Here is a 461,373-nt window from a genome sequence, read left to right on the forward strand (position 1 = left end):
GGAAACGGTGGCAGGCCGTCCTGTCCATGAGCCGCGGAAGCCGTCGCGGATTGGAAAGAAGCGGCTCAGATCGTATTGCATATGTAAGCCTCCGAGGAGGAGCGCCTTGCGGCGGGCTGGCCTGATGGTTGAGAACTGTACGTATGGACAGCCATACGATCAGTACGTTAGATCGACTGGAAGTGGTTGATACGGGCCGGCGGCGGCGTTGGTCTGAGGAAGAAGGCGCGGATTGTTTTGGAGAGCCTATCCGAGCCGCGCCTGGTTGCGGCGACAGCCCGGCGGTACGGCTTGTCGCGTTCTCTATTGGTGACCTGGCGAAGAGCCTTCGCGGCGACGGGGACCAAATCCGAGGCTGGCTTTGTCAGGGCAGTTGTGGCCGAGGGGGTGCCCGCGGCGTCGGTGGCGGCGTCATCGGAGAGCGCGACCGTACATTCGACGGAGCGTCGGATCGAGATCGAGCTAACCGGCAGGCGGCGGGTCATTGTTGATGCGGGCGTTGACGTTGAGGCGCTTCGCCGGATCATCGAGGTTTTGGATCCGCGATGATTCCGGTTCCTACGGGAGTTCGGGTGTGGCTGGCGACGGGCCACACCGACATGCGTAAAGGCTTCGCCTCATTGTCACTGCAGGTGCAAGAGGTGCTGCGCCGCGATCCGCTGAGTGGTCATTTGTTCTGCTTCCGCGGACGCAGAGGCGATCTATTGAAAGTGATCTGGCATGACGGCCAGGGAGCATGCCTGTTTACGAAAAACTCGAGAGAGGTCGTTTTGTCTGGCCGTCGCTGGCGGACGGCGTAGTGTCGATCTCGCAGGCGCAGATGAGCTATCTGTTGTCCGGCATCGACTGGCGCAATCCCCAGGAGTCCTGGCGTCCGACCAGTGTGGGCTGAGACTTTGTTATTTGAGTTTGGCCGCGAATGTGATTCCATCTGGCTATGGACTCCAGCGCCGACCTGCCGCCCGATCTTGTCGCCGCGCATGCAATGATCCTGGCCGAGCGCGCCGCCAGGCTTGCGGCGGAAGCCAGGCTTGCTGAAGCGGCCAATGCCCAGGCGAAGCAATCGAGCACCGAAGCGCTGATTGCCCACCTCAAGCTCGAGATCGAGAAGCTACGACGCACGATATATGGCGCACGCTCCGAGCGGTCGGCGCGGCTGCTCGATCAGCTGGAGCTAGAGCTTGAGGAACTCGAGGCGGGGGCGACCGAGGATGAGCTGGCCGCCGAGAAGGCGGCCGAGAAGACGCAGACGGTGCGTTCGTTTGAGCGCAAGCGGCCGGTGCGTCAGCCCTTCCCCGACGACATCGAGCGAGAACGCGTCATCCTGCCGGCTCCGACGCAATGCCCCTGCTGCGGGTCGACGCGGCTGTCGAAGCTCGGCGAAAGCGTGACCTCGACACTGGAGGAGATCCCACGCCGGTTCAAGGTGATCGACACAGTCCGGGAGAAGTTCAGTTGTCGGGATTGCGAGGCGATCACGCAGCCGCCGGCGCCGTTCCATGCCACAGCCCGGGGCTATATCGGACCGCAGCTTCTGGCGACGATCCTGTACGACAAATTTGGTCAGCATCAGCCGTTGAACCGACAGAGCCAGCGCTTCAAATGCGAGGGGATCGACCTGTCGGTCTCGACGCTGGCGGACCAGGTGGGCGCAGGAGCCTTTGCGGTCAGGCCGCTCTTTGAACTGATCGAAGCCTATGTGCTCTCCGCCGACAGGCTCCACGGTGACGACACCAAGATACCGATCCTGGCGAAAGGGAAAGCAGATACCGGCCGGATTTGGACCTATGTTCGCGACGATCGGCCATTCGGCGGCGAGATCCACCGGCGGCGCTGTTCTACGCCTCGACGTGATCGGCGCGGCGAGCATCCCGCGCGGCATCTTCAGAACTTCGCTGGCATCCTGCAGGCCGATGCCTATAGCGGGTTCAACGCTCTCTTCGATCCCGGACGCAAGGCGTTGCCGGCCACGCCCGCCTTCTGTTGGGCACATGGACGGAGGGCGTTCTTCGAACTTGCCGACATCGCCCAGAACGCTCGCCGCGGAAGATCGGCGACCGCGATCTCGCCCATTGCGCTGGAAGCGGTTCGTCGGATTGACCATTGTTCGAGATCGAGCGCGACATCTATGGGCTGAGCGCTGAGGAGCGGCTGCAGATCCGCCGGGAGAGAAGCGCGCCACTGCTGACCGACCTTGAGGCTTGGCTCCGAGCGAATCTGCCCGGCTCTCACGCTCGTCCAACGTGATTAAGCCGATCAACTATCTGCTCAACCGCTGGGAGGGCTTTGCCCGCCTTGTCCACGACGGACGGATCTGCATGACGAACAATGCAGCGGAGCGAGCGTTGCGCGGTTTTGCTCTGGGAAGAAAGGCATGGCTGTTCGCCGGTTCTGATCGCGGCGCCGAGCGGGCTGCCGTGATGGCCACGCTTCTCATGACGGCGCGTCTCAACGACATCGACCCGAAAGCCTGGCTTGCCGACGTCTTCGCGCGCATCGCCGACATGCCGCAGAACCGCCTGCGCGAGTTGCTGCCCTGGAACTGGACGCCTCCTGCGCCGAGGTCCTCCGCCCCGGCGGCGTAGCCATGCACGTCAACAAGGTTCACGCCGTCTTCACCATCGCTCGCGTCGCAAAAGACCTCGGCGAAGACGAGGACTGGCTCTGGGACGTGGCCAACGGAATGGACACTGAGGATGGCGTCATCTGGGTTTACGGCATAGGTGACGACCAGGTCATGGCGTTCACCGACTTCGGCATCGAGAACCTGACCGAGCTCATCAGGATGCACAAGGACGACCCCGAGCTCCTCAAGCGCTGGGATCGGTGAGCTCCTGTCCGCGGTCTAGCCCGGATGGATACTTGCATATCGATCCGCATGGCGAACCGGCGCGTGCTCGCACTGCGGATGACCGTCACCTGGCGCGAGCAAAATGGATGGCAGATCACGGGTACCGAGACCTGCTCGGCGGCGGAGTTGCGAAATAGCAAGAATCTGCCATCGCGCATCGTGTAACCGAGAACGAAGTTCTCCAGCCGAAACCCGTGCTCATCGCTTGATGCACAATTCGTCTCACCCCTGCGCGTACCCGTTTGACGCGGAAGGGGATCACAAATAAGGCGATCCTAATCCGCACGCCGGTACCCACGGACTTTTGCGGATTTGGCAATCACCGCGGCGAAGTCGCTTCCGTCAAATTCTCCTACCAGGCCAAGTCGGCACGCAAGTAGGTCCGAGTTCGCGAAGGGGGCGCACCGATCTTCCATCGGGCAGCATCCGACGGGCAACTAAGTGGCTGGCGTGGCGTACTGCCTAGCGGTCCTACGGCGACCCGCGTGATAGGCGATCGCGTGTAGTATCCAGACATAGCCACGGCGTGATCACCGGGCAAGACCTCGCCGCGGATTCGTGCTTTCAGCGTACCGAGCCGAACGGGCGCTCTAGCATGCGTCGGACGCGTACGGGCTCAGGACCTATATGGAACGCACTGGCTCGCCGGTCCAGCGCACGTTCCGATTGCGTCGCGCGGTTTCGTTGGCGCAAGTAATCGAGCCATGTTGGGCAATGATATCGCTCTGTCCACAGTTCAGGATCTGCAATGTCGCGAGCAATGGACCAGCCATAGGCTCCGTTGCGCTGCCGAAATAGCTGGACCTCTTGCATCACATTATGGAAGGCGCGTGCATTCTCCTGCAGGACGCGATATTCGATTTCCACGACAAGCGGTCCGCTGCGTCCGGTCAGCGGCAGGCGAACCTTAGGATCGTCGAGCATCTCGGGCTCTTCGTCTCGCGCGTCGATGCGCGGCATGGGCAGCCAAAGCCCAAGCAGCGGCGAACAAAGTAAGAGGGCGGCTGATATTAGGAGAGCCACGTCGACCCCGGCCGCATCTGTCACGTGTCCCCAAGTCCAACTGCCGATAGCAATCCCGCCGGAGCTCGCGGCCTGATAGGGCTGCTAACGAGCGCCCCGCTACCCAGCGGGGCGCCGAGAGCTGCACGCCAACACTAAAGAGCAACCATGTCATCATCCACATGGCGCCCGCCAACACCAGCGCGATAGCAGTCAAAACTGGCTCGCGGCTGAGCGCCATTCCAGCTATCGCCCCGCCCATCGACACAGCGCAAGCACGGATCGCTGCCTCGCCGCTCATGCGCTTGCGGACCTCGGTGAGGTTGAGCGCCCCGATCACCGCGCCCAGCCCAAAGGCGCTGGCCATCATACCGTATATTTCTGCGCCTCCATGCAAGAGATCACGAGCCACTAATGGCAGCAGGGCGATGATCGCGCCTCCGATCAGCCCGATGACCATGGAGCGGATCAGAACGATCTTGATCGGCGGCGAATTCATAATGTAGCGCAGGCCAGAAACCATTGCGCGATTAAGCGTTTCCGGCGGAAGAGTCGGCGGTTCAGTGATGCGCTTCCAAAGAAACAGCGCGGCTATCAAGGGTAAATAGAGCAGAGCGTTGAGCGCGAACGCAGCCACCGCGCCCGCGGCAGCAACGACGATGCCGCCAATCGCAGGGCCCACGCTGCGTGCGATATTATAACTAATACCGTTGAGCGCGACGGCCGCAGGCACGGCTTCAGAGGGCACCTGTTCGCTTACCGAGGCTTGCCAAGCGGGTCCCATCAGAGCCATGCCGGTCCCGACGGTAAAGCAGAGTGCAAGCAGAATATTCGGCGTGACCATGCTCAACCAGGCGAGCATCGCTAGCGTAGTCGCGGCGGCGAGCGTGATACCCAGCGACACGAGTGCCACTATGCGCCGGTCATGCATGTCGGCGACCGCACCGGCCGGCATTGAAATCAACATGACCGGCAGCATCAGCGCGGTCTGCACCAGCGCGACCTTATCGGCCGATGATGTCATCTGTATCATCGCCCAGGCCGCGCCTACGCCCTGAATCAAAATACCAAGATTTGACAGCAGGCTCGCAAGCCAGATGCGGCGAAATGTTGGAAATCGTAACGGAGCAGTGATCCGATCCGTGGCCAATTCCTGGGCATTGGACAGATCGTTCATCACAGCTCCAATCTGGTTTCCGACCTATCAATCCTGACGGGGTTCGCAGCGGCCGACGAGTGCTCGCGGCTCGCTGCTGCCTTAGCGCGTTTCCAACCTTGTCTACTTTGTACAGTTTGCCTCTGGAGCGCCCATGAGGCCGATACGCTTGTCGACACATCCCTCGCAATCGGGGATTCCATCTCGACCGCCAGACGCTGTCTTTCGGCATGAGAAGCTGAGCGGCAGAAAGCCACTGTGATGCCTCACCATTTGGGTGAAAACATCGGCCCCAGTGCGTAGATGCGGCGCAAATTTTAAGCGTCCCAGCCAGTTAATGCCGCTCACGTTCTGGATGGACATCGTAGACAATATCTCAGTCCTTTAAGACCAGGTCGCGTTTGGGTCGCGCAACAAGGCAATATACAATACCCGACCTCTTGATCTTCTTTGATACTTTTCATCTAAATTCGTACATCACACCACAGTGAGCGCATGAGAGCGTGCTGGTTTTGCGGTGTTACGCGCAAGTGAGCGATAAAAAGTGTGCAAACGCAGAGTTCGCTCGTGAGTAACGCACTCACTCCTCGGCAGGGGCCTCAATCGGAATCGCAAAACCCGACTTCACACGGTCCATAATGACCATTGTCTTGACGCCCTTAATGTCCGCATTCTCATAAAAGAATCGCCGCGTGAACTGTTCATACTCTTCCATGCTGTGTGCGGTAACGTAGAGGACGAAATCTGAATCGCCCGTCACGTAAAATCCATTGACGACCTCGACTGACGATTTGATCGCCTTCTTGAACCTGTCGATGATATCTGAGCGCTCCCGTTCCAGGCTCACCAGCACAAGCATTTGAATAGGTCTTCCTACGGCCTTCGGAGAGACAATTGAGACATCGGCTTCGATGATGCCTTCCGAGCGGAGCCTCTTCAGCCGTCGTTGACACGCCGTCGCAGAAAGCCCGGCCAGTTCACCGATCACCTCTGAAGTTAGGCGGTTGTTTTTGCACGATCTCCAAGATCCGGGCATCTATTCGATCGTAGTTCATGATCTCTCTCCAGCCTTCAGGTGTGCTTCGCCGCAAAGTGCCTGTGCCATGCAGGAAATCCTCCCGACGGCAGGAAAATGCGATGCAAATCAGTTCGCGACATCAGTATCCTGATTGCCGAGGCAATTTCAACAAATGACGCGTTTGGACCCCGCCAATGGCCCATCAAATCGTTCGGCATCAAAGTTCGCATTTGGCTGGCCTTGCTACCAAGCACCTGCAGCGTCTGCACCGCCGCGATTTCTTGGCGGGGGCGGCGTTGGTCGACGGCCGATGGATCTCTGGCGATCAGCGAGATGTTGTGGCCGATCCGGCGACGGCCGAAGATATCGCGGATGTTGCTCATTGCTCTGCCGCGGACATGAACCAGGCGATCGCGGCAGCTGAGCGATCGTTTCCCGCGTGGCGAGAGCTCCTGCCAGCAAGGCGTGGCGCGATTCTTAGGTCTTGGGCGTCGTTGATGCTCGAGTATTCGGAAGAGTTGGCCATCCTGGTGACGAGCGAGCAGGGCAAGCCGCTCGCCGAAGCGCGCCATGAAGTCGCGTACGGTGCAGGATTTCTCGAGTGGTTCGCCGCAGAGGGTGAGCGCGCTTACGGAGAGACTATCCCCAGTCATAAGCCCGAAAGTCTGCTTCACGTCCGAATGCAGCCGATTGGTGTCGCCGCGGCCATCACTCCATGGAATTTTCCTGTCGCCATGATCACGCGAAAAGCTGGAGCTGCTCTTGCAGCCGGATGTCCGATGATCGTGAAGCCTGCTCCTGAGACGCCGCTCTCCGCTCTCGCAGTCGCTCGGTTGGCTGAACAAGCCGGGGTTCCGCCTGGCGTTCTTCAAGTGCTTACCGGCAATCCGATCGAGCTTTCGACGCCGCTGTTGCGTGACAAAAGAATACGGGCTCTGTCGTTTACAGGTTCTACGGAGGTGGGGCGTCGACTACTGGAGGGGGCGTCCGACACCGTCAAAAAGGTGTCGCTAGAACTGGGCGGCCACGCCCCTTCCTGATTTTTGATGATGTCGACCTTAAGAAGGCGGTCAGGGGTGCAGTGGCGGCGAAATTTGCGACCTCGGGTCAGGATTGCTTAGCCGCCAACCGCATCTACGTCCAAAGAGGCGTCTACCCTGCTTTTGTCGAGGAGTTTGCCGCCGTAATCGCCCAGTTCAAAGTCGGTCACGGTCTAGACCCACCAACTGAGATAGGCCCAATGACCAAGTTAACGGTCGCAAATAAATGTAGGGTCCAAATCGATGATGCGGTAAAGAAGGGCGCGCGGGTTCTCTTCACTCATCACGGCGCGGCGCTGGGGCCCAACTTTGTACCTCCGACGTTGCTAGCCGATGTCACGGAAGAGATGCTCATCGCGCAAGACGAAACATTTGGGCCGGTAGCTGCTGTACTTCCGTTCGATTCCGAAGAGGAAGTTATCGCCCGTGCCAACGCTAACGAAATGGGGCTGGCGGGATATGTCTACACAGACAGCCTACGTCGAGGGCTGCGACTTTCCGAGCAACTCGAGTGCGGCATGATCGGCGTCAATACGGCGTCGTTCACAGGCCCTCCCATTCCCTTCGGCGGTTGGAAGCAATCTGGGCTTGGTCGCGAAGGATCGCGGCACGGTTTGGCGGAGTACATGGAGCTGAAATACGTGTGTTTTGGCGATTTGGCGGCTTAGGAGAAACGGTATGATTGACATCAAGACAATCGCTGAGCTCGATCGCTCCAGTGTTCTGCATCCTTTCACTCAGCTCAAGGACTTTGCGCAAGGAAAACTCGGTGATCCTACGATCGTCACAGGCGGCCAAGGGATTCGCATTCAAGACGCCCAGGGACGTAGCTACATCGATGGTTTTGCCGGACTCTATTGTGTAAATATCGGCTACGGTCGCACCGAGGTGGCGCAGGCGATCGCCCGGCAGGCTTACAAGCTCGCCTACTACCACACGTATGCGGCCCACACGAGCGAAGAGCTGGCGATCCTCTCGGGTCGTCTCCTAGAAATGGCGCCAGGCAAGCCAAGCAAGGTATTCTTCGGGCTATCTGGATCAGACGCTAACGAAACGCAGGCAAAGCTCGTCTGGTATTACAATAATCTACGCGGGCAGCCGAAGAAGAAGAAGATTATCTCTCGCGAGCGAGGATACCATGGCTGCTCAGTCATTTCGGGTTCAATGACCGGCATGCCCTTTTACCATGACCACATGGACCTTCCCTTTCCGGGCATTTTGCATGCCGGCACGCCGCACCATTATTGGGGTGCCGAGCCAGGCGAGACAGAGGAATCCTTTTCCCGCAGGCGTGCCGCCGAGCTTGAACAACTGATCGTGCGAGAGGGGCCGGAAACGGTCGGTGCTTTCATTGCCGAGCCGGTGCTGGGTACTGGCGGGATTACACCGCCTCCCACCGGCTACTGGCGTGAAATTCAAGCTGTCCTCAAGCGTTACGACATTCTTCTGATCGCCGACGAGGTGATCTGTGGCTTTGGTCGAACCGGCGCAGACTTCGGAAGTATGCTCTATGGGATTGAGCCAGACCTGGTGACGGTCGCCAAAGGTCTGACATCCGGCTACGTCCCGCTCTCGGCAGCTATCGTCGGTGAAAAAGTCTACGCGGTTATGGAGGAGGCTGCGGATCGTGTCGGCGCGTTTTCACACGGATATACCTATTCCGGCCATCCGATTGCAGCCGCTGCTGCCAACGTAGTTCTCGACATTGTCAAAAAAGACCGATTAACCGACCGCGCGAGGATCGTCGGATCCCACTTCCATCGTCGACTCAAGGAGCGCTTTGCTCAGATGGAGATCGTTGGGGAGGTCCGAGGCGTCGGCTTACTCGGCGCAATAGAGTTCGTTGCGGATCGTCAGACCAAACGGCGCTTTGCCCCTGCGCTCAAGGTGGGGCTCGCATTTCCAAGGCTGCTCGTGATCGTGGACTCATCGTACGAGCAATGCCGCATGGAGACATTCTGGGATTTGCTCCGCCTCTTGTTGTAACGGAGTCTGAGATAGACGAGATCGTTGATCTGGCCTATCAAGCGACCAAGGAAGTCATGGACGAACTTGCGAAAGAGTCAGCAATCGCTTGAATGTGCAGACCAGTGTGGCGCAGCCAACGCCAAACACGCAAGATATAGACGCCTTTCCGCTGCTGATGAGTTGCGCGCGGGTCGATCGAAAGAATGCGGCCCGCGTGTCCTTTGGCGTGCTGTTGCAGCGGCAAGCTCCGTCGCATCACATCTCTAGATATAATCATGAGTGCTATCCGAATCGACGGAAAAGCCATCGCTGAGATCCTTCGCGCTCGCATTACGCGAGAGGTGGCGTTGCTCCAGGCCGAGCACAACGTCACACCGGCATTGGCCGTGGTGCTGGTCGGCAAAGACCCGGCAAGTTCGGTTTACGTGAAGACCAAAGCCAAACAGGCTCAAACCGTAGGCATCAAGTCGCAACAATTCCTGCTGCCAAGCAATGTCGATGAAGCCGTATTGCTGGATTTGATCGGCCGGCTCAATGATGACGATTCCATTGATGGCATCCTCGTTCAGCTTCCTCTGCCCGGACACATCGATCGCTGGCGCGTGCTGGAGGCCATCGATCCGGCCAAGGACGTAGACGGCTTCCATCCCTACAACGTGGGACGATTGTCCGCGGGTCGACCAGCGCTCGCTCCTTGCACTCCACTGGGAGTGACCCATCTGATTAAGACAGTCGTGAGCGACCTAAATGGGCTTGACGTTGTCGTCATAGGTCGCTCGAATATCGTCGGAAAACCTTTGGCAGTTTTGCTCGGCGATGCCGGATGTACCGTCACAGGTGCGCAGCTGCAGACGCGAAACCTGCCGGGCCTCTGTAGGAAGGCTGATATTGTCGTTGCTGCGGCCGGTTGTGCAGGACTGGTTCGCGGCGATTGGCTTAAACCAGGTGTGGTTGTCATTGATGTCGGGATCAATCGATCGATCGATACGACTGGAACGGTCAGGCTTGTGGGGATGTTGCTTTCGCCGAGGCGAGCACGCGCGCGAGCTACATAACTCCGGTACCTGGAGGTGTTGGGCCCATGACCGTCGCTTATTTGCTCGCAAACACAGTTAATGCGGCAGTTTCTCGGCGAGGCTTGGCGTTGGTGCTCAATCCCGAGGCCCGGCACGTTTTGCCATCATCCACGGGAGTGGCGCTCGAGCACGTCGATCTGCAGCGGGCAACTTAGGTCGCGTACGGCCGTTCGATTCAAGCGTCCTTGCGAGAGCACCGGGCAAGTCGGACAAAGATGCATGCGGCTCAGCATCCGCCGCTTATCGTGTCGAGCTCCCTGTCAGCAATTTCCCTTCCTGTGCACTTAACAATTTTCCGCGTGTCTCGCCGACGAGAAGCTTGTGGCGTTGCGCGCGTCAACCGCCGGCGTGAAGACGCAAAACCTCCGCTTTTTCCTATCCGACGCAGAATTCTCTTTCATGGACGGCTACAATAGCGAAATTCTGATCGACGGCCCGATACTATTCGGCGAGACGACGCTTCCAGCTGACCAATCCGCGATCATGTGCGCGGAGGAGATCAAGTTTTGCATAGTTCAGTACAGCCTGCGCGCTCCAATGGGCACGCCTCGTTCGTAAGCGGCCGGAATCACCAGGCGCGACCATTGCGGAAAGGGGTTCGGCTTGGGTCCGATGGCTCATGAGGTTCACAGCGGAACCAACAACCCAACCGCATATCACGACCCGCCAGGTCGCCACCCTTAGAGCACCATCCTCTCGTTCATCCTTGGGATACGCTCAGACCTGCTTGAAACCATTTTTTGAGTCACGGAATGCAAAGCAAGCTGCCCACCCACGCGGAATTCGTCGTCATCGGCGGTGGCATTATTGGCCTGTCCACTGCCTATCACCTCACGCGGCTTGGGCATCGCGATGTGCTGCTGCTCGAACGCGATCAGCTGACCTGCGGTACGACGTGGCATGCCGCGGGGCTCGTCACCCAGCTTCGAGCCAGCGAGAATATGGCGAAGCTGGCCCAGTACACCGCGGGATTGTTCCGCGAGCTCGAAGAGCTGACGGGTCAGCATACTGGCTTCCGGCAATGTGGGTCGATCACAGTCGCGGCGACACCCGCTCGGCTTGAGGAGTTGCGGCGAGGTGCCTCGATGGGGCGCTCTTTTGGCCTCGATGTCGAGATCATCGACGCCGCCGAAGCCAAGAAGCGTGTGCCGTTGCTCGATGTGGCCGATGTGCTGGGCGCGGCATGGATCGCGTCCGATGGTAAGACTAATCCGGTGGACACGGCGCGCGTTCGCGACCGGCGCGCGGCAGGGTGGCGCGAAGATACTGGAACGCACGCCAGTGACGCGCATCGTGGTCGAGAAAGGGCGGATCGTCGGTGTCGAGACGGCAGAAGGGATCGTTGGTACTGAAAAGGTCGTCATCTGCGCCGGGATGTGGAGTCGGACGTTAGCGGCCGATGTCAATTGGACAGTGCCGCTGCACGCGGCGGAGCATTTTTACGTCGTGACAGAGGCCATGGGGGCTTGTCACCCGATACTCCCACTGTGCGAGATCTTGATGCGTGCTTCTACGCAAAAGAAGACGCGGGTAAATTGCTGGTCGGCTTTTTCGAACCGAAGGGCAAGCCCTGGGGGATGGCGGGGATCCCAGTTGAGTTCAGTTTCGATTCGCTTCCCGACGACTTCGAACACATCGAGCCTCACCTCGCCAATGCCATGCGGCGCATGCCGGCCCTGGAAAATGTGGGGTTGCAACTCAGTTTCAATGGCCCCGAGAGCTTCACGCCGGACAATCGGTTCTTGTTAGGACCCGCTCCCGACATCGCCGGCCTCTACGTGGCCTCGGGATTCAATTCATGCGGTATCGAGTCGTCCGGCGGGGCCGGCAAAGTGGTGGCCGAGTGGATGTCTACCGGCATGCCCGCAAATGACTATTGGGAAATGGACGTCCGCCGAGCGATGCCATTCCAGCGCAATCGGCGATATCTGCGCGACCGAACGGGTGAAGCGGTTGGACTCCTTTACGCGCTGCATTGGCCTCACAAGTCACCTGAGACGGCTCGTAATGTGCGGGTCTCGCCGCTGCACGATCGTTTAGCGGCCGCAGGCGCGAAGTTCGGCGAGGCCGCCGGCTGGGAGCGGGCGCAATGGTTCGGCACTCCCGAGGGGCCGGCCTATGCCCATGCTACATTTGGTCGCGACGACTGGTTCAAGTCGAGTGGGGCTGAACACGACGCGACGCGGTCCGGTGTCACGCTTTTCGATCAAACCTCCTTCGCGCACCTACTGGTGCAGGGGCGTGATGCGCTCTCTTTTCTTCAGCGCCTCTCCACTAACGACGTTGACGTGCCAGTGGGCCGCATCGTGTACACTCCGTGGCTCAATGAGCGGGGTGGCATGGAGTCCGATGTCACAATCGCGCGAACGGGAGATGAGGAATTCCTCGTTGTTACAGCCGCTGTGCAGCGCATCCGGGATCTCGCCTGGCTACGAATGCATGCCAAAGGCGCCGGCCACGTATTCGTCACGGACGTGTCGTCCGGATACACCTGCCTCTCTGTCATGGGGCCACATTCGCGAGAGCTCCTCACGCGCGTAAGCCCGGCGGATTTTTCTGAAGCCGCGTTTCCGTTCGCGACGGCGCGAGAAATCGAGATTGGCCATGGTACGGCCCTTGCGTTCCGCATGACCTTCGTCGGAGAACTCGGATGGGAGCTCCACATCCCGACTGACCAGACGCTGGGTATCTACGATGCGCTGGTCGCTGCGGGACGCGATCTCGATCTGCGCCACGCAGGTTACGTGGCACTCAATACGTTGCGCCTTGAAGCCGGTTACCGCGACTGGGGCGCGGACGTCAGCGATGAGGACACGCCGCTCGAAGCTGGATTGGGATTCACAATCGCCTGGAACAAGGGTGAAGATTTCATTGGGCGGGCGGTTCTCGAAACACAGCGCGGACAGACTCCGCGCCGGCGCCTCGTCCAGCTTGCTGCTCCCCTCGCGGTGCCGCTCCTGTTCGGAACAGAGCCTGTCTGGCGCAACGGATCACTCGTCGGATACTTGCGCTCCGCCGGGTTCGGTCACACCCTCGGATGCGGCGTAGGCATGGGGTACCTCCACTCCGAAAGCGGTGTGAACGCCGCATGGCTGTCCGAAGGAACTTTTGAAATCGAGATCGCCGGCGAACGGCACTCGGCCATCGCCTCCTTCGTGCCTTCTACGATTCAGATCGTACGCGAGTGAAAGGCGAATGGCGGAAGCTCGAGGACCTCATCGCCCCAGAGCTCCTCAGAGCACGCTCTAAGGAATGATGGTCATCTTTTTGCTTGCCACAACGCAGTTACGAGGGACCCCGTAGGGCAATGACTGCTATGTTCGACCGTTCCATGATCCTCGCCTTGTCCTGCCCTGATCGTCCAGGCATCGTATCCGCGGTCTCGAGCCTTCTGTTTGAGTCGGGCTGCAACATTCTCGATGCTCAGCAGTTCGAGGATACCAGGACCACCCACTTTTTCATGCGCGTTGTCTTCGACCGTCTCGAGCAAGCCAAACCTGAAACAGATATTGCCGCCTCGATCGAGGAGCTCGCCAAACGTTTCGCCATGACGTTCACTTTGCGGAAAAGTTCCACAAAGAAGCGGGTGATGCTCCTGGTTTCAAAATTGGACCATTGTCTGGCCGATCTGCTTTATCGATGGCGCATCGGCGAACTGCCGATGGAGGTGACAGCGATCGTCTCCAACCACGGCCGCGAGCATTTGGCCTCCAGCGATTTGGCCGAGCTTCCGTTCCACCATTTGCCGGTCACCAAACAGACGAAGATGGAGCAAGAAGCGCGAATCTGGGAGCTCGTTCAGGAGACCAATACGGATCTTGTTGTTCTCGCGCGCTACATGCAAATTCTATCGGACGGCTTCTCGGCCAAGTTGTCGGGACGCTGCATCAACATTCACCACTCCTTTTTGCCAGGCTTCAAGGGCGCAAAGCCTTATCACCAGGCTCACGAGCGAGGCGTCAAGCTGATCGGCGCGACAGCGCATTACGTCACTTCCGATCTCGACGAGGGACCAATCATCGAGCAAGATGCCGAGCGTATCTCTCACCGTGACACGCCAGACGATCTCGTCCGTAGGGGCCGCGACATTGAACGACGTGTACTCGCCCGCGCCGTACGCCATCACCTGGAGGATCGCGTTGTGCTGAATGGCAAGAAGACTGTCGTCTTCACCGGCTGATCTGCACCGATTTTATAAGCCGATTGGCCCCGTTCGAGCGCGCGCTGGGCCAGGACTCCAGCTCACTCCCGGTACCAGCTGTAGTTTAGATTAGATTTCGCAATGCTGCTTCTTCGCGCGCGCCAGAGGAGCATGATGAGAGAGCGCAAAAAAGCGCAGATGCGTGGCCAACGTCAACGCATTACTCCTCTGCGGGAATCTCGATTGGAATAGCAAAGCCGGATTTTACGCGGTCCATTATGACCATCGTTTTGACGGCCTTTATGTCCGGATTCTCATAGAAGAACCGTCGTGTGAACTGTTCGTAGTCTTCCATCGTACGCGCGGTAATATAAAGGACGAAGTCCGCGTCGCCGGTGACATAGAAGCCATTGACGACTTCAGCTGACGATTTGATGGCCTTCTTGAACCTGTCGATGATGTCTGAACGCTCCCGCTCTAGAGTTACCAGCACGAGCATTTGAATTGATTTCCGACCGCCTTCGGCGAGAGGATGGAGACATCGGCCTCGATGATTCCTTCCGAACGGAGCCTCTTCAGTCGCCGTTGACACGCGGTAGCAGAAAGACCGGCGAGTTCGCCGATCACCTCGGAAGTTAGACGGTTGTTTTTCTGCACTATCTCAAGGATACGGGCGTCTGTTCGATCATACTGCATATTCGGCTCAACCCTGAGTGAATGCGCCGAAGAATGCCTGTCGGATGCAGAAAATCATCCGAACGGCGGGAAAGTCCGGCGGAAATGCGTCAAACGTGACATATCCCGAACGCGTAGGCAATTTTCGGCGGGTCAACTCTGCCTAGACAGGCCTCCAGTCCCCTCCGATTGCTCCACTCGATGTCGGCCTGCATCCTCCCGGCAAACTACCGCCAAAAGAGCGCTCTCGGCTTCGTTGCAACTGGCGCACAAAACTGACAGGGTGCGGCTATAATGCGCAGAATTTCCGCCGCATCGCGCCGTATATTAGTGAAAAACAATTTTGGGGGAGGGGTAATATTTACGTGAGGGATGGAACTTCCGACTCGCTAGGCTGGCGGACGCAACGCGCGAGAGAGGTAGAACTTGTGAGATCGCTATAGGAGAACGCGGTCACGTCCGAGCACGTTGCGCAATCGGTGCTGCTGCTCCGTGCCTCGGCCTTGCGCCGTGGTTCCAACGATCGTCAGCTTGGGCAACGCGACGAAATCGTTTTTCTCGTAGGAATCGGGCTGCCTGGCGAGGGTCACTTTCGGTTTGCGGACAGCCTTGCCTCCGCCACACCATCTTACCGGCTCAAAGAGCGGCTAGTCAGCTGACGCGTTCGGGATCTCGGAGCCCAAAACGCCAGGAGGGCGTAAGTAGCCAGCATGCGCCGCATGGCGCGTGCTTCCGCTGACGCTAACTGGCTCGTTCGACTTCACTAAGGGGCAAGAGAGGAGATCGTGAAATGAAACGGCGAGCATTCTTAAAGTTCGCAACGACGGCTGCGGCCGGCGCCCTGGTCGCGCCCTATGTCCGTGCCCAATCGAAAAAATTCGCCGGCATTACGTTGCGCGTCAATGGATATGGTGGCCTTTACGACGAGGCTCTTAAAAGAGCGTCGTGGCTCCGCTCGATGAGAAGTACGGACTGAAGGTCCAATTCATCGCCGGCAGCACGGGAACGGACCTTGTCAAATTGGTCGCCAACAAGGACAAACCTCCGTACGACATGTTCATGGCCGATAGCTCTTTCATGGTCGAGCTCGTCAAGGCCGGTGTCGTTGACGAAATCAAGCCATCAGACGTTCCAAACCTCAAGCGGATTCTGCCGGGCTTCCGCGAATTCGGTGACTACGGGGTGCCTTTCGACATCGCGTCCATTGTCCCTGTCTACAACTCAAAATATGTCAATCAGCCGCTTACCTCTTACTCCGACATCGCCCGGCCCGATCTTGCAGGCCGCGTCGTCATTGCGGCGCCGGGACAAATCGCCAGCAACTTACATCTTCTTGCAATCGCCGAGGAAAACGGTGGCTCGGTTTCAAACATGGAGCCCGCGTTCAAGGTGCTCGAAGCCGCGAAGCCAAACATCGCTGCCTTCGCGCAACAAACGGTCGCACTCGTGCAGATGTACCAGAACGAAGAGGTTTACGCAGGCATTTGTTGGGACGGCCGCGCTCATGAATTGCGCACAAAGGGCGCTCCCATCGTGACCGTTGTGCCACCTAAAGGCATTTACTCGACGACAGATTACATCAACATCGTCAAGGGCACGAAGTATCCGGAAGCTGCGCACGCCTATGCTGAGCAGTTGCTTTCTGACCAGGGGATTCTCGCGACGCCGCAGGCATTTCGGTACAGCCCAACAACCGATGTCAAATTGCCTGATGAGCTCAGCAAGGAGCTTCTGTTCAATTCACCTGAACGCAGCGATCTGAAAAAGAAGATCGATTGGGATACCCTGTGGGCGAACCGGAGCGCCATGATCGAGCGGGTAAACCGAATCGTTCGAAGCTAGCTCAGAGATTGGTTCGACCCCTTGTGTTGCGCCGAGCCTCTGGCTTGCGTGCCCCCACTGCTTCGCCCACCGGCGTCATATCAACTATGAAAGGTCCATCGTGTGAAGGAACCTCTCCTTAATAGGCGCATCACAACCGCAGCCCTTTTGCTGGCCCCAATGGTCTTGCTTCTCATCGGCTTCCTGGTGGTCCCGGTGCTGGGATTGTTGCGATCAAGTTTTCTGCCGACTAGTCATCTTCTCGATGGTGGCGGCTTCAGCTTGACGCACTACGTACGGTTCTTTTCGGACTCCTATTACTCGTCAGTGCTATTGGAAACATTTGTGGATGGACTTTTTGTCAGCCTCATCTGCCTGGCACTTGGCTTTCCGGTCGGATATTCGCTTGCCCGCCAGCCACCTCTGGCGCGGCGCTGGCGAACAATCATCATTATCATGCCGCTGACGCTGAGCCTTGTGGTTGTCGTATTCGGGTGGCTGATCGTTCTTGGCCGTAACGGGCTCCTCAATGCACTGCTCGTGAACATCGGTATTCTTTCTTCGCCGAAAATATTCCTGTTTTCTCGAGCTGCCGTGATCATCGTTTTAGTGCAGCAGTTTCTTCCCCTCATGATTCTGTCCGTCATGAGCGTCGTGACGCAGATAAATCCGGTGCTCGAACAGGCAGCTGCCAATCTCCGCGCCAATCGTTTCGTTACGTTCCGAAAGGTTATCATTCCGCTCGCGCTTCCCGGCATTCTCGTTGGCTTCAATCTTGTCTTCGTGTTGTCGATTTCAGCATTCGTCACGCCCCGCCTCATTGGCGGAAGTCGGGTGAGCATGCTTGGAAGTCTTATCTACGAGCGCATTATGGCGGAACTGAACTGGCCGTCGGGCGCAGCCATGGCCTTTATCCTCTTCGTTAGCGGACTTGGCTTCACGGCGGCATTCAACGCGTTGGCTGCATCACGTTTGATCATGAAAGGACGCGGCTATGCGATCTGATCCCATCGACTATGTGATGGTCGTATCCGGCGCAGTCATTCGGGTTATCGTCTACACGATGCTTGCCTTACCGGCGATTCTGGTGGTTGTGTCATCGTTCACCAGCGGTGAGACAATGCAATTCCCGCCGAAAGGGTTTTCGCTGCGCTGGTATCAAAAGGTATGGGAAAATGAGCCGTTTATGACGGCGCTTTGGACGAGCACATACATCGCCGTTCTCGTTGCCATCATGGCCCTTGCGATTGGCTTCGCCGCGGCTTTCGCGATCAACCGCTTTTCCTTCCGAGGGAAATCACTCCTGCAGGGCTTGGCCTTTTCGCCATTGATCGTTCCAGCCGTCGTACTGGGGATAGGCTTGTTGCAGCTCTTCTCGTGGTTGCGGCTTACCCAGACGATCTATCCGTTGCTCTTTGGGCATCTTGTTCTCGCCATTCCGTACGTCGTTCGTACGATCCTTGCGAGCCTCGCGCTGCACGACCAACAGCTCGAACATGCGGCGATGAATCTCCGGGCCAGGCCATTGCAAGTCATCCGGCGTATTACGTTGCCACTCATTCTGCCCGGCTTGCTGTCCGCTTCGATTTTTGCCTTTGTGACATCGTTCGGAAACGCGACCGTTTCAGCGTTTCTCACCTACGGCGGCAATGTAACCCTGCCCGTACAGATCTTCACATATATCGACACCAGCTATGATCCGATGGTTGCGGCGATATCGAGCATTATGATCTTGGTGACATTGGCCGTCATTTTGACGATCGAGCGCTTAATTGGCGCGGAACGACTAACGTAGGAGTAGGAGAGGATGCTGGCTTTATCGAAAGAGGAGCAAACCACGGTGCAGGAAGCCGGTGATGTTGTTGTCGAGCTACGCTCTGTTTCCAAGCACTATGGTGATACGGTTGCTGTCGCGAACGCGTCCTTGAGTGCGCGTCGTGGCGAACTGGTTTGCCTGCTGGGTCCATCAGGCTGCGGCAAGACAACGACACTACGGATGGTTGCCGGATTTGTAGAGCCGACCTCGGGCACCGTGAGCATCAACGGCGTCGACATGACGCGTCAGCCGCCCTATCGGCGCGATACTGGAATGGTGTTCCAGAGCTACGCTCTCTTTCCGCATATGACCGTAGCCGAGAATATCGCATTCGGTCTGGAAAACTTGAAATGGGCCCGCGCTGACCGTGAAAAGCGCGTCAGCGAAATGCTCAAATTGGTCGAGCTGCCACATCTAGCGCAGCGACTGCCGAGCCAGCTTTCCGGAGGTCAGCAGCAACGTATTGCACTCGCGCGCGCATTGGCTATGCGGCCGGCCGTACTCCTTCTCGACGAGCCGTTCTCAAATCTGGACGCTCAGCTTCGAGTTCGCATGCGCGAAGAGCTTCGCGAGGTCATTCGCGGCGTTGACGTCACGACCCTGTTCGTTACACACGACCAGGAAGAGGCGCTGACCATGTCGGACCGCATTGTCGTCATGAATGCCGGTCAGATCGAACAGGTGGGTACACCGGGCGAAATTTATGAAGCGCCGTCGACGTCGTTCGTCGCAAAGTTCATCGGCTGGTGCTCATTGCTGAACGGAATTGTGGACGCGGACGGCGTCTTCACGTCAGGCGGAGGCTTCGCTTGAAAGGTCACTGGAGTCCCGGCGCGGGCACGGCAGTCATCCGGCCGAGCAAATCAAGCTTTCCAGCGACGGAGCGAGAGGGACGGCACTGACGGCCCTCGTGTTGCAGTCACACTATTATGGCGGCGCGACGCGACTCCTGCTGGAAGTCAATGGGGAGCAATTGACAATGGAGGATCGCTTTGCGTTCGGACGGCAACCGAAGGTGGGAGATGTTCTCGCCATCGTGATCTCTGCCGCCGATATTCGTGTCATCCAGTCAAAGTAGCGCGCGTTGTCGCAGCAACGCGTGGGCCGGATTTGCATCAATGCCCTCGATCTCCGTGGCGAGGTCGCCAATGCAGAGCGGCGGCAGTCAAGCCCTCGGAGTGTTCCACGCCGGGGTATCGGTGGGGCAGTGGAGAGATCCGCGGAGCTGATCGGGGCTAGCCGTCCAACGCGAGGTGGACGGCTCAGCCTAAAGGGTTAGCTATCGCTGTGGTCGCCGACGGTTGCAGTAGGCGATCCAGGTTATCATCTTACGTGCGCCTCGCCGTTCAATTGAGCAACTCATCGCGTATCCAATTTGTCTCGGCGGATCGCGGTGAGCTCGAGAGGCAATCAAACCGCGAAGTTTCCGACGTGGCCCGCTGACCGTTCCTCGGTTATTTCCTCGACAGCATTGATAACTTAGAGAAGCGGCTCCCGCCACACGTTCAGTATTGCTTCTTCGCCATCTCCTGCAAAACAGGCGGGATGCCATCCGTTGAGTACGCCAGCTCGACTCTTTAGTTCAAGAAGATCCCGCGGTTGGAACTTAGTAGTGGCGTGATCGGGTTTAGACTCGTTCCGTGTGCGACGGGGCTTTTCAGCTTGAATGGACAACTCCGCCCACCGCATCCAAGAGAGCCGCTCCAGTACGTATTCCTTTCAGAAAGCAGTCAATTTTGATGTTCTCGTTCGGTGCGTGATTGGCTTCATCGGCATTGGCATAGGGCACGACGAATGATGGTACACCCAGGATCTTCGTGAATACGTAGTCCGGCAGGGTCGCTCCGAGAGAGGGATAGATGAGGGGCTCTATGCCATGCGCAATTCGCACGGCTGACTGAACAACATTCGAAAACGGCGCATCAAGCGGCGTTCTCGATGGCGGCGTCGACTCGACGCGGACGAACTCGACGTCCGGAGCATGTCTTCTTACATGAGCCTTTATCTTGCGTAGGATGTCATCTGGATCTTGTCGCTCGACCAGACGGGCATCGCATTTAACGAACGCCTCGTGTGGTACAATCGTCTTCGATCCAGGTCCGCCATAGCCTCCGTGGAGTCCGTTGATCGTCATGGTTGGATAGAACATGAGTCTGTCTGCAAGCGGCCTGTCTGCTGGATAGTCGAGCCCCGCAAGTGCGAGGTCCCGCTTGATCTCTTCAGTATCTTGAGGCAACTGCGCTGCAGCGGCGCGCTCAATCTCTGTTGGTGCCATGACATCGTCATGAAACCCCTTGATCGTAATCTCCCCATCTGCATTCTTCATTGTCGCCAGCAACTGCACCAGCGTCCAGATAGGGTTTGGGACGATCCCACCAAAATTGCCTGAATGAACATCGCAGTTCGCAGCGCGAGCGCGTAGTTCGAATGCGGCTATGCCACGGACCCCGTATGTAATGATCGGCCGACCCGACTCGTGCAGCGGGCCGTCGGCTGTTACGACTAAGTCAGTCCTAAGTAGGTCGCGGTGCGTGCGCACGAAGTGCGCGATGTGGGGACTTCCGGTCTCCTCTTCTCCTTCCAGCACAATCAGGACGTTGCATGGTAAGCGGCCATGGACCGCCAGATGGGACTCCAGGGCTAGGAGCTGAGCGAAATGTTGGCCCTTGTTGTCACCGGCGCGCGCGCGCGTACACGCGCCCATCGCGGACCGTTGGTTCGAATGGTGGACTAATCCAGGCGTCCAACGGGTCCGGCGGCTGGACGTCATAATGACCATACAGCAGGATCGTCGGCGCTCCAGGTGCGCGTTCCCAACGTCCCATCACCACCGGGTAGCCTGACGTTAGGATCATCTGTGATTGGAGCCCCAACCGGTTCAGCATGCTCACAAGGAGTTCGGCGACCTCACCCATGCCGATCTTCTGCGCGCTAATGCTAGGGTGTCTCAGATAGTCAAGCAAGCGGTTGACGAACTGATCTCGGTTCGCATCGATATGCTCAAAGACTCTGGATAATTCAGGACGCTCGCTCTGGATAGTATTCACATTCATGGGCGGCGCTTCCGATCTGAGTCAACCAAATCAAAACTAGCCAACAATCATAGCTTTGATGATGTAGCAAATACACCTATCCGGATGACATGTTCGCAGGGACGCTGCGTTTTGGAGCTGTCAAGGATGTTCTTCCGCGCGTGGATGCGCGCGCGGAAACGTATAGCAGTTGTTGGCTGGTCATACTCGATTGCCTTTGCGTCGGCCCCGTGGCCCCCGTGTTGCGAGCGACGGCTCCGGCCCGGAGTAGTCGATATAAGTGCGCGGCGACGTTTGTTCAAAGAGCCGCGGTCGCCGAGCTCGGTGCGCACGGCTCCAGGGAGCTCATCGGGCGATCATGGATGTCCCAGCGCGGGCGCGCGCCGATCGACGCGAGCCAGAAATGAGATAAGCGACATCCATGAGAGCCAAAGCGGTCAGCGCCTTAGATCTGGCTTCTGTCCTTGAGCTTCGAGGTCGAGGTGCCCTGAATGACCCGCCGGCATCCGCCTCATTTCTCGAACGTCAATGACTACCTTCATCTTGGCATAAATCTCCAGAGTGTTTCCATCTGGCGCCTATTTTAGGCGCTAGGGTCGTCAAAAGCGGAGAAAGCGGCATCAATCTCAGCTATGGTTCCAGATATGATGCCGCAACACCCTTGCTCTCAGCTGGAATCCTCCGTCTCGAGCGGGAGGCTTCCTGCAGCATGCTGCCAAAGCCTGGGCAGGGCGCGATGTTACGTCGATACGCATTCGATCTCCTGATTGAGAGCATAATCCATGGTCGGTCGGCGCTGCAAAATACTTACTGTCCAGCTCGCATCGTTGCGCGGACAGGGTGCGGTCGGCATCTGTCGTGCGAGGTCGCTTCTTTCTTGTAACTCATGGGCTCATGACCATCGCGGTGGCTATGGCGCCGTTGAGCCTGGCTCTGCCTCCATCTCGCTTCGGGACCTGCATGCGACGGCTGTGATGGCGATCGAGGCGCGCGACGAGGTACCTCACTGCCGACCTGTTCGGGAGCCGCGATCAGCGGGCGGGTTCGTGATCGTGATGCTCGAGCGCCCATGCACGCCAGGAATCGTCCCGCTGATCCGATTCATAGAGAGCGTCTCAGCTCGGCTAGTGCATTCTTTTCGCATCGAGAGAATGACCCGGTGCGAACAAGCAGAAAGGAATTGAAAGAATGGCATCCGCGTTTCCCAAGGTGGAGTATGAACAGCGGCTGACACGCTTGCGTCGGCAAATGAATGACAAGGGTCTCTCTCTGCTGGTGGTGGTGAATCCAGCGAACCTCAACTACCTCTCTGGATACGACGCTTGGAGTTATCAAAATACCCAAGCTCTGCTCGTGCCGAGCAGTGAGCTGGAGCCCGTCTGGATCGGCCGCAGTCTCGATGTTGCAGCTGCGCACAACACAAGTTGGCTCTCAGCTGACAATATTGTCGGCTATGCCGAGTCCTATGCGGACAATAGTCCGAAACACGCGATGGAAGCGGTCGCGGGCGAGATCAATCGTCGCGGCTGGAACACCGGGCGGATCGGGTACGAGGGCGATACGTTCTTTTTCAGTCTGCGCGGATTCTTCACTCTTCAGAAGGGTATTCCCGAGGCCGAATTGGTAGACGTCGGTGTTCTGATCAATTGGCTGAGAACGATCAAGACTCCCAGCGAGATCGAGTTCATGCGCAGGGCTGGCAAGGTTGTCGACAAAGTCATGCGGGTTGCGATCGATTCGCTTCGGCCAGGAATTCGCGAAAACGATTATGCCGCGCGGATTGTCCAAGCGCAGATCGAAGGTGACGCTGACTTCGGCGCTAGTTACCCGTGTATGATTCCGTTCATTCAGACCGGAACGCATGCGGGTATAAGCCATGCTCCATGGACAACGGACGTCATTCCAGACGGCAGCATTACAGTCTTGGAATTGTCAGGGTGCTACCTCAGGTACAATGCCACGCTCGCCCGTACCATTAGCCTCGGCAAACCGAGCGACCGTCTGGTCCGCCTGGCCAACACCGTGCAGGAAGGACATGCGGCTGCGATGGCGGCGATGAAGCCCGGAGTGACGTGTCACGATGTTTGGGCTGCATGGCAAGCCGTTTTGTCACCGAGTGGCTTTAAGAAGCACTCCCGAATTGGGTACACTCTTGGTCTGAATTATACGCCGACTTGGCGCGAATATACGGCTAGTTTAGAGCCAGGAAAGGAAGATGAACTCCGGGAAGGCATGTGCTTCCACCTCCTATGCGGAATGTGGACCGGAGACGGTACAAACAAAGGCGATCCAAACTATGGGCTCAGCGAAACTGTTCTAGTGACAAAGAACGGCTGCGAGACCCTGACGAACTTTGAACGAAAGCTGTTTGCGAAGCACTGAGCCAGGGATGGCGGCGAGAAATAGCTGCTGCCATCGTACGCTTTCTGCGATCGACTGAGTTCTAACGCGTGGCGTGATTTCGTCGGGAGCGAGAGGCACGAAATCGTCATTGTTCGCTGAGGGGATAAACGAAAGGAGACCGGAATGAAGAGGCGGACTTTCTTGAAAGTCGCGACAGCGGCAGCGGCCAGTGCTCTGGCCTCACCCTACGTGCACGCTCAATCCAGGAAGTTCGCTGGTATTACGCTGCGTGTGAACGGATACGGCGGTCTTTACGATGACGCCCTCAAGAAGAGCGTAGTCGCACCGTTGGAGGAGAAGTACGGCCTAAAGGTTCAATTCAACGCCGGGATGACGGCGTCGGATCTCGTCAAACTGATCGCGAACAAGAACAATCCACCGTACGATCTGTTTCAGGCCGACAGCTCCTATATGATCGAGCTACTTAAGGCCAACATCATCGAAGAAATCAAGGTGACGGAGGTCGCAAACATCAAGCGGATCCTTCCTGGATTCCGCGAATTTGGCGAATATGGTGTGCCGTATAGCGTCGCCTCTGTCGTTCCGGTCTACAACTCAAAATACATCAAGCAGCCACTCACGTCGTACTCAGACATCGCCCGGCCCGATCTGGCCGGTCGTGCCGTCATTCCAACGGCAGACACAATCGCCAGCAGTCTTTATATACTGGGCATAGCGGAAGAAAATGGTGGCTCGATCTCGGACTTGGAGCCTGCATTCAAGATACTTGCGGCTGCGAAGCCCAACATCGTCGCGCTCGCGCAGTCGAACGTAGCCGAGGTGCAGATGTTCCAAGGCGAAGAGGCGTATGCGGGGATCTTTTGGGATGGCCGCGCCCACGAGTTGCGCACCAAGGGCGTTCCAATCGTGACCGTGGTCCCGCCCAAGGGCGTTTACGCGACGACAAGCTACTTCAATATCATCAAGGGGATGAAGTATCCGGAAGCGGCACATGCGTTCGCCGAGCAGTTGCTCTCGGACCAAGGCATGCTCGGACTACCTGACGCGCTTCGGTATGGAGTAACCACCGACGTCAAGTTGCCGGAAGATCTTAGCAATGATCTTCTGTTCAACTCAGCCGAGCGCAACAAGCTGAAAAAGACGATTGATTGGGAAAAGCTCGACGAAACGCGCAGCGCTCGGATCGAACGGATCAACAAAATTGTGAGAAGTTAAATCGGCAGGGTGCTCAATGGACTGACGGTGTTACGCCAATTCAATAAGATCGGAGTAACGTCGCTGCATAGTCAATACGTCCATATAGGTTATGAAACGACATATTGACCCAGCGGCCGTACCGGGACTTTGCTGAGGTGGGCTCAAGGTGATGGGCGCCCATGATGCGGGACGCCACAGCAACGATCTGCCCCGTTACGAACGCGAGGAAACGTCGGCGATGATTCGGCCCTTGAAGACGAAGGGCGAGGTTGCAATTCGGCCCGACACCTGATGCCTAGATCTGCCTGAAGCCTTTCCGCAAATATGATCGTGCCCTCAGGCGACAGACGCTACCGTCAACCGGCAGAGGGTCGTGATATCGTAGACGGGCAAGTTGGTCGTGCGTCGGATTGCCGGCGCGACCAGCGGGAAGGCTGTGCATTCGAACAGTATAGCCGCGATCCCTTGATGGGCCGCGCGCAGGCGCGCAACGCAGGCGGTGACATCCGCCTCAACAGCAGCCACGTCGGCCGGTGGCAATGGGCGCTTGAGGCCGTCATGCCAGTACTTGCCGCCTTCAATGCCGCCGATCACAATTCGGGCTCGCTCAGTCTCGTCGTTCACTCCGAGCAGATCCTCACTGCAATGGGTGGAGTCGTAGGTCGCGACGGCAATCTTGGCAGATTTCGGCAGCTGACGAAGCAAGGTCGGCAACAGGAGCAGGCTGGACATCGCGACGGGCACATTTACCGAGGCGGCCACCGCCTCCTGATGCCGGATAGAGAAGCCACAATCCGAGCTGATTGCAACGGCTCCACGCTCGACCAAGCGGCGAGCGGCTGCGACGTAGGCCGGCTCCAGCGTTGGATCGCCGCGGACGACGTTCTCCACCCAAGCTCCTGGGACGATTTCCGAGATGATGGGAAAGTTAAGCATGGCCGAATCCCGCATTGAGCCAGACACCGCCGGTGGGGCGGGGCCCCGGGCGGCAGCCCTCGTTCGAGAAGCAGGACTCGAGCGAGCGCGGGATCTGCGATGTCATTGCGTGATTTTCCAGCAGAAATGAAGGGCTTCGTCTTTCCTGCAACTATTATCGCATTCCCTAAGCAGGTTTTCGCTAACGTGGGCGTCTCGTAGACTGCAATTATGCGTGAGGTCGGCAGAAAGCGAACGCCGAAGCCGATTTTGGCCGGACACGCGCGACACGAGCGCGCTTCTAATAAGCTTGGGCAAGCCCACCCTCGAAGGGGCATGGCCGAGCTTCCTGGCTGCCGTTCGCCTTGCTGCTATCTATATTGCTGTCTACTAAGCCAACGCGCCTCGTGCACGGTTTTGCGGCTCCAAGCGATCCGCTCCAATAGCGACCGCCATCGTCACCTACGGCATCGCTTTCGGCACGTGCGCAAACACATAGCTGCCGGGTTGCTAAGGCTCTGCATATCGCGCCCGAAGCGCTCAGAAACAGCCGCCCCAACACAGCCAACATAAACAGGCCGCGACATTTTGGTTGTACGATCGTTCACTAACCAAATTGCGAGTCTCGCTGTCGTTCGCCCGCCTTGTGATCGAAATCTTTGTCGTTCTAGAAAGAGGTGCTGGATTTCGGCATTGAATGTCGCAGGATCGGAGAAAACCGGCCGAGAGCTTGCAGTAGTATTGGCGCAAAGATGAAAGCTGCAGGCGTGGAATGGATAATTTCTGGCTGAAACAAGCGTTCGATCGTCTCGGAAAGCCCCGGGTGCAATCATTGTCGATGCACGTCACGGCCGATGTGACGATCGTGGGCGGTGGTTATTTGGGCTTATGGACAGCAATCCAGATCAAGGAAAGCTCGCCCTCGCTCAACGTCGCCATCGTTGAGAGAAATGTGTGCGGGTCGGGCGCAAGCGGCCGCAACGGCGGATTCGTCACGAGCTACTGGGCCAAATATCTCTCGTTGCACAAGCTATGCGGTACTGAAGAAGCGGCCAGGATAGCCAAAGCGTCGGCGGAGGCGGTGCTGGAAATCGGCGCCTTTTGCCGGGAGAATGGCATCGACGCGGAGTTTCGAGCGGATGGGTGGCTATGGACCGCGACTTCGCCGCCGCAAATCGGCTGCTGGAATATCCTCATCGACGAGTTGGATAAGCACAATGTTCGGCCCTTTCAGGCTCTCGACGGTGCAGATGTTGCCCGCTTGGGGGGGACTGACCGCAACCTGGCTGGGGTGTTCGAACCGAACGCTGCCACGGTTCAGCCGGCCATTCTTGCGCTCGGTTTGCGAGATCACGCCCAAAAGCTGGGTGTGGCGATCTACGAGCACTCGCCTATGATCCGTCTAGAGCGGACCAGAACGCCAAAGGTGATAACGCCTAAAGGTTCGGTCACGAGCAAGGCCGTCGTTCTGGCCATGAACGCCTGGGGAGCCCAGTTCACCTATCTGCGACGCAAGGTCGCCATCGTGTCTAGCGACATGATCGCAACGACGGCCAGACCAGAAAAGCTAAACGAGATCGGCTTTCAAAAAGGCGTCGCGATCTGTGATTCCCGGATGTTCCTGAATTACTACCGGAATACACCGGATGGCCGTATCGTCTTCGGCAAATCGCTTGGGCATTTCGCATTCGCCGGGCGGGTCGATGATCACTACGACGGGGCCTCACCCAGAGCCGCCGAAGTTGAAGAGAGCTTCCGCAAGCTTTACCCGGCGCTCGGTGACATGGAGATCGAATCATCATGGACCGGTCCAATCGACAGATCTGTAAATGGTCTCCCGTTCTTCGGCCGCTTAGACAATCACCCGGGCATAGTGTTCGGCATCGGCTTTTCCGGTCAGGGTGTCGCGCCAACCGTTCTTGGAGGAAAGATACTGGCGTCACTTGCTCTTGACGAAGCGAACCAGTGGTCCAACTGCGGACTGGTGCGCGAGAATGTCGAGAGATTCCCGATTGAGCCTTTTCGTTATGCCGGCTCAATCGTTGTGCGCGAAGCCTTGCGTCGTAAGGAAGGTTTGGAAGATCGGGCCAGGAGACCCGACCCCCTTACGCTTGCGATCGCAAACCTTGCTCCCGTCGGCTACGTGCCTTCGAGGCGAAACTGATATTGCACAAAATAACAGGAACAGATCATGACTCCGCTTGTCCTCAAGGCTTCTGTCCACCTGACTACAGACGAACTCGACAGTATCAGCCCGGTTTCTCGCCCGATCGGTGAGCCGATCTCCATCATGCGCAGCAAGGTCGCCTTCAAGTCCTCGACGGACGCGACCAGCGCCGGCGTTTGGGAGTGTTCACCTGGAAGATGGCGCCGTCAGGTCGCCGAAGCGGAATTCTCCACTTTCATATCAGGGCGTTGCACGTTTACACCCGACGACGGCCCGACAATCTCTCTCGAAGCCGGCGACTCGATATATTTTCATCCGAACACGAATGGCGAGTGGAATATTACTGAGCCGGTTAGGAAGGTTTACGTCATTTTTCCAGCAATACACCGGCCTCTGTGATCTGCGGCCGGAATAGAGCGGTGTCACGCCAAGTCTGATGGGCTCCGACCTCTGTCGGCGACCTATCTCCGTGGCTTGCCAGGTAGAGCCCGGCATGGCTGCCGTGATCCGCAATGGAAAACGCCCACAATCACCAGACGTTTGCACTGGGCGGCCACATACATTTGCTTTGTCACTTTGGGAGAACGCTATTGCATGCCGTCGTTCGATTTAACTGCCACCAAAGAGCTTAATGTTCGTCGCTCGCAATGGCCGGTTTGGCTGCGATACATCGTGCGAGCGCGCTTATTTCTGAAGCCGCGACGGCCTCTCATGCCCGTTCGACTCGATGTCCGCACGAATGGCTCCCGTTCTGCCAAGCAGGCGCAGGGTTTCGTCCATCAGCCCCTCTACATTGACGAAATCGGGCATTCGGGGGCGATAATAATATTACCGAGACGATATCGTCGCCCGCCGAGCTGCCCCGAACTCGACAAGTGTCAGGTGTTTTGCGTTTAGCGAAGCAGGCTCTGCAATAGAGCTTTCGATGTCCTCTTCTGCCGCCCTCGCCAATCTCGACGCATCTCAATGGAGCTAAGACAATGACGATCAGCAAAGCACCGCAGGCCTTCCCTCGCACAGAGTACATGCGCCGGCTTGCCGTGGTGAAATCAGAGATGGCGCGGCGAAAAGTCGAGGCGCTCGTTGTCAGCAACAGCTCAAATCAAAACTATCTCACGGGCTATACGGCTCGGTCGGGTTATGTCCCGCAGGCCCTCGTTGTTTCGATGGACCAGGAGGAGCCGACGTTCTTGATGCGAGAAATGGACGCGCCGGCCGCACTTCATCAGACGTTCCTGGAGCACGGCAAGGTCATCGGCTATCCAGAGTCGCTTGTCGGCAACCCGAACAAGGACGGCTACGACGCGATCATCGATTTCTTGCACGAATCGGGCCTCGCAAACCGCGCTGTGGGGCTCGAGAGGGGTGTACTGTCGGCACCTGCGGTAGAGAAATTCAACACGCGCCTGCTCGACGCGACACTCGTGGATTGCACCAGTGCCGTGAACTGGATCCGAATGGTTAAATCGGAACTTGAGATATCGGTCCTGAAAGAGGCGGCCGCCATTACCGACGCCGCTGTCGCGCGCGCGGCGGAGATCTTTCGTGCGGGAGTGCGGGAGGCTGATGCGATCGCAGAAATTGTGTCGACGTTGGCGCGCGGTGCCAATGGCAAGCCCGGGACCTGGATTGCAACTCCCTATTTGTGCTCCTCGCCACGAACGGGAACGAGCCACATCACGTGGAGCGATGATGTCTTCCGCCCGGGCTCGCAGATCAATCTGGAAATCGCCGGTGTCCGTCATGGCTATACTGCCCCGATCAGCCGGACGTTCTCCATCGGCCAACCTTCCGACCGGTTACGCCGCGTACATGAGGCTCAGGCCGCGGGGCTGGAAGCTGCGCTGGCTACAATCTGCGCGGGACGCACCTGTGGTGAGGTCGCCGAGGCAGCCAATCGAGCGGTCGAGAAGTTCGGGGTCAAGAAAGAGTCCCGTTTTGGCTATCCTATCGGGATCGATTGGCAGGAGCAGACCGCCAGCATCAAGGTTGGCGACCAGACTATTCTGAAACCGAACATGACCTTTCATGTGCACCTTGGCAACTGGGCTATCGCGGAGGACTTTGGCTACGTGATCAGCGAGTGCGTGCGGGTAACTGAGTCCGGCGTCGAAGTATTGACGAATGTGCCACGAAAGCTTTTCGACCTTATCTAGTCTATGCGGGTCTTTCGGAGGCCCAGTCATCGGCTACTTGCGTCTCAACTTGCGAGTTGCGCGCTGAGCGACTGGGCGCCCCCGTTAGATCCGCTATTGTGTTTCGATCCGGCGGAAGGCCGGACAGCAAGAGATTATTGCGCGCGGTGCTGTCTTGTTCTTGACGTCATGCTACACATTGCCGCCAGCAGGTCGCCGCACCAATCGAATACCGCGGCTCAGCATCGTGTTGCGCGCGGCCATCAATCGCCGCGTTATGCGTCAGCTCGATCAATCCGGTGCACATGCGACGGATGTACGCGTGCGCCCGGCCAGCCAAAAGGAAGGAGGTTCTAAGGCGCTCTTAATCCGATTGACCTCCGATCGACTACCGACGTCTGCCGGATCAGAGCGCAGACGACAGCGACCGTATGAACTGTAGGGCATAGACTTCCAAAACCGATCTGTATGGCTCTTTCACAGGTATTCGCATTCCTCAACGGCACGCCGGGTGCGGCCATCATTCAGCTGTGTCGGCTTTGCGGACGATTTCGGTTTCGGAAGACGGCGGTAAACACGTTGCTTCTCTTGCAACGGGGAACACGCGCCGATCTCCATTTTGATCTTTTGCGTGCCTGGTCCGGTTGGGCTCTCGCTCATCGCGTCATCGAACATAATTGCGACCCAACATCTCGTGTCATCTCTGGTCGTTTAAACCGCCGGCCCGACGCCACCAGCGGGAAAACGTCATTTCTTGCCGGCAAGACGCAGGAATCCTGCCGTATGAGACCGACATCAGTTTAATTTTAGTTCGTGGGACCGTGTAGTTCTAAGACCGCCATTCTTGATCTCCCAATGTGGCGAGATCTCATGGGAGCCACCGATCGGTGGCGATACCGAGATATATTCTGCCAAACGGCAATGAGCTCATAGTTTTCACGGGAGGAAGATCGGATATGACCCAGAGCGGCGGTGCACTCGGAATATTGCAGCTACAGAATACTCCGCAGACCATGTACGGGTCGCTCAGCCATCCAGCCACTTTCCCATTTCCAACCATTTCCCCGACCTGTTCTTGGCGCTTGGAGCAAGAATGTCGTCTTTGGCCATGAAGATAGCAAATTGGTGGCCGCGTACATAAGCACGGCAAAGGATTTGGTGCGTGAGGGCGCAGTCGCGATTACAAGCAACTGTGGATTTACGCTCAAATTCCAGAGTGCAATGACCGAGGCTCTGCCGGTGCCAGTGTCGATGTCTTCCCTATTGCTCCTGCCTTATCTCATTGCGACCATCAAAGGGCGTATCGGCATCTTGACGTTCGATTCGAGGCCATTGATCGCCGATCTGCTTAAGCTCGCCGGCGTCAGGTCGAATGAGCGCGTAGCCGTCGCCGGCATTGAAAACTCAGAGACATGGAGGGTTATGTCAGAACCTGAAAACAATTGCACGGTTGAACAGCTGACAAATGATGTGCTGTCCGCTATCGCGGTGATGCGCAAACGATACGATGACATCGAGGCCATCCTCTTCGAATGCGCGGGATTTCCCATAGCGGCTCAGCAGGTTCGCGAGCAGACGAACCTGCCGGTGTTCGACGCGGTTGCCAATGCGAGGTTATTGATGAGCGGGCGCAGCATGGCAGCTCCCAAGTCGATCTAGCAGGACTGCTGCGCGCCTCCCAGCGAAGAGGGGAGAACGACAAGCCAATCCTGGCGCGAGGCATCCGGCGCCATCCCGCGTAAGGCCGACGGCTCGCTTAGTGGTTCTTAGGCTTGGCCACGAGTTGAGGGGGCTCCTGCTGGCTGCCAAGGACGTAAACCAGTCGTCGCTGGCTCAGGCACTACCGTCCACGGGCAAGGCCGGTGAGGGGGGCAACTGCTCAATCCTGGGCATGGTCGCGAAGACCGCTGGGATGGGGCAGGGGCCGTGCTGTCGTCTGTTGCCAACTGCAGTCACAAGCTTCATTCACTACGGCCGGTGAGCCAAAAGACGCAACGGACGTTTGCGGCAGTGTCGCGCTTGGCTGAAGGTGAGCTGTTCGCATCAATTGGAAGGGATCGAGCCATGGCCGATTTCCACGATGGACTTCGGCGTCAGAGTTGAGAAAACGCCTCACAAATGCGCCCTTGCCAGGCAGTTAGCCGATCTTCTTCCTTGAGCCGGTGTAATCTTCGGCTGAAAGGAGCCCTGGTCGAAGGGCGGGGAGTCAAGCCGAATGAACAGCCGCAGCAACACGTTCCTATCCGATGCCGAGCGCGACGCGGTGATCGAGCTGCGTCATGCCATGCATCGCGAGCCTGAGCTTTCCAATGCGGAATGGAAGACGCAAGAACGGATACGCAGCGTGCTGGAGCGCTTCGGCCTCAGGGGCATCAAGGTCTTCCACAATACAGGCCTCTATGTCGACATCGAGGGCACTGCCTCGGGTCCAAAGCGATGGATCGCGGTACGTGGCGACATCGATGCGCTGCCAATCAAGGAGGCGCGAGGCGATCTGCCCTATCAATCCCAGATCGATGGGGTCATGCATGCCTGCGGCCACGACATGCACAGCTCGATCGCGCTCGGCATCGCGCTCGCATTCCACCGAATGCGGGACAACTTCGCGGGTCGGGTCCGCGTCTTCTTCCAGCCAGCCGAAGAGACTGAGCCTCTCGGTGGTCAAACGGTGGCAGACGAGAGGCTGCTCGAAGGCTTCGACCGAGCCGTCGGCTTTCACGTCAGTCCGGAAATTCCGGCTGGCAAATTCGGTGCCCGTGAAGGTGCGGTAAGCAAATCTGCCGACCAGTTCACCGTCACCATCTCTGGCAAAATGGCCCATGGTGCCGCACCACATAAGGGCATCGACGCGATCTCCATCGCTGCCGCCTTTGTCAATGAGGTACAGAAGTTAGTTTCGCGCGAAATGCCTGCCGATGACGGCGCAGTTGTGACGGTGGGTACTATTCATGGCGGAACCGCCGCCAACATCATCTGCCCTTCCGTTGTCATGAAGGGAACTATTAGGACCCGCAGCCCGGACCGCCGTGCGCTGCTATCGCAACGTTTGCGCGAAGTAGCCGACGGGGTCGCCGCCATGCACCGCGGCCAGGCCGACTGCGTCATCCGCTCCGGCGAGCCTCCCGTGATCAATGATTCCGACATGGTCAAGCGCTTTCGGCAACTCGTTCATGAGAGTGTTGGTCGCGACGCCTTCAATGATAGGAAAGAGATCGCGGGCAGTGACGATTTCGGCTTCTACTCGGCATGCGTGCCGTCGATCTATTTCTGGTTTGGCAGTCGCGCGCCCGGCAACGAGTCGCATGTTCACACGCCGACATTTGGAGCGTCGGACGACCTCATCATTCCAACGACTGAGCTTACGGTCCGCTACCTCCTCGATTTCCTGAACTCGTAGGTCGATCGCAGCCGTCGCCGATTCTGACCAATGCCCGCCATCGCGCCGCTCAACTTGATCAACCTGTCGCCATCCTGTGTGAGAGGAGCTCGTCTCCCACAATCCTCCGAATTCGTTCGACCAGCTCGTTGCCCAAGGCGTCGAGCGCGTCACCTGCGTGCCGGGCGAGAGCTATCTGGCGGCGCTCGATGCGCTGCATGACAGCCCGATCGACGTCGTGATCTGCCGCGCCGAAGGCGGCGCTGCGATGATGGCGGAGGCCTATGGCAAGCTCACCGGACGCCCCGGTGTCTGCTTCGTCACCCGCGGCCCGGGAGCGACCAATGCCAGCCACGGCGTCCACATCGCGATGCAGGATTCGACGCCGATGATCCTGTTCGTCGGCCAGGTCGACACCGGCATGCGCGAGCGCGAGGCGTTCCAGGAGCTCGACTACAAGGCGGTGTTCGGCTCCATGGCGAAATGGGCCGTCGAGATCGATCGTCCCGACCGCATTCCGGAGCGGGTCGCGCGCGCCTTCCGCGTTGCGGTGCAGGGTCGCCCCGGCCCCGTCGTGATCGCGCTGCCGGAGAACATGCTGACCGAGACCGCTGCCGTCGCCGATGCGATGCGCATCGAGCCGGTGGTGAGCTGGCCGGCGCCTGATGATATCGAGCGAGTCGGTGCGATGCTGGCGAGCGCCAAGGCGCCGCTCGTCATCCTCGGCGGCTCGCGCTGGACTGATGAAGCCACCAAGAGCATCGCGCGCTTCGCCGAACGGTTCGACCTGCCGGTCGCGACCTCGTCCCGCCGCGCCTCGCTGATCGACGCCGATCATTCGCACTATGCCGGCGATCTCGGCATCGGGCCGAGCCCGGGCCTGAAGGACCGCATCACCAAGGCCGACGTCATCCTGCTGATTGGCGGCCGCATGTCGGAGATGCCGTCCTCATCCTACACGCTGCTCGATATTCCGACCCCGCAGCAGAAGCTGATCCACGTCCATCCGGGCTCGGAAGAGCTCGGCCGCGTCTATCAGCCGGCGCTGGCGATCCAGGCGACGCCTGCCGCATTCGCCGCTGCCGTCGAGACGTTGAAGCCTTCTGGCGCGGTCGCCTGGAAGGGCGAGGCCGGCAAGGTGCATGCCGACTATCTCGCCTGGACCGAGAAGGCGCGCGAGCTGCCGGGCACCTTCCAATACGGCCAGGTCATGACCTGGCTGCGCGACCGCCTGCCGAAGGACGCGATCGTCTGCAACGGCGCAGGCAACTATGCCGGCTGGATTCATCCCCACCACCGCTTCCACAGCTTTGCCGCCCAGCTCGCGCCGACCTCGGGCTCGATGGGCTAGGCGTGCCTGCGGGCGTGCTCGCGAAGTGCAATATCCGGATCGCGTCTCGTCGCCTTTGCCGGCGACGGCTGCTTCCTGATGAACGGCCGGGAGTTCGCGACCGCCGTGCAATACGACGCGCCGCTGATCGTGATCGTGGTCGACAATTCGCAATACGGCACCATCCGCATGCACCAGGAGCGCGACTATCCCGGCCGCGTCGTCGGCACGCAGCTCAAGAATCCCGACTTTGCGATGTACGCAAAAGCGTTTCGGCGGCCACGGCGAGCGGGTCGAGCGCACGGAAGAATTCGCGCCGGCGTTCGAGCGTGCGCTGGCTTCGGGCAAGCCGGCGATCCTTCACGGCATCATCGATTCCAGGGCGATCTCGGTTGGCAAGGACCTTGTGCCGCAGGCGAAAGCACGTTGAAGCTGGATCCAAGGCCCGTGGAACCTCGATCGTTGCCAGTCCATCGCTGTAGGCTCGCCTGGCTCCGGGACAATGTCTTCCCGCCTTGACTAGAGCGGGCTCGCGATCTCCCCTGTGATTAAGTGGCCGACACGATCACGCGCCGATGTCGTCCGTCAGTGAATGGGCAAACAGGGCTCGAAAGCACCATCGTGACGCTGCTCGCAGTCATGGAAGGGGGCGTCTTGGACGAGCGCGCCAGGTAGATCGACCTTTCGATGCGTGGCTCCGCTATCGGACGACACTTCAGGCGCGCGGAAATCGATCCGTGTTCGGCCACTCGCGCAGAGAGCACGGTATATCCGATGCGTTCAGCGACCAACGATTTTATGTTCTCCAAAGAAGCGATTTCCATGACCACATTGGGCCTGTGGCCGTGCCGGGATGCTGCCCCGCTCAACCTCCTCTCTCAGCCCGTGCGGACGGCCTGGGAGGATCAGGGGTAAATCGAACAGTGCCGATACAGGCATCTCGCTGCACGAGGACACGGCCTCAGCGCCTTCAGCTCCCACCAGGTTCAAGTGCTCTCTGGCGAGCAGCTCCTTCGAAATTCCCGAGATGATGTTGCTGCCGAACACGAGCGCCAAATCGAGCTGGCCTGCCAGTAGCCATTGAGACATATGACACGACAAGCCTTCTGCGATACGAAGGCGGATGAGCGGGTACTGGCGGGGGATCGTTATTGCAAGCGGTACCCTCAACGCGATGCCGAGCGAGGTGGGCATTCCGACGATCACACTTCCCGACGGTTCCGCTTTTATACCTCGCACCTCTTCTGCGATTGTCCCTATATCCGTCAGAACCGACCGCGCGCGGCTAGCAAGCCTCCCCGCTCTCTGTCGGCACGATGCCCCGGGGGGGCGGTGAACCAGACTGCAGCCCAGTTCCTTCTCAAGCCGGTTCAGATGAAGACTGATGGCCGACTGGGCAACATGCAATTCGTCAGCCGCCCTAGCAATAGACCCGTGTTCCACGATACCAAGAAAATATCGGAGCTGACGAAGGTCCATGGGCGAACTCTCAGGGTAGGTGATACGCACATTTGCGCCGTTTGCAAAACGTACCGATCGCGCAAGCGCTGGCAACAATCCTGCTAAACCTTCCTTACCGAGAGCGATACGGAGCAATCATTAAGTGCACCCACAATATTGATTTCAGCCCCAACTAATTGGTGCTGCTGAAAGGGGCCTCTTTGAGCGGTCAGGAGTTCGACTATACCGCTCAGGCCCCAGTCCAGGGAGCTTTCTCATAACGAGAAGCGTACCATCGAGATTCTATTCTTCCGGTTTGAGACGAAGGCGCATAGTCCGGTTTCAGCATCATCACGCACTAATTCCGGAGCACGCCATGCAGCCGTCAACTAGGAAAACCCGCTTCTTCTCGACCAGCAACTCACTGACGAAGAAAGATTGGTCCGCCAAATGGCCCATTCCTACTGTCAGGAAAACCTGATGCCCCGGATCCTCGAAGCCAACCGGAGCGAGACTTTTCATCGGGAGATCATGACTGAAATGGGCGCGCTCGGATTTCTCGGTGCCACACTCCCTGAGGAATATGGCGGAGCTGGCCTTGGCTATGTCTCCTACTGCCTGATTGCACGCGAGGTCGAGCGCGTCAACAGCGGCTACAGATCTGCCATGAGTGTCCAATCGTCCCTTGTGATGCATCCAATATACGTCTACGGGACCGAGCAACAGAGGCGCAAGTACTTGCCCAAGCTGACGTCGGGAGAATGGGTTGGATGCTTCGGTCTAACCGAGCCGAACCACGGGTCCGATCCGGGTTCGATGATCACGCGTGCGAGGCCCGTGAAGGGCGGATTTGAGCTTACCGGCACGAAGATGTGGATCACCAACTCCCCCATAGCGGACGGTCGTCTGGGCCAAGACGGATGACGACCTCATTCGAGGATTCGTGCTCGAAAGAGGAATGGCCGGTTTGACCACGCCCAAGATTGAAGGCAAGTTCAGCCTGCGCGCATCCATTACGGGAGAGATCGTAATGGAAGGCGTCCGCGTGGGCGAAGATAATGTTCTACCAACGTCAAAGGCTTGAAGGGGCCGTTCGGCTGCCTCAATCGCGCCCGCTATGGCATCTCATGGGGTGCGATGGGAGCCGCTGAGTTCTGTTGGCACGCAGCGCGTCGGTACACGCTGGACCGCAAGCAATTTGGGCGGCCGCTCGCGGCTAATCAGATCGTGCAGGTCAAGCTCTCAAGTATGATGACCGAGACCGCGCTCGGTCTGCAAACGGCCCTAAGGGTCGGCCGATTGATGGACGAGGGTCGTGAAGCTCCCGAGATGATCTCCCTTGTGAAGCGCAACAATTGTGGCAAGGCACTCGATATTGCACGGCTCGCTCGGGATCTGCACGGCGGCAACGGCATCTCCGACGAATTCCATGTCATCAGACACGTGATGAACCTCGAAGCGGTGAACACCTACGAGGGGACGCACAACATCCACGCCCTCATCCTCGGGCGGGCGCAGACCATCACTGATTTCCCGGCACTCGACCGACCACTGGCTAACGGTTCTGGAGGCCGCCCGCGTCCCTTGCGGACCGATCAACACATTGGACCGGGTCTTCGATGACCCCCAGGTCAGACACCGCCAGATGTGCGTGAGTGTGGCTCATCCTTCCGGAGGAGACCTTCGCCTCGTAGGCTCTCCAATGAAGTTCTCGGCAGCAACAGTTTCCGAAGCTCAGGCGCCCCCAGCGCTCGGACAACATACCGATGCGGTTCTTTCCGAGTTGCTAGGAGTGCCGAAAGATGACATCGAGACACTGAGACTCCGCGGAATCATCTAGTCGCGGGTGCGCTTCCTACGGACGCACTCCGGGAGCAAAGGCGTGGAGCTTTTCACAGTCAGGCCCACCTTCTCGCCTTGGTCTGCAAACATACGCGTGGCTTGATTGATCTACATCCCCCCTTGATCGCCCGCGATTTTGAGGCTGGACGACAGAGGCCGACCGCCAACTTTACGAGACTCTCCGCTCGTCGTACCCGTTCGATCCGCGATCTCTGTCACTCTATCACTTGAGTGAGTACGCAAGCAGGAAGAAGCCGGCTCCCCGAGGTCCCGCGCCGGAAAATAGGCGACGGCACGGCAACACACCTGCTAGTAGATCACAGCCGCAAGGTGGTCATTCCTTGCAACGTCTTCCTCCTGCCGAATCCTGCCTCGATACGCTTTGGGGGCGCCTTTGAACTCTTAACCGCCGCTCCAGGTCGTACCCCTCAAAGGATCGTGTCCCTTAGCGTGGTGTAGCTGAGTGGGTGTGACCACGTTCGCCGGCATGGGCCGGATCGGTCAGCTGGCGATAGCCGGGAAGCTGACGGCGGGATCATCGCCCAAAGACGCGATCGTTTCCAGTGTCATGTAGCGACCGCGTTGGACGGCCCACTCGTCGTTCTGTTCGAGCAGGATGGCGCCGACCAGACGGGTGATGGCGTCCTCATTGGGGAAGATGCCGACCACTTCGGTCCGCCGCTTGATCTCGCCGTTGACGCGTTCAAGCGGATTGGTCGAGTGCAGCTTGGCCCGGTGCGCGGCCGGGAAGCTCATATAGGCCAGCACATCGGTTTCGGCCTCATCGAGGAACGCCGCGAGCTTTGGCAGTTTGGGACGCAGCTGATCGGCGATGCGCCGCCATTGCGCGCGCGCCGCCTCGGCATCGTCCTGGGCAAAGGCGGTGGCAATGAAGGCGGAGACGACGCGGCGGCCACTCTTGCCGGCATGCGCCAGCGCGTTGCGCATGAAGTGAACGCGGCAGCGCTGCCAGGTGGCGTTGAGGATCTTTCCGACCGTAGCCTTGATCCCCTCATGGGCGTCGGACACGACCAGCTTGACGCCGCGCAGGCCGCGGCGGGCGAGCTTGCGCAGGAACGCGGTCCAGAACGTCTCGGCCTCGGACGGACCGATGTCCATGCCGAGCACCTCGCGGCGGCCATCGCTGTTGACCCCGACCGCGATGATGACTGCGACCGAGACGATGCGCCCGTTCTGGCGCACCTTCACGTAGGTGGCGTCGATCCACAGATAAGGCCAATCCCCTTCGATCGGCCGCTGCAGGAAAGCCTTCACCTTGTCGTCGATCTCGCCGCACAGCCGCGACACCTGGCTCTTGGAGATGCCGCTCATGCCCATGGCCTGCACCAGGTCGTCGACCGAGCGGGTGGAGACGCCCTGCACATAGGCCTCCTGCACCACCGCCGTGAGCGCCTTCTCCGCCATCCGTCGCGGTTCGAGGAAGCCCGGGAAGTAGGAGCCCTTGCGCGGTTTGGGGATGCGAAGCTCGACGGTGCCGGCGCGGGTCTCCCAGCTCCGATCGCGGTAGCCGTTGCGCTGGACCAGGCGCTCCTGGTTCTTCTCGCCGTAGGCCGCTCCGGTCAGGCCCTCGACCTCGAGCTCCATCAGCCGGTGGGCGGCAAAGCCGATCATCTCGCGCAAAAGATCGGCGTCCGGGCTCTTCTCCACGAGCGCGCGCAGGTTCATCATGTCGTCGGTCATCGGTGGTTCCTCGAATCAGGTTGGTGTCGCAACCCAAACCTTACCGACGAATCATCGGTGACCACCGCAAAGCCGTCCGCCCGCTACGGCGCTATCTGTGGGCGCGCGTGCGGACGGCTTTGCACTACCGAGCTACACCATCACTGGGGACACGACCCCTCAAAGAGCCGCAGTCACTCGCGATGGTTTGCAAGATGCGGGGCGGGTCCCCTATCACCAACCAAAGATCTAGATCGACGTGATCAGTTTGCGCGGGAAACAGCAAGTGCCTCGTAGCATTGCGTTGATGGCGACAACTCGATAGATCGAAAACGTTTGCCACGAAGCCGACGGACCAGCCAGCTGACTAGATAGCTATGGCCGCGCAGGAATTATAGGTATCGCAGCTATTCCACGCAGGAAAACGGCGAGGCGATGCACTAAGCTCGAACTGGGAGAAGCGATGAATGAATTCGCGCGCCGCTCAGCCGGGAAATAGCCGAGATGGTCGCCTCAACTGCCGGGGCTGGCGACAGCTCTTAGACGGCAATCTCTCGCAAAGGGCCCTCTGTCCTAATGGCTGGGCTGATCTCATGCAAGCATGCGACCACGCACCTGGTCAATCAATATCTGGAGCTACAGCAGAATGAAAAAGCCACTTCCGTTTGATCAAGCCGAATTCGCAGCCCGTTTGGCGGCCGTAAAAAAGAAATGTCCAACAGAGAGATTGATTTTCTTCTTCTGTCTGAGCCCCCCAACCAAAATTACCTAACCGGCTATGACAGCCTCTCGTTCTATACGCCCCAAATGGTCATCGTGGCGCTCTCTCACGACGAACCCCTGTGGATCGCGCGTTTCATGGAGCGGTCGCAGGCAATGATGGGCACTTATCTTGCGGACGAGAATATCAGAACCTATCCGGACGAATATGTAAACTCGCATACTGGTTTGTCGGCGTATGACGTTGTGGCCGATATCGTAAAAGAACTTGGCGGTGAAACGGCGCGAATTGGCGTGGAGATGGGAGGCTATTACTATTCCGCGCGCGCCCACGCGGATCTTGTACGGGCACTGCCCCTTGCAACGTTCGTAGACGCCGACCTGCTGGTCAATTGGATCCGGATTGTGAAGAGTCCGGCCGAACTCGTTTGCATGCGTCAAGCCGGCCGCATCGCCGATGCGATGATAAAGCGGGGCGTCGACATGATGGAGCCCGGTGTGCGTGAATGCGACATTGCAGCGGCCGTCTATTACCAGCAGATAGCGGGTACCCCCGAATTCGGCGGAAGCTATGATAGTTCCTGTCTGTTCTTTGGTGCGGGCGAACGCGCCCTTGCGCCACATCCGACCTGGACCGACGAGCGGCTGCCGGCGTCAACGACCGTTTATATGGAAGTTCACGGAGTTCGTCTTCGTTACCAGGTCAATCTCGCTCGCACAATTGTCGTCGGAAAGCCTAGCCCCGCTTACCAGAAGTTCTCGGAGATTGCCGTCGAAGCTCTAAATGCTGGCCTCGATAGCGTTCGTCCCGGTCGTACATGCTCAGAAGTCCAAGCAGCGTACGCCCAATCGCTCGCGCGTCATGGATATAAAAAAGAGGCAAGGCTCGGCTATCCTCAAGGAATAGGCTATCCGCCCGCATCAGCTGAGCGTACGGCTAGTTTGCGGAAGGGAGACAATACTGTACTTCAGCCGGGTATGTGCTTCCACATGATGGCTGCGCTCTGGCTGGAGGACAAGAGCATCTGCATCACGCAACCCTTCACCGTCACTGAGAGTGGCTATGAGCCCCTGACCTCAACGCCGCGCGCCTTGATCGTCAAATAATCGAATGGAAAACGTTCGCAATTCTTGCTGTTCAGCTCTTTCGACAGCAGTCTTGCTGCCGCCGAAAGAGCTGCGCGTCGATCGCCGTTAGTGGCTTAGATCGCCCGCACCGGTGGGATTATCGAAGCGGATCAGGACTTGGGCTCCGAACCGAATCGAAGCTAGCGATGCGATGTTCGATTGCCGCTAGGTTTGATCAAATGGCAGATGCGATCGCCAGTCGCGGCGACATCTGGATTACGCCAGACTCTTGCCTCCACATTGACGATCGGAAGCTCAACCTTCTGGGAGCGATGGCCACCGCCGAGTCCACAATGTTCCCTTACCACCGGCCGTCTCGGTCCGGAGAATGCCGCGATGCCCTGAATCGGAATACCCAGGCGCTACGCGTCGAACCCGGATGCACCAAACACGGCCGCATCGCGTCTCCTGTCGTCCGCCAAAAAGTGTGCACTGGGATTTGACTCGCAGGTCAACGCCATTGTACATGATAAAGAATATGTTCGAACAAACGCCGTGCAGATCGAGTGACGACTTATCGAGCGGCAGGGGGGGGGTAGGTCCTTAATTGGGCTTTCTTGCAAGGCCAGCCAATACGTCTAAACACTGTGCCGCCTTCTCAGCTTTGATCATCGGCGCACCCGCCAATATCCTTGCTCTCCCAAGATTGGCGAACACAGATGGAGAGCCCCATTTATCGGCAACTAGACCCGCGTCTAAACCAGTGGGCCGCGTCATCGTCATCGTGACTAAAAGGTAACTATATGCTGAGCTCCCATATCTTCCGTAATATGTTTGGCGACGACGAGATGCGCGATATCTTCTCTGATAAGAGCCTCGTGCAGCGATATTTGGAAGTCGAGGTCGCGCTTGCACGAGCAGAAGCAAACGCAGGGATCGTTCCGCCTCAAGCCGCGGTGGCCATTGAGAGTGCCAGTAGGCAGCTCTCGGTCGACCTTGAGAGGTTGCAGCGCGAAACGGAGAACGTCGGTTATCCGATCCTGGGCATCGTTCATCAGCTCGCTGAGGCAGCGGGTGATGCCGGCGGCTTCGTTCATTGGGGTGCAACAACCCAGGATATCATGGATACTGCAACCGTTTTGCAGATCCGGCGCGCTCTAGAGCTCCTGAATCAGAAGCTGATGGTCATCAGGGCGAGCATGGTCAGACTGGCCGCGCGTCACCGCGACACGCCGATGGCGGGCCGTACCCATCTGCAACAGGCGCTGCCGATCACGTTCGGGTACAAGGTGGCCGTCTGGCTCTCGATGATTGACCGGCATCTGACTCGCCTGACTGATCTGCGCCGGCGCGTCCTTGTCGGTTCGTTCTCGGGCGCAGCCGGCACGCTCGCTTCGCTCGGCGACAAAGGGCTTGAGGTCCAAGCTGCACTTTGCGAGGAACTCGGCCTAGCGCAACCAACTATCACCTGGCACGTGGCAAGAGATGGCGTGGCCGAGACCATTGCCGTCTTGGGGCTGATCACCGCGTCGCTGGCGAAGGTCGCGACTGACGTGATGTTGATGATGTCGACCGAATTCGGCGAAGTCTCCGAGCCATTTGTCCAAGGTCGAGGCGCATCGAGCACAATGCCTCAGAAGCGCAATCCGATCTCCTGCGAACTGATCCTGGCAACGTCGAAGGCAGTACGGCAGCATGTTGGCCTCATTCTTGACGCAATGGTGCAGGATTTCGAGCGCGCGACCGGACCGTGGCATCTCGAATGGATCGCCGTGCCCGAAAGCTTCATTCTAACGGCTGCAGCTTGCTCACACATGATTTTCATGCTGGGCGGCCTTTCGGTCGACGCGAAGCGCATGCGTGAGAATTTGAGCCTCACGTCAGGGCTGATCGTCGCGGAGGCCGTGATGATGGCTGCTGCGCCAAAGCTCGGTAGGCAGCGTGCGCATGATATCGTCTATGTCGCCTGTCGTGAGGCACGTGAGCGCGCAAGCCGATTGCAGGACGTCCTGCTTGCCACACCTGAAATCGTCGAGGCGCTGGGCGGCGCTGAAGCCGTGGAACGCCATTGCGATCCTGTCAACTATCTCGGGCTGTCTGGAAAGATGGTCGATCGTGTACTCAGTCTGAACCCAGGCGCGCAGTCACCTTCAGGGTAGGCTCAACGCAAACAAAAATGAAGAGCTTCAGGTTCGGGAGGATGCAGAATACCGGCCGACAACGTTCGCAAGTGGTATTTGGCAATTTGGCGCGTTCCTGACGGATGAGCGTTGCCAGCTTCGGAAAGCCGCGATAGAAGCGCGTACCGTCTCGCCAAACGACTAACTGTGCCGAGCCGACTGACGGGCACTGTTGCGAGGCCGCGGACGTGTCATGACCATTCCACAAGAGTAGCAAACCAGCCCGCGCTCGAGCCTCGTTAGGAATGGCCGGATATGCCGCTACGAACGGCTGATGGCCATGAAGAATTTTGGCCAGAAATATGCCTACGGCGATCGCGAGGTGTGCTGTACGCCTATGGCATCGGCATGGGCGCCGATCTATTGGATGAGAATAAGCTCGCTTTTGTCAACAAGGCGACTGCGACAGCACGACCGTTGAAGGTGGTGCCGATCTTCGCTTCCGTAGCGCATGGGGCGCTGGCCCCGGCGAGATGTTCTCAACCGCCTCATGGTGCGGATGGCGAGCGCGACATCACCTTTCACAAACCGCTCGCGACGGCCACGCACGTCAGGCGGATTCATCCGTGCTCGCGGTATTTAAACGAGGGCCACGAGAAGGGCAGTGATCCGACATCGGACCGCGCTGAAGAATAGCGATGGCGAGCCGCTGGCAACGCTCGTGGCTTTGCGTTTTGCCCGCGTCGACGGAGGCTTTGGAGGATCGTCCGAGGGGCAACCCATCCCGCATCAGGTGCCCAACCGCGTTCCCGATAAGATCCTCGACGTCTCCACTCGCCTCAACCAAGCTCTAATCTACCGGCTCTGTGGAGACCGCAACCCGCTGCACTCCGATCCGGCATTTGCCAAACGCGCCGAATTTCCGCAGGCCATCCTTCACTGCATGTGCGCCTATGGCATCACCTGCCGCGGGATCTCGCAAACCTATGCCGACTACGATCGATTGCTTTCAAGGCGCACGCAGCGCGATTTTCTTCCGGTTTATCCGGGCGAGGCCGTCCCTCTTGAGATGTGGAAGGATGGGGACGTCGCCTCCTTCGAAGCCAAAGTGAAGGCCCGCGGTATTACCGTGATTAAGAATAGCGGGCGCTACCAGGATGACGACGGCTGCTCCGGTTATCATCGTCACGGCTGGGTTTACGAAGGCTTTTCCGAGACGAGCGACGGCTGAAAAGTAGGCGGCTTGCCCAGGCGGTCACTTCATGGCCCGGAGGCCGTTCGTGGCCGGGGGGCGCCGCAATCGGCTTTCGTAAGAAAAGCGATCTGCGGGATGGATGCTGCGACTTACGATGAAAGCTCGGCCTTTGACGTCGCGGTAGATGCGGACGATCTCGAGCGCGTGTGATTCCGGTTTTGCGCGAAGGAGCTTGGCGATCCGCTTGGGCACGCCCGTGGCGGTCATCCGCTGCTGTATTTCGCTCGTCTGGTGTCCGGTGAACTCTTCGATGAGGTTGCTGATAAGTCCGCGGTAGCCATGAATCCGCTCTCGGACGAGAGGAGCGAATTTTGCATTCACATAAACGTCAGTCCAACACAACGGAGGGGCGGTCTTGGTCGCAGATAGACGAACGCTCGATACGCGAAGCCAGATCTGGCCCACCGACGATTCGAGGAGGGACGCGAGCGCCTCATCCACCGTCTCATTCTCGATCTCCTGGACTCTTCGCTCGGTTTTTGCGGCGTATTGGACGACGTCCTCGATGCTTGCCAAGGTCTGATTATAACTGCCCGGCCCGAGCGAACGGCGTGCGGCCTCGACTTTTGTTCCGGCATTACGGCGGCGTGAGATCATTCCGGCTTGCTGCAATTCCCTCAAAGCCGCCCGAATTGTGGACCGGCTGACGTCGAATTGCTGGGCAAGTTCCATCTCCGTCGGGATAATGGAACCAAGCGCGTATTCACCGCTCACGATGCGTTCTTCCAGCAACTTCGCAACAATCGCCCAACGTGTCGGCAAGCAGCTTTCCTCCATTTATCTTATTTTAGAATGCCTTCGAAAAATTTGCAGCGGCAATTGACAGTCATTCAGAACAAAAGCATATGTACGAACCTATCGATTACATTCTCATCTATGGTATTTGTTATGGCGCCTAGTTCACGATCTCCGCGGGAGATCTACCTCGATCACCTTCGCAAGGGGCAGCTAGCCTTTCAACGCGACGCGGCGGGTGCCCCCATTTTCTTTCCTCGCGTGGTGTCGCCGGCCGGGGACACGAACCTTCGTTGGGAGATCTCCAAAGGGCTCGGAACGATCTATTCGACGACCGCCATCCGGCCGAAAAACTGCCTCCCATATAACGTCTCCCTTGTTGATCTCGACGAAGGTTTTCGGTTGATGAGCCGCGTCGAGGGCGAACCGTCGAAGATCAGGATCGGATCGCGCGTCCGAGTTCGCATACTCGACGAGGGCGCCGAGCCGATCCCTGTTTTCGACCTGGTGATGCCCTCGGAGGTTGGTCAATGAAGACGGTCAGAAAGCTGGCGGTGGTCGGTGTGGCGGAATCGGATCTCGGCGTCGTTGCTCCCCATATGACTCCGGTCGACCTCATGGCGCAGGCAACCATGCGGGCGCTGGACGACGCGGGCCTTAAAATTTGGGACATTGATGGCATCTTCGCAGCTAGCGCTCAGGTCAGATTCGGCCCGATTATGCTGGCCGAATATCTCGGTCTCAATCCCCGGTATTTCGACGGGACCCAAGTCGGTGGATCCTCCTTCATGTCCCATGTGGCGCATGCGGCCGCAGCTATCGAGTGCGGCCTGTGCGAGGTTGCCTTGATCGCTTATGGGAGCACGCAGAAATCGGTATCGCGGCAATCGGCATCGCCGACCGATATCAATCCGTATGAGACCCCGTTCAACCCAGTGATGCCGGTGAGCGCGTACGCATTGGCTGCAGCGCGCCATATGCATCAGTTCGGCACAACCCGTGACCAGCTTGCCGACGTGGCCGTGGCAGCACGCCAATGGGCGCTCCGTAACCCGGCGGCTTGGGAAAAGGAGCCGCTTTCCAGAGCCGACGTGCTCGCATCGCGGATGGTCTCAGAGCCGCTCACGGTCCGTGACTGCTGTCTGGTCCTCGATGGCGGCGGCGCCGTGGTGGTCACTTCCGCCGAGCGCGCCCGCAATTGTCGTAAACCTGCCGTCTATGTTCTGGGCAGTGGCGAAGCCATCGGGCACGGATCGATATCGAACATGAAGGATCTCACAACCACGGCGGCGATCGTATCGGGACAGCGAGCGTTTGCGGCGGCTCGTTGTCGTCCCGGCGATGTCGATGTAGCAATGCTGTACGACGCCTTCACGATCACGCCGATTCTTTTTCTTGAGGACCTTGGATTCTGTGCCAAGGGCGAGGGTGGTCCTTTTGTACAGGACGGTGGCATCGCACCGGGTGGACGGCTCGCCGTAAACACGAATGGCGGTGGGCTTTCCTACTGTCATCCCGGCATGTACGGCCTGCTGGCCATGATTGAAGCCGTACGTCAGTTGCGCGGCGAATGCGGCGAGCGGCAGGTGAATGCGCCGAAGATCGCTCTCGCTCACGGCAATGGTGGCGTGCTTTCGAGCCAGTGCACGACGATCTTCGGCACAACAGACACGCTTTCGTCTAGATCGAATTAACCTCGGCGTCGGAAAACTCGTATGATACTCGAGAACAAGGTAGCTATCGTTACTGGCGCCGGTGGCGGCATCGGCCGTGAAATCGCGATAGCCATGGCAGCGCAAGGCGCGAAAGTGGTCGTCAATGACATCGGCACCGGCCTCTCAGGCGAGGGCGAAGCCTCTACGGCTCCGGGCGAACAAACGCGATCGATCATCCGGGAAGCGGGGGGGGAAGCCGTTGTCAGCGCGGATAGCGTCGCAACATGGGCATCCGCCACCAGAATTGTCGAGACCGCAATCGATCACTTCGGTCGCGTCGACATCGTGGTCAACAATGCCGGTATTCTTCGGGATAAGATGTTTCATAAGATGTCGTCGGAAGAGTGGACCACCGTCGTCGACGTCCACCTGAACGGGTCGTTCTTTGTGTCGAGAGCTGCCGCGGATCACTTTCGCGCTCAGAACTGCGGCGCATACGTCCACATGACGTCGAGCTCCGGGTTGATCGGCAATTTTGGTCAGGCCAATTATTCGGCGGCTAAGCTGGGCATCGCCGCGCTCTCCAAGTCTATCGCGTTGGATATGCAACGCTACGGCGTGCGCTCCAACTGCATTACGCCTTTCGCCTGGAGTCGGATGACAAATGCCATCCCCGCGAACACCCCGGAGCAGCGCGAGCGAATCGAAAAGATACGTCGAATGACGCCGAGCAAGAACGCGCCGCTGGCGGTTTTCCTGGCTTCGGATCGTGCAGCCGAAATAACCGGACAGATATTCGGAAGCCGCGGAAACGAACTGATTCTGTTTTCGCAGTGCCGGCCAGTGCGTTTCGTCCATCGTTCGGAGGGATGGGAGCCCCTGAGCATCGAGGAGCACGCCATCCCTGCGCTGCGATCTCAGTTCGCGCCTTTGGATAGATCACCGGACGTATTCTCTTGGGATCCGCTGTAACATCGTGATCGGTCGGGCTTTTCAGAGCGCGGCGCATGTCCAAATCCAGGAGGGAACGCTTATGTCGACTCTGCCGCTTTCTGGCATCAAGATCCTTGACCTCACGCGCGTGCTCGCCGAGCCCTTGTCGGCCCAGATGCTGGGCGATCTCGGTGCCGAGGTGATCAAGATCGAGCGGCCTGGCACTGGCGACGATGCGCGCGCCTTCGGCCCACCCTACCTCACTGACCCAGAAGGGAAGGAGAATAACAACAACTCGTTCTACCTCTGCGCCAATCGCAACAAGAAGTCCGTCACGGTCAACATCGCCAAGCCGGAAGGGCAGGAGATCATTCGCAAGCTTGTCAATGATGTCGACGTGTTCATGGAGAACTACAAGTTTGGCGACCTCAAGCGCTACGGGCTAGACTACGAAGAGATCCGGAAGATCAATCCCGGCATCATCTACTGCTCGGTGACCGGCTTCGGCCAGACGGGCCCATACGCGCCGCGCGCAGGCTACGACGCGATCTTCCAGGCCATGGGCGGCTTGATGAGCGTCACCGGCCACATGGACGGTGAGCCCGGCGCAGGGCCGATGAAGGTCGGTCCCTCCATCGTCGACTACATGACCGGCATGAACACCTCGATCGGCATCCTGTCTGCGCTCTATCATCGCAAGGTGAACGGCGGGCAGGGGCAGCACGTGGACGTTTGCCTGCTCGACACGGTCATCGCCTCGCTGTCCCACTATCTCCAGATCTATCTCGTCAGCGGCAAGAGCCCGCCGCGCCGGGGCACGTGGGGCAATGGCGGCATGCCGGCCGGCGTGTTCCGCTGCGCCGACGGCGAGCTGATGCTGGTGGTCGGCAATGACGGCCAGTTCGCGCGGACCTGCGCCGTGCTGGGCGCACCGGAGCTCGCAACCAATCCAAAGTTCGTCAAGAACAACGACCGTGTCGTCAACAGCAAGGAGATCATGGCGATCTTCGCCGGACGTTTTCTGAAGAATAATGTCGCCTACTGGCTGAAGGAGCTGGAAATGGCTGGCGTCCCCTCTGGCCCAGTGAACGACTTTACGCAAGTCTTCGCCGATCCTCATGTGCGCTCGCGCGGGATGGAGGTGAAGGTTGACCATCCCTTCAAGCAGTCGCTGTCTCTGATCCGCAATGCGCTCACGTTCTCTGAGACTCCGGTCAAAGAGTATCGTTACCCGCCGAGATTAGGCGAGCACACGTTGGAAATCTTGTCCGGAAAGCTCGGCTATAATGGCGCGAAGATCGCAGAGTTGAAGCGAACGGGAGTCATCTAGCGTAGTAACCTCCGAAACTCTATCCCCGCGCGTCCGGTGTGCCTCATGCTAGCAGGGAGCTCGCTTATGGATGCTCGCTTGCATATTGCCTGGGAGAACAACACGCAGCCCAAAAACTCCCGATGGGAAAGGGTGGACTGGCGGGGCGAATGCGAGAAACGGGCTGTTCAGTGCCGACGTGCTCTGCCGAGCGGGTCGGTACTCAGGCAAGGCGACTAATGACACTCGAGGGGCGGCGGCGATCACGACCGGCTCAATGGTTCCAAAACTCTGCGGCCGCTTGTCTTGCTCGTGTAAACATGGAAATCGCCGTTGTTGCCAAGAAAACTTCGCCTTTCTCAATCGACGACGGAATTTCGGCAATGCGAGGTCCTAGATTAGGAAAATTCGGCCTTCTGAGCAGGTATACGTTTTTAACGGATGAGTATATCGGGCCACCGAGATCACGCCACCGCGTCCTGGAGAACGATCATCCTTTGGTAAGCCGGTGACGGGTCATGCCGGCGAGCTCCTCCGCATCGTGGGCAGCGCGCTGTTGAGCCAATCACAAATCTGGGAACAGAGGAGACATGATGATCCGCGATCACGACACGTTGAACGCGTTGCTCGATTCCATTGAACGCTTCGTACGCGAGCGGCTTGTGCCGGCCGAGCATGTCGTCGCCGAAACCGACGAGATCCCCGAAGACATCATTGCCGAGATGAAGGAGCTCGGCCTGTTCGGTCTTACGATCCCCGAGGAGTACAATGGGCTAGGCCTTACGATGGAAGAAGAGGCGCTGGTCATCATGGCGATGGGCCAGACCTCACCGGCCTTCCGATCGGTATTCGGCACGACGGTGGGGATCGGTTCGCAAGGCATCCTGCTCGACGGTCTCGACTGGCAGAAGAAAAAGTACTTGCCCAAGCTTGCGACCGGCGAAATCATTGCATCGTTCGCATTAACCGAACCCGAGGCCGGATCGGACTCCGCTTCGCTGTGCACGACCGCGATCCGCGACGGCGATTTCTACGTCGTCAATGGCACAAAGCGCTTCATCACCAATGCGCCGCATGCGGGCATCTTCACCCTAATGGCGCGCACGAATCCCGAGAATAAGGGCGCTGGCGGCGTGACGGCGTTCATTGTCGAGCGCAACACGCCAGGCATTACCATCGGCGCGCGCGATAGGAAAATGGGCCAAAAGGGCGCACACACGGCCGATGTGATCTTCGAGAATTGCCGCGTGCCAGCCTCGCAGGTCATCGGTGGCCGGGAAGGCCAAGGTTTCAAAACCGCGATGAAGGTACTGGAGAAGGGCCGTATCCACCTTGCGGCCCTCGCGGTCGGCGCGGCAGAACGCATGTTGCGCGACGCGCTGAACTATTCGATCGAGCGCAAACAATTCAATCAGCCTATCGGGGAATTCCAACTTGTGCAGGCGATGCTCGCCGATAGCCAAGCGGAACTCTACGCCGCCAAATCGATGGTAATCGATGCCGCACGTAGGCGCGACGACGGAAAGAACGTGTCGACGGAAGCATCATGCTGCAAGCTGTTCGCTACCGAGATGTGTGGCCGCGTGGCCGACCGTGCGCTGCAGATATTCGGCGGAGCGGGCTACATGACTGAATACAGCATTGAGCGCTTCTACCGCGACGTTCGGCTGTTCCGGTTGTACGAAGGGACAACTCAGATTCAGCAAATCGTCATTGCCCGTAACATGATCAAGGAAGCACGCAGATAAATGCATCCATCCGCTCGTCGAGTCCGTGTGGCAAGAAGCGTCTTGCGCGTTACCCTGCTCGACCCGGATTAGCATCCGCCGACTGGTCCGCGACCTTAAGCACCAAAGCTTCTATGTGGTCGAAGGCTCGGGATTGCCGCTGACGATCATTTTGCGCGAAGCTATTCACTCCCTCGCTCGTGAAAGCGTAAAGGTCTAAAAAGCATGATGGCATTAGCTTCGATAGCCTGAGTTTTTGAGGTAGTTGGCGCATTCCTCTGAGGTGAAGGCATCGAGTGCTTGGCCGATTGCAGCGCAGACGGCGTCGACGGTTCGCGCGGCAGCCTTGCGGACCAAGTGCTTAAGCTTGGAAAAGACCTGTTCGATGGGGTTCAGGTCTGGCGAGTATTTTGGCAGGAAGAAGAGTTTGGCGCCGTCCGAACGGATAAGTTGGCGAACCACTTTGCTCTTGTGGCTACGAGATTGTCCAATACGACGATGTCACCGGGCTGAAGGGTCGGCAGGAGAACCTTCTCGACATAGGTACGGAAGCTTACGCCATCGATCGGCCCCTCGATGAACCATGGCGCATCGATCCGGTCATGGCGCAGGGCCGCCAGGAAGGTCATGGTCTTCCAGCGGCCATGAGGGACTTTTGTGTGAAGTCTGCTCCCGCGCGGCGCCCATCCCCGCAAGGGGGCCATATCGGTCTTAGTCCAAGTCTCGTCGATGAAGACCAGCCGTTCAGCTTTGACGCGATCTTGATACTTTGCCCACTGGGCTCGCCGCCGCGCGACCTCGGGACGATCGCGTTCGCCAGCCGCCACGCTTTTTTTGAAGCTGAACTTCTCGGCATGCACGAAGTCCCACACCGAGTGATAATCGACTTTCAGGCCGCACCCGGCGAGCTCAGCAACGAGACCGCGTATGGTGAAATCGCCGTCCTTGATCCGCTGCGACAACCAAACTGCGTGCTCACCCGAAATTGCCTTCGGCTTGTAGCCGCCGATCTGGCCAGGCTCGACACTGCCGGTCTCATCAACCCGCTTCATCCAGCTGATGGCCGTGCTGATTGCCACCCCAAACTGCTTGGCGGCCTGATTGCGGGACATCCCGCCCTCGATCGCGGCCACAACACGCTTGCGAAGATCAAGAGAGTACGGCTTGCCCATCGATACTGGCCTCCAATCCAGCCAGCATGGTGAATCAGAAACCGACTGATTTGGGAGTCCCAAATCGATTCAGACTAAACCCATCCCGCTTTTAGTCGGACGAACTGTCAGGAAGCGAGCTGATCGCTTAATTTTCGCAAGAATCGCCACTGCCGCGCGATCTTCAATTCCAAGTAGCTAGCGACCAGCGCACGAGTTCGTTTTCGAGTTGGGTGCTTGCGGTTGCTCTACTCCGCCCGGGAGGCCCGCCGACTTGATCTGCTCTGCGACAAGCGATGAACCGCATTTGACGCTCGCCAGAAGACGCTGAACTTCACGAATGTTCCGGCGTCCGTATCATTGTCATGTCGGCTCAACCAGACCTTGCGTGTGTCGTGCTCTCACGGCGGAAACCGTGCGCCTTGCCAAATAGGAAGCAGAATTTCGGCAAAGCTAGCACTGACATTGAGGAAATTCGGCTGGGAAGGCAAAGTAATATTCCTGTGATCCGATAGTGGATCGGTATCAAGAGGCGAACCGGATGTTGTGCGCTGCTTGGCCCCAAATATGGGGGGATCTTGCGTCCACACGGCGAGGTGCCGCGGTGTTCCTGGACAAGCTCGAGCGCATCTGGGCAGCAAGCAGTCGACAAAACTGGACCGCAAAGTGGATCAAGATCGGCGATGCTCAGTGCTTTCTTTGTGATCTGAATTTCAAAAAGGGAGCGTTCACTGAGGCAACCGAGGCTTGGCTTAGCGCGCTGACCGCCTTCGAGGTCGCCAGGCGGCTAATCGATGAAGATGATGAGCTAAGCAAAGAAACTTCGGCGAAGGTCGAATCTGGCATTCAGAGATCGGATCTTCCCTCAAGCAGAAGGTGGAGCGGGTAAAATTCGCCTGTGTTGATCAAGGCGAATTCGAAGCCTACTTCTTGCCCGGCGCCAAACCCGATGAACGTAGGCCGGCGGTCATTTGCATCAGCAGGGAAGAGGAGACACGGGCGACATTGCTCGGAAGGCTCTTGCCCGTGGCGGTTGGCCGCGACATTTCACTCCTCGTTGTCTGTCACGACGACTTCTCAAATCACTCGCCCGGCCAACCGGAAAACTTCTTTTCTTATTGTGTGGATTACCTGTCAGCTAGGTCTGAGGTGGATGCCACTCGGATCGGCGTGTATGGGGAAGGATTATCGGCTGCTCTAGCCACCGATTTCGCTGTGTTTGATCACCGGATCGCTGCGGCGGTCTGCGACGGTGGTCTTTGGAATTGGACTTCAACTGCGGCATCTGTCCGCTGGATGGCGAGGACAGCCGATATCGTAGACGAGGACGTCCAGTCGATCCGTCGTTTGCGGTTCGCGCGACATTTGAAATGTCCGGTTCTGGTGATTGCTGGGGGCGCGGCATGGTCAGCGAGTCGGAGGCGATGAACCTGCAAGCCGACTGCACCGCTGCGCGCGTCGACCTGGAGGTGGCCGTATCACCGGTGGCCCAGACCCCCACGGGCGAGATCGAAAACTTCGTCACCTCGGACGATCGTATATTTGGATGGCTCGAAAACAAGCTCGCGGCGGTTCAGATTCTCAGGCATGGCGGCCGGTACAAAGGTGAAGACCTCGCCAACGCTGTCGATATTCGGGCCGTCCCATAATTAGGTCGCCTTAATGGTGCTCCTTCTCGAGGGGCGCCATGAGGCAAGTTTGGGCAGTCGTTGTGGATTCGGCAGCTACAATATGCCTATGGTCAGTTTTTGAGATGCCAATCGGCTATTCTTGGCAATCGAGGTGAGCCGTTTGTTCAGGTACCGCAGTGACTCCTCATCAAGCTCGGCAAACATGGTCGAGTTGAGCGCCTGCCTCTTGATTGACAGATTGGCGATTTCAGACCGCGCCTTTTGGGTCAGCGATATCTCCAGAAATCGGGCGTCATCCGGCGATGTCACACGGACGAGGAATTCCATTTTTTCGAGCTTCTTCGTTTGGTTGGTAACGAAGGCGGTATGGATTCGCAGCTTATTCGCAACCGCTGTTCCCGAAACGCCGCGACCTTCATCGAGCTCATCGATCGCCATCAGGATCAACCACTGCGATTCGGAGATCCCGAGCATCTGCGCCCAACCCTTATGTATTTCTGCGAGTTGGGCGTTGATCTCGACAATGTTCCAGATGAAATCCCGCACCGCTCTCTCAGGATATTCATTCTCTGCCATGTTGGTCTTTCGTTTCGCTGGCGATAGCGGCCGGGTAGTCAGGTATCCCGCTTTAGCCGTCCGACATAGAGCCTAGGGGAAATTTTGCAATCTATATATTAATTAATGAATCCAATTGATTAGAACAATTAGATTTGCTGTCGCTTGGCTAGAAGTCCAAGGATTCCTCCGCAGATTACCTCTGGCCCCTCCCACCTGGTCGGATTTATAGAGATTCGGCTCATGACGGCGCGCCTGTTGCCGAATCGTCACGCCTTCGCAGCAAATATCGCTATCGAAAATTAATTAATTGCAGCAATTGATGTCTGAAATTACTGAGGTGTGGACAGCGAGGGGGGCCTCGAAGTCGATCGGTCGAGACGCACCCATTGGATGCGGCTGCAGCGGCGGATCTGGAAGGGAATGACGTTTTCCAACTTGGAGGTTCATCGATGAAATTGACGAAGACCCTTGTCCTCACTTCTGCGGCGATGTTCGTCGGCGCCGGGGCGCAGGCGGCCGATCTCCCCGTAAAGGCGAAGGCCATCGAGTATGTGAAGATCTGCTCGTTGTATGGTGCGGGGTTCTATTACGTTCCGGGCACCGACACTTGCGTCAAGCTTGGTGGTTATTTGCGTGTCGAGGCTGGCTTACGCACGAATTCATATGGTTACCCGGCCGATAGCGGTTTGGGAGGCGCGCAAAACCGCCTAAGCAACTACTATACGGCCTTTGCTCGTGAGGCCCTGAACATCGATACGCGGACCGCGACCGAATACGGTTTGGTCCGTACCTACTTCCAAGGTGTGTTCACTTGGTATTCGGGCGGATACAACGGGGCCGGTACGGGCCTGACGGGTGGGGCAACCGCGTACAATGCAGCTCCCGCTGGAACGAACGGTACCGGCTCGATTGCTGGCGGCAGGCTCGGCGTTTATGACGCCTTTATCCAGTTCGCTGGTTTCACAATTGGTAGGGCGCAGTCGCAGTTTTCTGCTCCCTGGGCCGAATATCCAGCGAACTGGTACGAAATGCCAGGGAGTGGCGGCTGGGAGCGCGTGGTCCAGCTCACGTATACGGCCGATTTTGGTCAGGGTATCACGGCCTCCTTCTCGGCTCAGGATCAAGTCACCAGTTACCAGGGCGGCATCTGGAACGTGAGCGCTGCGACGCCCGTAGCTAATGCCTTTGGTCAGTACGGTGCCAATGACACCGGCGGTTCGCGCGCTCCCGATCTTGTCGCCATGCTCCGCGTTGATCAGGCCTGGGGCCTCTTCCAGGCGTCCGTCGCTGCTCACGACAACCATGCGGGCTACTATGGGGCGTCAGAGGTAACTGGATATCCGGGCGATAAGTGGGGTTGGGCTGGTCAGCTGTCTTTGTCGATCAAGAATATCCCGAGTGGTCCGGGTGATACGATCAACATGTCGGCAGTTTATACTAAGGGTGCGAGCCGATATAACTTCCAAAGCTATGAGTCGAACGTCTTTGCAATGTACGGCGGTACGAGTTTGCCGGGTGCCTACCAGAGCGTTGGACTTGCTGGTGTTTCTGACTCCGTCTTCGTCGCTGGTTCGGGCCAGGAGTTGACTTCGACCTATGGCTTCAACGGAGGTTTCACTCACAACTGGGATCCGCGCTGGGCTAGCACCCTCTACGGTTCGTGGGCCGCTGTGCGCTATAACGGGACGGCCAAGGGTTACATCTGCGGTGCAGTCGTGACGAACCTTGCGCTGTCGAGCGGGCTTCCTGGGTGTAACCCCAACTTCAACCATGCGACGATCGGTACATACACGTCCTGGACCCCAGTCAAGGGCCTGACCTTTCTGGCCGAGCTCAATTACATGATGCTGGACCAGAAATATGCGAGCGGAAGCACTGTAACGCTGCCGCTGCAGGCGAATATTGCAAAGCCGGGTGCAGCCTATGAGCTGAAGAACCAAAACAGCCTCACGATGCTGCTTCACGCTCAACGCAACTGGTGATAGCTAAAGGAAGTTGGATCTACTCTTGACGTCCAAACAGGCCTCCGGCATGCGTGCTGGAGGCCATTTGTTTCAAAATGGTCTGTCAAGCTAGGTAGCAATCTCGCTAGTGTCCTGAACCAGAAGTTCGCAACACCACATCGGCGTTTTCCGGGGCATTGTATCGGCAGAAGCGCTCGATTGAAGCAAGGATGTCATCGGCGGACTTGGTCCATCGGAATGGTTTGGGATCGGCGTTGTGTCGTTCGATGAATGAAGCGATGTCGGCCCTGAGGGCGGCGACACTCCGATAGACGCCGCGCCTGATCTTCTTGTCGGTAAGGAGCGCGAAGAAGCGCTCGACCTGATTGAGCCATGAGGAGCTGGTCGGGGTCAGGTGCACATGCCAACGCGGCCTTTTAGCTAGCCATCGCCGGATCAGCGGGGTCTTGTGCGTGGCGTAGTTGTCCATGACGAGATGGACGTCGAGCTCGTGCGGCACGGCGGCCTCGATCTCATCGAGGAACTTGCGGAATTCGGCGGCACGGTGGCGTCCGTAGGACTTGCCGATGACCCGTCCGGTTGCAATATCGAGGGCGGCGAACAGCGACGTGGTGCCATGCCTTTTGTGGTCATGGCTCCTTCGGGCTGGCTGGCCGGGACGCATCGGCAACATCGGTTGGCTGCGGTCCAGAGCCTGGATTTGGGACTTTTCGTCCACACACAAACGATGGCGTGCTGCGGCGGCGAGACGTAAAGGCCGACGACGTCGCGGACCTTGGCCACGAAGTTCGGATCGGTCGAGAGCTTGAACGTCTCCATCCGATGCGGCTGGAGCCCGAAGGCCCGCCAGATACGTTGCACCGTCGACACCGACAGGCCGCTGGCCTTTGCCATGCCGCGGGAACTCCAATGGGTGGCGTTCTCGGGGCAGTTCTCCAGCGTTCGCACGATCACGGCTTCGATGCGGGCATCGTCAACGGTGCGCGGAGCCCCGGAACGCGGCTCGTCGTGAAGCCCGGCCACGCGCTGCTCTACAAAACGGCGCCGCCACTTGCCTACCGTGCCCCGCTCCAGGCCCAGCTTGGCCGCCACTTCCTTGTTCTGTCCCCCCTCCGCGCAGGTCAGCACGATCCGGGCTCTCAGAGCCAGCGCCCTGCGCCGTCTGCCGTCGCGTCGTCAGCGACTTCAGTTCGGCACACTCATCATCGCTCAATATCAGGGGCGCAAGTCGCTGGACCGACATCGGATCCTCCGTCGTTGTTCCAGCACATCTCTGGCACAACCACGCGAATCTAATGCGATTCTACGATTGCGAACTTGTGACTCGGGACACTAGGCAACGCGGGTCTGACCTTGCCCAAGGTTTATCCAGTTACGGTCGATTACGGCATCATTCTCGATGGCGAGGTTGGCTCGAGCTCGATGATGGGCGGTAGACCGGCTGCGCAGGCACGATGTGTTCGTCCAGAACGGCACCCGCCATGCCTGGCGCAAGGCGCTGCAGTGCGCAAGTCTCTGCTAGACTCGGTGAACGCGGTGATCTCAGACCCTGAAGTGAAGTCGACCGCTCTGACGTGCGTGGGTCGTGTCTTCATCGCCGGTGATGACATCATGGAATTTGGCAAGCCGGCCTAGCTGCCGTCGTGGAACGAGATGATGGCGCTGCTGGAAACTCGTCGAAGTCTATCGTCGCTTCGATCCACGACAACGGACTCGCGGAGGGCTCAAGGTGGCGTTGGTCTGTCACTTTCAGGTCGCGACGAACGATGCCAAACTCTGCTTGCCTGAAGTCAAGCGTGGCCTGCTGCCTGGGGCCGGCGGCACACAGCTTCTGCCGCGCGCAGTCGGACCAGGCTTGCGGTCAAAATGATCATTGGGGGGTGAGCCGATCAGCGCGGTGGACGCGCTGAATTACGGTTTGATCGACGAGATTGTTGCGGATCCCGCTTCCGGTGGCGAGGCATTTGCCCGCAAGGTCCTTCGAGAAGCGACCGCTCCGCCGGCTGCGCGATTGCGACTCCAAGCCGGCGCGGCCAAGGCAGACCGCTCAATCTTTACGGACGCGATCGCCGCATGATCAAGTAAGCATGCGGTCGGAAAGCGCCGTTCGCTGCGGCGGATGCGGTAGGTGCGGCGACCGATTTACGATTTGAAGAAGGAGTTCGAAGGCTTTAATAACTCTTCGCCCGGCGAGCAGTGGAAGGCGCCGCAATATGCCTTCTTCGCCGAGCGCGAGGCCAAAATATTCCTGGCCTGCTCGAGTTGGCAGAGCCGCGTCCCGTCAATCGTGTCACGATCGTTGGCGCAGGTACCATGGACGGCGGAATCGCGATGTCTTTTGCTAATACTTGCATTCCCGTGATACTCATCGAGACCGGCGAGGAACAACTTAGGCGGGCATCATGCAGAAGAACTGGGATCCAACCGGCGAAGCGCGGCATTCCGGCAGATGCGCCCCCAAGCGCATGGCGCTGATCAAGGTTCGCGGACCGGAAAACGTCGACGCGGACCTGATCATCGAGGTCGTGTTCGAGACGATGGCGGCCAAGAAATTCTCGATACGGCTGTCATCCGTCTTGACGTAGCCGATGGCGACCGCCAAATGAAGTTCACCGCGCCGTGCTTTTGGCGCATGCATCGACGGACCGTTGCCGGACGACCGACAACTTCATCTCACTCATGTGCCCCTCATGCCAAGCAACAGGGGGTCATTGGGTGAGCGTGGATCATAGATGGCTTCTTCATCGACAATCAGCGATCACCGGGTGGTACGGATAGGCGATCTCGGCTTCGAATGTCAGAAACCCTGCACTATGGGGCCGGCTCAGACGGTGGTGCCGAGCATTGGGCCATCATCGACGCGCTGGTCGAAACTTGCCTATGCCGCACTCGGCATAGTGTATGCCGCCCGCCGAACTATGCCGAACGGGTCCGGTATGGCACATCGTTGTCACGCCGGCATCTTCGATCGCGTGCACGGTTGCCCATTCCATTCGGCATAGTCTGATCGTTCGGAGCGCCTCTGGGAAGGCGAGCAGGCGATCGTTTGGCTGGAAGCGGATTCATGCTTTCCCAGGAGCGACTGGACACTATCGGCACTGAGCCGGCCCCCGCGCACGTTGGGGAACAGCACTGTTGCTCCGCCTCGATCTCAGGCGCGTCAAGGTGTACCTGTCGCTTGTTGTGCCGCTTGCTTGGTATGGCGAGCACGCGCTAGTCACGTGAATCTAAAGTTCATCGCATAAAGTCTGCTGGGCTTTGTGGCAGAAGCGTTTGACCGAAGCCAGAATCTGATCTGCGGACTTGGTCCATTTGAAGGGCTTCGGGTTTTTGTTGTGCAGCTCGATGAATGCACGAATGTCGGCCTCGAGCTGCCGGACGGAGGTGTGAACACCTCGCTGGATCTGCTTGCGGGTGAGTTCAGCGAACCAGCGCTCCTTACCGATAAGAAGATCAGGCGCGGCGTCTATCGCAGCGTCGCAGCCCTTAGGGCTGACATCACCTCGTTCATCGAGCGGCACAACGCCGATCCCAAACCGTTCCGATGGACCAAATCCGCCGATGACATCCTTGCTTCCATCGAGCGCTTCTGCCGATACAATGCTCCGGCAGAACACAACGCGATATTGCGAACTTCTGGTTCAGGACACTAGATCAACACACTGTGTGCCGGCTCCTCGAAGGACATCGAATCTGAAAAAAAGATCAGATGGCAGGCAGACGCAGGTTACGCGTCTTCGCGCTGGCGCCGCGCTTTACGTCGAGATCAGTTAGGAAGCCGATGAAGGTTGCTTCCAAATCGGTGAGTGTCAGGCCATCTCAGCTGCACCTGTGCGAACATGAACTGCAGCCGGACCGCGTTCCTGTAGGAGGCGATCGTGTTGGCGTTAACATTGTGCTGGCGCATGAGGCGCTCGGTGAAGAAGCGCTTAATCAACGTGGCGACATTGCAGGCGGGCTTCATGGCGTCACCTCCTACGCCGATCGAGACGCCGCGCCGCTTCTTCCATCAAGTCGAGGTAGCCCGAGGCATACCAGTAGGTCTTACGCAGGCCGGCGTGGCCGAGGTAAGTGGGGCGAACTGGGAGTTGCTGCTCGACGTCCTTGCCTTCGCGATAGCAGTTGATCTTCCCCCGAAAAAATGGACAGGGTTAAGCTGCTTTTAGCTCCATCTCGATCGGGCTGATATAGCCGATGGCGGAGTGACGACGCTTTCGATTGTAGAAGCCCTCGATGTAAGCAAAGATATCACGTCTGGCTTCCTCACGTGTTTCATAATGCTGCTGATGGACGAGTTCTGTTTTGAGCGTGTGGAAGAAACTCTCCATCGGTGCGTTATCGTAACAATCGGCCTTGCGGCTCATCGAGGCCCGAAAACCGGCGGCCTGCATCATCTTGCGATACTCCGCCGAAGCATATTGAACGCCACGATCTGAATGGTGGATCAAGCCGGCGCCAAGCCGCTGTGTCGCAATGGCCATCGCTAGGGCCGCCATCGGCAGTTCGGCGCGCAAATGATCTGCCATCGCCCAGCCGACGATTTTGCGGCTGTAGAGATCCATCAGCGTGGCCAGATAGAGCCAGCCCTGCTCGGTCTCGACGTAAGTGATGTCGGCGAGCCAGATCTGGTTCGGAGCAGTGGCGATGAAGTTGCGCTCGAGAAGATTCGGGGCGATCGGGAAATCGTGACGGCTGTCGGTGGTCCGCACCCGGCGTGGCTTCGCCATGATGGCCCTGATGCCATGGCGGCGCATCAATCGCTCGATGCGACCGCGGCTGGCCCCGCGGCCATGAGCCCTCAACTCGGCATGGACGCGCGGGCTGCCATAGCGGCCATTGGTGTCGCGGTGAACCCGCCTGATGTCGTCGACGAGCTCACGATTGGCGGCGGATCGCTGGCTCTCCGGGCGCGAGCGCCAGGCATAATAGCCGGCCGGCGAGACACTGAGCACGCCGCACATGATTGTCACCGGATAGTCGGCGCGGCGATCTTCGATGAAGCGGAATCTCATTTCGGAACTCCAGCAAAGATCGCAATGGACTTCCTAAGAAACAGCCGGATTGGCGTCCTCCGGAATGGCCTGTAAGACGAAGCCCAGCGATTTGGCTCTGCGTTGTAGGTTGGCGAGGACGCGGCTGCGATATTGTTGCTCATAGTGGGCGGCACCCGGATCTTTGTAGCTCATGCCATGCCGGAGTGTGTTGTAGAACAAAACCGCAATCTTGCGGGCGGTCGCCGTCACGGCTTTCGACTTGCCCGCTCGGGAGGCTAGCCGACGATAGAATGCGCCGAGCGCTGTATCGCTTCTGCCAACGGTTGTGGCTGCCAACCGCAACAGTGCGGCTGCCCGACTCGAAGACCTTCGGGTACGTGAAGAAAGCACCTTGCCACCAGAGATTTTGTTGCCTGGCGCAAGGCACAGCCAGGAGGTGAAGTGCTTGGCGCTCGGCCAAGCCCTCAGATCGGTGCCACACTCCCCGACAAGCTTCAATGCCAGTGATGGACCCAACCCGTGGATCTCAGTCAGATCGACGCCGAGCACGCCGTACAGCGCGGTCCGGACATCGAAGGTAGGTGCGTTGACCTGTTTGGTCTTGATGCGTGGCTTGGATAGCTTTCCGATCGGCTTTGCGCCCTTATTGTTCAGTGCCGCGATCAGGACTGCGCGTTCCAGCCGATCGTGATCACCGATTCCAGGCCATCGTGATCACGCGTTCCAGAGCATCGTGATCACCATTTCCAGCCGATCGTGATCGATCGGGGGCAACCAGGAGGCGTCCACCGCTGACAGTCTGCAACCTGGCTACCTTGGTCTTTTGCCTAACCGCAGAGGATCGAGATGCCGACCGAGAGACTGTCCATGCGCCACATTCGTGAAGTTCTACGCCTGCACTACAGCGTCGGCATGTCGCAACGCGCCGTTGCCCGCAGCCTCGGCCTGGCCCAAGGCACGGTCAGCAAGTACCTGAACCGAACCCGCCGCGCCGGCCTGACCTGGCCGTTGCCGCCGGAGCTGGATGACGATGTCCGGCTCGAGAACCGCCTATATCCGCCACCATCCGATCGGCCCAGCGACGAGCGTCCGCAGCCGGATTGGGCGCTGGTGCATCGCGAGCTGCGGCGCTCAAACGTCACGCTGATGCTGTTGTGGGAGGAGTATTGCGACGCAAACTCCGACAGCTTCAGCTACTCGTGGTTCTGTGAACGCTACAAGGAATGGGCCGGCCGCCTCAAGCCGACCCTGCGCCAGGTTCATGTCGCCGGCGAGAAGCTGTTCGTTGATTATTCCGGCCACACCATGGAGGTGGTTGACGGGCTCAGCGGTGAGGTGCGGAGCGCGCAGATCTTCGTCGCCGTGCTCGGCGCCTCGAACTACACCTACGCCGAGGCCAGCCTCAGCCAGAGCCTGCCGGACTGGATCGCCTCGCACGTTCGGGCGTTTGCCTATTTCGGCGGCGTGGCCCGGCAGACGGTGAGCGACAACCTGAAGGCCGGCATCACCCGGGCCTGCTTTCATGAGCCGATGGTCAACCGGACCTATGCCGATCTCGCCCGCCATTACCGCACCGCCATCGTCCCGGCGCGGCCGTATCGGCCGCGCGACAAGGCCAAGGTCGAAGTCGGCGTCCAAATCGTCGGACGATGGATTCTGGCGCGCCTGCGCAACCACCGCTTCTTCTCGCTTGCCGCCCTCAACGAGGCGATCCGTGTGCTTCTCGCCGATCTCAACAATCGACCGCTGCGCAGCTGGGGACGAAGTCGGCGCGACCTGTTCGAGGAGCTCGATCGTCCGGCGCTCACCCCCTTGCCGGATGAACCGTACGAGTATGCCGAGTGGAAGCGCTGCCGGGTCAATCTCGACTATCATGTCGAGATCGCCAAACATTACTACAGCGTTCCTCACAACCTCGTGCATCAGGAGGTCGAGGCTCGGATCACCGCGCGAACGGTCGAGATTTTCCTGCGCGGCAAGCGCATCGCCTCGCACCTGCGCAGCACGCTGCCGCATCGCCCAACGACGATTTCCGAGCATATGCCGAGCTCGCATCGCCGCTATCGTGACTGGACCCATGAGCGTATTCGTTCCGAAGCCGCCAAGGTCGGCCCCGACGTCGACACTCTGATCGACGTCATCCTGCGGTCGCGGCCGCACCCGGAACAGGGCTTCCGCTCCGCCATCGGCATTCTCGGGCTGGTCAAGCGCTACGGCCAGGAACGCGTCGACGCCGCCTGCGCCCGTGCCCTCCTGATCAACGCCCGTTCGTACAAATCGGTCGCCGCCATCCTCAAGAACGGCACTGACAGAACCGCTCCGCCCGCCGAGGAGGCGCCCATCCTCTTCCACGCCAACATCCGTGGCCGCAGTTACTACAATTGATCAGGAGAGATCAGCATGCTCATTCACCCTACCGTCGATCGCTTGCGCGCCCTCGGCCTCGCCGCCATGGCCGATACCCTCGTCGAACTGCAGAACAATCCCGAGGCGGCCGGGATGCCGCATCCCGATTGGCTCGGCCTCCTCGTCGATCGCGAGGTCACCGCCCGTGACAACCGCCGCCTCACGCGCCGCTTGACCAGTGCCAAGCTCCGCCAGGCGGCCGCCATCGAGAATGTCGATTATCGCACCGCCCGCGGCCTTGACCGTTCGCTCTTCCAGACCCTCGCCACCTGCCAATGGATCCGTGATGCCAACCACCTGGTCATCGTCGGCCCAACCGGCACCGGCAAGTCCTGGCTTGCCTGCGCGCTCGGCAACAAGGCTTGCCGCGACGGCTTCTCCGTCCTCTACAAGAGGGCATCTCGCCTGTTCGCCGATCTCGCCCAGGCGCGCGGCGAAGGCCGTCTGGCGCGCCTGATCGCCGCTCTGGAGCGCGTCAATCTCCTCATTCTCGACGACTGGGGACCCGAACCGCTCACCGCCGACCAGCGGCGCGATCTGCTCGAGATTGTCGATGATCGCTACGACAAGGGGTCGTTGTTGATCACAAGTCAGGTCCCCGTGTCGCAATGGCACGACGTCATTGCCGACCCCACTCTTGGCGATGCGATATTGGACCGCATCATTCACAATGCGCATCGCCTTGAGCTCAAGGGCGACAGCCTGCGCCGTCAGGCCGGCGAAAAGAAAAAACCGTGAGCGCCTCGCGCACGATCGCCCCGCCGGCCCACAGGCCCCTCCCGCGCGCGTCGCTACGTCGCTCGTGGGGCACTCCGCGCCGCGCACGGGGCCCTCCCATGGACCGCCGGGACGATCTCCAAGCCAGCCCAACCATCCTTGACGAGGAGACTATTTCCAGCACACTTAAACCCGTCAGTCGTGTTCGTCTCCTGTGATCACGATCATCTGGAATCCGTGATCGCCATCGTCTGGAACACCTGATCACCATTCCTGGAATGCGCAATCAGGACCTCGAGCTTGCGGTCACAGTCCAGCATCTTCGCCTGGTAGACGTCGTAGAGCTCCAGCGACTGGGTCAGCGCGAAGACATGTTCGTGCCGGTCGTTGCCCACCAGCGCCGCACGGATCGTCGCGATGGATGAATGGCATCGCACGTCCCGATAGGTTGCCAAGACGTCAGGATTCCGCTCGCCTGCAACAATGGCTCGGATAATCCGCATGCCCGTCGCGCCGGTGATATCCGAGACCACATGATGGAGCTGCAGATTCATCTCCATCAGGGCCTTCTGCATATGCTGGATATGGGCGGCGGCATATTCCACCAGCCGCTCCCGTTGGCGCAGATACGCGCGCAGGGTTGCAATCTCGGCATCAGGTCGGAAGCTGCCGCGTAACAGGCCATAGGAATGAAGCTGGCGCAACCACGCGGCTTCGCTGACATCGGTCTTGCGCCCGGGCACGTTCTTGGCGTACCGCGCATTGACCAAGATCACCTCAAACCCGCGCTGCTCCAGGATCTCGTAAACCGGGATCCAATAGACCCCGGTGGATTCCATCGCGACACTCGTCACGCCGCAGGCTCTGAACCAGTCCGCCAGCTCATGCAGGTCTTGCGTGAATGTACCGAAAGAGCGCACCGGCACGTCGGTGCAAGCTGGGTCCACCGCGGCCATGTGCATCTTTGATCCAATGTCGATGGCGGCGGCCCCGACATTGACCAGCTTCAGTTCCGGTCGGTCGCCGATCGTCCTCTTGGCATGGCAATCCTCCGTTCAATGATGAGCAGGAGGGTCTGGGCTATGCCAATCGTCATCTTCCTAATCGGGATCGTCGCCATGCGACGTCACCACTCTCAAGTTCGCATGCACCCATGGACTATGTTTTTTAACGGGGATTGTGCCTCCAATAATCCAGCGGCCGCTACCCTCCCAGCGCCGAGGATAGCACAAGGCTGTTTCTACGCCGCGCAGGCGCGCCACGGTGCTGGACCGTTTTTAAAATATCGCGCTCCATGCGCAGCCGCTCGTTCTCCCGCTGCAAACGCGCGATCTCCGCCGCGTGGTCCGCCGACGGCAGCGTCGCCTGCGTTGTGGGGCGCCGCGTCGCCGCCGTCGGCTCTAGCCGGGCCCCTCGCTGCTCCACCCACCGCCGCAGCACGGAATCGCGCAGGCCAAGCTCCCTGGCAACAGATCCGATCGAGCGCCCGCTCGACGCTACGAGATCAACCGCTTGCCGCTTGTAGTCATCCGTAAACGACCGACGTTGACGTCCTTCCATCCGAAACCTCCTGGCTCTTCGAGCCTACTACAGGTGTCCATCAATTCGGAGGAGGTTCAAGTCGAGCAGCGTCCGGAAGGCGAAGCGATGACGGAAGTTGTGCACGCTTGGCTCGGTACGATCATCTGGGCGCCGCAGCCCGATCTTTCTGGACAATCGCCAGAGGATGCGATGAACGGATTGGTGCAGCAAGCGGCCTCCCTGTTCGGCAACGAAAACCTCGAGCCGCAGTGTGATCCGAGCATCGCGTGCACCGTCGGCTAGTGTCGCGCACCGCGGATGCAATGGCACGAGCCGCGACTTGCCGAACTTGGCCAGCCGGACCATCAGCCCGCCGACGTAGAGGTCGAGCTGATCGCGCTCCGGGCCCATGGTCTCGTATACGCATGCCCATCACGGCTATGGGCCCGAACAGGATATGGTGGGTCCATCGGCGCAGCCCGCCCGCTGGCGGCAGAGCCAGCGCCGCCGTCAGCAACGCATCGATCTCCACGTCGCTCTAGACATAGGGCTTGGCGCGCTTCCATCCAGTCAGCACGCTGACGGGCGGTTCTCGGATCGAAGTTGGCGAAATGGCGCGCGAACCCGCGCACGTCACTCAATCGCAGCGCCCAGGGTGCATGACGATCGGGCGACCAACGTTGCCTATTCACGGCCAGCTTCGTCGTGATGATCCTGGCATTGCGCTTCTCCGTGAAAACAACGGAAGTTGGTGAGCCGGCGGGTCTGGTGCTCGTACTTGTATCCAAACCCCTTACGCATGCTCAGGGTACTTATCGGGTGCGACGCGAAGATTGGCCATTGCACGCGTCCCGGCCAGGGCAGGCTCAATCTTCAACGTATCGATATCGACCTTCGCGTGAATTCGGGTAATGTCGTGATTCTCGCACCGCAGGAACTGTCTGATTTCCGATACGGTCCCGCCAGATCGGAGAAGCTCGTAGCGAGACTATATTGGAAGATATGGGCCCCTCAGCGTGCGCACCGTCAATTCCAACGCGATCGAGGTGGCCTTGGCAATCATGGTGATCGCACATCCGGAACAAACCCGATGTGCGGCGCGAGTGTGCGGACGAACAACCGTCGGCACGACGACTTTGGGCGGCGACTCCGCAGATATGCAATGATGGCCACGCCAACGTCTGGGTATCGGCATCCGTGCGTGCTGGCGGCCCTTGGCGCGAACGAGTATCTCGCTGGCGCGCCAGTCGATATCATCGAGGGTGAGCGTCGCGACCTCGTTGGCCCACAGGCCGAGCTTGGCCAGCAACAACAGATTGGCGTAGTCGCGCCGTCCCATCACCGTCTCTCGGTCGCAACCGTCGAGAGCCTTCCGCACCTGAGCGGCAGGCAGATAGGTCGACAGAGTTGCGGGCTTCCATCACCGCATCGATGGACGCAATCAGCGAACGGGCGGGCGTTGAGCCCCGATGGTGAAGGTAACGGATAAAGGCGGGCAACGACCGGCACGTCGCCTTGCCTGTTCCCGGGCTCCAATCTTGGGCGCGGCGCTCAACGTAGCGGATCACGTCCTCTTGGTTGATCTTGCAAAGGGCGGTGACGCCGCCGGAGCACACCTCGTGTTAAAAAATGGGCATGACCGGGAGATGGACCTCGGGGCCAAGCCGCACTGGGATCGCAGGTAGGCATCGAACTGCTTGAAGATACGTTGGTGCTGGGTGAGAGGCGCTACCACCAACGGCGCGATCGCGCCGTCCTCGCGCAGCACTGATAGCCATCGCTTGAGCGTGGCCCGGTCACCGGGTTGGATAAACTGCCTCCCGCCTTAATGTCGGAAGTACCGCTCAACGAACTGCTCATCGACCAGCTCATAGCGACGGCTCGCAATCCAACTCAGGAGCCCGCCAACTGGTCGGCCACGTCACCGGCTGGCGGTGGCAGGGTCAGATCACTCACGCCACCGGAACGGCCGAGGGCGCGCCTCGGAGAGCATGCTCAAGGTGAAGGCCAAAGGAGCCGGACGCCGGATCACGGTCGGCGAGAACACGGCCGATGACGCCGCCGATCACGTGGCCGACCTGCGTGGCCAACGTTGCGCCGCATGTGGCAATATAACAGCGCCTCAAACCGAGGACGTCAGAGCGCGATTGAGGGCCTCACCACTCGGCACGAGGGCTATGGTATGTCGCAATAGCGACGGGCGATGGTTGAATGCATCTTCGCTTGGGGCAAGCAGCACGGCACCATGCGAAAAACCAGACATCGCGGCGTGGTCCGCTCGCCGCCGACTTCATGCTGAATTTGATCGCCTACAACCTGATCCGAATCCCGAAGCTGATCGCGGCATAACCGCTCCAAACATCAAATCCCAACCCAGCAGGAAAAATCCAAGGCCCCAAACTCAAATTAATCAGGCGTGGGGTTTTTCAGTAGATTGCTGGTGTGAATCCACCCCGTCCATGTCCGATGATAGCGCCGATGTTCCGAAGTCGACAAAGAGCGTAGGCCGCTCCTTTCGGAATCCTGTGCGTTTCTCACCCTTCCTGAGCGAGCGCCTCATTCGGCGAGTGGCACGCTAGTTGCTCCGGTAAGAAGGCAGACGCAGCACGGAGATCATCAATGAAGATCGCTTCCGAACACAAAGCCTTTTGGGACGCCGGTAACGAGAACTACCCCGATCAGATGAGACCTGACGGATTCAGCGGTCAACTTTTTACCCCGGGTGCTCTCGACGGAATAAAGGCCGTCCTGGATAATGATTGTTCTGATCGCTTTGCAAAGCCCTCCGATCGAGGTTGGATGTCGGCTATCTACCCTTGGACCGGTGACCGACGCCACACCAAAATTGGAGCCTTGGCGAAGACTTATCGAGGCCTCATAATTATCAAGACTCCCTTTGATCTAGCTTTGTATCCAAGGCTCATTTGGGAGCTTCAGCCACGGACAATTATAGAGCTCGGCTCATGCCAGGGTGGTAGCGGATTGTGGTTCGCTGACAATATGTCAGTGCTTTGTGAGAAGCCCGGCGAAGTTCACTCGTTTGATTTGTATACCAAACTGGTTCATGAGAATGCAAGAAAGCATCCACTACTTACCTTTCATCAAGTTGACCTGTCTGACGTCGCAAACCTTGACAAAAATTTGCTGGTGACCCTTCCTCATCCCTGGCTCGTGATCGACGACGCACACGTGCAAATATTTTCGGTGTTTTCTTACCTGAACAATTTTCTGGTGTCGGGTGACTATTATGTGATTGAAGACAATCCTGCATTAGCAAATAGAGAGATCATCGATGGCTTCCAATTGATCGAGCAAGCAGGATTCCTAGTCGATACTTATTATACTGACGCGTTTGGGACCAACGTTACCTGTGCTCCAAATGCATGGCTTCGAAAGTCGTAAGTTGCGCCGACAGTTGCCCGATGCAGTAGTGCGGCCCGCAAGATCGAGCGGTGGCCAGTCGGCGAATGTCCGATCTCTATAGAAATCTCTATATAGGAGGCCATTCGTGAATGGCGGAGTGGCCCACAGGCCGAGCTTGGCCAGCAACAACAGATTGGCGTGGTCGCGCCGTCCCATCACCGTCTCTCGGTCGCAACCGTCGAGAGCCTTCCGCACCTGAGCGGCAGGCAGATAGGTCGACAGAGTTGCGGGCTTCCATCGCCGCATCGATGGACGCAATCAGCGAACGGGCGGGCGTTCAGCCCCCGATGGTGGAGGTAACGGATAAAGGCGGGCAACGACCAGCACATCGCCTTGCCTGTTCCCGGGCTCCAATCCTGGGCGTGGCGCTCAACGTAGCGGATCACGTCCTCTTCGTTGATCTTGCACAGGGCGGCGTCGCCGGAGCACACCTCATGCAGGAACCTGCGGATGACCGGGAGATGGCGTACGGTGGACCTCAGGGCCAAGCCCCGCTCTGACCGCAGGTAGGCATCGAACTCCTTGAAGATCCGTTCGTGCGTCGTGAGAGGCGGAAGCACCAACGGCGCGATCGCGCCGTCCTCGCGCAGCACTGATAGCCATCGCTTGAGCGTGGCCCGGTCACCGGGTTGGATAAACTGCCTCCCGCCTCGATGTCGGAGGTACCGCTCAACGACCTGCTCATCGAGATCGACTAGCTTGTAGCGACGGCCTGCGATCTAACTCAGGAGCCCGCCAACCACGTTGAGGCAACGCCACGTGCCGTGCGACGTCGCTAATTGCCCACCGCCTGCCGCTCCACACACAGTTTGTACGCCACTTCCGTGTTCTGACCACCTTCCGTCTTCTGCGCAGGTCAGCACGATCGGGGCGCTCGGAGACAGCGCCTGCGCCGTCTTGCGCCGCATCGTCAGCGACTTCAGTTCGGCACGCTCATCATCACTCAAAGTCTAGGGGCAGGTTGCTGGACCGCCATTTAGATCCTCCATCGCTGTTTGCATTGCATGGCCGGAATTGACGTCGCCGAGCGACATCCGGTGATCCACACCTCGTCTTACGAATTTGCCGAGGAGGCCTGAATAGGATTCGAAGCGAAAACGTTCGACTAGCTCCACTTAGCTGTTATTTGCGAAGCTGCCTGTGCGAGGGCGCGTGATCCGCACCTCGTTCGCGAGGGATATCTTGAGGAGATGGTCCCGTTCATCAAGGACTACTTCAATGTATCTTTGGTCGTGCCCTACAGACGTGGCGTCATGGTACGTCGCGCCGGTCCGAATTCCGTTTCGGGTGACCTGCCACTGAATTTTCATCCGGCAGCGGTTAGAGTCTCGGAGCTTTGTACGCCAAGTGGCGCGGTTGGAGCAACGGACGATCGGCGGAGCTGGTCGGGGTTGCGTAGCCGATCGTCCGTTGCGGTGAGGTGGGCGGCATAAGCCGCGGGGGTCATGTATTTCAGCGACGAGTGAGGCCGCTGAAGATTGTAGTCGGCAACCCAATTGGCGATCTTGGCGCGGGCATGGTCGAGATCGAAGAAGAGAGTCTCGTTGAGCAGCTCGTCACGCATCCGACCATTAAAACTCTCGATAAAGCCGTTCTGCATCGGCTTTCCCGGCGCGATAAAGTGCCAAGCGATGGCTGTGTCCTTGCTCCAGGCGAGCATGGCGTTGCAGGTGAACTCGGTGCCATGGTCGGACACGATCATTCCTGGCTTTCCGCGTCGCTCGACGACGGCCGTCAGTTCGCGGGCCACGCGCCGTCCCGAGATCGACGTCTCTGGAATGGCGCCCAGGCATTCCTTGGTGACGTCGTCGACGATGTTGAGGATGCGGAAGCGCCGGCCGTTGGCGAACTGGTCGTGAACGAAGTCCAGCGACCAGCGCGCATTGGGCATCGCCTCGACTAGGATCGGGGCACGGGTCCCCACGGCCTTGCGGCGAGCCCGCCGCTTGCGGACGGTGAGCCCTTCTTCCCGATAAAGCCGGTAGATCCGGTTGATCCCCGATGGCTCACCCTCCCGCCGCAGCAGCACGAACAGCCGGCGGTAGCCGAAACGCCGCCGCTCGTTGGCAAGGTCACGCAGCCGGCCACGGAGAGTCGCGTCCGGAGGACGGCTGGAGCGATAGCGGATCATCTTCCGATCCGCTCCGACAATCGAACAGGCCCGCCGCTCCGACAGGCTCATGACGGCCTGCAGATGCGCGACCGCAGCGCGCTTGGCGGCGGGCCCTACCATTTTTTGAAAGAAGCTCGCGAAGGGCGGCGGCGTCGAGCATCTGCTCGGCTAGAAGCTTCTTCAGCTTCGCGTTCTCGTCCTCCAGCGCCCTCAGCCGCTTCGCCTCTGAAACGTCCATGCCGCCGAATTTGGCCTTCCAATTGTAGATCGTTGCTTCCGAGACTCCGTGCTTGCGAGCCAGGTCGGCCGTCTTTGCCCCAGCCTCATGCTCCTTCAACACTGCGATAATCTGCTCTTCCGTGAACCTTGCTCGCTTCATCTGTCCGTCCTTCTTCGGGCCGGACTCTAACTCCATCTGGAGGAAATACGCAGGGGCAGGTCACAGAGCGTCAAGGGAACTGCACGAGTGGCCCATGTCGATTACGCACCGATCGCCGCCCCAGTCCTCGCGGCGCGGGAAAACGTACGGCAAGGCATTCCGTTGGAGTCGTACTCTCGATTGATGATCATCCAGGCATGGAGGGTCATTTCACGGCCTCCACACGACTTGCCGTTGGCAGTGTGCGATAGCTCCAGCGTACCTGAAAGCGATTTGCGTTTTTGCCAGACAGACTACAATCGCGATGATAGCGACGTATTCGACGGTCGTTTCTGGACTGCCTCCCCTCACCACAGCCCGCAACATCGCTGGTATTACTTCCCTGACATGTCGGAGCAGGCACTTCTTCTATGGAATGGCTACGATTCGGAGCAGAAGTGCTATGCCCCACACGTGGATTTCGACAATCGTCGTGCGTTCCCCATTCGGCGCCTCGTGAGAGTATCGAAGCTCGCTTTTTCGTGCACTACCGTTGAGTGGTCGAGATCGTCTCTGTGACTATCCGGTGGGCCATCATTTATCGAGGCAAAGACGATAGGCCTCCGCTGCCGAATTCGAGCATCCGATGCAGGCGGCATTCGAGGCTAATCGGTGCGGCAGCGATGCGCGGAGACCGGACAATGCGGCTTGGGCTGACCGCTATCCCCAGCGCCTCGGTTTCACTCACCCCGGGCGGATAGAATGCCGAAGTCTGGTGCATGACTGCCGCAAGGTCCTCGCTCACGAACATTGAGCACAAAATCGGCACTCGTGGCCGCGTTGCAGGCGGTGTCCTTCGACGCCCCATCACGACGCGCGCAATTCACTATCACCATCGGCGGTCGAATGCAGAGTATGGTGTAGGCGCTGAATGGTGCGGCATTGACGATGCCGTCCGGCGAGACCGTTGTCAGCCAAGCGATTGGCCGCGGCACGACTGAGCCGATCATAAGTTTGTAAGCCGCCTCGTAAGGCCTCGTAAGACAGCGTCTTTGCATCAATCTCCATGATGAAAACGGTACGAGAAAGCGCCGCGGAAATGGAGCAAAAGCCCGGTGATGATTGCAGAAATTCCGCGTGTGTCCGGCGACGCTGCACGTTTCCACAATGAAGTTGCGTCGGCTGCCCCAACTGCGAAGTACGCTCACCGGCCGGGCGTCACCTTCGCCCGGGCAACTGGTGCGCATCAACAGATGCGTCGGCTGTGCGACGGACGTACCTCCTCAATGTTACCGAAGAATATACAGGATGGCCACGACAATCTTTGGTGAGCTCGGTCTTGCGCAGTTGGTGATCGTGCTCGACGCCGGCGCGACGGACTTGAATTGTGCCTCGTTCGCAAGATCAGGAGGGAGCATTGAGCTCATGAGCGGTTTTCAGCCGGCCGATTGACCGATCTGACTCACTGCAGCGGGACCGGGCAGCTCGTTCGGAAATGTCCCGATTCGTTTTTGGTGACAGGCGACGACGAATTACCGGGTCATCTCCGCTTTCTCCGCCCAGCCGCGAGCAGGGAAGAACAATTTGTGTCGGTGCGCGAACTGGCGAGACTGCTAGATGCTCGACGCCCTAGTCAGAGTATGTTCCATGGCGCTCGAGACGGCCTGGTAGTGTGCGGGAGGTTCTGCAAAAGCTGAGAGGCTGAAGCGGTCATGGTAAGTCCGGTGATTGCGAAGATCACCGCTCGTAGAGGAGCTTGGACCCGCCATGACCGTGACGAAGATTAGGACGGATGTCTCTGCAGTCAAAGAGTTGTTGAGGTCGGACAAGGAGTTCCTGAAGCCGCTGATCCAGGGTGCGGTGCAGGACATTCTCGAAGCCGAGATGACGGAGACGCTGGGTGCGGAGAAAGGGGAGCGCAGCGAGGGGCGGCTTGGCTATCGCTCCGGCTACTATTCCCGCTCGCTGATCACCCGGGTCGGCAAGATCGAGCTGAAGGTGCCGCAGGACAGGCAGGGACGGTTCTCGACCGAGCTGTTCGAGCGCTACCAGCGCTCGGAGAAGGCGCTGGTGGCGGCCTTGGCCGAGATGTACGTGCAAGGGGTCTCGACCCGGAAGGTGAAGCAGGTCACCGAGGAGCTGGTGGGCCATGCCTTCTCGGCCTCGGCGATCAGCGCGATCAACAAGCGGCTGGATGCGTCGCTGAAGGCGTTCTGCGAGCGCAAGCTCAAGGAGCCGTTCCCTTATCTGATCCTGGACGCCCGTTACGAGCGCGTCAGGGACGATGGCATCATCGCGAGCCAGGCGGTGCTGATCGCGATCGGGGTCGACTGGGAGGGCCGGCGTCAGGTGCTCGCGGTTGATCTCGCCAACCGGGAGAGCCGATCGAGCTGGAAGGAGTTTTTGGAAGGCCTGAAGACCCGCGGCCTGCATGGCGTCGAGTTCGTCGTTTCCGATGATCATCCGGGCTTGAAGAAGGCCATTCCCGAAGTTCTCACCGGCGTGTTCTGGCAGCGCTGTTATGTGCACTTCCTCAGGAACGCGCTCGACTATGTGCCTCGGAAGGTCGATGACGATTGCCTGCTGGAGCTCAGATGGATGTACGACCGGCGCGACCTCTCGGAGGTCCGGCGCGATCTGGCCGCCTGGCTCGGCAAATGGGGCGGCAAGTACCCCAAGCTCACCGGCTGGGTGGAAGAGAACATCGAGGAGACGCTCACCTACTTCCGCCTGCCGCTGGCGCACCGCAAACACATGAAGTCGACCAATATGCTGGAGAGACTCAACGAGGAGATCCGGCGGCGCACCTACGTGGTGCGGATCTTCCCCAATGCCGAGAGCTGCTTGCGGCTGGTGCGCGCCTTGACCGTCGAGCGTCACGAGACCTGGCTCGAGGATCATCGCTATCTCAACATGGACCTGCTCAAGGAACACAAGAAGGAGGCGTTACGCCAGGCGGCCTGACGATGCTCAGGCCCACCAAGGGGATGCACGCCACCCCTCTCCGCCGCCGTCGCTCGCCAGCGCTACGCTTTGGGCAAGCGAGCGACGGCGGCTCCGAGGGGATGGCTCGGCCGGACCCCATGATCAATTTTGCTGAACTTGATGCACAGAACTGACGGCCTCTTGTAAATCTGATTCTGAGGTGCCTTCGAACGCGGCGCGCCGGTTTGGGCGAGAACTGGCCATGAGCCTTTGTGCCGGCTCGTTGGATGCGGAGCAGGGACAACTGTTCGATTTCAAGATCTGCCCGGCAGCGGGCGCGTTGGCGCCCGCGGGCCCAGCATGCCGTCGATCTCTAGGCCCGAGTGGATTTCCGAAAGCATTTGAGAAAGTCCAGCCTCTTCAACGTCATTCCGTTGATTAGAGCGCTCGCAGGCGGCCACTGAAAAGCGGATTCGCTCCACATCAAAGACCGGCTATCCGTCACCATCCGGGTACTCCTATCGTCGTGATTCGTCACGGCCTCCCATCTGCGCGTCTTGAGCGCCAACGACGCGGAACAAGCCACTCCGTGACGGCTCATTAGTCATGGCCGCAAACCCTTCGATCTGCTTGTCATAACGATTGACTTATATAATTATCATATGCTATTAATGCGCCTGAATCGTTCAGGTTCTTTTCTGGCGGTCACAGTTAAAATCTCCGAGGAGAGCCTCCGGGGTGGCCCCCTGGGGCTCTTTTTTTTGCATCTGTACCCAGCGAAGGCCGGACCGATGGCGGTTTGTGTTGCTCAATGGAGACACATCGCAGGCGAGAGAGATCTGCAGAAATTAATTAATTGCATTAATTGTCTATCCTAAATAGATGTCCGTTTGACAGCGAGGGGGCGCCTCGAAGTCGTTCCGCCGAGCTGTCCAGTCCAGGTGAGGCAGCCGCAGCGGATCCTTGAACGGCGATTTCTAGCTTTGGAGGTTCATCTATGAAACCAATGATGAAAAGTCTTATCCTCGGTTCTGCGGCAATGTTGGCGGGTACCGGGGCGCAGGCAGCCGATCTTCCGGTGAAGGCCAAAGCGGTCGAGTACGTGAAGATCTGCTCGCTCTATGGTGCCGGTTTCTACTACATTCCAGGCACCGACACCTGTATCAAGCTCGGTGGTTACTTGCGCGCTGAAGTCGCGCTGGGCACCAACAGTGACTATAATTGGACCAGCAGCGGCGTCGGTGGCGCGCACAACCGCCTGAGCAACTATTACACCGCGCGCTCGCGGGAAGATTTCAACATCGATACGCGTACCGCGACCGAGTACGGCGTAGTTCGTACTTTCTTCGATGGCGTGTTCTCGTGGACGACGGGTGGTTATGCTGGGAGCGGTACTGGCCTCACTGGCGGTGCGACGGCTTACGACGCGGCTCCGTCTGGCACGAACGGCAGCGGTTCGATCGCCGGCGGTTCGCTAGGCGTCTACTACGCCTTTATCCAGTTCGCTGGCTTCACAGTGGGTAAGGCCGTTTCACAGTTCAGCGCTCCTTGGACCAACTATCCGGCCAACAACTTCGATGGTCTCTGGGGCGGCGGGGGCACGGTCACTGGCGTGAACCAGTTCACCTACACCGCCGATTTTGGTCAGGGCGTTACGGCGGCGATTTCGGCCCAGGATCAGGTCCAGTACTATCAAGCCGGCCTTATCAACGTGTCGGGCATTACATCGTCGGGCATCGTCGGTGGCGCCTATGGCTTGAACGACATCGGTGGTTCACGGTCTCCTGACCTCGTAGGTATGGTTCGCGTCGACCAAGGTTGGGGTCTCTTCCAGGCATCGGTAGCGGCGCACGACAATCATGCCGGTTATTACGGAGCGGACGAGACCACTGGTCATCCCGGCGATAAATGGGGTTGGGCGGTTCAATTGGCCTTGTCCATCAAGAATATTCCGACTGGTGCGGGTGACACCATCAACATCCAAGGTGTCTATACGGATGGTGCGACCCGCTACAATGCTCAGGATTTGGCCCCCATCGCGTTCTCGATGTTTGGCGGCACCGGTTTGGCTGGCGCATATCAAAGCGTCGGCTTTGCCAGTGCACCTGACGCCGTCTTTGTCGCTGGCTCTGGACTGCAGACAATCAAGACATACGGCTTCAACGGTGGTTACACCCACAACTGGGATCCGAACTGGAATACGGGCATCTATGGCATGTGGGCTGCGGTCCGCTACACCGATGCGGCGAAGAGCTTCATTTGCGGTAGCACCGCGATGGGTGCTCTTCTCGTAACCGGTTCGACGTGTAACCCGGACTTCAATGTCATGTCGGCCGGTGTCATCACGCGCTGGACTCCAGTCAAAAACCTAACCTTCTCGGCGGATCTCAACTGGAGCCGCCTGGACCAGAAATATTTTGGTGCGGTCGCTTACGCGGGCAGCGCTGCCACTGCCAAGCCGGCAGCTGTCTACGAGCTGAAGGACCAGAACAGCCTCACGCTGCTGCTCCGTGCTCAGCGCAATTGGTGAGTTTTCTGTCCAACTAGCAAAAGGAGAACACGAAGCGGCTCTATTCAGTGAAATTTAACCTCCAAGGAGGCCTCCGGCATGCCCGCCGGGGGTCTCTGGTGTGGAGAAAATCTCAACGTCGCGCGAAACCTACGCACCTGCTTAGCGATTGGGCCTGACTGCTTTGAAAACCGCCCTCGGCCACCGAGTCTCAAAAGCTTGGTCTGATTAGCGCGAGTGGGATGTACGCTAGATCTCGTTCTGGTCAGGACCCCAGAAGCCAAGGCGCTCAATGATTTCTGAATGTTGCATGTGAGCAGGCCAGCGACCGCCAATGCTGCTCGGCTAATCCCGACCAAGAGTTCGCGCTCACATCACTTTGGCCCATATGTGAATGCCTCGTTCGGTTCAGGGCGATGGGATAGGGCACCACGTCCGACAATCCGGTTGCCGACCTTAATCCAGCCCTCATCGGCGTTACGGATGAGCCCGCAGCGCATGTCGGATCGCTCCGGCGAGGTGGACTTCCCGCATCAGATCTCGCATCTCGAAGGTCGCCGGATCTCCTCGAAAGCATAAATCGATGCGGTTCGTCAGAAGAGATGCCCTCTGACCTTGCCCCCAAGTTTTATCCGGTTCTGAGTTCGCCCCGGTCGTTGGATTTGCCCGGTTGGGCGGTGGGAGCGACGGGAGCTGGCGCGGAGCCTTCGGGATAGCGCAGCGTCAGATCCCGGCGCGGATGACAGGTGAAGGCGAACTCCGACGGGGTCTTCCATCCGAGCTGCGAGTGTGGTCGTGCGTCGTTGTAATCGGCCCGCCAGCATCCAAGCGTGACGCGGGCCTGGGCCAGCGACGTGAACAGCGTCTCGTTCAACAATTCATTCCGCAGCCGGCCGTTGAAGCTCTCGATGAAGGCGTTCTGCATGGGCTTGCCCGGCGCGATGTAGTGCCATGCGACGCGGCTCTGGTCGGCCCAGGTCATGATGGCATTGCTGGTGAACTCGCTACCGTTGTCGCTAACCACCATTCTGGGCTTGCTCCGCTCCATCACCAGTCGGTCCAGTTCCCGCGCGACCCGGGCGCCCGAGAGCGAGGTGTCGGCCACAAGCGCCAGGCACTCGCGGGTGCAATCATCGACCACGGTCAGGATGCGGAAGCGGCGGCCGTCGGTGAGCTGATCCGAGACAAAGTCGAGCGACCAGCGGTCGTTCGGCGCCATCGGCACTGTCATCGGCGCCCGGGTCCCGATTGCCCGCTTGCGACCACCACGGCGACGCACTGCAAGCTTCTCTTCCCGGTAGAGCCGGAAGAGCTTCTTGTGGTTGATCACATGGCCCTCCCGCTTGAGCTGAACATGCAGGCGCCGATAGCCGAAGCGGCGGCGCTCCTGGGCGATCGCCCTCATGCGTTGACGCAGGGCGGCATCATCCGCCCGGGTCGTCTGGTATCTGATGGTCATGCGGCAATAACCGATGGCTTTACACGCCCGCCGTTCGCTCATCCCGTGGGCATCCACGAGATGCGCGACAGCTTTCCGCTTCCCCGCGGGCGTCACCACTTCTTTCCCAAACAAGTCCTTCAGCGCTGCATTGTCCAGCATGGCATCAGCCAGCAACCGCTTCAGCCGCGTGTTCTCGTACTCATCCATCCCGCCAAACCTGGCTTTCCATTTGTAGATACTGGCGTCACTGACGCCGTGCTTCCGGCACAGATCGGCAACCGAAACGCCAGCCTCGTGCTCCTTCAAAATCCCGATGATCTGCTCTTCCGAAAAGCGGCTGCGCTTCATGCTCTGGTCCTTGTCTTGGGCAGAGCGAACTTCAACCTGGATTAAGCCTGAGGGGCAAGGTCACCTCGTCCAGCGTCACATGGCCCTGGCATAGTGAGCAGCGCGCCTCGGTAGCGATCCGAAGGGTGTGTCGCATCATTGCACATTGCGCGGCTCAGTCCTGGCTGATTTTAATGCTGTGGTAGCGCAAGGTGCATAACGCGGACGAAATGCTGAGGATAGTTGAGCAGGCCTGTAAATCAGCTTTGGCGGAACGACCATGCTTGGATCAGAATACCCTCGCTAGGATTTGACCGGGTTGGCTCGCCTCATCAGAGCGCGGCAGCTCGTGCAACACGAACTGCTGGAGTTGATGCCCGCCGGGAAACGACTTCCTGTCGCTTCGATCTTAGGTCGAACAGCTCGTATGCGGCAGCAACGATCGGCGCGGCGACAGACATCACGAACAAGCTGTGGGGAATGCTATACATGGAACCAACGTTTCTAATGGTGCCGGGTACGATCCCGCGCTGCATACCGTTCTACTCGTCCGACAAAATCTGGGAGAGGAGCATCCGTGATGCGGTTTTCAGGAGAGTTGCGTCAGCAACGAAGCGTGCTCAAGGAGGAATGATACAAGCTTGGCATCAGCCGAATAATTTGACGAGTTCCTTGCCTGGTATTGGGAGTACTTCGGTGACTTCGATGGCACTAGCGATCGAGAAGCGCGGTATACTGTCGAATGCGGCGCCCTCGCCACAGAGCGCGCCGGGGGCAACGATATCGATCAACAACTTCTGTCCGGCTTGTTCGATCATTGTAACGCTGAGGCGGGCTGATACCACATAGGCATGCGTTGGCCCTTCGCCATGACGATGAATGGATTGTCCTTCAATTTTTCCGACGGGAGGAAGTCGGAGCAATTTCGATCAGGAGCTCCAGCATCGATCGAGGTACGCGCGAGGTCTCACTGACCTCGGCGCGGACGGCTCTTGCGCGGGCGTTGGATGAGCGAGTCCTGGCTTGCGGCGCGAGCTCTCCGTAACTAGGAAAGTCTCACCTAATTTAGAAAAATGGTCGGGGCCGTCAGGCCCCGACCCGGTCTGGGAGGAAACGTTGACGTTTTTGCCTAGTCGCGCGCGACGGCAACCGCCTTGATCTCGATGATAAGACCGGGACGTGCGAGACCGACGATGTCGAGAATGGTCCAGGTCGGAAATGGGGCCGGGACATACTTCTCCTTGACCTTCATGAAGTCAGCCAGGTGCGAACTCAGGCCGACGTGATAGGAGACGAGCTCCACCAAGTCGCTCATCTGGCCCCCGGCCTCTTCGAGAACGAGCTTGAGTCGTTCGAACGCATTGACGAACTGCTGCTCGGGCTTGTCCGGCATCGATCCATCGGGATTGAGGCCGATCTGCCCAGCGATGAAGATCAGGCCGCCGGCCTTCACGACCGAGGAATACTGAAACTTGTCGAAAATCGAGCCTCCGCCCGCTGCGGCGAACATGGGATTGTTGGAGCTGTAGGTGGTCTTTGTCATCGGGGATCCTTTCGTCATGGACGTCATCAGAGACGCGTTCCTGGTGAGAGTTCGAGTCCGAGCAGCAATCGTCCATAGGCTTCAGCGATTGGCTCGGGCTGCAGCAGGAAATGCGAACTCATAGCGTGGATATCGCGAAATAGGCGCTCGATCCGAGTTCCTTCGGGCAGCATGGACCCGCCAAGTGCCGCAAAGAGGCGCTGCGCGGACGTTAAAGCCTGGCGAGATGCGATCGTGACTTTCGTGCGGCTCAGGCCTCTTTCCTCCAGCGAAAGGATCCCGCTCCGGAGAATCTGCTCTTCGATCGCCGCGGTCTCGGAGATCAGGAAGTCACGCAAAAAGCTCATCGTGGCGGCGCTCGTTCCCGCGTCGACCTGAGCGATCTTGTCGTTGATCTGTGCCTGCTGGTTGCCCGAATTAATGCGAGCGCGAATGATCTTGATACTTTCCTCGCTGCAAGCGGTTGCCACGCCGAGCGTCGGCGCCAGGACCGACATTGCGTTAGCCGTATTCAACGGAAAGTCGTATACCGGCTCGATATTCGGACATGTCGCGTGTTTCTTGCCCGCCTGCAGTTCGGCCCAGTTCATGAACCGATGGGACGGAACGAACGTCTTACCGAGCGTGATGTTCTTGCTGCCGGTGCCGCGCATGCCCATCACGCGCCAGCTTTGGTGATCAATCGAGAACTCGGATTGCGGGACGAGCACCACATGCGGAGTGGGCGCATCGCTTTGGCCGGGAATGTTGATGAGAAGGCCCAACCAATCCGAAACGTCGACTCCAGAGGCGTATCTCCATCGCCCGCTCAGGATGATGCCGCCATCCACCGGCTCGATCTTGATGTCCTGCCCTACACCGCCCGTCAGCATCGGAACGATTGGCGATACGCCCGGCGCAAAGATTTCCTTCTGGGCTTCGGCCGAGAACTTGCCAAGCATGATGATATTCGCGCTCGTCAGTCCGGCGAGCCAGGCGCTGGACGAGCAGCCGTTGGCAACGTGGAAGGTCGCTTCCCACGCGAAGCGGGGGGAGACACCAAATCCGCCAAAACGCGAGGGGCGCATCAGGTCGAAAAGCTTGGTGTCAAACAGACGTTCCGCGACATCTTCGGGAATGCGCCGTGCCTCCTCAATCCGGCCCGCCTGCTCGCTAAGCCACGGCACGAGGGCCGCCGTCTTTTCGACGGCCATTTCCGCCCCACGCACGTTCGAATCCACCTCGTCGGCGGTCCGTTGAGCTAAACCCATTGCTATTGCCTCCTCTCGCGCTATCATCGTACCTTAGCGTACCGCGCACCGTTCGCTGAGCGCTGTATCGCCGGATACGACCAGGTCATTCCTTCGAAAAATGAGCGGCGAGAATGACAAAAAAAGCCACTGCCACTTGGCGGATGACGGACGCCCTCGCAGCCAAACTGGTATCCTTCGAGGGCAAAGTGCGGGCTCGCAGATTTGCCGAAGGAGAACAGCTCTATCGGCAAGACGAGATCAATACTTGCTTCTATTTCATCAAGTCAGGATTGGTGCAGGTATCCATATTCAGGCGAGACGGCACCGAAGTGGTTCTCGAGAACATGGGCCCGAATGCGCTATGTGGAGAAGGCTCAGCTTTCGATGGCTTGCCTCGCTTTTCCACGGCGGTAGCCGTGGAGCCTTCGGAAGCTCTTGAGTTCGACACCACCCGCATCGAATTCTTGTTGCGAGCCGATCCTGAATTGGCCCTGGCGATGTTGCGGCTCACCAGCCTCAAGCAACGTATCCTCGCTTTGCGCCTTGAGCAACTGGTGTCAAATGATCCCGAAGATCGGATCTTGGAATTGCTCCGCCGGCTGAGCCAGATGTTTGCGATCCATCACGAACGCGGGCGCAAGATCATCACACACCTGACCCATGAACAGATTGCCTCGATGACAGGCACGTCTCGCGTCACTGTCACTCGAGCGATGGGTAGGCTCCGGGAGAAGGGAATGCTGTTCATCGAAGACGGATTTACGATATTGGCCCACGATGAGAACAGCTAGGGATACTACCCTGTCCACCAGAGATCCTCAGTTCGCGGAACGTTAGCGACGTCGCCATCCTCGTACGGCAAGCGAGCATACTTTCCACCGTGATAAAGAAGAGGCGTCGCCGCGGTCTCGGGCCCGAACATTTCATCGATTTGCCCGATAAGGATTAGGTGATCGCCTCCGGGGTATTCCTCGACGAATCGGCAACGGAATACTGCGTTTGCGCCGTCGATCCAGGGCACGCCGTGGCTTTCACGCCAGCACCAGGTGGGCGTCGCAAGAGGTCGGCCAGCATGATGCATAGAAACGTCTTGCTGGTGACCTGCTAATATATTCGCGGAAAAGGAGCCGATCGTCGCTATGCGCTTCGCCGTGGCGCTGGATGCAGATGCACAAAACAAGAGTAGCGGTGGATCCAAGCTTACCGGCGTCAGCGAATTGACCGTCATGCCAGCAGGGCCGTTTTCGCCACCAACCGCGATCAGAGTGACGCCGGTCGTCAGGCGTCGGAATAATCTGCGAAAATCTTCAGCCTTGATGCCATTCATGTGGGCCGCTCTTCTGGTTTGAGTTGAAAGAGCAACGACTACCCGTTGAAGAGCGGCGCGGCTGTATCTGGCAGCACATACCTCGTAGATCTATCGATCGCGGATGTATCCGCAGATACATCCCCGGGGAGCTGCCAGCGTCATTTGGGACCGTCAGCAGCAACCTCGAGGGATTTCATAACCAAAGCCGTCACACCCGGCCGCATTGCAACAAGCTTATGCGGATTCATTTCCGCTAGCGCGACGGGAGCAGCCTCGGCGCTGGGAGCTCCTGAGACATGAGACTTGGCGTGGACGTTTGTTGCCGGGAGTGGCTGCAGACATGATCAGGTGCTGCCTACCATAGTGGACGGTCCCGTCGTGCACAATCTCATGTCCTCGACCCTCCCCTGGAGAGACTAGTGCATTTAAAAGTCCTTCGAGCGAGCTCCGGCACACGCGGAATTCAACGTCAGCCGATATCCGGCTCGCAACTGTCGAAAATTCACATAGACCAGTCGGCGTCGTGCAGGAGACGGAATTCGGCGCCGCACTGGCCATGATGCCGTTTATTTGCGCACAAGAACTTATAAACGCAGGAAACAGCCGTAATGAAATGCGTAGGCTTCAGGCGGTTAACTCGGGTTGATTGCGGGTGCAGAAACTTCAAAAGGGGAGGGGCTTAGATGAAATCAATATCAAGCAGCGCAATTCGTCGGTCATATAGCCGCCGTTCAATGATGAAGGCGATGGTGTTGGGAGTGGCGGCGCCTTGGGTTGTGAAGTCCAGCGCCTTTGCCTCATCGTGCGGCGATCAAATCGTGCGCATCGGTGCAGTTCGCGCACCAAATACCATGAACCCCTTTGCGACTTGGTCTTCATTTCGGCCGACAACCTTCACATATGATTTTCTCGTCGGTGTCGATGCTCAACGCTTCGGCGATCGGAGGGGGTTTGCGAAGGAGTGGTCTGTTGCGGATGACGAGCTTACGTGGACATTCAAGATTTGGCCTGGTTTGAAATGGTCGGATGGCAAGCCAGCTACGGCAAGAGATGCTGCCTTTACTTACATATATCTGCGTCAATCTATGGGTACTCCCAACGAATTGAAGGTCGGTTGGAACAACACGGCGGGCTTGGAAAATGTTGAGTCGATTACGGCAATCGACGACGAGACGTTACAGATCGTGACCAAGAGTCCCACTCGCTGGCCGATAGACAACACTATCTTGATCGTCCCGGAGCACATTTGGAAGGACATAAGCTACGCCGACGCGCGCAGTACCTTTCGCAACAGTCCGCCCTTGGTGGGGACTGGACCCATGATCGTCGCGGAGTTTCAACCGAGTCAATTTACCCGCCTGGTCCCGAATGAGCACTTCCGCGGAGGAAAGCCGGCGATAGCAGGTGTAATCGAAAATTACTTTAACACGAATGATGCTGTCGCCCAAGGTCTGAAGAGCGGAAGCCTTGACTTTGGGAACGGCATAACCGCAGCTCAATATGACGTGCTCGCAAAGAATTCTGACATTGAGGTGGGGCGAGTGCCCACCGAGCAGCTAAATTTCCTCGCTTTTAACACTGCGTCCGGGGAGGGGGCGGGTAGCACTAAAGCCCTGCAGGATCCTGCGTTTCGCGATGCGATCGGCTACGCGATCGACCAGAAGGTGATAGTTGATCGGGCTTTCCGCGGGCATGCAGATCCTGGTGTTGGTCTCGTCATGCCGGCGGCGGCCGCCTACTACTCGGATCTTAGCGATATCACGCGTCGCTTCGACCTAAAAGAAGCGGCCCGCCGGCTCGACACGGCGGGGTATCAAGCAACGGACGGAGACGGTGTCCGCAAGGACAAGGAGGGGAAGAGATTTCAGCTCGAACTGATTACCGGTACCGTTTCCGGCACTCTTGAGATGCCGGTCGCAGTGGTGCAGCTCATTGCGGGCTGGTTGGGGAAATTGGGTATCCCCGTATCGGTGACCCAGCTGGAATCTGGAGCGCTCCAATCTCGGAAGGCGTCCGTAACGCGCGGCGGTGGAAAATGGGATCTATTGGTCGCCGGTAGCTGGCTGTCTCCCAGCCCGCGCGATCTGCTCGTCTTAGGTAAGAGCGACGCCGTCCTGAACAACGCGTCTTACTGGAAAAACAAAGAGTTCGATCGGCTAGCATCTCAAGTGGATGTTACGGTCGACAACAAACAAGGCAGGGAGCTGGTCGATCAGGCTGTCCGTCTCATTTACAAAGAAGCACCCTACATCGTGCTATGTTATCCGGTGTCGTTGTACGCCCATCGGAAGGACTGCTTCCAGGGTTGGGGGCCGGAGAAGGAGTTTTCGTTGTGGAGCTATTTCCCCTTTGACCGCCTTAAACCGGTTTAAGGCGGCTTTGATGAAAGGCCTGACCAGATGACCAGGCGTATCGGGCACATTCTGCTGAGAGCGATTCTCACGCTTCTCAGTGTGGCAATTCTGAATTTCCTCCTGTTCAGAGTCATTCCGGGCGATCCGGCTGTGATGTTATTAGCAGACGCGCGTAGTGCCGTAGGTGCCGATCAGATCGAGGCTCAGCGATTGAGCTGGGGGCTGGACCGGCCGCTGATTCCGGATCAGTTGGTGGCCTATGTGTCTACAACTGTTAAGGGCGACTTGGGCTACAGCTTTAAGTTCAACGGCAGGCGCGTCGCCGACCTGCTCATGGAGCGGCTGCCTGCTACCGTTGCCCTAGTGGGTATGGCTCAACTCATTGCGATTACGGGTGGGGTGATGCTTGGCATCTATGCGGGCTGGCGGAGAGGCGGAGTGGTCGACAATATCGTCACGGGGAGTTCCATGGCGCTCTATTCGACCCCGTCGTTCTGGCTCGGGATGATTCTGGTGGTGGTTTTTAGCACGACATTGGGCTGGCTTCCCGGGTTCGGCGCATACTCGCCCGGCACGGCCGTGAATTCCGTTGGTTGGGTGTTTGACTACCTGCAGCATCTCGCACTACCCGCCTCGGCGATAGCGCTTGGCCTGATCGGACACTACGTCGTTGTCGCGCGCGCCGCCATAAGCGACGTTGTCACAGAGGACTACATGGTGACAGCGCGCGCTAAGGGGCTTACCGGAGTCCAGATGCTAATGCGTCACGCCTTTCGCAATGCGATGCTACCGGTCGTTACCTTGGTTACCCTCAATCTCGGCTACGTGGTGGCGGGTGGAATTACCGTTGAGGCAGTGTTCGCTTGGCCCGGGATAGGCAGCCTGACGGCCGAGGCGCTCAACGCACGCGACTACCCAGTTCTTCAAGGAATATTTCTGTTGCTCGGTGGATCGATCGTTGTCGCAAACCTCATTTCCGATTTGGCTTACGGCCTTCTTGATCCGCGAGTCCGGCAATGAGCGAAAGTACCATTCAGCTGCCCTCGCGTATCCGGACCCGAGCAATTCAGGGCTTTCTCCGCCACTTGCTTGGCTATCGCGGCGCCCAGCTTGGCCTATTTTGTCTGGCTCTGTTTCTTGTGATGGCTGCCTTGCCAGATCCCCTTGTGGGGCCGCTTGAGACGGCAGCTACAGCAAGCGGGGACTTCCTGAGCCCACCCCAAACACAGCATCTGCTGGGCACAGATGAAGTTGGGCGGGACGTATTTAATATGGTTGTCCATGGAGCGCGTATTTCGCTCACGATTGCGCTGCTCGCGACCGTGATAAGCCTTCTCGTCGGCAGCGCGGTCGGCATGATCTCGGGATATTTTGGCGGTTGGGTGGACGTTTGTCTAATGCGCTTGACGGACTTCTTTTTCGTCGTGCCGTCCTTTGTGCTGGCGCTGGTTATCACGCCCGTTGTTCTTGAGGTGATTGGACGCGGCGGTGAAATCCTAGGGTTCCATCCTTCTATACTCATTGTCATTGTTGTGATCGGGATGACGAGTTGGGCCTTTATTGCTCGCATAATTCGCAGCCAGACACTTTCGCTTAGAGAACGAACATTCGTCGATCGCGCGCGGGTTGCAGGCAGCAGCGATCTGGGCATCATGATGCGGCACATCCTGCCCAATCTCGTGCCCCAAATCGCGGCTAATGGCGCCTTGGTCGTTGCCAACGCAATCTACGTTGAGACCTCACTTTCATTTCTCGGCCTAGGTGATCCGTTGCAGGCTTCATGGGGCACTTTGCTTTCGCTTGCTCAACGCGCTGGAGCCGCCAGCGCTGGAGCCTGGTGGTACCTCGCTGCGCCCGGCCTGTGCGTACTGCTGGTTGCGCTTAGCTTCGTCCTCGTTGGCAATGCACTCGATGATACGTTCAACCCTCGGCGGAGGGCGATCCCATGAAAAAGTCTACCATGGACACGAGCTCGCTTTTGGAAGTCGATGGGCTCTCAGTTGAATATCAGCTCAATGGCATGGCATTACGAGCTATCGAAGATGTAAGCTTCTCAGTTCAAGCGGGAGAAGCCGTTGCCCTCGTAGGTGAATCGGGCAGTGGGAAGACGACGACTGCTATGGCGATCGCAGGCCTGCTGTCACTTAATGCGCGCGTCAGCCACGGTATGGTGCGCTACCAGGGAGAGCGCCTGCCCATCGACGATGACGCGGCTATGCGGCCACATCGCTGGAGCGAAATCTCCGTTGTCTTCCAGGGAGCGATGAATGCACTCAATCCGGTTCACCGTATCATTAAGCAGATCGCTGAGCCGTGCATATTGAAGCAAGGTTTGTCGTTCTCCGAAGCGACCGCGAGGGCGCGGGAACTTCTAGAACTTGCTGGCATTCCGCCCGATCGCGGCGAAGCCTACCCTCATGAGTTGTCGGGTGGTATGCGGCAAAGAGTAATGATCGCCATGGCACTCGCCTGTCGCCCGTCTATTGTCATCGGCGACGAGCCGACAACGGCCCTTGATGTCATCACACAGGCCCAAATCCTAAAGCTGTTGGGGGACTTGCGATCGCGGCTCGATCTTGGCCTCATTCTCATCACGCACGATCTCTCTGTAGTGGCCGAGTCGTGTGATCGCGTAATGATCATGTACGCCGGTCGCCTCGTGGAGGATGGCCCTGTCGCCGACGTCTTTGCACAGCCAAAGCATCCCTATACCCAGCTTCTGATCGAATCGATCCCGAACCCAGCGGGGGGCAAACGGATGATCCAACCCATTCCCGGCGATCCTCCCAATTTGATGAACCGTCCTTCTGGCTGTGCCTTTCATCCTCGTTGCCGGTTGGCCATGGCGGTCTGTGCGGCCGAACTTCCCAGCCTCGACTCCATCGGGAGTGGGCGCGTGGCCTGTCATCTTCACCGCTCCCTGACGCAAGAGGAAAAAGTTGCAGTTCATGCCTGATCTTGCAGACATTCTGCGTCTCGAGAATCTGGAGGTCCATTTTCCGATCCGCGGCGGATTTCTCGATCGTATCTTGGGCCAACCTGCCCGAGCTATACGCGCTGTTGACGGTATCGACCTTGCGATCGCGCGCGGAGAAATCGTCGCGTTGGTCGGAGAGTCAGGCAGCGGCAAGACAACGGTGGGCCGCGTCATCGCAAAACTTTCGCGACCAACTGGAGGGAGATTACTATTCGGAGGTAGTGACATAACGTCGCTGAGAAGATGCTCGACGTTGCGCCCTTACCGGCGTCGCGTGCAAATGATTTTTCAAGATGCCTACCAGGCGCTTAACCCGCGACACACCGTCTTCGACGCAGTGGCGGAGCCGCTGCGGTCGATGCGGCTGGTCAATAATGGCAGGGAACTCACTGGTCGGGTTAGCGAGGCCCTCGCGGCGGCGGGGCTCAATCCTCCTGGTGATTTCTTCTCCCGGTTTCCCCACGAGCTTTCGGGTGGGCAGCGCCAGAGGGTCGTAATCGCCGGCGCACTCGCCGTTCAGCCGGAATTCATCGTTGCCGACGAACCCGTATCCATGTTGGACGTCTCAATACGCGCCCAGATTATCCAGACGTTGGTGGAGTTGCGGGCCAAGCACAATATGGCATTCCTGTTTATTACCCATGATCTGCCATTGGCGTCGCTAATCGCAGATCGGATTGCAGTGTTGTACCTTGGAAAACTCGTCGAAATAGGTGACGCGGACGAAGTCACAATGAACCCTCGGCACCCGTATACTGTTGCGCTGAGCAACGCCACCCCAAAGGTCGGGCGCGGCACACACAACGTTGATCGGCCCGCGCTACAGGGCGAGGTTCCGAGCGCCGCGCGGGTTCCAATGGGGTGTCGATTCCACCCACGATGCCCGATGGCCATCGATCGCTGTCGTCAAGAGAGACCGCCGGCCGTCCTAGTTGGTCCGCGTCACATTGCTGCCTGTTGGCGAGCTGATGAGATTCAGACGACGTTTCCAGAGCCGTTCGAAAAGTCAAACGGCCGTCAGGCTGTTGAGAAGTCCGTTGGCCGTCGCAATCCCGGCAGATGACCGTTAGAACGGCTGCCCATGTCGAGCGGTGCGACGTTCTCTTGGCGACGCGACGCCCACCGGGTGGATAACGATGTGGGAGAGCTTAGCTAGTGAACGCTGCGGGACTCTTGGTGTTTCGTCGGTCGAGCTTAAAAGCGTTGCGGAGGCAGGCTCGCAGCAATACCGAGATGACTCGTCGGTCGCGCGCCCTCGTGGTGAGCGCTCTCACCGGGTAACCAGTTCTTTGCTCATGAGCGAAACGTCATCTTCATCGTCGAGAAGCAGGCGCGCCCCATCAAATATTTCGCGACCATCCAAGCGACCGCTCGCCAAGCACATAGCGAACACGCGGTGAGGGCAATCGCCGATCACGCGCGAAGGCTCATGCTAGCGTTTGACGGTCGTTGGTGATGACGTCGAGCGCTCTTCGTGCCGAAGAGTTTGAGTTCGAGCATGGTTTGAGGATTTCGCCTCGATAACGATATGGCGCTTCCTCAGGCTGCCGTGGCGAGTACAATAGGCAGTTGCTTCAGGGACGAGGTTGAGCGGAGCCGCTGCTGCGATCGGGCCGGCCGACGTCGGAGGAATGAGTGCCTGCAGAGAGCCTTCGACGCAGTCAGCTTCGGCGGCACTAGAGCGTAAGCCGATCGGGTTGCAAGTACCCTGGGTAACGCAGTCCACTGCGCTGATACTGGATACGAGCGGCTTTGGTCCACGGCATGGTGGACTCCCTCGAAGTTCTGCAAATCGGAAGGAATCACAAGCCTGCCAAAGCCGCTCACCTTTTTCGGACAGACTCTTTGAATGGGAACGACCCGATCTCGGCGTCTCTGCTTTGAAGCAGCACCTGCGGGCGTCCTCGATCCAACTGAAGGTCGCTCGCGTTGACGCCGGTCGCTCCGGCTGCCGCGCGGCAATCAGGGTGACAGTGCGTCCCACCCAGATTGTCGCGCTATACTCCGGCCGCGGGGCGTCCTCTGATCAGTGGCTGCGATGATGACCTCCACGTCGGTGTTGGTGAGATGATGCGTCACCTGGATGGGGCTCGCTTGGTGGGGGTCGTCAGAACAACTTCGGCGATGCCGAACGAGGCGGGATCGGCGGCAGCGACGTGATGGAAGAAGGATCAGATCTCGGCTAGTCCGGCGTTGCGCGTGGCGGCGGAGTTGTTCCGCTTCTCCTCAAGCTAGTCAAGAAAGGCGAGAACAAGGTCCCGATCGAGATCCTCAAGGGCCAGCGGCGCTCGCTTCTTCCCCAAATCGGGGCGGCAAAGAGGCATGCGACTCCGGCAGCGACGCCAGCAGCGCTTCTTAATGCCGCGCCTTGGCTGGCCGACGTAGGTGGCGAGTAAGGGCAGTTGCGCTTGGACGCCTGCGCGCTGTTGGTGCCACAGCCTGAGCCTGGTCATAGCGAACCGGTGCCGGAGATCGTGCGGTCGCAGAGGCTTGCCCTTGTTAAGACCCGCGATCTTGCGGGCCTTAGCGGAGTTGCTTTGCGGGCCAGGCGCCGACAGACGGCAGCCTCGCGAGCTCAGAAAGAGGGCCTCGCCTTTGGGCCCAGGGAACACGAGTGTCGGCTCATAGGCGTGTCGAAAGGGCTCCCTGGGTTGTTGGGTGAACAGGAACGAAGCGGTCATTACAGAGCTTTGTTTAACCGACGAGGACGACCGCGTTGGTCAGATCGACCTCGCCGCGATCAAGGCTGACCACGTCGGCCGATCGCAATCCTGTGCTGGCCAACAATCCCATTAACGTCCCCACCGTGCGGCACCTGAGACGTTTCCTGGCGAAATGAAGCTGCATGCGTCAATAAGCAGCTCAGCCTCACTTAGGATGCGCGCCGGCGGAAACACCTCGAACGGCGAGAAAGCTTTTCGCTCCAAGACCTCGGTCTTGGGGGTGTAGACGGCCAGCTACTCGTAGAGTCGGCGAAGCATGCCTAGACGGACCCCGAGGCTGTCGGTGGGGCCACCGAATGGCCGGGGGAGTCCAGCGCAATCGTCCGGGTCGCAGGCGCACCGGCGTGAACAGCCGGCCATCGAGCTCGCCGTCGTCCACCCCTTCCGATAGCGGCCAGATAATGCCCAACACCGCAGCTCGCTCCAGACGCTCGCCAGCCATAGATCGGCTGATGATCACGATGATGGCGAGTCTGCCGCTCGCTTAAGCCAGGGCGTGTTGCACTCTCAAAACTTCTCGAACCTTCCGCATCGGCGCTCTCTGGGCAGGCACCAGACCTCTCCGAGAGCGTCCGGCCGCTCTCAACACGGGTACCGCCTTCAAGGGAAGTGAGTGGTCGGCTTCCGTCGAATCGGTGCCCGGATTTCTCTCAGCCCCTGCCCAAACAGCAGGCGTGTGCTTGCAGATTGTTCGTCGGTTGCCGTCGACCATCAGCGCGCCAACCGCCTAGTAGAACTGCCAAATATCGGGGCCGTCGCGGAGGACGAGAGGTCGTCGCACAGCAACTTAGTTGGACATTTGTCACATGAAAGCTCCTCGTGTCCGGGATCAGCTGCAGAATTTCAGCTGCCAAGGTCCGAATTCTAAGGAAATTCGACCTGAAAGCCGAGGTATTTTTTGTAGGATAGGACCAGGTGCGAGGGCGAGATTGGATGTCAATCGCTAAAGATGCCGGTGATAGAATTGCATCTTTGGATGCAGTGGGACAGGCCGAAGCGGTTCACCGCGGCGATATTTCACCGTTGGATCTCGTTGAAGCGGCCATTGCGCGTATCGAGAAATGCGAAGGTTTGATCGGTGCCCTCGTCCATCAACGCTTCGATTCCGCCTGCGCCGAAGCGGCACGCATGCCGGGCGATCGGCCTTTCGCTGGCGTCCCCATATTGCTCAAAGATAGCCTCCGTGCCACTCAACTCGGCATTCCGCACTTCGCCGGCAACCGCGTTCTTAAAGAGAGCCCGCTTGTCGCAACCGAGGATACCTTCTTGGGTAGGTGCCTGCGTGAGGCCGGCTTTATTACTCTCGGTGTCAGCAAGACACCGGAGCTTGCCTGGTTTACAACTACTCAGCCGGTTGCTTTCGGGCCGACTCGTAACCCGTGGGCACTCGATCGCTCAGTCGGCGGTTCCTCCGGCGGGGCTGCCGCAGCCGTAGCTGCCGGCATGGTGCCGGTTGCACATGGCACAGAGACCGGAGGTTCGATCAGAATTCCCGCGTCCTTCTGCGGTGTGGTCGGCATGAAGCCGACCCGCGGACTCGTGCCCTGTGCCGAGCCGAATTTGAACCACTCAATGCATCAGTTTGTGCTGTGTCGGACGATTCGGGACGCCGCTGCACTCTTGGATCTCGTTGGTGGTGGAGATCCGCGGGCGCTGTATTGGTCGCCGTCAACTCGTCGCTATGCCCGTGCGGCCGCGGAAGCCACGGACTTTCCGCGGCTGCGGGTGGGTGTGGCGCGCAGGATGGGTCGAGTGGAGGCGCACATCGACTGTCAACGCGCCTTAGATGCAACCATTCCATTGCTTGAAGAGCTAGGTTGCAAAGTCATCGACGGCGTTGTTCCTTCCCTCGATCAGGAAGACGATGCGACATCGGCGCTGTTGCTCAGAGCTTCGGGTATGCGGGCATTCCAGGGATTAGAGAAGATTGTCGGTCGGCCACTAAGTCCAGATGATGTGGAGCCCTTCATCTGGTCCGTGGGACATCCGAAAGGCCCAGTGGTCACGGCGCTGGAATATCTCGGTGCGATCGAGCGCAGGAGAGCCTGGGCGGTGGAGGTGATGAACTGCTGGAATGACTTCGATTTGTTGCTGTCGCCGACCGTTTGCGAGCCGCCCCTCACCTTGCAGTCCCACGCCGAGGAAACGCCGGACGAGACATTGGTCACAGTGACCAGGCAAATGGCATTCGCGGGTCCGTTTAACCAGACGGGCCAACCGGCAATCTCATTGCCGCTCTATTGGAGAAATGATGGCCTACCAATAGGTGTGCAACTTGTCGCAGACATGGGCAAGGACGACCTTCTTCTCGCGGTCGCCTCCCGCCTCGAAACGCTCAAGCCATGGAAGGTTAAATGGCCAATGGTTTGCATGGACGAGGCGCATAAGATAGTGAAGTAGAGGGACGAGATCGCCAATTCGACGATGACGGTCATCTCGCAAGAGCGACCTGATACAAGGAGGAAAATAGCGTGCCGCACCTGGTGATCGAATATTCCCAGGTGGCGCTCGCTCGTGATGGGGTACGGGCTTGATGGACGAGCTTTTTGATGGCGTTGGGCGGGGATCATGAAGGCAGAGGACGTCAAAGTGCGGGCGTGCCCCTACAGTGACTTCTTAGTTGCGGGGAAGCTCGAAAGCTTTGTGCATCTGTCGCTCTACCGCTTGCCGGGCGATCGTCCCAACAAAAGGTAGAGCTGAGTACGAGCCTTCGGGGGAGATGACGGAGCGACGCCCGGACGTGATCAGGTTGAGCGTTGATGTCCGCGGATATCGATCCAATCGCCTACAAGAAGCGACTGAAATCACGGGTGCCCGCAAAGACGCGGAAACGTCTCAAAGGAGCAGCGGTTGCTCGGCCCGGGAGGTTTGAAATGGGCCCCGATTTTGGGACCACGTGCTTAAGGAAGGGGCTGCTCCGTTTGATGACGGAGCGCATGATGACAACGAAGACGAGACGCAAGATCGACGCGGCACTGAAGGCGAAGATCGCGCTGGAAGCCGTGCGGGAGCAGGCGACAGTGGCCGATTTGGCCCAGCGCTATGAGGTTCACCCGAACCAGATCTATGCCTGGAAGAAGCAGCTGCTGGACCAAGCGGCCCGGGCTTTTGACGCGGGTGTCGAGCGCGAGAGCGAGGAGGCTCGCGAACGCGAGATCGAGAAGCTGCACGCCAAGATTGGACAACTGACAGTCGAGCGCGATTTTTTAGCGCGGAGGTCCGGAAGACGAGCACGCCGGACCGTCGAGGAATGCTCGATCGCGCCGACCAGGCGCTGTCGATCCGCCGGCAATGCATGTTGCTTGGCATCGCCCGTTCTGCGGTCTACCGGCCGCCACGGCCGGCCAACGACAACGACCTTGCCCTGATGCGGCGCCTCGACGAGCTGTTCACCGCCTGGCCGTTCCTGGGCTCGCGGCGAATGACCGCGATGCTGAAGGCTGAGGGGCTTCAGGTCAATCGCAAGCGCGTGCAGCGGTTGGGCGGCGTTGGGACCAAGGCCGAACACGACGAGGCCGGCGCCGGGCCACAAGGTCTATCCCTATCTGTTGCGCAACATGACGATCGACCGGCCGAACCAGGTATGGGCGGCCGACATCACGTATCTGCCCATCGGCCGCGGCTTTCTCTATCTCGTCGCCATCATCGACTGGGCGAGCCGTGCGGTTATGGCGTGGCGGTTGTCGAATACGATGGACGTCTCGTTCTGCGTGGCGGCTCTGGAAGAGGCGCTGGCGAAGTACGGCACGCCGGAGATTTTCAACACCGACCAGGGCAGCCAGTTCACCAGCGTGGCCTTCACCGGCGCGCTGGCGGCCGCAAAGATCAAGATCTCCATGGATGGCCGCGGTCGTTGGATGGACAACGTCTTCATCGAGCGGCTGTGGCGGTCGCTCAAGCATGACGACATCTATCTCAAGGGCTATGCCGACGGCCGCGAGGCCAAGGCAGGGGTCGCGAGCTGGATCGCCTTCTACAACGATCGTCGCCTTCATCAGTCCCTCGGCTATCGCACGCCGATGGCGGTCTGGCGCGAACGGATGCAGCCGCGAAGGCTGTGGACATGGTGGACAACGCTGACGCGTTGACCACATGCCCACAGCAACAGCAGCAGACAGAATCTCTGGCTGCGTGATAGAAAGAGATCAGGAGCGGTCAGTTTCCAACTAACAAACCGGTTCAAAGCGGTCCCCTCCGCGGGTCCATTTCAGTTTCCTTGATCTCGCAGCCGTGATGCGATCGACAGGAGCTCCTATATTCGCCAGTGCGATGATTGCGCCATCGTAGGGCGAATTGGCACCGATATCGACGGAAAGCCCTCTTCGGTTTGCTGAATCGGAAAGGCTGTACCCTCTGGTCCGGTCGGCTATGATTGTCGCAACCACCGAAGATCTCTCGACCAGAGCCCTGTTTGGGCCGCCAATCATCGACCGTTCTAGCTAGCACTACTTTGGCAGATTGTGTTTTCGCCGCTGTTTTTCACGGATTTGCCTTCGGCAATATGGGCAATGCTGAGACGGCGGCCGAAGGATGAGATCAACGATGGCGTGACGTACGGCTGGCATGGTTGGCTGAGGCGGAGGCCCGTAGATTCTTTTTTTTCCGCCCCGCGTATGCGAGGCGACGATGTTGCAGGAAGGCGTAGGCAATCATTGTCATCAGGGCGTGGCGATGAAGACCTTGCCATGATCGCCCTTCGAAGTGATCAAGTCCAAGTTCCTCCTTCAACTGCTGATGCGCCTGCTCACAAATCCACCGTGCCTTGATGGTGGCGGCCAGCGTGCGCAGATCCGTCGCCGCCGGAAGATTGGCCAGATAGTATTTCTTCTCCCCGGACGCACGTTGCTCGCCAATGAGCCAGGCTTCGTCGCCTGGGAGATGCTGCTGACCTTTATCCCATATCCGCTGCGGAGGGCCGTCGGCGGTCCGGACACGGACCGCAGCAAATTGGGCTTTAAGCCGACCTTTCGTCCCGCTACGCCAACTCACGGTTTTCCATTTGGCGCCGGCCAGCATTTGCTCGGCCGCAATTGATAAGATATCGGGCACGTGGTGCTTTCGTGGTTTCCCGCGGGCTTTGGTAATCGGCCAAATGAGCTTCACATCGACCGGATACACTTTCAGGTGCCGCGGGATTCCGACAGCCCAGACCAGCCCGCGCTCTGTTAGCCCTTGTCGAAACGGTGCGCTGAGGCCGTATCCTGCATCCGCCAGCACATATCCAAAGCGCACGTTGGCTGCTATCGCGCGGTCAATCTCGGCCAAAGCAATCTCCGGCTTGGACCGTGGCGTTCGATGTTCGACTGGCACGCGAGCGCGCTTCAAACGAGATTCGTCGCTTATCCAACTGTCAGGCAGAAAGAGACGTAACGCGACCATCACGGGTACTTCGCCGCTCGCAAGCGTCAAAGACACCAGTGTTTGGCAATTTGCCGTTTTACCGAGAGCCGAGGCGTATTGAGCCGCAACACCGACCGAGCGCTCACCCTTCTTGGGAAGTGAGGTGTCATCAATAACCAGCACCGCATCCCTGCCGCCGACAAGTCGGTCCGCCTGGTTGAGCAACTCTGTCTCCAGCGGCGTCGCGTCCCAGACACCGTCCGCAATGAAATGGTGCAACTGGTCGTAGGTGCTGGTGGCAAGGCGTTCCGCCATCGGCTGAACGCTCTTACGATCGCCGGGACCGATCAATCCCGCAACATACAGAGGACACATCCGCTGCCGGGTTTTATGACCCAGTCGGTCCAAGAACGGCATCAGCCAGCGTTCGAGTTCGTCTTCCCATCCCGGCATGGTCAGCCCTCCAAGAGCCGACCACCCATGAATCATTGAAAAATTGATTCGGGAATCCTATAAAACGCGCCAAAATCAACAATCTGCCAAAGTAGTGCTAGGGTCTGTACTCAATAGGGATTCCCGCTGAGGCGGAGTTGTGATTCAAGACCTCCGAGTCGAAGGGGGGCTTGATGGGGCAAAAGCTATATTGGCTGAGTGAGGCGGAGTGGAAGCGGATTGAACCGCTGTTGCCACGTGGGCGGCGCGGCGCCCATCGCGTGGATGACCGACGCGTGATCAGCGGGATCCTCCACATGCTGCGATCGGGCGCACGCTGGCGAGACTGCCCGGCAGATTACGGCCCCTACACGACCATCTATAACCGCTTCAATCGCTGGAGCCGCCAAGGCGTGTGGGGCAATATTTTCTACGCCTTGACTGGCTCAACCGGCCGGGTCGGGACAATGTCCATCGACGCGACCCACATCAAAGCCCACCGCTCGGCGGCGGGCGCAAAAGGGGGGACTTCCAGCAGGCGGTCGGCCGCTCGCGAGGCGGACGCACCACCAAAATCCACGCGCTGACCGAGGATTATGGACGTCCGATCGCCTTCGTGATCACGCCTGGCAACTGCCATGACCTCACGGCGGCGCGCGATCTGCTGCCTGCCGTCTCACCTGCTCGACGATTGCTTGCTGACAGAGCCTATGACGCAAATAGCCTGCGTGAGTGGTTGGCCGAGCGCGGAACAAAGGCAGTAATTCCGCCCAACCCAACTCGCAAGCATCCGCACCGGTACGACGTGAAGGCCTACAAAGGACGCAATCTCATCGAGCGCATGTTTTGCCGCCTCAAGGACTTCAGGCGGATTGCGACCCGCTACGACAAGCGAGCCGACAACTTCCTCTCGGCCATCCTCTTGGTCGCCGCCGTTACTTGGTGGATCAATTGAGTCCGGACCCTAGTCAGAACGCGTCCAACTTACGCGCAGACACTCGTCTCCCATTAGAAATCCAAGGTTCTCAGGATCGGCGCACCGTTGCCCATGGAGGTTGGCGGATAAGAACTTCGACGATAGGGAGCCCAGCGATGGGCTGGTGCAGACGCGCGGCTGTCTCATGCGAAGCTGCCGGCTGTGACAGGAACAACGCGCATTTCAGTGACGCGCGCCCCCTAAGCGTCCACGCGAGAATGACGTCAAAACGGTAGAGCCGGCCGCCTTTTCGCATTCTGGTGAGGCTGCAGAATCAATCGCAAAGCTTTTCGGCGCGTTTTCGGCGCCTCGCCGGTGACCGATGTTGTCGAGCATGGCCTGGCTCGCAGGTAGTAACCCCGTATACCGGCGTCTAATCCTTCTATGTGCAAGCAGTATTGGACCAAGGTCAAAACGGGGAAATCATGCGCAATTTGGTGGTTGTCGATACCTCGTCCGCCCCCCATCGCCCTGTCTGAAGCCGGCTAATATGAACAATAGCGCTTGTGTCCGTTAATCGTCGGTGTCGAGAAGACCGCAGGTGCTCTGGCGTGCTCCAGAAGCCCCGCCATAGAATGCTTGCCGAGTTTCGACAGACCCGCGGCTCGCCCCTCATGAACACATTGAAGTTGTCATCGGGAGACGAGCGATTGGTGAAGGTGCCACCCCAATGGCATGACGTTCAGTATCGGCGGCCGGCAAATGAAGGTCGCGTGATAGCTGTGGCGGTCCGGTTTACCTTACTGCAGGAGAAACAACACCATGGCCTCGCCGGCTCAATGCCGACCGCGGGTTGAAAGGCAAACTCGCACTGGCTTGGTCCCTTATTCCACTCCGATCGACCGAAGCGTCAGTCCATCCGGCGAAGTCTCGTCCTTTATCGTGGCCGAAGTCTCGCCTTGAACGCCGCCGGCCATGCGCGAGTCACTTTGGCTCTGGAGAAGGTCAAGATCTGGATTGTGCCTCATGTTATGGCTGGTGCCTTGCGATGCAAGTGTAGCATTTCTTCTTGAAACATCTCGCCACCTTTGTTACCGGCTACTTCGGTTCACCGCGATCCTAATCGCTGGGTAAGTCCGGGTTCGCAGTGCGGTTGGTCGCGTCTCCTTTCCATTGTGGCGATCCGAACGGACGCTCCAGCATGCGTCGGACGCGTACGGGCTCAGGACCAATGTGGAAGCCCATTGCCTGCCGATCCAGTGCGCGCTCCGATTGGGTCGCGCGATTGCGCTGGCGTAAATAATCGAGCCACGTAGGGCAGTGATAACGCTCGGTCCACAGTTCAGGATCCGCAATGTCCCGAGCAATCGACCAGCCATAGGCGCCGTTGCGTTGACGGAAAAGCTGGACGTCCCGCATCAAATTGAAGAACGCGCGTTCATTCTGCTGCGCGACTCGATACTCGATCTCGACTACAAGCGGCCCACTGCGTTCGGTTAGTGCCAGCCGCACCTTGGGATCCTCGAGCATCTCAGGCTCTTCGCCGCGTGCGCTGATGCGCGGCATGGGCAGCCAAAGCCCGAGGAGCGGAGAGGCGAGCAGAAAGGCGGCCGCCCACAGGAGCGCCACGTCGACCCCAGCTACATCGGTCACATGGCCCCAAGCCCAGCTACCAGCGGCAATCCCGCCCGAGCTAGCCGCCTGATAGGCCGCGAGCGACCGCGCCACCACCCACCGGGGCGCCGACAGCTGCACCCCGATGCTAAACAGCACCCACGCCATCATCCACACCGCCCCCGCCAAGACCAGCGCGATTCCCGTCAGGACCGGCCCGCGGCTCAGCGCCACTGCGGCAACCGCCCCGCCCATGGACACAGCGCAGGCACTGATTGCGGCCTCCCCGCTCATGCGCTTGCGGATCTCTGTGATGTTAACAGCGCCGATCACCGCGCCCAGACCAAAGGCGCTGAAAATGATGCCAAAGGTTTCCGCGCCTCCCCGCAGCAGATCGCGGGCCACTAGCGGCATCAGGGCAATGATCGCGCCGCCGAACACGCCCATAACCATGGAGCGGGTCAACACGATCTTCATCGATGGCGAATGCATGATATAGCGCACGCCTGATACGATAGCGCGGTGGAGGTTTTCGGGTGGCAAGCGCGAGGGTTCAGTAGGGCGTTTCCATAGAAACAGAGCAAGCATTAGTGGCAGATATAGCAACGCGTTGAGCGCGAACGCAGCCACTGCGCCAGCAGCCCCAACGACGATCCCGCCGATCGCTGGGCCTACGCTACGTGCGATATTGTAGTTGATGCCGTTCAATGCTACCGCCGCTGGCAACGCTTCGGAAGGCATCTGCTCGCTTACTGACGATTGCCAGGCAGGGTCCATTAGCGCGGCGCCGCTGCCGACAACAAAACAGAGCGCCAGCAACAGGTTTGGCGTGAACAGGTCGAGCCAGGCGAGCGTTGTCAATGCAGTCGCGCCTGCGAGTGAAATAGAGAGCGAGAACAGCGCCACGATGCGCCGGTCATGGATATCGGCGATCGCGCCGGCGGGCATTGAGATCAGCATGACTGGCAGCATCAGCGCTGTCTGTACCAGTGCGACCATATCGGCCGACGAAGTCATCTCTGTCATCGCCCAAGCGGCGCCCACGGCCCGGACCAGGGCGCCGAGGCTGGAGAGCAGGCTCGCCAGCCAGATACGGCGGAAGGCTGCATAGCGGAATGGGGCGGTGATACCGTCAGCGCTGAACGTCCGGGAGCTGGGTTTATTCGTCATATCGGCTCTCGTCTTGCCTCTCAGGATTTTTTCTGGACCAAATGGAGCATGGTTCAATAAATTTGGCCCCTCCCAACTGTTCAGCCGCTTTGCCGACCGCGTCTGCTTTGCATAGAGTGGGTCCGAGACGTTCACGCGGAGGCTGGGCTGCTGGCACATCACTGGCAATCGGAAGTTCCTATCTCGTGCGCGAGATACCTCGTCTCGGACTGGGAGGCCGATGGCAGCGACCCGTCGCGCCGCCTCGTCAATCTGATGGACATAGCAGCACCACTGCTTGGATGGGGCGCATGACCTCGGTTGTCAGAGCAGAATTCCCCGGTAAGGTACGCGCAATTGATGTCGCGCAGTAGCGAGCGACATCTGATCGATCTTGGCTTTCGAGGCGAGGTCGCCATCGCGGAGCGGCAGATGAACCTATTGAATTGAAACGGCATTGCTCGGTGAGGGTGATCAACTCGTCGACTTGCTCGGGCATCATCCGCCGCCATCTAGAATTCGCATCGTCTTCTTGGCGCTCTGCCGCCCTTCAATGATGATACGTGGCAAATTGTTCATGACTAAGACGGTATTCCCCACCGGACTTGGTAGTGCGACTCGGACGTAGTTGATGATGTACGATCAAATCGGCCTCGCGGCTCATTGGTGCGGCGATCCCGGCGCGAGAGCGTCGCGATAGGCGTGTGAGGCATACTGGGCGGCCGCTATCGCTGTGATGCACGACCCGGTGGCGGTGGACCGGCCGCCGATCGTGAGGCATCAAGCACCTGCCGGCGTGTACGGTGCGAGAGATCCGCCAGCCCACGATCCTGCGGGCATAGGGGCTTGAGCTGTCGCCGGATCTTGCGATGCCGTAGACGGAGGAGTTCTGATCGACACGCGCCTAACCCCCATCTTCAGGGCGGGTCCTGCCTGGCGAGCGCCGACTGCTTGGCCAGATCTCGCCGCTTCGCCGCTTGAGCATGGTAGGTCGAGCGAGCATCGGCAAGATCCTACAGATCGGCTCGACCCCATACACCCCACGGTAATGGTCGATGAAGGCGATCATGGCTTGGACCGGCGGAGTCGGCTGTGGCAAAATGGGCACTTGCCCCGGGCAAGGTCTCGCTTGGCCCCGACGCTCGCGGTCTCCCGTTCCAGGAGTTTTAGCCAGTTGGCCATATCCGTCGGAACGCCAGCCCGCTTCCCACTGTCACTCTCGGCCTTTTGACCCCGTCATTCAGCGTCTGCGGCGTGCAGCCGATCTTGACCGAAATCGAAATCACTGCCGTCCAGTGCGATGGCAGCTCGCTGGTTTGATCCAGAGCCACCCCGACCTGCACGGGCTCGGAGCTCGGGTGAAAACTTATTCTTCTTGCTTGTCATGGCTTCATTCCTCTCAGGAGTTGAAGACTCCGGCAAACCCTGACCGGTTCGCACCTGAATTTAGGTGCTTCACAGACGATTATCTAAGCCTGAGAAACGGAGGCCCCTTGCCTGCCACGTTGGCACATTACAGAGTCTCTGCGGCTCACGTTATCGAATGGGCATCTCGTTTGTAGTCTAGAGTTACCGCGACGAGGTGCCAACATGGGCGCATCTTACTTCCAGTCGCGCTCTAACCTATCCGACTTAGTAGCTGCCAAAGCGACTCCCCCGATGCTTTAAGTTGTTTGAACGAACGCGCGACCAAGCTGCTTAGAAAGAATTGTACAGAACGTCCAGCGCGGCTCGACCCAGTCAGGGCTTCTCGTACTCGATTGGCTTCGCATACTTGGCGCGTGAGTGGTGAAATGAATGGACTCCCTAATCTTGATGCGTCGACTCGTTTTTCTAATCCAGAGCCAACATCGTGAACAGGCCCCACCCAAATGTCGTTCCAGCCCAAATTTGACAAGGCGCCGATAATCCCAAACGGCTATAGTCGCTTTACTACATCACGGCAAACGCAGGCCCATGCCATGAAATTGATCCAAGGGCAGCGCTATGCCGCCCCGAACGCGGCGCGGAACGGGCTGGCCAACGCTGATGCGGGGGGCACGCCACGCGATATTCCGGCGAATGGCATCATTTCAGGGCGGATCTCAAGCGATCCGGCGAGCTCGCTAGGGAGCGGTCAACCGCTCCGCGCTCAGCTGGATTCTCGTCGGTCGGCTCGGAGCGGCTGAAGAGGTGAGGCATATCGCGGTCTTTCTGCAGCCATATCAGTATCCCGGATTGGTAAGTCGACTCGTATCAAATTTAGCCGCGAAGTGCGAGCTAGGGAGAATGAGGAAAGTGTGGGCGATGATTGAAGGTGGTCAAGCTCTGACGACGTTTCGCAGGGAAGACACGGCTCGCCTGGCGAGCGTGCTCCTACTCGACAATCGTGATTCCTTTACGTTCAATTTGGCGCACCTTCTCAGCTCCGTCGAAGGATGTGATGTAACCGTATCATCTACCGACTACAGCAGTGTCGATCATCTGAACCTAAGCAAATACGATGGTATCGTCATCTCGCCCGGGCCCGGTCATCCGGCAGTGCCGCGCGACTTTCGAATTTGTCGCGAGGTTATTCTCGAGAGTTCAGTCCCAGTTCTTGGCGTCTGCCTTGGTCACCAAGGGATCGCGCACTACATGGGGGGTAGCGTTGGTCGTGCGTATAGGCCCGTGCATGGCCGGGTCTCAAGTATTCACCACACCGGCAAAGGGTTGTTCGAAGGGATCCCAAGCCCATTCAAGGCCGTCCGCTATCATTCGCTCGTCGTCTCTTCGAAGCTTCCGCCGGAAATAGAAGTGTGCGCGTGGACTGACGAAGCTGAAGTTATGGCAATTGAGCATCGGAGGCGGCCGCTCAGGGGAATTCAGTTTCATCCCGAATCAATCTGTACAGAATTCGGAGACACGATCGCCCGGAATTTCCGAGATTGGATCCTCAAAACGAGCGGAAAGTAGTGAGGTTGCTCCATGAAGCTTGCTGTTCGATCTACGAAGCTAATTACCACTACGCTCGATCTCTTTCGGAAGTACATCTATCCGGATCAGGCAGATTGCTTTTGGTTGGATAGCAGTCGAGTGATTGAAGGGATGTCGCGATACTCGATTCTCGGAAATACCGCTGGGCCAAACTCTGAAGTCATATTGATCGATGCGCTATCTCGCCGCGTTCGTGTTCAGTCGCGGCGAGGTATACAAGAACATCGGATCGATGATCCGTTGGGCTGGCTAACCGCCCGTATGACGGAACGGCAGCTCCAGGAACCGCTACTCCCTGATTGTCCATTCGGCGGCGGTTACATCGGATATTTCGGTTACGAAGCGAAGGCGATCACTTGCGGTCACGCCGGTTTTGTAAGCCCGACCTGGGACATTGGGCTTGTGTTTCCCGATCGATATTTTGTGGTCGATCACAGAGAGGGTAGTATCCACGTGATATGCGTGGCTGAAGACGCAATGGATGGCGCACAGGAGGATTGGGTAAGAGTTACCGTTGACCAACTTGAGAGGATCAATTCGGTCCAAGCGACACCCCGACAAGGGGCCGTCTCGGGGAAACTGGTGTCTTTTAAGATGCGCCATGATCGGACGGCTTACCTCACCAGGATCGACGCGGCGCTTGAAGCAATCAAGGCCGGCGAATCATATGAGATTTGTTTAACAAACCAGATCTGCTGTGCGGACGTAAACTGTGATCCGCTCGATGTCTATAGCGAGCTCCGAGCCCGCAATCCGGCACCTTACGGCGCTTTCTTTCGCTTGGCCGGTGCATCCATTGCCTGCTCGTCACCAGAACGATTTCTAAAATGTGATCGAATGGGCAACGTAGAGACAAAGCCGATCAAAGGGACTGCGGCTCGATCGGCTGATGTGTCGGAAGATTTGCGCATAGCGGCGGCTCTCGAGGACGATGAAAAATCACGTTCCGAGAACCTGATGATCACGGATTTGCTGCGCAATGACCTGAGCCGTGTGTGCAGGGTCGGAAGCGTCCACGTACCCGCTTTGATGCACGTCGAGACTTACGCAACTGTCCATCAGCTTGTAACGACCGTTCGTGGGCAGCTCGCCCCGGGTCGGTCTTTGCTGGATTGTTTGCGTGCAGCATTCCCAGGAGGCTCAATGACTGGAGCGCCGAAAATTCGCACACTCGATATTATCGATGCTCTCGAAGGGGGACCGCGGGGAATCTATTCGGGTTGCATTGGATGGATCGGACTCGATGGTAGTGCGGATCTAAACATTGTAATACGGACCATCGTCATGGAAAAAAACTTGGCTAGTGTCGGCGTAGGTGGCGCCATTGTCGCTATGTCAGACCCAGTCGAAGAATATGAAGAGATGCTCATCAAGGCGAGGCCCTCTTTAGAAGCAATTGCGGCTGCCGTTACTGGGAAGCCGGATCGATATCAACTAGAAGGTGAATGGGATGGGGACGGTGTGACAATTGGCATACCCACCATTGAGGATATCCCTACAATATCGGCTGGTCTCGAGCCGTTCATTGCCGACTTGCCGGGTCCGAGCTACGTGCGGGATGATGCGAAGTTGCTTCTGAGTAGGATCATTGCGGGAGAACTCGACATCCAAATCTTGGTCGCATTCGAAGGCGCCCAGAAGAGCTTCCAGGGTTTCATCACCTGGTCGAGCTCGACGGCACTGAGAACCGGTGGAAAATACGCGATTATCGAGGACTTGTGGGTGCCGTCAGCCTCAGCTTCAAATAAGCTGGCGGCTCGGCTCTTAGATGCAATGACAGTGCGGTGTGGCGCCTTGGGTATCAGAGTGACCGAGGTCGCCCTCCCGCGCGGGGGGGACTGCTCTGTCGGCGATCTTAAAGGGATGTACGCTTCGAACGGGTTCTCCGAGAACGGTTTCCGATTTCATCGGATTGTCGCCTGATGCCAATAACGCGGTTAGGGGCACTACCACAAAGCCGCCGTATAAAATGAGTTCGGAGACTGAGGAGAGTCGAATGCAGGATTTGGCTGATTTCAGAAAGGAAATCGATCGTCTCGACGACGAGATCCTAAGGTCCGTTGTAGCGCGATTGCGGCTTTGTGAGGAGATTGCGATCCTAAAGAGAGACAGCGGCGTTCCGATGATGCAGCCGGAGAGAGTGGCCGAGGTCAAGAATAGCAGAGCAGCGAGCGGCGAAAAACTGGGAGTGGATTCAGCATTCACTATCCGCCTCTTTGAGACGATAATTGCAGAGGCTTGCCGCATCGAGGACAGATTGATGGCCGCAGAGGAGCCGCGGAAATGAACGTTGCAGCAACGATTCCGGACGTTGTCATGACGTCACTCGCCCTTTGCGAACATATTAGAATATCTGCCGCTGCGGGCCTTAACTGCCTAGGATTGTAGAACGCGTCGTGCGATCTGCCCAGTGCTTCGGGCTGTGCAGGTCTGGCATCACCTGAAGTGATTGGCTGAAGCGCCAAAGGGTCGCGATAAGGTACTACTTTATCAGGTTGAGCAACGCGAGATGACGTCACGATATCTCATGATGGATCAACTCAAGATGAGACTTAGTTGACTTTTGTATATCTCACCTTGGCAGTGAACAACTGGGAAGTCGTTCGGCGGAAACGGCTCTGAGCTAGTTTCACAGTGCTCATTGGGCTAACGATCATCTAATGTTCAAGGGCAGCTGCAGAGGCAACTCACGTGGGTAACCAGCCTTTCACGGAAGTGCCCTTTCCGAGCTTTCGGAAGGTCTTGCTCTTTGGTGGTGCCGGCGCCGTAGGAAAGATGCTCGCCAAGTTGCTCCGATCTTATGTACAAGAGATCAGATGTGTCGATGTTAGGCCAGAGGAAGGCTGTCAGGTCGGTGACGCGGCTGCGCCGTCTCCCGCACTCGAACATCAGATACAATCCGCGGACCTCATAGTCCTGGCCTTGCCCGATCGACTCAATGAAGAAGTTGGACCGTCGATTCTAAAGCTTGCGCGTACGGACTGCCTAATAGTCGATACGAGCTCGGTTAAGACGCGTTACGCGACAGTATGTTCGCTGCACGGGTCTGCCGAAATTCTTTCCATCAATCCGCTATTTGGTCCAGATCTCTGCGTCGAGGGGCGATCCATAGCTGTATCGCGCGTGCGATCGCGAGCATTGGCGGTAAGATTTGAGCGGATGCTGAGCAATTCGGGCGCGAGAGTAGTTAGCGTAAGCGTAGATGAACACGACAGAGCCGCGGCGGTTACCCAAGCTGTTGCACATGCAATCCTACTCACGAGTGCGCGGTTGTTTAGGGAGAGTGGCTGGAATCCAGCACCGGAGTTTCTCACCCCGCCGGCACGCGCGATGTTGAGCATGGCGGCTCGCATGTTAAGTGGAAGTTCAGAGCTTTACTGGGCCATCCAGTCGCGTAACCCAATGGCGGCGAGCGCTCGCAAAGCCTTCTTGGAGTACTTTGCTCAGCTCGACAGAATAATTCTTGGAGGAGATCAAACCGAGTTTTCAGAAGCCTGGAAGCTAGTATTAGCATCCATCGGAAATAGTGCGGACGAGTTTGCGCGTGAGGCGGCTCATGTCTACCGCGGTCAGATCGAAAGTGAACGGAAAGCGGAGGGGTGAACAAGTCACGTGTGATTCTGGGGCTCGCTATATAATGTTTGCTGGACTTTGTGGCAGAAGCGTTCGACTTAGGCCAAAATCTGGTCTGCGGACTTGGCTCATTGGAAGAGCTTAGGATGTTTATTGCGCAGGTCGATGAAGGTGCGAATGTGGGCTTCGAGCTGCCTGACGAAAGTGTGGACACTTCCGCCGTCCTTGTGGGAATGGGACCGACAGGTCCAGGCCATCGTGCGCGAACTCGCTGCAGATCCATCGAGTAAAATCCGATGGCGAAGTTGCTGTGTCGACTTCCGTCTGCACGTGCCCCCAGCCTGCGCCAGGATAAGTCCTGGAATGGAGGAAGAATGTTCAGGCGTGGGCGAATTCACGGTCATACCGGTCGGCCCTCTTCTCTTGCCACGCAATGAACGCCCGCCCGTCGCCGCCGCCGGAAGAGCGTTCGAAAGTATTGACGCGTGCTACCCCGTCGGATGGGGCAGGGCGGTATTAAGCAGCACAAGCCGCAAATGTATCCGGAGATACAGCCGGGCAGGCTATGACGGTGTCACACTGGAGATGGGCAACCGTGCTAGGATAGATGACCAAGATCGCGAAGCGCGCGACGATGCGATGCACTCTTATTCCTACTCGCCGACGCCGCCATTGACAGTGCAATCTACGGTCTCATCTCACTCTCTACGTTATGATCTAAGCGGCGACGCGCGTGATCAAGTTATAAGTACGCAGGCTGAGGCCACGCAATTCGAGCCGGACGTGCGGGTGGAGGCCGGTGCATAGCAGCGAGTCCTAGACGATGAGAGTGTGAAACAACCCGATGCTGCGCGACGTATCACTTGCCGACAAGTTTGACCTGCTCAGCGGTACAATCTTCATTACTGGGAAGCAGGCCTTGTCGCGCGTGCCCTTGTTGCAACGAGAGCTTGACCGCAGGCGCGGCTTGCACACGGCCGGCTACATCTCGGGGTATCGGGGCTCTCCACTAGGCACTTTCGACATTGAGCTCATAAAGATCGCTGATAGGTTGAAGGCCGAAAATGTCGTGTTCGAGCCCGGGCTAAACGAAGATCTCGCGATGACCGCTGTTTGGGGCAGCCAGCAAATCGACTTCGTCCCTGGACGCCGCGTCGATGGTGTGTTTGGGATGTGGTACGGCAAAGGACCGGGTCTTGATCGATCTGGTGACGCGATCAAGCACGCCAACATGTCGGGTACCCATCCAAACGGAGGTGTGCTGCTCGTCTTCGGTGACGATCATGTCGGCAAGTCGTCATCTCTGGCGCATCAAAGCGATCTCGCCCTTGCCGCGCATGAAGTGCCGATTTTTTATCCATCAGACGTTCAGGACATCTTCAAGTTCGGTCTTGCCGGCATCGCGATGTCGCGGGAATGCGGACTTCTCGTAGGTTTGAAGCTTGTCAACGAAACGGCAGACTGCACCCAGGCTGTGGAATTTTCGCTGGACGGCATCGCTCCCATCCTCAAAGAACCGCCGACAGCCCGGAGTGACGTTAGCATTCGCCTGGAAATGCTGGCAGTAGCGGCGCAGGATCAGAGGATGGTCCGGAACAAGCTTCCGCGCGTGCACGACTTCACGAGACGGAATAGGATTGATCGCGTTGCGCTCGGAGCCGAGCGACCTGCTGTTCTCGCCATCGTGACGGCCGGCAAAGCTTTCCAAGACGTCATCGACGGGCTGCGGCAGATTGGCATCGACGATGCTGTCGCGCGTCGACTGGGCGTCGGCGTCCTAAAAGTGGGCCTGATCTACCCTCTCGACCCCGAGCCTTTGAAGGCGTTTGCTGGAAACGCGGTCGAACTTCTGGTTGTTGAGGAGAAGCGCCCCCATCTCGAGTTTCAGGCAGCCGTGCTTATGTACCATTTGGCGCAGCGGCCGAACATTTCGGGGAAGCGAACCGCAGATGGGGAGGCGCTTCTGCCGGCGGACGAGCCGCTCGACGCTGCCACAGTCGCCTTAGCAGTGGGCCGTCGTATCCTCGCTGTACTTCCCTCGGATCTCGCGGAGGCCGCGGCACTGCGCGCAAGGCTCAAGGGGCTTGCAAAACGTTTTGTCTCGTTTGAGCATGCCGAGATAGCGCCGCTCGCGCGCCTTCCTGTCTTCTGCTCGGGCTGTCCCCACAACACGTCGACCAGGCTGCCCGAAGGGTCGTTCGGCGTCGCCGGGATTGGTTGCCACGGTCTGGTGCAGTTCATGGACCGCGACTCGCTTTCCTGCACCCACATGGGAGCGGAAGGGGTGAATTGGATTGGGCTGTCGCACTTCACAAATACGAAACACGTCTTTGTCAATCTTGGCGATGGCACATTTTCGCATTCGGGGTCTCTGGCCATCCGCGCGGCAGCCGCTTCCGGCGCCAACGTGACATTCAAGATCCTGGTCAATGACGTGGTCGCGATGACCGGGGGCCAGCCGGTCGAGAGTGGTCTGTCAGTTGACGCCATCGTCCGGCAGGTCTTGCTTGAAGGGGCAAAGCGCGTGGTCGTCGTGGCTGAAGATCCGGATGGGATACGCAATAGCAACGCGCTGCCGGTTGGTGTCTCGGTGCTTCATCGCACTTACGTGGAAGACGTACAGCGGGAGTTGCGAGAAATTCCGGGTACAAGCGTCATGGTTTACGTCCAGATGTGCGCTACGGAAAAGCGAAGGAGACGTAAACTGGGTAATATCCCGGAGCTTTCGAAGCACGTGGTCATCAATCCGGCGGTTTGTGAAGGTTGCGGAGACTGCTCTCGGACCTCCAATTGCATGTCTTTACTGCCGTTGGAAACGGAGTTCGGCCGCAAGCGCCAAATTGACCACGCGAGCTGCAACGGTGACATCTCCTGCCTCGAAGGATTTTGTCCCTCCTTTGTGACAGTCGAAGGAGGCAAGCTCAGAAAACCTCAGCCCGTCGACCTTAGCGGGGCCATCGCTCGCTTGCCAAGACCTGAAACCGAGGCAGATGAGCACAAAACGCTTGGTATCTTACTAGCAGGTATCGGCGGGACTGGAGTGGTAACGGCCAGTACGATTGTCGGCATGGCAGCTCATCTGGAGGGACGCGGCATCAGCATCTACGACATGACGGGCCTCTCTCAGAAAGGCGGAGCGGTCTACAGCCACTTACGGATCCTTCCTAACCCTCAAAGCGTGGCACCGCTGCGCCTTGGTCTCGAAGACGCCGGGCTCGTGATCGCATCCGACGTTATTGCGGCCTGCCAACTCGAGGCTCGGAAGACGATCAGACGCTCGACAACAGTGCTCGTCGACAAAGAGGTGGTGGCGACGCAGAAGTTTCATGAGAATGGAAATATTGATTTGGACCCCGAACCTCTTGTTCGTCACCTCGAACAGCGGTGCGAGCGACGGCCGGTATGCGTGCCAGCGAATTACCTGGCGAGAGGCGCATTCGCCGACCCTATTTTCGCCAACGTGATTATGTTGGGATACGCACTGCAGGCTGGATTGCTCCCGTTGTCTCCAGAGGCGATTGAGAAAGCTATTCGGCTGAACGGTACGGATGTGGCCGGAACGCTGCGCGCCTTCCATCTCGGTCGATTGTACTTCGCGGATCCAGAGGCCGTAGAAAGGTTACTAACTTCTGACGAGGAGGCAATGATAATCGCGCTCAGGCCTGTCGAGACGCTGCAGGAGTGCATCAACGTTCGGATCGGCGCGTTGGAGGCCTACCAGGACGCCAGCTATGCCGCGCGCTTCCGCAGCCTGATCGAACGCGTGAGGAGCGCGGAAGACAAGGCGAGGTTCGGCTCGACTCGACTAACCGAGACAGTTGCTCGGAGCGCTTTCAAACTTATGGCCTACAAGGACGAGTACGAAGTCGCCCGCCTGCTGACTGATGCAACGTTCTGGAACGGTATAAAACATCAGTTCGATGGCGGCGTGCTTAGGCTGCATCTGGCGCCTCCCGTCATTTTCGGCCGCGATCGAGCCTCCGGACGTCGGCGGAAGAGGGAATTTTCAATGAACTATCTGTTCGCGGGCCTGCGACTGCTGGCGCGGGGCAAAGTGTTGCGCGGCTCCGTGCTGGATCCTTTCGGCTGGATGCGCGAGCGTCGCATCGAGCGAGCTTCGCGCGATCGATACCTCGCTCTGATCGACGAGATCGTGCCTCGTCTTAATACGAGCAATCTCGAAGCTGCCGCTGCTCTAGCTTCCTATCCGGACGAAATTCGAGGGTACGGCCCGATCAAACATGAATCCATCGAGAGAGCCGAAGGCCGTGTCCAAGGGCTGCGTACGCTCTTCGAACAGGGCCACGAGAGGACTTAAGGAACGCAACCTAAAGCGAGCTGGGTCGAATTGAATCGCAGGGACTCCCAAAGGGAGCGCCTCACATCACAATCCGCCGAGTCGTCGGTGAAGAACCCGCACTTTAGTTTGGGGCGAGCTGAGGGGATAATTGAGCTCGACGAGGATTTGGCGCAACAAGAGCTCCAGCTTGCAAATGATGCGATGGAAGTTGTAGCCGGCGGCGGCGAGAACAGGCATTGGTGGCATCGCCTAGGCGGATTAGTTCCCGCCCATTCCAATCTTCGGATCTGAGGTGGCCGATGACGGGCTCGAACGCGAACCGACTGCGGCGTCATGCGCCGCTTCTGCCCTGCGGTGAACACCTCGAATATTTGTAATCGGGGCAGGCATTATGGCCGCCGTGGCCTTTGCCCGCGAGGAGACGCTCGATGATGCTGCCGATCAGCACTTCTCTGTCTTGGATCTCGGTTTTGAGCGTATAACCGTCGTACGGAATGCCGGGTGCCTTCACGTGGGTGACCAACTAACTCCGCTTGGCATGCGGCAACGTGGTAGCGAGCGAGACCCCGGAAATCGTAAGGCCGGTGCGCTTTGCTCTTGTCGATGCACTCCACCTCCCGCGAGTGCAGCGAATAGACCTTCGGGCCGCGATGGTGCTGCTTCTGATACAGCACCCGCCGCGCCAGCGCCAGTATGCGTCCAAGGACAATCTCATCGAGCCCGTCGGTGCCGGCTTCGATGTTCGGGTGATGCGACCAATGTATGTTCGGGGCGCTCTCAAGGCCCGGTTGGCGTTAATGAACTGCTTGCGCGGGCATATCGCTGATGCTTCAGCGAACTTGCCCACCCGCCCATAGGCCATAGACGCTGTAGGCGAGGTCTGGCCGTCTTATACAAGCTGTCTTACACAATATGTGAATTCAGGGAGGGGACTGTCGTCACTACCGTGGTACGAGTTCGTGCGGCTGTCGTACAACGCTATGTGTTCAGTGTCCGATTGCAGACGTTTATGTTCAGGACCGACGATTGAGGCGCAGGTATTTGCGCTGGTGCGGCGCGAAGCCCGTCGCATTCTCGCTTGCTCTCTATTGGCACGCTGATTGCTTGAGGCGAGTAAAGGACCTTGCAATCATAGTAGCCTCGCGGGCGTTGGCTGAGAGGAGCAGATGAAGCGTACTCGAACGAGCGAAGTTGAACTAGAGAGACCCTGCACTGTCTCGTCAGCCGAATCTTTATCGCCTCCTGCGCGCGTCCCGCGCTGGTTGTCTAGCAGCGGCTTTGGTTCCTCGTGGCGTTTAGGGGCCGGCAATGAGGTCCCCACCCGGAGGGAGTTCAGGCTCCGTGCGAGTTGGACCAGACGGCCGCGCACTCGCGCTGGCCAGTGTTGGTCGCGCCATGCATTGGCACACAGCGCCTTCGAAGTAGAGGAGAGTAGCCGGGGCAACTTGAAATTCTTCGCTTCGTTTACCGGAACTACCGCTGGCGCAGGCCGGCTGCATTTCTCTGCTGATCAGCAAGTATCTCGATTTCCCCGCGTTGGAGGAAGAAACTCTGCCCGCAACCTTCGGCTAGCGCGCAGGATCCAGACCAGCTCTTCTCCTCGATCAACCAAATCCACGCAAATGAATTTGACAGTCGGCAAACATCGAGGGAGTAGCTCATGCGAGTGGCAGTAGTGTGGAACGATACGAACGTGACCAATGGGATCGCTCGGCCTGGCCCGAGCGGGCGCAAGATCATTGAAAGCGTGGTGGCAGCTCTGCACGAGAGCGGCCACGAGACGCTGCTGTGCGAGGGCGATCAAGGGTTGCTCGCCAAACTCGAGCGGTTCATGCCATCCGATCCACAAGCCCGCCCGTCTGGAATCGTCTTCAACAGGGCGTACGGAAGTCAGGGCGAGTGGCGTGCCAGTCAGGTCCCGGCCATGCTTGAGATGGCTGGAATTCCGTACACCGGACCTGGTCCACTCGGCGCGGCGCTGGAACTCGACAAAGTTATCACCAAGAAGCTCATCCGTGATGGCGGCGTGCCGACGCCGAACTTTCGCCTGATGCGTCGCGGCACGGAGAGCACCGGTGACCTGCGATTCCCATTGGTAGTGAAGCCTCGGTACGAGTTCGACAGCTTGGGATTGCAGCTCGTACATGAATCCGCTCAGTTGAGACAAGCTGTGGAAATGATCGTCACGCAATATGCGCAGGATGCACTTGTGGAAGAATACATCGAAGGGCGCGAAATCTGCGTCGGCCTACTGGGGAATGAAGAGCTCGAGGTGCTGCCTCCGGTGGAGCAAGACTTCGGCGACCGCGAAATCCGTCTTGTCACCTGGGAGGACAAGATGCACATGGCGACCGCGCCGTTGCAGAAGATTTGCCCAGCACAAATCGGGAATAAGCTCGCGACGGTGCTGCGGGATCTTTCGATCGCGACCTTCCGTGCCTGCCTTTGCAGGGACTACGCGCGTGTAGACCTGCGGATCGACCGCTCGGGCCAACCCTTTGTTCTGGAGATCAATTCCACTCCATCTCTCTATAAGATCAACTCTTACGTCCGGGCTGCAGCGACGGCGGGGTACAGCTTCTCGCAGCTGGTCAATCGCATCCTCGATCTCGCCCATGCACGACATTTCGGAATCGGCATTCCCAAGGGCGGAACGCGCATCGAATCGCAATAGGACTTTTCCGCCTTAGGGCGCCCGTTTGGTGTCACTCTGCCGCTCGGTCGGCACCACGCCCTTGATCAACCGGTTAGGTGCGATAGGCATAACTGGGAGAACGGATAACGACCGCGAAACTGCGTCGGAATGACCTCGAGCCGCCGAGAAGTCGCCTCGCCAAGCACATGCATACGCCACGGCGGACACGGACGAGTAGTGTGTTCGAACGGCAACCGTGAAGTCAATATGAGGCAGATGGGCTGGAAGCGTACTACCGTTCACAGAACGTCTGCCGGCCCGCTGGCGTACGTCTGCTTCATCCTGTCCTAGCTACGTCGCCTTATCGTAGATGATAGCACAGCACTACTGTGGTGCGCGTGGCGCATGAAGAATCACAACAACTCACCACGGCAGATAGTAGATCGATCCATTGTTGATGCTGTACCATCAAATAGTAACCGCCGTACAGATCGCGGCGCTGCTTATCAGCATTAAGGTTGCGCGGAGCTTCGCCATGCCCGGCTGATCGGGGAAGGTGCAATAGCATTGTGAAGCGCGTCGTGCGTTCGACCAACGTGCCGATCGCCGAGCTGCCAAGACCGAGGATGAGGTCTCCCTCCCAATGTCCCGGCACGGCTCAATCGGCCGCTTCAGCGGGGCGCTCACTGATCATGATCTCCGGCGAGACAAAGCCCTTGCCCCGCCTGCGTACGCGCCCCCTGGGAACGCGCAACACGCGTCCCGTTCGCAAGCAGGCCGTCAGTTCGCTGCGTAGTACACCGCGACCCTGAACGAAGAGAGCCTGATAGATGGCTTCGTGGCTGATGCGCATCGTCTTGTCGCCCGGGAAGTCGATCGGCAAGCGTCGGGCAATCTGCTCCGGGCTCCATGCCTTGGCCCATCGTCGATCCTTTCGCCGGCCATGCCGGCGGCCGTTCCACCGAACGGTGGGGCCAGCAATACAAGCTCCGCCCGGGGCTACAACACTACCGGCAAGTCTCTCCTCCACATAAGTGCGCAAGGCTGCGTTGGGCGCAAGCTTAGTCGGCTTGGGCCGGCGGGCAGATCGGTCTGCATGCCACTGGGCAGTTGTGGCCCGATAATCTAGCCCCCCGCCGCGGGTGGCCGCGTTCCGCCGCAATTCACGGGAGACCGTCGAAGCAGCCCGTTCCAAGCGGCGCCCAATCTCCCGTATGGAATGGCCCTGCACCTTTAGAAGGGCGATTTCCTCGCGTTCAGCCAATGAAAGGTAGCGCCCGGAGAGAGGCTTGGCCGAAGATCTGAACATCGCTGGTGGCATGCCGCCTGCCTTTCGGAACAATCTGCTTCCGACAGGTTGCGATAAGCCGGCCTCAAACGCAGCATCTTCACTGCTCTGCCCTGTGGCAATCGCGCTCCAAAATTTATTCTGTTCATCGCGTCCGGCCACAGACGGCCGGCCTGGCGATGGCAATGGCCCTCGTCCTGACCGTGCCGAACGTCGACTTACAACTTTCATCGCAACCTCCAACTTCAGGGTGTTGCGACGATCGTTTGAATCCGCCCAGTACACCAGCGAGCAGTTCCAGCGTTTGATGGCCGACCACGGCATTATCTGCAGCATGAGCCGTTCCCGGTCGCGTGAGATGTGATGTGCCAGCGACGTGAAGCGGATTTTCGGTTCACATCGAGCTTTCGCTGCTATCTGTTCAAGTTTCGTTTCCATGGTCAGCTGATCTTGTCGTTGCATAGAAGGCCGTGTCTCCCGTTGCATGGAGCCCATGTTGCCCAAGAACAATTCACCTACCGCTGACCGCTTCCCCATGTGGCCGGCTCTCCCATCCTCCGAGTACTATCACTCAGTATGACTTCCACTCGGTCGTCAGGCCTCCCTCACCTTGTCGGCTTGTCGGGCCCTACAAACTTGCGTTTGAACCGAATGGATCTCCCTTGTTCCCGTTGATCCCCTTAGTTGCATGCCGGCGGTACGAACCCGGGAGCATCTCAGACCGCTCGCGTTGTCGCGGCCTGCGATTCCGCCTTCCCCTTCGAGCGACAGGGTCGACTACTCCGATCACGTTCGATTTCGGGGCTATTTTCCCGTTCACTGCATGCCGGCCTACCACCTCCCTGTCTACGCTTCGCAGCGGCCGTTACCGGACGCCACGCAAGACTCGGTACGCGGCTGCTCGTTAGGCTTTACCGCGGCCGCCATCTCAAGCGGCAGAGTTCAACGCGCTTTCAAGGCGCAACGCTCATCAAACCGGACGTGCTGATTTCCGGCATCCGGCTTTCCGGCTGGTTTCACCGCGAGGCACGCGACGTGGCCGCTCGGGGCAAGCGTTGGAGGCACAGAACGCCGAGTTCTCGATGGATGACATCGAATATGAATCAGCGATTGCCGCGTCCTTGCACCTTGTGCCTTCGCGCGAGGAACCTGCGCACACGTTCAAAGGCGTATTGGTCGACGCTACGGTATGCTTTGCTCCGCGAGCCGTAGTCAAAGTAGTTGGACCAGCCTCGCAGTGACCTGTTCAGCTTGTCACGTACTTCCGGCCATGGATCGATATTGCTTGGCACCAGAAGCTCGCCGACCCTTGTCTTGAGCCGCTGTACACTCTTCTTGGACGGCCTCGCGCCGAGATGCCATTTCCCGTTCACCTCAAACCAATGCACGCCGGAGGAGTAGCCGAGGAAGTCGAAGCGTTCCTGTCGGGCATTTCTCAGCGAAGTTTTAGCCTCGTTGAGTGTCAGCCCAAGCTTGGTCATCACCGCCTTCGTCCACGCTAATGCCTCCACTGCGCGACCGCAGCGGAGGATAACGAAGTCGTCGGCATAGGAGATGACGTGAGCCTGGAACGCGTCGCCGAAGCCAGTCAAACGCCAATGCTTCAGGAACCGGTTCATCTAAATGTTGGCCAGCAATGGACTTGCGACGCCGCCTTGCGGCGTGCCGCGTGTGTTTCGCTTGCCGTCACTCATGCGCCGGGTTCCGTCCGCGTCCCGTTCTTCGATCGGCGCCCTCGGCCACATCTTGATGAGACGCAGACGTTTCGATGCACCACACGCCGGGCTACTGACTTGATCAGTTCGGAATCCGGTATCGTATCGAGGTACTTGGACAAATCAGCATCAACTACGTCTGCATAGCCCCGACATAAATGCCGGTGCACTTCCTTGACCGCGTCCACCGCCCCGCGAGCGGGCCGGTAGCCGTAGGCATTGTCCTCGAAGTCAGCCTCGAAGATAGGTTCGATCACGATCTTGGCGGCAGTCTGACGCTCGCCACTATTCGCTTTCGGGATCATCAACCGCCGCACCGGATCAGGTCGGTACGTCTTCGAGACCAGTTCCGCACGCAAGTCCGCCAACCATGCTTCCAGGCCCTGCTCTTCGATGCGAGCAAACGTCATCCCATCCACACCTGGTGCACCCGCATTAAGACGAGCGAGCCGATAGGCGTGGACCAGGATGTCCTCGCGACAGATCTTGTCGTAGAGCAGATAGAAGCGGAAGGTGGGCTCCGCCTTCGCTTTGCAGTAGAGTTTTCTCTGAAGGCTCCGGATTGAGCTGCTGCCGGTTTGATGGACACTGGGTTAAGCTAATCCCACCTTACGCTCGAACTCAACCGGGCTGAGATAGCCGATGGTCGAGTGCCTGCGGATCGTGTTGTAAAATCGTTCGATGTAGTCGAACACATCGGCTCGTGCCTCGTCTCTGGTCCTGTAGGTTTTGCCTTCCGTCCGTTCGGTCTTGAGCGACGAGAAGAAGCTCTCCATCGCCGCGTGGTCCCAGACATTACCGGGTATGGAGGAGTCGGTCGCAGATTCCGAAGTCGTCGGCCGCAGGGGTGGATGGTCAGACGGTAGAGACGGCGAAGAAGAGCTTCGATGTATGGATAGAGCCGATGCTCAGTCCATTCACCGTGAAGGATATAGAGCGCCGGACATTCGGCGGGTCTATATCCCGAAGCCCGGCGAGACGGAAAAGCGGCCACTTGGCGTGCCAACCGTCGCCGATCGGGCGTTCCAGCGCAGCACGGCCGAAGTATTGTCTGCCATTTATGAGCGGGACTTTCTGCCCTGCTCATTGGTGGCCGGCCAAAGCTCAGCGCTCATCATGCCTTGGCGACCCTCAATGTGGCCATCGCCGGTGTCAAGATGGGTTGGATGCTGGAGGCGGATCTGAAGAACTTCTTCGGGAGTCTCAATCATGATTGATCCTCCGATTTGTTGCGCATCGAGTCGGTGATCCACGCCTGATCAGTTTGATCCGGCGCTGGCTGAAAGCGGGTGTCTTGGAAGTGGAAAGGTTCATCCGAACGAGGAAGGAACACCGCAAGGGGGATCGATCAGCGTACTTTTGAGCTACCTTTATCTGCATTATGTGCTCGACCTCTGGTTCGAACGCGTGGTGAAGCGCCGGTTGCGGGGCGAAGCCCGGCTGGTGCGCTATATCGATGACTTTGTGATCTGCTTCCGATATCGATCGGACGCCATCCGTGTTCAGGACGCCTTACGCCTTCGGTTGGTAAAGTTCGGCCTCACTCTTGAGCCGACCAAGACCAAATTGGTTGAGTTTGGTCGTTCGCGCAGCGACACGCAGGCAAACGCGGCAGAAAACGCCCGGAGACCATCTACTTCTTGGGCCTGACGCTGTATTGGACGCGAAACCAGAAGGGTAACTTCAAGGTTGGGATGCGCACCGAGAAATCTCGCTTGCGGCGCAGCCTTTTGTCACTGCAGGAGCTCATGCGGCAAATACGACATCACACGATCAGTGACCAAGTCGGCGAAATCAACGTCTTCCTGCGCGGCCACTATGCTTACTAACGGGGGCGCCGGAAATCTTCGGTGTCTCGTAAAGGTGTACCGTGCCGTGCAGCGTTACTGGCATCGGATGTTGCGCAGGATCTCGTTGCGATTCGCAACCGCCGCCCCGGCTTAATTTACCTCGAAGCGAGCTGGTTCAGCCGGGAGGGCCCTATGCGGAATTGGCGTCAACGGATTCGACGATCCGCGCGCTCGCCGGCCTCATCAAGCCGGTTGGACCCGTGGAGAGGGCCCCCCGCTGCACGCGCCGGATTTCCAGACTGTATCCTAGCGGGCCTTGGGGGTTCATAGCGGCTGTTTCTTCGGAGCTTGCGCGAACACAGGGCGGAGCAGGGCGCTGGTGGTCGCTCGGTGCATCCGAATCGAATCTCGCTTTAACCGAGTATCTCATGTGTGAGGCGTTCGCACGCGGCGACGTTATGCGCCGGCTTGGCATTAACCACTTCTGGCCGAGTTTTCCGGCCGGCATTTACGAAACAAAAAAAGGTTGGCTCGGCGTCACTTTGCAAACGCCGGCTCAGTGGCTCGCATTCTGCGACATGCTCGGTGTGTCCAAATTATCCGATGATCCGGTGCTGATCCTCGGCGAAGATCGTCTGCAACACATGGACAAGATCGACCGGGAATTTGCGCCGCGGCTGAAAACGCGAACCGCGCAGGACTAGTTTGCGGGGTGACTGAAACGGAAAATCTCGATCGTGCCGCTGCCTGAAATAGCTGATCTTCTCCAGGACGCGGAGAAGAGGGCGCGGGGCGCGATCGTCCCTGTCTTGCTCGGTAAAGAACAGGCCTTGACCGCCGGTTCGATGCAGCGGCTGAGATTGACACCGCGCCGCGGGGGCGGAAGGGTACTCGCTCCTGGCGAGCAGCAGGGTCTCGCGAATGGCCAAAGGCACCTATTTGACACCAGATCAGCGTAATCCGGCTTCATTGATGCCAATCGGCAGCCGTTGCATGGATTCGCGTGATTGATTTCTCGATGGGTTGGGCGGGGCCTTTGTGTACCCGCACACTAGCTGATCTAGGCGGGGACGTCCTCAAGATCGAAGCCATCCAGTATCCGGACTGGTTTCGCGGCGCTGATCCGCGGCATGCTTACGTCGAGGGGCAGATGTATGAAAAGCGGGTATGTTTCTGCATGCTGAATCGAAATAAGCGCGGTATCACACTAAACCTAAAGCGATCGCAAGGTCTCGAGCTTGCCAAACGGCTTGTGGCAGGTGCCGATGTAGTCGTCGATAACTATTCGGCCGATGTGCTGCCGAAGCACGGGCTTGGTTATGACGTGCTAAGAAGGCTCAATCCCCGAATCCTCATGATGTCGATGTCAGCCTTTGGAGCGGAGAGCATCCATCGCGATTGCCGGGCCCACGGCTCGACTCTCGAGCAGGGATCGGGTTTCCCGGTTGTTGTCGGAAAGCCCGGTGGGCCGCCCGTAATGAGTCACACCGAGTTTGGGGACTCCGTCGGTGGCTTAAATGGCTGTGCTGTAGTTCTCGTGGCTCTGCAGAATGCGCGCAGCACCGAGCAGGGACAGTTCATTGATCTCGCGCAGATCGAATGCAGATGCCGTTCGCAGCCCCATGGATTACCGTCCAATCGATCAGCGGCATGCCGGCACAAGATATCAATCGACATCCACAGTGTGTCCCGCACGGCTGCTTCCGATGTGCGGGCGAGGACAGCTGGATCGTCGTAGCGGCTGCCGATGCGAACATGTGGCATGGTCTTGCGCTGCTTATTGGCGGACCTGATTGGGCAGAGAATGCTTCGCTGAAATCTCCGGCAGCTTGCAGGTGTATTGAGAATGCCATCGAGACTGAGATCGCAGCTTGGGCGCTCACCCGTGACGCGAATGAGGCCATGTCCGAGTTGCAGGCCCCAAGATCGCAGCCGGCGTTGCGCGGCTGCCAATTGGCTTGCTCAAAGATCGGGCATCTTGAGTCGCGTGCATTTCTGCAGGAAGTCGAACGCGGATTTGTAGGGTTGCATCCACAACCCTCTATGCCGATTCGGGAAGGTGCAAGACCCTATCTCATCCGCACAGCGGCACCGACACTCGGACACCATAACAGAGAGATCCTATCGGGCCTTCTTGGTCTCTCCGATTGCGAAATAGCCCAATTGGTCACCGAGGGCATCACTGGTACGAAGATGCTCTGCGAGGAAGAACCCGCAAAAGCAAGAAGCGTATCATCGGATTGCAAAGTCGACCCGACGGCTCCATCAACCGCTGAGCCCTTGGCAGTAGGGCCGCCTGGGCAGGGGCTCATCGCCGGGCAAGGGGCGGTCGAGCCGTTACCAGAGCGAACGACACAGCACCGCTCCACTGCACGAGTTGATCTCGTATGCCTAAGCTCTCATGTACTGAGGACCACTCGAATTAGTAGGTCCGCTAACCTCCGGTTCCCAGGTAAGTAAGGCGATCCGCTCTGGGAGCGGCATTCGGTTGCTGTCCACGGTTCACGCAATCTGATCCAACGTACTCACTTCTTGAACCATGCATCTGCGAAGGAGACCACCATGTGTGGAGTGATTGGCGATTCACGTAACTTGCACGCTTTCGAAGCCCTAGAATCAAACGTGCGCCTATACTCACGTTCCTTCCCGACCTTTTTCAATCGGGCTCGGGGCTCTATTATGCTAACGGAGGATGGTCGAAGGGTTATTGACTTCCTGTCTGGAGCTGGAGTGCTAAATTACGGCCATAACAATCACCAGATCAAAGCGGCTATTGCGGAGTATCTAGCATCGGATGCTGTCGTCCACGGGCTTGACATGGCCACTCCTGCAAAGCTCGAATTTATGGAGACTTTCAACTCTGCCATACTTAGTGGACGAGGTCTGAGATATCGGTTCCAGTTCACGGGGCCAACCGGGGCAAATGCGGTTGAGGCAGCTTTGAAACTCTCACGGAAAGTCACTGGGCGCCAAAATGTTGTTTCGTTCACACACGGTTATCATGGTCTGAGTTTAGGGGCAGTTGCTGCGACCAGTAATCGCTTTCATCGCACAGCTAGCGGACCTTCTTTGCCTGGCGTAACTTTCATGCCCTACGATGGCTATCTCGGGCCAGGCGTTGATACGGCTGAGTACCTGCGAAAAGTGTTGCTGGACAAGAGCAGTGGCATCGATTCGCCAGCCGCCATTCTGCTCGAATGTGTGCAGGGAGAAGGGGGCATAAACGTAGCTGGCAAGGGATGGTTGCAATCAGTTGAAGCAATAGCAAAAGAGACTGGCGCCCTTTTCATAGTTGACGATATCCAGATGGGCTGTGGTCGTACGGGCGAATTTTTCAGCTTCGAGTTCGCAGGGCTGTTACCAGATATCGTCGTCATGTCAAAATCGCTGAGTGGGTATGGTCTCCCATTATCGATGTTGCTGATTAAAGAGGAAGTCGACGTATGGCAGCCTGGCGAACACACTAGCACCTTTCGGGGGAATAACCTTGCGCTTGTATCTGCAACCGCAGCTTTAAACACTTATTGGCGCACTCGAAGCTTCTCGCAGGATGTTAAACGCCTGGGAAAACTTATGCGGAGCCGACTTGAGGCCATTTCATTCAAGCATGGAAACAGGTTTTCTGTTCGAGGCCGAGGCATGGCGCTAGGGTTTGATTGCCAAACGCCCGAAATCGCAAAGACTACGGCATACAAGTCGTTTGAGAAGGGGTTGATTGTCGAACGATGCGGACCCGCTGATCAGGTGGTAAAATTGTTTCCCGCACTCACGATCGACTCTGAGACACTCAGTCAAGGTATCGAGATATTCGAGGAGTCGTTGGCCGAAACACTGAAATTGATTAGCGCGCCAGTGATCTGATGCCCGCTGTTAAAGGTGCATACTTTGGTCTATTACGTACTTTGTCGAGGAGCAGAGTTCGGCCATCAGTTGAGTCATCCGGAGAGGCGCCACACCTTCAACTTCTAGAGCAGAGTCTAATCAGAGGCGGTGATAACCGGCTACGGCAAAGAAGGTCGGCCATTATTGAGAAGTGAACGCCGGGAGGGTCGCGCCAACAGCCTCGATCGAGGCCTGGATAGTTTTTTGCGGCCGGCGTGTGAAAAGGCGGCCTTGAGCTTGGCGAAGGCCATTTCAATCGGGTTGAGCTCGGCTCGAACGGTGTGGCAGGTAGAGAAGCTTTGCGACCGCCGCCTCGTTCGCTGTGGCAACCTTGGCCCGCTTGTGTGCTGCGAGATCGTCCGTCACGGCGACGTCGCCAAGCTTGAGCATCGCACGAGACGAACCTATGTCATGTTAGCCTCGATTGCCTCCCAGTCCTTGGCGATGCGAACTGCTTCGACCATTTGTTCTAGCGCTATCTGGTGAGAGGGATGATGAACTGCAGCTCCTGGACCCAACCGCAAATAGCGCGTCGTCAGCCCTTCTTGGGGGATAGGTACGGCCGTGCTTGAGCATGAAGGTGCTCACCTGCTGTCCGTGGATCCGCAGCGTCTCAAGTGCTGCCGATCGGGCGCGATCGAGATCGCGCATCGCTTCGTGACGTTTATCGGGAACCCACACAGCCGTTAGCTCTTCGGCGCGCAGCACGCGGGCTAGAGAAACGGCTTCCCGGTGGTTGGTCTTCACACGATCTCCCGGCTTCCTCGGGATTAACGATGGCGCGATTACCGTGATTTGTGGCCGAATGACCGGATCAGGTGATAAAGACCATAGCCAGTTGGACCGGCTTCGTAGCAGAAGTGCACGCGGTCAAACCGGGTGGCGATTCGTTCTAAGACGCGGCGCATGTTGGTGGCCGAAGCATCGACCTCACCGAAGAACCGAACCTCCCTCCCGGCCAGCATCCGCAATCGCGACGGCATTTCTCAGCTTGGCCACATCCATTCCGACAAATGCTTCCCTATAATCTGCCACGGCTCGTCCTCCTGATGAGGATCGGCGCGGTACGCCCGAGCAACTCTCGGACGCGCAGTGTAGGGCGAGCCACCTCACCGGAAGAAGCAGACATACGGTCTTACGTTTTGTGGCACGCTATGCCGGAGAACCTTAGCAACTCCGACTCTGCGAGTAGCGGACTTCGGAGGCCGTATGCGCAAGCTAATGAGGGTACGACAGCCCGGCTCCGTTCTCTTCCATCGCAGTCCGAAGCGCCTGCGCAGAACAGCAGCGAGGTGGCGCTATGCCCGACAGCCTGCGTTCGTCAGACGAAGGTCCGATGCCGGCCGACACGCTCGGCGTAGCGGGACAGGCGCTGGGCTGCTTCCTCGATCTCTACATCGGCGGCGCCAAGATTGATGCGCAAATGACCAGTCGCGCTGTCGCCAAAATCGTCCGCGGGTAGGATAGCGACGCCCTCTTCGAGGACTAGGCCCCTAGCAAAGTCATAGGCCGACAGACCGGTGGCGCGCGCGTCCAGCATGACGAACATACCGCCTTCCGGCCGGTGGCAGGACAGGACGGGAACCGCTTCCATCCAGTCGCAAAGCCGGTCGCGTCGCCGGCGATAGGCGGCTTTCAGCTCGGGGAGGCCGTTCGGAAACTGCTCCAGCGCCACGACACCCGCATCTTGCAGAAAGGTAGGAATACCGTAGGTCGAGCAGAGAGCTACCTGGCCGGCATGTTTCGCCAACTCCTGCGGACTGATCATCCAACCGACCCGCCAACCGGCCATCGCATGGGATTTGGAAAGGCTGCTGATGATGATCGTGCGGTCGGCCATGCCTGGGAGGACAGAGGGTGAGACATGTCGGCCCTCGTAGACAAGCTCGCCGTAAACCTCGTCCGAAACACACCAGAGATCATGACTACGGCACAGAGCCGCTATAGCTAAGAGTTCGTCCCTGGAATAAACCGCGCCGGTCGGATTATTGGGCGTTGCGAGAAAGATCGCGCGGGTCCTCGGACCGATAGCGGCTTCCATGTCGTTGATCAGTGGATGGAAGCGGTTTCTTGCCGGCGAGCGGATGCTGATGATCTCGCCGCCAGCAGCGGCGATGGTCCCAGGATAAGTGGCATACATTGGCTCGGGCACCAACACCTGGTCTCCCGACTCTACAATACAGAGGGCGGCAGTGAGTAAAGCATTCTGCGCGCCGATGGTGACAACGACCTGATCGGCGTCGATCGCCTGGCCAGTGTTGCGGGTATGCCGCCGCGCAATCGCCTCGCGGATCGGACGGCCGCCCGCACTGGGGCTGTAATGGGTCCGCCCGGCTGCAAGCCTGTCATGTACAGCGGCGATAGCCGGTTCGGGACTGGGGAAATCGGTGTTTCCGACCGTCATCAGAATGATACGTTCGCCGCGGGCCTGTTTTTCGACGGCCATGTAATGTATGTCCCAGGCCCTCGATCCCTTACCGGTCATTCTGTGGATTCGGGATGCGTAACGCATGGCGAAATTCCTGTCATAGAGCTTTGCAAAGATGCGATCTGTCAGCCCAGGGAGCGGAAGACGGCGATCTCGGCGATCTCAATTGTTGGCCTGGTCGCGTGGGTCAATGCATGCAAGACCGACAATGCCGAGCTGTTCCGCATATCAACTGCTCCGTTCCACCAATCCACTTACTGACATCAGCTTGGTGAGACGATCAACAAAAGGTGGTCCGTCGCATAGCCGCCGACGAGACTGCGCCCTTCTTGGAAGTTTCGCTGAATTGAAATCGCATTCAACAGAGTGCGGAGCATGCCATAAGATGATGCGTATTGATGCTGAAGGCTTCACGCGACCCGGGCCAGTGTCTTCAGCAGAGTTTCTATGCACAGCTAATCACCGACTCTGGTGCAGGTATGCGTCCTAGATGAAAGGCCACATCTTTCGCGAGTCGACCACAATTCGGTGAGCCCGATAACAGATCCATCACGCATCGCATTTCGTTCGCACGCGTGCGTGATCGCTGCCGCTTCGACTTGGCAACGGCAGCCGGTCGAATAAAGCCGTATGGCAACTTCGCACTTCGAGGATGAGGCGATGTCATGAGAATGTTCCCGCAGCACTGCATCCTCGCGCGGCTGCGGAGCCGCCATGAGCTCGGTGTTGTCGTCAGTTTGCGTCTGCGGAGAGCCGACCATCACGTTCAGGCGAGATCAAGTTCGCCGGCAATCCCGTAGTAACGCGCAAGCGAGCGCAGTTTCTCCCAGGTCGCGTTCTCGACTTTAATGCCGTTTGCCCTGCGCTCCTGCTCGCGCAAATATCCGATCTCGCCGGGGTAGAATACGCCGGACGAGCCTTCCGATGGGGCCGCCGATTTCAGGTGCCGCGCGAAGTCGGCGACCTCTTTTTTGAATTCATCAAGCGGGCGAAAAGCAGCAACATTGAACACAGCGATAAAGCAGCCGAAGTTCTCTCGGCCGCTCGGCTCGACTCCGAAACCAGGATCTGTCAGCAGTCCGCATAACAGCTCCACGATCGCTGCGAGGCCGCTGCCCTTGTAACCCTCGGAGCCGCCGAGCGGCAGTAGCACGCCGCCTTTGCGGTAGTCGCGGGGGTCGGTCGTGGGGCATCCCTGGGCATCGATCAACCAGCCCTTGGGAATTTCCTCACCGCGCGCGATTGCCAGTTGGAGCTTGCCGGCGGCGACCGCCGATGTCGCCATATCGAGCAGAAATGGCGCCTTGAGATCAGATGGTACCGCAATCGAGATCGGGTTGGTGCCAAGCCGCGCCTCGCGCCCGCCAAACGGCGCGACATATTTACGTAAGCGACCGGAATCAGCGGCCGCAAGCCCGATCATGCCGGCGCTTGCCGCCATCAAGGGATAGGCGGCGAGCCGTCCGACATGGCTTTGCCTGAAGACTGTGCAGACTGCGACATTAGCGGTCTTTGCTTTTTCGATCGCGAGCGCCATCGCCTTGGCGTTGACATGAAAGCCAAAGCCCCAATGGCCATCGATAACAGCCGTGGTGGGAGATTCTCGCACGATGGTCCACTCTGCGCCCGGCACGATATCCCCCGCGTTCATGCTGTCGATGTAGCTCGGAATGGCGATGACTCCATGGGAATCATGACCAACCAGGTTGGCATTGACGCAGCCGGTGGCGACTGCCTGCGCCTCGTTCTCTGAAGCGCCGGCAGCTTTCAGCAGCGCCGCACAGATGCGGGTGAGACGATCGGGCTTCACGACCGAAAAGCTCCCCTCTTTGTCCGGCTTGCCCAGCCGTAGGTCCTCGATTGAACTCATGAAGGTTCCTCGATTTAGGCCCATCTCCGGCTAGCTGCCGGCGCGACACGCAGTACAAATTCTCTCGCTGCTCACCTGCCTCGCGCTAGTGAACTAGGCCTCAAAACTCACGCACGCGCACGCGCTACTCCGAGAAGCAGTTTCGCAGGCCCTAGATGCGTCGCAAAGACCACAACCACCATTCGAACAAGATAAAAAACTTTTAAGCGCCAATGGATGTCCCTCGCGCGCAACCCGGCAAACCGCGTGCACCAGCACCAAGGGCCTGATCTGGTAAAGCTCGAGGATACCTTTTGTCGGCGTTTTTCGGTCATTCAACGCGTGCCGCTCGCGAAGCTCCAGGCGCAGCTTGGCTTACCGTCAGAAAAACTGCCTCTGGCGGCTTTTTGTCGAGTTTCCGACAACGGCGTATTTGTTCCTTGTGAAGGTATATCGAAGCTCAGCCACTCGACCCTGCTCAAGCCGCCGAGGTATCAGACCTCGCGCCTCGTGGCGGCGATCTGCAGAGCCGTGAAAAAATCGAGTTCGATCCCACGTGACACCTCCCGATTGTTTTTGGATGATCGCGTGTCTCGAACAGCGCGTATTTAAGCGCTTGTGCACGGTTCACGAACAAGCCGGCCAAAGCGCCCCTCTGTTCGTGAGCCACCCTGTTGCCGCGACGAGTCTTGCCGACAAATACGCTTGGCCTTGCGGCGCTGAACGAAGCAGGTTCGACAAGCTCCATGGTCAGTTCTTTCACGACTTTCACGTATGCTCCTCACCCACAGATCCCAACTCATACTGCAGTTGGTTAAATGCTATCGGCCTGCAGAAAGCGCTCAACTTTTGCGACGATTATCTGCCCTCCGCCGTCGGCCTCGATGGTGAAGTGTACAGAAAAGGGGCGAGAAGTCCGCCTACCAATTCTGGAGGGAGCCTAGGTTACTTTTTGTTCTGAGTTCCTTCATTCATTCTTAGAAATACGGTTGTAATTTGTTGGGGTTCTGATTGCGACTTCTGCCTGCTTTTGCCTGATCGTGAGCCTCTTAATGAACCTACCTTTGCGAGGACCACCAATGCGAAGGTTGCGTTCTTCGATGATCTGGCCGGGTTCGAGGTTACAAGTTGGATAAGTTTGCGGCGGACGCCGCGATCCAGGTGTTTCTGAATATCGCTGCGAAGGAGATGGCGTTAAGCCGGCGAACGCATTCCACCTCAAGATAGCCCCGTGCAGATGAAACCGACTAGTTCGTTGAGTTGTGCGCTATGCTTGCGTGATGAAGCGTGCCAGATGAACAGTCGATGGTGCGTCCTTCTCTCATCATAGGTCGTCGCTCGCAACGAGACAGGACGGCTAATGTTCAGGTTTATAACGATGTGACGCTCATCGAGCGGAAGCAATGATTGGCCGGTTTACTGTCGACCGACAGGCCCTGCAGCGGAAAGCCAGTGGGCTGCCTAATTGAAGGTTGAACTGCGCACGCTCAAGAACATCAGTTAACAAGTGACCGCCTCCGACGGTTCGCCGGATGCAGAAGGGCGGTCAATCCTTCGTGTTTTGCAGTTCACGGGATGGGAAAGTCGAGCTCGATCTCACGCCTCACTTCGATGATGCTCTCTGGATGGCGTCTGTTCTTGAAGAGAGCATATTTCAGAGCTTCAGCGCGGTTGATAAAAGCCAGCCAAACGCGCCCCGTTTTCGCGGACAACCCAGTTAGCGCCCCAATTTCTGCCGACAAGAACAATCGGCGGAGCGAAGTCACTTGAACGGGGATCGAGGACCTGAATCACCATGCCCCTAGCCGAGGTGCAACGGCTCGCGATCGTAAGACGACTGTCGACTTGTCGTGCTACTCACATTGCAGCATTCGGTACCAGCATCAGCGACTTCAAAGTTTGGCTAATGGTCGCCAATAGGCTGTGGCCTTGGCTGGGCGGCTCAACCTGGAAGGAATAGCTGAAACGGAAACGGGGTTCTCCTATCAGTTCTGAAGAGAAGAGAGAATCCGCGAGGATGCGCTGTCGGAGCGCGCCAACGGCGAAAAGTACCGTGTGTGTGCTTGCGGGGGCGCTGTTGATGTGGGGCCGACGATGTCGATGCATAAGGGCTTTAACACGTCCTCGTCACTCCGGCTGTTTGTAGGTCTTCATTGACTTCGGAAGACAGGATGTTTCACCTTCGGCCGCTTAGTTGATAGGGAGGGCAACCTGTCGCGAGATGGAGAGTGGCCGCCGTCAAGCCGTCCTTCGGATCACGACAACTGGTGGTGTGCTAGGTGAGGTGACGGTACGCTCGTTCCTGATCCACTGCCGTCACTCGGGTCCTTCACGGGATGCCGCCGTCCCGCATCCCCGTCCGCGCAGACGGGTGGCAGACGAACGATGATCGTGTCCTCGCTGCGCTCCCTCGCACAGTTTTCAGTGACTTTCCGCAACACCCGCGGCTTGTTACCGCGCTCGATCGGGAGGTAAATGTCGCATCACATGAAGCCTTGCGTGAAGCGAAGTTCTGCCCAATTAAGCCGGTCCACGCGTTCGATCTGCGTGATTGGATTGCCGCAGTCAGCCGCATCATTGTGAGAACTGGGAGTCGTTGAGAGGCGTCTTCGACGCTGCGTTTAGTTTTCGGTGCTCTACGAATCGTCGCTCCCGCTGGCTTTCACGAGACAGTGACCGATGCCGAGCTGACGCCTTATTCGCTTCGTCCGCAGGCCGCTTATACGTCGGCTCTCTTGCCGCGGAGCTTGATAACTGTAAAACTCTTGTTTAGATGACTGTTCTTTAATAGGAGAATTTCACGCTAAATCATCCTCGCAATACGTTACGTATGGAGGCCTGGTGTGGCTCTGTTTTTGTCGGGGCCGCCGGTTCGCAAGGACGTTCGATCGTTGTGAGTCCGTCTTTAGAAGGACACGTCTTGTAAGTCTCGGCGAGAGAGCTGCGAGCTGTTTCGCCGATCTGTTCTTGTCGCCCTTGCCCTGTGCCCTTCGGCAGAAGCGAGCATGCAGGGTCAATCCGCCCAAATGAGTCGTAGCCGTGCCATCAGTCGAGGAACCGATGGTAGACGCGCGGTTTGTGCGGCTCGCAAGGAGCTCGTCCAACGCGGCAGAAGCTCTCCGCCACCATGAACGACAGAGACTGCCATGCACACCGCTCTGAGCTTGCTGTCGATTTGGCTGCTCATGAATGCGTTCCTCTTGCCGTCATGACACCATCGGCAAAATCCGACCGGCGCCGCTCGGCGGAAAGAAGCTTACCCGTCTATTTCGGAGGTAAGCAATCAGGCTGGCCGGCGGTGCAGCGCTGCGTCCCCGTTCACGGTCTCTGACGATCGAAACGATCGGAGCTGGCTGCAGACGATGGGTGGTCCGGCCCCGCGCTCGCCGAGATCAGCTTGGCAACCAATGAGATGGGTCATGCGGAGTGTCGGTCCAGAGCAGGAGCTGGCCGTCGTCAGTGCCGCGGATGCGAGTTCGATCTGGATATGATCCCGCATAGCCCAGCCGACGATCTTTCGGCTCAAGAGATCCATGACGGCCGCCAGATACAGCCACCCCTCCGCGGTCGGGATGTAGGTGATATCGGGGAGCCAGACCCGGTTCGGGGCTGGAGCCGTGAAGTCGCGCGCGATCAGGTTCGGTGCAATCGGCAGGCCGTGACGGCTGTCGGTGGTGCATACCCGGCGGGGCGGCGCCATGATGGCGCGGATCCAGTGCCGACGCATCATCGGGCTCGATCCGACCGAGGCTGGCGCGACGGCCCTGCCGCGCGTCTAGCTTCAGCACAATTGCAGTCTTTGGGATACCGATGCTATGTTCGGCAAGTAAAAACGGTACGATTTCAATTTTGTGAGTCGCGAGTTTCCGGACACTTCACGGGTCTCGTTGCAATTGGTCTCGTGTGCTTCAACCGTCACACCGCTTTCTCCGGCGGCCGATCCCACCGGCGAGGCGGCAGGCAGACCAATATCCACTGCACTCTGTCTGCCGAAAACCATCGTGGTCTCGCCGGAGATGCTCGAGAGCTTAAAGCTGTGGATCTCCCAACGAGGAAACGAGGTCCGCTCGGGGGGGCAGTGGTCGAGCAGAGCAATTCCGTGAGCACATCATGCCAGCGTCTCGATAGTTGTAGGAGTGTTTCAGATTGCAAGGTGATTAGGTCGTAAGCCCGGCCGCCGAACCGCAACTATCCGCGCCGTGGCGGTCGTCCAGAGTAATCGACCTTGCGCTCATGGTCGATTAGCTAGGCTAGAGTGTGCTCACAGCGAGATCAGAGTGAGCGATGCCGCTCATTTGGCCGCGAGCTTCCGGGCGGCTTTAACAGGATTGAAGGCATTAGCTATCGGAAGCCCAAAGCGCGTTTACACCTACGCGAGTTGCGGGTTGATCAACTCGAAACTGCGAAATTAACAGCCAGAACTACAGGTACCCACCCGTATTGGTAGCTGTGTCCTCTCGCGGCTATCGGCAGTGTGGGGACAAGCTATAAATATCAGCATTGGTGGGTGCAGGAAGAGGTTCGATTGACTGCGAATTTGCCGATGGTGCAAGCGCGACAAGAGGAATCGATGCACTGTGACCGACGTTGCAAGTGCAATATTCGCTGTTGCGTTTTCTTCGCTTCGCCGGAAGCCTTTCTTGCGATGCCATTACAATTCCTGGAATGCGGAGCACATTGTAAACGACGGCCGGACGTCTAAAGCCACTCGACCGACGGCCCACCGCAATGACGTGTCTTGGCAACAAGCTGGTGGTCTTGATGCAGCCCAATGGTTCTTTGACCCGCTTACGGTTGATCTGCGGCTGGCCGAAATACCGGGTAGAACGTACGAGGAAACAGTCCATGCTCAGCGCCGAGAAGGCACACACGATGATCGACAAGGTCTTTGATCGCAGCAACGCCCTGTATGTCAAAAATGTGCCACGAAAAGGCCGCGGCGTATTTGCAAATATTCCGTTCAAAGTTGGAGATCTAATCGAGCGCGCTCCGACCTGGGGATTTGATGATGCCGCAGCCAAGCTGCTGGATCGTACGGGGGTCTTCGAGTACTACTTCGTGCGGCCCGATCAACATCTCATTTTCCCTCTGACAGGCTACGTTGTTTTCGGTGTGATCTCGATGGTGAACCACTCGTTCAACCCGAATGCACAGGTAGTGTGGACCGATGAAGAGTCCGGCGCTTGGGCGAGTATTGTGGCAATAAAAGACATAAGGGTAGATGAGGAAATAACACATCGCTATATGAACATATCGGCTTATCCTTCTAGCATCAAATTCATTGACTGAAGTGCAAAGGTCGTTGCTTGATCGATCTAAGAGCGCGTATGAGGATCAGAGAGCAAGTCATTTGGACGCGAGTGTGTCGCGGGACATCGCCGCAGATCGGGTCATGGGCAGATCAGTCTTGATTCCGGCGCCTGCTCTTCATCGACGAAATCTCGATCAAGACCAAGATGACTTCGCTGCGCGGCTGGGGACGGAAGGGCGACCGAGCAGAGGGCTTTGCACCGCATGGCCACTGGTGAGTTTTGACGTTTCTCCGCGCTCTGCGATGGGATGGTCTCACCAGCCGTTGTGTTTTCGATGGATTGATCAACGGCGAATGCCTTCAGCGCTTATGCCGAACATCAGCTCATGCTGGCTCTCAAGCGAGCCGTTACCCCATCAGGAACAATCTGGGCAACAAACACTTTATGCGCATCGCACATAAGCGCACCCGATGCCGCCGTCTGCCGAGCCGCCCCCTCATATTTGCTAGGATGCTAGGGTTGTCAGGCGTCTCGCTTTCGGGAAGCAGATCGGCGATAACTTTTCGCCTCCCCTTTCTCTCGCTTGGCTCGACATACAGAGGCCGAGTTGAAACTCGATGGAGTCAAAACAATGACGATCAGCAAAGGGCCGCAGGCATTCCCACGAACAGAGTACCTGCGCAGGCTTGCCGCGGTCAAATCGCAAATGGAACAGCGGGATCTCGAAGCGCTCGTCGTAACTGACAGCTCCAACATTACTTACCTTACGGGCTACACGGCAAAGTCACCAAATGATCCGAAAGGACTAGTAGTTTCGATCCATGAAGAGGAACCGACGTTTATCTTGCGTAAGATGGATATGCCGGCAGCACTGCATCAGACATTTATCGAGCGCGGCAAAGTAGTCGGCTATCCGGAAGCGCTCATCGGAAATGCAGAAATGGATGGCTACGACGCATTGATCGATTTCCTCTTCGAGATAGGCAACGCAAACGGGGGCGTGGGTCTCGAACTTGGGGCCATGTCGGTGCATTCGGCGGAGAAGTTCAAGGCGCGACTGCCGCATGCGAATATCGTGGATTGCACCGGCACAGTAACTAGGATCCGAATGGTTAAGTCCGATATCGAGATAGTGGTCATGAAAGAGGCCGCCGCTATCACTGATGCCGGAATTGCGTGTGCGGCGGATGTGATGCGCCCCGGGCTGCGGGAAGCCGATGCAATGGCCGAGATCTTGGCGACGCTGGTGCGCGGCGCCAATGGCAAGCCAGGAACGATGATTGAAATCCCGTATTTATGCTCTTCCCCGCGTACCGGAACAAGTCACATCACGTGGAGTGAGGACGTTTTCCGCCGAGGTTCACAGATAAACCTTGAAATCTCCGGTGTGCGCCATGGCTATACTGCCCCGATCAGCCGCACCTTCTCAATTGGCCGGCCCTCTGACCGTCTACATCGCGTGCATGAGGCTGGAGTCGCTGGCTTGGAAGCCGCGCTGGTTACTGTCCGCGCGGGATGTACCTGCAGCGACATCGCCAAAGCAATCCATCGCACGATTGAAAAGTTGGGCCTCAAGAAGGAATCGCGCTGTGGCTACCCTGTTGGTATCGATTGGATGGAGCGGACCGCCAGCATTACGGAAGAGGACATGACAGTGTTGACGGCGAACATGACCTTCCATCTGCATTTGGGTAACTGGATGATTGATGAGGACTTCGGGTATGTCATCAGCGAGACTTTTCGTGTGACCGAGTCCGGCGCCGAGGTATTGACGAGTGCGCCACGAAAGCTTTTCGAGCTTGGCTAAAGACAGGTTCTAAGGAGTAGTCGCCGCGTGTCCTGCCCGAGCGCGGCGCTTAGTGGCTGGCTGCTACCAGAGAGTCTCCCTCCTGGCTCGATCCGAGCGGCTAGGAGAGCACTTCCTGTTGCTTGGGTTTGTGGTCCCCCGATAACATGCCGCCGCCGATCGGAACGGACGATACAAGTCTGTTCCCGAGGAGCCCAGGCCAGCTAGATTTACCCCCCCCTTGCTCACGTCGATAGTGCCGCCGACGTCGAGCGGATCGCGGAGTTCGGGCGGCCGGTACGAACAGCTCTCTTGTTCCGCCGCGGGGGCAAAGCCGATGGAAAAGAAGTCGGACGCCGACTTGCATCTGGGCAAGGACCATTCCGGCGTCGTTCGATATCAGCTAAGCTGCCGTCACCGGTGACTTCAACTGTGTCACTCGACGCTTGGTTCCCCCGGCGGGCAGCGCGTCGTTGTTGATGCGAGCGTCGAAGTTGAGACACTTCGCCGGATTATCGAGGCTCTGGATCCGCGATGATTCCGTTCCTACGGGAGTTCGGGGGTAGGTTGGCACGGACCACACCGACATGCGTAGATGTTTCGCCTCATTGTCGCTGCAGGTGCAAGAGGTGCGGCGATCCCCTGAGTGGCCATTTGTTCTGCTTCCGCGGACGCAGAGGCGATCTATTGAAAGTGATCTGGCATGGAGTTCTGCAGAGCATAGAGGAGGTGAATACACCGAATTTGATGTGTTCATCTTAATTAGAGAGGAGATTGGTCCTCCTGCATCGGCGTTCCAGCCGCAGATGCAAAACCACGACACTGTGGCTTCGCTAAAAAGGCGCGGTCGTCAGCAAGTGTTGCAAAAGTCCCGGGTTTACGGGGCAGGTGACTATCCGGAAGGCGAGCGAAAGCGAATCTTCCGATGTCACGTCAAAATTATTTGGACGTGCCAAAATCAGGGCGCGCGTGCCATCCCTGATCAATCCGTCAGGCGCCTGGACTACTGCGCGGATTGCGACCGTTTAGAGGACGCGATCTGGATACAGGCTCCGGCTCTTGTAGGAGGGCAAGACGGATTTCAAGTGGTCCTGGCAACACTCTCGAGTTGAGATTGCGATGCGCATTCGAAAGCGGCGATCGGCACGGTCTGTGCGAGCACCATTACCATCGCCAGGACGACCGCCTGTAGCTGGACGGAATGAACAGGGAAGTTTCTGGCGAGTATCGCTGCCGGGCGAAGTAGCGAAGAAGCCGCGCTGGAAGCAGGGGTGTCACAGCCTTTAGGAACCAGATTGTTTCGAAAGGCGGGCGGCATGCCACCAGCGATGTTCAAATCCTCAGCAAGAGCGCTCCCGCGCGATACTCATCATTGGTGGAGCGCGAAGAAATTGAACGTCTCAAGGTGCAGAGCATTCCATCCGGGGAGATACGGATCTGAGCTGAGGGCTGGGACACTAGCGTCCCTACCGACCGCAACAGACTTATACTGGAGTGACTATTGCGCGATCGGCCGCTGACAGGCGTACACATGCAGATGCCGGAGGAGCAGCAAGACGACGCCCGACTGGAAAGCACCCACGCATCCTGGCTGCGCTTCGTATTTGAGCCAGTAACCGCAGCAGATCGATGCTGAAAGCCAGGCTGTTCCTCGGCCATCTGTTTGGCTAAGCTCCGGAGCTCACCACAGCGGCCGATCTGGCGAAGCGGTTTGTGTCCATCCTCAGTGGCACGATATTGCCGAGCTCGCTGAATGGATCGCACAACAGGCAATAGCGAGATCAAGAACCTTGCCAACAGCATCGGGCGCGACATCGATGCGGTTCGCGCGTCAACAACTAACTCCTGGATAACCCAGTGTGCTCGAAAGACAGATCAGCAGGATCAAAGCGGCAAAGTGCCAAACGTATGGCCGCGCAAAGCGACCCACTAGTGCGCCGACGCGTCCTCCTGCCTGCTTGAGAACGACCGGGCAATCATCCATCCCCGATCGCTCATGCTGCACCAAATATGCGGAGGAACCGCCGATCGCCGCATCCTAACGACCGGGGCGCCAATCGGCGCCCACACGTCGCAGCTCAGGACAAAATGACCATCGAACGAAGACTACGGACGATTCTGCCATTCTTCACCGGATTGATAGCTAGGAGGCTTTCTCTTGAATTGGCACTCTATTCCTCTTCTGTTTTGGCGCTCGCCGATGCTGTCGCGGGCGTCGCAACTCAAGCAGTCTATTTTGCAAGCGAGAGATTGGCGCTGTATTTTAGCTATCCTCAGGCCGCACATCGAGGCTCGATGTCAGCATAAGTTCTAGGACGATATGGCGATCTAATGCTCCTGACATGCAGCAACGCTCAGCCGCTCGATCCTCTTAGGGCCGCCTATCGGGCCAAGCGCGCCCGTATTCGGCGAGTTGCGGGTTGGTGAGAATATCGAGTTCGATGTCAGGCGATAACTCGAGGATGGCTTCTGAATGATGAGCGTTCTGGAACAGTGTAACAATGTCTGGCGCTCTCTCATTTGCTAGCCTCGAATGGTCATTTCCCGGGCAGCCGTCATCAAGATTGTGCGTTCCAGTCGCGAACCAAGCTTCGACTTCGCTCGCGAACAATACAGCGATAGCGGAAGGGAGCCCTCCTACCAGTTTTGAAAGGGTGACGTGGTTGGGCGGAGCCGATCGGCCCAACCGCTGGATGATCACAATGGCACAGAGCAAGCCTACTACAGCGGGATGCGATTAGGTTGAATCGTAGCGCCCGCCTCCTGTCTGAGAGGATCGGTTTTTCAGAGCTTCAGACAGGAAGTGTTTCGGTGGCGCAGGTGAGTCCCTCCGCCGACGCGTGATCGAGGACGTGACGTCCGCAATTGGGCTCCGGCGAGGCAGCATCATGTTTCCGCGCGGGAAGTTCATCAGGGATACCGATTTGCTCCGCCGTCAATTGGCAAGCTGCGGGTCGGGCAAGCGCGCGTGCGCAAACAATTCCTAAACTGCTTGAAGCTCTGCCAAAAAATCAAAGAGCCGCGTTCGCTCGCAGGACCGGTGCGATCACCTCGCCCCTAACGTGTTGTGGGTCCCCGAGCCGCGTGAGATCACCGCAAAATCTGCTATTGACCGGGTGCGCCGTGTTCTGAAAACGTTTGGCTATTCCACCACCCTTAGATACAGGGCCCGGTGTTTGCATTTTATTCTCCGTCGCATCGGCAAGCATGCCCCGTCAGACCCCTTCGCTGGAAGGATAGCTGGCTTTGCGCTCGCAGTCGGTAAGAGCCGAACATGCTCTGCAATCGTTTCAGCAACTTCATACTTTGATATGGTACCAAAGGTCCTCGAAACAGTCCAATGGTCTGTACATGTGATTACTGAGGATTGATTAGAAGCTCGGCAGGTGTCATCCCTCGCGTCTGCCGACGACAGCATTTGAGCGCAGATGAGCGGATGCTACTCGATTACGATTGCGAGGTTGGGCTCGGCCCGGCAGAAGCGGCCGTTCAATGCACTGAGATGAATGACAATCCGTGCTCATGTTCAACAGGAGTCTCCTTACCAAAATAGGTAGGGATTCGTTCCGTTGCTGATGCAGTAGTCTCAGTCAGACGCCCTACAGTTGGCGACGCGGACTATCACGATGGCGAGGGATGCAGGAATGCAAAGCGTAGCTGCTACATTACGCGCTTCACGTCTCATTCAAGTACATGATGACCACGCCGCTCGGAAAGGCATGAGATTTTTGATAGGATTCGATTTCAACGAGTATATATCAATCGCACGGGCGACTCCAACTAAGGGGCCGACAAATCCGAATTTTCGTCCAGATCGCTCGCAAATTGATGCAGGCGAAGGGTATTGGATCGTGGGTTTTGACAAGAATAACGATGTCGCAGGGCTTGAAGCTGCTCGACTATACCGGCTTCCCCATAGCAACTTTGCGGAATGTCTTGAATCCTTGAAGGCCTTTTACGCCGACCCGAACGGGCAAGCGCATCCTCAAGACTGCTGTATTTGCACAGCACCAAGCGCGAAGAAGATCACCGGGAAAGTAGCCTACCACGGGGACCTTTGGGTCCGCGGAGACCTTAGAGGACAAGGGATACGCAGGATCATAACGCAAATCACGCACGGCTTTTCTTTTGCCCTGTGGGAGCCTGACTTCTTATGTGCGCTTGTAGCGCGCTGGACCTTGGATAAAGGGGTCGACGATATGCTGCATCATGAGGCTGGCGGCGCGAAATTGACGCTGGTGGAAGACGATATTGTGGAAGACAACTGGCTTTCCTGGACAACCGGTGTGGAGTTGAGGAGCCGGCTTGATCACGAGGATGGAATCGACGTGCGCCTAAGCCCGTCATTGTTGCCGGCAGAATCAGGTGGTGCTTAGCGGGCGTGCAGCCGCGCAAATGCTCTAAAGTGACGCCACGGACGGCGCCCCCTTGCCGCGGCCGCTCGTTAACTCCCCGCCGCAAATAATCGTACCGCTGCTATCTTACCGACGGTAAGACGCAGCAATTGCAGCGATAGTGTTGTCGCAAGGGCAAAGCATGGAAGCGAAGCTGTGCTTCATTGGGCTGGCCCTGATAGAAAACTGCAACGAACCTGCTGGTCGACGCCTGTCTGACGCAGGTCGGGCGTGCCGAGCGGGGCGCGTTGCACATGATCGAGCATCCTGCTTTCGGCCGATAGCGATCACGCTGGGTCTCGAAAAAGCCAACGACGTGGAAGACTTGATCGACGAGGTGCACTCGATGAATGCGGCGTCGCATGTTTCATAGAACACCAGCAGTCGCAGCTCTACGAGCGAACTACCGGTCGCGGCGACTATGCTGTCAGCCAGCTCACCCGCAAGCGGATCGAGGAGGCATTCGGCTGGATCAGACGGTCGCGGCGCAGGAGAAGACCCGCCGCTGGCGGTGATCGTATCTAATGGGCCCTTTCGCTTCGCTGCCGCCGCCTCCGATCTGGTGCGGTTGCTCAAGACCGGCCAATTGCCAAGGTGCCCGCTTCGCCAAGCCTTTGCTGAGCGCTGGCGCATTGTCGAGATAGCGGTCTTGGCAAAGAGGCGCATCTCACCTTCCAGGACAAGTCCGATGGAGAAATCGCCTTCGGCTCTCAAGGGTTTCATGGACGTGCGCATCGGCGTGCGCGGAGTTCGCATGGGAAGGGCACGACGAGAACGATCCGTTCCGCGGTCGCGGATTGGCGACGAGACAGCCTTCAGTTGCGAACGCGGCGGGGTTCTTCAACAGCCTGAAAGGTGAAGTCGGAAGGCTGGGCTCATGTGACCTACCACTGAGTATTAATTCAGCCGCAGTTAGAGCCTTCGGAATGTTTTGCGCCAAGTGGCGCGCTTGGAAGTCGCGTCAATTGCGTTTCGAAGCACGTATTTCACGTCCATGCAGGTGATAGCAAAGGCCAAGTGAGCAAGCTCCGACGCCTCCGGTGAGGCGAGATTATGCCGTTCTTCTCCTCGCTCGAGCCGTGCCTGGTCGGCATCGAGGCTTGCGCCACGGCTCACCACTAGTCCCGCGAGATCGGCGGTTTGGACACGAGGTTAGATTGATTCCGCCAGCCTATGTAAAACCTTACATGCGGCGAGAAGGGAAGAATGACGCCGCTGACGCGGCCGCGATCTGCCGAGGCGGTCACCCGACCAATATGCGTTCGTTTCAAGAGCGTCCAAAACCAGGCTTGTTGATGCTTCATCTCGCAAGAGGCTGTTGGTCCGCCAGAAAAACGTGCCGGCTTGTGCTATGATGAGGCCTCGATCCGCGATCTCCATCAAGGCCAGGCGTCGGTCGCACTCACAGGCCGTATACATGAACGCTTCCGACCGTTATCTAAAGCGCTGCAAAATCCCTCGGATCCGACCAACCGCGAAGCTCTCGATGAAGCCGCTCTGCATAGGCGTGCCGGGCGCGATGAAGTGCCAGTCGAGGCAGCATCCTTACACCAAGTGAGCATGGCGCCGCAGGTGAGCTCGGTTCCATGGTCGGATACGATCATTCCCGGTGTGCCACGCCGAGCGATGACTGCCGTCACTTTCGCGGGCCACACGTCGTCGACAATGTTGAGGATGGGCAAGCCTCACCGTTGGCGAACGATCATGGCCGAAGTCCAGCGACCAAGGCGCGTTGGGCTTCGCCTCGACCAGGACCGGGGCTCGAGCTCCCATAGCCTTGCGGCGCGATAAAGCCGGTAGATCCAGGTGATCCCCGATGGCTCTGCCTCCTGCCGCAGCAGGACGAACGGACGGAAGTAGTCGAAATCCGCCGCTCATTGGCGAGATCGCGCAATCGGCCACGCAGAAATGAGTCCGGCGGCAGACGGCTGGAGCAATAGCGGATCATTTTCGTGTCCGCACTCCACGACCAAGCTGCCCGGCAATTCCGACAGGCTCATGATGGCCTACAGGTGCGTGACGCAGTGCGTTTTGGCGGCGGGAGTACCATTATTTTGATAGGAGCTCACGAAGTGCGGCCGCATGGAGCATCTGCTCGGCCATAATCAACTTCCGTTCTCCTCCTCGCTCAGACGCTTTGCTGCGGAAACGAGCCACGGAATTGTGCCTTCTAATAGTAGATCGTCGCTTCGGGAACATTGTGCTTGCGAGCTAGGTCAGCCGTCTTCACCCCAGCGCCATGCTCCTTCAATATCGCGATAACCTGCTCTTCCACATGTTATCGGCCGACCATTTTTTGAAGTTAGCCTAGAAATCTCTGCCATATCGCTCGAACCGGCGATGTCGACGGCTCGGTGCCATGTTCCTTGCTTGAGGCAGACGAGAGCCAAGCCCGGAGATCCTTACCAGAGCTAATATCGGTCTTGAGGCATGCGGCCATATTCACTTGTCTTTCTATGATGCGGCACGGTGATCGAGACTATCTGGGGGCGAGTTGTGTGTGTTGACGCTCCATCATCTGTAAAAGTGTGCGAGACGCGACTGAATTCTCTGGACTTTCCTGCTGTTCGGACACTGCCGCGATGGCACTCGTTAGATCATCTGCCCCACTTCATTTGGTAGCTACGCGCGAGCCACGGAGTGGTCTAGTTCGTTAAAGAAAGGCCAGGCCGACTTGTTCGTAGGAGTTTAGGATCTCCAATTGGACGAGTCGCTCCAGATGCCGAATATAGGTGACTTGGTGAGAGTGATTTGTTCACGAGAATGGAAAACTGAAACGCGCCAGCTGACCGAGAGTCTTTACACGTCCTCCAGGCAGGCTCCTTCGGAGCATCGCTAGGCTCGGTTAGCGCGTGTGCTCGAAATACTCGCGTAGGCGTGCCTCTCGAAAGTTCTCGCAGCTCTTTCCGAACCGTTCCAAAGGGTAACGGCGATAGAGAGCCTGGCGGAGCTTTACGCCAACACCGAAGCACTGTCGCCGGACTCGACGTTCAGGAATTAGCAACGCCGTCGATGCCGCCGAATCTGCGCCGTAGATGGCGGTCGTCTGACAAGAGCCGCCCAATTGCCTCACCTGGGAGGCCTCAGGCTCGCATAGATCAGAAAGTGACTTTCCGGCGCGCATACGAAAGACGGAATATGGAGACATCGATGGAAGTTTTATCGCATATGCGGGTCATCGAGATCGGTAGTTCCGCCGCAGCCAGCTATTGCGCCCGGCTATTTGCTGATTTCGGAGCCGATGTTCAGAAAGTCGAACCGCCAGTGGGCGATGGTCTCCGACGGAGCGCACCACTTACACCTGGCGGGCAGAGCGCGTGGTTCGCATTTTTGAATTTCAATAAGTCGAGCATCATCATCGATGCTAACGACCCAGATGCGATCACTCGGCTGACGAAGCTGATCGAGGATTGCGACGTCCTCGTGGACGGCCGTGATGTTGATGCTGCGGAGTGCCCATCGATTGATGTCGCAGCGATCCGCAAGAGGCGCCCCGAGTTGATCCACCTCGGCGTAAGCTGGTTCGGTCAAGAAGGCCCCTATGCCGGCTTCGCGGCAACGGATTCGGCGGTCCGCGCGCTCGCTGGTCTTGTCAAGCTAGTTGGACCTCTCGAGGGGCCGCCATTGCAGGCACCGGATTTTCAGACGGGTATCGTAGCCGGCCTTTGGGGGTTCATCGCTGCTGCGTCGTCGACGCTTGCCAAACAGCGCGGTGGAGCAGGGCGCTCATGGTCGCTCAATACCTTCGAATCGAGTCTTGTGCTGACCGAATATCTCATGTGTGAGGCGTTCGTGCGAGGCGACGTTATGCAGCGGCTCGGCATCAATCGGTTCTGGCCGAGCTTTCCGGTCGGCATTTATGACACCAAACAAGGGTGGCTCGGCGTCACACTGCAAACCCCAGCTCAGTGGCTCGCGTTTTGCGATATGCTTGGTTTGTCCGAGTTGTCGAATGACCCGGCGCTCCTCTCCGGAGAAGATCGTCTGCAACACATGGATCAGATCGACCTGCAGTTTGCGCCGCAGCTGAAAACGCGGACAGCGCAAGAATGGTTTGCGGAGGGGCTGAAACGAAAAATCCCCATCGTGCCGCTGCCTGAGATAGCTGATCTGCTCGAGGATTCTGAGAAGAAGGCACGCGGCGCGATCGTACCTATCTTTATGAGCAATGAACAGGGCTTGACCGCCGGTTCGATGCAGCGGCTGACACTAACACCGCCGCGCCGGGGCGGAAGAGTTCCCGCTCCTGGCGAGCAGCAGGTTCGGTCGAATACGCGAAGGCACCTATCCAATTCTGGGGCACAGTCGTCTGGCTCCATCGATGCCGATCGGCAGCCATTGCATGGGATGCGCGTGATTGACTTCTCTATGGGCTGGGCTGGGCCATTGTGTACGCGCACATTGGCTGATCTGGGCGCGGACGTCATCAAGATCGAGGCCATCCAGTATCCGGACTGGTTCCGCGGCGTTGACCGTAGACCTGATTACGTTGACGCTGAGATGTACGAAAGGAGAGCACGTTTTAGCATCCTGAACCGCAACAAACGCGGTATCACACTCGACCTGAAACGACCGAAAGGCCACGCCCTTGCAAAGCGGCTTATCGCCGGAGCTGATGTCGTCGTTGACAATTATTCAGTTGATGTGCTGTCGAAGCTCGGTCTTGGATATGACGAGCTGAGAACACTCAACCCGCGGCTCGTTATGATGTCGATGTCAGCCTTTGGTGCGAACAGCGTTCATCGCGATTGCCGGGCCTACGGTTCGACTCTCGAGCAGGGATCGGGGTTGCCGGGCGTGATCGGGAGCCCCGATGGGCCACCGCTGATGAGCCACACCGCGTTTGGCGACCCCATCGGCGGGTTAAACGGCTGTGCTGCGGTTCTGGTGGCTCTGCTTCACGTGCACAGCACGGGACAGGGGCAGTTTATCGATCTCGCGCAGATCGAATGCATGATGCCGTTCGTGGCACCATGGATGACCGTCCAGTCGATCGGCGGCACGCCGCCGATAAGATACGGTAATCGACATCCGCAGTTTGTGCCGCACGGTTGCTTCCGATGTGCGGGTGAGGACAGCTGGATCGTGGTGGCGGCGACCGACTCGGAGATGTGGCACAGGCTTGCGCTGCTCATTGGCCGGCCTGACTGGGCGAAGGATGATTCGCTCAAATCTACTGAAGCTCGCCGAGGGATTGAGAGCGCCATCGAGATGGAGATCGCAGGTTGGACGCTTAGCCGCGATGCGGATACCGCTATGTCGGAGTTGCAGAGCGCGAAGGTTGCTGCGGGCGTTGCTCGGCTTCCAATTGACCTGCTCAAAGATCCGCATCTTCGGTCACGTGCATACCTCCAGGAGGTCGAACGAGCTTTCATAGGTCTGCATCCGCAGCCCTCGATGCCAATTCGCGAAGGGGGCGGGCCCCATTCTATCCGCACAGCAGCCCCGACACTCGGGCAGCATAACAGAGAGATCCTCTCGGAGCTTCTTGGTCTCTCCGAGAGCGAGATAGCAGAGCTGGCGAGGGAGGGCATCATCGGCACGAAGATGCTGTCCGAACGAGAACTTGCGGAGTCAAACAGCGTGTCCTCGGACTGTAAGATCGAGCCTACCCTCTAGCTTAGCGACATTCGGCCTTGGCAGATGAGCCGCCTGCTGGCCGGGATTTATCGCCGCGCAAAGTCCGACCGAGTGGGCGACGCACCACCACCCGCGGCATGCCGAGTCTCAAGCGCCTAACTCTGATGCATGGAGGACTACCAGCAAGAGTAGGTTCATTGCTGTCGATCCGCAGGTAAGTGAAACACGTCATTCTCGAAAGAACGCTGTCGCTACTTCCTGAACCGCTTATTTACGAAGGAGATAACTATGGCTGGAGCGATTGGCGATTCACGTCATTTGCAGACCTTGGAAGCATTGGAATCGAACGTCCGCCTATACTCGCGTTCGTTCCCAGCCTTGTTCAGTCGTGCGCGCGGCTCCATTATGCTATCGGAGGGGGGCCATAAGGTCATTGATTTCCTCTCTGGTGCTGGAGCCTTGAACTACGGGCACAACAATCACCAAATCAGAGCCGCCATTACAGAGTATCTGGCATCGGATGCTGTGGTCCATGGACTTGACATGGCCACTCCTGCAAAGCTCGAGTTTATGGAGACTTTCAGCTCTATCATTCTTCAAGAGCGGGGCCTGAAATACCGATTCCAATTCACGGGACCAACAGGTGCTAATGCAATTGAGGCAGCTTTAAAACTCTCACGCAAAGTCACGGGGCGCCAAAATATCGTTTCATTCACGCATGCATATCACGGTCTGAGCTTAGGAGCGGTTGCTGCGACCGGTAGTCGTTTTCATCGCACGGCCAGCGGAGTCTCGTTATCAGGCATAACTTTCATGCCCTATGACGGCTATTTTGGGCAGGCTATTGATACGGCTGAGTATATGCGGAAAGTACTGCTGGACAGTAACAGCGGCATTGATGCTCCGGCGGCCGTTCTCGTTGAATCTATACAGGGAGAAGGGGGTATAAACGCAGCAAGCAAGGAATGGCTGCAATCAGTTCAAGCCATAGCAAAAGATGCTGGTGCTCTTTTCATAGTCGACGATATCCAGATGGGCTGTGGTCGCACGGGCGAATTCTTTAGCTTCGAGTTCGCGGGGTTGTCGCCAGATATCGTCGTAATGTCGAAATCGCTCAGTGGGTACGGTCTGCCATTGTCAATGTTGCTGATCAAAGAGGAGATCGATGCATGGGAGCCCGGAGAGCACACGAGTACCTTCCGAGGTAATAACCTTGCGCTTGTATCTGCAACCGCAGCTATCAATATCTATTGGCGCAGTCGGACTTTCTCGGAGGGTGTTCAACGGTTGTCAGACCTTGTTCGGCGCCGACTTGAGGCCATCTCATTCAAGCACGGAAACAGGTTTGCCGTTCGGGGGCGAGGTCTGGCGTTAGGCTTTGATTGCCAGATGGCCGAAATCGCCGAAGTGACCTCGCGTAAAGCGTTTGACAAGGGATTGATTGTCGAACGATGTGGACCTGATGATCAGGTTCTAAAAGTATTTCCTGCGCTCACGATTGACTCTGATACACTAAGTCAAGGTCTTGAGATATTCGAGGAATCCTTGGCCGAAACACTAACAAGCTCGAAGTTATCGGACGTCTAGAACGCGTGCGGCCGCCGACGGATTGCTACCTCTTCAGCATCTTTGCTTCGTCGCCGCTTTGGGCGATCGCCGTCGCAGATAGATTCCGCTGCGGCGATAGCCACCGAACAGGCCGCAGGCTACTTTGCGGCCTGTAGATACGAACCGCCTCCACCGCGGGTTGCCCGAACCCAGGGCCGAAGTTCGGCACAAAGGCTACGAGGAACTTTGGACATGCGGCTCGTTCCAGAAATGGACGGGACGACGCCCTCGCGAGCCGTGCGGAACCAAACTTCGTGATCGACCAGTGGTGCCGAAGTCGTTCGCCGTCTCGATGTTTCGCCGAGCGACGCTGCCGCGGCGCAGCACGCTGATCCGCGCGAGCTCCCATGCGGCGTCACAGAAGAATTTGTAGCAGTCGTGGCTCAAGACGACAGTCAGCGTTCTGTAATCTGGTCTGTTAGAAACGTGCGACCACGTAAAGTATGGGATCGGGACCAGCCCGCCGCGCCGGAAGCTAGATCGAATTCACGTGATGCGGATTTGCTGCGAAGCATCTGATAGCAACGCATCGGCAAATATAATCTAGAGCTTCCAATGCCCACCCGAGGGGATCGGGCAGCTCGTCTTCTTGAGCGCGCGGCTTGCCCCGGCTGCTAGTGAATCCTCGCCTCAATTGGCCTGGTGATGTTGGCCTAGGACCATCTTGCTGCGTCGAACGGCCTCACACCCGTGGAATTACACTGCCTAAGACCAAATTGCTGAGGGGCATTCTTGAGAGCGCCCGAGGCCTCGGAGCGTTTGTTCCGCGTGAACGTTCTATCTGGTTGCTTGGTTAGCTTATGGCTCGGCAACTTGCACCACGCTCAAGTAGGCATCGCGTTCCGTTGCAGACTTCTGTGCCACAAAGTGATTCTACGTGAGGAGTCTATTTGGTATCGCGTGGGCGCTTCGGCTTGCGGCCTTTGGGCAAGGTTTTCGGAACTATCGCCCCCTGGTCTGGCTGAACAACCAAGTCAGACAGGGGAACACCTAACGTATCGGCGATACGCTCTAGAAGATCAATCGTCGGGTTCGCTTTTCCCAGCTCCAGACCGCTCATATAGGAGTTGTCGATGCCTGCATCGTAAGCGAGTTGCTCTTGCGGAATCCCGCGATCCACGCGGATCCGGCGCACATTCCAGCCTACCAGCGCACGAGCTCTCATGCGCTAAAACAGCCATTTGTTAGGGCCTTAAAACACGGTATAAAACCCAACTATTACAGTAACTTTGTTCTTGATACAGGTGAGCGGAGCCTGCGGTTGGCGGCTGGATTGTCGCGCATCTTGATTGGGCAAATGGCGACGCCGCCTCGCTTGAGAAGCCCCAGATCCTCCGAACAGAGTTATCTCTAATTCAGGGGCGTCCATCGCATTAGTTGATGCCTGTCACCTAACCATTGCGTCCCGACGTTAGTGCGTCGGCGAAACGAGCGCGGTCGTGGGGACAAAGACATGGCATTTTCAACTCACTGCATTGGCTTACATCGTTGCGACTTTGCGCAAGGTAAGCCGACGGCCGGCATTGTTAGTCCTCATCGAATTGCGAGCGCGCCGATAAAGGGTCGTGCGAGCGTACCTCGTACACGCCGCACGGTCAGTTCATGCGCGCGCGCACCTCGTTTCTTAGCCGTGTATGTGCGGCGTACTGAGCTGAGGGAACGCGAGCATTCCGTAGCCTGCAGAGGACGTTCTGCGCGCAGCGAGTTGCTGACTGTGCCCAGTCACGCTGAGAACGAGCGGCCTTGTGTGGAGCGCCCGCTTCTCATTGGCTTAGCCTTGCGCGCGCCAGGGGCGAACACCGATATCGACGGGTTTGTATTTTCCTACGTGAGAAACATAGGGGTCTATGTTTGCGTACTTTTGAGCGGAGAACTTCAGTGCTGAAAGACATCTTCGGACTAAGATCGGATGGGCCAACCCTCTATTCGATAATATCTTTCCGGTCGTTGCATCGCCGTCGCGAGGGGCGTCGGGCCTGTTGACTAGAGTGGCCGAGAGCAAGCCACCCTCTGTCGTGATTGAGGCGAGCGCTGAAGAGCCCCGACTCTATTCGAACACGATTGTTAAGAAGGTCGTGCTGGCATCAGCGGCAGGCGTGATCGCGTCGGGCGGGGCGCAGGCGGCCGATTTTCCCGTCAAAGCCAAAGCGATCGAGTACGTGAAGGTGTGCTCCACCTATGGTGCCGGATTCTATTACATCCCGGGCACGGACACCTGCATCAAGCTGGGTGGTTTCGTTCGCGCCGACGTGATGCTGGGCAGCAATAGTTTTGTTCTGAATCCGGTTTCCGGTGTCGGTGCTGCGCACAACCGCCTGAGCAATGCCTACACCGCTCGGTCTCGCGCAGACCTCAACATCGACACGCGTACAGCAAGCGAATATGGCGTGGTCCGCACCTTCTTCGAGGGAAACTTTACCTGGAAGACGGGTTCGACGAGTGCGGCCGGATCGGGCGCAATAGCGTATTCCGGCGATGGGGTCGGGCTCGGAACGCTTAGCATCTGGTATGCCTTCATCCAATTCGCGGGCTTTACGATGGGAAAGGCGGTCTCCCAGTTCAGCGCTCCTTGGACCAACTATCCGGCCAACAACTTCTTCGATGGTCTGCCGGGCGGCGGTGGCGATGCCTCGGGTGTCAACCAGTTCAGCTATACTGCTGACTTCGGCCAGGGGATTACGGCGACGGTTTCTGCGCAGGATCCAACGGCCTATTACCAGACCAATATCTGGAATACGGCGAATGCCACGGCCGCCGGCATCGTGACGGGTGCTTACGGGTCGCAGAGTTACGGCGGCACCGTGGCTCCCGATATTGTCGGCATGATGCGGATCGACCAGGCTTGGGGTCTCTTCCAGGCATCGGCCGCGGCGCACAACAACCATGCGGCGTACTATGGTGGGAGTGAAGTCACAGGACACGCCGACGATAAGTGGGGCTGGGCCGGTCAGCTGGCGCTATCGATCAAGAATATTCCGACCGGCCCGGGGGACACGATCAATTTGCAGGCGGCTTACACCAAGGGTGCCAGCAGCTTTAGCATCCAGGAAAACATCCCGACCGCGTGGGCGATGTACGGGGGCGGGTGCGTATCAGAGCCTCGGTTTCGCTGGCGTTGCTGATGCCATCTATTCCGGCTCGACGTCGGCAACTAGCACGGCTTTTCAGCTGACCACGACGTACGGCTTCAACGGTGGTTACATTCATAACTGGGATCCCTATTGGAACACTGCGGTTTACGGCGGGTGGGCCGCTATTCGCTACACCGATGCGGCCAAGACTCAGATTTGCGGCAGCGCTGGCATGGCGGCACTCGGGTTGACAGGTGTTTGCAACCCCGACTTCAATATTGCTGCGGTTGGCACGGTTACGCGCTGGACGCCGGTCAGAAACCTGACGTTCTCCGCGGATCTGTTCGCCACATTCCTTGATCAGAAATATTCTGGCACTATCGCGGCGCCGGCGGTCGCGGCAGTCGCCAAACCTGCTGCAGTGTATGAACTCAAGAACCAGAGCGCGTTCAGTATGCTGCTGCGCGTCCAGCGCAATTGGTAGGTCGTCGCTTCGACGGGCGGAAATATGCTCCAGAAGAGTTCGCGAGGTTCGAGGCGGCCGTCCTCGATCGGCTGGCCAGCTCGGTGCTAACATCATTGGGAAGGCGGCCGGCGCGCGTCGGCCGCCTTCCAAGCTGAATACGAGGGTCGATTCCTTTCACCGGCTCCAAAGCAATTTCCTCAATGAAAGCAGGATATTGCATCCGTTTTTTGGGCCGGATTTTGTTGCTCGCTCTCGATTTTCATACAACCACCGTACCGAGCCCAAAGGCGGCGTGACGCGGCGCTCCGCGCGCCAATCCTGGCTGGGCGGATCGGGCTTTTTTGGTCTCTACCCGGCAGTCCAACGCCGGCGTGGACCACTAAAGCAAGATTAACGCGCTTAGTCGCCGAATTCGCCGTTGACGCTGCGCACTCCTCTCAACGCAGAGCTCTGGTCACTCGCCGTAGCTGAAGACTGCCTGCAAAAACGAAATCTAAGAAGGTGGATAAAGGTTCTTCGCGCCCTTGTGCAAAACGGCGCCGACAGTTGCCCGGGCTTGCCCCCATCGAGCCCTCCATCGCACGCTGGCCCCGCGCAACATTTCCCAACCGGACCATTGGCTCAGCTGGTCAAGGGTATCTTAGAGCGCATCAGTGAAATGGCGAGCGCGCTCGGGGCCTATGAGGCGCTTCTTGCAGTACTCATCCTCACCGGCATCGTCGCGTTGCAATGCGCGAACGCGATAACGTTGCGGCCGATCTTCAGCTTGATCGCCCTCGGTGCGGTCCTGCCACTCGTTGCTCGGCTCATAAAGTCGCGAGATTGATCTCACCGTCATAGAGAACTACCGGCAGTACGGGGTTTTTGACGAAACCGACCTGCGCTGCGCATTCTGGTCTGGGCGTCCCGCAGATGGCGTCAGGCCCTCGCGTGGCCTGGCCCTCGAGGAGTCGCGTCGCCAATGAGTTTCAAGACAGACACTACGTCACGATCGAGATTGCTTCTTCCTTGAATATGGTTGACTTGCGTGGCGACGGTGCTGTCCGTATGGGAGTTCCGACACATGTTGCGCGGGCCTCAAGGCAAACGCTGGCGCGACATTGGTCGCTCGCCTGGCACGAACATCCGTCCGGGCCAGACGGCATCGTCTATCCGTCACGGTTAAACGGCCAAACGAACCTCGCAAACTTCGACCGCGCGGTGCCAAAATGAAAGCTATCGGAGTGCAGCCTCTGAGCGGCGTGGCCGGCCTGGCGACTGTGCTGGACGACCTTATGGTCGAGTTGGCCCCTTGAGCCGATCAACAATCAAGACTGCAGTGGCGGTCATTCGTCGTCGGGCGGAACGATCGACATCCTTGTCAATATTCTTCCGGCGCCAAGGCCCGCCCACCAGCCATCGCCGCCTCTGATGAGGAAGACCGAGCTCCCGGCGAGGTTGTTCCGCGTGACCTCTCGCCACGTCTTGAGATCGATCCCGGATGGCGTCGACGAAAATCCGGGATGCGTATGCCACTCACCAACGAACGTATGAGTGCGCCCGCTCTCGGTCCATCGCCTCTTGGCGAGACCCTGATGCCCGGGATCGTCTCGATCAAACCGAAGTTGTGCACGGCGGTCGCGCCGCAGAGGCTCCGAACATTCGGTGATTTCGATGTGGGGACCTCTGTAGCAGCCGATCAGAATCCCTCCAGCCTCTGTCGCATTCTCGGGAACGCGTAAGTAGCGTTCTATCCTCATCATCACCTGGTTGTGGACGACGACGAGCCGCATGCCAGCGCGGAAGATCATTGAGCCCGTGTTTGGCAAGCGGGGCACTCTGGAGCGGGTGTGAGGTTCATATCTTTGATCTGGAAGCTGCGGTCGGGATCGAGCACACGCGTTCGGTAGCGATGCCTTGGATCGCCGCTATTCCATGCGAGAACGAGGTCGAGCGCCAAGGCCGCCGCCGACATCGATGCCGAGACTGGGAACGGTGCATAGAGCCCGTCTCCGCAGGCCGGATTGCGTCGCAGCTCGTTATCGGAGTCTGGACGCATGACCCGGTAGCGCGGCTCGCCAGCAAGCTTGGGCTTACGGCATTTGAAGCACCCGTGCTCCGGTCCGTCGCAGAGCAAAACCTGAGCCGCACCGCCGTTGCCGACGATCCAGGCGTGAAGAACTGGCGGATAGTTCGGTCGCTGCGACACGGCATGATGGTTCAAGGCGATGGAGAACGGTTCCTCACCCGTTGCGTCGATGACCAGGTCACCCGACAATGACTTCAGGATTGCTGTCGCGTCCACAGGACGGCTGTCGACCGCAAGGTGCGGAAGCTGTTCGCGAATGTACTCGGCACAACCGCCCGCCTTGTTCTGGCCGAGAAATGAGATTCCGAGAATATGCCGCCCTAGATTGGCCGGCGATAATCTGTCGGAGTCAATCAGCGTGAGGCATCCTCCTAGCGACCCGGCGCCGCTTTGCGCGAGATTGTAGGCGAGAAAGCCGCCGATGGTCCCGCAACCGATCAGAACAATGTTCTTTCCGGCGAGGCTCGGCACAATCCCAAGATTGCGCTGGTAGAGGAAGCGTTCATCGATTGGAGAACCCAGATGGCGTTCGACCGCCACATCCTCGGTGCGGTCGAGCAGGAGCTTGGGCAGGGCCGACTTCCGGGATTTCATGAATTCGGGGCGATCAAATCGTTTGGGGATCTGGATCTCGGCGAGACAGATGGCATTTGGTGCGCAGATCGCGATCCAACGCGTCAGACCGGTGCCCAGCTCCAGCGCGAGCTTCAATTCGTGTGCTACGCCAATCCTGTCGAGGAATGCGGCAAGGCCTCGAAGATTGCGGGGCAGGGCTCCGCCTCGATCTGCGCCAAGATCGCGGTCCACGCGCACGATCCGGCAGGGGGCTGTTTCCGGAGTGGCCTTAGTGCCGCGGTTAGCCGCATGTAGTGCCTTGAGGGAAGGGGCGAGGCCATCCTTCGGTGCCAGCACCAGCTTGTCTTTAGCCGTCCGCGACAGCCCGACATAGAATATCTCACCGTCGCCTCGAAAACCCTCTGGCAGATCCACCAGGATTGAAGGCCCGGCGGCCCAGTACTGGCTGAATTCGTCGACATAGTCGAGATCGGAGCGGCCACGAAGCCCGTCGCCCAGAACCTTCTCCGCAAGCTTTAGACATTGCAGAACGGTCCCGCCGGGATCGTACCGATCCAACACCATGGCGCTTTTTGCGACATAGCAGACCATGTCGTCCGGCCCGAGCAAATGTGGCGTTCGCTTACCTTCCGCTTTGCCGCGCGAGAGCAGTTTGATGACCGGCGGATCGACGAAATCAAGGTCAGGCACCTCGATCGACACCTCGGCCTCCAGACCATGCCGTTCGATCCGGCCGACGTAGTATGAATGCGCGCTCTGGCTCCAATCCTTCTTGAAGCCTTCCTGTCTTAGTGCCGCATCGATGGTTCGGAGGACCTCCTGCTCATCCACTGGTCGACCGTCCCACAGACGGCGCCGGCGAGATGATGGCCGGTGCAGCTACAACAGCCGCAGCCGCAGCGGCGTGAGCTTTGACAAGATCGGGACGATTGGGAATTCGCTCGCCAAAGATGGCTTTCAGATGGTCCACGGCGACCTCTGGCAGGTAGCAATGGTTGATCGCGTCATCGAGCTGCTCGTGCATCGCGTTGGCAGCCTTGATGGCCTGCTGACGTTGCTCGCGGGTCCAGGATGACCCGAGAACTTCAGCGGTGTCGGCCGGATTGAGAATCTCACCGGCGAACATATCGGCCAGGCGCGAAGTCACCTCGAGGAGCGCGAGATCATCGCGGCGCGGGAGACTCAGATGGCCAACGTCCTCGAATGCGTAGAAGGCGCAGACCATCAGTATGATCGACGAGATATGTTCAAGTTTGTGATAATCCCGCCAGGCCTTCAGGTAGCGGCATTCGCGCCGCAAGAGTTCGCCATAGAAATCGACGGCATTGAGAAACCAGTCATGAATCTTTCGCGGGTCGGACTGCTTCCAGTTGTCCTTGCGGTGCGCGAGCAGAACCTTGTCGGAATCGACCTGATCCCAGCGGTCGATCCGCATCTTCCGCGAACCCATAAAGTCGATGTTGTCTTCGGAATCGGCAATAGCCCGGTCCATCGCAGCCTTAGTCAGCCTGCCAAACTGGTCGTCGGGAATGGCATACAAGGGGACGTCAACGTGGAGGCAATCGTCGATGATGACCCGCGCGCAGGTGTCCTTCTCCTCGAAGCCCTTCCACTTCTCGCGCTTGATCAGTACCTTCAGGGCGGCGTCGATAATGTCGAAGTAGAGTTTCGCCGCTTCGGCGGGGCCGTTGCCCTTGACGAATGTCATCGGCAGATAGAGGCCGTCGTCAACGTCAATCTGCTGCGGCGGCATCCATGCGCGCCGATTGAGCAGTTTGTACGCCTCGCTGCCCTGCGTGAAGAAGCGCGGCGTGATCTGTCTTCCGAACTGCCGTTTCGTCTCGCTCGCGATCACCGTCCTGAGATGGTCGCGGATCTTTCGCTTGGCGTTTTGTAGCTTGTCCTGTTCGTCAGCTAGCAGCTCGAGCTTGGCAAGAAGATCGACGCCCCCTTGGGCGCCGTGAAGCAGCTTATCGACGTTTGCCACAGTGGTACCTTTCTGGTTACAGGTCGCTCGCCACCGACGGTTCGGCGATCCGGGCGTCGGGGACGGCTTGCATCCAGCGGCACGAATCGATGGCTACATTATAGAATAGCGCTTTTGGGGGGCTTTGGAGAACGAATTGACAACAGAATCCACAAAAAAGAAGCCGTTTCAGATACTTGCGCTCAGCGGGGGCGGGTACCTCGGGCTGTACGCTGCCGAGATCCTTGCCCGCCTGGAGGAAAGGGCTGGCAGACCCATTGGAAGCTGTTTTGATTTGATCGCTGGCACTTCCGTCGGTGGGATCCTCGCAGCGGGCGTTTCGCTGGATGTGCCGGCTGCCCGGATGCGAGACCTCTTCATCGAACGGGGTCGGGACATCTTTTCGGGCCGGCCGCGGCCGAAGTTCGGCTGGATCGACGCGGGGCGGTCAGTGCTTGGTCCGAAATACGATGGCGAAGCCTTGCGGAGCGTTGTTTCCGAAATTATTGGCGACCAAACGATGCTGGCTGCCTGCAAGCACCGCTTGATCATCCCCGCGGTCAACATGACGAAGGGGAGTGTCCAGATGTTCAAGACGGGTCATCATCCGGATTTCACGCTCGATCCCAAGCGGCGATTGGTCGACGTGGTCATGGCGACCAGCGCCGCGCCGACCTACTTCCCACTGGCGGAGGTTGGCGCTGCGCACTATGCCGACGGCGGTCTCGTCGCCAATGCCCCTGACCAATGTGCCCTGCACGAGGCAACGCACTTTCTGAATCAAGATGTGTGTCAGATCTCGATCCTCAGCATCGGCACCACTTCGACCGGATTTTCCCTCAAGCGATCCCTCGGTCGCGATCTCGGCAGCGCGAAATGGATGATGCGAGGCCGGCTATTGAGAACGATCGTTTCCTCACAGCAGCAGCTCGTCGATTACATGCTGCGCCACCAACTGGGCGAACGCTATCTGCGAATCGATGCCACCCAATCGGAAGAGCAGCAGGCAGATTTGGCCCTGGATGTTGCTGACGCGAACGCTCAAGGCACGTTGCTTGGCTTGGCGGAAGGTAGCTTCCAGAAGGTGTCTGCTGATCCTGCACTTCAAAAATTTCTGACTCACAAGCCCGATTCGCCCGACTTTCCCGGCGTGACCTCGGCTTAGATTGAACGGCGAACGCTCTAAAGTCGGTACCTGGAAGACCAAGTTCTCATAGGCGTTTCTTGAGCTGGATCGATCCCTTGGTATTGCGATCGGTCCAGTAATGACCGCTCATCTTCTTCGGCGGCGTACCGATGACGCGGTAGCGGAATGCGCCATAGTGGATTTCGGTCTGCGTGCCGCGGGCGAGAATGTCGGGGTCGCTCTGGTAAACGCCAATCACTTCATAGACACCGTCATTGTGACGGATCAGCCGTCCAGCAAGCTGAAAGGATCTATTTGTGTTGGGCTCTTCGCCTGTCACCAATCGAACCGATAACGATGTGTAGGTTTGCGTAATCGTGGCGGTGCCGGTGATCGTCTTGTTCTCTCGGCCACTCTGTTCGGCGTAGGAGGACAATAATTCAGCGCCCCACTCGCCGGAGAGGTCGGGTGTCTTGTGAAAAAGCCGGAACGGCCAGTGCCGCCACAATACCCGGTCGAAGGCCGTCAAGAGGCCGGTGACGACCGCGACCGTGACCGAAAATGGCTTGGCGTAGTCCCAGGATAGGTCTACTCCGAAGTACAGGAGTGAAATTGCCCAGACCGCTGCCGCAACGATGATGATAACTGAGATCGAAAAGCCTGAAGGCATGTCCGAAGCAAATGTCTGAGGAAATGGATATCGAAGCGCTGCTTCGGAAAGTACATTCTGAAGGCCTTCCTCGCTACCCTTTGCTGGTCGTGTTCTTCACCGGAAGCGAAGAGCCGCCGGATTGTGTTTCGATGCTTCGCGTTCCGATGCTGAGTGGAGGCTTTGTCTTTGGCGAGGACTTTGGCAGCCGGGTTCGGCAAGCAATGGCGGATAACGAGAGCGCCCACGATGGAGCGGTTGCGTTCGGCCGATCGAGGAAGTCCAGCTCCTATAAGTGCGCGGGCTGGTCTTACCGCATTGTCGCGACAACAGCATCTGGTGCGGCAGAGGCAAACAGGGGTGCGGCTTACAACAGCGCAATTTCATTGTCGCTGAGCCGCGGTGTCGATCTCGTCTGCCTGTTTTCCCGGGATCTGGAGATCTTCGTGGGTGGGAGGCGGGCAACCCTCGTTGAAGGTCGGTAGTTCATATCATATGGGAAGCGATTGCGGTTGCTCCGCCGCTAACCAGGCCGTCTGAATACGGATCCAGCCCAGCACGTTGGACGGGGAGGGCAGGAACCACCTTTTTGTCTCCAAAAAAGGTTCGAATCGGCCGCAATCGCGTAAATGCTTGATTTGGCAACGAAACCTTTTTGAAATCTAGCTCTTGTAGGGTGTCAGAAGTCCTCCTATGTTTCTGACACTGGAGTGAGAGCAATGACCGCCCTTAGCACCCGGATTTTGGAAGTCACCAAAGAACTGCCCGAAGGCGCGCCGATTGCTGCCAAGGCGCTTTTGCACCTTGGAAAGCGTGCTGCTGTCGATCAGGCCCTTTCGCGTCTTGCCGAGCGAGGAAAGCTCCTGCGCGCGAGGCGAGGGGTGTATCTGCGTCCGGTCGAAAGCCGTTTCGGGGTTAGAGCTCCGTCGGTCGAAAAAGTCGTTGAGGAAACCAAGGCTCGCAGCGGTGAGACCATTGTTTCCAGCGGCGCGGCGGCGGCCAACCATCTTGGTTTGACAACGCAGGTACCTGTCCGTCAGGTTTACCTGACCTCTGGTCCTTCTCGCGAGCTCCACCTTGGCAAGCAAGTTGTCCAGCTCAAGCATGCGCCGCTTTGGCAGCTTACGCTGGCGAACCGTCGTGCTGGTGAGGTGGTGCGTGCGCTTGCCTGGGTTGGTCCCAAGACGGCAGAACGAGCATTGCGGTCGGTCAGTCAGAAACTGACACCAACCGAAGTGAGGGAACTTAAGTCCGCGGCGTCTTCATTGCCGACTTGGCTTGCCAGGCCGGTAAGCGAACTACATGTCTGACAGGTTCCTAAATCTGTCTGACGCCGAGCGCCGAGAGGCGCTCGGCGTTGCTGCTTCCAATTCAGGACGTCCGGCACATCTCCTTGAGAAAGATGTCTGGGTTGTTTGGTGCTTGAACGCACTCTTTTCCTCTCCACTGGGAGAGCACCTCGTTTTCAAGGGCGGAACGTCTCTTTCCAAGGCGTACGGCGCAATCCGCCGCTTCTCAGAGGACGTCGACCTTACCTACGATATTCGGGCGATAGCCCCTGATCTCGTGAAAACAAGCGAGAGCAATCCCGTCCCTCAGACCCGAAGCCAGGGCAAAAAATGGAGCGACCAGGTCCGAGAGCGACTTCCAGTTTGGGTGAAAGAAAAGGCGCTTCCCGTTATCAATCAGTGTCTGGAAAACGACAAGCTGAGTGCAAAGGCGGAAGCCGCTGATGACAAAATCTTCGTCCGATACGCTCCCTTGGAGACAGGCAATGGCTATGTGAGCCCCGCCGTCATGCTTGAATTCGGCGCAAGATCCACCGGCGAGCCGAGCGAGCTTCACGACGTGGTTTGCGACGCCGCCCAGTATCTTGAAACTCTCGAGTTTCCCACTGCCCGGCCGAAAACCATGAAAGCGGAGCGCACCTTCTGGGAGAAGGCGACCGCCATCCATGTTTTTTGTGTCCAGGGCAAGCTGCGAGGCGAGCGTTTTGCTCGCCACTGGTACGATCTCGTGAGGCTGGATGACGCGGGGATCGCGGACGCCGCATTAAAAGACCGAGAACTGGCTAACACGGTGGCAGGGCATAAAACATGGTTCTTCTCTGAAAAGGACCGTGCCGGTACGACGATTGACTATCACAAGGTAGTCAATGGTGCATTGAAGCTCGTCCCTCAAGGCGAAGCGCGAGCCGTTTTGGAACAGGACTATCAACACATGGTCGACGACGGCCTCTTGCTGGATGAGCCAGAGACCTTTGAGACGCTAATGCAACGGTGTGCGGACATCGAACGCCGAGCGAACGGACTAGGCTTGAAAATCTAGAGATGGGCGGAGCTCATGCGCTGAGCTCGATCAGTTATCGTGCAGATCACCTAAACCGCGACGAAAACTCCGCTTACAGCTCGTACTCGAGCGAGACGGTGCTGGATTGGCGGCTCTGGATTCCGGGGCTGCCGCCGCAGCAACACTCAACAGATTAGAAGTGCTTGCCGCAGAGGGACTTCACGAGAGACCCTGAGGCGTGTGCCGCCGTCGTTGGGCAGGTTGAACCCGCCTGTGCCGCCTCTCTCCCGGCTCCAACAGGAGCATGAAGCCGTAGCCGGCGACGAGCTAAAGGGAATTTCACCCGAACAGTTGCGGATTGGGCAGACCAGCCGGATTCAATCCCCGCAGCAGTTTATTAAATTCGTTGGCGATAAGCCGTTGATCGAAGTGACGGAGAATGACGGTCTAACAGGCTGTTGAAGAAGTAGCCAATCGGCGGGCGATGAAGGGAATGTCGTCGCCGCCTTCGAGGCATATCTCACCTTCAAGCGAGCCATCGGCGAGCTCTTCTGCCCAACCACGGCCTCTTGCGGGCTCCATCTCGTCGCTGCCGTCCCACGTGAACTCCACGGCATCGCCTTCGCAGCGGCCATATATTGCCCCCGTGAGGCAATCCAGGGCGAACTCGCCGCCTTCGGCTGCGAACAGGATGTAAGAACCCGCCCCGGCCATGTCGTGATCGGGCGTTTCCACCACACGCCATTTGCCCCGCACGCTCATGGCTGCACCACCAGCAGCTTGGGCAGACGGATCAGATTGTAGGCCGCGAGCGCCAACGTAAAGGCGGCGTCCACGCGCTCGCGCCCCCGTAGCTTCACCTTGGCCAGACCGGCGGAACTCTTGATCCACCCGAACACCTCCTCAATCCGTTTGCGGCAGCGTTGGCTAATCTCGTATCCGGCGTGGCGGGTGGTGCGGGCGTCGACCGCCGTCCTGCGCGGGGTACCGGTCTTGCTGAGGTGTCCGTCGATCGCGATGTGCGGCGTTACCGATCGTTCTCTCAAGTCGTGGACGAACTGCGTGACGTCATAGGCCTTGTCCGCGCCGAGCGTGATCCGCCGGCCTGTGCGATCACGCCGATCGATCAACGCCAGCGCAGTCTCTCGTTCGGCCGTGCCGGTGGCCTGGCTGACGGCACCGCCGACCGCCAGACCATGGCGGTTCTCCATCAGAGCATGCCCCATGTAACAGAGCTTGGCCGGCCGCCCATCCCCCTTCTTGTAGAGCCGAGCCTCCGGGTCGGTCGTACTTTGGTGCGTCTCGTTTGAACGCTTCTCCTTGTGGAAGCTACGCTCAGCGTTGCGTCCCGGACCCTCGCTGTCGTTGTCGTCTCCGTCCTTTCTGCGGAAGCTCTTGATCGAAGCCCACGCCTCAATCAGCGTGCCGTCGACCGAGAAGTGATCGCTCGACAACAGCCGCTTCACCTTCGGCTGAGCCAGCACCGCCGAAAGGAACTTGACGGCGATCTCACCCTCTAACAGCCGGTCGCGATTCTTGGAGAAGGTCGAGTGGTCCCACACCGGATCGTCCACGCCCAGACCGACAAACCAGCGGAATAGCAGGTCAAATTCCAGCCGCTCCATCAATTGTCGTTCCGAGCGAATGCCGTAGAAGGCCTGCAGCAGCATCGCCCGAAGCAGCCTCTCCGGTGCAATCGAGGGCCGGCCAAAGTCCGTGTAAAGCCCCGCAAACGCCTTCGATAGATCGCCCAGCGCAGCGTTCACAATCTCCCGGATCGTCCGTAAGGGATGGTCCGGACGAACCCGCGCTTCAAGATCCACATAACTGAACAGCGATCCAGACCGCTCGTCCGATCCTCGCATCCCGGCCTCCCGATTCAATCATCGAGAGAATCACGTCCAATTCCGTCCCGCCAGAGACTTCTTCAACAGCCTGCTAAGCTATGTCGATTGGTGGCACGACGCGTCATTTCCGGCGAGATAAACTCCAAAACTGCCAACCGGGATATCGGCCCGCGAAGCCGCTGCATGCTGAAAAATCTGCGCATCCGACGCGGTACAGGTATTCCGACTCAAGGACCTTCGTTTGCGCGGCTAGACGGAGAAGTCTCGCGTCCCGTTCGACAACGAATTGAAAAGGCGTCCGAGAAGTTCAATTAGGCGATGGCTGGACAAGCATACGTGAGTTGCGGAGGAATCAAAGCACAGCGTTCAGCGAAGGAAGCGGGCTTCAGCGGCCTTGACCTCGCGCATCTTCTGGAGCCTGAAAATCTCCTCCACCGGCAGAATATCCTTGTGGACGTTCTGGACGCCACCGTCAGCAATGATCCGGCGGAAAGTCTCCTGCATGGCAGTTGCAGCAGCGCGGATGCCGTAATTGCCATAGATCATCATACACACATTGCCCAGCGCCTTGACCCGTTCGGCGTCGAGATCCGGATAGGCGTTCGGCACGATCACGAGCGGCACCGGTCCGGTCCAGGCGCGCGAAAAGCTTTCGATCTCGGAGGGATCCCGCTTTTTCGAATGGATCAGGATCATGTCGGCGCCGGCGTCCACATAGGCGTGGGCGCGCTGCAGAGCTTCCGCTTCGCCGAGGCCTGCGATCAAGGCCTCGGTGCGGGCGATGACGAGGAAATCCGGGTCCTGTCTCGTGGTGACGGCAGCCTCGATCTTGCCCTGGAACTCCTCAATGCGCAGCAGCTCCTGGCGCCCATCGGCCGCGAGGCTCGTAACCTTTGGAAAGGTCTTGTCCTCGATGACGACGGCGCTGGCGCCGGCGCGCTCATATTCGCCGATAGCATGGATGATATTGATTGCGTTGCCGTAGCCCGTGTCGATGTCCGCGATGATTGGCAGCGTCGTTCGGCCGGCAATCGCCCACAGCGTATCCAGATGCTGCGTCATCGAGATCAGGCTCATATCCGCCAGGCCGTAAAGCGCCGACAGCTCGAAGCCGGAGGCCCACAGGCCATCAAATCCGGCTTCTTCGGCGAGAATCGCTGAAAGAGGACTATGGGCAGCCATGATGTGGAGGAGGCTGGTTCCGGATAGGCGCATACGGAGGCATTTGGCCGGGGGCATCGGCAGGTCTTTCAGGACAGGCCCGCGCAGGCGGCGATGATGCGGTCACAGGCGCGGGTGAGGTCCGCAAGTGAGGAGGCATATGAAATACGGATATAGGGTGAGGCCATAAAGCCGCTGCCGGGCACGACGGCCACGGCGAATGCGTCGAGCAAATACATGGCAAAATCGGCGTCGGTTTCGATCACCTTGCCGCCGGGCGTGCGCTTGCCAATGACTCCGGCGCAGGAGGGAAAAACGTAAAATGCTCCGTCCGGCACCCGGCACGATAAGCCGTCGGCCTGGTTCAGCTTGCTGATCACGAGGTCGCGGCGCTCCAGAAAGGCGCGCACGAATTCATCGATATGGTCCCGTCCCCCAGACAATGCCTCATTGGCGGCGTATTGCGAAATCGAGCTGGTGTGCGACGACGTCTGGCCTTGGATGAGGTTCATGGCCTCAATCAATGGGAGGGGTCCCGCACCGTAACCGACGCGCCATCCAGTCATTGCATCGGCCTTGGACACGCCGTTGACGGTCAAAGTGCGACCATAGAGGTCGGGCGCGACGGCGGCCATGGTCGCAAAGTCGGCGTCATAGGTGAGCTTTTCATAAATGTCGTCCGACAGCACATAGATTTGCGCATGCCGCCGCAGCACCGCGGCGAGCGCAAGCAACTCGCTTCGGCTGTAGACTGCACCGGTTGGGTTGCACGGCGAATTCAGCATCAACCACTTAGTTTGCGGTGTGATCGCAGCCTCCAGCGCCTCGGGACGGAGCTTGAAACCATCGAGCTCATCGCAGGCGACAAGAACCGGCTTGCCGCCGGCGAGCGCCACCATATCAGGATAGGAGACCCAGCACGGTGTCGGGATCACAACCTCGTCGCCCGGATCGAGGCTGGCAAAGAGCGCGTTGAACACAACCTGCTTGGCACCGCAGCCGACCGTGATCTGGTCCAGAGCGTAATCGAGCCCGTGGTCACAGCTGAAGCTCTCGCGGATCGCTTGACGTAACGGCTTGATCCCGGCGACCGCGGTGTACTTCGTCCGGCCGCCGCGGATTGCCCGGATGCCGGCTTCGCAAACAGCGGCTGGCGTGTCGAAATCCCGTTCGCCCTGACTGAGCGTAATGACATCGATGCCTTGCTCGCGCAGCTCGGCGGCACGTGCTGTCATGGCTTTGGTTTCAGAGGGGCGGATGGCGCGGAGGCGCTCTGCAATGAGAGACAAGATAGAGGACCTGCGGACTTGGAAGGACAAATTCCTTGCAGTCGGACTTGGAAGGACAAATTCCTTGCAGTTCCTACCCGCTCACAAACAGTCTAACCAATCGCACAATCATGTTTTTGTATGAAACAATCGAAAGTGGCGATGCTTAGTTGTCGTCTCCGCCGGGCCGAGTGGGATAGGACTGCAAACCAATACAAGCACGGGTCAATGCGAGCTTCGACCGCAGAGGACGGCAGGACGTTAAGGGTAACCGCAGCATGCTCATGCGAAGTGACGTCCGGCTCACCATAGGAAAGGATCGTCACGTCGGGACGATATTTGGCCGAGATAAATTTCTAGCGTCGCGAGGGATGAGCAGGAAAGTTCTGCCTCGACCTGAAATGCGGCACAAAGCGCAGGGCTCGGATCTGATTCAACAGATGCGGGGAGAAGCGATGATGTAGAATGAGTGCCGATCGAACGAAAGCCCGTGCCGGGCTCATCCAGGATAGACGAAACGGTCCGGTTCAGGGGGCCCGCTGGCGCGAGAACCCGAGCGGATGGCCTGAGCTGAGCCTGATCTTCGATTTGTCGACGATCAGCGACCTTGGCCCATTAGCGCTGTTACCATCGGTGTTGCGCGAAAGCGTAAAATGGGTTGAGATGACAATAGCCGCCTGCACCAGATGCTGTGGCCATGCACTGTTCATAGGTGGAGAACTGGCAAGTGCCAGGATATCCCCAGGGACGCCCTTTCAGACAATAAATGTCTTGTATGGCAGGCAGCGCGTATTCCGCACGACGTCGGGCATCGGCGGTTGATAAGCCGGCCAGGGCGCAAACTGCGATCGCAATTGTGAACTGAAGGTAGCGCATGGACGCCTCCGTCCCAGAAGCTTGTTACCTACAACTTTATTGAAGCTCAAACCGTCCGAATTGTACATTCACGCGTTGGTCAAGTCCGAATGTCCGGCCGCGTCCGCCCGCCGCAGATCGCTTTAGGACCGCGCGTTCCATTCGACTAAAGGCCAAAGGCGAGCAGGCTCGAGCGGAGCGAGAAGCCGCAATCAGTGGTGCGAGGTCGGCAAAAGCATCAATGATTGGACGGCATGAGAGAAGAGAGAGGATCAGTTGTTTGAGATGCTGGCGGGTTAGTTGTGCGCCTAAGGCCAAGGACTATGCATCATTCCAGATGCGCGCGGGAAGATGACGCATTTTTCCCGCTCCGTTCCAGTCCGCTGCGCAGGTATACCGCGTCATGGCCGCTACGCTTACGTTGAGCTAATGAGGGGCGTTCTGGTTCTACCCAAATAGGAGCTTCGTCTATTCTACAGCGGAGACAGGATCGCCCCGTCGCAAACGCGGCCCGCCAGTTGGCGCCGAGCCTGCGGGTGTTCGAAATTTGCGAAAAGTTCAAAAACGGACATGACAAACACCAGGTAGTTGTCGTATGCTCCCACTACTTGAGAGTTGGCTGCTTCCTTACTCGTGGTCATTGCCTTTAGGCAAAAACTTGTTCTGATCTTCTCGCGCATAACAGCCAAATTGGTGAGCGCTCTCCACTTATAAGTGGGTGGGCGGAGTTTTTCTGTTCATTGCCATGGAGCGTCGCAGATGTCTTTCAAAACAGTACCTTTCTTCGTGTTGTTCCTCGCAGTCGCTTTTGGTGCGCCCGCTTCCTCGCAAGCTGCAAAAGTCGGTGAGGCGTGCGGCGGCTTCGGCGGAATCAAATGTGACCGCGGACTTTGGTGCGATCCAACGCCAGGCCAATGTGGCTTTGCTGATTCTTCAGGCGTTTGCGTCAAGGTCGGCCAGTTTTGTCCGCAATCGCATGCAAAATCGGTGATCCCAGTGTGCGGTTGTGACGGAAAAACTTACAACAACGATTGCGAGCGGCAGAAGAAGCGCGTCGGCAAGAAGAACGACGGAAGCTGTTGATGCGGATCGGCCTCTCATCAAGGAGGCGTGTCCGCCTTGGTAACCCTCAGGTTTGCGTGCCGTACGTGGCCGCGATTGCTGTCACGAAAATTCTTCTCTGGTAGGAGGCAAGATGATTTCAGCAAAGATATTCAGTGCATGTAGTGCACTTCTAATTGTTGGAGCGGCTAATTGTGCCGTGGCCGCCGATCTTCGTATCTACCGCCCCGATGGCAGTTTGCAATGCAACCAAGGTAAGGCCCGTACTCTCGATCAAGACAAAGCCGTGCTGGAAAGTCTCGGAGCTCACATTATTAGCCAAGAAAAGAGGCAGTTGCCGTTCAAGATCATCCAACTGTGCGGGGCTCCCACGGGGCAGGCCAACACCTACGTGATCAGCCAGGCCGATTGGGAAAAGATCCGGCGCGGTTTTGTTGGTCCGGCGGAGTTCGGACTATGGATATTCGAATCAAAGACTGCGGTTGTCTACAAATATGACGGCACTATCCTTTGTGCCGAAGGCAGTGGAATCAAGCTTGACGAGATGGCCAACGAACTCACACGCGCCGGAATTGCGATTGTCAGTCAAAAGAAAGCCACTGACGGTTTGATGCACATACAGTTGTGCGGCTCGATCACCGGGAGCGTCAATGCCTACCAGATTGCGTCTTCGGACCTTCAAAAAGCGCTGGACCTCGGCTTCTCCTATTTGATCACGCCTCAAACAGCGCCGTCCATCGTCGGCGAACAGGGTTCCAAGAAAAAGGCGCTTGCTGCATCTGCCGCGCGAAGCGCAAGTTGGCCTTTGCCTTGGCCGTTCCCGTGGTAGGTGCGTCCACTCTGATCTGCAAGTATCATTGAGGGAGAGAGCAATGTTCATTCGTCCTAGGTTGGCCCTAATCTTCGCAATCAGCATGTTTAGCGTTGGCTTGGCGTCTGCTGAGCAGCACGCCGATAGATTGTCGCGCATCAGGATCGCTCAGGAGAAACCCGCTTGCCCGCAGATCATACATTGCGGAACCAAGAATGGGGTGGTCAAAGAGTATCCCACCCGCTGCGCCGCAGAGGAAGATGGAGCGACGAATATCGCGCCCAAGACCGGTCCCACGTGCCCAGCGGCGCAATAGAAAAAGGACGGGCAATCGTGCTCGAACATATGAGCGCGTTCCAGCTTGCCCTGCTGCGTTGTCTGGTCCGCAGGACCGGCACACCGATGAAGCAAAGCTTGTAGTAACGCCGAGCAATGAGATCTTTCAGCTCGGCGGTTGTGGCTGTTGCAGGCCGGCCTAGTCGATCTTCGCCGGATTGATCGTATCGGACGCGGCATGATCTGGATCTCGGAGAAGAGCGCGACGGGATCGCGTTCGTCGAAGTTCGCCGCGCCGGCTCCTCGCATTGCAAGGTGCAGGCGCGGAAAACGCGGGCCGCGTGACGATGACATGCGTGCAACCCGGCGCGCCTGGCCGGCCAGGATCATCCATCCGTGAGTGCCGCGTGCATTGCTCGGGGGGAATGAACCCTCATCCGTCACACTTATGGCGGCAACCTCAATCCTGAAAATGCCCTGAATCGAATCCGTCCGTACCGAGCGGCTGTTGCCCGTCGGCTATTTTGAGTACCGCGGGACCGCAGTAATAGGTGCATGGTTCGAGCTTCTGGCGATCGACGGCTCGCCCGGCAAAATCTGTGAAAAGCTTTGCTGCCCCTTTGGCGAGGGCAGCTCCCGATAAGTCAATCTGCTCAGTTGATCACTGCGTCCAGCTCTCTCTTTTGATTGAGCTTTGTATCCATGATCCCGTTCCGGCGTGTTGCGAGCTACATTGAACGGTCCGGCGACAGCGTTGGGTCACGCCAATCGGCATCTTGCGCAATCGATCGCCTGGGCCGATAGGCGCCCAGCTCGATGGCCTCATTCTCTTGCACTATTTCAGATGCGACGAGGCGTCCTGCTAACGGACCAAGGGTTATTCCGCCGCACATGACCGCTACGTATACGGTGCGCTCTTCGTCGATAGGGCCAATCATCGGCCGACCATCCGCCGGCATCGGGCGTACACCAACTGCCCATCTTTGTCCCATTTCTGCGAAATTCATGATCCACTGGCTTGCCGAGCTAATCAGAGACCGGCGCTCCTCCTCCACTCGCTCATGCTCAGGGCCGTCACCAGCGGCGGCCGCGACACCAGCCAGAAATCCTCCGTGGTCGCCCGGCCTGATATGGAGCCTGTCGGCGTAGACAGCCCGTCGCACGCCTTGCGAGCCCAGCGAACAAGTGAGGTCCACAAGGGGGGCAGGTGCTGCTGTCAACCTAAGTGGCATGAACCCGGCAGACGTGAGCAGTGCATTGGTGTCATTGCCGGCCGCCAGCACCAGAGAGTCGAATACCTCAATTCCCGTCGTTAGGCGCAAGCGTGCCTTTGACTGCAGCCTCTCAAGACCTTGTACTCGCTCCCGCCGATACCGAACCGCAAACCGTTTGGCAGAGAGCTCGATCAGAGCCCCGCATAGCGCTCCCGCATTCGCCCATCCTTCTTCCGGGACAAATACTACTTCGGCGGCGGATCCAGTCCTGATAGACGGCTCGAGGCGACCTGCTGCGGCCGCTGAAAGAAATTCCACCTGACTTCCATACTTGGAAAGGACCTTCGCATTTTGTTCGAGTTTTTCAGCAGCATATCCAAAGGAGGCGAGCCGCAGCGTTCCAGTGGTGTGGAGGTTTCGCTCGCTTCCGATGTCGCGAGCGATGATGCTGTGGTACTTGATTGCGTCGAGCCTAAACGGCAGGTCGGCTTCGGCTTGGCCAAACGCATTAAGACATGCAAATGATGTGGAGGAGACGCCGTTTCCAGGTTCGCCAATATCGAAAACGGTCACTCGCGCACCGGCCTTCCCGAGGTGATAGGCAATGGAGCTGCCAATGATACCAGCCCCGACGACTCCGATTTTCATCGGCTCCTCCTTCCTGGAAAATCTGCTCAAGTACTGGCGGTGAGCCCGCCATCGATGCGAAGAATTTGGCCGGTCACGAAACGGGATAGCGAAGACGCGAAGAAGTGCACAGCTCCCGCGACATCCTCAGGCGTAGCCAATCGCGCAAGCGGAATGTTCGCGCTGGCTCGCTTGAATGCGGCCGGATCATCTAAAGCTTTTTCGTTCTTCTGCGTCCGTACCAGTCCAGGCGCGACACCATTAGCGGTGATGCCGTAGGGCCCCAATTCCGTTGCCAATTGCTTCAACAATACCGCTTTGGCGGCGCAAAGGGCGCTATGGCCGCGGTTTCGCAAGGCAAGCGATGAGCGCACGGAAACAAGATGAATATGACTCCCGCCTCTTCCGGCGGACAATTGCTGAGCAGCGACCGCCTGGGAGAGAAACATTCCGGCACGCAATGTCCTGGAATAAACCTCATCGAAGGCTTCCGGCGTTACCTCGAACAGCATCTGCTCCTTGTTGAAGCCAGCGCAGTTCACCAAAATATCTATAGAACCATGTTGTTGTTTCAAGCACGCAGAGACCGCATGCACCGCGTTGACGTCGCACGCGTCTAGCTCGATACCATGGGCAGAGAAGCCTTGCGTGGCCAGCTCAGCGGCAAGAGCCAACGCCCGGTCGCCGCTTCGTCCCGCAATAATGGTGGTAGCACCCGCAAGGGTCAACACTTCCGAGATTGTTGTGCCGATCGCTCCGTAGCCGCCAACGATCAACGTTACCTTGTCATGCAAGCTCATCGGATGCAGGGATCCTGCTTCGATCGTTTGAACGTTCATTTGAATCTCCTTTGGGTTCGGCGCGATAGGGTGGAGCTATCGGGAGTTACGCGAACTTTGCGATGCATGAAATTCCGCCGAACTGTATTGGCTCTTGGAAACTGGTCCGAGATGTTCTTTGCGCTGCCACCGAGCTGGACCGTTCCACTGATAGTGCCATCTTCAGCGACTTTGCCGTCGAAGCCATAGAATAGGAACATCGGTATCTGCTCGTGTTCAGCCTCGAACCGGATGTGATCACCGTGAATCTCACCGGACAGCTTGCCGGAAGATGATCCGGTGTGATGGACGCCTGATATCAGCATCTCATTCTGCTCAAGATCGAGATGATGTGTCGCCGAGCCATGAAGGAATTGAATTTCGATACGCCGATCTCCTGAGACGTCAGCCTCGGCCTGAAGCGTTGAAGGTCGTTCAGCAATGCACCGGGGCTCATGAAATGCGCGGGCCAAAGCACGTCCGACGATCTCCGCCTCGTCATCGCCGAGATTGACGGGATCAAGCACGATCGAGGTCGGCGTCGACCAAAAATCGTGGATGAGAAGCCGTGGTCGCTGCCGTAAGAGCGCAAGCCGTAGATCTTCCGCGCTGAATGGAACGACCTTCTCATCCCAGCTCACCTTGAGCCGAACTGCTGTAACAGAACCAGGCCAGGACAGCACCTCAGTTCTGACGCCGGGCTGGGTATTGAGCTCCGCCGCAATCAGCTTTAAGCGCGAAAGCCATTGGTCACGATCGTGTTTGGCAGTTCGAAAATTGATCCAGCGGTTGAGTGCCACGACTGCACCCACAATTTCCTCTTTACCCAACTTCATCGCCCGGCCGAAGGCCTGGTGAGGCGTTCCATTCCACCAGATTGCCTTGCATAGCCGTTCACTACCAAGCACGATCGCAGTGGATTGTGGGGCGCGGAGATATTTGCCGCCAGCATAAACCACCAGGTCGGCGCCGCATTTGACCCAGCGATCAGGCTTTTCTGGCGAATGCCCGGCGGCCTCGACGAGAATGGGTACGCCGTTAGCACGGGGGAGAGGGAGGGCTGCGCTCAATGGCAAAACGGACGCTGAATCCATGCGGCCGAGCAGACAGGTCATCGCGGCGCTTCCGTCCAATGCCTCTGCAAGCCCTTCTACAGTGGCAACACTCACAATCTCGCCGCCTGCGATACGGATTGCCTGTTCATAGGAAAACCGTTGGTCAGACGGGATCAATACCTTGTTGGGTAGCCCCGACGTTTGCGGCAATCGCAACATCAATTCCGGATTGTTTCCGGCGATGCACGCGGATGTGGCTAGCGCCAGTGTCGCCGCACTGCCGGCGGTAATCACACCCCATTCGGCGCCCGTGAGTTCAGCGAGGCGTCGACCTGCAGCCTCAGCCAATTCATCCATATCGACGAAAGCCTGTGCAGCCGCGTTCATGGCTGTGATGACTTCGTCACTCGGATTGCGTGCTCCGCGCGCACCGGCGCATTGAATGAACGGCTCGATGCCGATTTCCCGAAAGATCCAGCCTCGCTCGTGTTCTCGTTGACGCAGATCGGGACGCTGCAAGAGTTCAGGCCAGATGGTCATGCCAGCCCCCTCGATGCAGGTACGATGAACGCTCCGACAATAAGTATCTCACGACGAAGTACGTGATGCCGAGCTGTTTCGGAGCTCAGAGAGATCCAACGTTCAGGCAAGCGGCCACGGACCCGAATATAGCAGGTCGTCCGGCCAGGAATCCTACCAGCTGCTCGGATCATGCCTGCCTACACATAGCTCGACAATCTGCCCATGGCTAAAGCGGCCGAAGACACCGCGACGAAGATGCTGATTGCCACATACATTTGCCGGGCTGGGTGACGGCACGCGAATAGACGCCACGTGAGCGGCGGCAAGCAGCAGGAAACAGACGTTGACGAACCACTCAAATAGTTCGGCTCCAATGAACAGCTGTAAAAGGAACAAGAGAGCCAGTAGCGGCACGTCGTACGACAAAGGGCACACCCAAGTAGCGCCCGTCGGAGGATCGGCCGAAATTTGCAAAATAGCTAAGCTTGATGGCCCCCGTCACGAGCAGAGCAGTGGCCTTCGCGAGGGAAAGAATGGAGGCGTGGCTGAGCTGAATCACAATTGCCATGGGCAAGACGGCACCATAGATAATGTCCCCGAATCCGTCCAGCCTCTTGCCCATTTTGCAACGTCCAGGTCACGTGTTCGGCGTCCGGTTGGCCACGATTCCGTCGATGCGATCTGCCAGGACAGCCCAAAGAGCCACTGCCACTGATACCTCAAGCTCTCCGGATAGAGCGAGGAATAGACTAGCGGAAGAAGAACAAGCCCCCCGCAGTGATGGCATTTGCGGGATCCCAAAGGTATCTTAGCATTGGCACCTCGCTGATCCCGCTGGTCAGACGACAGCGAGCGGCATGCGCTCGTGAGAAAATGCGCTCTGCGAGATGCAGATCTTCGGCGGTATCGATTTCGCACCACCTGAGACCATCGCATCGCGCGGCAGCAAGCCACGCCTCTCCACCAGATAGCCAAGAAGCTCCTCGGTGTAGGCCTGCCTGGCTCCGGACCCGATAACATCGTCCAGCGCTGGAACGATCGTTGCCTTGAGGGGTCGAGCCTGAAAATCGTAGCAGGTTCATAGTTTTGAAAAGCTGCGGGCCGGCTGTGATAATGTTGGCCGCCGCTTGCTTCATGCGGAAACCTGTGATGAAGCCGTCATCGGACAAAAGAGCTGCAGACCCTTCCATCAATTTGTCGAAGGGGGCGACTGCTGCCACATCGCTCACTGGGCCGGCCAGGCGGCGCAATGCATCTTGCTCGAAGAAAACGTCTCCCTCGAGGAGGAGGCAGTCTCCCGAAAGCAGTACCTCACGCGCCAACCACAGGGAATAAGCGCTCCCGGTGCGCTCGAAAACCGTCGATTCGATATAGTTGATCTCGACCCCGCCGAAACGGCTGCCGCAGGCATACTGGATGGCGTCCTTGCGGTAGCCCACCACAACCGTTACCTCACCGACGCCGATTGCCTCCAGATTCCGCAGGGCGTTGTGCAGGATCGGCATGCCGTTAACTTCGACCAGTGGTTTTGGCCGCAGATCCGTCAGCGGCCGCAGGCGCGAGCCGAGGCCGGCTGCAAGCACGATGGCGCGGCGAGGAACTTCAGCCATAGTGCTAACCTTCCGCAACGCTAAGCACGCCGGACCCACCAGGACTTCAGTTCCATGTGTTTAAAGTTACCGACAAACGCCGCAAGCCCTTGTCGAGCGAGCCAAGGTCAATCCCATAGGAGAGCCGGACCCCGTCTGAATCGCCAAAGATCGTGCCCGAAGCTGCCGCGACACCAGCATCCATCAGCAATACATCAACGACATCATCGGCGTTGAATTCGGGGCGCGGCCCCTTGGTCCTTTGCCGCCATCCTTTGATATCTAGATAGAAGTAGAATCCGCCTTGAGCTGCAGGTTGCGGAATCGACTTCAGGGTCGAAAGAACCGAGAGCCCAAGCGCTCGGGCCTCGCTGACCTGACGCTGAAGTTTTTGTTGGAAAACGTCATCACCGGAGTCCAAATGATGGAGCAGTGCATGTTGGGAAATGACATCTGGGTTGCAGACCGTATCGCGTTGTAGCGCCAACGCCGCGTCAATAACGCATTTTGGGCCGGCGAGATAGCCAATCTGCCAGCCGCTCAGGGCGAGGGATTTGGAGAACGAATCAACGATTAGCGTGCGGTGACGCGCCGCAGGAGCGACCGACACAATCGGATGATGGGTGTGTGGAGCATGGGCGAAAGCCCCATAGCATTCATCGAACACAATCCAGAGATCCCGCTCAGCCGCAAGATGCGCAATCTCAGTAAGAGTTTCGCAGTCGTAAATCGTGCCTGTCGGATTATTCGGGGTGTTGACAACGATCGCTTTAGTCTTTGACGTAACTGCCGCAGCTAGATCTGAAGGCTTCGGCACGTAATTGTTGTCCCTTGTCTCGATGAAGATCGGCACTGCGCCTGCCAAGAGAATGTGCGCGGGGAAAGAAGTCAAATGCGGAACGGGGATGAGCACCTCATCTCTCGGATTAAGAAGCACCATAGCTGCGCTGAAGAGAGCATGGTTGGAGCCGCTCGTAACTGCGACTTCATCCATCGACCAGGGTTGACCGGTCTCGAAGGAAATTCTGCGAGCGATCGCCTCTCGGAGCTTCGTCGGTGCGCCTGTCTCAGTGTCGCGGTTGATACTGCGATTGATCGCGATGATGGTGCCCTCGCGCACCATCGGCGGTAGATCACTCCGGATCTCTTCGGCGGTCAGATCGATGATCTGCTCGCCGCTCACGATAGCTGCTTTGGCCGCGGTCCATGCCGCAGCTCTGTCCGAGCGTTTGAATAGGGCTGTTCGCTCCGCCAGCATGTGAGCTCTCCATTAACCCGGCACGATTGGCGCTACGAGGCGAACCTTTCATGTCAGCCACCTACAAAATCGACGCCGCCGCCTGAATTAAAAGCCCCGCATCGCTGCGCGGGCAGATATCGAGCTTCGGCTCGTGCCAATTCGTCATATCTTAGCAATTCAAAGACCTCATCAAGCGTCGCGATACCAGGCTCAACGCTCGCAGGGCTTTCCTCGGCCATAATACGACGACAAACCTGCCCCATTGCTGCCATTGCCGCTCGCATCGAGTGATTGGCCCAGATCACTGTGGAGATGCGAGCTTCGCGATACACAGAGGCTGGTGTTCGATAATATTTCGTAGGAACGATCACGACAGGCAACTTGTTCTGCCAAGCGCGTGCGAACGCAACGATCTCATCTGCGGCATTCCTTCGCGAGTGAATGAGGATCGCGTCGGCTCCGGCGTCCGCGTAAGCGTGAGCGCGCATAATGGCCTGGTCCATCCCTTTACCGGCAATCAGTGCCTCGATGCGGGCCACAAGAACGAAGTCTTCGCCCAATGCATCCTTCACCGCGCGCAGACGGCCGGAGAATTCGTTGACTTCGGCGAGCGGATGTCGATCTCCAACAAAAGAGTTCATCTTGGGAAAGCAGCTGTCCTCCAGCGCGACCCCGGCTGCGCCTCGTTGATGGAGTTTGCGTGCCAGCAGACGAGCATTGTTGAAGTTACCGAAACCGCCATCACCGTCGACGAGGACAGGCAGTCGACTCGAGTCCACGATCCGCTCGACTACGTCGGCGAGTTGGCTCCAGGACGCTTCGTTCGCGTCGCGGTAACCGAGCGAGCACGCGATCGACAGACCAGATGCCCATAGCCCGTTGAAGCCTGCGCGCTCGGCGATCGCGGCGGAGAGGCCGTCATGTGCTTCCATAAGGAACGAGAGTTGGCTGCTGGAGCAGACCTCGGCCCGCAACATTTCTGCAACTGAAGAATCGGCGGAATGATCTGGACGATTGGCGAGAACAGATTGGGATTGATCTTGCATGCCAATTCCTCGCTTGATCGGCGGACGTTCGTGCAGTGAAGATGACATCCATCTGTGATGTGAATCAATTGCGAGGTTTGGTAGTTGACTGGACCCGAGATCGTTGTGTCAAAATCCGCAGGAACTTGGCTGAGACGGAGGGGGCATGTTCCGCCGCTGCATGTGTGCGCAATAGTGTCGTGTGCCCGTCCTGGACCAATGCTTTGCCGCCGCGCCTGCCACGATGGTCTTGCTGGTTACACAGGTTTCGGATATGCAGCATCAAATCGAATGCTGGCCGCCCTTCGCTGGTCACCAGATGCGTGCTTCGGTGTCGTCCGTGAGTAGGCGTGTTAAAGCCATCATCCGTCGATCGGGGTATTGAGGCACAGGGGCGCCGATCACGAGCTGGAAGCAGCGATCAAGAATTGTCGCAGGCGTCGGTGGGAGTGGCTACGCCGCGACGACGAGTATAAAAAGACTTCAGGATTCTGCACAGGAGCAAACGGTCTAGCACGACGGACCACTTCCGGCGTAAGTGGGGACTGACGTTTCCGGCTGATCTGGAAAAGACTTTCGACAAACAGGCTGTTTGCTGGTCGCCTGAGGCGATGTCGACCGTGCTAATCGCCCGCACGGCGGTCCGCTCGATGGTGTCTAAGCCGCGTGACCTTGATTTCGCCGACCTGACAGGCAGCGAGTTGCGTGAAGGACCGGACGGATGGCATGCTATCGTGCCACTCGGTGGACGGCTTTGGCTAAGAGAACTCCCGCCGAGTGGAACAATGATTGTGTTCGATTTGCCGGTCGACCGCAACTTCGCCATCCGTTTACAAGCTGCACATCGTTTCTGGTTGGCACTCGAACAGCGTCCCGTTGGATCGTCCCCTCACTCGATCAATCGGAACACGACACCGGCACATTCTCGCTGTGCGTGCAGTGGATGGGTGGCTGGAAGGCAAAAGCTATCGCAACATCGTTTGGTGGCTCGCATTCTCGACCGGGGCAGGAAAACACACGATCTGCGCAGCCGGTCCATTCGCCTGGTTAAGATGGGGCTGCGCCTCATGCGGGCGGTTATCGTGAGTTGCTCCGTTACAAGAGCAAAGACAAGCACACGAAATCCTGAGCGCTAGTCCAATCATGCGTGCACGTTGGTTCAGTCGAATAAATGTTGAAGAGCTCCTCGACATCAATAGTAAGTCGGATCGTAAAACATGAGCTGACAGCTAAGTGATCAATGTTGCCCGTCAGCCTGCTGTACCATGAAGGCTCATGTCGTGAAGCTGTTCCGGTCGGCGGCTACAGGCTATGGAAGAAGGTTAAAAGCCGTGGCAGTTGATCGCTGAAAGATCTGCGATTGGGTTGTTTGCGTTCGGTGCGGATGCGTGCTGATGCAGCAAGCCGAGACCACGCCGGGCAGGCGCCCGTTCAGACTGCCGCGCGGCGATAGATCCAACGTTCATCGCTCGACAAAATGATGTGCTTCTGTCATCTCGGTCAATTGCCCGAAATGCTAGCTGACACTAACAGAAAAGCGGGGCATCTCCGGGTCGGGAGTTGAGCCGGCGACGCCGATCTGCGCTTTAGCGCAACACCGTGGTGATGTGCGGAAGGGTTCGAGAGCAAAGCATCAGGGCCGTCCTGAAAGCTCTTCTGACTATACGAGTTTCGCCCGTAGCGGAGCGCATGACGCCGCAGCGCGTCCTACTGTTCGGGCTTTGGCGTCCGAAAATCGAGCTCAATTGCACGCGCTACCTCGATGATGCATTCTGGATGGCCGCCGTTCTCGAAGCGAGCATATCTCAGAGCTTCCGTGCGGCTGATAAAGAAGCCGCCAAAGGCGCCCCGTCGTTCGCGGGCGACCCAGTTACCGGCCCGATCTCGGCCAACGAGAACAATCCGTGGGACGGAGTCACGCGATCGGGGATCGCCAGGCGGCTTATACTGCGCATGATGGAATGGCATCAAGGATCATCTTCGTCGCGGCCGCGTAGGCTAATGCGGATAGGTCGTGCCAAGCACAGCTGGTGCAGGGTACCTGAATTGCGAACCAAGTTCTCCTATCAGTTCTAGCAATGGGAGAGTCGCGGTAATGAGGAGCCAGAGCGCGCTGACGGTCAAAAGCGGTGCATGGCCGAGTTTTTTGGTCCGCAGGATGTTGGTGTCGCAACGGCGGACGTGGCGATTGATGCGAAAAACGTCGCTTTGTCCCGGTCTCCTCTAGGCGTTCGCCGGTCTCTATTGATTGACTAAAGAGACCACTTCCTCGAATGCGGCAAAATACCGGTGTTGCATTATGGAAAGCGTCTGCCGTGGGTGCTGCGTTCGTCGCACTGCGCGCCTCGTGGAAGGACACCTTAAACGCGGACAGGATGATCGATTTCCGGCTTCGGCTAGCGCCAGCAAGGTGGGTGCATGAGCCGAATGAGACCCCGGCTCAGGTCCTTCCTGGAGCGTCGGTCCTCAACGAAGGGCCCGTCCCCGCTTTGGATCGCTCGCCGATACGATCAGCCCTGTCGGCTGAGCGTCGATACGGCGATCAATTCGACTGCTGCGACAGAACTGCGCCTTAATTCCAGCAGTGGCAATTCGCCGAGCTCGCCGAATTGAAGCAGCAGAGTCCGGAGCTTCGAATCCTGATTTCGCTGGCCGGTTGAGCAGATCGGACTGTTTCTCGGCGCCGCTGCCGTACCAGACGCGCACGCGGTTCGCACAGTCAGTCCTTGAGACGTTCTTTCCGCGATCATGCGCAAAAGGCAGCCATTTGGATGAATATCAAGCCACTGGTTATAACCTGCCTAAAAGCATCATCGAATTGGAGGGTTCGATCGCATTATTCGATGCGTGTCACCGAATGGTTGTTCCCCGACGCTACTTGGGCGGGCCACAAAGGCTGGCAAGGAGAGAGGCAATGACGTTCGGACGTAAGTATTCTCATTCTAACTACAGGACTGCGTTAGGTATTCTCAGCTTTGCCGCAGGATTGGCGCAGTGGAGCGGCACACACGCGGCGGACCTGCCGCTGGGGGCCAAAACGGTCGCGTACGTGAAGGTCTGCTCGTTATATGGCGCGGGCTTCTATTACATTCCAGGCACGGACACCTGCGTCAAACTTGGCGGTTACCTGCGCACTGACTTGGTCGTGAACAGCAACAGTGATTTCGACCCGGCTTACAATGGAGTGGCGGGCGCCCGGACGCGCCTCAGTAATGCGTATACGTCGCGCTCCCGCGGAGATCTGAATATCGATACACGAACGGCGACCGAATATGGCACGCTTCGCACCTTCTTCGAAACGGGCCTAACCTGGACGGATGGAGCCTACAGCGGCGCCGGAACGGGTGCGACCGTTTACTCGGCGATCGCCGGTGTTCAGGCGCCAAACAACGCCAGCCCTGGTGGCATCGTCGCCGGTACCCTCGGCGTCTATTCCGCCTTCATTCAGTTCGCCGGGTTCACCATGGGAAAGGCGATCTCGCAGTTCTCGGTGCCTTGGACGAACTATCCCGCGAATAATTACGATGATCTGCCAGGCGGCACCGGATGGGTTACCGGCGTCAACCAGTTCACTTATACAGCAGATTTCGGTCAAGGCATTACCGCGTCTTTCTCGGCTCAGGATCAAGTCGCTCATGCCACAACTAGCGTCTGGAACGTGACCGCTGCGACCTCAGCTGGGCTCGCGACAGGTGCGTATGGTGGCAACGACATCGGCGGTGCGGCCGCCCCAGACTTCATTGCCATGCTGCGCGTGGATCAGGCCTGGGGACTGTTCCAGGCGTCCGTTGCGGCACATGACAACCATGCTGCTTACAACGGTGCCGACGAAACGACCGGCCATCCCGCTGACAAATGGGGGTGGGCCGCTCAGTTGGCCCTCTCGATCAAGAACATCCCGACCGGGCCAGGTGACACAATCAACATATCTGGCGTGTATACTAAGGGGGCGAGCCGTTACGACTTCAACGAGAATATGGCGACCACCTACGCGATGTACGGCGGCACAGCTATCGCCGGCGCCTATCAAAGCCTGGGTCTTGCGGGTCTGTCTGATTCCGTCTTTGTGGCCGGCACTAAACAGGAGTTAACCACGACTTACGGCTTCCGAGCTGGTTACACCCACAATTGGAATGCATATTGCAATACCGGGATCTATGGCGGCTGGGCAGCTGTTCGATACAACCACACGGCCAAGGCCTATGTCTGCGGAGCCTTTGTTACAGGCCTTTCGCTATCCAGCGGCCTTGCTGGCTGTAACCCGGATTTCAACTACGGAGCCGTTGGACTCATCACACGCTGGACGCCGATCAAGAATTTAACCTTCTCGGCCGACCTAGCTTACACAATGCTCGATCAGAAGTATGCGACCGGCAGTGTGGTAACACTGCCGCTGCAATCAACCATCGCCAAGCCGATCGCTCTATACGAGCTGAAGGATCAGGGCACACTGACCTTGCTGCTGCGGGCGCAGCGCAACTGGTGACGTTCTGTGGAGCGTCGCCTTTCTGGGACGGCAGAGATGCTCGGTAAGTCCAAAGTGCCCGGCATATGAAGGTCTGTGTTGGTGAGCAGAATCCAATCGGCTCCTGGCTAAACGGAGTCTTTTAGGGGTTTGCTCACCGGCGGCGAGAGCCGACACCACCGACGGTTCATCCTTGGGCGTACCAGGCGTACCGGCGGGGACAGCCGCTCGCCTCTCGCCGGACACAGGTCAATGGCGGTTTATGAGCCTCAAGATGTTGATCGACCGCCGTTTTAACAAGACGGCAAAGCTCGATCGGCGACAGCGCCCTTGATGGACACTATGGGGATCGGCCCCGCTCCTCGACTTCCTTGCACTGCCCGAGCAAGAACGTCGAGGAGGGGGACCCGTAGCATTCCACTTCCATGAGCCGTGTTCGTCATACGCGCCAGTCCTTGCGGCTCCCCAAATCGGGTTTCCAGATTTAATGACTTGCGCGAGCCCCATGACCCATTGGCCTGCACAATTGCGAAGGGCTGATAACTGGGATCAATCGCCTTATCGGGGCAAACGAGCGGCGTCGACCATCCTTGCTATTTGAGTTCGCGGTTCGCTGATGCCCCGGTTTTGCTTCCATCCCTGTAGGTCGGCGCATGCGCTAGCGTTGGTTCCCCGGGATCGGCCTCGATCTTTGAGCGACGGTGGAGAGCGATGGCAGGAGCGTGGTTCGCTTTGGCAACAGGATCTCACCTGCCAAAACTCTCCGGTTGCCAGTCTCGGCCCTGATGACGAGAGCGCTGTGCGTACGCGCGCCATACGACACCTTTCTCTGAGCGGCAGATCACTCTTTGTGGTTGGCTTTTCGGGAAAGGGTTGTTTGCCATCACATTTTTAGATGTTTGCGTCTCATTAGACGATGAGTGTCATGCGCCTGTAGCAGGAAGGGTCTTGGAGTTCTCTCGCTCCATCGCTGTGCTACGGTAACTGTTTTTGTTAGCACCGTCCGGTTTTGCAGCGATCTTGCCGATGTGAAAGGAACCTGCAATGGCATCGTTCGTGCCCGAAAATCTGAAGCAGTATGGCCCCATGGCTGCACCTTTTGCTGTTTCCTTCCCGTCTGCGCGGGTCATGGGCGATACACGACTCGGCGAAGCGGAACTGGGTCGCTCCGGGATTGTCGTGGTGCTCGCGTGCTAGCGCACCAGAACGAGGGGCAAGGTGTGCGCGAGCTCCTGAGCATCGAACAGCTGTCGGTCAGCTTTGGAGCAACCAGAGCCGTGCGAGCGATCGATCTTCAGATCCGCAGGGGCGAAGCCGTCGGCATCATTGGAGAGAGTGGATCGGGAAAGTCAGTGACCTGGCTTGGCACTCTCGCTTTACTGCCGCCCAGTGCAGTGATCTCGGGGAGCGCCCGGCTGAACGGCCAAGAGCTCCTCGGGGCGTCGAGCAAAAGCATGTCGCGGATTCGCGGCAAGCGGATCGCGATGATCGTCCAGGATGCCCAAAGCGCACTCAATCCGGTTCTGACGGTCGGTCGCCAGGTGATCGAGGTCTTGCAGCTGCATCGCGGCATGGGCCGCGCGGCCGCGCGGGCCGAAGCCAAGCGCCTGTTCGATCTCGTCCGTATTCCCTCTGCCGCGCGACGGCTCAAAGCCTACCCCCACGAACTATCGGGCGGACAGAACCAGCGGGTCATGATCGCCATGGCATTGGCCGGCAGGCCTGACTTATTGATCGCTGATGAGCCGACCACAGCGCTCGATGTAACCGTCCAGGCGCAAATTCTCGATCTCTTGCGCGATGTCCAGCGTGAAACCGAAATGGCTTTGGTCTTGATTTCGCACGATCTCGGCGTGATCGCCGAGGTCTGCAGCCGCGCCTATGTGATGTATGCCGGGCGGGTTGTTGAGGCCGGGCCCGTCGACCACTTGTTTGCTGCACCACGTCACCCTTATACGCGCAGCTTGCTCGAGGCGCTTCCAAGTTTTGATGGGCCTTTGCAGCAATTAAGCGGCATTTCGGAAGCTGTCACCAACGGACGCTTTCCGCAACAAGGCTGTCCCTTTGCCCCGCGATGCCGACATCGTGCCGGCATCTGCGACCACCTGGAACCCGATCTCCGCGCCGACCGCGACGGCTGGATGGTCGCGTGCCTGCGGGCGGACGATGCCAAGCCTTTGGAGATCGTGGCGTGAGCGATGCACTTCTCCTGGCCCAAGGTCTTGCAAAGACCTATCCCTCATCGGGCAGTCCGTTCGCGCGGCGGCATCCGGTGGTGGCCGTCGATGGGGTTTCGATTTCGCTAGCCAAAGGCGAGACGCTCGGTCTGGTCGGAGAATCCGGTTCCGGGAAGTCGACGCTCGGACGCCTAGTGCTCGGCCTTGAAAAGCCAGATGCGGGCCTCGTTATATTTGACAATGACGTCATGCCGCCCAGCAAAACCGCGGCCTGGCGGCGGCTGCGCGCAAGGATGCAACTCGTCCACCAGGATCCCTTGGGAGCGCTGGACGGGCGGCTTGCCGTTGCTGAACAGGTCGCTGAGCCGCTCGTCATTCATGGTGTTGATAAGCCGGCGAAGCGGATGGCCCAAGTGGCAACACTTCTGGCGCGCGTGGGTCTCTCCGAGGAGCATGGCACCCGCTTGCCGCATGAATTGTCCGGCGGCCAACGACAACGTGTGGTCCTGGCACGTGCCCTGGCAACGTCGCCGGACCTGCTCGTATGCGACGAGCCGATATCGGCGCTCGATGTCTCGATCCAGGCTCAGGTGATCAACCTGTTTGCCGAGGTCCAGCATCAGTTCGGCGTCGCGATGGTGTTCATCAGCCACGATCTTCGCGCCGTGCGGCAGATCAGTAAGCGCCTCGCGGTCATGTATCTCGGTCGGATCGTCGAGGAGGGCGCAACCGATGAAATCCTGCAGGCGCCGCTTCACCCTTATACACGTGCCTTGGTCTCGGCCGTGCCGGACGCGCGTAAGCCAAGGACACGACGGATCACCCTCGCGGGTGATCCGCCGTGCCCGGCTGAGCGCCCCGGCGGATGCGATTTCCATCCGCGCTGCCCCGTTGCTCAGCCAACCTGCCGCCATCTGCGGCCCATGCTCCTCAACAGCGGAGTTGCTGGCCGCAAGGTCGCCTGCCACCTGGTTAGCGAACCAGAGCCGCTTCAGCTGGCGAGGGCGCATTGATGGCTTGGTTTGCTCTGACGCGGCTCGCGCGTACAATGATCACGATTGTTATTGTGGTCGGCTTTGCATTCATTGTGCTGCGCCTGTCGGGGGACCCGGCGCTGGAGATCCTCTCCAATGATGCATCGGCACAAGTCCGTGAAGCGTTTCAAAAAGCTTGGGGACTCGATCAGCCAATCTGGGTACAATTCCTGGACTATGTGGCCCGTGTCGTTACTGGCAACTTCGGTAATTCGATGCGCGAAGGTCGTGACGCGCTTGCCGTCGTCGCGGAGCGTGTTCCTGTCACGCTTACGCTTACAGTGCCCGCGCTCTTCATGAATGTGCTGATCGGTATTCCGGCAGGCATCGTAGCTGCGCTCCGCCGCAACAGCGTTCTCGATCGCGGCATCATGCTTGTGGCGGTGGCGGGCTTCACGATTCCCTCCTTTGTCCTTGGTTTATTGCTTGTGTTGGTCTTCTCGGTTTGGCTCTCTTGGCTGCCATCCGGCGGTGCACGCAGTTGGCAGCACGCCATCCTCCCGGTCCTCACGCTGGGAGCCGGCAGCGCAGCGGTCCTTGCGCGTTACACCCGTAGCGCCATGCTGGACGTGCTGGAGCAGCCCTATATCCGCACCGCACGGGCCAAAGGCGTGCCGGCCCACTCGATCGTGTGCCGGCATGCTTTGCCCAACGCGGCAATCCCGACGGTCACGCTCTTAGGCCTCATGGTCGGACAGCTGATCGCCGGCGCGGTTTTGGTCGAAAGCGTGTTTTCATGGCCAGGAGTCGGCAGGCTGCTGGTGTCCTCGGTCGCTAGTCGTGATCTGCCCATTGTCCAATGCGTGCTCTTCCTCATCGCCGTAGCCATGGTGACCTCCAACCTTGCCGTCGACCTCCTTTATGGCCTGCTCGATCCGCGAATCCGGCGGGGAGGGCATGCATGATGCTGCAGAGGATCATATCCGAACCGTTATCGTTGAAGCTGAACGCCGCGCGAGCGCCAAGCACACCGCTCGTCATCCGCCTCGCGTTCGCATATCTTGTCCTTCTGGGGGCGACCGCCGTGCTGGCGCAATTCGTTATCCCCTATGACTCGGCAGCGATCGATCTGAAAGCTCGTTTGTCGCCGCCGATCGGATGGGGCGGCTCGCTTGCTCATCCGTTCGGCACGGACGAGCTTGGGCGGGACATGTTGTCCCGCTTGGTCTTGTCCATCCAGATGAGCGCTTTCATCGGGATTGGTGCGACTGCTTTTGGAGCGGTGCTCGGCACCACGCTCGGATTTGCTGCCGCTCATTTTCGTGGTTGGATCGAACAAGCCATTCTGGCCCTGGTCGATTTCCAGGCCACAACGCCATTTCTGATCCTGGCGCTCGCGGTGCTTGCCTTCATCGGAAACTCGCTTGCGGTCTTTATCTGCCTGCTCGCGCTGCATGGATGGGAACGTTATGCGCGGATCGCCAGGGGCCTCGCTATTAGCGCCAATGCTCAAGGTTACGCCGGCGCCGTCCGCCAGCTCGGTGCCCGTCCCTTTCATGTCTATTGGCGCCACATCCTTCCCAACGTGGCCGCGACGCTGATCGTATCGATGACCATCTCGTTTCCAGAAATTATCCTGGTCGAAAGCGGCTTGAGCTTTCTTGGCCTCGGCGTGCAGCCGCCATCGACATCGCTGGGCGCCATGGTGGGCTACGGCCGCGACTATCTCGCCCGCGCGCCTTGGATTTTGATGATTCCATCAGTCGTCATTTCGCTGATGGCGCTATCAGTCTCGCTCATTGGCGACTGGCTGCGCGATCGCCTCGACGGCACCCTCTGATAGCTGTTTGCGCTCTTTGCTCTCAAGAAAGGACGTCCCATGCCCGGCCTGAGTAGAAGATCCCTGCTGAAGGCTGTTGCGCTTGGAGCTGCGGTGCCTGAATTGGCTTTCGGCCAATCAGGGCGACCCAGGATCGTCGTCGCTGTGCCGACGCAGCCTGACTACGCGGACCCGGTGATGCTCAACAACACGCCGGCGCTACGGATGCTCTCGAATGCGTTCGACGGCCTGCTACGCATCGACTTTAGCGACAACATGGCCGTCAAACCAGCCATCGCGGAAAGCTGGCGACGTATCGACAGCACGAGCGTCGAATTCACGCTCCGCCCCGGTGTCAAGTTTCACGATGGCTCGACCGTAACTACCGACGATATCGTGTTTTCGCTTGGCAAAGAGCGAAGGCTCGGTCCTACCGGGATCGGCAATACGATCGCCTCGCAATACCAGCAGAGCATCGCCTCGGTGCAGGCGACGGGACCGAGCACAGTCCTTGTCACGACAACGATTCCTGATCCCGCGATCGACAAGAAGCTCGCCGCTTGGAGTGCCCAAATCGTCAGCGCAGCGGCCTTTCGCAACGCCGGCAGCTGGGAAAACTGGTTCAAGGCGCCAATCGGCGCTGGTGCGTATCGTGTGATCTCCAATCAGAAGGATGTCAGTCTGATCCTCAAGTCTCACGATGAGTATTGGGGCGGCCTTCCGCCATTCGCCAGCATCGAGTTCCGGATCGTTCCGGAAGTTGCTTCGCGGGTCAATGGCCTTTTGGCGGGCGATTATGATCTGATATCGGATCTGCTGCCGGATCAGTTCGAGTCCATTGAGACCTCCCGGTTCGATGTTGTCGGGGGTGCCATATCCAATCTGCGCGTGCTCGCGATCGATACGACCGCTCCATGGCTATCGGACCGGCGTATTCGCCAGGCGCTGAGCCTTGCGATCGATCGCGAACTCATCATCGCGCAGCTCTGGCGAGGACGGATCGATGTTCCCCATGGGGCGCAATATCCGATGTTCGGGGACGTCTATGACCCTAGCTTTCCTACACCTGCCTACGATCCCGACAGGTCACGCGCGTTACTGCGCGAAGCCGGCTACAATGGCGATCCAATTGCCTACCGTCTGCTCAACAATTGGTATCCAAACCAGGTGCTGACGGCGCAAATCTTGGTGCAGATGTGGAAGGCTGTCGGCGTCAACGTCGTGCTCCATCAGATGGAGAATTTCAGCCAGGTCTACACAAAACCATTGAGCGCGATCTGGGATGAATCCTTTCTGCCATCCTGGCCCGACCCGACCTCCATGGTCTGGCGTCAGTACGGCCCAGGCGGCGGCCTGCACGCCCTAAAGATATGGGATTCGCCGCAGTATCGGTCGATCGGCGCCGCTTACGCGCAATCAAGCGATGGCCAAGAGCGCAAGCAGCTCGCCCGAGCTGCCCTCAAGATCTTTGCAGAGGAAGTACCCTTCATCATCCTGCACAACAATGGCGCTTTCTACGCCAAGCGCCGGAAGCTTGCCTGGGAGCCTTATGCTGCCCTGGTTATGGATTTCGGGCCTTTCAACCCAGCAAACAGCGCGAGACAATGAAAATCATCCAGTTGACCGATCCACATCTGGTCCCGAGTGGAAGCCTGCTGCGGGGGATTGACCCGCAGGCCCGTCTGCGGGCTTGTCTTTCCGAGATCGAAATCTACCATTCCGATGCGGCAGCGCTGGTCATCAGCGGCGACGTCACCGATCGGGCGGATCGAGCGTCCTATGAACTGTTCCGAGATGTCGTGGCGGAGTTCTGCTTGCCTCCGCTGCATATCACCGTGGGTAACCATGATCATCGCAGCGTATTCGGCGCGATCTTTCCAGAGCATCTGGCCGCTGACGGTTACGCCCACAGCAGATTCGATTTGCAAGATCATGTTGGTCTGCTGCTTGATACCTGGGCGGTCGGAACGCATGGCGGTGCGTTTGATCCTATGCGCCTCGAATGGCTCAGGACGCAGCTTGCGGAGAGCGATAAGCCAGTTTTAATGTTCATGCATCATGCGCCAGTCAAAGTAGGGCTGAAGCGGCTCGATCAGATCGCGCTGCAGGGCGAGGATGAACTTTGGGATGTCATCGCCCCGTTCAGCTCGCGCATCCGCCACATGTTCTTTGGCCACATGCATCGAAATGTCGCCGGCTCCTGGCGAGGCATCCCATTTACAGTCGCGGCCGGCCTGACCCATCAAGTCATGCTGGATTTTCAGACTGACATCGTCCGCCATATCGAGGTCGAGCCATACTTCAGTATCATTTTGGTCAACGGCCGCGACGTCGTGGTGCATCCCCACGCGATCCGGGACGCCAAGATCATCGACATCATTCCGGACACGACACGTCCGTCCTGCTCTCCGTGACAATTCCCGAGGAAGCAGAGGTTGGAGCGAGTTTGATGCCGCTTGTAGAGGGCAAATAGTCAAATCAACGTCCCCTGATGCGGCTATGGACATGGCCTCCCTGTTATTTGCCGGATGATCACCGGCCGTTGACGCCGCGGCATCCGCAGGCTCTCCGGCTTTGGGCGCAGTGGACGATTCCATCATACAAATTTATGACCGAAGTTGCTATTCGGACAGATCTTGGATGGTCCCCGTCCGGTCGGAAAAAGCAGTCACCAGAGCCGATGATGACAGCCAAACCTGTCGAGGACGCATGTCGAACCGCATTGGCGCTACGACCCGATCCGGTAAAGTCCAATCCATGCTGCATCTGATAGCTAGATCAATCACCAGCATTGGTAGTTGGCTTATCGCTGCGAACCTCGTCTGATGTGTCTGCGTCCGCCAGACGCGCAACCGGTCCGCCTCGGCTTTGAATCGGCGCCATACCAGCTGGACATCCTCGCGACCCTTTTGCTCTCGCAAGCGTCAGATATCTAGAAATGAGGGGCTTAACCGCGCTGTGATCATGAGCCTTAGTTCTTTGATCGGCATGGTCGGCTCGGATCGGGGATCCGATCAAAGGTTCTGTCACTGTGACCACGATCTGGAGCCGAGTAGCGTGGATGCTCATGAACGTGAGCTGCCATGAGCACATCAAGCCCGATCGATCCCGATAACATTGGCTCGCCTTGTAGCTGTCTTTCACCATCGGCCGAGCGAGATCTTTGATGAGCAGCATGTGCGGATTTGTGGGTCGCATTGACGGATCGCTGATGAGACGAATGGGACGGCTGCTCCCGCAAGGCGGATCAGAGGTTCACATTTGGGAATGTGGTCCGGCGCACTTCGCTATCCGTGCTGGCTCTGGTGGTGGCGTGGAGCGTTCGGGCAGTACGCTGATTGCCTCTACGGGGCATCTGCTTAATGCGGAGGGGGGCCACTCTCCGTGCATGACGTCGCGGAGGGCTATCGAAGACAGGGCATCCAGTTTTTTGACGACTTGGATGGACATTACGCGATTGCCGTCTGGGATGCCTCGCTTTACAGTTTGGTCCTGGCCCGTGACCCGTTCGGGGTGATGCCGCTCGTCTTTGCACAGGGAAAGGGCTGGACCGCCTTTGCGACGCACTATAAGGCGCTTCTTGCAGTATCACAGATCAGCTCCGCACCTGACCTGCCGGCGATCAATACGTTCCTTTACAACGGTTGGGCCCCCCCTGGTCGAACCTTTTTCAACGACATTCGGCCAGTCTTGCCCGGCAGCGCCGTCATCATCGGCGTAGAGGCGCCGAAAATTGTCCGCACAAAGCCCCGGCCTTGCGAATACGAGGTGCCGAGCCAGCCCCGCTCGCCCAAAGCTGTCCTGGAAGCGGTCGAAAGATCTGTTAATGCATATGCCCATGACGCAACCGGCAGAATTGGCGTGTCGCTGAGTGGCGGCGTCGATTCGGCGCTCATCGCGGCTCTGCTGCGCAAGCGCCTACGTGGAGCGCGGTTGTGCACTTTTACGGTCGGACACGGCGAGTCCGATCCGGATATTGCTGGTGCGCGACAGACGTCGTCGGCTCTCGGAACCTGTCACCACGAGATCATCGTCAGACCGAAAGATCTGATCGAGCTGCTGCCGAAGACAGTCTGGTGCTTGGAAGACCCAGGTGGCTATGATGAGTTCCCGCAGCTCTATGCGTTGGCGCGCGGGGCGGCCGGGAAGGTCGACACGCTGTTTTCGGGAAATATGTGCGACACACTGTTTGCAGGAATGCCCGCGCATCGCCGACTATGGCTTGGACGTCATGTGCCCGGCGCCAAAGGGCTTCTGCGCGAGCTGCGCTCTGCGGAGTGCGCGGGCACGCTTCCAGCTTCTTGGCTGGCCCGTGCGATCTTCCATGCAACGAAAGGCAGGCACCCTTTGCCAGCGCCGTGCAAAGCCGGTCAGAACCAAAGCCGCCTGGCGACAGAAGAAATGATCTTTGTTGATGAAGACGCGCCGCTTTTTCGGATGTTGGGCTCAGCATTGGCTTCATGGGACAACAGGATGGGGGCGCAGGAGGTGCTCGCGGCGGAGTTTGGCCTCAAATCTTGCATGCCTTACGCCAGTAAGCACCTGATAGATCTAGCGCTCCGAATCCCGGATCGCCAAAAGGTTGGTCCAACTCAAGTGAAGGCGATTCTCCGCAAGGCTGCGCAGCTCGTTCTTCCGCGCGTCGTCACGCACAGAAAGAAGTATATTCAACAGTTTCAGTATGACGCCGACATGGCCGATGTGATGGACGATTTGTATTCGCGGCTGTTCGCCCCGCGCAGGCGAGCCCGAGTTAGGATCGTCAACCTGGCAGATGTGGAGCGCCTGCTGAGACGCGGAAAGCGGCCCTACAAGCCTGTCGAAGTTCGTTGGCTTTGGAATGCGATAACAGCGGAAATCTGGGCGCTGCAATTTGTCGACCGTCGTGAGGACTTTCTCGGTGATGCGAGGAGGGATATCGGACCAATCTCACTATAGCCAGAGGAAGGCGATCGCAGCTCGGCCGGCGGTGCTTCCGGCACGCGACCTCTCGTTGTTCTCCCTCTTCCCAGCGCCCGTCTGCGCTGGAGCTTCGGCTGGGCAAGGGGTGTCCCTTGCGCCGGCACGGGACGGCTCGCTTAGCTGGGAGTACACAAGCTGATCGCTACCAGGGCCACCGAAAGCGCGATCGCTCCGATCGTTGCAATTGGAATTGCGCGGCCCTGTATCGCTGGAACCTGCACAAAGGTGGAGACGTAGAGAGCAGAAAGTGCTGTGAAAGCGAGAGCCAGGACTGTCGGGAACAATTTGGCCCAGATGAGTGGCCGAACCAGCAACATCACAGCCAATAAGGGCGTACCATACGAAACTGGAATTCCGATGAACTTCGCGTCAGCCGTTAGGCCGACATTTTCGAAATAGCTCAGCCTGATCGCACCCGACACGACGAGCAGGAGGCTGGCGGCAAACGAGATTCCCGAGCCGTCACCCACAAGGATGATAATGACGGCCGGAAACCAGACCCCATGCACAAAATCGGCAAAGCCATCGAAGCTTTTTCCGAACTCAGCCATTCCCGGCAGACGCATACGACGGCTCTTGCGAGCAATGTGCCCGTCCCAATGATCCAAAAACCATGTCCAAAGCATCGCGGCAGCGCCGAGCTCCGGTCTACCATTCAGGGCTAGGAAGACGCCGACAACTGCGAAGACATAGGAGGAAGCCGTGATCGCATTTGCACGATCAACCAGGTATCCAATCATTCTTTGCTCCTGCTGTTTTCTATGTCCACTTGACGAGGGTGCCTTGCTGCGTCAACGCCAGTCCGCCCGTGTCCTTCGGAGCGTAGATTTCTCCTTTCGATTGCAAGCAGGTCATTTTGTCATCAATTGCAATCAACAAATCTCGTACCGGTTGCCTAGGCATCGCTTTCTCGAGCCCGTGGCTGGCTTCGTACCTATTGCCCTTGATCGGATGAAGCAGGTCGATTGGCTTCGGCTCCGGTGTTCAAGTGGGCAATTTCTCACTCATTGTCTAAACTCGGTCGCTGCCGCAATACCGGCCGGCTCGCGAAGATGGTTTCGGCGATCTGCAGATCGACGGGTGTGTCGATCTCGTACCACTTAAGACCATCGCATCGGGCTGCCGCAAGCTGCAGTCCGCGCCGTTCAATCAGATAGGCGAACAGTTCTTCAGTGTAGGCCCGCGTCGCGCCGGAGCCGATGATCTCGTTGAGCGCTGGAACAATCATGGTCCTCAGAGTTGAACCCGCGAACCGCATCACATTGAGTGTTTTAAAGAGGGGCGGACGGTCGGCGGGGCGGCTTGCCGAGGTTTGCTTCATCCGGAACGCGGAAATCAGCCCGCTATCCGACAGCAAAACGGCGGATCCTTCCATCATTTCGGTAAAGGGAGCTACGGCTGCGGCATCAGGAGCCTCGCCCATCAAGCAGCGTAGAACATTCTCCTCGAAAAAGACGTCCGCTTCGAGCAAATAGCAGTCGCCAGACAGAAGTGAGTCTCGCGCGAGCCACAGCGAATAGGCGCTTCCGGTACGCTCGAATGCGGGGGTCTCGAGATAATTGATCTGCAGCGTGCCAAAGCGCTGGCCGCACGCGTATTGAATGGCGTCCTTTCGATAGCCGACCACGATAGTGACGTCTTTCACGCCGGCTATGTCCAGATTACGCAGAGCATTGAAGAGGATAGGCGTGCCGTTGACTTCGACCAAAGGCTTTGGACGCAGATCTGTCAGCGGTCTCAGGCGCGCGCCGACACCAGCTGCGAGAATGACGGCCTTTTTTGGCGTATTGCTCATTGTTTGTTCGCCCCAACTAACAAGGCGTATCGATTTCGCTGCAAAGCGTCAGGTGATGTGCGTATCACCTCTGTGAGATTCGAACCTAAGGTCCAGCCCCTGTTGGCCAAAGCAGAGTGAATGGGGCCAAACAAACTCATTGCTGCCGCTTATTGGGATGAAGGTACCGCTTCTCAGCCCTGTCGAGCTCATCGCCGTGGAGTATGTCAAACACCTCTTCGAGGTAGGCGATATCCGGCTCAATCTTTGTCGCGTTCTCCTCAGCGAAGAGGCGGTCGCAGAGTTGCCGCATCGCGGTGACCGCGGCTCGCATGGAAGGGTTGCCCAGATGACCGTGGAGATGCGCGCATCGCGGTAGGCAGAGACTGGCGTTCGAAAGTACGTCGTCGGAACAATCACGACAGGGAGCCGGTACCGCCACTCGGTCACGAACGAAAGTATCTCGTCCGCGGTACTCTTTCGCGAGTGAATCAAGATTGCATCGGCTCCCGCGTCGGCATAAGCGTAACCACGCAAGATAGCTTCGTTCAATCCGCGCCCGGCGATCAGCGCTTCGATCCTGGCCACGAGAACAAGGTGTTCACCGACCGTATCCTTCACAGCCCGCAGACGACCTGAGAATTCATCGATATCGGCGAGCGGATGCCGTTCACCAACGAGCGAGTTCAGCTTCGGGAAGCAGCTGTCCTCAAGCGAGACGCCCGCCGCGCCAGCCTGATGAAGTTTGCGTGCGAGGAGGCGAGCATTGTTGAAATTACCGAAGCCGCCATCTCCGTCAACGAGCACAGGGAGCTCTGTCGAATCCACTATGCGTTCGACGCTCTGGACGAGCTGGGTCCATGAAGCTTCATTGGCATCGCGATAGCCGAGCGAACTGGCAATCGAGAAACCAGAGGCCCAGAGCCCCTTGAATCCTGAGCGCTGGGCGATCGTGGCAGACAGGCCATCATGTGCTTCCATCAGAAAGGAGAGCTCATCATTCGAGCAGACCTGGGCGCGAAGCATTTCGACAGGCGACTGCCGAGCGCATTGGCGACCTGCCGTAAGCCGAACGGCTTGTGGTTGATGCTGCATGCCAAAACCCTGCAAGCCGATCCTCGATTGCTGCCAACGTCACTGTTCATATCTTTTTGGGGGAAGGCCGATCAATGACCAGCATTGGTAGTTTTTTGAGACGCGCGGACTTGCATAATTGCGTAGGAGTGGCGCTGAGCGCGACACTTTCGCTATCGGTTGATTGGGTTCGCTAAAGGCTGCAAAGAAGGGTCTTGCTTGCAAATGGATGACCTGGGTTCGCGAGCCTGGTCCTGCAGCGCCCAGGAGAATTCTCCCGCTTCTTGGCGGGGAGGAGTGCTTAGTGAAAGGGTGATATCCGGCTCATTAGAGTTGGACGCAATATCGACAGCCACGATTGTCGTAATGCTGATGTCGTGTTTACGACACATGTCGCAAGCCCATCAACAGGGCTGCAGTGGGATGGCGGCCTCGCGCGAATGTCGCGGCAATCGCCGAAGAATGTGTCCTGCCTCGCCGGTGTTTGCCGGCGCCACTGAGTGGCATTGCATTTGCTGACGCCTCTCCTGTTCTGTCGAGTCCAGGAGAAAATCATGGCGGATGTGCAAGAGGTTGTGCTGTCGGAACGTGAAAGAGAGTGTTTGCGATGGATCGAGCAGGGGAAGTCATCATGGGAAATCGGTGTCATCCTGAACGTGAGCGAGAACACCGTCAACTTCCATGTCAAGAATGCGATGCGAAAGTTGGAAACGACCAGCCGGACGCAGTGCGTCGTCAAGGCGCGGCGCTTGGGGCTTATTTAAAGTTGCCGCTCATACAGATCTAGCAAAATGTAAGCGGCGACTGCGGGTTGCTCTGGCGGAATGACGAAGCGAATGACGCGGCCGCGGCCGTAGAGCCATAATATAGGCGCTGTTACTAAGAACTGGGCGTGCTTCTATTTCGTCGTCGATCGTCACGGGGCGCCGTGGACCACTAGACGAGGTGAGACATAACGCTCTTATCACGGCGCAGGGCCCCCCTGATAGGGCTAAGTTGCGGGCCGCGACAGCTTGAAGGACGCTTCTCTGCAGGTTTCTGCTTGGTATTCGGATGTCCCGCTGAAGCATGCACAGGGCAGACTCCGGGCAGACTCCTGGGATCTGCCGGCTCCGGCAGTTTCACGCGATCGTGCTCGCGGACAAGAGCCCAGTGCCCGCGAGGACTGCGACGAAAAGCATAGTACCGCGGACGACAGGCTTCTGTAGCAGGACAGATGAGCAATCCGGGTCTTTGGCGCTGACGCGGTTCTTGCGCTGGCGCAGGCCCGCATGATGACCGGGAACGTTAACGAGCTGTCACGACATGATGCGAGCGGTCCATGACCAAAATGGGAGTACAACGTCTTATTGCTATCCGTAACGACGCTGATGCGAGTGGTGGCGGCGCCACCCGGCACGCTGCTGCCCATTGATCGCTCCGGTCCGGAAAGCGGCGCATGCCTCTCTGGCCGCAACAGCACTGCTAGGGAAGAGTTCGCAGCGAGGGGTGCACTAGCCTCGAGCCGGCCCGGATGATCCGTCAGCAGCGGGCATTCTCGATCGAAAATCTCGCCAACATGACGAGCGGATAACTTGCCCAATGCGCTTCCTTCAAGATTGTGTCGGCAGACCTGCTCGTCGACAGGGCGCGACGCGCAGTTGACGTCCAAACACGAACAGCCAAAGCGCAGCCCTGCGGGCGTCTTCGTGCTAAGGAAAAGTATGTCAGGTAGCTTCAATGCAGGAATGCGCGAATTGATAATCCTGCTCCAGGCCCGCAAAGGAGTTCACGGCCGCCCTGTTGAACGGGGATGAAAAGCATTTGCTGGCTGTGGATGAGCGCGGCATGTTCGAGACTCGCAACTCTTCTGTAAGCCGGTGGGGGCGCGACGAGTGAAGCGAAGGTCAAAACGTTATCTGGGCTGAAGCCTTGAGGCGAAGTGTCGTCGACGTCTGGCCGCTTTTGTCCGTTGCACAATGCGGCCGCAGCTACACCACGCGATAAAAAAGAGCACGTGACCAGCGCAGCGGCGCTGGGCGTCTCTTGCCGACCGTCTTGATGGCCGGGAGACTCTTCGCTAGATCACAACGGTTCACTATGGAGATGCCGCCATGGCAATGGGTATTGTGAAGTGGTTCAGCTCGACCAAAGGTTTTGGGTTCATCAGGCCTGAGGACGGAGGTCCCGATGTCTTCGTGCACATCAGTGCCGTCGAAAAGGCCGGTTACACCACCCTCGAAGAGGGGGCCCGGGTAAGTTATCAGCTCAAGGCCGGGCGTTCGGGCAAGATGTCAGCTGAGGATCTCCGGGTTGGCTGATCCGACTCGCCTCCGGAAACCGCTCCCTGCAAAGCGTGTTCTCGCACTGTCCGGCAGCGCCTTGTCACAGCGCGGCTAAGAATGCACGGCTGCTCCCCTGTCCAGGCGTGATGCATGTAGCTCATGAAGGCGCTCGCACAACCGAGTTCGTCCGTTATGGACCATACTGGCCGGCTGCGCTGCGGTTGCAGGTCTATTTCTGCTACGCTGATGCCATGAGCCTTCGAGGGTTGGTGTAAACAAAGCCGCATTCGCTCAATGCCTGCGGCGGCCTTTCTTCGTCGATGACATAGCTGGACTGTGAGTCCTTCAGCGTGACGAACGCGGCGGTGCGGGCAAGCAGATCCTTCGGCAGTTGGCTTGACCACGGCGCGTGCTCCTTTCAGTCCTGAGCGATGAACCCGTTCAGCGCAGAAGTCCTGAAAACGAGCGAAACAAATTTCCGGCGTGCCGGGAAGTTGTTGCGGACGCGATGCGGGGCCGAATTCTGTCGCTCGCCTACGAACTGGATGTCGGTATCGACGGCATCTACATACGAGACCTTAGAGACGCCATCCGCAAGCATTTCGGCCCTCGTAGGTTCTTCGTAGCTCTGCGAGATGCCTAAACCGTCGGATACGTCGGGCAAGCATCCCGTCTGTCCCTGCTAATCGGCAAAGAGCTTGTCCAGAAGATGCGCCAGCCGTACTCCAGCTTTAAGAAGACGCTCGCGCACCACCGCCGTATTGGCGGCGATGTAGGCGTGATCGATCTCGACGTGAGTGCTGTCGGGCTTCTTGCATGCCCCCGATTGCAGAACGCAATAGTGCGTCTTGACGTCTTCCGTGATCGCAAAAGACTCGTTGGCCCAGTCGCGCGGATCGGATTGAACCCATTCCTCCTTCATCGCCGGCGTCAGCGTATCGATAAGATCGGACGCAGCCGTCGATACGTCCGTGCCCACGGCCTTTATGACCAAACATGTGTCCCAGGTTGCGTGTAACACGCCGGAACATTGACCACTTACGCTAATGTCGTTTCCGCCCCTGTCGTCTGCGAACGAGACGTGCAAGGGCTGGTGGATGTCTCCGACCCAATGTCCGAGAAATTTCAGAGCGATAAGGCGGTCTGCCGGCTTCCCCCTGGCCCCGACGACAGCCGAGTCATTTTCGATTGCGCTCAAGGCGCACGGGATCGCCCCTGGGCAACCTTCCGGCGGTAACTCGTGCGCCGTGCGCGGCAGGTTTACGAAATGCTCCGAGGCGCGCTTGCGCGGATGATCCGGGTAGACGCACGACTCGCTGAATGTGTCATATTCCTGGTCGTTGCGAACCAGCTTGCGGATTGCCGCCCGAGTGTCGACCGTCGCCAGCCGATAGGCTATTTCGCAAACAATCTGATGTCCTTCATCTCCCCACGCGCAGGCCCGGTCTGTGAGCGAGACCAGCGCGATGAACAAAATCGCAATCATCCGCATATCATGGTCCTCAGATATCAGCTCTTTCGAGCCGTTCGCTTCCTGGGGGTCTTTGCTTTGGCCTTTGCTTTCTTTTTCGGAGCGGCTTTTTTCTTGGCCCTTTTCTTCACGGCGGCTTTCTTCCTCGCGGCCGCCCGCGCAACAGGCACTGCGCCATCCTTCGTCCCCTTGGAACCGCGCACGCCCTCGCCGGCGAAGACGTCCGGGTCCTTGGCGGCCTCGGCCTGCCAGGTCTTTTGGGGATTGGCGAAGAACATTTCGCGCCGATGGCTTTTTGCCTTGGATGGATCGAAATAGTCGTTCGTCCATTGATCGCTGTCATCAAGCAGACCGAATTTCGTCTGGCCGCCATGCTTTGCGATGTCATTTGCGGCGTCGCGTGAGTAGAAGTGCCGGAAAATGCGATCGAACTCCGTGAGGTAGATGTCCGCCACTCGCGTATTCCCGCGGATCAGCAGCATGTTCTCATCGTTGGACTTAAGGGATTCGCCGGAAAAATTTGCCGAGCCCGTGAAGACGAGTGGATCATCCGACAAGGGATCGACTAGCAAAAACTTGGTGTGAATGAAGAAGACGAAGCCTTGCGAATTCTTGCGCTCCAACTCCTCTCCCAAGAACCACTCTTCGATCTTGAAATGGGGGATGGGCACCCATTTCTTCGTCTTCTTGCCGTCCTCGTCATGTCCGTCGGCCTGCTGGAACTGCGTCTTGCCGAGGATTGCTCCGTATGAAAACAGCAGATCTGCCGGATTGTTCGCCTGGGCTTGTATCATTTCGTGTGTCGGGGGACGTTCGAGCAGGATGAAGCGCATGGCGGGGCCGTGCTTTGCCATCGGTCCCAGGATATCCGGATCGACGGTGAAGGCTCCGGTAAACATCGCGCTGGTGGCGGCATCGCCCGCGCGGGCCCCGTACCAGTTCAACATGCGGTCACTAGGACGCGGCGAAAAGGCGAGCGTCGTCCCCTTGTCGATGACGTTCCTGGGATTCGGCGAGAGCGCAAAGGCGTTCGCATGCTGCTCCTTTGAGTCGGGGTTCTCGGACAAGCCGTTCCAGAGTTTCAGGTAGGTTGCAGCGACGCCCTTGTCCGTAACCAAATGTCCGACGTTGGTCTGCCCGAGGAAGCCCGACGGAGTGAAATTCGTTGAGCCGGTCCAGACCGCAACAGGCGTGTTGTTCTTCTCCAGATGCACGATGAACTTGTTGTGCGGCGTCTTGGGCCGGGTCCGTTCGAACAGGATCTGTTTGCTGCCTTTCTTTGCAGGAAGCCCCGAAGTCTTGATCGCCTTCTTGTTTGCGGTGGTTGCGTGATAGATGATCTGAACGTCAACGCCGCGCTTGATGGCCTTGATCAACGCCTCATGGATGCGCTGGTAAGTGAACTCATAGGCGCATACGCGCAAGCCATCGCCCTCCGGCGTGTTCCCAATATAATCAAGGCAGGCCTCAAGTAGCCCACGCGACAGCCACGCCACCTCCTTGTTCGCTGGATCGTTATAGTCGGCGTCGGTGAGAGACTTGTTGCCGAATTGATCCGCGAATGCCTGGCTGGCGATCGCGCCGCGATTGAACCAGATCCCATGCCGCCCATCATCGGTTGCCTCGGTCTGGATATCGAAGGCAACCGTCTCGCGCGCTTCGAGCGCGCCCGGCCGGCCGTACATCGCGGTGACTTCGAACCTGTATTTTGTCGCCGGTTGCGCCTCATAGTCCGACCATAGAAAGCTCTGCACGGGGCTCTCGTTAGTGGGGAAATGAATGGCATGACCGGTCGGTTGCGTTGGCGCCAGACTCGGGAATGTCTTCATTCCCGTCAGCCACTCGCCAGGCTTGTTCCCCACCGAGCGTTTGAACGCGAACCCCAGGAGACCCTTACGATCACTGTCCGACATGTTCAAAGCGATAAGAATCGCGCGCGTCCCCGCAAAGGCTGCCACCTGAAGCTTGCCCGATTTCGACGATTTCTTTAAGCGCATAGCGCATTCCCCCAAATGGAATGATAGTGCCTGTCCTGTGCGGAGATGATCGGTTGTGCTGGTAGGCCCGAGGCCGAGCGGCAAACCCTCTGCCTTCGCATCAACAAAAACGAGTAATGACTTTAAGTTGTGCGCTACTGTGAGGACATGACACTGCAGATGTCAACTAAGACACGAACAAAAATTTCCTAGGTGTGAGCCCCCAGCGATCGGTGCGCGGCGGCGGTCGCCACCGGCCCTAGCAGGCTGTTGAAGAAGTCGGTAGCGAAGCGTTTCGCATCGTGATTCTCTAGGACCAGGATTTAGCTGCTGGGGGGGACGATGCGGGGGAGTGACGAACGGTTCGGCTCGCTTTTGAGTTTATGTGGACCTGGAGGTTCGACTTCGCGTCGACCAGCCGCTACGGATGATCCGAGACTTGGCGAATGCGGCGCTGGGCGACCTTTCTGGGGACTTCGGCAAGCTCTATACGGACTTCCGTCGCCCCTCGATCGCGCCGGAGAAGTTGCTTCGGGCGATGCTCCTCCAGGCATTTTGGGGGGTCGCTCGGAACGGCATCTGATGGAACGGAAGAGTTCGATCTTCTCTTCCGCTGGTTCGTTGGGCTTGGGGTGGCAGGGCCAAGCACGGCCAACGCATGGGCGCGGCCGCGCTCACGGTCGGATCGACGTTGAGCCTGCTAGTGTCGGCAAGCGAACCGATCGGAGCTGGTGGAATCGATTAGCCTGCGGAGCAGGGCGCCAATACGAGGAGCGACTGTTGGAGACCTACACTCTCGTAGTTGACGGCATCGCGATCATCGCCTTCGTGGTGCTGATCGCTCGACAGCGACCGCGTCGGCGCGCCGAGGGCAGACGACCCCGCTTGGTAAGGGGCGCGATTAAGGGCTGACGGATCCGCACGGCTTACGGGTTACGAGGAGTGCCCATACCACCAATTTTGGAGCACGTGCCCGTCCCAACATTGATGGGTTTTTGGGCGAAGCCGATCGAGGCGAACACTCTTGGACGGAAGCCGTCGATGCGGCGCATCAGCGGAAGGTCGTCGATGCCATCCCGACCGAACCCGCTTCACGGGGGGAATGAGCGTTCTCTCTGCGCAAAACGCGCAGACAGACGGTCCCACTCTAATTTTGCCAGTTCCATGGTGGGAACCATACAGTAGCTTCCCTGTCCCATCTCAGGGGATGGGGATGGATCTCTTCAGGCCTCGGAAGATCGCTGAGGCGCGGACAACTCAACGCGGCGTTGTCGTTCTGTGGCGAGACGCAAGAGATCGTCCGGGTGATCGAACTTGAGGCCGATTTTGTCGGCTTCAACCGGCACAAATGGATCGGCGCGCCGATAGGGGGGCCTTCCTCTACATCTGAAGAGAGCGCCTCCCCGACATCGACCGCGGCATGGGCGACGAGGACTTCCCGGAGACCGATATCCGCATGCGGTGCATACCGGCACGGTCAATTTTGCCACCGTGCTGACGGTGCCTGCGGCGCTCGCGCTCCACCAAGAGATCGGAGCGCCCGCGAAACGGTCGTTCAATGACGTCGAGATCCTCGCGCCTGACGAAGCAGACCTCTACGGCGCCATTACGTCCTTTCGCATTCAGGCAAGACGAACAAGCCCGACAACGACACCGCTGGCGCAGCTCAGGGACAGCTACAACGTGTTCACCGTGCTCCGGGGTGTCGCCAAGGGGCAATGCATCAGCATGACGCCTGCGATCTATACCGAGGAGGCGGATCTCGACCGCCTGGTGGAGGCGCTCGCCCTCATCACCGGCACGAAGGCGGGCTGAGGCGCGCCGGCCATCCACTAAAGGCCGCCGCGTCATGGCCGGGAGAAGCTCGAGGTGAGGCCGGGAGCGACTCGGCTTTACTCCCCAGACCGAGTTGAAGCAACTTCAACAGTAGCTCCGCCGGATTGGGAAAGAGTGTGCAGGCATTCGGTGGCCATGCTACGCTGCAGATGACCATTGACCTGCCCCTGAATTTTCATCCGGCAGCGGTTAGAGTCTCGGAGCTTTGTACGCCAAGTGGCGCGGTTGGAGCAACGGACGATCGGCGGAGCTGGTCGGGGTTGCGTAGCCGATCGTCCGTTGCGGTGAGGTGGGCGGCATAAGCCGCGGGGGTCATGTATTTCAGCGACGAGTGAGGCCGCTGAAGATTGTAGTCGGCAACCCAATTGGCGATCTTGGCGCGGGCATGGTCGAGATCGAAGAAGAGAGTCTCGTTGAGCAGCTCGTCACGCATCCGGCCGTTGAAACTCTCGACGAAGCCGTTCTGCATCGGCTTTCCCGGTGCAATGAAGTGCCAGTCGATAGCTGCGTCCCTGCACCAGGCGAGCATGGCATTGCAGGTGAACTCGGTGCCGTGGTCGGACACGATCATTCCTGGCTTGCCGCGTCGTTGGACGACGGCCGTCAGTTCGCGAGCGACGCGTCGTCCTGAGATCGACGTATCCGGAATGGCGCCCAGACATTCCTTGGTGACGTCGTCGACGATGTTGAGGATGCGGAAGCGCCGACCGTTGGCGAATTGGTCGTGGACGAAATCCAGCGACCAGCGCGCGTTGGGCATCGCCTCGACTAGGATCGGGGCACGGGTCCCCACGGCCTTGCGGCGAGCCCGCCGCTTGCGGACGGTGAGCCCTTCTTCCCGATAAAGCCGGTAGATCCGGTTGATCCCCGATGGCTCACCCTCCCGCCGCAGCAGCACGAACAGCCGGCGGTAGCCGAAACGCCGCCGCTCGTTGGCAAGGTCACGCAGCCGGCCACGGAGAGTCGCGTCCGGAGGACGGCTGGAGCGATAGCGGATCATCTTCCGATCCGCTCCGACAATCGAACAGGCCCGCCGCTCCGACAGGCTCATGACGGCCTGCAGATGCGCGACCGCAGCGCGCTTGGCGGCGGGCCCTACCATTTTTTGAAAGAAGCTCGCGAAGGGCGGCGGCGTCGAGCATCTGCTCGGCTAGAAGCTTCTTCAGCTTCGCGTTCTCGTCCTCCAGCGCCCTCAGCCGCTTCGCCTCTGAAACGTCCATGCCGCCGAATTTGGCCTTCCAATTGTAGATCGTTGCTTCCGAGACTCCGTGCTTGCGAGCCAGGTCGGCCGTCTTTGCCCCAGCCTCATGCTCCTTCAACACTGCGATAATCTGCTCTTCCGTGAACCTTGCTCGCTTCATCTGTCCGTCCTTCTTCGGGCCGGACTCTAACTCCATCTGGAGGAAATACGCAGGGGCAGGTCAGTAGGTCGCAGCTCTGGATCAGCGCTCAATCGGCGCATAGCGGTCGAGCTGAAGGATCGGTCCCTCCTGGCGTCCAGCTATTTTTCGAGCTAGTGAAAATCAGCGAAAGTCTTGAAAATAAGGGCGTTTTCGATTGTCGCCGGGAGACGGAAGGCGCGTCGGAAACTCGCCGGGCCCTATTAGGCCCTAGTTCACAGCTTGATGGCGCGCGGTCTGTGTGGTGCCGAGCCCTGCTGCCCGACGCAATCTTCGCTAGTCCTGTAGACAATGAATTAGGCGGACCGCCTCCACTAGGCCCGAGGCGTACTCAGCAACTGCCACAGGTAATCGGGAGCGTCCGACGGCGGGGGTGCTGCAGACACCATGACAAGAACAAAGAACATTGCCGCGCCGAAGTGGCGTCCGCAGGGGTCTGCGGACACTACCCGTCTTTCCTCACCAAGGAGCCAGTTCCTGCTGCTCCGGCAGAGTCCTCAGTGACCGTTTTTTTATTAGACCGACCAGCGCCAGACGTCCTGGCACGTTTGAGAAAATCAACAGGGTTGCTATACTGTTCGTAAATACGAACGGCTTGATCACCCCAGCCCTTTTCCCGCAATTTTCTCGGGTCTAGACTCCCAACCCGGTCGGCGCTCTCCTCCGGCTCAAAGCCTACCGCGCCACCGCCAAGTTTCACAACGCGCATAGAAGCATCCTTCAAGTAGCCCAGCGCCCACTTATACAACGGGGAACACTAGGGCAAGTTTCCATCTTTGAATTGTGACAAAGATCACGCTGACGAATCATTAATGAATCAGCACAGCCATCTCATCAAAACCACCTTTAGGCATTAAGAACCTTCGTTGGGTTTTATCCAACTCTTTTTATCCAACTCTTAAGGCTTCAAGAATGGCTAATGCGTGTACCTGTACGGCCGAGCGGAGTTCTCTCCGCAGGTCCTCAGCCGCTTCGACATCAGGCTCAGCTAGCGTCGCTATCTGTCGGGACTCGGCTGCTGATCCGAAAGATACCGCACCGATAGTTGCCCAAGGCGGCGGACGACGATGGTCTTGATAAGTAGGATGGTACAACGGAAGGGCCACAACACACGCCATTTCGACATCGTCGGCATCGGTTTCGTACGGATGGTGGACTGGCTTGACCAGCGATTCGCCTGCCCAAGACTGGCCCCACGCGATCATCCGTCGTTGCTGAAACGCCGCCCCTGCAATCCCTTTTCCCGAGGTTACTGCGAAGTTAGAGGGTAGTTTGGAGGCCGACCAAGAGCGGTAGCTCAAGGCGGGACGCAACGCGCCCAGCGTATGATCATAAGCAAATATCACCACTGCCCACTTTTCTCGAGTGTTGCGAAGTCGGAACAGCCTCTTGAGAACGCCCAAGAGCACGTCAAACTCTTCTGCCGCTTTCGCGTCGGCGACCGGGTCATGCGTCAGAAGAAGGTTCTGAAATCGGCGAGTCTCGCTTGCGATGCCACGGATCGGCTTGTCCGAGGGAAGCTTCCATCGAATCTCATAAACATAGCCAACCATTGGACGCTCAACTTCTAAGCGCCATGTCCTCGTCGACGCCTTGTACTGCAAGCGCTCCTCATCCAACGTTCCAATGTCGACTACGGGAGGCGAAGTGCCGGCCTTCACGTCACCCCATTTGTTCACTTCGTAGTCAGGAAAAGAAGCAGGCCGAAGACAGCGAATGTAAGGCTCAACGCCGTTCAGGCTCTCGGGAAGTTTTACACTGAGGCGCAAACATTTAGTCGGAAACAACACGCGCAGCCCAATCCACTCCTCTTCCCATTCTGTCTTCTTGTCTTTCTTTAAGCGAGCCTTCTCTTCGGCTTCCCATTTGGTCATCTTGATGGAGTTGGAGCACGCGTACCGAAACCCGTAACTGGTCGCGTCGCCATTGCGGCGCAGGCCATCACCGAATTTGACCCAGCAGTACTTGACGTTCTCTTTGTCGGGGATATCTGTAGCGCGCTCAACTTCAACGCCCCGTCGGTGAGTGGCCTCATCAGGCGTCAAGGATTCCTCTACAAAGCTTCCATCCGTTGGAATTTGGATCGCGACTAGCCGCTGCCGATACGGGTCAATATCGCCCCCATGCAGCCGCAGCTCCTCAACCGAGTGATCGACCCACAAGTCGCCATTTTCTGTGACCTCGAATGCAGAGGCGCGGACGTCACATCGGATTGGATGACGTTCCAAAGCGCGAGCGAAAGCTCTCCGCTTCACCGCCGAGATCGGCTCCTTGTATCGACGGATGCGGATTCCGATCGATGTCGCCCAGGAATCCGAGATGATCTCGCCCACCATTCCGATTTGAAGTCGCCCACCCGTTCCGAGATGATGTCGCCCACCATTCCGGGATGATGTCGCCCGGGTATCGCAAGAGCGAACCCGGGGTGACGAGACCTCTTCTGGCTCCCATAGGGTCAACCTTTCGGCTTTGCGAAGGGGGACCCTGGATGCCGACGGAGAGGCTTGCGATGCGCCGTGTGCGCGATGTGATCAGGATGAAGGCGGCTGGGCTGCCGAGCCGCGAGATTGCTCGGCGGTTGGGCGCGGCGCCCTCGACGGTGCGACTGACCATCCGGCGGTTCGAGGCCGCAGGCCTGAGCTGGCCGTTGCCCGACGAACTCACGGACGCGGCCCTGGAGGCCCGCCTGTTCGCCAAGACCGGCAACGGTAACCGGCAGGGTCATCGCCGCATCGCCGAGCCCGACTGGGCGGCGGTGCACCGCGAGCTCAAGCGCAAGCACGTGACGCTGTCGATCCTGTGGGAGGAGTACATCGGCGCCGAGCCCGGCGGATACCGGTACTCGCGCTTCTGCGAGCTTTACCGCGCCTGGGAGGGGCGCCTGTCGGTGACGATGCGCCAGGCGCACGCGGCCGGCGACAAGCTGTTCGTCGACTACGCGGGCGACGGCGTGCCGGTGGTGGTCGACCGCCTCACCGGCGAGCGGAGGACGGCGCAGATCTTCGTCGCCGTGCTCGGCGCCTCGAGCTTCACCTACGCGCAGGCGACGTGGACGCAGGGGCTTGCCGACTGGATCAGCGCCCATGTTGGCGCCTTCGCGGCGATCAGCGGCGTCCCGGCGCTCTTGGTGCCTGACAACACCAAAGTCGCAGTCATCAAGGCGAGCCTCTACGACCCGCAGATCAATCGCACCTATGCGGAGATGGCCTCGCATTACGGCACGGCCGTCTTGCCGGCGCGACCTCGCAAGCCGCGCGACAAGGCCAAGGTCGAGCAGGCCGTCCTCATCATCGAGCGCTGGCTGCTCGGCCGCCTGCGCCACCGCGTCTTCTACAGCCTCGCCGAGGTCAACGCAGCGATCGGCGAGTTGCTCACCAGGCTCAACGAGGAGCGGCCGATCCGGCGGCTCGGCGTGACGCGCCGCCGGCTGCTCGAGGAGATCGACCGGCCGGCGCTCAAGCCGTTGCCGGCGAGCCCCTACGTGCTCGCCGAGTGGCGGATCCGCCGCGTCAGCCTCGACTACCACGTCGAGGTGGAGAAGCATTATTACAGCGTTCCGCATCGCTTCGCGCGTGCCGAGGTCGAGGTGCGGTTCACCGCCCGCACCGTCGAGATCTTCCACAAGGGCGAGCGGATTGCCGCGCATCAGCGCATGAGTGGCAATCACAAGCACACCACCGTGCCGGAGCACATGGCCTCCAGCCATCGGCGCTACGCCGGCTGGACTATCGGGCGTATCCGTCAGGACGCCGCCGCGATCGGGCCGGCAACCAGCGCATTGTGCGACCTCATTCTCGACGAGCGCTCGCACCCCGAACAAGGCTTCCGCGCCTGCCTCGGCATCCTCAGGCTCGCCGCCTCCTATGGGCGCGAACGGCTGGACGCGGCGGCTGCGCGGGCGATCGACATCGGCGCGCGCACCTATGGCTCGGTCAAGTCGATCCTCGCCAACAATCTCGATCGGCGTCCCGCTCACCAGCGCTCCGCGGACGATGCGCCGATCCTGCATGCCAACATCCGCGGACCGCGCTACTACAATTAGGAGACCGTCCCTTGCTCACCCATCCGACCCTCGACCGCCTCAACGCCCTCGGCCTCCACGGCATGGCTAAGGCCTTCGCCGACATCGAAGCCGCCGGTGAGGCTGGCAGCCTCGGTCACGCCGAATGGCTTGCTCTGCTGCTCGAACGTGAAGCCTCGCTGCGGCACGACAAACGGCTCGCCACTCGCCTGCGCTACGCCAAGCTGCGCCAGCAGGCATGCGTCGAGGACATCGACTACCGCACCCCGCGCGGTCTCGACCGCCCGCTGTTCGCCAAGCTTGTGGAGGGCCGTTGGATCGACGACCACGTCAATCTCCTGATCTGCGGCCCGGCAGGCGTCGGCAAGAGTTGGCTCGCCTCGGCGCTCGGCCACAAAGCCTGTCGCGACAATCGCTCCGTGCTCTATCAGCGCGTCCCGCGCCTGTTCGACGATCTGGCGCTCGCCCGCGGCGACGGTCGTCACCCACGCCTGTTGCGCGGCCTTGGCCGTGTCGATCTGCTGATCCTCGATGATTGGGGCCTCGAGCCGCTCGATGCCGGCGCCCGTCACGACCTCCTGGAAATCCTCGAAGATCGCTACGGTCATCGCTCCACCATCGTCACCAGCCAGCTCCCCGTGGACCAGTGGCATCTGCTCATTGGAGATCCCACCTATGCCGACGCCGTGCTCGATCGTCTCGTCCACAATGCCCATCGGCTCGACCTCACCGGTGAGAGCCTGCGCCGAACCCGGCAATCCGCCCGAAAGACCTGAGCGCTGTGGACATGCCGCTGCGCTTGGACAACGCAATCGCGTTGCCCACATGCCCACAGCAACCGCAGAAGAAGAAAAAAGGTTGAAGTCGCGATTCCAGATTGACCGCGCGGCTTGACCGATGCCAGAGAACCAGCCGGCCAGAACGCCTCGCCGCTGGGCGAGATCAAATCGGAAAGGTGGGCGACATCGTCTCGGAATCCACGGGCGACTTCATATCGGTACGCCTGGGCGACTTCGTCGGAATCCGCAGACGGACATCGCGATTTCGCTCGTCTGCTGGGTTTGGTGCCCGTGCTCCTCCGTAAAACACGGTTTTGACTGTTACACGTCCGCTATCCTCGATCGTGATTAGATTAAACGAATTCCCGATAGGGTTGGACGTCTCCATGGCTGCACTCCCCGCAGCTACGACGGCCATCGAATAACTATCATTGTCGCCAGTGCCGAGGTCAACACGGGCGAATTGAGCCTGATGCCAATGTCCGTGCAAAACTAAATCGAAACTGTGATCGGCGAGGACGTTCAGGACGGCTCCCGCATTCCGCAGAACCATCATGGGCTCCGTACTTCCTTTGCGTCCAGGAGCGAAAGCGATGGGGAGCACATGGTGGTGGACTACTGCGATCCGCGCTAGATAGGTCGTGGCACCGAACTTTTTGAGATCCGCTGCAAGTCCGATCAGTTGGCCCTCGTCCACAACTCCGGTCGCGAAATCTGGACTACCTCCAGTGGGGTTCGAATCGAGAAGCGCCAGCAACACTGCACACTGCCGGGGCCTAAAGACGTCTGCCTTTTGAGCAGGCGCATCTGCAATTGCGCCAGTAAATTCCTTCCGAGGTTCTCCTAAAAGGATCTGCCGGAGCATCGGGAACCGCCCCTCCGCGACGGCTGGCTGGTCACGACAGAGTAGGTTGAAGCCAGGCTCGTGGCCAAGTTCTTTCGCCAGCATGGCTTCGGCTTCGCTAGTATCGGTCTGAAAAATCCGCTCAAACCAATTCAACCGCTTCAAGACCCCCGTTGAAAGACCGGACTCGAAAACATCATGATTGCCTGCAATCACGACGAGTTCTGCAGCCCTGCCGGCCCTCGAGCGCGCATGCGATTTCTGGGATAGATCTCGAAGGGCGCACTTTGCCGCTAACAGATGAACAGGTGATGGATGATCAACTAAGTCACCTGAAACTATGATCAAGTCAGGTTCAAAAGCGATAACGCTGTCTTCGACGGCCCTCCACGTATTGACGTCAAACCTGGCCCCGAAATGCAAATCGGACAAATGCGCTATCTGGATCATTGGAAGCTCGGACACTTTAGTCCACGGCGAGAATCTGCACCGGACGGGTAAGGCACTGCTCAAGAAAAATGGCTTGACCGCTAACTTAGCACTAGCCGAGGAAAGGCTAGCGAGTGACCTTAGGATGCCGCAAAATGAGCGCACTAGCAAGAGTTGCTCGTAACGCCGGCGGAGCCTGGAAAGCCAATTGCGACTAGCTGTCGCGGTGCTGATATCGCGCTAGACCGTCTCCTCGGGATCGGATTTGAAGGTCGCGCCAGTTGCTCCCGTCCATTCTCCGCGTTAGGCGCCCGAACGATCGCTTTGCGCGGGGCTTCTCCAACAGACCACATCGGGCTCGTCGGCCGCGGTTTGACCGGAAGCAGTCACGCTGGACGAAGCCGGGGTGAGCGTCCGGGACGGGCGCCATGCATAGACGGCCCATCTGTCCGCAGGAGTCAATTCCGCGAAATTGAGAAACCGAACTTGCGATGTCTGTGGGGTGCAAGCTCTGACTGATGGAATCTCAACTTGCCAGATCCGACGCAATACACGGTCATCGATGGCGGCGCGCGAACCGCACTCTCGTTGGACGCAAGATTCGATTACGACGAGGTGGTTTTCCGCTTCACCTGGCGCGTCGACGGCAGGGGCATCTGTGCGAGCCCAATCACTCCTTACAGCGGTGCCTCGACAAGCTCGCCCTTCGTCGCGCTAGTCGGCCAAAACGTTTGCGATTGCTACATAGCGCGAACAGGCGTCAGCGTGAACCACAGGCGCAGGGGCAAGCCAAGGCGAGAGCTGAGGGGCGCTACAAGGGCCGTCCAGAGGACACTGATCGCAATGCTGGGATCGCCAGCATGCTGGCAGCAGGGGCCTCCTGGGGCTCGATACAGAGTGCTGCGGGCTGCAGTCGGGCTACGATCGCGAAGATCGCTAAGCGGCTCAAGGTTGCTGCGTGATTGCGTGCCCGACGCAGGCCACATCGTCGAAGCCCAGCGGCCCTGATAACGACGGTCGTCGCGCCCCGCGTCAAATTCATCACCTCAAAACTCGCAGATCATTGCCACCTCTGCGCGAAATGTGCTGTGTTTCTCGTTTGGCGCCGCTGCGTCGTGGCAAGACTTGCAGGTAGGCCTTTGACTAAGCTTGAGAATCTGAAATCAAACAGCTCCATTCGCGGTGTCCTCCCGAATGGGATCGTGACCGTCGTGAACGTCCAGTGGTTTGGATCGGACGCGGTCGAGCTGACCTACAAGGACGCGTCGGGCAAGGTCGGCAATGAGTTGCTCTACCGAGACCGGGAAGCGGACCTCGAAATCGTCGGGGAAGGGCGGCCCTAGAGCTTCGATGGTGACGGAGCACTGTTCCGGCTGGTGGCCGAGGCCCAACGCATCCACCTAGCTCATCTGTTCGACCCGGTGCTGGCCGTCCACACCTCCGTCGTCGAGCCGCTGCCGCACCAGATCACGGCTGTCTACGAGAGCATGTTGCCTCGCCAGCCGTTGCGTTTCCTGCTTGCCGACGATCCGGCGCCGGCAAGACCATTATGGCCGGGCTCCTCATCGAGGAGTTGATCGCCCGCGGCGACTTGCAGCGCTGTCTGGTCGTCTGCCCGGGGAGCCTGGCGGAGCAGTGGCAGGACGAGCTGTATCGCCGCTTCAACCTACCGTTCGACATCCTGACCAATGACAAGCTGGAGGCGGCGCGAACCGGCAACTGGTTCCTGGAAACCAATCTAGCCATCGCTCGCCTGGACAAGCTCGCCCGCAACGAGGACGTCCAGCTCAAGCTGCAAGCGCCCGATTGCGGTTGGGACCTAGTTGTGGTCGACGAGGCGCACAAGCTCTCGGCCACTTTCTTTGGCGGGGAAGTAAAATACACCAAACGCTATCGACTCGGGCAACTCCTCTCGCAGCTTACGCGGCATTTCCTTCTCATGACGGCGACGCCGCACAACGGCAAGGAAGAAGACTTCCAGCTCTTCATGGCGCTTCTCGATGGTGATCGCTTCGAGGGCAAGTTCCGCGACGGCGTGCATGTGGCTGACGTCTCGGACCTGATGCGGCGCATGGTGAAGGAGAACCTTTTGAAGTTCGACGCGACGCCGCTGTTCCCTGAGCGCGTCGCCTACACCGTCCCCTACAAGCTCTCCGAGGCAGAGGCCGCGCTCTACAAGGCGGTCACCGACTATGTCCGGGAGGAGTTCAATCGCGCGGAGGCGCTGGAGAACGACAAGCGTGCTGGAACGGTCGGGTTCGCGCTGACTGTTCTTCAGCGTCGCCTAGCCTCATCCCCAGAGGCTATCTACCAGTCGCTCCGCCGCCGACGCGAACGGCTCGAAGGCCGCCTGCGCGAGCTGGAAGACTTGCATCGCGGCGGTCAGGTCGCGGTGTTTGATACTCGGACGCCGCTACTAGACGTGGAAGATCTCGACGACGCGCCAGACGCCGAGCTTGAAGAGGCCGAGGAACAGGTCCTTGACCAGGCCACGGCGGCGCGCACGATCGAGGAGCTGCGCTTCGAGATAGAAACGCTGAAGCGCCTCGAAGCGCTGGCACTGTCAATTCGGCGAAGTGGGGAAGACAAGAAATGGCGCGAGCTGGCTACGTTGCTCGGCGAAATCTTCACCCCAGCCTCTATCAGTAATCACCTTGCGGAGGAGGTTGTCCATGACGACATGGCGTCTGGCGTAAGGTCGGCGATGAGAACCTTCTCGACATAGACTTGGCCTATCTGCAGTACCGCATGGGTACATCGATGCGGTCGATTTCTTCGATGAACTCCAGCGCGAAATGAGAAAATTCGCTTGATATCTGCGGTGGCCGGCAGAAATTGGCGAATTTTCCTCTTCATGACGAGGTAAGTTTCAATTGTGGACGGTGCCCGGTCGAAGGGCCCGGGTCCGGATAAAGGCTCGGAATGAGCTCACACCGCCGCAGCTTTTTTCTATCGATGCCGAGCAGCTAGGCTGCTTCGGGTGCTGCACACCAGGGTTTCTGACTCCGGAGTTGCAGAAGATGAAGGCGTGGGATCGTCGCGAACGTTTTAAGTCTCTCCCAGGAGCGACAACTGGAAGTGATCGGGCATCTCGGCATTTCGGCTCGCTTCGATCGGGGTCCGTGAGAGTGACCAAAGTTGGTCCTCTCCAAAGCGTCAACGCGGCACGGTGTGTGTTCCCAGCCGATCGCCGCATTTGCCAGAATTTCGACGCAAGGTCGGAGGAAAGCGGCTCGCAGGACTGAGGAGCTGGCTCAGATTCGACCTTGTACGAACCCTACAGTCCGCGTTGGCCGGGAAGGGACTGTATGGCGGCCAAGAGCGCGTCGGAGATGGCGCAGGAATTCGCGCAGGCGGCGCTTAGCGCCACACCGGTGATCATTCTGGGCAGCGGCGCCTCGGCTGCACACGGTGTGCCCGGCATGGGCGGCTTGGCGTTGCAGCTTTCCGCTATCAAGCCTCCCACGAGCTGGACGGCAGACGAGAGGAGCGAATGGGATAAGTTCGTCGCGCGGCTTGCGGCCGGCAATGATCTCGAAAGTGCCCTCCAGGCCGTGCGCCCGACGGAACGTCAGACCCAGTTCATCGCCACCGAGACCCGCGCTGTCCTGCTGCCGCACGATCTTCGCGTCCTCCAGACGCTTGTGGCGGATCGGCGCGCGCTACCCCTTTCGCGGCTGTACCGCCATCTCTTCGACAGCACGCACAAGACCGTCCATGTCGTCACGCCTAACTATGACCGACTTGCCGAATATGCCGCGGATGCCGTCGACGTAAGCACGTTCACCGGCTTCAACTACGGTTATCTGCAATCGCGCGCCCGCGATTCGAACACGCGCGTTTTCGTTAATCGGCAGGTGACCCGTACCGTTGCCGTCTGGAAAGTGCATGGCTCTCTCGACTGGTTCCAGGATTCCGCTGGCCAGATCATCGGCGTTCGCGGAATGCCCGAAGTGCCGGCCGGATACTCGCCGCTGATGATCACGCCGGGCATCGATAAATACCGGCTGACACATGGCGAGCCGTTCCGAACGATCTTGGGCTGCAGCGACGCCGCGCTGGAGAACGCCCGCGCCTATTTCTGCGTTGGTTATGGCTTTAACGACGAACACCTTCAGACCAAGCTGATCGAGCGTTGCGACCGCGATTCCGTCCCGCTTGTCGTGATTACCAAAGAGCTGACCACGTCCGCCCGGACCTTCCTGGGCGGCGGACGCTGCCGGCGCTACCTCGCGATCGAGGAGGGGACGATGGGCGCGCGCGCCTACATGCACGACGTGCCCAACGGGTTCGACGTAGATCAACCGATCTGGCGGCTCGACCGCTTCCTCAATGAGATGACAGGAGTTTCCGCGTGAGCATTCTGAATTTTGCGGACGGAGAAGCGCTGGGCCGCGTCCAATCGGTCGACACGACCACGGTGATCGTCCACGTCGATGATGTCGAGGCGCTGCGGGCGCTGCAGGTGAACCGGCTGGTTGCGCTCCAGAGCAGCCTTGCCGGCCATAAGTTAATTGGTGTGATCCAAAAGATCATCCGTACCGCGCTCGGTGAAGCGAAGATCGCCGATGTCGAGCTAGGCGAGGCCGCGCATCCCGAAGTCAATCTGGTTCGGATTATGTTGATCGGCACGCTGCTCGATCGGGACGGACCGCGCGCCAATGTCTTCCGGCGCACGCTTGAGACCGTCCCGGAGATTGATGCCTGCTGCTTCGCTCTCGAAGGCGAGCGCCTTACGCGCTTCATGGGGGTGATTTCGGAGGTGACCGGCGGCGCGCAGCGCCTGTCGCTTGGCGCCTATACGCTCGATCCCAACGCTCAGGCGTTCGTCAATGGCAATCGGTTGTTCCAGCGTCATGCGCTCATCGTGGGCAGCACCGGCTCGGGCAAGTCGTGGACGACCGCGCGCCTGCTCGAGCAAATCGCCGAGCTCGACAGCGCCAATGCCATCGTGTTCGACATGCACGGAGAATATGCGTCGATGGCTGGCGACGGTTTCGTCCATCTTCGCGTCGCGGGCCCAAGCGACATCGAAGCGGGGAAGGGGCTGAACGATGGTGTGCTGCATTTGCCCTACTGGCTCATGAGCTACGAGGCGCTTGTCTCGATCTTTGTTGACCGCTCCGATCAGAACGCCCCAAACCAGGCCATGATCATGTCGCGTACCGTCGTCGACGCCAAGACGGGCTTCCTGAAAGCCGGCGGTCATGTCGAGGTGCTCGCCAACTTCACGATCGACAGTCCGGTGCCTTTCAGGATGGAAACCGTGCTAGGCGAGCTCAACCGGCTCAACGCCGAGATGGTACCGGGAGCCAAGGCGGGCACTGAGAAGCAGGGCGATTTCCACGGCAAGCTCAGCCGTCTAATCCAGCGCCTCGAGGGCAAACGCACCGATCGACGCCTCGGCTTCCTATTCCCTGCGTCCGGCGTGGCGGACAGCTATGATTGGCTCGATCGCGCAGTTGAGCTGCTGCTCGGTGGCAGGGCGGCCAAAGGCGGCCACGGTGGCGTCAAGATCATCGACTTCTCTGAAGTTCCATCCGACATTTTGCCGCTGATCGTCGGCATGGTCGCGCGCATGGCCTTCCACGTGCAGCAGTGGAGCACGCAGGGGCTTCGTCATCCGGTGGCCCTGTTCTGTGACGAGGCGCATCTTTATATTCCACAGGATCCGACTTCGGGGGCCGCGGAGAATGCGATCGCTACCTTCGAGCGCATCGCCAAGGAGGGGCGGAAATATGGCGTCGGGCTGGTGGTGATCAGCCAGCGCCCCGCCGAAGTGAACCGCACGGTCGCCAGCCAGTGCAACAATCTCATCGCGATGCGGCTAACCAACGGTGACGACCAAGCTGTCGTGCGACGGCTGCTGCCCGACAGCCTCGGCGGCTTCGGCGACCTGCTTCCGGTCCTCGACACGGGCGAAGCACTCGTCGTTGGCGATGCGATTCTACTGCCCACGCGTATCCGCATTGCCAAACCGATAAACGAACCGCTTAGCGGCACGATCCAGTTCTGGGACCATTGGGCCGACCCAGCGGCTGCGGCGACGCTCGACAAGGCTGTCGAGAGCTGGCGCCGTCAGACGCTTGTCAAATAGTTGCCTTCCGGCAAGCCTCTCGCGCATCACGATGCTGGGCGCGACGCTGCAAAAACTCATCCGGAGGGTGATCCTGCCTGCTTCCCACCATCTTTATGCACTCGTCTTGGCAGTGCGTCCGCTACGTGGTGCTGATGCCGTCCGAGATGGTTGGGGCGAAGGCAAATCTTGGCTGTCTCATCATCAACAGTCAGTACACGTTCCTGATGCCTCAGATGTAGGGCATCATCAGCATCACGATGATCGGACTTGCCTTCAACGCCGTTCTAGAGGCGTTGGAGCGGCGCCTCATGCGGTGAAGGCGCTGGGCACGAATTGAGTGCGGCGGTGGCTGATTAGGCTTCTTCGATGAAGACCGCCTTGGAAGATGGGACGCGGAGAGCAACTTCTTTCATCAAGGCGACACATAGCAAATTTGTGATCCCGAGATCTTGGCCGCAACGCCGGCTCGGTCAGAAAAGCCTACCTACGCGCCGCGCCGACTGGCCGCGGATCATTCACTACTCTTGAGACCAGCCAGCGAATTCACACGGCGCTTCGCGCCATCAGCAATCGATATGGCCATCTTCTCCGGAAATCCTTTTGGAAGCGCATTCAGCACCTGATCTATGGCTTTTGCGGCTGTATCGCCGAGCTGCTGGATGACAGCCTTGACTGTTTTGTCGGATAGACCGCAGCTTTTCGCAGTCTGCACGAAATGTCGGCCGAGCACCGTGTGGACGACGTAATGCCGGTTGCTACCGATCGCCATAGCCAGCTTCATTTGGTTTTGGCTGATCTGTTCAGCGTCCAGGCTCGGTTGGGTCGAAATGATATCGTAAAGCGGGGCAAGATGAAAACGTCCGCCCGGCGCCAAATGAATGCTAAAATTCTTCGCATGGCCATCGGTGGCGGCAAGCAGCCAGAACACGATCTGCGCCTTGAAGAAAACGGCCCGGTCGTCCTCAGGCGTATCGCTGCCCTTGAGGAAATCCGAGATTTTGCGGATGCCAGGTCCGCCGTCGGATTCATACTTGCGCGCGGGCGGAACCGATAGTGCTTGGCAGCAGTCTTCCTGCGGCAGCCGCAACAGGCGGCCGTCGCGGGTCCAGGTGCGATCGAACCGCTCGACTGCGAGCACGCGGCGCCCGGCGAAATCGATGATGCTTGATTTGGCGACCGGCAAGCCGAGCGCGGCAACCAGCTCGAGGCACAGATGCTCGTTTTCAACGCTGCTGGTCAGGTCGATTCCGTTCGGCAACTTCCCGATCTGCGGCTTGATGATGTGCGTAGTTGCGGTCGTGCCATGAGGAACGTACCATGTGTCTTTCCAGTAAAGCAGCGCTGTCTTTTCCTGCGCACCGGCCAGAGAAATACGGAAATCCTGGTCGGGGCCGATGCCGAGTGGATTGCTGGCAAGATTGCCGAGAATGGCTGCAATCTCCTGATCGCTGGCGGCACGGCCATCAATAGCGCCGGCGGCTCCGGGCGCGGCACCATCGGGCAGGAACTGCAGCGCACCAATGCAGTCGCGGCCGATGGCGGAGAGCAGGCTGTAAGCGTCGGGGCCGTCAGCATGCGCACGTTCAGCGACGCGTTTGCGAATGTCGTCATTGTCGGGCAGAAGATTGTCAAAGACAGCGACGACTGGATCGCCAATATAACGATCCTCGCGCAGAGGCAGCGACATCGAAACAGGGATGGCATTTTCCCACGCGAGCCACTGCCTGTCGTACTGGAAATCGATTGCGCCGCTGCTCTCGCGTCGCAGCCGGCCGACCAGCCGCGTGTTGAGGTAAACATTGAGCGGCGCCCGGGCAGGACGACGCGCCATCAAAAGAGATCCTCAATCGCTTCAGCCGTTAATTTGGTGCGCGGCCGGATGACGAGCTCGAGGTCGAGCCCGGCCAGCGCATCCATCAGGATGCGCAGCTGCGTTGCAGGTTCGCCGGCCTCGAGCTTCGAGACTGTCGCTTGACGCGCATGCATCTTCTCACCCAGGTCACGCTGGGTAAGCTTCTTCTGCCGCCGGAAGCGTCTGATTCCAGCGCCAACTTGTTGCGGGGTGCGGGCGATCGTATCCATCAAATCACGATACGCGACTGCGTATATGACGTCAATATGCGCGTCCGCGTATATCTACGTTTAATACGCAATTGCGTATGAATGAGAGAATGGATCGGTCGATGATGGAAATGCTTTATAGATGTTTGTTAACGTTTTGGCGGAGTGGTAACAAAACGGTTGTATCTCTCGCGCCAGCAACTCCTTGTATTAGAAGAGTTACACAAATAGATTCAATGATTTGAGGCCGATTGTTCCATATCTAAACACTGGACACAAACTCCGATCCGACCTTTGGAGCCTCGACAGCGATTGAGCTGGAAAGCTATATTAGAACATACTAAGAACGGATCGATCTTCCGGTTGTATTTTCAAGACCCACTCTCAATAACAATGTTGTCCGGCACATCATGCGTCTAGCGTCGCCATCTCAGCATGAAGTCGGGCCAAGGAGCCGCGTCATTGACCTTGTTCCGCCATTTGCATGACGACGCGTTTTTGGCCTTCTCGCGCGATCACAAGCACCTGTACGCGGCCTGTCTGCTCGACCTCCATGAACGCTTCTTTTCAGGCGCGCCGTCGTTTCCGACCCCCCAGCAGGTCGTCCATGCCATTTATGACGTCATGCGCGCCAACCCGGCCCTTTGGAATGAGGGCGATGATTTTGGCAGCCTGCCGGAAATGATCTCCGCGGGACGCCGCCGGATCCGGAAGGCCGACCTCGCGCTCGCTTCCGAGAAGGGCGACAAGGCGCTCGGCCTTGCCCGACAATTGTACGCCCGACTGCTCGCCTGGGGATGGCTTGAAGAGGAGGAATACGGGCTTCGCGTTACCGTGGACATGGCTATGGGACCACTGCTCGTGATCCAGCGGCTCGCGAGCCTCAATAAGGATCTCTCGCAGCGATTCGGCGGCTTGATCGTGCAAATCCGCCTCAACCTGGAGGCCGTTGAAAAACTGAGGCCCGAGATCACCGACCGCAAGCAGCGCGAAGCCGCGCTCGCCGTTCGCGAGGCGCGCAATCAGGCCGACCAGTTTACGAAGAGCCTGCGGGCCATTCTGGCTGACCTGAAGCGCGTCCGACGGACCGTCATGGAGTCGAAAACAGTCGCTACCCGGCTGGAAGCCTTTTTCGAGGAGTTCGTCGACCAGCTTCTGCTGAAGGATTTCGAGTCCATCCTCACCGTCAACCATCCGTACCGCTTCCGCGATGCTATCGTCGATCTCGCGCGGCGGATCTCCTACACTCCAGAAACCATGCAGGTCCTCGCCGAGGAGTACACAGCTTCCAGCATGGCAGCCGACATCGAGGACGGTCGAATGGCCGCGGCCGACGACCTGCTGGCGATCGAGAGCATCTTCGATCAGATCGGGGAGATGTTCGATAGGATCGAGGCCTTCCGCAGGCAGCTCGAAGCCCGGGTCCGCAACACCATTAAGTACGCCGAGCGGGGCGGGCAGGGACTCGTCGGCCGGGCCGGCGACCTGGTGCGGCGTCTGGATGCCCTACTGCGGGACGGCAGACACCACAAGGCGACTATCGAATGGAGCATCGAGCCGCTGCGGTCCCCCTGGTCGGAGCACCATCAGGCCCCGGCCAGGCAGCCGCGCCGTCCCGTCGAAGCGAGGGAGCTCGCAGGGCCCCCGTCTGACCCGCTGTACGAACTGCGGAAGAAGCTCCGCCTCGAGTACATCGCTCGCATCGCACCCCGCCCTGAGGATGTCAGACGATTTCTCGAGGGCCAGGTGCCGCCATTCGCGACCAAGGAAGCCCGCTTCATGGAAATCGAGACCGTGGACGACTTTCTCGCCTTCGATTGCGCCCGCCGATATGCGTTAACGGGTGAGGTTCCGGCGCAGGTCGCGGCCGGGTTCGATCTGGAGCCGCGCCCAGACACGCCGCCCCACGACAGCGAATGGCTTCGGTGTGCGAACTTCGTGGTCAGGCGATCCGGCCCCTTCCGGAAAGCAGAGGCAGCCCGTGCTCAGTGAGTTCGAAAACGTCGAGCGCTCCTTCGGCGCGGAAAAGGCAGCCGACCTCCGCAAAGCCCTGCACTTCCTGCTAAGGCGGCAGTTCGTGTTCGCGGGAGATCCCCGGACTGGGACAGTCTACAACACGATCATGGATGGCCGCTTCCGCGACGTGGTCGACGGCTTCTTCGATAGTTGCGGATACCGCGTCCATCGCGATCCGGAGGCGCAGTGGGCCGGCATCGTCGCCATGGACGAGGACGTGCCGCTGCCTCGAATGAAGCTCGACGAAACCATTGTTGTCCTGGTGCTGGCGGCATACTGGCAACAGGAGGTCAACGTCGGAGCGGTCGAGGACCGGGCCGTCGTAGTTGCCACTTTGAACGACCTGTTCGATCGCTACCGTGAGATGGCGCAACACGGCGGCGGAGGCGCGATCTCGCCCGCCCGCTTCCGGGACATCCTGCGCGAGGCCGCCCAACGCAGTTTGGTCGAGATCGGTGACTTTGACGACGAGCAGCAGGACTGCGAGATCAGGATCCGCCCGATTATTAAGCTGATCAGTGGCAGCGACGCCCTCCAACGGCTTGAGCGCTACGTCCGTAGCGAGGAGGCGCGGTTTCCGCAGCCTGCAGGAGACGAGGCATGATGGAGCTACGCCACCTGACGATGGTGAACTGGCACCTGTTCGATGTCGCCGACATTGACGTGACAGGACACGTCGGGGTCCTGGGCGAGAACCGGTCCGGCAAATCCACAATCCTCGACATGGCACAGGTCGTTCTCACCGGCGGGAGCCGGCGGTTCTTGCGCCTGAACGCGGTCGCCGGCGACAGCGGAAAATCGCGCAGCGGCTCAAAGCGCAGCGTCGTCGATTACTGCCTTGGGACGCTCGGAGAAGACCAGCGCCGGCGCGACGAGGCACGCACCTATGTGGCGCTAGGCTTCGAAGACAAGGAAGGCGATCGACCGCCGGTCACGATCGGCATGGCGCTTGAGGCGCGCAAGTCCGACAGCAGGGAGACTGTGCTGGCACTGTTCATCGCCGTCGGCACCGTTTTGAGCTCCAAGGACTTCATCGAGCAGCGAGGAAAGTCGCAATTCCCGGCGCAGTGGGAGGACGTGCGCGCTCGGATCGTCGCGGCGGTCGGCGAAGGCAATTTCGTCAATCATCGCGACCGGCCGAGCGACTACGTCCGCGAGTACATGCGCCATCTTCTGCCGCATTCGGCCTATGGCGAGCAGAACGCCAGCGCCCTGCAGAAGTCAATCGTCAACGCGATGACGCTCGACCACAACCAGACGGCCACGCAGTTCGTCCGGAACTATATCCTCGAGGACAGTCCGATTGGCATCAAGGAGCTGCGCGAGTCGATCCAGACCTACCGCAACATTAGCGAAACCATCAGAAAGATGCGCCTCAGGCTCGAAGCCCTGAGGGCGCTTCGGGTCGTCCTCGGCACTCTTGAAGAAGCGCTCGAAACCAAGTTCAGGGAGGAGTGGATCGCAAAACGCGCGACTTGGCTCGCGGCGCGCGCGACAAACCTGGACTTCAAGACCAAGCGGCGTACCGAGATGGCGCGCCGGGACGCGGCAGCAAAAGAACTCGAATTCATCGACGACGACGTCAAGGCCATCGATAACGAGATCGAACGCCTCGCGGCCGCGATCGCCGAGCACGATGCCAAGACCGGCAGAAAGTTCCTGCAGCAGACCGCCGATGTGGCCGGGCAGGCGGCGCACCGCGCCTCGGCGGACTTCAAAGCTCGTATGGAGAACATCCGTCGCCTGGAGCCGCTCCGCGCGATGTGCGCGGGCCGTTTCGAGGACTTCGTTCCTACGCTTGAGCGTCTTCTGACCGCCACCGCCGGGGCCGACATCGGGCGCGTCTCCGACGAGCTCTCCGCGGCCGAGAAGTCCTTCGCCGCAAGCGGCGCGAAATGGCTGCCGAAGATCGACGAAGCACGTCAAACGATCATCGCGGAGCTTTCCGGGCTCCGAGGCCGCCGCGACGAGGTGCTCGAACGGATCCGACAGCACGCCGCCGGAGGGGCGCGGGCCTATCTCGGCGACGACACTGAACTCCTCTGCCGCAGGCTGCGGCAGAGCGGAATGGTCCCGCGCGTGCTCTGCGACATCATCGAAGTCGCCGAACCCGAGTGGGTAGGAGCCGCCGAGGCGCTCCTCGGCCGCGACCGGGAAGCCGTGCTCGTGGACAGAGCGGATATCAGCGCCGCCACGTCAATCTTCAAGGAAGGTCGCCGCGAGTTTCGCCATGCATCGCTCGTGAGCCTCAACAAGCTCGAGCAGTTCAGGGCCAAGCCGGAGCGCGGCACTTTCCCTTCGATCTTCCGGAGCCAGGATCCCGACGCGATGGCCTTCATCCTGCGCCGCTACGGCACGGTCCGCCTCGCGGACACGCTTGACCAGTTCAACAGACCCGGCCGGGCTATCATGAAGGACGGCCTTTACGACGACGGTCTCGTCAGAAGCCATCGGTGGATCGAAACCTCGCAACACAAGATCGGAAAGGCGGCCCAGGCGAACGCCTTGCGCTCCCTGCAGTATCAGGCCGAGGAGCTGGATCGGATCTTGGCCGACAAGACCAAGGAGGCCGTCACAGCGGAGCAGGCCTTTGCCGCACTGAAGAACATCTGCGAGGGGCGTGACGATCTGAGGGCTTGCGCCGCGGCCTTCGCGGCTGCGCAGACCGAGATCGCCGAGGCGCAGGCCAGACTAGATGCGCTCGACGGCGCGAGTGACGGCGGCCTTCGCGACAAGAAGAGAGCGCAGCAGAAGCTGAAGGACAAGAGGCTCGACGAGAGAAAGATTCAGCAGAAGGCGTTCGGCGAGCATGACGGTGAGGTCAGATCGGCAGAGAGGAGACTGGGAGAGGGCGAAAACGTACCCGGCTCCGAGCTCAACCTGCGGGTCGCCCGGTCGATCTATCGCAAGATCTTCCCGCTCTACTCCGCCGCCAAGGGCAGGATCGTGTACCGCGAGCGCCTCAATGCCGCAGCCCAGAAGGGGTTCGCCGAGAAGCACCGCGCTATCGCGGACAGGGCACTGAAGGATGCGGACGCCTCGGACGCAGAGCGCGCCCGCATCGAGCGGCGGGTCCGCGAGCTCCTCTACGATTACTTCGACCAGTTCGGGATGAGCTCGCAAGTCGGCGCGGAGAGCGAGCCGCTGAGGGAGGTGAAGCCCTGGATGGAGCAGCTCATCGCGGATATCGAATCCAACGAGCTGCGCCAGTACGAACGGCAGGCGCGGGAAGCGGCGGAAAAAGCCTCCACCCTGCTGCGCGGCGAGTTCATCAACGCGCTCACAGCCCGGATCGGCAAGATGGAGCGGGAGCTGCAATCGTTGAACCGTAGCCTCTACGCACATCCCTTCCACAACGAGCGTTATTCATTCCACCGCACCCAGGTGGTGGAATTCCAGCCCATCCTGAAGATCATCGAGATTGCCAAAACCTCTCCGGAGGCGCTCGATATGCTGTTCCGAGGCGACGTGCCCGATGACTTCCCGCATAAGGATACGATCCTTGCGCTCGAGGCATTGCTCGAGGATCCAGACAAGGACTTCACCCGGTTTGAGGACTACCGCAACTTCTACACCTTCGAGATTCACATGGAGGATGTCGCTACGGGTCGTTCAACCCGCTGGGAGCAGCGGCGCGGCACCGGATCCGGCGCCGAACAGCAGGTGCCCATCTACGTCGCCATCGGCGCTTCGCTGGCGCCGTCTACGGCAGCGCCGAGCGCCGCACGGGCAAGCCCTCCGGCTTCGCCCTCGCTATGTTCGACGAAGCCTTCTCCAAGATGGACGGCAAGAACCAGCGGCAGATGATGAGCTTCTACAAGAACCTGGGGCTCCAGTTCGTGATCGCGGCGCCGTTCGAGAAGCGGGTCGCCGTGCTCGAGCACATGGACACCATCGTGGAGGTGGACCGCATCGGCGAACAGTCCAGGGCGACAGTGGTGGAACTGAAAGAGAAGGCCAAGCGCGAACTGATGGCCATCGATCCGGATTTGATGTCCGAAGATGAGCTCGCCAGCCGTCTGGCCGCCGAGTAGTCATGGCGCGACGTTTCACGGACGCGATCGGCCTGCTGAACGACCTGCTCGACCGTTTCGAGGCCGGCGCCGCAAGCCCAATCGCCCACCCCGACTATTCCGCTTTCTCGTCGGTAGTCGCGGCGGACGCTTTTCTGAAGCAGATCAGGATAGCCGAAAGTGCCGGCGCGGTGTCCATTGGCTGGGGCCGCGGTGCCAAACGAGACCAAGTGGCGCACGTGCGGTTGGCCTCAGCGGAGATCTTATACCGATATCTCGACCGCACCCCGGCGTCCCGCATCGCGGAGGACGCCGCCGCGCGGCTTGTAGCCGGCGTGGCGCTGCACGAGTCCCTGAAGAACAGTGGCTCTCAAATCGCAGAGGTGTGGGCGCGGGGTAAGACGTGGCACGGATTCGGTTCGTCCGACGTCGACACGCTGCGCCACGCATTCGTTCTCGCGCAGGCGATCCTCGATAACAAGCATCTGGACGTCGACTACAAAACTTTCTCGCGACGCACGGTGGGGCACAGCAAGATACTCGAGCGCATCGAGGGTGCCGTAGTCCGGCTTTTGAGCGGCATAATGGACTTTCCGCCTGGCGCCCGCCCCCGCGAGGCACTGCGAGCGATCGGACTGGAGCGCTTCGCCCCGCCGCTGCTGATCGCGGGCAAGATCGACCTCGATGGAGCCGACCTGTCCGGTATCTCTCCGCATTATCTCGGGATCAGTCCCAACGAAGCAGATCGCGTCCGCTTCCGGGAGCCGCCGGCCTACGTTCTGACGATTGAAAACTTCGCAAGCTTCAACCGGCACGTTGCCGAGGCGGACCCGGGCCGATTAGGAACGACCATGTATGTCGGCGGGTACCCCTCGCTTGCCACCAAGCAGGCGCTGCGGACCATCGCAGGATTGGTATCCGAACAGACGCCGATCTTTCATTGGTCGGACATCGATCCGGACGGCACCTGGATCTTCCACACCATCGAGCGCGCCGTCGATCGACCGATCCGTCCCCATCTCATGAGCGTCGAAGTCGCCGAGCGCTTGGGACAAGTGCCCGTCAAAAAATCGGCACCCGCTCGATGTCCACCGAACTCCGGTATCGCGGCTCTGGCAGCGTACCTGGCGGAAGATGGAGCCAAGACGCTCGAGCAGGAAGAACTCGATCCAGTCATGCCAGAGCTTCATTAGAAAATGCGCGCGGATCAACGCGGTGCCGATCCCGATGAGCTTGCTCGGTCGACGATCTCCGTCGGCCTTTGTGAACAACACCTGCGTTCCGCAGCGCGAGAAGGCCATGAGTAGGGCGGCTCCTTGCCGTGCTTCGACCCAACCCACCAATCAAAAATGGTGAGAGCATTCTCGCCGCCGCACGCAAAATCTTTTCTATTGACCGCTGCAATAGTGAGCGCTGCCGTGGACGTCGTGCTTGCGGCTTCGGATGTCTCGTTCAAGACGTGGTTTGTTCAAACGCGACAACAGCACCGGAAAACCGACATCGTTTCTTCATAAAATGCTCAGCCGGCATTGGCATGCCGGTTGCTTGAACATGTGACCAACCACTTCTGACTGTGATGCTCGTTCAGCATTCGGGCGAGGTATTCAGATGAACTTGCACTTGATCGGTGGCAGAGGTCTCCTGATGCGCTTTCCAAACCATGTGGCTGCGCCGCGAACTCTGCCATCTTCGGATCGCGCTCCGGTTTTCCGGGCAGAATCCGATTGTCTTGTAAAGGGCGCAGCGAATGGCGGTCCTCAACAAGATGGTTCAGGCCAACGTAAATGCGTTATACCTCAGGACCATGTTTGCGCCACTTTTGGCCCGGGCTCAAGTGCGGGCATCTGCGAGATGCCGAGCCTGGGTTGGTGGAGCTAAGCGGCGGCCTTCAATCGGTGCTTTCCAGCCGGTCAATGAGTTGATGCAGCGCGATTGGGATCTCGAGAAAATACTCAGGCAACAGGACGAGCTCAAGGTCAAGCTGCTTCACGCTCAATCGGTTGTCGCCGAATGTAAGGCAGGATTGGCGGATCTGGAGCGAAGGCTTGAGCGTCGAGCGGTCTCACCGTCGATAGATGAATGCCAGCGCAACTCTGCGGCAATCAATTCAATACGTAAAAGACGACCGCGCACATCCTCAAGCGTCGATGATCCTATTGATCAGAATGCTGGTGCGGCGTTTTCGAGTCAATCATGGGATCGCTGAAAGCTGCGCGCCGGACTTGGCGGCGAACGTTTTTGTCGCGGAGTTGGTGAAGATTTCGAGGCGCATAGGGTTGCGAGCCCGGCGGACGTACCGGATAACGGGGGTAGCCCTGTCGAGAGGCTCGTCTTTTGGGTTGCCCGCGGTGCGTTGGCCAGAGATGCACGCACATCCGGACGTAGCGCCGCGTTTTAGGCTAGAGCCTCCTTTTTTGGGGGCTGCTCACGTGATGTTCTGAGGGAATGTCAAAGCTCTCCACCTTGAGCCAGCCAGTTCCGTTTTGTCCGTCTTAAGGTCTTTCAATTTACCGCCAGACGTGTCTGGAGCGCGAGGGGCGCTTCAATGACACGATGGTCCGCTATGGCATGCGGGTCACGGGCGTGTGCTGACCGCGGGAGCCGACCATGTCTCATCCGACATTGCGTGGAGGATGACGAGAACTCGCTGACTATGTTCGCAAATGATCACGATGCCATCCGAAAGAGGGAAGGCACGTCAGTCACCTAAATTCGTGAGAACCCAAGATAAAGGGTTCCCGGCGAATGCGATCTGGGGCCGTAGCCTCGTCAGCTTCTGGAAAGCTTCTCCGAATACGGACTGACCCAGTGATCCTTGGTTGAGGAGGCTGGCATGGACTCGCACGATTTCGCCATATCCAATGCCGCACCTCCGCCAGAGGTACAGCACGGCGTTCCAGACGATCAACCGAACCAGGCGGGAGCAGACGCCTTTGAGCAGCAACTAGATGCGGCGCGCGCGGTCGATTCCGCTGACCTTCCCTGGCGCCGCGGCCGTAAACCGCCGCCAAATGTGTCGCGCGCGGATTTTGATTACATTCACGAGATGATGAGCGGCGTCAGTGCTCGCCGAAAGCTGTCGCCGTTGACGGCCGAGAAGTATACTTTAATGCTTTACAAGATGGCGAATTACCTCGGCGAACGCGGCCAGTCGCTCGAGTCCAGTGATGATAATGCACTAAATCAGCTCTCTGACACCGTGTTCAGGGAGAATAAGCACGTAGGTATAGCTTTGCGGGCGCTTCAAGAACAGCGCGGAGGTTCAACTGTAGTCAGGGTCAGGCGCGCGCGTGCCGCCACTTCGATGAGTACTGGCCGCACACGTGTTGCTCCAACTAAAGTTGATGCGCCGCTTATCGAAAGCGTCATAGACGAAGGTAGCAAGAGCAAGCACTGGGCGCCAGCTACCGTCCAGCATCATGACACCACCCTTCGCAAGCTGTCGAACAGTCTCGCCGAGCGCGGCGAGACGCTTGCCGGAACAAGCGATGAGGCGCTGTACGACTATGTTAAGGAAGCCTTCCCGAAGAACTGGAAGAGAATGACAGGTTCGCTCTGGGCGCTTCGCGAGCATCGAGCGGGCTTGGCCCGTTCGGAGCATGGGCCTTCCGCATCAGTCGGCCCTGACCAGGCCAAAAGCAGCGCCGGCGCCGGCTCGCCAAGGTTGGATGTCATCCCGGAGGCGCTTTGGCGGCTCCTCGATGATGACGATGGCCACGAGCCGTCCGTCATGGCCGAGGATCCCGAACTTCTGAGGCAGGAACAGGAGCTTCGCGACCAAATCGACGGCGGGTGGGATGATCAATCCATCCTTCAGTCGGCTTCCACGGGTCGAGAGCAATTCATTTCGGATCCAGAGGATCTCACGGACCGCCCGGCGAAACGCAGGCGAGCACTGGAGAGCCAATCAGTGCATTCGCCGGTCTCCGTCGATCCAGGGGAGCTCACGTTGGACGCCCGGCAGTTTGCTCCCGCGGAGCCTTCCCAGTTCTTGGCTAGTGAGTCTGCGCAGTTGGATCCGGATCCGCTGGCCGATGAGCTCGCAGCCCCGGCAGATCTAGACGCCTTTACTTTCGCGCCCCTGCCGCTTTCTCCGGGGGAGCTGTCGCGGCTGTTGGATATTGAACCCACGACGTCGCAGCCACATCGGCTCGCACAGGAGGCCGCAGGCTCGATAGATCCAGAAGCTTCTGTCATCGCTCCAGCGCCCCTTTCGCCTGGGGAGCTTTGGCGACTGCTGGATGATGAATTCACACCACCGCTGCCGGATCGGCTGTTCGATCAGCACTCCGGCTCGACAGATCCAAACCTTTTCAGTTCCGATTCCTTACCGCTTTCTGCGGGGGAGCTTGGTCGACTGATCGATGATGCGCCTCCACCGGGCGGAGTGGACCCGTCCTCCGGCCACATGCCGTCGATGACCAATACCGCGGCACGGGAACTCGAGTACCTGCCATTCTCAACAGGCGAGCTCCGCGGATTGCTGGACCATGGGCCGGTGTCGTCCGACCTGGATCAGCCGGTCGGCGATCTGCCGGTTAGGGCTGATCCAGATGCATTCATTATATTCAACGAGGGGCAGATGTCGCCAGGAGAGCTTCGGCGACTGCTTGAACATGAGCCGGCGTCCTCCGATCACGCGCCTCGCCGGTTGCCCAGCGATTATTAGAGGACACAAGCCATTGTCGCAGACGCTCCGAACTCGCTATCGCGACCACCTGACTTCCCGGAAAAGCCAACGCCGCATTTAGCTCGTATCGAGCGCGTCGCCCGCAAATCTGGACCAGTTGGGCACTCAATCAGTATGAGAACGCTGAGAATCTGTTTGGATTTGGAGATCGCACAACGATTGATCGTTTTCGCGCATAGGCAAGGTGCTACTGCGCGATCGCAAGTCCAGGCCTCTGCTGCGTCTTATAAATGTCAACTTGCGCGGGCCAGTGACGTGCGCGGCGGCTCCATCGGAGCCAGCACTCATTACCAGAACGGCACGCGGCAAGTATGCGCGCGATAAAGCACGAGCAGCTCGATGACAAAGCGTTTTCGCAACTGGGCCCTATCGTCCATACTCGTTTCCATGATTGTCTGCCCCGTCGCAAAAGCGCAAGACCGCCGGGCGATCGCCGAACCTGTTGCACCTCATACGGTCTGCGATCGCCCTGTGCCTTCCGGCAAGGACGATACAGTCAGCCTACAGGACGCCATCGAACATTGCCCCGCTGGCGCTGCAGTTTATCTCGGGCGCGGCGAGTTTCACTCAGGTCCACTCGAGATGAAATCGGGTGTGACCTTATGGATCGGACGCGGCGCCGCGCTGATCGCCACCCCCGAACCAGCTGCTTACGACAAGGGCCGGGGACAATGTGGTCGCATCATGGGCAAGGGCGACGGTTGCCGGCCATTCATCAGCTTTTCCAAAACACGTGGTGGGGGCATCTACGGCGAGGGCATCATCGATGGTCAGGGCGGCGCAATGATGAGCGGCGGCGCCGAAACCTGGTGGCAGCTGGCCCGCCGCGCGCAAGCTGAGGGCGGCAACCAGAACGCCCCGCGCTTGATCCAGATCGATCATGCGCAGGACATCACGTTCTCTGGTATCACCTTTCGCAATGCCCCCAATTTCCATGTCGCGATGAACCGGGTCGAAGGTGCCACTTTCTGGGGCCTGACCATCGATTCACCGGCGGATGCGCGCAATACCGACGGCATCGACCCCGGCGCGAGCCAGGATGTGACCATCACCCACAGCTTCATCCGCACGGGAGACGACAACGTTGCCATCAAGGCCGGCGACAATGGCTCAAGCAGCCATATCTCCATCCTTGATAATTATTTCGGCTGGGGGCACGGCATGTCTATCGGCAGCGAGGTGAATTCCGGAGTTAGCGACATACTGGTGCGTAATCTGACGCTGGACGGTACGACGTCTGGCCTGCGCATCAAGAGCGATGTCAGTCGAGGCGGTCTGGTCGAGCGCGTGACTTATGAGAACGTGTGCCTGAGGGGAAACCGGTCGCCGGTGTCGTTCGATGCAAAATATGATCCGCGCGCGCAAGGCACGAGGATTCCGGTCTATCGGCAGATCGTTCTGCGCCATGTGCGTGGTGACAATGGTGTGCTGCTGATGCGCGGCGTAGACGAGCGGCATGCCCTCGACGTTGCACTCGAGGATGTTCGATTTGCTAATTCCGCGACTTGGCAACTGGAACACGCGAAGGTAACCGCAAGTGCCTCTGACGTATCGCCCCCGCTGCCGGGACGAGCCACCGAACCGCTGCCGCGCGGATCGGAAGCATGTGCCAGGGCATTCCGCGACGCACACCGCTAAGCACGACACCCGGCGCCGAACCCGGCTGGTGACTTGCGCATCGGCAGGCCTAAATCGCTCGTGTTGCAGAACCTCAGGCTCATGTCCGGTACTTCGTTGCGGGCCGCCGCCGGGTTTGCAGGAACGCACGAGAGTTACGTGGGGTTCTGGGCTGGCGATGAAAACGTGTCTGATCATGCACAGCGGCTATCCCGCAGCGGTATCTTATATCGACTGCGTCGAACGTGCCGCGAGCTCAACGAAGAGTGAAATCACATGCGAATTCTCGTGCCTTCCGCTGCGCTCCTGGCCGTGTGTTTCTGCATCCCGGCAGCCTACGCTGAACCACTATTCGTGTCGCATGCCGAAAATGCAGACTATCGCTCTGTGCAGCAAGCCATCGACGCCTTGCCAGCGGAAGGCGGAAATGTCCGGATCGCGCCGGGCGTCTATCGCGAGAAGGTCAAAATCTCCAAATCCGGTATTCATATCGAAGGGACTGGCAGGAGGCCGGAGGATACGGTCATTGTGTATGGCGACGGAGCGATCAATGTAGGAGGGACCGCTCGTTCGGCGACGCTGGATGCCGCTGGCGATGACTTGCGGATCGAGAATCTGACCATCCAGAACGACTACGCGCTCAATCCGGCCAATCCGCCCTCTCAGGCGGTAGCACTGTCCGTTACCGGAGACAGGGACGTCGTTACGCGCGTCCGCCTGCTCGGTGCCCAGGACACGCTGTTTGCCGGCAAGGGACCAAATGGCAGAATGTCACGACAATACTTCTCGAACTGCTACATCGAGGGGCATGTCGATTTCATATTTGGCAACGCCAAGGCCTGGTTCCGGCAATGTGAGTTGCACGGCCTCGCAAATCAAGCAGTCATCTATACCGCTCAGAGCAAGGCAGCGCCGGATGAGGACAGTGGGTATGTTTTTGATCATTGTAGGCTAACTGCCGACCCTGCTGCGGGCTATATCGCACTTGGCCGTCCTTGGCGGCCCTACGCCACAGTGGTCTTCCTCGCGGCGAATATAGATGCCCCCGTGATCGCGGAAGGGTGGCGCGAATGGACGCCCGGCAAGACCAATACCTTGAGAACAAGCTATTATGCTGAATACAGATCCTTCGGCGTCGGGGCGAACCCCTCAGGCCGCGAGCCTCACTCCCATCAACTGACAGATGGTGAAGCTGCAAGATGGTCCCTGCGCGTGTTCTTCGGAGGCGCCACGGATTGGCTGCCGAGGGAACGATAAGGATGGAAGGCAAAGCAAGGGTGACGAGACGACGGCGATCGTGAGATGCATGACGGAGGAGTGCGATATGAAGGCGGCGTGGGCTGTTGCCGATATCGCGCCGGGGCCATATTTGTGGGTGATCAAAAGCCTCACTGGACGGTTACGCCAGAGAAAAGCTCTGGATGTCTCCGCCCTCCATTTCCGATGAGCCGTTGAGGCCCGCTGAGATGTTCGGGCTAGCTCTAGCGCACCACGGTCTTCAGGTACTGGTAGGCCTTGATGATCTCGACCAGGCGATCCTCCGTGGAGCGGTCGCCGCCATTGGCATCAGGATGGTGCTGCTTGACCAACGCCTTGTACTTCGCCTTGATATCGCCGAGCGTCGCATTGGCATTTAGGCCCATCACCTGTAACGCTTTGCCCTCGGCATTGAAAATCTTGCGCGCTTCAGGCTTGACCTTCGCGCGGGGGCGGGCACCGGCGCGTCCGTTCAGCTCGAGATGCGTGCAGAGGGCATGCCAGTCGTCCTCGAAGTTGGCAGTGCTGCCGGTCATTTTGTGCGCGCTGATGTTCTCGCCTATCCTCCAAGTCGGACGATGGCCGGTCAGCGCGTCCTGCTGGTAACGCGCGACCGCTTCCGCGTCCATTCCCGAGAAGAAATTGTAGGACTGATTGTATTGGCGAACATGATCGATGCAGAAGTGCCAATAAGCGCGCACATTGTCGCGGCCCTTGGGCGCGGGATGGGTAGCCTTGTTCTGGCAGCCAGGCCATTCGCATAGCGGAGCGGGCTGGCGCTCCTGCGCTTTCTGCTTATTGATGCGAATGGAGTCGAAGATTTCGGATGTGTCGATCAACATAACCTGGCTCCCTTGGCGGAGCGGCAGTTAACAGAGCCGCTTCTATGCTAGAGACTTGGTGTACACGGCAAGTCGGGTCTGACTCGGCCTTCGCGTCTAGTTAGTGGCGTGATGTAGCGGGCCCTTCCCAGCAATTGACATGCCAGGACTTGCGAAGTTGATTCAGACCATCATCTCTTTGAGGTTTCAGATCGACTCAATCGAAATTGTCTGTCGGGTTCTGCACATGGAGGTCTTGAATGGGACGGGGTGAGTACTCTTCGCCAAGCGAAGGCACTGCTCGGCCGGTATTCTGCGCAACGACGGAAGGCGAGTGACGTCTTCTGAATCGTCTATCGAAGCTTGGAAAGTCTTCCGTCTTGCGTAGCGAAACAGAAAGCGCTTTGCCCCGATTTGAAAGGCGTGGCGGAGCTGCTCGTCCGCGGATCAACGCAAGTCACAGCGTTTGCCCGCCGCTGACGAAGCACTCTGCTCACCAGCCTACCCAGCAAAGTCTAAGTCGGAGCGCGTGGATGCTGGCGCTGGCACGGCAGCCGGGATGACAGGAGGTGCGTGGAAAGGCGCTGCGAACCAGGAGATTGCTCGCAATGTGCAGCAGTCGGCAACTGGTACGACCGAGGTCGCTACCAATATCGCCGAAGTCAATCGAGGTGCGGACCAGGCGGGCACCGCGTCAACGCAAATGCTTGCCGTTGCCAGGCCCTCGGCTGAGGATAGCAACCGTCTGAAGCTGGAAGTGCAGAGAGTCCTGGCCACCGTAGTGGCGGATTAGCAAAGCTTTGACGCTCCTGAAGAAGCCCTGCTCGAGTCCGTGATGTCCCCTTACCTTGGTCGGATGTATTTTCCTCTGCGCCTCTTGGGCAGCGCGACTGACGAAGAAGAGCGCAAGAGGGCGCGAGATCAGCAGCTGCCGACAACAGGTACTCCACCTCATACAAAGCGCCGCCCTGCTTGAAACGGGGCCCCCTGCGAATGGGATGATTGCCGCTTTTCGTCAGGTCGCAGTCAAAGCCAAATGGCGCGGTGCAGAACGTTCGCGGCAGCTCCGAACGTTGGTGAGGCGACATCTGTTACTTTGCGTCTGATGGCTCCAGCGGCATCGATCGCACGAAAGCGAACCTGCCGGAATGCGTCCAGGTCGCCATCAGCTCGGCTGGCCTTCACCTACAAGGGTGGCCAATCGATAGGCCTACAATAAAGTCCCCTGCGGTTGATCTCGGCAAGCAGACTGTCGGCGCGGTGCCTCGCCGGAATTCCAACAAGCCGTGTGCCCGCTGCCGCATCCGCCGCCACCTGATCACGAATGAACTCATACATCCGAATAATGAAATGGTCGGAAAGGCCTGTGAAATCCTCCTCCGGCCCCTTGGTGCTTAGTGTAAAATCCACGTGATTATACTCCAACTCGCCCAAATTATCCCTGCAAGCCAGGCGATCACTGCGATGGTGGCAACTCCAAGGAATCCAATAGGAACCAGCTGATTGCCATTTCGCCGACGCTCGTCTGCATTCACGGTAAAGTCCCGGCTACCAAGTCTGGTCCTCTGCTCGTTTGCAAATATCGGACCTTTCATGCCTCGACAAACATCCCCGTCGTTAATCTCACTCCTCGATTCTTAAAGGTGGGTCGGCGATCTCCCCCGAACAAAGACAGTCAGTCCATTTCAACGATCTCAGGCGCGAGCTCTGCCGCCGCCCGCCGGCCGACCTCGGCCGTTCCCAAGAGTCTAGGTATGCTGTGAACGAGTAGCTGCCGCACCCGCGTAAAAGCCCGAGCAGCAGCCCCTAACCATTTTGATAATCGAAATTAATCTCTTATCTGACTCCCGGTAAACGCGGATTCACACACGTTAAGCAGGCTTGGTCCACCCGCTCAGTTTCGCTGCTTCGAGCCTGCCGATTGCGGCCGCGCGACTTGAATAGAACTCCGATCGATCCCGGACGTTCATTGCCCACCAAAGACAAGCGGCGGTACTATTGTGAGTTGCTGGCGAAGCCTACCCGTCGCCGGTCCCGTCTCGGATCCCGGGGCTTCACCACCCTCCCAGTGGCGCCCCTTGAGTTGAAGGCGCCTTTCGGGAGCCGCTCTCAGCGTCATATCGACGAGGACGGTCGTAAAGCCAGCACACGCAACCGCCTGAACTCGAATACAAGATTTTCGGCCATTGCAGGCAGAATTCGGATTCCCAGTCAGTCGAGAGTGATGGGCGGTCGTGTCGGCCCGTGACGGGCGAGCCTTTCCGAGATGCTGGCAGATTCGGCGACCAGGACAGGTTCAATGGCACGGATCTTGGTCCGGAGCCGCAGCTGAAGCGCGGCGGCTACTGAAGGATTGACCGGCATAGGCTGGAAAATCCTATCCTCTATAGCGAGCTTCATGAAGGCGGCGCGCGCCCCTATTTGCTGCCGCCAGCAGGCTCGATTACGAAGGTGTCCTTCAAAAGCGGGTACATCGCCCGCAACCGGCTTCGGCGCGCTTAGTCCCGGCAAGCACGAAGGCTCGGAGCTTGTCACATGGGGAAGGTGTCACGGGCGGAAATCGCGCAGCGCCAGCCAAGAACGCCAAGCCAAGGGAGACTGGGGTAAGCTCAATGAGTAACTTGAGTATGCAGCTCAAAATCCAAGCCGACGTTGGTCGAACCAACATTTGTTGCACCTTCCGAAGGATTGTTGCATGCGAGCTCGCTCACAGGTTTGAGCCGAAAATAAACATATGTTCCTGCACCGCGCAGCATGAAGGCGTACGATGGTTGCAATGGTAGAGGGAGGTTGCAATGGGATTGAAGCGCAGGCGGTTCAAGCAAACAGAGTCTCTGGAAACGAGATTGACGCAATTCGCACAGGATATGCGAGATCAAGCGGAGCGAAAGCCTTCAGGTGATGAACGCCGCGCCTTGCTGAAGCGCGCTCACAATGCCGATCAAGCCATTGATTTGGAGCGGCAGCTTCGCGAGCGCTAGGAGAGCCGGGGAGCCGACCGACGGATCGCGCGCATGACAAACTTGCCCAGATTCTCTAATCCTTCCGATCCAGCATCGGTTGCAGATTTCGTAGTCCAGAATCTCATCGGCCCAGAAGAGAGAAGGGCTTCGTTCACTGAAGGTTGGTCTCGACAATATCCGAGACGATCATAGCTGCCCGGCTGGGATACAGCGGCGAGCTGAGACAACGATCCGGGTTGAGGACGACCTGGGAGTGACCAGCCCGGAAGCTGCTCTAACACGGCAAAGCCCGGTTCATAAGGTGAGGCCGTTCTCATTGAGCACCTTATCTCGGAGAGCGCCCATGATCTCACGAGCGATTTCCCTACGGACTGCGGCACCCAACTCTAACTTTGCATCCTCCACAAGGTCAGCTTCGACCCCGATCAAACCTTTGTCGGTGAGCTGTTGCTGCAGCCGGCGTTCGAACTCCGTCCCCATTGCAGCAAGGAGCTGGTCGTGCGCCGTGGCGTGGTCTTCCGGCGCGATGTGATGCACCACGTCGTCCCAAGGTTGCCAGTCCACGGCCAAATAGTCGGGGAATTCCGCCGCCTCTCGGTTCCGCACGGATGTCTCTGCACTGTCGACGTCAGCGTCGGTCACACCGGAAACCGCAAAGAAGCGCATGTTGGGGGCGACGTGTTGCAGCCCCAGCCGCTCGCGAAGCTTATTTTGATAAGCAAGAAGGACCTCAATGGCGTCGATGTCTTCGACGTTGTTGCCCGAGCCTAACGCGTGAACCTTCTCGCGCGCAATTCTCTCCAGCGCGTCCAGGCGGAACATGACCCGCCCCAGATCGATGAGATCGGGAAGCCGGGCCTTGTTGTTATAGGCGCCGTTCTCGACCTCTGCGATGAGGCGTGCGGTCTGCATGCCATTCCAGGTCAAAGTTCTGCGATCCTCGCAGCTCTCGTTGGCGTCCAGGGCCAGTTGGAAGTAGCGCTTGCGCAATTCCGGCTTTTCCGCCACTTGGCGCAGATCATTGGCCACCGACTGCCGGAATTCTTCGTTGCCAGAGTTCACGGAGTCGAACAGTTTGCCAAGGAAGAGCGCGTATTCTCGCGCGCCCGGCTCTTCAGCAACGCGCTGCCAAGCGTCCAGTACCTCTCGATCACCCTCCTGTGGATTGCCCCGGAGCCAGTCTGCGACCGTTTCAATGAGAGCGTCGGCGTGTTCATCGTCTGTCTCGGACAATTCACTTTCGTCATTGCGCGAATGGTAGACGGTCGGACCGGCATAGCCCTCGGCGTGTAGAGCTGCATCCAGGTTCGTGAGCACCTGTTCGGGCAGAGGATTGTCGGTCAGAACTATGCTGCCAGGAGCCGTCAATCGCGTCAGCAGGTCGTCCGGTAGGCTCGTCAATTGGTTTTGGCCGACGTCGAGAAAGTCCAGCGAGGCAGGGAGGTGCCGCGGCAGACGCGTCAGTTGATTTTCGCTGACGTCGATAAACTGGAGCGCGGCCGGAAGGGCCTCCGGTAGATTGGTCAACTGATTGTGGCTCGCGCGGAGAAACTGCAGCGAAGCAGGCAGCGCCTCGGGCAGTTCCTGCAACTGATTGTGGCTGAGGTCGAGAAGCTCGAGCTCAGCAGGTAGGACCCCAGGCAGGCTCCTCAGCCGGTTGGAGCTCGCGTCGAGGGCTCTGAGCTCGGTCGGAAGTGCGGGCAGGCTGGTCAGCTGATTACCCCTAACGTCAAGACGCCGGAGCGAAGCGGGCAGGCTATCGGGCAGAGTGGTCAGCCTGTTGAAGGGCACATCAAACACAACGACAGCGCTCGGAAGTCTTGGCAGGCTTGTAAGGGACAGCGATTCAAGATCCAGTGTCATGGCCTCACCGAGAGCATTCACTCGGCGCACCGCTTCGTCCCGATCCTCGAGCGGGCCTACCTCCGGCTCGGCAGCCCAATTCTCAAGCACGTCGCCTTCGTCGTCCTCCGGGTGGGCAGAATCTCCGGAGTTCGCTGCGTGGCCTGTCACTACCTCGTTCCACTGCGCCGCCGCTTCGTTTTCCGCGCCCTCCTGTCCGGAAGATGCAGAAGGGATGTCATCGCCGCGCCGAATCTGCCCGGTCTCAAAAGGATCCATCCTCCCCTCCTCACGAAACTGAGTAGACTCAGCCCATGGTGACATGCTCCAGCACCTAAGAGACTTAGCTTTCGATAAGCTGACAAACTATCACCGCAAGGTGGTAACGATGGCATCGAAGCCGGCATGACTGTCGGTACGACGATTTTGAGCAGCGACTCGATCTCGACCGGGGGGGAGTTATTTCCAGCCGACACGTTTGTGCGGATCGCAAGGCAGTAGCGGCTTCAATCTAGGGTCCCAGAGCCGCGATGGTGCTTTATCTCAATGGCGGCCAGCGCACTCTGTTCGGCCGAGCAGCTCGAAACGAAGGGCGGCAGGTGGCCCGAGCGGCCAGGGCTCACGTGCCCTCTCAGATGCCGTGCCAGTCGGTGTCGAGCTGATCTTTGCAAAACTTGACCGTTCAGCCGCAAGCTGGCTTGCCTCTCTCACCAGTGGCAAACTGAGCAACTCTGAGGTTCTGCAGCGACACTCGTCAGCTGATCGACAGGTAGGCCTGCTAACGGCAGAAAACGCTACCCCGTTGACTGTCCTGCCGGACCTATCTGGTCAACGAAAGGCAGCAAGCTCACAGCAGTATCGATCGATTTGCCGTGCTCGAGCTCGTGCGAAGCGGTGCCCACTCAAGGCGGCCGGGGAGTCGCAGTGTACGTGCACCGGCTTTCGAATGATCATTGCAACCACCTGCTTCGCGAGCTTGAGAAGCGGGGGTATCTTTGTTCCGATGATGGAGAAATTGATGAACACGGGACAGGCACAGTGGAGTGCAGGTTCTTCCTCGGCCCCTTCTGAAGACGCGGACCAGGAAAGCTACCTCGGCGGCTTCAATCGTGCCCTAGCGAATTTGGTCGAAACCTTGACCGGGTATCGGACCCCAGCCTCCGCGCGCGCGCAGATTTTGGACAATTGGGTTGCCGAAGAGGGGCAGGGCGAAACGGAGAATAGGCGACACGGCCGCTCACGGATCAGGAATTCGGAAAACACAGGCTCGCGCTCGCTGGATTTGTCTTCGCTCGCACTCACCGCTCTACCGGCTGCCCTGCCGCCAAGGCTGCGGGAGCTGCGCGCCAGGCATAACGAGCTAAGCAGCCTGCCTGCCATGTTCCCACCCGGTCTCCAGCATCTTCTCATTAGCCATAATCGCTTGACCAGTCTGCCGGACAATCTTCCGGCGACGCTCTCTGAGCTGGAAGTCGCTGACAACAGCTTGACCAGTCTGCCGGCTAACCTTCCGGCCGGGCTCGAGATCCTGAACGCAAACGACAACCGGCTAACCAGCCTGCCGCACGCTCTCCCGAGCGGGCTCACCTCCCTTGCGGTCAGTGGCAATCAGTTGACTGACCTCCCGGAGTCCTTGCCCTCGTGGCTCATTGAATTCAATGTCAGCGGCAATCAATTGGCCAACCTCCCCGACCCTCTTCCGAGCACGCTCCAGTCACTCAACGTCAGCGGTAACCGGCTGACCAGCCTGCCTGAAGGTCTTTTAGATGCTCTTGTGCCGAATAATAGCCTCTACTACCCCCATCTGGAGAGCCTCGAATTGGGCGATAACGCGCTGCCGGACGACATCCTCGCTCATGTGGCGGCGGCTGAAGCGCCACCGCAGCTTGCGCAGCAATCCCTGCATGAGGCTGCCGCACACTGGCTCGCTGACGACCCGGCCACCCTGGCCGAATGGGAGCACTTTGCGGATGAGCCCGGCGCCCAAGACTACGCACAGTTCCTGGAGAGGCTGCGAGGCACCGTGAACTACGGCAATGACGAGTTTCGGCAGGCAGTGGCTAATGGTCTGCGGCATGCGGCCGCCAATCCGACGTTGCGCGAGCAATTGTTTGCGCAGGCTTCCGAAGCCAACACGAGCTGCGAGGATCGGGTCACCTTGCACTGGAATGGTATGCAGACCGCGCGCATCAACGCTGACGTCAAGGACGGGGTATATGACGAGCGCCTGGGCGATCTGATCCAGCGCGGCCGCGTCGCCTTCCGCTTGGAGGCGTTGGACGAGATCGCGCGCGACAGGATCAACTCGCTCGCCAGCGGCAACCCGAACGTAGACGACATCGAAGTCTACTTGGCCTATCAACATCGGCTGCGCGAGCCGCTGGAGCTCAGGCACCTCGCCCCTGACATGCGCTTCCTGGAGGTCGCTCACGTAAGCGAGGATGACGCGACGCAGGCGCTCAACCTGATCCGGGAGCGGGAAGCAAGCCAGTTTACCAACTACATGGCTAGCCGCTGGCAACCCTGGGAGACGGTGCTGAAGCGCATCGCTCCAGACGAACATGCAGCGATGCGAGACAGGGTGGTCGACGCCATGGGCGAAGAGTTTCAAACCCGCTTGAATCAGCGACTGGCCGAGCATGGTCTTCTGGGCGATCCGGATGCCGAGCGGGTGCTCGGAGCCCAAGTCCGAAACGAGATCGCTGGCGAGATCAAAGGCGAGGTCATGCACCGTGTGCTCGCCGAGCATGGCCTCGAACTATGAGGCTCCCAAGCCGCCGCAGAGAGTTATTTATGATTGCTCTGCGGCGGCACGTAAGGACAATCGTGAAGCCTCGCCCATCGCTGCCTACGTGCTTTGGCATCTTGGAACGTGCGCTGCCGTCGATCAGGGCCTTTCGGTCTTGCCGAGCGATGAAAATTCCTGCGCGCGAGGCGAGGGCGTATCTGCGTCCCGTCGAAAGCCGCTTCGGAACGAGAGCTCCCTGAATGGAAAAGTTGTGAGGAGAACCAAGGCGCGCAGCGCGGAAATCCTCGATTGTGGAGGCGCTGACGCAGCCGTCAGGTTGACGAGGCAGCTATCTGTTCGGGCCGTGATGCTTGTGTTCGACGCGCGATCGACAGGCGATCCATTGTCAGGTCGGTCGATGAATTTCGTCGCTCGAACTGGAGGCGGGAAGAGGTGCGGCGAAATTGGAGCGATCCCGTCAGCTTTTCGAAAGGTTGCGGCTACAACAATCGAGAATCTGGTTCTTGCTGAACGAGCTACTATCTGGCTGTAATCCACGCCTACGGGTTGCTGCAGGGTCTATATGAACATGAGGAGAGCAGGATGGATCCGGTTGACCCATTCTTCGATTCAGGAGCCTGGATGCGGGAGTACGCCGCCCTGCAGGGGCGGACGGGGCAGCGAGCGGGCAGCCCCAGCGAGCAGCGTGACTTTGAAGGGCGGCTCCAGGACTTGAATCTCGATCCGTCTGATGAGAGCAAGTCAAGTTCGCATGATCCGGTCCCCGCAGCAGGCGGTCGAGCAGTCCGGCGGGAGGATTTCGGCGGTTCGATGCGGGTGCCGCCGCACTCCGCTTTCAGGGAGAGTGCGCTAGGTGGCACGCGCCGGAGCGTAGACATTCCTAGCTTTCAGCTTCCCGCTTCGGCGCAAGTGCCGCAGTCTAGTTTGCGAGATGATCTGTTCAGCAGCGCACGTTACAGCGTTCCGGACGCAGAGTCTGCCGCCTCGACCAAGAGCGGAAAAAGCCGCGGATTATGGTCACGCTTCAAGTCGGGAATCGGCAAGGCCCTTGGCGGGAGCAGCAGCGGAAAGTCGTCGCGCGACACGGGTCAATCTGACGTCCTTTCGACGAACCTGCGAATTGACTACGCCAGGCAGCCGGGCCGGACGCGCGGGGTCAATTCGGCCGATGAGGAGCTCATTGAAGATTTCCGAAACAAGGCGGCGGGTAATCTCAGCGACGGCACCATTAAGAATGCGGCAGCCGATTTGCGCCATTTGAGCGCGCGCCTGAGCGACGCCGGCAGGCCCTCAATTGCCGATCGAATTCGCCGCGAACTTGAAAACGCGCAGCTGGAAAATCCGGATGTGGAAAACCACCAGCTCGAAGCGGAGCTCGATGAGGACGTCGACACTTACGCGAAGGACCGCGCCAGGCGCATCAAGGCGGCCCTGAAGAAGCTCCGTGAAGTCGGTGCCGGAAACGCCTTGGCAGCCGACGTCCGCCGGCTGGCTCCTCATGCTGAGGACGCAACCCTCATCCGCATGTGGGCGGCGGCGGAAAAGGCAACTGACAGGATCGATTCAAAGACGATCGACAGGCAAACTCGCCGCATGTTCAGGCTGAGTGAGTGGCTGCAGACGCATGACAGACCGCCGGTCGCTGGCCGACTTTCCACGCCTGCACTGGCTCAGGACGTTGAAGAGTACAAGCACGAGACCGGCGACAGCAAGATCAACGCTGATCTGGTCAGGCTTGGGCTCTATCAGCAAATCCTTGAGGCGAACAGGGCACTAGGATTGCCGCCTCCTGAGAACCTGGGTCAGCCTTCTGCGGAAGCTACTCGCCAGGCCCACTCGCCACAAGCGCTTCCCGCAACGCCAGCCACGCCGAGCGCGGGAGCTTGGGAATGGCTTGGAGAGCAAATGCACGGATCTGGCTCATCGATGTCGGCGCCGCAAAGCGGATGGCCGGCCGACCCGTCACAGCTGCTTCCCGCAACGCCTGCGACGCCTAGCGCGGGAGCCTGGGATTGGCTCGGCGACCAAATGCACGAACCTGCCTCGCCGGTGCCGGCGCCGCACTGGGCCGCACAAGCTCATCCGCCGCTCGAGCTTCCTGCCACTCCAGCCACCCCGAGCCAGGGAGCCTGGGCCTGGCTTGGGCAACAGATGCAAGAACCCGCATCACCTTCGTCCGTGAGGCCTCGATCATCAAACATCTATGGCGGTCTGGAGTCCTTCGTCAATCTGGATCCACCCACCCCCCACGACTTGCGTGACGATGCGCGCTCTGCGCCAGCACCTGAATTTGCAGCCGCCTCGTCGTTCGCAGGACCGCCGGGGGCGGCTTCGGAGCTGCGGGACATTGGAGCGATCGTCGGCGCCAACTGGCGGCACGGCTCGCAGGCGGCTTCAGACGTGCTGATCGATGTCTTGGGCAACATCAATCTGCTGCCAAACCAGTTCGGGCCAAGTCAGTTTGCGATCAATGGAGAGCGCTATTCGGCGACATTTGGACCGGGCGGTCGCAGGGATATTCGCCTGATCCATCACCCGCGCGCCGCTGGGATGAACGAAGCCGGGCCATCCCGGCCGCTGCATCGTCCACGGCCAATCGTAAGCGCAAGACAAACCGGGGAAGGTGCAGTCGATCTTGGCCATCTTATCCGAGGCGGCTGGGAGCATAGGGAGCGGTTCCTGCCGCCTTACCTCGTGCGCGTTTTGGAAGGCGAGGGCATCATGCCCCAGCCCGGGCGGCCGACCTATTTCGAGATCCGCGGAATGTCTTATAGGGGCGAGTTGGTGGAAAGCGAAGGACGCCAGCGCGTTCGCGTCTATCCCGAACCTCGGTGAAGAAGCAAGCTGGCTTCAATTCCAAATGCGCGGTGGGCAGCTCGCGCGAGACGTTCTACTACGTGGCGCTTGACTGGCCAGGCACCCAATCGATGCGGATCGCAGAGGTGTGGGGCGTGATTACACGCCTGATTTCGCCGGCGATGTTGGCTCAGTCAGTGTTTCGGGCGGGGACGTCCCCATGACACGTACCCGCACTTGAACAGCACGGCACTCTGGTCAAATGATGCGGCCACGTTTATTGATGCCGTCTGTTTCCAGAATCCCGCCAACTATTCGTCGCGAAGTATATGGGCGACGGGGTGCTAATTTACTTTGGCTACCTTGCAGCACTTTCCGAAGTTCGCTCCTGAGGACTTTGGTCTGCGCCGAATGCGATGTGCCCTTGCAGAGGCCGGTTGATCATCTCGCCCGTTCTAAAGCTCCTCTGCTTATTCATTATCAAGCAGTCGCCGAAGCTCCCCCGGAGGGAACTGCTCTGGGTCGAGAGTAAATTCTTCTGGATCAATGGACACTGAAGGGGCGGGGTGAACGTCCCGTGGTCTGTGAAGCGCGTCAAGCAAGTCCATTTCCAGTTGCTGAAGCTCCTCTGGAGGGACGGAGACTGGCGAGGGGCTGGGTTGATCATCGAGATGATCCAGTACTCTCCGAAGAACTGCCTCAGGGAGCTGCCCCGAATCGAATGCGACTCGCTCCTTCATGAAAGCCGACGTGGCGGGTTGATCATCGCGCACTTCTGCAAGCTCCTGTGCGTCCTGATACTCGAGCAGTCGCGGAAATTCCGCTGGAGAGAACTGCTCTGAATCCATGGTAAGCTTTTCTGGATCAAGGGAAACCGACGGGCCAGGCGGATCCTCCCCTGGCCGGTGAAGCGCGTCATGCAAGTCCTTTTCCAGTTGCCGCAGCTCCTCTGGAGGGACAGAGACTGGCGAGTTGCTGGGTTGATCATCGAGATGATCCAGTACTCGCGGAAGATCTGCCTGAGGGAACTGCCCCGAATCGGATGCGACTTGCTCCTGGATAGAAGCCGAGGTGGCGGGTTGACTATCTCGCTCCTCGGCAAGCTCCTGTGCGTCTTCGTCCTCGAGCAGTCGCCGAAACTCCGCTGGAAAGAACTGGTCTGGATCAATGATAAACTCTTCGGGATCAAAGGAAAAAGAGGGGGGATCCTCCGATTGCCGGTGAAGCTCGTGACGCAAGTCCTTTTCGAGCTGCTGGAGCTCCTCTGAAGGCAGGGAAACCGGCGAGGGGATAGCTTGGTCATCAAGATGGTCCCGCAGGAGCGGAGGCTGCTCTTGAGGAAGCTGCTCTGGATCGACCACGCCCGGTCCTGCGAGGAGAGCCGACGAGACAGGTTGGTTGTCGTGTCCCTCCTGATGCTCCTGTTGCCGAATAGCTTCGTACGCCGCGTGGTGCTGCGCAGCGGCGCTGTCGATGCGTGTCGGTTCTGTCAGTAAAGCGCCTTCGGGATTGACGAGCGCAACGTTTTGAGGGGAAGGATTGAGCTTAGTGCGAGTACGCCCTGGACGCACGATGGGCACGACGGTCCCGGTCGACCGGAAGGTCCGCAGATGCTCTAATGCTTTAACGAGCCTCTTGCTATTAGAGGCACCGCTGAACTCGCGCACGTCACTGCCATCGCTCAGCGATTTGCCGTCTAGCCGAGCAACAATGCTCGGTTTGTTTTTTGCGAAGAGCCAGCGGCTATAGCCAATAAGAGAACCTGCATGCTGCTTCGCCGTAACGGCGGCCGTCCCGCCCGCAATAAGCGCCTCCTCAAGCCTGAAGATATCGGCAGCATCCTCCGGATAAAGAGGTCGCCTGTCCCACTGCCCCCGGACTATGACGCCCGTTGAGGCGACTGGCATTGCTCCGCCACTTGCTCCTGAAGCGGCGCTTGCGGTCGGTTTCCGATATACCAGAACTTCTTCCAGATCGTTCAGCGTCCTCTGTCTTTTCGCTGCTCTCGATTGAGCTGTGTCATGTTCATGATTGATGGGGAGCTCCTCACTTGCCAGGAGATTGCTCTGGGCCCGTGGATCGATCGCCTCATCCGGGGATTGCCGGCCATCGTTAGATGCGTCTTTCGCTGAGGGGAGTGCGCGCGGTCGCCCGCGAGAAACCAAATGACCTGAATCATGATACGCACGAAGGACGCTTACGCCTGTCTTCATGAGGGCGTCTTTCGGAAAGTAGGTATCTATGTGGTTGATCAGGGACTCGTGGTCCCTTAGATCAGTCGTTTGCCCACGGGCGCGGAGATCATTCGCTAGTCGACGAAGTGCCGAAGTATAAAGCTTGACCGTGTTCGGTTGTGGGTTCTTCTGATCCACATATTGAGCAATCGCCTTGTCGATAACGTCCCCGTCTTCAGTGGATAGATGGGGATAGGAGCCTCGTCCGCCAACGGGAGCGGGTTCGGCCTGCCTTGCCTCAGCCAAGTGCTGCTCAAAACCATCTTGTCCGGCTTGGCTCGTCTGCGGCTCTTGCGGGACGTCCTGCTGCACTTGCGACCAAGCTGGCACGTTAAACGGGTCAAAATTTTGCGGATCCACGCTAACCTCACTCCAGGATCACCTGAACAGGTCTGCCTAGTCGGGCAAGCTTTCGAGAACCTGACTTGGATATGGTTCCGCGGCGAAGAGTTATTCGCGGTTGCCAACCTCGAAATGACCGCGTTCGGGACCAGGCTCTCCCGCACAATCTGCCTCACCCTCCCTGCGATCCAACGACATCTTCTGTGCATACGCTCTTACAGCCGGCGCAGCCTTACATCCCAACGGGCTCGTCTGGCGCCGGTCGCTCCGAAAAGATCGCGAAGCTCAAGTCCCGTGCGTCACGAGAAAGTGGATGCGTTTGTGATGATCAGAAGAATATCAACGTAGATACCAACAGATTGAGCGCGTGTTCCGTTTGAGGCGTGTGCGTTACGCTTGTGGGGTTATGAATGTATGATAATCCCACGCCTGCATATATTCCAGGAGCAAGATGGGCGGTATATGTTCCGGTGATTGCCGTGGTATCACGATGCGCAAGCTGGCCTTTAGCCAGGGCAGCATCCACCGCAAATTTGCTCCAGCTCGTCTGGCTAGCAACGAGTGCAATCAGATCACTGGGCCGGCTATCAAAGGGGCCTTTCGCATAAAGACGAAGCTCGCAATACTGGCTGATCCTGTTGAGGTCAGGCGGAGCTCCCATGATGGAGAAGCCGCCATAGATGCCGCGAGACGGCGACCCGAGGCCGTCGCTCTGCCAGAGCTGCCTGTCCGCAGCGATGTAGAAAAAATTATTCCCACTTTCCCTTTGTCGCTTGGGGTCGGCCAAATTCGTGTAGCGGCTACTGTTGAAACCAACGCCCGCCCGCAGCCACGTGTCGGGCAGGCCGGGGGCAGCCTTGCCCTTGTAGCCGGCTTCGTCAACGAGAAGGATGCCAGCATTGGCCGTGCTCCAATTCAAGCCGGTGGGGTTCTCGGTTATGTGGGCATAGACGCCATCTGGACTGATTGAGCGCTGTACGGAGACCTTGTTGTACAAGCGATCGTCAAAATTGTACTTCAAGTTGACCGCCGGCGTCGGCGCAGCATTGGTGCTCATCCCTGCCTGGAACAAGGCAGACATGTTCGATCCTGTAATCCCTCCGAACAATGTGCCGGTGAACTCATTTTGGTTTCTGAGATAGCCAAGCTTGAGTTCTAGCGTCCTGTCGAAGAAAGTCTGGTAGTAGGCGAGCGTATTGATTCCCGCTCGATCTGGTCCCGGGCGATCCCACGTCCAGTATTGGTGCTCGGCTCCTACGACAATCTGTCCGTCGGCAATGCCAAACCGGCTGAGATCGTAGGTAACGATCATGAAGTTTGCCGACGCGAAGGTCGGATTCTGGCCCATATAAAGCTGGTTTGCGATAGGGCTTCTGGCCGCATTCGGCAGCTGGTTGTTTACAAAGCTGTTGTGTGTCCAGCCGATGTAGCCGATGCCGACATCTGCCAGCTCCGACCTAACGCCGTCCCTGTCCTGATCGATCGTGTCCGCAGGTCCAGGTATGTTGAGCCACGTCCCTTTCTCACGCAGCTTGTCGTACCTTTCGAAGGGATCGATCGTTTTTTGCGGTCTCGTCTGAGCACGCCTGTCCGCATTGCCGCTCTTTTCGAAAGGCACTCCGGGACCTGCTGCTGGCCCCAGGGCAGGAGAGCGGATTGCCGGATGAATCAGGTCGAGCGGGAGCTTTGCGGCCGGACCGGAAGTCTTTCCTCTTTTGCTGGCCTGATCCGAAGCGTGGTTACCAGGACTAAGTCTGCTCCCCGTTTGTGCCCGTACGGAATTGCCGACCAGACAAGCCGCTAGCGAAAAGGCGATAACAAGCGCAGAGTGCTTTCCCCTTGGTCCGAAATTGAAAGAAACTGCTCCCGTATCGGCGAGCATGTGCTGGCTGCCGTCAGCGCCGCAAAACCTGTCTTGCATCCCAATCCTTGACGTGCGCGGGGTCGTTGGTCACGCTTGCCACGTCCCCATCATCTCGAACAATCTCCCGGACTTGGTAGTTGACCAGGTGCAGTTCTTGCCGGTCCAATCGGCCATTGCCGATCGGCCGTGGCGCTTACGTGGCGCGCTCCGAATGAAGTTGATGGTCTCGGCAAGGCGTGAGGCGGGACTCCATCGAACACACTCAGGAATGAGTGGACGGTGTTCGTTCGTGCCGTGGCACGGGAAGAAAATCTCGGAGGTTCTTCTGAATGGTGAGAAAATGCTGCGCCATTGCCGACAAAAATGAGCATTGCTCGCTGGTGACGCTATCACGGAGAACGCGCGCAAATTGTCGCGTTGCGTTGCTCAAGAAGTAGCGTTTCATAGGAGCAGAGCAGCCGATCGGGAAGCTCGGCAATTGATTATGTCGACGCTGGCAGTTCCCGGAGCGCATGAGCATCGCAGCCTGTCGCGTCGAAGTCCTGAGCGAGGGACAATGGACTCGATTGATCAAGCGACCGCTTCAGACTTGCGGCGGCTCTTGCACAGGCCGTCAAGACGGATTCTACCTGTGTCGGTGCTCCCGCTTGTCCTCGTCAGCTCGTGTGCTGCTGGGGCCTGGCTTTGGGTTAACCTTGAGAAGTTTGTCGAGAAGCCGGAAGCCCGGGACCTCGCTTCAACGATGAGCCTGTCACTGGAAGACAGGGCAGCCTTGTTTGAGATAAACTGGGCACAGCAGAAAATCGGCGATGAGATCGCAATACTCAATAATCGGATCAATGCCCAGCGGGATGAGCTAAAAGGGATCCTGGATCAGATCACCACGCTGACGTCGCGGATCGATTCCCTGCAGAGTTCAATACCTGTCCCTTCTGCTGCTTCCGAGCCTCCTGTGTCGCCAGTCACGGCTGTTTCGAGCGTCGAAAGGAAACGCTTCGGGCGGTCCAAACCACGGAGACCTCTTTCCGTCGGAGCGCGCGAGTGATCGCCGGACCGAAGACATCCGAGCCTTGAGGTCTGAGACGCTGTAGGCGTGGTCGAGTCTCCAACTGTGCTCGAGGAGGTGGACCGTAGCTTGGCAAAACTGGCTACACCCGCAAAATAGCCGAAGCTTCTGCGGGCGCCGGCGTCTACAGCGGCATGTCGCTGAGGCTGTCACCATCGAGAGCGCTCCAGGGGAGATGGGGCAGAGCCCTTTCCGCATGATCGAGGCGTAGCCCTGGGCGGCCAAGCGCGCTGCGCCTGTCCTTACAATCAGCTCCCTTTTTTATCAGCCCTCGCCAATTTTGAGACGGTACCTGAAAGCTTGTGCCAGCACACCATCCTGCTTCCTCGAAATCTGACCTGTCTGCCCGAGGCGCTTCTTCGGATCGCTCCCTCGCCAAGAGCTTAGAGGCTTGCGATCTGTTCACATGCCGTGGCTTAGTTCTTAGGGGCACGGTCGAGATAAGTGTCGAACGCGGCAGCAACGGCGCGAATCACAAACCGGTGCTCCTGCTTGACCCGAATGAATCCCTCTTCGATCGCCACTATCCCGTCTTCGGCAAGCATTCCCAGGCGGTCGGCCGAATCGAGAAGAGGAATCGGATCAAATCCGTGAGCAGCACAGATCGCTGGTATGTCGGCCTGCAAATCGCACATCAGACGCTCGATGATTGCGGCGCGGAGGCGATCTTCGGCGGTGAGACAGTAGCCTTTTGACGTTGCCAGACGCCCAGCCTGAATGTGTTGATGATAGGAAGCGGTTGCGATCTCGTTCTGGACGTAACCGTCACGCAGACGGCCGATGGCTGACGGACCTAAGCCGATCACGGTTTTGCAGGCATCAGCCGAATAACCCAGGGAGTTGCGGCGCAGCCGACCAGATTTCTGCGCCAGCGCAAGCTCGTCATTGGGCAGGGCGAAATGGTCGAGCCCGATCTGGCGGTAGCCTGCCGAGACCAGCGTATCTGCAATAGCCGCGGCTTGCTCAGCGCGGGCGAAATTGTCCGGCAGCGCCGTCTCGTCGATCTGGCGCTGACGTTTCATATAGGAGGGGACGTGAGCATAGCCGAAAACCGCAAGCCGGTCTGGTCGCATGGCCAGAGCCGTCCGCGCGGAGTCGACGCAGGACCGCACTGTCTGATGCGGCAGTCCGAAGAGAAGGTCGAAATTGATGCGGCTTATGCCATGCTGCCGTAGACTTTTGACGACCGAAGCTGTGAGCTCCTCGCTCTGCACGCGGTTGACCGACCTTTGAACCACTGGATCGAAGCTTTGCACGCCGATGCTCGCGCGGCTGATCCCGGCCGCTTGTAACGTTTCGACCATCTCGGTCGTGACTCCGCGCGGATCGATTTCTATTGCGATGGTAGCTGATTTGCTGAAAGCAAAGCAGTGTCGCAGGAATTCCATCAAGTCGAGAAAATCGCTCGGTGCAATGGTGGTCGGCGTCCCGCCACCGAAATGCACGTCGCTCACCGGCAGAGCTCGCGGCACTTGCTCTGCGACCAAGCTTATCTCGTCCCGCAGTGCTGCCAAATAATTGCGGACCGGTCGCTGGCTGCGAGTGAGGCTTGTAGGAAAGCCGCAATACCAGCAGATAGAGTGACAGAACGGAACATGGATATAGAGCGAAACGGGCTCGTGGGGCGGCAGCCGCCTCAGCCATGTCTCACAAGTCTTGGCACCAACCACTGCGGAGAAATCCGGTACGGTTGGATAGATCGTGTACCAAGGCAGGCGAGCATCGCAATACTTGTTTAGGAGGAAGGTCTGCAACGCTTAACTTTCCCAGGCTCAAACATCAGAAAGCTGACCGATGCTCTCTCTTGTGTCTTTGCGTTATCTCAAACGCACCAGTCGTTTCTGAGATCTGGTCCCGTTTTCGATGTTACAGTCAACGCGGCTTAGGGGCAGAGCAGGAAGAGAGAGCCGCTCGTGTGGCGATTATCTGGACGTTTAGGATATGAATGTTCTCGTGTGCGCACGGTTGAAGCTGCTAGACGTGTCCGACGAGCCGGCGAAGCGGATTCTTTTCAAGCAAAAGTCGATGCGGTGCTCACAGGGTTCAGCGGTTGCCTTCCATCCATGGCCCTCGTGCCACGCAAGATAAGTTGGCGGCTAGCTGACAGCGCGAGGAGCGCCATAGTACAACGTGACGCAACGTGCGATTCAAGTCCTTTGACGCAGCCGACCAAACGAGCGTTCTTCCCTAGTGTCGAACGCATAAGCCTCAATTCCGCCACGCTGGTTGTCTCATTGCCACAAGCATCATCACGGATGTACTGATGATGTTGGGGCGACCCCAGCGCACTTGCAGCCCCCCGGCGAAGTGCGTCGGGGCGCCTTGGCTCAGGGGACTCTCATCGCTGTCTAATGCAGCTCACCAACTCACAGCGACTTTGAACGTTGTGCTGATGGCAAAGCCAATCCCGGCCAGATGCATCGGACGATATACTATACGCAATAGATTCTGCGCGCCAGATTAGGGGCCGCGCAAGCCATAGACGAGTGGAGGTACGCTTCATCCGCTACGCTGCCCCGCCAACATTGACCTTACTGCCAAATGGGGTGCGCGAACGGGATGTGCCGAGATACGGGCCGCTCGGCTCATGACGATCAGCGGGGATCGCGAAATGCCGCCCATCGGTCGCTCGGCCCGACAGCTTTTCGTGTTTGCGTTGCCGGCCTTCACAGTTAGGCAAGGCGCGGACCAGAAGCTGCGGGCCGCCATCATGTTGCACCCGCTCTGAGCGTATAGCCTGCCGATGCCACGAAACATGGGAGTTGAGACTTTCAAGCGAGAACCAATTGGATGCCGGCAACGAGCAGAACCACCACGAGGATAAATCTGATGCCTGCCGTGTTCAGGTAGTTCAGACTGACTACCGTTCCAGCGACCGCACCCGCCAGCGCGGAGATGGCGTAAAGGGCCAGATCCGGAGAGGGAAATTGGCCGCTGAAAAGAGCTCCGACGAAGCCGACCGTAGAATTGGCCAGAATAAAAGGGGGTGATAACGCGACCGTCTGCTTCGGTGATGCCCAATTCAGTGTGATGAGCGTCGGCGCGAGGAACACTCCACCGCCTACGCCGGTCAGGCCGGAAACCAGGCCAAGGGCCGCGCCAAAGCTCACGCTTGCTGCGAGCGGAGGTTCGGAAACACGATCGGCAGCTCGTCCCCGCTGCATGATCATCACTGCGCTCGCCAGAACAAGAACGAGCCCGGTCAGCGTCTTGTACATGTGGTCCCCGAGCACAATCAGGCCACCGGCAAGCGACGCTGGCATCGACGAAAACAGAAGCGGGCGCAGGATCGTCCAGTCAACGATCCTGTTGCGGTTGAAGAGCCACGTAGAATAAGTAGCGACAACAATGTTGAGACCAAGCGCCGTCGGGCGCATCTCTGTCGACGACATACCGAAAAATGCCATTAGCGAGAGGAATGCAGTGCCACCAGCTTGGCCAACGCTCGCATAGAGCATTGAGATGATTGCGAAGAGCAGAGAAGCCATGCCTCACCGGTGTTGGCGAAGATCTTCGCCTCTTTGCACCGAGCCCATCATGATTCGTTCATCAAGTGCGGTCTAAATGTGTTTCTGCTTAGGGGCAGATCTAAGCATTTCGCCGAAATCGGTGACCGGAGGTGCAGGCCGGTCAAGTACCCTAACGCGTGCCATGGTTGAACCGTCCGATCAATTGCCGAAGCTGGTACTTGACTGGGCTGGAATAGGGCTGCGTTGAGACCCTGAGGGGGCGGCACTCCAGGGGTCAACGGGGTGAGCTGCATTTCTTGTTGTAGCTCATCTCCTGCCGCACCTCGCAATGGTGCTGTCGCCTTTCCTTCGCATGTCAGAAATGCTTCGACGCGCCTACCTCGCAACCAACCTGCGCGTCCGAACCCCTCTCCGCGACGTTTGATTTTGGTGAAATCAACAGTTGGTACGACACTTGCTAGTCCAACCTGGGTCCTCTCCCTGTTGGAGAAGCGCATGCAAAATCTCCTCCGCATCAAGCAGATCTCGCGGCGACGAGTATCTCTCGCTTCGCCTTTGACGCGGCTCGTTTCTGCACGTTCGGTACGTTTGCGCCAGGCCTGCCGGACGGATTCGATGAGACGCCGCACAATGGTGCGAGGAGTATGGCTTCTGCGCCGGCTGTTGCGTGTTGCTCATCGATCACGTCCCCGGCGCCGTCGCACGGCGGAAGATCCGCGAGCGATTAGCGATGGCAATTCGCAAGATTGGGAAAAGACATGACTCTCGTGTTGTCTTCGTCTCTCAGCGGAGAATGGATGCTGACAGGACGCTCGTCGAGTCGCGCACCGCCGAGCGCGTGGCCGAGCTTAGCTGTATCGCGCAGATCAGAGCCCAGGATCTCGTCGTGCTCGGCCTCGAGACAGACGAAAGCGTCGTTCGGACGCGACTGCGTTTTCTCGCCGTGCAAGCTTAACAGAGCCGAGCCTCTAGCCGCTGTCTGGTTATTATCGTCAGCTCGGTCCTGGACCCGCGAACCTTCTATCGGCGTCCGCATCATCCAAGGAGGCACCGTTGGGTACGTACCGGTGGCACGTCCTTCAACGCGGATGACGAGCGATGATCTCTAATTTGACCAGTGCGCTATCGGCGAACTGGACCAATCACTTCCGCTCAGCCTGGGAGATAAGGATGATGGCCCTATCTCGGGTGTTTGATGGATCACGCCGGCGCACTCGGCGGCAGGGCAAGGAATTCGGCGAATGGCGCCCGGCACAGGGCGAGCGCGCGCTCAGACTGCACGAATAACTAACCGTCGGGTTCAGATCATGGACTGGAATTTGGCTTCGCCTGAAACAAGCGCAATCGAACCCCACGACGGGGAACTCGGCGGTCGGACTCAAGCGCCTATCATGGACCTCTTTAGCTTCTCCGAATGCGCAAACCAGACACATTCACTCAGAGCGCTATTCGAGCTTCTTGTAGGCTGTGCTACCAAGGAAGGCTTCAGTGAAGTCGCATACGGCGCTCTCAACTTCGTTGAGCCACTTCGCCTGGCGGAGTACCCACCCCCGACTGTGGCTGTGAAGTGGCCGCCAGACTGGTGCGACCGATACTTCAAGCGCAAGTACCATACTATCGATCCGGTGGTCCGGCGGACGCCGATGCATTCGCGGCCGTTTTTGTGGGATCAACTCGCGGATCACTATCAGCTTCAACCAGACGAAAGACGCGTACTGGAGGAGGCGAGAGAGGCGGGGCTGAAGCACGGCATGAGCGTGCCGTTGTTCGGCCCGTTGGGTCGGATATCTGTTGTGTCGTTTGCATCCGCGTTCGACGATGCTGATCCTCAGAACCGCATCGGTCATCTCAACGCGCTGGCCTGTCTCTTTCACACCGCTTATAGCGAGATCGCTCGTCCGTGCAATGATAGTAGTTGCGAGAGAAAAGTGGCACTATCAAAGCGAGAGATCAGTTGCATGCGGTGGGTGGCGGAGGGGAAATCGTCATGGGAAATCGGAAAGATCCTGGAAATCAGCGAGAATACGGTCAACTTTCATGTCAAGAATGCGATGCGGAAGCTGGGTGCAACGAGCCGAATTCAAGCGGTCGCTATCGCTATTCGCCTCAACGTTCTTTGAATTTGACGGGCGGCCCGCTGCCAACTCGTTGGCTTCCAGCTTCTGCCATGTTGAGGATGGTGCCTTCGGCCAGCTCGCAGGATACGACGCTCAAGGCGAAGTCCGCTACCATCACGCTCGTGAGGTTGTGAGACTTCATGAGATCGACGAATTGCTGGATCGACTGATTTGTTCCGCCAGCTGTTAGCGGCATCTCGGCCCCACACCACCCATCCGGTGGATCCATTGCTTAGACGAGCTCGCACGTGGCGCTTCGGAACTCGGATTGGGGGCCGGCAGGAGAGGAGCGGCTGCGGAAAGAACCCCGACCGGGGGTCGGGGTTCCGATTCACGCAAGCGCGTGGAGGTCTCTATTTAGCAAAAGGCGAGCCAAACTTGTAATTGAGCCGTGCCGTGATGAGATCGACGTCTTGGTGCGCACTGTCGGTGCCAAGCGCAGTTGGGAAGCTTACGTTGCTTCGCTGCATGAACAAGTGGTTGTACTCGACGCCAGCTGACCAGTTCGGCGTGAGGCTGACTTCGGCACCCGCGCCCAGCACGCCACCCCAACGGACATCATTGCTGTTGGCGAGCTCGGTGCCAGTAGCCACCGAATTTACGTGATAGGTATTGCTGGTCACCGCAGCGCCAGCCTTGCCGTACAGTAGCACGGCATTGAACGCGTAGCCGATGTGGCCCGTGAGTAGGCCGAATGCATCTGTCTTGGTGCCGATGGTGTTTGCCGGAAAGGCGGTGCTGACATCGGCGCCGCTGAAGTCGGCCCAGTTGCCCTGACCTTCGATGCCGTAGACCATGTTGAAGATGTGCCAACGATAGCCAATCTGGCCGCCAATGGTCCCGCCAGTCGAATTATGGCAGCCTTCGGGAGTGACGCCATTGAAATCCCAGCAATTGTGGCTCGTTCCCCAGCCACCATTGAGGCCGATATAGTAGCCGGACCAGTCGATAATCGGGGCTGCGGCCGGCAGCGATGCCGCCGGGGCCTTGACGGGCTGCCCGGCCAGGTCCGTGCCGAATGCGGGAGCGGCCGCACCGAGTGCGCCGATGGTTGCGGCCAGAATCAGAATATTTTTCATTCGAGTGTCGTTTCCTTTCGGTGCTCCCCCGGCGGCGTGCGTTTAGCAATATGATCGCGAATTGCTGTAACTGCCGCACAACATGTCTTCGAAAGAAATGGGTCTAATCGCACACCGCGTCAGGTTGTGGCGCCCTCAACTTGCTATGCACGGCCTCGAGCGAAAGGCTGCGCCTTGACACTGGTTGCTTCGCGCAGATGGGTCCTTGAGCACGAATAGTTCGTGATGGCCTGTGACACGACCCAATGTGCGAGATTTTTGGCTCCATACGTCCCGGATTAGCGACATAGCCGGGCCGCGCCAGCATGTCCCGTGCCTGCTCGCCGTTTAGAGAGTTCGGCAAATGAAAACCGCTGATCGAGGAGCCGCCTCGGGCGCTCCAGTTCATTATTTCGGTAGGAGGCTCGTGCTACCACTTGCAATTGTGAGCGATGCGGGACGATCCATCACAGGCCCGGATCGCTTTGCTGAGGACCGGTCACGACTCTAGCACAGCTAAACCTCGCCCTCGATCGACAGATGTGGATGCAGCTGTGCTTGACGAGGCCCTTGCTTGAAGTTGCGCAGTTCGTGCCGAGCCAAGGGTCAGGAGAGGAAACGGTATCGCGTTTGCTGGCGCCAGCGAGTAATAGCGCGGCTGTCTCGTCTTGTCGCCGACTTGCACTGGAATCCAGGTGACTGGTCTTGGATCACCAGAAGAGCTGCATAAGCGACAGTCGTCGCGAACGTGCTCGTCTCAGCAGGGGCTGAACATGAAGGAGGGTCACCTCCACCACGCTCAGCCCCGGTATTTTTCCGCCGCATAATGACCCCACATGCCAAGCTCGTGTGGCAGTATGGGGTCAAGCGCCTTATTGCTCGGTCGACCGCGCCAATTCAGCCCGCAAGCTGCGTATCGCCTCGTTAGCCAGATTCAAAGTATTCCGTTCGCCGTTCTTTATCGAAGACTCAAGTAAAGTGCACAACCGGCTATGAAGGACCGTCTTGCGATTATGCGCCAGCAACGGATCCGTCTCAACAAAGCGCCAGGCCTTATCAAATGCGACGCTCACGATAGCATCTTGTATCTGCTGATCCATCTCAACACTCCACGACGTCCTGATACAAGGAAAGTACCTTCGCAAAAGCAAACCGAGCGTCTGTGGCTTGTCCCAGCAAGTAAGACCTCAGAGCCGCAGTACACTCGGAGCATCGAGCTGCTCTCGATGCGTCATGAATTTACAGATGTTTGTTGAAGTTCCGATGACCCCGAACGTCGTATTGCCAGGCGCGTTCGAATATTTCTGAAGCGACTGAACGAGCTCGCGTTGTTCGCGCGGCTTCGTTGCCAAAGTGATCTTGTTTCTCGGTGTCGGTCGATATTGGGCTATTGTTCCCGCAATCGGAAGATCGGGGCCATGCCAATCGCGACTAAAGCCGACCATCGATGAAAATGGATCGCTCCGCTCCTTTCGCAGTCTCTAGCTAAGAAGCGTTTCTTGAAGCGTGTGGCGTTTTCCGACCACTGCTTGTTTGCTTTCTGACAAGTATCCGCGTGCCGTCGTCCTTTGCGCGATCCAACGTGGCCTCCTGCTCTCGGTGCAGGCTCCAGCTTTCGAGAATGGTGGCGAACAGTTGTGATATGGAAAGGCCAGCGGAAGCGGCGCGCTTGACGGGACGGTGAGTCATAAACACCAAGTCGTCGATCCCTGGCGCGCACGGCCGTAGCAGCCAGCCCCGCGATGCGCGCCATCAAACGGAGAGAAAGCCAAACGACATTTCAGTCCGCTGCTGCACGTGATAGAATTAGTTTGGCGATCTTCAATTGGTTGTCGGGAGTTCGCAACACTGCCGGTAAGGCCGCCACGGCCTGATCGAAAAGGCGTCCCAAAACCTGAAGGTCTTCTGGGTAGTAAACGCCACGGTCTTGCGACAGTCGCCTCGTTTTCTGGTCGCCGGCGCGGCCCCCGGTTCTCGTATCGCCGAGCTGGCCGAGCTCAAGTTCCGCCGTAATCATTTGGTTTGTCAGGGCGTTTAGCAGTCGTATCGCTTCGAGCTCGTTGCCTTCTTCGCCTATGAGGGCGGCTACGATGTCGAGTTGCAGGTCGATGCGATCCTCGAGGTCCTCTGAGCGTGAATTGGAAGGGTCAAGTTCCACGGTGTTTGCTCCAAAGTAGTTAAATGCAGAAACCAGGTTGAGTAACGGTTGGGTCGTGCTTTCCCGTTGGCGAGACGGCAGAGGCGGCGATAGAACGAATGGCTGCTGCACAAGGCAAGGTGTGCACGCACGGTCGCCGGAGGAAGAGGGTGGTAGGCATGTGCCGCTAAAGGACCGCAAAGGCGATCGAGCAGAGAGCGCGAACCGGCACTTGATCTCGAGCCGGTCCAGCGCGTGGGACAGTGGCAGTGATTCCAGCCGGCGGGGACACCGCTGATGACCGCGAGTCGAGAAGTGCGACCCGAACTGCTGCGCGATTGCTCGTAACCTGACATAGCGATCCAGACGTAACCGGAGGCTCCCCAGGGCAGAGTGCCATAAAAAGAGCTTGGCGCTGGACGAAGCTGTTGCTGAAGGCGCTCCGTCAACTGGTCCAGACCGGTCTGCTCATCATACCAGAAAATTATGGCCAAGCCCATGCTAGGCAACCCAGAAATAACATCCGCTACATACGTCTGCGGTTTCTCTCTGCGTTCGTTGAAAGGCGATGCCTGGCCCGACGAGGGTGCGGATGGGCTCCTGGAAGGTGGGCGCGCTAAGACACAAGACCGGCAGATCGCGCATCTCCACCCCTCGTTCCGATGGTGAGGTAAGGATTGCTGAGAAGGGATAACCGCGCCGGGATATGGTCGAACAGCGCCGGCGCATAGAAGGAGATAGGGTAGCGTCAGTCTGTAGGAAACGGGTGTGGAAGCCGCCTGCCGACGAAGACTGAGGACGCGAGCAGAGTGAGACTCCACGATTACACGGCGTACAGGGGTGGGCAGTAAGATCGCTAGGCTGGTCTCATCACACCGATCGACATCATTGCCTCGGTTTGGGCGGAGGATATGCGGCTTGCGCCTAGCGTGGTCAGATAGCTGACCGCACTGCTTTCTTTGAAAGCCGCGACAGCGTCGGATTGTCGGCGGCGCCCCCCTGGTCAGGGCAAATAGTCCAGCCCGCACCGTCGTAGAGGCCAGTTCGCCTGTCCCAATTCTATGCAGCGCACGCATTTACCTTGGCCAAGCAGTGTGCGTGAGAGTCGATCTTCTTCGAGGCCTTTGGATGATTGAGAAGGCAGGCGCCATCGCGATAGATTACGCGCCGGACATTGCGATTGACCATCCGACCGCATTTGCGCGGCACGTGCGTCGACTCCAAAGATTGATGGGTGTCGTTGGCGATGCAGCCACGAGAACCTTGAATCGGCCTGCGACTAGGCTGAAAGCAAAAAGGGTCCATTGCTCACACGACATTCGTTAAATGTGCTTTCCGGAAACCGGCGATCGACTTATGGAGTATTTGGCTGAAAATGGTAAAATCGAAAGTGTTGATGGGAAGCATCCAGTTTGTGGATCGCGCACGCGCGTAATCTTTCTCTTACATCGAAAGCGCGTTATTTTTCCTGCCGTCTTGCTGCCGCTTTATCAACTCATCCGCGGCCGAACGCTCTTCGTTCGCTTCGATCTCGCGGGCCTTTGCAATGAAGGCCCGCGATTGCTCAGGGCTCATCCTGCATCTCGGTTATTTGCCCCGCATACGATACCCCAAATGCAGACATTACCAGCCAAAGCTATCGAGAATTTCAGCTTTGATCGCGGTTGCGGTGTGCAGGGAAATCTCCAGCGGTAGGTTTCCGAATGCAAGCTGGCAAAGCAAGTAGTTGGCACCTGCCACTTCCATCTGCTGAAGAAGGAGCTGTCGGACGGAAGCCGGCGTTCCAACGACGCACAATTCGCTTTCAAGTGCTGCATCGAAGGTCAGCGGAAGGGCGGGCGGTGTCGAAATGGCGTTAAGCTCATAAAGGAACTTAAAGCTCTCCAGCCATCGCCGATATGCAGTTTCGGCCGCCGCATGAGCGTCCCGATCAGACTTCGCAATCACGACCATGCGGGCCAGCCCGAGAAATGGCTCGCGGCCATGTGCGGCTGTATTGTGGGCTCGATGGGAGCGGTAGGCGTCCGTAACGTTCCGGACAACACTGGCGGGGCCTATGCACGCCAGATTGGCGCCATTTGCCGCGGCCCACTGTGCCGTCTCAGCCCGATTGCTTGCGATCCAGATAGGCGGATATGGACGTTGATGAGGCCTCAACGTTAAGGGTACGTCGCTCAACTCGAAGTAGCGTCCATGATAAGATAGCATATGTCCCTTCAGCGCAATATTCAGGATTTCACTGGCTTCCGTATAACGGCTTGGTGCAGCGTCGGCAGTGATGCCGAAATAACCCCATTCAATCGGCTGGGAGCCGCGGCCTATCCCGACCTCGAGCCTGCCGCCGCTCAATTGGTCAAGCATGCAAATCTCTTCGAATGCGCGCAACGGATGATAAAGGTTGAGCAACAGGACGAGCGGACCGAAGCGTAATCGCCGGGTGCGCTGCGCGACGCTCGAAAGAAACAGGTTCGGCGAGGGCCCTCTGCCATGAGGTGTGCAGTGGTGTTCGGCCAGGTGATAAGCGTAGAAGCCGAGCGAGTCGCAGACCTCGGTCAGCTTGAGACGATCTTCATATTGTCGTGTGACATCTCGGCCGTCGTCATCCAAATGGTCGAAAACACCGCACGTTAGTCTTGAAGGAAGGCCACTCTTCACTCGATCAATCTCCGATAATGGGGCAGATGGCGAGGCATGGTTGCTTCATGGCATCGCACTCAAAGAGTCTCGTTCGTCATTTGACCGCTTAGGCCGTTTCTCTTTAGGGCGCGATCTGAGCTTGCACCATGTGAGTGGATCACGAGAATGCGCAAATGGCGGTCCAGTCCAACCGTTGATAGACGTTCCCCAAGCGCCTCCACAGCGAGCATGTCCTCGACGAGAAGCATCGTTAGCCGCTTCAGAGGTCCTGTGCCTTGCGAGCCAGATCAGATCGGCACGGCTACTATTTGTCTATCATTGGACGTAGCGTCTCCGTCAGCTCGACATCCGGTAGCTCGGCGAGCGCTGCGACGAACGCGAGAAACGCTCCGAAGGCTGCAAGTATAAGAGAGCTTGCGAGTATCGCTGTTCCTACGACCTGAGTGCGTCTCATAATCCTTGTCACTTTGGCTTTTTGGGGAGACGGCGTTGATGCCAATCAGTTCTGCTCGACAGCTTCAACACGGCCGTCTCGCCAGCGGTAAACCAGAAAGCCAGGAGCCGCATTGTCTCCCTTTGCATCGAACCGGACTGGCCCAATGACTGTATCGATCTGCCGTGAACGAAGTGCGTTGGCCACGCGTGCAGCATTGAAAGAGCCGGTCCGGTTCACCGCCTCTGCCCATGCTTGCACGGCTGCATAGGCGTAAAGCGTATAGCCTTCGGCAGACAGGTTGGATGCCTTGAGTTCGGCCACCACGCCGGCCGCATTGGCATTCGCGGCCGGGTCCGGCATGAAGGTGAACAACGTGCCAGTTCCAGCGCTGCCAGTAATGGCCCAGAACTCAGAGGTCATCAACGGATCGTTCGCCATGACGATGAGCGCCGCTCTTGCTTCTGACGCCTGGCGTACAAACAATCCGATTTCGGTATGATAGCCGCCGATATAGGCGACGCGCACCCGATCCTTCTTCATTCTTGAGACCAGCGCCCTGTAATCCTTTTCACCGGCTACATAGCTCTGCCGAATGACTTGTTCGCCGAATTTCCGAAGATGGGCTTCGACCGCGTCGGCGATACCTTTGCCTGCGGTGCTTTTGTCGTCGAGCACCGCTATCTTGTCGTTAGGGTAGTTCCGGTGAATGTACTCGGCGGCAACGATGCCCTGTTGGTCGTCGCGGCCGCAGATCCGAAAGACACTTGCAAGGCCGCGTTCTGTTAGCTGAGGATTTGTCGAGCCGGGTGACACCTGGATGATGCCTGCTTCGGCGTAAATCTCGGAGGCCGGGATCGACGAAGACGAACAGAAATGGCCAACGACCAACCTGACCCGCTCTGTTGCGAGTTTATTGGCGACTGCGACAGCTTGCTTCGGGTCGCAAGCGTCGTCGGCGACACTCAAGATCACCTTGGTATCGAGAAGTAGGCCAGAAGCGTTCAACGCCTCGACCGCCGCAGCTGCACCATCGCGCATTTGCGCGCCCATCGCAGCGCTGCTTCCGCTCATTGGGCCAGCCACGGCAATATTGACCTCTGCGCCGCGCGCAACCGAGGCGAGAGCGCAGAAGAGAAGCGCTGCACTCGCAGCAGAAGCACAACGTCTATTCAACATTGCAGAGTTCCCAGTGCTTACCTGAAGTGAACTGCCGGCAGCTGCGATCAGGCGTGCCTGCACGTTAAGGCTGTTTGCCAAAGCGAAGCTTGCGTTCGGTCGGCCAGATGCGGCCACGATAGAACCTACAATTTGACGTTACGTGCGGTTCAAGGCCGTTTTTGAAGGGAGCCTCGATCAGTGCGTCAGGGAGCACCGATCGAAGAGGTCATGACGATTATCCGCTTGAACCTATAAAACGTTCGGCCCGCATCAGAGCCGCCGACCTACCAAGTGTCATCGCGTTTTCAGATTGCCAGGGCCGATCGCCAAGGCCGTGCGGAGCCGGCCATCAGATATTAGTACGGCTGATCCTCTAACCCGCCAAGGGCGAGATCGAGATATTGCATGAGGCAGGGATCCCAACCAGCCAGGCTACGGGGGGCGCTTAATCGTGCAAGTACCTTCAGGATCATCGAAACGCGTGAATCGGCGCCAGCGATTTCGCCGATCAGCAAGCGTGCTGCAACTGCGACGGCCTTCGCCCGCTCCCCGCAAGGATGCTCGCCCCGATCCATACAGTCACGCAGGTCGTCGCGGATCCGCCGCCACCGCTCCTCGCGATCTGCAGCTAACTTGCAGGTGCATCGGGACGTCTGACTGGGCGTCTCGACCCGCGACATGGCATTGAGGGTGGCAGGCAGCTCATCCACACTTACCTGGATTTCACTGTCGATGGTCATGTTGCGCAAGCGATCTCGCAACATAGTTGCTCGAGCGACTTGGAGTTCTATCCGCTGTAGATGCTTGCGCAGAAGGTCGGGGAGTGAGGTCGTGCCCTCCATAGCTTTACGGATCTCAATAAGCGAGAAGCCAAGCTCACGTAACGCCCGAATCTGGTGAACCCGTTGCATGCTTTCGCGGTCGTACATCCGGTGGCCGCCGTCAGTACGCTCTGAAGCTGCTAGGAGCCCAGTGTGTTCATAATGATGCAGCGTGCGTACCGTTACTCCGGTCGCCTGTGCAAGTTCGCCAATGCGCCATCGACGCCTTCGTGGTGTAGCTTTGCTCATGTTGCTCAATTTCAAAGCCTACAACCTGACGTCACGTGTGATTCAAGTAATTTCAAAGCTCTAGCTGGATCGTCTTTCATTCCAGCGCGAGAGTGGTGACTATCCTCAGAATGGCGAGGGATCAACCCTGGGGGGAAATGGTGATCAACAAGTTCGTCAGGCATGCCAGTTGAGCCTGGCCAGCCGCTGTACGCTCCAGGATGAGCTTGGCGATTGCTGTGCGATTTTCCGGACTTTGCATGGATGGGGGTAGCGCGGTGACCGCACTATCATAAAGGCTTCCCAGGATGGAAAGCTCTTCCGGATCGAACACGCCGCTGCATTGCTCCAATGTTCAGCTCCTTTGCTTGTCATTGTCGTGGCAGCGCACGTCGTCAAGACGTTTGGCTGCGATAGGGCCAAAAGAAGTCAGACCCGCGGCGCGGAGCGACGAAGATGCGATGTGCTCACAGGTGATGCGACAGGGCAACACGCGAGCGCGATTCCTGCTTCGACAGCACGAGAGATCGCGGCCATGTGCATGATCGATGATCGGCACGCTCACAGTGCGTGATGGTACGACTGCGAGGAAGCCGAAGCGTCTCCGCTCATCGGAGCCCCTACCGATTCGGAGAGTTGACGAGAACAGCCCATCGCCCTTTCTGCTGTATCGAGGCGGGTGCGGCGGGCGGCCCGGTGCCACGTACGTCCTCGTCTCTAAGCAAGCCAACAGTCTGAACCGCCGCTCGTGCCTCGAGCCGATTGCCAACGTGCGAAAGACCTACACAACTCATCATGCTAGCCGTCCGCTGCGACGATCTTTATGGAGCGATCATGAATTCGAGCGAGGCGAGCCTAAATTGTCTGCTCTGAGACATTCGTTGGGATATGAAGTTCGCAGACCTTGCGAACGTCCTTACGAAAAACGGCGAGGCAGATCATGCGAAATCTCCGGCAGCATCTGCCCGTTCCGAAGCGCAGATGATGGAGGGCTCGTCTCCAGTCGCCATGCGGGTAGCCTCCTGCAACAATATCTCTCGCATCCACAGGCTTTCGGGGTCGCTATTGTGAAGCACGGGCCATTGGACCGCCTCAGCGAAGGCGGGGAATGGCTGCGGGAGCTCCGCAATGCAAAGGGGCATCGTTCTTTGGAAATGCTTTACGAGCCCTAACGGCATCGTCCCTATGCGGTTTGTGCCTACCAGCAGGGGCGGGATCATGCTGAAGCTCTGCACAAGAATGTCGATGCGCCGATTGAGGCCGAGATCGAGTAAAAAGGATTCGTCGACCGGCGTCTTGCGCGCACCTTCGATCTTAACCGCCACGTGGCGCATGGACATATACCGGTCGAATGTAAGAGGCCGCAGCAGTTTACTATTCGTGCTGCAACCTACGCAGACGAGCCTCTCCTCGAATAGGGCCGCCCTGGGGTGCGCGCTGGACATGAATAATTCCGGCAAGATAACAAAATCGACTTCGCCACGGCGGAGAAGCTCATCGCGCTCATCGGTGAGCGCCACCAGTTCGAAGCTGACGGCGGGTGCTTCTCGCGCGACGCGCTCCACGACATTTCGAAAGAATACGACTGTTATAAAGTCAGAAAGGCCGATCCTGAACCGGCGGTTCAGCCGAGCTGGGTCGAACACGTCCCGCGCGATAATTGAGAGTTCAATGTGCGTTAGAGCTTCGCGCACAGGGGCTGCGAGTCCTTCCGCGCGTGACGTCGGGACAAGTTCACGGCCCCTCATTCCGAACAGGTCATCACGGAAGTAGGAACGCAGCCGGGCAACGGCTGCGCTCATGGCAGGCTGACTAAGGTTAATCTTGCGTGCCGCTGCGCTGAGGTTGCGCTCGGTCATTAGAGCATCCAGCGCGACGAGCAGATTTAGATCCAGACCTTTGAAGCGCATGTCTTGTTATCCGGCGTGAACGTAATTGCGACGCCACCGCGAGCAATGACGGCCGCGTCTGGAGAGGTCCTATTGGCTCGCCCGAATGGACATCGTTCCAACTCACGATCGCAAAAAGACGCTCGTGAAATGACCGCAACGATGGAGAGCTCGGCAGTAGGCGAACCAGCGGCCGCCGCAAACCGTCAGGAGTCCCGAAGTTGGTTGGTCTCGCCGCTTCCGGCGAGCCACACAATAGGACCCGGTCAGTTGGTTAATGGCAGATCAACCTAGTGTCCGGCCAGTGCGGTGAGTTCGCCAAAGTGCCCAGTCGACGGCCGCGTAGCGCAGCGTTAGCCACGGCGGCGAACCTACAACCTGACGCAGTGTGCGATTCAAGCCATTTTATCGGCCAAGCTAAACATTAGTGTACTGGAGGAGGGCGTGTTCTGCCGATAGTGCCGGCGTCGCCTGTTTGCAGTGCAAGCGCATCAAACCTCAGCTGCGAGGCCAGGAGCTCACCACGGGCCAAGTCTTCGCAGCCGATCGCCGTCTCTGGCAGCTTCGCGCCAGAGACGTTGAAGTGACGAAATCGTCCGAGCACGATCGAAGGATCGTTAGCGTATTTGGAAGGTGGAGCGGCCTATGTCGAGCCTAGCAGCGCCTGCGAGTTGGAGGCTCCTGATGCATAGATGCCATGTTGGATGCTTCCTCCAGCAATATCCGCCGCATCCAAATGCTCGCCGGGTCGGTATTGTGGAACGCAGGCCACTGCACAGCCTCGGTGAATGCGGGCAGGGGGAGCGGTGGTTCGACGATCCGCAGTGGCATCCGCTTTTCGAAGTGTTTGGCCAGTCGTAAGGGCATTGTGCCGATACGGCCCGTGTCCAACAATATGGGCGGAATCAGGCTAAACCCCTGCACAACGATCTCAATGCGTCTCTTGACGCCGTGCTCAAGCAAAAACCATTCTTCGAGGTTTGGTCTGAGCGCGCGTCCGAACTTCGCCGCAACGTGCCCCATCGAAATGTATTTCTCGAACGTAAGCTGCCGGGAGAGCTGCTTGTTCGCGCGGCATCCCACGCATACGAGGGTCTCGTCGAACAGCGTCGCCTTAGGATGCGCGCTCGACATGAACAGTTCCGGCAGAATCAGAAAGTCGACCTCGCCCCGACGGAGCAGCTCATCGGGTTCATCGGAAAATGGCAGCAATTCGAAGCGCACCGCGGGAGCTTCCTGTGCAATGCGGTCCACAATTTTGCGGAAAAAGACGATGGTCATGAAATCGGAGAGAATGAACCTGAAGCGTCGGCTCGACTGAGTAGGGTCGAACGCGTCCCGCGATATGATCGAGAGTTGGATGTGCAGCAGGGCCTCGCGAACCGGACCTGCAAGCGCCTCCGCGCCAGGCGTGGGGACGAGCTCGCGACCTCTCATGGTAAATAGTTCATCGCGGAAATAGCTGCGCAGCCGCGCGATCGCAGCGCTCATAGCGGGCTGGCTCAGGTGAATTTTGCGCGCCGCCGCTGTGAGGTTTCGCTCCGTCATCAGAGCATCGAGCGCAACGAGAAGGTTTAGATCAAGTCCCTTGAACCGCATGTTCTGAGTCTATCCATCGTGTGGATGTGTTCCATCGGAACAATCGATTTTACCAAACTGGGGGATGTTGAATAGCAAACATCAGTTTGGAAAAGTAATCGGTCGTACCACGATGGCTGCTGCTCATTCACGCCGGCTCGGAGAAAAAGTACTCGACGTGCGAGCAGCGGGCGCATTCGTCTCGAGGATGGCGATGGTCGGTCCGTGCGAGCCGCGTCGCTTCTTCTCCGTGCGAAGCGCGCTCGCTGGAGATGCCAGGCCGATCTCCGTAAACCTTGGTATGCGCGTTCCATCCGTTTCCATATTGGAGGTTTACCCGCGTACACTTGAGAGCGCGTTTTGCCGCATTCTAGTGTCCCGAAAGAGCGGCAGACGCAGATTGCGGATGCCAAGTAATTCAGGCGGCTCCCAAATAGCTCGCCTGTCCACCGCATTTCAGGGCGTGTCGAAGATGCATGAGAACCAGCTTGATTTGATGCCACTCGGATGCGCCCTCGATGAGGCTCCGCGGATCGAAGGCCTGCCCTTAGACGTCAAAACGTCGACAGCGATGCGAGCCGAGGCGGAAAAGCTCCGTGGGGCGAACAGAGTGTGGCTAGTCCAATCGCCTCGTCGGCATCTTCCGGGATATCTCGCGCGGGGCATTGGCCGAATGACGAGTCCGAACGATGAGATCGCTTCGTCGCGAGCGAAGCCGCACGGCGCGGTGGAGTCGAGAAGTGCCGCGCTCTGGGCGGGTCGTGGCAGCGCATTTGAGTGTTGATCAGTGGTTCGGCGATTAGGGAGTTCACGTGACCATCTCCGCTCATAATTCCACTGGCGCAAGGAAACCCGCCATGAACATTGCCGTATCACGGACGGAAGCTCCTTCTGCACGCTCTCAAGTTCAGTGGAGCCGTCGGTGGGAAAGCGAATTGCAACTCACCGATCATGCCGAACTCGCCGAGTTCTTCCGCAACAGTTACGGGCCGACCGGTGCGTTCAATGCGCAGCCATTTGAAGGCAACCGCAGTTGGGCCGGGGCGAGGCCTGAGGTCCGCATCATCGGTTATGACGCGCGCGGGGTAGCTGCTCATGTCGGGCTACTACGCCGTTTCATCAAGATTGGTGGGGTCGATCTACTCGTTGCCGAGCTCGGCTTGTATGCGGTGCGCCCGGACCTCGAAGGACTGGGAATCAGCCACGCAATGCGCGTGACGTATCCGATACTGCATGAGCTTGGGGTTCCATTCGGTTTTGGTACGGTTCGGCCTGCGCTTGCGAAACATATGACCCGACTGGTCGCAAGGCAGGGGCTCGCCACCCTGATGTCTGGCATTCGCGTCCGCTCCACGCATCCGGACGTCTACCCCAATCTGTCGCCGATCCGCATCGAAGACGTGATCGTGGTGGTGTTCCCGGTTGGACGCGCGATAAGCGAGTGGCCCGCCGGGACGATAATCGATCGGAACGGGCCTGAGTTGTGAAAGAGCGTTTCCCCCTATCCGCTGTCCGTTGCGACTATGCTGACGTGACCGGAAGTCGCCCCGTCTATTTAACCTTTGATGATGGGCCCAATCCATTTTGCACGCCAGAGGTGCTCGATGTCCTGGCGAAACATCAAGCTCCGGCGACGTTCTTCGTGATTGGCACATATGCGGCCGAACAACCTGAACTCATTCGGCGAATGATCGCGGAAGGGCACGAGGTTGCGAACCACACGATGACGCATCCGGATCTATCCAGATGCGGACCAGCGGAGGTGCGCGACGAAGTGCTGACGGCGAGCGAGGCGATCCGTTCGGCGTGCCCGCAGGCTTCGCCCAGACACATGCGGGCACCTTACGGCATGTGGACACAAGAGGTGCTCTCTGCGTCAGCGAGCGCTGGTCTCACAGCTGTGCACTGGTCGGTCGATCCCAGAGATTGGTCACGCCCCGGGGTTGATCGAATTGTGAATTCAGTACTGGCGACCGTTCGCCCGGGAGCAATTGTGCTCCTGCACGATGGATATCCGCCTGATGAGGAGCGACTTTGCACTGCTGCCACGCTGCGTGATCAGACCACGATGGCGCTGTCACATCTGATCCCAGCACTACAACGGCGCGGGTTTGTAATCCGTCCACTCCCTCAACTTCACTGAACAGAACCAACATCCTATGGACCTGCTCGCTACAACCAGTGCTGCCGCTGTTTCGTCTTATGCGCTCCTCTCGACGATATACAAGAGCGCGCAAGCGCTATATGCCCAACCGGCGACGAACCCATCGCTGCAGGACAACCTGGGACGATCGGAGGCGGTCCTTCCCAGTGTAGACGTCATCGTACCATGCTTCAACGAGGATCCAGTTACGCTCGCCCAATGTCTGGAGTCGCTTGCGAGTCAAGACTACACGGGAAAGCTACAGGTCTATGTGGTCGACGACGGATCTGCAAATCGCGACCTTGTCGCGCCTATACACAAAATCTATGCGAACGATTCGAGGTTCAGCATCATCTTGTTGGCAAAGAACGTCGGAAAGCGCAAGGCCCAGATCGCCGCAATACGCAGCTCATCCGGTGACCTGGTCCTCAACGTCGACTCGGATACGATACTTGCCGCTGACGTCGTTACCAAGCTCGTATTGAAGATGCATGACCCGCAAATCGGTGCGGCCATGGGTCAGTTGATAGCGAGCAATCGCAGCCAAACCTGGCTGACCAGGCTGATCGATATGGAATACTGGCTGGCATGCAACGAAGAGCGCGCGGCGCAGGCGCGTTTCGGTGCCGTCATGTGCTGCTGCGGCCCATGTGCCATGTATCGTCGCTCCGCGCTCGCCTTGCTTCTTGATCAATACGAGGCGCAATTCTTTCGCGGCAAGCCGAGCGATTTCGGCGAGGATCGCCATCTAACGATCCTCATGCTCAAGGCGGGATTTCGAACCGAATACGTCTCGGACGCGATCGCAGCAACAGTCGTCCCGGACCGCCTAGGGCCATATCTACGTCAGCAACTCCGCTGGGCGCGCAGTACCTTCCGAGATACGTTCCTTGCACTGCGCCTGCTGCCGGAGCTCGATGGCTATCTGACGCTAGACGTTATCGGCCAAAATCTCGGCCCGTTGCTTCTCGCCCTGTCATCACTGGCAGCGCTTGCACAGCTCCTGATCGTCGGTTCTGTGCCCTGGTGGACGGGATTGACGATTGCAGCAATGACAATGGTCCGGTGCAGTGTGGCGGCCCTTCGTGCGCGCGAATTGCGCTTTCTCGGCTTCTCGCTCCACACACCGATCAATATCTTTCTCTTACTTCCATTGAAGGCCTATGCGCTTTGTACATTGAGCAACAGCGATTGGCTATCGCGCAAGGTCACCAATGTGCCGGCCGAAGGGGAAAAGCAGTCTGTCATCCTGCACCCGACCGCTGGACGAAGTGCTGCGAGCAAATGGGGAATGTCTGGAACAATTCGCAAGGCGGGGTTGTCGTCCAGTGAATCGACCCTGACGGCAAGGAAGAGTGCTTGCGCTCACGATCGTTCGACGGCCTGCAAGTAGGTGATTGGCTCATGATTCCGGACGCAAGTCACCAGCTATTAGAGCGAGAGTTGGCTGTCGACGACCCATGGCGCCTCGACAGTAGTTCTTTCGAGCAGGAGCGATACGCACAAATGCTTCGGATGTCGCGTTGCAATGTAAATGTTGCGCGTGCCCTCGAAGTTGGATGTGCAGCCGGCGCATTCACCGACATGCTGGCGCCGCTATGCGAGCGACTCACCGTGGTCGACGTCATGCCGCAGGCCATCGAGCGAGCGCGACGACGGACGTCGAAGCGGTCAAATATCACGTGGGTGGTCTGCGACATTCAGCGGTTCTCAACCACTGAGCAGTTCGATTTGATCGTCGTGGCCGAGGTTCTTTACTACCTCAAGGACGTTGTCGAGATGCATGCGGCTATCCGCAACCTGGTGAGTATGCTCGCTCCAAATGGAGCTCTGATTTTCGGGTCCGCACGTGATGCCACATGTCAACGGTGGGGTCATGCGGCTGGTGCCGAAACGGTGATCGCGCTCTTCACCGAGAGCCTATCGGAGGTCGAGCGACTGCACTGCCGCACCGAATCGGTCAACGAAGACTGCTTGATCGTTCGGTTCCGAAAGCCGGGTCACTCGTCAGAACAATCAAACGTCGGTCACTAGACCAGGGGATCGTATGCGCATCTGCGGTATCAAGTTAACACATGACGGGGCAATTGCCGTCGTCGAGGACGGGCGGCTTGTCTTTTGCATCGAGCAAGAAAAGTGCGGCAACGGTCCACGCTACCAATCCGTCGAGAATCTCGATGCAGTCGTGCTCGCCTTGGCGGAGCATGGACTGGATCCGCGGGATATCGATCAGTTCGTCATCGACGGCTGGGATGGCGAGATTGAGTCGCAGTTCCAGGTCCTAAGTGGCGCTGTGCCGATCGCGCTGAAAGGGGCGCCATATGTCGAGCGCCATGCTGAGGGCCTTCTTGAGTCCGTCGACGGCTTTGGCCTGATCCTCGGAGGCAAGGTCTTTTCATATAAGAGCTACCCGCACGTCACGGGCCACGTCGCGTCAGCGTATAGCACCAGTCCCTTTGCCAGCGCGGGAAAACCCGCACTCTGTCTGGTATGGGATGGCTGCATCTTTCCACGTCTTTACTATGTCGAACCTCGGGGGGCGCGGCTCATTGCATCCCTATTTCCGATGATCGGCCATGCCTACGCCGCCGCGGGCCTTCACTTCGGCCCTTACAGGCAACCGAATCGCTCGAGTTGGGATTTGGGCATAGCCGGCAAGCTGATGGCTTACATCGCGCTTGGCTCTGTCGACGAAAGCATCGTGGCGGTGTTTGAGGAGCTCTATGAAAAGCGCTTCGCCGCTGACACCGAGCAGGCCCGTCGCTACCGCGCTGACATCAACAATGCGGAATCCTCTCTCGCGGCACTGCACGACTTCTTCGAGGCAAGCGCGCTGCGCCTGACGGACAAGCGAGCGGAGGACGTCCTTGCGTCCTTTCATGTGTTCGTGGAGCGTCTTCTTGTCAAGGAAATGGCGATGGTTCTGCTGCGACACTCGTCGCTTCCGGGAGCGCGAAATCTATGTATCGCCGGGGGGTGCGGTCTCAATATCAAGTGGAACAGCGCGCTTCGTGCGACGGGATTGTTCGATGATGTTTGGGTGCCGCCGTTCCCGAATGACAGCGGATCGGCGATCGGCGCCGCTTGCGGGGCGATGGCGGCGCAAAATGGCTTCGGGCCATTGGAATGGTCAGTCTACAGTGGCCCGGACCTGCAGGACAGCGAGCTTCCGCCGGATTGGGAGGCGGCGCCATGCAGTCTGCGTGAACTTGCGGCGATTCTCGCCGACAACAAGCCGGTCGTCTTCCTTTCCGGGCGCGCCGAGCTTGGGCCGCGGGCGTTGGGCGGCAGAAGCATTCTTGCAGCGCCGACGTCGCCGGCGATGAAGGATCATCTCAACGACATCAAGCGTCGAGAGCACTTCCGGCCGGTGGCGCCCATCTGTCTGGAGGACCGAGCGCCAGAAATGTTCAGCCCAGGTACGCCAGATCCTTACATGCTGTTCGATCACCAGACCCGGGCGGAGTGGCGCGACAAGGTCCCCGCTGTGGTCCATCTTGACGGCTCGGCGCGGCTGCAGACAATCTCCCGAAACTCTCCGCACAAGGTCGCCGCGCTTCTCGTCGAATTTGAGCAACTCACGGGACTTCCGCTACTCTGCAACACGAGCGCCAACCTCCACGGACGAGGATTCTTCCCGGATGCTGCCGCCGCCTGCCAATGGGGGCGTGTTGAGCATGTGTGGTGCGACGGCCAGCTCTGGACCAAAACGGTTGTTGAGAAACCGTCGCCTGCTGAACGACTTCTTTCGGCCTAGCATGAGCATGTCCACGGTAGCGATCGACCTTGCCGATGTGAAAAAGTCATTTGGCGACAAGGTCATCGTTAATGAACTGTCGTTTTCGGTTGCGCGCGGGGAATGCTTCGGCCTGCTTGGGCCAAATGGAGCTGGTAAGAGCACGATTGCGCGTATGCTCCTCGGCATGATTGCGCCCGACGCAGGCAAGATTACGGTCCTCAATGAGCCTGTGCCGTCCCGCGCTCGTGTGGCGCGGGTGCGCATCGGCGTGGTGCCGCAGTTCGATAACCTTGAACTCGAGTTCACCGTGCGGGAGAATCTGCTTGTGTTTGGTCGCTACTTCGGCATGAGCGCTCAGGAGATCGAGGCGGTCGCGCCCTCGCTGCTCGAGTTTGCGCGCCTTGAAAACAAGGCGGACGTGCGCGTCTCCGACTTGTCCGGTGGCATGAAGCGGCGGCTGACCCTGGCTCGTGCCCTGATTAATGATCCACATCTACTCGTCATGGACGAGCCGACGACTGGTCTGGATCCGCATGCACGTCACCTGATTTGGGAACGCCTGCGAGTTCTGCTTGCGCGTGGCAAGACGATCCTCTTGACCACTCACTTCATGGAAGAGGCCGAGCGCCTGTGCGATCGGCTGTGCGTGCTTGAAAGTGGATCTAAGATCGCCGAAGGCAAGCCGGACGCGTTGATCCATGAGCATATCGGCTGCAACGTGATCGAAATCTATGGCGGTGATCCACGTCAGCTTCGTGAGATGATCAGACCCTATGCGCGGCACATCGAAGTGAGCGGAGAAACCCTTTTTTGTTATGCCCCATATCCGGAGCGGATACGCGTGCACCTGCGCGGGCGAGCGGACCTTCGCGTTCTGCAGCGACCGCCCAATCTCGAGGACGTGTTTTTGCGGTTGACCGGGCGCGAGATGGAGAAATAAGCGATGGGTGAAGGTTATGCCGCGGTAATGCCAGCTAACGCGTACAATTGGATCGCGGTATGGCGTCGAAATTTCCTGGCCTGGAGGAAAGTCGCGCTTGCATCGCTTCTCGGTAACCTGGCTGATCCCATAACCAATCTGTTTGGCCTTGGCTTTGGCCTCGGGCTCATCGTAGGCCGGGTTGAGGGGACTTCGTACATCGCTTTTCTGGCAGCCGGTATGGTCGCGATCAGCGCCATGACATCTGCGACCTTTGAAACCCTATATGCGGCCTTTGCTCGCATGGACGCCAAACGCACCTGGGAGGCAATCCTGTTCACGCAGCTCACGCTTGGCGATATCGTCCTAGGTGAATTGGTGTGGGCGGCCAGTAAGTCCGTTCTGGCCGGGACAGCAATTGGGATTGTGGCTGCCATGCTGGGTTACGCATCCTGGACGTCCATTTTCTGTGCGATACCAACAGTCGCCCTTACTGGCCTTGTCTTTGCTAGCCTCGCAATGGTCGTCATAGCTCTTGCGCCAACTTACGACTACTTCGTGTTTTACCAGTCGCTCATTCTTACGCCCATGGTGTTTCTTTGTGGCGCGGTCTTCCCGATAAGCCAACTGCCCAGCTCATTTCAGCACTTCGCCGGCTTGTTGCCGCTCGCGCATTCGGTCGACCTCATTCGTCCGGTGATGCTTGAGCGCGGCGTCGGCGACGCTGCGCTGCATGTCGGTGCGCTTTGCCTGTACGCGGTATTGCCCTTCTTCGTGTCGACAGTACTTTTTCGGCGGCGCCTGCTGCGTTGACATGAAATTCCGCAAAAACGCCGAAAAGTGAATTGATGCCATCTCGCGATGCTCTTTTGCGATAGCTCGAGGCTATTCAACCTGCCAGAGCAGCTGCTGCATGGCTTGAGGGTTGTCGTACGTTCGCTGCTATCGCCCGCATGTGAGGGCGGCGGCTAGGCCATCCGACGCACAGGGCGGCATCTGCATCCGACTGAGATCGGTACGTCGACGCTACGCCGCTGAAGAAACGCAAACTTGAAAGAACGCGGCGCACCAGGGATATCGCTGATATGAAGTTCTACCGACGTAGCTCGCCGGCACCGCGATTTCAGGCCATGGCGTCGGACGAGATGCGTGAGACGTCTGCAGTGACGTCTTCTGTCCAAACAGGAGGCCTGGAACAGGCAATGCAGATGCTTAGCGGTTTGAGGAATGAACGATTCGTAGTTTCCCGGCGGCGTACGGGGTTTGGCGATTGCCTGTGGTCACTGGCGGCAGCCTGGCGTTTTGCAAAGCAGACAGGACGGACGCTAGCCATTGATTGGCGGGGATCTTGTTACCTCGATGAGCCATTCACGAATGCCTTTCCAGTCTTCTTCGAACCCGTTCAAGGCATTGCTGGCGTGCGGGTGATTTGCGACGACGAGATCAATAAGTGTTCATTTCCGGGACCATTCTTCCCGGCTTGGTGGAATAAACCATCCATCGATTGCGTCTATCGCCCGGACGAGCAGATTTTCCGGGAACGCGACGAACTCGATCAACTATTCCAAAGTCAGAAAGATAGTGACGCTAACACGGTTGTATGTGACGCCTGCCTGATGTGGCGCTGCGATCAGGAGGCCGAACGAGAAATCTTTCGGAGTATCAAGCCACGACCTGAAATTCAGGCTCGGATCGATGCAATCTACCGCGAGCACTTTGAATCGTACAGCGTAATCGGCATCCATATCCGCCATGGCAATGGCGAGGATATTATGGGGCATGCTCCCTACTGGGCTGATTCGGAGCGCGCCTTGCGACAGGTCTGTAATGCCATTGATAAGGCGAGGGGGTTATCCCACGCAAAACCCGTGAAGGCTTTCCTGTGCACGGACAGCGCAATCGTCCTCGAGAAGGTTTCGACTATATTTCCCGATGTTTGGACGATCCCAAAACGGTTCCAGGCACCTCAGGCCGGCCCATTGCACAAGGCCGGGCTCGGAGCCGAGGGCGGCTTTTCCGCCCTCATTGATATGTATCTCCTAGCGCGCTGCGACACCGTGATCCGTTTTCCCCCGACAAGCGCCTTCACGCGCTATGCGCGTCTCTTTGCCCCACGCGTTATAGAATTCGATTTGAACGATCCGAGTCGATTGATCCTGATTGAAGAAACCTCGCAAGAGTTCGTGGCTTCATGAAAGTCGTAGCCAGGCTGATCGATCTGATTGTCGCTTTTTGCATCCAGCAATATTGGCAGATCTTTTCGGGGCGGCAATTGTCTGCCCAAAGTGATGCTCTGTCGCCAACTTCCACCGCAGACCAGAACGAGGCGGGGTGCGAGTGTCTTCCGCTGAAGCTCGAGAACAATGACCTTAGCGTGACGCCGCCGCGTTAAACAGGGGGAACACGTCTTTGTCGTCGCCTCGGAAGCTCGCAAGTCGAAGCTAATCGGTGGTCGATCGCGGATGAAAATGCGAAAGGTCTCCGTTCAGCCGGCGAGTTCCCTCTTGGCGGTCGGCGCTCGCTGGCGCGGACGGGCGCTCTCGAGCTCCACTAGTCTTGAGGAGAAATTCAGTACGCCAGGTGGTGGTCCGCAACGAATCGGCGGGGCGATGTGCCAGCGCTGGACACAGAACAGGAGCCATGAAGTCGCATCAGTTGCCGACGAACCTAACGTAGAAGCTGGTGACGTCAGCTTTTTGAGTTGAGGCGGCTACTCACCGCAGTCGCTATCCTGATCTCTCGTTGCCTCGACGAGAGGCGTTGGCCATCTGCTGGTCTTCCGGTTGTGCGATCAGCAAGAGAGTGCGGCTCGTTGCCTTCTCGAAGGCGAATGTGCTTGCGATATTGCGTAGCTGATGCACCATCGCTGTCACAAGGCACACGCAACGTGTCTTGAACCCGACAAGCATTGGCTGTGCGCGACATTAGGACGCAAAACGGAAGCCGATTTACATGCATCGCAGTGGCCCAAATCCTGCTACGCGTGCGTCGCGCAGCAGGAGAGGAGGCGAGCGTGGGTCTGGATCTGCCAAATGACGATCTGATCAAAGGCCCGGTGCCCGAAGCAAATTTGGGTTGCCCCCTTCAAGCCCATAAAGCCCGTGTTCGGGGCGGAGAACAGAAGGTGATGTTACTCACCGGCGCATCGCGCGGAATTGGTCATGCCACCGCCAAGCTGTTCTCGGAGGCGGGCTGGCGTATCATTTCTTGCGCGCGTCAACCGTTCGACCGCGAGCGATGCCCCTGGGAGGCAGGGAACGAAGATCATCTCCAGATCGACCTCAGCAATCATCGAATGCTGCCGCGCGCGATCACTGAGGTCAAGAAACGCTTGGCCGGTGCACCTTTGCACGCGCTAGTGAACAATGCCGGTGTCTCGCCGAAAACGCCCGCTGGCGATCGGATGACGTCGTTGACGACGTCAATCGAGATTTGGATGAAGGTGTTCCATCTCAATCTGGTGGCCCCGATCCTGTTGGCGCAGGGTTTGTTTGACGAGCTAAGAGCCGCGTCAGGATCGATCGTGAATGTGACTTCGATTGCGGGCTCGCGGGTGCACCCGTTTGCCGGCAGTGCCTATGCGACGTCGAAAGCTGCGCTTGCGAGCCTCACACGCGAAATGGCCCACGATTATGCGCCGCATGGTATTCGCGTGAATGCGATCGCGCCCGGCGAAATCAGGACGGACATGTTGTCGCCCGACACAGAAGGGCGTCTCGTGTCAAGTATCCCGCTTCGCAGAGTGGGAACCCCGGATGAAGTGGCCAGGGTCATCTTCTTCCTGTGCTCGGATGCGGCGAGCTATGTCACGGGGGCCGAGGTACCGATCAATGGTGGGCAACATCTGTGAATCGGCCGGCCTTGGCGACGCAGCTGACGTGAGCTGCAGCAGCGGTGCTTATGTTCTCCGCTGACGACGCGCACGCAATCCGCAAAAATGAAATGAATGCACACCGTAAGTTTACCGTCGTGCCATGAAAAGGTGTCATGGTTCTATGTCATCTCGTCAACACTTGGCGTTAGATCGAGAGTGACATGCAAAACGAAGCTCGCCAACCGGGACAAGGTACCAGGGAGGATGATCAAGAGAACGGAGCCCGCCTCATGCTGGATATACCTTCCTCACGTGAAAGACCTGCCTCGCAACCTGAGCCGGAAGGTAAGCTCTCGGGGGAGCCGTTGCGTGAGAGCGCGCTCACCGGTATCTTCGAAATATCGAAAATACTCACCGCTCCTTGTCGGCTCGAACTCACGTTGGCCAACGTTGTTGGTCTTCTGCAGTCTTTTGTGCAGATACGACACGGCATTGTCTCACTGTTCGATGACGACGGCATGCCGGACATTACAGTGGGCGCGGGCTGGAGCGAAGGCAGCGACGAACGTTACCGGATGCGACTGCCGCGGAAGGCAATCGACCAGATCATCGCGACGGACAGGCCTCTTGTCGTCGAGAACGTGGCCGCCGAGCCGGTATTCAGCGCTGCCGACCGGGAAGTGCTCGGCGCCTCTGATGATATCCCGGTGTCGTTCATCGGGGTTCCGATTCGCATTGATCTGAAGGTCGTGGGTACGTTGACGGTTGACCGGATCCGCGACGATAGGTCGAGCCTCGGGCTCGAGTACGATGCGCGACTGCTCGCCATGATCGCCAACCTGGTGGGACAAACAGTGAAGTTACATCGCTTGTTCGCCTGCGATCGCGAACGGCTGATGGCGGAGAAAGACCGGCTACAAAAGCAAGTACTAGAGCTCAGGCAACCGGCTCGGGAGCGCAAGAAGCTACACGCCCATGGGATCATTGGCGACAGTCCGGCCCTGCGCGGGCTGCTCGAGAAGATTGCGGTTGTAGCCAGATCTAACAGCACGGTTCTGCTGCGTGGCGAATCCGGTACCGGAAAGGAACTCGTAGCCAAGGCCATTCACGAATCATCGTCCCGCGCCAGGCGCCCGTTCGTTAAGCTGAATTGCGCGGCGCTTCCTGAGACTGTCCTGGAATCCGAATTATTCGGACATGAGAAAGGCGCCTTTACCGGTGCATTCAGCTCGCGCAAGGGGCGCTTCGAACTTGCTGACAAAGGAACGCTGTTTCTTGACGAGATCGGCGAGATCTCAGCTTCGTTCCAGGCAAAGTTGCTGCGCGTTCTGCAAGAGCAGGAGTTCGAGCGCGTCGGCAGTAACCAGACTGTTAAGGTCGATGTTCGAGTAATAGCTGCGACCAACAAGAACCTTGAAGAGGCTGTCGCAAGGAGCGAGTTTCGCGCGGACCTTTACTATCGCATCAGTGTAGTTCCCTTACTGTTGCCACCGCTGCGCGAAAGACGCAGTGATATTCCGCTGCTTGCCAGGGAGTTCCTCAGAAATTTTAATAACGAGAACGGCCGTACGCTGACTTTGGAGGCGAGTGCGATCGATGTACTGATGAACTGCGGCTTTCCGGGAAATGTCCGCGAACTCGAGAACTGCATCGAGCGTACAGCGACTCTGTGCGCCGGATCATCGATCGTGAGAAGTGACTTTGCATGCTGCCACGGCCAGTGCCTATCTGCGATGCTGTGGAAAGGCACGTCGGACGAGAGAACAGACCAACCCGCACCCATGCCATCGGTGCCCGCAAAGTCCACCATTCCGCTAGCTCAGCCGAGCCAGCCGACCCAGCCGATCCAGTCTGTCGGCGGCGAACTGGCCTCACTGGGGCCTCCCGGCACAGTTCTCGTTAGTGGCGCGAGGATAGCCGATCGCGAACGGGTCATTGCGGCCATGGAAAGATCTGGCTGGGTGCAGGCAAAAGCAGCGCGCCTGCTCGGACTAACGCCGCGCCAGATTGGCTACGCGCTGAGGAAATATGGAATCGAGATAAAGCGGTTCTGAACGACGACATCGGTGGGAACTGCTACTGCCAAATAGCTATAAGAGGACTATCTCCGATAGGCAATCTCATCGCAGTCTGAAGGAAATGGGTCAGCCCACGGGGCGATTTGGCCCCGAGCGTCACCGCGCACGCTTGCGGGTCTGCTGTCGAAAGGCGGGCTCACCTGGTTCGATGACGGAGGACTTGCTCGCAATGACATACTTAGCGTCACCTGCGGGCCATGCAATCGCGAACAGTCGGTTCTGAACATCTAACAAGCGTCATGCTTATTCGTCGATCAAGCTCGGACTAGTGAGCGGCAATGCTCATTGGACGTCAAACCGGTCGGCCGGCCGCTGGTGATTGGCGGCGATAATCTGTCGCAAGCCATCCTGGCCTCGCTCAGCTCGCGCGCCCTGCGGAAAGCGCTGTCGCAGTCCTGACTATGTTAGCATTCGTTCGTCGGGAAGCGGGCTAGAGGGGCGCATCACCCGGTCTAAGCCTCTGTGATGGCAAGTCGATCCCAAAAGGGCGGGCGATGGTACAACACTTGCTGTGCTCTCCGCAGCTGTCGCAGCTTTTGGAGCAACACCGTGCACAATGTCGTCTGCATCAAACAGGTTCCGGACTCGGCGCAGATCCGCGTGCACCCCGTGACCAATACAATCATGCGTCAGGGAGTGCCGACCATCATTAACCCATATGACCTCTTCGCCCTCGAGGCCGCGCTGGAGCTGCGCGATCGGTTCGGCGGCGAAATTACGGTGCTTACAATGGGACCGCCATCGGCGGAAGATTCTTTGCGAAAGGCGCTGACTTACGGCGCCGATCGCGCCGTCCTACTCACCGATCGCTGCTTTGCCGGCTCCGACACCCTGGCCACAACGTATGCACTTGCAACAGCCATCCGAAAAATCGGCAACGAATATGGCCCGACAAACCTCATCTTCACGGGAAAGCAGACCATCGACGGCGATACGGCGCAGGTTGGGCCCGGCATCGCAAAGCGACTGGGCGTATTGCAGCTAACCTATGTTGCGAAGGTCAGATCCTTAGATCTCGCCGCCCATACAATTGAAGCGGAACGACGCTCCGAAGGTGGTGTTCAGGTGCTGCACACGAGGCTGCCGTGTCTGATCACAATGCTGGAGGCAACGAATCAGATTCGGCGCGGCGCGATGCCGGATGCCTTGCGTGCCGCGCGTGCCCAAATCGTTAAATGGAGCGCAAACGATGCCGGTATCGAAGACGTCTCCAAATGCGGCCTCAAGGGATCGCCGACCGTCGTCAAGCGAGTGTTCGCTCCCTCTGCGCGGGCTGAGAAGGCAGCGCTGGTCGAGGCCGGCGAGCAGCCGGCGCAGGCGTTGATAGACGCAATCTTCAAGCGTCAGCCGAAGCTCGAAACCGATCTTGCTGCACTTGTCCGTGACGCTTGATCTGGAGAGCCCATTCTGGGTGGCGGCTGGCTTTTCGCGGTCTGCTGTCTGGCGGCCGTGTCAGGTTCAATACATTTGCAATGAGGAGTCGGTCGCGAGAGTTTGTCAAAGCATTCAGACTGGGAGTGAGTGCACGAGTTGGCACGGTGATTGCTCTAAGCGTGCAAGAAGGCAGCGTAGTGGCGCTAGGGCGGTCCCTTTTTGAGAAGCGTGTGCCGGCCGGCAGCCGGCATTTCGCACAGCTTGCCCCCGAAGGCCCCACGGCCAGGTAGATGCGGATAGTCCTTGCAATGCTGTACGAAGCTCTTAGCAGTTCGATCAAATGGCAGGAGCAGCAACCGCGAGGGCCTGCGCGGCGCAATATTTCACCATGACTCTGCAAGCGAATGCTGACCGTGCCGGGAATTCGCGGCACCGGGATTTTCGTAAATCGGAATCCGTGTTGATCGCCCGTCAGTTGACCTACGCGTTCCCTTCGATGCGCGCGAGCAGGACTGAGCATGGCACTGTCTGCTACCGCGAAGGTGGCCACCAAGAAGTGCGCCTGGATGGTGAACGCGATCACAAGCCCATCGAAACTGACGAACTCGCGGTCGCCAATAGTCGGCCCGGATCCAAAGTGGCGCCGTCAACGATCGTTCTCTCCTCATCGCCAGGGGTCAAATGACATCTCGAGCATCTCGATTTACACCCGATCAGCCTCCGCAGATATGCTGCGAGTACTTGTCTGAGCAGGCGCGAGCCCTGTTCGGCCCGCACCCGTTCGCTGCGGAGATGTCCGAGGACCAGGTCGCTAACCTGCTGCCTGAATATCTGGCGATGTCACAGGCGTTCCCGTACCTGCAGGCGGGGTCGCAACGGGATCTCATTTTCGATGCAATGAAGCACAATCGGGATATTGCGAGGGACGTTGAACTGACCAGCGTGGTCGCAAATTTCATCTGCTGGGATGAGACGGGCGGTTATGGCCAAATTCTCCAGGGCGGCAAGGCGGCGCTACCCGATATTCTCGTGACTGAGAACTTCCACTCAAACCTGTTTAGAAAAGATGCGTCGCAACTCCTCCGCAGAGCAATACGACCCAACTACAGCGCCGCGACCAAGCGGTATCTGCATTCTCTCTATGCCGGATTGTCGTCGAAAGATCCCTTAGTGCGTTGCGCCCACATGGTCGCTTTTGAGCTACATGCTGCGGACATGATCCAGTCGCTATGGACGACTCTCGTCAAAACCTTTAATGCGCGGCCTGACGACCTGGAGTACTTCCGTAGCCATGTCGGCGGAGAAGATCCCGCGGAGAAGTATCACGGAGAAATGACAAGCCGGCTCATTGGCGAACTTGTCCCTCCTGACTGTAGCGCTCGCTTTTGGGATGAATTCCATCGAGCCTATCGGCTTAGCTTTCAGTGGTGCTGCGATCTGCTCCAAATTGCCTCACTCGAAGGAGATGATCACCCGGAGATCGAACACCGTGGCCGTTGTCATTGTGGTTCTGTCAAGTTCTACGTCCAAGCACCGCGAGAGCTCTCTGCAGTTCGATGCAATTGCTCAATCTGCCAAATGTCAGGATTTCTGCACTTGCTCGTACCTGACAATAAGGTCGGAATAGAGTGCGGCGAAGAATTTCTGACGGAGTATCAGTTCAACAAGAACATCGCTCGGCACACGTTTTGCCGGGTTTGTGGTGTAAAGCCATTCTATAGGCCGCGGTCGAACCCCGCCGGGTTCAGCGTGAATATTCGATGCCTGGATGACAGGACCATCGAACGCATAACAATAAGCGAGTTCGATGGCGAGCATTGGGAGCAAGCATTTGGCTCGATGCACCGGGGCCTGGAGTCCTGCAACGAACATGAAACCCTGGAGTGAATTCGAATGGCGCGCGCAATGAATGATAAGTCTCGTCTGCTTTCAGAAGAAGCGTTGACAAAATACCGTATTGAGCTGTTGGTGAAGGGGACGGTGGTGATCGGCCCCCAGATGTTATTCACCCAAGATGAGTTGGCCAAGATCGATCAGCTGCAGACTGAGATTCCCGAAGAAGAAGTGAGGGAGGGAGATGCCGGCGACTCGCACAATGTTTTCGTCAAACGCGTGAGGGTCGACCCGCCCGGCCGCGCTCCTAGCGATGTGAGCGGTGCAGCTCCAGGGCAGATCATGGAACTGCTGGAAAGGAAAGACCGCAGCTTCGCGCTAAGAAAGATCTTGGGAGCAACGTCGGATTACGTGATTCGCCGGTGCCAAACGCATCGGATGCCTCCTGGTTCGTTTGTTGGCATTCATCTGGATGCTGCGAGCGATCCGGATTTCGAGTACGCGGTCATTGTGCAGCTGGCGAGGGACTTCGAGGGAGGTGAGTTCGTGGTATATCCAAGCGGGTACGAACACCAGGTATTCCGACCGCCATTTGGCGCCGTGCTTGTCACCACATGTAAGCTCCGGCACGAGGTGAAGCCTGTGCTGTCCGGCGAACGCCGATCGCTGGTCTACTTCTGTTCAAAACGCAGCGGCGCGAACCGCCGGATCATCGAAAACTCTACCGCTGGCGTGTGAGGTGGGGTGGCTGAGATTGCTTTTGAATGGAGTTGGTAAGGGGTGAGCTCTCAGGAGAGGGGGTAGCTTGGCCTTCTTGTGCTCAGACGATCCCTCGCAAAGGCTGCCAAAATGCCGGTCGGAAGTCATCGCAATCCTTGATGCCTGTAAAAGGCCACCACGCGTAATCCTAGCCGAGGTTGCTCAGAGTAACTGCGGCAAGCCATCGTCGCTGCGTCAAACCGGGAGGTGTGTCGGCGCGCGCTATCGTGTACTCGCGCTTCGCGTAGGAAGCCCTGTATTGTCGTAAGGTTCTCCACAGCAATCAGACCTAGCAAACAGCCGAATGCTCGGCCCGTTTGGGACGGCACCTGCGCGCACTGGGTCTTTGGAACGGCCATCAGAAGAGAAGACTCTTCTGAAGCTCCCTGATCCCGCTCGGCCTTTTGCTCGACCGTCCTGCGTCAGCCGAGTCCTAAGTATTTATTTCGACAGAGAGAATGGATGGACTTTACCTCAACTCGGGGGCTCCAGCAGTCGGGCAGCGGGAGCCCGCAAGAAAACTTGTCGGTTTCCTCGTCGGCAGATGCCGCGGCTTTCGAACAGCAGTTGCGGGAGATCGCCAATGCAGGTGGCGGCGTGCCGATGCAAGTCTCTATTCATCAAGCCGGCGCATCCTTGCCACGCGGTCGAGAGCAGGGACAAGTTCGGATTAATTGAGCGGTTGAAGATATATTCGCTGGGATCTCAATCAAACCATTCGCCGTAGCCGCTGCTCCAGGTCGCGGGCCGCCGGCCTATTGCGCGCAATCACAAGGCACTCCACCGTGCCAACCTCTGCGTCGGAGGCAAGCGGGATCACGCCCTCCTTGCGTGTGGGGTCGAACAGAAATCCGTCCTGGCTGAAACGCTCACACGCTGTTTGGAGGGATCGTGATCGAACATTTCTTACGGATAAAATAACGTTGCGACCGGAATAGTCGAAGCCCAGCAGCCGGACCGCAATGCTGTGTAATACCGAGCCGCCACCCCAGCGGCCGTTCGCTTCATTAAACAGCAGCCGTCCGTCATCCGCGAAAATGGCGTCAATGTTGATCATTCCGCGATATCCCAGGTTTCGCGCAAGCGCCACGAATCGGTAGGCATGCGCCTGTGCGATCAACCATTGCTCGTTCCCCAGGTCGCTTGGAATCTCAAGTCCTGTCCAGATCAGAGCTCTTTCGGACCGATCGGCGCTTTTACGCAGACGTATGTTTCCACTGTTCGTGAAGACGATTGAACCATCATTCTCAATTTCATACTCGAGATAGAACAATGACTTGGCCAGGTGGTACGACTCCACGACCAGCGTCTTACAAGATGCGTTTGTCATCTCAGACCAAAGCGCGTCAGGATCAAACGAGGGCCACGGAATTCGCCGGGTATCTCTTGCCCCCGGTAGTGGATCGCTTTCGTTGCCGGTCAGGATGACGTTTCCGACTCCACCGGCTCCATTGTCCAGCTTTACAATGACGCTGCCAGTCTCGGCTCTGAGGGAAGTAACAGCTCTGGATAGTTCGTTTGGGTCTGCCGTGACGGAACCATTGGGCAGCGGAAGTGCGACGCTTGTCGCTAATTGACGGAAGTGGCTCTTGCGGTTCAACAGATCAGGCCCTCGCTGCAGAGCGAAGTCGCCGCCGGTCTGCGGTATGCCCAACATGGCCGCCAGGCGTGCGACACCTTCGGTAGTGTAACAGGGATATAATCGCCAGGTTGATTTCTGACGAATATGTCTGTTGATGCGCTCAACAACAGTCTTGGACAGAAGTGTGCCATCATCAAGGACCGGTGATTGGCGGCCACCTTCAGGTACAAGGAGACAGAGACTCGATGCGTCGAAATCGAGCGTCGCGCCAATGAAGGAGAGCAGATCCGCCGGGATGTCTACCGGGGACACTATCAGGTCACCTTCATGAGCAAACCACGCCGAACGGTATGCCGAATTGGCGGCGAGCGAGAGTTGAGCTCGCGTCAGATCGACGCCGGACATTTGAGCTGTACCGGCATTCATGATCAGGATCCGCGGCATGCGCGACCTCCGGGCATTTGGGCGCGATCAGACAGGGATCGTGATGCCAATAATGGTGAACTTGGTACGTCTTGGTGAGCACTAAGCGAAGTTTGATTTGGCGCCGTCCCGCTCCGAGAGAAGATAGGTCGATGCTTTCTCATCGACCATTGCAGCTCTGGATAATTCCGCCTGCTGATGCTGAGGATCGCGATCCGGTCTCCCTTCTGAACGCCGCGCTGATTGAAGGAGCGAGCGATCCGCTCAGTCTTTCCGTTGAGGCTGACGAAGCTGAGAGTGCCCTTCGAAATGGATCGCAGGTTTGTCGGAGCATGCACACCGGTTCGGTCGATCAGGCGGCAGAGATCAAGCTCGTTATGCATGCGACTCAGGCCCGCATAGTATTCTTGCCGCGAGTTGCTTTCGCCTCAGCCCAGAATTGCTTGGCGAGGCCCCGATCACATGCTTTGCCCTTGTGCCTTGGGATGACGCGGCATTTGATGGTTCTCATGGGTTGCGAACAATGGATACTGCTTGAGGGCTCGCGGCCGATTGATCACTCTCTCTGTTCTGCTGGGCGGCGGCCGTGTGCATCTGTCCGTAGTGGTAGGCACACCATGAAGAGAGTTTCTTGCCGCGTCTTTGATATACAGGCTCGCCGCACATATAGGCCTCTCTGGCGTCTCCATCTTTGAAGCCGATGATGCAACGGCATTGGCCTTCAATATGATCGATTAACAGGACCTTCTTGACCCCGTCGGGCTCTTTCAACTTGCTGCTCCATAATCCCAAGCGATATCTTCCGATGAATCGAGATAGGTGCCCTCCTCAAGAACGTACAACTTAACGTTACGTCCGATTCAAGCCCTTTTATGCAACGTTATGAACGGGACTGGGGCTCCAAACCGGGGCGCCGACCGGTCTGGTGTCCCACGCATTCAGCGCTGCGATTGCGTCAAGAAAGTTCGTCTGCTTTTGAGATCAGGGTCGCTGATGGTAGCCGTTCGATGGATCGCATCGGATGAACCGTCTCGAGATGGCTCAACACCAAAATGCCCGGGACGGGCCTGCCCCCAAGAGGAGCGGGTGATCAAATGATTGCCGCAGCCGTCATGCCCCGCAACGCGCTCGACGTTGGCCGGTAGGTCGCGATACCCTGCTGCGACGACCCTGGCCAATTTGTTGATCTGATCTGGCCGCTCCGTCGGAGATTCGATCACGACCCAGGTGCGAATGCTCTCAAGGATCGGGGCGATCTCGAACGCGCTGCTGAACATAGTTGTCTGACGCCTTGGCATTCGATTATCATCGCTTCCGCAAGATCATGACATGACCATTTACTCACATCGGAATCGAGCCAGAAGGTCTAGAGAGGCTCTAACGGTTGTGACTCAAGGCGTGCCGTTGATTCCGTCCTGCTGCCGGAACGATGCTACTCGCCTGTCGATCACAACTGATCTACCAAAGCTGGTAGTTTTCGACAGGCCGCACATCGGCGCTAGCATAGACAAACAAAGCGCCGAAATCGCTGGAGCTCATGAGACCGTTCAATACGAGCTCTAATCCTTGAAACCAGTCGCAGCCCAGGCAATTGTTTGAGTCGGATCGGCAATCGCGGCGGTAGCACTGAGAACTGCCGCCGCCACTGTTTTCACTGGGCTCTCATCAAACAGGAAGCGCCCTGAGCAACCCGGCGACGCGCCAGTGCACATGCAGCCGCGGTCGCGATCCGACTAGGCGAGGCTGGAGTCTCGCTGGACCCGTGCGGATGGGATGATGCCGATCGCGGTACGGCGCGCGCCTGCCAGATTGTCTCGGGATGTAGACGGCATCGGTGCACCTAATGCACTTTTAGGAGAATACGTCTTTTTGCATCGAGAAGATGCTCATCGAGTGTGGCGTGCAGCGCACCGCGCAGCTCCGGCGGGATCGAGCTATCTGTGTCGATCAACTCCCGAAACTTCCGAATGATGTGTTCCATCACTGCGATAGACCCGAGTGTTTCAATCCTCTGCGAGGACATCATCGATTCTCTCCTTTGGCGCGCGGCGCGCTTGATGGCGGGTCCTCACCTCGGCGGCCCGGGGTGAACAGGATTTCGTCGACAAAAAGTGGGCTCTCGGGCCGCGTGCTCAGCGCAAATTGCTTTCGTGCGGGCGAGCATAGGCGGCGCACGCTCCTTGAAATCCGCAGAGCTGGTGCGCATTCGAGGCCGCAATATTTTCGCACCCGTGATCCGCAGACTTGATCGCAATGGAACATCGGCCCGCTCGGCTGTCAGGCGTTCGAAACCGCGATCAGGCGCTTCAGTCGACTGGCTGCGGCGCCGCGATCAAGTGATTCTTGCCCAAGTGCTACGCCTTCCTGCAGTGTCGAGGCCCGCCCGGCCACGACCAACGCCGCCGCAGCGTTCAAAAGAGCGGCGTCGCGAAATCGACCTGGTATGCCATCAAGCACATTTTGCAGCGCGACGGCACTAGCCTCCGCATCCCTGCTCTCCAGCGCGTCGTTGCGGCAGCGGGCGAGCCCGGCTTCTTCGGGCGTCACTTCGAAGGTGCGGACTATACCCGCCTCGAGCGCAGCTACAGACGTTGGGCCGGTGAGGGTTATTTCCTCGAGCCCGTCCGAGCCATGAACAACCCATACCGACTCGGCGCCAAGGTTCTTCAAGACGTACGCCAGAGGCTGCACCCATTCAGGAGAGAATACCCCAACGATCTGCCGCTTGAGCCCCGCCGGGTTGCACAGAGCCTCGGCCAGATTAAAGATCGTATGGGTTCCAACCGCGCTCCGGATCTGCCCGATGCGCTGCATCGCCGGATAATGCACGGAGGCAAACATGAAGCCGATACCGGCTTCCTTCAAGCAACGTGCGATGGCCTGAGGCTTGAGATCGACCTTCACACCGAGGCGCGCCAGCAGGTCTGCGGCGCTTGAACCCGAAAACGCGGCGCGGTTGGCATGCTTGGTCACAGGAATGCCGGCCCCGGCGACGATGAAGGAAGCACATGTCGACACGTTGGCCGAATACATAAGGGTCTCGCTCGTGCCAGCCAGACCGACGGGGTCGCATGCCGCCTCGACCCGCGGCGCTCTATTCCGCATCGCCCAGGCGGCGCCGGTGACTTCTTCGACGGTCTCGCCCCGGACGCGCATCCCCATCAACAGAGCACCGATTTGCGAGGGAGTTGCGTCACCCGACATTATGCTGTCCAAGGCTGACGCGCTTTCCTCACGCGTCAGAGTGGCGCCCGTGGCAACTTTGCCGATGATCGATCTAAGCACTTCCATCGAACTTTACACGCTTCCTTGTCCAAACCTCGAGCTCTTCCGTACAGCGAGACATTGTTCAAGAGACCCAGGCACCGATTGCCTTGATGCAGTCGCCTGCCCCACGCGGCACGGCCCAATCGACGCTTGAGGCGGCAGTCGGTTGAGTGTGGGCACAGCTTGGCGAGGCTACAACCTGACGCTACGTGAGGGTCAAGCTCTCCATTTCTGGCCGCCACATCTTCACCTCGAGTTGCTGCTTTTATGGCCAGTGTCTCGCGCGGAGATCACGTAGCGACATTGCTGACTGAGGCTCGCTTGCTTGGATCTCAGGCAGGCAGTGATAGCGGAGCGATCTGGTATGTGGCTGCTACAAAGGCGGAACACGTCATCCATGCAAGCCTCTTTTTCTTCTGCGGTCGGTGTTTGATCGCCCGCTTTGACCGGCTTTGGGATTGCCACTGTCATTGCCACGACAAGGGCAATGGCGCAGTGGAGTGTGAGGCGCGAAGTGAACTGAGTTGTTTGATCTTGAGTCATGATTTACCTTCAAGGCCCGTGTGGCTGCGTTATTGTTCTTCCTGCGCGAAGCGCAACATGACCTGTCAATCGGGAAACAGGCCGGAACTGCTTAAGGACATGCCGGCAAGCTCGTTCTTTCGCCTTTCTGGTCCGTACGGTGCAGGTCATTTGTGCGGAACGACAGAAACGATATCTGCCGTAGCGGCAGAGCACCATTAAGAGTGGAGGCACTAGCGGCTGAGCTGGTCCTGCAAGTGATCATCCTGGATCTTCCGTTGATGCAGTGCATGCCCTAATGGCGCGAGGCATTGCTTGAGCGTGACTTGTGCTTAGGTGCTCTGGCGCAACCTACTCGCCAGCCAACTAATGACGCCGTAGCAGGAGGGACGCCGGGTTGAAGGGCCTGCGCCAGCTATCGCGCGGAGAGAGCAGGCAGAAGCGCAGGTGCACTCAAGCGACTGTTGATGATGCACTCGTCGTTTGGAGGGAACCATGATGGCGCGCGCTAGGACGATGCTTGGTGTAATTGCGCCGGTGTTCCGCGTTAAGTGAAGACGTTCGGTGGGCGATCTGGGATCGAGCCTCCGTCTCGCGTCCGTTCCGGTGAGGCTACGGTCAGGGGACCGCCTGCCGTGCAGATCTCGAAACGCGCGACTTCGTCCAGCCGCGACAGGAATAGCTCCGACGCAGCGCGGGCAAGGATGCTCCTGTAGGATCTTATCGTCCTGAGTGAGGCGCGCCAGGTGAGGCTCGATGTTTGAAGCATTCGTAGTACTCATGACGTGTTCGGGACGGTCTGGATTGTCGGACGTGTCCAGGATCGTACAATCTAACGCTACGTGCGATTCAAGTCCCTTCGTGCGTCCGATCGTCTGAGGATGTCGGGATGTGCATTCTTCGTTCGAGCTTCGGCTCAAACGCGCGCTGAGGCCCTCGAGAATAGCGGCTGTGCGCGGCGAACGTCTGCTTCGGAAACCGAGGCCGCGAGCGCCGCTGCTACGTGATTATACGGAGCGACGGTGTCGCACTTCTTTGATCTGCGAATTGCATGCTCTCGGCATGAATCCGAAAAGTAAACTCTACCAGCCCGACCACTGGCGAGGCCGTGCGGAAGCAACGCGAAAGAAGGCGGAAGCGCTCGATGACGGAAGAGCCAAAGACAGGCTGCTTAAAATTGCCGAGGAATACGACAAGCTAGCTCGGCGTGCCCAGATGTGGAAGATGCACAAAAACGAGGACGATATGTGGCCCGAGGAAGAGCTGTAAGCGTCGCTGACGCCCCGGCCTGTTGATCGCTACTCGACCAATGGCGCCCCAATGTCGCTTAGCAAGCAAGTCAGCGGCTGAGGGGTACCGCAGTGCGTCACCCTACGGTCCTGTGCCGCGCTCCTGATCGCGACACGTAAGGGAAGGCGGAGCAGGTCTGCTCAACGCCCGTCAGGTCGAGCTATTCAGTCAGCTTTCTCGAAAGCTAGTTCTCATATCACGAAAATGCGAAACCCTAAATATGTTCCGGTCAATGCTTGGCGCTTAGCGCGGAATCGCGGATGACGTCCGCGCGGGGACGTGTTGAGCTGTTAGAGGTCAGTGTTTGGCACTTCGTCCCGGCTGCAATGGCAATCAGTTTCGCCTACACCCGAGATATCTGCGTCACGCCTCAATTGTTCCTTTGCGCCGTGGATGCGCATTTCCAGGTAGTCGCGCGAAGTATTCGCTGGAACCGGAGTCTGTGAAAGAGCTCGCCACGTCCGATCGATTCTGCGCATAAGGTGCGGCTGCGGCATGCGGGAGACGTCCGAAAGCCCCCGGTGGCTTCGTCCGACAGATTGCTTCACAAGAACGCTGCGACGATCCAGTAGATAGCTGCCCAAAGCAGCGCATTTATAAGGAGTGCGGCCAGCGGCCAAAGATTCCACCTCGTTTGCGCCCGCCCGGAGCGATAATCGCCGCCGTAATGCTTGATCGTTCTGTGCTTTGGTGTGCGCCAATGCGTCATTTCATCAACTGTCGCGCTGGTCCACGGAAAAATGCCGGGCTTTGCATCCCTCGTACCACTCATAAGTTCGCAGGCCTCTTTCATAAGGAGAGTATCAGAATCGTTGTCTGTTGCGCGGCGAGCATCCGGCCGATGGGATGCTCGTGTATCGTCGGTACACTTAAGGCCGCTTTCCGTCTCCGCAGCAATCTACATGCCAAGACGGAGAAGTATCGGAACCGCTGTGATCAAGCAAAGGCGCGTCTGTCGAGCGTTGGCGACACAGAGCCGCTGCCCGAGGTCGGGTTCGCGACATCCATGTCTGAAAGACGACACCCGCGTTAGCAGCAAACGCGTGAGCGCGTTCGCGAGCGCCATACCGTGAACAATGAGTGAGGAACTTCCATCGTGGTGAAACAGGGAGAGCGGACGACCGTCGCACTAAATGAGATCGACTAATCATTGTTTCTGACCGTTAGCTTACGAGAGACGTCGATATGGCAGGCAATGCGCTGCATGTTTTCAACTCAAGAACGGTTCATGTCAGGCGCTCGCGGCTCTGTTACAGGCCTGTTCGACTTTACCTCGTACAATTCAAGCCGAGTTCATATAGATGGCGCATTGGCAGTATTCGGACTCGAGGAGAAAACGCGGATAGTCAAATGCGACAGTCTTAGCGAGCATTGACACGGCCTCGAAGCACCAACTGATGCCAGCACTGGTTTTGCGAATCGTCATCGAATGTGGATGTCGACCGCAACTACAGGGGCGCGCCATGATTAGGACCAATTCATTGAAGAGGGGGTGGCGGCCAAGAGCCGCCAAGTTCTCGTGTTCAGGCAGGTCGCCGTCGAACATGAACGGGCGCTAACGCTTGCATGAAGCGCGAGAGAGCGGTGGCGGACATTATTGTTGCTGATGCGCGCGCTGTTCGGCCATGTGCGGCCAATACTGGCTGGCATCGATGAGCAAGATGCTTCGCATGAGAGAAGCGTGAGGACAGAGTTGCGTTGTGAGCGGGAAGGTGCAATCGGCGGACTGAGTTGCCATCGCGCGCATCGTGCTGCCGCTCATACTCAAGCAATCAGTGGCCCTTGAGAGCGTTCGTCGCCCGCAGTGAAAGCGTTAAAAGAGCATAACAGGAGAACGAGTGATGATGGACATCTGCGGCTTTCTCAGATGGTGCACTGAAGAGTGGTCTAGGAGCGCTGGGCCGAGGATCGAGCTGATTGACCAGTTGCGAGACAACGTCGTCCGCGTCGAGCTCAAGGCCATCCGAGAGGCAAAGGAGCGGGCGTGCGCGCGCAAATGATAGAGAAGCTGGAGGCCGGCCGCGTGCAACACGGCCGATTCGGTACCGCTCCGGGATCGGGACCTTGCGGCGTATTCCTTGTGCAGGGGCCTTGCGGGTGTGAACTAAAGATAAGTGGATTCGTCCGTCCCGGCTGGGAGCATGTTGCCGTCTCGACGCCGCGACGCTGTCCGAACTGGGAAGAGATGTGCTTTGTCAAAGACCTGTTCTGGGATGAGGAGGAGTGCGTCATGCAACTGCATCCGCCACAATCTCAGTACGTGAATAACAGCCGATATTGTCTTCACCTTTGGAGACCCACTCATCGGGAGATCCCGACGCCGCCGTCAAGCTTTGTAGGCATTGTTGGACTAGGGCCCTCAGACGCGGCAATGCTGTTCGCGCGGATGAGCGCGACAGCATGATGAGGTGAGTTGGTAATATCCGAGCGGAAGGTGACGCCGAGCGGCTGCAGAAGCACCGAGTCGGCGCGCCGATCTGAGGCGTCATAAGCCGGTATAGGTCAAGATCAATCGCGTGTTTGCCGTGTGCGGGCGGGCTGAGCCTGAAATTTTCTGCTGTCACATTGGGCAGCTAACAGTGCACTGATCCGGGTAAGGATTGCGGAGCCGCGCTGAATGGGGTCCGGCAGCAACATTCCATCGAGCCGGCGACCGGACACAACGCAGTCACTGGCCGTTCCGACGACGCCAATTGCGCAACTCTTTGGAGCGAAAAAGTATGTGCCGATCGGCGGCATAACGCGGTAATGTGAGATCGAGGCCAACGGGACGGTCGAATTCAGTTTGACGAACGCGCTTTCCAGGGGCGCCACGACCCTGTACTGCGTCCGGAATTGCAAAGGGTCGGCCTGCCGTCGCTGAGCGACAGACATGAGCTCGTCGGCCACCACCCCGCACCCGGAGCGAGGATCGTGAGCAGTGGCGGTGGAGACACCAAGTGGGCGCGGGGGGCGGTAGCTTCGGCACTTATCTGGTTGTCAGCTCGTCGTCAGCTTGCCGCGAATATCATCCGCAGGCGGGGCGTAAGCAGCCCGCGCTCGCTCTGAAGAAACGTACGCTGAAGCAGGCGAACCGGCATGTATAATCGAGTTAGTGGGCAACCCACACGCCCAAATCAAGCTGACGAACAGAGTCCGTCGGCGGACAGTTGCGGATTTGCGCAAACGATGACGGATCTGGCTCAACGGCAGAGTGCGCCATCTGGGGATTTGTCCGACAAAATGGGGCTCTGCTGCAGCAAGCCACATCCCTCGGAGGCAATCATTTATAGTCCGAGCACCTCGGATCCCAGCATATCCTCTCTGTCCTCCAGCTCAAGTCCATCCTCTCCAGTGAGGTCTACGCACCCTCTGTTCGAATACAGGACGGCCGAATTGCCCGAGGCCAATGTCGATGGAATCTGCGTTGGATTGGCAGCGGAGTGGCTCCTCAATCTTCCAAGCAGCCCTTCATCCCGGATGAGGGCGCTACGCCCGGGGACTCAAAATCACAGCTCAGCGGCAATGCGTCAGCAGCGATATGAAGAGCTCAAGACTCTGTTGCAAAGCGATAGAGCGGAAGAGTCTCACAACCTTGAGGCAAAAAGCGTGATGTTACGCGAAGCCGGCCTAGAGCCGTCCGCCGAACAGACGCGACATAGGTTTGGTACATCTTCGCGCATTGACCAGATCGTGAATGAAATCACCGAGGATCCATCGGTCTATTTGGTCAGCTTGCGTTTCCGCGCAGGTGGTGCCCACACAATCGCAACGTCGACATCGAATGGAATGACGACGCTCTTTGATCCAAACTATGGAGAATTTACAGTTCAGTCAGGTCAGATGGGTGAGTTGCTCAAAATTCTCGCCGAGCGTTACAGGAGCCCGAACGGACATGATATATCGATTGTCGTCACACAAAGAATGACGTGAGTGTTTGGGAGGTTGCAACAGACGTGTCGAGCCCCACGGATCGGATCCTTTCGCGATCGATGCCGGACAGCCGCATCGGGTCCGAAAGTGCAATCGCGGCAGGCAACACGGATTGTGGCCCCCTGAACGTGCACCCGACGTGCTTGCTAGCGGAGCTCAACGCAGCCTTCGTTGCAGGAGTACGCTCGACAGAAGCTCTCTGAGAGTAGTGCAGCGAGACGAGAATAATCAAGAGAGGTGGGCCGGTTCACTCAGGTTGATGAGCGCATGCCCTCGCGCGTCAGAGCCTGAAGGGGCTGCGCGTGCATTCAAGCAGGTCCGTTGGCCGGTTAGACCTTGTCTGAAAGCTGGCTCAGCTCCTGGTGTGCGTTTCGAGGCCTTGCTCGCTCAAGGCGAAGGGCGAGCATCACGCATCCACTACAGCCGGCACAAGCTGTATTTTCGTCTGCTTCGGAATCGTCGCCGACCACTTCTCTAGTGACCTCGCCGCCAAACAGCTGCTGTCGAGGATGATGCGTGTCGCCGCACCAGCTCACGACCGAGTCAACGCTCGTCACGAGCTCCGCAACGGTACGGCCGTTGTCCTCGCCGCAGCGCTTCCGCTGCCGTCTGGCTCTGGTGACGTCGAAAACGGAACCGACCCAGTGATCAGGCTATGTGGGTTAGATCTGATCTCAGTCTCACACCGGAAGCAGCGCGGGCGCGACTCGGCGCTGGTCAGGTTGGACAGACGCTATTTCTGCCACGCCCGCACTGGTTGAAGTTAGCGGAAACGTGACTCGGCGCTCAAGGCCCCACGCATACACGGGGCAAGCGCTGTCCCTACCACGGGCCGCTAACTTCAACGTCACTGTACACGGGTTAGCTTTCCGAAAGCTGACGAACCCGATGCGTTCACAAAACGAAAGCGGTTGGTGTGGGTCGATACATTATCTGGAACCCCACCCATCGGTCCTATGGTCAAGCATAGATATAAGCCGATCTCTTGAAAGAGGTCGTGAACTTGTACCGATCCCCTCATAGCCCAAATGTTGCGATCCCCCTCTAAGGAGGTCGCCGACCGCTGCGATCGGACGGTCGTGATCATCGTCAGCATAATGGCGGCACGGTCGGCGCCACGCCGGCTAGCAGCGAAGGTCAAGCTGCGCCTTCCTAAGGCAATGCCTCTCAAGGCGCGCTGAGCGCAGTTGTCGGTCAAGCAGATCCTGCCATTCTCGAGGAAGCGGGCGAACTCGTCCCAGCGCCTGAGCATTCAATTCAGGCTTTGGGACCTCGGAGGAGCGGGAGAGGGTTTCGCGTTGGCGCAACAACCAGGCGTGCATGTCCTCGAGAAGCGGCTTGCTTTTCCTGGCGCACGGCGCGCCGCTCGTCAGCGTCCCAGCCATTGATGGTGCGTTCGATCTCGAACAACGCATGGAGGTGTCTGACCGCTCCAGCGCAATCGGAGAGACCGTTTGCTCTGCACCAAGTGTCGACCGAGCGGATCGAGACGGCAGCGGTGAGCGCCTTCTCGGCCATGCGCAGGCGCTCCAGGAAACCCGGAAAATAGGTGGGTTTGCGGATGCTCTGGATCGGCTCTGCGAGAGAGCGTGCGCCGCCCTTTCGCTGGGCCACCTGCAAGTGTCGCAAGTTCAAGCGCGGTTATCGAGTGGCTCGATGGTCTTGGTCCTAAGCCAGACCGTCATACGGCTGACTATGGCTGATGGGTTCAGTAGGTTAGGCCCTCATAGCAGAGCCTGCCGGCTTTAGACGTGGCAGTGCGCAGGAATGCTTCAGCCTTGTGCGATTGCATCGTCGCGCGCGGGACCACTAGCTAGAAAGACGTCCGGCATCCGGTAGATCTCAGACGTACTGCACCAGTCTAAGATAATCGTCTGTGAGGACAGGTGAGCGAATAGAACAAGCCGCGTCTTCAAGGAAGGTGGTCAGAGTCCGACTAGCCCGAGTCCGGACTTCGACAGATTGCCGTGCCGGCGCGCGAGCACGGAGAGTTGCTAGCTCGGAACTGACCAGGTCAGCCGCTGCTGGGGCGCAATCTGTGGCAGAGAAGCAACCAGCAGACATGACAGCTTGTGCCAGTCCCAATGTGGTGAGCCAACCCGCATAGATCAGCACGGCACCGTCTGTCTCATTGAGCCCAGAGAGCTCCTCAATTGCTGCAGCATGAACTGATGCCGCTCCAACAGACCGAAAGAGATCGGCTATTTCGTCACGGGTGGCTTTAGAGAGTAGGCACCGGCCGAGATGTGATAGGAGCGCCTCAGTCGGACCTTCGAAGATGCGAAGGATGCGAGCGTCTCGATAGATTTTGGCTAAAGGCGCTCCCTCATCGTAACCACGGCCACCTAACAGCTGGACGCATTGATCAGCGACAAGGCCGCACCACTCCGAGGATAAAACCTTCGTTGCCGACGCAAGGTGGACGTTTGGCGCGCCCTGCGCCGACACAAGTCGGCAGGATGCGGCCAGCATCGCCTTCACGACTTCCCGCCGCAGCACCATCTGCCCAAATAACTGCTCGATGTAGCTGTTCTCGATCATACGCAATTTACCGAGCCGACGATGGCTTGCATAAGAGGCTGCGACCTGGATAGCGCGCTCAAGGGCTCCAAGACCCATAGCAGCCACACCGACACGGCCTCGGTTCATACTAGATGCCGCTGCGCCCCAGCCGTCTTGATCGCGAGAGAGCACGTAAGAACGCGGCACCTCGACATCTTGGAACTCCAGGGTATTCTGAATGATGCCACGTAGACCGAGTGTGCGATGCTCGTGCGTGACCTTGAGGCCTGGAGCTTGCCTGTCAACGAGTACACCAACGAGCCGACCTTTCGCATCGGCTCCAGACGCGCGCGCAAAGCAAACGATCCAGCGAGCCCAGTCAGCGAGACCGATCCAGATCTTGCGACCAGAGATACGAACTGTATCTTCGCGCATGAGAGCCGAAGCCTCTATATGCCTCGGGGCCGAACCGGCTCCAGGCTCGGTCAAAGCAAAAGCGCAGAGATCGCCGCGTGTTGCACCCCAAATGATTTGCTTTTGTTCGGGAATGTGCGGTGCCGCTTGGATGCAGGGCAAGGCGAGGAAGTTATGGATGACGAGGGTAGAGGCAGCGGAGACATCAAACGATGCAGTAGCGGAGATCAGGTTGATAGCCTCCTGCAAGGGAAGAGCTAATCCGCCGTGCTCTCCTGGCGTGGTGAGCCCGAACAGTCCATGCCTTGCCAATATGCTATGTAGGGTCGGAGGGAATGCTCGACGGTCATCCGCGTCTGCGAAATTCAGCTGACTGAGGTCAGCGATCAAACTGGAGTGTAGTGCAGCTGCACGGCCTTCGGCTGTGCGTTCCTGCGCCTCCGTGAATTGGGCGTAAACCTGAGTATACATGGCCATAAGGCCCACAATGAACCCGGTAGCGCTTCGTGCCAATTCATCCCCGTGGCTAGCTCGGCTACACATTGGTATAGTGTGGATGCCAGATCAGTATGAGCACGTTCTCCGGGACTTGGATTTATTGCGGCCGCTGCGCGGGCGAATGTTCTTGCGCTCACATCTGCAAGCGGATCGCTCGCATTGTGTTGACGGCCGATCTTGATCTCTCGCGACGGGCACCCGGGGGGAGTTCGACCGGTGATGTTGGGCACGGAAGAAACGCTCTCGAATTTGAACTGAAACCTTGTCCGATCGCTGGGCTGGCTCCCACCGATCGGTGCGTCGGAGCCTTTCGGTCGCCGCCGGAGACGGCAGACGAAGCGTTCAAGCGCTTGGTAGAGGCAGCTTCGTGACAGACAAACGCGACAGGCACACTTCCATCGCAGTGCTGGACCGTCTTACCTTGGTCGTCTAGGCCCTACCGCCGTTCATGCGGATAGGCCGAGGGCTGGACCTTTGGCGCGGCTTGCAAGGGCTAGGTTGCAAGCTCGCGCAAAACAAAGCCCTGGCATTCCTGCCAGGGTTTTGCATGTCATCATTGACACGTTGGCAGAGTGGATCAGAAGTCCATACCGCCCATGCCGGCGCCTGGAGGCAATGCCGGACCAGCCGCGGCCTTCTTCGGCAGCTCGGCAACCATGGCTTCCGTGGTGATCAGCAGCGCCGCCACCGAGGAGGCGTTCTGAACCGCGATCCGCACCACCTTGGTCGGGTCAATGATGCCCTTGGAGACAAGGTTGGTATACTCGCCTGTCTGCGCATCGAAGCCATAAGAGTACTGCTCGTTGTCCAGGACTTTGCCGACCACGATCGAACCGTCTTCACCGGCGTTGATCGCGATCTGGCGAGCCGGCCAGGACAGCGCCTTGCGCACGATCTCGACGCCGGTCTTCTGGTCGTCGTTCTTGGTGCGCAGGCCCTTGAGCTGCTCGGAGGCACGCAGCAGGGCGACGCCGCCGCCCGGGACGATGCCTTCCTCGACCGCCGCGCGGGTCGCATGCATCGCGTCATCAACGCGATCCTTGCGCTCCTTCACCTCGACCTCGGTCGCGCCGCCGACGCGGATCACCGCGACGCCGCCAGCGAGCTTGGCGAGACGCTCCTGGAGCTTCTCACGGTCGTAGTCCGAGGTGGTCTCCTCGATCTGCGCCTTGATCTGGGCCACGCGCGCCTCGATGTCGGCCTTCTTGCCGGCGCCGTTGACGATCGTGGTGTTCTCCTTGTCGATCATCACCTTCTTGGCGCGACCGAGCATGTTGAGCGTGACGTTCTCGAGCTTGATGCCGAGGTCTTCCGAGATCGCCTGGCCGCCGGTCAGGATCGCGATGTCCTGCAGCATGGCCTTGCGGCGATCGCCGAAGCCCGGAGCCTTGACGGCCGCAACCTTCAGGCCGCCGCGCAGGCGGTTTACGACCAGGGTCGCGAGCGCTTCTCCTTCGACGTCCTCGGCGACGATGACGAGCGGCTTGCCACTCTGCACCACGGCCTCGAGCAGCGGCAGCAGCTCGTTCAGCGAGGAGAGCTTCTTCTCGTTGATGAGGATGTAGGCGTCGTCCATCTCGACGCGCATCTTGTCGGCGTTGGTGACGAAGTAGGGCGAGATGTAGCCACGGTCGAACTGCATGCCCTCGACGACGTCGAGCTCGGTCTCGAGCGACTTGGCTTCCTCGACGGTGATGACACCCTCGTTGCCGACCTTCTTCACGGCGTCTGCGAGGAACTTGCCGATCTCGACATCGCCGTTGGCCGAGATGGTGCCGACCTGGGCGATCTCGTCGTTCGATGTGACCTTCTTCGAGTTCTTCTCGAGGTCGGCCACGACGGCCTCGACCGCGAGGTCGATACCGCGTTTGAGGTCCATCGGATTCATACCGGCGGCAACCGACTTAGCGCCTTCGCGGACAATCGCGGCGGCCAGGACCGTCGCGGTGGTGGTGCCGTCGCCGGCAGCATCCGCCGCCTTCGAAGCTACTTCGCGCACCATCTGGGCGCCCATGTTCTCGAACTTGTCTTCGAGTTCGATGTCCTTGGCGACGGCAACGCCGTCCTTGGTGATGCGAGGCGCGCCGAACGACTTGTCGAGCACGACGTTCCGACCCTTGGGACCGAGCGTGACCTGCACGGCATTGGCGAGGATGTCGACGCCGCGCAGCATGCGGTCCCGTGCGTCTACTCCGAACTTGACTTCCTTGGCTGTCATAAACAATTCCCTCAGTTCTTATTCTCTCATCCTTCGGCGCGCCCAAGCGGGCGCTCGTCAGGGGGAGCTGTGCGAGCGCTGGATTAGGCGGCTTTCTTCTTGGAAAACACGTCGGTGAGAACCCCCATGATGTCGCTCTCCTTCATGATCAACAGCTCATGGCCGTCGATCTTGACTTCGGTGCCCGACCATTTGCCGAACAGCACGCGGTCGCCGACCTCGACGTCGATCGGGATCAGCTTGCCGGCTTCGTCGCGGCCGCCGGGGCCGACAGCGACGACTTCGCCCTGGGAGGGCTTTTCCCTGGCTGTGTCGGGAATGATAATGCCACCAGCGGTTTTCTCATCGGCGTCGATGCGCTTGACTACGACGCGGTCGTGAAGCGGACGGAAATTCATGCAAGGCTCCTGAGCGTTTGACGAATTAGAGATAGTCACATTGTGACAAGCCAAGTTGTAGCAAGGGTCAAGCCAAAAATGAGCTGAACGATCCATGCCTGCAGCTTTTGCTTGGCTGTGTCGGGAATGATAACGCCGCAAGCGGTCTTCTCGTTGGCGTCGATGCGCTTGCCGACGCGGTCGTGAAGCGGACGGAATTTCATGCAGAACTCCTGAGCTCAAGTTTGAGATAGTCACATTGTGACAAGCCTAATCATAGCAAGAGTCAGGCCAAAACGAGCTCACCGAGAGACGCCCAGTTCTGCTGAATCGTAGCTGGGTCTCGCGTGTCTTTGTCCGGAAGCAAACGTCCTCAGGTACGCAGCCCGCCAAGCTGCGCTAAAAATGACATTGCGCCTCGTCGAAGCACCCGGATTGAGCCCAGCGTCCTCGACATTGCACGGGGGCCGTTGCATCGATCTAAGCGCTGCGATTTCAACTACGACGGCAGGGTGCAGCATATGATTGCGTCGTCTGACGCCAGCATCTAGCGGCTGACGCCGGCGAACCGTGCGGTGCACAAAGCCCATCGATGAGCAGTGCTCAATCGGTCTGACGTAGTCACAAAAATATGCCAACTATCTCGAAAACCGCAAATTGCGTCAGCGAATCTTAGATGGCGACCGTTGGTCGGCAGAACACATTTCGCCCAGCTGTGATCGAGCTGATTGGCTATTGCTGCGGACGAGAGATCACTCTGCCCGGGGACGCTCCGCTGAGAATAGCTGTAAGACGAGATTCGAGTGAAGCCGATCGTTCGCCCGTCCCGAAAAAAAAGGAGCCGCCGGCGAACGATTTGGCTGACAGAGGCGCCTCTGCCGACGCTGGGTTGGAATTTGTGTTGCGGGGCAGTCGCTGCACCTGTCTGTCCGAGCGGTGTCCCTTTTGATATTGACGGCATCCAAATAGCCGCCATGGATCAAGGGGACTCAGCGGCATATGAACGATATACGTTGATATACGTTGTGCCAGTGCGTCTGGCGTGTGATTTCGGCTTCGAAGTTCGAAACTCACGCGATCTCCGGGCCAAATGGAAAAAGCACCTGTGTCTCCTGTAGAAGTACACCAGCACATCGTCTCACTTCTTCAGAAGCCGAATCCGGTCATCCTAGATATCGGCTGCAATGACGGGACCGATACGCAACAATTTCTCAATCTCTGCCCGCATGCTCAGCTCTACTGCTTTGAGCCGGACCCCAGAGCGATCGCGCGCTTCAAGAAGAAGCTGGGCTCATCTCTCAATAAGGTGAAGCTGTTTGAAATTGCCATCAGTGATCGAAACGGGATGATCGACTTTCATCCAAGCAATGCAGATGGTGATGCGAAGGAATGGGACCTCTCCGGCTCAATACGCCGTCCGAAGAATCATCTTACCGAGTATGAGTGGGTTCGGTTCGATCGCCCCGTCTCGGTTGAAACGCGGCGGCTGGATGACTGGTGCAGCGAAGCGGAGCTGAACACGGTCGATTTCATCTGGATGGATGTTCAGGGAGCCGAAGCCGATGTTATTGCCGGCGGCAGGCAGACCTTAAGTAACACGCGCTTCGTCTACACGGAATATAGCGACCGCGAGCTCTACGAAGGGCAGTTGTCCCTGCAAGCCATTCTTGACCTGTTGCCATCATTCGAAGTGGCGGCCCACTATCCACGCACAGTGGAGGGTGATGTATTGCTCAAAAATACGCGATTCTAGTGGCTGCGCGGATCGAGCGCCTCATTCATCGCTGCAAGACATGACCTGCGCGGTCTGTGTCATCCAAAAGCTGCAAAACTGGTGATGATTAGGTGAGGGGATATGAGCAGCCGAACGGGCACCCCGGTTTCCGACCGCCATTGCTGATCCGCGCATCACGTCGGCGTTCGGGTGGTGAGTCTCTGACGTCACTTATCCAGAGCGAGCCGACGACGTCGCGGTCAGCAAGCCGTGCCGTTTCAGACCCTTGAATCAACACCGCCAGCCGGTGCTCAAAGCGCTGAATTGTCTGAGCGGCTGCTGCATGGTCTGGACTTCTAGGAAGTAGGTGCACTGCTTCGAGCAAATTGCAAAGCAATTGCATCAGTTGTAGACGTTCTTGTCTCAACGAGAAAGCGAGCTGAAGCATCTGTTCATTCTAAATGAAGATGGCCGTGAGGCGTCCAGCATAACCGCAGCAGCCGATTGTGCCACAAGCCGTCCCGGCGCGACGCTGGAGAAGGCGGCCGCATCATCGGCGGCCGATGTCGTGCCGGATCGGATCAAGATCGTCATCGCAACCCGAGTTACTTGCCTGCTGATGTGGCGCAGGTCGAGCTGATCACCGATCTGCGCGCTCACTTCGCCAGTGCAGCTGCGGCGCGATGACGAAGATAGGCGAGGACGTCAGTAAACGCCTCAACGTAATCCCGGCGCAATGCCCGAGGTGTCTCCTAGGCGCGCCGCCCGGTCACCCGCAATTCCAGATCGGTCCGATCGGCGTCCGCGTCCAACATGGCCCGAAACTGCCGCCATTGGAGCGTCCGCCGCGGAAGCCGGGGGGCCGAAATAGTGCCACTCGCCACCCCAGTGTAGTACTGAGGAACGGGGTCAATATATCAGTGGCGCTGGTCGGCGCGCGAGAGCCGTGGTATTGCGTGTTTGTGCTTGTAGAGCTGAATGCTGTTACTCAGCGGCTGGCGATAGCCGGGCAGGAAGCCGTAACCTTGCCAGACCGGCTTGGGCCGCTTTTGAATTGGCGCAGCGTTCGTGACGACCGGCAGCGGCGACAGGATCACAGTAGCAGTTAGGCGCACTAGGGTCCGGACTCAATTGATCCACCAAGTAACGGCGGCGACCAAGAGGATGGCCGAGAGGAAGTTGTCGGCTCGCTTGTCGTAGCGGGTCGCAATCCGCCTGAAGTCCTTGAGGCGGCAAAACATGCGTTCGATGAGATTGCGTCCTTTGTAGGCCTTCACGTCGTACCGGTGCGGATGCTTGCGAGTTGGGTTGGGCGGAATTACTGCCTTTGTTCCGCGCTCGGCCAACCACTCGCGCAGGCTATTGGCGTCATAGGCCCTGTCAGCAAGCAATCGTCGAGCAGGTGAGACGGCAGGCAGCAGATCGCGCACCGCCGTGAGGTCATGGCAGTTGCCAGGCGTGATCACGAAGGCGATCGGACGTCCATAATCCTCGGTCAGCGCGTGGATTTTGGTGGTGCGTCCGCCTCGCGAGCGGCCGACCGCCTGCTGGAAGTCCCCCCTTTTGCGCCCGCCGCCGAGCGGTGGGCTTTGATGTGGGTCGCGTCGATGGACATTGTCCCGACCCGGCCGGTTGAGCCAGTCAAGGCGTAGAAAATATTGCCCCACACGCCTTGGCGGCTCCAGCGATTGAAGCGGTTATAGATGGTCGTGTAGGGGCCGTAATCTGCCGGGCAGTCTCGCCAGCGTGCGCCCGATCGCAGCATGTGGAGGATCCCGCTGATCACGCGTCGGTCATCCACGCGATGGGCGCCGCGCCGCCCACGTGGCAACAGCGGTTCAATCCGCTTCCACTCCGCCTCACTCAGCCAATATAGCTTTTGCGCCATCAAGCCCCCCTTTCGACTCGGAGGTCTTGAATCACAACTCCGCCTCAGCGGGAATCCCTATTGAGTACAGACCCTAGGCGAGATATGGATCGACATTAGTCGGTCGCGTGCGCGGAGGCCATTCAAATGTCGATGCAGAGTTCTGCGCATCTCGCGCAGAATGTTTCTGTTAGCTGATCACGTCCTTCCTGATGAGAAAGCATGCATATGCCCGGCTGTCATCCACCTGCAGGACCCAAAGCCCCACAGCGTAGCAGCAAGGGAGAACCCGAGCGCGAGAGCTTGCCGGGACTGATGACGCGGCCGACCGAGCGCTCGATCTCGGCCAGGATGTGCGCTGCGTCTGGGCACGCGTTCTCGATCCTGGACAGACATCATCACGAGCACGGATCCACAAAGTCGTCGAGCAGATAGAGAGCGTTAGGATGGCGCGTACGGTTCTCTCTATGACTCATGCCGTGCATCAGGTGCTCCGAGCAGAGTTGCGGCGATGCGGGTGGCCCGGTGATAGGGATCGATGCGCCATAGCCCATGAGGCGAGCAGCCAGGGCAGGTCGGGCGCTAGGACGGGATCGATCGATTTCAGCGAGTGACTGTCAATCGATCGCTTCCGTTTGCCTCTGGCTCCCGCCCCCTTCGCAAATCATGAGACACGGCGGGCCAGAACACTTGAAGCTGCCAGTCATTGCTCGAAAAAAAAGCCCGGCCTCTTCTCGATGGCCGGGCCAAAGTCAGCCACCGACAGAGGGAGAACTGCCGGCGGTTATTTGCGGAAAGACGTTCACCGCAAATGCCCAATTGCGAATTGATCAATGATCGAAGAAATCTGGCGTCGTTATTTTTGATGAGACGACATTGATGAAATGCAGCTCGCGCGCGCTACCGCCAAACCCCGCCGCCCGAAGGGGTCAAAATTGGACGCCGATGAGGGGTCAAATTTGCAAGCCGATTGACACGCATCATTCGATCCGCCAGGCCGTTGATCCAGGCTTGGGTCTCTTCTCGACGAGGCGAATCCGCTTGTGGTCATTTGCGCGCTCGGTAATCGAGGTAGCCTTGGGAACAGAAAAAATGCCCGGTCCCGCTTAGGCGGGCCGGGCGAAAGTCTGGAGAAGGAGCGACGCTGACGCATCGGAGCCGAGTTGAAACAGAAGCTCAGCCTAGCTCGATTATGCCGTGGTATGCCACGATATAGTCCGAGGTTTATGAATCTACACCAAAGTTTGTCGCTCATGAGCACGTCGGGAACGACTACGACATCAGCGAGCGACGGTGATCCCCGGCGGCCACCGCAGGGCACCACCCGCAAACTCGGCGCGCTTTCCTGCCTGGAAACCTTATGTTCGATCGCGCGATGATAGGAGAAGCCCGGCTTTAAGGATCTCGCAAGCGTAGCCAATGCATGAACCGTCACGAGAGCTCAGGAAGGCTCGGATGCGCCGTTTGCACCGGTGGTCGAGCAAGCGATTATATTGCGCAGAAGCCATTTTGGCGGTAGGGCAGCCTACGCGCGCGCGAGCCCCCCATTTTCATTTCGACGGGGTGAACATGAGGCCCCCTGTCCGGCTGTGAAACGGCAGCGATCAATACAGCCCGTTCGTCTCGGCGCCGTGTCACGGGGGGGCGGCCTTGTCGGATGCAAACGCGACCGAGCTCCGTTCGGCCTCGGCTTCTTGCTCCAATTGCAGAACATGCGCTCTTAGCGCATCGGAAGTCGCTGCCGCTGTCTCGCTGAACAGCGGATCTCCATGATCGGTGAGGCCGGAAGCGATTTCGGTCCAATCCTGAGCTGAGAGCGCCTTCAGAGCTGTCGGAAAGAAATCTCGTTCTTCCCACATCATGTGGTGCCGCTCGCGTACTATAAAGTCCCGTATGATATTGCCGACGTCCTGCCGAAAAAGTTCACGATCCGCGAGGATGGCGTCAATAGCCCGCGCGAAGTGGTGCAAACGGTCGATGACTTCCTGGTGTTCGAGCGCGAGATCGCCGATGATTGCAGCTGCATCCGGATCGCGAGCCTTTAGTTTGGAATAAATCAAATCTTCCTGTGGATGATGGTACACCTCAGGATAAACCTCGAAATAGCCGATAATCGCGCGAATGACTTCATAATCAGGACGGATCCCTTTCTCAAAAATCTCCACTTCGCGTTCAAGAGCGACCAGAAGCAGATCAATGTTGCGATGCTCTCGAAGCAAAAGATCGATGATCATTGCGGTGCTCCTGGAGGCACAATGTTGGCTGGCGGCGTTTTTGCGGCTCGGAAGATCGCTTAAGCACCGAATCGGGGCCCTTCGCTGCGCCGCGTTTGTCGCGCCGTTCGACGCGAAAAAGTAGCGCGCTCAAATTTGAGCTGGCGTAAAGCAGCTTAGCCGAAGTGTTGAGGTTGCCCACACAAGACGCTGGTCGATGGCGGCTGCTCTCGGGAAAACTGGCGGCCTAGGCGTGCATGGCGGACCCTATCTTGCGAACGTCGATGGGACGCAGATTGTCTGTTCCTGACGAACTGGGAAATTTGGATGTTTTCCCTAGGTAGAAGCCCTTAAGTATTTACACGTAAGTCCGATGAGGAGGGGGTATTGAAATGCGGCCGGCGGGGTCCCTTGGTTGCTCAAACTCGGATCGATATACGGCGGCCGACGTCGTCGCCGCGCTTGATGATTATGCGCCTCCAACGCACGCGATCGTTTGATTTCGAAGACCGAGGTGACTGTCGCCCAGCCAAGCGCAATGACGGAAGGATGGTCCTCTCGTGACCGATTGCCACAGCGTCAACATGCTCACCCGTTTCCAATGCGAAGGAAATCGAACCGTTCACGGCAGCCCGCACTGGGAGCTCCGTTGGAGGATGGACAATATATTGCCGAACTATGCCGTTCTCCGGGCTGACAGACCTTCTGTTATCGGAGCACAAATTTCGGTGACGCAATTGATCTGCTTCAGGTGCCGTCGGGATTCCAAGGAACCAGCAGCTTGGGTTGCATCAATAGCCACCACCGAAAACATGATCGGCTCGTTACCGTGCACCTGAAAACCCTCCTCGTCGTCTGGACTGCGCAGCTTGAATGCATGAATCGTCGCACCATCTGCGCCGCTGTTAGAGTCCCGCGGTAATGGCGATCCGCATCAACTCGGACATGCTGCGAACATTGGCCTTGGCCATGAGGTTTGCACGGTAAACCTCGACTGTCCGGGGGCTGATGCCGAGATCATGGGCGATCACCTTGTTGATCTTGCCGGCTAATAGTCCCTGCAGGACGTCACGTTCGCGGGAGGAGAGGTCCGCGAGGCGGGCCTCCGCCTGCAGTTTCGCTGCGTCATCGGCGAGTTTCGTTGGCCGCGCTTTCAAGGCACTATTGATCGCACGCAATAGCACCTCCTCTTCGAACGGTTTCTCGATGAAGTCGACCGCGCCCGTTTTCATCGCTTCGACTGCAAGCGATACGTCGGCATGACCAGTTATCAAGATGACCGGGCAGTCTACGCGATTGGCCTTCACTTTGCTGACCAGTTCGAGACCGCTCATACCCGGCATACGGATGTCTGACACGATGCAATCGACTGGACCGCCCGCGTGGTCATTAAGAAACGCGGTCGCTGTCTCATAGGTTGCTACGTAGAAACCGTTAACATCAAGAAGAAACGCGAGCGAGTCCCGCATTGCGGCGTCATCGTCGATCACAAGAATGCGCCGCCCAATCATGTCTCTTTCGCTACGCTCCGCAGATGCCGAGTTAAGGATTGCCACTCGGAGTCGCTTCCGCGACGATATGGCTGCTATATGACGCAATGATCGTCCGGCAGATTGATAGCCTCACACCCATGCCATGGCGTTTGTTCGTGACAAAGGGCTGGAACAGTCGGTCGGCGGATATCAGCGCTTGATCCCGGGCCGTTATCGGCAACGGTATACGTGTCGACCTTGGCAACTTCGCGGCGCGGGCAGGAAGCCATGACCTCGATTCCATTGCGTATCAGGTTTAGCGCGACCTGCTGAATCTGGATCTTGTCGACAATGACCCCGCGGTCGCTGGGGGTCATCATGCGGACGCTTTGCTCCTTGGGGCCACTAGGGCCAGAGCCACAGCTTCTTCAAAGAGCGTGAGCGGAGTCTCCGCAGTGTGCTCGTCCCTGGAAATGAAGTCCCGCAGGCGCTGATGATATCTTTGGCGCGTAGAGCGTGTAGTGGCGGCGCGTTCGAGTGCGCCACCATTGCAGTTGGCGTCCGGCTCGTTGCGCGCCAGCAGAGGCTTTGTGTCCCGCAGTTTGTAATTGCGGAGAGCGGCCGGTGATCTCACGGGCAATAGACGATGCCATTTCACGTATGGCGACCGGGCCGCGACACCCGCACGAGGTCAGATTGCAGCTCTTCCAACCGCCGTTCCGCCGCCGACCCTCGCCGAGATTTCGGATGGAACCGGTGAAGAACCGTTCGGCGCGCACCTTGGCCTCACCGACGGAGGTCGAGCCGTCGCTCGGTTCGCCGACGACGATGCGGCGGATGCCAATGATGTGCCGCTCGTCCTTGGCCAGAAAACGTGCGATGCAGCGCTCGTGCTCGGGGCGGTAGAGCTGCGGCAGCAAGCTCGATACATTCATTCCGACCACGTCGTCCGGAGAGAAACCAATTAAACGAGCGGCTGGGGCGCTGAACGAGAGAATGATTCTCTTCTCCTCAATCACGATCATGGCGCCCGCGAATTCCGCGATATCGATCATGGCAGCGGGATTAAAGGCCACGCCGATCAAGAGGCAGAGCAGGGGAGCGACGTTAGGCCGGGCAGATCACGAGAGCCAGCGCGGCGGCGGCCGCGGCAATGCCATAGCTTTACCAGACGTGGTCTGACATGTTTCCTGGCAGACGCTCTTATTCGATTCTACATTGTTTCCTACGAGAGGCCACCGGAGCTGAAGGCGCCTCAACTCACATCAATTCATTGTGCGGGATGGCTATTTCGGCCATATGCGCCAGTGCGTCGGCTGCACGGCTACGTGTTCTCCTGTCTTGGCCTTGATCCAGCCGCCGAAGGCCCGGCGGCAAGGAAAGACCACCCGGTGAATGGTACCACCTTCGATCACGGCAATCTCCAGGTCCCGATCTGAGGGTGGCACCGTTTCGAGCCGCTCCCAGGTCAGGTCGCCAGGAGATCTTGCACGATGTTCATCGCTGCTGGCTGACAAATTCAGGCAACCTTCTGAACACTTCGCACGAGATGGCTTGGCGCCGCGATCGGGCTCAGCGCAATATTGCCCAGGCGGCGTGGTCTCGATTGCGCCAGTCGTGGCCGGGCTTTTATCGGCCGTGGCGCCGTCGAACGTTTCGTGCCGGGACATCATCGTCTCGCCCGCCGAGAGAACGCTGCGAAACAAGTCTCGGGCTTCGGTCGAATCGATCGGGATCAGGTCAAACCGCCGATGGCTGGTATTAACTGCTGTTCTGCAGAAGTTTAACTCGACTGCCGCTCCCGCAGCCTGATCCGCGGCGCGACGAATGTCCCCATGGTCTGTCATGTCGAACATCCTTCGTTGGTGGGAAATCTCTTTGTCCCGCGTCGTCGGCGTGGGGCGTTCGGTTGCAATGGCGTCAGGCGCGCCGTTGTGAGCGGGCAGGCATTCCCGAGAACCCAAAGAGCCAGAACTCGTTTGACATCATTCGGATGAGCCCTAGCTGCGCTCGAAGCCGATCAGCGCACGTCCGCGGGTCGATGAAGTGGATGCCTTCGCACGCGACGTAGGTTGTTGTGTGCAGGTCATCGGCACGCGCCTCGGGTGCATCCGGCAGCGCTCCTTGAACTGCGGCGCCGATATCTGGACATGAAACGATGATGGTGCACCATGTCTTTCTCCATGTGTGTGATGAGCAAGAAGCGCACTTCTATCAGTAGGCAGTCGCCGCGGTATTGATACAGGTCAAAAAGAACTGATGCGCATTGAGAATGGCCGCCCTCGAGCTGCCGCTGCGAGCCGCATATCGGATCGATCGTGATCAATAGCCGGGATTTCTGGCGTGGCGGTGCACGGGGCAATCAATCCTTTGTGCAAGACAATCCTCGAGTCATCGGCGATTCAACTTTATCGGTCGACGGCATGAACAGACTAGAAGGCGTTATCCCGCGGCTCAAACCAGAGCGCGATCCGGAAGCTGGACAATAGAGATCGCGTAGTCTGCGGGACAACGGGAGCGCTCGGGCTGCCAAAGTCTAAACATTACCTCAATGGAGGGGCGGACAACCCTTGGGATGCTGCTTGAGGCAGATCAAATACTCTTGTGGTGCGAGTGACAGAATGGTGGATCAGCAAACCCAAGACAAGAGGTGTCATGCCTTCATTTAATGTTCGGTTCATTAAAACCGTTTGTGACGATACCGGCCACGAACATCGTGCCTGTCAGGCAGCGTTCAAGGTCGATGCTGCCTCACTGAGCGCTGCTGCACAGCAGGCTGAGGCCAATTTCTGCAAGCAAAAAAGTGTCGACGATTGGACGGTCTTCGCTGATGTGATAGAGCTTCGAACCCCGCCTGCATTGCCGCCGGCATGGGCTGGTTAGCTTGATTTTGGCGCGGGAACTCCGCGAATTGAATTGTGGGGCAATCTGCAAGCTAAGCGTGATCTCCGACAGGCTCGCGTCGATCGTCAATTCGAGAACAAGTGGCGATACCGCGTCAAATCGGCGCGCGGCCCGTTGTCTCACGACACCTAAGCGGACCTGCTGGAGGATTGCCGCCTGCCTTTCAAGTGGATCTGCAGCGCTCCTCTAAGCGTGGCGCGCACAAATCGGTCTTGTTTGCATGTGTCAAGAACCAATCTGCCTCCGGCAGCTATAGTTGTTTGAACGAGTATGCATCGTTGGCCAATCTGCGCACATCGATGCCTTTGACCGGTAAGGCGTCCGCTCAGCCGGTTGCGCGCGAGCCTGTCCCGCACATTCTTACCAGCTTACTTGATCGCGCAGGACATCGATGCGATGGCCCATGACCGCAATCTGTCTTCATCTGCCTTTCGAGCCATGGCGCAAAGACGCTCTCCTGCCCCCCAGTTATCGATCCCGCGGTTGTCTGCAAGGCTTATCACCATATCGAGAACGCCGCCTCGATCAGAGGATCTGTTAGCGATAATAAGGCGCGCGAAGGCTCCGGTACCCTCACCGATGCGGAGCACCTGAAGGAGAAGCGGGATTGGAAGGCATGCTCAAGTACGGGCGAAATCTGGCGGAAAACTTGCGTAGAGTCTTTGAGCGCAACTGTTGCTTCGATGTCACCAAATGTATGGACCGGCGATCTACCCTCGTGTCAAACGAGGGACGACATGTTCGATATTTATTTGAACGGGAGACGCGATCTTTTGGTCGTTCCGCGAGGGTTTGCGATCCCGGCGGGGTTGGAGGGCAGTTGGAAGCGAAAGAAGCGTGCGCGTTCCAGCCGATCGTGATCACCGATTCCAGGCCATCGTGATCACGCGTTCCAGAGCATCGTGATCACCATTTCCAGCCGATCGTGATCGATCGGGGGCAACCAGGAGGCGTCCACCGCTGACAGTCTGCAACCTGGCTACCTTGGTCTTTTGCCTAACCGCAGAGGATCGAGATGCCGACCGAGAGACTGTCCATGCGCCACATTCGTGAAGTTCTACGCCTGCACTACAGCGTCGGCATGTCGCAACGCGCCGTTGCCCGCAGCCTCGGCCTGGCCCAAGGCACGGTCAGCAAGTACCTGAACCGAACCCGCCGCGCCGGCCTGACCTGGCCGTTGCCGCCGGAGCTGGATGACGATGTCCGGCTCGAGAACCGCCTATATCCGCCACCATCCGATCGGCCCAGCGACGAGCGTCCGCAGCCGGATTGGGCGCTGGTGCATCGCGAGCTGCGGCGCTCAAACGTCACGCTGATGCTGTTGTGGGAGGAGTATTGCGACGCAAACTCCGACAGCTTCAGCTACTCGTGGTTCTGTGAACGCTACAAGGAATGGGCCGGCCGCCTCAAGCCGACCCTGCGCCAGGTTCATGTCGCCGGCGAGAAGCTGTTCGTTGATTATTCCGGCCACACCATGGAGGTGGTTGACGGGCTCAGCGGTGAGGTGCGGAGCGCGCAGATCTTCGTCGCCGTGCTCGGCGCCTCGAACTACACCTACGCCGAGGCCAGCCTCAGCCAGAGCCTGCCGGACTGGATCGCCTCGCACGTTCGGGCGTTTGCCTATTTCGGCGGCGTGGCCCGGCAGACGGTGAGCGACAACCTGAAGGCCGGCATCACCCGGGCCTGCTTTCATGAGCCGATGGTCAACCGGACCTATGCCGATCTCGCCCGCCATTACCGCACCGCCATCGTCCCGGCGCGGCCGTATCGGCCGCGCGACAAGGCCAAGGTCGAAGTCGGCGTCCAAATCGTCGGACGATGGATTCTGGCGCGCCTGCGCAACCACCGCTTCTTCTCGCTTGCCGCCCTCAACGAGGCGATCCGTGTGCTTCTCGCCGATCTCAACAATCGACCGCTGCGCAGCTGGGGACGAAGTCGGCGCGACCTGTTCGAGGAGCTCGATCGTCCGGCGCTCACCCCCTTGCCGGATGAACCGTACGAGTATGCCGAGTGGAAGCGCTGCCGGGTCAATCTCGACTATCATGTCGAGATCGCCAAACATTACTACAGCGTTCCTCACAACCTCGTGCATCAGGAGGTCGAGGCTCGGATCACCGCGCGAACGGTCGAGATTTTCCTGCGCGGCAAGCGCATCGCCTCGCACCTGCGCAGCACGCTGCCGCATCGCCCAACGACGATTTCCGAGCATATGCCGAGCTCGCATCGCCGCTATCGTGACTGGACCCATGAGCGTATTCGTTCCGAAGCCGCCAAGGTCGGCCCCGACGTCGACACTCTGATCGACGTCATCCTGCGGTCGCGGCCGCACCCGGAACAGGGCTTCCGCTCCGCCATCGGCATTCTCGGGCTGGTCAAGCGCTACGGCCAGGAACGCGTCGACGCCGCCTGCGCCCGTGCCCTCCTGATCAACGCCCGTTCGTACAAATCGGTCGCCGCCATCCTCAAGAACGGCACTGACAGAACCGCTCCGCCCGCCGAGGAGGCGCCCATCCTCTTCCACGCCAACATCCGTGGCCGCAGTTACTACAATTGATCAGGAGAGATCAGCATGCTCATTCACCCTACCGTCGATCGCTTGCGCGCCCTCGGCCTCGCCGCCATGGCCGATACCCTCGTCGAACTGCAGAACAATCCCGAGGCGGCCGGGATGCCGCATCCCGATTGGCTCGGCCTCCTCGTCGATCGCGAGGTCACCGCCCGTGACAACCGCCGCCTCACGCGCCGCTTGACCAGTGCCAAGCTCCGCCAGGCGGCCGCCATCGAGAATGTCGATTATCGCACCGCCCGCGGCCTTGACCGTTCGCTCTTCCAGACCCTCGCCACCTGCCAATGGATCCGTGATGCCAACCACCTGGTCATCGTCGGCCCAACCGGCACCGGCAAGTCCTGGCTTGCCTGCGCGCTCGGCAACAAGGCTTGCCGCGACGGCTTCTCCGTCCTCTACAAGAGGGCATCTCGCCTGTTCGCCGATCTCGCCCAGGCGCGCGGCGAAGGCCGTCTGGCGCGCCTGATCGCCGCTCTGGAGCGCGTCAATCTCCTCATTCTCGACGACTGGGGACCCGAACCGCTCACCGCCGACCAGCGGCGCGATCTGCTCGAGATTGTCGATGATCGCTACGACAAGGGGTCGTTGTTGATCACAAGTCAGGTCCCCGTGTCGCAATGGCACGACGTCATTGCCGAGCCGATGGCTTCATGATGCCTCCTTCTTCGAACGCTTGGTGCGTCGTACCCGATTGCGAAGCTGACTGATCTGTTCGTCGGAAAGCTCGATCTGCCATGGCTGACCTTTGGCTAACTGATGACCTGCCAGCAATCCGCGCGCGAGATAATCGAACACCGTCTGTGGGGTTACTCCAAGCTCGGCCGCCGCGCCCTGAATCGAGAAGCTCCCGTCGGGCCAGCGCATCGGGTTCTTGTCCATGCCGTTGATTTTGACGGTGGGAATGCCCCAGCGGGTGCGTAACACCCAGACGTTCTCGCCTTTGAAGGCGCAGCCTCGGGCCGCGACGAAGCCTTCCTGATTGAGTATCGCCGCGATCTCGCCATCCATTTTGTGTTCAGCATTCAACTCGAGGATCCGTCGCCGCAACCGATCAATGTCGATGTAATCGCGGTAGGTGTGAACGCGCCGTTGTACGTGATGCTCGCTGGTTGCGCCGGTCTGCCAGACGATCTTGAGCCACACTTGACCTCGGGTCCGCTTCTGATCAAGAACGACTTCGCGGATGACAAATCGCAGAATGCGCTTGCGATCGGCTGCCGACGTGGTGGCCGTATTCCAAATCCGCGGCAGGTTCTCGCCGAGCGCTTGTAGCCCAGCGCGTTCCGCCGGGCCAATCAGAAGCGGCTCTTGTGCGCACCAACGCGCATGCTGCTGCTCGACCGCCTCGACGACACGCAGCTTCTCTTCCCAAGCCCGCTCAAGTGAGCGCGCCACAAGACGGTTCTCGGGTTCTACGGCGTCATACTGACGCCGAGCGCGCTCGGCCTCGTAGCGGGCGCGCTCCACGCGAAGCGCCCACTGGCGCTCGAGCTGACGGCTCTCCTGCTCCAGTTGGCCCGCCGCCGCGAGTGCGATCTCAATCTGATCCGGCACCAGGGCATCGAGGACCACCCGCTCGACCAGCGCGTCAACCGCCAAGGCCCGGACTTCCTGACACAGTGCACTGCCTTGCTGGTCCCGATCCGAGCGGCAGCAATAGACCGGATAGTCGGCATTCGGGCCCGTGTAGCGCATGCTCATGCGCCGTCCCGCAACGGCCGCAGATCGCAATTCCTTGTAACAGGGCTACCCCCTTGCGCGGTACGCCAGAATGTCCTGCCTCATAGCGGAAGACGTTATCTGCCAGTCGCCCCTGGTTGGCCATGAACTCCTCCCAGCTGATATAGCCTGGGTGAGCGGCGTGGAGGCAAACCGCCCAATCCCCGATCGCCACCTTGACCGTTCCCGTCAGCGATCCCGGCCGGCATCGGCTCGGATCCTTTTGCCGGCGGCCATAAACATACGCCCCAGCATAGGCCGGATTTTGAAGGACGCTAAGGACGCGTGCACTATCTGGCGCACGCCAGACGATCTCGTGTGGAGATGGTCCAAGCAGCGGTCGAACCGGCAAGGACAATCCGTTCCTGTCCAAGTAACGCATCACACGGCGAGCGCTCTGCAGTTCCCGGAATTTGGCGAACACGAGATGAAGACGGGCCCGCACCTCCTCATCGGGATTGAGAACAATTGTGCCCGCTCGATCATAGGCGAGCCCGGCTGGCAGCGGCAGCCGCAGCTCGCCCCGCGCCGCCTTCTGGCGTTCCCCTTGGTGAAGGCGCATCCGAAGCTGATGCAACTCCGCCTCGCTCATGATGCCGGACAAGCCCAACAGCAGGCGGTCGTGGTAGGCGCGCGGATCGTAAAGCCGCTCGCCATCCGCAATGAGCACGCCGAACACCGAGCACAGTTCGAGAAGCTGATGCCAGTCCCGGTTATTGCGGGCCAAGCGAGAAGCGTCGAGGCTTACCACAAGACCGGCGTTGCCAAGGCCGATCTCGGCAATGAGCTTCTGGAAACCATGACGATCCACGCCGCCAGCACCGGATTTGCCCAGATCCTCGTCAATGACCTGGACGCGCTCCGGGGCCAACCCAGACCGATGGCACGATCGACGAGGCGGTACTGCAGCTCCGTGCTCTCCTGGTGCTGGCGCACCTGGTTCACGGATGACTGCCGCACGTAGACATAGGCCAACTTGGCTCGGTGCGCAGTCGTGAGCCGCTCGTCAGCGACGTTCAAGCTGATCAGCACGACCCAGTCCCCTTCCGGGCGTGCCGGGAACCGCTTGCATTCGCCGCAGCAGCGTGGCGAGGATTTGAGCGATCTGGGTTTGCGTCGCGGTCGACAGATTCGGCCACAGGCGCGGAATGTCGGCCGTCGGATGGCCGGGTGGATTTGCCAACGTCGGCAGGGGTCGATACGCAACGCGACCTGGAAGCGGTCGGTGGGTCATCGCGAATCACCTTCTCGTCGAGAAGGCTCAGACTCGCGCTCAAATGTTGCATCAATGGGATCAGCGTACGTGCACTGATGCGCGGCAGATCGGCCGCATCCGGGCGGGAAGTGATCGGCGTCTCGGCAAGATCCGTCGACGCGATCCGAACCGCCCGCGGCCGGCCGTCCGGCAGCGCGACAACGACGTAGGCGGGACCGCGCCCCGACCGCTCCTTCAGCACCTCAAGCCGGTGCCCAAACAGAAAATGATGCGGGTCCGTGATCGTGACGTGAGACACGACCCGCTCAAGAATAGGGGTACTCTGACGTGTTCGGCGACCCCACTCTTGGCGATGCGATATTGGACCGCATCATTCACAATGCGCATCGCCTTGAGCTCAAGGGCGACAGCCTGCGCCGTCAGGCCGGCGAAAAGAAAAAACCGTGAGCGCCTCGCGCACGATCGCCCCGCCGGCCCACAGGCCCCTCCCGCGCGCGTCGCTACGTCGCTCGTGGGGGCACTCCGCGCCGCGCACGGGGCCCTCCCATGGACCGCCGGGACGATCTCCAAGCCAGCCCAACCATCCTTGACGAGGAGACTATTTCCAGCACACTTAAACCCGTCAGTCGTGTTCGTCTCCTGTGATCACGATCATCTGGAATCCGTGATCGCCATCGTCTGGAACACCTGATCACCATTCCTGGAATGCGCAAGAAGCGGGCGGTGCGTTCAGTGAGCGATGTCATCCGGCGAGATGTGGAACAGCGTGGGTACCACCGACGTAGTTTGATATCAAATCGATCGAAGACGGCAGTCGAGACCTCATCACACGCTTAGCTCTATCTCCGCTGGCCCATGCTTCAAAACACTGTGGGCAGGATGTCGCCGATGCCGTTGAGAACCTTGCTTACGGCGAAGCAATTTTGCGCTGGCGAGGAAGCAATCCAGGCTGTCATCGACGGCAGTCGGTATCCTGCTTCATTAGGCTGATGGGGCAAGGTTTCTTTTGAAAAGCGGCGCACAGCGCTGTGGCTTCCCTCAGGATAAGTATTATGGAGCTTTTCCTCGACTCGATGGCGTGCGCGCGTGAGTTTTCAGCTGTCCATACTGAAGATACTTGCCGGCCAGCCGCACGAGCGGGCGAGCATCGAAGTCGTTAAACAGCATTTGGCCATCTATTACAGCAGCGGCCCAGAGTGGCCGGCCCGTATGAAGCGCATCGCGAGCCGCGCGCCGCAGCTCGATATTTTCGGCCAAAGGCTGATCGAGCGAGAGGTCGGGTGCTGGATTATTACCGACGCGGGAAGGAAAGCTCTTGAGAGGCTCGAACTGCTAGATCTGGGTGCTAGGGAGGGGAAGGTTGAACGGGAGATCGCGCAAGAGCCCGAGGATGAGTAGCCCCTCATGGTGTCTTCGCAGCTGCGAGCGAGCGCGCGCAGAAAGCGTTCCTTGGCACGCGATTAAGCCGGCGCAAAGGTTATAGGCGTGACGGCTTACCGCTCAATCCCTTGCTGATAGCCACGTGCCCCGATTAGATCGCGCAAGTTTCAGTTTGGAGATAATGCAGTGTCTAGTACTGTGAAGCGATTCAACGGGACCAAGGGATGACATGGCTTCCTCCGACCTGAGTGTGGAGGACCTGATGTCTTCATGCACTTGGACACGTTGAGCCGAGCCCGGGCGACGGACACGAAGGCGAGACTGATTTTTGTGTTCGCGCACGCTCCAGAGGAGCTCTGGCACTTAGTTAGCGAGAGCGGGGTAAATCGCCAATGCGGCTGCATTCAATAACGAAGCCTCTCAACACAGCGTCTGTACGGAGTTAAGAATTCAACAGCTGCAGTAGTCCAGACACCTTCTCTTCCAAAAACATGACCGAGCTAATAATTGGCGCGAGTTCCGATGACTGTTCGTTTTTTTTGCGGTCGTCGCTCCGAAAAAACTATGCTACAAGCACTCCTCTCAGAAGGAGCATTCATCGTGAAAAAAGCAACCAAGAAACGCGTTAAGCGGCGCGAGTGGACGAAGGCTGATATCAAAGAGCTCAAAGTCCATTCGAAGGCTCGGACCCCGGTCATAAAAATAGCAAAGATGACCAAACGCAGCGTCGGCGCGCTACGCCAGAAAGCCTTAAATCTCGGAATCGGACTCGGACATCAGCGTTAATTTCAGCAACGCTGGCTAATGGCACGGTAGGGCGGCTCGCGGGCCGCCCTCTTTGGCCATAGCAACTTTGTTGCACATTAGCTTTAGCTTTGCCGTCTGTGCTGAGAGAGTTTTTTACTCACGTGCCGGATGCTCTTCAATGTCGCGGAACGGGGCTCCATCGTCTCCTGATCTTCGATCAAGTTTTTTGGAAGGTGGTTTCGACGGCCGCTTGCAATGTATGATTGCCAGTGAAAGACATAGTCATAGCCACAGACCGGTCTTGAAGATAAAGCCGCCCGGTCCGGGAGCACATGCGATGGCGCCAACCGCCCAGTACTAGGCGCCTTACTTTGAGAAGCTGCAGACGAAACCCCTCCGGGGCGAAGCTAGTCTTCGTTCGGGCATCAGCTTCTTCAGCTTCGGGCGCTGGGCCGAACACATCGGCTGACCGCTTTAGCCAAATAGAAACAAACTCGCGAATGGGGACATTCTCGACGCTCATGCCAGCTAAAGTTTCGGTGTAAGCCGACGGCGTCGAGCCTGTCGGCTAGCTCGAGCTCCTGGGCGATATGGCGCGCTCAACAGCAATTGAAAAAGGGCTCTGTTAGCTTGATAGATGGCGGCGGGGCGGTTACGTCCTGAACCCATCATGACCTGCGCGCCCTCAGCGTCGTGAACGGACCACAACCACCTTCGACCGCGCTGCTTTAAGACGTATTCGAAGAATGGGAGACTCATGATTAGCGAGCTCCATTTCTGACAGTTGCGTTTGGTCTTCTGAATACCAGACGGGCCCATTCCAGGCGATACCTCACTGTGGCAGCCTTGGCAATGAACTTGCTTGATCGGTCAATGCCGCTTTCATCAAAAGTGAGCTCATTCTGCGCTGTCTGTCGTGGCGTCAAAGTCGCGAGATGCTTGCGCGTTTTGGCCGTCAGCGACATCTGCAGGATCCGGTCATCGTTTGCGGAGGACTTATGCCGCAGCAACCGTTGTTCTCTAGCAACTTTGAGTAGGTCGTCACGAAGGAAGGGTCGACGTGCATCAATCGTGACACCAGATTGACCTGTACAACCCTTTTTTCTCTGCCCAAATAGGTCACCGGGTCGTGTCCCGAGGAGTGGTGTAGCTGATTAGCAAAGCCGCTCGCGAAGCGCGCCCTCAATAGCGCCGTAGCGAGCGAGCGGCTTTGCGGGTGGTCACCGATGATTCGTCGGTAAGGTTTGGATTGCGACAGCCAACCTGATTCGAGGAACCACCGATGACCGACGACATGATGAACCTGCGCACGCTCGTAGAGAAGACCCCCGATGCAGATCTCTTGCGCGAGATGATCGGCTTTGCCGCCCACCGGCTGATGGAGCTGGAGGTCGAGGGCCTGACCGGGGCCGCGTACGGCGAGAAGAGCCAGGAACGGCAGGTCCAGCGCAACGGCTACCGCGACCGGAGCTGGGAGACCCGCGCCGGCACCGTCGAGCTGCGCATTCCCAAGCTGCGCAAAGGCTCCTACTTCCCGGGCTTCCTCGAGCCGCGGCGGATGGCCGAGAAGGCGCTCACCGCCGTGGTGCAGGAGGCCTACGTGCAGGGCGTCTCCACCCGCTCGGTCGACGATCTGGTGCAGGCGATGGGCATGAGCGGGATCTCCAAGAGCCAGGTGTCGCGGCTGTGCGGCGAGATCGACGACAAGGTGAAGGCCTTCCTCAACCGCCCGATCGAGGGCGACTGGCCCTATCTGTGGATCGACGCGACCTACGTGAAGGTGCGCCAGAACGGGCGCATCGTCTCGGTCGCGGTGATCATCGCGGTGGAGTCAACAGCGATGGCCGCCGCGAGGTGCTCGGCATGGATATCGGTCCGTCAGAGGCCGAGACGTTCTGGACGGCGTTCCTGCGCAAGCTGGCGCGGCGGGGCCTGCGCGGCGTCAAGCTCGTCGTCTCCGACGCCCATGAGGGCATCAAGGCGACCGTCAGCAAGGTGCTCAACGCCTCTTGGCAACGCTGCCGCGTGCACTTCATGCGCAACGCGCTGGCGCATGCTGGCAAGAGCGGCCGGCGCGTCGTCTCCGCCTTCATCGCCACCGCCTTTGCCCAGGACGACGCCGAGGCAGCACGGGCGCAATGGCGGCGCATCGCCGACCAGCTCCGCCCCAAGCTGCCGAAGCTCGCCGCCTTCCTCGACGAGGCCGAGACCGACGTGCTGGCCTATATGAGCTTCCCGGCCGCGCACCGCGCCAAGCTGCACTCGACCAATCCGCTCGAACGGGTCAACGGCGAGATCAAGCGCCGAACCGAAGTGGTTGGCATCTTCCCGAATGAGGACGCCATCACTCGCCTGATCGGTGCCATCCTGCTCGAACAGAACGACGAGTGGACGGTTCAACGCGGCCGCTACATGACACTGGAAACCATCGCCCCGTTGGGCGATGATCCCGCCGTCAGCTTCCCGGCAATCGCCAGCTGACCGATCCGGCCCATGCCGGCGAACGTGGTGACCCGCACTCAGCTACACCACGCCACGGGACACGATCGGTCACCGCCATCAGGATTGTCCACCGTGGCCCAGTGATGCCAGGCACAATGGCAGGAAATCTGGCAAGTTCTTCGAGACAAGCATGGATTGATCTGCTCTCCCCACGTGATCGGCCGGACAATCTCGTTTCCGTCAGTATAGATGCGGCCAAGCGCGCTTGCTGGATCAGCCATCTTAAGCCAGGTTCCGTCCTTTACAACCGTCCTTAGCGCCGATTAGGGGGGCGGCAGTGCTGCAAGAGCAGGTAAATCAAACAGTTGGTATAGTTCGGACGGATGGGCTTCAACAGGCTGGCCGGAGCTATGGCTTAGTGTCTTGGACCAACGGCAGTATGCACGGCAAAGTTGCGTTAGGATCGATACGCGCTAACAAGATAGCTGCGCGTCGCCAAGTGAGATGTCCGCGATGTGGGCTGCTTCTTTGCCGCGCTCGCCGAGCTGTCCGCTCTTGTATGCCGAATATCAGTGAGGTGCATGTCGCATTTACGGCTTCAATGCCCCAGCAACGGGCAACTTATGACTACACGTAATAGCCTTCCTGTACCGCGGGCGGTCTTCGGCAAACGTCCGTATAGTTCTTTCCAACCTTCCCCTATCCGCAATCGATCTTCGTGTAATTGAGCTGCCGCTTGACGTCGTTTTAACTGTCGAGCAATCGAGGGGCGATTGCAGTTATCTTTCGGTGATCCCGCCGATCGATCGAACTGAACGGTCTAAACTCATGAGTGCTAGACAAAACTCTTGTCTCGGTTTGATGCTTTGCACGGAAGCGGCTGCCCATGTGATCCCGCGGCTGGCTTTGTTTCGCTCAATCGAGCGAGCGCCGGCAGGGTGTGCTTTTCAGGCACGAGGGTCTGAACGATGAGCGGACGTTTTGGCCGTTCGCCTGCGGTGTGCTTTCTTCTTGGTCTTCCACGATCCGGGACGACACTCCTGGCGCATTTGCTCCAGCACCATCCAGACATTGTGGCTCCGCCTGAACCCTGGTTGATGCTGGCGCTTGAAGCATTTGGCAGGGTGGACCAGCGCCATCCGGCGGGCAGCTCACTGATCAAGGCCGCGACCTCGGAGTTCCTGGGGCGGATAGATCGCACGATCGCCAGCCGCGCTTATGCCGATGCAGCATATGATCAGTATCTGGCGGACGCGGGCAAGCGCATCATCATAGACAAGACACCACGGTATTGGACCGTGCTTGAGTTTCTTGAATCTGTCTATCCAGAAGCACCACACATCCTTCTGATGCGCAATCCCTATGCCATCGCCGCTTCACTGAAATCGACGTGGGGCATCCCACTGCGGACAGAAAGCCCGCATTCGGTTAGCGTATCCAGTCTCGCCGATCTCATGCTCCGTCTGCCCGACGTCATCATAACTTCACTCGCCGATTTGGTTCTGGGCCTTCCCAAGCTCGCCGCGCACCGCTCTCGCCCTCAGACACAGTTCGTGCAATACGAACTGCTCGTGGCGCATCAGGACGAGGAAATCCGGCGTCTGTTGAAGGGGCTCGGCTGTGACCCAGCGGCCGTCGCATCGGCTGGGATGAGACAAGCAGATTATCTTCGATCCAGCAGCTTTGGGGATCGAAAAATCCTGGAACGAAACGTCGTTGACGAAAGCTCTGTCAAATCATGGCAATCTCAATTGAGCGTCGAAGAGATGCAAACCGTGACTGATTTGGTCGGCGCTGAGCTTTTGCTAGAACTCGGATATGAGCAGGAACTGCTGCGTGCACAGAAAGCCGGAGTGCTGGATAGGGGAGGTGAGGTAACCGAACTTTATCGTCGGATATTCCGAACCTGGTGGGATTTGCGAAGTACCAAGGCCGGAGCATTATCCGACCCCTCTCACGCTGGAGAGCCGGTCCACACTGCTTGGAACGTTTCGGAGAACCGCGACGCGGCTATCGAGATGTTGCGAGGCGAGGTCGCGCGGCTTGAGCAGATCCTCAATAATTCCTAGGGCGATCTGAATGCTTGCGATCAAAACACGCTGGTTGATTTAGGCAAGATCCTTAACCCGCACGAGTTGATCTCCCGATCAGGTGGCGCCGGCAGCACCAGCGGAGGAATACGATATGCTGCCGCGTCTGCAAGTCTGCTGTCCAATGGAGCTTGACCTCATGGACGAGCCTGCCGCTTGGCCGGCCGTTTCCGCCGCGGATATTCCTCACTCTGGGCTGGAGCCACAGAACGGCGAAGAACAGCGATCCTGCATCGAAAAGAAGATATATGCTGCCGAAACATCTGCGCCGTCTCGAAGCTGAATCGATTGAAATCATGCGTGATGTGGTCGCCGAGTTCAAAAGGCCCGTCATGCTTTACTCGATCGGAAAAGACTCAAGCGTAATGCTGCACATTGCGATCAAGGCGTTCTATCCGGCAAAATTGCCTTTCCCCCTGCTTCACGTCGACACGACCTGGAAGTTCCGTGAGATGATCAGCTTTCGAGACGCGACAGCCAAGCGGCTCGGCCTCGACTTGATTGTCCATATCAACAAGGAGGGCATCGCTCGCGGGATCAATCCGATCGATTCCGGCTCCGCGCTCCATACCCAGGTGATGAAGACAGACGCGCTGAAGCAGGCCCTCGACCTCCACGGATTTGATGCCGCCTTTGGCGGCGCCCGGCGCGATGAGGAAAAGAGTCGCGCAAAAGAACGGATACTCTCCTTCCGTTCGGCGGGCCACGTATGGGACCCCCGTAACCAGCGGCCGGAGCTTTGGAGCCTGTTCAACACACGGATACGCCAGGGTGAAACCATGCGCGTGTTTGCGATGTCAAACTGGACGGAGCTCGATGTCTGGGAATACATCATGCTCGAGAAGATTCCGGTCGTTCCGCTCTACTTCGCAAAACAAAGACCCACAGTGCGTCGAAATGGTGCGATGATCATGGTTGACGACAAGCGATTGCCGCTTAACTGCGGCGAGACGCCGGAAATGCGGATGATCCGCTTTCGCACGCTTGGATGTTATCCTTTGAGCGGGGCTATTGAATCCGATGCGATGGCGATTGAAGACATCGTCGCAGAAATGCAGACTGCGACTTTGTCGGAGCGCCAGGGACGCCTAATTGATGTCGATGAAGCCGCTTCAATGGAGAAGAAGAAGAGGGAAGGCTACTTTTGATGTTTGTAAAGCCGGCAACGGAAGCGGTCCCGGCCAGGACAAAGGATCAGCTGCGATTCATCACGTGTGGCTCGGTGGACGACGGCAAATCGACGCTGATCGGCCGGTTACTGCACGACAGCAAGATGATCTACCACGATCAGCTCACGGTGCTGGAACGCGACAGCATCAAGCACGGTAGCGCCGGAAATGACATCGATTTCGCGTTGCTCGTGGACGGGCTTGAGGCCGAACGGGAGCAGGGCATCACGATCGACGTCGCCTACCGCTTCTTCACGACGCCGCGGCGCTCCTTCATGGTGGCCGACACTCCCGGCCACGAGCAGTATACCCGCAATATGGCTACCGGCGCCTCGCATGCCCAGCTTGCCATCATCCTGATCGATGCCCGCAAAGGCGTGATGGTTCAGACCCGCCGCCACTCCTTTATCTGTTCGCTGCTCGGAATTCGTCATGTCGTCCTGGCAGTGAACAAGATCGATCTTGTCGCATACAACAAAGAGTGCTTCGATCGGATCGCCCGTGGCTATCTGGCCTTTGCCGCCGGTCTCGGCTTCACCTCGATCATTCCGATCCCGATCTCGGCCCGCTACGGCGACAACGTTGTGAATCGTTCCGCTCATGCCACCTGGTACGATGGTCCCTGCCTGCTCGAGCATTTGGAGAGCATTGACATCCCGTCCGGCACCGCAGGCCAGGCTTTCCGCTTTCCGGTCCAATGGGTGAACCGCCCAAATCCGGATTTTCGGGGCTATGCCGGGACGGTGGCTTCCGGGAGGATCTCGGCAGGAGACGAGATCGTTGTCGCCGCGTCGGGACGGACCACGCGCATCAAGCGGATCGTGACCCACGATGGCGACCTTGTCGGCGCCGAAGCCGGCGATGCGGTTACCATTACACTGGAAGATGAAATCGATATCGGCCGTGGCGACATTCTGTCGCGGCCGGACGACCGACCGAAGGTCGCCGACCAGTTCGCCGCTTATGTGATCTGGATGGACAAGGAGCCGCTCGCTCCCGGACGCAATTACGTCCTGCGGATTGGATCGCAGACGATTACCGGCAGCATTACCGCAATTAGGCATCGGATCGACGTCAACACTTGTGAGCATCTGGCCTCCGCGATGCTTTCCCTCAACGAGATCGCCTTCTGCGATGTTGCGACCGCAATGCCCGCAGTATTCGATCCTTACGACCTCAATCGAAAGACCGGATCGTTTATCTTCATCGATCGTTACACAAATCGTACGGTCGGGGCCGGCATGATCGCCTTTCCGCTACGGCGGGACAACAATAATGCTAGACAAGCGCTATCCGTGGACAGGAGGGAGCGCGCCGCGCTCAAGAATCAGAAGCCTTGCGTCATCTGGTTCACTGGCCTGTCTGGCGCGGGAAAGACGACGATTGCCAACCTGGTTGATCAAAAGCTGTGTGGCATGTCGCGGCATACTATGCTGCTGGATGGCGACAACCTCCGGCACGGATTAAACGCGGACCTCGGCTTCTCGGAGGCGGACCGCGTGGAGAACATTCGGCGCGTCGGTGAAGTTGCCAAGTTGATGGCGGACAGCGGCTTGATCGTGATCTGCTCCTTCATCTCGCCCTCTAGGGACGAACGGGACAGGGTGCGCGGCCTGGTTGGCAAGGAGGAGTTCATAGAAGTCTTTGTCGATACGCCGATCGAGGAATGCGCTCGGCGAGACCCAAAAGGCCTGTATTCAAAAGTGAAATCCGGCCAAATCAAGAACTTCACCGGGATGGATTCGTGCTACGAAGCACCAACAGCACCGGAGATTCATCTGAGGACCATGGAGCAGACCCCAGAGCATTCAGCGGAAGCGGTAGTGGATGTCTTGATGGCGCGCTCAATTCTTGATGGTTAGATGTCCCTCGCATCGCACCATCGAATATCCTGCTGGACCGGCCAAAGGCGATTCGGCTCGGGCGGGCCTGCGATCGGACTTTTCGCTCCAAAGGAACAAAATTGTCGCACCCACTCCTCGAGTGCCCGCTTCCGGTTACGTGCTCGAAGTGATGGACAATTCGAGACCGAGTACGCGAGCAGAGATTGAGCATGGGCGGGAGCGGAGGAGATCAAGAAGCGCCTTCCATGCTCCAGATGAGAATCTACGATGATAACAAAGGCCAGAGAGGAAGTCCGACTCCCAGTAAGTTGAGTTTCGTTACTTCTTGCTACGCGTGCGGCCAGCGACGCCGAGCTCCCATTAAGCAAGCCAGGCAGTGTCGGCCGGCTTCGATCTTTCGCGCAGCAGTATGAGGTTGCGGCCTCGGTTTTCCGAGCCTGGCCGCATCCAGCGAGCGGGCGCTTGCTTCAGTATATTGACCAATCCGAACTTAGCAGTCGACCCCGACTCCCTCCTGTCGCGACCCTGCCAGCTTTCGGGAAGCTTGCTTCCTTTTGGCCCGCCGCTCGTCGACCGATGCGGCCCGCGTACGCGCCGCGCCTTCGCATCGCAGGACAAAGCAGCCGCGATCCTTAGCCATCCTGCCATGAAGCCGGCGATGGGCGCGGCCGAAAAGGCAAGGGAGTTCATCCATGGCAAGCGACAAGGACGATGTCTTGATGATCCGCTCTGGTCCACCGTCAACCTCCTCGACCGCGCGGTAGACACGTCGAACGCGAGTTCGCCATCAACGAGCAGGCGCGGCAGAGGAGTCAACGCGAGCAGGATGGCTCGGAGGTGCGATCCGTCCAACCAGATCGCCTCGCGACCAAGGTACTTGCGCTCATTGAGTGCCGCAACGGGATGGAACTCCGGCTCACCTTGGGCCTCACGTGTTGACCAACCTTCAACTACGGCACCCTCACAATGCCGATGATTGCTCCGTGAGACGTTCTCGCCGCAAAGCGGCGTGCAGAACCGAGAGATGCTGCCAGCCTAGCGATTGCTCGCAGAGAGGGACACGTGCCATTACCTGCAGTCGGCTCGACGTAGTCCTAAGCATGATGACATGTTCTGCTTCACGGCGACTCGCCGAAAGATGTCGAACGATCGTTGCTAAAAAGGCCAGCGATCCAAGGCCCCCCAATTGTCTTCAAGTGGGACTCGACCACAGCCTGCGAAGGCCGCTCCATTGAAGCGCAACGACTGATACCAGCAGTCATGTGCGACGAGCGCGTACACTTTCCAGGCACCAGCATCCAGGAGGATCTCGCCTGAACGGCGGAGAAGCTCGGTACCTCCATCTGGGGGTATGGCGAGGATCGTACGTGAACGGAAGATTGGGCCATCACTTACCTGCAGGTATCCCGCTTGCAGGCGGAATTGCCGCGGTCCTGATGTCGAACTCTCACTCTAGCTCGCTGTGAATCTCCGCACTCTGCTGCCTACGTCGGCTTGTCGCCCCCACATGGGAGTACGTCAGGAAAAATTCACGCCAGAAAATCCCGCGAGAGGGTTGAAACGCCCCTAACGTCAAGTTGTACGCTTTTGAAAGGGACGGCGACAGCCATCAGCGTCCGAAACCCTCCAATGAGTGACGGAGTGCGAATGCATCAAACCTCAAGCCCACGCATCAAACTCCCGCTGCCAACGACGATCACCGTGTGTGCCATGCCCTGATCTGCCTCCCAGGCGCGATGACATCCGACTGCATCGTTCCCTAAGGTCAAACTTGCCTGCATCGCGCAGGTTCACCGCAAATCGGTCGGTCGACCTGCCGCTTCGCGGCGCAAAAGGCGAGCGCGCTCAACCCGGCACATCCGTGCCTGGATGAGAGCGCGCGTGGGTGCCAGTTGCGGTCGAGGGGGCGGTCGCAAAGCCAATTTCTGGGAGACGTGAATGGCATCGGTGATGAGCTTTAGGAGAGGTCGCTCTGTATCTGCCATGAGATATGGAGGTTGGCATCCGGCGGGGTTTTCGGACGCCGAGGCGAAACGCGCCCGCGTATGGCGCCTGCCCCGAAGCTGTTGACCGAGAAAGTCGATGCTCGCCACAGGGGCTCCCTGTGGCTCCAGATCAATTGACCACTACAACCTGAGGAGGAATGGTTTGACGAGACAGCGCTCTTTGCTAACGCCTGGTCCATTGTCGTTATCGCTGGCGGTCAGAAGCCAGATGCAGCTTGATCTCGCATCGCGCGATTGCGAGTTCAAGGAAGTGACCGCCTGCATGAGGCGGCTGATGCTCAACTTGCTGGGAAGTTCTGAGGAATATTCGGTGGTGCCTATTCAGGGAGGCGGCTCTTTTGCAATGGAAGCCGCTCTCTCTTCATTTGTGTCCCAAGCCGACAGGCCGCTCGTTTGCATAAACGGCATCTATGGCGAGCGCATTTTGCGAATCTTGAGGCTGTGGGGCGTCGAAGCGCTGAAGCTCGTCAAGCGAGCGACCGATCCTTTGAATCCTCAAGAAATTGGCGAGTATCTGAGCCGAAATCCTGGCGTTACGCACCTATGTTTCGTGCATTGCGAGACGACAACCGGAATCGTCAATCCGCTGGACGCGATCGTGGAGGAGGCGAGGCGACGTGGCGTAAAGACGATCGTCGACGCGATGAGTTCTTTTGGCGCCCTTAATATCGATCTGCGCCAGCGTGGAGCTGACGTCCTGGTCACCTCGAGCAACAAGTGCATAGAAGGGCCGCCGGGAGTAGCGTTTGTCATCGCGTCTCGCGAGCTGCTCGAGAATGCGGTTCAAGAACGGAGGTCGTTTGTGCTCGACGTGAGAGATCAATGGCTCTCGCTCGAGCGCACCGGTGAGTGGCGATCGACCCCACCCACCCACATTGTTCAGGCAACGACAAAGGCCTTGGAGATTCTGCACGAGGAGGGAATTGATGCCAGGCGCCGCAGGTATGAGAAGATCAGGGACGATCTCGTCAAAGAACTCGAAGGAGTAGTGTCGCCGCTGCTGTCCACGGAGTTGCTGTCGCCGGTCTGCGTCGCGTTCAGTGCGCCGTCCGGAATCGTGGACCAGGCAGGATTTGATGGGCTGTACCGCCACTTGGCGGCTCACAACCTTTACGTCTACTCGAAGCTGCATCTTCCGACGCGGAGTTTCCGCATCGGTTGCATTGGAGAAATCCGATCAAGCTGGATCGAGCAGCTGGGGTGCGCCTTTCGTACATATTTCCGGTCCGGCCAGGCTCGGTCGGTGGCGCCGATGTCGGCGCAAGAGACATGCGCGGCTCGCGCAAATATGCCGGCTCGAACGGCTAAAGAAACGCAGCTGCCGTTCTCGGCTGAGACTGCTGTTCTGCATGCGGGCTATCGACGTGACGTAGCGACGAAAGCCGTCGCAGTGCCGATTTACCAGAATACAGCTTATGAGCTCGATGGCGATCTAAACCACATTGCCGACGTCTACAACGTCAAGGCCGATGGGTTCACCTACACAAGGATCATCAATCCGACGACCCGCGCGTTGGAAAGGCGCTACGCCGCCGTTGATATGGGAAGCGACTCGCTCGCGGTTGCGTCGGGTCAAGCGGCGACGTTCCTTGCTATCGTCAACCTGTCAAGTGGCGAAGTGGGGGACAATGTCGTCGCCTCTCCGTATCTATATGGCAATACCTGGAACCTGCTCCACAACACATTAAAGCGTCTTGGGATCAGCGTGAGGACGGCAGATCCTCGAAAGCCCGAGACGTTTGAACGTGCCATTGATGATCGCACGATATGCCTGTTCGGAGAGGTGATTTCGAACCCTTGTCTGATTCCGCTCCCCGTCAAACAGCTGGCCGAGATCGGCCGAAAGTACGGCGTGCCTTTGGTCGTGGACAATACGACAACGCCACTGGTATGCCGGCCCTCAGATCTCGGCGCTGCGATTACGACGTACTCCGCGACAAAATATATTTGCGGCCACGGTACGACGCTCGGCGGACTGATCGTTGACAACGGCGAGTTTAGCTACCGGGGAGCCTCTCGCTTTCCCTTGTTCAATCGTCCCGACGATGCGCATGGCGGAATTGTCTGGCATAACGCGGTACGCGATGTCGACGATCTCGGAAAGAGCGAGTTTCTCCTCAAGGCTCGCATGACCTGGTTGCGCGATACCGGCGCGGCGATCGCCCCGTTTGCGAGCTTTCAACTGATCCAGGGGCTTGAAACGCTGCCACTTCGCATGAAGCAGCACTGCGCGAATGCCAGGATCGTGGCCGACGTTCTCAAGGAGCATCCTAAAGTGCGCCGTGTCTTCTACCCGGGGCTCTTTGAAGGCGCGGATCGGGAAACCGTCGAACAGACACTCAATGCTGCATACGGGCACGGGGCGATGGTCATGTTCGAAGTGGAGGACGAACAAGCCGGGCGCAAGTTCATCCAGAACGTCGACTTGATGTATCACGTTTCGAATGTCGGCGATGCCCGCACGCTCGTGACCCATCCTGTCTCGACGACCCACACCACCGTCCCGCGGGAAAAGCGCGAAGCCGCCGGCATATTTGGCGGCTCGGTCCGGCTTTGCGTCGGCATCGAAGATGTCAACGACATCCTGCGCGATCTGGACAAGGCGCTTTCCGCAATCTGACAACCTGCAAGGCGATCAGGAGGAGGTTCTCATGAATCAGGCAGAAGCTTGGAAATTGAGGTCATCACGCTATGAGGCCGTTCAATTCAGCCGAGAGATCAATAAGCAGCTCTCCGAGTTGAGACCCGACAACATAACGGGAGCTGCTTATATTGCCAAAGATTACGCTGTCATCACAGCGTGCACGCTCGCGACTGTGTCGGTCTCATGGTGGCTCTACCCGCTGGCCGTCATTCTAATTGGTGCCTATCAGCGCGGATTGACAACCATCGCTCATGATGCGGCTCACCGCACGCTCGCGAAGAACACGACCTGGAACTACGTGCTGGGCATCCTGTTCGCCTCCTATCCGTTGTTCCAGCGCCACTGGGCCTACCGGATCTCGCACGTCTATTTGCATCATCCCTATCTTGGAGACCCGGACAAGGATCCCGACCTGAAGTTCTTCCTGGCCAGCGGCGTTTACGACGTGCAGCCTCCGGAGCGGTACGCTTTCAACATGATCTGGAAGCCGATCTTCGGTGGCGCGACAGTGGCGTATCTGAAGTATCTTTGGACCAATCGATTTTCGATCACAGAGGTCGATGATCAGAGCCGCTCCGGCATACTTATCGACAAGTATGGCTTCTATCTCTTCTGGGTCACCATCCTGGGCGGCTCATATGCTGTTGGGCTGCTCCATATCGTCGTCCTGTTTTGGATCGTGCCCTATCTCACCACGTTTCAGGTCCTCGGCTGGTTTATCGAGCTCGCCGAGCACTCACCTATGTGCGAAACCGAGACGCAGAACGTCTATCTCACCCGGAATCGGAAAGGAAATTTCCTCGAGCGGGCGATCCTTGGGCAGAATTTGGATGAGTACCACCTTGAGCATCACCTTTCGCCCGGTATCCCGTTTTGGCTGTTGCGCAAAGCTCAGAAAATCCGAATGCAGGATCCGAACTACGCGAAGGTTGCCGCGACTTGGGGCGGGCTCTTTGTCAAGGGACCTCAAGGTCAACCTAGCGTCATAGCTCAGTTGAAGGAGCGAAATCGACGCTTGTATGAGCAGTCCCTTGCCGAGGTTCGCACCCGAGGGCAGGTCGCGTGACGTTGTTACGGCCAGAGAGCACCCGAGCCGTGGTCGGCGTCACTTCAAACCGTCTTCTGATCGATGGTGTGCATCGCGACTGGTTGCGGCGCAAGTACTTGCAGGCACTCCATCGTCATGCGGGAGTGGCTTGCGTCATATTGCCGACGGTCGACGCCGAAGATGCGAGGGAGGAGGTCGCCCCGGCGATCATGCGCCGGCTCGACGGCTTGGTGTTGACGGGTGATGAATCGAACATCGACCCGGCCGTCCTGAGAGCGCCTGCGTACTTGACGGACGCTGATCGGCAGGACGTTGAGGTTGGGATCCTCGACCGTCCGCGGGACAGGCTCTCTGCCGTAACTATAAAGAGCGCTATCGCGCTCGGAATGCCTATTCTGGGCATCTGCCGTGGGCTTCAGGAACTCAACGTCTATTTCGGCGGCACGCTCCGCTCATCGCTTGCCGAGTGGAGCCCGGAAAGTGGCGCGATGCATGCCGAGAAGCCAGACCGTCCAAGAGACCGCCAGTACGACGCCGCGCACAGCGTCAGGATATGTTCCGATGGCCCGCTCTTTCCAATCGCGCGGACGATCGACGCGCAAGTCAACTCGCTGCACAACCAAGGCATTGAGGCGCTTGCCCCAGCGCTGAGGCCCGAGGCGTGGGCGCCCGATGGTTTGGTCGAGGCGGCCTCGGTCATTGGCGCCCCGACGCTGCAAATCGGTGTGCAATGGCACCCCGAATGGCACGTTTCAACCGATCCCCTCAGCAAGCAACTCTTCAAGGCATTTGGAGAGGCGTGTGTGGGGTACCACCAGACTAAGAAGAACTAGAGGCGGATTGTGACATTTCAAACCAAACGTGGTCCGTGCGGGCCGAAAGGACAGTCCTTCGGAACCGATGCACGCGCCTGGTCCTGCGAGGGTCGCGCGCCGCCTCGCAGGCACAGGAAAACTGGGCGATTAACGAGTCCCTTCGCTCTAGGGGTGTTCTTTGTGGCGCTTTATGTCGTCGTGAGCGCGGCAGGCGAGGTTTATGCGGCGTCGTATTTTCAGCAGGCGGATGTGTTCGTCGCGCTCCTGTTCTCCTTCGCTATGGTTTGTCTGACGTTCAATCTGCTGGCTCGCCACGAGAGAGGCAAGGCAACGGTGGCGAACTGGTCGCTGCTGGTCTTCGTCGCGCTTAATGCCGTGACAGCGATCAGCTGGATCGGCCTATTTATCGGACTGAAATACGCTGAACCTGCGATTGTCGTCGCCTTCATGGTGGCTCTGGGGCCAACCGCAACAGTGTGGTTAAACGCACTGATCAGGCGCCAGGGTGTCCCTCCAGCATCCGATATTGTCGTGAGCGGTACGATCGCAACTATCGGGAGTTACATGGTTTGGATCTCGGCCAGCGGCAACGCAGGCGTGGAGTGGGGGCCTCGATCGTCCTTTGGCATCGCCTTGGCCATCGTGGCCGGCCTATCGCTGGCCCTTACAAATATACTTGTCAAACTGCTATTCGACCGTGGTTTTTCTGGCCGACAGGTCCTGGCGCATCGCTTTTATGGAACGATCCTCTTGCTGCTGGGACTGGTCGACCATTCATCTATCGTGCCCGAGATCTCGCAGCATTGGTTTGCGATCGCAGCAATTGGGCTGTCGACGATCATTGTTCCATTGCTCTTGATCCAGCAGGGCATTCGGCGCGTAGAGCCCTTCACCGTCAACATGGTCCTGTCAACCGCCCCTATCATCACCTTCCTGTTCCAGTACTTCGATTCTCGCATCGTGCCTTCGTCACATACGTTCATTGGAAACGCTCTCATTACGGCTGTCGCTGTCGGCAACATCTACTTGCAGTATCGGAGATCCGCATGAAACAACGGAATTGTGTAATCGTAGACGCATACTCTACCGGTCGATACCTACCGGAAGAGTTCAAGCGCTATGGAATTGGAACGGTGCATGTGATGTCGGCTGCACAGATTGCGCCCATATTCCGATCGCATTTCAATGCGGATCTTTATGATGAAGTCATTCGCCCCAGCGAGGGGATGGGCTATGACGAAACCGTTGAATATCATCTTCAGGCTCTGCATGGCCGGGAATTGGAGTTCGTTATCGCGGGCTGCGAGACCGGAGTTGAACTCGCCGATTCTTTGTCGGAGCGGCTGGGCTTGCCGTCAAATGGAACCGCGCTATCCGCTGCTCGGCGTGACAAAGCGCGATTGTCTTGCGCGTTGACCTCTGCAGGCGTGCGATCCATCAGACAAGTCGTGTCCGACAATCCTGTAGAGATCGCGAGCTGGAAGCGTGAAGCGAAGTTCGATCAGATCGTGATCAAGCCTCTGAACAGTACGGGTACCGAAGACGTATTCTTTTGCTCGAAAGAAGAAGATATTCAGCGAGCTCTAAGCACAATTGTCGGGAAGACGAACCGTATCGGAGCGTTGAATCGTTTTGCCCTTGGACAAGAGAAAATAAACGGCCAGCAATACACCGTGAATGCCGTCTCGATCGACGGGCAAGCCTTCGTTACGGAGGCCTGGACCTATGACACGGTTCCGATTGATGGGGCATCATCGGTCTGCTCACTTGAGAGATTGTTGGACGGCAGCGAACCAATCGTTCAGGAACTGTCCGACTACTTGGTGCGTGCGTTGCAGGCACTACAGATCGTCGACGGACCGGCTCATGCTGAGATCATCGTCGATCATCGGGGACCGGTTCTGGTGGACTTCGGAGCGAGGCGTCAAGGGACCATGTCTGCAAGAGCACGAACGATGGCGTTGGGGCACAATCATATGACCCTGACGGCCTGGCGCTACGCAGATCCCAAGGGCTTTCGTGAATATATGAGGCGGCGCGGGCCGTACAAGCGGCAGGCCCCCGCACTTTGCGTCTCGCTGATCTCAGATATGGGCGGTGTCGTTGCCGGTTACCCGGGGCTCGAAGCAATCCGCAAGCTTCCGAGCTTCGCGGATGCCATCGCCTTCGTTCCAATTGGTCAAAAGCTGGTTCCCACGATCGACTTGGCGTCGACACCTGGCATCGTTTATCTCGTGAATAGCGATTTGACTCAGCTTGGGGATGATTATCGCAAGTTGCGAGCAATGCGGATGGACCAGGTGTTCGATTTAGTGACGCAGGATCGCGACTAATGCCAACTGCTGGTGCCAGGTTGACCGGAGCAAATCCAGCCCGCGCGGCGATGGTCGGCGTAAGCGACTTCGATGGCGTTTTGCGAGGAAAACACGTATTGGGTGAAGATCTCTCGGTTGGAGATAAAGTTATCAAGTTCTCTGAAGCGGTGCTGGCGTGGGATTGTTCGGATCGGGTTATTCCGGCCAGTTTCACGCAAAAGCCGCTATCGGCGTTCGGAGATGCTGACCTGCGTATTCTGTCAGGCACCGGCCGTTCAGTGTCTCTTGTCGGCGATCAGTATCTCTACCTCGCGGAGTTCACGGGCGCACATGAGAGCATCTGCCCGCGGGGTATTCTGCGGAAGGTGCTGAGAAGGGCTGCTGACCACGGATACGGCTGCACTGCCGGGTTCGAGTTTGAATTCATGCTGTTCAAGGAGAATGCAGACACGATCGAAGAAAAGCCGTTCGGCGAATGGGCTCCTTTAACGCGCGGCCCGTTCGGCTACTCGATTGCGCGCTCTGTCGCGCAACATGAGCTGTTCGACGAGATCTTGGCGCTTTGTGAGAAGGCTAGAACACCTCTCAGCGGATTGCACTTTGAAACGGGACCTGGCGTGGTCGAAGCATCGCTTCGTCATTGTGATGCGCTGGAAGCCGCTGATCGAGCAACCATATTCAAGTCGATGATAAAAGCCTGGGCGCAAAGGCGAGGCATGATGGCTACATTCATGGCCAAGGTGTCCGAGAAATGGCCCGGCCAGTCCGGCCATATTCATATCTCGATGTCCTCGGATAGTCAGAATGCGTTTTACGACGGTGATGCGTTCGGCAACGTCTCGAAACTTATGAGTCAATTCATCGCCGGACAGCTAGAATACATGAATGAGTTCTGTGTGCTCGCTGCGCTGTCGCGCGGCGATCAGGATGGAAGGCAGCGTCAATCAAGGTGAGAGTTTCGCTGGGCTCGTGACGTAGGGAGGGCGTAGCCCGACCGGAGTTACGAGCCCAGCGTCGGCGCGATCCCGAGGAGGACCGCGCCGACTGGTGATCGCGGCCGGCGGGTTATGCAAGTGGTTCTTCCGCCAAGAGGAATCACTCGCGTGCCCGGCCGACACATCACAGATCACCAGATGAGGCTCTACATGAAGTACCGTCAGACCGATAGCCCGCCGGTGGCGGCGGCCAAGGCGTCATTCAGTGCGTCGACCGCCTATCGGATCGAGAGAGACCCCCGACTTCCATCGCAAAGGAAGGCGCCTCGCGGCCGGCGACGACCGGACCCGTTGAGCGACGTGTTTGAGACCGAGATCGTCCCGATCCTGAAGGGGTCACCTGGCTTACGCCCGGTGGCGGTGTTCGAGGAGATGCTACGGCGTCATCCGGATCTCGGCAGCGGTATCCGTCGTACCCTGGAACGTCGGATCCGTGCATGGCGGGCGATCCACGGCGAGGAGCAGGAGGTGATCTTCCGCCAAACCCACGAGCCTGGCCAACTCGGCCTCTCCGACTTCACAGACATGGACGAGTTGGGTGTTACGATCGCGGGTGCACCGTTGGCTCATCGTCTCTATCACTTCCGTTTGGCCTATTGCGGGTTCGAGCACGCCCACGTCGTGCTTGGCGGCGAGAGCTTCGTTGCCCTGGCCGAAGGCCTGCAGAATGCCCTCTGGTCGCTCGGTGGGGCGCCGCGGGAGCATCGGACCGACAGTCTGTCGGCCGCATTCTGCAATCTCGATCGTGATGCACGGGACGATCTGACGCAGCGATACGAGGCCCTTTGTGCCCCCATTACGGCATGCGGCCTTCCCGCAACAATCGAGGTGTTGCTCACGAGAATGGTTCGATCGAAGGGTCCCACGGTCATCTCAAGCGAGCAATCGCGGATGCCTTGCTGCTGCGCGGAACTGTCGACTTCGACGATCTTGCCACCTATCGCGGCTTCATCGACGAGATCGTTAGCCGCCGCAATGCCCGCAACGCCAAGCGGATCGATAGCGAGCGCGTGGTGTTGCAGGAGCTGCCCGATCGCCGCACCTCCGACTACGAAGAGGTGATCGTCCGCGTGACGTCGTCCGGCGGCTTCACCCTGCGCAAGGTGTTCTACACGGTGCCATCGCGCCTGATCGGTCACCGGCTGCGGGTGCGCCTTTACGACGATCGTCTCGACGTGTTCGTCGGCGGCACCCATCTCGTCACCCTGCCGCGTGGGCGGCCGCATCCCAATGGCAAGTACGACCAGATCGTCGATTATCGGCACGTGATCCATTCCTTGCGGCGCAAGCCGATGGCGCTTCTCAATCTGGTCTACCGAGATCGGCTGTTCCCGCGCGATGCCTATCGGAAGACCTTCGATCGCTTGCGCGAACGCTTGCCGGACAAGAAGGCCTGCCGGATCATGGTCGATCTCCTCGCGCTCGCTAATGAGCGCGGCTGCGAGGCCGAACTCGCCGATCAGCTCACCGCCGACCTTGACGCCGGCCGACTGCCCGACCTCAACCAGTTGCGCGCTCACTTCGCTCCCGACCCCGCCAACCTGCCGAACGTCGTGGTGCAGCTCGCGCCGCTTGCGACCTACGAATGCCTCATCGGTACCGCCGAGACCGGAGGTGCCGCATGAGCGTAACGAACACGGTTGATACCGCACGCCTCAATCTGTTGCTCAACGAGCTCCGCCTACCAGCCATCAAGGTGCTGTGGGCGCAATTTGCCGAGCAATCCGACAAGGAAGGCTGGCCGGCCGGCCGCTTCCTCGCCACCATCGCCGAGCACGAGATCGCCGAACGCGGCCGCCGTCGAATCGAACGGCACCTTGTCGAAGCACGTTTGCCCGCCGGAAAGACCTTCGACAGCTTCGACTTCGAAGCCGTGCCGATGATCTCCAAGGCGCAGGTGATGGCGCTCGCCGCCGGTGACAGCTGGCTGGGCAAGGGCGCCAATTTGCTGTTGTTCGGCCCGCCCGGCGGCGGAAAGAGCCACTTGGCGGCAGCGATTGGCCTGGCCCTCATCGAGAACGGATGGCGCGTCCTCTTCACCCGCACCACCGATCTCGTGCAGAAGCTCCAGCTGGCGCGACGCGAGCTCAACCTCGAGGCGGCCATCAATCGTCTCGATCGCTTCGATCTCCTGATCCTCGATGATCTTGCCTACGTCACCAAGGACCAGGCCGAGACCAGCGTGCTGTTCGAACTCATCAGCGCACGCTACGAGCGCCGCTCAATGCTGATCACCGCCAATCAGCCATTCGGCGAATGGAACAGGGTCTTCCCGGACCCCGCCATGACCCTCGCCGCTATCGATCGCCTCGTTCACCACGCCACCATCGTCGAGATGAACGTCGAGAGCTATCGCAGACGGACCGCCCTCGAACGAAAACGCGGCCCAGGACGGCCGCCATCGCACGCGACACCCAAAACCGTCGCTGATTGACGCTGCGCGACAATCAGACTTCAACAAAACTCTTGCGCGCGACAATCATCGCGGCAATCATCATCAGGCCGCGACACTGCCTCGCCATCCTGATTGCCGCGCTCTTCCTACCCAGATTGCCGCGCTACACTGCGCCGAACTTCAACAGCTACAAGAGATTGGTGCCTGGCTGTTGGGCGCCAATCTGTCCAAGCTGGGGAGTTGACAACCGTTCCTGCGCGGTTCGCGCCATTCCGGGGGAGCCATCTGCCCATCGCTTGGAGTATCGGCTGCCTGGCGCAGACGCGAACCCATATCTCGCGCTGGCAGGTGCGATTGGTTCCGGAATATTGGGGGTCGAGACGGGTGCGGCGCTACCGTCTTCTATCGCCGGTGATGCAAGCGTGGAGATGTGTCGTCCGTCCGCGAGACTGCCTCAAAACCTATCAGAGGCAACATCTCGGTTTGCACAGTCTGCAGCAGCCAGTGATATCTTCGGAGAAAGGTTTGTTGAAACGTTTTCTTGCTCACGTCGTTGGGAGTGGGAAGCCGTTCAACATCGGGTCACTGACTTTGAACGTCGGAGATACTTCGAGATTATTTAGCTTGAGGTTTTCGACAGTTCTGAACCGTATTCCTTTGGCCGGTGCGACCGGGCTGTTGTGGCTGTCTGAGCCGCGGATGTTGGACTTCATGAGAGCAGACGTGCGTTACTCGTTAAGTGAGGGCCGTTGGAGCGACGAGGAGGTCTGCTGTTACCTGCTCTGTGGCAGCAACCGCGTTTGCTCTGTTGCGATGCTAGGTAATCCTAGCAGCGAACAAGGCCGGTTCCATTCGTATCAATGAAGACGTGTGCGGCTTTCAGGAGGGAAGGCAAATGCATTTTGCTCACAGGACGAGCCGAAGAGGCCCGTGATGCACGACAGTGTGGCCGAGCCGCGGAGCCTCGCAGGACGCGAGGCGCAGCATCCATTAGAGGACAGCGCGAGTAGACGGTAGGCTCCGCCTCCGACCACGACGAGGCTGGCGTGGATCGGCGCTGACCGGTGCGCGCTTCGCGCGGTGCTCTGAATTGCCAGCCAGAAGAGGTCCCAATCACCGTGGGTCGATTAAGTTCATGAGAGCGCGAGAAACGCTGCGCGGTGCGTTCGCGACCATACGACAAGGTTGCCTTCAAGCCGTCGACGTCATCGCCAGAACGGTCCCTGGCATATCGCGCGGGTGCGAGTGTACAAGGCAGCCAACACTGATCGTGTGAAATCGGTTTAGAGATCTGTGGGAGGGTTTTGCTGCGGCCGACCAAAATTTGACAGTTGATCTATGAACTGCCGAATGCATCCTCCAGAATAGCTTTAAGACGCGCGGCTCCTTTTACCAGCTCGCGATCGAGCTCCGCTTTGATAGCCACAGCATAATCGTTGCTGATCTCTACGGGGTGGCTCGAATCGTTGTGGTCCGGGGTTCCTGCCGGCAGTAACTGATAGGCTCTTATACCCAAGGCGTGCGTGTCGTTGGCCCACGCGGCAACTCGTGCTTCATCATAGGGCGGGGCTTCGACTGTCGGCAGCGGATCGGCATCGAGCGAATCAGCATAACTCCCCCACGAATATGCCTGGAGATCGACCAGAGAGTCATCCCACATGCTGTGGAAGGTCGACGCGCGTGTATATGACGTGCCGTCGGACCGCTTCGCGTGCAGGATGACATGAAGTCTGTTACCGCCTTGATCGCCATTGTGTTCGCTTGCGTGCAACGGCTGCTCCAGGTCCCCAGCCAGATGGACAACGAGCTTCAGCGCGCGCAACCTGTCTTCCTTAGAGCGCGAATTGTCTTTGAGGATCGGAATAGCCGCCGGAAGACCTTGGACGATGCAGGTTCCCTAATTGTTTTGATCCTTGCAGTGAAGGGCGACGTCATATGTCGGCCGTTCGATGTCGATGTCGACGAAATGCCAGCGATAGGTGTTCTTTCCTGCCGGCGTGAATTTATAGTCGTCCGCCCAGTTTGAGATGGCGGCCAGCGAAGTGTCACCGATCAGCTCCTTGAGCTTCGCCTGTGCAGCCGGGCTTAAGTGCCGCTGCGACAGTTCCGCAATGACAGAATGACCTAGCTGCCCCCAGGCAAGTGCGGAAGATGTGCTGCCTACAAAGGCGGCAGTGCAGATCGCGAATATGAGTCCGAGCCGTGTCACTAATTGCTCCCCGATATTGATGAAATGCTTCAGGTCATTTGAGGACAGAGTCAGGTGCTTGGGTTACGGCACGTCGACCGGGGGCATGGACGCCGTCGGGCGTGGCACGAAGGCATTCTGGTGCTGGCCGCGTGCCGCCAACATGATCGTTAGAGCCGCCAGGAGGATCAGGAGAACGCGCATGCAACAAGGATTACCCGAAAGATATATCGCAATTATGAAACGGCTCACATCCCGTGCCTTTGGAGGAGGAGCGGCTTTGTCGGGGCATCTATCGCATACAACGTATTGGCGAGCAAAAGGCTCACAAATCTTGATATTCGTTCGTTCTCGCCGGTAGCCGCCAAACAGCGGGATGATTGCGCTCAAAAAATGCATTTTCCCTTGAGGGCCGCAGGAATAGTGCGGCGGTTTCGAGTAGTAATCTAGTGATTGGCTATTCACCGCGAAGGCAGCCGCCCATCCGCTGCTTCCGGGCGCCGTGAAGGACGATCCATGCACAATCATGACATTGTGTCCGGCAGCCTGTTGGCGCTGACCGCCGCTGGCCTCGCGCTGCTTTGCTCTAGCCTGCTCGCATTTGCTTTCATTTAGATCTCGCGATCGGCCGTTGGCGCGCTAGGATCTCTGCGCGACCTGACGCAGCCGGGCAGCGGGCTGGATGGTTTTCCACGTTTGGAGGCCCGGCGGTCGCGGATGATCTGCTCAGGCTTCCGCAGGGATCCGCTTCCGCAAAACGCTCCGTTTTCGCACGTAGTGCTGCCTTTCTGAATGGCCGACCTGATCTCCTGGCTCGGTTTCGTACAGTTGACCACTAAGTCCCCATCCATCGAAAGATATAGGTAGGCTTATGATAGCGCTCGCATCACGCGTTTTTGCGCGCATTGCGCAGCATTTCTGCGTCAGGTCAACTTCGGCACGGCAACTATCGATCGAACAATTAGGCACAGGAGCGCTGGAGGCTCACCTAGCAAATCCCCGACGCGCACCTTTCGGTGGCCTTAAGAGCAAGCAGGTATGAATGTGCTTCAAGGGTAAGCCCGTCTACCGGCCCTCACTATTTACCTCACCACCTGGAGCGCAATGCGTTTCTCGTAAAGACTCCGACCCGATCAAGTGGGACAAGATTGCTGAAAACGATGCCGCGGGTGTTGCGGCGTGCGGCAGCTCTTGACCATCTTCTGCTATCGCGGCAACGAGAACAACAGAAGCAGATCGAAATGATGAGAGGGGCTGTGATGGATCAATCCCAAACATCGGAGTTGCCGCCTGTCTTGCAGACACCCTCAAAAGGCTTTCGGTGGATCTTTGCTCTGGTAGCCGTATCGCTCGCTTTTTGCGCAGGAGGAGCCTATTTGTGGACGCATATCGAAGCGTTTGCGGAGGCGCCGCCGGCGCATGACGTCGAGCCTCCCACACTTAGCCTGTCAGCTGAGGATAGGGCCGTTCTTTTAGGGATCCAATCGGGGCAGCAGAAGACAGCCGATGAACTGGTCGAGCTCAATCGCAACGTCGATGCACAACAAGCCGATCTAAAGCGGATCTCGGATCAGATCGCAGCCCTGACCCAAAGAATCGAGGAGCTGCAGAATCCGGCGCCTGTTGCTTCTCCTTCTCCCGCCGCCTCTCCGCCACCCGTGCGCACCACATCCAAGCCGGCCAAGAGAGACGTCCGCCCGCCCAAACCGCAAGGTCCGGTTTCTGTGGGAGGCGCGCCGCTGACTGCGGAGCCGAGCACGAAACAGCGCTGATTGACACAAAATGCCTGCTATATGACGCTGCGCCTTCCAACGACGTAAGGACGCGGAAACCAACGGTCCACCATTTGACCGGCAGGCCCAGCTCTCATTCCTCCGCGTGGTTTCGGAAATCCTCTGCGAGTCGCAAGAAGTTCATAAGCAGGACGTGCCCCTGTGAGGTAAGGATCGACTCGGGATGGAATTGGACGCCATAGGTGGGATGATCGCGGTGCGCGAGGGCCATGATCTCGCCTTCCTCCGAGCGCGCTGTCACTGCCAGGTTCTGCCCGCATGAATGATCAAGCTCGACGATAAGAGAATGGTAGCGGCCGACGTCAAGCGGGGTGGGCAGCGCCTTGAATAACCCTCGGCCGTCATGCGCAACGTATGAGCGCCGACCATGCATGGGCCGATGCGCACGCGCCACGCGCCCTCCGAAAACGCTCGCGATACACTGATGTCCAAGGCAGATGCCGAGAATTGGTACGCGTCCTGAAAATTCGCGGACCGCTGCTGTCGATATTCCGGCCTCCCTTGGGGTGCAGGGGCCGGGCGATATGACCACCGCGCGCGGCTTGAGACCAACGAGCTCGCTGATGCTGATAGCGTCGTTCCGGATTACTTCCGTTGCTTCACTCAGCTTGCGGAAATAGCGTGCAATGTTGAACACGAAGGAATCGTAATTATCGATGATGGCAATCAAAATGCACCAGCTGGTTCAGAACCGAATGCAGCAAAGAGTCGTTCTGCCTTGGCGAGCGTTTCCTCGTACTCGGCCTCGGGATCGGACAGCACCGTTATACCGCCGCCGGCATGAAACACAGCCAGGTCGTCCTCAATCGTGACGGTGCGGATCGCAATATTCGTGTCCATGTGCCCGTTGAACCCGATGAAGCCAATCGCCCCGCAATAGACCTCTCGCGCTATGCGCTCGATTTCTGTAATAATTTCCATCGACCGCGGCTTTGGCGCTCCCGTAATCGAGCCGCCCGGAAAGCAAGCACGGAGCAGGCTAACGGCGTCTTCCTTTCCGGCAAGTTCCCCCGTAACGATCGACACGAGATGGTGCACCGAGGCGTAGGACTCGAGATTGCACAGGGCCGGAACCTCGACCGAATGTGCAGTGCAAACGCGTGACAGATCGTTTCGCAAAAGGTCGACAATCATCGTGTTCTCGGCATGATCCTTTTCGGAAGCGAGGAGAGCAGCCGCACGGCGGTAGTCTTCCTTCGAATCAGGCGAACGCGCGATCGTGCCCTTGATGGGTCGTGTCTCGACATGTCGCCCCTCAAGCTTCAGGAATCGTTCCGGCGAACTCGATGCAATGGTCAGCTTTCCCCATCGCAGCAGGGCCGCAAAAGGTGCTGGATTCAATGATCGCAGCTGACAGTAGAAGGCGAGCGGATCAAACGAGGTCGACAGGCGGGCACTGAAACGCTGCGCAATATTCGTTTGGAACACGTCACCAGCCAGGATGAAGTCGATCACGCGTTGTACCGCCGCAACGTAGCCTTCGCGGCTGAAGTTCGAGCGCCATGCGCCCGCTTTGCCGTCACAACCGTTCTGGGGCGCCGTTGGATGAGCAAGCAATGCTGCAAACTCGTCGGCTCGACGACGCGCGCGTTCGCTCCGTCTCACGCGATCCTGCTCAGGCCATCCGGTCGAGACGATCCAGCATTTGTTATCCCGGTGGTCGAAGCTGATGACCACGTCATAGAAATGCAGGACGGATTGGGGCAAACCCATGCCGGCAATTGCCGGCGCAGACAATCGCTCCACTGTCCTGTTCATGTCGTAGGCAAGGTAGCCTGCCGCTCCACCCTGGAACGGCGGGAGATCGGGATGATGCTCTTGCGGGTATTTCGCGAGTAGTGTGCGAAGGACCATCCATGGATCGCCCTGAAGAGTTAGTCCGTTCCAACTGCCTTGGCCGTTCGCGACCTTGTAGGTGCTGAAGGGGTCGCACGTTAGATATGAGTAGCGCCCAAGCAGGTCGTGCCTTGCTGCGCTATCGAGAAACGTGAGATGCGACCGATGCGCGAGACCTCGCATCGCTGTGACAGGTTCAATCCACTGCAATTCGCAAACGTACATCGGCTTATCGATCACCGGCGGCTGACGTCGTGAAAGTGCCGTTCCATCTGTTGCCCCACCCGATAAGAACGACTCTCGTCTGCGATGGGTCGAACATTGAGGCCGATTGCTAAGTGTATCCGGCGGTGGACTTGTGCTGCGGCAGCACCTTGCTCATGCTGCCGGCGAGGCGAAAGGGGCACCTATCATACATTGTAGTCGGCCGCGAACCGCAGCTCGCGGAGCGGTCGGACCCGTTTAATCGACTCCTCGTAGAGATCGTGCGCTTTGTACGCTGCGAGCTCCGCCTCGCTGTCGAATTCACCATAGACCACGATGTCGATATCGTTGCCGAGCTGATCGGTCTTTCGGTTGCGGGCAACCTCAAGCCGGCGCGCATGTGGTATCGTGGTGAGAAGCGAAAGACCTTCAATAATCTGGTCGATATGCGTCTCGTCCTTGGCGCTGAAGAAGACAATGTGACGAATCATGGCTGTCCGTGGAGATGTCGCTAGCGGGTGGCACAACTATCTGGGAATAGAGCCCCTTGCAATGAGGCTAGTCGCTTGCTGCATGTTCGTCGCTTGCGATCGTCTGCGATCCCCAATGGATCGTGGCCAGAATTGGTCAGGACGCCGGAAGGGCAAGCCGCTCAATGGTTTGAATGTGCCGCGTGAGCAGGTTACAGGCTTGATCGATGTTGCGCGTTCGCAAGGCTTGCAGAATCAGGCGGTGATCTTGATTTGAGCGCGGTCGCCAGCCCACCGATCGCGCCATCGCGAACACCAATCGAGAATTGGCAAGCTGCAGTCCGTCAAGGCTCGCGAGCAGACGCGGCATTCCGCACGGCGCGACCAAGGCTTGGTGAAAGGCGCGGTTGGCCATCTCAAACTCCTCGATCGTCTTTGCATTGTCCCCTTCGATCAAAGCGAGCTCGATCCGAGCCAAATGAGCTGTTGTGAGCCTAGGCCCCGAATGGCGCAATGCCACCACTTCCAGCGCGGCGCGCATTTCGGCGATCTCCTTCACTGACCGGGTATCGAGCGGGGCAACCCGAACACCGCGACGCGGCACAGCGACAACAAGATGTTGAGCCTGCAGCTGCCGAAAGGCCTCGCGCACCGGGACGTGGCTGGAATTGAATTCTCGTGCAACATGATCCTGGCGGAGTGGCGCGCCTGGCTCTAGGGCGCCGCTGATAATGCGCTCAGCGATCGAGTCCGCGATGCGCGCGACGGTCGTCATGTTGTCAGCAGCGATCATAGATTATCTACCGCAATAACCGGTGCATTTGCGAGGCAGCTCGATTAGCATCTCTTGGAGAGCGATGACTATAGATAATTCACGCGATTATCTACAATTGAGCGGGGTAGGTTATGGATGCTGCTGCGCAAATCCAACGGAAGGAAACAGGCGACGGGGCGCAGGTTCATAATCATTGGAACCTCGAGGAGGCTAAGGCGCTCTACGACCTTCCTTTTGCCGACCTGATGCTTCAGGCGCAGCGCGCTCACCGCAAGCACTTCGATCCAAACCACGTCGAAAGTGCAAGCCTGCTTAGCATCAAGACCGGCGGCTGTCCGGAAGACTGCGGTTACTGCTCGCAAAGCGCGCATTACGAAACCCGCCTGAAAGCGACTCGTCTGATGCATTGCGCCGATGTGGTTGCGACCGCGCGGCGCGCGAAGGATGCGGGCGCCACGCGCTTCTGCATGGCCGCGGCCTGGCGCACTCCAAAAGATCGCGATCTCGATTCCGTCTGCGACATGGTCAATGCGGTCAAGGGACTCGGCATGGAAACGTGCGTCACGCTCGGCATGCTGATGCCGAAGCAGGCCGCACGTCTCGCCGAGGCCGGCCTTGACTTCTACAATCACAACGTCGACACATCCCCCGAGTTTTACAGCAAGATCATCACTACCCGCAGCCTGCAGGACCGCATCGATACGCTGGCGCATGTGCGCGATGCCGGCATCAAGATCTGCTGCGGCGGGATCATCGGCATGGGCGAGCAGGTCGAGGACCGCCTCGGTATGCTCGTGCTGCTCGCCAATCTCCCCCGCCATCCCGAAAGCGTGCCGATCAACCTATGGAACAAGACCGAGGGGGTGCCGGTGGAAGACACCGCGGAACCTCCCGACCCGATCGCGCTGGTCCGGCTGGTGGCGACCGCGCGGATCATGATGTCGCGGAGTGTGGTTCGGTTGTCCGCCGGGCGGCAATACATGACGGATGAATTGCAGGCGCTTTGCTTCTTGGCTGGCGCAAATTCGATCTTCATAGGCGACGTGCTCTTGACCACCAAAAACCCGAGAGTTGATCGCGATGCGGATCTGCTGGCCCGGCTCGGCATCACGTCCGGGCTCGCCGGAGGGAAGCAGTGCGCGCAATATGTTGCCCCTACATCCAGCCTAGGCGAGAAATGCAGATAACTTTGATGAAGGGCAAAATCCATCGCGCCTCAGTGACTGAAGCTGATCTGCACTATGAAGGCTCGATCTCGATAGATCGTACGCTCCTGGAGGCAGCAGGAATAGTGATCAACGAGCGCGTCGAAATCTACAATGTCGAAACTGGAACGCGCTTTGCCACCTACGTGATCGAGGCGCCGCCGAGGTCTGGCACGATAAGCCTGAACGGTGCGGCCGCCCGACTGGCGATGCCCGGAGACAAGATCATTATCGTTGCATATGCCTCATTCGACGCGGCCGAAGCAAAGATATTCAAGCCACGCATTGTGCGTGTGGACCGAGACAATCGCATCCTGGCAAGTTGAGCCTCAACGGCCATCCTTCCTTCTTCAGCGGCCAACGGATCTTTTACGTGACTTGATGCGATCTTGGGAGAGATGAATGCGGTCAATCCAAACAGCTAGACTTAGTCCCTACGTCGCAGCGCTGAAGGCCTTGAACGAAGATAAACGGCGGCGCGACTCAGGCCGCGCGTGGGGATCGATTTCGCATCCAACGACTATCTGGCGCTCGGGAGCGCCCCGCGCATCAAAGAGGCGATGGTCGCCGCGCTCGAGGCGGGCACTCCGGTTGGCGCCGGCGGGTCGCGGCTTCTGCGCGGCAATTGCGAGGAGCATGAACGGCTCGAAACGGAAGCGGCTCAGTTCTTTGGCGCGGAGGCGGCGCTTTTCTTTGGAGGCGGCTACATCGCAAATTTTGCCCTCCTGACAACGCTGCCGCAGCGCGGCGATCTGCTTGTTCTCGATTCCCTCGTGCACGCCAGTATTCACGAAGGGGCGCGAGCCGGCCGCGCAGAGTACCGAGTTCACGCGCACAATGATCCCCAGTCAGTCGAAGACGCAATTCGCGAGTGGCGAACCAATGGTGGAGCGGGCCGCATCTGGATTGTGGCCGAAAGTCTCTACAGCATGGATGGCGACTTCGCTCCACTCGAAGAGCTGGTGGCAATCGCCGATCGCCATGACGCGTTTCTGATCGTCGATGCGGCTCATGCCACAGGTGCTTACGGGCATCAGGGACGAGGGCTCACGGCTCCTTATGACAGGCGCGACAATCTCATCGTCGTTCATACCTGCGGCAAAGCGCTCGGTGCGGCGGGTGCACTTGTTACGGCCTCCGGCATCCTGCGCGATTTCATGGTCAACCGCTGCCGTCCATTTATTTTTACTACTGCCCCATCACCATTGATGGCCGTTGCCGTTCGAGAGGCACTCCTCATCTTACAGAAGGAGCCGGAGCGGCAGCAACGGCTGGCCAAGCTCGTTGCGTTCGCGCATCGGCAGATCACCTCCCTTGGTTTGCACACGCCGTCGACCTCTCAGATCGTGCCGTATATCGTCGGTGACAATGCTCATGCAATGCGAATTGCCTCTGCTCTGCAGGCGCGCGGCTTCGACATCCGCGGAATTCGGCCGCCAACCGTCCCAGCAGGCACCGCCCGTTTGCGAATTTCGTTGACGCTCAATGTTGGGGAAGCGGACGTGTGCGCAATGCTCGATGCGCTTGTTGAGGTGACGAGGGGGTCGTTTTGATCAATAATCGGATCGTCGTGACCGGTACGGACACCGGGGTCGGCAAAACGGTATTTTCCGCAGGACTCGCTGGCCTGCTCGGCGCGAATTACTGGAAACCGGTCCAGGCTGGACTCGAACAAGAGACCGATTCCGAGTGCGTCTGCCGCCTCGGCGGCCTCTCGTCCGATCGCATTGTCCCGGAGCTCTATCGACTTCGGACGCCCGCCTCGCCCCATTACGCCGCGGAGATTGACGGCGTTCGCATAGACACAGAGACACTTGGACTGCCGGACATGGGCGAGCGGCCACTCGTGATCGAGGGCGCCGGCGGGCTCATGGTGCCGTTGGCAGCGCGCACTCTTTACATCGACATCTTCGAACGCTGGCAGCTTCCCGTCGTGCTTTGCGCAAGGACGGGACTAGGCACAATCAACCACTCTCTGCTCTCCATAGAGGCTCTGCGGAAGCGTCAGATTCGAATCCTTGGAATTGCGTTCATTGGCGAAAGAAACGCAGAAACTGAAAGCGCGGTTTGCGAGATCGGGAGAGTGCGTTGGTTGGGACGGCTCCCGTGGCTTGATCCCCTCACGAACGATGGGCTGCAGGCCGCTTTCAAAGTCTCCTTTGTTGGCAGTGATTTCCTGAACCTATGAAGATGGCCAAGAGGTCGCCGATCTGGCACCCGTTCACGCAGCATGCTCTACAGCAGGACATGACGAAGGTGCTGCGGGGAGAGGGGGCTTATCTCTACACCAAAGATGGCCGACGCCTTATCGATGCAATCTCCTCCTGGTGGGTCGTGACCCACGGCCATTGCCATCCACGCATCGTGAACGCGATCCGAGAACAGGCAGGCAAGCTCAACCAGATCATCTTCGCTGGATACACTCACGAACCGGCTGAGCAAGTTGCGACGGAACTATTGAAGGTGACGTCCCCGGCGCTCGAACATGTGTTCTTCTCCGATAGCGGGTCAACCAGCGTCGAAGTCGCGCTGAAAATGGCGCTTGGCTACTGGTACAATACCGGAAGACAGCGAACCCAAATCGTGGTGATGCAGCACTCGTACCATGGCGACACGATCGGGGCGATGTCGGTAGGTAGCCGAGGCGTGTTCAACGCGGCCTACGGGCCGCTGATGTTCGAGGTGACCTCGATTCCATTTCCGACAAGAGATCGTGAGCAAAGAACGCTTGATGCGCTTGAAACCGCTTGTCTAAACGAACGTCCCGCAGCCTTTATCGTGGAGCCGCTAATATTGGGTGCAGGCGGAATGCTGATGTATTCTCCCTCGGTCCTAAGAGATATGAAGCGGGTCTGCGAAGCCTTTGACGTCCTGTTCATTGCGGACGAGGTCATGACCGGCTGGGGCCGGACGGGTACATTGTTTGCGTGTGAGCAGGCCGATGTCGCGCCCGATATCGCCTGCTATTCGAAAGGCCTCACGGGCGGGGCGCTGCCGCTCGCCGTCACACTCTGTCGTGCCGATATTTTCGATGCGCATTATTCGGAAGATCGCACGCGTACTTTTTTTCATTCGAGCTCATACACGGCCAATCCAGTGGCCTGTGCCGCCGCCAAGGCAAATCTGGACCTATGGCAGGATCAGGAATATCGCCGGCGGCTGTCATCCTTGGCCAGGATGCAAGAACAGGCACTCGCGCCATTCCGCGCCGATTCACGTTTCGCAAACGTCCGACGCACAGGGACAGTCACAGCGCTTGAACTCAACACGAGCGATGCCGGGTATCTGGCGGACATCGGACCGAGGCTTTTGGCTTTCTTCCAAGCGCGTAATCTGCTGTTACGCCCACTCGGTAACACGATCTACGTGATGCCGCCTTACTGCGTTACGGCCGCCGACCTTGATGAAATCTATGCTGCCATCCGTGACGCTGCTGACTTGCTGATGTGACTGCATGAGACTCCTTCTGCAGTGACAGGAGTTTGCAAGGCGAAAGTGTCCGTATTGCTGCCGTTTGAGTGTCCCACGAGGCTGCAAGCACCCAAGATTTCGCAGGCTCGTGCTTTAAGCACTTGCTTTAAGCGCTCCTGATCCAACCGCCGCAGTAATCCTGCCGGCTAGTCGAGAAATGCGCAGCATTTGGCCGAAATGTCGAGCGAATTGCGCTAATCACGATTAAAGCAATCCCTTATCTTGAGCAAATTCTCGGGGAGGCTTTCTGCGGAAAGTACTGCTTCGCGAGGCAATCGCACTTAGTCACTTGATGGCTGCAAGAACCAGGTGGACGGACCGAGCGATGGTGCACGCGGTGCTGTGGTCAGAGGGCAGCGGGGCTTCCCAAGTAAATGTCTCACAGGAGGCGAGAATGCACATTGGCTTCCGTAGCTCTCTTTATCGTTGAGCGTGCTGCGCGAGTGCGGCGGAAAGTTTGGGCTGATCAGGCATTACTGCTGCAGAACGGCCCTTTGCTCCAAGAAATGCGTCAACCGCTTTAAGGCGCGACGGGAGGCTGATCAGAAATGGCTTCGATGGCGGCGGGCGGCCTAGGAAGGGACTGACTGAGTTGTGGCCGGTACGGCCCTGGTCAGAAAATGCGAGTGGCCCTCTAGAGGGTGTGGAGGTCAAGTGACAGAAACATCGGCACAAATAATCGACTTTAGAACCTACGGGGTCAACAGGCTGGCTCGATCTAAGCGGCTTCGCGACGACATCTATTCGACCGCGACTCTCGCTGCCCTCACAGCAACCTGTCTCCTTTGGACATTCCTGGCCTGCCATCCATTCGCTTTGCTCGGTGCCCCGACGCCAAAGCAGCAGCCCCACGAGTTCCCCTAAGGGACAGGCGCGGAGATTGGCCCTAAAGACGAAGTCCCTCGCTACCGCAGCGCAAGAGTTTGCCTCAGGGGAGCGCGACGCGGCAATCCTGAGTGCGCTCGCAAGGACGCATTTGGAAAAGGTCGATGGACTGGAGTACCTTGAGCTTGTCGACACTGGGACACTCAAGCGTGCCGTGAGCCCTCTGCGCTATCCGGCGGTGCTCTCTGTCGCAGCCTACGTAGGCTCGACTCGGTTGATCGACAATGTAGTCCTGTCCTGGGCGCCATCGTAGCCAGATGCGCAAGTCATGCGCCTAGAAGCACTCGAGCCCGATGGGTCAGCCCTGCAAATCCTGATAATCCTGGAAGAACTCTCGAACGCGATCGGAGCAGCTCTTTTGTGTCCTCAACAACTGCCCCGCGATCGAGCTCATGATGTAGGTTGGAATTGACTCTGCCACTGGCGGGGCGAGGCGAGGCCGCACCGCGCTGCCGAAAGCACCCCAAGTGCGAGTTCGCATTTCGTATTATGACCTCGGCGGCTCGCTCAGATTCTCAGGCACATTCCGGCTGCTTTGCGCGCTAGTTACGACGTGGCGCAAAACAATTTCAGAAAGTCGTACGACCAGCTGTCTGAGACGCGCAATCTCCTGCTTGCAGCGCTCCAGCTCTTGCTGTTCGTCGGTCATCACAGATGTTGTGCGACGACGGCTACTGCCGAGATGATTCATATAGCTCCCTTTCCGTTTTAAAAAAAACGCGTGATTCAACAAAAGCACGGCAGATAATCAACGAGCCGGTCGCTTCTTTTACCTGAGCCAGTCGTCTCGGCGTCAGATCGCAGCAGTTTCAGCAGGCAGCCCGCGCGGCCTGGTTTGCTAGCTCACTCGCTGCAGAGAGCTCGCGCCCATCTCGCAGGCTTTGGTGACGCCAGCCCGCTCACAACTCATGCCCAGTTACCACAATGGCCGACGATCCAAGAATCGCGCAGATAACGTGGCCACTAAACATGCCGCGCTCGGCTGAATGTGATTACTCTGGGCGGAGACTATAACAAAATGGCAATATCGATTAATGCAATGCGCCGCGCTGTCGCGCGCAAATCCTGCACTACGGCAGCGCCCCTGATGAAGTTTCACGCGACGTTCGCGTGTCCGCGCAGGGTCCCTCCGCTACACTAGCTTAAATGTCCAAAACCCAAGTAGCAGCGAGATCATCCGCCTGCAAGCGGCTTTGCCAAAGGAAGGTCGCTGCTGCCAATACGTGCGATGATGGATCGATAACAGACTGCGCGTTCCAGCCGATCGTGATCACGCGTTCCAGAGCATCGTGATCACCATTTCCAGCCGATCGTGATCGATCGGGGGGCAACCAGGAGGCGTCCACCGCTGACAGTCTGCAACCTGGCTACCTTGGTCTTTTGCCTAACCGCAGAGGATCGAGATGCCGACCGAGAGACTGTCCATGCGCCACATTCGTGAAGTTCTACGCCTGCACTACAGCGTCGGCATGTCGCAACGCGCCGTTGCCCGCAGCCTCGGCCTGGCCCAAGGCACGGTCAGCAAGTACCTGAACCGAACCCGCCGCGCCGGCCTGACCTGGCCGTTGCCGCCGGAGCTGGATGACGATGTCCGGCTCGAGAACCGCCTATATCCGCCACCATCCGATCGGCCCAGCGACGAGCGTCCGCAGCCGGATTGGGCGCTGGTGCATCGCGAGCTGCGGCGCTCAAACGTCACGCTGATGCTGTTGTGGGAGGAGTATTGCGACGCAAACTCCGACAGCTTCAGCTACTCGTGGTTCTGTGAACGCTACAAGGAATGGGCCGGCCGCCTCAAGCCGACCCTGCGCCAGGTTCATGTCGCCGGCGAGAAGCTGTTCGTTGATTATTCCGGCCACACCATGGAGGTGGTTGACGGGCTCAGCGGTGAGGTGCGGAGCGCGCAGATCTTCGTCGCCGTGCTCGGCGCCTCGAACTACACCTACGCCGAGGCCAGCCTCAGCCAGAGCCTGCCGGACTGGATCGCCTCGCACGTTCGGGCGTTTGCCTATTTCGGCGGCGTGGCCCGGCAGACGGTGAGCGACAACCTGAAGGCCGGCATCACCGGGCCTGCTTTCATGAGCCGATGGTCAACCGGACCTATGCCGATCTCGCCCGCCATTACCGCACCGCCATCGTCCCGGCGCGGCCGTATCGGCCGCGCGACAAGGCCAAGGTCGAAGTCGGCGTCCAAATCGTCGGACGATGGATTCTGGCGCGCCTGCGCAACCACCGCTTCTTCTCGCTTGCCGCCCTCAACGAGGCGATCCGTGTGCTTCTCGCCGATCTCAACAATCGACCGCTGCGCAGCTGGGGACGAAGTCGGCGCGACCTGTTCGAGGAGCTCGATCGTCCGGCGCTCACCCCCTTGCCGGATGAACCGTACGAGTATGCCGAGTGGAAGCGCTGCCGGGTCAATCTCGACTATCATGTCGAGATCGCCAAACATTACTACAGCGTTCCTCACAACCTCGTGCATCAGGAGGTCGAGGCTCGGATCACCGCGCGAACGGTCGAGATTTTCCTGCGCGGCAAGCGCATCGCCTCGCACCTGCGCAGCACGCTGCCGCATCGCCCAACGACGATTTCCGAGCATATGCCGAGCTCGCATCGCCGCTATCGTGACTGGACCCATGAGCGTATTCGTTCCGAAGCCGCCAAGGTCGGCCCCGACGTCGACACTCTGATCGACGTCATCCTGCGGTCGCGGCCGCACCCGGAACAGGGCTTCCGCTCCGCCATCGGCATTCTCGGGCTGGTCAAGCGCTACGGCCAGGAACGCGTCGACGCCGCCTGCGCCCGTGCCCTCCTGATCAACGCCCGTTCGTACAAATCGGTCGCCGCCATCCTCAAGAACGGCACTGACAGAACCGCTCCGCCCGCCGAGGAGGCGCCCATCCTCTTCCACGCCAACATCCGTGGCCGCAGTTACTACAATTGATCAGGAGAGATCAGCATGCTCATTCACCCTACCGTCGATCGCTTGCGCGCCCTCGGCCTCGCCGCCATGGCCGATACCCTCGTCGAACTGCAGAACAATCCCGAGGCGGCCGGGATGCCGCATCCCGATTGGCTCGGCCTCCTCGTCGATCGCGAGGTCACCGCCCGTGACAACCGCCGCCTCACGCGCCGCTTGACCAGTGCCAAGCTCCGCCAGGCGGCCGCCATCGAGAATGTCGATTATCGCACCGCCCGCGGCCTTGACCGTTCGCTCTTCCAGACCCTCGCCACCTGCCAATGGATCCGTGATGCCAACCACCTGGTCATCGTCGGCCCAACCGGCACCGGCAAGTCCTGGCTTGCCTGCGCGCTCGGCAACAAGGCTTGCCGCGACGGCTTCTCCGTCCTCTACAAGAGGGCATCTCGCCTGTTCGCCGATCTCGCCCAGGCGCGCGGCGAAGGCCGTCTGGCGCGCCTGATCGCCGCTCTGGAGCGCGTCAATCTCCTCATTCTCGACGACTGGGGACCCGAACCGCTCACCGCCGACCAGCGGCGCGATCTGCTCGAGATTGTCGATGATCGCTACGACAAGGGGTCGTTGTTGATCACAAGTCAGGTCCCCGTGTCGCAATGGCACGACGTCATTGCCGAGCCGATGGCTTCATGATGCCTCCTTCTTCGAACGCTTGGTGCGTCGTACCCGATTGCGAAGCTGACTGATCTGTTCGTCGGAAAGCTCGATCTGCCATGGCTGACCTTTGGCTAACTGATGACCTGCCAGCAATCCGCGCGCGAGATAATCGAACACCGTCTGTGGGGTTACTCCAAGCTCGGCCGCCGCGCCCTGAATCGAGAAGCTCCCGTCGGGCCAGCGCATCGGGTTCTTGTCCATGCCGTTGATTTTGACGGTGGGAATGCCCCAGCGGGTGCGTAACACCCAGACGTTCTCGCCTTTGAAGGCGCAGCCTCGGGCCGCGACGAAGCCTTCCTGATTGAGTATCGCCGCGATCTCGCCATCCATTTTGTGTTCAGCATTCAACTCGAGGATCCGTCGCCGCAACCGATCAATGTCGATGTAATCGCGGTAGGTGTGAACGCGCCGTTGTACGTGATGCTCGCTGGTTGCGCCGGTCTGCCAGACGATCTTGAGCCACACTTGACCTCGGGTCCGCTTCTGATCAAGAACGACTTCGCGGATGACAAATCGCAGAATGCGCTTGCGATCGGCTGCCGACGTGGTGGCCGTATTCCAAATCCGCGGCAGGTTCTCGCCGAGCGCTTGTAGCCCAGCGCGTTCCGCCGGGCCAATCAGAAGCGGCTCTTGTGCGCACCAACGCGCATGCTGCTGCTCGACCGCCTCGACGACACGCAGCTTCTCTTCCCAAGCCCGCTCAAGTGAGCGCGCCACAAGACGGTTCTCGGGTTCTACGGCGTCATACTGACGCCGAGCGCGCTCGGCCTCGTAGCGGGCGCGCTCCACGCGAAGCGCCCACTGGCGCTCGAGCTGACGGCTCTCCTGCTCCAGTTGGCCCGCCGCCGCGAGTGCGATCTCAATCTGATCCGGCACCAGGGCATCGAGGACCACCCGCTCGACCAGCGCGTCAACCGCCAAGGCCCGGACTTCCTGACACAGTGCACTGCCTTGCTGGTCCCGATCCGAGCGGCAGCAATAGACCGGATAGTCGGCATTCGGGCCCGTGTAGCGCATGCTCATGCGCCGTCCGCAACGGCCGCAGATCGCAATTCCTTGTAACAGGGCTACCCCCTTGCGCGGTACGCCAGAATGTCCTGCCTCATAGCGGAAGACGTTATCTGCCAGTCGCCCCTGGTTGGCCATGAACTCCTCCCAGCTGATATAGCCTGGGTGAGCGGCGTGGAGGCAAACCGCCCAATCCCCGATCGCCACCTTGACCGTTCCCGTCAGCGATCCCGGCCGGCATCGGCTCGGATCCTTTTGCCGGCGGCCATAAACATACGCCCCAGCATAGGCCGGATTTTGAAGGACGCTAAGGACGCGTGCACTATCTGGCGCACGCCAGACGATCTCGTGTGGAGATGGTCCAAGCAGCGGTCGAACCGGCAAGGACAATCCGTTCCTGTCCAAGTAACGCATCACACGGCGAGCGCTCTGCAGTTCCCGGAATTTGGCGAACACGAGATGAAGACGGGCCCGCACCTCCTCATCGGGATTGAGAACAATTGTGCCCGCTCGATCATAGGCGAGCCCGGCTGGCAGCGGCAGCCGCAGCTCGCCCCGCGCCGCCTTCTGGCGTTCCCCTTGGTGAAGGCGCATCCGAAGCTGATGCAACTCCGCCTCGCTCATGATGCCGGACAAGCCCAACAGCAGGCGGTCGTGGTAGGCGCGCGGATCGTAAAGCCGCTCGCCATCCGCAATGAGCACGCCGAACACCGAGCACAGTTCGAGAAGCTGATGCCAGTCCCGGTTATTGCGGGCCAAGCGAGAAGCGTCGAGGCTTACCACAAGACCGGCGTTGCCAAGGCCGATCTCGGCAATGAGCTTCTGGAAACCATGACGATCCACGCCGCCAGCACCGGATTTGCCCAGATCCTCGTCAATGACCTGGACGCGCTCCGGGGGCCAACCCAGACCGATGGCACGATCGACGAGGCGGTACTGCAGCTCCGTGCTCTCCTGGTGCTGGCGCACCTGGTTCACGGATGACTGCCGCACGTAGACATAGGCCAACTTGGCTCGGTGCGCAGTCGTGAGCCGCTCGTCAGCGACGTTCAAGCTGATCAGCACGACCCAGTCCCCTTCCGGGCGTGCCGGGAACCGCTTGCATTCGCCGCAGCAGCGTGGCGAGGATTTGAGCGATCTGGGTTTGCGTCGCGGTCGACAGATTCGGCCACAGGCGCGGAATGTCGGCCGTCGGATGGCCGGGTGGATTTGCCAACGTCGGCAGGGGTCGATACGCAACGCGACCTGGAAGCGGTCGGTGGGTCATCGCGAATCACCTTCTCGTCGAGAAGGCTCAGACTCGCGCTCAAATGTTGCATCAATGGGATCAGCGTACGTGCACTGATGCGCGGCAGATCGGCCGCATCCGGGCGGGAAGTGATCGGCGTCTCGGCAAGATCCGTCGACGCGATCCGAACCGCCCGCGGCCGGCCGTCCGGCAGCGCGACAACGACGTAGGCGGGACCGCGCCCCGACCGCTCCTTCAGCACCTCAAGCCGGTGCCCAAACAGAAAATGATGCGGGTCCGTGATCGTGACGTGAGACACGACCCGCTCAAGAATAGGGGTACTCTGACGTGTTCGGCGACCCCACTCTTGGCGATGCGATATTGGACCGCATCATTCACAATGCGCATCGCCTTGAGCTCAAGGGCGACAGCCTGCGCCGTCAGGCCGGCGAAAAGAAAAAACCGTGAGCGCCTCGCGCACGATCGCCCCGCCGGCCCACAGGCCCCTCCCGCGCGCGTCGCTACGTCGCTCGTGGGGGCACTCCGCGCCGCGCACGGGGCCCTCCCATGGACCGCCGGGACGATCTCCAAGCCAGCCCAACCATCCTTGACGAGGAGACTATTTCCAGCACACTTAAACCCGTCAGTCGTGTTCGTCTCCTGTGATCACGATCATCTGGAATCCGTGATCGCCATCGTCTGGAACACCTGATCACCATTCCTGGAATGCGCAAACAGACGCCCATGATCATGAAATCGCGAGGATCGCGCAGTCGACCTAGTCAAGCTGCACAAAGCCGAACCTCCCTCAAGAGCCGCTAGCGGGGTGAGTTGCGGGTGACTGAGAGCGGGCAACGGATCTCGGCCCGATTTCTTCGCCAGACGCGGCGTTGGCGCTGATTTTTGATGCAAACGAACCCTTCACCGCAAAAATTATTCGCGAGCCAGCGCAGGATGGGAAGGGCTCGGGCCTGGAGCCGATAGGTGCGGTCTTCCGGAGCAGGGCAGTGGCAAGCGATCTCTACCAACTCCCTCCGGGCGGGTATGCCGAAGCATTCGTTTGAACGCAGCAGGCTCGATAAGCGGCAAATCCTCTGGCGGCAATTGAACTAGATGAGACTCGTAACGAGCAGCACCGTCCGAGCATTGGCCTGCTACAGCCGGAAGCCAGTCCGGCGTGCAATAAGCCGGCGCGACTTCATCTCCGGGGACCCAAGAGCGTCAAGTTGGCCTCTGAGCTCTAGCAGGCTTGGCTGTTAAGCAGAGAGGGGGCGACGTGCTGGGCACCGCGCTGAAAATCAGCCGCCCGGCAGCGCGAAGGCTAGTACGATCTGTTGTATTTAAGTTGCGGTCCTACAAATGCCCATTATCTTCTTTGATGGGGTGAGGGAGATCTCCAATGCTGGACGGTGCCACGACCGCGCTTCTGCGCACGATCCTGGATGAGATTTGCGAGAGCGTTTCACCGTATGACGTTGGCGTCCGCGTCTACGTCGCCTCCAAAATCCTGGAGGCCGCCACCAAAGGTGAGACGCGCCCCGATCTGCTTAAACAGGTTGGTCAGGAAGCTCTTTCCAAAGCACCAACGATGTGGCGGTAGATCTACTACATGCCTTTGTCATCGAGGTGAATTTCAAAGGCACAGTGGTGAAGGATCCTGGCCTGTTATCCAGGTTCGCGAATTGCGATGTCCCCTGCGGCATAGCGATCCGGCTAGCTCGCGGAAAGTTATCGTCCTCACAGATCGATAGCGCTCACACGTCACCTTCGGCATTATCCGATGGAGCATTGTCATGGCGCATTCTTTTGCGCACAGCGGATGCGAAAGGCTCCGCGCCTTGAAGTTCATTGTTCGTTTCGTTGGCGACATTCATCAGCGTGCGGCGGTGGTCGGTATGCTGGTTAAGAAGCAGTACGCAGTGTTCGTCGACTACGCGTCAAATGGGACGTATGCGCGATGGCGGCCGGCGAAGTGTCGTATCAATGCGCTCCGGTTCCTAGTGGCACCCCATCGCACGCGCGGGGTCGACCGATCACACAATCCGGCATCTGGAATGCTCTGCTCAAAATGAAATCTTGTTCCTGCGGAGCGGTGCAAACTTTGTCGATTCGGCTTCTTCAATCGTTAGATTAGTGCCAAGCTTGTCACAATCAGCGCTGGTGCCTTACGTTCTCGATCATAGACCGCCCGACCGTTCCCGCCCTCCGAACGAAGAATCTGTTTTGCGAGGAGGCGCCGTCAGTCAATCCTTGTCCCCCTAGTTGTTTACCGCGATCCATCACGACAGGCCATGCAGCCGGCTTCGCGCATCTGCATATGTATATCGGTTGGCGCGTTGCTCGCCGCGAGCGGCCGATCACTGAAGCAAGAGAGTAGCTCGCACAAAAGGCTGCGCATCTTGGCCTTTGCGCACGCCCTTGCGCTACGATGCCGGTGAACGCATCGCGCCAATAAGCCTCAACCGAAAAAAGCGGCCGAAGTCAATGTTCGGCGCCGGAACGCCGTCAACTGACCCGAGCCGGTGCGTCGTTCCTGTTTACTCCCGTGCGAGCGCCGCAAGTGCCCTTTCGATGACTGCGATTTCTTGAGTGACCTGAGCGATCGTTTGCTTCGGATCAGTGCCGGTAACGCAGTTCAACTGCTGCACTAGCTTCCGCCGATGCGCCAGAAGATTCTCCAGCGCGCTACGGTTGTTTAGTTTCACATAGCCGTCGACAATCAATTCAATCGAAAGAGACATCGAAACCTTCAAACAAAGCTATTCTCAACGAGAGCGTATAGCACATCGGCAAATGATGTTCAGCTCATTCGGAGAGAGTACTGACGGGCGAGCTTTGTTAGCGACAAGCGGCTGGCGAGGGGAGCGTGAGTCGCCCATTCCCTCCGCCTTACCAGCGTTCAGCTCTGTTTGCGGAACTAGTCGGGAAGAAAGACAGTGTAAGGTGGGCCAAAAACGGTGCGGATCGTCGCCATGGAATTGCTAGGGCTAGGGGAGGGAGGATATCACGAACTGGCATGGTCCTTATCCGCCTACCGAATGCGATGACAGGCGGCGCGTTGATCGACGACATGCTCGCCTGAATATCTCTTCGCAGAGATTGCGAACACCTCAGGAGCGTTCAGGATGCTCGATAAAGAGTTGGCCCGCATTCGTGCTCACCGTAACATCATCGACCGCTATCGTCGCCTGCTGAAGGCGAGCCTGTCGGATGTCGAAAGTCAGTTCGTTGAACGGCGCCTCACCGAAGATCAGGCCGCGCTCGGGTCTCTTTCGGTCGCGACGTTTCCGCTCGCGTTTAGCCTTCGGAACGGAGTGGTCAAATCGGAGGCGCGAACGACGCGCGCATTCGGGACCACGCGATTTCTCGCCGGCGGCCTCATCATGAGGTCGCGAGGCGGCAAATAATCGATGATCATCTGCTGCATCGGTGGCTCGTACCATTGCCCCAATCAACGAAGTGGTCGGTCGCTTCAATGGCCGGAGAGGGCGAGGTCGAGGACATGGACGGGTATGTCTATCCCATTCGCAAGGGCGACATGTATGTGCTCGACAAGCATGACAAGCATTTTCTGCGCAGGGGACGCGGCAAGGACACGGTCCTCGTTAGCATCTTTAACCCGCCCCTCAACGGAACCGAGCGCCACAACCTCTACGACCCGGCAGGCTCCACATATTGAGCGACGCGAGTAAACGACGATCTGATATGAACTGCCGCTAATAGCAAAGGTCCGCATCGCCTCGCTAAAAATGTTAACGGACAACTTCCTTGTGCCTGGGCGGAGCTGCCGAATCAGTTCGGTGGCTGCTATGGCAGGGAAGATCAGCATGCGCGCAAGGCGCGAGATCACATCAGCGCTGGCCGAGCGTTATCAGGCGAGCGGGCGGCTCGAGAAGTGACGGATCCTAGACGAGCTGTGCGCCGTTGCCGTCCGAGCTCTGTCAGTGGACGGGGGGCACGGCAGTGCCGCGGGGAGGGGGGCGGAGCCGGACCTGCGGAGCTTCCATTCGCATGGCACGGCTGCGTGAGATTTACCGCACGCTTGATCCGCTGGCATTCCTAACGCAGATGAGGGGCGCTCAAAATGAGCTGGGCAAGCGTGTTGATCAGCGGGCTGGAAAGCCAGCGATGACGGTCGCGCCGGTGCAAAGCGACTTGACCACCTTTGCCCGAGAGCTCGGCGATGGTTGGAAACACGGTGAGCAGCGGGGTATTCATCGGCGCCAGTATGTGCGGCGCAAACCTGTGCCACGTCGGCCATCGAAGCTCGACCCATACATTCCCATGATCGAGGAATGGCTTGCCGCGGCTCCGCACTTGTCCGCGGTCGATCTTCTCTGCCGGCTGGCGGCGCATGCGCCCGATAAGTTCAGTGGCCATCAGCGGCGTACGGTGCAGCGGTTGGTGAAGAATTGGCGATCAAAGGCCGCCCGACAGCTCATCAGCAGCACCGAAACCATACTATCGGTCCAAGCTTCCCTCGGTGTCTAAATCCGACGTGTTGCTTCGCCGAATCACCGCAAGCCGCTCGCTCGCTACGGCGCTCTGGAGGGCGCGCTTCGCGAGCGGCTTGCTCGGACCCGCGGCGTCCAATTCGGGCAACAGCTGGGGGCGCTTCGGTAAGATTGTCTTCTGAGGTAATATGAGGAGCAATTCCCATGGCGGCGCGGTCGGCACCGCCCAGGCTGCCGCCCAAGGTCCAGTTGCGCCTTCCCAAGGCTATGCCGTGCAACGTTCTTTCGCCGGCGTTATTGCTGGGGCAGATCCTGCCATCGTCAAGAAAGCGGGCAAAGCCGGCCCAGCACCTGAGCATGTAATTCGTGGGCTTCAGGATCTCGGAGGAGCGCGAGAGAGGTTCTCGATCGCGCAGCAGCCGGGCGTGCATGTTGTCGAGCAACGGCTTGCTTCTCTCCTGGCTCACTTGCAAGCCGATTGACACTAAATCCTTCGGAGCGGTCTTAGGAGACGCGCTCGCCGAATGCGGTTCAGCTGAGCTGACGGCTCACGTTGCCAATCCACGTCCATTTTTGTCCGGAACACCGAGCGAGAGTCCGGAGGCGCATGCCGACTTATAGCGCCCCATTTGTACGATATCGAGCGGCGCTGTTGGACACGTGACATAGCACCGACCCTGCTATCGCATTGATTGCAGTCGATTTCAACTTTGGCACGATAGATGCGTAATCCTCTGAATTGCGACACGCAGGAGAAATCGTTCGATGAGAGGAGATTGAGAGATTCTGGCCTTGGGTAGCCAGGTTTCGCCACAGCCCAGGTTGATCTGTGACCGAAATTGCGGGGGGAGGGGGGCGCCGATGGCACAGGCCAGCCTGATAGCTGAACTGCTGAAAGGATGACGATGGAGCACGAGTCGCCTCTGGAGCCCGCGAACGCCTACGAACCAAGCGACCGGGATAGGCCTTCTGCAAGCCGAATAACCTTCTCAAGCGTGTTTATCGGCAGCGGAAGGCCCGCAATCCGCGACGCTCAGCTGGCATTGGTAATGGACCACGTCATTGGTGCAGCGCTGTGTGCCGATTCCACCTTTGCTCAGTGGGCAGCTGATGCCAACATTCCGTGTATGGAAAGTATTGAAGAGCTCTCGTCATTTATGAAGGCTGAGCCGGTAGATTGGATCTTCTCAATCGCCAATCCATTCACATTGCCATTGGACGTGTTAGAGCGAGCGCGTCGAGGTGCTTTCAAATACGTGCTGGATGCGCAAGCTCTTGCCAAGCGTTTCAACGTGGATCAAAGTGGTCGCTTTCTTATCTTGAGCGATGAGCAGGTGCAGAGCATAACCGCCGCACATGAGTTGCTGGCGCCTCTGGAGAATTTTTGGCGGAAGCGGCTTGGACAGTTCAAGCGATTGCATTTTCCTTTACTGTCATCGTCCGCGGCTGCGCCGCCTCCCGAATGGCAGTCGAGTTCGTGGTCCAACCTAAGCGCTTTGGCCAAACTATGTCCGCAAGATCGCTCGAAGTATTTGCTAACGGCTTGGTTGATCTATCTCGCGCGCCTCACGGGAGAAAAAGAACCTCAAGTGGGATGGAAACCTGCATGGGATGGATTACAGGCTGGCTCTAAGCTCCTTGAGGCTTTGATCGCCTCCGTCGTGCCGATGAATGTTTGCATTGATCTTAATCATGGTTTTGAAGAAGTGCGCAAAGCCGTAGCGGCCGAAGTCGCTCAGCTGAGGGCGCATGCGAGCTTTGCCCGGGATCTAATCGCTCGTTGCCCGACATTGCGAGATGTTGAGGCGTTGCGGTTGCGCCAGCCTTGGCCGATCGGCATTGCAGTCACGTCAGAGAGCGGTTCCGTCGCTGACGATCTGACGACGAGCCACAAAGCTGGCCAAGCCGTATGCGGCAACTTGCTGACGTTTGAAGTTCGTGCTCCGGATGGGAGCTTCCGCTGGCATTTTGATGCCGCGCGATTAGCCCCGCAGGTGATCGACGGCATGACGCAGCATTTGCAAACTTTGTTGCGCGGCGCGATGAACGATGCCGGGCAGGCTGTCGGCCGAATCGACATCTCCCAGGCGACGAACGCCGAGATCCGTTGGAGGATTTGAATGGCACGGCAACGCTTGTTTCGCACGAGCGATGTATACATGAGCTGTTCGAGGCCCAGGTGTATAAGGCCCCGAAGCGGTGACGGTGGTCCACGGGAAGGAGAGACTGAGCTATGACGAACTCAATGCGCGGGCCAACCAGCTGGCGCATCATCTGATCGAGCTCGGCGTTAGGCCGGACCAGCCAGTGGCGATCTGCCTAGAACGCAGCCTACCGATGGTGGTTGGTGTCTTGGCTATCCTCAAGGCGGGAGGCGCCTATCTGCCGCTGGATCCGGCTTATCCCTCAGAACGGCTGCGGCAGATTGTCGACGATGCAAAACCGAAACTGCTGCTTTGTGATGTTGCCGGTCGAACCGCATTAGGTGCGGAGGCTCTAGCGGGAGTGACGGTGGTCGACCTGGAGACCGCGACGCCGTCCTGGGCCCCGCGGTCCCTTCGAACCCGGACCCGCACACACTTGGCCTCACGATGCCTCACGTCGGACGTCCCATCGCCAACACGCGGGTGTACTTGCTGGATGGCGATGGCGCGCCGGTGCCGTTCGGCGCGGTCGGCGAACTTTGTTTACACTCTGCCATGGCCGCCTATAAACGACGTTTGGCCGCTGCCTCTTGAGACGATGGCCGCGGAGATGATTGTCGCGATGAAAGAGATCCAACCACATGGCCCATACCGCCTTGCTGGATACTCATCAGGTGCAATCCTCGCTTATGCAATTGCCGAGCAGCTACTGCGTCTTGATGAAGCTGTGTCATTCATGGCCTTCATCGATGTTAGTCTACCTGCGGTTTCTTCAAACGCGCTGCTCGATAATTTGGCGCGAGAATTTGTCTTGGATCGTTGCGGGGTCTTGCGGGATGCACATCGGCAGGTACTGGAACGCGACGCCGACCAATCTTCCGTCTTTGAGGTGCTTGAAAAGGCGCAACAACTAGGTGCGCTCCCTTCAGATTACGAGATCCACAACGAACTTTCGATGTATCAAAGGGCCACGACATTTCACCGGTCGCTACAGTCTTATCGCATTCCGTCGCTGCCGATTGAAATCCACCAGTTTTTTATGAAAGTGAGCCTCTCACAAGTCGTGGGTTATCACATGACGGACAACCCGACCGGGAGTTGCCAATGAAGGGTTGGGACCGGGTTGTGAATGCTAGGTCTATTCATGCTGTACCAAGTTCCAGGCAACCACGAGACAATGGTGAACCACCCAGAGAACCGCCGAGTTCTGGCTCGAGCCATTTCAATAGCCCTGATCGGGAGTGCTGAATAGATCCAAAGAACTTTCTCAGAAGCGAGCGAAGTCATCGCGTCCTGGACGACAACAAACTTGGTCGTGCACACTCCCTGAGAACGGGCTGGAAGACCTGGGCAGCTTGATCGAGGACTTCAAGGAGCGTGTCAGTTTCGCCAATCATCCCGATAATCGTTGGCCAGAGCAGGGCGAGCTTCGAACAAAAGCGGCAGCCAAGCGAGCGCGGCGGGAATTCGAGGCTGCGCGCTAGCTCCTCGAACAAATGAATCGAGCTCGGGATTACCGGCCGCCAGAATGCACGCACTCAATCTGCATTCCTTGTCCGAGGAAGATCCCGATACGGCAAGAAGCTCTTGGATGATCAGATCCGAGAATTACCCAGCTTTTGGACAAAAACAGACGCGCCAACCCTCTTGAGTGTCGCGCACTGCTGTCGTTTCCAGGCCAACCTGAAACGTTGCGGCGTTTCGTCAACTTGGGGACGCGGATTGAAACTTTTGTTCAAGAGCGAAAATGAAGCTCCGACACTTTACTTGTATTGCCATAGAAACGATCGAAGGAGGTTGGAAAATCCTCAAGGAAGGCCGGATGATGGGTGCCAGCGTGTCGGCCCGACAATTTTGGTCCTCAAGGAAGTCGAGAGCCTTCTGGGCTTGCACATTGTACCAAGCAGCAGCTCTGCTCGATTTCGAGGTGCTTCACCATCGTTACCCACGACCTCGGCGCCGTTGTTATGGTGCCGAGGTCGATGCTTACGAGCACGCCTGGATGTCGCGTTTGATAGTTTCGGGCCTGCCGAAATCAAGTCTTTGAATCGAATTTGTATGAAGCCTGAAAGAATGTACCCCAGCGCTCCATGCTGTACTTCGCAAATGCGGGCGAGTGCTCGATGCAACCGTTCGCAGTGCATGGACCAAGCGTCCCTTTTAGTCCACATAGCCCAATAGCGGGCACCAAAGCCAATGCTAAAGTTGCTGGTGACGAAGTAGGACAGCGCACCTTCAAGCTGGACGCCGCCGCCACCATTGCCGCGTTGTTCCGTGAAGGTCGTCTCGGCACGCAGGAGGTGATTGTCTCGCCCGATGAAATCAGTCCAGGGCAGGTAAGCGACATCAGTGCTCAAGAGCCAGCGCTCGGCCAGCATGGTTTCGGCGCTCAGGCCGATTCGAGGAGCATTCCACTGCGTATCCTCAGTGCCAACGATCCTGTTGTCACCCGGGGCAAGACATCGACGCCAGGGATGAGCGACCTCAACACAACCGGTCCTGTCCGAGCTCTGGCTGTAATAGGTCCGGCCTATAAATCCACCTACTTTGTAGTTCGTAGCGCGCAGGAAATCTTAGCCGACGTCGGCCGCGTAATATGTGAATCTTCCGTTTGACTGACTTTCAAGGGCGTTCTGGTAGGGCCGCTCTTTGTGGGGGATCCAATCTTCATTGCTCATCTTCCCTTTGTTGAGAGGCCCGGTACCAAGATCGCTCTTCAGGAAAACTCCCCACGGGCCGTCGATGCGGCCGAATAACTCCCCGGAAAATCCGTCCAGTCCATGATACGTGAGCCTTGATATCAGAAAGCTGGGATCTTCGTCTTGGTCCGCTGCGCTGTGATCCCACTGGAATCTCCCCGGCTGAGCCAGAGCCGCGAGCCGCCTTCGAATGACCAGCCCGGCACGTAGGGGATGGGCCGTGCGCTGCCTGGCAGTGACGCACTAGACCACTCTGCAGCCCTTCGGTCGGCGTCGAAATGGTAGTTAAGGCCAATCCTTCCGACGTGATAGTCGCTGGACAGGCTGGTTGTGTTCGCTGGCAGAACCGCACGCGGCGGAAATTGCACTGTCGAAGGCGTCGCGACGCCCGGTCCGCCAAAGTGCAGATAGTCATACTCGACGTTCACCGACCATGCAGGCGTAATCGCTTGCTCGACGCCCAGCCCGATGATGCTCCCGACCCGACCATAGTCGAAATGGGTTTTCTCTTGTGGCTGGCCGCCTTCAAAGTTGTTGACGACATCGCCCCTGTTGTTTTGCCAGGAGACGCGTCCCTTGAGATACGCCAGCGTATGACCGAATGCGCCAAAAGCGTAGCCAATGCGGCCAGTCCCGCTGGCGAAGAGGTCGGGACCTGCGACGCAGTTTGCGCTGACAATCAAGCCCGAATGAGCGAGGCAGGTATTTGTGCCTTCGGAAATAAGGCCGCTGGCATTCAGTTCAATGCCGAACACCCAGCTGCTGCTCTGCCAATTGTAGCCGATCTGGCCACCCGCGAGAAATGCCGGGCTTCCACGATGCCGCCATAGATCGAGGGACCGTAGGGATTGCTGAAGGAGGTTTGCCCGTACCCACCGCCGACGTGTCCGCCGATATAGCCACCCGACCAATTCCATACGGTAAGCGGCAGCGTCGGTCCTGGCTCAACGCGTGCGTTGGCCGCTCCGCTTTCCATGGCCGCAATCGTCGTGACACCCAACAGAAGAACTCTCGATTTCATCAGAGGCCTTGCACTTTCCCGGTCCACACCGGCTTCTTAAATTGTCGCAAATGGTGAAGCGTCGCGGCGAGAATTGAGTCGCGGAAAGCTTGCCAAATCCGCTCCAAACATCACGCACTGCGATTGGTGACGATGCACCGACTAGAGCAATGCATGTGCCACACTGAATTGGATGTGCTTTGCAGGTTTTCTAACAGTTGGCCGCGTCAACTTGCCGGCGGTCGTCTCAAATCCGACAATCTGAGCTCCCGAGATCTCTCCACAGCCCGACCTTTGTGACGGCAAATCCAATGCTCAGCGTTTACAATTACGAGAAATAGTTGCGCACCAAAGCGCCAGCACACCAGCAAAGGTGAGGGCTTCAGCTCGATTTGGTCCCGTCGGAGACGCAACGGCGACTGACCCGATCCACAGTGCACCTTGCCCGGCCGGTCCTGGCGGGGCATTACCTTGCGCAGTCGGCGGCAGCAATCTTGCGGCAGCGTCGCCCCCGACGACGCGAGCTTGGCAGGACGAACCCACCGATTTCCTCAAGGAGCTTTTACTCGCAAGTAACCGAGCGCGCATCGTCGTGCTTGAGGTGTCGCTTTCGGACATTGTAACTCATCAGCCAGATCACGCCGACTGCGATCGGCACGAAGGCTGCGGTCAGGAACGAGGGCTCTACTTGCAGTCCGACATCATGCGCGCCTTTGGCAAGATAGCTAAACAGGCTGACCACATAATATCCGATCGCCCCGACTGACAATCCTTCGACCGTGCACTGAAGCCGAAGCTGCTGTCTCGCGCGCTCGTTGATAGCCTGCAACAGGTCACGATGCTGTCGTTCGATTTCGACGTCGACCCGGGTTCGCAACAGATCGGCGGCACGCGCGAGCTTGACCGACAGGGTCGCCTGACGATCCTCCACAGTTGCGCAGGTTCGCATCGCGGGCGCCATGCGGCGTGCCAAAAACGATGACCAGGTTGGATAGCGCGAGACATCGTTGCCTTCAATGATGGATAGTCGAGATTGGACCAGCTCGTTATAGGCCCTGCTGGCGCCGAACCGAAACAGGCTGCCGGTCGCGCCTCTTTCGAAGGATGCGGCCAATGCCGTCAGCTCGGCAAGCAGATGGTTGTTGAACTGGAGCCCCTCACCACTTTGCATTTTCTCGAGCGCCTCAACAAGACGGCGGTCGATGCGATCAACAGATGGTGCAAGCTCCAGGGCCGCCGACAGGCCAAGAAGCGCCAATGGGCGGTAGGTCTCGATCTCCAGGAGCCGTTGCACTAGCGCTCCGAGATCGTGCGACGTCAACCCGAGATCGCAGACGAGGATTTTCGTGAAGCCTTTTTCGTCTACGCGGAAGTCTGAAGCGGCAACGGCTGCGCCGCTCTTTGTGGCAACCATGGCCAGGCTGTTCTTGTCAAAAATCTGTTCGGCCCGCTTGGTGGGCGATCCTTCCCGCTCCACTTCTAGCCTGATCGCGACCAGCAACTGTCCGGTCTGACGTAACGCGCGGATCAGCGATCGCACAGTGTCATCAACTTTGTCAAATCGGTCCGCGGCAGAACAATCTTCGTCAGTCCAGATCCAGGTGAATGTTGTAAACTCCGAATGCTGCTCCCAGCGTAGCGTAACGGGCCCGATTACAATTTGGTGAAGTTTCGCCGATTGCTCAGGCGGCGTAAGATTGCGCTCGAGGCAAAAGTCGATAAAACGACAGCGGTCGCTTGTGGCTGCCTCGCCCTGTGCAACAAAAGCGAAGTGGATCACGCTGAAGGGCGAAACAAGGCGAGTGAAGGGGCGCGTGTGCACTTCGCCAAGCACAGCGGCGCGTTGAGGGTGTAACGTGAAGGTTCGCAGATCCAGTTCATCGATCATCTATTGGCGCCTCGCTTCAGGGTGAGCAGGCAGCCGCCAACGTTGACGCGGCAGGCGGTGGCGGTGTTAGGAAAGGGTTGGGCGCGGCTAGGTTGCCGATCGCGCCATGTCGAGGATTGCTACCCAGGCCGCCTTGAACTCGGGAGAGGTCTTGCAGCTGGAAGGTCAGGACAGGCAAATTGAGATGAAGCCGCCTCATCCAGCTATCAGATGACGCGCCTGAACGTATGATCCGGTGTTTATGGCGAAATGCCGCATTGTGGTTCAATAGGTGTAGCGGTGCGCCAGCAAGCTCGTTCCGCGCTCTGGCGGTTCCGCGCAGCACTGTCCGACAAGTGCCTAGATTTACGTGGACATCGTTGTCTGTCTCCGAATCCAACCGACATCGCCCGCCGCAGAAGGGGGGCGTGCAAGTGAAGATAGGCCGCCCCTCCTCTGAAAGCAGTTTTCCGGTGCCAAGACTGATGCGGACGAGGCCGTGGCTAGCAGGAAAATCTTCCGTTCTCCGAGCGTGGTACAGATAAACGACCTCCCGTGCGACATCCGGATTGTTGATTGACCGATCGAGGCTCAACTCGACTCCCATCTTGTTGCCGGCACCAAACTTTCTGGCGCCTAGAGCCGGTGCAGGATTTGGGCCAGCACTACAGAAGGGGCAATCTCGCTTTTTTAACGCAGCTGGCTTCCGTAGACAGTCGGAGGCGGATTTCAGACATGCGCCTTGTATTCTGACCGATCTGCACGTGCCCCAAGCCACAGGGAAGGGTCTGTTTTCGGCAAGGCGATCGCTCGCCTGCCGGTGCCATTGGTTGAGCGGCCGCGCTTTGGTTGGATTGGTCGATGCAGAGCCGTGCGAGTGACCGCGCCCGGACCACCGAGCGAGGCTCGGCGATGATCGGATAACGTCACCTCGAGTGAGGTTGACTGGATTACGCAGCTGGAGCACTCTCTTCACCTTTGAGACGTCATTCAGAGTAGCCAAGCGTTGCGGCTCAACCGGTTTGTCGCAGGCAGGCAGATACGTGGCGATCGTGCCGTTGAGCTATTCATGCGCAGTCAGGCACTGCTCGCGACGATGCTGGCACAGACGTTGCTACTAAGATGCAGCAGGACTGAATGCGCTCAGCGCACCAAACGCGAGACCAGCCATGCTCACCTTCCTTGAAACGATGTGGCCCGTTTGTGAGAGGAAGCGCTTATTGCTTGTGGCTTTTTGTGTGATCGCGCTTAGCCCGGGGACACCGACATTCGCCGCGCATCTCGGTCGGAAGCGCATCTACACAAAGGCGTCACCCCTCTCGGTCCCGACGGAAGTCAGCTCACGCAAAACATCGCGCAGCCTCCGACAATCACTTTGGAGAGTAACATGGCGCCCGGCTTAGAATCTCCTGCTCCCTCGATCAAGGTGGAGAACTGGCTGGGCGGTCAGCCCGTCACGAATTTCCAGCAGGGGAAAGTGTACATTGTCGAATTTTGGGCAACTTGGTGCGCGCCATGTGCGGCGGCGTTGTCCCGCCTGGTGCAGCTGCAAGAGAAATACAGAGATAGCGGAGTTGAGGTTATCGGAATAGCAGCTCGTGAACGCGCTCAAACAGCGCAAGAGGCCCGACGCAAGTTGGACGCATGGTTGACCGAAAGGTTGCCGAATCTCAACTATCGGATTGGGTTCAACTACACAGGCAAAATGGACAAGCTTTGGATGGATTCCAGCTTTTCTGTCGAAATTCCCACCTCGTTCGTGGTCGACCGTGATGGCCACGTCGCCTTTATCGATTCCCCGATGCAACTCGATGACGTTTTGCCGAAGATTCTGAACGGCCGCTGGCGGACCAGCGATGAAGCGAAAGCCGCCGATGCCGAGCGGATCGCTAAGGGCAAACGCACAATGTCGATCTTCGCTAAACTGACGCCGGCGATGGAGGCACGGGATTGGGCCGAGGCGCTTTCGGTGGTCGAAGAAGCCGTCGCTGTTCTGCCGGATGAAGTGAACTTCCGCGCGCTGCATGCGGATCTGTTGCTCCACAAAATGAACGACGTGCAGGCCGGCCTGCCCGTGATGCGCCAATTTGTTCGTGATGCGATCAACAAAAAGTCCGGGCTGTGGATGGCCATGGCGATGCGCCAACTTTTCGATCCGGCGAATGACAACTCTCATTTGCCGCAGGTCGAGCGCTTCGCAATGGGCCATGAGTAATCCGAGCACATTCTGGCAGTGGATCGTCCGCCACGCGAGGAGGCCCCTAAGTTCCTGTCCTATCCGGCGGTCGCCCCCGGTACTATTATGAGAGCGGCAACAAGGATCGCGCGATCGAGTTGATCGAGGTAACGCTGAGGTCGCTGGGGGCCCCGCACCTATCCCAGCAAGTTATGTTGGTATTGGTCCAAACACTGGCAAACTACACGGCGCAGAAGGCTTGCCATGGATCTCTATGCGCGACCCCGCAACCCGAAGTTCGCCGACCACCAAAGTGCATGCGCCGGAAGAGAAAAGATGAAGAAGAGAGTGGCGCCGATCCCGCCTATCTGGCTCACACAAGCTCGGATCGCGCAAGGTTGGCCGATGTTTCAGATTCATGCTCTCAGCCGGAGAAGCTCGCAAAGCACGTGGCGCTTTAGCTCAGCGCTTACGCCAAGAGTGAGGGAAATGGGAAGAGTTCGGCCGCAGCCCCGACATTGCGGGCATTTATCGCATTGCTCGAACGGCGCGCCAAGCATTGTGCGCATCGGGTTTGGATCGCCCGGCTTGCACACCGCGCGTGCCACCAACTCCTAGCGCCATGACAAGTCAAGACGACAAACGACCGGCCACAATCGGCTTGGTTCTCCCGTTTGCGTTGGAGCAGTGGCTGAAGCAGCCAGTCCGCGCAACTATTGTCCTCGCCGGCTTCTTAGGGTCAACGGTCGCCGACCTGTTCATGCCGGTCTATTCCGGCCATCTAGTGGATGCATTGGCCTCAGTCCCTTTCGACCAAGGGGCGCGGCATGCGGCACTGATTGCGTTCGCCGGTACCCTCACACTTGGTCTGCTCTCGATTATATTGCGACTTACGGGCTTGCGGGCAATCGTGCCGCTCACGCTGCAGACCATGTCAGATGTGGCCCGGGGGGGCTTCATGCGAGTGCAGCGCTTCTCAACGGACTGGCACGGTAACTCGTTCGCCGGCTCGACCGTGCGTAAGATCACCCGCGGCATGTGGGCGATCGATCTGTTTAATCATACGATCCTGATGGCATTGTTGCCGTCACTCGCGGTGCTCGTCGGCTCGACGATCCTGCTCGGCCTGTATTGGCCCGAGCTCGGCGCCGTGGTCGGCCTCGGCGCAGTCTTCTACGTCGCCATGACGACGGCATTCACGATCGGCTACATCGCACCGGCGGCGCGCGTCTCCAACGCCTGGGACAGCAAAGTCAGCGGCACGCTAGCGGACGCACTCACCTGCAATAATGTGGTGAAGTCCTTTGGTGCTGAAGCACGTGAGGATGCGCGGCTTGATAGTATCGTCAGACGCTGGCGGGCGCGGGTGCAGCGCACCTGGCTGCGGTCCAACAACGCGGGCGCGGTGCAGCTCGTGATGCTCTTGTGCTTCCGTGCTTCGGTGATCGGCGGCGCCATCCTGCTGTGGCTGGGCGGGCGGACCTCTCCAGGCGAGATCACCTATGTGTTGACAAGCTATTACATTATTCACGCCTATTTGCGTGATGTTGGGATGCACATCAACAATCTGCAGCGCTCGGTGAACGACATGGAGGAACTGGTTACCATCGTATTGCGAGCCGATCGGCATCGTCGATGCCCCCGACGCCAAACCAATCGACATTCACTGTGGGAGGATCACGTTCGAGGACGTCACCTTCCTGTATCGCGGCGCTCGCGTGCCGCTCTACGACGGACTGTCGATCAACATTCGCGCCGGCGAGCGGATTGGTCTGGTCGGCCGCTCCGGCTCCGGCAAGACCACGTTCGTCAAGCTGCTTCAGCGGCTCTACGACCTCTCCGGCGGCCGTATCCTGATCGACGGCCAGGACGTTGCGAAAGCCATGCAGCAGTCACTACGCAGCCAGATCTCGATCGTGGAGCAGGAGCCGATCCTGTTTCACCGCTCACTGGCAGAAAACATCGCCTATGGCCGACCCGGCGCCGGCCTGGCGGCGATCATGCAGGCGGCGAGGCTCGCCAATGCACATGACTTCATCATACGATCGCCGAAGGGCTACCGCACACTTGTGGGTGAGCGGGGCGTAAATCTGTCGGGTGGTGAGCGGCAACGTATAGCGTTGGCGCGCGCGTTCCTTGCCGATGCACCAGTGTTGATCCTGGACGAGGCTACGTCGAGCCTGGATTCGGAATCGGAAGCGCTGGTCCAAGAGGCGATGGAGCGGCTGATGAAGGACCGCACCTCGATCGTAATCGCGCACCGCCTTTCGACGGTGCGCTGCCTCGACCGCATCCTGGTGTTCGATCGCGGCAAGATCGTCGAGCAGGGCGCGCATTCGGCACTGATCGTGCAACCCGGCGGCATCTATCGCAGTCTGTTCGAGCGGCAAGCCGTCGAGGTCGACCCGCACTCGGCGGAAGGCCAGCCTAAAACACGCCTGGCCGCATCTCCGTACGCCTAGTGCTATTTGGCTGTGCTGGATTCCACATCGGCATGGCTTGATTGTTCCAATCCCTGTTTGCAATCTGGTGACGGAGGCGCGCGTGAGCCTTGATGAAGGCGCATGAAGAGCTCTTCCGGAAATGGCTCGCCGATATGGTTGCGCCGGCCAACGCCTTTGCAGTAAATCTCCGCAGTGAAATGGCTGCAGGACACTATCGGCGAGAGACGCGTCGTTTTCCGCAGCACCAGTCCACTTGTCCAGTTGGAGGCGGTCAGGCGAGGCTTTGCGGAACATTTCCCACCTCCTGGCGGACTTTGAACCCACGCTCCGGCGCGTACCGGCCTCCGAGGCAAGGACCAATCGAGAGTTTTGGCTTACCATCCACGAGGAGTTACGGCACGTCCCAAAGATGGCGGCGGTCTTTGATGTCGTGACCGAAATAGTCACAGCAAATAGGGCGTTCTACCGTTAGTACCGCGAGCTCAGAAGTGATGCTAGCGCGTCTAGCTTCTTTGGCCCCTACGCCGACCGAAATTGAGGATGCAGAGTCGTGATCCGAAAGGCGACCTCTAGATAAGCCACACGCTAGGCCGAAATCGCAAACTGGACGTGTTTGATCAATCGGCGCCGCCCGCAGCCTATGATGACGCGGCAATTCCCTTCACCGCTGACGCGAGATTGTGAACCTCATCAATCGTATTGTAGTAATGCGGGGATGCGCGAACGATGTCCGGCAGACCTCTGCTCGATGCATCTAACGGTGTACTTGTTGGTGGCGAGACGGATACATTAATGTTCTGCCCTGCAAGATTGCACTTGACCTCGCGGGCGACTGTGCCCCGAACTGTAAACGACACGATTGAAGCCGGACGTTCTCCAAGATCGTAAAGCAACACCCCAGGGACGGTGGCAAGTGCTGCTCGCAATTCGTTCGCAAGGTGGCGGCAACGTTGTTCGATACTGTCTATGCCAATCGAAAGCGCGTAGTCCGCGGCGATACGAAGCCCAAGCCGCGCACGTAGTTCGCTTCCCAAGCCTCGAATCGTCGTGCGTCGGGCCTAAGTTCGTAGCGCTCAGGTCCAACCCAAGGTGCGCCGAACAGGTCTATCATGGCGGATTCGATGTCCTTCAGGAAATCGCCTCGGTCGACGGGGATCTGGCCAACGGCCTGGCACGCAGTCCAGCAGGTAGCGAACGCTATGAGCGCGTGCGATGCGTCCCACGGCTTCAGCTGGGTTCACCAAGCCGCCGTTGGTCGGTATCCACGTGATGGCGATCAGCCTTACGCGCTTATCCTACTTCGCCATCGTCGCTATCGCCGCAACTCTGCTCTGGCTAAGGTAAATGTCCACACAGCCTAGTCGGCTCAAAGCGCGAAGAAATCGCGCTGGCCGAGAATGCCACTTTGGCGTGGCAGCGCGCGTTCTATTCGCTCCGCCTTGGCCCTGGCGACCGAATTCTCACTAGCTCCGCAGAGTTTGCGACAAATTATTGCGATTTTGCAGGTCGCTCGCCGTACGGGCGCTCGGGTCGAGGTTATTCCGACGAGGCAAATCACGTTCTGGACCCGGAGGCCTGGAGCGCATGTAGTTTCGCGCGGTCTTTTCGTAACGCGTAGCGACGCGCCTGAACCGCTTCAGTTTCGAGAAGCAGCATTCGATCAGATGACGCTCGGCATAGAGGGGTTTGTTGAGCGGATATTTGATTGCTCGTGAGGGGTTGTTCGGAATAACGGCTTCGGCGCCCTTTGCGGCGATCGCGGATCGCAACGCATCGGAATCGTAGGCCGCATCGCCCATCACGACCTCGGCTGCGAGCGCCTCGATGAGCGGCTGGGCCTGAGGTGCATCACCGGCTTGACCTGCGGTGAGAAAGAAGCGGACCGGACAACCCAGCCGCGGACAGCCATATGGATTTGGTCGTCAGGCCGCCGCGCGAACGCCCGATGGCCTGATTTTGAGCCCCCCTTTTGCGCCGCTGGCGTGCTGGTGGGCGCGGACGATGGTGGAGTCAACGATCGGATATTCAAAGTCTGGATCATCTGCGAGCGCTTCGAACATGCGCAGCCAGACCCCCTTGGCGCTCCATGGGTTGAAGCGTCGGAAGACGCTGTTCCATTCGCCGAACGCTTCGGGCAGATCACGCCATGGCGAACCGGTTCGCACGATCCACAACACGCCCTCGACAAACATCCGGTTGTCCCGGCCGGTCGAACCGCGCTGATCCGGCCGACCGATGATCAGGCCGGAGATACGGTCCCATTGCATGTCGCTCAGAACGAGCCGATCCAGGACACCCAAGGCTTTCTCCTAAAAGAAAGCCTTGAATCATGTTCCATCTGATTTGAGAATCCCAAGAGTCCACACAGCCTAGTCGAGCAATGCTATCGTATACGCCCTCCAACTGCCGCGTGCTTTCGGCAGTCGCTTCGTATCCGCCGATTGTGGCTTCGCGCTGAAGGTATGCGACCATACCATCGACGACGGGGCTCGGCATCAACGCAGCGCCGGCGTTATTAAGGTGGATTCGGTGTGCAACGCCCGGCGTATCCGCTCGCAAGCGAGCGACGTCGGAATCAGAAAGATCCTGATCGAGCTTGCAGTTTGCTTCCGAACATTATGCACCTGAAGTTCCTTCTTCGCGACGAAGGTAGATGGATAGATGCGCAGACACCACCGGTCCCTCGACCGGCAAAATCTCTCGAAACATAACTGACAGAATGGCCCAAACCCGCCATTTTAAGGCTCACAATGCCAAAATCCTTCATTTGCCGCTTCATAGATTGCGCCAAACGGCCTCAAGGACTGGCAAAGTGGTTCGAGAAGATCGTAATTGCCTGGCCTGGAGGATCACCTTACTGCCCACTTCAAAGTCCGCGGAAACTTCGTCGGAGACGCTTGCCAAGCATCGGCCCTTTCTGTTGCGCAATCGCTCACCCGGATTGATAAAGGCTCCTTGGTGGTGCGACCGCAACGCAGGAGATGAGCCTCTCCGCCTCCTTCGGGTCTGCCCGCATTATGCACCCACCAGCTTGATTTCCCTGCCGCATACCGCCGCCAAGCTGGGTCTCGGCGAAATCTGGATCAAGGATGAGACGCAGCGGCTTGGTATAGGCAGTTTCAAGGGGCTCGGCGGCGCCTATGCGGTGCTGAAGCTCGCAATGAAGCACGTTGAAAGACGGACGGGACGCTCGGTTCTGCCTGCCGAATTGGCGGAGCCTGGCGTGCGATCTATTCTTTCAGAGCTCACATTTTCGTGTGCTTCGGACGGTAACCATGGCCGTTCGGCGTCGGCCGGAGCGAGGCTCATAGGGGCCCGGGCCGTCGTATATCTCCACGAAGGTGTGAGCGACGAGCGGGCTGCTCATATCTCGCGGCTCGGCGCTGCAATCGTGCGCGTGGCTGGAGACTATAACGACTCCGTCGAAGCTGCAGCCAAGGCTGCCTTCCAGGATGGTTGGATCGCTGTTCCGGATACGGTTGGCCCTGGCGAGGACGACACTGCTTGCACGTTTGTGGTCCAGGGCTATGCGATTTTAATCGACGAAATCATTGCGGCAACGGCAGGACATTCGAAGCCGTTTACGCATGTTCTGGTTCAGGCTGGTGTGGGAGGCCTTGCAGCAAGCGTGTTCGCCCATGGCGCGGCACGAGGGCTATTCGGGAGCGATACCCATCTTTGGATCGTGGAACCAGAACGGTCGGCATGCCTTTACGAAAGCGCCCGAGCCAAGATGCCCGTGCGGCTCCCATCTGGACCTGCGACACACATGTCGATGCTTGAATGCCAAAGCCCATCGTTGTTGGTTTGGCCGATCCTCCACGAGCTGACCAGCGGCTACATCACGGTGACCGAAGAAGAAGCCGTGGGCGCGGTACGTTTGCTTCATGAAGGTGTTTCAGGCGATCAGGCTCTTCACGTCGGAGAGTCCGGAGCGGCTGGATTAGCAGGCCTCTTGAGGGCGACCGAAGAGAAGGACCGTAAAAAACTTGGCCTCGATCAGTCCGCCAAGGTTCTGCTCTTTGCCACGGAAGGTCCCACCGACCTATCGCTTTGGAGCGGAAATCAACAGGCATAAGCAAAGCCCGCTAGTCAGGATACGTCAAGGTTGATGCGGGTGGTGAACTTGATCGTCTGCATCGACACATATGTACTGAATGATTTGACGTTCTTGTCGGGAAAGAATGCTCGCTCGGTAAATGCTCCATATTCCTCCATAGAGCCGGCGTTGACGACCAGAATGAAATCAGCCGAACCCGTTACGTAGTAGCACTGCGTAACCTCAGGATATGCGCTCATTCGATTCTTGAAGTTGTGTAGAAGATCGAGCTGCTCTCTGGCGCTTACGCCTTTATGATCAAGAGCAGGCAGCTTCAGCGCCTGCTGCAACAGACAGCCGGGTTGAAATCGGCGCCATACATCAAGAGCTTGGCGGCTACCCTCAACCAAGGTCGTTTCGATGTCGATGCGGCCTTGGAGGATCTAAAGGCAATCCGACGCTGGCGGCGTCGGTCATGCAAGCCTCGATTAAGCTTGCTGCCGAGCGGGGAATTCTGCGCGAACCCTCGGCTCTAACGCTTGCTGCCGAAGATGTGGCCACCACAATCAAGTTGACTCGCGAGGAAGCGGCACAGCGCGCCCAAATGGAGGCTTCTCGCGCTCAAGCCGAAGAGAAGGACATCACCCGGACGGCAATGTCGGTTGCCGAATTACTTAAGGGGGCCGGCATCGACGCGAAGATGCCCCATTTGGCTAAGCGTCTTAGATCGCCAAGCTCAATGACAGACGAGCTCACCGGAATCCAGGCCAGCTCTGAGACCGGCATCCAGCTTTTCAATAACGCTGTACGACACGTCTTCGAATTCTCTGACAGGGATTTTACACGTGCCTTCAAGAAAGCCATTCTAGCGTTTGAGGAGAGCGGCTATAGCGAGGTCAGCACGACTAACTGGTTCAGGACGCGATCGCGGACCTTCGCTGGCATTAGGACAGTGCTCGCCACGACTGGCGGGTACCATTTTGAGCTCGAGTTTCACACCGCAGACAGCTACAAGGCCAAGCTCGACAATCATGCGACCTACAAGGAGCTGCAGAAGCTCAGACGGTTGCAGCGAGGGAGCGAAGAGCCCTCGGATCAGTCTATAGCCGAGCAACTCCTGGAGCGCGTGCGACGGGCGTGCAACAAGGTTGTCATCCCCGAGGGGGCCACAGAGATCCCCCATTGGGAAGCCGAAGTCGTCAACAGCGTTGGCGCCAGCCCTGCTCGTGTGTCGAACGTGGCCCGGCCCACATGTGCAGCGCGGTCGGCACGCAACAGAGATTGTTGGCGCCCTCGACAACCGCCCGATCGTGCTCGTTGGCATGATGGGGGCCGGGAAATCCGGTGTGGGACGTGCACTCGCAAAGCAGCTGGGGCTGACGTTCGTCGACTCCGATAAAGAGATCGAGGCGAAGGCTGGCAAGTCCATAACCATGATTTTCGCGGAGGACGGCGAGGCGCATTTCAGGGATCTCGAGGCGAATGAGATCAGCCCGCTGCTCGATAGAGGGCCGCTGGTGCTCGCAACCGGGGTCCGCGACCAGAATGGCAACGACACAGCCAGCTTTTGTTGTTTCTGTCATTGAATGACGACGGTCTAGGTGACAATGCCCATTGGTCGCCCCTCCTGCTCGATCGCCACGCGCCGGAACGGGTGGTTGTGCAGAGCAGCTGCGCGCCGCATCTATTTGGATTGATTGTGCTTTTGGTGAGTGGCCAAAGGCAGGGGGCGCAGTGGGGCCGGTACATCGTGAGCCAGCGTGATAATCACAGTCGCGCACGTACGAAGATGGAGCACGGATTTCGAGCGCCTGCAATCACAAGGCAAGTGAGTATCGATAACTCGATGCTCTCCGCACTCGCTTCAATTGAAGAAGCAGGCCACAGACTTGATCGCTGGCCGCACGCTCAAGCTACGCGTCCCGGCCCTGATGGCAGCCTGGCTGTCAGCGTTCGTCGATTATAGACCCTATCTCGACCCCCGGTGAGCGTGGCGTCGTTCAGGTCCTCGCCGCAGACGGTGATCAGGCGAAGATCATCCGTAAGCGCTTAGCCGGAGCCCTTGCTTCGGGATCGTAATAGCTGTGCGAAGAAGCCTCCGGGGTTGGACGGAGGTTTGAGATGGGATTGGACAGCAAAAAGGACGTCCATTTAGACGGCCCAAGGTCGGTGAGCCGGTTGGAAGTTCTGGAAGGACCGTCGGGGCGGCGCGTGCGCTCGGAAGCAGAGAGAGCTCGGATCGTCGCCGAGAGTCTGTTGCCCGGTGCCCAGGTGTCCGAGGTTGCGCGCAAGCACGGAGCGACGCGATGGCAGATCTACAATTGGCGACGGCGTTTTCGACAGCGAGGCATGTTGCCGCCGTGCGACGCGCCGCAGCCGACATTCGCGCCGCTGGTCGTGGAACATGCGCTGGAGGAGCGTCACGCTCCGACGGTCACGCTCGAGATCGCGATCGGAGATGTCGTGCTGCGGACGGATACGGCCATTGATGGTGAGCAGCTCTCCCGGGTGATCCGTGCGGTGCGAGCGTCACGATGATCGCGGCCGGTGCTGATCTGAAGATTTACATTGCAACGCGGCCGATCGACTTCCGCTGTGGCCATGACGGGCTTGCGGCAAAGGTGCAGGAGATGCTCCGTCTCGATCCGTTCAGCGGCGCAGCCTTCGTGTTCCGATCGAAACGAGCGGACCGGATCAAGGTTTTGGTCTGGGATCGAACGGGCCTGGTATTGGTGCACAAGCGCCTCGAAGGTTGCAAGTTCGTTTGGCCAACGATCGCGGACGTGATGCGCAGTTCGCCCGCGATGTTTGCTGCCTTGTTCGAAGGGCTGGATTGGAGATTCGTCCGCCCGGAAGAAGCACGGCGCCCGCAGGCGGCGGGATAACTGCGGCAGCATGACTCGGCAGCTATTTTGATCGTGGCACACGCGGCGGCGATGTGCTCGAAATAGCGCATGAGCATCGCGGCGCTGCGCGACGAAAATGAACAACTGAAAGCGCTTTTGGCGCAAACGCAGGGAGCATCAGGGGGCGCTGGCGGCGTCGGAAGAAGCCCGACGCCGCCTGGAGGTCATCCTCGCCGAATTGCGGCCGACAGGTTCGGCGCGAAGTCCGAGAAGCTGCGGCCAGATCAGTATCACTTACCGCTGGAAGACGTGGAGATCGCGCAAGGCATCCTGGACGCGGCGCAGGAGAGAGCCGAGGTTGTGATCAAGGGCCGATCGCGGAGCGTGACGGATCAAGCTTCTCATCGCAATCGCGGCTGCTTGCCTGCCCATTTGCCGCGCGTGGAACGGATCATCGAGCCTGCAAGCACGCTCTGCCCGTGCGGTTGCGGCGCCATGACGAAGATCGGCGAGGACGTCAGCCAGCGCCTTGACGTGATCCCGGCGCAATGGCGGGTGCTGGTCACGCGCCGCTCGAAATACATCTGTCGCCGCTGCTCGGGCCCCGTCGTGCACGCGCACGCACCGGAGCACGTCGTACCCGGCGGGCTGCCGACCGAAGCGGCCATCGCGCACGTGATCGTCTCCAAATTTGGCGACCATACGCCATTTTACCGTCAGGCCGAGATCTATGCGCGCCAGGGGATCCGGCTCGATCGGGCGACGCTGGGCAACTGGTCTGGCCGCGCCTGCTTCCATCTTCAGCCCATCGCGGACCACATGCGCCACCACCTGGCTATGGCGGATCGGTTGTTCATGGATGAGACCACGGCCGGTGCTTGATCCGGGGCGAGGTCAAACGAAGAAAGGCTACTTCTGGGCGATCGCGTCAGACGACCGTGGCCACAGCGGCCCAAGTCCACCGATCGTGCTGTTCCGATACGCCCCCGGTCGCAGCAGTGCCTTTGCTGAGCAGTTCCTCGACGGTTTTGGCGGACGCTACCTGCAATGCGATGCCTATGACGGCTATGACCGGTTGACCGAGGTCGTTCGACCGCAAGGGCCATGGACGCTCGTGCATTGCTGGAGCCATTTGCGCCGGCGCTTCGTCAAATTGGTGCGCAACAGCAAGTCACCGATCGCCGAGGCCGCTGTTCGGCACATCGCGCAGCTTTACGCCTTCGAAGCCATGGTGCGCGGCTCATCGCCGGACATCCGGTTGGCCGCGCGCAAGGAGCACTCGCTGCCAATGGTAGCCGCGTTAAAGTCGTGGTTCGAGAAACAGCTGTCGATGATCTCCAGCGGTTCGACCCTCGCCGAGGATATCCGCTATGCGCTCAATCATTGGCAGGGGCTGACCCGCTTCCTCGAAGACGGGCGTCTCGAGCTCGACACCAACCCGGTCGAGAACGCCATCCGGCCAGTCTGCCTAACCAGAAAAAATGCCCTCTTCGCGGCCCATGAAATCGGGGCAGAAAACTGGGCCATGCTGGCGTCGACAGTCGCTACCTGCAAGCTCAACCAAGTCAATCCGGCCGCCTACATCGCCGAAACACTCGAGGCGATCATCGATGGCCATCCCCATAGCAGAATCGGCGACCTGATGCCGTGGCGCTTCCGCAAAACGTCAAGTCAGCTTCAATAGGTTCATTGCTAAGCGCTTACGGTCAAGCTGGACGATCCGAGTTTTCCCGCTCCGTTTTACGCCCCCTGATCGGGCTGGAGGGCGAGGAAGGCCTGGTGCTGATCTGGTCGCGGCGGTGGGAGAGCTCCTCATGATCGTTGACACCATCGAGGAATTGCGCGCGGGACGGCGGAAATCGCCGTCCACGCCCGCGGGGCGCAAGGTGCTCGAAGCCGAGCTGGCCGGCCTCATCCGCCAATGCGACGAGCCACTGACGATGGATGAGGGGCGTAGGCTCCATCGTCTAGCGATTTACGGCACTTGTAACGGCTCCGCTCATCCGTTGAGAACGTTCTCGATTGCTTTGGCTGGCGTGAAGGTCAGCTTCTTCGAAGCTGCGATGGCGATCGCCTTGAATAGGCCGTCGACGATCGCCTTCGCCTGTGTCTTTCAGCTGTTCTCGACGGCGATTTCATTCGCGGTGGCGAGGGAACGATGTGATCTGAGGCCGGCAAACTGGACCATTTTTGGCTAGAGTTGGCGCTGCGTAAATCCCTCGACTGGGAGGAGCGACGACGATGAAGGCCTCGAAGTTTTCGGACGCCCAAAAGGTGTTCATTCTCAAGCAGGGCAACGACGGGGTCCCGGTTGCGGAGATCTGCCGCAAGGCCGGGATCAGCCAGGCGACCTACTTCAATTGGAAGAAGAAGTATGACGGTCTGCTGCCGACCGAGATGCGCCGGCTGAAGCAGCTCGAGGACGAGAACGCCAAGCTAAAGAAGCTGGTAGCCGATCTGTCGCTCGACAAGGAGATGTTGCAGGACGTGATCCGCCGAAAGCTATAAAGCCTGGTCGGAAGCGCAAGCTCGTCGATGAGGTTTGTGGTGAGTGGCAAGTCTCGATCCGCAAGGCTTGTGAGACCCTCGAGTTCGATCGCTCGACCTACCACTACAAATCTCGTCGTTCCGGCCAGGCCGCCCTCGAAGCTCGGATCAAGGAGATCTGCCATGTTCGCGTACGCTACGGCTATCGCCGCGTCCACGTCCTGCTCCGCCGCGAGGGATGGCGTCATGGGCAGAACAAGACCCGTCGCATCTATCGCGAATTGGGCCTGCAATTGCGCAATAAATCGCCGAAGCGGAGGGTCAAGGCCAAGCTGCGCGATGACCGCAGGCCAGCGACGCGCGCCAACGAGACCTGGGCGATGGACTTTGTTCATGACCAGCTGGCAAATGGTGGCAAGCTCCGGGTGCTCACGATTATCGATATCTTCTCCCGCTTCTCGCCCGCCCTGGAGCCGCGACTCACTTTCCGCGGCACCGATGTTGTGGAGGTGCTGGAAAGGGTTTGCAACGAAGTGGGCTTCCCGGCGACGATCCGCCTCGACCAAGGCAGCGAGTTCGTGTCGCGCGACGTCGACCTCTGGGCCTACCAGCGCGGCGTCACGCTGGACTTCTCACGCCCGGGCAAACCGACCGACAATGCCTTTATCGAAGCGTTCAATGGCCGCTTCCGGGTCGAATGCCTCAACGCCCATTGGTTCCTGTCGCTTGCGGACGCCCGGGAAAAGGTGGAGACTTGGCGCAGATACTACAACGAGGAGCGGCCCCATGGAGCGATCGGCAATCGGCCGCCGATTTTGCTGCAAAATCACGCCGGCGCCACCAGCCCGCCAACGTGATAAGAGCGCAAAACTCTAGTTCTGGGTGGTCCAAAGTTCGGTCTCGCTACACAAACCGCCGAGACTCTAACTGCTGCTGGATGAAAATTCAGTGGCAGGTCAAACGGGCTCCAACTCTGTGATTTTTTCCCGTCTGACATGAAGAGCGCCGGATGGGTATCCAAGTCTGCTTCTGCGACCCGCAAAGCCATTGGCAGCGTGGCACTAACGAGAACACCAACGCTTTGTTGCGGCAGTACTTCCCGAAAGGTACAGACCTGAGCATCAACAGCGCTCATCCGCCGTGCCGGCCTTTCGATCTGACGGGTAAATTTGAATACTGAAGACCAAGCCAGGCGAATCCGCCGACGCCTTGCCCAATAATAGAGACTACCAGCCTTAGTAGGTCTGTTGTTCCCGGTTTTCAGCTAAGTGACTAGAGCCGCTTTGGGAAACACCCACTGTGTAACATAGTCGTGCGAAACCGGATTGTGCCGCAACCTCAAGACGGGCAATTGGCAGCTCGGACCGGGCCTCACCAGTTGTTTCTTGATTGACGAGCAAGGTCCGGTCGGACCGGGAGAAATCAATGCTGTTCGATTTGATCGCGCTGCGCCGCACCTCTCTTGCGCTAGCCCTCGTTACCTGCGCCGTAATGGGCGCCCGGGCCGACGATTCGCCGCCGCGCCTCGGCTCTACGATGCCGGCCGGCCCGAAGGGAGAGCCAGGGGCGCGTAGCGGTAGCACACCGAGTTTGCCAGTGGTCGCCGATCAGCATCGCCTGCCGCAGGATTCCATCACTAAACAGACGCTGGAGCTGCCGGGCCGGACGCTTCATTTCGTCGCGACTGCGGGTTCGATCTGCCTATTAGACGACAAAGGCGAGCCCCAGGCCGATATCGCCTACACATCCTATGAGCTCGACGGGACAGATCGCGCCACGCGTCCGGTGACGTTTCTCTTCAATGGCGGCCCCGGCTCATCCTCCGCTTGGCTGCAGTTCGGCAGTGCCGGGCCCTGGCGATTGCCAATCGATGCGGAGACTGTCACGCCGTCGGCCTCGCCGGAGGTCAGGCCCAACGCCGAGACCTGGCTCGATTTTACCGACCTCGTGTTCATCGATCCCGTCAGCACCGGCTATAGCCGCTTCGTGGCGACTGGCGAGGAAGTGAGCGAGCAGTTCTATTCGGTCGACGGCGACGCCAGTTCGATCGCGCTAGTGATCCGCCGCTGGCTTGAGAAGCACGAGCGGCTCTCCTCGCCGAAATATATTGCGGGGGAAAGCTACGGCGGCATTCGTGGACCCAAGGTAGTGCGCAATCTGCAGATTCAGCTGGGCGTCGGCGTGAAGGGCCTGATCCTGGTCTCGCCGCTGTTCGACTACCGCGTCGCAGGCACGAGCCTTCTGCAATATGTCGCGACGCTGCCAAGCTATGTCGCGGTGGCCCGCGAAGCCAAGGGCCAAGGCAGGGGAGCGGTCACACGCGCCGATCTCGCAGATATCGAAGCCTACGCGCGTGGTGAATTCTTGACTGACCTCGTCAAAGGCCAGGCAGATAGGGAGGCCACCAACCGTCTAGCCGACAAAGTCGCCGCCTTGACCGGCATCGACCAGGCCGTAAGCCGACGGCTGGCCGGGCGCTTTGGCGTCGGCGAATTCCGTCGCGAGTTAGAACGCAAGAGCGGCAAGGTGACGGGCGGCTATGACGCCTCCGCGCGCGGCCTCGATGCCTATCCGGACTCCGATGGCCACCGCTTCGGCGATCCCTCGGGGGATGCGGTGGCGGCGCCGCTGGCGAGCGCCGCCGTTGATGTCTTGACGCGCAAGCTTAACTGGCGGCCAGACGGCTCCTATGAACTGCTCAACCGTGGCGTCAGGCCGGCCTGGAATTTTGGCAACGGTAGCCCCCCGGAATCGCTTTCAGAGCTGCGCGAGATGCTTGCGACAGACCCCAAGATGAACGTGTTGGTCGGACACGGCCTGTTCGATCTTGTCACACCCTATTTCGGCTCGAAGATGGCGCTCGACCAATTGCCGCCCTTTGCCTCGGCGGTGGATCGCGTCAAACTCGTGGCCTATTCGGGCGGCCACATGTTCTATTCACGCGATGCCTCGCGGAAGGCTTTTCGCGCAGAGGTCGAAGCGATGATGAAGTAGGGTTGTGTTTCATCAAGCCGAAGGCGAGCTGCCGAGGCTACAATGCCACTGCGCTCGTCGACTAGGGCTGTCGTCCATCGTAATGTTGTTCACGGCGTCTGTACTTTGCTTGATGCACAAAAGGATGTGGGCGAAGCCGCTCCGGCAATTGGTCGGATTCTTGAGGATCAGAAAATGATCCATTGATAGATCGCCGAGAGGATCCGAATGAAGCCGTGGCCCTTCGAATACCATCGTGCTAGCACTACTTTGGCAGATTGTGTTTTCGCCGCTGTTTTTCACGGATTTGCCTTCGGCAATATGGGCAATGCTGAGACGGCGGCCGAAGGATGAGATCAACGATGGCGTGACGTACGGCTGGCATGGTTGGCTGAGGCGGAGGCCCGTAGATTTCTTTTTTCCGCCCCGCGTATGCGAGGCGACGATGTTGCAGGAAGGCGTAGGCAATCATTGTCATCAGGGCGTGGCGATGAAGACCTTGCCATGATCGCCCTTCGAAGTGATCAAGTCCAAGTTCCTCCTTCAACTGCTGATGCGCCTGCTCACAAATCCACCGTGCCTTGATGGTGGCGGCCAGCGTGCGCAGATCCGTCGCCGCCGGAAGATTGGCCAGATAGTATTTCTTCTCCCCGGACGCACGTTGCTCGCCAATGAGCCAGGCTTCGTCGCCTGGGAGATGCTGCTGACCTTTATCCCATATCCGCTGCGGAGGGCCGTCGGCGGTCCGGACACGGACCGCAGCAAATTGGGCTTTAAGCCGACCTTTCGTCCCGCTACGCCAACTCACGGTTTTCCATTTGGCGCCGGCCAGCATTTGCTCGGCCGCAATTGATAAGATATCGGGCACGTGGTGCTTTCGTGGTTTGCCGCGGGCTTTGGTAATCGGCCAAATGAGCTTCACATCGACCGGATACACTTTCAGGTGCCGCGGGATTCCGACAGCCCAGACCAGCCCGCGCTCTGTTAGCCCTTGTCGAAACGGTGCGCTGAGGCCGTATCCTGCATCCGCCAGCACATATCCAAAGCGCACGCTGGCTGCTATCGCGCGGTCAATCTCGGCCAAAGCAATCTCCGGCTTGGACCGTGGCGTTCGATGTTCGACTGGCACGCGAGCGCGCTTCAAACGAGATTCGTCGCTTGTCCAACTGTCAGGCAGAAAGAGACGTAACGCGACCATCACGGGTACTTCGCTGCGCGCAAGCGTCAAAGACACCAGTGTTTGGCAATTTGCCGTTTTACCGAGAGCCGAGGCGTATTGAGCCGCAACACCGACCGAGCGCTCACCCTTCTTGGGAAGTGAGGTGTCATCAATAACCAGCACCGCATCCCTGCCGCCGACAAGTCGGTCCGCCTGGTTGAGCAACTCTGTCTCCAGCGGCGTCGCGTCCCAGACACCGTCCGCAATGAAATGGTGCAACTGGTCGTAGGTGCTGGTGGCAAGGCGTTCCGCCATCGGCTGAACGCTCTTACGATCGCCGGGACCGATCAATCCCGCAACATACAGAGGACACATCCGCTGCCGGGTCTTATGACCCAGTCGGTCCAAGAACGGCATCAGCCAGCGTTCGAGTTCGTCTTCCCATCCCGGCATGGTCAGCCCTCCAAGAGCCGACCACCCATGAATCATTGAAAAATTGATTCGGGAATCCTATAAAACGCGCCAAAATCAACAATCTGCCAAAGTAGTGCTAGGGTCCGGACTCAATTGATCCACCAAGTAACGGCGGCGACCAAGAGGATGGCCGAGAGGAAGTTGTCGGCTCGCTTGTCGTAGCGGGTCGCAATCCGCCTGAAGTCCTTGAGGCGGCAAAACATGCGTTCGATGAGATTGCGTCCTTTGTAGGCCTTCACGTCGTACCGGTGCGGATGCTTGCGAGTTGGGTTGGGCGGAATTACTGCCTTTGTTCCGCGCTCGGCCAACCACTCACGCAGGCTATTGGCGTCATAGGCCCTGTCAGCAAGCAATCGTCGAGCAGGTGAGACGGCAGGCAGCAGATCGCGCGCCGCCGTGAGGTCATGGCAGTTGCCAGGCGTGATCACGAAGGCGATCGGACGTCCATAATCCTCGGTCAGCGCGTGGATTTTGGTGGTGCGTCCGCCTCGCGAGCGGCCGACCGCCTGCTGGAAGTCCCCCCTTTTGCGCCCGCCGCCGAGCGGTGGGCTTTGATGTGGGTCGCGTCGGTGGACATTGTCCCGACCCGGCCGGTTGAGCCAGTCAAGGCGTAGAAAATATTGCCCCACACGCCTTGGCGGCTCCAGCGATTGAAGCGGTTATAGATGGTCGTGTAGGGGCCGTAATCTGCCGGGCAGTCTCGCCAGCGTGCGCCCGATCGCAGCATGTGGAGGATCCCGCTGATCACGCGTCGGTCATCCACGCGATGGGCGCCGCGCCGCCCACGTGGCAACAGCGGTTCAATCCGCTTCCACTCCGCCTCACTCAGCCAATATAGCTTTTGCCCCATCAAGCCCCCCTTCGACTCGGAGGTCTTGAATCACAACTCCGCCTCAGCGGGAATCCCTATTGAGTACAGACCCTAGTTCCATCGAGGATGCGATCGCGGCGCTTGCCAAGCATGGAGAGGGGGGCGCGGCTGCTGGCCGGCGGACAAAGTCTGATTCCGATGAGATTGTTCTTACCCCGGGGCTGACTCTTAATCAGCGGGTTCGAGCCCTGGTGCGCTCACCATATCAGTGTCTTAGCCGGCAAGACCTTTTGGGCAGCTGATTTTTCAAACGGTATTTTTGAAACGGACAACCGACAAAGTCGTGTTTGAATCGCCGCTGTGGATGGAGCACTCGGCGATCTTCATCGGCACAGCCGGTACGCGTGCCGAGCGCGCCGGCGACACGATAAAGGCGATCGAGAAGGAGGTCCGCCGTGTCGCCGAGGATGGCCCCACTCAGAAAGAACTCGACGACGTGAAGTCCTATCTCAAAGGCTCGCAGATGCTGGCGCTCGACACGTCCTCCAGTTTTGCGCTGAAACTGCTGCAGCATCAGGAGCACACGCTGCCGATCGATTACGAGAAGCGCAACGCCATCGTCGATGCCGTAACTCTGGATGATGCCAAGGCGGCGGCAAGCGGCTGTGGGGCCACGGGCTTTTGACCGTCATTGTCGGCCGCCCTCTCTAAGTCGGGTCTAACACCAAAATGTCCAGCTGGTCTAAACGGAGGGAACTGAGGCTGCGAGGCTTCAGCCTCCTAAGGGGCGTATAAGAATGTGCCTTTGGAGGGCGATCGAAAGACTTGCTGAAATTTTTCTGTATCGAAAAATCGCCTGATTAAGGCGCAGGCTGCACTGGCAACACTGAATCCCGGTTGTTGTGCTCTATCCGCTTCGGGTTAGGCCCCATTTGGCCAGACGATGACGTTGACAAAGACGAGGAGGAGGAGGGGGCGTATACCGTATACGACGGTCTGCATTGAGCGACGCGCCGGGCTCGCATACAATGTGCGCGCCGTAAGTAGGAGCGGACCAACGACAATGAGATTTAAGGATACGTTCGATGCGACGCGGGAGGAAGAGCAGGCCGCGCGTACACGCTTCGAGAAAGCGAAGGCCCGCGCCGATGCCACGTTGCCTTGGAGGACACCGTGGAGTCGTCGCATGCCTGTCGAGAAGAGCGAAGCCCGAATAGGACTTACACGAGCTGCAAAAGATGAAGCCTCGTTCCGCCTATTCGGTTGGGGGCTTCTGTCGATCTTGACGACAATCGGCGCAAGACCGGAGATCTGCCGGTCCCCGTACTCAATCTGCCCGCCAGCGTGAATCGGCGGGCGGGACTTAGCGGCCGCAGCAGGGGCAGCCGGAGCCAGAAGGCCCCATGCTGATCCCAGCATCTTTACGGATCGTGCCTTCAGTGATTTTTTGCTTACGCTCGTTATCAATGATGTCTGCAACTTCCTTGCGTTGCTGCGAACTGAGCGAAAGATAGCCCTTCAAGACAGCGCGTGTTTGATTGTCCATTATAGTTCTCCTCCACAAACTGGACAGGGTTTAACGACGTGTTTGGGTACGTCGATCGTTGCCGGGATTTTCTTGCATTCGACGCACGGACGAGGCACCTCTTTCAGTCCTGCGCGCAATCCGATGCGTCGCTCATCTTCGGAAATTTCTTTGCCGATGTCGTGGCTGTCGATAACTTTCTGCTGCGATCTTGCGAATTCAAAAGCTTCTTCAATATCGCCAGCAACAAGGTTCTTGGCAATTTCTCGCCAGTTAACCTCCATATCGTTGGCGTCCCGCAGCGCCCTTAGCGAGTAAGACCGCTCTTCGTCCCAGCGGGCGATTAATGACCAAGCCGATAAGAGAACCTGCATCAAGACAGCGAAGGCCAAAACGCCAAGGGCTATTGCTTTGAACGATCCAAGCTTATCGACGAAGTCAGTTGTAGCTACAAAGGCAGTGATCACCGGGATCGCGACGGCAGAAAAATCTCGGGCCTGCATCCATCTTTTCAGCTTTGCAGCTCGTCTCTGAAAGACGGTGGAAGTGCCTCGCGCGTTGATAAATTGCGTCCAGGCCTCTTGGCGGATCTCATCAGGTGTTGCCACCACCTACCCCCGTGTCATCAATTCGATAGTCTTCCCCTCGACAGGGCCTATCAGGTCTTGGCAGCCCTAAGTGTGAAGTAGTTCACAAAAGCCGCCATCTCACGGCTCTGTAGTCGCGAGGAAACAGGACAGCGCTAAGATGGCATTCCGCCGACGCGTTCGAAGACCCCTGTTCGTTTCGAACAGAGTGGCCCGGAGAGGCTGAAAGCTTTGGCCGCAGAACGGACAGGGATTCTGCTCCTGGCTAGGGCCGGTGAAGCTCGCCATTGTCGTTGGGACTTCGATGCTGATGCCTGTGTGGCCGTTCTCGCACGCAACAGGAGGCTTTCCGCTCCACCATCATCTTCGCGAAACTGCATGCGCCAACCACCGGGGTGGGCGCCGACAAGCTCTCCCTTGTCATCGAACAGGGCAGCAGACTTTCCGATCTTTAGCTCTGCGAAGTGTCTGCCATGCGTCTCCTGCAGTTGGTCGCGCTAACTTCTTCGCAGAGATGGGGCGCTGACACCTCAACACCCGGCTCGGCTTAGCGCCAGCGAGGCAAGTGGTAGCGGCGGCCGCGCCTTCAAGTCATGAAAGTACGACTTCTCCAGCCGCGACATGTTTGGGCGAATTGATTGGACTTTAACGTGACTTACCGATCCTGTGCGAGAACGGAGATGCTCGTGATCCTCAACGGGCTTCCTTGCAGATTCGGCCGGCCCGTACCGATGCTTTGCGTGAGCGCGACGGGCACGAAGGTGACGGCCGGGGACGCGGAATTGACAACTGTCGGGTCCTGGATCGTAAAATCCTGAAAGACCTCCTCGCCATGGTGTGCATGGACGAATAGATGTACGGAGCCGAGAAAACTCGGATCAGTGCGTTTTAACTCCCCGCTTGGAGCCACGCGCGTCAGGTGAACATCGAAACCGACGATCGGCAGTCTATTCAAGCCCGTTATCGAAATTCGGAGCAATAATCGTTTCTGAGAACGGTCGAAGGTGGTCGATCGTAAGGCATCAAGCGTCTGAGAAGGAAATACGATCGTGGTGTTCTGGGCCGATCCCGCTTCGATTCTCGAATTGAGAGTCGCGACCGCCTGGGTAGACTTTATTCTCGATGCCGTTCCGCTGTCTGCCACCGCTACTGGCGCGGGAGAGGAGGGTAGACGAACAGCGCAAGCAGCGACCGACCAACCCTTACACATGAGGGGCGCCTGCTCAACGGGCTCTGAGGCTGGAATCCGAGCTATCCAAAGTCACCGAGCAGGTATCCTGAGCACGGTGCCATTTGTACTATCCCAATCATCAGCGATCTGCTAACGCGCTCGGCATGATCGGGACGGTTCCATGAAAGACATCCTTGTCCACCTTGAGAGGCTCCGGGGCGAACATCGCCAACTGCGAGGAGCTTGGACGATCGGCTAAGAGCGACATCAAGCGAAATGTCTTCCGCCGCGCGGCTGCGCACTACAAGGTTTTAGCCGGCGAGCTGGAGCGTGCATTAGCCGAATGCAGACCAAAGAGGCTGGCGAGTATATGGACCCCGCCCGATTGCAACGACCGGCTTGATCAGGATCGACGGTCACAACTGCAGACGTATATCCGGCTTCTTGATGCGGCTGGACAACGTCTCCGCCGCGAGCCTCGATGGTTTTCGCCCGCTTCCACCTCAACGGCCCCGAGACATCGGCGCAAGCCGTGCCGGTCCACACATCAGGTTCGGGAAGCGACGGGTGACCGTTTCGCCATCTCCTGCCATTTGTTGCAATTGCCGGGTGAGATCTCCTTTCCTTGATTGCCGCTTCGCTTCAGGCCGCCTTCACCGACAGCGCCGGCTCATAAGCTGCGTCGCCTGTGAGCATAGCCCACACGATCCGCGCGTTCTTGTTGGCAAGAGCCACGGCCGCGACATTGGGATGGCGCCGTTGTCGGATTTTGCCGAGCCAGAGGCTTCGCGGATCCTGCTTGCCAGTGGCCCGGCTTAAGGCGGCACGAGCTCCGTGAATCATCAGCGTCCGCAGGTATCGATCGCCGCGTTTGCTGATGCCTAACAAGCGGGCCCGCCCTCCACTGGATTGCTGCTTCGGCACCAGGCCAAGCCAAGCCGCGAACTGGCGGCCGTTCTTGAAACAGCTTCTATCGCCTACGGCTGCGATCAAGGCTGTTGCTGTCACAGGTCCGATGCCTTCGATTTTGCCGAGCCGCTGGCACTGCTCATTCGTACGGAAGATTTCCCTTATGCGCCGGTCATAGGCTGCAACGCGGGTATCAAGCTCGGACAACTCCTCTTGCAATTCCCTCATGAGCGCTCGGAGCATCTCGCTGAGGCCGTCATTGATGTTCCCGACGATGACAGCGAGGCCGCGCCGCAGCTGCGCGATGTCACGGGCAATGACAATGCCATGCTCGGACAGAAGACCGCGAATCTGGTAGCGAGCCTGACCCGGTCGGCGACCAGGCGTCGGCGAATGCGGTGGACAGCCTGTACCGCCAGCTGATCGGTTGATTTCGGTGGCACGAAGCGCATGGACGGACGGCCGACCGCTTCGCAGATGGCTTCCGCATCGTTCTGGTCGTTCTTGTTTGACTTGACGTATGGTGTCACGAACTGAGGGCTGATCAGTCGGACCTGATGGCCAAGCGCCGTGAGTACGCGAGCCCAATAGTGTGCCCCGTTGGAAGCCTCCATGCCGACTAGGCAGGCCGGTAAATTGGCGAAAAAGCCGGCCACCGCATCGCGACGCAACCTCTTTCGCACAACGACTTTCCCGTGGTTGTCGACGCCGTGAACTTCGAAGACATACTTCGCTAGATCTAGACCTATCCGAACGACCTGCATGATATCCTCCTTCACTGCAGTTGACGCTCGAGATTCCACCGCGGCGAGGGCGGGGTCCATACCATTGGCCCCCGGCTTGCAAGAATTTTTTGCGTGATGAGCAGTGGTCGCTTGCAGTCATGTGTCCGGCCTTTCTTCGCGGTCGTACATAACCGCTGGCCTTGATGGATTCCGCGGATCGAGGCCTTATCAGTTGGCCGGGTTCGAACGCCACTGAGGCGGTCAGGTTTCTCTCGATCCGTCGGGTGACCGACTGTGCCATCACGTGTTTTCACTCTCGCAAGCTGGCGGTACGCCCCTTAGAGGTCAGGCCGCCAATGTCGCATTTCGGTAGGTTTCCTGTCTGCTCATAATCGCCCAAGCTACACGTGCCGTTTTATTGGCCAAGGCGACTGCGGCAACTAGTCTTGGCTTTCGACTGAGCAAGGAGCTTAGCCAAGGGTCGGTCTTGGCTTGTTTCGAACAGAGCAGCACGGTGTGAGCGCTATTAACGAGCAGGCGGCGGAGATAACAGTCACCTCGTTTGCTAATCCCGCCCAGACGCGCTTTACCACCAGTGGAGTTTTGTCGCGGCACCAACCCAAGCCAAGCGGCGAAGTCTCTGCCGCTGCAGAATGCCCCTGGATCGCTAACAGTTGCTGCAATGGCGGTGGCGATGATCGGCCCTATCCCCGGGATGGTGGCCAGTCGTTGGCTGACTGGGTTGTTCTTGTGCCATGCTAGGATCTGCCTCTCGAGCCCAGCGATCCGGGTTTGAGTATCTTCGATTTGGCTGACGATCATCTTCAGCACCTGGCGGGCAATATCCGATATGCGCCTGTCCTTCTCGTCCAGGACAATTGCAATCAGCTTCGCCACTTTGTGCAACCCCTGCGCCTCGATAAGGCCGAACTCGGCCAAGTGCCCACGTAAGGCATTGACTAGCATAGTGCGCTGGCGGATCAGCAACTCGCGAGCCCGATGTATCATGAGGGCCGATTGTTGCTCCGTCGTCTTTATCGGTACGAAGCGCATCGATGGACGTCTAACCGCCTCGCAGATCGCCTCGGCATCGGCCACGTCGTTCTTGTTGCGCTTCACATAGGCTTTCACATAGGTAGGCGGCATGAGTCGTGGTACATGGCCAAGCGCAGTTAGCTCGCGCGCCCAATGATGCGCCGTCGCGCAGGCCTCCAGCCCCACGAGGCACGAGGGAATCTCCGCAAAGAAAGCAAGAACTTGGCCTCGTCGCAGCCGCTTGCGCATGACTACGCTGCCCGCCTCATCGACCGCGTGCACCTGGAAAACGTTCTTTGCCAGATCAAGACCGATTGCTGTAATATTGCCCATGGATGGCTCCCGTTACTGGTGATCTTCGACGACCACCATTATGGCACTCGATGCCGCGAGAGGGGGCCATCCACCCCATCAGTTGGCTTGGGAATGGCACGAATTGCACACCGGCCCCACCCTAAGTTAGATTTCGAGCATGGGCAAAGAGCTAGCTCGGGGCAAGAATCTTCACAGTCGGCGTCGCCGCGATGCTCCTGTTCCGCCTTTGATCCATCTCAAGTAGCGCGCGTCGGACAAGTGCTGCCTGTTTCGGCAGGAACACCCAGCTGCGTGATGATGCAGCCGCGAGATCTCCTGGCAAGTCATCCTCATATGTGGCGGTGGCATCACGCTCGGCGATCTGCTGATCAAGACCGGCGCAGCAAACTGGATTGCAGGGACGATATTCCATGGACTCGGTTTGGGCGGGGCAGGTCTGCTCGCCATGCTGCTTGTTGTCATGATCGTCCTGCAGCTGCTGCATGTGCTCTTCGTCGGGACAACCGCTATGGCGACGGGCATCATTCCGATCGTGTTGGCTCTCGCGGAGACCGCTCAGGTGGATCCGCGCGTGCTCGTCTTGCCGGCTGGCATGATCATCGGTGGTTACCCGGTGCTGATGTTCTACAACACGCTGCCGAATATCATCGTCTACGGTACGGGCCGCTTGACTGTCCTCGACTTCCCAAAGGTGGGTGTCCCGATCAGCCTGCTCGCTTGCATCGTCTATGTGATTTGCGCGTCGACCTACTGGCGCTGGCTCGGCATGTTCTGAGCGAAGTCGATATGAACGCGCCTTCAGAACGTCGGCTCGCCGGTTCAGCGAGCTCCGGAGACACCGCTTTCTAGCCGCTGTTAGGCGACAAGCGGATATTAAGCGGACAGCTGCTTAATGAGTACACAGCCAGCAAGTTTGTCGCCCTTTTCAGGCGCAATACTGCTCATCTGTATCGCTCCGGCGAGGACCGCCTTGCGCTGTTTGATAGACGATGAAGACATAGGCTTATGACTGACCATATGCCTATGCCGAAGGTTTCCCGACTTGAAGTCGTCTCGACGGGCGCTCGACGCCGTTGGACATTGGAAGAAAAGCAGCGGATCGTCACCGAGAGCTATGGCGGGCCACGTCTGGTGTCGGTGACGGCGCGACGTAACGGGCTGTCGACAAGCCAACTGTTCACGTGGCGCCGGTTGGCGCGCGAAGGCAAGCTGAGCGGGGATGCCGCGCCGGTGCTTGTTCCAGTGGAGATCACGCCTGCGGCGGCTACGATCTCGAGTAGCGCGCCAGAACCGGTGTCTTCACCGCCTGCGCAACGTGCAAGGGCCGGCATTATCGAGATCGAGCTTGGCAGCTGTCGTGTTCGCGTTGACCGCGACGTGGACGTTGAGGCGCTGCAGCGGGTTCTTGAGCTTCTGAGACGGCGATGATCCCGATCCCGAGCGGCGTAAGGGTCTGGATCGCCACCGGCCACACCGACATGCGCCGCGGGATGCAAAGCCTGGCGCTTGCGGTCCAGGAGAGCCTGAAGCGCGATCCTCATGCTGGCGATCTCTACATCTTCCGGGGGCGCCGCGGCGATTTGGTCAAGATCCTCTGGCATGACGGGCTTGGCATGTCGCTCTACGCCAAGCGCCTGGATCGCGGCAAGTTCATCTGGCCCTCGGCGTCGGACGGCGCGATATCGATCTCGGCGGCGCAAATGGCTTACATGCTCGAAGGCATCGACTGGCGGAATCCCCAACTGAGCTGGCGGCCGCAGAGCGCGGGCTGAGCGCAGAATCTGTAGCTTCTTGCATTTTGGGGAATCCCATCGCGTCCAATTTGTGATTCACTGCGTCGTATGAATGCGGATCGCGACGCTGCTCCGGATGACGTTGCCGCCCTGAAGGCGGCGCTGGCAGCCGAGCGCGCGAAGGGGTTGGAGATCGCCGCCGAGCTCGCGGTCGCCCGTGCGAAAGCGTCTGAGGACGAAGCGCTGATTGCCCAGCAGAATCTGCAAATTGCCAAACTAAAACATCAGATTTACGGCCAGCGGTCGGAGCGTTCGTCGCGCCTGATCGAGCAGTTGGCCTTGACGTTCGACGAGTTGGAAAGTGACGCCACTGAAGACGAGCTGGCGGCAGAGCGCGCTGTGGCCAAGGCGACGACGGTGCGCGGATTTACGCGCAAGCGTCGCGAGCGCCAGACCTTCCCTGAGCATTTGCCGCGCGAACGAGTGGTGATCGAGCCGCCGACGGCTTGTGAGTGCTGTGGCGGCAATCGTCTGCGCAAGCTCGGCGAGGACGTGACGCGGACGCTGGAAGTGGTGCCGCGCCAGTGGAAGGTGATCGAGACGGTCCGGGAGAAGTTCTCCTGCCGTGACTGCGAGAAGATCAGCCAGGCGCCGGCGCCATTCCATGCCGTCGCACGGGGATGGGCCGGCCCAAGCCTGTTGGCCATGATCATGTTCGAGAAGTTCGGCCAACATCAGCCTTTGAACCGCCAGGCTGAGCGCTACGCGCTGGAAGGCGTGCCGATCGCGCTGTCGACGATGGCGGACGCCGTGGGATCGGTCAATGCGTCGCTGGCCCCCCTGCTGCGCCTGATCGAAGCCCATGTCATGGCGGCCGAGCGCCTGCATGCCGATGATACGACGGTGCCGGTGCTGGCCAAGGGCAAGACCGATACGGCACGGTGCTGGATCTACGTCCGGGACGACCGGCCGTTTGGCGGCGCCGGGCCACCGGCGGCGATGTTCTACTACTCCCGCGACCGTAGGGGCGAGCATCCCCAGGCGCATCTGGCCCGGTATGCCGGCATCCTGCAGGCCGACGCCTATGATGGGTACAACCAGCTCTATTTGGCCGGGCGCCAGCCTGGATCGATCCGGGAAGCTGCCTGCTGGTCGCATGGACGACGCCCATTCTTTGCCATGGCTGACATCGAAGAGAATGCGCGGCGCAAGGGTGCCGGAAAGAAGGAGATCCCGCTCTCGCCGATTGCGATCGAGGTCGTGCGGCGGATCGATGCGCTGTTCGAGATCGAGCGCTCCATCAATGGCAAGAGTGCCGAGGAACGCGTTCAGGCTCGGCAGACGCTGAGCCGGCCTCTGGTCGAGGATCTTCAGCTCTACATGCGCGAACAGCTCGCTAAACTGTCTCGCGGCCACGATCTGACCAAGGCGTTCAACTACATCCTGAAGCGATGGGCGAGCTTCACGCTGTTCCTGGAAGATGGACGCGTGTGTCTCTCCAACAATGCCGCCGAGCGGGGCTTGCGAGGCATCGCTCTTGGACGGAAGTCCTGGCTGTTCTGCGGATCTGATCGCGGAGGGCGGCGCGCCGCAGCTATGTACAGCCTCATCGTCACCGCGAAAATGAACGGCATCGACCCGCAGGCCTGGCTCACCGACATCCTCGCCCGCATCGCCGCCCATCCGGCTCATCGGCTGAACGAACTTCTGCCCTGGAATTGGACGCCAGCATCAGCGATCTCCGCTCGAGCGGCATGACCATGCACGTCAACAAGGTCCATCACGTCACCACCATCGCCCAGGTCGCGAAAGACCTCGGCGAAGACGAAGATTGGCTCTGGGACATCGCCAACGAAATGGAAATCGAGGACGGCGTCATCTGGGTCTATGGCGTCGGAGAAGACGGCGTCCAGGCGTTCACCGACTTCGGAATCGAAAAGCTCATCGAGCTGATCAGGTTCTACAAAGAGAACCCTGGACTGCTCAAGCGGTAGCCCTGCGGCCTACGCCGAATGGATACCGATGTCCGTGCTTGTCGACGCTAGGTAAACACCAGGCTGGCCGCTACTCCGTTGCGCCGCGCAACCTCAGTTACCTTCGCGCCCGGTGCCAGCGTCTCCTCGACAATCCGTGCCTTGTCGTCCTGCGACCAACGCCGCCGCCGCTCCAGCCCGCCCAAAACCTCGACCCGCATCGCCTGATGACCTTAAAGCTAGACTTAAGGTCACACGCTTCGCGAATTACCACCCCTCACGCAAGACGGCCCCCATCGGAGGCGTACGTCATTCAAAAGGGCTGCAGAGCTACGCTTACGATCGATGAGGCTATTCCGGTAGTCGTGATCGCGCCTTACGACCAAATCTTCGACAAGACCGTCTCGAACATGCAAGAAGTGGCCGCTCGGGGCGGCAAGATAGTCCTGATCACCGATGCGAAGGGGGCTTCGGAAGCGACGGTGGACACACTCGGCACCATCGTGCTGCCGACAATGGCCACAAGCTTTACGCAGATGGTCTACGCTATTCCGATCCAGCTCTTAGCTTACCATACCGCCGTTGCCATGGGCGCGGACGTGGATCAGCCGCGAAAATCTCGGCAAATCGGTCACTGTGGAATGAGGCTGTAGTGTTTTTGTCCAGGCCGAGAGGTCTCGGGCTCGAGCCGCTCGGCTTGGGTTGCGTTGCGTCGTTTGTGGGTGGGAATACAACTAATTTTTAATCCGGGAAATCGCTCGTAACTGCCTAACTGCCGCACGGCGGCCCACATCAATCGACCAGTGCGGCTGTCAACCCGATTGGTCTGACGTCTAAACGCTCGGCCGGCTGGCTTTATGCTGATGGCCTCATTTCAAATTGGGTCGCAACATCCGTGGTCGGACATAGGTAGCTGTTGCTCATCAGCGGGAACTGCTCTCCGTCGACGGAGCCCAGTCGACGAGGAATGCGCGTTCTTGTGGGGGCTAGATTGTTGGTAGCTGGAATTATTTAGGACGAGTTGCAGTTCCAACTGCGAAACGATGCTTGGCGGTGGGAATCTTCGTTCTGACGTGTTTTTTAGTCAGACATGAAGTCAAGCCTCGGGTTGGAATCAGATGCCGCCTCGAGCGCCATATGCCTTCAGTGCGTTGTCGAGACACTTGAGTAGCTCTTTCCCGCCAAGCGGTTTGGCGAGAAATCCCATCGCTCCCGCGTCCATAGCTGAGGCGCGCACGCGCTCGTCGGGGAAAGCTGTAATGAAGATGAACGGTGCGTCGTAACCACGTGTTCGCACCTCTGCCAAAAGATCCAGCCCGCTCATCGCCGACATCTGCACATCGGTAATGACACAGGATGTCTCGGCCAATTGCGGCGACAGCAGGAGTGCCTCGGCGGACGAAAATATTTGCACGTCGTAGCCACGCGATTTCAAAAGGTTTTCTGTCGCCGCACGGACCGAGGCGTCGTCGTCGACAACAGAAATCAAAGGCGTGGACAAGATGAGCCCTCCCAACGCAGTACAGCGGCTGTCAAGCGCTAGCCACTTTCGGCGAAAAGTGGGCTTAAGTGATAGACTTGTAAAATCATACTTGGGTTTGTTCAGGACGATTGGCACTAAGTCCCAGCGTCTCGCTCATCCTGATCAAGTCGGCCAGCGAGCGGGCACTCATTTTTTTCATTACGTGTCCGCGATAGATTTTGACGGTAATCTCCGCGAGCCCGAGTTCGGCGGCGATCTGTTTGTTCATCAGGCCGGCTGCGACAAGTCTCATCACTGCCTGCTCTCGCGGGCTTAGGGTCTCAAATAGCGACTGCAGGTTCGCGACGGTTCGCTGAGCTTCCCGTCTCTTGCGATCGCGTTCTGTCGCCGCAACCACGGCATCAAGCAGCTCCTGATCGCGGAATGGCTTGCCGAGAAAATCGACGGCACCTCCCTTCATGGCCCTGACAGTCATGGGAATGTCGCCATGGCCGGTAATGAAAATGATCGGGATGTGTATGTTCAACCTGGCGAGCTCGGTCTGGTAGTCAAGGCCGCTCAGGCCTGGCAGTCGAACATCAAGAACTAGACAGCTGGTGACGTCCGGAATTTGGCTCTGCAGCATCTCCCGGGCCGATCCGAACGCAATGACCTCCAACCCCACCTGTTTAAAAAGGTTCGTAAGCGAGCGGCGCACGGAGATGTCATCCTCAACGACAAAGACGATCGCCTTCGTCGAGGCCTCGGCATTGCCGCCTTCACCTGGCGAATCAAGTCGTTCTGTCACGACACGGCCTCCTTATGCAGCGGCAGGGTAAACTGGAAGGTCGCGCCGGGTCCATTTTTGGGGACCATTGACAGCCGGCCTCCATGAGCTTCCACGATCGAACGGCAGATCGAAAGGCCCATTCCAAGGCCGGTCGACTTCGTAGTGAAGAAGGGATCCAGGACGTGGTCCGCGTGCTTCTCGGCTACGCCGACGCCGCAATCGGCCACAGCGAGCTGCACGTGTCCCAGATCGTCCTTGGATGAATGAATCAGAAGTTCGCGCGGCCGGTCTGTAACTGCGTCCATCGCCTCGATTCCGTTCATCACCAGGTTAATGATGACCTGTTGTAGCTGAATTCGATCACCGAGGATCATAGGCAACGCGGCCGTCAACTCGGTTCGCAACCTAACCCGGTGGCTCACCAGCTCTCGTGTTACCAGCGCAATGACGTCCTTAACGACCTCATTAATATCGAGCGGCACCATCTCAATCTCACCTTTCTTCGCGAGCGCGCGAACGCGACGGATCACCTCGCTTGCCCGAATTGCATCTTCGATGATCCATTCGACGGAGGAACGCGCGGCGGCAAGATCAGGAGCCTCGCGACCCATCCAGCCGAGGCACGCCTCGGAGTTGTTGATAATAGCGGCGAGAGGCTGGTTTATTTCGTGGGCGATCGAGGTTGTCAGCTCTCCTAACGTTGTTACTCGCGTCACATGTGCAAGCTCCGCTTGCGCTTTCCGTAGTTCTTGTTCGGCTTGATCGGCACGAATGGTAGCGGTAATGTCAGTGCTCACGCCACGGTAGCCGAGGAAAGTACCATTTCCATCGAAAAAGGGCTTGCCACTCGTGCGGACATATATTGGAGATCCAAACCGACTCTGCGTACGATAAACGAGGTCCCGAAATGGCTGGTGCGCCTGCAATGTCGCCCGATGCTGCCGCCACTTCTCCGGTTCCTCTTCGAGGTCGCACGCAATGTCCCAGCGAAAGAGGCCTGTCAATCCTGTGGCCAAAATTCCCGCAGCGCTGGTGTGCTCAGACACGTGAGTGACCTGGTGATCCGGCCCGGTCTCCCAGAGCCAGTCGGAAGCTGTTTCGGCGTAGTCGCGAAAGCGCTGTTCGCTTTGACGCAATGCGGCAAGTGTGTTTTCCAGGCGTTCCTTAGCTGCGTGTTGCTCGGTCACATCCATATGCGTTCCGATCAGCTCGCGGGCGTTACCATCGCTGCCGATCACCACCTGCGCAACGGAGTGTATGCGTCTTATCCCGCCATCTGGTAGAAGGATGCGAAAATCATATTCGAACCGCCGCTCCTTAAGTTCAATCGCTTGGCGCTGCACCTCCTGCAGCCGCGGCAGGTCGTCCGGATGGATGCGTGATCGAATGGTCTCGATCGATACCGGCTCTTGTGGGCTAAAGGCAAACAGACGATCGACCTCGGCGGAGCGATACACGAAATCTAGACCGTGGACATCCCAGGCCCAGCTTCCTGTGTGAGTGAGATGCTGGGCCTCTGCCAGATAGGCCTCGCTGCGGCGCAACTGCTGTTCTGCTGTCCTCGCTGCCGTAACATCGGTGGCTGCGCCAACAAACTCAATCTCGCCAGAGGCGGTTCGCGTGGCACGTGCCTGCGCATGAATGTGCTTAATCGAGCCGTCCGGTAGCAGAAGCCGGTATTCGTGCTCGAAGTCGCTCTGGTCTCGCATCGCGCGATCGATAATTTCTCTTACCGAAGCCCTATCATCTGGATGAGTGCGCTCAACGACGAGCTGCGGCCCGGGTCGCACCGTCTGAGAATCCAATTGGAAAATGCGAAATGTTTCGTTTGACCAGAAAGCCTCACAGGTAGTTGTGTTCCAGCTGAAGCTACCTGTGTGACTCAACTCCTGCGCCCGGGCCAAATGGGCTTCGCTCCGCTGCAGCGCAAGTTCGGTCCGCCTTCGGTCCGTGATATCTTCGCAGGCGATAAGGACAATGGGCCGCTGATCCGCCCAGAGCATGGCTTTGGCGTTTTCACGCACCCACAAGACCGAGCGGTCCTTCCTGACTTTCTGGGCATCCCACGTGCGCGCTTGTCCGACATTCTCAAGGCAGCTCCGAACGCATTCGCGAGCGAACGCGCGATCCTCCTCGAGAAATACGTCCAGCACGGATCGGCCGATCAGTTCGGCACGAGTATAGCCGAGTTGTGTCGCGCCAAGCGTATTGACGTTGAGGATAGTACCGGCTTCATCGACCATGACGTACATGGCCGGGTTGTGCTCGAAGATCGCGCGCCAAAGTTCTTCGCGATCCTCCAAATCCGCCGCACTCCGCTGAAGTTGGGCCGCAGCCACACGCGCAGCCTCTCGTTCCTGGCGGAGCTTCCCCATCAGGTACGTTCCCGCAATGGAGACAACAAAAAATGCAACGACTACTGGAAGATCGTGGGGGTCATCGAAACGCAGACTGAACGCCGGCGGCGCAAAGTAGTACGCGAGAACAGCGATCGCTGCGACGCAAAGCGCGGATGACGCGATGAAGATGCCCATTAACGAAAACAGCAATACTACTAACATATAGACGAACGCCGCCGCGGCAAAATGCGCCTGAAGGTATACGCATATCAATGTAACCGCGCCTAGCGTCATGCCGCCGAAGATGAACTGCGGGGCTGAACGTTTAAGACTCCTGATCTGGACAAACATTTTAAGACCGTCCGGCCTGTTCTCCGGCGAGAGCTATAGCATTTTCGGCAAAATTGGGGCAATCTTCAACGCTTGGGTTTAGCGTGTGCGAGATTGGTCACCTGCGGCCGAACTCAGCACGCGCGGGGAAAAAACGCATTATAAACATACGTATAATTGTCCTAAACTTTTCGATGAGCTGTCACTGGCCTGCCGGCGAGGCTGAAATGTCTGCTTTGCGCCCCCGCCGGTAGCCATTCGGCGCAGTCGCTCGATCGCTTGGCCGATGCACCCTCTACACCCGCTGCGTACTCCCGAACCACTGACCTCCCCGGCAAGGCCGTTTCCACGAGGAAGTGCAAGTTCAGATGCCGGAGTTACGCGAGTGCTACCTATCGGATCAGGCCATCACGGCTAGTCGCAAAAGATTCGTCTCCAACTGGTGTCGCTGGAATCGAGCGCCTGCGCCGAACCAGCCGTATATGATCCGCCACTGCTCCGTCGAGTGCCATCTAATCCAAGCGGATCGACCGCTAACTTGATGACGCAGCGCGCATAGCAATGGCGATGACGAGTCGCAGGATCCCTGCAACGTCCTCACTCGCATGAGGAAACCGCCTATATGGGTATTGGTCGACGGAGCAATACCCAGTTCGCTATGCGGGAAATCACTCTTCATCTGGTTCGGCAAACGCTCCCTAAGTATTGCACCGCCGGTAGCCACTGACCGCGAAAGAGAAGCCCCGAAAGGAGTCTCTACTCCTTTGCTCGCCTGCCTCTAGGAGAAGCTGCCTGGCAGCGGTGCTGAGGAGGGCTGTACGCGGGGAGCGCACGGGATAAAGTTCGTGTCGGATGGGCGGCGGATAAGTTCCGGAACCTACCTCGTTGTGCTTGTCGTGTAGCTGGTAGTGGAAACGTTAGGCTGGTTGAGCCGAGACTGCAGCATTGCGTGATCGAGCTCGCCTTCCCACCAGGATACGAACACGCACGCGATGCCATTGCCGATGATGTTGGTAAGGGCGCGCACCTCGCTCATGAACTTGTCGATCGAAAACACGATTGCCATGCCGGGCACCAGAGCTGGGTTTACCACGACAATGTCGCAGCGAGCGTTATGAACCCTGCGCCGGTGACGCCGCTGGCTCCCTTCGACGTTAGCATTGCGACGAGCAAGATCGTGAGCTGCTGGCCGAATGTGAGATCGACGCCGAGTGCGTGGGCAATGAACAATGTTGCAAGTGTCATATAGATATTGGTGCCGTCGAGGTTAAAGGAGTAGCCAGTTGCACCACCAGCCCGACTACCGGCTTAGAGCAGCCTAGCCGCTCGAGCTTCTCCATCAATTGCGGCAGCGCGCTTTCGGAGGACGAAGTGCCGAGCACGATTAGAATCTCGTCCTTGATATAGACAAGGAACTTGAATATCGAAAAGCCGACGAGGCGGGCGATTAGACCAAGCACCACCAACACAAATAGCGCAGCCGTCACGTAGAATAGCGCGATCAGACCGATGAGATTGCCGAGTGCTCCGGGCCCGAACTTGCCGACCGTGAAAGCCATGGCGCCGAAGGCACCGATCGGGGCCGCTTTCATTATGATTGCGATCACCCCGAACGCCGCGTGCGCGACGTCGTCAATCATGCCGCGCAGACGCTCCCCCCGCTTTCCCAGCGCCATTAGCGAGAAGCCGAAAAGGATCGCGAAAAGGAGAACTTGCAGAACATCGCCGCGAGCGAAGGCGCCGACCACACTGTCGGGAATGATGTTGAGAATAAAGTCGACGCTCTTCGAGGCTTCCGCCTGCTTGACGTAAGTGGCGACCGCCGCAGCATCTGGCTTGACCGCAAGGCCATGGCCAATTCGGACCAGATTGCCCATAACGAGGCCCAACAGTAAGGCAAAGCTGGAGACAATCTCGAAATAGAAGAGCGCCTTGACCCCGACGGACCCGACTTTCTTTGCATCCTGAATATGAGCAATGCCAGATGCGACGGTGCAGAATATAATCGGCGCGATCACCATCTTGATGAGCTTGATGAACCCGTCACCGAGCGCCTTAACCCAATCGTTGGTGGCGACAGACGGCCAAAGGCAGCCGAGCACCGCGCCAATCAAGATTGCGATTAGCACCTGGACGTAGAGTATTTTATACCAAACTTGCGACGCGCGTAGAGGCGACGCAGCTGTCATGGTAGTCATGACGCTTCCTTCCCGAAGATACTCGCTGAGACGCCGAGTCGTTGCGAGGCAACAGCGTCATACGAGACTCATCATTTTAGCCGTGTCCGATTGAAGGCAGTTCCGGGAGCCGGCGCGTCCATCTAAAGGCAGGCGTTTAGTTGCGTTATCCATTTTCCTTAAGCAAGATCTGCACCAGATGTCCGAACTGGGGCCGATTAACTAGCGGCGGACAACTCTTCTTTCGTCAGCGGCACCGGCTGACTGGTATGAGCTCGACGTTCTCAAGGTCGAGCACAAATAACAGCATAGCTTCCCGGCCGTAGGTGCGGAGTGCTGAGATCGATGCAGCAGCATCGACGAAATTGATTATTTGGATTGCATGTAGTTGCCGTATGGAAACCCGGTTTAGGCACTATGTTGCGCGAAAAAATTCTTGGCATGAGCTGCGTTGCGGCTAGCGGCGAAGCTCGTTGTTGCAACGAGCGCCAACGCCGCGCATTAGCCAAGTCGGTCAGAAGCGGCATTCGCTGGCGGGCCCTCGCACCCTTTTGCTAAGTCGCAGAAGCCGCCCAGGGCGATTTCTTAGCTGAACCGTGTGTGTTGCTGCCATACGGCAGGCCTCCTGCGCGGCGCGAACCGTCTACCATTCTTAGTAACATCTCCTCGGGCGAAAAATTCCGATTCTTCCTTGTGCGGCTGTCGCCGTCTGCTTAGGAACAAAAAGATGCCAGAACCCTGACAGAGCGTCGTGAGGTCCGCTCCAAAGTGGCATCGGCACGAACGCGAAGTCCTCTCACATGGGGATAGAGACCTCATGGTTCGCAAGCGGCACAAGAATTGCTGATGACAAGAGAGAAGCGACCGTTGTCAGATCAATCGAGCCGGACTCGCCACCGGGGTTGTCGATGAGGCTCGCGATGCTGCTCTTTCTCGCAGACAAGGCGCGTGTGAATTTGGCCGCGGCGACGACCTCCGGCCCGACCAAAACGGGATTCGCGCCACATCGCCAGGTGAGACCGGCGTACAGGAGATCGCTGCTCGATACGGCGACCTGCGCCGAGCTGTGAGCTGACGCACATGGATGTCGTTTGGGGAGAGATTTCGCAATCTGTTGCGCTCACGATCGAGCTCGCCAGCGTAACGACCGGGATCCTTCTCACGGTTGGAGTGCCCCTCGCTTGGTGGTTGGCGCTTTCGAAGACTCTCGCAAGTGAGGCGGTGGCCGCGTTTATCGTTTTGCCGCTGGTGCTACCGCCCACGGCTCTCGGCTTTTGCGTAGTTGTTTTGCTTGGCCCCCACGGACCGGGTGGAATTATCGCGTCTTTCTGGGACGAGCGCACGCTGTCCTTTACTTTCGCAGGAATCGTGGTCGGATCGCTCCTGTCGGCGCTGCCGGTGGTCGTGCAGCCGATCCGTAACGCCTTTGTTGCGATGAGCGATTGCCCGTCGGAAACGAACCGGCGCGTTTCGCCGCTGCATGCCTTCGTTGCCGTGAGCGCGCCGCTGGCGCGACTGGAGTTTGTTAAAGCCGCGCCCTGGTTGGCTTTTCTCATACGATCGGCACATTTGGCGTCGTGATGACGATTGGCGGCAATATTCCGGGGCGCACCAAAGTGCCAGCGCCGTCTAGTGTTCCACCGGCACGCATCGAAGAATGCATGAGAGCTGGTTCGCCGGGAAGCAGGTCGCTCTCACGGCGCGGAGGGCAGGTCGGAAAGCATCTCGCAAACTAATACGGCCGGCAAGATGGCGAAATCATGCTGCCCAACCTTTGGCGACGGCGCGAAGGCGGCGGGAGAGGCGACTTAACCGTCGCAATTGCAGGGCGCGGATGTCTCGCTTTGGCCCCGGCGCTAGGGGCTGGGCGAGCTTCGGCGCATGTTGCGGTGCGCGACCGTTCAATGAGGCCTTCGCTCTCCTACTCTTCCTCTTCCTCTGGTTCGGTGCGCTGAAACCAGGACCCAGGAGGGAATTTGGCAATAAGATTGGCAAAGCTGGACTGTGGCTCCCATTGTTTCCTTCGCTCTTCTCGAAAGTGATGACCCCGTTTGTGCGTAAAATAACGTGGTCCTTGGATATTACAGTTTACTAACAGCAGAACGCGCCACAGATCACCTTTCTGGGTCGGCTTGTCATTGGGCTTCGGTAAGTAATCAACTACAGCTTCAACGATAGTGCATCGGCCTTGCCGAAGAAGATCGCCGAGCCGGCCTTGGGAGGTAGTCACAAAATTGAAGTTGGACAGATCATGTAGAAAGCGAAGGTTTGCGTTCCTTTCGCCATCTACGACTTCACTGGCGATCAACGAGAGTGCGAGCGCGTGCCAGCCCAATTCCATCGGCTTCGCATAGGTTGACGCAAGTTCAATCGTACCATCGAGCCCGACTTTCCAGGCGATAACGTACTGTTCGTCAGAGTTTCTGTTCTGGTGCTTGGTCCACGAAATGAAAACGAAGTCGTCTTCGCGAAGTTCAAGTTCAGCGACGCCCCACATTTGAGGGACGAACTGTGCCACCTTCGCGACATTGGAGATGATTTGTTCTACCGTCTCTCCATCTTGCGCCCCCCAAGCTGACCTGAATCTCTCGATAAGGGGGCTGTCGATCGAGCGAATACGGCTGCTAATGGCTGGCCAGGCGAGGCAGATCAGAAATGTACCTAGACAAATCCATAGCAGGCGTCTTGCAAACCTTCTCTTCATAGCCTCGGCCCCGCTCTTTCATCCAGAGACTTAGGCAGCACGTGCCTTTGAACCTGCTCTGAGTGAGAGCAATGATTTAGCGACGACACGATGAGGCTGTTCCCGCAAGCGCACGCGGCCTATGTCACGTGCCACTAACTTCCCTGTCAGCGACAGCATTCAATTGGCTGATGGACGTGCCCAGCAGGAGCAGTCTGGGCATGCTGACGGATTGCATTCTTCATGCCAAAGCAATAGGCGGAAATACGTACTGGTTTTCGTGCCTTCTTGTCGCTTATCCGACGTGCGCGTGTTTCGATGTTTCCATTCGGCTGATCGGCCGCAGCTTGGGCACCTTATCCTGCAGCGGAAGAGGCGAGCATCTCGGGCGGATGTCTGACGGAGCCTGGAGCGCCACTGCCACGGTTTGAACCGTGTGCTTCGCTATCACGGTTTTCGCTCGCCGGCTTCGCATCGACCAGCAATGGATGGGTGCAGTCCTATGGCTAGCGCTGCGTTTGGCCCCCGATCCTGTTGGACGATGTAGTGCGGCCGAAGCTGATCGCCGTGGAATGGTGGCGCTACGCGCAGTCACTAACGAGAAAGCCAATGAAGACGATGTTGACCGGACCGGTGACAATCCTGAATTGGTCGTTTGTTCGCGATGATCTTCCTAGAAGCGAGGTCTGTCGTCAACTTGCACTCGCAATCCGAGACGAATTCCGCGATCTCGAGGATGCCGGTGCAGCCATGATCCACATTGACGAACCCGAACTCCGCGAAGGTACTAACCATTGCGCCGATCGGAGTGGAACGCATATCTCGATTGGGCAGGAGATTGCTTCCGCATCGGCTCGTCCGGCGTTAGCGATCACACGCAAATCCATACACATATGTGCTACTCGGAGTTCAACGACATCATAGCGGCGATCGCCGCAATGGATGCGGATGTAATATCGATAGAAACGTCGCGCTTAAAAATGGAGCTGCGGGACGCATTCACAAAGTATAGATATCCAAATCAAATTGGACCGGGTGTGTACGACATCCACTCTCCACGCGTTCCCGGGACGAGCGAAATGAAGGAGCTGATGGTGTTGGCTCTGGCGCGTTTGCAGAAATCGCAGCTGTGGGTCAATCCGGACTGCGGCCTAAAAACGCGCACATGGGAGGAAGTGCGACCCGCGTTGGCCAACATGGTCGATGCCGCCCGCGAGCTGCGCGCTGCATCCTATCCGCAAAACCATTGATCCCGAGCTTGGGTCTGTTGTTGACAAAGTTAATTCGCTAGTGGCCATTTTGCGCGCTCCACAATGTCGAGGCAAGCCTTCGCCGACAAAAGTACCCGGCCCTTGATGGGCCGGGGATGGAACGGCGGCCGATGAAACGCGTCGCGTTATTTTTGCGGACCGAGGGAGAATAGCCGATGGTTCGATCAAAGAGTCCGGAAAGGCAATTCGTCCTCAAACGCACGCCAATGGTTGTGCAGATGGAAGCTGATATCTAGGCAGAACTCGACCGGACGCTACGAGCCGAACACGCCCGGCCGAGACATTTCTCGGTCAAAGCCCCGTTTTTGCATGAGGTGCCTACGAGGCCCCGGCCATCGGCCCAAAGCAGCGGGCGATATGACAGGTTCGACAAGGATGATCGCGCTCCTTCGAGGCAACAGGACCTTCAGTCCCGCGGCCTGTTCTTGGGGGAGCGGACAAACCCCTTTAGATGCTAATTGAGGCAGATCAAAAACTCTCGCCCCGAAGTGGCAGTAATGGTCAGGCGAATCCAGATCGAGAGAAGACCATGCCTTCATTTAGCGTTCGGTTTATCAAGACCGTTTGTGACGACGCCGGCGGCGAACACCGTGCGTGCTAGGCAGCGCTCGATGTCGATGCCGCCTCCCTGGGGGGGGTAGGGGAATCGCATATGGTGCTGGCAGGGTGTTGCCAAGCGGTTGGAACTGGATTCTTTGGGTGTCTCTCGATTCCAGAGGGAGACCTGAATGCGCAAGCTCAAGCGCCTGTTTCGACCGCTCAAGGACCCGCGCGCCAGCAACACCCGACATGATCTTGTGGAGATCCTCGTCATCGCCTTGGCGGCGACGCTGGCTGGCGCCAAGACCTGCACCGAGTTCGAGTTCTTTGGCCAAGGCCGCGAGGAGCTGTTGCGGCGCTTCCTGGAGCTCAGGCACGGCATTCCGAGCCACGATACGTTCAGCAACGTCTTCCGTGCGCTGGATCCGAAGGGGCTGGAAGCGGTTTTGCGCAAATTCAGCAAGAGCTTCGGCATCAAGGGGTGGTCAGCATCGACGGCAAGGCGCTGCGCGGGGCCTACACGCGGGGCCGGCAGGCCACGCCGCTGCATATGGTCAATGTCTGGGCCGCAGGCACTCGCATGGCGCTGGCTCAGAGAAAGGCTCCCAACCGCAACGAGGTTGCCGGGGCTCTCGAAGTTCTCGCGCTGCTCGATCTGGACGGGGCTCTTGTCACCGCCGATGCCTTGCATTGCCGGCCCGATACCGCGCAGGCCATCCTCGATCGGAAGGGGCACTACGTGTTGGCCATCAAGAGTAACCGTGGCCGGCTCTTCAAGGCCGCCAAGACGTTGGTCGATACAGCCCGAAAGCCCGCGCGAGCGAGTCAACGAAGAGCCACTGCCCACGGTCGCGTCGAGCGCCGGCAGGCCATCGTCGCGCCGGCTCCTCAGTTGGCGAAGCAATACGACTTCCCCGCTATCGCCGCAGTCGGTCGCATCGACAGTTGGCGCGCCAACTCTGGCAAGGCCGTCAAGCACACGGTCCGATACTTCCTCGCCTCGCGCTTGCTGTCGGCCAAAAAGCTGCTCGAGGTCGTGCGTGCTCACTGGAGCATCGAGAACAACCTGCACTGGGTTCTCGACGTTCTGTTCGACGACGAAGATGCCTGCCGCAGCCGCAAAGATCACGCCGCCGAAAATCTCGCCCTCATCCGCAAGCTGGCCATCAATACCCTGCAGGCAACGCCCGGTCCTGCCCGCATCAGCCACAAAATGCTCCAAGCCAGATGGAATAATGACTTCCTTCTCTCCGCCCTCGCCCATATGCGATAGCCCTACTGGGGGGGGGGGGCCGCTCAGCCTGCTCCCCCGAGCTGGCTCGATCCTTGAATAGAAACGCCTTCAAGTCGTCCCGGTCCGCGGATCTTTGGTGGGGGATTCCATTGCTTTACGCGCGACACAGTGGTCGAAGGTGGCCCAGAGGATTATTTCGACTGCCGACGTACACGTATTCGTCAGTTTCTGGCGCGACGATCGCGACACCGTTGTTGGGGCCGATGGCGAAGATTGGGTCGCTAATCCTGATCAGGCATATGATCCATGGAGTAGTTGCTAGCTGCAAAAAATCGTAGGGCCTGCTCAACAGGGCCACCAATTAGCTGAGGCCTCCGATGCGTTCTGCGCATCACAGCTCGTTTCGATTGCGCTCTCAGCAGACGTAGGTGGGACGTGAGTGCTTACATTTTGCCCCACCGTGGAGCATCCTTTGGCTGTCCAGCGACTTTAAAGAAGACTGTTGCTTCGATGTCACCAAATGAGTGAATGAGCGATCTACGCTCGTGTCAAAAGAGAGACGATATGTTCGATATCTATCTGAATCGAAGACATCTCTTGGTCGTCCCGAGAGGCTTTGCGATCCCCGCGGGATTGGGCGGGAATTGGAAGCGAAAGAAGCGGGCGGTTCGTTCCGTGAGCGACGTCATTCGACATGATGTGCAACAGCGAGGCTACCACCGACGTCGTCTGATCCCAAATCGGCGGAAGCCGACAGTTGAGACCGTGACACACTCTTAGACGGCACCCCCATGCTGCATCGTTCTTCGGAACACTCTGGGGAGGGTGTCTCAGATACCGTCCAAAGCGTTGGTTATCGCACCGGAAGCAAGCGGTTGTCGTGCATTAAGGACTTGAGGAAGACGACTTCTTTTGAAAGGCTGCGCGCGGCTCAAGAGCTTACCTCAAGTTCATTAATATGGAGAGTTTATTTGAGTCGATGGCGAGCGCGTGAGTTTTCAACTGTCCATTCTGAAAATACTTGCCGGCCAGCCACACGGTCGGGCGAGCATCGAAGTCGTTAAGCAGCATTTGGCTATCTATTATAGCAGCGGCCCGGAGTGGCCGGCTCGTATGAAGCGCATCGCAAGCCGCGCACCCCAACTCGATATTTTTGGCCAGAGGTTGATCGAGCGGGAGGCTGGATGTTGGATCATCAGCGAGGAGGGAAGAAAATATCTTGAGACACTCGAACAGCTAGATCGGACTGTCATGCAAGCTGAGGTCTGGCGAGAGAACGCGCAAGAGCCGATAACTGATCAGCCGCCTCCTTTGACTTTGCAGCTAGGAATGAACGTGGGCAAAAGGCGCCCCGCAAGCGATTGAGCGTAGGTAAGCCGCCATCGGCTTAAAGGCTCGTGGCTCATTATCTTGCCGATTGATTGTGATGTACTTCGCCTAGATCGCGAGGTTCGATTTAGGGCCGTCTCTGGTGTGATGACGTGGTTCGAGGCGACCAGCAGTTTGCTCAATTGAAACTCAATGATGGAAATTCTCGGGTCAGCGTGCACATTACCTGATCGAGAAGATCGGCCGAATCTGATTCTCGCCGAACGCATCATGTTCAGACATGAGTTAAAGGCCCTTGAGGTAGAACCTGTCGATTTGTTGGAGGCGTCACCTAGCGAGGCCTCTGCCTGTCTTGTGAGCGTTCGGTGTCCTGACCGGGATCTGGCTTCCGCACGAAGCCCATTTATACGGCTTTAGCATTGTTGAAGGATAGTGTGGCTCATTCAGCAATACATCTTCTCAACCGCGCATGGCGCGATCACTTGCAGCTGGGCTGCATGCTGCCGATCGAGCTCGACCAGCAAGCATTTAGTTTAGTGGTGTCAGCAGGCGTCAGCTTTACCGGTATTCATCACTTCAGTCGGGCCTATCGAGCAGCTACGGTCTTCTCGTTATATGCGTTGCAAAGGCGAACTTTACAAAAGGCACAGAATCAAAGCCAGGGGGTTTCGTGCCCCTCACCTCTGCGGCCCCAATAAGCAATCATCGCCGGACCTTCAAACACAGCGACGTTCCGTTCGCGCTCCGAACGTCCCAGGTTGGAGCTGTTCAGCTTCATAGCGACGTTCATTCCGGAACGTGTCGGTCTTCATGCTTAGATTCGAACAGTAATAAGTCGATTGGGAGGCATTCAAATAACGAATCTCTCAGCGCCGCGGCCGTACGAAGTTTACAGTTCCAGAGCTTCATTAGATCCGGACGCTTTCGACTCATGATCGAGACTATATGTAGGCGTGACAGCCTATGTCGACGTCTTTTTACGATCGTCTCGCAGAGAAAACCGTGTTACAAGCCACGCCTCTCAAAAGGAGCATACATCGTGAAAAAAGCAACCAAGAAACGCGTTAAGCGACGCGAGTGGACGAAAGCAGATATCAAGGAGCTCAAAGTCCATTCGAAGGCCAGAACGCCGGTAGTCAAAATTGCAAAGATGACCAAACGGAGCGTCGGTGCGCTCCGCCAGAAGGCCCTAAACCTCGGAATTGGACTCGGACATCAGCGATAGCGTTGGGTGACGCCGGCAATGGCGCGGTAGGGCGGCTTGCAGGCTGCCCTCAGCGCCACAGAAATTTGCCGAGACTAGCTTTACCCATGAACGCCCGAGCAATCTCGTCTGCATCAGCAGAGTTGCGGCTAAGCGCTTGTTGATCGGATAATCTAGTGGTTCATCACAGTGGTTTTGATTCTTTGGTGGCAACTGGATAGGCGCGACCGAGTTTGGCGCGGGCCTTGTTGGTTGTGAACAACCATTTGATGCGGTCTCGCGCCTTGTTTCGCATCCGTTGCCATGCTGCGATCTCTTTTCGAAGCCTTTTGGGATCGTCGATGCGGCGGCCGAGACACTGGCGCTGCAGCACGCTGATCTCGCACTCGACCATGTTGAGCCAACTGGCGTGTTTTGGGGTGTAGTGGAATTCGAGGCGGCGCAGGATGCGACGGGCCTCGGCAGGCGCAAATGCTTGATACAGTGCGCCGGCGGTATGGATCGACAGATTGTCCTGCACGACACGGATGCAGGGGGCATCGGGATAATGGACGTCGACGAGTTCGCGCATGCATTGTGCGTAGTCCACGGCGGCGCGGTGGTCTGTAACCTTGACGTTGCGCTAACCGCGATGCGGATCGAAGGTGACGAAGAGATTGACGGTACCGTTGCGGCGATATTCGTAATCGTAGCGCTCGCGCTATCCCGGTTGGGCAGGGATCGGCTGGCGTACCTCGCCGATCAGCTGGACTGGTCTCGTCGAAGCAAACCAGGGGCCGCTCGGGATCCGGCGCCTCGGCGTAGAGATCGAGCACATCCTCCATCCGGGCGACGTATTCGTCGTCGACATGAGGAATGCACCACATATCCCGGCGCCATGGCTTGAGGTCGTTCTCGGCCAGCCGGCGACGCACGGTCTCGCCTGACAGGCTGTCGTGGCCGGTGAGCTTGACCATCGCGTCGGCCAGCAATGTCAGCGTCCAGCGTTTGCGGCCGGCGGGCGGCTTGGCGCATGCCGTCGCCACCAGCAGGGCCTCCTCCTTGCCTGTCAGCTTGCGTTCCGCGCCCGGACGCGGCTCCTCACTCAAGGCCCGCTCCAGATTGCCTTCTACGAAGCGGCGTGTGGTCCGGCCGACGGTGGAAAGGCTGACCCGGACGGTTCGGGCAATCTCCGCGTCGCAGCTGCCGGAATCGGCCGCCAGCACAATCTGAGCCCGTTTGAGTTTGCGGGCGGAATGCGTGCCGCCGCCGAGCATCGCCGTCAGTTCGTCCCGCTCGGCTTGGCTCAATTCGACCCGATAACGTACATTCATGCTTCGCCTCCTTGTCGGAGGCCGGGACGAATCCAGCTATGAGTCAAAAATCAGGCGCGCACTTCACCGAGAAGCAGGGACACTATCTCGCTTTCATCCATACCTACTCGTACATGTTCGGACAGCCGCCCGCCGAGGCTGACATCCAGCGGCATTTCCGCGTCAGCGCGCCGTCAGTCCACCAGATGATCGTCACCCTCGAACGCAACGGCTTCATTCGTCGTCAGCCCGGCGTCGCACGAAGCATCGAGATCCTCCTGCCACCCGAAAACTTGCCCATCCTCGAATGGCTCGGTATCAAAACGTCAAAACCACTGCGATGAACCACTAGTTGAATTTTGGATCAGATCCGTTATTCCAACCCTTCTTCGCGTTGGTCAAGTAAGGAGCAACGTTGCATGATCCGCTAACCCAAATGCACGGTGCGGTTTGGGGGAGTAGGCTTGTGTAAGACAAGCCGGCCGGAGCTATAATCAAGTGTATTGACCGCGGACGGGCCACAGGAAGTTGGGTCGGGATCGCTTCCCCTTTGACAGAATTGCTGGGTCCTTCCAAGTGTGATATCCGCGATATGAACGGCGTCTTCGCCGCAGGCAAACTTCCGTATAGTTCTTTCCAACCTTCCCATATCGGCGATCAATGTTCGTGCAATTGAGCGCTCGCTTGATTTCGTGTAGCTCTCGAGCAATTAGCAAAGCGATGCCAGTTAAGTCTTCCGCAGTCCGGCCCAATTGATTGAGCGACTCCCAAGGCGTGAGGGTATGAATCGTCGTCGGTTTCAGACTTTGTACGGAAGTAGCCGCTCTCAAGAGCTCCTCTGGCTGGCTTTGCTTCGCCCAGTCGAGCTAAAGCCGACGGTGGGCTCTCTTCAAGCACGAGTGTCTGAACGATGAGCGGACGTTCTGGCCGTTCACCTGCGGTGTGTTTTCTCCTCGGTCTTCCACGATCCGGAACCACACTCCTGGCGCATTTGCTCCAGCATCATCCAGACATTGTGGCTCCCCCTGAGCCCTGGTTAATGCTGGCGCTTGAAGCATTTGGCTGGGTGGATTCTTGCCATCCGGCGGGGAGCGCACTGATTGAGGCCGCGACCTCTCAATTCTTGGGGCGGATAAATCGCACGGCGACCAGCCGCGCTTTTGCGGATGCAGCATACGATCAGTATCTCGCAGAAGCGGGCAAGCGGATCATCTTAGACAAGACACCACGATATTGGACGGCTCTTGAGTTTCTCGATTCGGTCTACCCAGAAGCGCCGCATATCCTTCTGATGCGCAATCCCCTATGCAATCGCCGCTTCCTTGAAATCTACGTGGGGCATCCCGCTGCGGGCAGAAAGCTCGCATACTATTAGCGTCTCCAGTATCGTCGATCTCATGCTCCGCATGCCCGACGTGATCATATCCTCCCTTGCCGATTTAGTTCTGGGCCTTCCTAGGTTAGCTGCGCACCGCACTCGCCCGCAGACACACGTGGTGCAATACGAAATGCTCGTGGCGCACCCTGACGAGGAAGTTCGGCGGCTGCTGGCGGCGCTCGAGTGTGATCCAGCGGCTTTCACATCTGCGGACATGAAACAAGCAGATTATCTCCGAACCAGCAGCTTCGGAGACCGAAAAATACTAGAGCGAACCACCATCGACCAAGGCTCTGTTGAGGCATGGCGATCTCAATTGAGCGTCGAAGAGATGCAAACAATGACCAATCTGGTCGGCGCCGAGCTTTTTCTAGAACTCGGATATGAGGAGGAACTGCTACACGCCCGAAAAGCCGGAGTTATGGACACGGGAGAGGAGGTAACTGAACGCTATCGGCGGATATTTCGGACGTGGTGGGTTTCCAGACAGCAAAGAGGGGAGCGTTATCGGCCTCGTCTCACGCTGAAGCGCCAGTCCACACCGCCTGGAATGTCTCGGACAATCGCGACGCGGCTATCGAAATGTTGCGGGACGAAGTCGCGCGACTGGAGCGAATCCTCAATATCGCCTAATGTAGTCCGAGTGCTTGCAATCAAAACACGCTCGTTAATTTTGCCAATCCCATCAGGGACCACAGGGGGCAGCGGCGGAATGCAATACGCTTGCCACGTCTTCAAGTCTTCTCATGAGTAGAGGGTAGTGGGTCACACAAAGCGGATACCGGCTGGGCGCTAATGCAATAGTTATCGCGTTTTCGCTTGAAATAGATGCCCTTTTGCTTAAGCGACCGTCACTGCCGCCCATGCTGTCAATTTAACGACCGCGGCCTCCATGGAGATCTTGATCCCAGGTTCGTCAACGCGCCAGTGAAGGTCGCACTGATGGATTGGCTACCCTGATCCATGTTGAGGATATTTGGAGTGCCATACTTCGCCGCCGCCTCGTCCAGAGCCGCCACGTCACAACGCACGGCTCTCTGTCTTCTGCTGCCCCGATTGGATCCCTAAAAGGACGTCCCTGTCCTCAGGTGACAAGTCGCGAGTGGGAGCCACTATTCCATGCGTCATCCTGCAATGGAGGTGAAAGGAGCATCTGTTGATATTTCGTAGTCGGCCGCGAAGCGCAGCTCGCGGAGCGGTCGGCCCCACTTAATCGACTGCTGGTAGAGATCGTGCGCTTTGTACGCCGCGAGCTCCATTTCGCTGTCGAATTCACCATAGACCACGATGTCGATATCGTTGCCGAGCTGATCGGTCTTGCGGTTGCGGGCAACCTCAAGCCGGCGCGCATGTGGTATCGTGGTGAGAAGCGAAAGACCGTCCATGATCTGGTCGTAACGCGCCTCTTCCTTGGCGCTGAAGAAGACGATGTGACGAATCATGGCCATTCCTGGAGATGTCGCTAGCTGGTGCCATAACTATCTGGGAATAGAGGCCGTTGCAATGAGGCTAGGCGCTTGCCACATGATCGTCGCTTGCGATCGTCGGCGATCCGTAATGAAATTTGCCAGAGTTGCTCAGGACGCCGGAAGGGCAAGGCGCTCAATGGTTTGAATGTGCCGCGTAAGCAGGTTACAGGCTTGATCTAAGTTGCGCGTTCGCAAGGCTTGCAGAATCAGGCGGTGATCTTGATTGGACCGCGGTCGCCAGCCCACTGATCGCGCCATCGCGAACACCAATCTCGAATTGGCAAGCTGCAGTCCATCAAGGCTCGCGAGCAGACGCGGCATTCCGCAGGGCGCGATCAAGGCTTGGTGAAAGGCGCGGTTGGCCATCTCAAATTCCTCGACCGTCTTTGCATTATCTCCTTGGATCAAGGCGAGCTCGATTTGAGTCAAATGACCTATTGTGAGCCTTGGCCCCGAATGGCGCAATGCCACCACCTCAAGCGCAGCTCGCATTTCAGCGATCTCTTTCACTGAGCGGGTATCGAGCGGGGCGACCCGAACACCGCCACGTGGCACAGCAACAACAAGATGTTGCGCCTCCAGCTGCCGAAATGCCTCACGCACGGGGACGTGGCTGGAATTGAATTCTCGTGCAACATGATCCTGGCGGAGTGGCGCGCCTGGCTCTAAGGCGCCGCTGATAATGCGCTCAGCGATTGAATCCGCGATGCGCGCGACCGTCGTCATGTTGTCAGTAGGTGATCATAGATTATCTACCGCAATAACCGATGCATTTGTGAGGCAACTCGATTAGCATCTCTTCGAGAGCAATGACGATAGATAATTGACGCGATTATCTACAATTGAGCGAGATGGTTATGGATGCTGCCGCGCAAGCCCAGCGCAAAGAAACAGGCACCGATGCGCAGGTTCGTTGTCATTGGAAAGTCGAAGAGACTAATCTTACTGCGTCACGGGTTTCTATGCGTGCGTGAAGCGGCAATGGCACCGCAACAGGGACATCGCATCATCGTTTTGATGAGATCGTGGATCAGCCGCACGCGCATGGTTGCGATTGAGTTTGGCACATGGCGTTCAGGCCGCATGGGCGGAGCCTCTGGGTCTATAATTGTCGGGTAAGGAAGGTACCTGGACCGGCGCGACGGAACGAGGTGCTGAGGGGGAATCATCGCCTGCTCGGCGATCAAGAACCCGTAGGCCGCGATGCACAGAGTTGCGTGGTGATGGAAGCCGCGCCAACCGCGTCCCTCGTAGTGACCAAGCCCGACCTCCTGCGTCAGCTCCTGATAGTCGCGCTCGATGCGCCAGCGCAGCTTGGCCAAATCGACCAATTGCTGGAAGCTGACATTCTCAGGCACCGTGGCAAGCCAGTATTTGGTTGGCTCTGCTTCGTCCTCTGGCCATTCGATCAACAGCCACTCCGGCGACAGCGTCTCGGGGATCAGTTTGTTGTACCCGACACGGACACGCACACGCGCAAAGCGCGAGGACAGCTGATCGGCCGAGGGTTCGCGCCAGTTCACCGTGCGCCAGGCCTGCTTTGGTAGACCGAGTGCCACTTTCTTGGCCGAGATCAGATCGGGCTCATCGCGGCGGCCCGTGTTGTTCATCGGCTTGTCCATCCGCCGTGGGCCGCTGCCAGGGGCCCACATCAAGATGGTCGGCACGATGCCGGCCACGTAAGGCACGCCCAACTCCGTCATGCCAGCGCGCAGCTGCGAGTCCCTGCCATAGGCCGCATCCATCAACGCGGCGCCGCGCGGCAGGCCGGCCTCGCAGGCCCAGCGGATCTGCTCCAGTGCGATCTGCGGCTTGGTCTTGAACTTGATCTCCTTTGGAACGCCCACCTTCTTCCGTCGGACACGGTCCTTGGTCCACTCCTGTGGCAGATACAGCCGATAGGCGACCGGCAGGCTGGCAGAGTGGTTGGCGATCGACAGCGACACTGCGACCTGGCAATTGGCCTGCTTGCCGAGTTGCCCGCAATATTGGTGGTGCACGCCGACCGAATGCTTGCCTTGCTTGGGGAATGACGTGTCGTCGATGATCCACGCCTCGATCGGTCCATTCTTCTCGATCGCCGGCAGCACCATCTCGCGGACCTTGGCCAGCACGTCCTCATCTGACCAACCCGCGTTGGCAACGAAGTGCAGCAGCGACTGGTGCTGTGCTGCCGTCCTTGCCGGAGCCGTCCGCGCCGCCATCGGCTCAACGCTCTTGCGCTCACCCGCAACATAAGGCCTGTGCAATAGTCGCGCAGCGGCCTCGCCCGCTCCGCGTGACCAATCACGCTCCCAAGCCCCGCGACATACGACGCGAACCGCGCTTCGCTCTGATCGAGATCCATCTTGCCTCCGCGCGCCAAAGATTGAATCTCCTCAATACTTGATTCCCAGCCTCAAGGACTGCGACCGCTTGACTCAGTAGGGCTAAGGCGCTCTACGACCTTCCTTTTGCCGACCTGATGCGTCAGGCGCAGTGCACTCATCGCAAGAACTTTGATCCAAACCACGTTGAAACTGCGAGCCTGCTCAGCATCAAGACCGGCGGCTGTCCGGAGGACTGCGGCTACTGCTCGCAAAGCTCCCATTACAAGACCGGCCTGAAAGCCACTCGTCTAATGCGTTGCGCGGATGTGGTTGCGACCGCGCAGCGCGCGAAGGATGCAGGCGCCGCGCGCTTCTGCATGGCGGCGGCCTGGCGCACGCCAAAAGATAGCGATCTTGATTCCGTCTGCGACATGGTCAAGGCGGTCAACGGACTCGGCATGGAAACGTGCGTCACGCTCGGCATGCTGATGCCGAAGCAGGCCGCACGTCTCGCCGAGGCCGGCCTTGACTTCTACAATCACAACGTCGACACATCCCCCGAGTTTTACAGCAAGATCATCACTACCCGCAGCCTGCAGGACCGCATCGATACGCTGGCGCATGTGCGCGATGCCGGCATCAAGATCTGCTGCGGCGGGATCATCGGCATGGGCGAGCAGGTCGAGGACCGCCTCGGTATGCTCGTGCTGCTCGCCAATCTCCCCCGCCATCCCGAAAGCGTGCCGATCAACCTATGGAACAAGACCGAGGGGGTGCCGGTGGAAGACACCGCGGAACCTCCCGACCCGATCGCGCTGGTCCGGCTGGTGGCGACCGCGCGGATCATGATGTCGCGGAGTGTGGTTCGGTTGTCCGCCGGGCGGCAATATGACGGATGAATTGCAGGCGCTTTGCTTCTTGGCTGGCGCAAATTCGATCTTCATAGGCGACGTGCTCTTGACCACCAAAAACCCGAGAGTTGATCGCGATGCGGATCTGCTGGCCCGGCTCGGCATCACGTCCGGGCTCGCCGGAGGGAAGCAGTGCGCGCAATATGTTGCCCCTACATCCAGCCTAGGCGAGAAATGCAGATAACTTTGATGAAGGGCAAAATCCATCGCGCCTCAGTGACTGAAGCTGATCTGCACTATGAAGGCTCGATCTCGATAGATCGTACGCTCCTGGAGGCAGCAGGAATAGTGATCAACGAGCGCGTCGAAATCTACAATGTCGAAACTGGAACGCGCTTTGCCACCTACGTGATCGAGGCGCCGCCGAGGTCTGGCACGATAAGCCTGAACGGTGCGGCCGCCCGACTGGCGATGCCCGGAGACAAGATCATTATCGTTGCATATGCCTCATTCGACGCGGCCGAAGCAAAGATATTCAAGCCACGCATTGTGCGTGTGGACCGAGACAATCGCATCCTGGCAAGTTGAGCCTCAACGGCCATCCTTCCTTCTTCAGCGGCCAACGGATCTTTTACGTGACTTGATGCGATCTTGGGAGAGATGAATGCGGTCAATCCAAACAGCTAGACTTAGTCCCTACGTCGCAGCGCTGAAGGCCTTGAACGAAGATAAACGGCGGCGCGACTCAGGCCGCGCGTGGGGATCGATTTCGCATCCAACGACTATCTGGCGCTCGGGAGCGCCCCGCGCATCAAAGAGGCGATGGTCGCCGCGCTCGAGGCGGGCACTCCGGTTGGCGCCGGCGGGTCGCGGCTTCTGCGCGGCAATTGCGAGGAGCATGAACGGCTCGAAACGGAAGCGGCTCAGTTCTTTGGCGCGGAGGCGGCGCTTTTCTTTGGAGGCGGCTACATCGCAAATTTTGCCCTCCTGACAACGCTGCCGCAGCGCGGCGATCTGCTTGTTCTCGATTCCCTCGTGCACGCCAGTATTCACGAAGGGGCGCGAGCCGGCCGCGCAGAGTACCGAGTTCACGCGCACAATGATCCCCAGTCAGTCGAAGACGCAATTCGCGAGTGGCGAACCAATGGTGGAGCGGGCCGCATCTGGATTGTGGCCGAAAGTCTCTACAGCATGGATGGCGACTTCGCTCCACTCGAAGAGCTGGTGGCAATCGCCGATCGCCATGACGCGTTTCTGATCGTCGATGCGGCTCATGCCACAGGTGCTTACGGGCATCAGGGACGAGGGCTCACGGCTCCTTATGACAGGCGCGACAATCTCATCGTCGTTCATACCTGCGGCAAAGCGCTCGGTGCGGCGGGTGCACTTGTTACGGCCTCCGGCATCCTGCGCGATTTCATGGTCAACCGCTGCCGTCCATTTATTTTTACTACTGCCCCATCACCATTGATGGCCGTTGCCGTTCGAGAGGCACTCCTCATCTTACAGAAGGAGCCGGAGCGGCAGCAACGGCTGGCCAAGCTCGTTGCGTTCGCGCATCGGCAGATCACCTCCCTTGGTTTGCACACGCCGTCGACCTCTCAGATCGTGCCGTATATCGTCGGTGACAATGCTCATGCAATGCGAATTGCCTCTGCTCTGCAGGCGCGCGGCTTCGACATCCGCGGAATTCGGCCGCCAACCGTCCCAGCAGGCACCGCCCGTTTGCGAATTTCGTTGACGCTCAATGTTGGGGAAGCGGACGTGTGCGCAATGCTCGATGCGCTTGTTGAGGTGACGAGGGGGTCGTTTTGATCAATAATCGGATCGTCGTGACCGGTACGGACACCGGGGTCGGCAAAACGGTATTTTCCGCAGGACTCGCTGGCCTGCTCGGCGCGAATTACTGGAAACCGGTCCAGGCTGGACTCGAACAAGAGACCGATTCCGAGTGCGTCTGCCGCCTCGGCGGCCTCTCGTCCGATCGCATTGTCCCGGAGCTCTATCGACTTCGGACGCCCGCCTCGCCCCATTACGCCGCGGAGATTGACGGCGTTCGCATAGACACAGAGACACTTGGACTGCCGGACATGGGCGAGCGGCCACTCGTGATCGAGGGCGCCGGCGGGCTCATGGTGCCGTTGGCAGCGCGCACTCTTTACATCGACATCTTCGAACGCTGGCAGCTTCCCGTCGTGCTTTGCGCAAGGACGGGACTAGGCACAATCAACCACTCTCTGCTCTCCATAGAGGCTCTGCGGAAGCGTCAGATTCGAATCCTTGGAATTGCGTTCATTGGCGAAAGAAACGCAGAAACTGAAAGCGCGGTTTGCGAGATCGGGAGAGTGCGTTGGTTGGGACGGCTCCCGTGGCTTGATCCCCTCACGAACGATGGGCTGCAGGCCGCTTTCAAAGTCTCCTTTGTTGGCAGTGATTTCCTGAACCTATGAAGATGGCCAAGAGGTCGCCGATCTGGCACCCGTTCACGCAGCATGCTCTACAGCAGGACATGACGAAGGTGCTGCGGGGAGAGGGGGCTTATCTCTACACCAAAGATGGCCGACGCCTTATCGATGCAATCTCCTCCTGGTGGGTCGTGACCCACGGCCATTGCCATCCACGCATCGTGAACGCGATCCGAGAACAGGCAGGCAAGCTCAACCAGATCATCTTCGCTGGATACACTCACGAACCGGCTGAGCAAGTTGCGACGGAACTATTGAAGGTGACGTCCCCGGCGCTCGAACATGTGTTCTTCTCCGATAGCGGGTCAACCAGCGTCGAAGTCGCGCTGAAAATGGCGCTTGGCTACTGGTACAATACCGGAAGACAGCGAACCCAAATCGTGGTGATGCAGCACTCGTACCATGGCGACACGATCGGGGTGATGTCGGTAGGTAGCCGAGGCGTCTTCAATGCGGCCTACGGGGCGCTGATGTTCGAGGTGACCTCGATTCCGTTCCCGGCAACAGATCGTGAGCAAATAGCGCTCGATGCGCTTGAAAACGCCTGTCGAAACCAACATCCCGCAGCCTTTATTGTGGAGCCGCTAATATTGGGTGCCGGTGGAATGCTGATGTATTCTCCCTCGGTGCTAAGGGAGATGAAGCGGATCTGCGAAGCCTTCGACGTCCTGTTAATTGCCGACGAGGTCATGACGGGCTGGGGCCGGACGGGTAGCTTATTTGCGTGTGAGCAGGCCGATGTCACGCCCGATATTGCCTGCTATTCGAAAGGCCTCACGGCTGGGGCGCTGCCGCTCGCCGTCACACTCTGTCGTGCCGATATTTTCGATGCGCATTATTCGGAAGATCGCAGGCGTACGTTTTTTCATTCGAGCTCATATACGGCCAATCCAGTGGCCTGCGCCGCCGCCAAGGCCAATCTCGACCTATGGCAGGATCAGGACTATCGCCGGCGGGTCGCATCCTTGGCCAAGATGCAAGAACGGGCACTCGCGCCATTTTGCGACGATTCACGGTTCGCAAACGTCCGGCGCACAGGAACAGTCACAGCGCTTGAACTCAACACGAGCGATGCCGGCTATCTGGCGGACATCGGGCCGAAGCTTTTGGCTTTCTTCCAATCGCGGAATCTGCTGTTACGCCCGCTTGGTAATACGATCTACGTGATGCCGCCTTACTGCGTGACGGCGGCCGATCTTGATGAAATCTATGCTGCCATCCGCGACGCTGCTGACTTGCTGATGTGAGGTGCATCAGTGCTGCAATCGTCTGCTGTGACAGGGTCTTGCAAGGCGGAAGCGTCCGTATTGCTGCCGTTTGATAATGCAAGGGGGATGCAGCGCCCACGGCTCGCAGGCTGATCCGCTTTAAGCAGTTGCTTTACTCGCTCCTGATCCAACTGCCGCAGCAATCCTGCGGACTAGCCATGAGACGCGCAGCATTTGGCCGAAATGCCGGGGCGAATTGCCGTAATCACGGCGGAGAAATCCATTATCTTGAGCTTCTCGGCGAGGCATTCTGCGAAAATTACTGCTTCGTGAGGCAGCCGCAATCGCTGCAATCACAGTCAGGCTCTTGATGGCTGCAAGGCCATTGAGACGGACCGTCGGGCGGCCGCTCCTTTGGTGCGATCGTGGTGCCGCGGTGAGAGGGTAGCGGGGCTTCCCAAGTGAATGTCTGACAGGAGGCGAGAATGCACATTGGCTTCCGTAATTCACTCGACCATTCAGCCACATGCTGCGCGATATGCGGCGGAAAGTTTGGGCTGATTCGCTATTACTGCTGGCGAACGGCCCTTTGCTCCAAGAAATGCGTCAACCGCTTCAAGGCGCGGCGGGAGGCCGATCAGAAATGGCTTCGATGGTTGCGAGCGGCTTAGGGCTAGACCGAGCTGTGGGTACCGCCCTGGTCAGACTTGTTGGGAATTCGATTCGCCAGCGCGTGGACAATCAAGTGACAGAAACATCGGCAAAAATAATCGACTTCAGGACCTACAGGGCCGGCAGGCTGGCGCGGTCTGAGCGCGTTCCCGACGACATCTACTCGGCCGCCGTTCTCACTGCGCTTACAACGGCCTGTCACCTCTGGACGTTCCTGGCCTGGGATCCGTTTGCATTGCTCGGTGCGCCAGCGCCGAAGCAGGAGCCTCACGAGTACCCCTAGGGCAGCAGACGCGGAGATGTGCCCCTAAAGACGAAGCCTCTCGCTGCGTGCATCTGCAGCGCGCTTCGGTCGAGCCCTCACCGTTTGGAGACACTGCGATCAGCCCAGAAACGCGTGCGGATGGTGGCCCGTCGCGAGCGCCGCTCCTCGATCGAGGGCTGAAACTGTACGGGAAGAACGAGCCATCGGGTGGCGAAAGGGCGATGAGGAAGGTCTTGCCCGATGGTTGCGCGACCATTGGACTGTTTTTGCGTTGTTCTCCAGTTCTGGAGAACTAAGTTCTCCATCCTCCATGCCATTGACAGGTTTCTCCTGCGTTCTCTAGGAAGCCCCGAAAGTGTGTGGGAGCGGATCCAATATGAGCCACAGTTCAGAGCAGCCTCTAGAACGTGTCACGATTCCGGCACTGCAGCAGTGGAAGGGTGAAGGACGTCGTGTCGTGATGACCACCGCCTACGATGCAGTTACGGCGCGCATCGCGGATCCCATTGTTGATATCATCCTGGTCGGCGATAGCGTTGGAAACGTCTGCCTGGGCTTCGAAAACACTCTGCCCGTCAGCGTGGCCATGATGAATCATCACCTGGAGGCTGTTGCGCGCACGAGGCCTCATGCCCTGCTTGTGGCCGACATGCCCTTTCTGAGCTTTCATGTCGGTTTTGAGGATACCATCCGCAATGCAGGAGGTTTTCTGCAGCGTGGCGCCGATGCTGTGAAACTCGAGGGTGGCGCCAAACGCGTCGAGATGGTGCGCGCCCTAGTCGATTGCGAAATTCCTGTCATGGGACATCTCGGTCTGACCCCGCAGAGCGTCAACGTCATGGGTGGATTCAAGGTGCAGGGAAGGACAACGGATACCGCCTTGCGTCTGCTCGATGACGCCCACCGTCTGCAGGAAGCCGGCTGTTTCGCTCTGGTCCTGGAGGGGATTCCTGCCGAGCTCGCCGCGCGAGCGACCGAATTTCTCACGATACCCACCATCGGGATCGGAGCAGGACCCGATTGCTCGGGCCAAGTACTCGTGTTCCATGATGTCTTGGGGCTAACCGAAGGCCATCGCCCCAAATTCGTTCGTGCCTATACAAATGGATTCCAGCTGTTGCAGGAGACGCTGTCGCGCTGGGCTGCCGATATCCGCAAAGGTGCATTCCCGGGCGCAGAGGAGTGCTATCGGCTTCCTGATCAGCTTCGGCATGCCATCGCCAAGTGGGTGCCCTCCAATTCAGAAGAAGGTAAGAAATGCAAGTAATTACGAAGGTCGCTGAGCTGCGTCGGGCTGTTGCAGACGTCCGCAAGGCCGAAAAGCGCATCGGGTTCGTTCCGACCATGGGATACCTGCACGACGGCCACCTGTCCCTGATCTCGGCCAGCGGTCGACACTGCGATGTCACTGTCGTTAGCATCTTCGTCAACCCCACTCAGTTCGGACCAAATGAGGATCTCAGCAGGTACCCTCGCGACTTCGCGCGCGATGAAGCCTTGTGCCGTAGTGCCGGGGTCTCCATCATCTTCGCACCAAGTGCAGAGGAGATGTATCCGGCTCAATTTGAGACCTTTGTCGAGCCGGGCGAACTCGCAAAACCGCTCTGCGGAGATTTCAGGCCCGGACATTTTCGTGGTGTAGCGACTGTTGTCTGCAAGCTATTCAACATGGTGCAGCCGGACGCCGCGTACTTTGGCCAGAAGGATTTTCAACAATGCGCTGTGATACGCCGCATGACGGTTGATCTGAATCTTCCGATCGAGATTGTCACCTTGCCAACCGTGCGGGAGCCAGATGGACTGGCAATGAGCAGTCGCAATCGTTATCTCAGCCCGGAAGAACGTGGTCGGAGCCTTGCGATCAGCCGTGGCTTGTTCGCTGCATCCCAAGAGTTTGCCTCAGGGGAGCGGGAGACGTCAACGCTGATTGCGCTTGCAAGAAAGCATCTGCAAAGGGTCGATCGTCTCCAGTACCTTGAGCTTGTCGACGCTGGGACCCTCAGGATTGCCGAGAGCCCTCTGCGTTATCCGGCGGTGCTCTGTGTGGCAGCGTATGTGGGCTCGACGCGGTTGATCGACAATGTAGTCCTGACCTAGAGCGGTTCACGGATTTATTGAATCGGAAGGAATTCCGGATCTGGGACGAATATGATTCAAGATGCTGGCTGGGCTGGAGGCCAGCATCTGATGGTCCGATCGATTTCCAATGATCTGCGTAAGCGTGCGGTTGCCGCAGTTGCAAAGGGCGAGAGCTGCCGCTCGGTAGCAACGCGGTTTGGGGTTGCGGTGTCGTCGGTTGTGAAGTGGTCGCAGCGTTATCGGACGACCGGCTCGGTAGCGCCCGGGAAGATGGGCGGCCATCGCAAGCCCGTGCTTCAGCCACATCGCGCCTTCATCAAAGAGCGGATCAGTCAGACGCCGCATTTGACGCTTCATGCCCTCAAGGACGAGCTTGCCGCGCGCGGGGTCAAGGTCTCCCACAATGCGGTTTGGCCGTTTCTACGGCGCGAAGGACTGCGATCCAAAAAAAATGCTGCTCGCCCTCGAGCGAGCTCGCTCCGACATCGCGCGTAGACGCCAGCGCTGGCGCTCATGGCAGGCCAACCTCGACCCCAGGCGCCTGGTCTTTATCGACGAGACCTGGATTAAGACCAATATGGCCCCACTACGCGGATGGGGGCCAAAAGGCGAGCGGGTGCGGAGCTTCACGCCACATAGTGATTGGCGGACGCTGACGTTCCTTGGCGCCTTGCGCTGCGACGCCTCACCGCACCTTGCTTGTTCGACGGCCCAATCAACGGCGAATGCTTCCGCGCCTATGTCCAGCAGGTTCTCGTTCCTCAGCTTCACCCGGGCGACATCGTCATCATGGACAATCTCGGCAGCCACAAGTCGGTTATCCTGCGCAGCTTGATTAAAGCCGTCGGCGCCAGGCTCTGGTATCTGCCGCGATACTCCCCCGACCTCAATCCGATCGAACAGACCTTAGCCAAAATCAAGCACTGGATGCGCTCCGCCCAGAAGCGCACGATCGACGACATTTGCCGCCATATCGGCGGCCTCATCACAACCATCCAGCGCAACGAATGCAGCAACTATTTCGAGAACGCCGGATACGCTTCTATGAAACGTGAAACGCTCCAGCGCGTAGCCAGATCCGCAAGCGACTGCGCTCAGAAGTAGTCGAACCCGATCAGTTGACCCTGAAATCCTCAGCATCCTGAAAGAGCTCTCGAACGCGATCCGAAACTGCTCCTTTGGCTCCTGAACAACTGGCCCACGCTCGAGCTCATGATCTTGGCTCTGCCGCTGACAAGTGAGCAAGACCGGACCGCTCCACGCTCCCGAGCGCAGCCAAGTGCGAGTTCGCTTTCCGTATTATAACTTCGGCGGCTCGCTCAGACGATCTGGGACATTCTGAGCGCTATGCGCGCTTTCTGCGACGTGGCGCAAAGCAATTTCAGAAAGTCGTACAACCAGCTGTTTGAGGCGCGCATTCTCCTGCTTGCAGCGCTCAAGCTCGTGCTGTTCGGCCGTCATCACAGATGTTGTGCGACGTTGGCTGCTGCCGAGATGATTCATGTAGCTCCCTTTCTGATTCGACAAACACAGCGGAAAATCTGAGCAGCCCAGTCTCTTCTCCCCGCTGAACGAAGCGCGTTGGCCTCAGATCGGAGCGTTTCAAATGCAGCCCGCGGCAGGCTGGTTTGCTAGCTCACTCCCTGCAAAGGGGCTCGCGCCCAATTCGCAGATGCGACGGCAACTTCCGCGACGCCATCTCGCTCATGGCTCATGCTAGTTGCAGTAATGGCTCACAATGTAGCCGCGGAATATGCCGCCCCCCGGTTGCATGTGTTTGCTCTGGGCGGAGAGTGTATCAAAATCGCAATATCGATTTATGCGACGAGCCGCGCTCCCGCGCTCAAATCCTGCATTGCGGCAGCGCCCCCGATGAATTTTCACAGGACGTTCGCATGTCCGTGCTGGGGTCACTTCTACACCAGGCTTATGTCCAAAACGCAGGACGTTACTGAGATCATCCGCCTGCAAGCGGGCATTCCCAAAGCACGCTCGCTCAAAATTGTTTGCTGCCAATACCTGCGATTATGGATCATGGCCACGCGCCCCTGACCGTCTTTCAATTACCCATAACTTTGACGACTCGGGCTGATCCGCTGATCGGCGAAATCTTGAATCGAAAGAATCACTTGTGATTCCTTGCTGAGCACCTGATTCGCGAGGGGGTGCTCTATGGGGCTGACATTAAGGGATCGATCGGCAAAAGGCTGTTTGCGGTCCTTGGAAGATGAATGTTGGATTGATCGAGAGAGTAGCGGATGCGAGTTTAGGGACGCGCGGCTCGGCGACAGATTCCGCAAACTGCTCACGCAGATTGGAAGCGCCATGGGACAAAGCATTCCGCTCGTCTGCCAGGATTGGGCGAATACCAAGGCAGCCTACCGCTTCTTCTCTAATGACCGGGTCAGCGAAGCGGACATTCTGGCCGGCCATTTCCAATCGACACGTGATCGTGCCGCCACTGAAGGTCTCGTTCTTGTGCTGCACGACACGACCGAATTTAGCTATCAACGCGAGAAGTCAGAAGCGATCGGCATCACGAAGAGCATAAACAGTGGACGGGATAAGGCGGGTCGCCTCAGATCGCACACGGTTTGCGGCATCCTGATGCATTCGAGCCTCGCGGTTACAATCGAAGGTGTGCCGCTGGGGTTGGCGGCCGTCAAGTTCTGGACCCGGAAGAAATTCAAGGGAACAGCAGCGCTTAAAAAGAAGATCAATCCGACCCGGATTCCCATCGAGAAAAAGGAAAGCGTCCGGTGGTTGGAAAATCTCAAGCAGTCTACGCAACTCTTGGATCATCCGGGACGATGCATCCATATCGGTGATCGCGAGAGTGACATCTACGAGCTTTTCTGCGCAGCGCAGGAGACCGGAACTCATTTCCTGATCAGGACCTGCGTCGACCGCTTAGCTGGAGACGGGGATCACACGATCGCCGACGAAATGGACGAGGTCGCCGTCAAAGGGCTCCATCGCATCGAAGTCAGAGACAGCAACGGCGATTCCGACCAGGCCGTTCTTGAGATCAGGTATCGCAAGATTCGAGTCCTGCCGCCGATTGGAAAGCAGAAGCGCTATCCCGCTCTGACCCTGACGGTGATCCATGCCGAAGAGCGCGGGACGCCGAAAAACAGAAAGAAGATCGATTGGAAGCTGATCACCGACCTGCCTGTTGGTTCCCGCGCCGACGCCATTGAGAAGCTCGAATGGTATGCTTTGAGATGGAAGATCGAGGTGTTCCACAAGATCCTCAAATCGGGCTGCAAAGCTGAGGAGTCGAAGCTCAGGACCGCCCAGCGTCTGACCAATCTGATCTCGCTGTTTTGCATCCTGACTTGGCGGGTCTTCTGGATGACGATGCTCAACCGCTCCGTCCCAGACGCGCCGCCAACCCTCGCGTTGACTGCGACTGAAATCGGCGTGCTCGATCGCCTCGTCAACGACAAACCAAAAGGAAGCCAGAAAACGCTCTCGCATTATCTGATCAAGATCGCCCGGCTCGGCGGTTATCTCGCCCGCGCCAGCGATCCGCCGCCCGGTAATACCGTCATGTGGCGCGGGCTGTCACGCCTCACCGACATCGCGCTGGGCGCCATGGTCGGAGCAGAATTTGTGGGTAATTGAAAGCCTGACCGTGAGTTTACTGTGATGCTGCATAAATCGCCCAGAGCGGCTAGGGGTGAGTCACGGGTTATTGAGGGTGGCCGTCGGATCTCGGCGCGATTTCCTCGCCAGACATGGGGCCGGCGCTGTTTTTTGACGCAAAGATATGCTTCACCGAAACAATTGCGCACGATGTCCCTCTACAGTGCAGGATGCGAAGCGCTCGGGCTTGGTTGGACGCAGCACGCTCGATAGGCGGCAAATCCTCTGGCTGCAATGAACCTGATCAGGTCGGCAACGAACTAGCACCGTCCGAACATTGGTCTGCCGCAGCCGACCAGCCAGTTCAGCGCGCTATAGATGGCCGAGCATGCCTTAGATAATCGCAGAGCATGGTGGCAGCGCGTAACCCCGGGCTCTGAGCCCGGCGAAGGTTGTCTGTTAAACCGACAGGGGCGACGAGAAAACAAAAACAGCTCGATCGAGCTCTGCAATTGATCAGCCATCTCAGAGATGCTGGACATTGCAGCGCCGTTAAAATTGGGTCGCGAAGTCTCATACGATCTGATGTACTTGCGTTGCGGTCCAGCAAATGCCCATTATCTTTCTCGGTGGGATGAGGGAGATCTCTCAATGCTGGACGGTGCCACGAGCGCGCTCCTGCGCACGATCCTGGATGAGGTTTGCGAGAACGTCCCACCGTATGACACCGGCGTCCGCGCCTACGTCGCCTCTAGAATCCTGGAGGCCGCCACCAGGGGTGAGACGCGCCCCGATCTGCTTAAACAGATCGGTCAGGAAGCTCTTTCGAAAGCACCAACGATGTGGCGAGAGATCTAGGACATGGCTTGTCATCGAGGTGAAAGTCAGCCACGGTGCTGAAGATCGTGGCCACTTATCCAGGTTCGCGCGCCTTCGCGTCGCCTGCGGCGCAGCGATCTGACCAGCTCGCACAGGTGTATCGTGGGTCGCAAATAGATGTCGGCTAACGTCTCACATATCAACATCAGGCCTTGTCTTCCCGCGAAGCGGTGAGCATCCGCTTTATCCGTTCGGCTTGTTCAACGGTTAGATTGGCTGCCAAGCTGGTCCCAATCAGCGCTGGGCCCTTACGTTCTCGATCATAAACCATCCAACCCTTCCCGCCCTTCCGAACAAAGAATCTGTTTTGCGAACAAGCGCCGTCAGTCAATCTTAGTTCCCTCGGTTCATTACCCCGATACGTCACGATAGGCCCATGCAAGCCGCCGCCCCGCATTTGCATATGTGAATCGGTTGGCGCGTTGCTCGCTGCGAGCGGCCGAGCGTTGAAAAAGGGCAGTTCGCACAAAAGGCAGTGCGTCCAAGCCTTGGCGCACGCATCCTTGCCCGCTAGGATGCCGGTTAGGCGTCGTGCCGTAACACTCATCCGCAAACGCGGGCGAAACCAGTGTTCGGCGCCCAAGCGCCGTCAACTCACGTGAGCCGGTGCGCCCTTTGCTATTTACTCCCGTGCGAGCGCCGCAAGTGCCGTTTCGATCACTGTGATTTCTTGACTGACCTGAGCGATCGCTTCCTTCGCATCAATTCCGGTAACCCGGTTCAACTTCTGCAGTAAATCCCGCCGATGCGTCAGAAGGTTCTCCAGCGCGCTGCGGTTGTTTAGTTTCACATAGCCGTCCACAATCAACCCAATCGAAAGAGACATCGAAACTCTCAAACAAAGCGGTTCTCAACGAACATGCCTATAGCACATCAGCAAATGATGTTCAGCCCGCCAGGGGAGAGTACTAAGGCGAGCTTGTTAGCGACAAGCGTCCGGCACGCGGGGCGTGACCGACTATTCCTTGCACGTTACAAGCGTCCCGCTCTGTTTGAAGGACTAGACGAGCAGAAACACGGCGTGTAGCGAGTCAAAAACGCTTCGGATCGTCGCGTTGGAAATGGTATGATGAGGAGAGAACGATTTCACGAACTGCTAGGGTCCTCATCCGCCTGCCGAGCGGCTTTCGCGATGCGCTGATAGCGGCGCGTTGACCGATGACATGCTCGCCTGAATATCTCTTGGTAAGGATTGCGACGACGTAAGGAGCGTCCGGATGCTCGATGAATTTTTGGCCCGCATTCGTGCTCACCGCAACAACATCCACCGTTATCGTCGCCTGCTGAAGTCGAACCTGTCGGATGTCGAACGCCAGTTCATCGAAAACCGCCTCATCGAGGAGCAGACCGCGCTCGAGTCTCTTTCGGCCAAGACCTTCCCGCTCGCGTTTAGCCTTCGGAAGGGGGCGGACATGCCGGCAAGCTAGGCGCGGAGCCGCGAACGACGCGCGCGTTCGAGACTACGCGATTTCTCGGCGGCGGCATCATCATGAGCTCGCGACCTGGCAAATAATCGATGATATCCGCCCGCTGTTGGCCTAGCCCTGAGGACCTGATCTGCTGACCTGCACGTGAGTTCATTCCGCTCGCGTATCAGGTGCTCAATCTATATCGGCATTAGCCCATAGCGGATTAAAAAGCCGCACTGTTCGATCGGTCCTCGCTCGCGGACCTGTTTGTATTCGGCCATATCTCGGCAGTTTGTTAGATTGGCTACACGCCCAGCTAAATCGTTCTCAGTCGCTAGCCAGCTGAGACAGCCACAACTTCATCTTTTCATCGGTCTGCGACCACGGCATGAGATTTGCTCTACTGGCTGAGACGCCGCGGAACCGTATTCGCGGCGAGAGGCACAGCAAGGAAGGAAACGACTTGCCAAGTTTGCGACTGGAGAGAGTTTATGTCCCCGGCAATAGCCCCAGCAGCATTCTGGGGAGTACAAAGGTAAGCGTCGGCCCCACGCGAAAGGTGGAACATCAAGTTGGTACGCGCCGATGGGGCTTGGCTGCGAAAGATCCTCGCCGATATTTTCACTAGTCGCCGTCGGGAAAATGGCAGGCCTTGCGTGTAACCGATCCCGTAGGCGATTGCCCGGGTTCTCCGCGGCCGACGGTTGGTTGTTCCGACCGCAGTCGGCCGCGCGACAGAGAAGTCGCAGTTCCGCGGCAAAACAACGGCCTCCAGCTTTTGGATCAATCACTTCAACCTGGCACCAGCAATCGAACACTATGATTGTGCGTAGCCTGCACGACGTCGAAGCGATCGATCACTTCGTCGATTGGGCAATGATACTAGCCACCGCCTTCTGACCGATAAGGACGGCATGGGTTTTAGCATCGGCCACACCGTGGTGCGCGCTAACACCGTTTTCGCTTCTGCAATACCGGAATCATCTCGAAGCCTGCTACTGCATCGGCGGAGAGGGAGAGGTCGAGGACATGGACGGCAATGTCTTTCCCATTCGCAAGGGTGACATGTATGTGCTTGACAAGCATTTCCTACGCGGGGAACGGGACAAGGACATGATCCTCGTTAGCATCTTCAACCCGCCCCTCACCAGAACCGAGCGCCACAAGCTCGACGACCCGGCAGGCTCCACATATTGAGCGATGCGAATAAGCGCCAATCCAACATGAACTGCCGCTAATGGTGAGAAACAGCTAGTCGAGCGATCCAGCACTGCCTCGTACCGCACGCGCGGACCTCAGAAAAGTCTTTGTGCCGGTGTTTCGAAATGCGCACGCGATGCGCTTCGGCTGAGCTGACGAATTATTTTGGCATTCCATGTCCATTTTCCTGTGTCCGGAAGACCAGGCGAGCGGAGGCTTGTGCCGATTGATAGCGCGCTCAGTTGTACGATGAGGTTTGCGCTCTGGATGGGAGCTTCCGCTGGCATTTTGCTGTCGCTCGATTAGCGCCCAAGCAGATTGACCGCATGGCGGCGCTGCAGGCCGAACGTGAGGCGCGGCTGCAAGCCGAGGCGGTAGCTGCCAGCGCGCAGGCGGAGCTGTCGGCCAACGAGGCTCTGATCGCGCATCTTGAGCTGCGGATCGAGAAGCTCAAGCGCGAACTGTACGGGCAGCGCTCCGAGCGCACGGCGCGGCTGATCGAGCGGAGCTCGAAGAACTGGTTACCAAGCGAGCGAGGATGAGCTTGCCGCGCGGGCCCCCGCGGCGAAAACCCTGAGCGTGCGCGCCTTCACGCGCAAGCGGCCGGTACGCAAGCCCTGGCCGGACGACATCGAACGCGAGCGCGTCGTTGTCGAGGCCCCGAAGAGCTGCGCCTGCTGCTAGGAGACAAGCAAGCCGCTGTTCGACGACATGCACGCCTGGCTGCTGCGCGAGCGAGAAACCCTCTCGCGCTCATCCGAGGTCCTGAAGCCCATGAATTACATGCTCAGGCGCTGGGCCGACTTTGCCGCTTCCTCGGACGATGGCAGATTTGCCTCAGCAACAACGCCGCAGAAAGAGCGTTGCGCGGCATCGCCTTGGGAAGGAGCAATTGGACCTTCGCCGGCAGCCTGCGCGGCGCCCACCGCGCCGCTATCATGCTGACGATGATCACCACCTGTCGTCTTAACGATGTCGATCCCAAAGCCTGTCTCTCCGACGTCCTCGCCCGGATCGCCGATCTTCCCGCTTCGGGTCTGCACGAACTGCTGCTCTGGGAATGGAAGCTCCCGCACCAAGCCAACGAACCTACCGATCAGCAAGCCGCCTAACTGTCACGCGGTGCTATCATAGCGCTACCCGGCTCTCGCGCGCATGCGTCAATCAGGCGGGCTTCGTCGTATGCGTACTATGGGGATCAAGAGCGTCATCCTGCATCGGCGCTCGAAGTCGAACGATAAGTTCGCCTGCTCCCTTACCGTCCTTAGCGATAGTATTAAGTGCTCGCCGGGCTTCTTCCAGATCTGGCGGTTGAGTGCCCAACCATTTTAAGGCGGCCTCTGCATTGAGAATCGTGGCTGTGAGCGCGTCGACGACAGCACTATAGGTGCACACAAAATCTGCTGAGGTCTGCAATGGCGCTTCGCCCTTCGCCTTGCGCGGATTTCCTTTTGGTTCGCTGAACCGGCTGCGATGCACCTTGCGCCGCCTTAGGTGCAGAAGGGCGTTTGCAGCCTTGCGGATCAGATCGAGTACCAAGTCGGGCTGGGCCCGCTTGGGGACGCGGCAGCCGTCGATCTTAAAGACAGTCGAGCGTTTTGTGACAAAACATTGATGGGCCGGTTGCACGATGCGTATCCATCCGGGCTAGACCGCGGACAGGAGCTCACCGATCCCAGCGCTTGAGGAGCTCGGGGTCGTCCTTGTGCATCCTGATGAGCTCGGTCAGGTTCTCGATGCCGAAGTCGGTGAACGCCATGACCTGGTCGTCACCTATGCCGTAAACCCAGATGACGCCATCCTCAGTGTCCATTCCGTTGGCCACGTCCCAGAGCCAGTCCTCGTCTTCGCCGAGGTCTTTTGCGACGCGAGCGATGGTGAAGACGGCGTGAACCTTGTTGACGTGCATGGCTACGCCGCCGGGGCGGAGGACCTCGGCGCAGGAGGCGTCCAGTTCCAGGGCAGCAACTCGCGCAGGCGGTTCTGCGGCATGTCGGCGATGCGCGCGAAGACGTCGGCAAGCCAGGCTTTCGGGTCGATGTCGTTGAGACGCGCCGTCATGAGAAGCGTGGCCATCACGGCAGCCCGCTCGGCGCCGCGATCAGAACCGGCGAACAGCCATGCCTTTCTTCCCAGAGCAAAACCGCGCAACGCTCGCTCCGCTGCATTGTTCGTCATGCAGATCCGTCCGTCGTGGACAAGGCGGGCAAAGCCCTCCCAGCGGTTGAGCAGATAGTTGATCGGCTTAATCACGTTGGACGAGCGTGAGAGCCGGGCAGATTCCGCTCGGAGCCAAGCCTCAAGGTCGGTCAGCAGTGGCGCGCTTCTCTCCCGGCGGATCTGCAGCCGCTCCTCAGCGCTCAGCCCATAGATGTCGCGCTCGATCTCGAACAATTGGTCAATCCGACGAACCGCTTCCAGCGCAATGGGCGAGATCGCGGTCGCCGATCTTCCGCGGCGAGCGTTCTGGGCGATGTCGGCAAGTTCGAAGAACGCCCTCCGTCCATGTGCCCAACAGAAGGCGGGCGTGGCCGGCAACGCCTTGCGTCCGGGATCGAAGAGAGCGTTGAACCCGCTATAGGCATCGGCCTGCAGGATGCCAGCGAAGTTCTGAAGATGCCGCGCGGGATGCTCGCCGCGCCGATCACGTGAGGCGTAGAACAGCGCCGCCGGTGGATCTCGCCCGCCGAATGGCCGATCGTCGCGAACATAGGTCCAAATCCGGCCGGTATCTGCTTTCCCTTTCGCCAGGATCGGTATCTTGGTGTCGTCACCGTGGAGCCTGTCGGCGGAGAGCACATAGGCTTCGATCAGTTCAAAGAGCGGCCTGACCGCAAAGGCTCCTGCGCCCACCTGGTCCGCCAGCGTCGAGACCGACAGGTCGATCCCCTCGCATTTGAAGCGCTGGCTCTGTCGGTTCAACGGCTGATGCTGACCAAATTTGTCGTACAGGATCGTCGCCAGAAGCTGCGGTCCGATATAGCCCCGGGCTGTGGCATGGAACGGCGCCGGCGGCTGCGTGATCGCCTCGCAATCCCGACAACTGAACTTCTCCCGGACTGTGTCGATCACCTTGAACCGGCGTGGGATCTCCTCCAGTGTCGAGGTCACGCTTTCGCCGAGCTTCGACAGCCGCGTCGACCCGCAGCAGGGGCATTGCGTCGGAGCCGGCAGGATGACGCGTTCTCGCTCGATGTCGTCGGGGAAGGGCTGACGCACCGGCCGCTTGCGCTCAAACGAACGCACCGTCTGCGTCTTCTCGGCCGCCTTCTCGGCGGCCAGCTCATCCTCGGTCGCCCCCGCCTCGAGTTCCTCAAGCTCTAGCTCCAGCTGATCGAGCAGCCGCGCCGACCGCTCGGAGCGTGCGCCATATATCGTGCGTCGTAGCTTCTCGATCTCGAGCTTGAGGTGGGCAATCAGCGCTTCGGTGCTCGATTGCTTCGCCTGGGCATTGGCCGCTTCAGCAAGCCTGGCTTCCGCCGCAAGCCTGGCAGCGCGCTCGGCCAGGATCATTGCATGCGCGGCGACAAGATCGGGCGGCAGGTCGGCGCTGGAGTCCATAGCCAGATGGAATCACATTCGCGGCCAAACTCAAATAACAAAGTCTCAGCCCACACTGGTCGGACGCCAGGACTCCTGGGGATTGCGCCAGTCGATGCCGGACAACAGATAGCTCATCTGCGCCTGCGAGATCGACACTACGCCGTCCGCCAGCGACGGCCAGACAAAACGACCTCTCTCGAGTTTTTTCGTAAACAGGCATGCTCCCTGGCCGTCATGCCAGATCACTTTCAATAGATCGCCTCTGCGTCCGCGGAAGCAGAACAAATGACCACTCAGCGGATCGCGGCGCAGCACCTCTTGCACCTGCAGTGACAATGAGGCGAAGCCTTTACGCATGTCGGTGTGGCCCGTCGCCAGCCACACCCGAACTCCCGTAGGAACCGGAATCATCGCGGATCCAAAACCTCGATGATCCGGCGAAGCGCCTCAACGTCAACGCCCGCATCAACAATGACCCGCCGCCTGCCGGTTAGCTCGATCTCGATCCGACGCTCCGTCGAATGTACGGTCGCGCTCTCCGATGACGCCGCCACCGACGCCGCGGGCACCCCTCGGCCACAACTGCCCTGACAAAGCCAGCCTCGGATTTGGTCCCCGTCGCCGCGAAGGCTCTTCGCCAGGTCACCAATAGAGAACGCGACAAGCCGTACCGCCGGGCTGTCGCCGCAACCAGGCGCGGCTCGGATAGGCTCTCCAAAACAATCCGCGCCTTCTCTTCCTCAGACCAACGCCGCCGCCGGCCCGTATCAACCACTTCCAGTCGATTCAACGTACTGATCGTATGGCTGTCCATACGTACAGTTCTCAACCATCAGGCCAGCCCGCCGCAAGGCGTCTCTCCTCGGAGGCTTACCACGATGCTTTTCTTGCTCAAGATGTACCAACTCGCCTTCCACTTCCAGGACATAGCGCGCTCCTCTAGCGGGTTATGAGAACGCCTCGGCGCTGTCGGCCGGGGGAGCCGTTTCAATGTCGATGCGACGAACCAGCTCGTTCCGGCCAGCTCATTGTGCGTTTGTGAATATATGCTCATATGCCAAGGCATCTGCACTTAATGAGTACACGCCTAGCTAGCACTACTTTGGCAGATTGTGTTTTCGCCGCTGTTTTTCACGGATTTGCCTTCGGCAATATGGGCAATGCTGAGACGGCGGCCGAAGGATGAGATCAACGATGGCGTGACGTACGGCTGGCATGGTTGGCTGAGGCGGAGGCCCGTAGATTCTTTTTCCGCCCCGCGTATGCGAGGCGACGATGTTGCAGGAAGGCGTAGGCAATCATTGTCATCAGGGCGTGGCGATGAAGACCTTGCCATGATCGCCCTTCGAAGTGATCAAGTCCAAGTTCCTCCTTCAACTGCTGATGCGCCTGCTCACAAATCCACCGTGCCTTGATGGTGGCGGCCAGCGTGCGCAGATCCGTCGCCGCCGGAAGATTGGCCAGATAGTATTTCTTCTCCCCGGACGCACGTTGCTCGCCAATGAGCCAGGCTTCGTCGCCTGGGAGATGCTGCTGACCTTTATCCCATATCCGCTGCGGAGGGCCGTCGGCGGTCCGGACACGGACCGCAGCAAATTGGGCTTTAAGCCGACCTTTCGTCCCGCTACGCCAACTCACGGTTTTCCATTTGGCGCCGGTCAGCATTTGCTCGGCCGCAATTGATAAGATATCGGGCACGTGGTGCTTTCGTGGTTTCCCGCGGGCTTTGGTAATCGGCCAAATGAGCTTCACATCGACCGGATACACTTTCAGGTGCCGCGGGATTCCGACAGCCCAGACCAGCCCGCGCTCTGTTAGCCCTTGTCGAAAAGGTGCGCTGAGGCCGTATCCTGCATCCGCCAGCACATATCCAAAGCGCACGTTGGCTGCTATCGCGCGGTCAATCTCGGCCAAAGCAATCTCCGGCTTGGACCGTGGCGTTCGATGTTCGACTGGCACGCGAGCGCGCTTCAAACGAGATTCGTCGCTTATCCAACTGTCAGGCAGAAAGAGACGTAACGCGACCATGACGGGTACTTCGCCGCTCGCAAGCGTCAAAGACACCAGTGTTTGGCAATTTGCCGTTTTACCGAGAGCCGAGGCGTATTGAGCCGCAACACCGACCGAGCGCTCACCCTTCTTGGGAAGTGAGGTGTCATCAATAACCAGCACCGCATCCCTGCCGCCGACAAGTCGGTCCGCCTGGTTGAGCAACTCTGTCTCCAGCGGCGTCGCGTCCCAGACACCGTCCGCAATGAAATGGTGCAACTGGTCGTAGGTGCTGGTGGCAAGGCGTTCCGCCATCGGCTGAACGCTCTTACGATCGCCGGGACCGATCAATCCCGCAACATACAGAGGACACATCCGCTGCCGGGTTTTATGACCCAGTCGGTCCAAGAACGGCATCAGCCAGCGTTCGAGTTCGTCGTCCCATCCCGGCATGGTCAGCCCTCCAAGAGCCGACCACCCATGAATCATTGAAAAATTGATTCGGGAATCCTATAAAACGCGCCAAAATCAACAATCTGCCAAAGTAGTGCTAGGGCGCGTACTCATTAAATCACAACAATACCAGGCGTTAGGTCAGTTGTCCGCGCAGTTCCGGTTCAGGTGATCAAGCGAGTTTGCGGCCCACCTTCATTTTGAGACCGTCCCGCATGTTGAGAGCAAGAAGTGTAATGTTTGTTGCGCCCGCGACGAGCTCGATCGCCTGCACAGCATAGAACGTGGCATCGAATTCTGCCGCCTGAGCCTTGGACGCAAGGAAGAGCGCAGATGGAATAAGAATCAGGATGCCGTTCCCTGCAATGAACGGCATGCGCTTGAATTTGGCCCCGATCAGTCCGGCCCGGCGCCCCGTTGCCAAGATGACACCTGTACCACCGGTCGCAGCGAGCGCCGGAATCAACAACAAGAAACCCCACGGTATGGTGCTCTTAACCGCTGCAACTGTGGCATGGGACGCGAACAGCTCGCTGAGTACCGTCGATAGCCAAAATGTGCCGATCGTTGCGACAGCCAAGGCGCCAGCGACAGGATGGATCAACTTGATCATGAGTATCTTCCCCTCCTAAAAGCAGCAGGGCTAGGCAACGCAGATGCCGGGCACGGCAACTTTCTGGAACAGATGAGGGGAAGCTATCGCCGAGGCCGGATAGCTGGCGATTTTTGCTAGAAAGTCAGGATGGGTGAAGGCCGCGCGGAAGTGTGCGGTGGATTCCCAGACGGCGTAGTTCAGATAGGTCGAGCTGTCGCCGAGAGCTCTGTGCAGCTGAGTGGAAATGAAGCCCGGCTGTCGCTTCATGAACGCTGCGTCGTCCTGCCAGGTCTTGAGAAAAGCCGCCTCATCGGCTTTGTCGAGAGTGAATGGGTTCACCAGGACGACCGAATTTGCCTCGATAGCGATCTGGCGGTCGATCGGGAAGGAAGGGTCGAGCGGGCGTAGCAACGACATGAGTGCCTCCATCGCTATTTAATATGTGATGCCTAATTGGCATTATGATTACATAGCAGATTGACATCATCATGTCAATATAAAACAATGGTGACGAATGAAAAGAGCCGAGCGAACCCCCGAGGGTGACGCCCTGAGCGACCTTGTTCTCGATCTATTCAGGCTCGACGGCCTGCTTCTGACGGCCGGCGACCGTCTGGTCGCCCCGCTTGGCCTAACAAGCGCACGCTGGCAGGTGCTTGGCGCCATTGTGTCCGCCGAACGTCCCCAACCGGTCGCTTGGCTCGCACGCGACCTCGGCGGCAATCGTCAAAACGTGCAGCGGATTATCAATGATCTGCACAGGGAGGGCCTCGTATCTTTTGAGGTCAACCCGCATCACCGACGGGCGCAGCTCGTCGTGCTCACTGAGAATGGACAGCGCGCCTTCGAAGCCGCAATGGAATTGCAGGTTCCCTGGATCAACGATCTTTCAGAAGGGCTGTCTGTCAAGGATATACGGATTGTCCATCGCGTGATCACGGCCTTGCGAGATAAGCTTGAGGGCAGCCGTGAGGACAAGTTGCGCGTTCCAGCCGATCGTGATCACCGATTCCAGGCCATCGTGATCACGCGTTCCAGAGCATCGTGATCACCATTTCCAGCCGATCGTGATCGATCGGGGGCAACCAGGAGGCGTCCACCGCTGACAGTCTGCAACCTGGCTACCTTGGTCTTTTGCCTAACCGCAGAGGATCGAGATGCCGACCGAGAGACTGTCCATGCGCCACATTCGTGAAGTTCTACGCCTGCACTACAGCGTCGGCATGTCGCAACGCGCCGTTGCCCGCAGCCTCGGCCTGGCCCAAGGCACGGTCAGCAAGTACCTGAACCGAACCCGCCGCGCCGGCCTGACCTGGCCGTTGCCGCCGGAGCTGGATGACGATGTCCGGCTCGAGAACCGCCTATATCCGCCACCATCCGATCGGCCCAGCGACGAGCGTCCGCAGCCGGATTGGGCGCTGGTGCATCGCGAGCTGCGGCGCTCAAACGTCACGCTGATGCTGTTGTGGGAGGAGTATTGCGACGCAAACTCCGACAGCTTCAGCTACTCGTGGTTCTGTGAACGCTACAAGGAATGGGCCGGCCGCCTCAAACCGACCCTGCGCCAGGTTCATGTCGCCGGCGAGAAGCTGTTCGTTGATTATTCCGGCCACACCATGGAGGTGGTTGACGGGCTCAGCGGTGAGGTGCGGAGCGCGCAGATCTTCGTCGCCGTGCTCGGCGCCTCGAACTACACCTACGCCGAGGCCAGCCTCAGCCAGAGCCTGCCGGACTGGATCGCCTCGCACGTTCGGGCGTTTGCCTATTTCGGCGGCGTGGCCCGGCAGACGGTGAGCGACAACCTGAAGGCCGGCATCACCCGGGCCTGCTTTCATGAGCCGATGGTCAACCGGACCTATGCCGATCTCGCCCGCCATTACCGCACCGCCATCGTCCCGGCGCGGCCGTATCGGCCGCGCGACAAGGCCAAGGTCGAAGTCGGCGTCCAAATCGTCGGACGATGGATTCTGGCGCGCCTGCGCAACCACCGCTTCTTCTCGCTTGCCGCCCTCAACGAGGCGATCCGTGTGCTTCTCGCCGATCTCAACAATCGACCGCTGCGCAGCTGGGGACGAAGTCGGCGCGACCTGTTCGAGGAGCTCGATCGTCCGGCGCTCACCCCCTTGCCGGATGAACCGTACGAGTATGCCGAGTGGAAGCGCTGCCGGGTCAATCTCGACTATCATGTCGAGATCGCCAAACATTACTACAGCGTTCCTCACAACCTCGTGCATCAGGAGGTCGAGGCTCGGATCACCGCGCGAACGGTCGAGATTTTCCTGCGCGGCAAGCGCATCGCCTCGCACCTGCGCAGCACGCTGCCGCATCGCCCAACGACGATTTCCGAGCATATGCCGAGCTCGCATCGCCGCTATCGTGACTGGACCCATGAGCGTATTCGTTCCGAAGCCGCCAAGGTCGGCCCCGACGTCGACACTCTGATCGACGTCATCCTGCGGTCGCGGCCGCACCCGGAACAGGGCTTCCGCTCCGCCATCGGCATTCTCGGGCTGGTCAAGCGCTACGGCCAGGAACGCGTCGACGCCGCCTGCGCCCGTGCCCTCCTGATCAACGCCCGTTCGTACAAATCGGTCGCCGCCATCCTCAAGAACGGCACTGACAGAACCGCTCCGCCCGCCGAGGAGGCGCCCATCCTCTTCCACGCCAACATCCGTGGCCGCAGTTACTACAATTGATCAGGAGAGATCAGCATGCTCATTCACCCTACCGTCGATCGCTTGCGCGCCCTCGGCCTCGCCGCCATGGCCGATACCCTCGTCGAACTGCAGAACAATCCCGAGGCGGCCGGGATGCCGCATCCCGATTGGCTCGGCCTCCTCGTCGATCGCGAGGTCACCGCCCGTGACAACCGCCGCCTCACGCGCCGCTTGACCAGTGCCAAGCTCCGCCAGGCGGCCGCCATCGAGAATGTCGATTATCGCACCGCCCGCGGCCTTGACCGTTCGCTCTTCCAGACCCTCGCCACCTGCCAATGGATCCGTGATGCCAACCACCTGGTCATCGTCGGCCCAACCGGCACCGGCAAGTCCTGGCTTGCCTGCGCGCTCGGCAACAAGGCTTGCCGCGACGGCTTCTCCGTCCTCTACAAGAGGGCATCTCGCCTGTTCGCCGATCTCGCCCAGGCGCGCGGCGAAGGCCGTCTGGCGCGCCTGATCGCCGCTCTGGAGCGCGTCAATCTCCTCATTCTCGACGACTGGGGACCCGAACCGCTCACCGCCGACCAGCGGCGCGATCTGCTCGAGATTGTCGATGATCGCTACGACAAGGGGTCGTTGTTGATCACAAGTCAGGTCCCCGTGTCGCAATGGCACGACGTCATTGCCGACCCCACTCTTGGCGATGCGATATTGGACCGCATCATTCACAATGCGCATCGCCTTGAGCTCAAGGGCGACAGCCTGCGCCGTCAGGCCGGCGAAAAGAAAAAACCGTGAGCGCCTCGCGCACGATCGCCCCGCCGGCCCACAGGCCCCTCCCGCGCGCGTCGCTACGTCGCTCGTGGGGGCACTCCGCGCCGCGCACGGGGCCCTCCCATGGACCGCCGGGACGATCTCCAAGCCAGCCCAACCATCCTTGACGAGGAGACTATTTCCAGCACACTTAAACCCGTCAGTCGTGTTCGTCTCCTGTGATCACGATCATCTGGAATCCGTGATCGCCATCGTCTGGAACACCTGATCACCATTCCTGGAATGCGCAGACAAGTCGGCCTGACATGGCAAAAGCATTGTGCTCGCCCCGGCGCCCGTGATTCTAGCTCCCAAACTGAGGCTTCCAATCATGCGCCATGAACTGACGGACTACGAATGGGCAGCTATCAAGTCTATGCTACCAAACAAGCCGCGTGGAGTTCCTCGGGTAAACGACCGACGCGTCCTCAATGGCATCTTCTGGGTCCTGCGATCTGGGCTGTCATGGGCCTCACCAGGCGTCAGTGCCAGCCGTACGGGCAGGCCATTGCCACCTACAAGCGCATGAATCTCGCTGGTCAACCCGCCGCGTGAACGTCCTATCAATTTGCCTCTGGTTCTTGGCGATGCACCGTCCGTGCTGATGAACGCGAACAATAGAGGTGTCGATCATCTGGACCGCCGCATCGTGAGCAGCGGCTATGATTCGGCTGCAGACACCCGGCCAGCGCGAGCGAACAAGGCGGTTATAGCAGGTAGTGTAAGGGCCAAAATGATCCGGCAAATCGCGCCAAGGTAATCGACTTGCCGGAAAACTTCTGTCTCGTCTGAAGCCTGGATCGATGCTGCTCGCCGATCGTGGTTACGACGCTGACTGGATCAGAGATCTTGCCATGAAGAAAGGTGCATGGGCAAACATCCCGCCAAATGCAACCGCAATGATCCGATCTGCTTCAGCCCGTACCTTTACCGCGCTCGAAACCAGATCGAAAGATTCTTCAACAGGATCAAGCAATGTCGTCGGGTCGCAACGCGCTACGACAGGCTCGCCGCCAACTACCTTGCCTTGGTGCAACTCGCGTCAATCCGAGACGATGTCGCCCACCTCTCCAATTTGATCTCGCCCAGTGGCGAGGCGTTCTGGCTGGTTACTTTTATGGCATCGGTCAAGCTGCGCGCCTTTTGCTGTGGGCATGTGGGCAACGCGATTGGTTGTCCAAGCGCAGCGGCATGTTCACAGCGCCACGGGCTCAGGTCTTTCGGGCGGATGACGGTGTTCGGCGCAGGCTCTTAAGCTTGGACGAGGCGCGATCTGGGATTGGTGGCGTCCTCGCCAGCTCCTTACGTTGTCTGGAACCTGCCTGGTCCATTAATGGACCATAAGAGCCGGTCTGGTTATGCACCAGCTCAGTTGAAGATCTTGCGGCCCTGGTCTATATATGATCCACGAAGCACTCTACGATCTATTTATGAACCAATGTATCCATGGCTAAGATCCATCACCCGATTTCTGTCTATGCAGCCGATGCTGCGGTGCTGCTTGGGCAGCTTCTGCGCAAGGCCCGCATCGAACGGAAGATGAGCACGGTCAACGTCGCCGAGCGGGCAGGGATCTCGCGCGGGCTGCTGCGGCGCATAGAGGCGGGCGACCCGCGATCCACCATTGGGGCTGTCTTTGAAGTCGCTGCGATTGTCGGCGTTAGGCTGTTTGACGCCGAGCAGGCGACAATGTCTCAGGCGATCGAAAGCAATCGCGAAGTCATGACGCTTCTGCCTAAATCCATTCGTGCCCGGCGGGGTGAAGAGGTCAAGGATGACTTCTGATCCCAAATTCACCGAGGCCTATGTCTGGACTTGGCTACCGGGCCAGACGAAACCGGTTGTTGCAGGCCTTCTGTCGGCGCGTGGCGAACAGCTCCTGTTCAACTATGGACGGAGCTATATCGAGCGCAAGGACGCCATTGCGCTTTACCAGCCCGAATTGCCACTGCGGAGCGGAATCCTTCCGCTTCTTGCGGGTCTGAACATGCCGAGCTGTATTCGCGATGCCGGCCCCGATGCCTGGGGCCGGCGCGTGATCCTCAATCGGAAGTTCGGCGCCCGCGGGAAAGAGATTGACGCGGGCAGTCTTGATGAGCTGACCTTTCTCCTCGAGTCAGGGTCGGATCGCATCGGCGCGCTCGATTTTCAAGCCTCGCCCTCCGCCTATGTCGCGCGTGAAGGCGAGGGCGCCTCTCTCGCTGAGCTTTTGAATGCGGCGGCACTCGTCGAACAAGGAACGCCGCTGACGCCCGAGCTCGACCGGGCGCTTCTCCACGGTAGCTCCATTGGCGGGGCGCGCCCGAAAGCGACGATTACCTCCGATGATAAGAAATTCATCGCGAAGTTTTCTTCGCAAACCGACCTCTATAGCGTGGTGAAGGCGGAATTCATCGCAATGCGCTTGGCCGCGGCGGCCGGGCTTCGCGTCGCGCCTGTGAGCCTTCAACGCGTGGCGGGCAAGGACATCCTCCTTATCGAGCGCTTCGATCGTGCGAAGGCTACCGGCGGATGGTACCGGAAGGCCATGGTATCCGCCTTAACATTGCTTGAGCTGGACGAAATGATGGCCCGTTACGCCAGTTACGAGCAGCTCGCCACGACCATCCGTCACCGTTTTACGGAACCCAAGGAGACGCTACGGGAGTTGTTTTCGCGCATTGTCTTCAACGTGCTCTGCGGCAACACGGATGATCATGCCCGAAATCACGCAGCCTTCTGGGATGGCGCGAATCTGACGCTCACACCTGCCTATGATATTTGCCCGCAAAGCCGCACGGGCGGCGAGGCGACGCAAGCGATGCTGATATTGGGCCAGGATCGACACAGTCAGATTGCGCTTTGCCTGAAAAGCGCGCCATCGTTTCTTCTCAACGAGGCGGATGCCGTCGCGATTGTCGTGCATCAAATCAAGACCATCAAGGATCGCTGGTCGGTGGTTTGTGACGAAGCAGCGCTTGGACAAGTGGATCGAAACTTGTTTTGGGGCCGCCAGTTCCTCAATCCTTACGCCTTCATTGGCGCGCCGCAGGCCATAACGAGCCTGATCAGCTAGTTCGATCGGAGACCAAACACATGAGCGACAAACACGCGGTCGAAGTCTTCCAGGATCTCTCGATCCTTGGTCCCGAAACCAGGCGTGCAGAGCTGCGGAAGTCGCTTCTTGCCGCTGCAGCATCGCCAGGGAGCGTGAGATAGACGCCGAGAAGGACCTTGGTCGCATGGCCGGGGCGAGGATATCCTCGTCTTTCAACGGCAGAGCGACAAGAGCCTGCCTGCGGCGCGGCTTACGCTCTGGTCTCGTGAAGGTGGGTACACGCTTACAAATATCCTTCCGAGAGAGCTCGGCCGGCTTACTCAAGCGCAATACAATGACCACTTGCAGGAATTCGAACGCCTGATCGTTAAACCGGCAGCTTGTCGACCGGCTTCGTCGTAGAGCTGTCTTCTCCCGGCAGTCACTTGAAGAGTGGGTTTCGCCTGAGGCAGCGAAGGCGCTTGAAGCCTTCTCGGATATGGCGAACAAATCCACCGGCTCATCGCATCGGCAACAGCGCTGGCTCCGCTTTTTGATCCTGGCGCATTTCAGCGCGCAAAAACTGGACAGCGAACGGTTACGCCGCATGAATTGTGTGCACCGCCGATGTCGGCTGGATCACCGGCCACAGCTACATTCTCTACGGCCCGCTGGCGAACGGGGCGACCACGCTGATGTTCGAGGGCGTGCCGAATTATCCCGATAATTCCAGGTTCTGGAACGTCATCGACAAGCACAAGGTCAACAGCTTCTACACCGCGCCGACCGCGATCCGCGCCTTGATGCAGGGCGGCGACGAGCCGGTGAAGAAGACCTCGCGCGCGAGCCTGCGCCTGCTCGGCTCGGTCGGCGAACCGATCAATCCGGAAGCCTGGGAATGGTACCACCGCGTCGTCGGCGACGATCGCTGCCCGATCGTCGACACCTGGTGGCAGACCGAGACCGGCGGAATCCTGATCACGCCGCTGCCGGGCGCAACCAAGCTCAAGCCGGGCTCGGCGACGCAGCCGTTCTTCGGCGTGGTGCCTGAAATCGTCGACGCCGACGGCAAGGTGCTGGAAGGCGAGACCACCGGCAATCTCTGCCTCACCCGCTCCTGGCCGGCCAAATGCGTACCGTCTACGGCGATCACGCCCGCTTCAGCAGACCTATTTCTCGACCTACAAGGGCAAGTATTTCACCGGCGACGGCTGCCGGCGTGATGCTGACGGCTATTACTGGATCACCGGCCGCGTCGACGACGTCATCAACGTCTCCGGCCACCGCATGGGCACCGCGGATAGAGCGCGCTGCTGGCACACGAGAAGGTCTCGGAAGCTGCCGTGGTCGGCTTCCCGCACGACATCAAGGGGCAGGGCATGACGCCTATGTCACCCTGATGGCCGGCGTCGAGCCGACGGAGGATCTGCGCAAGGAGCTCGTGACCTGGGTGCGCAAGGAAATCAGACCGATCGCCTCGCCCGACCAGATCCAGTTCGCGCCCGGCCAGCCCAAGACCCGCTCCGGCAAGATCATGCGCCGTATCCTGCGCAAGATCGCTGAGGACGAGCCGGGCAGCTTCGGCGACACCTCGACGCTGGCCGATTCCGCCGTGGTCGGTGATCTCGTCAAGAACCGCCAGAACGGGAAGAACGGGCCGGCTTAATCGGCCACGAACATCGGTGTGATGGTGATCCGGCATGCGCCACTGACCCGCGCAGCCATTCGAAGCCGACTTTGACGGAGGAACGATATGAGGCTTGTTCTCTTAGGACCACCTGGCGCCGGGAAGGGAACGCTGGCGGTCAGGCTATCCCAGACGCTCGGGATCCCGCAGCTCTCGACTGGTGACATGCTGCGGCGCAGCGGTATCTGGGAGAGCCGCGATCGGGTGACACGTGGCGGAGATCATGGAGCGCGGCGAGCTCGTCCCGGACGGTCTGGTGATCGGGTTGATCGCCGAGCGCATTGCAAAGCCTGACTCGGATCGAGGTTTCATCCTAGACGGATTTCCGCGCACGGTTGCCCAAGCTGAAAGCCTTGACCATCTCCTAAAGGGCCATGAATTGAGCCACGTCCTCGAGCTGAAGTTGCTGGACCGGATCCTGGGATGAGCCATGCACGCTCGCGTTGGGAAGCCGGTGCGGGCCGACGACAATGAAGAGGCGCTCAGCGTGCGGCTGACAGCCTACGCAAATGAGATCAGGCTGCTGAGCGATTGTTACGCTGCCAAGGGATTGCTCAGAACCGTCGACGCCTCGCACCCAGTTGATTATGTTACGGCGGCGCTTGTTCAGGCAATGGAGTGAGCAAAGTTGCTGTTGACCAGAACGGATTAGCGATGAAGTGGCCATCCGAGGCGCGACGGCCACCGAAAGTCGACCCCGTTTCTCGGCAGATTAGGTTTTGGACAAAAACAGATAATTTTAGCCGTCCGTCCGCGGCGATCATGCAGTTGCTCAGATCCGGCTGGAGAATAGGCTTGGAGGACGACTCAAACCGTCTCGCAGAGTCGTGCCTGTGTGCAAATCGCAAGAGCGCATTCCGCCGGTCTGAAGCAGTCCAGTCCAAGGCATGTCGATGCCGGACCCGACGTGACGAATCTAACACGCTGTGGTGCAGTTCCTTGTTGCTGCGAGCGCACGCAGCTGCGGTCCGGCTTTTCTGGTCAGTTCACCTATTTAGAACGACGGTGGTGACAGGCCATGTATCAGGCATGTGGCGCGTAGCGTGTTGGCCATCAGCATCGCGATTATCATAGGCCGACACCGCCGGGGACAGGCGTGATTGCGCCGGCGTTGGCGCCGCGTTGTCGAAGTCGACATCACCGACCAGCTTAATCTTGCCAGGCGACTCGCCCAGCGACATCCGTAAGCGCTTTAGCGCTTACCGACATCCGATTTGATGCCAACGTCGATTACCGTCGCGCCCGGCTTAATCCAGTCGCCTTTGATCATGCGTGCAAGGCCAACGCCGCGACGAGAATGTCAGCGTGACGGCAAACTGCTTCCAGATTCCTGGTCCGGCTATGCGGCGACCGTTACGGTTGCATTGGCAGCTAGCAAGAGATTGGCCATGGGCTTGCCGACGATGTTCGAGCGACCGACGACGACGGCGAACAATCCAGAGAGATCCCTGCCGCAGACCTGCTCAATCAAAATCATCGCGCCGGCTGGAGTACAAGGCGGATAGATGAAGAAGTTCAGAGAAAGTTGCCGCTTGCCCGTAGCCCGGCTCGCAAAGGTTGGCGCCGGGTGTCGGCGTTGTCGCCTGCGCATGCGACGAGACTCTATGTCGACGGCCGCAAAGGGGTCGATGAAATGAATTTGCATTGTTGTGCTGGCCCCGAGCATGAATCCCGTGAACCGATCGTCGATCAGAGACGAGGTTCGATCTTGCTGCTGCGGAGTGCGCGAACAGGCCGACGGGACGCGCATGACCGCAAATATTTCCATGTCCGTGTTCCCAACGAAGCGATCATTGCCCGCCACGAAAAACAAAGCTGGTTTCGTTTCATTGACTGGATCGCAATCGCTTTTACCATCGGCAACGTCCAAGCGAGGTCGTTCACCATGCGGCGATCCGATCCACTCGTTCGCGGCTGATCTCGGCTCCGTGCGGGCGCTGTTGCGCCGAAACGATGGCGGAGAGCTGTACCGCCGGGACTTGTGCGCTGTCGAGCTAGCTACCGGCGCACATGGCAGCGGGTCCCACCCAGGACCGAAATCCAGGAAATACCCCATCACTCGCTATCGCCGGTCTGACCGGCGCATGGCGGAGCTTTGTCCAGACAATCACAAAGAGAGACCACGGACATGAGCAGCACGACCACCATCGACAACGTCATTCCGCGCGCCGACATCGTCAAGCGCGCGGCACGGATCGGCGCCGAGATCAGGAACATAAAACTGTCGGGCGATCTGTCCGACAACGTCATCCGCGCCATGAACCAGGTGCTGCTCGAGCACAAGGTCATCTTCTTCCGCGACTAGGGCGACGATGCCGAGCAGGAGCGCTTTGCGGTCCGGCTCGGCAAGCTTATACCGCATCCGACCGTCGGCGCCACCAATGGCACGTCCTCGATCTTGGAATTGGACTCCGGCCGCGTTGGCGGCCGTGCCGATCAGTGGCACACCGACATCAACTTCGTCGACGCCTATCCGAAAATTTCGGTGCTGCGCGGCGTGGTGATCCCGCCCTATGGCGGTGACACCGTGTGGTCGAATACGGCGGCGGCTTATCGCGACCTGCCGGCACCGCTGCGCAAGCTCGCCGACGGGCTCTGGGCGGTCCACAGCAACGCCTACGACTACGCCGTGAAGACGCGGGCGACGGAGGCGGACCGGAAGCATTTCGACGAGGTGTTCACCGGCACCATCTACTAAACCGAGCATCCGGTGGTGCGTGTCCATCCCGAAACCGGCGAGCGCACGCTCGTGCTCGGCAATTTCGTCCAGCGCTTCGTCGGCCTGCCGAAATATGACGGCCAAAAGCTGTTCGAGCTGTTCCAGTCGCACATCACGACGCCGGAAAATGCGGTGCGCTGGACCTGGCGGGCCGGCGACATTGCGATTTGGGACAACCGCGCGACCCAGCACTACGCGGTCAATGACTACGGCGATCAGCACCGCGTTGTGCGCCGCGTCACCATCGATGGCGAGGTGCCGCTCAGCGTCGACGGCCGTCGCAGCGTGACTCGCGTCAACGCGTCGAAACCGCAGACGGCCAAGGCCGCCTGAGTCCGCTCCAACGACGGGATTTGCCAGGATGAATTCCCTGCTTCGATTTGCCCGCGCGCGGCATCGCGCCGCGCAGTTGCTGCTCGCCGGTGCCTTGGCGCTCGGCCTCGGAGCGCCGGCTTTCGCCGAGCCGCCGCTCGAGAAGACCGAAATCCGCTATCAGGGCTGGGCCGGGCAGGTGACGTTTATCGAGCTCGCCGACGATCTTGGCTATCTCGCGCCGCTGAAGCTGAAATGGGTCGGCAACACCATCAGCGGCCCGCAAGACATCCAGACCACCGTGACTGGCGACATCAACATCGGCGGTGCGTTCTACGGTGCGATCCTCAAGCTGACCTCAAGCAGCTTTGGTCTCAAGTAACTGACGGCGCGTCGTCGTGCTTGAGGTGCCGCTTTCGAACATTGTAACTCACCAGCCAGATCACACCGACCGCGATCGGCACGAAGGCTGCGGTCAGGAACGAGGGCTCTACTCGCAGTCCGACATCATGCGCGCCCTTGGCAAGATAGCTAAACAGGCTGACCACATAATATCCTATCGCCCCGACCGACAATCCTTCGACCGTGCACTGCAGCCGAAGTTGCTGTCTCGCGCGCTCGTTGATAGCCTGCAACAGGTCACGATTCTGTCGTTCGATTTCGACGTCGACCCGGGTTCGCAACAGATCGGTGGCACGCGCGAGCTTGACCGACAGAGTCGCCTGACGATCCTCCACAGTTGCGCAGGTTCGCATCGCCGGCGCCATTCGGCGTGCTAGAAACGACGACCAGGTTGGATACCCCGACACATCGCTGCCTTCAATAATGGATAATCGCGATTGGACCAGCTCGTTATAGGCCCTGCTGGCGCCGAATCGAAACAGGCTGCTTGTCGCGCCTCTTTCGAAGGATGCGGCCAGCGCCGTCAGCTCTGCAAGCAGATGGTTGTTGAACTGCAGCCCCTGACCGCTCTGCATTTTCTCGAGCGCCTCAACAAGACGGCGGTCAATGCGATCAACAGATGGTGCAAGCTCAAGGACCGCCGACAGGCCAAGCAGCGCCAATGGACGGTAGGTCTCGATTTCCAGGAGCCGCTGCACCAGCGCTCCGAGATCGTGCGATGTCAACCCGAGGTCGCAGACTAGGATCTTCGTGAAGCCTTTTTCGTCTACGCGGAAGTCTGAGGCGGCAACGGCTGCGCCGCTCTTTGTGGCAACCATGGCCAGGCTGTTCTTGTCAAAAATCTGTTCGGCCCGCCTGGTCGGTGAGGTGTCCTGCTCCACTTCTAGCCTGATCGCGACCAGCAACTGTCCGGTCTGACGCAACGCGCGGATCAGCGATCGGACGGTACCGTCAACCTTGTCAAATTGGTCTGCGGCAGAACAATTTGCGTTACTCCAGATCCAGGTGAATGTTGTAAATTCCGAATGCTGCTCCCAGCGTAGCGCAGCAGGCCCGATGACAATCTGATGAAGTTTTGCCGATTGCTCAGGCGGCGTAAGATTGCGCTCGAGGCAAAAATCGATAAAACGGCAGCGATCGCTGGTGGCCGCCTCGCCCTGTGCAAGAAAAGCGAAGTGGATCACGCTGAACGGCGAAACAAGGCGCATGAAGGGGCGCGCGTGCACTTCTCCGAGCACAGCGTCACGTTGCGGATGTGGCGTGAAAGTTCGCAGATCCAGTTCATCGATCATGTATTGACGCCTCGCTTCAGGTGAGCAGGCAACCGTCAGCCTTGACGTGGCAGGCCGATGGCGGTGCTGCGAAACGGTAGAGCCGCTAGGTTGTCGATCGAGTCATGTCGACGATCACTACCGAGGCCGCCTCGAACTCGGGAAAGAGATCTTACGGGAGGAAGATCAGGCCAGGCAGATTGAGATGCAGCCGCCTCATCCAGCTTTCGAATGACGCCATCAGCGTATGGTCCTGTGTCTATGGCGAAATGCCGCATTGTCGCTCAATAGGTGTAACGGTGCGTCAGCGAGCCGTTCCCCGACGTTGGCGGTGGCGCGCGGCACCGTTGGACGAATGCCTAGATTTACGTGGACATCGTTGTCTGTCTCCGAATCCCACTGACATCCCTCGCCACCAAAGGGGACCGCGTGCAACTGAAGATACGCCGGCCCTCTTCTAAAAGCAGTTTCGCCGTGGGATGACCGATGCCGCGCGAGGCCGTGGCACGCGGGAACGTCGTTCTCCCAGCGTGGTACAGATAAACGACTTCCGGTGCGGCAACTGCAGTGTCGATTGACGGATCGAGGCCCAAACTCCACTCCCATCCTGTTGCCGGCACCAAACCTCCTGGCGCCGAGAGCCGTTGCAGGATTTGGGCCAGCACTACAGAAAAGGCACTCTCGCTTCCTTTTTACGGAATGTGTCGTCGTAGACAGTCGGAGGGGGGTTTCAGACATGAGCGCGTGTATTCTGACAAAATGCGCACGTGGCACAGGCCACAGAGAAGGGTCTGTTTTCGAAGGTGATCGCTCGAAGGCCGCTGCCATTGTTTTGAGCGGCCACGCTTTGGTTGGACTTGTTGATGCAGAGCCATGCGAGTGATCGGGTCCGGAACCCCGGGGGCAGGCTCGGCAATGCGCGGATAACTTCACCTCGAGTGAGGTTGACCGGATCACGCAGCTGGAGCGCTCTCCTCACCTTTGAAGCGTCACTCAGAGCAGCGCAAGCGTTGCGGCTCAACCGGTTTGTCGCAGGGACGCAGATACGTGGCGATTGCGCAGTCAAAAACTTACGCGAAGACGATGGTGGCACGGACGTTGCTACTGGGGTGCAGCACTACTGAACGTGCTGAGCGCACCGAACGCGAGACCAGCGATGCTCTCCTTCCTTGAACCGATGTGCCCCCCGCGTGTGAAAGGAAGAGCTTGTTGCGTATGATCTTGTGTGTCGTCGCCCTTAGCGCGGCGGCACCGACATTCGCTGCGGATCTTGCTCGCGGCAGCGCGTCTACATCAAGGCAGCCCCGGCAGCCCCACTAGCGGTCCCGATCAGAGATCAGCTAGCGCAAAACGCCGCGCAGCCTTTGACAATAACTTTGGAGAGTAACATGGTGCTGGGTTTAGAGTCTCCTGCTCCTCCGATCACGGTGGAGAACTGGCTGCGTGGCGAGCCCCTCACGAGCTTCCAGCCGGGAAAAGTGTACATCGTCGAATTTTGGGCAACTTGGTGCGAACCCTGTGTCGCCGCCATGCCCCATCTGGTGGAGCTGCAAGATAAATATAAGGACAGCGGAGTTGAGGTCGTCGGAGTCGCAGCTTATGAACAAGCTCGAACGACGGACGAGGCCCGAACCAACTTGGACGCATGGTTGAGCGAAAAGTTGCCGAACCTCAACTACCGGGTCGGATTCGACTCAGAGAAAATGGACAAGCTTTGGATGGATGCCAGTCTTTCTGTCGGGATTCCCACCTCGTTCGTCGTCGACCGTGACGGCCACATCGCCTTTATCGGTTTTCCGACGGAACTCGATGGCGTTCTGCCGAAAATCCTTAACGGCGGCTGGCGCACCAGCGATGAAGCTAGAAACGCCGATAAAGAGCGGATCGCTGAAGGCGAAAAAGAGGCGCGCAAGCGAGCGTTGACTGAACCGATCTTTGCCAAACTTACGCCAGCGATGGAGGCGGAGGACTGGGCGAAGGCGCTTTCTGTGCTCGAAGAGGCCGTCGCGGTGATGCCGGACGACGTCGACTTCCGCGTGCTCCGTGCGGAACTGTTGCTTCACAAAGTGCGCGACTTGCAGACCGGCTTGCCGGTCATGAGCCAATTGGTTCGCGATGCAATAGACAAGAAATCCGAGCTGTGGATGGCCCGGGCGATGCGCCCACTTTTCGATCCGGCGAATGACAACTCCCACTTGCCGCCCGCCGAGCGCTTTGCGATGGGTAAGGAGTTGTCCGAACACATCCTGGCACTGAATCCTCCGCAACGCGGCCAGGCTCCCAAGTTCCTGTCCTATCCGGCGGTCGCCCAGTACTATTACGAGAGCGGCAACAAGGATCGTGCGATCGAGTTGGTCGAGGTGACGCTGAAGTCGCTGGACGGTCCTGAGCCTCTCCCCAACGAGCTGAAACAAGAACTTATGTCGCCGTTGGTCCAAGCGCTCGCCAACTACAAGGGTGAGAAAGCTTGCTATGGAGCTCTTTGTGCAACTCCACAGCCTGGAGTTCCGCAAACTACCAAGGTGTAAGCGCCGGAGGAGAAAAGATGAAAAAGAGAGTGACGCGGAGGCCGCCTATGGAGGATGGAGAGACGTGATCCGAACGGCGACCCGTCGATAAGCCACATGCTAGGCCGCGATCGCAAACTGGACATGTTTGACCAATCGGCGCCGCTCGCAGCCTGCGACTACGCGGCAGTTCCCCTGACCGCTGACGCGAGAGTGTGAACCTCATCGATCGTATTGTAGTAATGGGGGGATGCGCGAACAATGTCCGGCAGACCTCTGCGCGCTGCATCTAACGGTGTACTTGCTGGTGGCGAGACGGATACATTAATCTTGTGCCTTGCAAGCTTGCACATGACCTCGCGGGCACCTGCGCCCCGTACTGTGAACGACACGATTGAAGCCGGACGTTCTCCAAGATCGTGAAGCAAGACCCCAGGGACGGTGCCAAGTGCTGCTCGCAACTCGTTCGCAAGCTGGCGGCAACGTTGTTCGATCCTCTCGATACCAATCGAAAGCGCGTAGTCCGCGGCGATACCAAGTCCAAGCCGCGCCGCGTAGTTCGCTTCCCAAGTCTCGAATCGTCGTGCGTCGGGCCTAAGTTCGTAGCGCTCAGGTCCAACCCAAGGTGCGCCAAACAGGTCTATCATGGCGGGTTCGATGTCCTTGAGGAAATCGTCTCGCATGTAGAGAAAGCCTGTTCCGCGCGGACCACGCAAGAATTTCCGTCCTGTTGCCGTCAGCATATCGCAACCAAGTGCGCGGACATTAACGGGGATCTGACCAACAGCCTGGCACGCATCCAGCAGGTAGGGAACGCTATGAGCGCGTGCGATGCGTCCCACGGCTTCAGCTGGGTTCACTAAGCCGCCATTCGTCGGTATCCACGTGATGGCGATCAGCCTTACGCGCTTATCAATCATGCGCTCCAGCGCCTCCGGGTCCAGAACCTGATATGCGTCTTCCGGTATAACCTCGACCCGTGCGCCCGTACGGCGGGCAACCTGCAAAAGCGCAACATAGTTTGCCGCAAACTCTGCGGAGCTAATGAGAATTCGGTCGCCAGGGCCAAAGCGGAGCGAATAGAAGGCGCGCTGCCATGCCAGAGTGGCATTCTCAGTCAGTGCAATTTCTTCGCGCTTTGAGCCGACTAGTCGAGCAATGCTATCGTATACGCCCTGCAAACGCGCCGTGCTCTCGGCGCTCGCTTCGTAGCCGCCGATTGTGGCTTCCCGCTGGAGATATGCGACCATGCCATCGACGACGGGGCTCGGCATCAACGCAGCGCCGGCATTATTAAGGTGGATTCGGTGCGCAACGCCAGGCGTATCTGCTCGCAAGCGAACGACGTCGGCATCGGAAAGATTGCTGATCGAGCTTGCAGTTGGCTTTCGAATATTATGCACCTGAAGTCCATTCTTCGCGATACGGTAGATGGAGAGATTCGCAGGCACTACCGGTCTTCGATCAGCAAATCTCTGGAAACATGCCTGACAGAAGAGCCCAAACCCGCCACTTTAAGGTCCACAACGCCAAAATCCGTCATTTGCGGCTTCATAGATAGCGCCAAACGGCCTCGCGGGTTGGCAAAAGTCGTTTGCGAAGACCGTACTTGCCTGCCAGGAGGATGACCTTGGTCCCCACTTCAAAGCCCGCGGAAACTCTGTCGGAGACGCTTGCGAACCATCGACCCCTTCTACTGCGCAATCGCTCCCCCGAATTGAAAAAGGCTCCTTGGTGGTGCGACCGCAACGCAGGAAATGATCCTCTGCGCCTTCTTCGGGCCTGTCCGCACTATGCACCGACCAGCTTGATTTCTTTGCCGCATATGGCGGAAAAGCTGGGTCTCGGCGAAATCTGGATCAAGGATGAGACACAGCGGCTTGGCATAGGCAGCTTCAAGGGGCTCGGCGGAGCCTACGCAGTGCTGAAGCTCGCAATGAAGCACGTTGAGAGGCGGACTGGACGCTCGATTTTGCCTGCAGAACTGGCGGAGCCTGGCGTGCGGTCTATGCTTTCGGAGCTCACATTTTCATGTGCTTCGGACGGCAATCACGGTCGTTCGGTATCGGCCGGAGCGGGCCTCATCGGTGCGCGGGCTGTTGTATATCTCCACCAGGGTGTGAGCGACGAGCGGGCTGCTCATATTTCGCGGCTCGGCGCTGCAATCGTGCGCGTGGCTGGAGATTACAACGACTCCGTCGAGGCTGCGGCCAAGGCTGCCTCGCAGAACGGTTGGATCGCCGTCCCCGATACGGTCGGCCCCGGGGAGGACGACACTGCTTGCACGTTTGTGGTCCAGGGGTATTCGATACTGATCGACGAAATTATTGCAGCCACGGCAGGACAGACAAAGCCATTTACGCATGTTCTGGTTCAGGCTGGTGTGGGAGGTCTCGCTGCAAGTGTGTTCGGCCATGGCTCGGCACGGGGGCTATTCGGGGGCGATACTCATCTTTGGATCGTCGAGCCAGAACTGTCGGCATGCCTTTACGAGAGCGCCCGAGCCAAGATGCCCGTGCGACTCCCGCCGGGGCCTGCGACGAACATGTCGATGCTCGAATGCCAACGCCCATCGTTGTTGGTCTGGCCCATCATCCAAGAGCTGAGCAGCGGCTACATCACGATAACGGATGAAGAGGCCGCGGACGCGGTACGTTTGCTTAATGAGGGCGTTTCAGGCGATCAGCGTCTTCGTGTCGGAGAATCGGGAGCGGCGGGATTGGCAGGCCTCTTACGGGCGGCCGAAGAGAAGGACCGAGAGGGGCTTGGGCTCGATCAGTCCGCCAAGGTTCTGCTCTTTGCCACGGAAGGGCCTACCGACCTTTCGGTTTGGAGCGGAAAGCAAAAGGCATGAACAGGGCCCGGCCAATCACGATACGTCAAGATTAATCCGGGTGGTGAACTTGACGATCTGCATCGATACATATGTGTTGAACGACTTGATGTTTTTGTCGGGAAAGAATGCTCGCTCGGTGAAAGCCCCATATTCCTCCATAGAGCCAGTATTGACGACGAGAATGAAATCAGCCGAACCCGTTACGTAGTAGCACTGCGTAACCTCAGGATAGGCGCTCATTCGATTTTTAAAGGTGTGCAGAAGGTCGAGCTGCTCTTGCTCGAGCGCCACAAGCACGATCGACGTGACCCGTTTGCCGGCGACCGAAGGCGATATGATCGAGACGTCGGATATGATCGCCCCGTTTTCGCGCAACCGCCTGAGCCGGCGCAGGCAAGAAGTCGGCGAAAGTCCCACGCGTTCTGCCAATTCCTCAGCGGTCTGCAGATTATTCTCCTGCAGCAGCATGAGAAGCTTCAGATCGAGCCGATCCAGGTCGGTGCGCGTGACAGCCATTTAAAATTTAGATTTGCAGCTTTCTGGCATTTTGGGTGAAGACGCTTCGGCGAGCGCGGTGTCGAACTGCGCGCGCTCGCCGGCTCGCTCTACCGTTTCAGAGAATTTTGCTTTCCGTTTATTGTCGGCGTCAGCTTACGGACAGCTAAGCTGCTTATCGGCGGGGTCAGGTCTAATGACCTGAACACAATGCAACAGCCATAGGAGTGTGGTCGCCATGGGCGGTCGAATTAATAATTGGTCGGATATTCCATCCGCTGATGAGTATCATTACGCGAGCTCCCCGGAGCACAGGAATGCTGACTATTTCGCGGACGCGTTCGGTAGAATGGGATTGCAGGATTCGGGTGCCAGCTCATCCTCGCAGCCGAGTTATTACCTCACTTCAAGATCTCCCGTTGTTGAGATCGACCAAGCCGAATTCCGGGAAAGGGTGAGGAGTTTTCATGGTGACGAGATCAATCACATCGCCAACAATCCGCAGGAATACTCAGAATTTGTATCCGAAAGAGCTAGGCGCACCGCCGATGTCGCTAGCAGTTACGCGATCCGAAGGGATTCTGATGCCGCCCGATATTACAGCTACCAACTGGGAAATAGGAGCGTCGGCCTCCAAAGAACGGAAGCCGGATTTCCTATGGCGACTGAGTTCACCAGCCAACGGTGGCGAGAACAGTTCCCCGGACGAACCGACGTCACATCAATCGTGGATTTTCAGGTTGCTCATCCGCTCGTCGGCAACGCGGGCGATATTCTGCTCGAGCACCAACTACGGCAAGACGGCGAACGGCCGCTGGTGAACTGGCGTCCTGCTAATGATGAAGCGAGAGCCCGTGCAGAACAAATGGGCTTCGTTCATGTAGATCACGATGATATGGTACTCGATCCCACCCAGTCCAGACAGTGGAGATATAGGGATGGTGAATGGCAACGTGCAACCAATTCTCCGATGTATCTCTCCAAAGTCAAAACGCCGAGTGATGATGAACCTTCACCAGAGTCCGATTCGGATGGAGACTTTATGTGACGTGAGATCTCCACCAATCGATTGAGCTAGAGCAGGAGCGCAGACCAGCCGACACCTGCGGCTTACGATCGAGCGTTGGATGGCCACAAAAGAAGATCCCGGCTTCCAACCGGGGTTTTCGACTGTGGCCCGGGCGGGAGAAGCGGATTGCCTATGGCATGCGCGAGCGTCATTGTGTCCTCGTCGCAGCCGTGCCCTGGTTGTCGATCGGCTTCCTTTGACAAGCTTGTCAGGAGCCTCGCGGAAGCCGAGCCTCCTGCTCAGGCGAGTTTCGGCATATACAGCGGCAGACCGTCGCAGGACATGTTAGCCGATCGGATAAGCTGACCTCGTCAGCTTATCGACAGCTGAGCTTCCTACATGCGAACGTCTCGATCTAGCCGATCGAGCCGCCTTATCGGCTGAGACCAAACATGCCATGAAGTTTAATGAACATAGAACATACCTTCCGAATCCGAAAGCACCGAGCCAACGTCTGGGGTCGCCGGACAGTCCTCCTCGTGCCTGCCCCGGTGGGCGTAAGCCTTGCTCGATGGGCCACAGGAGCGGCCGCCGCCGACCTCGTCTCGTCCCAGAGCCGCCCTGTATTCGGTTGCGAAGACCACGATGGCCAAGCGGGCCCCTTGGGCTCGAGCGCGCAGATCGTCGATCGAAGGCGGCTGATGGCCGAATACGTGTTCTCGAGCGCTTCGATCTCCGTGAGGGTGGGAATCCCTTCAGCTTCGTGAGGCGTCCGCGATGTCGAAAGCTCGTGATCCGAGGGGACGCAAAGGCGGAAAATAGGAGATTTCTGGCGGGTGCGCCCGGCTCGACCCCGCGATTGCCTTCGTGGGCGCAATCTTCGAAGCCGGGGAAGGACCGGTCTATGCGGGGCAACGGTCGCGATAGCTCGTGTGCGAGATCATCCGCTGAGAGATCGAGCCCGTGGTGCTCTAGCAGCGCCTCCCATCCGAGCGGTCCGAGACGCTCAAGAGCTGCCTTGACCCCAGAAAGCAGCTTACCCTTGGGTTTACTGCCGTTGCTACGAAACGCCGCGTTGGGCCATTCTCCGTTGATTTCCCCCAATCCACAAACAACCGCACAAACTATGAAATGCTTTTTGAAAGCAGCTCGTGCGAGCAGCTCGAAAGCTGGTACAGGAAAAAAGTTTATGTTGGAGATCATAGTTGTGTTATGCAGGATGCACAAAGTAATTGTTGATGGATAGTTTTTGAGCGGGGCCATTCGGGGCTGTAGTTCGTGCGAGCCGAGCCGTCTGAATTCGCGCTCGGTACGCAGACGATAGAATGCAGCCCGCAATCCAGATGCTCGATCGCGGTCTGGCCTTGGTCCGGCCTTTACAGCCGGACGTGATTGATCGAAGGAACTCACGAGCTTAGCCGGTGAAGCGGTGCCGCATCTCATCCAATATGGCGATCCCGAGCTCGATATACTTTCATGGCACGGGTCGTGTCGCTCGCAAGGTGATATACCTTACCCAAGCTGAAAGGCCGTTGCCTTCGTCAATTCTGTCCCGGACGGCCCGGCATATAGCTAGTTGTTGCTCGAATGGTGTGATAGCGCGACCAACCCTGATATCGATGGCGATCAGACCAGATTGCCGAGTGCGTTCGCCTCGCCCAGCCTGTCTCCGATCACTCTGACACTGCCGAGGCGGTCGTTGTAGAAGCCGGAAGCTTGCTCCAAGTCGTCTAGGTCCGCGGAGACATTTCCGAGGTTGCCTAGAGCTACCGCTTCGCCCGGCCGAAATCCGATCTCCGGGAAATTTCCAGATTGATGTTCTGGTACTCTATGGTTTTAAAGGAACTCCTTTTGATATGCGTAGCACAGCCCGATATTGCGATGCGCCTCGAGTTGCTGAAGGTCTAAACGCGGGCTTATGCGATCTGATTCTGAAATGCAGCGATCACAGAATCGACCGTTGGCCGATGATTTGCTCCCAGATTGCCTAAATGTATCGCGTTTCTCGCCAATCGAGATCGCATGCTTGGCGTATTCGTCACGCAACGACGACGATAGGCATATCGTCATGATGGTGGCATCCAAGTTCAAGTCCGCATCTCGATGGAGGCCTCGTCGGCGCCGCCGCCACCGCCTCTCAGGTTGACGAAAACGAAGTGGCGCGCGCTTTCACTTCGCCTTTCCGGTGACCATGTCGGGATAAACCTGCCCGTTATCCCAAGTCGCCGTCTTAAAGCATTTAGCATGGTTAGCAGGTCGACCTTCGATTTACTCGAAACAGGTCTTCGGATTTGTATCCTCAACGGATACCATGCGCTGGCCATCGATGAACATCGCGGCGATTTTCGCGCCGACGCACTGGGACGTCCACCACCCGAATGACCCCAAAGCCATCGCAGCTCCCAAGGCCATCTCCAGTGTCGAGCAACGGCACCCCAACGTTGGAGGTGGATACGCGACCGACCTATTGCCTCAGGTGTCGTTGCGCTGGGATCATGAAGAAGGCCCAGAGGACAAGCATTCCGCAGTGAGGTGGATCTGGACGGTGACGGACTGTCGGCGCCGCTTGCGGATTCCTACAAAGAGTTTGCCTACGGCCATACTCGAGGCTAACCGAGCCGCTCTATCGGACGATCGGCCTGGAGCCGGACGTCCGAGATGACGGAGCCCATGTGAATGCGAACGAGACGATTGACAAGTCAGTATTCGACCCGCTGGCGGGCGAATGCGTCGTATCCTCCCAGAAATTGAGCTGCTGCCGGTTTGATGGACACCGCGATTAGGTATTCATGAAGCCGGAGGTGGGCGACGAAGAGACGGGGGCTGCTACGTCCGCCCGACGTGGGGCGCTGAGCGCACTCTGTCGCAGAAATTTTGGCCGGTACATGCAGCCGGTCCACAACTCAAGCCCGTTCTGCTCGCGGATACGCTCACCTACGCGATTGGTCGAGGACGCACTCAATTGTGCGACTAAGGAGCGTGGTGGCTTTATGCGGAGATTGGCCTTTGCGAAGATAGTGGGACTACTCGTGTAAGCCCCCACAACAGCTGAACAAGCGTCGATGTCAGATCGAGCGCAACCTGAAATTACACCCGATACTCCTCTTCGCCTTGTTGATGCCGTGAAGATCGCGTTCCCTCTGGGAGGAATGACGGTCGCGGGCCTACGTCGCGAGCGCGATCGTAACCGATTGGTTATCGAGAAGATTGCCGGGAAGGAATTTACGACCCTGGCTCATATCGAACGGATGCGAGAGCTATGCCGCGAAGAAGCAAGGGGGCCAGACTCCAGCTTAAGGCCGCCCGCCGAAATAAGAGCGGAAAGATCACCCACCAAGCGACCTGGATCATCAGAGACAACGGCCGGGATGTCTGCACGGGCTGCGCTGCAGATGAGATTGCGGCCGCGGAAGAAAAACTAAGGGATTACATAACGTCTAAACACACGCCCAAGAGACGAATTCGTCACATTGACGATATCGCCGTCGCGGACGTCCTCTCTATCTATTTGGATGCGCAATTGGACAAGCTTCGCGCCCGTTTCAATGTTGATAGCGAGAGCGAAGATACCATATCCGCAAGTTCAAAAAGCGGATCGAGCGGTTGAACGACTGGTGGGGAGCAAAAATGCTGGGCGAGGTAAATGGGGAGGCCTGTCGCTCGTACGCCAAGAAGCGCGCCAAGAGGGGAGGCGCGCGCCGAGACCTTGAAGACCTCCGCGCAGCCATTGGTCTCCATGCGGCCGAAGGATATCATCGGGAGATCGTCAAGATATCGCTGCCAGAGAAGGGCCAACCTAGAGACAAGTGGCTGACGCGAAGCGATGCGGCCAAACTGATTTGGACCTGCTGGCGCTATCGCGAAATGCAAAAGGGCTCGCGTCGGCCGACCGACGACCTGAAGGTCCCGACAAGCAAGCGTCCACTGCGCCATCTTGCACGGTTTATTCTATTGGGGATCTACAGCGGAACTCGTGCTGGAGCTATAGCAGCTGCATCTCCCATTCCCGCGATTGGTCGCTCTTATGTCGACTTAGAGCGCGGCCGCTACTACCGCCTGAAGCAGGGCAGCGCGCAAACAAACAAAAGGCAACCGACCGTGCCGATCCCCTTGCGCTTGCTCGCGCACCTGCGGCGCTGGCACCGAGCTAATCCAGAGGCGAAGCATTTCGTGGAGTACAATGGGAAGGCTGTTACCTCGGTCAAGACGGCATTCAAGAGTGCTGTCAGGCTCGCAGGGCTCGGCCCGGGAATCTCCCCTCACACTTTGCGACATACCGCAGCGACTTGGCTTATGCAGCGAGGGGCGGATCCCTGGCAGGCAGCGGGTTACCTCGGAATGTCGCTTGAGGTTCTCCTCAACACCTACGGCCATCACCATCCCGACTATTTGTCCGATGCCGTGGAAAAAATCGCCAGTCGTGATCCGGCTGGGGAAAGAAAAGCGCACGTATCTCCGGCTTTATCTGGTGCGGTGATTCCGATCCGGCGAAATGACGCCTGATAAGTTACTGGCATATTGGTGCGCCTTTTGGGACACATATCGAACGTTCTGCATCGTAGCCAACCCGGACTCGGCGCCAAAGAAGAGCGGAAGCCGATCGGATAACCTGTGACCTCGTCAGCTTATAGACAGCTGAGCTTCCTAGCATGCGAACGTCTCGATTTAGCCGATAGAGCCGCCTTATCGGCTGAGACCAAACATGTCATGGAGCTCAATGAATACAGAACGGGCCCAGCCTCGCGCTGGTATACCTTTCGAATCCGAAAGCACCGAGCCAACGTCTGCGGCCGCCGGGCAGTCCCTCTCTTGCCTGCCCCAGTGGGCGGCAGCCTTGACTCGGTGGGCCACAGGAGCGGCCGCCGCCGACCGCGTCGCGTCGCAAGACCGCGTCCTGGCGAGCTGGGCAGCGGAAGAGGGGCAGGGCGAAGGGGAGAATAGGCAAGAGGGGGTCAGCCGGACGAGGGCATGGCGGGACGAGGGTGATGTCAGAGACGAGCTGAATTTGTCGTCATTGTCCCTGACTGCCTTGCCAGCCTCACTCCTGCCCACGCTCCGAACCCTCAATGTCATCGGAAACCAGTTGAGCAGCCTGCCGGCCCAGCTTCCGGGCGGACTCCGGGACCTCTACGCCTCTGACAACCGGCTGACTAGTCTGCCCGCCCTCCCT

The 461,373-nt window shown here is 58.6% G+C and carries 318 protein-coding genes, 75 pseudogenes and 1 other annotated feature; of the genes and pseudogenes, 239 read left to right on the plus strand and 154 right to left on the minus strand.

What is annotated here, in order from left to right:
* The first annotated feature begins 237 nt into the window (after positions 1-237).
* The 5 genes and pseudogenes from P6U28_RS00005 to P6U28_RS00025 all read left to right on the plus strand — a co-directional run bounded on the left by P6U28_RS00005 (position 238) and on the right by P6U28_RS00025 (position 3,016).
* Entirely contained in the window at positions 238-549 is a 312-nt protein-coding gene (locus tag P6U28_RS00005) for an IS66 family insertion sequence element accessory protein TnpB (RefSeq protein WP_407123173.1), read from the plus strand.
* A 50-nt stretch (positions 550-599) separates the two neighbouring features.
* Positions 600-892: pseudogene (gene tnpB / locus P6U28_RS00010) on the plus strand (IS66 family insertion sequence element accessory protein TnpB).
* Positions 893-937: 45 nt separating this feature from the next.
* Positions 938-2,585: pseudogene (tnpC, locus tag P6U28_RS00015) on the plus strand (IS66 family transposase).
* A gap of 2 nt (positions 2,586-2,587) precedes the next feature.
* Entirely contained in the window at positions 2,588-2,830 is a 243-nt protein-coding gene (locus P6U28_RS00020; RefSeq protein ID WP_209296668.1) for a hypothetical protein, read from the plus strand.
* A gap of 48 nt (positions 2,831-2,878) precedes the next feature.
* Positions 2,879-3,016 carry a hypothetical protein gene (locus P6U28_RS00025; RefSeq protein WP_407121195.1) on the plus strand — a complete coding sequence of 46 codons (138 nt, stop codon included), beginning with the start codon at positions 2,879-2,881 and terminating at the stop codon, positions 3,014-3,016.
* Positions 3,017-3,415: 399 nt separating this feature from the next.
* Here the strand turns inward: P6U28_RS00025 and P6U28_RS00030 are convergent.
* The 3 genes and pseudogenes from P6U28_RS00030 to P6U28_RS00040 form a co-directional block, all read right to left on the minus strand.
* Positions 3,416-5,030 (minus strand): annotated as a pseudogene (locus P6U28_RS00030) (MFS transporter).
* A gap of 559 nt (positions 5,031-5,589) precedes the next feature.
* Positions 5,590-6,064: pseudogene (locus tag P6U28_RS00035) on the minus strand (Lrp/AsnC family transcriptional regulator).
* Between the two features lie 16 nt (positions 6,065-6,080).
* A complete protein-coding gene (locus tag P6U28_RS00040; protein ID WP_407123213.1) occupies positions 6,081-6,410 on the minus strand; it encodes a hypothetical protein in 330 nt (109 codons plus the stop codon).
* On the opposite strand from P6U28_RS00040, the pseudogene P6U28_RS00045 reads away from it, so the two are divergent.
* The 7 genes and pseudogenes from P6U28_RS00045 (at position 6,324) to purU (ending at position 14,291) form a co-directional block, all read left to right on the plus strand.
* Positions 6,324-7,735 (plus strand): annotated as a pseudogene (locus P6U28_RS00045) (NAD-dependent succinate-semialdehyde dehydrogenase). The gene P6U28_RS00040 and the pseudogene P6U28_RS00045 sit on opposite strands and share 87 nt — an antisense overlap.
* Before the next feature lie 10 nt (positions 7,736-7,745).
* Positions 7,746-9,145 (plus strand): annotated as a pseudogene (locus P6U28_RS00050) (aminotransferase).
* A gap of 165 nt (positions 9,146-9,310) precedes the next feature.
* Positions 9,311-10,266: pseudogene (folD, locus tag P6U28_RS00055) on the plus strand (bifunctional methylenetetrahydrofolate dehydrogenase/methenyltetrahydrofolate cyclohydrolase FolD).
* A gap of 166 nt (positions 10,267-10,432) precedes the next feature.
* Entirely contained in the window at positions 10,433-10,669 is a 237-nt protein-coding gene (locus tag P6U28_RS00060; RefSeq protein ID WP_407121276.1) for a hypothetical protein, read from the plus strand.
* Between the two features lie 194 nt (positions 10,670-10,863).
* Positions 10,864-11,518, plus strand: a pseudogene (locus tag P6U28_RS00065) (NAD(P)/FAD-dependent oxidoreductase); the annotation flags it as partial.
* 80 nt (positions 11,519-11,598) lie between these two features.
* A complete protein-coding gene (locus P6U28_RS00070) occupies positions 11,599-13,299 on the plus strand; it encodes an FAD-dependent oxidoreductase (RefSeq protein ID WP_407121278.1) in 1,701 nt (566 codons plus the stop codon).
* Positions 13,300-13,427: 128 nt separating this feature from the next.
* Positions 13,428-14,291, plus strand: coding sequence for a formyltetrahydrofolate deformylase (gene purU / locus P6U28_RS00075; protein ID WP_407121205.1), 864 nt, complete (start codon positions 13,428-13,430; stop codon positions 14,289-14,291).
* Between the two features lie 181 nt (positions 14,292-14,472).
* Here purU and P6U28_RS00080 read toward each other — a convergent pair.
* Positions 14,473-14,948: pseudogene (locus tag P6U28_RS00080) on the minus strand (Lrp/AsnC family transcriptional regulator).
* Positions 14,949-15,717: 769 nt separating this feature from the next.
* Here P6U28_RS00080 and P6U28_RS00085 point away from each other — a divergent pair.
* The 6 genes from P6U28_RS00085 (at position 15,718) to P6U28_RS00110 (ending at position 19,642) form a co-directional block, all read left to right on the plus strand.
* Positions 15,718-15,903: a twin-arginine translocation signal domain-containing protein gene (locus P6U28_RS00085; protein WP_407121209.1), complete on the plus strand. Its 186-nt coding sequence runs from the start codon at positions 15,718-15,720 to the stop codon at positions 15,901-15,903.
* Positions 15,873-16,769 (plus strand): PotD/PotF family extracellular solute-binding protein, encoded by an 897-nt coding sequence (locus P6U28_RS00090; RefSeq protein ID WP_407121211.1) that lies wholly within the window; start codon positions 15,873-15,875, stop codon positions 16,767-16,769. Before P6U28_RS00085 ends, P6U28_RS00090 begins: the two co-directional genes overlap by 31 nt.
* Before the next feature lie 159 nt (positions 16,770-16,928).
* A complete protein-coding gene (locus P6U28_RS00095) occupies positions 16,929-17,753 on the plus strand; it encodes an ABC transporter permease (RefSeq protein ID WP_407121213.1) in 825 nt (274 codons plus the stop codon).
* The gene (locus P6U28_RS00100) at positions 17,743-18,543 is read left to right on the plus strand and encodes an ABC transporter permease (RefSeq protein WP_407121215.1); all 801 of its coding nucleotides are present in this window, start codon (positions 17,743-17,745) and stop codon (positions 18,541-18,543) included. The genes P6U28_RS00095 and P6U28_RS00100 overlap by 11 nt, the downstream gene beginning before the upstream one ends.
* Positions 18,544-18,555: 12 nt before the next feature.
* Complete coding sequence (locus P6U28_RS00105) at positions 18,556-19,377, plus strand: ABC transporter ATP-binding protein (protein ID WP_407121280.1); 822 nt, start codon at positions 18,556-18,558, stop codon at positions 19,375-19,377.
* 97 nt (positions 19,378-19,474) lie between these two features.
* Positions 19,475-19,642, plus strand: coding sequence for a hypothetical protein (locus tag P6U28_RS00110; RefSeq protein WP_407121282.1), 168 nt, complete (start codon positions 19,475-19,477; stop codon positions 19,640-19,642).
* A gap of 579 nt (positions 19,643-20,221) precedes the next feature.
* On the opposite strand, the gene P6U28_RS00115 is transcribed toward P6U28_RS00110, so the two are convergent.
* Positions 20,222-21,343: a M20/M25/M40 family metallo-hydrolase gene (locus P6U28_RS00115; protein ID WP_407121284.1), complete on the minus strand. Its 1,122-nt coding sequence runs from the start codon at positions 21,341-21,343 to the stop codon at positions 20,222-20,224.
* Positions 21,237-21,617, minus strand: coding sequence for a M20/M25/M40 family metallo-hydrolase (locus tag P6U28_RS00120; protein WP_407121286.1), 381 nt, complete (start codon positions 21,615-21,617; stop codon positions 21,237-21,239). Before P6U28_RS00120 ends, P6U28_RS00115 begins: the two co-directional genes overlap by 107 nt.
* A 1,167-nt stretch (positions 21,618-22,784) precedes the next feature.
* On the opposite strand from P6U28_RS00120, the gene P6U28_RS00125 reads away from it, so the two are divergent.
* Positions 22,785-23,978, plus strand: coding sequence for a M24 family metallopeptidase (locus tag P6U28_RS00125; protein ID WP_407121221.1), 1,194 nt, complete (start codon positions 22,785-22,787; stop codon positions 23,976-23,978).
* A 144-nt stretch (positions 23,979-24,122) separates the two neighbouring features.
* Positions 24,123-25,175: an extracellular solute-binding protein gene (locus tag P6U28_RS00130; RefSeq protein ID WP_407121223.1), complete on the plus strand. Its 1,053-nt coding sequence runs from the start codon at positions 24,123-24,125 to the stop codon at positions 25,173-25,175.
* Between the two features lie 318 nt (positions 25,176-25,493).
* Here P6U28_RS00130 and P6U28_RS00135 read toward each other — a convergent pair whose 3' ends face one another.
* Positions 25,494-26,048: a hypothetical protein gene (locus P6U28_RS00135; protein WP_407121224.1), complete on the minus strand. Its 555-nt coding sequence runs from the start codon at positions 26,046-26,048 to the stop codon at positions 25,494-25,496.
* Positions 26,049-26,844: 796 nt separating this feature from the next.
* On the opposite strand from P6U28_RS00135, the gene P6U28_RS00140 reads away from it, so the two are divergent.
* From P6U28_RS00140 to P6U28_RS00165, 6 genes and pseudogenes are all read left to right on the plus strand, one after another.
* Positions 26,845-28,236 carry an FAD-dependent oxidoreductase gene (locus P6U28_RS00140; protein WP_407121288.1) on the plus strand — a complete coding sequence of 464 codons (1,392 nt, stop codon included), beginning with the start codon at positions 26,845-26,847 and terminating at the stop codon, positions 28,234-28,236.
* Positions 28,237-28,263: 27 nt separating this feature from the next.
* The gene (locus P6U28_RS00145; protein WP_407121228.1) at positions 28,264-28,638 is read left to right on the plus strand and encodes a cupin domain-containing protein; all 375 of its coding nucleotides are present in this window, start codon (positions 28,264-28,266) and stop codon (positions 28,636-28,638) included.
* A gap of 581 nt (positions 28,639-29,219) precedes the next feature.
* Positions 29,220-30,395, plus strand: coding sequence for a M24 family metallopeptidase (locus P6U28_RS00150; protein WP_407121290.1), 1,176 nt, complete (start codon positions 29,220-29,222; stop codon positions 30,393-30,395).
* Positions 30,396-31,499: 1,104 nt separating this feature from the next.
* The gene (locus tag P6U28_RS00155; RefSeq protein ID WP_407123170.1) at positions 31,500-32,033 is read left to right on the plus strand and encodes an aspartate/glutamate racemase family protein; all 534 of its coding nucleotides are present in this window, start codon (positions 31,500-31,502) and stop codon (positions 32,031-32,033) included.
* Positions 32,034-32,589: 556 nt separating this feature from the next.
* Positions 32,590-33,771, plus strand: a complete 1,182-nt coding sequence (locus P6U28_RS00160) for a M20 family metallopeptidase (RefSeq protein ID WP_407121230.1) — start codon at positions 32,590-32,592, stop codon at positions 33,769-33,771.
* A gap of 118 nt (positions 33,772-33,889) precedes the next feature.
* A pseudogene (locus P6U28_RS00165) lies at positions 33,890-35,510 on the plus strand (thiamine pyrophosphate-binding protein); the annotation flags it as partial.
* Positions 35,511-35,628: 118 nt separating this feature from the next.
* On the opposite strand, the gene P6U28_RS00170 reads toward P6U28_RS00165, so the two are convergent.
* Together P6U28_RS00170 and P6U28_RS00175 are read right to left on the minus strand one after the other, a co-directional pair.
* Positions 35,629-35,904, minus strand: a complete 276-nt coding sequence (locus P6U28_RS00170; RefSeq protein ID WP_407121232.1) for a LysR substrate-binding domain-containing protein — start codon at positions 35,902-35,904, stop codon at positions 35,629-35,631.
* Positions 35,861-36,559 carry a LysR family transcriptional regulator gene (locus tag P6U28_RS00175; protein ID WP_407121234.1) on the minus strand — a complete coding sequence of 233 codons (699 nt, stop codon included), beginning with the start codon at positions 36,557-36,559 and terminating at the stop codon, positions 35,861-35,863. The genes P6U28_RS00170 and P6U28_RS00175 overlap by 44 nt, the downstream gene beginning before the upstream one ends.
* Positions 36,560-36,916: 357 nt before the next feature.
* On the opposite strand from P6U28_RS00175, the pseudogene P6U28_RS00180 reads away from it, so the two are divergent.
* Together P6U28_RS00180 and P6U28_RS00185 are read left to right on the plus strand one after the other, a co-directional pair.
* Positions 36,917-38,041: pseudogene (locus P6U28_RS00180) on the plus strand (acyl-CoA dehydrogenase); the annotation flags it as partial.
* Between the two features lie 43 nt (positions 38,042-38,084).
* Positions 38,085-38,360: a CoA transferase gene (locus P6U28_RS00185; RefSeq protein ID WP_407123171.1), complete on the plus strand. Its 276-nt coding sequence runs from the start codon at positions 38,085-38,087 to the stop codon at positions 38,358-38,360.
* A gap of 503 nt (positions 38,361-38,863) precedes the next feature.
* Here P6U28_RS00185 and P6U28_RS00190 read toward each other — a convergent pair.
* On the minus strand, positions 38,864-40,063 hold the full coding sequence (locus tag P6U28_RS00190; RefSeq protein WP_407121236.1) for an IS256 family transposase: 1,200 nt from the start codon (positions 40,061-40,063) through the stop codon (positions 38,864-38,866).
* A gap of 690 nt (positions 40,064-40,753) precedes the next feature.
* Between P6U28_RS00190 and P6U28_RS00195 the strand changes: the two genes are divergently transcribed.
* The 4 genes from P6U28_RS00195 (at position 40,754) to P6U28_RS00210 (ending at position 45,181) form a co-directional block, all read left to right on the plus strand.
* Positions 40,754-41,869 (plus strand): M24 family metallopeptidase, encoded by a 1,116-nt coding sequence (locus P6U28_RS00195; RefSeq protein WP_407121292.1) that lies wholly within the window; start codon positions 40,754-40,756, stop codon positions 41,867-41,869.
* A 764-nt stretch (positions 41,870-42,633) separates the two neighbouring features.
* Positions 42,634-43,989: an adenylosuccinate lyase family protein gene (locus tag P6U28_RS00200; RefSeq protein WP_407121240.1), complete on the plus strand. Its 1,356-nt coding sequence runs from the start codon at positions 42,634-42,636 to the stop codon at positions 43,987-43,989.
* Between the two features lie 345 nt (positions 43,990-44,334).
* The gene (locus tag P6U28_RS00205; RefSeq protein ID WP_407121294.1) at positions 44,335-44,646 is read left to right on the plus strand and encodes a hypothetical protein; all 312 of its coding nucleotides are present in this window, start codon (positions 44,335-44,337) and stop codon (positions 44,644-44,646) included.
* Positions 44,615-45,181: a MaoC/PaaZ C-terminal domain-containing protein gene (locus P6U28_RS00210; protein ID WP_407121296.1), complete on the plus strand. Its 567-nt coding sequence runs from the start codon at positions 44,615-44,617 to the stop codon at positions 45,179-45,181. The genes P6U28_RS00205 and P6U28_RS00210 overlap by 32 nt, the downstream gene beginning before the upstream one ends.
* 24 nt (positions 45,182-45,205) lie before the next feature.
* Here P6U28_RS00210 and P6U28_RS00215 read toward each other — a convergent pair whose 3' ends face one another.
* Positions 45,206-45,967: a GntR family transcriptional regulator gene (locus P6U28_RS00215; protein ID WP_407121242.1), complete on the minus strand. Its 762-nt coding sequence runs from the start codon at positions 45,965-45,967 to the stop codon at positions 45,206-45,208.
* Positions 45,968-46,024: 57 nt separating this feature from the next.
* On the opposite strand from P6U28_RS00215, the gene P6U28_RS00220 reads away from it, so the two are divergent.
* From P6U28_RS00220 to P6U28_RS00240, 5 genes are all read left to right on the plus strand, one after another.
* On the plus strand, positions 46,025-46,474 hold the full coding sequence (locus P6U28_RS00220; RefSeq protein ID WP_407121244.1) for a Zn-ribbon domain-containing OB-fold protein: 450 nt from the start codon (positions 46,025-46,027) through the stop codon (positions 46,472-46,474).
* Positions 46,471-47,634 (plus strand): thiolase, encoded by a 1,164-nt coding sequence (locus tag P6U28_RS00225; RefSeq protein ID WP_407121246.1) that lies wholly within the window; start codon positions 46,471-46,473, stop codon positions 47,632-47,634. Before P6U28_RS00220 ends, P6U28_RS00225 begins: the two co-directional genes overlap by 4 nt.
* 21 nt (positions 47,635-47,655) lie before the next feature.
* Positions 47,656-48,567, plus strand: a complete 912-nt coding sequence (locus P6U28_RS00230) for an SDR family oxidoreductase (protein WP_407121248.1) — start codon at positions 47,656-47,658, stop codon at positions 48,565-48,567.
* Between the two features lie 61 nt (positions 48,568-48,628).
* Positions 48,629-49,858 (plus strand): CaiB/BaiF CoA transferase family protein, encoded by a 1,230-nt coding sequence (locus tag P6U28_RS00235; RefSeq protein ID WP_407121298.1) that lies wholly within the window; start codon positions 48,629-48,631, stop codon positions 49,856-49,858.
* Positions 49,859-50,430: 572 nt separating this feature from the next.
* A complete protein-coding gene (locus tag P6U28_RS00240) occupies positions 50,431-51,585 on the plus strand; it encodes an acyl-CoA dehydrogenase family protein (protein WP_407123174.1) in 1,155 nt (384 codons plus the stop codon).
* Positions 51,586-51,798: 213 nt separating this feature from the next.
* Here the strand turns inward: P6U28_RS00240 and P6U28_RS00245 are convergent.
* A protein-coding gene (locus P6U28_RS00245; protein WP_407121300.1) for an IS630 family transposase occupies positions 51,799-52,736 on the minus strand; the annotation gives its coding sequence in 2 pieces (ribosomal slippage) (positions 51,799-52,043 and positions 52,043-52,736; 939 coding nt in all).
* Positions 52,737-53,319: 583 nt separating this feature from the next.
* On the opposite strand from P6U28_RS00245, the gene P6U28_RS00250 reads away from it, so the two are divergent.
* Entirely contained in the window at positions 53,320-53,604 is a 285-nt protein-coding gene (locus P6U28_RS00250) for a hypothetical protein (RefSeq protein WP_407121302.1), read from the plus strand.
* A 481-nt stretch (positions 53,605-54,085) separates the two neighbouring features.
* Complete coding sequence (locus P6U28_RS00255) at positions 54,086-54,364, plus strand: hypothetical protein (protein ID WP_407121304.1); 279 nt, start codon at positions 54,086-54,088, stop codon at positions 54,362-54,364.
* 75 nt (positions 54,365-54,439) lie between these two features.
* On the opposite strand, the gene P6U28_RS00260 is transcribed toward P6U28_RS00255, so the two are convergent.
* On the minus strand, positions 54,440-54,922 hold the full coding sequence (locus P6U28_RS00260) for a MarR family winged helix-turn-helix transcriptional regulator (protein ID WP_407121306.1): 483 nt from the start codon (positions 54,920-54,922) through the stop codon (positions 54,440-54,442).
* A gap of 431 nt (positions 54,923-55,353) precedes the next feature.
* Here P6U28_RS00260 and P6U28_RS00265 point away from each other — a divergent pair, with 431 nt between their 5' ends.
* Positions 55,354-56,886, plus strand: a complete 1,533-nt coding sequence (locus P6U28_RS00265; protein ID WP_407121308.1) for a porin — start codon at positions 55,354-55,356, stop codon at positions 56,884-56,886.
* Positions 56,887-56,992: 106 nt separating this feature from the next.
* On the opposite strand, the pseudogene P6U28_RS00270 reads toward P6U28_RS00265, so the two are convergent.
* Positions 56,993-57,996: pseudogene (locus P6U28_RS00270) on the minus strand (IS630 family transposase).
* A 225-nt stretch (positions 57,997-58,221) separates the two neighbouring features.
* On the opposite strand from P6U28_RS00270, the gene P6U28_RS00275 reads away from it, so the two are divergent.
* The 5 genes from P6U28_RS00275 (at position 58,222) to P6U28_RS00295 (ending at position 59,453) form a co-directional block, all read left to right on the plus strand.
* Positions 58,222-58,503 carry a hypothetical protein gene (locus tag P6U28_RS00275; RefSeq protein WP_407121310.1) on the plus strand — a complete coding sequence of 94 codons (282 nt, stop codon included), beginning with the start codon at positions 58,222-58,224 and terminating at the stop codon, positions 58,501-58,503.
* Between the two features lie 94 nt (positions 58,504-58,597).
* Positions 58,598-58,738 (plus strand): enoyl-CoA hydratase/isomerase family protein, encoded by a 141-nt coding sequence (locus tag P6U28_RS00280; protein ID WP_407121260.1) that lies wholly within the window; start codon positions 58,598-58,600, stop codon positions 58,736-58,738.
* A 27-nt stretch (positions 58,739-58,765) separates the two neighbouring features.
* A complete protein-coding gene (locus P6U28_RS00285) occupies positions 58,766-58,945 on the plus strand; it encodes a hypothetical protein (RefSeq protein ID WP_407121312.1) in 180 nt (59 codons plus the stop codon).
* A 236-nt stretch (positions 58,946-59,181) separates the two neighbouring features.
* Positions 59,182-59,343, plus strand: a complete 162-nt coding sequence (locus P6U28_RS00290) for a hypothetical protein (protein WP_407121262.1) — start codon at positions 59,182-59,184, stop codon at positions 59,341-59,343.
* The gene (locus P6U28_RS00295; RefSeq protein ID WP_407123214.1) at positions 59,271-59,453 is read left to right on the plus strand and encodes a hypothetical protein; all 183 of its coding nucleotides are present in this window, start codon (positions 59,271-59,273) and stop codon (positions 59,451-59,453) included. The genes P6U28_RS00290 and P6U28_RS00295 overlap by 73 nt, the downstream gene beginning before the upstream one ends.
* 642 nt (positions 59,454-60,095) lie before the next feature.
* Here P6U28_RS00295 and P6U28_RS00300 read toward each other — a convergent pair.
* Positions 60,096-60,305 (minus strand): annotated as a pseudogene (locus tag P6U28_RS00300) (IS630 family transposase); the annotation flags it as partial.
* Between P6U28_RS00300 and P6U28_RS00305 the strand changes: the two are divergent.
* Together P6U28_RS00305 and P6U28_RS00310 are read left to right on the plus strand one after the other, a co-directional pair.
* A pseudogene (locus P6U28_RS00305) lies at positions 60,300-60,521 on the plus strand (IS630 family transposase); the annotation flags it as partial. The pseudogenes P6U28_RS00300 and P6U28_RS00305 sit on opposite strands and share 6 nt — an antisense overlap.
* Before the next feature lie 225 nt (positions 60,522-60,746).
* Entirely contained in the window at positions 60,747-61,034 is a 288-nt protein-coding gene (locus P6U28_RS00310) for a hypothetical protein (protein WP_407121314.1), read from the plus strand.
* Here the strand turns inward: P6U28_RS00310 and P6U28_RS00315 are convergent.
* Positions 61,020-61,907 (minus strand): annotated as a pseudogene (locus P6U28_RS00315) (IS3 family transposase); the annotation flags it as partial. The gene P6U28_RS00310 and the pseudogene P6U28_RS00315 overlap by 15 nt on opposite strands.
* Positions 61,908-61,913: 6 nt before the next feature.
* A pseudogene (locus P6U28_RS00320) lies at positions 61,914-62,546 on the minus strand (transposase); the annotation flags it as partial.
* 162 nt (positions 62,547-62,708) lie between these two features.
* Here P6U28_RS00320 and istA (P6U28_RS00325) point away from each other — a divergent pair.
* Both istA (P6U28_RS00325) and istB (P6U28_RS00330) read left to right on the plus strand, forming a co-directional pair.
* Positions 62,709-64,247 carry an IS21 family transposase gene (gene istA, locus P6U28_RS00325; RefSeq protein ID WP_407121089.1) on the plus strand — a complete coding sequence of 513 codons (1,539 nt, stop codon included), beginning with the start codon at positions 62,709-62,711 and terminating at the stop codon, positions 64,245-64,247.
* Between the two features lie 15 nt (positions 64,248-64,262).
* The gene (gene istB, locus P6U28_RS00330; protein WP_249758007.1) at positions 64,263-65,006 is read left to right on the plus strand and encodes an IS21-like element helper ATPase IstB; all 744 of its coding nucleotides are present in this window, start codon (positions 64,263-64,265) and stop codon (positions 65,004-65,006) included.
* 203 nt (positions 65,007-65,209) lie between these two features.
* Here istB (P6U28_RS00330) and P6U28_RS00335 read toward each other — a convergent pair whose 3' ends face one another.
* The 4 genes and pseudogenes from P6U28_RS00335 to P6U28_RS00350 all read right to left on the minus strand — a co-directional run bounded on the left by P6U28_RS00335 (position 65,210) and on the right by P6U28_RS00350 (position 67,845).
* Complete coding sequence (locus P6U28_RS00335) at positions 65,210-65,941, minus strand: IS110 family transposase (RefSeq protein ID WP_407121316.1); 732 nt, start codon at positions 65,939-65,941, stop codon at positions 65,210-65,212.
* Positions 65,942-66,260: 319 nt separating this feature from the next.
* Positions 66,261-66,545, minus strand: a pseudogene (locus P6U28_RS00340) (transposase); the annotation flags it as partial.
* Positions 66,546-66,572: 27 nt separating this feature from the next.
* Positions 66,573-66,917 carry a hypothetical protein gene (locus P6U28_RS00345; RefSeq protein WP_407121318.1) on the minus strand — a complete coding sequence of 115 codons (345 nt, stop codon included), beginning with the start codon at positions 66,915-66,917 and terminating at the stop codon, positions 66,573-66,575.
* 577 nt (positions 66,918-67,494) lie between these two features.
* A complete protein-coding gene (locus P6U28_RS00350) occupies positions 67,495-67,845 on the minus strand; it encodes a hypothetical protein (RefSeq protein ID WP_407121319.1) in 351 nt (116 codons plus the stop codon).
* A gap of 1,280 nt (positions 67,846-69,125) precedes the next feature.
* Here P6U28_RS00350 and P6U28_RS00355 point away from each other — a divergent pair.
* Positions 69,126-69,908, plus strand: a complete 783-nt coding sequence (locus tag P6U28_RS00355; protein ID WP_407121320.1) for a CmcI family methyltransferase — start codon at positions 69,126-69,128, stop codon at positions 69,906-69,908.
* Between the two features lie 176 nt (positions 69,909-70,084).
* On the opposite strand, the gene P6U28_RS00360 is transcribed toward P6U28_RS00355, so the two are convergent.
* On the minus strand, positions 70,085-70,522 hold the full coding sequence (locus P6U28_RS00360) for a hypothetical protein (RefSeq protein WP_407121322.1): 438 nt from the start codon (positions 70,520-70,522) through the stop codon (positions 70,085-70,087).
* A gap of 713 nt (positions 70,523-71,235) precedes the next feature.
* Positions 71,236-72,421 (minus strand): IS3 family transposase gene (locus tag P6U28_RS00365; protein WP_407121324.1). Its coding sequence is split into 2 segments (ribosomal slippage): positions 71,236-72,169 and positions 72,168-72,421, totalling 1,188 coding nucleotides; the frame shifts between segments, so codons are not numbered across the junction.
* Between the two features lie 45 nt (positions 72,422-72,466).
* Between P6U28_RS00365 and P6U28_RS00370 the strand changes: the two genes are divergently transcribed.
* Positions 72,467-72,979 (plus strand): CmcJ/NvfI family oxidoreductase, encoded by a 513-nt coding sequence (locus tag P6U28_RS00370; protein ID WP_407123175.1) that lies wholly within the window; start codon positions 72,467-72,469, stop codon positions 72,977-72,979.
* 161 nt (positions 72,980-73,140) lie between these two features.
* On the opposite strand, the gene P6U28_RS00375 is transcribed toward P6U28_RS00370, so the two are convergent.
* Positions 73,141-73,647, minus strand: a complete 507-nt coding sequence (locus tag P6U28_RS00375; protein WP_407123176.1) for a flavin reductase family protein — start codon at positions 73,645-73,647, stop codon at positions 73,141-73,143.
* A gap of 61 nt (positions 73,648-73,708) precedes the next feature.
* Between P6U28_RS00375 and P6U28_RS00380 the strand changes: the two genes are divergently transcribed.
* The 3 genes from P6U28_RS00380 (at position 73,709) to P6U28_RS00390 (ending at position 77,855) form a co-directional block, all read left to right on the plus strand.
* The gene (locus tag P6U28_RS00380) at positions 73,709-73,852 is read left to right on the plus strand and encodes a hypothetical protein (RefSeq protein ID WP_407121326.1); all 144 of its coding nucleotides are present in this window, start codon (positions 73,709-73,711) and stop codon (positions 73,850-73,852) included.
* Between the two features lie 315 nt (positions 73,853-74,167).
* A complete protein-coding gene (locus tag P6U28_RS00385) occupies positions 74,168-75,364 on the plus strand; it encodes an IS256 family transposase (protein WP_407121327.1) in 1,197 nt (398 codons plus the stop codon).
* A gap of 958 nt (positions 75,365-76,322) precedes the next feature.
* Positions 76,323-77,855 (plus strand): porin, encoded by a 1,533-nt coding sequence (locus tag P6U28_RS00390; protein ID WP_407121329.1) that lies wholly within the window; start codon positions 76,323-76,325, stop codon positions 77,853-77,855.
* A gap of 607 nt (positions 77,856-78,462) precedes the next feature.
* Here the strand turns inward: P6U28_RS00390 and P6U28_RS00395 are convergent.
* The 4 genes from P6U28_RS00395 to P6U28_RS00410 all read right to left on the minus strand — a co-directional run bounded on the left by P6U28_RS00395 (position 78,463) and on the right by P6U28_RS00410 (position 82,395).
* On the minus strand, positions 78,463-79,623 hold the full coding sequence (locus tag P6U28_RS00395) for an IS3 family transposase (protein WP_407121331.1): 1,161 nt from the start codon (positions 79,621-79,623) through the stop codon (positions 78,463-78,465).
* Positions 79,624-80,249: 626 nt separating this feature from the next.
* On the minus strand, positions 80,250-80,525 hold the full coding sequence (locus P6U28_RS00400; protein WP_407121333.1) for a cyclic nucleotide-binding domain-containing protein: 276 nt from the start codon (positions 80,523-80,525) through the stop codon (positions 80,250-80,252).
* Between the two features lie 206 nt (positions 80,526-80,731).
* Complete coding sequence (locus P6U28_RS00405) at positions 80,732-81,145, minus strand: RidA family protein (protein ID WP_407121335.1); 414 nt, start codon at positions 81,143-81,145, stop codon at positions 80,732-80,734.
* Between the two features lie 26 nt (positions 81,146-81,171).
* Complete coding sequence (locus tag P6U28_RS00410) at positions 81,172-82,395, minus strand: acyl-CoA dehydrogenase family protein (protein WP_407121337.1); 1,224 nt, start codon at positions 82,393-82,395, stop codon at positions 81,172-81,174.
* 113 nt (positions 82,396-82,508) lie between these two features.
* Between P6U28_RS00410 and P6U28_RS00415 the strand changes: the two genes are divergently transcribed.
* Positions 82,509-83,168 (plus strand): Crp/Fnr family transcriptional regulator, encoded by a 660-nt coding sequence (locus P6U28_RS00415; protein ID WP_407121339.1) that lies wholly within the window; start codon positions 82,509-82,511, stop codon positions 83,166-83,168.
* Positions 83,169-83,173: 5 nt separating this feature from the next.
* Here the strand turns inward: P6U28_RS00415 and P6U28_RS00420 are convergent, their stop codons facing one another.
* Positions 83,174-83,704, minus strand: a complete 531-nt coding sequence (locus P6U28_RS00420; protein ID WP_407121341.1) for a flavin reductase family protein — start codon at positions 83,702-83,704, stop codon at positions 83,174-83,176.
* Positions 83,705-84,369: 665 nt separating this feature from the next.
* Here P6U28_RS00420 and P6U28_RS00425 point away from each other — a divergent pair.
* The 7 genes and pseudogenes from P6U28_RS00425 to P6U28_RS00455 all read left to right on the plus strand — a co-directional run bounded on the left by P6U28_RS00425 (position 84,370) and on the right by P6U28_RS00455 (position 95,828).
* Positions 84,370-86,058, plus strand: a complete 1,689-nt coding sequence (locus tag P6U28_RS00425) for an ABC transporter substrate-binding protein (protein ID WP_407121343.1) — start codon at positions 84,370-84,372, stop codon at positions 86,056-86,058.
* 27 nt (positions 86,059-86,085) lie between these two features.
* On the plus strand, positions 86,086-87,060 hold the full coding sequence (locus P6U28_RS00430; protein ID WP_407121345.1) for an ABC transporter permease: 975 nt from the start codon (positions 86,086-86,088) through the stop codon (positions 87,058-87,060).
* Entirely contained in the window at positions 87,057-87,989 is a 933-nt protein-coding gene (locus tag P6U28_RS00435) for an ABC transporter permease (protein WP_407121347.1), read from the plus strand. Before P6U28_RS00430 ends, P6U28_RS00435 begins: the two co-directional genes overlap by 4 nt.
* The gene (locus P6U28_RS00440; RefSeq protein ID WP_407121349.1) at positions 87,986-88,996 is read left to right on the plus strand and encodes an ABC transporter ATP-binding protein; all 1,011 of its coding nucleotides are present in this window, start codon (positions 87,986-87,988) and stop codon (positions 88,994-88,996) included. The genes P6U28_RS00435 and P6U28_RS00440 overlap by 4 nt, the downstream gene beginning before the upstream one ends.
* On the plus strand, positions 88,989-90,080 hold the full coding sequence (locus P6U28_RS00445) for an ABC transporter ATP-binding protein (RefSeq protein WP_407123177.1): 1,092 nt from the start codon (positions 88,989-88,991) through the stop codon (positions 90,078-90,080). The genes P6U28_RS00440 and P6U28_RS00445 overlap by 8 nt, the downstream gene beginning before the upstream one ends.
* Positions 90,081-92,673: 2,593 nt before the next feature.
* Positions 92,674-94,140, plus strand: a complete 1,467-nt coding sequence (locus tag P6U28_RS00450) for an amidase (protein WP_407121351.1) — start codon at positions 92,674-92,676, stop codon at positions 94,138-94,140.
* A gap of 539 nt (positions 94,141-94,679) precedes the next feature.
* Positions 94,680-95,828, plus strand: a pseudogene (locus P6U28_RS00455) (IS3 family transposase).
* A 448-nt stretch (positions 95,829-96,276) separates the two neighbouring features.
* Here P6U28_RS00455 and P6U28_RS00460 read toward each other — a convergent pair.
* Positions 96,277-97,569 (minus strand): IS701 family transposase, encoded by a 1,293-nt coding sequence (locus tag P6U28_RS00460; RefSeq protein WP_407121353.1) that lies wholly within the window; start codon positions 97,567-97,569, stop codon positions 96,277-96,279.
* A gap of 137 nt (positions 97,570-97,706) precedes the next feature.
* Here P6U28_RS00460 and P6U28_RS00465 point away from each other — a divergent pair.
* Positions 97,707-98,467, plus strand: a protein-coding gene (locus tag P6U28_RS00465) for an IS5 family transposase (RefSeq protein ID WP_407120425.1) whose coding sequence is annotated in 2 segments (ribosomal slippage) — positions 97,707-98,043 and positions 98,043-98,467 — 762 coding nt in all. Because the reading frame shifts where the segments join, the coding sequence is not laid out codon by codon here.
* A gap of 506 nt (positions 98,468-98,973) precedes the next feature.
* On the opposite strand, the pseudogene P6U28_RS00470 reads toward P6U28_RS00465, so the two are convergent.
* Positions 98,974-99,090: pseudogene (locus P6U28_RS00470) on the minus strand (hypothetical protein); the annotation flags it as partial.
* A 457-nt stretch (positions 99,091-99,547) separates the two neighbouring features.
* Positions 99,548-101,212, minus strand: a complete 1,665-nt coding sequence (locus P6U28_RS00475; protein ID WP_407121355.1) for an MFS transporter — start codon at positions 101,210-101,212, stop codon at positions 99,548-99,550.
* Positions 101,213-102,182: 970 nt separating this feature from the next.
* Positions 102,183-102,298 (minus strand) — a sequence feature (AL1L pseudoknot).
* Between the two features lie 1,179 nt (positions 102,299-103,477).
* Between P6U28_RS00475 and P6U28_RS00480 the strand changes: the two genes are divergently transcribed.
* From P6U28_RS00480 to P6U28_RS00505, 6 genes and pseudogenes are all read left to right on the plus strand, one after another.
* Positions 103,478-104,125, plus strand: coding sequence for an anthranilate synthase component II (locus P6U28_RS00480; protein WP_407121357.1), 648 nt, complete (start codon positions 103,478-103,480; stop codon positions 104,123-104,125).
* 12 nt (positions 104,126-104,137) lie between these two features.
* Complete coding sequence (pabB, locus tag P6U28_RS00485) at positions 104,138-106,069, plus strand: aminodeoxychorismate synthase component I (RefSeq protein ID WP_407121359.1); 1,932 nt, start codon at positions 104,138-104,140, stop codon at positions 106,067-106,069.
* A gap of 73 nt (positions 106,070-106,142) precedes the next feature.
* Positions 106,143-106,433 carry a chorismate mutase gene (locus P6U28_RS00490; RefSeq protein WP_407121361.1) on the plus strand — a complete coding sequence of 97 codons (291 nt, stop codon included), beginning with the start codon at positions 106,143-106,145 and terminating at the stop codon, positions 106,431-106,433.
* Positions 106,434-106,921: 488 nt separating this feature from the next.
* A pseudogene (locus P6U28_RS00495) lies at positions 106,922-107,221 on the plus strand (prephenate dehydrogenase/arogenate dehydrogenase family protein); the annotation flags it as partial.
* A 264-nt stretch (positions 107,222-107,485) separates the two neighbouring features.
* Positions 107,486-107,749: a hypothetical protein gene (locus P6U28_RS00500; RefSeq protein ID WP_407123215.1), complete on the plus strand. Its 264-nt coding sequence runs from the start codon at positions 107,486-107,488 to the stop codon at positions 107,747-107,749.
* A gap of 814 nt (positions 107,750-108,563) precedes the next feature.
* Positions 108,564-112,037 carry an indolepyruvate ferredoxin oxidoreductase family protein gene (locus P6U28_RS00505; protein WP_407121363.1) on the plus strand — a complete coding sequence of 1,158 codons (3,474 nt, stop codon included), beginning with the start codon at positions 108,564-108,566 and terminating at the stop codon, positions 112,035-112,037.
* Between the two features lie 66 nt (positions 112,038-112,103).
* Here the strand turns inward: P6U28_RS00505 and P6U28_RS00510 are convergent, their stop codons facing one another.
* Both P6U28_RS00510 and P6U28_RS00515 read right to left on the minus strand, forming a co-directional pair.
* Positions 112,104-112,256 carry a hypothetical protein gene (locus P6U28_RS00510; protein WP_407121365.1) on the minus strand — a complete coding sequence of 51 codons (153 nt, stop codon included), beginning with the start codon at positions 112,254-112,256 and terminating at the stop codon, positions 112,104-112,106.
* 94 nt (positions 112,257-112,350) lie between these two features.
* Positions 112,351-112,542: a hypothetical protein gene (locus tag P6U28_RS00515; protein ID WP_407121366.1), complete on the minus strand. Its 192-nt coding sequence runs from the start codon at positions 112,540-112,542 to the stop codon at positions 112,351-112,353.
* A 1,137-nt stretch (positions 112,543-113,679) separates the two neighbouring features.
* Here P6U28_RS00515 and P6U28_RS00520 point away from each other — a divergent pair.
* Positions 113,680-114,693, plus strand: coding sequence for an ATP-grasp domain-containing protein (locus tag P6U28_RS00520; RefSeq protein WP_407121367.1), 1,014 nt, complete (start codon positions 113,680-113,682; stop codon positions 114,691-114,693).
* A gap of 472 nt (positions 114,694-115,165) precedes the next feature.
* Here P6U28_RS00520 and P6U28_RS00525 read toward each other — a convergent pair.
* The 4 genes and pseudogenes from P6U28_RS00525 to P6U28_RS00540 form a co-directional block, all read right to left on the minus strand.
* Positions 115,166-116,173 (minus strand): annotated as a pseudogene (locus P6U28_RS00525) (IS30 family transposase); the annotation flags it as partial.
* 872 nt (positions 116,174-117,045) lie between these two features.
* The gene (locus P6U28_RS00530; RefSeq protein WP_407121369.1) at positions 117,046-117,561 is read right to left on the minus strand and encodes a group II intron maturase-specific domain-containing protein; all 516 of its coding nucleotides are present in this window, start codon (positions 117,559-117,561) and stop codon (positions 117,046-117,048) included.
* A gap of 71 nt (positions 117,562-117,632) precedes the next feature.
* On the minus strand, positions 117,633-118,067 hold the full coding sequence (locus tag P6U28_RS00535; RefSeq protein ID WP_407121371.1) for a hypothetical protein: 435 nt from the start codon (positions 118,065-118,067) through the stop codon (positions 117,633-117,635).
* A 183-nt stretch (positions 118,068-118,250) separates the two neighbouring features.
* A pseudogene (locus P6U28_RS00540) lies at positions 118,251-118,457 on the minus strand (IS3 family transposase); the annotation flags it as partial.
* Positions 118,458-119,016: 559 nt separating this feature from the next.
* Here P6U28_RS00540 and P6U28_RS00545 point away from each other — a divergent pair.
* The 5 genes from P6U28_RS00545 to ectB (P6U28_RS00565) all read left to right on the plus strand — a co-directional run bounded on the left by P6U28_RS00545 (position 119,017) and on the right by ectB (P6U28_RS00565) (position 123,308).
* On the plus strand, positions 119,017-119,307 hold the full coding sequence (locus P6U28_RS00545; RefSeq protein ID WP_407121372.1) for a reverse transcriptase domain-containing protein: 291 nt from the start codon (positions 119,017-119,019) through the stop codon (positions 119,305-119,307).
* 220 nt (positions 119,308-119,527) lie between these two features.
* Entirely contained in the window at positions 119,528-120,151 is a 624-nt protein-coding gene (locus tag P6U28_RS00550) for a CoA transferase (RefSeq protein ID WP_407121374.1), read from the plus strand.
* 299 nt (positions 120,152-120,450) lie between these two features.
* Positions 120,451-121,185 carry a CoA transferase gene (locus tag P6U28_RS00555; RefSeq protein WP_407121376.1) on the plus strand — a complete coding sequence of 245 codons (735 nt, stop codon included), beginning with the start codon at positions 120,451-120,453 and terminating at the stop codon, positions 121,183-121,185.
* Positions 121,098-121,907, plus strand: a complete 810-nt coding sequence (locus tag P6U28_RS00560) for a CoA transferase (protein ID WP_407121378.1) — start codon at positions 121,098-121,100, stop codon at positions 121,905-121,907. The genes P6U28_RS00555 and P6U28_RS00560 overlap by 88 nt, the downstream gene beginning before the upstream one ends.
* Positions 121,908-122,009: 102 nt before the next feature.
* Complete coding sequence (ectB, locus tag P6U28_RS00565; RefSeq protein ID WP_407121380.1) at positions 122,010-123,308, plus strand: diaminobutyrate--2-oxoglutarate transaminase; 1,299 nt, start codon at positions 122,010-122,012, stop codon at positions 123,306-123,308.
* 455 nt (positions 123,309-123,763) lie between these two features.
* Here the strand turns inward: ectB (P6U28_RS00565) and P6U28_RS00570 are convergent.
* The 3 genes and pseudogenes from P6U28_RS00570 to P6U28_RS00580 form a co-directional block, all read right to left on the minus strand.
* Positions 123,764-124,364 (minus strand): annotated as a pseudogene (locus P6U28_RS00570) (transposase); the annotation flags it as partial.
* Between the two features lie 286 nt (positions 124,365-124,650).
* Entirely contained in the window at positions 124,651-125,775 is a 1,125-nt protein-coding gene (locus tag P6U28_RS00575; RefSeq protein WP_407121382.1) for a pyridoxal phosphate-dependent aminotransferase, read from the minus strand.
* A gap of 748 nt (positions 125,776-126,523) precedes the next feature.
* Positions 126,524-127,627: an Ldh family oxidoreductase gene (locus tag P6U28_RS00580; protein WP_407121384.1), complete on the minus strand. Its 1,104-nt coding sequence runs from the start codon at positions 127,625-127,627 to the stop codon at positions 126,524-126,526.
* A gap of 216 nt (positions 127,628-127,843) precedes the next feature.
* On the opposite strand from P6U28_RS00580, the gene P6U28_RS00585 reads away from it, so the two are divergent.
* Complete coding sequence (locus P6U28_RS00585; protein ID WP_407121386.1) at positions 127,844-128,218, plus strand: hypothetical protein; 375 nt, start codon at positions 127,844-127,846, stop codon at positions 128,216-128,218.
* 2,871 nt (positions 128,219-131,089) lie between these two features.
* Here P6U28_RS00585 and P6U28_RS00590 read toward each other — a convergent pair.
* Positions 131,090-131,294, minus strand: a pseudogene (locus tag P6U28_RS00590) (DDE-type integrase/transposase/recombinase); the annotation flags it as partial.
* A 1,157-nt stretch (positions 131,295-132,451) separates the two neighbouring features.
* On the opposite strand from P6U28_RS00590, the gene P6U28_RS00595 reads away from it, so the two are divergent.
* From P6U28_RS00595 to P6U28_RS00615, 5 genes and pseudogenes are all read left to right on the plus strand, one after another.
* Positions 132,452-132,895, plus strand: a complete 444-nt coding sequence (locus P6U28_RS00595; protein WP_407121388.1) for an SET domain-containing protein-lysine N-methyltransferase — start codon at positions 132,452-132,454, stop codon at positions 132,893-132,895.
* Positions 132,896-133,020: 125 nt separating this feature from the next.
* Positions 133,021-133,258, plus strand: a pseudogene (locus tag P6U28_RS00600) (IS630 family transposase); the annotation flags it as partial.
* Between the two features lie 231 nt (positions 133,259-133,489).
* Positions 133,490-134,665: a M24 family metallopeptidase gene (locus P6U28_RS00605; RefSeq protein WP_407121389.1), complete on the plus strand. Its 1,176-nt coding sequence runs from the start codon at positions 133,490-133,492 to the stop codon at positions 134,663-134,665.
* A gap of 2,067 nt (positions 134,666-136,732) precedes the next feature.
* On the plus strand, positions 136,733-136,951 hold the full coding sequence (locus P6U28_RS00610) for a hypothetical protein (RefSeq protein WP_407121390.1): 219 nt from the start codon (positions 136,733-136,735) through the stop codon (positions 136,949-136,951).
* Between the two features lie 1,337 nt (positions 136,952-138,288).
* The gene (locus tag P6U28_RS00615) at positions 138,289-139,020 is read left to right on the plus strand and encodes a hypothetical protein (protein WP_407121392.1); all 732 of its coding nucleotides are present in this window, start codon (positions 138,289-138,291) and stop codon (positions 139,018-139,020) included.
* 1,476 nt (positions 139,021-140,496) lie between these two features.
* Here the strand turns inward: P6U28_RS00615 and P6U28_RS00620 are convergent.
* A pseudogene (locus P6U28_RS00620) lies at positions 140,497-141,313 on the minus strand (IS3 family transposase); the annotation flags it as partial.
* An 875-nt stretch (positions 141,314-142,188) separates the two neighbouring features.
* Between P6U28_RS00620 and P6U28_RS00625 the strand changes: the two are divergent.
* Positions 142,189-144,657 carry a CaiB/BaiF CoA transferase family protein gene (locus tag P6U28_RS00625; protein WP_407121394.1) on the plus strand — a complete coding sequence of 823 codons (2,469 nt, stop codon included), beginning with the start codon at positions 142,189-142,191 and terminating at the stop codon, positions 144,655-144,657.
* A 249-nt stretch (positions 144,658-144,906) separates the two neighbouring features.
* Positions 144,907-146,205, plus strand: a complete 1,299-nt coding sequence (gene ectB, locus P6U28_RS00630) for a diaminobutyrate--2-oxoglutarate transaminase (RefSeq protein WP_407121396.1) — start codon at positions 144,907-144,909, stop codon at positions 146,203-146,205.
* A 907-nt stretch (positions 146,206-147,112) separates the two neighbouring features.
* Here ectB (P6U28_RS00630) and P6U28_RS00635 read toward each other — a convergent pair.
* Positions 147,113-147,391, minus strand: a complete 279-nt coding sequence (locus tag P6U28_RS00635; RefSeq protein ID WP_407121398.1) for a helix-turn-helix domain-containing protein — start codon at positions 147,389-147,391, stop codon at positions 147,113-147,115.
* A gap of 895 nt (positions 147,392-148,286) precedes the next feature.
* Here P6U28_RS00635 and P6U28_RS00640 point away from each other — a divergent pair.
* The 3 genes and pseudogenes from P6U28_RS00640 to P6U28_RS00650 all read left to right on the plus strand — a co-directional run bounded on the left by P6U28_RS00640 (position 148,287) and on the right by P6U28_RS00650 (position 150,975).
* Positions 148,287-149,781, plus strand: a pseudogene (locus P6U28_RS00640) (porin).
* Positions 149,782-150,379: 598 nt separating this feature from the next.
* A complete protein-coding gene (locus P6U28_RS00645) occupies positions 150,380-150,589 on the plus strand; it encodes a hypothetical protein (protein WP_407121400.1) in 210 nt (69 codons plus the stop codon).
* Positions 150,590-150,777: 188 nt separating this feature from the next.
* Positions 150,778-150,975 carry an RES domain-containing protein gene (locus P6U28_RS00650; RefSeq protein WP_407123178.1) on the plus strand — a complete coding sequence of 66 codons (198 nt, stop codon included), beginning with the start codon at positions 150,778-150,780 and terminating at the stop codon, positions 150,973-150,975.
* A 113-nt stretch (positions 150,976-151,088) separates the two neighbouring features.
* Here the strand turns inward: P6U28_RS00650 and P6U28_RS00655 are convergent, their stop codons facing one another.
* The 3 genes from P6U28_RS00655 to P6U28_RS00665 are packed head-to-tail and all read right to left on the minus strand — an operon-like array spanning position 151,089 to position 154,394.
* Entirely contained in the window at positions 151,089-151,553 is a 465-nt protein-coding gene (locus P6U28_RS00655) for a Mov34/MPN/PAD-1 family protein (protein WP_407121401.1), read from the minus strand.
* Positions 151,550-153,238 (minus strand): ThiF family adenylyltransferase, encoded by a 1,689-nt coding sequence (locus tag P6U28_RS00660; protein ID WP_407121403.1) that lies wholly within the window; start codon positions 153,236-153,238, stop codon positions 151,550-151,552. The genes P6U28_RS00655 and P6U28_RS00660 overlap by 4 nt, the downstream gene beginning before the upstream one ends.
* Complete coding sequence (locus P6U28_RS00665; RefSeq protein WP_407121405.1) at positions 153,231-154,394, minus strand: CBASS cGAMP synthase; 1,164 nt, start codon at positions 154,392-154,394, stop codon at positions 153,231-153,233. Before P6U28_RS00665 ends, P6U28_RS00660 begins: the two co-directional genes overlap by 8 nt.
* Positions 154,395-154,530: 136 nt before the next feature.
* Between P6U28_RS00665 and P6U28_RS00670 the strand changes: the two genes are divergently transcribed.
* On the plus strand, positions 154,531-155,538 hold the full coding sequence (locus P6U28_RS00670; RefSeq protein WP_407121407.1) for a CBASS cGAMP-activated phospholipase: 1,008 nt from the start codon (positions 154,531-154,533) through the stop codon (positions 155,536-155,538).
* 46 nt (positions 155,539-155,584) lie between these two features.
* Here P6U28_RS00670 and P6U28_RS00675 read toward each other — a convergent pair whose 3' ends face one another.
* Positions 155,585-156,169 carry a hypothetical protein gene (locus tag P6U28_RS00675; protein ID WP_407121409.1) on the minus strand — a complete coding sequence of 195 codons (585 nt, stop codon included), beginning with the start codon at positions 156,167-156,169 and terminating at the stop codon, positions 155,585-155,587.
* Positions 156,170-156,192: 23 nt separating this feature from the next.
* On the opposite strand from P6U28_RS00675, the gene P6U28_RS00680 reads away from it, so the two are divergent.
* The 3 genes from P6U28_RS00680 to P6U28_RS00690 all read left to right on the plus strand — a co-directional run bounded on the left by P6U28_RS00680 (position 156,193) and on the right by P6U28_RS00690 (position 158,476).
* Entirely contained in the window at positions 156,193-156,633 is a 441-nt protein-coding gene (locus P6U28_RS00680; protein WP_407121411.1) for a hypothetical protein, read from the plus strand.
* A 234-nt stretch (positions 156,634-156,867) separates the two neighbouring features.
* Positions 156,868-157,458 (plus strand): DUF6088 family protein, encoded by a 591-nt coding sequence (locus tag P6U28_RS00685; RefSeq protein WP_081494606.1) that lies wholly within the window; start codon positions 156,868-156,870, stop codon positions 157,456-157,458.
* Positions 157,451-158,476: a nucleotidyl transferase AbiEii/AbiGii toxin family protein gene (locus P6U28_RS00690; protein ID WP_407121412.1), complete on the plus strand. Its 1,026-nt coding sequence runs from the start codon at positions 157,451-157,453 to the stop codon at positions 158,474-158,476. Before P6U28_RS00685 ends, P6U28_RS00690 begins: the two co-directional genes overlap by 8 nt.
* Before the next feature lie 408 nt (positions 158,477-158,884).
* Here the strand turns inward: P6U28_RS00690 and P6U28_RS00695 are convergent, their stop codons facing one another.
* The 5 genes from P6U28_RS00695 to P6U28_RS00715 form a co-directional block, all read right to left on the minus strand.
* Positions 158,885-159,199 (minus strand): hypothetical protein, encoded by a 315-nt coding sequence (locus P6U28_RS00695; protein ID WP_129145188.1) that lies wholly within the window; start codon positions 159,197-159,199, stop codon positions 158,885-158,887.
* Entirely contained in the window at positions 159,196-160,302 is a 1,107-nt protein-coding gene (locus P6U28_RS00700) for an IS5 family transposase (RefSeq protein WP_129145238.1), read from the minus strand. The genes P6U28_RS00695 and P6U28_RS00700 overlap by 4 nt, the downstream gene beginning before the upstream one ends.
* 348 nt (positions 160,303-160,650) lie before the next feature.
* Complete coding sequence (locus P6U28_RS00705; protein WP_407121413.1) at positions 160,651-161,523, minus strand: isocitrate lyase/phosphoenolpyruvate mutase family protein; 873 nt, start codon at positions 161,521-161,523, stop codon at positions 160,651-160,653.
* Between the two features lie 11 nt (positions 161,524-161,534).
* Positions 161,535-162,734, minus strand: coding sequence for a pyridoxal phosphate-dependent aminotransferase (locus P6U28_RS00710; protein WP_407121415.1), 1,200 nt, complete (start codon positions 162,732-162,734; stop codon positions 161,535-161,537).
* A 603-nt stretch (positions 162,735-163,337) separates the two neighbouring features.
* Positions 163,338-163,589 carry a DUF3551 domain-containing protein gene (locus tag P6U28_RS00715; RefSeq protein WP_407121417.1) on the minus strand — a complete coding sequence of 84 codons (252 nt, stop codon included), beginning with the start codon at positions 163,587-163,589 and terminating at the stop codon, positions 163,338-163,340.
* A gap of 738 nt (positions 163,590-164,327) precedes the next feature.
* Between P6U28_RS00715 and P6U28_RS00720 the strand changes: the two genes are divergently transcribed.
* Together P6U28_RS00720 and P6U28_RS00725 are read left to right on the plus strand one after the other, a co-directional pair.
* Positions 164,328-164,651: a Kazal domain-containing protein gene (locus P6U28_RS00720; RefSeq protein WP_407121419.1), complete on the plus strand. Its 324-nt coding sequence runs from the start codon at positions 164,328-164,330 to the stop codon at positions 164,649-164,651.
* Positions 164,652-164,763: 112 nt separating this feature from the next.
* Positions 164,764-165,459: a hypothetical protein gene (locus P6U28_RS00725; protein ID WP_407121421.1), complete on the plus strand. Its 696-nt coding sequence runs from the start codon at positions 164,764-164,766 to the stop codon at positions 165,457-165,459.
* A gap of 986 nt (positions 165,460-166,445) precedes the next feature.
* Here P6U28_RS00725 and P6U28_RS00730 read toward each other — a convergent pair.
* From P6U28_RS00730 to aepX, 6 genes and pseudogenes are all read right to left on the minus strand, one after another.
* Positions 166,446-167,579, minus strand: a complete 1,134-nt coding sequence (locus P6U28_RS00730; RefSeq protein ID WP_407121423.1) for an NAD(P)/FAD-dependent oxidoreductase — start codon at positions 167,577-167,579, stop codon at positions 166,446-166,448.
* 26 nt (positions 167,580-167,605) lie between these two features.
* Positions 167,606-168,397, minus strand: coding sequence for an SDR family NAD(P)-dependent oxidoreductase (locus tag P6U28_RS00735; protein WP_407121425.1), 792 nt, complete (start codon positions 168,395-168,397; stop codon positions 167,606-167,608).
* Positions 168,394-169,971, minus strand: a complete 1,578-nt coding sequence (locus tag P6U28_RS00740) for a hypothetical protein (protein ID WP_407121427.1) — start codon at positions 169,969-169,971, stop codon at positions 168,394-168,396. Before P6U28_RS00740 ends, P6U28_RS00735 begins: the two co-directional genes overlap by 4 nt.
* Before the next feature lie 731 nt (positions 169,972-170,702).
* Positions 170,703-171,563: pseudogene (locus tag P6U28_RS00745) on the minus strand (phosphocholine cytidylyltransferase family protein).
* Positions 171,564-171,609: 46 nt separating this feature from the next.
* Positions 171,610-172,800, minus strand: a complete 1,191-nt coding sequence (locus tag P6U28_RS00750; RefSeq protein ID WP_407121428.1) for a pyridoxal phosphate-dependent aminotransferase — start codon at positions 172,798-172,800, stop codon at positions 171,610-171,612.
* A gap of 53 nt (positions 172,801-172,853) precedes the next feature.
* Entirely contained in the window at positions 172,854-173,759 is a 906-nt protein-coding gene (aepX, locus tag P6U28_RS00755) for a phosphoenolpyruvate mutase (RefSeq protein WP_407123179.1), read from the minus strand.
* A 1,737-nt stretch (positions 173,760-175,496) separates the two neighbouring features.
* On the opposite strand from aepX, the gene P6U28_RS00760 reads away from it, so the two are divergent.
* The 10 genes from P6U28_RS00760 to P6U28_RS00805 all read left to right on the plus strand — a co-directional run bounded on the left by P6U28_RS00760 (position 175,497) and on the right by P6U28_RS00805 (position 188,180).
* On the plus strand, positions 175,497-175,883 hold the full coding sequence (locus tag P6U28_RS00760) for a hypothetical protein (protein WP_407121429.1): 387 nt from the start codon (positions 175,497-175,499) through the stop codon (positions 175,881-175,883).
* Positions 175,884-176,721: 838 nt separating this feature from the next.
* Positions 176,722-178,293: a porin gene (locus tag P6U28_RS00765; RefSeq protein ID WP_407121431.1), complete on the plus strand. Its 1,572-nt coding sequence runs from the start codon at positions 176,722-176,724 to the stop codon at positions 178,291-178,293.
* Positions 178,294-179,316: 1,023 nt separating this feature from the next.
* Positions 179,317-179,469, plus strand: a complete 153-nt coding sequence (locus P6U28_RS00770; protein ID WP_407121433.1) for a hypothetical protein — start codon at positions 179,317-179,319, stop codon at positions 179,467-179,469.
* Between the two features lie 23 nt (positions 179,470-179,492).
* Positions 179,493-180,467 carry an ABC transporter ATP-binding protein gene (locus P6U28_RS00775; protein ID WP_407121435.1) on the plus strand — a complete coding sequence of 325 codons (975 nt, stop codon included), beginning with the start codon at positions 179,493-179,495 and terminating at the stop codon, positions 180,465-180,467.
* Complete coding sequence (locus P6U28_RS00780; protein ID WP_407121437.1) at positions 180,464-181,462, plus strand: ABC transporter ATP-binding protein; 999 nt, start codon at positions 180,464-180,466, stop codon at positions 181,460-181,462. The genes P6U28_RS00775 and P6U28_RS00780 overlap by 4 nt, the downstream gene beginning before the upstream one ends.
* Entirely contained in the window at positions 181,462-182,388 is a 927-nt protein-coding gene (locus tag P6U28_RS00785; protein ID WP_407121439.1) for an ABC transporter permease, read from the plus strand. The genes P6U28_RS00780 and P6U28_RS00785 overlap by 1 nt, the downstream gene beginning before the upstream one ends.
* Positions 182,385-183,263: an ABC transporter permease gene (locus P6U28_RS00790; protein ID WP_407121441.1), complete on the plus strand. Its 879-nt coding sequence runs from the start codon at positions 182,385-182,387 to the stop codon at positions 183,261-183,263. Before P6U28_RS00785 ends, P6U28_RS00790 begins: the two co-directional genes overlap by 4 nt.
* A gap of 39 nt (positions 183,264-183,302) precedes the next feature.
* Entirely contained in the window at positions 183,303-184,850 is a 1,548-nt protein-coding gene (locus tag P6U28_RS00795; RefSeq protein WP_407121443.1) for an ABC transporter substrate-binding protein, read from the plus strand.
* Complete coding sequence (locus P6U28_RS00800; RefSeq protein WP_407121445.1) at positions 184,847-185,656, plus strand: phosphodiesterase; 810 nt, start codon at positions 184,847-184,849, stop codon at positions 185,654-185,656. Before P6U28_RS00795 ends, P6U28_RS00800 begins: the two co-directional genes overlap by 4 nt.
* Before the next feature lie 970 nt (positions 185,657-186,626).
* Positions 186,627-188,180, plus strand: a complete 1,554-nt coding sequence (locus P6U28_RS00805) for an asparagine synthetase B family protein (protein ID WP_407121447.1) — start codon at positions 186,627-186,629, stop codon at positions 188,178-188,180.
* 140 nt (positions 188,181-188,320) lie between these two features.
* Here the strand turns inward: P6U28_RS00805 and P6U28_RS00810 are convergent, their stop codons facing one another.
* From P6U28_RS00810 to P6U28_RS00820, 3 genes and pseudogenes are all read right to left on the minus strand, one after another.
* Positions 188,321-188,944 carry a CDP-alcohol phosphatidyltransferase family protein gene (locus P6U28_RS00810; RefSeq protein WP_407121448.1) on the minus strand — a complete coding sequence of 208 codons (624 nt, stop codon included), beginning with the start codon at positions 188,942-188,944 and terminating at the stop codon, positions 188,321-188,323.
* A gap of 260 nt (positions 188,945-189,204) precedes the next feature.
* Positions 189,205-189,999: a phosphocholine cytidylyltransferase family protein gene (locus P6U28_RS00815; RefSeq protein WP_407121450.1), complete on the minus strand. Its 795-nt coding sequence runs from the start codon at positions 189,997-189,999 to the stop codon at positions 189,205-189,207.
* 136 nt (positions 190,000-190,135) lie between these two features.
* Positions 190,136-191,004: pseudogene (locus tag P6U28_RS00820) on the minus strand (isocitrate lyase/phosphoenolpyruvate mutase family protein).
* Positions 191,005-191,606: 602 nt separating this feature from the next.
* On the opposite strand from P6U28_RS00820, the gene P6U28_RS00825 reads away from it, so the two are divergent.
* Both P6U28_RS00825 and P6U28_RS00830 read left to right on the plus strand, forming a co-directional pair.
* The gene (locus tag P6U28_RS00825; RefSeq protein ID WP_407121451.1) at positions 191,607-191,816 is read left to right on the plus strand and encodes a response regulator transcription factor; all 210 of its coding nucleotides are present in this window, start codon (positions 191,607-191,609) and stop codon (positions 191,814-191,816) included.
* 1,329 nt (positions 191,817-193,145) lie between these two features.
* Positions 193,146-193,352 carry a cold-shock protein gene (locus tag P6U28_RS00830; protein ID WP_407121453.1) on the plus strand — a complete coding sequence of 69 codons (207 nt, stop codon included), beginning with the start codon at positions 193,146-193,148 and terminating at the stop codon, positions 193,350-193,352.
* A gap of 646 nt (positions 193,353-193,998) precedes the next feature.
* Here the strand turns inward: P6U28_RS00830 and P6U28_RS00835 are convergent.
* Entirely contained in the window at positions 193,999-194,802 is an 804-nt protein-coding gene (locus tag P6U28_RS00835) for a S1/P1 nuclease (RefSeq protein WP_407121455.1), read from the minus strand.
* A 23-nt stretch (positions 194,803-194,825) separates the two neighbouring features.
* Positions 194,826-196,784, minus strand: a complete 1,959-nt coding sequence (locus tag P6U28_RS00840) for a phospholipase D-like domain-containing protein (protein WP_407121457.1) — start codon at positions 196,782-196,784, stop codon at positions 194,826-194,828.
* 321 nt (positions 196,785-197,105) lie between these two features.
* Here P6U28_RS00840 and P6U28_RS00845 point away from each other — a divergent pair.
* Positions 197,106-197,398, plus strand: a pseudogene (locus tag P6U28_RS00845) (transposase); the annotation flags it as partial.
* A gap of 826 nt (positions 197,399-198,224) precedes the next feature.
* Positions 198,225-198,578, plus strand: coding sequence for a hypothetical protein (locus P6U28_RS00850; RefSeq protein WP_407121459.1), 354 nt, complete (start codon positions 198,225-198,227; stop codon positions 198,576-198,578).
* A gap of 196 nt (positions 198,579-198,774) precedes the next feature.
* Here the strand turns inward: P6U28_RS00850 and P6U28_RS00855 are convergent.
* Positions 198,775-199,960, minus strand: a protein-coding gene (locus P6U28_RS00855) for an IS3 family transposase (protein WP_407121460.1) whose coding sequence is annotated in 2 segments (ribosomal slippage) — positions 198,775-199,708 and positions 199,707-199,960 — 1,188 coding nt in all. Because the reading frame shifts where the segments join, the coding sequence is not laid out codon by codon here.
* Between the two features lie 926 nt (positions 199,961-200,886).
* Positions 200,887-202,335 carry a hypothetical protein gene (locus tag P6U28_RS00860; RefSeq protein ID WP_407121462.1) on the minus strand — a complete coding sequence of 483 codons (1,449 nt, stop codon included), beginning with the start codon at positions 202,333-202,335 and terminating at the stop codon, positions 200,887-200,889.
* A 173-nt stretch (positions 202,336-202,508) separates the two neighbouring features.
* Here P6U28_RS00860 and istA (P6U28_RS00865) point away from each other — a divergent pair, with 173 nt between their 5' ends.
* Positions 202,509-204,041, plus strand: coding sequence for an IS21 family transposase (gene istA, locus P6U28_RS00865; RefSeq protein WP_162500572.1), 1,533 nt, complete (start codon positions 202,509-202,511; stop codon positions 204,039-204,041).
* 11 nt (positions 204,042-204,052) lie between these two features.
* Complete coding sequence (gene istB, locus P6U28_RS00870) at positions 204,053-204,796, plus strand: IS21-like element helper ATPase IstB (RefSeq protein ID WP_012041725.1); 744 nt, start codon at positions 204,053-204,055, stop codon at positions 204,794-204,796.
* A gap of 166 nt (positions 204,797-204,962) precedes the next feature.
* Here istB (P6U28_RS00870) and P6U28_RS00875 read toward each other — a convergent pair whose 3' ends face one another.
* Positions 204,963-206,093: a metallophosphoesterase family protein gene (locus P6U28_RS00875; RefSeq protein ID WP_407121464.1), complete on the minus strand. Its 1,131-nt coding sequence runs from the start codon at positions 206,091-206,093 to the stop codon at positions 204,963-204,965.
* 1,181 nt (positions 206,094-207,274) lie between these two features.
* Between P6U28_RS00875 and P6U28_RS00880 the strand changes: the two genes are divergently transcribed.
* The 4 genes from P6U28_RS00880 (at position 207,275) to P6U28_RS00895 (ending at position 212,169) form a co-directional block, all read left to right on the plus strand.
* Positions 207,275-207,415: a hypothetical protein gene (locus tag P6U28_RS00880; RefSeq protein ID WP_407121466.1), complete on the plus strand. Its 141-nt coding sequence runs from the start codon at positions 207,275-207,277 to the stop codon at positions 207,413-207,415.
* Positions 207,416-207,621: 206 nt separating this feature from the next.
* On the plus strand, positions 207,622-208,797 hold the full coding sequence (locus tag P6U28_RS00885) for an SNF2-related protein (protein WP_407121468.1): 1,176 nt from the start codon (positions 207,622-207,624) through the stop codon (positions 208,795-208,797).
* Between the two features lie 583 nt (positions 208,798-209,380).
* Positions 209,381-210,430 (plus strand): SIR2 family protein, encoded by a 1,050-nt coding sequence (locus tag P6U28_RS00890; protein ID WP_407121470.1) that lies wholly within the window; start codon positions 209,381-209,383, stop codon positions 210,428-210,430.
* Between the two features lie 62 nt (positions 210,431-210,492).
* A complete protein-coding gene (locus P6U28_RS00895) occupies positions 210,493-212,169 on the plus strand; it encodes an ATP-binding protein (protein WP_407121472.1) in 1,677 nt (558 codons plus the stop codon).
* Positions 212,170-212,662: 493 nt separating this feature from the next.
* Here the strand turns inward: P6U28_RS00895 and P6U28_RS00900 are convergent, their stop codons facing one another.
* Complete coding sequence (locus P6U28_RS00900; protein ID WP_407121474.1) at positions 212,663-213,982, minus strand: type II toxin-antitoxin system HipA family toxin; 1,320 nt, start codon at positions 213,980-213,982, stop codon at positions 212,663-212,665.
* On the minus strand, positions 213,982-214,233 hold the full coding sequence (locus P6U28_RS00905) for a helix-turn-helix domain-containing protein (RefSeq protein WP_129144881.1): 252 nt from the start codon (positions 214,231-214,233) through the stop codon (positions 213,982-213,984). The genes P6U28_RS00900 and P6U28_RS00905 overlap by 1 nt, the downstream gene beginning before the upstream one ends.
* A 441-nt stretch (positions 214,234-214,674) precedes the next feature.
* On the opposite strand from P6U28_RS00905, the gene P6U28_RS00910 reads away from it, so the two are divergent.
* From P6U28_RS00910 to P6U28_RS00950, 9 genes and pseudogenes are all read left to right on the plus strand, one after another.
* The gene (locus P6U28_RS00910) at positions 214,675-216,204 is read left to right on the plus strand and encodes a Wadjet anti-phage system protein JetA family protein (protein ID WP_407121476.1); all 1,530 of its coding nucleotides are present in this window, start codon (positions 214,675-214,677) and stop codon (positions 216,202-216,204) included.
* Positions 216,194-216,832 (plus strand): DUF4194 domain-containing protein, encoded by a 639-nt coding sequence (locus tag P6U28_RS00915; RefSeq protein WP_129144883.1) that lies wholly within the window; start codon positions 216,194-216,196, stop codon positions 216,830-216,832. Before P6U28_RS00910 ends, P6U28_RS00915 begins: the two co-directional genes overlap by 11 nt.
* A gap of 20 nt (positions 216,833-216,852) precedes the next feature.
* Positions 216,853-219,861: pseudogene (locus P6U28_RS00920) on the plus strand (ATP-binding protein); the annotation flags it as partial.
* Positions 219,862-220,007: 146 nt separating this feature from the next.
* Positions 220,008-220,262, plus strand: coding sequence for a hypothetical protein (locus P6U28_RS00925; RefSeq protein ID WP_407123216.1), 255 nt, complete (start codon positions 220,008-220,010; stop codon positions 220,260-220,262).
* A gap of 2 nt (positions 220,263-220,264) precedes the next feature.
* Entirely contained in the window at positions 220,265-221,434 is a 1,170-nt protein-coding gene (locus P6U28_RS00930) for a Wadjet anti-phage system protein JetD domain-containing protein (RefSeq protein ID WP_407121478.1), read from the plus strand.
* Between the two features lie 554 nt (positions 221,435-221,988).
* Positions 221,989-222,447 carry a hypothetical protein gene (locus P6U28_RS00935; RefSeq protein ID WP_407121480.1) on the plus strand — a complete coding sequence of 153 codons (459 nt, stop codon included), beginning with the start codon at positions 221,989-221,991 and terminating at the stop codon, positions 222,445-222,447.
* Between the two features lie 627 nt (positions 222,448-223,074).
* Positions 223,075-224,910, plus strand: a complete 1,836-nt coding sequence (locus P6U28_RS00940) for a hypothetical protein (RefSeq protein WP_407121482.1) — start codon at positions 223,075-223,077, stop codon at positions 224,908-224,910.
* Between the two features lie 360 nt (positions 224,911-225,270).
* Entirely contained in the window at positions 225,271-226,569 is a 1,299-nt protein-coding gene (locus P6U28_RS00945) for a glycoside hydrolase family 28 protein (RefSeq protein WP_407121484.1), read from the plus strand.
* 255 nt (positions 226,570-226,824) lie between these two features.
* The gene (locus P6U28_RS00950; RefSeq protein ID WP_407121486.1) at positions 226,825-227,805 is read left to right on the plus strand and encodes a pectinesterase family protein; all 981 of its coding nucleotides are present in this window, start codon (positions 226,825-226,827) and stop codon (positions 227,803-227,805) included.
* A gap of 224 nt (positions 227,806-228,029) precedes the next feature.
* Here the strand turns inward: P6U28_RS00950 and P6U28_RS00955 are convergent, their stop codons facing one another.
* A complete protein-coding gene (locus P6U28_RS00955; protein ID WP_407121488.1) occupies positions 228,030-228,647 on the minus strand; it encodes a J domain-containing protein in 618 nt (205 codons plus the stop codon).
* Between the two features lie 2,774 nt (positions 228,648-231,421).
* Here P6U28_RS00955 and P6U28_RS00960 point away from each other — a divergent pair.
* A complete protein-coding gene (locus tag P6U28_RS00960; protein ID WP_122405210.1) occupies positions 231,422-231,607 on the plus strand; it encodes a hypothetical protein in 186 nt (61 codons plus the stop codon).
* Positions 231,608-231,883: 276 nt separating this feature from the next.
* Here the strand turns inward: P6U28_RS00960 and P6U28_RS00965 are convergent, their stop codons facing one another.
* Positions 231,884-233,710 (minus strand): NEL-type E3 ubiquitin ligase domain-containing protein, encoded by a 1,827-nt coding sequence (locus P6U28_RS00965; RefSeq protein ID WP_407121490.1) that lies wholly within the window; start codon positions 233,708-233,710, stop codon positions 231,884-231,886.
* Between the two features lie 739 nt (positions 233,711-234,449).
* On the opposite strand from P6U28_RS00965, the gene nopM reads away from it, so the two are divergent.
* On the plus strand, positions 234,450-236,195 hold the full coding sequence (gene nopM, locus P6U28_RS00970; protein WP_407123180.1) for a T3SS effector NEL-type E3 ubiquitin ligase NopM: 1,746 nt from the start codon (positions 234,450-234,452) through the stop codon (positions 236,193-236,195).
* A 567-nt stretch (positions 236,196-236,762) separates the two neighbouring features.
* Positions 236,763-239,015 carry a hypothetical protein gene (locus tag P6U28_RS00975; RefSeq protein ID WP_407121492.1) on the plus strand — a complete coding sequence of 751 codons (2,253 nt, stop codon included), beginning with the start codon at positions 236,763-236,765 and terminating at the stop codon, positions 239,013-239,015.
* 431 nt (positions 239,016-239,446) lie between these two features.
* Here P6U28_RS00975 and P6U28_RS00980 read toward each other — a convergent pair whose 3' ends face one another.
* A complete protein-coding gene (locus P6U28_RS00980; RefSeq protein ID WP_407121494.1) occupies positions 239,447-241,570 on the minus strand; it encodes a hypothetical protein in 2,124 nt (707 codons plus the stop codon).
* A gap of 310 nt (positions 241,571-241,880) precedes the next feature.
* Entirely contained in the window at positions 241,881-243,473 is a 1,593-nt protein-coding gene (locus tag P6U28_RS00985; RefSeq protein ID WP_407121496.1) for a carbohydrate porin, read from the minus strand.
* Between the two features lie 685 nt (positions 243,474-244,158).
* Between P6U28_RS00985 and P6U28_RS00990 the strand changes: the two genes are divergently transcribed.
* Positions 244,159-244,461, plus strand: a complete 303-nt coding sequence (locus tag P6U28_RS00990) for a hypothetical protein (RefSeq protein ID WP_407121498.1) — start codon at positions 244,159-244,161, stop codon at positions 244,459-244,461.
* A 437-nt stretch (positions 244,462-244,898) separates the two neighbouring features.
* On the opposite strand, the gene hemN is transcribed toward P6U28_RS00990, so the two are convergent.
* Together hemN and P6U28_RS01000 are read right to left on the minus strand one after the other, a co-directional pair.
* Positions 244,899-246,236, minus strand: coding sequence for an oxygen-independent coproporphyrinogen III oxidase (gene hemN, locus P6U28_RS00995; RefSeq protein ID WP_407121500.1), 1,338 nt, complete (start codon positions 246,234-246,236; stop codon positions 244,899-244,901).
* A 1,017-nt stretch (positions 246,237-247,253) separates the two neighbouring features.
* Positions 247,254-247,970: a sulfite exporter TauE/SafE family protein gene (locus P6U28_RS01000; RefSeq protein WP_407121502.1), complete on the minus strand. Its 717-nt coding sequence runs from the start codon at positions 247,968-247,970 to the stop codon at positions 247,254-247,256.
* Positions 247,971-248,619: 649 nt separating this feature from the next.
* Between P6U28_RS01000 and P6U28_RS01005 the strand changes: the two genes are divergently transcribed.
* Entirely contained in the window at positions 248,620-248,907 is a 288-nt protein-coding gene (locus P6U28_RS01005; RefSeq protein WP_407121504.1) for a hypothetical protein, read from the plus strand.
* 436 nt (positions 248,908-249,343) lie between these two features.
* Positions 249,344-250,072 carry a LuxR family transcriptional regulator gene (locus tag P6U28_RS01010; protein ID WP_209294834.1) on the plus strand — a complete coding sequence of 243 codons (729 nt, stop codon included), beginning with the start codon at positions 249,344-249,346 and terminating at the stop codon, positions 250,070-250,072.
* On the opposite strand, the gene P6U28_RS01015 is transcribed toward P6U28_RS01010, so the two are convergent.
* The 11 genes from P6U28_RS01015 to nodD1 all read right to left on the minus strand — a co-directional run bounded on the left by P6U28_RS01015 (position 250,059) and on the right by nodD1 (position 262,032).
* Complete coding sequence (locus tag P6U28_RS01015) at positions 250,059-250,265, minus strand: hypothetical protein (RefSeq protein WP_407121506.1); 207 nt, start codon at positions 250,263-250,265, stop codon at positions 250,059-250,061. The two genes, P6U28_RS01010 and P6U28_RS01015, sit on opposite strands and share 14 nt — an antisense overlap.
* A gap of 157 nt (positions 250,266-250,422) precedes the next feature.
* Complete coding sequence (locus P6U28_RS01020; RefSeq protein WP_407121508.1) at positions 250,423-251,148, minus strand: outer membrane protein; 726 nt, start codon at positions 251,146-251,148, stop codon at positions 250,423-250,425.
* A gap of 851 nt (positions 251,149-251,999) precedes the next feature.
* Positions 252,000-252,227, minus strand: a complete 228-nt coding sequence (locus tag P6U28_RS01025) for a hypothetical protein (RefSeq protein ID WP_407121509.1) — start codon at positions 252,225-252,227, stop codon at positions 252,000-252,002.
* Positions 252,228-252,907: 680 nt separating this feature from the next.
* Positions 252,908-253,285, minus strand: a complete 378-nt coding sequence (locus tag P6U28_RS01030; RefSeq protein WP_407121511.1) for a NolY — start codon at positions 253,283-253,285, stop codon at positions 252,908-252,910.
* Between the two features lie 1,422 nt (positions 253,286-254,707).
* A complete protein-coding gene (locus P6U28_RS01035; RefSeq protein ID WP_407121513.1) occupies positions 254,708-254,839 on the minus strand; it encodes a hypothetical protein in 132 nt (43 codons plus the stop codon).
* Positions 254,840-254,887: 48 nt separating this feature from the next.
* Positions 254,888-255,919, minus strand: coding sequence for an LLM class flavin-dependent oxidoreductase (locus P6U28_RS01040; protein ID WP_407121514.1), 1,032 nt, complete (start codon positions 255,917-255,919; stop codon positions 254,888-254,890).
* A 481-nt stretch (positions 255,920-256,400) separates the two neighbouring features.
* Positions 256,401-257,408 carry a branched-chain amino acid ABC transporter substrate-binding protein gene (locus P6U28_RS01045; protein ID WP_407121516.1) on the minus strand — a complete coding sequence of 336 codons (1,008 nt, stop codon included), beginning with the start codon at positions 257,406-257,408 and terminating at the stop codon, positions 256,401-256,403.
* Between the two features lie 443 nt (positions 257,409-257,851).
* On the minus strand, positions 257,852-258,565 hold the full coding sequence (locus P6U28_RS01050) for a MerR family transcriptional regulator (protein ID WP_174221601.1): 714 nt from the start codon (positions 258,563-258,565) through the stop codon (positions 257,852-257,854).
* Between the two features lie 121 nt (positions 258,566-258,686).
* Positions 258,687-258,896, minus strand: coding sequence for a hypothetical protein (locus P6U28_RS01055; protein WP_162500426.1), 210 nt, complete (start codon positions 258,894-258,896; stop codon positions 258,687-258,689).
* A gap of 586 nt (positions 258,897-259,482) precedes the next feature.
* On the minus strand, positions 259,483-260,454 hold the full coding sequence (nodD2, locus tag P6U28_RS01060) for a transcriptional regulator NodD2 (RefSeq protein WP_122405192.1): 972 nt from the start codon (positions 260,452-260,454) through the stop codon (positions 259,483-259,485).
* Positions 260,455-261,087: 633 nt separating this feature from the next.
* Entirely contained in the window at positions 261,088-262,032 is a 945-nt protein-coding gene (nodD1, locus tag P6U28_RS01065; RefSeq protein WP_122405191.1) for a transcriptional regulator NodD1, read from the minus strand.
* A gap of 836 nt (positions 262,033-262,868) precedes the next feature.
* On the opposite strand from nodD1, the gene P6U28_RS01070 reads away from it, so the two are divergent.
* The 16 genes from P6U28_RS01070 to P6U28_RS01145 all read left to right on the plus strand — a co-directional run bounded on the left by P6U28_RS01070 (position 262,869) and on the right by P6U28_RS01145 (position 279,348).
* Positions 262,869-263,498 carry a NodA family N-acyltransferase gene (locus P6U28_RS01070; RefSeq protein WP_122405190.1) on the plus strand — a complete coding sequence of 210 codons (630 nt, stop codon included), beginning with the start codon at positions 262,869-262,871 and terminating at the stop codon, positions 263,496-263,498.
* Positions 263,495-264,154: a chitooligosaccharide deacetylase NodB gene (nodB, locus tag P6U28_RS01075; protein WP_407121520.1), complete on the plus strand. Its 660-nt coding sequence runs from the start codon at positions 263,495-263,497 to the stop codon at positions 264,152-264,154. The genes P6U28_RS01070 and nodB overlap by 4 nt, the downstream gene beginning before the upstream one ends.
* A gap of 16 nt (positions 264,155-264,170) precedes the next feature.
* Positions 264,171-265,547, plus strand: a complete 1,377-nt coding sequence (gene nodC, locus P6U28_RS01080; protein WP_407121522.1) for a chitooligosaccharide synthase NodC — start codon at positions 264,171-264,173, stop codon at positions 265,545-265,547.
* Positions 265,548-265,558: 11 nt separating this feature from the next.
* Positions 265,559-266,188 (plus strand): nodulation methyltransferase NodS, encoded by a 630-nt coding sequence (gene nodS / locus P6U28_RS01085; protein WP_122405187.1) that lies wholly within the window; start codon positions 265,559-265,561, stop codon positions 266,186-266,188.
* A gap of 13 nt (positions 266,189-266,201) precedes the next feature.
* Entirely contained in the window at positions 266,202-267,911 is a 1,710-nt protein-coding gene (gene nodU / locus P6U28_RS01090; protein WP_122405186.1) for a nodulation protein NodU, read from the plus strand.
* Between the two features lies 1 nt (position 267,912).
* Entirely contained in the window at positions 267,913-268,833 is a 921-nt protein-coding gene (gene nodI, locus P6U28_RS01095) for a nodulation factor ABC transporter ATP-binding protein NodI (RefSeq protein WP_122405185.1), read from the plus strand.
* 3 nt (positions 268,834-268,836) lie between these two features.
* A complete protein-coding gene (locus P6U28_RS01100) occupies positions 268,837-269,625 on the plus strand; it encodes an ABC transporter permease (RefSeq protein ID WP_122405184.1) in 789 nt (262 codons plus the stop codon).
* Between the two features lie 272 nt (positions 269,626-269,897).
* Entirely contained in the window at positions 269,898-271,007 is a 1,110-nt protein-coding gene (locus P6U28_RS01105; protein ID WP_122405183.1) for a nodulation protein NodZ, read from the plus strand.
* Positions 271,004-271,204 (plus strand): hypothetical protein, encoded by a 201-nt coding sequence (locus P6U28_RS01110; protein ID WP_122405182.1) that lies wholly within the window; start codon positions 271,004-271,006, stop codon positions 271,202-271,204. Before P6U28_RS01105 ends, P6U28_RS01110 begins: the two co-directional genes overlap by 4 nt.
* A gap of 621 nt (positions 271,205-271,825) precedes the next feature.
* Complete coding sequence (locus P6U28_RS01115) at positions 271,826-272,662, plus strand: SDR family NAD(P)-dependent oxidoreductase (protein ID WP_209294507.1); 837 nt, start codon at positions 271,826-271,828, stop codon at positions 272,660-272,662.
* 185 nt (positions 272,663-272,847) lie between these two features.
* Complete coding sequence (nifA, locus tag P6U28_RS01120) at positions 272,848-274,680, plus strand: nif-specific transcriptional activator NifA (RefSeq protein ID WP_407121526.1); 1,833 nt, start codon at positions 272,848-272,850, stop codon at positions 274,678-274,680.
* Positions 274,681-275,253: 573 nt separating this feature from the next.
* The gene (locus tag P6U28_RS01125; protein ID WP_122405180.1) at positions 275,254-276,096 is read left to right on the plus strand and encodes an electron transfer flavoprotein subunit beta/FixA family protein; all 843 of its coding nucleotides are present in this window, start codon (positions 275,254-275,256) and stop codon (positions 276,094-276,096) included.
* Between the two features lie 322 nt (positions 276,097-276,418).
* Positions 276,419-276,763 carry a hypothetical protein gene (locus tag P6U28_RS01130; RefSeq protein ID WP_407121528.1) on the plus strand — a complete coding sequence of 115 codons (345 nt, stop codon included), beginning with the start codon at positions 276,419-276,421 and terminating at the stop codon, positions 276,761-276,763.
* Between the two features lie 56 nt (positions 276,764-276,819).
* Complete coding sequence (locus P6U28_RS01135; protein WP_407121530.1) at positions 276,820-277,965, plus strand: GFA family protein; 1,146 nt, start codon at positions 276,820-276,822, stop codon at positions 277,963-277,965.
* Between the two features lie 6 nt (positions 277,966-277,971).
* On the plus strand, positions 277,972-278,649 hold the full coding sequence (locus P6U28_RS01140; protein ID WP_122405178.1) for a 2OG-Fe(II) oxygenase: 678 nt from the start codon (positions 277,972-277,974) through the stop codon (positions 278,647-278,649).
* Positions 278,650-279,132: 483 nt separating this feature from the next.
* On the plus strand, positions 279,133-279,348 hold the full coding sequence (locus P6U28_RS01145; protein ID WP_407121532.1) for a hypothetical protein: 216 nt from the start codon (positions 279,133-279,135) through the stop codon (positions 279,346-279,348).
* 31 nt (positions 279,349-279,379) lie between these two features.
* Here P6U28_RS01145 and P6U28_RS01150 read toward each other — a convergent pair whose 3' ends face one another.
* The 5 genes and pseudogenes from P6U28_RS01150 to trpD all read right to left on the minus strand — a co-directional run bounded on the left by P6U28_RS01150 (position 279,380) and on the right by trpD (position 283,966).
* Positions 279,380-280,696 (minus strand): peptide ligase PGM1-related protein, encoded by a 1,317-nt coding sequence (locus tag P6U28_RS01150; protein WP_407121534.1) that lies wholly within the window; start codon positions 280,694-280,696, stop codon positions 279,380-279,382.
* Positions 280,697-281,182: 486 nt separating this feature from the next.
* Positions 281,183-281,446, minus strand: coding sequence for a hypothetical protein (locus tag P6U28_RS01155; protein WP_145987060.1), 264 nt, complete (start codon positions 281,444-281,446; stop codon positions 281,183-281,185).
* A gap of 223 nt (positions 281,447-281,669) precedes the next feature.
* A pseudogene (locus P6U28_RS01160) lies at positions 281,670-281,952 on the minus strand (M20 family peptidase); the annotation flags it as partial.
* 563 nt (positions 281,953-282,515) lie between these two features.
* Entirely contained in the window at positions 282,516-282,701 is a 186-nt protein-coding gene (locus P6U28_RS01165) for a hypothetical protein (protein WP_122405176.1), read from the minus strand.
* Between the two features lie 251 nt (positions 282,702-282,952).
* The gene (gene trpD, locus P6U28_RS01170; protein ID WP_407121537.1) at positions 282,953-283,966 is read right to left on the minus strand and encodes an anthranilate phosphoribosyltransferase; all 1,014 of its coding nucleotides are present in this window, start codon (positions 283,964-283,966) and stop codon (positions 282,953-282,955) included.
* Positions 283,967-285,526: 1,560 nt separating this feature from the next.
* On the opposite strand from trpD, the gene P6U28_RS01175 reads away from it, so the two are divergent.
* A complete protein-coding gene (locus tag P6U28_RS01175) occupies positions 285,527-285,733 on the plus strand; it encodes a hypothetical protein (RefSeq protein WP_174221600.1) in 207 nt (68 codons plus the stop codon).
* A gap of 565 nt (positions 285,734-286,298) precedes the next feature.
* Here P6U28_RS01175 and P6U28_RS01180 read toward each other — a convergent pair.
* A complete protein-coding gene (locus P6U28_RS01180) occupies positions 286,299-286,547 on the minus strand; it encodes a hypothetical protein (protein WP_209294501.1) in 249 nt (82 codons plus the stop codon).
* A gap of 2,429 nt (positions 286,548-288,976) precedes the next feature.
* Here P6U28_RS01180 and P6U28_RS01185 point away from each other — a divergent pair.
* Positions 288,977-289,666 (plus strand): YopT-type cysteine protease domain-containing protein, encoded by a 690-nt coding sequence (locus P6U28_RS01185; RefSeq protein WP_407123181.1) that lies wholly within the window; start codon positions 288,977-288,979, stop codon positions 289,664-289,666.
* Between the two features lie 1,069 nt (positions 289,667-290,735).
* On the opposite strand, the pseudogene P6U28_RS01190 reads toward P6U28_RS01185, so the two are convergent.
* From P6U28_RS01190 to P6U28_RS01215, 6 genes and pseudogenes are all read right to left on the minus strand, one after another.
* Positions 290,736-291,117 (minus strand): annotated as a pseudogene (locus P6U28_RS01190) (transposase); the annotation flags it as partial.
* Positions 291,116-291,238, minus strand: a pseudogene (locus tag P6U28_RS01195) (IS256 family transposase); the annotation flags it as partial. The pseudogenes P6U28_RS01195 and P6U28_RS01190, both read right to left, overlap by 2 nt.
* 270 nt (positions 291,239-291,508) lie before the next feature.
* Positions 291,509-293,053, minus strand: coding sequence for an acyl-CoA dehydrogenase family protein (locus P6U28_RS01200; RefSeq protein WP_407121539.1), 1,545 nt, complete (start codon positions 293,051-293,053; stop codon positions 291,509-291,511).
* Positions 293,054-293,657: 604 nt separating this feature from the next.
* Positions 293,658-295,298 carry a chaperonin GroEL gene (gene groL, locus P6U28_RS01205; protein ID WP_122405168.1) on the minus strand — a complete coding sequence of 547 codons (1,641 nt, stop codon included), beginning with the start codon at positions 295,296-295,298 and terminating at the stop codon, positions 293,658-293,660.
* A gap of 83 nt (positions 295,299-295,381) precedes the next feature.
* The gene (locus P6U28_RS01210) at positions 295,382-295,696 is read right to left on the minus strand and encodes a co-chaperone GroES (RefSeq protein ID WP_122405167.1); all 315 of its coding nucleotides are present in this window, start codon (positions 295,694-295,696) and stop codon (positions 295,382-295,384) included.
* Positions 295,697-295,731: 35 nt separating this feature from the next.
* The gene (locus P6U28_RS01215) at positions 295,732-295,899 is read right to left on the minus strand and encodes a hypothetical protein (RefSeq protein ID WP_122405166.1); all 168 of its coding nucleotides are present in this window, start codon (positions 295,897-295,899) and stop codon (positions 295,732-295,734) included.
* An 881-nt stretch (positions 295,900-296,780) separates the two neighbouring features.
* Between P6U28_RS01215 and P6U28_RS01220 the strand changes: the two genes are divergently transcribed.
* Positions 296,781-297,428, plus strand: a complete 648-nt coding sequence (locus P6U28_RS01220; RefSeq protein WP_122406865.1) for an FkbM family methyltransferase — start codon at positions 296,781-296,783, stop codon at positions 297,426-297,428.
* 730 nt (positions 297,429-298,158) lie between these two features.
* On the opposite strand, the pseudogene P6U28_RS01225 reads toward P6U28_RS01220, so the two are convergent.
* The 7 genes and pseudogenes from P6U28_RS01225 to P6U28_RS01255 all read right to left on the minus strand — a co-directional run bounded on the left by P6U28_RS01225 (position 298,159) and on the right by P6U28_RS01255 (position 304,788).
* A pseudogene (locus P6U28_RS01225) lies at positions 298,159-298,504 on the minus strand (hypothetical protein).
* Positions 298,505-298,516: 12 nt separating this feature from the next.
* Positions 298,517-299,277 (minus strand): IS5 family transposase gene (locus tag P6U28_RS01230; RefSeq protein ID WP_407121542.1). Its coding sequence is split into 2 segments (ribosomal slippage): positions 298,517-298,948 and positions 298,951-299,277, totalling 759 coding nucleotides; the frame shifts between segments, so codons are not numbered across the junction.
* A gap of 1,613 nt (positions 299,278-300,890) precedes the next feature.
* The gene (locus P6U28_RS01235; protein WP_122405159.1) at positions 300,891-301,490 is read right to left on the minus strand and encodes a hemerythrin domain-containing protein; all 600 of its coding nucleotides are present in this window, start codon (positions 301,488-301,490) and stop codon (positions 300,891-300,893) included.
* 884 nt (positions 301,491-302,374) lie between these two features.
* Positions 302,375-302,980, minus strand: coding sequence for a response regulator FixJ (fixJ, locus tag P6U28_RS01240; protein ID WP_122405158.1), 606 nt, complete (start codon positions 302,978-302,980; stop codon positions 302,375-302,377).
* 74 nt (positions 302,981-303,054) lie between these two features.
* Positions 303,055-303,321, minus strand: a complete 267-nt coding sequence (locus P6U28_RS01245) for a hypothetical protein (protein ID WP_244607772.1) — start codon at positions 303,319-303,321, stop codon at positions 303,055-303,057.
* A 48-nt stretch (positions 303,322-303,369) separates the two neighbouring features.
* Entirely contained in the window at positions 303,370-304,017 is a 648-nt protein-coding gene (locus P6U28_RS01250; protein ID WP_407123182.1) for a PAS domain S-box protein, read from the minus strand.
* A 210-nt stretch (positions 304,018-304,227) separates the two neighbouring features.
* Positions 304,228-304,788: a hypothetical protein gene (locus P6U28_RS01255; RefSeq protein ID WP_407121545.1), complete on the minus strand. Its 561-nt coding sequence runs from the start codon at positions 304,786-304,788 to the stop codon at positions 304,228-304,230.
* Between the two features lie 808 nt (positions 304,789-305,596).
* On the opposite strand from P6U28_RS01255, the gene P6U28_RS01260 reads away from it, so the two are divergent.
* The 3 genes from P6U28_RS01260 to istB (P6U28_RS01270) all read left to right on the plus strand — a co-directional run bounded on the left by P6U28_RS01260 (position 305,597) and on the right by istB (P6U28_RS01270) (position 309,065).
* Entirely contained in the window at positions 305,597-305,824 is a 228-nt protein-coding gene (locus tag P6U28_RS01260; RefSeq protein ID WP_407121547.1) for a hypothetical protein, read from the plus strand.
* Between the two features lie 1,036 nt (positions 305,825-306,860).
* Entirely contained in the window at positions 306,861-308,399 is a 1,539-nt protein-coding gene (gene istA / locus P6U28_RS01265) for an IS21 family transposase (RefSeq protein ID WP_407121089.1), read from the plus strand.
* 15 nt (positions 308,400-308,414) lie between these two features.
* Positions 308,415-309,065 carry an IS21-like element helper ATPase IstB gene (istB, locus tag P6U28_RS01270; RefSeq protein ID WP_407121549.1) on the plus strand — a complete coding sequence of 217 codons (651 nt, stop codon included), beginning with the start codon at positions 308,415-308,417 and terminating at the stop codon, positions 309,063-309,065.
* Here istB (P6U28_RS01270) and P6U28_RS01275 read toward each other — a convergent pair.
* Both P6U28_RS01275 and P6U28_RS01280 read right to left on the minus strand, forming a co-directional pair.
* Complete coding sequence (locus P6U28_RS01275) at positions 309,060-310,112, minus strand: hypothetical protein (protein WP_407121551.1); 1,053 nt, start codon at positions 310,110-310,112, stop codon at positions 309,060-309,062. The genes istB (P6U28_RS01270) and P6U28_RS01275 overlap by 6 nt on opposite strands.
* Positions 310,000-310,941, minus strand: coding sequence for a recombinase family protein (locus P6U28_RS01280; RefSeq protein WP_407123183.1), 942 nt, complete (start codon positions 310,939-310,941; stop codon positions 310,000-310,002). Before P6U28_RS01280 ends, P6U28_RS01275 begins: the two co-directional genes overlap by 113 nt.
* A gap of 732 nt (positions 310,942-311,673) precedes the next feature.
* On the opposite strand from P6U28_RS01280, the pseudogene P6U28_RS01285 reads away from it, so the two are divergent.
* The 16 genes and pseudogenes from P6U28_RS01285 to P6U28_RS01360 all read left to right on the plus strand — a co-directional run.
* Positions 311,674-311,793 (plus strand): annotated as a pseudogene (locus P6U28_RS01285) (ATP-binding protein); the annotation flags it as partial.
* 639 nt (positions 311,794-312,432) lie between these two features.
* Complete coding sequence (locus tag P6U28_RS01290; protein ID WP_407121552.1) at positions 312,433-312,744, plus strand: hypothetical protein; 312 nt, start codon at positions 312,433-312,435, stop codon at positions 312,742-312,744.
* A gap of 546 nt (positions 312,745-313,290) precedes the next feature.
* Complete coding sequence (locus P6U28_RS01295; protein WP_129143657.1) at positions 313,291-313,512, plus strand: hypothetical protein; 222 nt, start codon at positions 313,291-313,293, stop codon at positions 313,510-313,512.
* A gap of 1,243 nt (positions 313,513-314,755) precedes the next feature.
* Positions 314,756-315,954, plus strand: a pseudogene (locus P6U28_RS01300) (IS256 family transposase).
* 929 nt (positions 315,955-316,883) lie between these two features.
* Positions 316,884-317,984: a sulfotransferase family protein gene (locus tag P6U28_RS01305; RefSeq protein WP_407121554.1), complete on the plus strand. Its 1,101-nt coding sequence runs from the start codon at positions 316,884-316,886 to the stop codon at positions 317,982-317,984.
* A gap of 212 nt (positions 317,985-318,196) precedes the next feature.
* A complete protein-coding gene (gene cysD, locus P6U28_RS01310; protein WP_407123184.1) occupies positions 318,197-319,153 on the plus strand; it encodes a sulfate adenylyltransferase subunit CysD in 957 nt (318 codons plus the stop codon).
* Positions 319,153-321,036, plus strand: coding sequence for a sulfate adenylyltransferase subunit CysN (cysN, locus tag P6U28_RS01315; protein ID WP_407121556.1), 1,884 nt, complete (start codon positions 319,153-319,155; stop codon positions 321,034-321,036). The genes cysD and cysN overlap by 1 nt, the downstream gene beginning before the upstream one ends.
* A 2,196-nt stretch (positions 321,037-323,232) precedes the next feature.
* On the plus strand, positions 323,233-325,644 hold the full coding sequence (locus tag P6U28_RS01320) for a 2-aminoethylphosphonate--pyruvate transaminase (RefSeq protein WP_407121558.1): 2,412 nt from the start codon (positions 323,233-323,235) through the stop codon (positions 325,642-325,644).
* A 31-nt stretch (positions 325,645-325,675) separates the two neighbouring features.
* A complete protein-coding gene (gene rtxC, locus P6U28_RS01325) occupies positions 325,676-326,734 on the plus strand; it encodes a dhydrorhizobitoxine desaturase (protein ID WP_122405150.1) in 1,059 nt (352 codons plus the stop codon).
* Between the two features lie 29 nt (positions 326,735-326,763).
* The gene (locus tag P6U28_RS01330) at positions 326,764-327,549 is read left to right on the plus strand and encodes a gamma-glutamyl-gamma-aminobutyrate hydrolase family protein (RefSeq protein WP_244607769.1); all 786 of its coding nucleotides are present in this window, start codon (positions 326,764-326,766) and stop codon (positions 327,547-327,549) included.
* Between the two features lie 162 nt (positions 327,550-327,711).
* Positions 327,712-328,581 carry an EamA family transporter gene (locus P6U28_RS01335; protein ID WP_407121561.1) on the plus strand — a complete coding sequence of 290 codons (870 nt, stop codon included), beginning with the start codon at positions 327,712-327,714 and terminating at the stop codon, positions 328,579-328,581.
* Positions 328,578-329,864, plus strand: coding sequence for an ATP-grasp domain-containing protein (locus tag P6U28_RS01340; protein ID WP_407121562.1), 1,287 nt, complete (start codon positions 328,578-328,580; stop codon positions 329,862-329,864). Before P6U28_RS01335 ends, P6U28_RS01340 begins: the two co-directional genes overlap by 4 nt.
* Entirely contained in the window at positions 329,864-330,799 is a 936-nt protein-coding gene (locus tag P6U28_RS01345) for a hypothetical protein (protein WP_407121563.1), read from the plus strand. The genes P6U28_RS01340 and P6U28_RS01345 overlap by 1 nt, the downstream gene beginning before the upstream one ends.
* Before the next feature lie 114 nt (positions 330,800-330,913).
* Positions 330,914-332,466, plus strand: a pseudogene (istA, locus tag P6U28_RS01350) (IS21 family transposase).
* Positions 332,463-333,275, plus strand: coding sequence for an IS21-like element helper ATPase IstB (istB, locus tag P6U28_RS01355; RefSeq protein WP_283085345.1), 813 nt, complete (start codon positions 332,463-332,465; stop codon positions 333,273-333,275). Before istA (P6U28_RS01350) ends, istB (P6U28_RS01355) begins: the two are co-directional and overlap by 4 nt.
* A 161-nt stretch (positions 333,276-333,436) precedes the next feature.
* Positions 333,437-333,859 carry a hypothetical protein gene (locus P6U28_RS01360; RefSeq protein WP_407123185.1) on the plus strand — a complete coding sequence of 141 codons (423 nt, stop codon included), beginning with the start codon at positions 333,437-333,439 and terminating at the stop codon, positions 333,857-333,859.
* Between the two features lie 713 nt (positions 333,860-334,572).
* Here P6U28_RS01360 and P6U28_RS01365 read toward each other — a convergent pair.
* Positions 334,573-335,445, minus strand: a pseudogene (locus P6U28_RS01365) (S1/P1 nuclease).
* Positions 335,446-336,572: 1,127 nt separating this feature from the next.
* Between P6U28_RS01365 and P6U28_RS01370 the strand changes: the two are divergent.
* On the plus strand, positions 336,573-337,196 hold the full coding sequence (locus tag P6U28_RS01370; RefSeq protein ID WP_407121564.1) for a hypothetical protein: 624 nt from the start codon (positions 336,573-336,575) through the stop codon (positions 337,194-337,196).
* A gap of 94 nt (positions 337,197-337,290) precedes the next feature.
* Here P6U28_RS01370 and P6U28_RS01375 read toward each other — a convergent pair whose 3' ends face one another.
* The 4 genes from P6U28_RS01375 to P6U28_RS01390 form a co-directional block, all read right to left on the minus strand.
* Entirely contained in the window at positions 337,291-337,887 is a 597-nt protein-coding gene (locus P6U28_RS01375; RefSeq protein WP_407121565.1) for an anthranilate synthase component II, read from the minus strand.
* Positions 337,884-339,293, minus strand: a complete 1,410-nt coding sequence (gene pabB / locus P6U28_RS01380) for an aminodeoxychorismate synthase component I (RefSeq protein WP_407121566.1) — start codon at positions 339,291-339,293, stop codon at positions 337,884-337,886. Before pabB (P6U28_RS01380) ends, P6U28_RS01375 begins: the two co-directional genes overlap by 4 nt.
* A 170-nt stretch (positions 339,294-339,463) precedes the next feature.
* Positions 339,464-339,748, minus strand: coding sequence for a Dabb family protein (locus tag P6U28_RS01385; protein ID WP_209294483.1), 285 nt, complete (start codon positions 339,746-339,748; stop codon positions 339,464-339,466).
* A 136-nt stretch (positions 339,749-339,884) separates the two neighbouring features.
* The gene (locus P6U28_RS01390) at positions 339,885-340,520 is read right to left on the minus strand and encodes a GntR family transcriptional regulator (RefSeq protein ID WP_122405141.1); all 636 of its coding nucleotides are present in this window, start codon (positions 340,518-340,520) and stop codon (positions 339,885-339,887) included.
* Between the two features lie 113 nt (positions 340,521-340,633).
* Here P6U28_RS01390 and bioB (P6U28_RS01395) point away from each other — a divergent pair, with 113 nt between their 5' ends.
* The 8 genes and pseudogenes from bioB (P6U28_RS01395) to istB (P6U28_RS01430) all read left to right on the plus strand — a co-directional run bounded on the left by bioB (P6U28_RS01395) (position 340,634) and on the right by istB (P6U28_RS01430) (position 349,670).
* Positions 340,634-341,689 carry a biotin synthase BioB gene (gene bioB, locus P6U28_RS01395; protein ID WP_407121567.1) on the plus strand — a complete coding sequence of 352 codons (1,056 nt, stop codon included), beginning with the start codon at positions 340,634-340,636 and terminating at the stop codon, positions 341,687-341,689.
* Positions 341,680-342,033, plus strand: a complete 354-nt coding sequence (gene panD, locus P6U28_RS01400) for an aspartate 1-decarboxylase (RefSeq protein WP_122405139.1) — start codon at positions 341,680-341,682, stop codon at positions 342,031-342,033. Before bioB (P6U28_RS01395) ends, panD (P6U28_RS01400) begins: the two co-directional genes overlap by 10 nt.
* A gap of 76 nt (positions 342,034-342,109) precedes the next feature.
* A pseudogene (locus P6U28_RS01405) lies at positions 342,110-343,260 on the plus strand (8-amino-7-oxononanoate synthase).
* The gene (gene bioD / locus P6U28_RS01410; protein ID WP_407123186.1) at positions 343,260-343,895 is read left to right on the plus strand and encodes a dethiobiotin synthase; all 636 of its coding nucleotides are present in this window, start codon (positions 343,260-343,262) and stop codon (positions 343,893-343,895) included. The pseudogene P6U28_RS01405 and the gene bioD (P6U28_RS01410) overlap by 1 nt, the downstream one beginning before the upstream one ends.
* Positions 343,892-345,157, plus strand: coding sequence for an adenosylmethionine--8-amino-7-oxononanoate transaminase (locus tag P6U28_RS01415; RefSeq protein WP_407121568.1), 1,266 nt, complete (start codon positions 343,892-343,894; stop codon positions 345,155-345,157). The genes bioD (P6U28_RS01410) and P6U28_RS01415 overlap by 4 nt, the downstream gene beginning before the upstream one ends.
* 922 nt (positions 345,158-346,079) lie before the next feature.
* Positions 346,080-346,316: pseudogene (locus tag P6U28_RS01420) on the plus strand (pantoate--beta-alanine ligase); the annotation flags it as partial.
* A 1,150-nt stretch (positions 346,317-347,466) separates the two neighbouring features.
* Positions 347,467-349,004, plus strand: a pseudogene (gene istA, locus P6U28_RS01425) (IS21 family transposase).
* A 15-nt stretch (positions 349,005-349,019) separates the two neighbouring features.
* Positions 349,020-349,670 (plus strand): IS21-like element helper ATPase IstB, encoded by a 651-nt coding sequence (gene istB, locus P6U28_RS01430; protein WP_407121549.1) that lies wholly within the window; start codon positions 349,020-349,022, stop codon positions 349,668-349,670.
* Here istB (P6U28_RS01430) and P6U28_RS01435 read toward each other — a convergent pair.
* Positions 349,665-351,767 (minus strand): recombinase family protein, encoded by a 2,103-nt coding sequence (locus P6U28_RS01435; protein ID WP_209296537.1) that lies wholly within the window; start codon positions 351,765-351,767, stop codon positions 349,665-349,667. The two genes, istB (P6U28_RS01430) and P6U28_RS01435, sit on opposite strands and share 6 nt — an antisense overlap.
* A gap of 511 nt (positions 351,768-352,278) precedes the next feature.
* Here P6U28_RS01435 and P6U28_RS01440 point away from each other — a divergent pair.
* Together P6U28_RS01440 and P6U28_RS01445 are read left to right on the plus strand one after the other, a co-directional pair.
* Positions 352,279-352,398: pseudogene (locus P6U28_RS01440) on the plus strand (ATP-binding protein); the annotation flags it as partial.
* A gap of 931 nt (positions 352,399-353,329) precedes the next feature.
* Entirely contained in the window at positions 353,330-353,530 is a 201-nt protein-coding gene (locus P6U28_RS01445) for a hypothetical protein (protein WP_407121569.1), read from the plus strand.
* Between the two features lie 937 nt (positions 353,531-354,467).
* Here P6U28_RS01445 and P6U28_RS01450 read toward each other — a convergent pair.
* Together P6U28_RS01450 and P6U28_RS01455 are read right to left on the minus strand one after the other, a co-directional pair.
* Positions 354,468-354,671: a hypothetical protein gene (locus tag P6U28_RS01450; protein WP_407121570.1), complete on the minus strand. Its 204-nt coding sequence runs from the start codon at positions 354,669-354,671 to the stop codon at positions 354,468-354,470.
* A gap of 369 nt (positions 354,672-355,040) precedes the next feature.
* Positions 355,041-355,373: a hypothetical protein gene (locus P6U28_RS01455; protein ID WP_407121571.1), complete on the minus strand. Its 333-nt coding sequence runs from the start codon at positions 355,371-355,373 to the stop codon at positions 355,041-355,043.
* 32 nt (positions 355,374-355,405) lie between these two features.
* Between P6U28_RS01455 and P6U28_RS01460 the strand changes: the two are divergent.
* Positions 355,406-355,609, plus strand: a pseudogene (locus tag P6U28_RS01460) (ectoine synthase); the annotation flags it as partial.
* Positions 355,610-355,941: 332 nt separating this feature from the next.
* Positions 355,942-356,421 carry a hypothetical protein gene (locus P6U28_RS01465; protein ID WP_407123217.1) on the plus strand — a complete coding sequence of 160 codons (480 nt, stop codon included), beginning with the start codon at positions 355,942-355,944 and terminating at the stop codon, positions 356,419-356,421.
* A 166-nt stretch (positions 356,422-356,587) separates the two neighbouring features.
* Here P6U28_RS01465 and P6U28_RS01470 read toward each other — a convergent pair.
* Positions 356,588-356,857 (minus strand): annotated as a pseudogene (locus tag P6U28_RS01470) (transposase); the annotation flags it as partial.
* Positions 356,858-357,433: 576 nt separating this feature from the next.
* On the opposite strand from P6U28_RS01470, the gene P6U28_RS01475 reads away from it, so the two are divergent.
* The 5 genes and pseudogenes from P6U28_RS01475 to P6U28_RS01495 all read left to right on the plus strand — a co-directional run bounded on the left by P6U28_RS01475 (position 357,434) and on the right by P6U28_RS01495 (position 361,143).
* On the plus strand, positions 357,434-358,504 hold the full coding sequence (locus P6U28_RS01475) for a hypothetical protein (RefSeq protein ID WP_407121572.1): 1,071 nt from the start codon (positions 357,434-357,436) through the stop codon (positions 358,502-358,504).
* Between the two features lie 85 nt (positions 358,505-358,589).
* Positions 358,590-358,844, plus strand: a pseudogene (locus tag P6U28_RS01480) (AMP-binding protein); the annotation flags it as partial.
* Positions 358,845-358,975: 131 nt separating this feature from the next.
* The gene (locus P6U28_RS01485; protein WP_407123187.1) at positions 358,976-359,122 is read left to right on the plus strand and encodes an AMP-binding protein; all 147 of its coding nucleotides are present in this window, start codon (positions 358,976-358,978) and stop codon (positions 359,120-359,122) included.
* A 7-nt stretch (positions 359,123-359,129) separates the two neighbouring features.
* Positions 359,130-359,636, plus strand: a pseudogene (locus tag P6U28_RS01490) (thioesterase domain-containing protein); the annotation flags it as partial.
* A 1,015-nt stretch (positions 359,637-360,651) separates the two neighbouring features.
* Positions 360,652-361,143, plus strand: coding sequence for a hypothetical protein (locus tag P6U28_RS01495; protein WP_407121573.1), 492 nt, complete (start codon positions 360,652-360,654; stop codon positions 361,141-361,143).
* A 185-nt stretch (positions 361,144-361,328) separates the two neighbouring features.
* Here P6U28_RS01495 and P6U28_RS01500 read toward each other — a convergent pair whose 3' ends face one another.
* On the minus strand, positions 361,329-361,982 hold the full coding sequence (locus tag P6U28_RS01500; protein WP_407121574.1) for an outer membrane protein: 654 nt from the start codon (positions 361,980-361,982) through the stop codon (positions 361,329-361,331).
* An 807-nt stretch (positions 361,983-362,789) separates the two neighbouring features.
* Positions 362,790-364,115 (minus strand): DUF3422 family protein, encoded by a 1,326-nt coding sequence (locus P6U28_RS01505; RefSeq protein ID WP_407121575.1) that lies wholly within the window; start codon positions 364,113-364,115, stop codon positions 362,790-362,792.
* 1,366 nt (positions 364,116-365,481) lie between these two features.
* Here P6U28_RS01505 and P6U28_RS01510 point away from each other — a divergent pair.
* Together P6U28_RS01510 and P6U28_RS01515 are read left to right on the plus strand one after the other, a co-directional pair.
* Positions 365,482-366,309 carry a TlpA disulfide reductase family protein gene (locus P6U28_RS01510; RefSeq protein WP_407121576.1) on the plus strand — a complete coding sequence of 276 codons (828 nt, stop codon included), beginning with the start codon at positions 365,482-365,484 and terminating at the stop codon, positions 366,307-366,309.
* A 583-nt stretch (positions 366,310-366,892) separates the two neighbouring features.
* Positions 366,893-368,732 (plus strand): annotated as a pseudogene (locus P6U28_RS01515) (ABC transporter ATP-binding protein).
* A gap of 620 nt (positions 368,733-369,352) precedes the next feature.
* Here the strand turns inward: P6U28_RS01515 and P6U28_RS01520 are convergent.
* Positions 369,353-369,748 (minus strand): aminotransferase class V-fold PLP-dependent enzyme, encoded by a 396-nt coding sequence (locus tag P6U28_RS01520; RefSeq protein WP_407121577.1) that lies wholly within the window; start codon positions 369,746-369,748, stop codon positions 369,353-369,355.
* 335 nt (positions 369,749-370,083) lie between these two features.
* Between P6U28_RS01520 and P6U28_RS01525 the strand changes: the two are divergent.
* A pseudogene (locus P6U28_RS01525) lies at positions 370,084-370,290 on the plus strand (aminotransferase class V-fold PLP-dependent enzyme); the annotation flags it as partial.
* A 7-nt stretch (positions 370,291-370,297) separates the two neighbouring features.
* Here P6U28_RS01525 and P6U28_RS01530 read toward each other — a convergent pair.
* Together P6U28_RS01530 and P6U28_RS01535 are read right to left on the minus strand one after the other, a co-directional pair.
* A pseudogene (locus tag P6U28_RS01530) lies at positions 370,298-371,014 on the minus strand (IS5 family transposase); the annotation flags it as partial.
* A 76-nt stretch (positions 371,015-371,090) separates the two neighbouring features.
* A pseudogene (locus P6U28_RS01535) lies at positions 371,091-371,273 on the minus strand (aminotransferase); the annotation flags it as partial.
* Positions 371,274-371,433: 160 nt separating this feature from the next.
* Here P6U28_RS01535 and P6U28_RS01540 point away from each other — a divergent pair.
* A complete protein-coding gene (locus P6U28_RS01540) occupies positions 371,434-372,792 on the plus strand; it encodes a diaminopropionate ammonia-lyase (RefSeq protein ID WP_407121578.1) in 1,359 nt (452 codons plus the stop codon).
* A gap of 14 nt (positions 372,793-372,806) precedes the next feature.
* Here the strand turns inward: P6U28_RS01540 and P6U28_RS01545 are convergent, their stop codons facing one another.
* On the minus strand, positions 372,807-373,163 hold the full coding sequence (locus tag P6U28_RS01545) for an Lrp/AsnC ligand binding domain-containing protein (protein ID WP_407121579.1): 357 nt from the start codon (positions 373,161-373,163) through the stop codon (positions 372,807-372,809).
* A 936-nt stretch (positions 373,164-374,099) separates the two neighbouring features.
* On the opposite strand from P6U28_RS01545, the gene P6U28_RS01550 reads away from it, so the two are divergent.
* The 9 genes and pseudogenes from P6U28_RS01550 to P6U28_RS01590 all read left to right on the plus strand — a co-directional run bounded on the left by P6U28_RS01550 (position 374,100) and on the right by P6U28_RS01590 (position 381,080).
* Positions 374,100-374,339, plus strand: coding sequence for a shikimate kinase (locus P6U28_RS01550; RefSeq protein ID WP_407121580.1), 240 nt, complete (start codon positions 374,100-374,102; stop codon positions 374,337-374,339).
* 535 nt (positions 374,340-374,874) lie between these two features.
* Positions 374,875-375,291, plus strand: coding sequence for an IS66-like element accessory protein TnpA (tnpA, locus tag P6U28_RS01555; protein WP_407121581.1), 417 nt, complete (start codon positions 374,875-374,877; stop codon positions 375,289-375,291).
* Positions 375,288-375,638, plus strand: a complete 351-nt coding sequence (gene tnpB / locus P6U28_RS01560) for an IS66 family insertion sequence element accessory protein TnpB (protein WP_407121582.1) — start codon at positions 375,288-375,290, stop codon at positions 375,636-375,638. The genes tnpA (P6U28_RS01555) and tnpB (P6U28_RS01560) overlap by 4 nt, the downstream gene beginning before the upstream one ends.
* Before the next feature lie 148 nt (positions 375,639-375,786).
* Positions 375,787-377,283 (plus strand): annotated as a pseudogene (tnpC, locus tag P6U28_RS01565) (IS66 family transposase).
* Between the two features lie 15 nt (positions 377,284-377,298).
* Positions 377,299-377,417: pseudogene (locus P6U28_RS01570) on the plus strand (DUF736 family protein); the annotation flags it as partial.
* Positions 377,414-377,797: a hypothetical protein gene (locus P6U28_RS01575; protein WP_407121583.1), complete on the plus strand. Its 384-nt coding sequence runs from the start codon at positions 377,414-377,416 to the stop codon at positions 377,795-377,797. The pseudogene P6U28_RS01570 and the gene P6U28_RS01575, both read left to right, overlap by 4 nt.
* Positions 377,798-377,840: 43 nt before the next feature.
* Positions 377,841-378,943 (plus strand): IS3 family transposase gene (locus P6U28_RS01580; protein ID WP_407121584.1). Its coding sequence is split into 2 segments (ribosomal slippage): positions 377,841-378,102 and positions 378,102-378,943, totalling 1,104 coding nucleotides; the frame shifts between segments, so codons are not numbered across the junction.
* Between the two features lie 155 nt (positions 378,944-379,098).
* Positions 379,099-379,215: pseudogene (locus P6U28_RS01585) on the plus strand (IS30 family transposase); the annotation flags it as partial.
* 296 nt (positions 379,216-379,511) lie between these two features.
* The gene (locus P6U28_RS01590; protein ID WP_407121585.1) at positions 379,512-381,080 is read left to right on the plus strand and encodes a S10 family peptidase; all 1,569 of its coding nucleotides are present in this window, start codon (positions 379,512-379,514) and stop codon (positions 381,078-381,080) included.
* 335 nt (positions 381,081-381,415) lie between these two features.
* Here P6U28_RS01590 and P6U28_RS01595 read toward each other — a convergent pair.
* Positions 381,416-382,707 (minus strand): annotated as a pseudogene (locus tag P6U28_RS01595) (IS701 family transposase).
* Positions 382,708-382,781: 74 nt separating this feature from the next.
* Positions 382,782-383,542, minus strand: a protein-coding gene (locus tag P6U28_RS01600; protein ID WP_407121586.1) for an IS5 family transposase whose coding sequence is annotated in 2 segments (ribosomal slippage) — positions 382,782-383,206 and positions 383,206-383,542 — 762 coding nt in all. Because the reading frame shifts where the segments join, the coding sequence is not laid out codon by codon here.
* Positions 383,543-383,843: 301 nt separating this feature from the next.
* Here P6U28_RS01600 and P6U28_RS01605 point away from each other — a divergent pair.
* A pseudogene (locus P6U28_RS01605) lies at positions 383,844-384,214 on the plus strand (M16 family metallopeptidase); the annotation flags it as partial.
* 652 nt (positions 384,215-384,866) lie between these two features.
* Here P6U28_RS01605 and P6U28_RS01610 read toward each other — a convergent pair.
* The 5 genes and pseudogenes from P6U28_RS01610 to P6U28_RS01630 all read right to left on the minus strand — a co-directional run bounded on the left by P6U28_RS01610 (position 384,867) and on the right by P6U28_RS01630 (position 390,254).
* Positions 384,867-385,049, minus strand: a complete 183-nt coding sequence (locus P6U28_RS01610; RefSeq protein WP_407121587.1) for a hypothetical protein — start codon at positions 385,047-385,049, stop codon at positions 384,867-384,869.
* Positions 385,049-385,636, minus strand: a complete 588-nt coding sequence (locus P6U28_RS01615; RefSeq protein WP_407121588.1) for a mobilome CxxCx(11)CxxC protein — start codon at positions 385,634-385,636, stop codon at positions 385,049-385,051. Before P6U28_RS01615 ends, P6U28_RS01610 begins: the two co-directional genes overlap by 1 nt.
* A 1,792-nt stretch (positions 385,637-387,428) precedes the next feature.
* Positions 387,429-388,519: pseudogene (locus tag P6U28_RS01620) on the minus strand (IS110 family transposase).
* A gap of 246 nt (positions 388,520-388,765) precedes the next feature.
* The gene (locus P6U28_RS01625) at positions 388,766-389,788 is read right to left on the minus strand and encodes an IS110 family transposase (protein WP_407121589.1); all 1,023 of its coding nucleotides are present in this window, start codon (positions 389,786-389,788) and stop codon (positions 388,766-388,768) included.
* A gap of 151 nt (positions 389,789-389,939) precedes the next feature.
* Positions 389,940-390,254, minus strand: coding sequence for a hypothetical protein (locus tag P6U28_RS01630; RefSeq protein WP_407121590.1), 315 nt, complete (start codon positions 390,252-390,254; stop codon positions 389,940-389,942).
* On the opposite strand from P6U28_RS01630, the gene P6U28_RS01635 reads away from it, so the two are divergent.
* The 5 genes from P6U28_RS01635 (at position 390,138) to P6U28_RS01655 (ending at position 393,497) form a co-directional block, all read left to right on the plus strand.
* Entirely contained in the window at positions 390,138-390,545 is a 408-nt protein-coding gene (locus tag P6U28_RS01635) for an anion permease (protein ID WP_407123188.1), read from the plus strand. The two genes, P6U28_RS01630 and P6U28_RS01635, sit on opposite strands and share 117 nt — an antisense overlap.
* 230 nt (positions 390,546-390,775) lie before the next feature.
* Positions 390,776-391,198, plus strand: coding sequence for an IS66-like element accessory protein TnpA (gene tnpA, locus P6U28_RS01640; RefSeq protein ID WP_407121591.1), 423 nt, complete (start codon positions 390,776-390,778; stop codon positions 391,196-391,198).
* The gene (gene tnpB, locus P6U28_RS01645) at positions 391,195-391,542 is read left to right on the plus strand and encodes an IS66 family insertion sequence element accessory protein TnpB (protein WP_407121592.1); all 348 of its coding nucleotides are present in this window, start codon (positions 391,195-391,197) and stop codon (positions 391,540-391,542) included. Before tnpA (P6U28_RS01640) ends, tnpB (P6U28_RS01645) begins: the two co-directional genes overlap by 4 nt.
* 69 nt (positions 391,543-391,611) lie before the next feature.
* On the plus strand, positions 391,612-393,261 hold the full coding sequence (gene tnpC / locus P6U28_RS01650) for an IS66 family transposase (RefSeq protein ID WP_407121593.1): 1,650 nt from the start codon (positions 391,612-391,614) through the stop codon (positions 393,259-393,261).
* Positions 393,258-393,497 carry a hypothetical protein gene (locus P6U28_RS01655; RefSeq protein WP_407121594.1) on the plus strand — a complete coding sequence of 80 codons (240 nt, stop codon included), beginning with the start codon at positions 393,258-393,260 and terminating at the stop codon, positions 393,495-393,497. The genes tnpC (P6U28_RS01650) and P6U28_RS01655 overlap by 4 nt, the downstream gene beginning before the upstream one ends.
* 47 nt (positions 393,498-393,544) lie before the next feature.
* Here P6U28_RS01655 and P6U28_RS01660 read toward each other — a convergent pair whose 3' ends face one another.
* Entirely contained in the window at positions 393,545-393,697 is a 153-nt protein-coding gene (locus P6U28_RS01660; protein WP_407121595.1) for a transposase, read from the minus strand.
* A gap of 120 nt (positions 393,698-393,817) precedes the next feature.
* Here P6U28_RS01660 and P6U28_RS01665 point away from each other — a divergent pair.
* Positions 393,818-394,121: pseudogene (locus P6U28_RS01665) on the plus strand (SIS domain-containing protein); the annotation flags it as partial.
* Positions 394,122-394,590: 469 nt separating this feature from the next.
* Here the strand turns inward: P6U28_RS01665 and P6U28_RS01670 are convergent.
* From P6U28_RS01670 to dctA, 4 genes and pseudogenes are all read right to left on the minus strand, one after another.
* Positions 394,591-394,977, minus strand: coding sequence for a response regulator transcription factor (locus P6U28_RS01670; RefSeq protein WP_407121596.1), 387 nt, complete (start codon positions 394,975-394,977; stop codon positions 394,591-394,593).
* A gap of 85 nt (positions 394,978-395,062) precedes the next feature.
* Positions 395,063-395,746: a response regulator transcription factor gene (locus P6U28_RS01675; protein ID WP_407121597.1), complete on the minus strand. Its 684-nt coding sequence runs from the start codon at positions 395,744-395,746 to the stop codon at positions 395,063-395,065.
* Positions 395,743-398,418, minus strand: coding sequence for a PAS domain S-box protein (locus P6U28_RS01680; protein WP_407121598.1), 2,676 nt, complete (start codon positions 398,416-398,418; stop codon positions 395,743-395,745). The genes P6U28_RS01675 and P6U28_RS01680 overlap by 4 nt, the downstream gene beginning before the upstream one ends.
* An 856-nt stretch (positions 398,419-399,274) precedes the next feature.
* Positions 399,275-400,595 (minus strand): annotated as a pseudogene (gene dctA, locus P6U28_RS01685) (C4-dicarboxylate transporter DctA).
* Between the two features lie 1,059 nt (positions 400,596-401,654).
* On the opposite strand from dctA, the gene P6U28_RS01690 reads away from it, so the two are divergent.
* On the plus strand, positions 401,655-402,155 hold the full coding sequence (locus P6U28_RS01690) for a molybdenum ABC transporter permease (protein ID WP_407121599.1): 501 nt from the start codon (positions 401,655-401,657) through the stop codon (positions 402,153-402,155).
* Between the two features lie 340 nt (positions 402,156-402,495).
* Here P6U28_RS01690 and P6U28_RS01695 read toward each other — a convergent pair whose 3' ends face one another.
* On the minus strand, positions 402,496-403,278 hold the full coding sequence (locus tag P6U28_RS01695; protein ID WP_407121600.1) for a nodulate formation efficiency C protein: 783 nt from the start codon (positions 403,276-403,278) through the stop codon (positions 402,496-402,498).
* A gap of 438 nt (positions 403,279-403,716) precedes the next feature.
* Here P6U28_RS01695 and P6U28_RS01700 point away from each other — a divergent pair.
* The 3 genes and pseudogenes from P6U28_RS01700 to P6U28_RS01710 all read left to right on the plus strand — a co-directional run.
* Positions 403,717-404,507, plus strand: a pseudogene (locus tag P6U28_RS01700) (5-methyltetrahydropteroyltriglutamate--homocysteine S-methyltransferase); the annotation flags it as partial.
* A 749-nt stretch (positions 404,508-405,256) separates the two neighbouring features.
* Positions 405,257-406,341: pseudogene (locus tag P6U28_RS01705) on the plus strand (ISAs1 family transposase).
* Between the two features lie 951 nt (positions 406,342-407,292).
* Positions 407,293-407,667, plus strand: coding sequence for a hypothetical protein (locus tag P6U28_RS01710; protein WP_407121601.1), 375 nt, complete (start codon positions 407,293-407,295; stop codon positions 407,665-407,667).
* Positions 407,668-409,019: 1,352 nt separating this feature from the next.
* On the opposite strand, the pseudogene P6U28_RS01715 reads toward P6U28_RS01710, so the two are convergent.
* Positions 409,020-410,148, minus strand: a pseudogene (locus P6U28_RS01715) (IS630 family transposase).
* 38 nt (positions 410,149-410,186) lie between these two features.
* On the opposite strand from P6U28_RS01715, the gene P6U28_RS01720 reads away from it, so the two are divergent.
* The 3 genes from P6U28_RS01720 to P6U28_RS01730 all read left to right on the plus strand — a co-directional run bounded on the left by P6U28_RS01720 (position 410,187) and on the right by P6U28_RS01730 (position 412,259).
* On the plus strand, positions 410,187-410,471 hold the full coding sequence (locus P6U28_RS01720) for a LexA family protein (protein WP_407121602.1): 285 nt from the start codon (positions 410,187-410,189) through the stop codon (positions 410,469-410,471).
* Positions 410,472-411,037: 566 nt separating this feature from the next.
* On the plus strand, positions 411,038-411,502 hold the full coding sequence (locus P6U28_RS01725; RefSeq protein ID WP_407121603.1) for a sulfotransferase family protein: 465 nt from the start codon (positions 411,038-411,040) through the stop codon (positions 411,500-411,502).
* Positions 411,503-411,533: 31 nt separating this feature from the next.
* Positions 411,534-412,259, plus strand: coding sequence for a hypothetical protein (locus P6U28_RS01730; RefSeq protein WP_407121604.1), 726 nt, complete (start codon positions 411,534-411,536; stop codon positions 412,257-412,259).
* Between the two features lie 370 nt (positions 412,260-412,629).
* On the opposite strand, the gene P6U28_RS01735 is transcribed toward P6U28_RS01730, so the two are convergent.
* From P6U28_RS01735 to P6U28_RS01745, 3 genes and pseudogenes are all read right to left on the minus strand, one after another.
* Positions 412,630-412,947: a Dabb family protein gene (locus P6U28_RS01735; protein ID WP_407121605.1), complete on the minus strand. Its 318-nt coding sequence runs from the start codon at positions 412,945-412,947 to the stop codon at positions 412,630-412,632.
* A gap of 135 nt (positions 412,948-413,082) precedes the next feature.
* Positions 413,083-413,700, minus strand: coding sequence for a GntR family transcriptional regulator (locus P6U28_RS01740; RefSeq protein WP_407121606.1), 618 nt, complete (start codon positions 413,698-413,700; stop codon positions 413,083-413,085).
* Positions 413,701-414,048: 348 nt separating this feature from the next.
* Positions 414,049-415,321, minus strand: a pseudogene (locus P6U28_RS01745) (IS701 family transposase).
* 75 nt (positions 415,322-415,396) lie between these two features.
* On the opposite strand from P6U28_RS01745, the pseudogene bioB (P6U28_RS01750) reads away from it, so the two are divergent.
* The 9 genes and pseudogenes from bioB (P6U28_RS01750) to P6U28_RS01790 form a co-directional block, all read left to right on the plus strand.
* A pseudogene (bioB, locus tag P6U28_RS01750) lies at positions 415,397-416,378 on the plus strand (biotin synthase BioB); the annotation flags it as partial.
* Positions 416,369-416,722, plus strand: coding sequence for an aspartate 1-decarboxylase (gene panD / locus P6U28_RS01755; protein ID WP_122405139.1), 354 nt, complete (start codon positions 416,369-416,371; stop codon positions 416,720-416,722). The pseudogene bioB (P6U28_RS01750) and the gene panD (P6U28_RS01755), both read left to right, overlap by 10 nt.
* Before the next feature lie 76 nt (positions 416,723-416,798).
* Positions 416,799-417,949, plus strand: a pseudogene (locus P6U28_RS01760) (8-amino-7-oxononanoate synthase).
* Positions 417,949-418,584: a dethiobiotin synthase gene (gene bioD, locus P6U28_RS01765; RefSeq protein ID WP_407123186.1), complete on the plus strand. Its 636-nt coding sequence runs from the start codon at positions 417,949-417,951 to the stop codon at positions 418,582-418,584. Before P6U28_RS01760 ends, bioD (P6U28_RS01765) begins: the two are co-directional and overlap by 1 nt.
* Complete coding sequence (locus P6U28_RS01770; protein WP_407121607.1) at positions 418,581-419,846, plus strand: adenosylmethionine--8-amino-7-oxononanoate transaminase; 1,266 nt, start codon at positions 418,581-418,583, stop codon at positions 419,844-419,846. The genes bioD (P6U28_RS01765) and P6U28_RS01770 overlap by 4 nt, the downstream gene beginning before the upstream one ends.
* A 706-nt stretch (positions 419,847-420,552) precedes the next feature.
* Positions 420,553-420,762, plus strand: a complete 210-nt coding sequence (locus P6U28_RS01775; protein ID WP_407121608.1) for a hypothetical protein — start codon at positions 420,553-420,555, stop codon at positions 420,760-420,762.
* A 358-nt stretch (positions 420,763-421,120) separates the two neighbouring features.
* On the plus strand, positions 421,121-422,011 hold the full coding sequence (gene panB, locus P6U28_RS01780; protein WP_407121609.1) for a 3-methyl-2-oxobutanoate hydroxymethyltransferase: 891 nt from the start codon (positions 421,121-421,123) through the stop codon (positions 422,009-422,011).
* The gene (panC, locus tag P6U28_RS01785) at positions 422,002-422,841 is read left to right on the plus strand and encodes a pantoate--beta-alanine ligase (protein ID WP_122405133.1); all 840 of its coding nucleotides are present in this window, start codon (positions 422,002-422,004) and stop codon (positions 422,839-422,841) included. The genes panB and panC overlap by 10 nt, the downstream gene beginning before the upstream one ends.
* Before the next feature lie 51 nt (positions 422,842-422,892).
* Positions 422,893-423,927, plus strand: a pseudogene (locus P6U28_RS01790) (IS630 family transposase).
* Positions 423,928-424,122: 195 nt separating this feature from the next.
* On the opposite strand, the gene P6U28_RS01795 reads toward P6U28_RS01790, so the two are convergent.
* On the minus strand, positions 424,123-424,326 hold the full coding sequence (locus P6U28_RS01795; protein ID WP_407121610.1) for a hypothetical protein: 204 nt from the start codon (positions 424,324-424,326) through the stop codon (positions 424,123-424,125).
* Between the two features lie 669 nt (positions 424,327-424,995).
* Between P6U28_RS01795 and P6U28_RS01800 the strand changes: the two genes are divergently transcribed.
* The gene (locus tag P6U28_RS01800) at positions 424,996-426,450 is read left to right on the plus strand and encodes an IS4 family transposase (protein ID WP_407121611.1); all 1,455 of its coding nucleotides are present in this window, start codon (positions 424,996-424,998) and stop codon (positions 426,448-426,450) included.
* 612 nt (positions 426,451-427,062) lie between these two features.
* Positions 427,063-427,269, plus strand: a complete 207-nt coding sequence (locus P6U28_RS01805; protein WP_209294475.1) for a hypothetical protein — start codon at positions 427,063-427,065, stop codon at positions 427,267-427,269.
* 643 nt (positions 427,270-427,912) lie between these two features.
* On the opposite strand, the gene P6U28_RS01810 is transcribed toward P6U28_RS01805, so the two are convergent.
* A complete protein-coding gene (locus P6U28_RS01810; RefSeq protein ID WP_407121612.1) occupies positions 427,913-428,116 on the minus strand; it encodes a hypothetical protein in 204 nt (67 codons plus the stop codon).
* A 391-nt stretch (positions 428,117-428,507) separates the two neighbouring features.
* On the opposite strand from P6U28_RS01810, the gene P6U28_RS01815 reads away from it, so the two are divergent.
* The 3 genes and pseudogenes from P6U28_RS01815 to P6U28_RS01825 all read left to right on the plus strand — a co-directional run bounded on the left by P6U28_RS01815 (position 428,508) and on the right by P6U28_RS01825 (position 431,011).
* Positions 428,508-428,717: a hypothetical protein gene (locus P6U28_RS01815; protein WP_407121613.1), complete on the plus strand. Its 210-nt coding sequence runs from the start codon at positions 428,508-428,510 to the stop codon at positions 428,715-428,717.
* Positions 428,718-429,518: 801 nt separating this feature from the next.
* Positions 429,519-429,896 (plus strand): annotated as a pseudogene (locus P6U28_RS01820) (ectoine synthase).
* A 329-nt stretch (positions 429,897-430,225) separates the two neighbouring features.
* Positions 430,226-431,011 (plus strand): annotated as a pseudogene (locus P6U28_RS01825) (transposase).
* Positions 431,012-431,063: 52 nt separating this feature from the next.
* Here the strand turns inward: P6U28_RS01825 and P6U28_RS01830 are convergent.
* The 8 genes from P6U28_RS01830 to P6U28_RS01865 form a co-directional block, all read right to left on the minus strand.
* Positions 431,064-431,528, minus strand: a complete 465-nt coding sequence (locus P6U28_RS01830) for a hypothetical protein (protein ID WP_407121614.1) — start codon at positions 431,526-431,528, stop codon at positions 431,064-431,066.
* Positions 431,529-431,565: 37 nt separating this feature from the next.
* The gene (locus P6U28_RS01835; RefSeq protein ID WP_209296668.1) at positions 431,566-431,808 is read right to left on the minus strand and encodes a hypothetical protein; all 243 of its coding nucleotides are present in this window, start codon (positions 431,806-431,808) and stop codon (positions 431,566-431,568) included.
* A 2-nt stretch (positions 431,809-431,810) separates the two neighbouring features.
* Positions 431,811-433,460, minus strand: a complete 1,650-nt coding sequence (tnpC, locus tag P6U28_RS01840; RefSeq protein WP_407121193.1) for an IS66 family transposase — start codon at positions 433,458-433,460, stop codon at positions 431,811-431,813.
* A gap of 45 nt (positions 433,461-433,505) precedes the next feature.
* A complete protein-coding gene (gene tnpB, locus P6U28_RS01845; protein WP_209296670.1) occupies positions 433,506-433,853 on the minus strand; it encodes an IS66 family insertion sequence element accessory protein TnpB in 348 nt (115 codons plus the stop codon).
* A 79-nt stretch (positions 433,854-433,932) separates the two neighbouring features.
* A complete protein-coding gene (locus P6U28_RS01850; RefSeq protein WP_407121615.1) occupies positions 433,933-434,256 on the minus strand; it encodes a transposase in 324 nt (107 codons plus the stop codon).
* A 374-nt stretch (positions 434,257-434,630) separates the two neighbouring features.
* The gene (locus P6U28_RS01855) at positions 434,631-435,920 is read right to left on the minus strand and encodes an IS701 family transposase (RefSeq protein ID WP_407121616.1); all 1,290 of its coding nucleotides are present in this window, start codon (positions 435,918-435,920) and stop codon (positions 434,631-434,633) included.
* Between the two features lie 136 nt (positions 435,921-436,056).
* The gene (locus tag P6U28_RS01860) at positions 436,057-436,497 is read right to left on the minus strand and encodes a hypothetical protein (RefSeq protein WP_407121617.1); all 441 of its coding nucleotides are present in this window, start codon (positions 436,495-436,497) and stop codon (positions 436,057-436,059) included.
* Between the two features lie 30 nt (positions 436,498-436,527).
* The gene (locus tag P6U28_RS01865) at positions 436,528-436,908 is read right to left on the minus strand and encodes an antibiotic biosynthesis monooxygenase (protein ID WP_018322425.1); all 381 of its coding nucleotides are present in this window, start codon (positions 436,906-436,908) and stop codon (positions 436,528-436,530) included.
* An 85-nt stretch (positions 436,909-436,993) separates the two neighbouring features.
* On the opposite strand from P6U28_RS01865, the gene P6U28_RS01870 reads away from it, so the two are divergent.
* The 4 genes and pseudogenes from P6U28_RS01870 to P6U28_RS01885 all read left to right on the plus strand — a co-directional run.
* Positions 436,994-437,527, plus strand: coding sequence for a MarR family winged helix-turn-helix transcriptional regulator (locus P6U28_RS01870; protein ID WP_407121618.1), 534 nt, complete (start codon positions 436,994-436,996; stop codon positions 437,525-437,527).
* A 109-nt stretch (positions 437,528-437,636) separates the two neighbouring features.
* The gene (istA, locus tag P6U28_RS01875) at positions 437,637-439,175 is read left to right on the plus strand and encodes an IS21 family transposase (RefSeq protein WP_407121089.1); all 1,539 of its coding nucleotides are present in this window, start codon (positions 437,637-437,639) and stop codon (positions 439,173-439,175) included.
* A gap of 15 nt (positions 439,176-439,190) precedes the next feature.
* Positions 439,191-439,934, plus strand: a complete 744-nt coding sequence (gene istB, locus P6U28_RS01880; RefSeq protein WP_249758007.1) for an IS21-like element helper ATPase IstB — start codon at positions 439,191-439,193, stop codon at positions 439,932-439,934.
* Between the two features lie 346 nt (positions 439,935-440,280).
* Positions 440,281-440,419: pseudogene (locus P6U28_RS01885) on the plus strand (transposase); the annotation flags it as partial.
* Here P6U28_RS01885 and P6U28_RS01890 read toward each other — a convergent pair.
* A pseudogene (locus P6U28_RS01890) lies at positions 440,412-440,715 on the minus strand (IS5/IS1182 family transposase); the annotation flags it as partial. The pseudogenes P6U28_RS01885 and P6U28_RS01890 sit on opposite strands and share 8 nt — an antisense overlap.
* Between P6U28_RS01890 and P6U28_RS01895 the strand changes: the two are divergent.
* The 5 genes and pseudogenes from P6U28_RS01895 to P6U28_RS01915 form a co-directional block, all read left to right on the plus strand.
* Positions 440,708-441,000 (plus strand): annotated as a pseudogene (locus P6U28_RS01895) (transposase); the annotation flags it as partial. The pseudogenes P6U28_RS01890 and P6U28_RS01895 overlap by 8 nt on opposite strands.
* A gap of 395 nt (positions 441,001-441,395) precedes the next feature.
* Entirely contained in the window at positions 441,396-441,734 is a 339-nt protein-coding gene (locus P6U28_RS01900) for a helix-turn-helix transcriptional regulator (RefSeq protein WP_407121619.1), read from the plus strand.
* The gene (locus tag P6U28_RS01905; protein WP_407121620.1) at positions 441,724-443,004 is read left to right on the plus strand and encodes a type II toxin-antitoxin system HipA family toxin; all 1,281 of its coding nucleotides are present in this window, start codon (positions 441,724-441,726) and stop codon (positions 443,002-443,004) included. The genes P6U28_RS01900 and P6U28_RS01905 overlap by 11 nt, the downstream gene beginning before the upstream one ends.
* Positions 443,005-443,582: 578 nt before the next feature.
* Positions 443,583-444,631, plus strand: a pseudogene (locus tag P6U28_RS01910) (AMP-binding protein); the annotation flags it as partial.
* 87 nt (positions 444,632-444,718) lie between these two features.
* Positions 444,719-445,274 (plus strand): annotated as a pseudogene (locus P6U28_RS01915) (adenylate kinase).
* Between the two features lie 570 nt (positions 445,275-445,844).
* Here the strand turns inward: P6U28_RS01915 and P6U28_RS01920 are convergent.
* Positions 445,845-446,708 (minus strand): annotated as a pseudogene (locus P6U28_RS01920) (hypothetical protein).
* Positions 446,709-446,780: 72 nt separating this feature from the next.
* On the opposite strand from P6U28_RS01920, the pseudogene P6U28_RS01925 reads away from it, so the two are divergent.
* Together P6U28_RS01925 and P6U28_RS01930 are read left to right on the plus strand one after the other, a co-directional pair.
* A pseudogene (locus P6U28_RS01925) lies at positions 446,781-447,704 on the plus strand (TauD/TfdA dioxygenase family protein).
* Positions 447,705-447,732: 28 nt separating this feature from the next.
* Positions 447,733-448,065 (plus strand): hypothetical protein, encoded by a 333-nt coding sequence (locus tag P6U28_RS01930; RefSeq protein ID WP_244607765.1) that lies wholly within the window; start codon positions 447,733-447,735, stop codon positions 448,063-448,065.
* Here P6U28_RS01930 and P6U28_RS01935 read toward each other — a convergent pair.
* The gene (locus tag P6U28_RS01935; protein WP_407121621.1) at positions 448,058-449,377 is read right to left on the minus strand and encodes a DUF3422 family protein; all 1,320 of its coding nucleotides are present in this window, start codon (positions 449,375-449,377) and stop codon (positions 448,058-448,060) included. The genes P6U28_RS01930 and P6U28_RS01935 overlap by 8 nt on opposite strands.
* A 1,367-nt stretch (positions 449,378-450,744) precedes the next feature.
* Between P6U28_RS01935 and P6U28_RS01940 the strand changes: the two genes are divergently transcribed.
* On the plus strand, positions 450,745-451,884 hold the full coding sequence (locus P6U28_RS01940) for a TlpA disulfide reductase family protein (protein ID WP_407121622.1): 1,140 nt from the start codon (positions 450,745-450,747) through the stop codon (positions 451,882-451,884).
* A gap of 158 nt (positions 451,885-452,042) precedes the next feature.
* On the opposite strand, the gene P6U28_RS01945 is transcribed toward P6U28_RS01940, so the two are convergent.
* A complete protein-coding gene (locus tag P6U28_RS01945) occupies positions 452,043-453,233 on the minus strand; it encodes an aminotransferase class V-fold PLP-dependent enzyme (RefSeq protein ID WP_407123189.1) in 1,191 nt (396 codons plus the stop codon).
* A gap of 260 nt (positions 453,234-453,493) precedes the next feature.
* Between P6U28_RS01945 and P6U28_RS01950 the strand changes: the two genes are divergently transcribed.
* Positions 453,494-454,717 carry a diaminopropionate ammonia-lyase gene (locus P6U28_RS01950; protein WP_209294469.1) on the plus strand — a complete coding sequence of 408 codons (1,224 nt, stop codon included), beginning with the start codon at positions 453,494-453,496 and terminating at the stop codon, positions 454,715-454,717.
* 15 nt (positions 454,718-454,732) lie between these two features.
* On the opposite strand, the gene P6U28_RS01955 is transcribed toward P6U28_RS01950, so the two are convergent.
* Positions 454,733-455,215, minus strand: a complete 483-nt coding sequence (locus P6U28_RS01955) for an Lrp/AsnC family transcriptional regulator (RefSeq protein ID WP_407121623.1) — start codon at positions 455,213-455,215, stop codon at positions 454,733-454,735.
* 217 nt (positions 455,216-455,432) lie between these two features.
* Between P6U28_RS01955 and P6U28_RS01960 the strand changes: the two genes are divergently transcribed.
* Both P6U28_RS01960 and P6U28_RS01965 read left to right on the plus strand, forming a co-directional pair.
* Entirely contained in the window at positions 455,433-456,242 is an 810-nt protein-coding gene (locus P6U28_RS01960) for an effector protein NopP (protein WP_283809907.1), read from the plus strand.
* Between the two features lie 3,588 nt (positions 456,243-459,830).
* Entirely contained in the window at positions 459,831-460,706 is an 876-nt protein-coding gene (locus P6U28_RS01965) for a site-specific integrase (RefSeq protein WP_122406858.1), read from the plus strand.
* Positions 460,707-461,373 lie beyond the last annotated feature (667 nt).

The sequence above is a fragment of the Bradyrhizobium sp. STM 3561 genome (genome assembly GCF_045571455.1).
GTDB lineage: Bacteria > Pseudomonadota > Alphaproteobacteria > Rhizobiales > Xanthobacteraceae > Bradyrhizobium > Bradyrhizobium vignae.

What these genes read in the sequence shown, in the direction of transcription:
- P6U28_RS00800 (WP_407121445.1), top strand. Translation starts at nt 184,847, where the DNA reads ATGAAAATCATCCAGTTGACCGATCCACATCTGGTCCCGAGTGGAAGC.
- P6U28_RS00785 (WP_407121439.1), top strand. Translation starts at nt 181,462, where the DNA reads ATGGCTTGGTTTGCTCTGACGCGGCTCGCGCGTACAATGATCACGATT.
- P6U28_RS01465 (WP_407123217.1), top strand. Translation starts at nt 355,942, where the DNA reads ATGGCACGGCTGCGTGAGATTTACCGCACGCTTGATCCGCTGGCATTC.
- P6U28_RS01965 (WP_122406858.1), top strand. Translation starts at nt 459,831, where the DNA reads ATGCTGGGCGAGGTAAATGGGGAGGCCTGTCGCTCGTACGCCAAGAAG.
- P6U28_RS00170 (WP_407121232.1), bottom strand. Translation starts at nt 35,904, where the DNA reads ATGGAAATCGCTTCTTTGGAGAACATAAAATCGTTGGTCGCTGAACGC.
- P6U28_RS01725 (WP_407121603.1), top strand. Translation starts at nt 411,038, where the DNA reads ATGAGCGGACGTTCTGGCCGTTCACCTGCGGTGTGTTTTCTCCTCGGT.
- P6U28_RS01275 (WP_407121551.1), bottom strand. Translation starts at nt 310,112, where the DNA reads ATGAGCATGCGCTACACGGGCCCGAATGCCGACTATCCGGTCTATTGC.
- P6U28_RS01940 (WP_407121622.1), top strand. Translation starts at nt 450,745, where the DNA reads ATGGTGCTGGGTTTAGAGTCTCCTGCTCCTCCGATCACGGTGGAGAAC.
- P6U28_RS00380 (WP_407121326.1), top strand. Translation starts at nt 73,709, where the DNA reads ATGGCCACGACAATCTTTGGTGAGCTCGGTCTTGCGCAGTTGGTGATC.
- P6U28_RS00860 (WP_407121462.1), bottom strand. Translation starts at nt 202,335, where the DNA reads ATGGTGGGCGAGATCATCTCGGATTCCTGGGCGACATCGATCGGAATC.
- P6U28_RS01955 (WP_407121623.1), bottom strand. Translation starts at nt 455,215, where the DNA reads ATGGCTGTCACGCGCACCGACCTGGATCGGCTCGATCTGAAGCTTCTC.
- P6U28_RS00460 (WP_407121353.1), bottom strand. Translation starts at nt 97,569, where the DNA reads ATGATTCATGGGTGGTCGGCTCTTGGAGGGCTGACCATGCCGGGATGG.
- nodS (WP_122405187.1), top strand. Translation starts at nt 265,559, where the DNA reads ATGATTCCGGACGCAAGTCACCAGCTATTAGAGCGAGAGTTGGCTGTC.
- nifA (WP_407121526.1), top strand. Translation starts at nt 272,848, where the DNA reads ATGCAAAACGAAGCTCGCCAACCGGGACAAGGTACCAGGGAGGATGAT.
- P6U28_RS01900 (WP_407121619.1), top strand. Translation starts at nt 441,396, where the DNA reads ATGGCTAAGATCCATCACCCGATTTCTGTCTATGCAGCCGATGCTGCG.
- P6U28_RS00255 (WP_407121304.1), top strand. Translation starts at nt 54,086, where the DNA reads ATGTCCGGTTCTGGTGATTGCTGGGGGCGCGGCATGGTCAGCGAGTCG.
- groL (WP_122405168.1), bottom strand. Translation starts at nt 295,298, where the DNA reads ATGACAGCCAAGGAAGTCAAGTTCGGAGTAGACGCACGGGACCGCATG.
- P6U28_RS01340 (WP_407121562.1), top strand. Translation starts at nt 328,578, where the DNA reads ATGAAACAACGGAATTGTGTAATCGTAGACGCATACTCTACCGGTCGA.
- P6U28_RS00020 (WP_209296668.1), top strand. Translation starts at nt 2,588, where the DNA reads ATGCACGTCAACAAGGTTCACGCCGTCTTCACCATCGCTCGCGTCGCA.
- P6U28_RS00830 (WP_407121453.1), top strand. Translation starts at nt 193,146, where the DNA reads ATGGCAATGGGTATTGTGAAGTGGTTCAGCTCGACCAAAGGTTTTGGG.
- P6U28_RS00675 (WP_407121409.1), bottom strand. Translation starts at nt 156,169, where the DNA reads ATGCCTTCAGGCTTTTCGATCTCAGTTATCATCATCGTTGCGGCAGCG.
- P6U28_RS01245 (WP_244607772.1), bottom strand. Translation starts at nt 303,321, where the DNA reads ATGATGACCCCCAGCGACCGCGGGGTCATTGTCGACAAGATCCAGATT.
- P6U28_RS01020 (WP_407121508.1), bottom strand. Translation starts at nt 251,148, where the DNA reads ATGAAAAATATTCTGATTCTGGCCGCAACCATCGGCGCACTCGGTGCG.
- P6U28_RS01175 (WP_174221600.1), top strand. Translation starts at nt 285,527, where the DNA reads ATGAATCCGAAAAGTAAACTCTACCAGCCCGACCACTGGCGAGGCCGT.
- P6U28_RS00095 (WP_407121213.1), top strand. Translation starts at nt 16,929, where the DNA reads ATGGTCTTGCTTCTCATCGGCTTCCTGGTGGTCCCGGTGCTGGGATTG.
- P6U28_RS00765 (WP_407121431.1), top strand. Translation starts at nt 176,722, where the DNA reads ATGACGTTCGGACGTAAGTATTCTCATTCTAACTACAGGACTGCGTTA.
- P6U28_RS01200 (WP_407121539.1), bottom strand. Translation starts at nt 293,053, where the DNA reads ATGTATACTCAGGTTTACGCCCAATTCACGGAGGCGCAGGAACGCACA.
- P6U28_RS01930 (WP_244607765.1), top strand. Translation starts at nt 447,733, where the DNA reads ATGAATTCCCTGCTTCGATTTGCCCGCGCGCGGCATCGCGCCGCGCAG.
- P6U28_RS00925 (WP_407123216.1), top strand. Translation starts at nt 220,008, where the DNA reads ATGGACGGCAAGAACCAGCGGCAGATGATGAGCTTCTACAAGAACCTG.
- P6U28_RS01740 (WP_407121606.1), bottom strand. Translation starts at nt 413,700, where the DNA reads ATGACGACGGTCGCGCGCATCGCGGATTCAATCGCTGAGCGCATTATC.
- P6U28_RS01235 (WP_122405159.1), bottom strand. Translation starts at nt 301,490, where the DNA reads ATGATCATCGATCTTTTGCTTCGAGAGCATCGCAACATTGATCTGCTT.
- P6U28_RS00700 (WP_129145238.1), bottom strand. Translation starts at nt 160,302, where the DNA reads ATGCGAGGATCGGACGAGCGGTCTGGATCGCTGTTCAGTTATGTGGAT.
- P6U28_RS00610 (WP_407121390.1), top strand. Translation starts at nt 136,733, where the DNA reads ATGACCATCGAACGAAGACTACGGACGATTCTGCCATTCTTCACCGGA.
- P6U28_RS01260 (WP_407121547.1), top strand. Translation starts at nt 305,597, where the DNA reads ATGCCTTCATTTAATGTTCGGTTCATTAAAACCGTTTGTGACGATACC.
- P6U28_RS00130 (WP_407121223.1), top strand. Translation starts at nt 24,123, where the DNA reads ATGAAGAGGCGGACTTTCTTGAAAGTCGCGACAGCGGCAGCGGCCAGT.
- P6U28_RS01130 (WP_407121528.1), top strand. Translation starts at nt 276,419, where the DNA reads ATGGCAGGAGCAGCAACCGCGAGGGCCTGCGCGGCGCAATATTTCACC.
- P6U28_RS00815 (WP_407121450.1), bottom strand. Translation starts at nt 189,999, where the DNA reads ATGAGCAATACGCCAAAAAAGGCCGTCATTCTCGCAGCTGGTGTCGGC.
- P6U28_RS00650 (WP_407123178.1), top strand. Translation starts at nt 150,778, where the DNA reads ATGGTTGACTTGCGTGGCGACGGTGCTGTCCGTATGGGAGTTCCGACA.
- tnpC (WP_407121593.1), top strand. Translation starts at nt 391,612, where the DNA reads ATGAATGCGGATCGCGACGCTGCTCCGGATGACGTTGCCGCCCTGAAG.
- nodI (WP_122405185.1), top strand. Translation starts at nt 267,913, where the DNA reads ATGAGCATGTCCACGGTAGCGATCGACCTTGCCGATGTGAAAAAGTCA.
- P6U28_RS01445 (WP_407121569.1), top strand. Translation starts at nt 353,330, where the DNA reads ATGCTGGACGGTGCCACGACCGCGCTTCTGCGCACGATCCTGGATGAG.
- purU (WP_407121205.1), top strand. Translation starts at nt 13,428, where the DNA reads ATGTTCGACCGTTCCATGATCCTCGCCTTGTCCTGCCCTGATCGTCCA.
- istA (WP_407121089.1), top strand. Translation starts at nt 437,637, where the DNA reads ATGCCGACCGAGAGACTGTCCATGCGCCACATTCGTGAAGTTCTACGC.
- fixJ (WP_122405158.1), bottom strand. Translation starts at nt 302,980, where the DNA reads ATGATTGGGCGGCGCATTCTTGTGATCGACGATGACGCCGCAATGCGG.
- P6U28_RS00290 (WP_407121262.1), top strand. Translation starts at nt 59,182, where the DNA reads ATGGACGGCGGAATCGCGATGTCTTTTGCTAATACTTGCATTCCCGTG.
- P6U28_RS00375 (WP_407123176.1), bottom strand. Translation starts at nt 73,647, where the DNA reads ATGCGCACCAGTTGCCCGGGCGAAGGTGACGCCCGGCCGGTGAGCGTA.
- P6U28_RS01215 (WP_122405166.1), bottom strand. Translation starts at nt 295,899, where the DNA reads ATGAAATTCCGTCCGCTTCACGACCGCGTCGGCAAGCGCATCGACGCC.
- P6U28_RS01510 (WP_407121576.1), top strand. Translation starts at nt 365,482, where the DNA reads ATGGCGCCCGGCTTAGAATCTCCTGCTCCCTCGATCAAGGTGGAGAAC.
- P6U28_RS01770 (WP_407121607.1), top strand. Translation starts at nt 418,581, where the DNA reads ATGAAGATGGCCAAGAGGTCGCCGATCTGGCACCCGTTCACGCAGCAT.
- P6U28_RS00160 (WP_407121230.1), top strand. Translation starts at nt 32,590, where the DNA reads ATGAACAGCCGCAGCAACACGTTCCTATCCGATGCCGAGCGCGACGCG.
- P6U28_RS01050 (WP_174221601.1), bottom strand. Translation starts at nt 258,565, where the DNA reads ATGAGCAAAGCTACACCACGAAGGCGTCGATGGCGCATTGGCGAACTT.
- P6U28_RS01865 (WP_018322425.1), bottom strand. Translation starts at nt 436,908, where the DNA reads ATGGAGGCACTCATGTCGTTGCTACGCCCGCTCGACCCTTCCTTCCCG.
- P6U28_RS00905 (WP_129144881.1), bottom strand. Translation starts at nt 214,233, where the DNA reads ATGGATACGATCGCCCGCACCCCGCAACAAGTTGGCGCTGGAATCAGA.
- P6U28_RS00875 (WP_407121464.1), bottom strand. Translation starts at nt 206,093, where the DNA reads ATGATCCAGATAGCGCATTTGTCCGATTTGCATTTCGGGGCCAGGTTT.
- P6U28_RS00235 (WP_407121298.1), top strand. Translation starts at nt 48,629, where the DNA reads ATGTCGACTCTGCCGCTTTCTGGCATCAAGATCCTTGACCTCACGCGC.
- P6U28_RS01655 (WP_407121594.1), top strand. Translation starts at nt 393,258, where the DNA reads ATGACCATGCACGTCAACAAGGTCCATCACGTCACCACCATCGCCCAG.
- pabB (WP_407121359.1), top strand. Translation starts at nt 104,138, where the DNA reads ATGAAGCTTGCTGTTCGATCTACGAAGCTAATTACCACTACGCTCGAT.
- istA (WP_407121089.1), top strand. Translation starts at nt 62,709, where the DNA reads ATGCCGACCGAGAGACTGTCCATGCGCCACATTCGTGAAGTTCTACGC.
- P6U28_RS01100 (WP_122405184.1), top strand. Translation starts at nt 268,837, where the DNA reads ATGGGTGAAGGTTATGCCGCGGTAATGCCAGCTAACGCGTACAATTGG.
- P6U28_RS00445 (WP_407123177.1), top strand. Translation starts at nt 88,989, where the DNA reads ATGCCTGATCTTGCAGACATTCTGCGTCTCGAGAATCTGGAGGTCCAT.
- P6U28_RS01855 (WP_407121616.1), bottom strand. Translation starts at nt 435,920, where the DNA reads ATGATTCATGGGTGGTCGGCTCTTGGAGGGCTGACCATGCCGGGATGG.
- P6U28_RS00580 (WP_407121384.1), bottom strand. Translation starts at nt 127,627, where the DNA reads ATGAGTTCAATCGAGGACCTACGGCTGGGCAAGCCGGACAAAGAGGGG.
- P6U28_RS00680 (WP_407121411.1), top strand. Translation starts at nt 156,193, where the DNA reads ATGGATATCGAAGCGCTGCTTCGGAAAGTACATTCTGAAGGCCTTCCT.
- P6U28_RS00790 (WP_407121441.1), top strand. Translation starts at nt 182,385, where the DNA reads ATGATGCTGCAGAGGATCATATCCGAACCGTTATCGTTGAAGCTGAAC.
- rtxC (WP_122405150.1), top strand. Translation starts at nt 325,676, where the DNA reads ATGAATCAGGCAGAAGCTTGGAAATTGAGGTCATCACGCTATGAGGCC.
- P6U28_RS01010 (WP_209294834.1), top strand. Translation starts at nt 249,344, where the DNA reads ATGGACCTCTTTAGCTTCTCCGAATGCGCAAACCAGACACATTCACTC.
- P6U28_RS01025 (WP_407121509.1), bottom strand. Translation starts at nt 252,227, where the DNA reads ATGGATCAGCAGATACAAGATGCTATCGTGAGCGTCGCATTTGATAAG.
- P6U28_RS00890 (WP_407121470.1), top strand. Translation starts at nt 209,381, where the DNA reads ATGGCGGCCAAGAGCGCGTCGGAGATGGCGCAGGAATTCGCGCAGGCG.
- tnpC (WP_407121193.1), bottom strand. Translation starts at nt 433,460, where the DNA reads ATGGACTCCAGCGCCGACCTGCCGCCCGATCTTGTCGCCGCGCATGCA.
- P6U28_RS00230 (WP_407121248.1), top strand. Translation starts at nt 47,656, where the DNA reads ATGATACTCGAGAACAAGGTAGCTATCGTTACTGGCGCCGGTGGCGGC.
- istB (WP_407121549.1), top strand. Translation starts at nt 349,020, where the DNA reads ATGCTCATTCACCCTACCGTCGATCGCTTGCGCGCCCTCGGCCTCGCC.
- P6U28_RS01180 (WP_209294501.1), bottom strand. Translation starts at nt 286,547, where the DNA reads ATGAAAGAGGCCTGCGAACTTATGAGTGGTACGAGGGATGCAAAGCCC.
- P6U28_RS01960 (WP_283809907.1), top strand. Translation starts at nt 455,433, where the DNA reads ATGGGCGGTCGAATTAATAATTGGTCGGATATTCCATCCGCTGATGAG.
- P6U28_RS01695 (WP_407121600.1), bottom strand. Translation starts at nt 403,278, where the DNA reads ATGAAGAGAAGGTTTGCAAGACGCCTGCTATGGATTTGTCTAGGTACA.
- P6U28_RS00350 (WP_407121319.1), bottom strand. Translation starts at nt 67,845, where the DNA reads ATGGGACGGCGCGACTACGCCAATCTGTTGTTGCTGGCCAAGCTCGGC.
- P6U28_RS00025 (WP_407121195.1), top strand. Translation starts at nt 2,879, where the DNA reads ATGGCGAACCGGCGCGTGCTCGCACTGCGGATGACCGTCACCTGGCGC.
- P6U28_RS00225 (WP_407121246.1), top strand. Translation starts at nt 46,471, where the DNA reads ATGAAGACGGTCAGAAAGCTGGCGGTGGTCGGTGTGGCGGAATCGGAT.
- P6U28_RS00950 (WP_407121486.1), top strand. Translation starts at nt 226,825, where the DNA reads ATGCGAATTCTCGTGCCTTCCGCTGCGCTCCTGGCCGTGTGTTTCTGC.
- P6U28_RS00825 (WP_407121451.1), top strand. Translation starts at nt 191,607, where the DNA reads ATGGCGGATGTGCAAGAGGTTGTGCTGTCGGAACGTGAAAGAGAGTGT.
- P6U28_RS01110 (WP_122405182.1), top strand. Translation starts at nt 271,004, where the DNA reads ATGAAAGTCGTAGCCAGGCTGATCGATCTGATTGTCGCTTTTTGCATC.
- P6U28_RS01015 (WP_407121506.1), bottom strand. Translation starts at nt 250,265, where the DNA reads ATGCCGCTAACAGCTGGCGGAACAAATCAGTCGATCCAGCAATTCGTC.
- istA (WP_407121089.1), top strand. Translation starts at nt 306,861, where the DNA reads ATGCCGACCGAGAGACTGTCCATGCGCCACATTCGTGAAGTTCTACGC.
- P6U28_RS01415 (WP_407121568.1), top strand. Translation starts at nt 343,892, where the DNA reads ATGAAGATGGCCAAGAGGTCGCCGATCTGGCACCCGTTCACGCAGCAT.
- P6U28_RS01720 (WP_407121602.1), top strand. Translation starts at nt 410,187, where the DNA reads ATGAGTCAAAAATCAGGCGCGCACTTCACCGAGAAGCAGGGACACTAT.
- tnpB (WP_407121582.1), top strand. Translation starts at nt 375,288, where the DNA reads ATGATCGCGGCCGGTGCTGATCTGAAGATTTACATTGCAACGCGGCCG.
- P6U28_RS00175 (WP_407121234.1), bottom strand. Translation starts at nt 36,559, where the DNA reads ATGGACCTTCGTCAGCTCCGATATTTTCTTGGTATCGTGGAACACGGG.
- P6U28_RS00585 (WP_407121386.1), top strand. Translation starts at nt 127,844, where the DNA reads ATGTCCCTCGCGCGCAACCCGGCAAACCGCGTGCACCAGCACCAAGGG.
- P6U28_RS00715 (WP_407121417.1), bottom strand. Translation starts at nt 163,589, where the DNA reads ATGCGCTACCTTCAGTTCACAATTGCGATCGCAGTTTGCGCCCTGGCC.
- P6U28_RS00140 (WP_407121288.1), top strand. Translation starts at nt 26,845, where the DNA reads ATGGATAATTTCTGGCTGAAACAAGCGTTCGATCGTCTCGGAAAGCCC.
- P6U28_RS01730 (WP_407121604.1), top strand. Translation starts at nt 411,534, where the DNA reads ATGCCCGACGTGATCATATCCTCCCTTGCCGATTTAGTTCTGGGCCTT.
- P6U28_RS01035 (WP_407121513.1), bottom strand. Translation starts at nt 254,839, where the DNA reads ATGAGCCCTGAGCAATCGCGGGCCTTCATTGCAAAGGCCCGCGAGATC.
- P6U28_RS00390 (WP_407121329.1), top strand. Translation starts at nt 76,323, where the DNA reads ATGAAACCAATGATGAAAAGTCTTATCCTCGGTTCTGCGGCAATGTTG.
- P6U28_RS00795 (WP_407121443.1), top strand. Translation starts at nt 183,303, where the DNA reads ATGCCCGGCCTGAGTAGAAGATCCCTGCTGAAGGCTGTTGCGCTTGGA.
- P6U28_RS00810 (WP_407121448.1), bottom strand. Translation starts at nt 188,944, where the DNA reads ATGATTGGATACCTGGTTGATCGTGCAAATGCGATCACGGCTTCCTCC.
- P6U28_RS00505 (WP_407121363.1), top strand. Translation starts at nt 108,564, where the DNA reads ATGCTGCGCGACGTATCACTTGCCGACAAGTTTGACCTGCTCAGCGGT.
- ectB (WP_407121396.1), top strand. Translation starts at nt 144,907, where the DNA reads ATGGCTGGAGCGATTGGCGATTCACGTCATTTGCAGACCTTGGAAGCA.
- P6U28_RS01070 (WP_122405190.1), top strand. Translation starts at nt 262,869, where the DNA reads ATGAACATTGCCGTATCACGGACGGAAGCTCCTTCTGCACGCTCTCAA.
- P6U28_RS01625 (WP_407121589.1), bottom strand. Translation starts at nt 389,788, where the DNA reads ATGGGCAATATTACAGCAATCGGTCTTGATCTGGCAAAGAACGTTTTC.
- P6U28_RS00085 (WP_407121209.1), top strand. Translation starts at nt 15,718, where the DNA reads ATGAAACGGCGAGCATTCTTAAAGTTCGCAACGACGGCTGCGGCCGGC.
- P6U28_RS00595 (WP_407121388.1), top strand. Translation starts at nt 132,452, where the DNA reads ATGCTCAGCGCCGAGAAGGCACACACGATGATCGACAAGGTCTTTGAT.
- P6U28_RS00150 (WP_407121290.1), top strand. Translation starts at nt 29,220, where the DNA reads ATGACGATCAGCAAAGCACCGCAGGCCTTCCCTCGCACAGAGTACATG.
- P6U28_RS00840 (WP_407121457.1), bottom strand. Translation starts at nt 196,784, where the DNA reads ATGCGCTTAAAGAAATCGTCGAAATCGGGCAAGCTTCAGGTGGCAGCC.
- P6U28_RS00420 (WP_407121341.1), bottom strand. Translation starts at nt 83,704, where the DNA reads ATGAATGGCATCAAGGCTGAAGATTTTCGCAGATTATTCCGACGCCTG.
- P6U28_RS01185 (WP_407123181.1), top strand. Translation starts at nt 288,977, where the DNA reads ATGGGGCTCTGCTGCAGCAAGCCACATCCCTCGGAGGCAATCATTTAT.
- P6U28_RS01860 (WP_407121617.1), bottom strand. Translation starts at nt 436,497, where the DNA reads ATGATCAAGTTGATCCATCCTGTCGCTGGCGCCTTGGCTGTCGCAACG.
- P6U28_RS01455 (WP_407121571.1), bottom strand. Translation starts at nt 355,373, where the DNA reads ATGGTACGAGCCACCGATGCAGCAGATGATCATCGATTATTTGCCGCC.
- P6U28_RS01390 (WP_122405141.1), bottom strand. Translation starts at nt 340,520, where the DNA reads ATGATCGCTGCTGACAACATGACGACCGTCGCGCGCATCGCGGACTCG.
- nodC (WP_407121522.1), top strand. Translation starts at nt 264,171, where the DNA reads ATGGACCTGCTCGCTACAACCAGTGCTGCCGCTGTTTCGTCTTATGCG.
- P6U28_RS00115 (WP_407121284.1), bottom strand. Translation starts at nt 21,343, where the DNA reads ATGGTCATTATGACGTCCAGCCGCCGGACCCGTTGGACGCCTGGATTA.
- istB (WP_283085345.1), top strand. Translation starts at nt 332,463, where the DNA reads ATGAGCGTAACGAACACGGTTGATACCGCACGCCTCAATCTGTTGCTC.
- P6U28_RS00615 (WP_407121392.1), top strand. Translation starts at nt 138,289, where the DNA reads ATGCAAAGCGTAGCTGCTACATTACGCGCTTCACGTCTCATTCAAGTA.
- P6U28_RS01590 (WP_407121585.1), top strand. Translation starts at nt 379,512, where the DNA reads ATGCTGTTCGATTTGATCGCGCTGCGCCGCACCTCTCTTGCGCTAGCC.
- P6U28_RS00435 (WP_407121347.1), top strand. Translation starts at nt 87,057, where the DNA reads ATGAGCGAAAGTACCATTCAGCTGCCCTCGCGTATCCGGACCCGAGCA.
- P6U28_RS01505 (WP_407121575.1), bottom strand. Translation starts at nt 364,115, where the DNA reads ATGATCGATGAACTGGATCTGCGAACCTTCACGTTACACCCTCAACGC.
- P6U28_RS00195 (WP_407121292.1), top strand. Translation starts at nt 40,754, where the DNA reads ATGTCCAACAGAGAGATTGATTTTCTTCTTCTGTCTGAGCCCCCCAAC.
- panB (WP_407121609.1), top strand. Translation starts at nt 421,121, where the DNA reads ATGAGCCACAGTTCAGAGCAGCCTCTAGAACGTGTCACGATTCCGGCA.
- tnpB (WP_407121592.1), top strand. Translation starts at nt 391,195, where the DNA reads ATGATCCCGATCCCGAGCGGCGTAAGGGTCTGGATCGCCACCGGCCAC.
- P6U28_RS00530 (WP_407121369.1), bottom strand. Translation starts at nt 117,561, where the DNA reads ATGAACCGGTTCCTGAAGCATTGGCGTTTGACTGGCTTCGGCGACGCG.
- P6U28_RS01795 (WP_407121610.1), bottom strand. Translation starts at nt 424,326, where the DNA reads ATGAATCATCTCGGCAGCAGCCAACGTCGCACAACATCTGTGATGACG.
- P6U28_RS00985 (WP_407121496.1), bottom strand. Translation starts at nt 243,473, where the DNA reads ATGCAAGACAGGTTTTGCGGCGCTGACGGCAGCCAGCACATGCTCGCC.
- P6U28_RS00425 (WP_407121343.1), top strand. Translation starts at nt 84,370, where the DNA reads ATGAAATCAATATCAAGCAGCGCAATTCGTCGGTCATATAGCCGCCGT.
- P6U28_RS00740 (WP_407121427.1), bottom strand. Translation starts at nt 169,971, where the DNA reads ATGACCATCTGGCCTGAACTCTTGCAGCGTCCCGATCTGCGTCAACGA.
- P6U28_RS00105 (WP_407121280.1), top strand. Translation starts at nt 18,556, where the DNA reads ATGCTGGCTTTATCGAAAGAGGAGCAAACCACGGTGCAGGAAGCCGGT.
- P6U28_RS00760 (WP_407121429.1), top strand. Translation starts at nt 175,497, where the DNA reads ATGACGCCGCAGCGCGTCCTACTGTTCGGGCTTTGGCGTCCGAAAATC.
- P6U28_RS01305 (WP_407121554.1), top strand. Translation starts at nt 316,884, where the DNA reads ATGAGCGGACGTTTTGGCCGTTCGCCTGCGGTGTGCTTTCTTCTTGGT.
- P6U28_RS00900 (WP_407121474.1), bottom strand. Translation starts at nt 213,982, where the DNA reads ATGGCGCGTCGTCCTGCCCGGGCGCCGCTCAATGTTTACCTCAACACG.
- P6U28_RS01540 (WP_407121578.1), top strand. Translation starts at nt 371,434, where the DNA reads ATGGCCCAAACCCGCCATTTTAAGGCTCACAATGCCAAAATCCTTCAT.
- trpD (WP_407121537.1), bottom strand. Translation starts at nt 283,966, where the DNA reads ATGGAAGTGCTTAGATCGATCATCGGCAAAGTTGCCACGGGCGCCACT.
- P6U28_RS00935 (WP_407121480.1), top strand. Translation starts at nt 221,989, where the DNA reads ATGGCGGTCCTCAACAAGATGGTTCAGGCCAACGTAAATGCGTTATAC.
- aepX (WP_407123179.1), bottom strand. Translation starts at nt 173,759, where the DNA reads ATGTTGCGGGCCGAGGTCTGCTCCAGCAGCCAACTCTCGTTCCTTATG.
- P6U28_RS01255 (WP_407121545.1), bottom strand. Translation starts at nt 304,788, where the DNA reads ATGACAGACCATGGGGACATTCGTCGCGCCGCGGATCAGGCTGCGGGA.
- P6U28_RS00625 (WP_407121394.1), top strand. Translation starts at nt 142,189, where the DNA reads ATGGAAGTTTTATCGCATATGCGGGTCATCGAGATCGGTAGTTCCGCC.
- P6U28_RS00405 (WP_407121335.1), bottom strand. Translation starts at nt 81,145, where the DNA reads ATGACAAAGACCACCTACAGCTCCAACAATCCCATGTTCGCCGCAGCG.
- P6U28_RS01815 (WP_407121613.1), top strand. Translation starts at nt 428,508, where the DNA reads ATGCTCGATGAATTTTTGGCCCGCATTCGTGCTCACCGCAACAACATC.
- P6U28_RS00720 (WP_407121419.1), top strand. Translation starts at nt 164,328, where the DNA reads ATGTCTTTCAAAACAGTACCTTTCTTCGTGTTGTTCCTCGCAGTCGCT.
- P6U28_RS00560 (WP_407121378.1), top strand. Translation starts at nt 121,098, where the DNA reads ATGCCGGCACAAGATATCAATCGACATCCACAGTGTGTCCCGCACGGC.
- P6U28_RS01870 (WP_407121618.1), top strand. Translation starts at nt 436,994, where the DNA reads ATGAAAAGAGCCGAGCGAACCCCCGAGGGTGACGCCCTGAGCGACCTT.
- panD (WP_122405139.1), top strand. Translation starts at nt 416,369, where the DNA reads ATGCAGATAACTTTGATGAAGGGCAAAATCCATCGCGCCTCAGTGACT.
- P6U28_RS00295 (WP_407123214.1), top strand. Translation starts at nt 59,271, where the DNA reads ATGCAGAAGAACTGGGATCCAACCGGCGAAGCGCGGCATTCCGGCAGA.
- P6U28_RS01210 (WP_122405167.1), bottom strand. Translation starts at nt 295,696, where the DNA reads ATGAATTTCCGTCCGCTTCACGACCGCGTCGTAGTCAAGCGCATCGAC.
- P6U28_RS01450 (WP_407121570.1), bottom strand. Translation starts at nt 354,671, where the DNA reads ATGTCTCTTTCGATTGAATTGATTGTCGACGGCTATGTGAAACTAAAC.
- tnpA (WP_407121591.1), top strand. Translation starts at nt 390,776, where the DNA reads ATGACTGACCATATGCCTATGCCGAAGGTTTCCCGACTTGAAGTCGTC.
- ectB (WP_407121380.1), top strand. Translation starts at nt 122,010, where the DNA reads ATGTGTGGAGTGATTGGCGATTCACGTAACTTGCACGCTTTCGAAGCC.
- P6U28_RS01905 (WP_407121620.1), top strand. Translation starts at nt 441,724, where the DNA reads ATGACTTCTGATCCCAAATTCACCGAGGCCTATGTCTGGACTTGGCTA.
- P6U28_RS00770 (WP_407121433.1), top strand. Translation starts at nt 179,317, where the DNA reads ATGGCATCGTTCGTGCCCGAAAATCTGAAGCAGTATGGCCCCATGGCT.
- P6U28_RS01345 (WP_407121563.1), top strand. Translation starts at nt 329,864, where the DNA reads ATGCCAACTGCTGGTGCCAGGTTGACCGGAGCAAATCCAGCCCGCGCG.
- P6U28_RS01145 (WP_407121532.1), top strand. Translation starts at nt 279,133, where the DNA reads ATGGACTTTACCTCAACTCGGGGGCTCCAGCAGTCGGGCAGCGGGAGC.
- P6U28_RS01935 (WP_407121621.1), bottom strand. Translation starts at nt 449,377, where the DNA reads ATGATCGATGAACTGGATCTGCGAACTTTCACGCCACATCCGCAACGT.
- P6U28_RS01320 (WP_407121558.1), top strand. Translation starts at nt 323,233, where the DNA reads ATGCAGCTTGATCTCGCATCGCGCGATTGCGAGTTCAAGGAAGTGACC.
- P6U28_RS00940 (WP_407121482.1), top strand. Translation starts at nt 223,075, where the DNA reads ATGGACTCGCACGATTTCGCCATATCCAATGCCGCACCTCCGCCAGAG.
- P6U28_RS01150 (WP_407121534.1), bottom strand. Translation starts at nt 280,696, where the DNA reads ATGCCGCGGATCCTGATCATGAATGCCGGTACAGCTCAAATGTCCGGC.
- P6U28_RS00575 (WP_407121382.1), bottom strand. Translation starts at nt 125,775, where the DNA reads ATGGCCGTCGAAAAACAGGCCCGCGGCGAACGTATCATTCTGATGACG.
- P6U28_RS00385 (WP_407121327.1), top strand. Translation starts at nt 74,168, where the DNA reads ATGACCGTGACGAAGATTAGGACGGATGTCTCTGCAGTCAAAGAGTTG.
- nodU (WP_122405186.1), top strand. Translation starts at nt 266,202, where the DNA reads ATGCGCATCTGCGGTATCAAGTTAACACATGACGGGGCAATTGCCGTC.
- P6U28_RS00355 (WP_407121320.1), top strand. Translation starts at nt 69,126, where the DNA reads ATGAAGATCGCTTCCGAACACAAAGCCTTTTGGGACGCCGGTAACGAG.
- tnpA (WP_407121581.1), top strand. Translation starts at nt 374,875, where the DNA reads ATGGGATTGGACAGCAAAAAGGACGTCCATTTAGACGGCCCAAGGTCG.
- P6U28_RS00265 (WP_407121308.1), top strand. Translation starts at nt 55,354, where the DNA reads ATGAAATTGACGAAGACCCTTGTCCTCACTTCTGCGGCGATGTTCGTC.
- P6U28_RS00990 (WP_407121498.1), top strand. Translation starts at nt 244,159, where the DNA reads ATGAGCCTGTCACTGGAAGACAGGGCAGCCTTGTTTGAGATAAACTGG.
- P6U28_RS00440 (WP_407121349.1), top strand. Translation starts at nt 87,986, where the DNA reads ATGAAAAAGTCTACCATGGACACGAGCTCGCTTTTGGAAGTCGATGGG.
- tnpB (WP_209296670.1), bottom strand. Translation starts at nt 433,853, where the DNA reads ATGATTCCGGTTCCTACGGGAGTTCGGGTGTGGCTGGCGACGGGCCAC.
- P6U28_RS01735 (WP_407121605.1), bottom strand. Translation starts at nt 412,947, where the DNA reads ATGATTCGTCACATCGTCTTCTTCAGCGCCAAGGAAGAGGCGCGTTAC.
- P6U28_RS00655 (WP_407121401.1), bottom strand. Translation starts at nt 151,553, where the DNA reads ATGATCTTCCGCGCTGGCATGCGGCTCGTCGTCGTCCACAACCAGGTG.
- P6U28_RS00605 (WP_407121389.1), top strand. Translation starts at nt 133,490, where the DNA reads ATGACGATCAGCAAAGGGCCGCAGGCATTCCCACGAACAGAGTACCTG.
- P6U28_RS00395 (WP_407121331.1), bottom strand. Translation starts at nt 79,623, where the DNA reads ATGAAGCGCAGCCGCTTTTCGGAAGAGCAGATCATCGGGATTTTGAAG.
- P6U28_RS00725 (WP_407121421.1), top strand. Translation starts at nt 164,764, where the DNA reads ATGATTTCAGCAAAGATATTCAGTGCATGTAGTGCACTTCTAATTGTT.
- P6U28_RS00520 (WP_407121367.1), top strand. Translation starts at nt 113,680, where the DNA reads ATGCGAGTGGCAGTAGTGTGGAACGATACGAACGTGACCAATGGGATC.
- nodD2 (WP_122405192.1), bottom strand. Translation starts at nt 260,454, where the DNA reads ATGCGCTTCAAAGGTCTGGATCTAAATCTGCTCGTCGCGCTGGATGCT.
- P6U28_RS01800 (WP_407121611.1), top strand. Translation starts at nt 424,996, where the DNA reads ATGGGGCTGACATTAAGGGATCGATCGGCAAAAGGCTGTTTGCGGTCC.
- P6U28_RS00960 (WP_122405210.1), top strand. Translation starts at nt 231,422, where the DNA reads ATGGGATTGAAGCGCAGGCGGTTCAAGCAAACAGAGTCTCTGGAAACG.
- P6U28_RS00965 (WP_407121490.1), bottom strand. Translation starts at nt 233,710, where the DNA reads ATGGATCCTTTTGAGACCGGGCAGATTCGGCGCGGCGATGACATCCCT.
- P6U28_RS01850 (WP_407121615.1), bottom strand. Translation starts at nt 434,256, where the DNA reads ATGGACAGCCATACGATCAGTACGTTGAATCGACTGGAAGTGGTTGAT.
- P6U28_RS01385 (WP_209294483.1), bottom strand. Translation starts at nt 339,748, where the DNA reads ATGATTCGTCACATTGTCTTCTTCAGCGCCAAGGACGAGACGCATATC.
- P6U28_RS00685 (WP_081494606.1), top strand. Translation starts at nt 156,868, where the DNA reads ATGACCGCCCTTAGCACCCGGATTTTGGAAGTCACCAAAGAACTGCCC.
- bioB (WP_407121567.1), top strand. Translation starts at nt 340,634, where the DNA reads ATGGATGCTGCTGCGCAAATCCAACGGAAGGAAACAGGCGACGGGGCG.
- P6U28_RS01835 (WP_209296668.1), bottom strand. Translation starts at nt 431,808, where the DNA reads ATGCACGTCAACAAGGTTCACGCCGTCTTCACCATCGCTCGCGTCGCA.
- P6U28_RS01295 (WP_129143657.1), top strand. Translation starts at nt 313,291, where the DNA reads ATGCTACAAGCACTCCTCTCAGAAGGAGCATTCATCGTGAAAAAAGCA.
- P6U28_RS00510 (WP_407121365.1), bottom strand. Translation starts at nt 112,256, where the DNA reads ATGCCTGTTCTCGCCGCCGCCGGCTACAACTTCCATCGCATCATTTGC.
- P6U28_RS01105 (WP_122405183.1), top strand. Translation starts at nt 269,898, where the DNA reads ATGAAGTTCTACCGACGTAGCTCGCCGGCACCGCGATTTCAGGCCATG.
- P6U28_RS01495 (WP_407121573.1), top strand. Translation starts at nt 360,652, where the DNA reads ATGCAACCGTTCGCAGTGCATGGACCAAGCGTCCCTTTTAGTCCACAT.
- P6U28_RS01485 (WP_407123187.1), top strand. Translation starts at nt 358,976, where the DNA reads ATGCCTCACGTCGGACGTCCCATCGCCAACACGCGGGTGTACTTGCTG.
- P6U28_RS00240 (WP_407123174.1), top strand. Translation starts at nt 50,431, where the DNA reads ATGATCCGCGATCACGACACGTTGAACGCGTTGCTCGATTCCATTGAA.
- istB (WP_249758007.1), top strand. Translation starts at nt 439,191, where the DNA reads ATGCTCATTCACCCTACCGTCGATCGCTTGCGCGCCCTCGGCCTCGCC.
- P6U28_RS01575 (WP_407121583.1), top strand. Translation starts at nt 377,414, where the DNA reads ATGATCGTTGACACCATCGAGGAATTGCGCGCGGGACGGCGGAAATCG.
- P6U28_RS00955 (WP_407121488.1), bottom strand. Translation starts at nt 228,647, where the DNA reads ATGTTGATCGACACATCCGAAATCTTCGACTCCATTCGCATCAATAAG.
- P6U28_RS01000 (WP_407121502.1), bottom strand. Translation starts at nt 247,970, where the DNA reads ATGGCTTCTCTGCTCTTCGCAATCATCTCAATGCTCTATGCGAGCGTT.
- istB (WP_407121549.1), top strand. Translation starts at nt 308,415, where the DNA reads ATGCTCATTCACCCTACCGTCGATCGCTTGCGCGCCCTCGGCCTCGCC.
- P6U28_RS00430 (WP_407121345.1), top strand. Translation starts at nt 86,086, where the DNA reads ATGACCAGGCGTATCGGGCACATTCTGCTGAGAGCGATTCTCACGCTT.
- P6U28_RS00635 (WP_407121398.1), bottom strand. Translation starts at nt 147,391, where the DNA reads ATGAGAGCTCGTGCGCTGGTAGGCTGGAATGTGCGCCGGATCCGCGTG.
- P6U28_RS00415 (WP_407121339.1), top strand. Translation starts at nt 82,509, where the DNA reads ATGACAAAAAAAGCCACTGCCACTTGGCGGATGACGGACGCCCTCGCA.
- P6U28_RS00120 (WP_407121286.1), bottom strand. Translation starts at nt 21,617, where the DNA reads ATGAATGTGAATACTATCCAGAGCGAGCGTCCTGAATTATCCAGAGTC.
- P6U28_RS00190 (WP_407121236.1), bottom strand. Translation starts at nt 40,063, where the DNA reads ATGACCGACGACATGATGAACCTGCGCGCGCTCGTGGAGAAGAGCCCG.
- P6U28_RS00125 (WP_407121221.1), top strand. Translation starts at nt 22,785, where the DNA reads ATGGCATCCGCGTTTCCCAAGGTGGAGTATGAACAGCGGCTGACACGC.
- P6U28_RS00475 (WP_407121355.1), bottom strand. Translation starts at nt 101,212, where the DNA reads ATGACGAATAAACCCAGCTCCCGGACGTTCAGCGCTGACGGTATCACC.
- P6U28_RS00490 (WP_407121361.1), top strand. Translation starts at nt 106,143, where the DNA reads ATGCAGGATTTGGCTGATTTCAGAAAGGAAATCGATCGTCTCGACGAC.
- istA (WP_162500572.1), top strand. Translation starts at nt 202,509, where the DNA reads ATGCGCCGTGTGCGCGATGTGATCAGGATGAAGGCGGCTGGGCTGCCG.
- P6U28_RS00200 (WP_407121240.1), top strand. Translation starts at nt 42,634, where the DNA reads ATGCTGAGCTCCCATATCTTCCGTAATATGTTTGGCGACGACGAGATG.
- nodD1 (WP_122405191.1), bottom strand. Translation starts at nt 262,032, where the DNA reads ATGCGGTTCAAGGGACTTGATCTAAACCTTCTCGTTGCGCTCGATGCT.
- P6U28_RS00100 (WP_407121215.1), top strand. Translation starts at nt 17,743, where the DNA reads ATGCGATCTGATCCCATCGACTATGTGATGGTCGTATCCGGCGCAGTC.
- P6U28_RS01045 (WP_407121516.1), bottom strand. Translation starts at nt 257,408, where the DNA reads ATGAGCGGAAGCAGCGCTGCGATGGGCGCGCAAATGCGCGATGGTGCA.
- P6U28_RS00410 (WP_407121337.1), bottom strand. Translation starts at nt 82,395, where the DNA reads ATGGGTTTAGCTCAACGGACCGCCGACGAGGTGGATTCGAACGTGCGT.
- cysN (WP_407121556.1), top strand. Translation starts at nt 319,153, where the DNA reads ATGTTTGTAAAGCCGGCAACGGAAGCGGTCCCGGCCAGGACAAAGGAT.
- P6U28_RS01810 (WP_407121612.1), bottom strand. Translation starts at nt 428,116, where the DNA reads ATGTCTCTTTCGATTGGGTTGATTGTGGACGGCTATGTGAAACTAAAC.
- P6U28_RS01660 (WP_407121595.1), bottom strand. Translation starts at nt 393,697, where the DNA reads ATGCGGGTCGAGGTTTTGGGCGGGCTGGAGCGGCGGCGGCGTTGGTCG.
- P6U28_RS01475 (WP_407121572.1), top strand. Translation starts at nt 357,434, where the DNA reads ATGGACCACGTCATTGGTGCAGCGCTGTGTGCCGATTCCACCTTTGCT.
- P6U28_RS01630 (WP_407121590.1), bottom strand. Translation starts at nt 390,254, where the DNA reads ATGCAGCAGCTGCAGGACGATCATGACAACAAGCAGCATGGCGAGCAG.
- P6U28_RS00345 (WP_407121318.1), bottom strand. Translation starts at nt 66,917, where the DNA reads ATGGGCCCGGAGCGCGATCAGCTCGACCTCTACGTCGGCGGGCTGATG.
- P6U28_RS00145 (WP_407121228.1), top strand. Translation starts at nt 28,264, where the DNA reads ATGACTCCGCTTGTCCTCAAGGCTTCTGTCCACCTGACTACAGACGAA.
- P6U28_RS00930 (WP_407121478.1), top strand. Translation starts at nt 220,265, where the DNA reads ATGGCGCGACGTTTCACGGACGCGATCGGCCTGCTGAACGACCTGCTC.
- P6U28_RS00535 (WP_407121371.1), bottom strand. Translation starts at nt 118,067, where the DNA reads ATGACGTTTGCTCGCATCGAAGAGCAGGGCCTGGAAGCATGGTTGGCG.
- P6U28_RS01140 (WP_122405178.1), top strand. Translation starts at nt 277,972, where the DNA reads ATGGCGCGCGCAATGAATGATAAGTCTCGTCTGCTTTCAGAAGAAGCG.
- P6U28_RS01165 (WP_122405176.1), bottom strand. Translation starts at nt 282,701, where the DNA reads ATGATGTCCTCGCAGAGGATTGAAACACTCGGGTCTATCGCAGTGATG.
- P6U28_RS01680 (WP_407121598.1), bottom strand. Translation starts at nt 398,418, where the DNA reads ATGTTTGTCCAGATCAGGAGTCTTAAACGTTCAGCCCCGCAGTTCATC.
- P6U28_RS00695 (WP_129145188.1), bottom strand. Translation starts at nt 159,199, where the DNA reads ATGAGCGTGCGGGGCAAATGGCGTGTGGTGGAAACGCCCGATCACGAC.
- P6U28_RS00885 (WP_407121468.1), top strand. Translation starts at nt 207,622, where the DNA reads ATGGCCGGGCTCCTCATCGAGGAGTTGATCGCCCGCGGCGACTTGCAG.
- P6U28_RS00450 (WP_407121351.1), top strand. Translation starts at nt 92,674, where the DNA reads ATGTCAATCGCTAAAGATGCCGGTGATAGAATTGCATCTTTGGATGCA.
- P6U28_RS00705 (WP_407121413.1), bottom strand. Translation starts at nt 161,523, where the DNA reads ATGCCCCCGGCCAAATGCCTCCGTATGCGCCTATCCGGAACCAGCCTC.
- P6U28_RS00335 (WP_407121316.1), bottom strand. Translation starts at nt 65,941, where the DNA reads ATGGCCGCGGTGGACCCAGCTTGCACCGACGTGCCGGTGCGCTCTTTC.
- P6U28_RS00690 (WP_407121412.1), top strand. Translation starts at nt 157,451, where the DNA reads ATGTCTGACAGGTTCCTAAATCTGTCTGACGCCGAGCGCCGAGAGGCG.
- P6U28_RS00260 (WP_407121306.1), bottom strand. Translation starts at nt 54,922, where the DNA reads ATGGCAGAGAATGAATATCCTGAGAGAGCGGTGCGGGATTTCATCTGG.
- P6U28_RS01805 (WP_209294475.1), top strand. Translation starts at nt 427,063, where the DNA reads ATGCTGGACGGTGCCACGAGCGCGCTCCTGCGCACGATCCTGGATGAG.
- P6U28_RS00730 (WP_407121423.1), bottom strand. Translation starts at nt 167,579, where the DNA reads ATGAAAATCGGAGTCGTCGGGGCTGGTATCATTGGCAGCTCCATTGCC.
- istB (WP_249758007.1), top strand. Translation starts at nt 64,263, where the DNA reads ATGCTCATTCACCCTACCGTCGATCGCTTGCGCGCCCTCGGCCTCGCC.
- P6U28_RS00040 (WP_407123213.1), bottom strand. Translation starts at nt 6,410, where the DNA reads ATGAGCAACATCCGCGATATCTTCGGCCGTCGCCGGATCGGCCACAAC.
- P6U28_RS00835 (WP_407121455.1), bottom strand. Translation starts at nt 194,802, where the DNA reads ATGATTGCGATTTTGTTCATCGCGCTGGTCTCGCTCACAGACCGGGCC.
- P6U28_RS00500 (WP_407123215.1), top strand. Translation starts at nt 107,486, where the DNA reads ATGGCGGCTCGCATGTTAAGTGGAAGTTCAGAGCTTTACTGGGCCATC.
- P6U28_RS00975 (WP_407121492.1), top strand. Translation starts at nt 236,763, where the DNA reads ATGGATCCGGTTGACCCATTCTTCGATTCAGGAGCCTGGATGCGGGAG.
- panC (WP_122405133.1), top strand. Translation starts at nt 422,002, where the DNA reads ATGCAAGTAATTACGAAGGTCGCTGAGCTGCGTCGGGCTGTTGCAGAC.
- P6U28_RS01690 (WP_407121599.1), top strand. Translation starts at nt 401,655, where the DNA reads ATGGATGTCGTTTGGGGAGAGATTTCGCAATCTGTTGCGCTCACGATC.
- nopM (WP_407123180.1), top strand. Translation starts at nt 234,450, where the DNA reads ATGAACACGGGACAGGCACAGTGGAGTGCAGGTTCTTCCTCGGCCCCT.
- P6U28_RS00750 (WP_407121428.1), bottom strand. Translation starts at nt 172,800, where the DNA reads ATGCTGGCGGAGCGAACAGCCCTATTCAAACGCTCGGACAGAGCTGCG.
- P6U28_RS00735 (WP_407121425.1), bottom strand. Translation starts at nt 168,397, where the DNA reads ATGAACGTTCAAACGATCGAAGCAGGATCCCTGCATCCGATGAGCTTG.
- P6U28_RS00945 (WP_407121484.1), top strand. Translation starts at nt 225,271, where the DNA reads ATGACAAAGCGTTTTCGCAACTGGGCCCTATCGTCCATACTCGTTTCC.
- P6U28_RS00480 (WP_407121357.1), top strand. Translation starts at nt 103,478, where the DNA reads ATGATTGAAGGTGGTCAAGCTCTGACGACGTTTCGCAGGGAAGACACG.
- P6U28_RS01610 (WP_407121587.1), bottom strand. Translation starts at nt 385,049, where the DNA reads ATGGACAATCAAACACGCGCTGTCTTGAAGGGCTATCTTTCGCTCAGT.
- panD (WP_122405139.1), top strand. Translation starts at nt 341,680, where the DNA reads ATGCAGATAACTTTGATGAAGGGCAAAATCCATCGCGCCTCAGTGACT.